General features: G+C 62.7%; 434 protein-coding genes, 4 tRNA genes and 3 pseudogenes (1 of these 441 cut by a window edge). 256 read left to right on the plus strand and 185 right to left on the minus strand.

The window, feature by feature from the left end:
* Positions 1 to 163 precede the first annotated feature (163 nt).
* Positions 164 to 526 (minus strand): hypothetical protein, encoded by a 363-nt coding sequence (locus tag NKH99_RS05710; RefSeq protein WP_352503729.1) that lies wholly within the window; start codon positions 524 to 526, stop codon positions 164 to 166.
* Positions 527 to 827: 301 nt separating this feature from the next.
* Between NKH99_RS05710 and NKH99_RS05715 the strand changes: the two genes are divergently transcribed.
* Positions 828 to 1031, plus strand: coding sequence for a hypothetical protein (locus NKH99_RS05715; protein WP_353013150.1), 204 nt, complete (start codon positions 828 to 830; stop codon positions 1029 to 1031).
* Positions 1032 to 1040: 9 nt separating this feature from the next.
* Here the strand turns inward: NKH99_RS05715 and NKH99_RS05720 are convergent, their stop codons facing one another.
* Both NKH99_RS05720 and NKH99_RS05725 read right to left on the minus strand, forming a co-directional pair.
* Positions 1041 to 1658: a glutathione S-transferase family protein gene (locus NKH99_RS05720; RefSeq protein ID WP_353013152.1), complete on the minus strand. Its 618-nt coding sequence runs from the start codon at positions 1656 to 1658 to the stop codon at positions 1041 to 1043.
* A gap of 68 nt (positions 1659 to 1726) precedes the next feature.
* On the minus strand, positions 1727 to 2827 hold the full coding sequence (locus NKH99_RS05725; protein ID WP_353013154.1) for a pyridoxal-phosphate dependent enzyme: 1101 nt from the start codon (positions 2825 to 2827) through the stop codon (positions 1727 to 1729).
* Between the two features lie 87 nt (positions 2828 to 2914).
* Between NKH99_RS05725 and NKH99_RS05730 the strand changes: the two genes are divergently transcribed.
* From NKH99_RS05730 to NKH99_RS05755, 6 genes are all read left to right on the plus strand, one after another.
* A complete protein-coding gene (locus NKH99_RS05730; RefSeq protein WP_352540712.1) occupies positions 2915 to 3397 on the plus strand; it encodes an Lrp/AsnC family transcriptional regulator in 483 nt (160 codons plus the stop codon).
* Positions 3398 to 3667: 270 nt separating this feature from the next.
* Positions 3668 to 4330: a TetR/AcrR family transcriptional regulator gene (locus NKH99_RS05735; protein ID WP_352490781.1), complete on the plus strand. Its 663-nt coding sequence runs from the start codon at positions 3668 to 3670 to the stop codon at positions 4328 to 4330.
* A 111-nt stretch (positions 4331 to 4441) separates the two neighbouring features.
* Positions 4442 to 5305 (plus strand): TauD/TfdA dioxygenase family protein, encoded by an 864-nt coding sequence (locus tag NKH99_RS05740; RefSeq protein WP_352490782.1) that lies wholly within the window; start codon positions 4442 to 4444, stop codon positions 5303 to 5305.
* A 24-nt stretch (positions 5306 to 5329) separates the two neighbouring features.
* Positions 5330 to 6277: a carbohydrate ABC transporter permease gene (locus NKH99_RS05745; RefSeq protein ID WP_353013157.1), complete on the plus strand. Its 948-nt coding sequence runs from the start codon at positions 5330 to 5332 to the stop codon at positions 6275 to 6277.
* Positions 6267 to 7103 carry a carbohydrate ABC transporter permease gene (locus NKH99_RS05750; protein ID WP_353013159.1) on the plus strand — a complete coding sequence of 279 codons (837 nt, stop codon included), beginning with the start codon at positions 6267 to 6269 and terminating at the stop codon, positions 7101 to 7103. The genes NKH99_RS05745 and NKH99_RS05750 overlap by 11 nt, the downstream gene beginning before the upstream one ends.
* Before the next feature lie 40 nt (positions 7104 to 7143).
* Entirely contained in the window at positions 7144 to 8421 is a 1278-nt protein-coding gene (locus NKH99_RS05755; protein WP_353013162.1) for an ABC transporter substrate-binding protein, read from the plus strand.
* A gap of 406 nt (positions 8422 to 8827) precedes the next feature.
* Here the strand turns inward: NKH99_RS05755 and NKH99_RS05760 are convergent, their stop codons facing one another.
* Entirely contained in the window at positions 8828 to 9301 is a 474-nt protein-coding gene (locus NKH99_RS05760; protein WP_353013164.1) for a phosphatidylglycerophosphatase A family protein, read from the minus strand.
* 272 nt (positions 9302 to 9573) lie between these two features.
* Here NKH99_RS05760 and NKH99_RS05765 point away from each other — a divergent pair, with 272 nt between their 5' ends.
* The gene (locus NKH99_RS05765) at positions 9574 to 10200 is read left to right on the plus strand and encodes a CDP-alcohol phosphatidyltransferase family protein (RefSeq protein WP_353013166.1); all 627 of its coding nucleotides are present in this window, start codon (positions 9574 to 9576) and stop codon (positions 10198 to 10200) included.
* A 54-nt stretch (positions 10201 to 10254) separates the two neighbouring features.
* Here NKH99_RS05765 and NKH99_RS05770 read toward each other — a convergent pair whose 3' ends face one another.
* The 6 genes from NKH99_RS05770 to NKH99_RS05795 all read right to left on the minus strand — a co-directional run bounded on the left by NKH99_RS05770 (position 10255) and on the right by NKH99_RS05795 (position 15657).
* A complete protein-coding gene (locus NKH99_RS05770; RefSeq protein ID WP_353013168.1) occupies positions 10255 to 11274 on the minus strand; it encodes an LLM class flavin-dependent oxidoreductase in 1020 nt (339 codons plus the stop codon).
* Between the two features lie 162 nt (positions 11275 to 11436).
* Positions 11437 to 11643, minus strand: a complete 207-nt coding sequence (locus tag NKH99_RS05775; RefSeq protein ID WP_352490787.1) for a hypothetical protein — start codon at positions 11641 to 11643, stop codon at positions 11437 to 11439.
* A gap of 18 nt (positions 11644 to 11661) precedes the next feature.
* Positions 11662 to 12804 carry a DegT/DnrJ/EryC1/StrS family aminotransferase gene (locus tag NKH99_RS05780; protein WP_352490788.1) on the minus strand — a complete coding sequence of 381 codons (1143 nt, stop codon included), beginning with the start codon at positions 12802 to 12804 and terminating at the stop codon, positions 11662 to 11664.
* 254 nt (positions 12805 to 13058) lie between these two features.
* The gene (locus NKH99_RS05785; RefSeq protein WP_352449104.1) at positions 13059 to 13982 is read right to left on the minus strand and encodes a carbohydrate kinase family protein; all 924 of its coding nucleotides are present in this window, start codon (positions 13980 to 13982) and stop codon (positions 13059 to 13061) included.
* On the minus strand, positions 13979 to 14425 hold the full coding sequence (locus tag NKH99_RS05790; protein ID WP_352449103.1) for an RbsD/FucU family protein: 447 nt from the start codon (positions 14423 to 14425) through the stop codon (positions 13979 to 13981). Before NKH99_RS05790 ends, NKH99_RS05785 begins: the two co-directional genes overlap by 4 nt.
* A 2-nt stretch (positions 14426 to 14427) precedes the next feature.
* A complete protein-coding gene (locus NKH99_RS05795; protein ID WP_352972291.1) occupies positions 14428 to 15657 on the minus strand; it encodes an ROK family transcriptional regulator in 1230 nt (409 codons plus the stop codon).
* A 229-nt stretch (positions 15658 to 15886) separates the two neighbouring features.
* Between NKH99_RS05795 and NKH99_RS05800 the strand changes: the two genes are divergently transcribed.
* The 10 genes from NKH99_RS05800 (at position 15887) to bglA (ending at position 31896) form a co-directional block, all read left to right on the plus strand.
* Positions 15887 to 16903, plus strand: a complete 1017-nt coding sequence (locus NKH99_RS05800) for a sugar ABC transporter substrate-binding protein (RefSeq protein WP_352449223.1) — start codon at positions 15887 to 15889, stop codon at positions 16901 to 16903.
* An 89-nt stretch (positions 16904 to 16992) separates the two neighbouring features.
* Positions 16993 to 18075 (plus strand): ABC transporter permease, encoded by a 1083-nt coding sequence (locus NKH99_RS05805; RefSeq protein ID WP_352449101.1) that lies wholly within the window; start codon positions 16993 to 16995, stop codon positions 18073 to 18075.
* Positions 18072 to 18860, plus strand: a complete 789-nt coding sequence (locus NKH99_RS05810; protein WP_352490791.1) for an ATP-binding cassette domain-containing protein — start codon at positions 18072 to 18074, stop codon at positions 18858 to 18860. Before NKH99_RS05805 ends, NKH99_RS05810 begins: the two co-directional genes overlap by 4 nt.
* Before the next feature lie 174 nt (positions 18861 to 19034).
* Entirely contained in the window at positions 19035 to 21503 is a 2469-nt protein-coding gene (locus NKH99_RS05815; RefSeq protein WP_352771864.1) for a glycogen/starch/alpha-glucan phosphorylase, read from the plus strand.
* A gap of 146 nt (positions 21504 to 21649) precedes the next feature.
* Complete coding sequence (gene glgB / locus NKH99_RS05820) at positions 21650 to 23863, plus strand: 1,4-alpha-glucan branching protein GlgB (RefSeq protein ID WP_353013170.1); 2214 nt, start codon at positions 21650 to 21652, stop codon at positions 23861 to 23863.
* A gap of 35 nt (positions 23864 to 23898) precedes the next feature.
* Entirely contained in the window at positions 23899 to 25164 is a 1266-nt protein-coding gene (glgC, locus tag NKH99_RS05825) for a glucose-1-phosphate adenylyltransferase (protein WP_023679306.1), read from the plus strand.
* 3 nt (positions 25165 to 25167) lie between these two features.
* Positions 25168 to 26613: a glycogen synthase GlgA gene (gene glgA / locus NKH99_RS05830; protein ID WP_353013172.1), complete on the plus strand. Its 1446-nt coding sequence runs from the start codon at positions 25168 to 25170 to the stop codon at positions 26611 to 26613.
* 3 nt (positions 26614 to 26616) lie between these two features.
* Entirely contained in the window at positions 26617 to 28245 is a 1629-nt protein-coding gene (locus NKH99_RS05835) for an alpha-D-glucose phosphate-specific phosphoglucomutase (protein ID WP_353013174.1), read from the plus strand.
* Positions 28245 to 30278, plus strand: a complete 2034-nt coding sequence (gene glgX / locus NKH99_RS05840) for a glycogen debranching protein GlgX (RefSeq protein WP_353013176.1) — start codon at positions 28245 to 28247, stop codon at positions 30276 to 30278. The genes NKH99_RS05835 and glgX overlap by 1 nt, the downstream gene beginning before the upstream one ends.
* On the plus strand, positions 30268 to 31896 hold the full coding sequence (gene bglA / locus NKH99_RS05845; protein ID WP_352540726.1) for a beta-galactosidase BglA: 1629 nt from the start codon (positions 30268 to 30270) through the stop codon (positions 31894 to 31896). The genes glgX and bglA overlap by 11 nt, the downstream gene beginning before the upstream one ends.
* A 16-nt stretch (positions 31897 to 31912) precedes the next feature.
* On the opposite strand, the gene NKH99_RS05850 is transcribed toward bglA, so the two are convergent.
* Positions 31913 to 33697 (minus strand): pilus assembly protein TadG-related protein, encoded by a 1785-nt coding sequence (locus NKH99_RS05850; RefSeq protein ID WP_353013179.1) that lies wholly within the window; start codon positions 33695 to 33697, stop codon positions 31913 to 31915.
* Between the two features lies 1 nt (position 33698).
* A complete protein-coding gene (locus NKH99_RS05855) occupies positions 33699 to 34178 on the minus strand; it encodes a TadE family protein (RefSeq protein ID WP_084641571.1) in 480 nt (159 codons plus the stop codon).
* Between the two features lie 381 nt (positions 34179 to 34559).
* Here NKH99_RS05855 and NKH99_RS05860 point away from each other — a divergent pair, with 381 nt between their 5' ends.
* From NKH99_RS05860 to NKH99_RS05875, 4 genes are all read left to right on the plus strand, one after another.
* Complete coding sequence (locus NKH99_RS05860; RefSeq protein ID WP_352927034.1) at positions 34560 to 36152, plus strand: peptide ABC transporter substrate-binding protein; 1593 nt, start codon at positions 34560 to 34562, stop codon at positions 36150 to 36152.
* Between the two features lie 166 nt (positions 36153 to 36318).
* A complete protein-coding gene (locus tag NKH99_RS05865; RefSeq protein ID WP_352490801.1) occupies positions 36319 to 37242 on the plus strand; it encodes an ABC transporter permease subunit in 924 nt (307 codons plus the stop codon).
* Positions 37235 to 38353, plus strand: a complete 1119-nt coding sequence (locus NKH99_RS05870) for an ABC transporter permease (protein ID WP_352454280.1) — start codon at positions 37235 to 37237, stop codon at positions 38351 to 38353. Before NKH99_RS05865 ends, NKH99_RS05870 begins: the two co-directional genes overlap by 8 nt.
* 1 nt (position 38354) lies before the next feature.
* A complete protein-coding gene (locus NKH99_RS05875) occupies positions 38355 to 39974 on the plus strand; it encodes an ABC transporter ATP-binding protein (protein WP_353013182.1) in 1620 nt (539 codons plus the stop codon).
* A 70-nt stretch (positions 39975 to 40044) separates the two neighbouring features.
* Here the strand turns inward: NKH99_RS05875 and NKH99_RS05880 are convergent.
* Positions 40045 to 40121: transfer RNA gene (locus NKH99_RS05880), tRNA-Pro, on the minus strand.
* A gap of 205 nt (positions 40122 to 40326) precedes the next feature.
* Between NKH99_RS05880 and NKH99_RS05885 the strand changes: the two genes are divergently transcribed.
* Together NKH99_RS05885 and NKH99_RS05890 are read left to right on the plus strand one after the other, a co-directional pair.
* On the plus strand, positions 40327 to 41841 hold the full coding sequence (locus tag NKH99_RS05885) for a phosphomannomutase/phosphoglucomutase (protein ID WP_502900001.1): 1515 nt from the start codon (positions 40327 to 40329) through the stop codon (positions 41839 to 41841).
* Between the two features lie 17 nt (positions 41842 to 41858).
* A complete protein-coding gene (locus NKH99_RS05890) occupies positions 41859 to 44129 on the plus strand; it encodes an AGE family epimerase/isomerase (RefSeq protein WP_352821473.1) in 2271 nt (756 codons plus the stop codon).
* Here the strand turns inward: NKH99_RS05890 and betB are convergent.
* The 5 genes from betB to betI are packed head-to-tail and all read right to left on the minus strand — an operon-like array spanning position 44093 to position 50395.
* The gene (gene betB, locus NKH99_RS05895; RefSeq protein ID WP_353013186.1) at positions 44093 to 45556 is read right to left on the minus strand and encodes a betaine-aldehyde dehydrogenase; all 1464 of its coding nucleotides are present in this window, start codon (positions 45554 to 45556) and stop codon (positions 44093 to 44095) included. The genes NKH99_RS05890 and betB overlap by 37 nt on opposite strands.
* Positions 45557 to 45615: 59 nt before the next feature.
* Positions 45616 to 47268, minus strand: a complete 1653-nt coding sequence (gene betA, locus NKH99_RS05900) for a choline dehydrogenase (RefSeq protein ID WP_353013188.1) — start codon at positions 47266 to 47268, stop codon at positions 45616 to 45618.
* Between the two features lie 3 nt (positions 47269 to 47271).
* Complete coding sequence (locus tag NKH99_RS05905) at positions 47272 to 48279, minus strand: pyridoxal-phosphate dependent enzyme (RefSeq protein WP_502900002.1); 1008 nt, start codon at positions 48277 to 48279, stop codon at positions 47272 to 47274.
* A complete protein-coding gene (gene betC / locus NKH99_RS05910) occupies positions 48279 to 49808 on the minus strand; it encodes a choline-sulfatase (RefSeq protein WP_353013192.1) in 1530 nt (509 codons plus the stop codon). Before betC ends, NKH99_RS05905 begins: the two co-directional genes overlap by 1 nt.
* A complete protein-coding gene (gene betI / locus NKH99_RS05915) occupies positions 49805 to 50395 on the minus strand; it encodes a choline-binding transcriptional repressor BetI (protein ID WP_352721237.1) in 591 nt (196 codons plus the stop codon). The genes betC and betI overlap by 4 nt, the downstream gene beginning before the upstream one ends.
* A 224-nt stretch (positions 50396 to 50619) precedes the next feature.
* Between betI and NKH99_RS05920 the strand changes: the two genes are divergently transcribed.
* Together NKH99_RS05920 and NKH99_RS05925 are read left to right on the plus strand one after the other, a co-directional pair.
* Positions 50620 to 51786: an acetyl-CoA acetyltransferase gene (locus NKH99_RS05920; RefSeq protein ID WP_352540731.1), complete on the plus strand. Its 1167-nt coding sequence runs from the start codon at positions 50620 to 50622 to the stop codon at positions 51784 to 51786.
* 26 nt (positions 51787 to 51812) lie between these two features.
* The gene (locus NKH99_RS05925) at positions 51813 to 52817 is read left to right on the plus strand and encodes an asparaginase (protein ID WP_353013195.1); all 1005 of its coding nucleotides are present in this window, start codon (positions 51813 to 51815) and stop codon (positions 52815 to 52817) included.
* Here the strand turns inward: NKH99_RS05925 and NKH99_RS05930 are convergent.
* On the minus strand, positions 52810 to 54186 hold the full coding sequence (locus NKH99_RS05930) for a TIGR03808 family TAT-translocated repetitive protein (RefSeq protein WP_353013197.1): 1377 nt from the start codon (positions 54184 to 54186) through the stop codon (positions 52810 to 52812). The genes NKH99_RS05925 and NKH99_RS05930 overlap by 8 nt on opposite strands.
* Positions 54187 to 54278: 92 nt before the next feature.
* On the minus strand, positions 54279 to 55058 hold the full coding sequence (locus tag NKH99_RS05935) for a TetR/AcrR family transcriptional regulator (RefSeq protein WP_353013198.1): 780 nt from the start codon (positions 55056 to 55058) through the stop codon (positions 54279 to 54281).
* Between the two features lie 21 nt (positions 55059 to 55079).
* Between NKH99_RS05935 and NKH99_RS05940 the strand changes: the two genes are divergently transcribed.
* Positions 55080 to 55898: a class I SAM-dependent methyltransferase gene (locus NKH99_RS05940; RefSeq protein WP_352778053.1), complete on the plus strand. Its 819-nt coding sequence runs from the start codon at positions 55080 to 55082 to the stop codon at positions 55896 to 55898.
* Positions 55899 to 55972: 74 nt separating this feature from the next.
* On the plus strand, positions 55973 to 56446 hold the full coding sequence (locus NKH99_RS05945; RefSeq protein WP_353013201.1) for a GreA/GreB family elongation factor: 474 nt from the start codon (positions 55973 to 55975) through the stop codon (positions 56444 to 56446).
* On the opposite strand, the gene NKH99_RS05950 is transcribed toward NKH99_RS05945, so the two are convergent.
* The 4 genes from NKH99_RS05950 to NKH99_RS05965 all read right to left on the minus strand — a co-directional run bounded on the left by NKH99_RS05950 (position 56443) and on the right by NKH99_RS05965 (position 60686).
* The gene (locus NKH99_RS05950) at positions 56443 to 56832 is read right to left on the minus strand and encodes a type II toxin-antitoxin system death-on-curing family toxin (protein ID WP_352771663.1); all 390 of its coding nucleotides are present in this window, start codon (positions 56830 to 56832) and stop codon (positions 56443 to 56445) included. The genes NKH99_RS05945 and NKH99_RS05950 overlap by 4 nt on opposite strands.
* Positions 56829 to 57050 carry an AbrB/MazE/SpoVT family DNA-binding domain-containing protein gene (locus tag NKH99_RS05955; protein ID WP_352470978.1) on the minus strand — a complete coding sequence of 74 codons (222 nt, stop codon included), beginning with the start codon at positions 57048 to 57050 and terminating at the stop codon, positions 56829 to 56831. The genes NKH99_RS05950 and NKH99_RS05955 overlap by 4 nt, the downstream gene beginning before the upstream one ends.
* Positions 57051 to 57123: 73 nt before the next feature.
* Entirely contained in the window at positions 57124 to 59247 is a 2124-nt protein-coding gene (scpA, locus tag NKH99_RS05960; RefSeq protein WP_353013203.1) for a methylmalonyl-CoA mutase, read from the minus strand.
* The gene (locus NKH99_RS05965) at positions 59244 to 60686 is read right to left on the minus strand and encodes a methylmalonyl-CoA mutase subunit beta (RefSeq protein WP_353013205.1); all 1443 of its coding nucleotides are present in this window, start codon (positions 60684 to 60686) and stop codon (positions 59244 to 59246) included. The genes scpA and NKH99_RS05965 overlap by 4 nt, the downstream gene beginning before the upstream one ends.
* A gap of 275 nt (positions 60687 to 60961) precedes the next feature.
* On the opposite strand from NKH99_RS05965, the gene NKH99_RS05970 reads away from it, so the two are divergent.
* The 4 genes from NKH99_RS05970 to NKH99_RS05985 all read left to right on the plus strand — a co-directional run bounded on the left by NKH99_RS05970 (position 60962) and on the right by NKH99_RS05985 (position 65229).
* On the plus strand, positions 60962 to 62506 hold the full coding sequence (locus tag NKH99_RS05970) for a helicase HerA-like C-terminal domain-containing protein (protein WP_353013207.1): 1545 nt from the start codon (positions 60962 to 60964) through the stop codon (positions 62504 to 62506).
* Between the two features lie 436 nt (positions 62507 to 62942).
* Positions 62943 to 63518 (plus strand): hypothetical protein, encoded by a 576-nt coding sequence (locus NKH99_RS05975; RefSeq protein ID WP_353013209.1) that lies wholly within the window; start codon positions 62943 to 62945, stop codon positions 63516 to 63518.
* Positions 63519 to 63717: 199 nt separating this feature from the next.
* Positions 63718 to 64038 carry a hypothetical protein gene (locus tag NKH99_RS05980; RefSeq protein WP_353013211.1) on the plus strand — a complete coding sequence of 107 codons (321 nt, stop codon included), beginning with the start codon at positions 63718 to 63720 and terminating at the stop codon, positions 64036 to 64038.
* Between the two features lie 336 nt (positions 64039 to 64374).
* Positions 64375 to 65229 (plus strand): hypothetical protein, encoded by an 855-nt coding sequence (locus NKH99_RS05985; protein WP_353013213.1) that lies wholly within the window; start codon positions 64375 to 64377, stop codon positions 65227 to 65229.
* A gap of 115 nt (positions 65230 to 65344) precedes the next feature.
* Here the strand turns inward: NKH99_RS05985 and NKH99_RS05990 are convergent, their stop codons facing one another.
* The 3 genes from NKH99_RS05990 to NKH99_RS06000 form a co-directional block, all read right to left on the minus strand.
* On the minus strand, positions 65345 to 66154 hold the full coding sequence (locus tag NKH99_RS05990; RefSeq protein ID WP_353013215.1) for a GIY-YIG nuclease family protein: 810 nt from the start codon (positions 66152 to 66154) through the stop codon (positions 65345 to 65347).
* 378 nt (positions 66155 to 66532) lie between these two features.
* Entirely contained in the window at positions 66533 to 67357 is an 825-nt protein-coding gene (locus tag NKH99_RS05995) for a L,D-transpeptidase (RefSeq protein WP_353013217.1), read from the minus strand.
* A gap of 174 nt (positions 67358 to 67531) precedes the next feature.
* Positions 67532 to 68194 (minus strand): haloacid dehalogenase type II, encoded by a 663-nt coding sequence (locus tag NKH99_RS06000; RefSeq protein ID WP_353013218.1) that lies wholly within the window; start codon positions 68192 to 68194, stop codon positions 67532 to 67534.
* A gap of 152 nt (positions 68195 to 68346) precedes the next feature.
* Here NKH99_RS06000 and NKH99_RS06005 point away from each other — a divergent pair, with 152 nt between their 5' ends.
* The 4 genes from NKH99_RS06005 (at position 68347) to NKH99_RS06020 (ending at position 71508) form a co-directional block, all read left to right on the plus strand.
* Positions 68347 to 69225, plus strand: coding sequence for a branched-chain amino acid aminotransferase (locus tag NKH99_RS06005; RefSeq protein ID WP_352470990.1), 879 nt, complete (start codon positions 68347 to 68349; stop codon positions 69223 to 69225).
* 107 nt (positions 69226 to 69332) lie between these two features.
* A complete protein-coding gene (locus tag NKH99_RS06010; protein ID WP_023677850.1) occupies positions 69333 to 69929 on the plus strand; it encodes a superoxide dismutase in 597 nt (198 codons plus the stop codon).
* A gap of 175 nt (positions 69930 to 70104) precedes the next feature.
* Positions 70105 to 70548, plus strand: coding sequence for a c-type cytochrome (locus tag NKH99_RS06015; RefSeq protein WP_353013220.1), 444 nt, complete (start codon positions 70105 to 70107; stop codon positions 70546 to 70548).
* 9 nt (positions 70549 to 70557) lie between these two features.
* A complete protein-coding gene (locus NKH99_RS06020; RefSeq protein ID WP_353013222.1) occupies positions 70558 to 71508 on the plus strand; it encodes a cytochrome c in 951 nt (316 codons plus the stop codon).
* A gap of 11 nt (positions 71509 to 71519) precedes the next feature.
* Here the strand turns inward: NKH99_RS06020 and NKH99_RS06025 are convergent, their stop codons facing one another.
* From NKH99_RS06025 to NKH99_RS06035, 3 genes are all read right to left on the minus strand, one after another.
* Complete coding sequence (locus NKH99_RS06025; RefSeq protein ID WP_352454309.1) at positions 71520 to 71903, minus strand: SET domain-containing protein; 384 nt, start codon at positions 71901 to 71903, stop codon at positions 71520 to 71522.
* A gap of 151 nt (positions 71904 to 72054) precedes the next feature.
* Complete coding sequence (locus NKH99_RS06030) at positions 72055 to 72681, minus strand: LysE family translocator (RefSeq protein ID WP_353013225.1); 627 nt, start codon at positions 72679 to 72681, stop codon at positions 72055 to 72057.
* Positions 72682 to 72758: 77 nt separating this feature from the next.
* Positions 72759 to 74870, minus strand: coding sequence for a S9 family peptidase (locus tag NKH99_RS06035; RefSeq protein WP_353013227.1), 2112 nt, complete (start codon positions 74868 to 74870; stop codon positions 72759 to 72761).
* A gap of 676 nt (positions 74871 to 75546) precedes the next feature.
* Between NKH99_RS06035 and NKH99_RS06040 the strand changes: the two genes are divergently transcribed.
* Complete coding sequence (locus NKH99_RS06040) at positions 75547 to 75972, plus strand: Ros/MucR family transcriptional regulator (protein WP_023677844.1); 426 nt, start codon at positions 75547 to 75549, stop codon at positions 75970 to 75972.
* Between the two features lie 114 nt (positions 75973 to 76086).
* Here the strand turns inward: NKH99_RS06040 and NKH99_RS06045 are convergent, their stop codons facing one another.
* Complete coding sequence (locus NKH99_RS06045) at positions 76087 to 76515, minus strand: SufE family protein (RefSeq protein ID WP_352471107.1); 429 nt, start codon at positions 76513 to 76515, stop codon at positions 76087 to 76089.
* A 113-nt stretch (positions 76516 to 76628) separates the two neighbouring features.
* Positions 76629 to 76997 (minus strand): DUF5330 domain-containing protein, encoded by a 369-nt coding sequence (locus tag NKH99_RS06050; protein ID WP_352771680.1) that lies wholly within the window; start codon positions 76995 to 76997, stop codon positions 76629 to 76631.
* Positions 76998 to 77516: 519 nt separating this feature from the next.
* On the opposite strand from NKH99_RS06050, the gene NKH99_RS06055 reads away from it, so the two are divergent.
* The 3 genes from NKH99_RS06055 to NKH99_RS06065 all read left to right on the plus strand — a co-directional run bounded on the left by NKH99_RS06055 (position 77517) and on the right by NKH99_RS06065 (position 80452).
* Positions 77517 to 79262, plus strand: a complete 1746-nt coding sequence (locus NKH99_RS06055; RefSeq protein WP_353013549.1) for an ATP-binding protein — start codon at positions 77517 to 77519, stop codon at positions 79260 to 79262.
* A complete protein-coding gene (locus tag NKH99_RS06060; protein ID WP_352683843.1) occupies positions 79237 to 80010 on the plus strand; it encodes a peptidoglycan-binding domain-containing protein in 774 nt (257 codons plus the stop codon). Before NKH99_RS06055 ends, NKH99_RS06060 begins: the two co-directional genes overlap by 26 nt.
* Positions 80011 to 80104: 94 nt before the next feature.
* On the plus strand, positions 80105 to 80452 hold the full coding sequence (locus NKH99_RS06065; RefSeq protein WP_352449052.1) for a DUF1491 family protein: 348 nt from the start codon (positions 80105 to 80107) through the stop codon (positions 80450 to 80452).
* Positions 80453 to 80463: 11 nt separating this feature from the next.
* Here NKH99_RS06065 and NKH99_RS06070 read toward each other — a convergent pair whose 3' ends face one another.
* Positions 80464 to 81474: a DUF2336 domain-containing protein gene (locus NKH99_RS06070; RefSeq protein ID WP_353013229.1), complete on the minus strand. Its 1011-nt coding sequence runs from the start codon at positions 81472 to 81474 to the stop codon at positions 80464 to 80466.
* Positions 81475 to 81661: 187 nt separating this feature from the next.
* Here NKH99_RS06070 and NKH99_RS06075 point away from each other — a divergent pair, with 187 nt between their 5' ends.
* Positions 81662 to 81847: a hypothetical protein gene (locus tag NKH99_RS06075; RefSeq protein ID WP_352540743.1), complete on the plus strand. Its 186-nt coding sequence runs from the start codon at positions 81662 to 81664 to the stop codon at positions 81845 to 81847.
* A 14-nt stretch (positions 81848 to 81861) separates the two neighbouring features.
* Here the strand turns inward: NKH99_RS06075 and NKH99_RS06080 are convergent, their stop codons facing one another.
* From NKH99_RS06080 to NKH99_RS06105, 6 genes are all read right to left on the minus strand, one after another.
* Positions 81862 to 82410: a DUF1254 domain-containing protein gene (locus NKH99_RS06080; protein WP_352471000.1), complete on the minus strand. Its 549-nt coding sequence runs from the start codon at positions 82408 to 82410 to the stop codon at positions 81862 to 81864.
* Positions 82403 to 82987, minus strand: a complete 585-nt coding sequence (locus tag NKH99_RS06085; protein ID WP_352471001.1) for a DUF1214 domain-containing protein — start codon at positions 82985 to 82987, stop codon at positions 82403 to 82405. The genes NKH99_RS06080 and NKH99_RS06085 overlap by 8 nt, the downstream gene beginning before the upstream one ends.
* 96 nt (positions 82988 to 83083) lie before the next feature.
* Positions 83084 to 85243, minus strand: coding sequence for a transglycosylase domain-containing protein (locus tag NKH99_RS06090; protein ID WP_353013231.1), 2160 nt, complete (start codon positions 85241 to 85243; stop codon positions 83084 to 83086).
* A 154-nt stretch (positions 85244 to 85397) separates the two neighbouring features.
* Positions 85398 to 85559, minus strand: coding sequence for a hypothetical protein (locus tag NKH99_RS06095; protein WP_352479526.1), 162 nt, complete (start codon positions 85557 to 85559; stop codon positions 85398 to 85400).
* Between the two features lie 82 nt (positions 85560 to 85641).
* Complete coding sequence (gene groL, locus NKH99_RS06100; RefSeq protein ID WP_353013233.1) at positions 85642 to 87261, minus strand: chaperonin GroEL; 1620 nt, start codon at positions 87259 to 87261, stop codon at positions 85642 to 85644.
* Positions 87262 to 87360: 99 nt separating this feature from the next.
* The gene (locus NKH99_RS06105) at positions 87361 to 87699 is read right to left on the minus strand and encodes a co-chaperone GroES (RefSeq protein WP_353013235.1); all 339 of its coding nucleotides are present in this window, start codon (positions 87697 to 87699) and stop codon (positions 87361 to 87363) included.
* A gap of 245 nt (positions 87700 to 87944) precedes the next feature.
* On the opposite strand from NKH99_RS06105, the gene NKH99_RS06110 reads away from it, so the two are divergent.
* From NKH99_RS06110 to NKH99_RS06180, 15 genes are all read left to right on the plus strand, one after another.
* Positions 87945 to 88217, plus strand: a complete 273-nt coding sequence (locus tag NKH99_RS06110) for a hypothetical protein (protein ID WP_353013551.1) — start codon at positions 87945 to 87947, stop codon at positions 88215 to 88217.
* Between the two features lie 211 nt (positions 88218 to 88428).
* Entirely contained in the window at positions 88429 to 88839 is a 411-nt protein-coding gene (locus NKH99_RS06115) for a DUF3168 domain-containing protein (protein WP_353013237.1), read from the plus strand.
* Positions 88840 to 89222: 383 nt separating this feature from the next.
* Positions 89223 to 89522, plus strand: coding sequence for a hypothetical protein (locus tag NKH99_RS06120; RefSeq protein WP_352471009.1), 300 nt, complete (start codon positions 89223 to 89225; stop codon positions 89520 to 89522).
* 64 nt (positions 89523 to 89586) lie between these two features.
* A complete protein-coding gene (locus tag NKH99_RS06125; RefSeq protein WP_023718390.1) occupies positions 89587 to 90252 on the plus strand; it encodes a response regulator transcription factor in 666 nt (221 codons plus the stop codon).
* A 10-nt stretch (positions 90253 to 90262) separates the two neighbouring features.
* Complete coding sequence (locus tag NKH99_RS06130; protein WP_353013553.1) at positions 90263 to 91690, plus strand: ATP-binding protein; 1428 nt, start codon at positions 90263 to 90265, stop codon at positions 91688 to 91690.
* A gap of 121 nt (positions 91691 to 91811) precedes the next feature.
* Positions 91812 to 92246, plus strand: coding sequence for an RT0821/Lpp0805 family surface protein (locus tag NKH99_RS06135; RefSeq protein WP_023677823.1), 435 nt, complete (start codon positions 91812 to 91814; stop codon positions 92244 to 92246).
* Positions 92247 to 92525: 279 nt separating this feature from the next.
* The gene (gene ccmI / locus NKH99_RS06140; protein WP_352616903.1) at positions 92526 to 93662 is read left to right on the plus strand and encodes a c-type cytochrome biogenesis protein CcmI; all 1137 of its coding nucleotides are present in this window, start codon (positions 92526 to 92528) and stop codon (positions 93660 to 93662) included.
* A 3-nt stretch (positions 93663 to 93665) separates the two neighbouring features.
* Complete coding sequence (gene ccmE, locus NKH99_RS06145) at positions 93666 to 94109, plus strand: cytochrome c maturation protein CcmE (protein ID WP_352471012.1); 444 nt, start codon at positions 93666 to 93668, stop codon at positions 94107 to 94109.
* 14 nt (positions 94110 to 94123) lie between these two features.
* On the plus strand, positions 94124 to 96112 hold the full coding sequence (locus NKH99_RS06150) for a heme lyase CcmF/NrfE family subunit (RefSeq protein ID WP_353013240.1): 1989 nt from the start codon (positions 94124 to 94126) through the stop codon (positions 96110 to 96112).
* Complete coding sequence (locus NKH99_RS06155; RefSeq protein WP_353013242.1) at positions 96109 to 96573, plus strand: cytochrome c-type biogenesis protein; 465 nt, start codon at positions 96109 to 96111, stop codon at positions 96571 to 96573. The genes NKH99_RS06150 and NKH99_RS06155 overlap by 4 nt, the downstream gene beginning before the upstream one ends.
* Positions 96574 to 96689: 116 nt before the next feature.
* Positions 96690 to 98246 (plus strand): Do family serine endopeptidase, encoded by a 1557-nt coding sequence (locus NKH99_RS06160; RefSeq protein ID WP_352994182.1) that lies wholly within the window; start codon positions 96690 to 96692, stop codon positions 98244 to 98246.
* Between the two features lie 399 nt (positions 98247 to 98645).
* Positions 98646 to 99320 (plus strand): response regulator transcription factor, encoded by a 675-nt coding sequence (locus NKH99_RS06165; protein WP_254819962.1) that lies wholly within the window; start codon positions 98646 to 98648, stop codon positions 99318 to 99320.
* Between the two features lie 6 nt (positions 99321 to 99326).
* Positions 99327 to 100796 (plus strand): sensor histidine kinase, encoded by a 1470-nt coding sequence (locus NKH99_RS06170; protein WP_352771703.1) that lies wholly within the window; start codon positions 99327 to 99329, stop codon positions 100794 to 100796.
* Positions 100796 to 103762, plus strand: coding sequence for a bifunctional [glutamine synthetase] adenylyltransferase/[glutamine synthetase]-adenylyl-L-tyrosine phosphorylase (locus tag NKH99_RS06175; protein WP_353013245.1), 2967 nt, complete (start codon positions 100796 to 100798; stop codon positions 103760 to 103762). Before NKH99_RS06170 ends, NKH99_RS06175 begins: the two co-directional genes overlap by 1 nt.
* A gap of 145 nt (positions 103763 to 103907) precedes the next feature.
* Positions 103908 to 104387, plus strand: coding sequence for an EF-hand domain-containing protein (locus tag NKH99_RS06180; protein WP_352471018.1), 480 nt, complete (start codon positions 103908 to 103910; stop codon positions 104385 to 104387).
* Between the two features lie 50 nt (positions 104388 to 104437).
* Here NKH99_RS06180 and NKH99_RS06185 read toward each other — a convergent pair whose 3' ends face one another.
* Entirely contained in the window at positions 104438 to 106765 is a 2328-nt protein-coding gene (locus NKH99_RS06185) for a PAS domain-containing sensor histidine kinase (protein ID WP_353013247.1), read from the minus strand.
* 188 nt (positions 106766 to 106953) lie between these two features.
* Positions 106954 to 109599 (minus strand): aminopeptidase N, encoded by a 2646-nt coding sequence (gene pepN / locus NKH99_RS06190; RefSeq protein WP_353013249.1) that lies wholly within the window; start codon positions 109597 to 109599, stop codon positions 106954 to 106956.
* 154 nt (positions 109600 to 109753) lie between these two features.
* Here pepN and NKH99_RS06195 point away from each other — a divergent pair, with 154 nt between their 5' ends.
* Positions 109754 to 109978, plus strand: a complete 225-nt coding sequence (locus tag NKH99_RS06195; protein WP_352616908.1) for a hypothetical protein — start codon at positions 109754 to 109756, stop codon at positions 109976 to 109978.
* Positions 109975 to 110952: a DMT family transporter gene (locus tag NKH99_RS06200; RefSeq protein WP_502897762.1), complete on the plus strand. Its 978-nt coding sequence runs from the start codon at positions 109975 to 109977 to the stop codon at positions 110950 to 110952. The genes NKH99_RS06195 and NKH99_RS06200 overlap by 4 nt, the downstream gene beginning before the upstream one ends.
* Here the strand turns inward: NKH99_RS06200 and NKH99_RS06205 are convergent, their stop codons facing one another.
* The 3 genes from NKH99_RS06205 to NKH99_RS06215 form a co-directional block, all read right to left on the minus strand.
* Positions 110953 to 111768, minus strand: coding sequence for a helix-turn-helix domain-containing protein (locus tag NKH99_RS06205; protein ID WP_352471021.1), 816 nt, complete (start codon positions 111766 to 111768; stop codon positions 110953 to 110955). It lies immediately after the preceding gene.
* A 105-nt stretch (positions 111769 to 111873) separates the two neighbouring features.
* A complete protein-coding gene (locus NKH99_RS06210) occupies positions 111874 to 112755 on the minus strand; it encodes a uracil-DNA glycosylase (RefSeq protein WP_352501793.1) in 882 nt (293 codons plus the stop codon).
* 37 nt (positions 112756 to 112792) lie between these two features.
* Positions 112793 to 113437: a hypothetical protein gene (locus NKH99_RS06215; RefSeq protein ID WP_023677808.1), complete on the minus strand. Its 645-nt coding sequence runs from the start codon at positions 113435 to 113437 to the stop codon at positions 112793 to 112795.
* Between NKH99_RS06215 and NKH99_RS06220 the strand changes: the two genes are divergently transcribed.
* The 3 genes from NKH99_RS06220 (at position 113388) to NKH99_RS06230 (ending at position 116064) form a co-directional block, all read left to right on the plus strand.
* Entirely contained in the window at positions 113388 to 113570 is a 183-nt protein-coding gene (locus NKH99_RS06220) for a hypothetical protein (protein WP_198023574.1), read from the plus strand. The two genes, NKH99_RS06215 and NKH99_RS06220, sit on opposite strands and share 50 nt — an antisense overlap.
* Before the next feature lie 106 nt (positions 113571 to 113676).
* The gene (locus tag NKH99_RS06225; protein ID WP_352471023.1) at positions 113677 to 115356 is read left to right on the plus strand and encodes an electron transfer flavoprotein-ubiquinone oxidoreductase; all 1680 of its coding nucleotides are present in this window, start codon (positions 113677 to 113679) and stop codon (positions 115354 to 115356) included.
* 111 nt (positions 115357 to 115467) lie between these two features.
* Positions 115468 to 116064, plus strand: coding sequence for a DUF922 domain-containing protein (locus NKH99_RS06230; protein WP_352501795.1), 597 nt, complete (start codon positions 115468 to 115470; stop codon positions 116062 to 116064).
* Between the two features lie 30 nt (positions 116065 to 116094).
* Here NKH99_RS06230 and NKH99_RS06235 read toward each other — a convergent pair whose 3' ends face one another.
* The 5 genes from NKH99_RS06235 to NKH99_RS06255 form a co-directional block, all read right to left on the minus strand.
* On the minus strand, positions 116095 to 117114 hold the full coding sequence (locus tag NKH99_RS06235) for an endonuclease/exonuclease/phosphatase family protein (protein WP_352540755.1): 1020 nt from the start codon (positions 117112 to 117114) through the stop codon (positions 116095 to 116097).
* A gap of 98 nt (positions 117115 to 117212) precedes the next feature.
* Positions 117213 to 118715: an AMP nucleosidase gene (locus tag NKH99_RS06240; RefSeq protein ID WP_023677804.1), complete on the minus strand. Its 1503-nt coding sequence runs from the start codon at positions 118713 to 118715 to the stop codon at positions 117213 to 117215.
* Between the two features lie 80 nt (positions 118716 to 118795).
* The gene (locus tag NKH99_RS06245) at positions 118796 to 118990 is read right to left on the minus strand and encodes a hypothetical protein (RefSeq protein ID WP_352454349.1); all 195 of its coding nucleotides are present in this window, start codon (positions 118988 to 118990) and stop codon (positions 118796 to 118798) included.
* 41 nt (positions 118991 to 119031) lie between these two features.
* Positions 119032 to 119184, minus strand: a complete 153-nt coding sequence (locus tag NKH99_RS06250; protein WP_353013253.1) for a hypothetical protein — start codon at positions 119182 to 119184, stop codon at positions 119032 to 119034.
* 210 nt (positions 119185 to 119394) lie between these two features.
* The gene (locus NKH99_RS06255) at positions 119395 to 119739 is read right to left on the minus strand and encodes a DUF2147 domain-containing protein (protein WP_353013255.1); all 345 of its coding nucleotides are present in this window, start codon (positions 119737 to 119739) and stop codon (positions 119395 to 119397) included.
* 459 nt (positions 119740 to 120198) lie between these two features.
* Here NKH99_RS06255 and NKH99_RS06260 point away from each other — a divergent pair, with 459 nt between their 5' ends.
* The gene (locus tag NKH99_RS06260) at positions 120199 to 120465 is read left to right on the plus strand and encodes an SEL1-like repeat protein (protein ID WP_010915070.1); all 267 of its coding nucleotides are present in this window, start codon (positions 120199 to 120201) and stop codon (positions 120463 to 120465) included.
* A 391-nt stretch (positions 120466 to 120856) separates the two neighbouring features.
* Positions 120857 to 121978, plus strand: coding sequence for a branched-chain amino acid ABC transporter substrate-binding protein (locus tag NKH99_RS06265; protein ID WP_353013257.1), 1122 nt, complete (start codon positions 120857 to 120859; stop codon positions 121976 to 121978).
* Positions 121979 to 122076: 98 nt separating this feature from the next.
* Here NKH99_RS06265 and NKH99_RS06270 read toward each other — a convergent pair whose 3' ends face one another.
* The 12 genes and pseudogenes from NKH99_RS06270 to NKH99_RS06325 all read right to left on the minus strand — a co-directional run bounded on the left by NKH99_RS06270 (position 122077) and on the right by NKH99_RS06325 (position 131993).
* Positions 122077 to 124065: an acetyl/propionyl/methylcrotonyl-CoA carboxylase subunit alpha gene (locus NKH99_RS06270; RefSeq protein ID WP_352566152.1), complete on the minus strand. Its 1989-nt coding sequence runs from the start codon at positions 124063 to 124065 to the stop codon at positions 122077 to 122079.
* A 111-nt stretch (positions 124066 to 124176) separates the two neighbouring features.
* Positions 124177 to 124551 (minus strand): hypothetical protein, encoded by a 375-nt coding sequence (locus NKH99_RS06275; protein ID WP_023677798.1) that lies wholly within the window; start codon positions 124549 to 124551, stop codon positions 124177 to 124179.
* 43 nt (positions 124552 to 124594) lie between these two features.
* On the minus strand, positions 124595 to 124933 hold the full coding sequence (locus tag NKH99_RS06280; protein ID WP_353013259.1) for a hypothetical protein: 339 nt from the start codon (positions 124931 to 124933) through the stop codon (positions 124595 to 124597).
* Positions 124934 to 125004: 71 nt separating this feature from the next.
* Positions 125005 to 125379 (minus strand): hypothetical protein, encoded by a 375-nt coding sequence (locus NKH99_RS06285; RefSeq protein ID WP_352566208.1) that lies wholly within the window; start codon positions 125377 to 125379, stop codon positions 125005 to 125007.
* 115 nt (positions 125380 to 125494) lie between these two features.
* Positions 125495 to 126024, minus strand: a pseudogene (locus NKH99_RS06290) (O-acetyl-ADP-ribose deacetylase).
* Between the two features lies 1 nt (position 126025).
* Entirely contained in the window at positions 126026 to 127633 is a 1608-nt protein-coding gene (locus NKH99_RS06295; protein WP_353013261.1) for a carboxyl transferase domain-containing protein, read from the minus strand.
* Between the two features lie 4 nt (positions 127634 to 127637).
* A complete protein-coding gene (locus NKH99_RS06300; RefSeq protein WP_023677795.1) occupies positions 127638 to 128021 on the minus strand; it encodes a type II toxin-antitoxin system VapC family toxin in 384 nt (127 codons plus the stop codon).
* Entirely contained in the window at positions 128018 to 128410 is a 393-nt protein-coding gene (locus tag NKH99_RS06305) for an AbrB/MazE/SpoVT family DNA-binding domain-containing protein (RefSeq protein ID WP_352540761.1), read from the minus strand. The genes NKH99_RS06300 and NKH99_RS06305 overlap by 4 nt, the downstream gene beginning before the upstream one ends.
* A gap of 82 nt (positions 128411 to 128492) precedes the next feature.
* Positions 128493 to 129656, minus strand: coding sequence for an isovaleryl-CoA dehydrogenase (locus NKH99_RS06310; protein ID WP_353013263.1), 1164 nt, complete (start codon positions 129654 to 129656; stop codon positions 128493 to 128495).
* Between the two features lie 47 nt (positions 129657 to 129703).
* Positions 129704 to 130366, minus strand: coding sequence for a TetR/AcrR family transcriptional regulator (locus tag NKH99_RS06315; protein WP_353013265.1), 663 nt, complete (start codon positions 130364 to 130366; stop codon positions 129704 to 129706).
* 145 nt (positions 130367 to 130511) lie between these two features.
* A complete protein-coding gene (locus NKH99_RS06320) occupies positions 130512 to 130790 on the minus strand; it encodes an acylphosphatase (RefSeq protein ID WP_352771723.1) in 279 nt (92 codons plus the stop codon).
* Between the two features lie 90 nt (positions 130791 to 130880).
* On the minus strand, positions 130881 to 131993 hold the full coding sequence (locus NKH99_RS06325; RefSeq protein ID WP_353013267.1) for a pyridoxal phosphate-dependent aminotransferase: 1113 nt from the start codon (positions 131991 to 131993) through the stop codon (positions 130881 to 130883).
* A 119-nt stretch (positions 131994 to 132112) separates the two neighbouring features.
* Here NKH99_RS06325 and NKH99_RS06330 point away from each other — a divergent pair, with 119 nt between their 5' ends.
* Together NKH99_RS06330 and NKH99_RS06335 are read left to right on the plus strand one after the other, a co-directional pair.
* A complete protein-coding gene (locus tag NKH99_RS06330) occupies positions 132113 to 133765 on the plus strand; it encodes a tetratricopeptide repeat-containing sulfotransferase family protein (protein ID WP_353013269.1) in 1653 nt (550 codons plus the stop codon).
* Between the two features lie 80 nt (positions 133766 to 133845).
* Entirely contained in the window at positions 133846 to 135498 is a 1653-nt protein-coding gene (locus NKH99_RS06335; RefSeq protein ID WP_353013271.1) for a tetratricopeptide repeat-containing sulfotransferase family protein, read from the plus strand.
* A 226-nt stretch (positions 135499 to 135724) separates the two neighbouring features.
* Here the strand turns inward: NKH99_RS06335 and NKH99_RS06340 are convergent, their stop codons facing one another.
* The 3 genes from NKH99_RS06340 to NKH99_RS06350 all read right to left on the minus strand — a co-directional run bounded on the left by NKH99_RS06340 (position 135725) and on the right by NKH99_RS06350 (position 137554).
* Positions 135725 to 136876, minus strand: coding sequence for a porin (locus tag NKH99_RS06340; RefSeq protein ID WP_352449013.1), 1152 nt, complete (start codon positions 136874 to 136876; stop codon positions 135725 to 135727).
* A 134-nt stretch (positions 136877 to 137010) separates the two neighbouring features.
* Complete coding sequence (locus NKH99_RS06345; protein ID WP_353013555.1) at positions 137011 to 137253, minus strand: GIY-YIG nuclease family protein; 243 nt, start codon at positions 137251 to 137253, stop codon at positions 137011 to 137013.
* Positions 137254 to 137463: 210 nt separating this feature from the next.
* Positions 137464 to 137554, minus strand: a tRNA-Ser gene (locus NKH99_RS06350).
* Between the two features lie 449 nt (positions 137555 to 138003).
* On the opposite strand from NKH99_RS06350, the gene NKH99_RS06355 reads away from it, so the two are divergent.
* The gene (locus NKH99_RS06355; RefSeq protein ID WP_353013273.1) at positions 138004 to 139218 is read left to right on the plus strand and encodes a porin; all 1215 of its coding nucleotides are present in this window, start codon (positions 138004 to 138006) and stop codon (positions 139216 to 139218) included.
* Between the two features lie 238 nt (positions 139219 to 139456).
* Complete coding sequence (locus NKH99_RS06360; RefSeq protein WP_502900010.1) at positions 139457 to 140515, plus strand: tyrosine-type recombinase/integrase; 1059 nt, start codon at positions 139457 to 139459, stop codon at positions 140513 to 140515.
* A gap of 309 nt (positions 140516 to 140824) precedes the next feature.
* On the opposite strand, the gene NKH99_RS06365 is transcribed toward NKH99_RS06360, so the two are convergent.
* Both NKH99_RS06365 and NKH99_RS06370 read right to left on the minus strand, forming a co-directional pair.
* Positions 140825 to 141718 carry an alpha/beta fold hydrolase gene (locus NKH99_RS06365; RefSeq protein ID WP_353013275.1) on the minus strand — a complete coding sequence of 298 codons (894 nt, stop codon included), beginning with the start codon at positions 141716 to 141718 and terminating at the stop codon, positions 140825 to 140827.
* Between the two features lie 657 nt (positions 141719 to 142375).
* Positions 142376 to 144415 carry a lytic transglycosylase domain-containing protein gene (locus NKH99_RS06370; protein ID WP_353013559.1) on the minus strand — a complete coding sequence of 680 codons (2040 nt, stop codon included), beginning with the start codon at positions 144413 to 144415 and terminating at the stop codon, positions 142376 to 142378.
* A 327-nt stretch (positions 144416 to 144742) separates the two neighbouring features.
* Between NKH99_RS06370 and dapA the strand changes: the two genes are divergently transcribed.
* From dapA to NKH99_RS06390, 4 genes are all read left to right on the plus strand, one after another.
* A complete protein-coding gene (gene dapA, locus NKH99_RS06375; RefSeq protein WP_352449009.1) occupies positions 144743 to 145624 on the plus strand; it encodes a 4-hydroxy-tetrahydrodipicolinate synthase in 882 nt (293 codons plus the stop codon).
* Positions 145625 to 145649: 25 nt separating this feature from the next.
* Positions 145650 to 146129, plus strand: coding sequence for an SsrA-binding protein SmpB (smpB, locus tag NKH99_RS06380; RefSeq protein ID WP_023768487.1), 480 nt, complete (start codon positions 145650 to 145652; stop codon positions 146127 to 146129).
* Between the two features lie 106 nt (positions 146130 to 146235).
* Positions 146236 to 146964 (plus strand): GH25 family lysozyme, encoded by a 729-nt coding sequence (locus tag NKH99_RS06385; protein WP_353013277.1) that lies wholly within the window; start codon positions 146236 to 146238, stop codon positions 146962 to 146964.
* Between the two features lie 107 nt (positions 146965 to 147071).
* Positions 147072 to 147572 (plus strand): hypothetical protein, encoded by a 501-nt coding sequence (locus NKH99_RS06390; protein WP_353013279.1) that lies wholly within the window; start codon positions 147072 to 147074, stop codon positions 147570 to 147572.
* 51 nt (positions 147573 to 147623) lie between these two features.
* Here NKH99_RS06390 and NKH99_RS06395 read toward each other — a convergent pair whose 3' ends face one another.
* Both NKH99_RS06395 and NKH99_RS06400 read right to left on the minus strand, forming a co-directional pair.
* Complete coding sequence (locus tag NKH99_RS06395) at positions 147624 to 148301, minus strand: uracil-DNA glycosylase (protein ID WP_245274739.1); 678 nt, start codon at positions 148299 to 148301, stop codon at positions 147624 to 147626.
* Positions 148298 to 148879, minus strand: coding sequence for a LabA-like NYN domain-containing protein (locus NKH99_RS06400; protein ID WP_353013281.1), 582 nt, complete (start codon positions 148877 to 148879; stop codon positions 148298 to 148300). Before NKH99_RS06400 ends, NKH99_RS06395 begins: the two co-directional genes overlap by 4 nt.
* 278 nt (positions 148880 to 149157) lie before the next feature.
* On the opposite strand from NKH99_RS06400, the gene rpoZ reads away from it, so the two are divergent.
* From rpoZ to NKH99_RS06495, 19 genes are all read left to right on the plus strand, one after another.
* Positions 149158 to 149559 carry a DNA-directed RNA polymerase subunit omega gene (gene rpoZ, locus NKH99_RS06405; RefSeq protein WP_023677773.1) on the plus strand — a complete coding sequence of 134 codons (402 nt, stop codon included), beginning with the start codon at positions 149158 to 149160 and terminating at the stop codon, positions 149557 to 149559.
* 111 nt (positions 149560 to 149670) lie between these two features.
* Positions 149671 to 151899, plus strand: a complete 2229-nt coding sequence (locus NKH99_RS06410; protein WP_353013283.1) for a RelA/SpoT family protein — start codon at positions 149671 to 149673, stop codon at positions 151897 to 151899.
* A gap of 123 nt (positions 151900 to 152022) precedes the next feature.
* The gene (gene pyrE, locus NKH99_RS06415; RefSeq protein WP_353013285.1) at positions 152023 to 152601 is read left to right on the plus strand and encodes an orotate phosphoribosyltransferase; all 579 of its coding nucleotides are present in this window, start codon (positions 152023 to 152025) and stop codon (positions 152599 to 152601) included.
* Between the two features lie 42 nt (positions 152602 to 152643).
* Positions 152644 to 153054: a VOC family protein gene (locus NKH99_RS06420; protein WP_352471046.1), complete on the plus strand. Its 411-nt coding sequence runs from the start codon at positions 152644 to 152646 to the stop codon at positions 153052 to 153054.
* A 231-nt stretch (positions 153055 to 153285) separates the two neighbouring features.
* Complete coding sequence (locus NKH99_RS06425; protein ID WP_023677769.1) at positions 153286 to 153867, plus strand: DUF2062 domain-containing protein; 582 nt, start codon at positions 153286 to 153288, stop codon at positions 153865 to 153867.
* Positions 153864 to 154277, plus strand: coding sequence for a holo-ACP synthase (acpS, locus tag NKH99_RS06430; RefSeq protein ID WP_352467214.1), 414 nt, complete (start codon positions 153864 to 153866; stop codon positions 154275 to 154277). The genes NKH99_RS06425 and acpS overlap by 4 nt, the downstream gene beginning before the upstream one ends.
* Before the next feature lie 77 nt (positions 154278 to 154354).
* Positions 154355 to 155104 carry a signal peptidase I gene (gene lepB, locus NKH99_RS06435; RefSeq protein WP_352471047.1) on the plus strand — a complete coding sequence of 250 codons (750 nt, stop codon included), beginning with the start codon at positions 154355 to 154357 and terminating at the stop codon, positions 155102 to 155104.
* 4 nt (positions 155105 to 155108) lie between these two features.
* Positions 155109 to 155834, plus strand: a complete 726-nt coding sequence (gene rnc / locus NKH99_RS06440) for a ribonuclease III (protein WP_352921633.1) — start codon at positions 155109 to 155111, stop codon at positions 155832 to 155834.
* Positions 155831 to 156757, plus strand: a complete 927-nt coding sequence (gene era / locus NKH99_RS06445) for a GTPase Era (RefSeq protein ID WP_352530336.1) — start codon at positions 155831 to 155833, stop codon at positions 156755 to 156757. Before rnc ends, era begins: the two co-directional genes overlap by 4 nt.
* 87 nt (positions 156758 to 156844) lie before the next feature.
* A complete protein-coding gene (locus tag NKH99_RS06450; RefSeq protein ID WP_353013287.1) occupies positions 156845 to 157828 on the plus strand; it encodes an antitoxin Xre/MbcA/ParS-like domain-containing protein in 984 nt (327 codons plus the stop codon).
* Between the two features lie 363 nt (positions 157829 to 158191).
* Entirely contained in the window at positions 158192 to 159280 is a 1089-nt protein-coding gene (locus NKH99_RS06455; protein ID WP_352490905.1) for a porin, read from the plus strand.
* 115 nt (positions 159281 to 159395) lie between these two features.
* Positions 159396 to 160184, plus strand: coding sequence for a DNA repair protein RecO (gene recO, locus NKH99_RS06460; protein ID WP_352490906.1), 789 nt, complete (start codon positions 159396 to 159398; stop codon positions 160182 to 160184).
* 97 nt (positions 160185 to 160281) lie between these two features.
* On the plus strand, positions 160282 to 160473 hold the full coding sequence (locus NKH99_RS06465) for a hotdog fold domain-containing protein (RefSeq protein ID WP_352471052.1): 192 nt from the start codon (positions 160282 to 160284) through the stop codon (positions 160471 to 160473).
* A gap of 84 nt (positions 160474 to 160557) precedes the next feature.
* Complete coding sequence (locus NKH99_RS06470) at positions 160558 to 163275, plus strand: DUF2339 domain-containing protein (RefSeq protein ID WP_353013290.1); 2718 nt, start codon at positions 160558 to 160560, stop codon at positions 163273 to 163275.
* Positions 163276 to 163430: 155 nt separating this feature from the next.
* Complete coding sequence (locus NKH99_RS06475) at positions 163431 to 163949, plus strand: sigma-70 family RNA polymerase sigma factor (RefSeq protein WP_023719875.1); 519 nt, start codon at positions 163431 to 163433, stop codon at positions 163947 to 163949.
* Positions 163946 to 164737 (plus strand): anti-sigma factor family protein, encoded by a 792-nt coding sequence (locus tag NKH99_RS06480; protein ID WP_352471054.1) that lies wholly within the window; start codon positions 163946 to 163948, stop codon positions 164735 to 164737. The genes NKH99_RS06475 and NKH99_RS06480 overlap by 4 nt, the downstream gene beginning before the upstream one ends.
* A 209-nt stretch (positions 164738 to 164946) precedes the next feature.
* Complete coding sequence (locus NKH99_RS06485; protein ID WP_352833224.1) at positions 164947 to 166053, plus strand: peptidase C39 family protein; 1107 nt, start codon at positions 164947 to 164949, stop codon at positions 166051 to 166053.
* Complete coding sequence (locus NKH99_RS06490) at positions 166050 to 167513, plus strand: RimK family ATP-grasp domain-containing protein (RefSeq protein ID WP_352448993.1); 1464 nt, start codon at positions 166050 to 166052, stop codon at positions 167511 to 167513. Before NKH99_RS06485 ends, NKH99_RS06490 begins: the two co-directional genes overlap by 4 nt.
* Positions 167514 to 167535: 22 nt before the next feature.
* Entirely contained in the window at positions 167536 to 167808 is a 273-nt protein-coding gene (locus NKH99_RS06495; RefSeq protein WP_023719871.1) for a DUF3303 domain-containing protein, read from the plus strand.
* A gap of 129 nt (positions 167809 to 167937) precedes the next feature.
* Here NKH99_RS06495 and NKH99_RS06500 read toward each other — a convergent pair whose 3' ends face one another.
* The 3 genes from NKH99_RS06500 to ygfZ form a co-directional block, all read right to left on the minus strand.
* Entirely contained in the window at positions 167938 to 170076 is a 2139-nt protein-coding gene (locus NKH99_RS06500) for a putative bifunctional diguanylate cyclase/phosphodiesterase (protein ID WP_353013292.1), read from the minus strand.
* Between the two features lie 64 nt (positions 170077 to 170140).
* Positions 170141 to 170773: a YfbR-like 5'-deoxynucleotidase gene (locus tag NKH99_RS06505; RefSeq protein ID WP_023719870.1), complete on the minus strand. Its 633-nt coding sequence runs from the start codon at positions 170771 to 170773 to the stop codon at positions 170141 to 170143.
* A complete protein-coding gene (gene ygfZ / locus NKH99_RS06510; RefSeq protein WP_353013294.1) occupies positions 170773 to 171633 on the minus strand; it encodes a CAF17-like 4Fe-4S cluster assembly/insertion protein YgfZ in 861 nt (286 codons plus the stop codon). The genes NKH99_RS06505 and ygfZ overlap by 1 nt, the downstream gene beginning before the upstream one ends.
* An 83-nt stretch (positions 171634 to 171716) precedes the next feature.
* Between ygfZ and NKH99_RS06515 the strand changes: the two genes are divergently transcribed.
* Positions 171717 to 173048: a dihydroorotase gene (locus NKH99_RS06515; RefSeq protein ID WP_353013296.1), complete on the plus strand. Its 1332-nt coding sequence runs from the start codon at positions 171717 to 171719 to the stop codon at positions 173046 to 173048.
* On the opposite strand, the gene NKH99_RS06520 is transcribed toward NKH99_RS06515, so the two are convergent.
* The 4 genes from NKH99_RS06520 to NKH99_RS06535 all read right to left on the minus strand — a co-directional run bounded on the left by NKH99_RS06520 (position 173045) and on the right by NKH99_RS06535 (position 175409).
* Positions 173045 to 173848, minus strand: a complete 804-nt coding sequence (locus NKH99_RS06520; RefSeq protein WP_353013298.1) for a hypothetical protein — start codon at positions 173846 to 173848, stop codon at positions 173045 to 173047. The two genes, NKH99_RS06515 and NKH99_RS06520, sit on opposite strands and share 4 nt — an antisense overlap.
* Positions 173849 to 173928: 80 nt before the next feature.
* The gene (locus NKH99_RS06525; RefSeq protein ID WP_023677749.1) at positions 173929 to 174186 is read right to left on the minus strand and encodes a hypothetical protein; all 258 of its coding nucleotides are present in this window, start codon (positions 174184 to 174186) and stop codon (positions 173929 to 173931) included.
* 371 nt (positions 174187 to 174557) lie between these two features.
* Entirely contained in the window at positions 174558 to 174935 is a 378-nt protein-coding gene (locus NKH99_RS06530; protein ID WP_023677748.1) for a TIGR02301 family protein, read from the minus strand.
* 48 nt (positions 174936 to 174983) lie between these two features.
* Entirely contained in the window at positions 174984 to 175409 is a 426-nt protein-coding gene (locus NKH99_RS06535; RefSeq protein ID WP_353013300.1) for an NUDIX hydrolase, read from the minus strand.
* A gap of 123 nt (positions 175410 to 175532) precedes the next feature.
* On the opposite strand from NKH99_RS06535, the gene NKH99_RS06540 reads away from it, so the two are divergent.
* Complete coding sequence (locus NKH99_RS06540) at positions 175533 to 176294, plus strand: SOS response-associated peptidase (RefSeq protein WP_352927431.1); 762 nt, start codon at positions 175533 to 175535, stop codon at positions 176292 to 176294.
* A 57-nt stretch (positions 176295 to 176351) separates the two neighbouring features.
* Here NKH99_RS06540 and NKH99_RS06545 read toward each other — a convergent pair whose 3' ends face one another.
* On the minus strand, positions 176352 to 176501 hold the full coding sequence (locus tag NKH99_RS06545; RefSeq protein WP_023677745.1) for a hypothetical protein: 150 nt from the start codon (positions 176499 to 176501) through the stop codon (positions 176352 to 176354).
* 413 nt (positions 176502 to 176914) lie between these two features.
* Here NKH99_RS06545 and cysS point away from each other — a divergent pair, with 413 nt between their 5' ends.
* The 9 genes from cysS to NKH99_RS06590 all read left to right on the plus strand — a co-directional run bounded on the left by cysS (position 176915) and on the right by NKH99_RS06590 (position 185290).
* Positions 176915 to 178384, plus strand: coding sequence for a cysteine--tRNA ligase (cysS, locus tag NKH99_RS06550; RefSeq protein WP_352615885.1), 1470 nt, complete (start codon positions 176915 to 176917; stop codon positions 178382 to 178384).
* Positions 178381 to 178767: a VOC family protein gene (locus NKH99_RS06555; protein WP_352471065.1), complete on the plus strand. Its 387-nt coding sequence runs from the start codon at positions 178381 to 178383 to the stop codon at positions 178765 to 178767. The genes cysS and NKH99_RS06555 overlap by 4 nt, the downstream gene beginning before the upstream one ends.
* A gap of 6 nt (positions 178768 to 178773) precedes the next feature.
* Positions 178774 to 179265, plus strand: a complete 492-nt coding sequence (locus NKH99_RS06560) for a GFA family protein (RefSeq protein WP_023677742.1) — start codon at positions 178774 to 178776, stop codon at positions 179263 to 179265.
* On the plus strand, positions 179262 to 179738 hold the full coding sequence (locus NKH99_RS06565; protein WP_352448982.1) for a GFA family protein: 477 nt from the start codon (positions 179262 to 179264) through the stop codon (positions 179736 to 179738). The genes NKH99_RS06560 and NKH99_RS06565 overlap by 4 nt, the downstream gene beginning before the upstream one ends.
* The gene (pip, locus tag NKH99_RS06570) at positions 179735 to 180691 is read left to right on the plus strand and encodes a prolyl aminopeptidase (RefSeq protein WP_352471067.1); all 957 of its coding nucleotides are present in this window, start codon (positions 179735 to 179737) and stop codon (positions 180689 to 180691) included. The genes NKH99_RS06565 and pip overlap by 4 nt, the downstream gene beginning before the upstream one ends.
* Positions 180688 to 182310, plus strand: coding sequence for a citramalate synthase (cimA, locus tag NKH99_RS06575; RefSeq protein ID WP_353013303.1), 1623 nt, complete (start codon positions 180688 to 180690; stop codon positions 182308 to 182310). The genes pip and cimA overlap by 4 nt, the downstream gene beginning before the upstream one ends.
* A 3-nt stretch (positions 182311 to 182313) precedes the next feature.
* Complete coding sequence (locus NKH99_RS06580; protein WP_352501831.1) at positions 182314 to 182853, plus strand: hypothetical protein; 540 nt, start codon at positions 182314 to 182316, stop codon at positions 182851 to 182853.
* A 150-nt stretch (positions 182854 to 183003) separates the two neighbouring features.
* The gene (gene rarD, locus NKH99_RS06585; RefSeq protein ID WP_352501832.1) at positions 183004 to 183936 is read left to right on the plus strand and encodes an EamA family transporter RarD; all 933 of its coding nucleotides are present in this window, start codon (positions 183004 to 183006) and stop codon (positions 183934 to 183936) included.
* Positions 183937 to 184384: 448 nt separating this feature from the next.
* Positions 184385 to 185290: a LysR substrate-binding domain-containing protein gene (locus NKH99_RS06590; RefSeq protein WP_352743309.1), complete on the plus strand. Its 906-nt coding sequence runs from the start codon at positions 184385 to 184387 to the stop codon at positions 185288 to 185290.
* A 66-nt stretch (positions 185291 to 185356) separates the two neighbouring features.
* Here the strand turns inward: NKH99_RS06590 and NKH99_RS06595 are convergent, their stop codons facing one another.
* A complete protein-coding gene (locus NKH99_RS06595; RefSeq protein ID WP_352501912.1) occupies positions 185357 to 185968 on the minus strand; it encodes an LOG family protein in 612 nt (203 codons plus the stop codon).
* 114 nt (positions 185969 to 186082) lie between these two features.
* Between NKH99_RS06595 and NKH99_RS06600 the strand changes: the two genes are divergently transcribed.
* The 4 genes from NKH99_RS06600 (at position 186083) to NKH99_RS06615 (ending at position 190365) form a co-directional block, all read left to right on the plus strand.
* Positions 186083 to 187588: a LysM peptidoglycan-binding domain-containing protein gene (locus NKH99_RS06600; protein WP_352921651.1), complete on the plus strand. Its 1506-nt coding sequence runs from the start codon at positions 186083 to 186085 to the stop codon at positions 187586 to 187588.
* A 59-nt stretch (positions 187589 to 187647) separates the two neighbouring features.
* Positions 187648 to 188022, plus strand: a complete 375-nt coding sequence (locus NKH99_RS06605) for an ArsR/SmtB family transcription factor (RefSeq protein WP_352471075.1) — start codon at positions 187648 to 187650, stop codon at positions 188020 to 188022.
* Between the two features lie 19 nt (positions 188023 to 188041).
* Positions 188042 to 189928: an ABCB family ABC transporter ATP-binding protein/permease gene (locus tag NKH99_RS06610; protein WP_353013306.1), complete on the plus strand. Its 1887-nt coding sequence runs from the start codon at positions 188042 to 188044 to the stop codon at positions 189926 to 189928.
* 89 nt (positions 189929 to 190017) lie between these two features.
* A complete protein-coding gene (locus NKH99_RS06615) occupies positions 190018 to 190365 on the plus strand; it encodes an antibiotic biosynthesis monooxygenase (RefSeq protein ID WP_352972858.1) in 348 nt (115 codons plus the stop codon).
* 5 nt (positions 190366 to 190370) lie between these two features.
* Here NKH99_RS06615 and NKH99_RS06620 read toward each other — a convergent pair whose 3' ends face one another.
* Complete coding sequence (locus NKH99_RS06620) at positions 190371 to 191201, minus strand: SMP-30/gluconolactonase/LRE family protein (protein WP_353013308.1); 831 nt, start codon at positions 191199 to 191201, stop codon at positions 190371 to 190373.
* Between the two features lie 299 nt (positions 191202 to 191500).
* Between NKH99_RS06620 and NKH99_RS06625 the strand changes: the two genes are divergently transcribed.
* From NKH99_RS06625 to NKH99_RS06635, 3 genes are all read left to right on the plus strand, one after another.
* Positions 191501 to 192199 (plus strand): phosphatidylserine decarboxylase, encoded by a 699-nt coding sequence (locus NKH99_RS06625; RefSeq protein WP_352471078.1) that lies wholly within the window; start codon positions 191501 to 191503, stop codon positions 192197 to 192199.
* 3 nt (positions 192200 to 192202) lie between these two features.
* The gene (locus tag NKH99_RS06630; protein WP_023677728.1) at positions 192203 to 193018 is read left to right on the plus strand and encodes a CDP-alcohol phosphatidyltransferase family protein; all 816 of its coding nucleotides are present in this window, start codon (positions 192203 to 192205) and stop codon (positions 193016 to 193018) included.
* Between the two features lie 224 nt (positions 193019 to 193242).
* A complete protein-coding gene (locus NKH99_RS06635) occupies positions 193243 to 193506 on the plus strand; it encodes a hypothetical protein (protein ID WP_352471079.1) in 264 nt (87 codons plus the stop codon).
* 121 nt (positions 193507 to 193627) lie between these two features.
* On the opposite strand, the gene NKH99_RS06640 is transcribed toward NKH99_RS06635, so the two are convergent.
* Entirely contained in the window at positions 193628 to 195850 is a 2223-nt protein-coding gene (locus NKH99_RS06640; protein ID WP_353013310.1) for an AMP-binding protein, read from the minus strand.
* 155 nt (positions 195851 to 196005) lie between these two features.
* Positions 196006 to 196413 (minus strand): tautomerase family protein, encoded by a 408-nt coding sequence (locus NKH99_RS06645; RefSeq protein WP_352540794.1) that lies wholly within the window; start codon positions 196411 to 196413, stop codon positions 196006 to 196008.
* A gap of 114 nt (positions 196414 to 196527) precedes the next feature.
* On the opposite strand from NKH99_RS06645, the gene NKH99_RS06650 reads away from it, so the two are divergent.
* Positions 196528 to 197382 carry a LysR substrate-binding domain-containing protein gene (locus NKH99_RS06650; RefSeq protein ID WP_352501842.1) on the plus strand — a complete coding sequence of 285 codons (855 nt, stop codon included), beginning with the start codon at positions 196528 to 196530 and terminating at the stop codon, positions 197380 to 197382.
* Positions 197383 to 197578: 196 nt separating this feature from the next.
* On the opposite strand, the gene NKH99_RS06655 is transcribed toward NKH99_RS06650, so the two are convergent.
* Positions 197579 to 198487 carry a DMT family transporter gene (locus NKH99_RS06655; protein ID WP_502900004.1) on the minus strand — a complete coding sequence of 303 codons (909 nt, stop codon included), beginning with the start codon at positions 198485 to 198487 and terminating at the stop codon, positions 197579 to 197581.
* A 320-nt stretch (positions 198488 to 198807) separates the two neighbouring features.
* Between NKH99_RS06655 and NKH99_RS06660 the strand changes: the two genes are divergently transcribed.
* Positions 198808 to 199314, plus strand: a complete 507-nt coding sequence (locus NKH99_RS06660; protein ID WP_352471081.1) for an OsmC family protein — start codon at positions 198808 to 198810, stop codon at positions 199312 to 199314.
* Positions 199315 to 199348: 34 nt separating this feature from the next.
* On the opposite strand, the gene NKH99_RS06665 is transcribed toward NKH99_RS06660, so the two are convergent.
* From NKH99_RS06665 to rpsF, 13 genes are all read right to left on the minus strand, one after another.
* Positions 199349 to 199570 (minus strand): hypothetical protein, encoded by a 222-nt coding sequence (locus NKH99_RS06665; protein ID WP_023677720.1) that lies wholly within the window; start codon positions 199568 to 199570, stop codon positions 199349 to 199351.
* 130 nt (positions 199571 to 199700) lie between these two features.
* Complete coding sequence (locus NKH99_RS06670; protein ID WP_353013312.1) at positions 199701 to 200330, minus strand: hypothetical protein; 630 nt, start codon at positions 200328 to 200330, stop codon at positions 199701 to 199703.
* A gap of 80 nt (positions 200331 to 200410) precedes the next feature.
* On the minus strand, positions 200411 to 201151 hold the full coding sequence (locus NKH99_RS06675; protein WP_254820236.1) for an SDR family NAD(P)-dependent oxidoreductase: 741 nt from the start codon (positions 201149 to 201151) through the stop codon (positions 200411 to 200413).
* 74 nt (positions 201152 to 201225) lie between these two features.
* A complete protein-coding gene (purF, locus tag NKH99_RS06680) occupies positions 201226 to 202695 on the minus strand; it encodes an amidophosphoribosyltransferase (protein WP_023677717.1) in 1470 nt (489 codons plus the stop codon).
* A gap of 125 nt (positions 202696 to 202820) precedes the next feature.
* Positions 202821 to 203492 (minus strand): CvpA family protein, encoded by a 672-nt coding sequence (locus tag NKH99_RS06685; protein ID WP_023677716.1) that lies wholly within the window; start codon positions 203490 to 203492, stop codon positions 202821 to 202823.
* Between the two features lie 47 nt (positions 203493 to 203539).
* Entirely contained in the window at positions 203540 to 204958 is a 1419-nt protein-coding gene (gene radA, locus NKH99_RS06690; protein ID WP_353013314.1) for a DNA repair protein RadA, read from the minus strand.
* Between the two features lie 228 nt (positions 204959 to 205186).
* On the minus strand, positions 205187 to 206677 hold the full coding sequence (locus NKH99_RS06695) for a replicative DNA helicase (RefSeq protein ID WP_023677714.1): 1491 nt from the start codon (positions 206675 to 206677) through the stop codon (positions 205187 to 205189).
* Positions 206678 to 206883: 206 nt separating this feature from the next.
* Positions 206884 to 207852: a small ribosomal subunit Rsm22 family protein gene (locus NKH99_RS06700; RefSeq protein ID WP_352542732.1), complete on the minus strand. Its 969-nt coding sequence runs from the start codon at positions 207850 to 207852 to the stop codon at positions 206884 to 206886.
* A 3-nt stretch (positions 207853 to 207855) separates the two neighbouring features.
* On the minus strand, positions 207856 to 208179 hold the full coding sequence (locus NKH99_RS06705) for a YnfA family protein (protein WP_352615836.1): 324 nt from the start codon (positions 208177 to 208179) through the stop codon (positions 207856 to 207858).
* Between the two features lie 83 nt (positions 208180 to 208262).
* The gene (locus tag NKH99_RS06710) at positions 208263 to 209552 is read right to left on the minus strand and encodes a cyclopropane fatty acid synthase (RefSeq protein ID WP_352471088.1); all 1290 of its coding nucleotides are present in this window, start codon (positions 209550 to 209552) and stop codon (positions 208263 to 208265) included.
* Positions 209553 to 209705: 153 nt separating this feature from the next.
* A complete protein-coding gene (gene rplI, locus NKH99_RS06715; RefSeq protein WP_254820243.1) occupies positions 209706 to 210290 on the minus strand; it encodes a 50S ribosomal protein L9 in 585 nt (194 codons plus the stop codon).
* Positions 210291 to 210562: 272 nt separating this feature from the next.
* Positions 210563 to 210811 carry a 30S ribosomal protein S18 gene (rpsR, locus tag NKH99_RS06720; protein WP_006203718.1) on the minus strand — a complete coding sequence of 83 codons (249 nt, stop codon included), beginning with the start codon at positions 210809 to 210811 and terminating at the stop codon, positions 210563 to 210565.
* Positions 210811 to 211311, minus strand: coding sequence for a 30S ribosomal protein S6 (rpsF, locus tag NKH99_RS06725; protein WP_292663863.1), 501 nt, complete (start codon positions 211309 to 211311; stop codon positions 210811 to 210813). Before rpsF ends, rpsR begins: the two co-directional genes overlap by 1 nt.
* 453 nt (positions 211312 to 211764) lie before the next feature.
* Between rpsF and NKH99_RS06730 the strand changes: the two genes are divergently transcribed.
* Positions 211765 to 213309 (plus strand): pilus assembly protein TadG-related protein, encoded by a 1545-nt coding sequence (locus NKH99_RS06730; RefSeq protein WP_352493156.1) that lies wholly within the window; start codon positions 211765 to 211767, stop codon positions 213307 to 213309.
* Between the two features lie 31 nt (positions 213310 to 213340).
* On the opposite strand, the gene NKH99_RS06735 is transcribed toward NKH99_RS06730, so the two are convergent.
* Positions 213341 to 215266, minus strand: a complete 1926-nt coding sequence (locus tag NKH99_RS06735) for an LTA synthase family protein (protein ID WP_352493155.1) — start codon at positions 215264 to 215266, stop codon at positions 213341 to 213343.
* A gap of 247 nt (positions 215267 to 215513) precedes the next feature.
* Between NKH99_RS06735 and fabD the strand changes: the two genes are divergently transcribed.
* From fabD to gmk, 9 genes are all read left to right on the plus strand, one after another.
* Positions 215514 to 216491: an ACP S-malonyltransferase gene (gene fabD / locus NKH99_RS06740; protein WP_352471091.1), complete on the plus strand. Its 978-nt coding sequence runs from the start codon at positions 215514 to 215516 to the stop codon at positions 216489 to 216491.
* Between the two features lie 52 nt (positions 216492 to 216543).
* Positions 216544 to 216765 (plus strand): type II toxin-antitoxin system RelB family antitoxin, encoded by a 222-nt coding sequence (relB, locus tag NKH99_RS06745; protein ID WP_352467166.1) that lies wholly within the window; start codon positions 216544 to 216546, stop codon positions 216763 to 216765.
* A complete protein-coding gene (locus tag NKH99_RS06750) occupies positions 216749 to 217015 on the plus strand; it encodes a type II toxin-antitoxin system RelE family toxin (RefSeq protein WP_352471092.1) in 267 nt (88 codons plus the stop codon). Before relB ends, NKH99_RS06750 begins: the two co-directional genes overlap by 17 nt.
* Before the next feature lie 54 nt (positions 217016 to 217069).
* Positions 217070 to 217807, plus strand: coding sequence for a 3-oxoacyl-[acyl-carrier-protein] reductase (gene fabG / locus NKH99_RS06755; RefSeq protein WP_352471093.1), 738 nt, complete (start codon positions 217070 to 217072; stop codon positions 217805 to 217807).
* A gap of 187 nt (positions 217808 to 217994) precedes the next feature.
* Positions 217995 to 218231 (plus strand): acyl carrier protein, encoded by a 237-nt coding sequence (locus NKH99_RS06760; protein WP_006203723.1) that lies wholly within the window; start codon positions 217995 to 217997, stop codon positions 218229 to 218231.
* Between the two features lie 34 nt (positions 218232 to 218265).
* Positions 218266 to 219528, plus strand: a complete 1263-nt coding sequence (gene fabF / locus NKH99_RS06765; RefSeq protein ID WP_352454402.1) for a beta-ketoacyl-ACP synthase II — start codon at positions 218266 to 218268, stop codon at positions 219526 to 219528.
* Positions 219529 to 219621: 93 nt separating this feature from the next.
* Positions 219622 to 220848 carry an endolytic transglycosylase MltG gene (mltG, locus tag NKH99_RS06770; RefSeq protein WP_353013317.1) on the plus strand — a complete coding sequence of 409 codons (1227 nt, stop codon included), beginning with the start codon at positions 219622 to 219624 and terminating at the stop codon, positions 220846 to 220848.
* 138 nt (positions 220849 to 220986) lie between these two features.
* Complete coding sequence (locus tag NKH99_RS06775; protein ID WP_352471095.1) at positions 220987 to 221877, plus strand: YicC/YloC family endoribonuclease; 891 nt, start codon at positions 220987 to 220989, stop codon at positions 221875 to 221877.
* Between the two features lie 33 nt (positions 221878 to 221910).
* A complete protein-coding gene (gmk, locus tag NKH99_RS06780; protein WP_023677701.1) occupies positions 221911 to 222567 on the plus strand; it encodes a guanylate kinase in 657 nt (218 codons plus the stop codon).
* On the opposite strand, the gene NKH99_RS06785 is transcribed toward gmk, so the two are convergent.
* The 7 genes from NKH99_RS06785 to lptF all read right to left on the minus strand — a co-directional run bounded on the left by NKH99_RS06785 (position 222500) and on the right by lptF (position 230622).
* The gene (locus NKH99_RS06785; protein ID WP_502900005.1) at positions 222500 to 222862 is read right to left on the minus strand and encodes a DUF1330 domain-containing protein; all 363 of its coding nucleotides are present in this window, start codon (positions 222860 to 222862) and stop codon (positions 222500 to 222502) included. The two genes, gmk and NKH99_RS06785, sit on opposite strands and share 68 nt — an antisense overlap.
* Before the next feature lie 75 nt (positions 222863 to 222937).
* Positions 222938 to 223777, minus strand: a complete 840-nt coding sequence (rsmA, locus tag NKH99_RS06790) for a 16S rRNA (adenine(1518)-N(6)/adenine(1519)-N(6))-dimethyltransferase RsmA (RefSeq protein WP_352567435.1) — start codon at positions 223775 to 223777, stop codon at positions 222938 to 222940.
* A gap of 67 nt (positions 223778 to 223844) precedes the next feature.
* Positions 223845 to 224864, minus strand: coding sequence for a 4-hydroxythreonine-4-phosphate dehydrogenase PdxA (pdxA, locus tag NKH99_RS06795; protein WP_352615817.1), 1020 nt, complete (start codon positions 224862 to 224864; stop codon positions 223845 to 223847).
* A gap of 12 nt (positions 224865 to 224876) precedes the next feature.
* Complete coding sequence (locus NKH99_RS06800; protein WP_352453231.1) at positions 224877 to 225803, minus strand: peptidylprolyl isomerase; 927 nt, start codon at positions 225801 to 225803, stop codon at positions 224877 to 224879.
* A gap of 117 nt (positions 225804 to 225920) precedes the next feature.
* Positions 225921 to 228338 carry an LPS-assembly protein LptD gene (locus NKH99_RS06805; RefSeq protein WP_352542725.1) on the minus strand — a complete coding sequence of 806 codons (2418 nt, stop codon included), beginning with the start codon at positions 228336 to 228338 and terminating at the stop codon, positions 225921 to 225923.
* The gene (gene lptG / locus NKH99_RS06810) at positions 228338 to 229423 is read right to left on the minus strand and encodes an LPS export ABC transporter permease LptG (protein ID WP_023677695.1); all 1086 of its coding nucleotides are present in this window, start codon (positions 229421 to 229423) and stop codon (positions 228338 to 228340) included. Before lptG ends, NKH99_RS06805 begins: the two co-directional genes overlap by 1 nt.
* Entirely contained in the window at positions 229420 to 230622 is a 1203-nt protein-coding gene (lptF, locus tag NKH99_RS06815; RefSeq protein WP_352471099.1) for an LPS export ABC transporter permease LptF, read from the minus strand. Before lptF ends, lptG begins: the two co-directional genes overlap by 4 nt.
* Before the next feature lie 354 nt (positions 230623 to 230976).
* On the opposite strand from lptF, the gene NKH99_RS06820 reads away from it, so the two are divergent.
* From NKH99_RS06820 to NKH99_RS06840, 5 genes and pseudogenes are all read left to right on the plus strand, one after another.
* A complete protein-coding gene (locus NKH99_RS06820) occupies positions 230977 to 232143 on the plus strand; it encodes a flavin-containing monooxygenase (RefSeq protein WP_352771654.1) in 1167 nt (388 codons plus the stop codon).
* A 73-nt stretch (positions 232144 to 232216) separates the two neighbouring features.
* The gene (locus NKH99_RS06825; protein ID WP_352471101.1) at positions 232217 to 232600 is read left to right on the plus strand and encodes a VOC family protein; all 384 of its coding nucleotides are present in this window, start codon (positions 232217 to 232219) and stop codon (positions 232598 to 232600) included.
* 49 nt (positions 232601 to 232649) lie between these two features.
* Positions 232650 to 234146: a leucyl aminopeptidase gene (locus tag NKH99_RS06830; protein ID WP_352771661.1), complete on the plus strand. Its 1497-nt coding sequence runs from the start codon at positions 232650 to 232652 to the stop codon at positions 234144 to 234146.
* A 38-nt stretch (positions 234147 to 234184) separates the two neighbouring features.
* Positions 234185 to 234634 carry a DNA polymerase III subunit chi gene (locus NKH99_RS06835; protein ID WP_023719810.1) on the plus strand — a complete coding sequence of 150 codons (450 nt, stop codon included), beginning with the start codon at positions 234185 to 234187 and terminating at the stop codon, positions 234632 to 234634.
* A 118-nt stretch (positions 234635 to 234752) separates the two neighbouring features.
* Positions 234753 to 235741, plus strand: a pseudogene (locus tag NKH99_RS06840) (aminoglycoside phosphotransferase family protein).
* A 27-nt stretch (positions 235742 to 235768) separates the two neighbouring features.
* Here NKH99_RS06840 and NKH99_RS06845 read toward each other — a convergent pair.
* Positions 235769 to 236236 carry a carboxymuconolactone decarboxylase family protein gene (locus NKH99_RS06845; protein WP_352541657.1) on the minus strand — a complete coding sequence of 156 codons (468 nt, stop codon included), beginning with the start codon at positions 236234 to 236236 and terminating at the stop codon, positions 235769 to 235771.
* Between the two features lie 85 nt (positions 236237 to 236321).
* Between NKH99_RS06845 and NKH99_RS06850 the strand changes: the two genes are divergently transcribed.
* From NKH99_RS06850 to NKH99_RS06865, 4 genes are all read left to right on the plus strand, one after another.
* Positions 236322 to 236993 carry a TetR/AcrR family transcriptional regulator gene (locus tag NKH99_RS06850; protein WP_352771742.1) on the plus strand — a complete coding sequence of 224 codons (672 nt, stop codon included), beginning with the start codon at positions 236322 to 236324 and terminating at the stop codon, positions 236991 to 236993.
* Between the two features lie 4 nt (positions 236994 to 236997).
* The gene (locus NKH99_RS06855) at positions 236998 to 237609 is read left to right on the plus strand and encodes a hypothetical protein (RefSeq protein ID WP_353013320.1); all 612 of its coding nucleotides are present in this window, start codon (positions 236998 to 237000) and stop codon (positions 237607 to 237609) included.
* Complete coding sequence (locus tag NKH99_RS06860) at positions 237606 to 238454, plus strand: 23S rRNA (adenine(2030)-N(6))-methyltransferase RlmJ (RefSeq protein ID WP_352817574.1); 849 nt, start codon at positions 237606 to 237608, stop codon at positions 238452 to 238454. Before NKH99_RS06855 ends, NKH99_RS06860 begins: the two co-directional genes overlap by 4 nt.
* 124 nt (positions 238455 to 238578) lie before the next feature.
* The gene (locus tag NKH99_RS06865) at positions 238579 to 239031 is read left to right on the plus strand and encodes a hypothetical protein (protein ID WP_023677684.1); all 453 of its coding nucleotides are present in this window, start codon (positions 238579 to 238581) and stop codon (positions 239029 to 239031) included.
* A 36-nt stretch (positions 239032 to 239067) separates the two neighbouring features.
* On the opposite strand, the gene NKH99_RS06870 is transcribed toward NKH99_RS06865, so the two are convergent.
* Complete coding sequence (locus tag NKH99_RS06870; RefSeq protein ID WP_352685013.1) at positions 239068 to 239427, minus strand: VOC family protein; 360 nt, start codon at positions 239425 to 239427, stop codon at positions 239068 to 239070.
* Between the two features lie 116 nt (positions 239428 to 239543).
* Here NKH99_RS06870 and NKH99_RS06875 point away from each other — a divergent pair, with 116 nt between their 5' ends.
* On the plus strand, positions 239544 to 240296 hold the full coding sequence (locus tag NKH99_RS06875; RefSeq protein WP_353013563.1) for a sulfite exporter TauE/SafE family protein: 753 nt from the start codon (positions 239544 to 239546) through the stop codon (positions 240294 to 240296).
* Positions 240297 to 240334: 38 nt separating this feature from the next.
* Here NKH99_RS06875 and NKH99_RS06880 read toward each other — a convergent pair whose 3' ends face one another.
* Complete coding sequence (locus NKH99_RS06880) at positions 240335 to 240937, minus strand: TetR/AcrR family transcriptional regulator (RefSeq protein ID WP_023677682.1); 603 nt, start codon at positions 240935 to 240937, stop codon at positions 240335 to 240337.
* On the opposite strand from NKH99_RS06880, the gene NKH99_RS06885 reads away from it, so the two are divergent.
* From NKH99_RS06885 to NKH99_RS06895, 3 genes are all read left to right on the plus strand, one after another.
* Positions 240885 to 241565, plus strand: coding sequence for a DinB family protein (locus NKH99_RS06885; RefSeq protein WP_353013323.1), 681 nt, complete (start codon positions 240885 to 240887; stop codon positions 241563 to 241565). The genes NKH99_RS06880 and NKH99_RS06885 overlap by 53 nt on opposite strands.
* Before the next feature lie 495 nt (positions 241566 to 242060).
* A complete protein-coding gene (locus NKH99_RS06890; RefSeq protein ID WP_352493235.1) occupies positions 242061 to 242480 on the plus strand; it encodes a hypothetical protein in 420 nt (139 codons plus the stop codon).
* Positions 242481 to 242966: 486 nt separating this feature from the next.
* Entirely contained in the window at positions 242967 to 243563 is a 597-nt protein-coding gene (locus NKH99_RS06895; RefSeq protein WP_352472598.1) for a glutathione S-transferase family protein, read from the plus strand.
* A 77-nt stretch (positions 243564 to 243640) separates the two neighbouring features.
* On the opposite strand, the gene NKH99_RS06900 is transcribed toward NKH99_RS06895, so the two are convergent.
* Positions 243641 to 244291: an outer membrane protein gene (locus tag NKH99_RS06900; RefSeq protein WP_292662341.1), complete on the minus strand. Its 651-nt coding sequence runs from the start codon at positions 244289 to 244291 to the stop codon at positions 243641 to 243643.
* A 419-nt stretch (positions 244292 to 244710) separates the two neighbouring features.
* On the opposite strand from NKH99_RS06900, the gene NKH99_RS06905 reads away from it, so the two are divergent.
* The 7 genes from NKH99_RS06905 to NKH99_RS06935 all read left to right on the plus strand — a co-directional run bounded on the left by NKH99_RS06905 (position 244711) and on the right by NKH99_RS06935 (position 250297).
* Positions 244711 to 245487 (plus strand): SDR family oxidoreductase, encoded by a 777-nt coding sequence (locus NKH99_RS06905; RefSeq protein WP_352472599.1) that lies wholly within the window; start codon positions 244711 to 244713, stop codon positions 245485 to 245487.
* The gene (gene uvrC, locus NKH99_RS06910) at positions 245484 to 247562 is read left to right on the plus strand and encodes an excinuclease ABC subunit UvrC (protein WP_353013325.1); all 2079 of its coding nucleotides are present in this window, start codon (positions 245484 to 245486) and stop codon (positions 247560 to 247562) included. Before NKH99_RS06905 ends, uvrC begins: the two co-directional genes overlap by 4 nt.
* Positions 247563 to 247662: 100 nt before the next feature.
* Positions 247663 to 248259 (plus strand): CDP-diacylglycerol--glycerol-3-phosphate 3-phosphatidyltransferase, encoded by a 597-nt coding sequence (pgsA, locus tag NKH99_RS06915; protein ID WP_023719790.1) that lies wholly within the window; start codon positions 247663 to 247665, stop codon positions 248257 to 248259.
* Position 248260: 1 nt separating this feature from the next.
* Positions 248261 to 248518 (plus strand): molybdopterin converting factor subunit 1, encoded by a 258-nt coding sequence (moaD, locus tag NKH99_RS06920; RefSeq protein ID WP_023677674.1) that lies wholly within the window; start codon positions 248261 to 248263, stop codon positions 248516 to 248518.
* A 3-nt stretch (positions 248519 to 248521) separates the two neighbouring features.
* Positions 248522 to 249001, plus strand: a complete 480-nt coding sequence (locus NKH99_RS06925; RefSeq protein WP_352771114.1) for a molybdenum cofactor biosynthesis protein MoaE — start codon at positions 248522 to 248524, stop codon at positions 248999 to 249001.
* A gap of 65 nt (positions 249002 to 249066) precedes the next feature.
* Complete coding sequence (locus tag NKH99_RS06930; RefSeq protein ID WP_352820222.1) at positions 249067 to 249834, plus strand: YbaY family lipoprotein; 768 nt, start codon at positions 249067 to 249069, stop codon at positions 249832 to 249834.
* A gap of 193 nt (positions 249835 to 250027) precedes the next feature.
* Complete coding sequence (locus tag NKH99_RS06935; protein ID WP_352501870.1) at positions 250028 to 250297, plus strand: hypothetical protein; 270 nt, start codon at positions 250028 to 250030, stop codon at positions 250295 to 250297.
* 75 nt (positions 250298 to 250372) lie between these two features.
* On the opposite strand, the gene NKH99_RS06940 is transcribed toward NKH99_RS06935, so the two are convergent.
* The 5 genes from NKH99_RS06940 to NKH99_RS06960 form a co-directional block, all read right to left on the minus strand.
* On the minus strand, positions 250373 to 250981 hold the full coding sequence (locus tag NKH99_RS06940; RefSeq protein ID WP_352771755.1) for a class I SAM-dependent methyltransferase: 609 nt from the start codon (positions 250979 to 250981) through the stop codon (positions 250373 to 250375).
* Between the two features lie 257 nt (positions 250982 to 251238).
* Positions 251239 to 251661: a nucleoside-diphosphate kinase gene (gene ndk, locus NKH99_RS06945; RefSeq protein WP_023677669.1), complete on the minus strand. Its 423-nt coding sequence runs from the start codon at positions 251659 to 251661 to the stop codon at positions 251239 to 251241.
* A 239-nt stretch (positions 251662 to 251900) separates the two neighbouring features.
* Complete coding sequence (locus NKH99_RS06950) at positions 251901 to 252197, minus strand: DUF1905 domain-containing protein (RefSeq protein ID WP_352479261.1); 297 nt, start codon at positions 252195 to 252197, stop codon at positions 251901 to 251903.
* Positions 252198 to 252343: 146 nt separating this feature from the next.
* On the minus strand, positions 252344 to 252979 hold the full coding sequence (bluB, locus tag NKH99_RS06955; RefSeq protein WP_353013327.1) for a 5,6-dimethylbenzimidazole synthase: 636 nt from the start codon (positions 252977 to 252979) through the stop codon (positions 252344 to 252346).
* 314 nt (positions 252980 to 253293) lie between these two features.
* Entirely contained in the window at positions 253294 to 254004 is a 711-nt protein-coding gene (locus tag NKH99_RS06960) for a glutathione S-transferase family protein (RefSeq protein WP_353013329.1), read from the minus strand.
* A gap of 73 nt (positions 254005 to 254077) precedes the next feature.
* Here NKH99_RS06960 and NKH99_RS06965 point away from each other — a divergent pair, with 73 nt between their 5' ends.
* The 3 genes from NKH99_RS06965 to NKH99_RS06975 all read left to right on the plus strand — a co-directional run bounded on the left by NKH99_RS06965 (position 254078) and on the right by NKH99_RS06975 (position 255833).
* Positions 254078 to 254590, plus strand: coding sequence for a DinB family protein (locus NKH99_RS06965; protein WP_352472607.1), 513 nt, complete (start codon positions 254078 to 254080; stop codon positions 254588 to 254590).
* A 75-nt stretch (positions 254591 to 254665) separates the two neighbouring features.
* Positions 254666 to 254914 carry a hypothetical protein gene (locus NKH99_RS06970; RefSeq protein WP_353013331.1) on the plus strand — a complete coding sequence of 83 codons (249 nt, stop codon included), beginning with the start codon at positions 254666 to 254668 and terminating at the stop codon, positions 254912 to 254914.
* Positions 254915 to 255044: 130 nt separating this feature from the next.
* A complete protein-coding gene (locus tag NKH99_RS06975) occupies positions 255045 to 255833 on the plus strand; it encodes a GGDEF domain-containing protein (RefSeq protein WP_352684985.1) in 789 nt (262 codons plus the stop codon).
* Positions 255834 to 255845: 12 nt separating this feature from the next.
* On the opposite strand, the gene NKH99_RS06980 is transcribed toward NKH99_RS06975, so the two are convergent.
* From NKH99_RS06980 to NKH99_RS06990, 3 genes are all read right to left on the minus strand, one after another.
* The gene (locus tag NKH99_RS06980) at positions 255846 to 256148 is read right to left on the minus strand and encodes a DUF982 domain-containing protein (protein WP_352452964.1); all 303 of its coding nucleotides are present in this window, start codon (positions 256146 to 256148) and stop codon (positions 255846 to 255848) included.
* Between the two features lie 165 nt (positions 256149 to 256313).
* Positions 256314 to 258395 carry an ATP-dependent helicase gene (locus tag NKH99_RS06985; protein WP_353013333.1) on the minus strand — a complete coding sequence of 694 codons (2082 nt, stop codon included), beginning with the start codon at positions 258393 to 258395 and terminating at the stop codon, positions 256314 to 256316.
* Between the two features lie 94 nt (positions 258396 to 258489).
* Positions 258490 to 258663 (minus strand): hypothetical protein, encoded by a 174-nt coding sequence (locus NKH99_RS06990; RefSeq protein ID WP_023677660.1) that lies wholly within the window; start codon positions 258661 to 258663, stop codon positions 258490 to 258492.
* A gap of 132 nt (positions 258664 to 258795) precedes the next feature.
* On the opposite strand from NKH99_RS06990, the gene NKH99_RS06995 reads away from it, so the two are divergent.
* From NKH99_RS06995 to NKH99_RS07030, 8 genes are all read left to right on the plus strand, one after another.
* Positions 258796 to 258975, plus strand: a complete 180-nt coding sequence (locus tag NKH99_RS06995; RefSeq protein WP_023677659.1) for a hypothetical protein — start codon at positions 258796 to 258798, stop codon at positions 258973 to 258975.
* Between the two features lie 454 nt (positions 258976 to 259429).
* The gene (locus tag NKH99_RS07000; protein ID WP_353013335.1) at positions 259430 to 261307 is read left to right on the plus strand and encodes an ABC-F family ATP-binding cassette domain-containing protein; all 1878 of its coding nucleotides are present in this window, start codon (positions 259430 to 259432) and stop codon (positions 261305 to 261307) included.
* 4 nt (positions 261308 to 261311) lie between these two features.
* Positions 261312 to 261509 carry a hypothetical protein gene (locus NKH99_RS07005; RefSeq protein WP_352541645.1) on the plus strand — a complete coding sequence of 66 codons (198 nt, stop codon included), beginning with the start codon at positions 261312 to 261314 and terminating at the stop codon, positions 261507 to 261509.
* A gap of 42 nt (positions 261510 to 261551) precedes the next feature.
* Entirely contained in the window at positions 261552 to 263660 is a 2109-nt protein-coding gene (locus NKH99_RS07010) for a molybdopterin-containing oxidoreductase family protein (protein WP_353013337.1), read from the plus strand.
* A gap of 56 nt (positions 263661 to 263716) precedes the next feature.
* Positions 263717 to 264415: a DUF2270 domain-containing protein gene (locus NKH99_RS07015; RefSeq protein WP_352472615.1), complete on the plus strand. Its 699-nt coding sequence runs from the start codon at positions 263717 to 263719 to the stop codon at positions 264413 to 264415.
* 190 nt (positions 264416 to 264605) lie between these two features.
* A complete protein-coding gene (locus NKH99_RS07020; protein ID WP_502900011.1) occupies positions 264606 to 266828 on the plus strand; it encodes a cation:proton antiporter domain-containing protein in 2223 nt (740 codons plus the stop codon).
* A gap of 376 nt (positions 266829 to 267204) precedes the next feature.
* Positions 267205 to 267438, plus strand: coding sequence for a DUF680 domain-containing protein (locus NKH99_RS07025; protein WP_352747338.1), 234 nt, complete (start codon positions 267205 to 267207; stop codon positions 267436 to 267438).
* A gap of 276 nt (positions 267439 to 267714) precedes the next feature.
* Positions 267715 to 267987, plus strand: a complete 273-nt coding sequence (locus NKH99_RS07030; RefSeq protein WP_352472618.1) for a DUF680 domain-containing protein — start codon at positions 267715 to 267717, stop codon at positions 267985 to 267987.
* Positions 267988 to 268095: 108 nt separating this feature from the next.
* Here NKH99_RS07030 and NKH99_RS07035 read toward each other — a convergent pair whose 3' ends face one another.
* The 4 genes from NKH99_RS07035 to purM are packed head-to-tail and all read right to left on the minus strand — an operon-like array spanning position 268096 to position 270769.
* Positions 268096 to 268611 (minus strand): SixA phosphatase family protein, encoded by a 516-nt coding sequence (locus NKH99_RS07035; protein WP_352743394.1) that lies wholly within the window; start codon positions 268609 to 268611, stop codon positions 268096 to 268098.
* A gap of 9 nt (positions 268612 to 268620) precedes the next feature.
* A complete protein-coding gene (locus NKH99_RS07040) occupies positions 268621 to 268953 on the minus strand; it encodes a hypothetical protein (protein WP_353013341.1) in 333 nt (110 codons plus the stop codon).
* Positions 268954 to 269003: 50 nt separating this feature from the next.
* Positions 269004 to 269708, minus strand: coding sequence for a phosphoribosylglycinamide formyltransferase (gene purN / locus NKH99_RS07045; RefSeq protein WP_352501881.1), 705 nt, complete (start codon positions 269706 to 269708; stop codon positions 269004 to 269006).
* On the minus strand, positions 269705 to 270769 hold the full coding sequence (purM, locus tag NKH99_RS07050; protein WP_352472623.1) for a phosphoribosylformylglycinamidine cyclo-ligase: 1065 nt from the start codon (positions 270767 to 270769) through the stop codon (positions 269705 to 269707). The genes purN and purM overlap by 4 nt, the downstream gene beginning before the upstream one ends.
* A 389-nt stretch (positions 270770 to 271158) precedes the next feature.
* Between purM and NKH99_RS07055 the strand changes: the two genes are divergently transcribed.
* Genes NKH99_RS07055 through hdaA form a run of 3 tightly spaced genes read left to right on the plus strand, consistent with a single transcriptional unit; the run spans position 271159 to position 273636 of the window.
* Positions 271159 to 271716, plus strand: coding sequence for a CDP-alcohol phosphatidyltransferase family protein (locus NKH99_RS07055; RefSeq protein ID WP_352472672.1), 558 nt, complete (start codon positions 271159 to 271161; stop codon positions 271714 to 271716).
* Positions 271688 to 272929, plus strand: coding sequence for an AI-2E family transporter (locus tag NKH99_RS07060; RefSeq protein ID WP_353013343.1), 1242 nt, complete (start codon positions 271688 to 271690; stop codon positions 272927 to 272929). Before NKH99_RS07055 ends, NKH99_RS07060 begins: the two co-directional genes overlap by 29 nt.
* Before the next feature lie 5 nt (positions 272930 to 272934).
* A complete protein-coding gene (gene hdaA, locus NKH99_RS07065; RefSeq protein WP_352472673.1) occupies positions 272935 to 273636 on the plus strand; it encodes a DnaA regulatory inactivator HdaA in 702 nt (233 codons plus the stop codon).
* Positions 273637 to 273836: 200 nt separating this feature from the next.
* On the opposite strand, the gene NKH99_RS07070 is transcribed toward hdaA, so the two are convergent.
* A complete protein-coding gene (locus NKH99_RS07070) occupies positions 273837 to 274838 on the minus strand; it encodes a GlxA family transcriptional regulator (RefSeq protein WP_352492622.1) in 1002 nt (333 codons plus the stop codon).
* A gap of 130 nt (positions 274839 to 274968) precedes the next feature.
* On the opposite strand from NKH99_RS07070, the gene NKH99_RS07075 reads away from it, so the two are divergent.
* Positions 274969 to 275796 carry an alpha/beta fold hydrolase gene (locus NKH99_RS07075; protein WP_353013345.1) on the plus strand — a complete coding sequence of 276 codons (828 nt, stop codon included), beginning with the start codon at positions 274969 to 274971 and terminating at the stop codon, positions 275794 to 275796.
* 124 nt (positions 275797 to 275920) lie between these two features.
* On the opposite strand, the gene NKH99_RS07080 is transcribed toward NKH99_RS07075, so the two are convergent.
* Positions 275921 to 275997 (minus strand) — tRNA-Pro (locus NKH99_RS07080).
* Between the two features lie 160 nt (positions 275998 to 276157).
* On the opposite strand from NKH99_RS07080, the gene NKH99_RS07085 reads away from it, so the two are divergent.
* The 3 genes from NKH99_RS07085 to NKH99_RS07095 all read left to right on the plus strand — a co-directional run bounded on the left by NKH99_RS07085 (position 276158) and on the right by NKH99_RS07095 (position 277870).
* Positions 276158 to 276463 carry an ETC complex I subunit gene (locus NKH99_RS07085; RefSeq protein WP_352472630.1) on the plus strand — a complete coding sequence of 102 codons (306 nt, stop codon included), beginning with the start codon at positions 276158 to 276160 and terminating at the stop codon, positions 276461 to 276463.
* A gap of 50 nt (positions 276464 to 276513) precedes the next feature.
* A tRNA-Arg gene (locus tag NKH99_RS07090) sits at positions 276514 to 276590 on the plus strand.
* Between the two features lie 59 nt (positions 276591 to 276649).
* A complete protein-coding gene (locus tag NKH99_RS07095) occupies positions 276650 to 277870 on the plus strand; it encodes an anion transporter (protein ID WP_352472631.1) in 1221 nt (406 codons plus the stop codon).
* Between the two features lie 108 nt (positions 277871 to 277978).
* Here the strand turns inward: NKH99_RS07095 and NKH99_RS07100 are convergent, their stop codons facing one another.
* The 4 genes from NKH99_RS07100 to NKH99_RS07115 all read right to left on the minus strand — a co-directional run bounded on the left by NKH99_RS07100 (position 277979) and on the right by NKH99_RS07115 (position 281027).
* Complete coding sequence (locus NKH99_RS07100) at positions 277979 to 278293, minus strand: cupredoxin domain-containing protein (RefSeq protein ID WP_353013347.1); 315 nt, start codon at positions 278291 to 278293, stop codon at positions 277979 to 277981.
* A gap of 11 nt (positions 278294 to 278304) precedes the next feature.
* Positions 278305 to 278829, minus strand: a complete 525-nt coding sequence (locus NKH99_RS07105; protein WP_352541632.1) for a DUF4142 domain-containing protein — start codon at positions 278827 to 278829, stop codon at positions 278305 to 278307.
* A 104-nt stretch (positions 278830 to 278933) separates the two neighbouring features.
* Complete coding sequence (locus NKH99_RS07110) at positions 278934 to 279605, minus strand: RNA polymerase sigma factor (protein WP_352820251.1); 672 nt, start codon at positions 279603 to 279605, stop codon at positions 278934 to 278936.
* A gap of 252 nt (positions 279606 to 279857) precedes the next feature.
* A complete protein-coding gene (locus tag NKH99_RS07115) occupies positions 279858 to 281027 on the minus strand; it encodes a cystathionine beta-lyase (protein WP_353013349.1) in 1170 nt (389 codons plus the stop codon).
* Positions 281028 to 281454: 427 nt separating this feature from the next.
* Between NKH99_RS07115 and NKH99_RS07120 the strand changes: the two genes are divergently transcribed.
* From NKH99_RS07120 to NKH99_RS07140, 5 genes are all read left to right on the plus strand, one after another.
* Positions 281455 to 282483 carry an amino acid ABC transporter substrate-binding protein gene (locus tag NKH99_RS07120; protein WP_254820740.1) on the plus strand — a complete coding sequence of 343 codons (1029 nt, stop codon included), beginning with the start codon at positions 281455 to 281457 and terminating at the stop codon, positions 282481 to 282483.
* A 63-nt stretch (positions 282484 to 282546) separates the two neighbouring features.
* On the plus strand, positions 282547 to 283734 hold the full coding sequence (locus tag NKH99_RS07125; protein WP_352472636.1) for an amino acid ABC transporter permease: 1188 nt from the start codon (positions 282547 to 282549) through the stop codon (positions 283732 to 283734).
* 4 nt (positions 283735 to 283738) lie between these two features.
* A complete protein-coding gene (locus tag NKH99_RS07130) occupies positions 283739 to 284896 on the plus strand; it encodes an amino acid ABC transporter permease (protein ID WP_352771783.1) in 1158 nt (385 codons plus the stop codon).
* Positions 284897 to 284965: 69 nt separating this feature from the next.
* The gene (locus NKH99_RS07135; RefSeq protein WP_031212005.1) at positions 284966 to 285715 is read left to right on the plus strand and encodes an amino acid ABC transporter ATP-binding protein; all 750 of its coding nucleotides are present in this window, start codon (positions 284966 to 284968) and stop codon (positions 285713 to 285715) included.
* 255 nt (positions 285716 to 285970) lie between these two features.
* A complete protein-coding gene (locus NKH99_RS07140) occupies positions 285971 to 287887 on the plus strand; it encodes a multicopper oxidase domain-containing protein (protein WP_353013351.1) in 1917 nt (638 codons plus the stop codon).
* Positions 287888 to 287961: 74 nt separating this feature from the next.
* Here the strand turns inward: NKH99_RS07140 and NKH99_RS07145 are convergent, their stop codons facing one another.
* The 3 genes from NKH99_RS07145 to NKH99_RS07155 are packed head-to-tail and all read right to left on the minus strand — an operon-like array spanning position 287962 to position 289988.
* Positions 287962 to 288675 carry an urease accessory protein UreH domain-containing protein gene (locus tag NKH99_RS07145; RefSeq protein WP_352928276.1) on the minus strand — a complete coding sequence of 238 codons (714 nt, stop codon included), beginning with the start codon at positions 288673 to 288675 and terminating at the stop codon, positions 287962 to 287964.
* Positions 288676 to 288705: 30 nt separating this feature from the next.
* Positions 288706 to 289728: a cation diffusion facilitator family transporter gene (locus NKH99_RS07150; protein WP_352541627.1), complete on the minus strand. Its 1023-nt coding sequence runs from the start codon at positions 289726 to 289728 to the stop codon at positions 288706 to 288708.
* Entirely contained in the window at positions 289725 to 289988 is a 264-nt protein-coding gene (locus tag NKH99_RS07155; RefSeq protein ID WP_023719742.1) for a metal-sensing transcriptional repressor, read from the minus strand. Before NKH99_RS07155 ends, NKH99_RS07150 begins: the two co-directional genes overlap by 4 nt.
* Before the next feature lie 104 nt (positions 289989 to 290092).
* On the opposite strand from NKH99_RS07155, the gene NKH99_RS07160 reads away from it, so the two are divergent.
* Complete coding sequence (locus NKH99_RS07160; protein WP_352541626.1) at positions 290093 to 290764, plus strand: TIGR02117 family protein; 672 nt, start codon at positions 290093 to 290095, stop codon at positions 290762 to 290764.
* Between the two features lie 27 nt (positions 290765 to 290791).
* Here NKH99_RS07160 and NKH99_RS07165 read toward each other — a convergent pair whose 3' ends face one another.
* Both NKH99_RS07165 and NKH99_RS07170 read right to left on the minus strand, forming a co-directional pair.
* Positions 290792 to 292009, minus strand: a complete 1218-nt coding sequence (locus NKH99_RS07165) for an FAD-dependent monooxygenase (protein ID WP_352980659.1) — start codon at positions 292007 to 292009, stop codon at positions 290792 to 290794.
* 19 nt (positions 292010 to 292028) lie between these two features.
* A complete protein-coding gene (locus NKH99_RS07170; protein WP_254820632.1) occupies positions 292029 to 292274 on the minus strand; it encodes a zinc-finger domain-containing protein in 246 nt (81 codons plus the stop codon).
* A 149-nt stretch (positions 292275 to 292423) separates the two neighbouring features.
* Between NKH99_RS07170 and NKH99_RS07175 the strand changes: the two genes are divergently transcribed.
* Genes NKH99_RS07175 through NKH99_RS07185 form a run of 3 tightly spaced genes read left to right on the plus strand, consistent with a single transcriptional unit; the run spans position 292424 to position 296832 of the window.
* Positions 292424 to 294625, plus strand: a complete 2202-nt coding sequence (locus tag NKH99_RS07175; RefSeq protein WP_352980660.1) for an RNA degradosome polyphosphate kinase — start codon at positions 292424 to 292426, stop codon at positions 294623 to 294625.
* A complete protein-coding gene (gene ppx / locus NKH99_RS07180; RefSeq protein WP_352980661.1) occupies positions 294625 to 296157 on the plus strand; it encodes an exopolyphosphatase in 1533 nt (510 codons plus the stop codon). The genes NKH99_RS07175 and ppx overlap by 1 nt, the downstream gene beginning before the upstream one ends.
* A gap of 48 nt (positions 296158 to 296205) precedes the next feature.
* Positions 296206 to 296832, plus strand: a complete 627-nt coding sequence (locus NKH99_RS07185) for a hypothetical protein (RefSeq protein ID WP_352771175.1) — start codon at positions 296206 to 296208, stop codon at positions 296830 to 296832.
* Between the two features lie 17 nt (positions 296833 to 296849).
* On the opposite strand, the gene NKH99_RS07190 is transcribed toward NKH99_RS07185, so the two are convergent.
* The 5 genes from NKH99_RS07190 to NKH99_RS07210 form a co-directional block, all read right to left on the minus strand.
* Positions 296850 to 297263 (minus strand): DoxX family protein, encoded by a 414-nt coding sequence (locus NKH99_RS07190; protein ID WP_352771177.1) that lies wholly within the window; start codon positions 297261 to 297263, stop codon positions 296850 to 296852.
* A 140-nt stretch (positions 297264 to 297403) separates the two neighbouring features.
* On the minus strand, positions 297404 to 297838 hold the full coding sequence (locus NKH99_RS07195; protein WP_352501902.1) for a DoxX family protein: 435 nt from the start codon (positions 297836 to 297838) through the stop codon (positions 297404 to 297406).
* A 159-nt stretch (positions 297839 to 297997) separates the two neighbouring features.
* Entirely contained in the window at positions 297998 to 299395 is a 1398-nt protein-coding gene (gene fumC / locus NKH99_RS07200; RefSeq protein ID WP_352588580.1) for a class II fumarate hydratase, read from the minus strand.
* A gap of 264 nt (positions 299396 to 299659) precedes the next feature.
* Positions 299660 to 300418: an SDR family NAD(P)-dependent oxidoreductase gene (locus NKH99_RS07205; protein ID WP_352472648.1), complete on the minus strand. Its 759-nt coding sequence runs from the start codon at positions 300416 to 300418 to the stop codon at positions 299660 to 299662.
* A gap of 114 nt (positions 300419 to 300532) precedes the next feature.
* A complete protein-coding gene (locus NKH99_RS07210) occupies positions 300533 to 301315 on the minus strand; it encodes an NIPSNAP family protein (RefSeq protein WP_353013354.1) in 783 nt (260 codons plus the stop codon).
* Positions 301316 to 301465: 150 nt separating this feature from the next.
* Here NKH99_RS07210 and NKH99_RS07215 point away from each other — a divergent pair, with 150 nt between their 5' ends.
* On the plus strand, positions 301466 to 302059 hold the full coding sequence (locus NKH99_RS07215) for a TetR/AcrR family transcriptional regulator (protein ID WP_353013356.1): 594 nt from the start codon (positions 301466 to 301468) through the stop codon (positions 302057 to 302059).
* Positions 302060 to 302118: 59 nt separating this feature from the next.
* On the opposite strand, the gene NKH99_RS07220 is transcribed toward NKH99_RS07215, so the two are convergent.
* Positions 302119 to 302712 (minus strand): hypothetical protein, encoded by a 594-nt coding sequence (locus tag NKH99_RS07220; protein ID WP_352472655.1) that lies wholly within the window; start codon positions 302710 to 302712, stop codon positions 302119 to 302121.
* A 119-nt stretch (positions 302713 to 302831) separates the two neighbouring features.
* Here NKH99_RS07220 and NKH99_RS07225 point away from each other — a divergent pair, with 119 nt between their 5' ends.
* On the plus strand, positions 302832 to 303962 hold the full coding sequence (locus tag NKH99_RS07225; protein ID WP_353013358.1) for a metallophosphoesterase: 1131 nt from the start codon (positions 302832 to 302834) through the stop codon (positions 303960 to 303962).
* A gap of 63 nt (positions 303963 to 304025) precedes the next feature.
* Here the strand turns inward: NKH99_RS07225 and NKH99_RS07230 are convergent, their stop codons facing one another.
* Positions 304026 to 304205: a CsbD family protein gene (locus tag NKH99_RS07230; protein WP_352770787.1), complete on the minus strand. Its 180-nt coding sequence runs from the start codon at positions 304203 to 304205 to the stop codon at positions 304026 to 304028.
* A gap of 147 nt (positions 304206 to 304352) precedes the next feature.
* On the opposite strand from NKH99_RS07230, the gene NKH99_RS07235 reads away from it, so the two are divergent.
* Positions 304353 to 305021 carry a glutathione S-transferase family protein gene (locus NKH99_RS07235; RefSeq protein WP_353013360.1) on the plus strand — a complete coding sequence of 223 codons (669 nt, stop codon included), beginning with the start codon at positions 304353 to 304355 and terminating at the stop codon, positions 305019 to 305021.
* Between the two features lie 77 nt (positions 305022 to 305098).
* Entirely contained in the window at positions 305099 to 305854 is a 756-nt protein-coding gene (locus NKH99_RS07240; protein WP_353013362.1) for an SDR family NAD(P)-dependent oxidoreductase, read from the plus strand.
* Between the two features lie 18 nt (positions 305855 to 305872).
* Here NKH99_RS07240 and NKH99_RS07245 read toward each other — a convergent pair whose 3' ends face one another.
* The gene (locus tag NKH99_RS07245) at positions 305873 to 306724 is read right to left on the minus strand and encodes a LysR family transcriptional regulator (protein WP_353013364.1); all 852 of its coding nucleotides are present in this window, start codon (positions 306722 to 306724) and stop codon (positions 305873 to 305875) included.
* 76 nt (positions 306725 to 306800) lie between these two features.
* Between NKH99_RS07245 and NKH99_RS07250 the strand changes: the two genes are divergently transcribed.
* From NKH99_RS07250 to NKH99_RS07280, 7 genes are all read left to right on the plus strand, one after another.
* The gene (locus NKH99_RS07250) at positions 306801 to 307283 is read left to right on the plus strand and encodes a RidA family protein (RefSeq protein ID WP_353013366.1); all 483 of its coding nucleotides are present in this window, start codon (positions 306801 to 306803) and stop codon (positions 307281 to 307283) included.
* Positions 307284 to 307349: 66 nt separating this feature from the next.
* Positions 307350 to 308141, plus strand: a complete 792-nt coding sequence (locus NKH99_RS07255; protein ID WP_353013368.1) for an SDR family oxidoreductase — start codon at positions 307350 to 307352, stop codon at positions 308139 to 308141.
* A gap of 436 nt (positions 308142 to 308577) precedes the next feature.
* Positions 308578 to 308787: a cold-shock protein gene (locus NKH99_RS07260; RefSeq protein WP_010915421.1), complete on the plus strand. Its 210-nt coding sequence runs from the start codon at positions 308578 to 308580 to the stop codon at positions 308785 to 308787.
* Positions 308788 to 309277: 490 nt separating this feature from the next.
* Positions 309278 to 309505, plus strand: a complete 228-nt coding sequence (locus NKH99_RS07265) for a hypothetical protein (RefSeq protein ID WP_023677608.1) — start codon at positions 309278 to 309280, stop codon at positions 309503 to 309505.
* Positions 309505 to 309912, plus strand: coding sequence for a hypothetical protein (locus tag NKH99_RS07270; RefSeq protein WP_352472663.1), 408 nt, complete (start codon positions 309505 to 309507; stop codon positions 309910 to 309912). Before NKH99_RS07265 ends, NKH99_RS07270 begins: the two co-directional genes overlap by 1 nt.
* A 1-nt stretch (position 309913) precedes the next feature.
* The gene (locus NKH99_RS07275; RefSeq protein WP_023722752.1) at positions 309914 to 310078 is read left to right on the plus strand and encodes a hypothetical protein; all 165 of its coding nucleotides are present in this window, start codon (positions 309914 to 309916) and stop codon (positions 310076 to 310078) included.
* Between the two features lie 50 nt (positions 310079 to 310128).
* Entirely contained in the window at positions 310129 to 310470 is a 342-nt protein-coding gene (locus tag NKH99_RS07280; RefSeq protein WP_353013565.1) for a YkgJ family cysteine cluster protein, read from the plus strand.
* 34 nt (positions 310471 to 310504) lie between these two features.
* On the opposite strand, the gene NKH99_RS07285 is transcribed toward NKH99_RS07280, so the two are convergent.
* Positions 310505 to 311434: an AraC family transcriptional regulator gene (locus NKH99_RS07285; RefSeq protein WP_353013370.1), complete on the minus strand. Its 930-nt coding sequence runs from the start codon at positions 311432 to 311434 to the stop codon at positions 310505 to 310507.
* A 162-nt stretch (positions 311435 to 311596) separates the two neighbouring features.
* Between NKH99_RS07285 and NKH99_RS07290 the strand changes: the two genes are divergently transcribed.
* Together NKH99_RS07290 and NKH99_RS07295 are read left to right on the plus strand one after the other, a co-directional pair.
* The gene (locus NKH99_RS07290; protein ID WP_352684920.1) at positions 311597 to 312016 is read left to right on the plus strand and encodes a nuclear transport factor 2 family protein; all 420 of its coding nucleotides are present in this window, start codon (positions 311597 to 311599) and stop codon (positions 312014 to 312016) included.
* A gap of 86 nt (positions 312017 to 312102) precedes the next feature.
* Entirely contained in the window at positions 312103 to 312714 is a 612-nt protein-coding gene (locus tag NKH99_RS07295) for a LysE family translocator (protein ID WP_352684918.1), read from the plus strand.
* 26 nt (positions 312715 to 312740) lie between these two features.
* Here the strand turns inward: NKH99_RS07295 and NKH99_RS07300 are convergent, their stop codons facing one another.
* Genes NKH99_RS07300 through NKH99_RS07310 form a run of 3 tightly spaced genes read right to left on the minus strand, consistent with a single transcriptional unit; the run spans position 312741 to position 314650 of the window.
* Positions 312741 to 313127: a nuclear transport factor 2 family protein gene (locus tag NKH99_RS07300; RefSeq protein WP_352569753.1), complete on the minus strand. Its 387-nt coding sequence runs from the start codon at positions 313125 to 313127 to the stop codon at positions 312741 to 312743.
* A gap of 16 nt (positions 313128 to 313143) precedes the next feature.
* The gene (locus tag NKH99_RS07305; RefSeq protein WP_353013372.1) at positions 313144 to 313590 is read right to left on the minus strand and encodes an OsmC family protein; all 447 of its coding nucleotides are present in this window, start codon (positions 313588 to 313590) and stop codon (positions 313144 to 313146) included.
* Between the two features lie 49 nt (positions 313591 to 313639).
* Positions 313640 to 314650: a zinc-dependent alcohol dehydrogenase family protein gene (locus NKH99_RS07310; protein ID WP_353013374.1), complete on the minus strand. Its 1011-nt coding sequence runs from the start codon at positions 314648 to 314650 to the stop codon at positions 313640 to 313642.
* 96 nt (positions 314651 to 314746) lie between these two features.
* Between NKH99_RS07310 and NKH99_RS07315 the strand changes: the two genes are divergently transcribed.
* Positions 314747 to 315346 (plus strand): TetR/AcrR family transcriptional regulator, encoded by a 600-nt coding sequence (locus tag NKH99_RS07315; protein WP_352684914.1) that lies wholly within the window; start codon positions 314747 to 314749, stop codon positions 315344 to 315346.
* A 93-nt stretch (positions 315347 to 315439) separates the two neighbouring features.
* Here NKH99_RS07315 and groL (NKH99_RS07320) read toward each other — a convergent pair whose 3' ends face one another.
* Both groL (NKH99_RS07320) and groES read right to left on the minus strand, forming a co-directional pair.
* On the minus strand, positions 315440 to 317095 hold the full coding sequence (gene groL / locus NKH99_RS07320; RefSeq protein ID WP_352541606.1) for a chaperonin GroEL: 1656 nt from the start codon (positions 317093 to 317095) through the stop codon (positions 315440 to 315442).
* Between the two features lie 62 nt (positions 317096 to 317157).
* Positions 317158 to 317454, minus strand: a complete 297-nt coding sequence (groES, locus tag NKH99_RS07325; protein WP_006203049.1) for a co-chaperone GroES — start codon at positions 317452 to 317454, stop codon at positions 317158 to 317160.
* A 217-nt stretch (positions 317455 to 317671) separates the two neighbouring features.
* On the opposite strand from groES, the gene NKH99_RS07330 reads away from it, so the two are divergent.
* Positions 317672 to 318607: a bifunctional helix-turn-helix transcriptional regulator/GNAT family N-acetyltransferase gene (locus NKH99_RS07330; RefSeq protein WP_352971419.1), complete on the plus strand. Its 936-nt coding sequence runs from the start codon at positions 317672 to 317674 to the stop codon at positions 318605 to 318607.
* Positions 318608 to 318647: 40 nt separating this feature from the next.
* Here NKH99_RS07330 and NKH99_RS07335 read toward each other — a convergent pair whose 3' ends face one another.
* Positions 318648 to 319310 carry an FAD-binding oxidoreductase gene (locus NKH99_RS07335; RefSeq protein WP_353013376.1) on the minus strand — a complete coding sequence of 221 codons (663 nt, stop codon included), beginning with the start codon at positions 319308 to 319310 and terminating at the stop codon, positions 318648 to 318650.
* 135 nt (positions 319311 to 319445) lie between these two features.
* On the opposite strand from NKH99_RS07335, the gene NKH99_RS07340 reads away from it, so the two are divergent.
* The 4 genes from NKH99_RS07340 to NKH99_RS07355 all read left to right on the plus strand — a co-directional run bounded on the left by NKH99_RS07340 (position 319446) and on the right by NKH99_RS07355 (position 325815).
* Positions 319446 to 319925: a MarR family winged helix-turn-helix transcriptional regulator gene (locus NKH99_RS07340; protein ID WP_352503401.1), complete on the plus strand. Its 480-nt coding sequence runs from the start codon at positions 319446 to 319448 to the stop codon at positions 319923 to 319925.
* Positions 319922 to 321100 carry an HlyD family secretion protein gene (locus NKH99_RS07345; RefSeq protein ID WP_352926235.1) on the plus strand — a complete coding sequence of 393 codons (1179 nt, stop codon included), beginning with the start codon at positions 319922 to 319924 and terminating at the stop codon, positions 321098 to 321100. Before NKH99_RS07340 ends, NKH99_RS07345 begins: the two co-directional genes overlap by 4 nt.
* A gap of 318 nt (positions 321101 to 321418) precedes the next feature.
* A complete protein-coding gene (locus NKH99_RS07350) occupies positions 321419 to 322954 on the plus strand; it encodes a DHA2 family efflux MFS transporter permease subunit (RefSeq protein ID WP_353013379.1) in 1536 nt (511 codons plus the stop codon).
* Positions 322955 to 323127: 173 nt separating this feature from the next.
* Positions 323128 to 325815 carry an EAL domain-containing protein gene (locus tag NKH99_RS07355; protein ID WP_352926232.1) on the plus strand — a complete coding sequence of 896 codons (2688 nt, stop codon included), beginning with the start codon at positions 323128 to 323130 and terminating at the stop codon, positions 325813 to 325815.
* 43 nt (positions 325816 to 325858) lie between these two features.
* Here the strand turns inward: NKH99_RS07355 and NKH99_RS07360 are convergent, their stop codons facing one another.
* Together NKH99_RS07360 and NKH99_RS07365 are read right to left on the minus strand one after the other, a co-directional pair.
* Complete coding sequence (locus NKH99_RS07360; protein WP_352503378.1) at positions 325859 to 326377, minus strand: CAP domain-containing protein; 519 nt, start codon at positions 326375 to 326377, stop codon at positions 325859 to 325861.
* 235 nt (positions 326378 to 326612) lie between these two features.
* The gene (locus NKH99_RS07365) at positions 326613 to 327068 is read right to left on the minus strand and encodes a MarR family winged helix-turn-helix transcriptional regulator (protein ID WP_352503377.1); all 456 of its coding nucleotides are present in this window, start codon (positions 327066 to 327068) and stop codon (positions 326613 to 326615) included.
* Between the two features lie 62 nt (positions 327069 to 327130).
* Here NKH99_RS07365 and NKH99_RS07370 point away from each other — a divergent pair, with 62 nt between their 5' ends.
* The gene (locus NKH99_RS07370; RefSeq protein ID WP_352541600.1) at positions 327131 to 327580 is read left to right on the plus strand and encodes an SgcJ/EcaC family oxidoreductase; all 450 of its coding nucleotides are present in this window, start codon (positions 327131 to 327133) and stop codon (positions 327578 to 327580) included.
* Between the two features lie 275 nt (positions 327581 to 327855).
* Here the strand turns inward: NKH99_RS07370 and NKH99_RS07375 are convergent, their stop codons facing one another.
* A complete protein-coding gene (locus tag NKH99_RS07375; RefSeq protein ID WP_352503375.1) occupies positions 327856 to 328221 on the minus strand; it encodes a winged helix-turn-helix transcriptional regulator in 366 nt (121 codons plus the stop codon).
* Between the two features lie 209 nt (positions 328222 to 328430).
* On the opposite strand from NKH99_RS07375, the gene NKH99_RS07380 reads away from it, so the two are divergent.
* Entirely contained in the window at positions 328431 to 329033 is a 603-nt protein-coding gene (locus NKH99_RS07380; RefSeq protein WP_353013383.1) for a glutathione S-transferase family protein, read from the plus strand.
* Between the two features lie 101 nt (positions 329034 to 329134).
* Here the strand turns inward: NKH99_RS07380 and NKH99_RS07385 are convergent, their stop codons facing one another.
* Positions 329135 to 329506 carry a winged helix-turn-helix transcriptional regulator gene (locus NKH99_RS07385; RefSeq protein WP_352503373.1) on the minus strand — a complete coding sequence of 124 codons (372 nt, stop codon included), beginning with the start codon at positions 329504 to 329506 and terminating at the stop codon, positions 329135 to 329137.
* Between the two features lie 110 nt (positions 329507 to 329616).
* Between NKH99_RS07385 and NKH99_RS07390 the strand changes: the two genes are divergently transcribed.
* The gene (locus tag NKH99_RS07390) at positions 329617 to 330366 is read left to right on the plus strand and encodes an SDR family oxidoreductase (RefSeq protein WP_352569766.1); all 750 of its coding nucleotides are present in this window, start codon (positions 329617 to 329619) and stop codon (positions 330364 to 330366) included.
* A 133-nt stretch (positions 330367 to 330499) separates the two neighbouring features.
* Positions 330500 to 331324, plus strand: coding sequence for a DUF2189 domain-containing protein (locus NKH99_RS07395; RefSeq protein WP_352926230.1), 825 nt, complete (start codon positions 330500 to 330502; stop codon positions 331322 to 331324).
* 6 nt (positions 331325 to 331330) lie between these two features.
* Here the strand turns inward: NKH99_RS07395 and NKH99_RS07400 are convergent, their stop codons facing one another.
* Together NKH99_RS07400 and NKH99_RS07405 are read right to left on the minus strand one after the other, a co-directional pair.
* Positions 331331 to 331963, minus strand: coding sequence for a LysE family translocator (locus tag NKH99_RS07400; protein WP_352685524.1), 633 nt, complete (start codon positions 331961 to 331963; stop codon positions 331331 to 331333).
* 119 nt (positions 331964 to 332082) lie between these two features.
* Positions 332083 to 334050 carry a pilus assembly protein TadG-related protein gene (locus tag NKH99_RS07405; protein WP_502895757.1) on the minus strand — a complete coding sequence of 656 codons (1968 nt, stop codon included), beginning with the start codon at positions 334048 to 334050 and terminating at the stop codon, positions 332083 to 332085.
* Between the two features lie 337 nt (positions 334051 to 334387).
* Between NKH99_RS07405 and NKH99_RS07410 the strand changes: the two genes are divergently transcribed.
* Positions 334388 to 335248, plus strand: a complete 861-nt coding sequence (locus tag NKH99_RS07410) for a TIGR01459 family HAD-type hydrolase (protein WP_352503369.1) — start codon at positions 334388 to 334390, stop codon at positions 335246 to 335248.
* A 9-nt stretch (positions 335249 to 335257) separates the two neighbouring features.
* A complete protein-coding gene (locus tag NKH99_RS07415; protein WP_352772785.1) occupies positions 335258 to 336241 on the plus strand; it encodes a bifunctional riboflavin kinase/FAD synthetase in 984 nt (327 codons plus the stop codon).
* A gap of 79 nt (positions 336242 to 336320) precedes the next feature.
* Here NKH99_RS07415 and NKH99_RS07420 read toward each other — a convergent pair whose 3' ends face one another.
* Positions 336321 to 336875, minus strand: coding sequence for an HdeD family acid-resistance protein (locus NKH99_RS07420; protein WP_352474525.1), 555 nt, complete (start codon positions 336873 to 336875; stop codon positions 336321 to 336323).
* Between the two features lie 324 nt (positions 336876 to 337199).
* Positions 337200 to 337760: a DUF2165 family protein gene (locus NKH99_RS07425; protein ID WP_353013385.1), complete on the minus strand. Its 561-nt coding sequence runs from the start codon at positions 337758 to 337760 to the stop codon at positions 337200 to 337202.
* Between NKH99_RS07425 and NKH99_RS07430 the strand changes: the two genes are divergently transcribed.
* From NKH99_RS07430 to NKH99_RS07440, 3 genes are all read left to right on the plus strand, one after another.
* Positions 337750 to 338001, plus strand: coding sequence for a hypothetical protein (locus NKH99_RS07430; RefSeq protein WP_352503367.1), 252 nt, complete (start codon positions 337750 to 337752; stop codon positions 337999 to 338001). The two genes, NKH99_RS07425 and NKH99_RS07430, sit on opposite strands and share 11 nt — an antisense overlap.
* On the plus strand, positions 337998 to 338903 hold the full coding sequence (locus tag NKH99_RS07435; protein WP_352977788.1) for an alpha/beta hydrolase: 906 nt from the start codon (positions 337998 to 338000) through the stop codon (positions 338901 to 338903). The genes NKH99_RS07430 and NKH99_RS07435 overlap by 4 nt, the downstream gene beginning before the upstream one ends.
* A gap of 196 nt (positions 338904 to 339099) precedes the next feature.
* The gene (locus NKH99_RS07440) at positions 339100 to 339903 is read left to right on the plus strand and encodes a MipA/OmpV family protein (RefSeq protein WP_352977790.1); all 804 of its coding nucleotides are present in this window, start codon (positions 339100 to 339102) and stop codon (positions 339901 to 339903) included.
* A 16-nt stretch (positions 339904 to 339919) separates the two neighbouring features.
* On the opposite strand, the gene NKH99_RS07445 is transcribed toward NKH99_RS07440, so the two are convergent.
* The 3 genes from NKH99_RS07445 to NKH99_RS07455 form a co-directional block, all read right to left on the minus strand.
* Entirely contained in the window at positions 339920 to 340354 is a 435-nt protein-coding gene (locus NKH99_RS07445; RefSeq protein WP_254817429.1) for an RES family NAD+ phosphorylase, read from the minus strand.
* A gap of 2 nt (positions 340355 to 340356) precedes the next feature.
* The gene (locus NKH99_RS07450) at positions 340357 to 340731 is read right to left on the minus strand and encodes an Xre family toxin-antitoxin system antitoxin (RefSeq protein WP_254817430.1); all 375 of its coding nucleotides are present in this window, start codon (positions 340729 to 340731) and stop codon (positions 340357 to 340359) included.
* A gap of 85 nt (positions 340732 to 340816) precedes the next feature.
* A complete protein-coding gene (locus tag NKH99_RS07455) occupies positions 340817 to 341002 on the minus strand; it encodes a hypothetical protein (RefSeq protein ID WP_352474531.1) in 186 nt (61 codons plus the stop codon).
* A gap of 42 nt (positions 341003 to 341044) precedes the next feature.
* Between NKH99_RS07455 and ileS the strand changes: the two genes are divergently transcribed.
* Positions 341045 to 344035 carry an isoleucine--tRNA ligase gene (gene ileS, locus NKH99_RS07460; RefSeq protein WP_353013389.1) on the plus strand — a complete coding sequence of 997 codons (2991 nt, stop codon included), beginning with the start codon at positions 341045 to 341047 and terminating at the stop codon, positions 344033 to 344035.
* 195 nt (positions 344036 to 344230) lie between these two features.
* Positions 344231 to 344911, plus strand: a complete 681-nt coding sequence (locus NKH99_RS07465; RefSeq protein WP_352453465.1) for a hypothetical protein — start codon at positions 344231 to 344233, stop codon at positions 344909 to 344911.
* Positions 344912 to 344981: 70 nt separating this feature from the next.
* Here the strand turns inward: NKH99_RS07465 and NKH99_RS07470 are convergent, their stop codons facing one another.
* Complete coding sequence (locus tag NKH99_RS07470) at positions 344982 to 345434, minus strand: nucleoside deaminase (RefSeq protein ID WP_352770845.1); 453 nt, start codon at positions 345432 to 345434, stop codon at positions 344982 to 344984.
* A 76-nt stretch (positions 345435 to 345510) separates the two neighbouring features.
* Here NKH99_RS07470 and NKH99_RS07475 point away from each other — a divergent pair, with 76 nt between their 5' ends.
* The 5 genes from NKH99_RS07475 (at position 345511) to NKH99_RS07495 (ending at position 351821) form a co-directional block, all read left to right on the plus strand.
* Positions 345511 to 347415, plus strand: coding sequence for a pseudouridine synthase (locus tag NKH99_RS07475; RefSeq protein WP_353013391.1), 1905 nt, complete (start codon positions 345511 to 345513; stop codon positions 347413 to 347415).
* Complete coding sequence (gene rsmD / locus NKH99_RS07480; RefSeq protein ID WP_353013393.1) at positions 347396 to 347950, plus strand: 16S rRNA (guanine(966)-N(2))-methyltransferase RsmD; 555 nt, start codon at positions 347396 to 347398, stop codon at positions 347948 to 347950. Before NKH99_RS07475 ends, rsmD begins: the two co-directional genes overlap by 20 nt.
* A gap of 97 nt (positions 347951 to 348047) precedes the next feature.
* Entirely contained in the window at positions 348048 to 349412 is a 1365-nt protein-coding gene (locus tag NKH99_RS07485) for a M16 family metallopeptidase (RefSeq protein ID WP_352817440.1), read from the plus strand.
* Positions 349413 to 349602: 190 nt separating this feature from the next.
* Positions 349603 to 350961 carry a M16 family metallopeptidase gene (locus NKH99_RS07490; RefSeq protein WP_353013568.1) on the plus strand — a complete coding sequence of 453 codons (1359 nt, stop codon included), beginning with the start codon at positions 349603 to 349605 and terminating at the stop codon, positions 350959 to 350961.
* Positions 350958 to 351821 (plus strand): patatin-like phospholipase family protein, encoded by an 864-nt coding sequence (locus tag NKH99_RS07495; protein ID WP_352770851.1) that lies wholly within the window; start codon positions 350958 to 350960, stop codon positions 351819 to 351821. Before NKH99_RS07490 ends, NKH99_RS07495 begins: the two co-directional genes overlap by 4 nt.
* Before the next feature lie 168 nt (positions 351822 to 351989).
* Here NKH99_RS07495 and NKH99_RS07500 read toward each other — a convergent pair whose 3' ends face one another.
* Together NKH99_RS07500 and NKH99_RS07505 are read right to left on the minus strand one after the other, a co-directional pair.
* Complete coding sequence (locus tag NKH99_RS07500) at positions 351990 to 352526, minus strand: dihydrofolate reductase family protein (protein WP_353013395.1); 537 nt, start codon at positions 352524 to 352526, stop codon at positions 351990 to 351992.
* 224 nt (positions 352527 to 352750) lie between these two features.
* Positions 352751 to 354481, minus strand: a complete 1731-nt coding sequence (locus NKH99_RS07505) for an adenylate/guanylate cyclase domain-containing protein (RefSeq protein WP_353013397.1) — start codon at positions 354479 to 354481, stop codon at positions 352751 to 352753.
* 609 nt (positions 354482 to 355090) lie between these two features.
* On the opposite strand from NKH99_RS07505, the gene NKH99_RS07510 reads away from it, so the two are divergent.
* The 8 genes and pseudogenes from NKH99_RS07510 (at position 355091) to NKH99_RS07545 (ending at position 367412) form a co-directional block, all read left to right on the plus strand.
* Positions 355091 to 358576 (plus strand): P-loop NTPase fold protein, encoded by a 3486-nt coding sequence (locus NKH99_RS07510; protein ID WP_353013399.1) that lies wholly within the window; start codon positions 355091 to 355093, stop codon positions 358574 to 358576.
* 111 nt (positions 358577 to 358687) lie between these two features.
* Positions 358688 to 358910 (plus strand): annotated as a pseudogene (locus NKH99_RS07515) (LacI family DNA-binding transcriptional regulator); the annotation flags it as partial.
* A 204-nt stretch (positions 358911 to 359114) separates the two neighbouring features.
* Complete coding sequence (locus NKH99_RS07520; protein ID WP_353013403.1) at positions 359115 to 360524, plus strand: DUF6600 domain-containing protein; 1410 nt, start codon at positions 359115 to 359117, stop codon at positions 360522 to 360524.
* A 316-nt stretch (positions 360525 to 360840) separates the two neighbouring features.
* On the plus strand, positions 360841 to 361902 hold the full coding sequence (locus NKH99_RS07525; RefSeq protein WP_352873975.1) for a LacI family DNA-binding transcriptional regulator: 1062 nt from the start codon (positions 360841 to 360843) through the stop codon (positions 361900 to 361902).
* Between the two features lie 83 nt (positions 361903 to 361985).
* On the plus strand, positions 361986 to 363239 hold the full coding sequence (locus NKH99_RS07530) for an ABC transporter substrate-binding protein (protein WP_352873973.1): 1254 nt from the start codon (positions 361986 to 361988) through the stop codon (positions 363237 to 363239).
* Between the two features lie 372 nt (positions 363240 to 363611).
* Positions 363612 to 364541 (plus strand): carbohydrate ABC transporter permease, encoded by a 930-nt coding sequence (locus NKH99_RS07535; protein WP_352452309.1) that lies wholly within the window; start codon positions 363612 to 363614, stop codon positions 364539 to 364541.
* Positions 364541 to 365398 (plus strand): carbohydrate ABC transporter permease, encoded by an 858-nt coding sequence (locus NKH99_RS07540; protein WP_023674366.1) that lies wholly within the window; start codon positions 364541 to 364543, stop codon positions 365396 to 365398. The genes NKH99_RS07535 and NKH99_RS07540 overlap by 1 nt, the downstream gene beginning before the upstream one ends.
* Positions 365399 to 365426: 28 nt before the next feature.
* Positions 365427 to 367412 (plus strand): glycoside hydrolase family 127 protein, encoded by a 1986-nt coding sequence (locus NKH99_RS07545; protein WP_353013406.1) that lies wholly within the window; start codon positions 365427 to 365429, stop codon positions 367410 to 367412.
* An 18-nt stretch (positions 367413 to 367430) separates the two neighbouring features.
* On the opposite strand, the gene NKH99_RS07550 is transcribed toward NKH99_RS07545, so the two are convergent.
* Entirely contained in the window at positions 367431 to 368210 is a 780-nt protein-coding gene (locus NKH99_RS07550) for a response regulator (RefSeq protein ID WP_353013408.1), read from the minus strand.
* 234 nt (positions 368211 to 368444) lie between these two features.
* Between NKH99_RS07550 and NKH99_RS07555 the strand changes: the two genes are divergently transcribed.
* From NKH99_RS07555 to NKH99_RS07575, 5 genes are all read left to right on the plus strand, one after another.
* A complete protein-coding gene (locus NKH99_RS07555) occupies positions 368445 to 369359 on the plus strand; it encodes a cytochrome-c peroxidase (protein ID WP_352685504.1) in 915 nt (304 codons plus the stop codon).
* Positions 369356 to 371872 carry a two-component system VirA-like sensor kinase gene (locus tag NKH99_RS07560; RefSeq protein WP_353013410.1) on the plus strand — a complete coding sequence of 839 codons (2517 nt, stop codon included), beginning with the start codon at positions 369356 to 369358 and terminating at the stop codon, positions 371870 to 371872. Before NKH99_RS07555 ends, NKH99_RS07560 begins: the two co-directional genes overlap by 4 nt.
* 169 nt (positions 371873 to 372041) lie before the next feature.
* The gene (locus NKH99_RS07565) at positions 372042 to 373091 is read left to right on the plus strand and encodes a methyltransferase (RefSeq protein WP_353013412.1); all 1050 of its coding nucleotides are present in this window, start codon (positions 372042 to 372044) and stop codon (positions 373089 to 373091) included.
* A gap of 14 nt (positions 373092 to 373105) precedes the next feature.
* The gene (locus tag NKH99_RS07570; RefSeq protein WP_352474406.1) at positions 373106 to 373612 is read left to right on the plus strand and encodes a hypothetical protein; all 507 of its coding nucleotides are present in this window, start codon (positions 373106 to 373108) and stop codon (positions 373610 to 373612) included.
* 201 nt (positions 373613 to 373813) lie between these two features.
* Positions 373814 to 374689 carry a class I SAM-dependent methyltransferase gene (locus NKH99_RS07575; RefSeq protein WP_353013414.1) on the plus strand — a complete coding sequence of 292 codons (876 nt, stop codon included), beginning with the start codon at positions 373814 to 373816 and terminating at the stop codon, positions 374687 to 374689.
* A gap of 114 nt (positions 374690 to 374803) precedes the next feature.
* Here NKH99_RS07575 and NKH99_RS07580 read toward each other — a convergent pair whose 3' ends face one another.
* From NKH99_RS07580 to NKH99_RS07600, 5 genes are all read right to left on the minus strand, one after another.
* Positions 374804 to 375544, minus strand: coding sequence for a gamma-glutamylcyclotransferase (locus NKH99_RS07580; RefSeq protein ID WP_352746985.1), 741 nt, complete (start codon positions 375542 to 375544; stop codon positions 374804 to 374806).
* A gap of 113 nt (positions 375545 to 375657) precedes the next feature.
* Complete coding sequence (locus NKH99_RS07585; protein WP_353013416.1) at positions 375658 to 376692, minus strand: hypothetical protein; 1035 nt, start codon at positions 376690 to 376692, stop codon at positions 375658 to 375660.
* Positions 376692 to 377672, minus strand: a complete 981-nt coding sequence (locus tag NKH99_RS07590) for a hypothetical protein (protein WP_352771568.1) — start codon at positions 377670 to 377672, stop codon at positions 376692 to 376694. Before NKH99_RS07590 ends, NKH99_RS07585 begins: the two co-directional genes overlap by 1 nt.
* A 142-nt stretch (positions 377673 to 377814) precedes the next feature.
* Positions 377815 to 377967: a hypothetical protein gene (locus NKH99_RS07595; protein ID WP_352474399.1), complete on the minus strand. Its 153-nt coding sequence runs from the start codon at positions 377965 to 377967 to the stop codon at positions 377815 to 377817.
* Positions 377968 to 378633: 666 nt separating this feature from the next.
* Positions 378634 to 380016 carry an FAD-binding oxidoreductase gene (locus tag NKH99_RS07600; protein ID WP_352541563.1) on the minus strand — a complete coding sequence of 461 codons (1383 nt, stop codon included), beginning with the start codon at positions 380014 to 380016 and terminating at the stop codon, positions 378634 to 378636.
* A 226-nt stretch (positions 380017 to 380242) separates the two neighbouring features.
* Here NKH99_RS07600 and NKH99_RS07605 point away from each other — a divergent pair, with 226 nt between their 5' ends.
* Positions 380243 to 381250: an AraC family transcriptional regulator gene (locus NKH99_RS07605; protein WP_352685496.1), complete on the plus strand. Its 1008-nt coding sequence runs from the start codon at positions 380243 to 380245 to the stop codon at positions 381248 to 381250.
* Positions 381251 to 381382: 132 nt separating this feature from the next.
* Here NKH99_RS07605 and efp read toward each other — a convergent pair whose 3' ends face one another.
* Positions 381383 to 381949, minus strand: a complete 567-nt coding sequence (gene efp, locus NKH99_RS07610; protein ID WP_353013418.1) for an elongation factor P — start codon at positions 381947 to 381949, stop codon at positions 381383 to 381385.
* A gap of 114 nt (positions 381950 to 382063) precedes the next feature.
* On the opposite strand from efp, the gene epmA reads away from it, so the two are divergent.
* Positions 382064 to 383110 carry an EF-P lysine aminoacylase EpmA gene (epmA, locus tag NKH99_RS07615; protein WP_353013420.1) on the plus strand — a complete coding sequence of 349 codons (1047 nt, stop codon included), beginning with the start codon at positions 382064 to 382066 and terminating at the stop codon, positions 383108 to 383110.
* A 126-nt stretch (positions 383111 to 383236) separates the two neighbouring features.
* On the opposite strand, the gene NKH99_RS07620 is transcribed toward epmA, so the two are convergent.
* Positions 383237 to 383371: a hypothetical protein gene (locus NKH99_RS07620; protein WP_352474393.1), complete on the minus strand. Its 135-nt coding sequence runs from the start codon at positions 383369 to 383371 to the stop codon at positions 383237 to 383239.
* 89 nt (positions 383372 to 383460) lie between these two features.
* On the opposite strand from NKH99_RS07620, the gene NKH99_RS07625 reads away from it, so the two are divergent.
* From NKH99_RS07625 to lpxK, 7 genes are all read left to right on the plus strand, one after another.
* Positions 383461 to 384150, plus strand: coding sequence for a DUF8692 domain-containing protein (locus NKH99_RS07625; protein WP_352685493.1), 690 nt, complete (start codon positions 383461 to 383463; stop codon positions 384148 to 384150).
* 253 nt (positions 384151 to 384403) lie between these two features.
* Complete coding sequence (locus tag NKH99_RS07630) at positions 384404 to 385747, plus strand: TldD/PmbA family protein (RefSeq protein ID WP_352685492.1); 1344 nt, start codon at positions 384404 to 384406, stop codon at positions 385745 to 385747.
* On the plus strand, positions 385734 to 386540 hold the full coding sequence (locus NKH99_RS07635) for a 3'(2'),5'-bisphosphate nucleotidase CysQ (RefSeq protein ID WP_352685491.1): 807 nt from the start codon (positions 385734 to 385736) through the stop codon (positions 386538 to 386540). The genes NKH99_RS07630 and NKH99_RS07635 overlap by 14 nt, the downstream gene beginning before the upstream one ends.
* Before the next feature lie 74 nt (positions 386541 to 386614).
* The gene (locus NKH99_RS07640; protein ID WP_023674378.1) at positions 386615 to 386860 is read left to right on the plus strand and encodes a DUF4170 domain-containing protein; all 246 of its coding nucleotides are present in this window, start codon (positions 386615 to 386617) and stop codon (positions 386858 to 386860) included.
* Positions 386861 to 386865: 5 nt separating this feature from the next.
* Positions 386866 to 387645 (plus strand): lysophospholipid acyltransferase family protein, encoded by a 780-nt coding sequence (locus tag NKH99_RS07645; protein ID WP_023717166.1) that lies wholly within the window; start codon positions 386866 to 386868, stop codon positions 387643 to 387645.
* Positions 387642 to 388958 carry a lipid IV(A) 3-deoxy-D-manno-octulosonic acid transferase gene (gene waaA, locus NKH99_RS07650; protein ID WP_352474386.1) on the plus strand — a complete coding sequence of 439 codons (1317 nt, stop codon included), beginning with the start codon at positions 387642 to 387644 and terminating at the stop codon, positions 388956 to 388958. The genes NKH99_RS07645 and waaA overlap by 4 nt, the downstream gene beginning before the upstream one ends.
* Before the next feature lies 1 nt (position 388959).
* Positions 388960 to 389988 (plus strand): tetraacyldisaccharide 4'-kinase, encoded by a 1029-nt coding sequence (lpxK, locus tag NKH99_RS07655; protein WP_352474385.1) that lies wholly within the window; start codon positions 388960 to 388962, stop codon positions 389986 to 389988.
* A gap of 249 nt (positions 389989 to 390237) precedes the next feature.
* On the opposite strand, the gene NKH99_RS07660 is transcribed toward lpxK, so the two are convergent.
* The gene (locus tag NKH99_RS07660) at positions 390238 to 390471 is read right to left on the minus strand and encodes a DUF2093 domain-containing protein (protein WP_031211156.1); all 234 of its coding nucleotides are present in this window, start codon (positions 390469 to 390471) and stop codon (positions 390238 to 390240) included.
* Between the two features lie 224 nt (positions 390472 to 390695).
* A complete protein-coding gene (locus NKH99_RS07665; protein WP_352770896.1) occupies positions 390696 to 391622 on the minus strand; it encodes a LysR substrate-binding domain-containing protein in 927 nt (308 codons plus the stop codon).
* Between the two features lie 90 nt (positions 391623 to 391712).
* On the opposite strand from NKH99_RS07665, the gene NKH99_RS07670 reads away from it, so the two are divergent.
* Positions 391713 to 392606, plus strand: a complete 894-nt coding sequence (locus tag NKH99_RS07670; RefSeq protein ID WP_353013570.1) for a DMT family transporter — start codon at positions 391713 to 391715, stop codon at positions 392604 to 392606.
* 76 nt (positions 392607 to 392682) lie between these two features.
* Entirely contained in the window at positions 392683 to 393027 is a 345-nt protein-coding gene (locus tag NKH99_RS07675) for a DUF2185 domain-containing protein (protein ID WP_352541554.1), read from the plus strand.
* A 61-nt stretch (positions 393028 to 393088) separates the two neighbouring features.
* Here the strand turns inward: NKH99_RS07675 and mutL are convergent, their stop codons facing one another.
* Together mutL and NKH99_RS07685 are read right to left on the minus strand one after the other, a co-directional pair.
* Positions 393089 to 394939 (minus strand): DNA mismatch repair endonuclease MutL, encoded by a 1851-nt coding sequence (gene mutL / locus NKH99_RS07680; RefSeq protein WP_353013422.1) that lies wholly within the window; start codon positions 394937 to 394939, stop codon positions 393089 to 393091.
* 80 nt (positions 394940 to 395019) lie between these two features.
* Positions 395020 to 395922: a LysR family transcriptional regulator gene (locus tag NKH99_RS07685; protein WP_353013424.1), complete on the minus strand. Its 903-nt coding sequence runs from the start codon at positions 395920 to 395922 to the stop codon at positions 395020 to 395022.
* 102 nt (positions 395923 to 396024) lie between these two features.
* Between NKH99_RS07685 and NKH99_RS07690 the strand changes: the two genes are divergently transcribed.
* Entirely contained in the window at positions 396025 to 397014 is a 990-nt protein-coding gene (locus tag NKH99_RS07690; RefSeq protein WP_353013426.1) for a zinc-dependent alcohol dehydrogenase family protein, read from the plus strand.
* Positions 397015 to 397031: 17 nt separating this feature from the next.
* On the opposite strand, the gene NKH99_RS07695 is transcribed toward NKH99_RS07690, so the two are convergent.
* Positions 397032 to 397934 (minus strand): LysR substrate-binding domain-containing protein, encoded by a 903-nt coding sequence (locus NKH99_RS07695; protein WP_352569797.1) that lies wholly within the window; start codon positions 397932 to 397934, stop codon positions 397032 to 397034.
* A 92-nt stretch (positions 397935 to 398026) separates the two neighbouring features.
* Here NKH99_RS07695 and NKH99_RS07700 point away from each other — a divergent pair, with 92 nt between their 5' ends.
* The 6 genes from NKH99_RS07700 to NKH99_RS07725 all read left to right on the plus strand — a co-directional run bounded on the left by NKH99_RS07700 (position 398027) and on the right by NKH99_RS07725 (position 404507).
* Positions 398027 to 399577 (plus strand): trimethylamine methyltransferase family protein, encoded by a 1551-nt coding sequence (locus NKH99_RS07700; RefSeq protein WP_352569798.1) that lies wholly within the window; start codon positions 398027 to 398029, stop codon positions 399575 to 399577.
* A gap of 41 nt (positions 399578 to 399618) precedes the next feature.
* Positions 399619 to 401268, plus strand: a complete 1650-nt coding sequence (locus NKH99_RS07705) for an ABC transporter substrate-binding protein (RefSeq protein WP_353013428.1) — start codon at positions 399619 to 399621, stop codon at positions 401266 to 401268.
* Positions 401269 to 401373: 105 nt separating this feature from the next.
* Positions 401374 to 401853 (plus strand): DUF3828 domain-containing protein, encoded by a 480-nt coding sequence (locus NKH99_RS07710; protein WP_352682153.1) that lies wholly within the window; start codon positions 401374 to 401376, stop codon positions 401851 to 401853.
* Positions 401854 to 401908: 55 nt separating this feature from the next.
* On the plus strand, positions 401909 to 402415 hold the full coding sequence (locus tag NKH99_RS07715; protein ID WP_353013430.1) for a hypothetical protein: 507 nt from the start codon (positions 401909 to 401911) through the stop codon (positions 402413 to 402415).
* A gap of 11 nt (positions 402416 to 402426) precedes the next feature.
* Entirely contained in the window at positions 402427 to 403611 is a 1185-nt protein-coding gene (locus NKH99_RS07720) for a mandelate racemase/muconate lactonizing enzyme family protein (RefSeq protein WP_352771545.1), read from the plus strand.
* A 110-nt stretch (positions 403612 to 403721) separates the two neighbouring features.
* Positions 403722 to 404507: an alpha/beta hydrolase gene (locus NKH99_RS07725; protein WP_353013432.1), complete on the plus strand. Its 786-nt coding sequence runs from the start codon at positions 403722 to 403724 to the stop codon at positions 404505 to 404507.
* A 14-nt stretch (positions 404508 to 404521) separates the two neighbouring features.
* Here the strand turns inward: NKH99_RS07725 and queF are convergent, their stop codons facing one another.
* Positions 404522 to 404983, minus strand: coding sequence for a preQ(1) synthase (gene queF, locus NKH99_RS07730; protein WP_353013434.1), 462 nt, complete (start codon positions 404981 to 404983; stop codon positions 404522 to 404524).
* 113 nt (positions 404984 to 405096) lie between these two features.
* Here queF and NKH99_RS07735 point away from each other — a divergent pair, with 113 nt between their 5' ends.
* Positions 405097 to 407142, plus strand: coding sequence for an oxidoreductase (locus NKH99_RS07735; protein ID WP_353013436.1), 2046 nt, complete (start codon positions 405097 to 405099; stop codon positions 407140 to 407142).
* Between the two features lie 140 nt (positions 407143 to 407282).
* Here the strand turns inward: NKH99_RS07735 and NKH99_RS07740 are convergent, their stop codons facing one another.
* Entirely contained in the window at positions 407283 to 407690 is a 408-nt protein-coding gene (locus tag NKH99_RS07740; RefSeq protein WP_023674396.1) for a hypothetical protein, read from the minus strand.
* A 117-nt stretch (positions 407691 to 407807) separates the two neighbouring features.
* On the opposite strand from NKH99_RS07740, the gene NKH99_RS07745 reads away from it, so the two are divergent.
* From NKH99_RS07745 to NKH99_RS07755, 3 genes are all read left to right on the plus strand, one after another.
* A complete protein-coding gene (locus tag NKH99_RS07745; RefSeq protein WP_352473629.1) occupies positions 407808 to 408233 on the plus strand; it encodes a MarR family winged helix-turn-helix transcriptional regulator in 426 nt (141 codons plus the stop codon).
* 79 nt (positions 408234 to 408312) lie between these two features.
* The gene (locus NKH99_RS07750) at positions 408313 to 408555 is read left to right on the plus strand and encodes a type II toxin-antitoxin system Phd/YefM family antitoxin (RefSeq protein WP_352473667.1); all 243 of its coding nucleotides are present in this window, start codon (positions 408313 to 408315) and stop codon (positions 408553 to 408555) included.
* 17 nt (positions 408556 to 408572) lie between these two features.
* On the plus strand, positions 408573 to 409010 hold the full coding sequence (locus tag NKH99_RS07755; RefSeq protein WP_352473630.1) for a type II toxin-antitoxin system VapC family toxin: 438 nt from the start codon (positions 408573 to 408575) through the stop codon (positions 409008 to 409010).
* Between the two features lie 11 nt (positions 409011 to 409021).
* Here NKH99_RS07755 and NKH99_RS07760 read toward each other — a convergent pair whose 3' ends face one another.
* The gene (locus NKH99_RS07760) at positions 409022 to 411094 is read right to left on the minus strand and encodes a putative bifunctional diguanylate cyclase/phosphodiesterase (protein WP_353013439.1); all 2073 of its coding nucleotides are present in this window, start codon (positions 411092 to 411094) and stop codon (positions 409022 to 409024) included.
* Between the two features lie 265 nt (positions 411095 to 411359).
* Between NKH99_RS07760 and NKH99_RS07765 the strand changes: the two genes are divergently transcribed.
* From NKH99_RS07765 to NKH99_RS07775, 3 genes are read left to right on the plus strand one after another with little or no spacing between them, the layout of a single operon-like run.
* Positions 411360 to 412547, plus strand: coding sequence for a glycine C-acetyltransferase (locus NKH99_RS07765; RefSeq protein ID WP_353013441.1), 1188 nt, complete (start codon positions 411360 to 411362; stop codon positions 412545 to 412547).
* Positions 412548 to 412595: 48 nt separating this feature from the next.
* Positions 412596 to 413630 carry an L-threonine 3-dehydrogenase gene (gene tdh, locus NKH99_RS07770; protein ID WP_353013443.1) on the plus strand — a complete coding sequence of 345 codons (1035 nt, stop codon included), beginning with the start codon at positions 412596 to 412598 and terminating at the stop codon, positions 413628 to 413630.
* Positions 413627 to 414052 carry a hypothetical protein gene (locus NKH99_RS07775; RefSeq protein ID WP_353013445.1) on the plus strand — a complete coding sequence of 142 codons (426 nt, stop codon included), beginning with the start codon at positions 413627 to 413629 and terminating at the stop codon, positions 414050 to 414052. The genes tdh and NKH99_RS07775 overlap by 4 nt, the downstream gene beginning before the upstream one ends.
* On the opposite strand, the gene NKH99_RS07780 is transcribed toward NKH99_RS07775, so the two are convergent.
* Positions 414049 to 414525 (minus strand): MarR family winged helix-turn-helix transcriptional regulator, encoded by a 477-nt coding sequence (locus tag NKH99_RS07780; RefSeq protein WP_353013572.1) that lies wholly within the window; start codon positions 414523 to 414525, stop codon positions 414049 to 414051. The two genes, NKH99_RS07775 and NKH99_RS07780, sit on opposite strands and share 4 nt — an antisense overlap.
* Positions 414526 to 414679: 154 nt before the next feature.
* Between NKH99_RS07780 and hmgA the strand changes: the two genes are divergently transcribed.
* From hmgA to NKH99_RS07805, 5 genes are read left to right on the plus strand one after another with little or no spacing between them, the layout of a single operon-like run.
* Complete coding sequence (gene hmgA, locus NKH99_RS07785; protein WP_353013447.1) at positions 414680 to 415993, plus strand: homogentisate 1,2-dioxygenase; 1314 nt, start codon at positions 414680 to 414682, stop codon at positions 415991 to 415993.
* 10 nt (positions 415994 to 416003) lie between these two features.
* Positions 416004 to 416891 carry an MBL fold metallo-hydrolase gene (locus tag NKH99_RS07790; RefSeq protein WP_353013449.1) on the plus strand — a complete coding sequence of 296 codons (888 nt, stop codon included), beginning with the start codon at positions 416004 to 416006 and terminating at the stop codon, positions 416889 to 416891.
* Complete coding sequence (locus tag NKH99_RS07795; RefSeq protein WP_352682140.1) at positions 416888 to 417910, plus strand: fumarylacetoacetate hydrolase family protein; 1023 nt, start codon at positions 416888 to 416890, stop codon at positions 417908 to 417910. The genes NKH99_RS07790 and NKH99_RS07795 overlap by 4 nt, the downstream gene beginning before the upstream one ends.
* Complete coding sequence (locus tag NKH99_RS07800) at positions 417907 to 418200, plus strand: hypothetical protein (protein ID WP_352617748.1); 294 nt, start codon at positions 417907 to 417909, stop codon at positions 418198 to 418200. The genes NKH99_RS07795 and NKH99_RS07800 overlap by 4 nt, the downstream gene beginning before the upstream one ends.
* 4 nt (positions 418201 to 418204) lie before the next feature.
* Positions 418205 to 418759, plus strand: a complete 555-nt coding sequence (locus NKH99_RS07805; protein WP_352542355.1) for a DinB family protein — start codon at positions 418205 to 418207, stop codon at positions 418757 to 418759.
* Here the strand turns inward: NKH99_RS07805 and NKH99_RS07810 are convergent, their stop codons facing one another.
* From NKH99_RS07810 to hppD, 3 genes are all read right to left on the minus strand, one after another.
* Positions 418760 to 419137, minus strand: a complete 378-nt coding sequence (locus NKH99_RS07810; protein ID WP_352542356.1) for a type II toxin-antitoxin system VapC family toxin — start codon at positions 419135 to 419137, stop codon at positions 418760 to 418762.
* A complete protein-coding gene (locus NKH99_RS07815; RefSeq protein WP_352473643.1) occupies positions 419134 to 419358 on the minus strand; it encodes a type II toxin-antitoxin system Phd/YefM family antitoxin in 225 nt (74 codons plus the stop codon). The genes NKH99_RS07810 and NKH99_RS07815 overlap by 4 nt, the downstream gene beginning before the upstream one ends.
* A gap of 69 nt (positions 419359 to 419427) precedes the next feature.
* Complete coding sequence (hppD, locus tag NKH99_RS07820; protein WP_353013452.1) at positions 419428 to 420543, minus strand: 4-hydroxyphenylpyruvate dioxygenase; 1116 nt, start codon at positions 420541 to 420543, stop codon at positions 419428 to 419430.
* 141 nt (positions 420544 to 420684) lie between these two features.
* Between hppD and NKH99_RS07825 the strand changes: the two genes are divergently transcribed.
* On the plus strand, positions 420685 to 421152 hold the full coding sequence (locus NKH99_RS07825) for an Lrp/AsnC family transcriptional regulator (RefSeq protein ID WP_352525401.1): 468 nt from the start codon (positions 420685 to 420687) through the stop codon (positions 421150 to 421152).
* A gap of 262 nt (positions 421153 to 421414) precedes the next feature.
* Here NKH99_RS07825 and NKH99_RS07830 read toward each other — a convergent pair whose 3' ends face one another.
* The 4 genes from NKH99_RS07830 to aztA all read right to left on the minus strand — a co-directional run bounded on the left by NKH99_RS07830 (position 421415) and on the right by aztA (position 424530).
* The gene (locus NKH99_RS07830; RefSeq protein ID WP_352699058.1) at positions 421415 to 421753 is read right to left on the minus strand and encodes a protein tyrosine phosphatase family protein; all 339 of its coding nucleotides are present in this window, start codon (positions 421751 to 421753) and stop codon (positions 421415 to 421417) included.
* A 123-nt stretch (positions 421754 to 421876) separates the two neighbouring features.
* Positions 421877 to 422818: a zinc ABC transporter substrate-binding protein AztC gene (gene aztC, locus NKH99_RS07835; protein ID WP_352473647.1), complete on the minus strand. Its 942-nt coding sequence runs from the start codon at positions 422816 to 422818 to the stop codon at positions 421877 to 421879.
* 24 nt (positions 422819 to 422842) lie between these two features.
* Positions 422843 to 423718: a zinc ABC transporter permease AztB gene (gene aztB / locus NKH99_RS07840; protein WP_352542391.1), complete on the minus strand. Its 876-nt coding sequence runs from the start codon at positions 423716 to 423718 to the stop codon at positions 422843 to 422845.
* Positions 423718 to 424530, minus strand: coding sequence for a zinc ABC transporter ATP-binding protein AztA (gene aztA, locus NKH99_RS07845; protein WP_352836547.1), 813 nt, complete (start codon positions 424528 to 424530; stop codon positions 423718 to 423720). The genes aztB and aztA overlap by 1 nt, the downstream gene beginning before the upstream one ends.
* Before the next feature lie 224 nt (positions 424531 to 424754).
* On the opposite strand from aztA, the gene NKH99_RS07850 reads away from it, so the two are divergent.
* The gene (locus NKH99_RS07850; protein ID WP_352836545.1) at positions 424755 to 425099 is read left to right on the plus strand and encodes a RidA family protein; all 345 of its coding nucleotides are present in this window, start codon (positions 424755 to 424757) and stop codon (positions 425097 to 425099) included.
* A 169-nt stretch (positions 425100 to 425268) separates the two neighbouring features.
* Here the strand turns inward: NKH99_RS07850 and hutC are convergent, their stop codons facing one another.
* A complete protein-coding gene (gene hutC / locus NKH99_RS07855) occupies positions 425269 to 426030 on the minus strand; it encodes a histidine utilization transcriptional repressor HutC (protein WP_353013456.1) in 762 nt (253 codons plus the stop codon).
* Positions 426027 to 427379: a formimidoylglutamate deiminase gene (locus NKH99_RS07860; RefSeq protein WP_352873199.1), complete on the minus strand. Its 1353-nt coding sequence runs from the start codon at positions 427377 to 427379 to the stop codon at positions 426027 to 426029. The genes hutC and NKH99_RS07860 overlap by 4 nt, the downstream gene beginning before the upstream one ends.
* A 98-nt stretch (positions 427380 to 427477) precedes the next feature.
* Here NKH99_RS07860 and hutI point away from each other — a divergent pair, with 98 nt between their 5' ends.
* The 8 genes from hutI (at position 427478) to NKH99_RS07900 (ending at position 445953) form a co-directional block, all read left to right on the plus strand.
* A complete protein-coding gene (gene hutI / locus NKH99_RS07865) occupies positions 427478 to 428728 on the plus strand; it encodes an imidazolonepropionase (RefSeq protein ID WP_352682120.1) in 1251 nt (416 codons plus the stop codon).
* The gene (gene hutH, locus NKH99_RS07870) at positions 428725 to 430260 is read left to right on the plus strand and encodes a histidine ammonia-lyase (RefSeq protein WP_352881637.1); all 1536 of its coding nucleotides are present in this window, start codon (positions 428725 to 428727) and stop codon (positions 430258 to 430260) included. Before hutI ends, hutH begins: the two co-directional genes overlap by 4 nt.
* 409 nt (positions 430261 to 430669) lie before the next feature.
* Positions 430670 to 431488 (plus strand): N-formylglutamate deformylase, encoded by an 819-nt coding sequence (hutG, locus tag NKH99_RS07875; protein ID WP_353013459.1) that lies wholly within the window; start codon positions 430670 to 430672, stop codon positions 431486 to 431488.
* Positions 431489 to 431520: 32 nt separating this feature from the next.
* Positions 431521 to 433191, plus strand: a complete 1671-nt coding sequence (hutU, locus tag NKH99_RS07880; RefSeq protein WP_353013461.1) for a urocanate hydratase — start codon at positions 431521 to 431523, stop codon at positions 433189 to 433191.
* An 8-nt stretch (positions 433192 to 433199) separates the two neighbouring features.
* Positions 433200 to 433787: a HutD/Ves family protein gene (locus NKH99_RS07885; RefSeq protein WP_353013463.1), complete on the plus strand. Its 588-nt coding sequence runs from the start codon at positions 433200 to 433202 to the stop codon at positions 433785 to 433787.
* Positions 433788 to 434054: 267 nt separating this feature from the next.
* Entirely contained in the window at positions 434055 to 442631 is an 8577-nt protein-coding gene (locus tag NKH99_RS07890) for a glycoside hydrolase family 94 protein (RefSeq protein ID WP_353013465.1), read from the plus strand.
* Between the two features lie 364 nt (positions 442632 to 442995).
* A complete protein-coding gene (locus tag NKH99_RS07895; RefSeq protein ID WP_352770155.1) occupies positions 442996 to 444765 on the plus strand; it encodes a glucan ABC transporter ATP-binding protein/ permease in 1770 nt (589 codons plus the stop codon).
* A gap of 435 nt (positions 444766 to 445200) precedes the next feature.
* Positions 445201 to 445953 carry a heme ABC transporter permease gene (locus tag NKH99_RS07900; protein WP_352465476.1) on the plus strand — a complete coding sequence of 251 codons (753 nt, stop codon included), beginning with the start codon at positions 445201 to 445203 and terminating at the stop codon, positions 445951 to 445953.
* A gap of 103 nt (positions 445954 to 446056) precedes the next feature.
* On the opposite strand, the gene NKH99_RS07905 is transcribed toward NKH99_RS07900, so the two are convergent.
* A complete protein-coding gene (locus tag NKH99_RS07905; RefSeq protein WP_353013575.1) occupies positions 446057 to 447115 on the minus strand; it encodes a D-TA family PLP-dependent enzyme in 1059 nt (352 codons plus the stop codon).
* A 246-nt stretch (positions 447116 to 447361) separates the two neighbouring features.
* Between NKH99_RS07905 and NKH99_RS07910 the strand changes: the two genes are divergently transcribed.
* Positions 447362 to 447457 carry the start of a D-lyxose/D-mannose family sugar isomerase gene (locus NKH99_RS07910; protein WP_023674428.1) on the plus strand. Its footprint extends 591 nt past the window's final position, so the window shows 96 of its 687 coding nt (coding positions 1-96); the start codon lies at positions 447362 to 447364; its stop codon lies off the right edge, out of view.

The raw sequence follows: 447457 nt of genomic DNA on the forward strand, positions 1-447457 counted from the left end.
CGCGGCGTTTTTTCCCCAGCCATAGTATTCAACACCCTGGCTTTCGCGGTAATATTGAACCCATATTTTAATGGCGGCGTCTACAACGCGCCTCTCCGCCCCCGCCGGCGTTTTCCTCGCGGGGGGGCGGATGCCTCGGATGCAGAGAGTGGCCGCGTTCAACTCAAAGTCGATCGACGGATGCTGTAAAACCGGTGACCGCGATACTTTCGATTTCACGACCGCGACCGGCGCCGGGAAGCTTCTCCAATTGATCCAATTGGCGCAACGCGTCCATGATGGCATCGAAGCTGACCGGTTCGGTTGCTCCCGGCGGCATGCGCAGCGCCGGCACCGATTCCACTGCACAGGCATCAGATGCCCATGACGAAAGGATTGCACGCTTCTCCTGGAAGTCCAGCGTCACGTCGGTCAGCACGTTCTCAGGTCGCTCGAAATGCCGTGCCGGATGGAGCAACCGGTCAAGAAAAACATCAGGGCCCTCGGGCCCGATTGGGGGAAAACTCGTCGAAATGGCTCCTTCCATCGATAGTCCTCCGCTTTGAATAGTCTCCTCTGTTGACGTCGTCTGTGGTGGCTCTCGCGATTTCCACCAGCTGAAAATTTTGGAGAGTTTCGACCAAATTTCAATGGCCCCGCAACGCCACATCCTCGCAGTTCCGCCCGCCATCAACATTTTTTCGAACCGGTGAAACAATCGGCCTGAATGTCAGTTCTTGCGCCTGGGACAAGTCGCGCGGCAGCGCCAGGGCGGTCGGGCGGGAGAACCAATCATTTCTTACATTTCCAGGAAGCGACTGTGCATTGGCTTGGTCGCAGGAATTTTGATGCTCTCGGCTGGCGGCTTTGCTCCGGTTTCAGCACAGGAAATCCCGAACGACTTCGGCGCAATCCTGCGTCAGAAGCTGCCGGCCGTGGTCGCGAGCCCGGGCAAGATTACCGGTTTCGCGCTCTATTATCGAGGCCGACCAGCAAATGGCCGCGAGAATGCCTGGCTGATGAGGGACACATGCTGGAACTCGAAAGCCTAGCGATCGATATCAATCTCGCGTGTCGCCGCCGTAGGGCGTGGCACGCATTGAAGGGCGTTCCACGAAGGAGCTATACCATTGTGCCAGTCGTGGCCTTCCCTGCAGGAAATCGGGCAGTCCGCGGAATTCCAGCCAGCTTAGACAAGTGGCGAGCGCGATGTGGCCGACATGGAGCGGCGCGTCGAATTCGACCTCGCTTTCCACGAAGTCATAGGATTCGATAAGCTTCATCGTCATGCCTGCACCCAAGGCGGGATAACGCAGATGTTCAGGGCGGCGCTCGTTTTCCCAGCGGATGGAAATGCCTGCGTCGCACATGCCGCCGGCAAGCGCCTGGAGGCGCAGGGCGGACCATTTGGCCCGCCCTGTTTCGGGGATGAGCCGACGACTGCTTTCGAGGTTGTCAAGATAGTCGCAGATTACGCCCGAATCGAAGAGAGCATAGCCGTCGTCGACAACGAGAATGGGCACCTTGCCAAGCGGATTGATCGCAAACACATCATCGTTGCGATTGATGGGGCTCGTCTCCTGATGAATGACGCGCAGACGGCCGGCAAGCCCAGTCTCGTGGGCAAAGACCAGAACCTTACGCGCGTAGGGAGAGTGGGTCTGGTAGATGAGTTTCATGGACCCGTTCTGCGTTGGGTCTGGAATGCGGACATATCGAGCAGTGCGTGGCCCAGCCGCTCTTCTGTTCAATGATCCCGGGTCCGGTGCCATCGTCCTGCGTCCTTCTCCAGTTCGGCCTCGGTCACGATGATCAGCGCCCGGCTCGATTCGTCGAGCGCAAGCTCCTGCGACAGGCCGTAAGCCGCGACGGCGGTGGCGAGGCCGGCGAGGCCGGCGGCACCCGACGGGGTTGTGTCTGGACCGTTTGCCTCACGAAGCCGGCTCTTCGCGTCGGCAAGCGCCGCTTCGGACACGGTTATGACCCGAGCGTTGCCTTGGCGCAGTACGTCGAGCGCCGATACGGCTGCTTCGCCACAGGCGAGCATGTCTGCCGATGTCTTGAGATCGCCGGGTATCCGAACTGAGCGTGCTTGCGACAGCGCGGCCGCGACGCAGGCTGCGGCCTCTGGTTCTACCACGACGATCATGGCCGGAGGCATCAGCCAGTCCTTCAGCCCAGTCGTCAGGGCGGCGGCAAGTCCACCGACACCGGCCTGCACGAAAAGGTGGGTTGGCCTCAGATGGCCAATCTCCTCGACTTGGCGACGGATTTCCGCGGCAATCACGCCATAGCCAGCGACGACATCAGCGACCGCTGGATCATCCGGGTCGCTCGAGGTATCGGCCACCAGAATGCCTTCCCCGGCGCGGGCTGCCGCAGAGGCCCGATCGACGGCATCGTCATAGGTGCCGTCGACCCACACGATTTCGGCGCCTTGGGACTCGATACGCCGCACCCGCGCCGCAGGAACGCCCGTATGGAGGTATATCCTTGCCCTCCCGCCGGCAAACTTCGCCGCCGCGGCGACGGCAAGTCCGTGATTGCCGGCGCTGGCCGTGATTAGCGCCGGCAGCGGCGTCTGGGCCCGCTCTGGATCGAGCAGTTCATCGATATCCATCCCGGTAGCGCGAGCGAGAGCGCACAGACCGGCATAGGTGCCGCCGAGGGACTTGAAGCTGCCCAGGGCACGGTGGCCCTCGTTCTTGGCAAGCACCTGGGTCACATCCAGGCTCGCAGCCAGGCTTGGCAGGTCGAGCAGCGGTGTCGGTGCATAAAACGGCGACAGGCGCTGTAACAGCGCCGCAATGAGATCAGGGCCAAGGCCCGGCTGTGTGTCTGTGGTCATGAGGCGAAATTCTATTCCCGAAACGATGGCGCTTGGCGCCTATTATCGTTGCCCAGCTGCCTGATTTCGTCATAGATGCCTGTCCAAATGACGAAAACCGCTGCCCTCGATCGCTTCGACCATGTGCTGCTGTCGCTGGTTCAGCGCGACAACCAGATCCCGGCGCGGCGTCTCGCCGAGCAGGTCGGGCTTTCCCAGAGTGCGGTCCTGCGCCGCCTGCGCCGGCTGCGGAAGGATGGCGTGATCGCGGCGGATATTGCCGTCATTCGTCCGGCGGCCGTGGGCCTGCCGCTAACCATCCATGTGCTCGTTTCGCTGGAACGGGAGAGCGCTGTCGAGTTGGACGCCTTCATCGGCAAGCTCCGCGGGCGCTCGGAGGTTCGTCAGGCCTGGTATGTCACCGGTGAAGCCGATTTCGTGCTCCTCCTGCAATTGCCGGGGATGGAGGCGTACGATGTCTTCGCGCGGGAAGTCTTCCACGCCAATTCGAACGTGAGGGCGTTCCGCACCATCGTGACAATGCGGGAAGTGGTTGGCGCAGCGGATGCGCGGCCGCTATCCACTGCCTGAGTTGCGGCGTGCCCCCGGCAAGCTGACTGCCCTGCTTGACCCGGAATTCTAGTCAAGGGCGCGAACCCGATTGAAGTTCGCTACACGCATCCCGTATCTACTCACCCGCCGCACCGAGCTAATCGCTGCCGCCAAGATGCTTCGCGAATGTCTGCCCCTGGCGCAAATTACTTCCACTCGTGCGTAGAAGAATATCCATGTATGAAACGGGGGGTGCAGCTCGCTCCCGTATACTGATCGTCCAACGGCGGCATGAATTTCGGAAGGGACATGAGAGCCAACACTTCAGGATCTCCCGGTGATGAGGCGCACTCTACCCGCAGCAGAATCAAAGAGGTCGCAGCCGAGTTCTATGTCCTGCGCGGCCACGATGGTTTCAGCTTCGGCGATATAGCGACGGCAATCGGCACGACGCGCGCCAACATCCATCATCACTTCGGCAACAAGCGTCAGCTGATGGAGGAATTGATCGCGGACTTCGCCGCCAACGCCGAGGCCCGCATCAAGCGCTTTTGGACGACCCCCGATATCCGGTTCTTCGACCGTCTCGATATGCAGCTCGAGGATCTGCGCCGCTTCTACGAACGTTTCAACGCTGAGAAGGGAGCCCGCAATATGTGGAGCCCGCTTTCGCGCCTTCGCCACGACCTCCCGGTTCTCGGAGAACCAGCGGAACGTGCCCTGGAGCGCGTCAACCGGGTCTATGATCAGAGCCTGCGTCATGCGGTGGACCAGGCGGTGAAGGACGGAGAGCTTTCCTCCCACACACTCAGGAACGAACTCGTGCACATGCTGCGCATTACCCTTCTGTCCTGTCCACCGATGACGCAGGACACCGGAAGCTTCGACGAGGTCGCCAGGACCTTCGCAGCGCTCGCCGCGATCATCCGCGCCGCTTGGCAGGATGCGGGAAAGGGCTCGGATCGAGGCTAGACATCGGGTGGATCAAAGCGAGGGTGAGTTGACAGCCTTTGGCTTTCACGTTACTTACTTGCAGGTAAGTCAGCCCATGATGGCGACGAGGCGCGTATTAGGGAGGATCACGTGCTGCGCGATGATGCATTCACCCGTTTCGAGGTCAGCCCCTTCACTGGTGCACTCGGTGCGGAAATTCGCGGGATCGATCTGGCGAGCGCGAGCGAGGATGCCTTCCAGGACGTTCGCCGCGCGCTCTACAAATATCATGCGCTCGCCGTGCGCGATCAGGAGCTTGACGCCGCTGGCGTCCACAAGGTCGCCCGCCGGTTCGGACCATTTAGCGGCAATCCGGTGCACACGCCGATCGACGGCTTTGACGATATCGTGCGCTTCGTGCGCGAGCCGGACGACACGGGCAAAGTGATCGGTGAGGACTGGCACATGGACCTCGCCTGGCTACCGAAGCCACCGGGCATTACGATTCTCTACGGTGAGGAGGTGCCGCCGGTTGGCGGCGACACCTGCTTCTCCAGCCTCGAGAAGGCATATGACTCGCTTTCGCCGCGGCTGGTCGAGATCCTGCAAGGCCTGACGGGCGTCCATAGCGGCCGCGGGGTCTTCGCCATCAACGCGGCCCACAGCCGGCTCGGCGTCAAGGCCGATGTCGAGGCGATCGAGAATGCCGTCGTCGAGCATCCTGTGATCTGTCGCCACCCCGAGACTGGCCGGCGCTATGTCTTCGTCAGCAGCGTGATGACCAATTTCAAGGGGATGACGGAGGAAGAAAGCAAGCCGATGATCGACTTCCTGATGGCGCGGGCTGTCCGGCCCGAGTTCAACTGCAGGCTGCGTTGGGAACCGAAGACGCTCGGTATGTGGAACAATCCCCATGTCCTGCACACCGCCATCAACGATTATCCCGGATATCGCCGGGTGATGTACAGAACAACGGTGGAGGGCACCGTTCCACTTGCCGCCAGGGACGGCTGACGCACAACCGCTCAGGGAGGAGCAATGGCATTTGGTTCCGAGGCGTCCGTCGGCCACAGGGGGGAAGGGGCGGCGGAAGCGGCTGGCGAGACCAAGAGGCGGCGCTTCGCGTTTTCGCCTGCCTACCTCTATGCGACGCCCGTGCACCTCCTGGTGCTTGCGATCATCGTGCTCCCCGCGATCTTCGTCCTGTGGCTGAGTTTCGAAGCCTCGTCATTCGGCCAATCGGCAACCTTCGTTGGCTTCGATAACTATATCCGCGTCCTCACCGATCCCTATTTTTGGGGTTCGGTCTGGAACACGGTCCTCGTCGTCGCCGTGGCGGTTCATATCGAACTGCTGCTCGGCCTTGGCCTGGCCCTGCTTTTCGCCTCCGGGCTTCCCCTCCAGCGCGTCATGCTCGTCGTGGTGCTCGCTCCCTACGCCATCAGCGAGGTGACGGCGGTCGCAATGTGGCGCTTCCTGTTCGATCCAGACGTCGGCCCGATCACGCTGATGCTGCGATACACCGGTCTGCCGACGCTCGACTGGACGTTCATCCCTTCTCACGGCCTCATCCTCGTCGGCCTGCTCACGATCTGGCTGCACCTGCCATTCACATTCATCATCCTCTATGCGGCACGGCTCGCGGTTCCGAAGGAGCTCTACGAGGCTGGGCGCACCGACGGAGCCAATGCGTTCCAGCTCTTCCGCAACATCACGCTGCCGCTTCTGGCGCCAGCGATGCAGATCGCGCTGCTCTTCCGCTACATCTTCGCCTTCCGTCTCTTTTCCGAGGTCTGGCTCCTGACCCAGGGCGGCCCGGCACGCACGACCGAGGTCGTTTCCGTTTATCTTTATCAGGAAGGCTTCCGCTACAACTCGTTCGGCACGGCGGCCGCGACGGCATGGATGATGGTCGTCATCTCGCTGCTGCTTGCGACTGGCTATGTCTGGCGGCTGCGCAAGGAATCCGTGGCCAATGCATTCTAGGCGTCTCGCCATCGGTGCCGGAAAGACGCTCGCCGTTGCGGCAATCGTCGTCTGGTCACTGTTTCCGATCGGCTTCATCGTGCTCTCGTCGTTCAAACCCGGTCGCGAGATTTTCGCGGTTCCACCGGAGCTCTTCTTCGAACCGACCTTCGAGCACTACGCCTCGCTGTGGCAGCGCTGGCCGGCCTTTTTCGACGGGCTCGTCAACAGCCTGGTCATCACCACCGGGGCGACTGCGCTTGCCGTTATGGCAAGTCTGCTCGCCGGTTTTGCCTACTCGCGCTATCGAGGCGTCCGTTTCCTGGAGGGATCGGTGATGTTTCTGATCGGATCGCGGCTGATCCCGCCGATCGTCGTAACGCTGCCACTGTTCCCGGTCGTCAATCGGCTCGGGCTCAACGACACCCATCTGGTGCTGATCCTGCTCTACGCGACCTTCTTCGTCTCGCTCGGCACGCTCCTGATGCGCACGTTCATCGACCAGGTACCGCGCGAACTCGACGAGGCGGCCGTCCTCGACGGCGCGCGGCCGCTGACGATCCTTGTGAAGATCATCTTGCCGCTCGTAGCGCCCGGCATGCTCGCCGTCGCCGTCTTCGTGGTCGTCTTCGCGTGGAACGAGTTTCTGTTCGCCTATATCTTCACCGCCAACCACGCCAAGACCGCGCCTCTGGTCCTTTCGGAGATGATCAGTTCGATCGATGGCGTCGACTGGGGCGTCCTCTTTGCTGCCTCTACCGTCCAATTGCTGCCGGTTCTCGTCTTCGTGGTCCTGATGAACCGGTTTCTCGTCGCCGGATTGACCGCCGGCGCGACCAAGGGGTGACGACGTCACCGAGAAAGGGAGGAAGACAATGCCTTTGCACATGACACGCAGAGCCCTGCTGACGACGGCGATGGCCGCCGGCGCGACGGGTGCCTTGGGTCGGTTGGCCCATGCCCAGGTAAAGACGCTGAATGTGCTTTGCCATCGCGTCCACCAAGCCAACCTGACGACCGGCGCCGCCGGCAATGTCATCAAGCCCTGGGAGGACAAGAACAATGCCCAGATATCCTGGACCACGCTTGACAGCAATCCGCTCCAGGACCGGCTGTTCCGAGAGGCGAGCCTGAGCGAGACCGATTTCAACATCGGCTATGTCATCGACAACCGCATGACGTCGCAGATCGCCTCGCTATTCGAGCCGCTAGACGATCTCCGGAAAGCCGAGCCGATCGAGGATTTCGACGATATCGCCGAGGGCCTGCGCCACTCGATGACCGTCGGCGGCAAGCTCGTCGGCGTTCCGGTGCGCCATGCCACGCAGGGGCTTTTCTACAACGAGGAGCTGCTTCAGGAGGCCGGCATTTCGGCGCCACCGAACACGCTGGAGGAGCTGGTCGACCAGGCGAAGAAGCTGACCTTCACCTCCAGGTCCGGCACGCCCGTCGTCGGCATGATCCTTGCGAGCGACCTCGCCGTCTTCCCGGTCATGTTCGCCCGCGCCTTCGGCGGCGATTTCATCGACAAGCAGTTCAAGGTGGTCCCCGATCCGGAAGCGATGGAAAAAGGCCTGTCCGCGCTTGCCGACCTCTTCAAGGCCGGCGCGCTCCCCCGCAGCTATGCCACAACGCGCAACGACGACATGGTGACGTGGATGCAGCAGGGGCGCGCGGCCTTCGCGGTGCTGCCTTTCGCCCGCTACGCGCAGCTCAACAACAAGGAACAGTCGACCGCACCGGGAAAGATCAAGGCGATCGAGTTCCCCGGCTCCAAAACCCTCGGCAGCGGTCACGAAATGCATCCGGTCGTCGAATCCTGGGCGATGGCCATTCCCGCCAATTCGACGGACAAGAAGCTCTCCTGGAGCTACATCCGCTTCGTAGCGAGCAAGGCCGCCACACTCGACATGGCGCGCAACGGCAATGGCCCCGTCCGAACCTCGACCTATGCCGAGCCGTCGTTCGCCGGGTCGCTGCCGCAGGCGAAGGTCGAGGCTGCCGCGCTCGCCAAAGCGCGACCGGCCTTCCCGGCTTTTCCCGAAGCCGCTCGCGCTCAGTCGACGTTTCTCGAGGAGGTTCAGCTCGCTGTCCTCGGTCGCAAGAGCCCGAAGGAAGCGGTCGCCGCCATTGTCGATCGCGTCAAGCCGCTGATGCCAGCGTAATCGTACGGGCCACGTCGCCAAGTCGCCTGGTACTTGCCAGGCGACCAACCGGCGAGGATCAGCACGGTCGTAAAGTGGTCGTCGGGTGAGGCGATGTTCCATGGTGCTGAATTCGATCGCGCGAGCTCAGGACTGCCTGGCAGTGCGCTGGCGCAGATAGCAGGTTCATCGAACCGCCGCCGATATCCCACCACACGGCATAGGCAATGGCAGACCGTCGGATGCCTTCTGCGTTCCGATCCCAAGGGCGCAGACGGCCAGCGCACGACGCCCGGCCGCTACGACTCCCTTGCCGATCCCATCGCCTGGAATGGCCGCGATCCTGTGGCTTCGCATCGGTCCGGTCTCCCCTTGTGGCGCTAAACTCCGATGGACCACCGTGGCCTTGGCAGACCGAATGTCGCCGTCACCGCAAATGGTCAATCAAACCGTTCAGCAGGAGCAGCAACGCCCCAGCGACGACAGCCGCGGCCGCGTCGTCCAGCATAATGCCGGCCCCACCCCTTACCTTGTCATGCATGATACGGATGGGCCAAGGCTTGACGACGTCGAAAAACCGGAAAGCAAGGAAGCCTGCTGCCCACCAGAGTGGGTCGAGCGGCAGCATGGAAACTGTCACGGCAGCGCCGAAGGTCTCATCGATGACGACGATCTGCGGGTCCTCCGTCCCGGTACGGGAGATGACATGCGATGACGCCCATACGCCGACGACGAACAGGGCCGCATAGGCAAGCACGGTCAGCCAAGACGATGCAGGTATCAGAGCCGCCGCAACAGCCACTCCAACCATTGCGCCGGCCGTGCCCGGCCATATTGGAGATAATCCCGCGCCGACAGAGGTCGCGAGCAGATAGGCAAAGTTGGGTGGAAATTTATGCATCGAGTTTCGGCCGGCTTCCCGAGGATTGCAAGCAATCATAGTCACATCGTTCGGGTGCGGCCGCCAGACCGCCGGCCGATTTGCTCCGTCAGCTTCGTGAGCACCTTAATGCGCCGGCCGCATTCGCCAAAAGAGATCGCTGTTGCGGCGACTTGGGAATGTCGTGAGCCCGGCCTCGGCCCGCTTTGACCAATTGGAGCGGTAGCGATGGTGGAACAAACCCGCAAATTGCTGGTAAAGCTCGGTGAAACGACATTATCAGAGGAGCCGCCATGATCGCCGGTCTCATGAAAAGTCGCATCGACCCACTGTGGGAGCAGGCCGCTTCTCCGCTGATCGGGATCGGCATGACGCCGAACCAGGTTACGGCCAGCGGGCTGGTGCTCGTCGCTTTGTCCTCGGCGGCCTACGTCTACCACCATTCAAGCCTTGCCTTTGGCCTTTGCCTGGCGTTTGCCTTCACCTTCGATGCGCTGGACGGTGCGGTCGCCCGCCGGACAAATATGAGCACCAAGGCCGGTGGCTATTTCGACGCCGTCGTCGACCGCTATCAGGAATTGGCCGTCTTTGCGGCTATCGGCTGGGTCGCCGATCTGTGGGCGATCGCAATGTTCGCGTTCGCCGGCGGGATCCTGACCAGTTACGCCAAGGCGCGGACAGCGCTGGAAATCCCTGTGAAAAACCATGGTTGGCCGGATTTCTTCGAGCGGATGGAACGTCTGGTGTTCATTTGCGTGCTGCTCGCCGCCGACGGAGTCGCGACCGCCATCGGCGCGGCTTCGCCCTGGATTCTGGCGGGCGGGTTCGCGCTGTACGCAGTGCTGGCCAACGCCACAGCCCTGCAACGGATCAGTCGCGCATTTGCGATGCTGAAACGAGCCGACGGGAAGCAGCCGTGAGACCGCAAGAACCGGGCATCGTACGATCGCCCTGACTTTTCGAACAAAGTCGCGTCAGCGCCAGCCCAAGCCAGGGGCGACATGGGTCAGGATCGCCTCGATGACATGGGCATTGTAGTCGACGCCGATCTGGTTGGGGACGGTAAGCAGCAGCGTATCGGCCTCGGCGATGGCTTCGTCGCCCTTTAGCTGCTCGATCAGGACGTCCGGTTCGGCTGCATAGGAGCGGCCGAACACCGCGCGTCTGTCTGCCTCGATGTAACCGAAATGATCTCCGCTCTGGTTGCCGCCGAAATAGGCGCGGTCGCGATCGTCGACCAAGGCAAAAATGCTCCGGCTCACCGACACTCGTGGCTCGCGCGCGTGACCGGCCGACTTCCAGGCCTCGCGAAAAGCCCTGATCTGTTCGGCCTGCTGGATGTGAAACGGCTTTCCGCCTTCGTCGAATTTGAGCGTGGAGCTCTGCAGGTTCATCCCCAGCCTCGCCGCCCATTCCGCCGTGGCGTTGGTGGCGGCGCCCCACCAGATGCGGTCGCGCAGGCCCTCCGAGTGTGGTTCAACGCGAAGCAGGCCGGGCGGGTTGGGAAACATCGGCCGCGGGTTGGGCTGCGCAAAACCTTTGCCCAGCAACACTTCGAGCAGCACTCCGGTGTGTCTGCGGGCCATGTCAGCATCGCTCTCGCCCTCTTGCGGGGCGTAGCCGAAGTAGCGCCATCCCTCGATTACCTGCTCCGGCGAGCCGCGGCTGATGCCTAGCTGCAGACGCCCTCCGGCGATCAGATCGGCGGCGCCGGCGTCCTCGGCCATGTAGAGCGGGTTCTCGTAACGCATGTCGATCACCGCCGTGCCGATCTCGATTCGGCTGGTCTTTGCGCCGACCGCCGCCAGCAGCGGGAAGGGCGAGGCGAGTTGACGGGCGAAGTGATGCACGCGGAAATACGCGCCGTCCGCACCCAGCTCCTCGGCCGCGACCGCCAACTCGACGGACTGCAAAAGCGCGTCGGATGCCGTCCGCGTCTGCGATTGCGGCGAGGGCGTCCAGTGCCCGAACGAGAGGAAACCAATCTTCTTCATGAGAACCAGCCTAAAGGGGAGCCAGGTGCAGACTATGCTGCGGCGCGCAGCAAAGCATCGCAAAATCGGTGCCGATGACCGCCTGCCTTGACGCGCAAAGCTTGAATCGGCGGTTGTTGATCAACGATGGCCGACCGTGCCGAGCTGCCGTCGGACGCCAGCCTAGGAAGGTGCCGCGAATGCGAGCGCTATCGCGATGAGGATCAACAGCGGTCCCATCCATTTGAAGCGAGTCCCAAAGTTGGTCCACCATGCTTGCTGCTGGCCGGGGCGAGCTTGGAACGGGTCCGCGAGAAATCCGAAGCCGACGCCAGCCATCCACAACCCGGCGCAGAACATGATGAACTCGTCGATGTATTCCGCGACCATGCTTCGAAGCTTTCGAATTTATGCCGCCGCTACATGCGCCGAATTCGAGCCGATATAGTTTCGGATCGTTTCGATGATCCGGTCCTGGTCAGCCTCGCTCAGATAGGGATGCATCGGCAGGCACAGGATGCGCTTCGGCAGCTCTTCCGAAACGGCAAGGCCGGTCGGCGTGCGCGGATAATCGCGATAGGCAATCTGGCTGTGCAGCGGTTTCACATAGTAGATGACCGACGGAATGTCCTTTTCACCGAGATGTGCCTTGAGCCCGTCGCGTTTCGGCGTTTCGATGGCGTATTGCGCCCAGGCCGAGCGGCCGCCGCCCAGATTGCGCGCCGCCTTGACGATATCGCCGAGACCTTCGGCATAGCGATTGGCGACCGCTTGCCGCGCCACCATCTCGTCCTCGAGGATGGCCAGCTTCTCTATCAGGATCGCCGCCTGAAGCGTGTCGAGCCGTGAATTGATGCCGACGCGGACATTGTCGTATTGCGTCTCGCCCTTTCCGTGGAAGGCGAACGAGCGCAGCTGTTCGGCCATCGCATCGTCATTGGTGAACATCGCACCGCCGTCGCCATAGCAGCCGAGCGGCTTTGCCGGATAGAAGCTGGTCGAGCCGACGGTGCCGAACGAGCCGCACATCTTGCCGTCAGCCGAGCCGCCGGTCGCCTGCGCCGCATCCTCGATGACCATCAGGCCTTCGCGATCGGCGATGGCCATGATCGCCTCGTAATCGGCGGCGAGGCCGAACAGGTCGACGGGAATGATTGCCTTCGGCCTCAGCCGGCCCTCCGCCTTGATCATGGCAATTGCCGCCTCGAGGCTAGCGATGTCGATATTGTAGCTGTCGGCATCGACATCGACGAACACCGGTTCGGCCTTGGTCAGCGCCACCACTTCGGCCGTGGCGGCGAAGGTGAAGCTCGGCACGAACACCGCGTCGCCCGGGCCGATGCCGGCGGCAAACAGCGGCAGCAGCAGCGCATCGGTGCCGTTGGCGCAAGCGACCACGTGCTTGGTGCCGATATAGGCGGCGAGCTTGTTTTCGAATTCGGTGACCTGCGGTCCGAGAATATAGCGGCCTTCGTCGACAACCCGGTCGATTGCCGCTTTCAGCCTGTCGCGGATGCGTTCGCGCTGCGCGCCAAGATCGATGAACTGCATGTCGGCCTCAAACGGTTTTAGTCAGATAACCGGCCGCTGGTAGCAGACTTGGTACGGCCGAGAAAGCCGCAGGGCAAAAACCCTGAATTGCTCAAGTGTCGCAGCCTGTTACCTCTGATTTCCGATCTGCCCTCTTAAACGCGGGGAAATCCGGGCTTCGGCCGGCCTGATACAGGCTTCGCATCCCGCCCGCCAGGCTGGACGAAACATAAAGTGATCGTCGGTGAGCAGTCCATGGGCTGCGCACCAGCCGGTCAAGCGATTTCATGCCGCCATGGCGGGTTGGCGCCGGCCCGCGATACCGTCACCGCCGCCGCCTTGGCACCGAGCGTCAGCGCCTTGTGGATGGCGTCTTCCGGCAAACTGGCGATTGCCGTCTTCGACAGCAGACCCTGTTCGTGCAAGGAGGCAAGAATGCCGGCATTGAATGTGTCGCCGGCGCCGACCGTATCGACCACCTCGACCTTGTCCGGCACGACGGTGACCCGGTGCTGGCTGCTGTAACCGACCGCGCCTTCGCTGCCGTGGGTGACGACGATCAGCTTCGGGCCGCGATCCAGCCAGTTGCGGACGACGTCCTCATGCGAGCCGGCTTCGCCGAACCAGTTCAAATCCTCGTCCGACAGTTTCACGACGTCGGCCATCGCCATCATGCTGCGGATGCGCCTGAGGTGCCTGGCCTTGTCGGGAATGAAGTTTGGCCGGATGTTGGGGTCGAGCATCATCACGCGGCGCTCATGCTCGCGCCGCATGAACTCTTCATAGGCCGACCCGGCCGGCTCCGAGATCAGGCTGATGGCGCCGAACAGCATGGCCTCGATCTCGCTGCCGAGTTCCGGCAAGTCCTCGATGGTCAGCATGCGCCCGGCGGTGTTCTCGTCGTAGAAGGTGTAGGTCGCCTGGCCGTTGGTGAGCCGCACGAAGGCGAGAGTAGTCGGACGCGGCGAGGTGTGCGCATAGGTGGAACTGACCTTGCTGGCCTTCAGCGCCTCCCTGAGCTGGCCGCCGAACAGATCCGACGACAGGCCGGAGAAAAAGGCAGCGGGCGCGCCGAGCCGGCCTAGCGCAATGGCCGAGTTGAAGACGGCACCGCCGACATAGGGGGCAAAGGCCGGCTCGCCCTCCGTCGTGGTCCGCGGCAGCATGTCGATCAGGGCTTCGCCGCAGCAGAGGATCATGAAGTCTTGCTTTCCGGCGGATAGATCACGCCCTTGCGAATGATGATGTTGGCGTAGAGCCGCGGCTCGCTCGTCGCGACGATCGCGTGCGCGGCCTTGACCCGTGCATAGAAGTCGGCACCGGCAAGCGCAACCACCTTGCGGCCCGGCGCACGCCTGGCGCAGATCGCTTCCATCTCATGGTGAACCGGATCGGCGAGCAGGGGATCGCCTTTGGCCGAGGCGCGAAACAGCGCCTGCGGCACGGCGTCGTCGACCGGCAATACGCTCAATACCGCATCGAGCACGGGGACGAGATGATGACCGTCGGCGCGGACCAGCCGCTGTGCCTGCTGCTCGGCCGGGTAGTTGCCGTCGACCAAGGCGATCTCGTCGCCATGGCCCATGGCGCGCAATATCGCCAGAAGCTCGGGGCCGAGCAGCGCCGGGATGCCGATCAGCATGCTCAGAAGCTCCGGGAAATCGTGGTCGAGCCGATGAGGAAGCGCTCCGACAGCGGCAGGCTGGCGCCACCCAGCGCCCGCGCATGGATGCCGACGGTTCCCTCGCGAACGGCCGGCAGCCTCAGGCCCTCGCCGTCGATCCGGCCGATGGCCTGGATAATGGCATCGACAAGCCGCCTGCGCACGGCAAGCGGCATCCATCCGTCGATCACCGCGGCATCGAAGTCAATGACGGAGGAGGCCGAAACGATGGCATAGGCAAGCGCCTGCGAGGCGCTGGCGATCCAGTCGTCAAGCTCGGCGCCGATCTCGCCCCAGTCCCCCGGTGATGTCCACAGATGCGAGGCCTCGATGCCGCGCGCGTTGAGCGCCTTTTCCAGCATGGCGATCGACGCCACGTCGATCAACTGCGTCGGCTTGCCGTCCGGCCCTGGCACCGGCATCGAGCCCAGCGCGCCGGCATTGCCGGTTGGGCCACCAAACAACCGGCCGTTCAGCACGATGCCGCCGCCGGCAAAGGCACCGATATAGAAATAGACGAAATCGCGTGCCGCACCCGCCGCGTGGCCGAACACGAGTTCGGCGCCGCAGGCCGAGGTGGCGTCGTTCTGCAGATAGACTGGAAATTCGCATTGCGCCTGGATATCGGCGCGGATGTCGCGATGGCGCCATTCGTCCATGATTTCGCGCGGTGCGCCGGCGGTGTCGGCCCAGTTCCACAATTCGAACGGCATGGCGATGCCAAGCCCGGCAATGCGTTTATCCTGCACCGGGGTGAGTTCGCCGCGCATCTTCTTCATGCCGCTTGCGACGAATTCCACCGTTTCGCGCGGCGCCGGATAGCGGTAGGAATGCTGCAGCATAGAGCGCACATTGCCGAGGAAATCGATCAGCACCAACTCGGCGCTGCGGCGGCCGATCTTCAGGCCGATGAAATAGGCGCCGTCGGGATTGAGCGCCATGGGTATCGAGGGCTGGCCGATCTTGCCGCGCAACGGCGCCTGGCGGACGAGCAGGTCGTCCTCCTCCAGTTCGCGCATGATGACTGACACTGTCTGCGCCGAAAGGCCGGTCATACGTGCGATGTCGGATTTGGCCAGGCTGCCGTGCTGGCGCACCAGCGACAGCACCAGCCGCTCATTGTGGTCCCGCATGCCGCTTTGATTGGTGCCGCGGTGCAGGCGGCTTTCGGCCGCATCGGGCGAGCCGTGCCTCGTAATGCCGGTCTCCACCCTGTTCCTCCCGTCGTTTCCCCTCAATGCTTTTGGTCTAGAGTGAGTGAACGATCCTGCGTTGTCAATAATAAATAAGAGTGATTTAATTATTGACAGTGCTGGCGGACTGGTGTCTCTTGAGTGTCGGCGCCGACACTGGGAGATTTCGTCGGACGCGCTGCAGATGCCGGTTGGCCGGCATCCTAAATGGTTCCATGGGAGGAAAATCGTGACCACGTCAAAACTGTTGAAATCCACCGTGTTTGCCGCGGCCGGACTGAGCCTGATGGCCTTTGCGTCGACGGCATCGGCCGCCGGGGTCGGCGCCTGCTTGATCACCAAGACCGACACCAATCCCTTCTTCGTCAAGATGAAGGAAGGTGCCGCCGCGAAAGCCAAGGAAATTGGTGTCGATCTGAAGGCCTACGCCGGCAAGGCGGAAGGTGACAATGAGGGCCAGGTTGCGGCGATCGAATCCTGCATCGCCGACGGCGCCAAGGGCATTTTGATCACCGCCACCGACACTGCGGCCATCGTGCCGGCAGTGAAGAAGGCGCGTGATGCAGGGGTGCTGGTGATCGCTCTGGACACCCAGCTAGAGCCTGCCGACGCCGCGGATGCGACGTTTGCGACCGACAATTTCAAGGCCGGCGAGCTTATCGGCTCCTGGGCAAAGGCCACCTTGGGCGACAAGGCTAAGGACGCGCACATCGCCTACATGGATCTTATCGCCAGCCAGCCCTCCGTCGACGTGCAGCGTGATCAGGGCTTCATGAAGGGCTTCGGCATCGACCTCGGCGATCCCAACAAGATCGGCGACGAAACCGACGCACGCAATGTCTGTCACGATCTGTCGAGCGGCAATGAGGATGGCGGGCACACTGCCATGGAGAATTGCCTGCAGAAGGATCCGGATATCAACGTCGTCTACACCATCAACGAACCTGCGGCCGCGGGCGCCTACCAGGCGCTGAAGGCCGTCGGCAAGGAGAAGGACGTCCTGATTGTCTCGGTCGATGGCGGCTGCCCGGGTGTCAAGAACGTTGCCGAGGGCGTGATCGGCGCCACTTCACAGCAATATCCACTGCTCATGGCCTCACTCGGCATCGAGGCGATCAAGACCTTTGCCGACAGCGGCAAGAAGCCTGAGCCGTCGCCCGGTCTGAACTTCTACAACACCGGCGTGACGCTGATCACCGACAAGCCTGCCGCCGGCATCGAATCCATTGACACGAAGCAAGGCCTCAGCAAGTGCTGGGGTTGATTTGATCCCCTGATCGGCTCAACTTCAAAAGAACAATAGAGAATGTGGAGCGGTTTCGGCCGCTCCACATCACAGGCGGGGAGGCCGACTTGAGCGTCGAAACAACCAGGAGCAAGGGACCGCAGGAATTCGAGACGGTCCTGGCCACTAGCGACACCAGCGTCGCTTCATTCGAGACGCATTCCCGCTCGACGCTCGAGAGCATCCAGCACCGCTTGCACAAAAGCCCTGCCATGGTGCCCCTGATCATCCTGATCATCTCGGTGGGTCTGTTCGCAGTGGTCGTCGGCGGACGCTTCTTTTCTCCTTTCACCCTCACCCTGATCCTCCAGCAGGTGGCAATAACCGGCATGGTTGGCATCGCGCAGACACTGGTGGTGCTCACCGCCGGCATCGACCTGTCCGTCGGTGCCATCATGGTGCTGAGCTCGGTCGTCATGGGCCAGTTTGCCATGCATTACGGTGTTCCAGCGCCGGTGGCCGTTGCCGTCGGGCTGCTTGTCGGAGCGATTTGCGGCTTGATCAACGGTATTCTCATCGCTTGGGTGAAACTGCCGCCCTTCATCGTGACGCTCGGCACCTGGTCGATCTACGCTGCCATCAACTTCATCTATTCCGGTAACGAGACCATCCGCAGCCAGGATCTCGAGACGACGGCGCCGCTGCTGCAGTTTTTCGGCGGATCGTTCAGGATCGGGGGCGCCGTCTTCACCTATGGCGTGCTGTTGGTGCTGATCATGGCGGCAATTGCCTGGTACGTGCTCAATCACACCGCGTGGGGCCGGCACGTCTATGCGGTGGGCGACGACCCGGAAGCCGCGGAACTGTCGGGAGTGCGCGTCAGCCGGATGCTGGTCGCGGTCTACACGCTGACTGGTATCATTTGCGCCATCGCCGGCTGGGCCCTGATCGGACGCATCGGATCGGTCTCGCCGCAGGCCGGGCAGTTCGAGAACATCAATTCGATTACCGCCGTGGTGATCGGCGGAACTTCGCTGTTCGGCGGCCGCGGCTCCATCCTCGGGACCATCTTCGGTGCGCTGATCGTCGGCGTGTTCGCGCTCGGCCTTAGGCTTTGGGGGACAGATCCGCAATGGACGCAATTGTCCGTCGGCGCCCTAATCATCATCGCTGTTGGTATCGACCAGTGGATCAGGAAGATCTCGGCATGAACCAGACTCACGAACCGATCCTTACCGCGCGCAGCCTGGTCAAGCGCTACGGCCGCGTCACCGCTCTCGACAGCGCAGACTTCGACCTCTATCCGGGCGAAATCCTTGCTGTCATTGGCGACAACGGCGCCGGCAAGTCGTCGCTTATCAAAGCCATTTCCGGAGCGGTCACCCCCGACGAAGGTGAGATACGGCTTGAAGGCAAGCCTATTGCCTTCAAATCACCGATGGAGGCGCGCGAGGCCGGCATCGAGACCGTCTATCAGAACCTGGCTCTGTCGCCGGCGCTGTCCATCGCCGACAACATGTTCCTCGGCCGCGAGATCCGCAAGCCGGGCTTTCTTGGCAACTGGCTACGCATGCTCGACCGTCCGGCGATGGAAAAGCGCGCCCGCGACAAGCTCACCGAACTTGGCCTGATGACGATCCAGAACATCAGCCAGGCGGTGGAAACGCTTTCGGGCGGCCAGCGCCAAGGCGTGGCGGTGGCCCGCGCCGCCGCCTTCGGCTCGAAGATGGTCATCATGGATGAGCCGACGGCCGCGCTCGGCGTCAAGGAGAGCCGCCGCGTGCTCGAACTGATCCTCGACGTTAAACGGCGTGGCCTGCCGATCGTGCTGATTTCACACAACATGCCGCATGTTTTCGAGGTGGCGGACCGCATCCACATTCACCGGCTCGGCCGTCGCCTCTGCGTCATCGATCCGAAGCAGTATACGATGTCCGACGCGGTCGCCTTCATGACCGGCGCCAAGGTGCCGCCGGAAGCGGCGCTGGCGGCCTGAGCAAGAACTTGCGGCCTGTCGCGGAGGTCCCAAACGCGCTGTTTCCAAATGCCAAATTGCCGCAGGGCAACCCGGCTTGCGATCACCTGAATCGATTGAACATCCGGTGGGATGTACTAGCATTGGCAGAGATGGTGAAAGCCGCATGATCCTGGCAACGTCACGAGAGGCAGCATGACGCGCGCGATGACAACCGAAGCTCCTCTGCCCACGCTCGAAAACCCGGATCCCAAGACGCTCGCCGAGGAAGTCTTGCAAGCCCTCAAATACAGGGTCGGCAAGGGCACCAACGTTGCAACCCAGTACGATTGGCTCACCGCCTCGATCAAGGTTGTACGCGACCGCATAGTCGATCACTGGATGCAGGCGACCCAAGAGGCCTACGCCCAGCAGGAAAAGCGCGTCTACTACCTGTCACTGGAATTCCTCATCGGCCGCCTGATGCGCGATGCCTTCTCCAATCTCGGCCTGATGGACAATATGCGCGAGGCGCTGTCGTCGCTTGGCGTCGACCTCGACATCATTGCAGCGCTCGAACCGGACGCTGCCCTTGGCAATGGCGGTCTTGGCCGGCTCGCCGCCTGCTTCATGGAAAGCATGGCGACCGTCAATATCCCCACGCATGGCTACGGCATCCGCTACGCCAACGGCATGTTTCGGCAGGAGATCCATGACGGCTGGCAGGTGGAGCTGCCCGAGACGTGGCTCGATCACGGCAATCCCTGGGAGTTCGAGCGCCGCGAACGCTCCTTCGAGGTCGGCTTCGGCGGCTCGGTGGAATCGATCACCTCGAAGGACGGCAGGCTCGAGCGGCACGTCTGGAAGCCGACCGAACATGTTCTGGCCGTTGCCTACGATACGCCGGTGGTTGGCTGGCGGGCCAACCGCGTCAACACGCTGCGTCTGTGGTCCGGCATGCCGGTCGACCCGATCCTGCTCGACAAGTTCAATGCCGGCGATCACATCGGTGCGCTCGCCGAAAGCAACAAGGCCGATGCGTTGTCGCGCGTCCTTTACCCGGCCGATTCCCACAAGGCCGGCCAGGAGTTGCGGCTCAGGCAGGAGTATTTCTTCTCCACCGCCTCGCTGCAGGACATCGTCCAGCGTCATCTCAGCCAGTATGGCGACCTGCAATCGCTGCCCGACAAGGCGGCGATCCATCTTAACGACACCCATCCGGCCATCGCCGTCCCCGAGTTGATGCGCCTGTTGATGGATGTCCACGGCATGGATTTCGACCAGGCCTGGAGCATCACCAAGCGCACTTTCGGCTACACCAACCACACGCTCCTTCCCGAAGCGCTGGAAAGCTGGCCCGTGCCGCTGTTCGAGCGGCTGTTGCCGCGCCACATGCAGATCGTCTACGCCATCAACGCCGAGGTGCTGCTCGAGGCGCGCGCCTCCGACCAGTTCTCGGACGAGCAGATCAGCCGCATCTCGCTGATCCAGGAAAATGGCGATCGGCGCGTGCGTATGGGCAATCTGGCCTTTGTCGGCTCGCACTCGATCAACGGCGTGTCGGCACTGCATACGGAATTGATGAAGGAGACGGTGTTTGCCGACCTCCACAGGCTCTACCCGGATCGCATCAACAACAAGACCAACGGGATCACACCGCGGCGCTGGCTGATACAGTGCAATCCCGGCCTCACTGCACTCACCCGAGAGGCGATTGGCGACGGCTTCCTCGACGACATCGACGAGATAAAGCGGCTTGATCCTTTCGCTGAGGACGCAGCCTTCCGCGACAAGTTCGCCGCCGTCAAACGGGCGAACAAGATGAGGCTTGCCAAGCTCGTTGCCGACCGGCTCGGCATCAAGGTCGACCCATCGGCGCTGTTCGACATCCAGGTCAAGCGCATCCACGAATACAAGCGCCAGCTCTTGAACATTCTCGAAGCGGTCGCGCTTTACGACCAGATCCGCTCGCATCCGGAGCGCGACTGGATGCCTCGCGTCAAATTCTTCGGCGGCAAGGCGGCGCCCAGCTATCACAACGCCAAGCTGATCATCAAACTTGCCAATGACGTCGCCCGGGTCATCAACCGCGACCCGGCGGTGCGCGGCTTGCTGAAAGTGGTATTCGTGCCGAACTACAATGTCAGCCTGGCCGAGATCATGATGCCGGCCGCCGATCTTTCGGAGCAGATATCGACCGCCGGCATGGAAGCGTCCGGCACCGGCAACATGAAGTTCGCGCTGAACGGCGCGCTGACCATCGGCACGCTCGACGGCGCCAATGTCGAGATCAAGGAATGCGTGGGCGACGATAATATCTTCATCTTCGGCCTGACCACCGATGAGGTCGCCGAGCGGCGCAACAATGGTTACGATCCGCGCGCTGTGATCGAGGGATCGCCTGAATTGGCGCAGGCGCTGGCCGCGGTTTCATCCGGAGTCTTTTCACCTGACGATCCGGACCGTTATCGCGACCTGATCAACGGTCTTTACCAGAGCGACTGGTTCATGGTCGCCGCGGATTTCGATGCCTACGCCGCCACCCAGCGCGACGTCGATGCCGTCTGGCGCAACAGCCCGGACTGGTACGCCAGAGCCATCCGCAATGTCGCGCGCGTCGGCTGGTTCTCGTCCGACCGCACGATCCGCCAATATGCGAAAGACATCTGGCACGTGCCCGCCTGATGTGATTGCATGAGACTACGAACAATGTGGCCCTAGTGGAGTGATTTGACCCTCGCATCCCTTGGAGGGTAAGGCGGCATGGCGAATGTCGAATTCAAAACTCCACTAGAAACATACACTTGGTGCCCGGGGAGGGTCACTGCCTGATGAGCAAGCCGCGCGCGACCGTTGCGACAAACGGGCCGGACGGACTGGCGCCAGCCGGCGATGTCGCGGCGATTGTCGCCGGCACGCACGGCGATCCGTTTGCCGTGCTTGGCGTGCATGAGGCGGGAAAGGGCTTTGTCGCTCGCTGCTTCGTCCCTCATGCCGAGTTCGTCACCGCCTATACGCTGACCGGCAAGAATGCCGGCGAGCTGTCGAGACGCGACGACCGCGGTTTCTTCGAAGGCAAACTGTCGCTGCGCAAACGCCAGCCGCTGCGCTATCACGCCAGGAATTCCGGCGGTGACTGGTGGCTGACCGACCCATATTCCTTCGGTCCCGTGCTCGGCCCGCTGGACGATTATTACATCGCCGAAGGGTCGCATCTCAGGCTGTTCGACAAGCTCGGCGCCCATCTCATCGACCATGAAGGTGCATCGGGTGTGCATTTTGCGGTGTGGGCGCCCAATGCAAGGCGCGTCTCGGTGGTCGGCGACTTCAACGAGTGGGACGGCCGCAGGCATACCATGCGCGTCCGCCGCGATACCGGCATCTGGGAGCTGTTCATTCCCGACATCGGCGCTGGCCGCCCGTATAAGTATGAAATCATCGGGCCGGATGGCGTGAGATTGCCGCTCAAAGCCGATCCGTTCGCCTTCAAGTCCGAACTGCGCCCGGCCACCGCCTCGGTGACGGCGCTGCCGCCGGCGCACGAATGGGGCGACGAGGCGCACCGGAACTACTGGCGCAATGCCGACCACAGGCGCGAAGCCGTATCGATCTACGAGGTCCATGCCGGGTCATGGCGGCTTCACGACGACGGCAGCTTCCTGTCGTGGGACGAGCTCGCCGACAGGCTGATCCCTTACGTGGTCGAGACCGGTTTTACCCACATCGAATTCATGCCGATCTCCGAACACCCTTATGACCCGTCCTGGGGCTACCAGACGACGGGTCTTTATGCGCCGACTGCCCGCTTTGGCGATCCGGACGGTTTTGCCCGCTTCGTCGACGGCGCCCACCGCGCCGGGATCGGCGTCATCCTCGACTGGGTGCCGGCGCATTTCCCGGTTGACGAACACGGTCTGGCAAAGTTCGACGGCACCGCGCTCTACGAACATGCCGATCCGCGCAAGGGCTTCCATCCCGACTGGAACACCGCGATCTACAATTTTGGGCGCCGCGAAGTGATTTCGTTCCTGGTCAACAATGCGCTGTTCTGGGCCGAGAAATATCACGTCGACGGACTGCGCGTCGATGCGGTCGCCTCGATGCTTTATCTCGATTATTCGCGCAAGGCCGGTGAATGGATTCCCAACGAGAAGGGCGGGCGGGAGAACCTCGAAGCGGTCAGCTTCCTGCAGCGTATGAACAAGGAGGTCTACGGCCACCATCCAGGTGTGATGACCATCGCCGAGGAATCGACCTCGTGGCCAAAAGTCTCGCAGCCGGTGCATGAAGGCGGACTGGGCTTCGGTTTCAAATGGAACATGGGCTTCATGCATGACACTTTGGAGTATTTCTCCAAGGAGCCGATCTTCCGCAAGCATCACCACAACGACATCACCTTCGGACTGGTCTACGCCTTCAGCGAGAATTTCGTGCTGCCGCTGTCCCATGACGAAGTGGTGCACGGCAAGGGCACGCTGCTCAACAAGATGGCCGGCGACGACTGGCAGAAATTCGCGACGCTGCGCGCCTATTACGCCTTCATGTGGGGTTATCCCGGCAAGAAGCTGTTGTTCATGGGCCAGGAGTTCGCACAGCGCCGCGAGTGGAGCGAGGGGCGCGCACTCGACTGGAACCTGCTCGATTTCCGGCTCCACCGCGGCGTCTGGCAGACGGTGCGCGATCTCAACTATCTCTACCGCTCGCGCCCCGCGCTGCATGCCCGCGACTGCGAGCCGGAGGGCTTTTCCTGGCTGATCGTCGACGACAGCGCGAACTCGGTATTTGCCTGGCTGCGCAGCGCGCCGGGCGGCAACCCGGTCGCCGTCATTTCCAACTTCACGCCGGTGCCGCGCGACAATTACCGCGTGCCGTTGCCGCACGCCGGAAAATGGCGCGAGATCATCAACACCGATGCCACGGATTATGGCGGTTCCGGCAAGGGCAATAGCGGCGGCGTCGAGGCTCAGGCGGAAGGAGGAGGCATTTCGGCGACGATGCTTTTGCCGCCGCTGTCGACGATCATGCTCGAATTCGTCCCGGACTGAGCTATGTCTGGAGCATCTAACCTGGGAGGATAGGAATGGCTGAAACAAAACGAACACAGCCGCTGGCACGCGACGCCATGGCTTATGTGCTGGCCGGCGGCCGTGGCAGCCGGCTCAAGGAACTGACCGACCGCCGCGCCAAGCCGGCGGTCTATTTTGGCGGCAAGACCCGCATCATCGATTTCGCGCTCTCCAATGCGCTCAATTCCGGTATCCGCCGCCTCGGCGTCGCCACCCAGTACAAGGCGCATTCGCTGATCCGCCATCTGCAGCGCGGCTGGAACTTCCTGCGGCCCGAGCGCAACGAGAGTTTCGACATCCTGCCTGCCAGTCAGCGTGTGTCGGAAACGCAATGGTATGAGGGCACCGCCGACGCCGTTTACCAGAACATCGACATCATCGAGGCCTACGGGCCGGAATACATGGTCATCCTGGCCGGCGACCACATCTACAAGATGGACTACGAAATGATGCTGCGCCAGCATGTCGAGGCCGGCGCCGACGTCACCGTCGGCTGCCTCGAAGTGCCGCGCATGGAAGCCACCGGCTTCGGCGTCATGCATGTCGATCCCAAGGACACCATCATCTCCTTCATCGAAAAGCCCGCCGATCCGCCGGGAATTCCCGACAAACCGGATTTCGCGCTGGCCTCGATGGGCATCTATGTGTTCAAGACCAAATTCCTGATGGAGCAATTGCGTCGCGATGCGGCGGAGCCCGGCTCGAGCCGGGACTTCGGCAAGGACATCATCCCCTACATCGTCGAGCACGGAAAGGCGATCGCCCATCGTTTTGCCAAATCCTGCGTGCGCTCGACCGCCGAGAACGAGGCTTATTGGCGCGACGTCGGCACGGTCGACGCCTATTGGGAGGCCAATATCGACCTGACCGACATCACGCCGGAACTCGACCTTTACGACCGCGATTGGCCGATCTGGACCTATGCCGAGTTGAAGCCGCCGGCAAAATTCGTGCATGACGAGGATGGCCGCCGCGGGTCGGCCGTGTCGTCTCTCGTGTCGGGCGATTGCATCGTTTCGGGCGCTTCGCTAAAGCGAAGCCTGATCTTCACCGGCGCGCGCATCAATTCCTATTCGACGCTGGAGGAGGTCGTCATGCTGCCGGACGTCCATGTCGGCCGCAACGCCAGGCTGAAGCGCGTGGTCATCGATCACGGCGTCAGGATCCCGGAGGGTCTGGTGGTCGGCGAGGATCCCGTCCTCGACGCCAAGCGTTTCCGCGTTTCGGAAAAAGGCATCTGCCTCGTCACGCAGGACATGATCAACAGGCTGGGATCGTAGTGCATGCAGGTTCTGTCGGTGGCGCCCGAGATCTTTCCGCTGGTCAAGACGGGCGGGCTCGCCGACGTGACCGGCGCCTTGCCCGTGGCATTGGCCGGCAAGGGCGTCACCATGCGCACGCTCGTCCCCGGCTATCCTCAGGTGATGGGCGCCTTCAGGAAAAAGAAGCCGGTTCAGCAATATCCATTGCTGCAGGGCGGCAAGGCTTCGGTGTATGCCGCCCAGATCGCCGGGCTCGACCTGTTCGTGCTTGACGCGCCGCATCTTTTCGACCGTCCCGGCGGCCCATACGGCAACGCGACAGGCGCCGACTGGCCGGACAATTGGCGGCGGTTCGCGGCCTTGAGCCAGGTAGGCGGTGATATTGCCGGCGGCGCGATCTCGGGCTACCTGCCCGATATCGTCCATGCCCATGACTGGCAGTCGGCAATGACGCTTGCCTACATGCGCTACGGCAAGGCGGTCGGCACGCCGTCGATGATCACCGTGCACAACCTAGCCTTCCAAGGCCAGTTCGGCGCCGGCATCTTTGGCGAGCTTGGCCTGCCGGCGGCGGCGATGGCGCTCGACGGCGTCGAATATTACGGCGGCGTCGGCTTCCTCAAGGCCGGCCTGCAGGCGGCGTGGGCGATCACCACGGTCAGCCCGACCTATGCGCAGGAAATCCGCTTGCCCGAATTCGGCATGGGCCTCGACGGCCTGATCAACATGCGCTCCGTCGATCTCCATGGCATCGTCAACGGCATCGATACCGAGATCTGGAACCCGGAAACCGACAAGCATCTGGTCTCCAACTACACCGCAAAGACGCTCAAGGCGCGAATGCCCAACAAGGCCGCGGTCGAGGACCGTTTCAGCCTCGATCGCGATGACAGTCCGATCGTCTGCGTCGTCAGCCGGCTGACCTGGCAAAAGGGCATGGACATACTGGCTGCGGCCATCGACGGCATCGTCGCGGCAGGTGCACGGCTGGCGATCCTCGGCTCCGGCGACGCTGGGCTGGAAGGCGCGTTGCTTGCCACCGCAGCCCGCCATCGCGGCCGCATCGGCGTCGTCGTCGGCTATGACGAGGGACTCTCCCACACCATGCAGGGCGGCTGCGACGCAATCATTATCCCATCGCGCTTCGAACCTTGCGGGCTGACACAGCTTTACGGCCTGCGCTATGGCTGCGTGCCGGTCGTCGCGCGCACCGGCGGCCTTGCCGACACGATCATCGATGCCAACGAAGCCGCCATCTCTGCCGGCGTGGCGACCGGTTTCCAGTTTGCGCCCGCCAATGCCGGCGCCTTGCTGCACGCGGTCCGCCGCCTTGTCGAGGCGCATGCCAATCCCGCAGTGTGGACGTCGATGCAGCGGCAAGGCATGAAGGCCGACGTTTCGTGGGACAAAAGCGCCGAAAAATATGTCCAACTCTATCGCTTGCTGCTTTCGAAAAGGGCTGCCTGACTGATGATCCGCACCGTCGCCACCAAACCCTATCCCGACCAGAAGCCTGGCACGTCCGGGCTGCGTAAAAAGGTCCCGGTGTTCCAGCAGGAGCACTATGCCGAGAACTTCATCCAGTCGATCTTCGACGCGCTGGACGGGTTCGAGGGCAAAACCCTGGTGATCGGCGGCGACGGCCGCTTCTATAACCGCGAGGTCATCCAGAAGGCCATCGCCATGGCCGCGGCAAACGGCTTCGGCAAGGTGATGGTCGGGCAGGGCGGCATCTTGTCGACGCCGGCCGCTTCGCATGTCATCCGCAAATACAAGACCTTTGGCGGCATCATCCTGTCGGCCAGCCACAATCCGGGTGGCCCGCATGAGGATTTCGGCATCAAGTACAATGCCGGCAATGGCGGCCCAGCGCCGGAAAAGCTGACCGACGCGATCTTCGAAAAAACCAAGGCGATTTCAAGCTTCAAGATCGCCGATATCGGGCAGGTCGACATCGACACGATCGGCACGGTCAAGACGGGGGACATGACCGTCGAAATCATCGATCCTGTCGCCGACTATGCCGAACTGATGGAAAGCCTGTTCGATTTCGACGCATTGCGGGCGCTGTTCAGGTCGGGCTTCCGCATGCGCTTCGACGCCATGCATGCGGTGACCGGCCCCTACGCCAAGGAGATCCTCGAAAACCGGCTCGGCGCGCCCAACGGCACCGCCCGCAATTTCATTCCGCTGCCGGATTTCGGCGGCCATCATCCCGATCCCAATCTGGTGCACGCAAAACACCTCTACGACGAGATGATGGGGCCGGATGCGCCAGACTTTGGCGCCGCCTCGGATGGCGACGGCGACCGCAACCTGATTATCGGCAAGGGAATTTTCATCACCCCGTCGGATTCGGTGGCGATGCTCGCCGCCAACGCCCATCTGGCGCCGGGCTACAAGGCGGGGCTGAAAGGCATCGCCCGCTCGATGCCGACCAGCGGTGCTGCCGACCGGGTCGCCGAAAAGCTCGGCATCGGCATCTACGAGACGCCGACCGGCTGGAAATTTTTCGGCAATCTGCTCGATGCCGGCATGGCAACGATCTGTGGCGAGGAGAGTGCGGGGACCGGCTCCAACCATGTCCGCGAAAAGGACGGCCTGTGGGCTGTGCTTTTATGGCTCAACATCCTTGCCGTTCGCGGCGAAAGCGCCAAGCAGATCGTCACCCAGCATTGGACGGCCTATGGCCGTAACTATTATTCGCGCCACGACTACGAGGAGGTCGAGACCGATCGTGCCAACGCGCTTGTTGGCGAGTTGCGCGCCAAGCTCGGCTCGCTGCCTGGCACCCGCGTGCGCGGCATGACGATCGCCAGCGCTGATGATTTCGCCTATCACGATCCGGTCGACGGCTCGGTCAGCGAGAACCAGGGCATCAGGGTGCTGTTCGAAGGCGGCTCACGCGTCGTCTTCCGCCTGTCCGGCACCGGCACCTCGGGCGCGACGCTGCGGCTTTATGTCGAGCGCTACGAGCCGGACAAGAACCGCCACGATATCGACACCCAGGAGGCGCTTGCCGGTCTGATCGCGGCGGCCGACGACATTGCCGGGATTCGCAGCCATACCGGCCGCGCCAAGCCGAGCGTCATCACCTGATGTCGTCGGGACTATCCGCCGGCTATCGTCCGCGATTTGGCGGGCTTGCCGGGGAGGGCGGTATCCGCTTCGCCGCATGGTCCTCGTCGGCTCGGCGCATCTGGGTTTCGATTTTCGACGAACACGGCAACCGCGAAGTCGACCGGCTGGAACTCCAGCCCGAGGGCGACGGCGTGCATACGCTTTTTATTGCCGGTCTCGCCGCCGGGACCCGATACGGGTTCCGCGCCGATGGCGACTACGCGCCGGAACACGGTCTCTGGTTCGATCCCGACAAGCTGCTGGCCGATCCCTATGCCGTCGAGATCGACAGGCCCTATGCCTATGACGGCCGGCTCGCCGCGCGCCGAGGCGAGGGGGCCGACACGGCGCCGCTGATGCCGAAAGCCATCGCCGGCGCCTTGCCGGAACCCTTGCCCGCCTTGCCGCCGCTGTTTCGGCCCGGCGGCCTTATCTACGAAGTGCCGGTACGCGCCTTCACAAAGCTGCATCCCGACATTCCCGAGAAGCAACGCGGCACCATTGCAGCGCTCGCTCACCCCCTCGTTGTCGAGCATCTGCAAAAACTCGGCGTGGCAGCCATTGAGTTGATGCCGGTGACTGCATCGATCGACGAACGGCATTTACCGCCGCTCGGTCTGCGCAACGCCTGGGGTTATAATCCCGTGACCTTCATGGCGCTCGATCCGCGACTGGCGCCCGGCGGTCTGGCCGAGTTGCACGGAACGGTCGCCGCGCTGCGCGAGGCCGGCATCGGCACCATTCTCGACCTGGTGTTCAACCACACCGGCGAAAGCGACCGGCTCGGCCCGACATTGTCGCTGCGCGGGCTCGACAGTCGCGCCTACTACCGGCACGAGGCCGACGGCGCTCTGGTCAATGACACCGGAACCGGCAATACGCTCGCCTGCGAGCATCCGGTCGTCCGGGAAATGGTCCTCGACACGCTTCGCCACTTTGTCCAGCGCGCCGGTGTCGACGGATTCCGCTTCGACCTGGCGCCGATCCTCGGCCGCGTCGACGGCGTTTTCGACTCCGATGCGCCGCTGCTGAACGCCATTCGCAACGACCCTGTTCTTGGCGACCGGGTGCTGATCGCCGAGCCTTGGGATATCGGACCGGATGGCTATCAGCTCGGCAATTTTCCGCCGCCCTTCCTCGAATGGAACGACAAATACCGCGACGATATCCGCCGCTTCTGGCGCGGCGACGGCGGCATGATCGGTGCGCTGGCGACGCGGCTTGCGGGTTCGTCCGATGTCTTTGCCAAAGCAGACCAGACAACGAGCCGCAGCGTCAATTTCATCGCCGCGCATGACGGCATGACGCTGGCCGATATCGTCGCCTATGAGCACAAGCACAACGAGGCCAATGGCGAACAGAACCGCGATGGTCACGACGACAACCTGTCCTGGAACAATGGCGTCGAGGGCGAGACCAGCGACCAGTCAATCGTTACGGCCCGTTTCGATGACCAGCGCGCGCTGCTGGCGACGCTCTTTGCCTCGCGCGGCACGATCATGCTGACGGCCGGCGACGAGTTCGGCCGCACGCAGCGCGGCAACAACAACGCCTACGCGCAGGACAATGACATCACCTGGCTTGACTGGGCCGGGCGCGACCTGGCGCTCGAGCATCATACGGCTCTGCTCGCCAGGATGCGTCGCGCCGTGCCGGCGCTCTTGGACACAGCATTCCTGACCGGAGAACAGCTTGCGGGTTCGGAAATCCCAGACATAGCCTGGCTGACGGAAACCGGCGTGCCGTTCGACGAGGCAGCCTGGGACGATGCCAGGCGGCACCGGCTGGTCATGGTTCTCGGTAGCGGTGAGAACAGTCGCCTTGCGGTGGTCATCAATGGCGACCGCCGGGCCTGCATGTTCACGCTGCCGGAACGGGCGGGTTTTCATTGGCGCCCAGCTATCGAACCGGATAGTAGCGATATCTCGCGGCCGGTGCCTGGGCGAACAGTCCTGTTCATGATCGAAAGCAGGACAGCGCGTGCGGGCGCAGGGGAGAGCCATGATGGCTGACAATGCCGAATGGTGGCGCGGCTGCGTCATCTACCAGATCTACCCGCGCTCCTTCCAGGACACGACAGGCGACGGCAGCGGCGATCTCAGCGGCATCACCTCGAGGCTGGCCCATGTCGCATCGCTCGGTGCCGACGCCGTTTGGCTGTCGCCTTTTTTCAAGTCGCCAATGGCCGATATGGGTTACGACGTTTCGGATTACTGCGCCGTCGATCCGATGTTCGGCACATTAGAGGATTTCGACGCACTGATTGCGGAGGCGCACCGGCTCGGCCTGAAGGTGATCATCGATCAGGTCTTGTCGCATTCGTCGGATCGGCACGAATGGTTCGTCGAAAGCCGCACGAGCCATGACAACCCCAAGGCCGACTGGTACGTCTGGGCCGATGCGAAGCCCGACGGCACCGCCCCCAACAACTGGCTGTCGCTTTTCGGCGGCCCGGCCTGGGAATGGGACGCAACGCGCAGGCAATATTACCTGCACAATTTCCTCGCCTCGCAGCCGGACCTGAATTTCCACAACCCAAAGGTGCAGGACGCCTTGCTGGAAACGGTGCGGTTCTGGCTCGAGCGCGGCGTCGACGGTTTCCGGCTGGATACGGTCAACTATTACGTCCACGACCGCTGGCTGCGCAGCAACCCGCCTTTGGCGGAAAGCGTCGCCGGCACCAATACGGCAACCAGCCCCTATCTCTATCAGGAGCATCTGTTCGACAAGAGCCAGCCGGAAAACCTTGCTTTCCTCAGGCGCTTCCGGGCCTTGCTTGACGAATATGAAGGCCGCGCCGCTGTCGGCGAGATTGGCGACGAAACGCGTTCCTTGCAGACACTCGCCGCCTATACCGGCGGTGGCGACAAGCTCCAAATGTCCTACACGTTCGACCTGCTCGGCCCGCAATTCTCGGCGTCGCATGTGCGTGGCTGTGTCGAGGCCTTCGAGAGTAAGGTATTCGACGGCTGGGTTTGCTGGGCGTTCTCCAACCACGATGTCGTGCGCCATGTCAGTCGATGGAAAAGGCCGGGCGGCGATCCGGACAGGGTGGCGAAATTCTCGATCGTGCTGCTTTCCTGCCTGCGCGGATCGATCTGCCTCTACCAGGGCGAAGAACTCGGGCTGGAGGAGGCCGAACTGGCGTTCGAGGATTTGCGCGATCCTTTCGGCATCCGCTTCTGGCCGGGGATCAAGGGGCGGGATGGGTGCCGAACGCCGATGGTCTGGGAGGCTGGCGCCGACAATGCCGGCTTTTCGACGGGCAAGCCGTGGCTTCCGGTCCCGGCAAGCCATCGCGCCCAGGCGGTCGACGTCCAGGATGGCGAGCAAACCTCCGTCCTGGCGAGCTACCGTGCGATGCTGGCCTTGCGCAAGCAGCATCCGGCGCTGGTTCGAGGCTCGATCCGGTTCCTCGATGCCGAAGGCGACGTCCTTGCTTTCATTCGCGAAGGCGGTGACGAAAAGCTGCTCAGTGTCTTCAATTTCGCCGACGAGCCGGCCGGCTGGCAATTGCCACCGGATCTGGAAGCGATAGAGCCGATAGACCTTGGCGGTGCTGCCGGCGTCTTGCAGGAAAGAACGCTGTCGCTGCCGCCGCTGGGCTGCTTCCTCGGCCGGATCGGCTGAGCTCTATTTCATTATCTCATTGAACGAGCACGGAGCGCCCGCAAGTCGCGCCGACAACCCGCACATCGGCCTCGCCGACATGCACGCCGACAGCTGCAAGCACGTTATAGACCAGTTCGTCGACCGGCGCCGTCACGCCGTTCAGAACCGTTACAACCGCCGGCTTAACCGTTCCGAGCAGGGCCGTCACGTCCAGCCCGAGGCCCAGTGCATTGACCGAGAGCGAGAGGCCGCTGACCAGCGATGTCGTGAGTGATTGCGTCAGGTTTTTTGTGGCGACAGTTTTTATCGTCTTGTTGGCGATATCGGTGCTGTCGAACGTCAATGTGGTCGGATCGTTGTTGGTGATGGCAAGTGATGACGAACCCTTCACATCGAGCAGATTGAGGGTAAGCAGCAGAAGCTTCACGCTTACCTGGGCAATCGTGGCATCGGAGAATGATTGCGGATTGCTGAAATCGGCGAAGGCCGATGCGTTGTTGTCGGCGTCGCTGGCGGCAAGGTGCAGCGAGGCCACGCCAGGCTGCGCGGCGATCGAGACCTTGATGCTATCCGGCCGGCCGGTCGGGCAGCTGATGTCGGTTAGCTTGGCTTCCGCATAGGCGACTTCGACATGCAGAGGCAGGTTGACGGACAGCAGACTGATGCCGCCGCCCAGATTGGAATTGCCGATGCCCACTGTGGTGACCAGCTTGATTCGTGTCTGCGCGGTGCGCACCACGGTGCCTTTTTCCCCGACGGCCAGCCAGGGTGAATATTGCATCGGTTCACCGATGGCGATGGCGAGCGTGGTGGAGGTAAGTCCCGGAATAGTGGCGCCGAGATCGACCTGGACCTGGTTTGAGCCATTGGCCAGCGAGGCGGCGGCACCCAGCATGCCCATCGCGCTTGCGTCGACGGAAAAGCCAGGAGACTTTTGTCCGAGACCGAGCCTGCCGATCGAGCCAAGATCGATAAGATGACTGAGGGGTATCTTGACCGTGTTGGTGGCCCTCGACGCGATCGTCTGCAGCACAAGTTTGCTGGCGCTGCCCGATCCGGACGCATTGGCCATGGCGGTCGCGATCTGGCCTACCGTCGCTTTTGACGCCAGAACGTCGGAATAGCTGACACCTGTCAGTTGCAACTGTACGGCAAGGGCATCGACGAACGAAAGCACGTTGACATCGGCCGAGATCAGCGCGTTGTAGTCCATGACGCTGAGCGAAATGTTGGCGCCCAGCAACTTGCTGAGAAGCGCGTTGAGGATGCCGCCATTGACGCTGAGGAGCCTGGACCCGACCGAGAACATCGCTTGCGGGGTCACGCTGGCAATGGCTTCGGTGCCGACAACCGGAGTAGGGATGAGCGAACTGGCGAAATACCGGGCGGGGATTTTTCGCAGAGTGACGCGAACGGCGTTGTAAGGCGTTTTGCCGGCTTCGAAGCGCTTGTCGACACCAACGGAGGACGCCGCTGAGTATCGGCCGCCGGTGACCGACACGACGGTTTTGCCAACCGTGGGAACGATTGTCTGACCTGCCTTTTGAACAATGATGCCGGGCATTCGGTTGTCACTGAGCGTGGTTACCGCCGCGGCTTCCATATTATTGATGTTCGACGCCGCGGTGATCGCCGCCAGATCGGTCATCGCCTGGGCTTCCCTGCGCTCCGTGTAGATCGAACCTTCGTCGACAGCGAAGGCAGCCAGCCCCAGCGCGAATGGCGCTGTCAGCGCCGTCATGACGGCAAAGTTCGCCTTCTTGTCGCCAACCATCGAGCGAGCGATCCACCCGATGCTCCTCAGCAAGAACTGCGACATTTCAAATGCCTCCAATCCTGATGGTAGATCTGCGCGACATCGTGGTTTGCGGCATCGCAAGGCTTGGTAACAGGTTCCAGATCGGCAGGTTGCTGGCATCGTACTGGATCGACACGACGAACTGATTTCCGTCGGCCGTGCTGTCCGTCGCCTGATAGGTCAGCTTGCCGGAATCGACGAACGGGTATCCACTGGCATTGTTTTTGACGAAACTCGCCACCAGCGCCTGGCGCTCGGTTTGATTCAATCCGGCAATTGCGGTGCGGGCGGCATCGGCGGCGATTTGCTGCAAGGAGTTGCTTGCACCAAAATAGATACCATATGCAACCATTCCGAGCAAAAGAAGGATAAAGATTGGGGAAAGCAGGGCGAACTCGACCGCGGAAGTTCCGGACTCTTCTCCAATTTTGCGTAGATTCGTCCGTATGTGGCGCAATATTTTACGCTTCAATGCGACAGTATTACTGTCTATCTTGTTCATTGCCCTTGCCCGTTGGAACCCAAGGTCGATGTGCCGATTCCATCGAAATTTGTAACCCTTGGTTGCCTAAGAACCAATTAATACATTCCGGTAAACTGAAATGATCGGCCAGATTATTTCCCAGATCGGCGTTCTGGCCAGGAAACCCAGTCAAACTCATGGTTTCGACCATTGATTGGCCGCCCGCAAAACGACTGCCCCGGCCCCCTTACTTTGGGTGACCCCGAGAGTCTGTTGAAATAAAAAATCTCCACGTTACTGTTTGGCCACCAGCTGCCGGAGAGGGAACCGGCTGCGCGCTCAAAAGGAACCAACCAATCGGTTTCGGGGCGTCAACACTTAGAGACGTGGCCGAAGGGCGACGTCATTAGGGAGAACTCCATGTTGAAACATGTGCTGAAGGCGACGGTACTCGCCACGACCATGGTCTTGGCCGCCGGTACGTTCTACACGCCGGCTTTCGCCGAGACCGTCTACAACCGCGGAGCCGCCGCCGAAGCGGAGACGCTCGATCCGCACAAGACCTCGACGGTCTACGAAGCCGATATCATACGCGACCTGTTCCAGGGCCTCGTCATGCATGACCAGAAGACGAATCTCATTCCGGGCGCCGCCGAAAGCTGGACGGTGTCCGACGACGGCACTGTCTACACCTTCAAGCTGCGCAAGGACGGCCTCTGGTCGGATGGCAGCCCGGTGACGGCGGATGACTTCGTTTATTCGTTCCGTCGGCTGGAAGATCCGGCCACCGCTGCGGAATACGCTTCCATGCTCTATCCAGTGAAGGGTGCCGAGGAAGTCAACACCAAGAAGGGCAAGCCGGAGGATATGGGCGTCAAGGCGATTGACGCAAATACCCTCGAAGTCACGCTCAAGGCGCCAACGCCTTACTTCCTGGAGATGCTGACCCATCAGGCGACCTATCCGGTTAACAAGGCGTCGATCGAAAAGCTTGGCGCCGACTGGATCAAGGCAGGCAAGCTGGTCTCCAACGGGGCCTTTACAGCGGCAGAGTGGGTTCCCAACGACCATCTGAAGCTGGTCAAGAATCCGAAATTCTGGGATGCCGCGAGCGTCAAGTTCGACGTGGTCAACTACATCCCGACCGAGGATCGCTCGTCCGCGATGAAGCGCTTCGAGGCCGGCGAATTCGACAGTTACGGTGACCTGCCGACCGAACAGCTCGCCGATCTCAAGACCAAATTCGGCGACCAGGTCCGTGTCGGGCCATATCTCGGCATCTACTATTACGCGATCAAGACCGACAAGGCGCCTTGGGACAACGTCGAACTGCGCAACGCCATCTCGATGGCGATCGATCGCGACTTCCTCGCTGAAAAAGTCTGGCAGAATTCGATGCTGCCCGGCTATTCGATGGTCCCTCCGGGTATCCAGGGCTACACGCCGGCACTGGCCAAATACGCCGACATGCCGCAGATCGACCGCGAGGACGCTGCCAAGAAGATCCTTGAGAAGCTCGGCTATACACCCGAGCATCCGTTGAAGATGCAGATCCGCTACAACACCTCGGAAAACCACAAGAACACCGCTGTCGCCATCCAGGAACAGTTGAAGCCGCTTGGCGTCGAGGTCACGCTGCTCAACACCGACACCAAGACCCACTACTCCTTCCTCGAGCAGAAGGGCGACTACGATGTGGCGCGTGCCGCCTGGATCGCCGATTACAAGGACCCGGAAACCTTCCTCGGCATATCTCGCAAGGCCAGCGGCAACAATTATTCGAGCTATAACAGCCCGAAATTCGAGGCGGCCATGGACAAGGCCGCCGCCGCCGGCGGCAAGCCCGAACAGCGCATGAAGGAGCTCGCCGAGGCCGAGCGCATCCTCGTCGACGACGTCGGCGAGATCCCGCTTCTCTACTACAGCTACCACGACATCGTTTCCTCGAAGCTGCACGGCTTCGACGACAATGTGATGGACATCCATCCGTCCCGCTTCATCAGCAAGGACTGATCCCTTAGCCAGGCCGCCGCGCGACTCAATGCGCGGCGGCGCCGGTTTGCCATCGCATCGGCCCGGGAACCGGATTCGATTTTCGACAATGTCGGTGCGAAAATTTGAAGGCTAGAGCGCAATCGTCCAGCCGGACGCGCGCTGCTCTGGATCAAGCGGGGCATCGATGCTGCGATTCGTTTTCCGGCGGCTCCTGACCGCCATCCCGACGCTGTTCGTCATCGTGACTATAGCGTTCTTCCTGATACGCGTCGCGCCGGGCGGCCCGTTCAACCAGGAGCGGGGCCTGAGCCCCGAGATCAGGGCCAATCTCGAAGCCCAGTTCGGGCTCAACGACCCGCTCTGGCTGCAGTACCTCCATTATTTAGGCAATCTTCTGCGCGGCAATTTCGGCCCCAGCTACAACATGCCGGATTTCACCGTCGGCGAGCTGTTCAGGGAAGGCCTGCCGATCTCGATCCAACTCGGCGCTTCGGCGCTCGTTCTGGCGCTGCTCCTCGGCAGCGTGCTCGGCACTGTTGCCGCGCTCAACCAGAACAAGCTTGCCGACTATTCGGTGATCGCGCTGGCGACCGCCGGCAGCACCATACCGACCTTTGTCATCGCCCCGGTAATCCAGCTTGTATTCGGATTGACCTGGAAGCTGCTGCCGATCGGTGGCTGGGGCGACGGAGCCCTCATCAACAAGGTCGGCCCGGTGCTGACGCTCGCTCTGCCGCAGATCGCCATTGTTGCCCGCCTGATGCGCGGCTCGATGATCGAATCGCTGCACTCGCATCACATCCGCACCGCGCGCGCTCTCGGCCTGTCCGACTGGTCAGTCGTCGTCAAGCATGCACTGCGCGGCGCCATCCTGCCGATCGTCTCCTTCACCGGTCCGGCAGCTGCAGCCCTTCTCACCGGCTCGATCATCGTCGAGACCATCTTCTCTATCCCTGGCATCGGCCGCCATTTTGTCGTTGCCGCGCTCAACCGCGACTACACACTGGTGATGGGGACGGTGGTGGTCATCGCGCTCTTCACCATTGTCTTCAACCTGATCGTCGACGTCCTCTATGGGGTCGTCGATCCGAGAGTGCGCTATGACTGATATCGCAGTTGCCGCACCGGTCGTCGGCCGGTCCCTGTGGGGTGACGCCTGGGCGCGCCTCAAGGCCAATCGCGCGGCCATGTTCAGCCTCTATTATCTTGCCTTCATCGCCGTCATCAGCGTGTTTGGACCCTATTTCGTGCCGCACCAATACACCACCATCTATGCCGACTATGTCCGTACGCCGCCGAGCTTCTCCGCCTATCCGAAGGCCGACATGATCGAAGGCGCTCTCGATGAGGCGATCAGGCGTATGCGCGTCGACATCAAGGAGTGGCGGCAAGAGGGCAGCCGTGTGTTCGTTACCGTCAAATCGTCCAAGCCGATCGACGACCGCAACATTCGCTACCTTGATCGTTCCGATACCTTTGATGACACAAAGATCGAGAGCAAATCGCCGGACGGTCTCGAAATGGTGATGAGTGCCTCGATCAAGCAGCAATATTTCCTTTTCGGCACCGACAATACCGGCCGCGATCTCCTGTCCAGAACGCTGATGGCCGGGCGCATATCGCTGGCCATCGGCCTGCTTGCCGGCATTGTGGCCGTGGTCATCGGCGTGCTCTACGGCGCCACCGCCGGCCTTGCCGGCGGCAGGGTCGACGAGGTGATGATGCGTGTCGTCGACGTGCTTTATTCTTTGCCGTTCATCTTCTTCGTCATCATGCTGGTGGTGTTTTTCGGCAGGAATTTCGTGCTGATGTTCCTGGCGGTCGGCGCGGTGCTGTGGCTCGACATGGCGCGCATCGTGCGCGGACAAGCGCTGTCGATCCGCCGGCAGGAATATGTCCAGGCGGCGGAGGCGATGGGCGTCGGCCAGCGCGGCATTCTGCTGCGCCATGTGATCCCCAATTTGCTCGGGCCGGTGGTGATCTACATGACGCTGCTGGTGCCGCAGGTCATTATCCTGGAGAGTTTTTTGTCGTTCCTCGGGCTCGGCGTCCAGGAGCCGATGACCAGCTGGGGCGTGCTGATCTCGGTTGGCGCCCAGAACATCGGCTCGGCCAACTGGCTGCTCCTGTTCCCGGCCTTCTTTCTCGTCTCCACGCTGTTCGCGCTGAATTTCGTCGGCGACGGCCTGCGCGACGCGCTCGACCCGAAGGATCGTTGAGATGGCCGCTTCCGAAACCATCCTCAGCGTCAAGGACCTTCGGGTCCGCTTCCGTACCCTCGACGGTGTGGTGGAGGCGGTGAAGGGCATCAATATCCACGTCAAATCAGGCGAGACCGTCGCCGTCGTCGGCGAATCCGGTTCCGGCAAGAGCCAGACGATGATGGCGGCGATGAGCCTGCTCGCCTCGAACGGCGAAGCCACCGGCACAGTCGATTATCGCGGCCGCAATCTTTTGATCTTGAGCAAACCCGAGCTCAACAAGATCCGCGGCCGCAAGATCAGCATGATCTTCCAGGAGCCGATGACGTCGCTAGACCCGCTCTATTCGATCGGCAACCAGCTGATCGAGCCGATCCGCAAGCATCGCGGACTTGGCGCCGCCGCGGCGCGCGAGGAGGCGCTCAAGCTGCTGGGGCTGGTCCATATTCCCGATCCGGAGCGGCGGATGAAATCCTATCCGCACGAGTTGTCGGGCGGTCAGCGCCAGCGCGTCATGATCGCCATGGCGCTGGCCAACGACCCCGACATACTGATCGCCGACGAGCCGACGACCGCGCTCGACGTCACCATCCAGGCGCAGATCCTCATGCTGCTCGCCGAATTGCAGCGCAAGCTCGGCATGGCGATCGTCTTCATCACCCACGATCTCGGCATCGTCCGGCGCTTTGCCGATCGGGTCTATGTGATGCGCTATGGCGAGGTGGTCGAGGAGGGCGAGGCGGAAGCGATCTTCGCCAACCCGCAGCACGGCTACACCAAGATGCTGCTTGCCGCCGAACCGACCGGCACCAAGGCGCCGCCGCCTCCGAATGCCCCTGTCCTGCTTGAAGGCAGAAACGTCGAGGTGACCTTCAAGATCGGCGGCGGATTTCTTGGCGGCGAGCCGCTGCTGCTGCGCGCCGTCGATCGCATTTCGATACGGCTGAAGCGCAACCAGACGATCGGCATCGTCGGCGAATCCGGCTCAGGAAAATCGACGCTCGGCCGCGCCTTGCTGCGGCTCCTGCCCAGCGACGGTATCATCCGGCTTGGTGACCGCGACATTTCCCACGCCGACCGCCAGGCGATGAGGCCGCTGCGGCGCGAATTGCAGCTTGTTTTCCAGGATCCGTTCGGCTCGCTGTCGCCACGCATGACCGTCGGCCAGATCATCACCGAGGGGCTCCTGGTCCATGAGCCCAATCTGTCGGGCAGGCAGCGCGATCTCCGCGCGGTCGATGCCTTGCTCGAAGTCGGGCTCGACCCGAACACGCGCAACCGCTATCCGCATGAATTCTCCGGCGGTCAGCGGCAGCGCATCGCCATTGCGCGCGCCATGATACTCAAGCCGAAAGTGGTGGTGCTGGACGAGCCGACCTCGGCGCTGGACCGGTCCGTGCAGAAACAGATCGTCGAATTGCTGCGCAAGCTGCAGGCCGACCACGAACTGTCCTATCTGTTCATCAGCCACGATCTCGCCGTCGTGCGCGCCATGGCCGACTACATCATCGTCATGAAGCAAGGCAAGATCGTCGAGGAGGGACCGGCCGAGGCGATCTTCGGCAATCCGCAGGCAACCTACACACAGACACTGATGGCCGCGGCCATCGATGTCACGCGATTTCGCCTGAGCGCATAGCGCGATTGGTCAGAACTGCGGCGGATGGTGGTTGTTTCGGGAACAAAAACAGCTAAGCCGCTGTTTTTTCTGGTCGGAGTGGCAGGATTTGAACCTGCGACCCCATCGTCCCGAACGATGTGCGCTACCAGGCTGCGCTACACTCCGTGACCAGACCGCGGGCTTATAGCCGCCGCGTTTGGTTACTGCAAGCGCCAATGGCAGCGCTTCTGTCGCATTTCTTTCGCTTTCGCCGCCACGTCATACAGGTTTCAGTTTCCTGTCGCACAAACACGGCTTAAAGGGCATCTGGGTAACCGTCCACTTGCCTCGAAGCACCTGATTCAGCCGCCTGGAGTTTGCAGCCTTGTCGATGAAGATCGTTAGCGATGCCAGACCAAACACTTTTGAGTTTGAAACCTCGGCGCTCGTCATGCCGTCCGGGTTTCGCGAATATGATGCGCGCTGGTGGTTCGGCCATCCCGGCTCGAACGAAACGCCGGAACTCAATCTGATCGGCGTCCAGGCGCTCGGCATGGGGCTCGGCACGCTGATCCGTCGCCTGGGTGCCGGACCCGACATCGTCACCGGTCACGATTTCCGCTCCTATTCGCTTGCCATAAAGCTGGCGCTGGTTTCCGGGCTGATGGCTGCCGGCGCACGGGTCAAGGATGTCGGGCTGGCCCTGTCGCCGATGGCTTATTTCGCCCAGTTCGCGCTCGACACGCCGTCCGTTGCCATGGTCACTGCCTCGCACAACGAGAATGGCTGGACCGGCGTCAAGATGGGCGCGGCGCGCCCGCTGACCTTCGGTCCGGAGGAGATGAGCGCGCTGAAGGCGATCGTGCTGTCAGGCGATTTCGACCTTGTCGGTGGCGGCTCCTACGCCTTCGTTGCGGATTTCCGCAAAACCTACCTTGACGATCTGACCGCGGGAAAGCGCATCTCGAGAAAGCTTAAGGTGGTGGCCGCCTGCGGCAACGGCACCGCCGGGGCTTTCGCTCCCGAGGCACTGGAAAGGATCGGCTGCGAGGTCATCCCGCTCGACGTCGAGCTCGATCACACGTTCCCCAATTACAATCCCAACCCCGAAGACATGCAGATGCTGCACGCCATTCGCGACAAGGTGCTGGAAACGGGCGCCGATGTCGGGCTCGGTTTCGACGGCGATGGCGATCGCTGCGGCGTGGTCGACAATGAAGGCAACGAGATCTTCGCCGACAAGGTCGGCGTCATGCTGGCGCGCGACATTTCGCACCTCTATCCCGGCTCGACTTTCGTCGTCGACGTCAAGTCGACCGGATTGTTCATGACCGACAAGGTGCTGCAGGAGAATGGCGCGGTCACCGACTATTGGAAGACCGGACACTCCTATATCAAGCGGCGGGTGGCCGAACTCGGCGCCGTTGCCGGTTTTGAGAAATCGGGCCACTTCTTCTTCAATCCTCCGATCGGCCGCGGCTATGACGATGGCCTGGTCACGGCTATCGCCATCTGCCAGATGCTGGATCGCAGCCCGCAAAGCAGCATGGCCGACCTCTATCGCGAGCTGCCGCTGACCTTTGGCACGCCGACCATGTCGCCACACTGCGCCGACGAGCTCAAATACGGCGTCGTCGAGCGCGTCGTAGGCGACTTTCGCAAGATGAAGGACGAGGGCACGGTCTTCGCCGGCCAGAAGATTGCCGAACTGATCACCGTCAACGGCGTCAGGGTCGTGGCGGAGGATGGTACATGGGGGTTGGTGCGGGCATCATCGAACAAGCCGGAGCTTGTGGTGGTGGTGGAGAGCCCGGTATCGTCCGAGCGGCGCCGGCAGATGTTCGAAGCCGTCGATGCGGTGCTGCGCCGCAGCCCCGAAGTCGGCGCCTACAATCAGACCTTTTGAGCACGAGGCTTGTTTTCATGACCGAACGGATCGTCAGTTTTGTGATGAGCGGCGGCGTCGGCTCGCGGCTGTGGCCGTTGTCGCGCGAGGACAATCCCAAGCAGTTCCATGATTTCTCCGGCGACGGCTCAATGCTGGCCAAGACGCTGCGCCGGCTGACCGCGCGGCTGGAAGGCGAAACGCCGGTTTTTCTGATTGCCTCGGAAAGGCATGCCGACCGCGTTCATGCCGACATTGCCGGTCACGAGCTTTCCGGCGGCGGCCCGCTGTTCGAGCCGACCGGACGCAACACCGCCGCGGCCGTCGCCTTGGCAAGCCTGCGCACGCTGTCGGAATTCGGCGACAGCCTGGTGCTGGTGGTGCCGTCCGATCATGAGATCGCGACGCCACAGCAATTCTGGCGGAGCATCGAGGCCGGCACGGCGGCCGCGCGCCAAGGCAGGCTGGTTGTGTTCGGCATCAAGCCCGCCCAACCCGAGACCGGTTACGGCTACATCGAGGTGGCCGGCGAGCGCGATGGCATCTGCGATGTCTCGCGTTTCGTCGAAAAACCCGATCTCGCCACGGCGCAGAGCTATCTCAAGGCTGGCAATTTCTACTGGAACACCGGCATCTTCCTGTTTCGCGCAAGTGCCATGCGCGACGCGTTCATGGCCTTCCAGCCCGACATCTGGAGCGCCACAGAGGCTGCCTACCAGGCTGCGACATCGGATCTTTCCGGCCTCTACATGCCTCTGGATCTCTATGCCGCCATCCCATCGACATCGATCGACTATGCGATCATGGAGCGCGCCAGCGGCATCGCCATGGTGCCGGCCGGCTTTCGCTGGAACGATCTCGGCTCCTGGCAATCGCTGCTCGACGTCGGCCCCTCCGACACGCAGGGCAATGTCATCGTCGGCGATGTCGTCGCCATCGATTGCGAGAACTCTTATATCCGCAGCGACGGCCGCCTGCTGTCGGCCATAGGCCTGAAGGACGTCGCCATCGTGTCGACCGCCGACGCCACTTTCGTCGCACCGGTCAGCCACAGCCAGAACGTCAAGAAGATCGTCGAGCAGCTCGAAAAAAGCGGCCGCCTTGAGACCAGGTTCACGCCCGCCGACGACCGCGTCATCGAAAGCGGCGCCTGGCAGCGCCGCGTGCACCATTGGCTGTTCGAGGAGACGGTGCCGTTGTGGTCGACGGTCGGCGTCGATGAGCGCCACGGCGGGTTCCACGAGGCGCTCGGCTTCGATGCCGCCCCTCTGATGAAACCCAAGCGCATGCGCACGCAGGCCAGGCAGATCTACGCCTTCGCCGTCGCCAAGGCGCGCGGCTGGAACGGCCCGGCCGATCGGCTGATCAGCCACGGCCTCGAATTCATGGCCAGGCACGGACGTACCGACAATGGCGGCTGGGTACGCACGCTCAACGTCGACGGCACCGTCGCCGACGCCGCCGAGGATGCCTATGACCATTCCTGCGTGCTCCTGGCGCTGGCGCATGCCCATATGTGCGGCAATCCCGATGCGTTGCGGCTTGGCCAGGAGACCTTTGCGTTCATCGACGCGCATCTCGAGGACGAACGCCTGACCGGCTTCCGCGAGACCTCGAGCGGCGAGGGCGAGCGCCGCTCCAACCCGCACATGCATCTGCTCGAGGCATTCCTGGCCTGGCATCAGGCGACCGGCGAGCGCGCCCATCTTCGTCGCGCCGCGCGCATCGTCGATCTGTTTCGCAGCCATTTCTTCGACCCGGAAAGCTGGACGCTGGGTGAGTATTTCGACCATGAATGGCGGCCGACCCCTGGTGAGAAGGGCACGTGGACCGAACCCGGCCATCATTTCGAATGGGCCTCGCTGCTGGTCGACTTCGCCGGCCGCAGCGGCCAGAGCGGCTTGACCGGCCTTGCCCGGAAGCTCTACGCGTCGGCGATCGCCAATGGCCTGAACCGCGCCACGGGCCTCGCCTACGGCGCCGTCTCGCGGCAAGGACTGCCGCTCGACCGCGTCTCGCGCAGCTGGCCGCAGGCCGAAGCGATCAAGGCGGCGATCGCGCTGGACGGTTCGGGCGGTCCCGACCTGAAGCCGGAGATCGAGGCACGGGTCGGCCGGCTGTTCCGCTGGCACATCAATCCGGCACCGCTCGGCCTGTGGATCGACCGCATCGACGAGCGTGGCCGCTCCTTGGCGAGCGAGGTGCCGGCCAGCATCTTCTATCATCTCGTCTGCGCGCTGACGCAGTATCTGGACGGCACGGCGCCCAAGGATCAGTACGGGCTGGCGACATCCCCGGTCTCGACATAGACCGACTTCAGCTGCGAATAGAGCGCCAGTGCCGCGAGCGAATTCTCGCGGCCGATGCCGGATTGCTTGAAGCCGCCGAAGGGGATTTCGACCGGCGTCAGATTGTAGGCGTTGATCCAGCAGGTGCCGGCCTGCAGTTCGGCAATGACACGATGGGCGCGCGCTAGGTCTCGCGTGAACACGCCTGCGGCGAGGCCGAATTCGGTGTCGTTGGCGCGATCGATCACCTCGTCCTCGCTGTCGAATTTCAGCACGCTCATAACCGGCCCGAAAATCTCCTCGCGGGCGATGCGCATCGTGTCGGTGACACCGGTGAACACCGTCGGCTCGACGAAGAAGCCGCCCTGAAAACCCTGCAGCGAAGGCACGTTGCCGCCGCAGGCGAGCACCGCGCCATCCTGCTTGCCGGCCTCGATGTAAGAGACCACCTTGTCGTGCTGCGCCTTCGAGACCAGCGGCCCCATCTGCGTGTCCGGATCGAGCGGATCGCCGATGCGGATTTTCTTCGTCCGTTCGGTCAGCCTCTCGACGAAACGGTCATGGATGCTACTCTGCACGAAGACCCGCGTGCCGTTGGAGCAGATCTGGCCGGTCGAATAGAAATTGCCGAGCATCGCGCCGCCGATGGCGTTTTCGAGGTTGGCGTCTTCGAAGACGATCAGCGGCGACTTGCCGCCGAGCTCCATCGTTGCGTGCTTCATCTTTGAGCCGGCGAGCGACAGCACTTTGCGGCCGGTTGGCACCGAGCCGGTCACCGAGACCTTGGCGACGACATCATGGCCGACAAGGCCGGCTCCGATATCGCCAAAACCCTGCACGACGTTGAACAGCCCGTCGGGCAGCCCGGCCTCGGTATAGATTTCGGCGAGCGCTAGCGCTGAAAGCGGCGTGTTTTCCGATGGTTTGAAAACCATCGCATTGCCCATGGCGAGGGCGGGTGCGGATTTCCAGCCGGCGATCTGGATCGGATAGTTCCAGGCGCCGATGCCTACGCAAACGCCGAGCGCCTCGCGCCTGGTATAGGCAAAGGGTCCGCCGAGATCCACGGCCTCGCCATTAAAGGCGGCGACGGCGCCGCCGAAATATTCCAGGCAGTCGGCCGCCGACGGGGCGTCCGCAACCAGCGTCTCCTGGATCGGCTTACCGGTATCCAGCGTCTCGATGCGCGCCAGATCGGCATTGCGCGCGCGCAAGATGTCGGCGGCGCGGCGCAGGATGCGGCCGCGTTCGACCGGCTTCAGCCGCGCCCAGGCCGGTTGTGCTGCACGCGCCGCCTCGATCGCGAGCTCCAGCACGTTCGGCGTCGCCGAGCGCAGCATGGCGATGGTCTCGCCGGTTGCCGGATAGATAACCGGCAGCGCTGCGCCGCGCTCGTCGTCGATATAGCGGCCGTTGACATAATGCGATGCCGATGGCTGGGCGCGCATGACTGTTCTCCAAATCGTCTTGTCGCGGCATGCGGAATATGCGTCCGCCGGATCATGGCCTATCTGTCCGACACCTGCCAGCGCGGATTGATCCATGGTTCCTGGTTGGACGGTGGCAGCGGCGTACGCCCGAGAATGTGGTCGGCGGCCTTCTCGCCGGTCATGATCGACGGCGCGTTGAGATTGCCGTTGGTGACGCGTGGAAAGATCGAGGAATCGGCGACCCGAAGCCCTTCGACGCCAATGACGCGGCATTCCGGATCGACGACGCTCATCGCATCATCGGCACGGCCCATCCTGCAGGTGCCGCAAGGGTGGTAGGCGCTTTCGGCGTGGTCGCGGATGAAGGCGTCGAGCTCTTCATCCGATTGTACATGCGAGCCCGGCGACAGTTCCTTGCCTCGGTACGGATCGAAGGCCGCTTGCCCGAAGATCTCGCGGGTCAGCCGGATGCAGTGGCGGAACTCCGTCCAGTCGTCCGGATGCGACATGTAGTTGAAGCGGATCACCGGGTTCGATTTGGGATCGGGCGAGCGCAGCGTGACCGAACCGCGCGACTTCGACCGCATCGGCCCGACATGCGCCTGGAAGCCGTGCGCCTTGGCCGCCGCCTTGCCGTCATAGCGGACCGCGGCCGGGATGAAATGATACTGGATATCGGGATAGTCGACGCCGGCGCGCGAGCGCACGAAGGCGGCCGCCTCGAAATGATTGGTGGCGCCGAGGCCGGACTTGAAGAACAGCCATTGTGCCCCGATCAGCGCCTTCGAGAACGGGTTCAAGACGGAGTTCAGCGTGATCGGCTTTGTCGATTCCTGCTGGATGTAAAGTTCCATATGGTCCTGCAGATTGCGGCCGACTCCGGGCCGGTCGGCGATCACCGGGATGCCGTTCTCCCTAAGGTGCTGGCCGGGGCCGATGCCGGACAGCATCAGGATCTTGGGCGAGTTGATCGAGGACGCGGCAACGATCACCTCGCGCCGCGCTCTGACCACCTGAATCCGTTTGCGCACTTCGATCTCGACGCCGGTGGCGCGTTGATTCTCGATGATTACCCGCCGGGCGAAACCCTTGACCAGGCTGACATTTTTCCGCCTCAGCGCCGGCCTCAGATAGGCGCTCGCGGCCGACCAGCGACGGCCGCCGCGGATGGTCTGCTCCATCGGCCCAAAGCCTTCCTGCTTCGCGCCGTTATAGTCGTCGGTCAGCTCGAAACCGGCCTGACGGCCTGCCTCGACGAAGGCGCCGTAGAGTGGGTTCGTCCTCGAGCCGCGCTGCACAGTCAGCGGGCCGCCGTGGCCGCGCCAGCCATTCTCGCCGCCATTGCTGTCCTCCATGCGCTTGAAGTACGGGAGCACATCGGCAAAGCCCCAGCCGGTCGCGCCCTGTTCGGCCCAATGGTCGAAGTCGCGGGCATGGCCGCGCACATAGACCATGCCGTTGATCGAGGATGAGCCTCCGATGACCTTGCCGCGCGGCGTCGCCAGCACGCGGCCGCCGAGATGCGGCTCCGGCTCGCTGGCGAAGCCCCAGTCGTAAAGGCTCATATTGAGCGGGATCGACAGCGCCGACGGCATCTGGATCAGCGGCCCGATATCGCTGCCGCCATATTCGATGACGATCACCGAATGCTTGCCGTCCTCCGACAGCCGGTAGGCCATGGCCGAGCCGGCCGAGCCGGAGCCGATGATGACGAAATCCGCTTCAAGCATGGTTCATGCGCGCCCGTGGTTCATATGCGCAATGAAATCGGCCAGCGAGACGTTGCCGCCGGTTGCCATCACCAGAACGGTCTTGCCGGCTATGTCGACCTTGCCGCCGAGCACCGCCGCCAGCGAGGCAGCGCCGGATGGCTCAAGCACCAGCTTCATCCGCTCGAAGGCAATGCGCATGGCGCGCCGCACCGACGCATCATCGACAGTGACGCCGCGAACACCGGCGGTCGTCACCGCTGCGAACGGTGCGTCGCCGGGCCGCCGCGACATCAGCCCGTCGCAGATCGATCTCGGTCCGATCGGCATGGTTTCGATGGCGCCATGCGCGAGCGACGAGCCCATGCCGTCAAAACCTTCCGGCTCGACGCCGATGATCTCCGTGGCGGGCGACAGATAGTGGAAGGCCAGCGAAACGCCACCTATCAGCCCGCCACCGCCGACCGAACAGAACAAGAGATCGGCCTCCACTTGCCTGGCGGCGAGCTGGTCGAGTGCCTCCAGTCCGGCGCCGGCCTGGCCGGCGACGATCTCCGGATCGTCGAACGGGTGCAGCAGCGCCAAGCCATCGCTCGCGGCGATCTCACGCGCTCTGGCGGCGGCGACTTCCTCACGCGCTCGCTCGCCATGGTCGGTTAGCACGACACGCGCGCCATACCCCGACGTGGCATCGCGTTTGGCGGCCGGCGCGTCGATCGGCATGACGATGGTGACGGGAATGCCAAGCGCTTGGCCAGCCGCCGCTAGCCCCTGCGCAAAATTGCCGGAGGAGTAGGCGACGACGCCCTTTTTGGTTTCGTCAGGCGAGAGCTTCTTCAGCCGCCAGTAGGCGCCGCGCACCTTGAACGATCCTGCCCATTGCAGCGATTCGGCCTTGACGAAGATGCGGGCGGCGCCGGTCTCGCGGGCAAGTGCCGCCGATTCCAGGAGCGGCGTGACCTGCGTCGCCTTGGAGGTGACGGCATAGGCCTGCCTGAGATGGTCGAGCGAGGGGACGAGACTATCTGCCATCATTCGCCTCGCGGAAAGCGCTTCTGCTCTTCGAGAAGGTCGAGGTTCATGTGGTTGCGCATGTAGCGCTCCGATGCCTTCTGCAGCGGCTGGAATTCCCAGGGATAATGGGTGCCGTTGCGCAGCGCCGGGTAGACCACCCAGCGGCGTGCCTGGCTGGCACGCACCGCTGCATCGAACGCCGCCATGTCCCAGCGCGCCCGCACCTTGTCGGAGAAAGCGGTCACCAAAGCCGCATTGGCCGGATCGGCGGCGAGGTTGGTCGATTCCAGCGGATCCGATTCAAGATCAAACAGTTGCGGCGGATCGATCTCGCAATGGATGAATTTGTAACGGCCCTCGCGCAGCGCCACCATCGGCGCGTTCGAGCCTTCGGCGGCATATTCCATCAGCACCGGCGCGGAGCGCTTCTTTCCATTCAGCAGCGGCAGCAGCGACTGGCCGTCGGTCCACGGCGCAATCGCGCTGATGTCGATGCCGGCGAGGTCGCAAAGCGTCGGCGTCACGTCGAGGTTGGAGACCGGCGTGTCGATCAGCCCGGCGGCGATGCCTTTGCCGGCGATCATCAGCGGCACCCGCGCCGAACCTTCGAAGAAGCACATCTTGAACCACAGGCCGCGCTCGCCGAGCATGTCGCCGTGATCCGAGCAGAACAGGATGATCGTGTCGTCGAGCATGCGCGTGCGCTCGAGCACCGACAGCAGCTCGCCGAGCTTGTCGTCGAGATATGAGATGTTGGCGAAATAGCCACGGCGCGCGCGGCGGATCTGCTCCGCTGTGATGTCAAAGCTGTCATAGTCGCTGGCGCGGTAGAGCCGCCGCGAATGCGGATCCTGCCTTTCGTAAGGAATAAAGCCGACCTCAGGCTCGAGCGCCGGGCAGTCCTCGTAGAGGTCCCAGTATTGCCGCCGTGCGACGTAAGGATCGTGCGGATGGGTGAAGGAAGCCGTCAAGCACCAGGGCCGATGTGCGGCATCGTCGGAGACGCGGGCAAAATCATAGAGCTTCTGCACCGCATGGAAGGCGACCTCGTCGTCATATTCCAGCTGGTTGGTGATCTCGGCAGTACCGGCGCCGCTGACGGAGCCGAGATTGTGATACCACCAGTCGATGCGCTCGCCGGGTTTGCGATAGTCGGGTGTCCAGCCGAAATCGGCCGGATAGATGTCGGTGGTCAGCCGCTCCTCGAAACCGTGCAACTGGTCCGGCCCGACGAAATGCATCTTGCCGGAGAGGCAGGTGTGATAACCTGCGGCACGCAGATGATGGGCGAAGGTCGGGATCGAAGACGCGAATTCGGCGGCGTTGTCATAGACCCCGGTGCGTGACGGCAACTGGCCGCTCATGAATGCGGCGCGGCCCGGCGCGCAGAGCGGCGAGGCCGTGTAATTGTTGCAAAAACGCGCCGAACGCGCGGCGAGCGCCTTCAGATGCGGCGCCTGCAGGAAGTCCGCCGGCCCATCCGGAAACAGCGTTCCGTTGAGCTGATCGACCATGACGATCAGGATGTTGGGTCGCTTGGATGTCACTGCTTCTGCCGTCCGCTGAGCTTCGTTTCGAGATAGTCCTCGACCAGTGCAATCGCGGTCGCGGCATCGGGAACACCGTCCTTCAGCGCGCGCCTGATATAGAGCCCGTCGATCAGCGCCGCCGTCGCTTCGGCGACCCGATCGGCCTCGCTTCTCGGCAGGATGCCGGTCAGCCCGCTGAGCAGATTGGAATGCAGCCGCCGCGCATAGACTTTGAGCAGCCGTCGAAGTGCTGCCGATTTCTGCGCCTCGACATAGAAGGCGAGCCAGGCGGCGATCGTTTCGGGCTGGAACTGGATGTCGGAAAAATTGACCGCGACCACCGCCGAGACGCGCTGGCGCGCCGTGCCGGCCGCGCGAAGTGCACGGCGCGTATCGGCGGTTAGCTCGCTCAGGATGTGCCGCATCGTCGCCAACAGCAATTCGTCTTTGGCGCCGAAATAATGGTGGGCAAGCGCCGAGGACACGCCGGCGCGCCCGGCGATTTCCGACATCGTCACATCAAGCGAACCGCGCTCGCCGATCGCCGAGATCGTTGCATCGATTAGCGCCCTGCGGCGCAACGGCTCCATTCCGAGTTTCGGCATTCTTGCTCCGGCCTGTTGGGGCAAGATTATTTTTTATTGACGCATCAATCAACAAAAATCCACCCTGATTTGCTGGCAAAAGCCAGGCACCATGACCAGATGATCAAGATCAAGCGATTGTGCGGTTCTGGCCCCTTCGCGAGGCCGGCGGAACGGTTCATGCTTGAACAATGCTGATGCGCGCGCAGTATCGCGTAGCCCGGGTCCACAGGATGGAGATCGCCATGACAGCATGCATCGTCGGTTGGGCGCATTCGCGCTTCGGCAAGCTCGAAGGCGAGACGCTGGAGGGCCTGATCACCAAGGTGGCAGTCGAGGCGCTCGATCATGCCGGCATCGGTCCGGATGACGTCGACGAGATCGTGCTCGGCCACTTCAACGCCGGGTTTTCCGCCCAGGATTTCACCGCGAGCCTGGTCCTCCAGGCCGACGACCGGCTGCGCTTCAAGCCGGCGACCCGCGTCGAGAACGCCTGCGCCACCGGCTCGGCGGCGGTCAGGCAAGGCATCCGCGCCATCGACGCCAATGCCGCCCGTATCGTGCTGGTGGTCGGCGCCGAGCAGATGACGACGACGCCCGGTCCCGAGATCGGCAAGAACCTGCTCAAGGCCTCGTATCTGCCGGAGGACGGCAACACGCCGGCAGGCTTCGCCGGCGTCTTCGGCAAGATCGCCCAAGCCTATTTCCAGCGCTACGGCGACCAGTCGGATGCGCTGGCGATGATCGCCGCCAAGAACCACAAGAACGGCGTCGACAATCCCTACGCGCAAATGCGCAAGGATTTCGGCTACGAGTTCTGCCGGCAGGAAAGCGAAAAAAACCCCTTCGTCGCCGGTCCGCTGAAGCGCACAGACTGCTCGCTGGTGTCGGACGGTGCCGCCGCGCTTGTCCTTGCCGACACGGCCACGGCGCTGAAGATGCGCCGCGCCGTCGCCTTCCGCGCCAATGAGCATGTGCAGGATTTCCTGCCGATGTCGAAGCGCGACATTCTCGCCTTCGAAGGCTGCGAGCAGGCCTGGAACCAGGCGCTGAAGCAGGCGGGCGTGACGCTCGGCGACCTGTCCTTCGTCGAGACGCATGACTGTTTCACCATCGCCGAACTGATCGAGTATGAGGCGATGGGCCTGGCAAAGCCGGGCGAGGGCGCCAAGCTGGCCCTGGATGGCGAGACGGCGAAAAATGGAAGGCTGCCGGTCAATCCGTCCGGTGGACTGAAGGCCAAGGGCCACCCGATCGGTGCCACCGGCGTATCGATGCATGTGCTGAGCGCCATGCAGCTTGTCGGCGAGGCGGGCGGCATCCAGGTGCCGGGAGCAAAACTCGGCGGCATCTTCAACATGGGCGGTGCCGCGGTCGCCAACTACGTTTCCATTCTCGACCGGATCAGATAAACCCGCCCGCATTCGCGGGAGGTGACATGGCAAATCCGGTTCTGGTCGAAGTCTTGCGCGGCCCAATCGTCGAGAGTGCTCATCGCGGCGCTGTTGCCGTCTTCGACGCCGACGGCAAGCCTGTCTGGGAGATCGGCGACACGGCACAACCGGTGTTCCCGCGTTCGGCGGTCAAGGCGATCCAGGCGCTGCCGCTGGTCGAGAGCGGCGCTGCCGATGCCTACGGCTTCGGTGATCGGGAGCTGGCGCTGGCCTGCGCCTCGCATTCCGGCGAGCCGCCACATGTCGAGCTGGCGCGCGCCATGCTGGCGAAGGCCGGCTTGGACGAGACGGCACTCGAATGCGGCGCGCATTGGCCTTCGAGCCATGGAGCGACCCTGGCACTTGCCCGCGCCGGCAGCGTGCCGAACGCGCTGCACAACAATTGTTCCGGCAAGCACTCGGGCTTTCTCTGCACCTGCGTTCACAGCGGCATCGCCCATCGTGGTTACGTCAAGGCTGGCCACGCCTCGCAGGAGATGGTGCGCGAAGCGATGCAGGCGGTGACCGGTGCTGCCCATGACGCCGATCACCGCGGCACCGACGGCTGCTCGATTCCGACCTATGCCGTGCCCCTGCGCAGCTTTGCCCTTGGCTTTGCCCGCATGGCGACAGGTGCCGGGTTCGAGCCGATGCGCGCCCGGGCGGCGAAGCGGCTGCTTTCCGCCTGCATGGCCGAGCCGTTTTTCGTCGCCGGCACGGGCAGGTCCGATGTCGCGATGATGGAGGCCGCGCCGGGCCGGATTTTCGTCAAGGGAGGCGCCGAAGGTGTTTTTTGTGCAACCCTTCCGGAGCTTGGCCTTGGCATCGCGCTGAAGTGCGACGATGGCGCCGGCCGCGCCGCTGAAGTGATGGTCGCGGCCGTGCTGGCTAAGCTGCTGCACGCCGACCAGGCGCTCGCTGCGAAACTGACCGAACAGGCAAATCCGCCTATCGAGAGCCGGATCGGTGCCAAAGTCGGTGCGCTCCGGCCGACGGCCACCCTCAACTGACGTGGTTGCGCTCGACGGTCAGATGCGCGTAGCCGGCATTGCCTGATGCGGCGAGGTCACCGGTCACTCGCTCGGCCCAGCATTGGCCGACGATCGCGCGGTTCTGGACTCCGTCGATGACATTGTCGGATATGATTGCCGTTCCGGCACCTTCAACCACGCTGACGGCGATGCCGGTTCCGGCCTTGCGGACGATGTTTCCCGTGGCGACCACATTGCGCATGAACGGTCCCCAGCCGATCTGCATGCCGTAGAGCGGCGCATTCTCGATGACGTTGCCGGAAACGATGGTGTCGGCCTCGACGCTAATGCCGTCGCCGAAGCCGGGCGCGTCGGCAGGGTAGGGGCCGCTGGTCGACAGATTGCGGACGATGTTGCCGGAGCAGACGCCCATGCGGCCGCCTTCGTTGAAGTTGACGATCGAAATACCGTTCGCAGCACCATCGACGATGTTATTGCCGATGACGGCGCCTTCGAACGAGAATTCGGAATACACGGCCGTCTCGCCCGAACGCGAGCAGGTGTTGCCGGTGATCTGCAAATTGCTGGAACTGTTGGCGCGGATCGCCGAGAACGCGCAATCCGAAACAATATTGCCGGAGATGATGACGTTGCCGGCGCGGAAGGCGTTGATACCGTTGCCGTTCTGGCCGGTTCCGCCGCCGCGCGCCTGGATGCGTTCGATCCGGTTGCCGCTGACGATGGTGCCGTCTTCCGCTGCCTGCCAGCGGTGCACGAGGATGCCGCCATTGGCGCAGTCGGAGACGCTATTGCCTGATATTTCCAGGCCATCGGCCTCGACCGAATAGATGCCGGCATCGGCCGCACCGGATATCTCCGAGCGCTGGATGCGGCCCCAGGCGTGTTCGAGCGCCAGACCGTTCTTGCCGCTGCCGGTCATCTGGCAGTTGTCGACGACCAGATGGGCGATGCGGCGCAGATCGAGCAGGCCTTGCGTGTAGTCGCCCATCCAGCGGTTGCTGCCATCGAACACCAGCCCGCTGAGTTCGATATGCTCGGCCCGTTCGGCCATGATGAGATGGCCATTGCCGCCATAGACGATCCGCGATGCGCCCGGCACGCCGGACAGGCGCACCCGGCCGGGCAGCGACAGGTTGGAAACGATATAGATCCCCGGCGGCAGGAACACCGGCATGTCGCGGTCGTGCGCGTCGCGCAGCAGCTTGGTGAAAGCCTTGCTCTGATCGTCAAGCGCACCGGGCCGGACGCCGAGCTCGGTCGCGTTGATCGCGCCACGCATCGCGGCTTTCTCAATGCCGGGCAGGTTCTTCCCCGCTGCCTTGCCAAGCGAAAGCCCCATGATGGCAAAGCCGGTGGTCTGCGCAAGCAGCGTTCTTCTGTTCAACATCGGCACAGATCCCTTGCGTCCAACGCTCACGCCGCAGGATTCGTGCCAGACTAGCCCGGTCGAATTCGTGGTGAAAATCTGACGCTTGGCCCCTATTCGATCCTCGTTGGCTCAGCGATCACCGCCCCGTTGAAGGCAAGTTGCAGGAATATCTGGTCGATCTCCGCGGGAGACAGCTTCGTATCCCTCTCAAGCCACCAGTGCATCACTTCAAAGAACGCGCCAACGATGAAGCGTGTGGCGATCTCAAGTCTGACTCCGCCTTCATCACCTTGGATATTCGCCAACTCATGGCGAACCTGCCTGCTTATCCAGCCGCGGATCTCTTCTGGCATTTCGCGCTTTTTCCCGCCCATCAGCGCACGGTGCATCTCCCGCGTGGCATGAGCATGCTCGAACACCGGACCGCTGAAGGAAAAGCCCTTGGCGTTCCGCTGCGAATGGCGTTCGGCACCGTGTGCCTGCAAGGTCTTCAGATGGTCGTCGATCGTTGCTTTCCTCAAGTAGTCCTTGTCGGGATAGTGTGTGTAGAAAGTCGAGCGGCCGACATCGGCTTCCCTGCAGATGTCCTCGACCGTGATCGCCGTATATCCCTTCTCGGCGGTCAGTCTGAAAAGCGCCTGCTGCAGTCGGCTGCGGGTCCTGGCGACCCGACGGTCGATCGGTCCGGCTGGCATCGGCAACATCCTTTTCCGGCCAAAGGACACCAAATCGTCCAGTATTGGGCGCGTCGGTGCGATGTGGCCAGTAAAACTGATACTGGACACACTGTCCAGTATCATATGCTCTTGCGGAAGGCCCAGCGCGATGCCCGGCTGGCCGGAGATAAAGCAATGCACCAACGTCTTTTCGGAACAATAGTTGGAGGGCATGCGCTAGTCGCGCTCGTCAAAGTGGCCGTGGTGCTCGCGGCATTTTTCTCGTTGGGACAGGCAAATGCGGTCTTTTCCTTGGGAGTTCCCGTCCTCCTGCTTCATGCTGGTGCACTCGTCGTAGTCGCGAGCTTATTGATATGGCAAAGCGCTCACGGGCGGCTGTCCGCCAAGGCCCGCAGACCGGCCGCCAGCGAGGAGAAGGCGCCGCATGTCGGCATCACGCTTCATTCCGCCGCCCTGTACGATATGCTGGCGTGGCTTCTGACCTTCGGTCGCGAACGTGCTTTTCGCGAAAGGATATTAAGCTTTGCGAAGCTGAAACCGGGAGAAGTGGTCCTGGATGTCGGGTGCGGCACCGGCACCACCGCGCTCCTTGCCAGACAGAAGGTGGGGCCGGAGGGGCGTGTGCACGGCGTCGACGCCTCCGCCGAAATGGTTGCGCGCGCGACGGCAAAGGCCCGGCGAGCCGGGCTACAAGTCGGGTTCTCGACCGCCACCGCTCAGGAACTGCCTTTCAAGGATGGGGAATTTGATGTCGTCCTCAGCACGCTGATGTTCCACCATCTTCCAAAGAAGGGCCGCGAGGATTTCGGCAGAGAAGCCTTCCGCGTCCTGAAGGCGGGCGGTCGCGTGCTTATCGTCGATTTTGCAAAACCGCCGCGCCGGAAGAGCACCTTTCGGCTCCACCGGCATGGTTACGTCGATTTGGACAAAATCGCAGCGGATCTCGGCCGGCTCGGCTTCAATATCGTTGAGCGAGGCGACGTCGGAACCAAGGGGCTCCGCTATCTAATTGCGCAGCCGGACCCCAAGCGGCTGTTAAACGTCGGGTATTGAACCCAGATTTCCGTCACCATCCTCTTCTTCAGCAATGGCTTGTGGAGTCGTCGCGCCGGGCCTAAGTTCGTCGGATGAGCAGGGCCTTCACCCGCGAGGAAGACAGCGAAAACGCCATTGCCGGCATCGGCGAGCGGCCGATCAGCCATCACCGCAATCTGGTCACGGAACGCGGCATGGCGCTGATCGATGCCGAGGTGGCCGCTCTGCGCGACGAACTGGGCAGAGCCGAGAAGAGGGCCGACCGCGAGCGCATCGCGCTGGTGTCGCGTGATCTCCGCTACTGGACGGCGCGGCGCGAAAGCGCCGAGCTTTCGGTGCCGGAACCGGGCAGCGACATGGTTCGCTTCGGCATGGGTGTCACCCTGGAAAGCGACGACGGCAAGAAGGTGCACTGGAAGATCGTCGGCGAGGACGAAGCCAATCCCGCCAAGGGGACAATTTCCCATATGTCGCCGATGGCGATGGCGCTGTTCGGCAAGAAGGTCGGCGAAGTTGCCGTGGTCAACGGTAAGGAATGGGAGATCGTCAAGCTCTCCGACAGTTAGTCTTCGAGCTTGACGACATGATCGCGGAAGAACGCCGCGGCGCCGGCCTCGTCGATTTCGCCGGCGGCGACGCCGATGACGAATTCGTAAAGCATGCCGTCATTGGCCGACAGGGCATAACCATTCACAATCAGAAATGCGCCGGCCGCGACAATGGCCGTGCGTTTGTTGCCGTCGACAAAGGCATGATTTCTGGCAATGCCGAAGACATAGGCGGCTGCGAGTTCCTCAACCGACGGGTCTCCGTAGTTGGCCTTGTTTTCGGCGCGAGCGAGCGCCGATTCGAGGGCATTTTCATCCCTCAAGCCTTGTGCTCCGCCGTGTCGGCGCAACTGCTCCGCGTGCATGGCTTCGACTGCACGCCGCGTCAGAAACTCCCAGCTCATTCGGCGAGCTTCTGAAGCGCGACCTTGTATTTGTCCATGACCTCGCGGGCAGCTTTCATTTGCCGCTCGAAGCTGTCGTCCACCGGCCTCAGCGCAAAACCGTCACCTGTTTCAACGATTTGAAGCTGGTCGCCGGCCTTCAGGTTCAGACGATCGAGAAGTTCCCTCGGCAGGATCACGCCTTCGGAATTGCCGATCTTGCGAATGGTCGTGTTCATGGTGAGGCATCCTGTTGCAACGCTGATTATAACGCAGTGTGTTTCTTGTTACAACAGGCATTATAACAAGGCGTCAGCCGGCCTGCAGCAGCCGGTCCATCAGCCGCTCCGCCGCTTCCGGGATGACCGTGCCGGGCGGGAAGATTTCAGTGGCGCCTGCCTGCCGGACTGCGTCGTAATCCTGCGGTGGAATGACGCCGCCGGCGACGATCAGCATGTCGTCGCGGCCGAGCTTCTTCAGCGCATGCTTGAGTTCGGGAATAAGCGTCAAATGGCCCGCAGCCAGCGACGAGGCGCCGACGATGTGCACGTCATGCTCGACCGCCAGCCTGGCGATCTCGTCCGGAGTCTGGAACATCGGCCCGACGGTGACGTCGAAGCCTAGGTCGGCAAAGGCGGTTGCGATCACTTTCTGGCCGCGATCATGGCCGTCTTGCCCCATCTTGGCGACCAGAATGCGCGGCTTGCCGCCGGACTTCTCCTCGAACGCGACGATCTTGTCCTGCAGCCGGTCGACCACGGGATTGTCGCCGAGCGCGTTGCGATAGACGCCGGAGATCGTCTGCACCGAGGCGACATGGCGGCCGAAAACCTTTTCCAGCGCCAGCGAAATCTCGCCGACCGTGGCGTTGGCGCGTGCGGCCCGGATGGCGAATTCCAGCAGGTTTCCGTTACTCCCGGCAGCACGGGTAAGCGCATCGAGCGCGCTCTCGACGGCGGCGACGTCACGCGTACCTTTCAGCCGCTGCAGCTTCGACAATTGCCGTGCCCTGACCTCGGCATTGTCGATCTTCAGCACGTCGACTTCGATGTCCGTGCCGGGACGGTGGGCATTGACACCGACCACGATCTGTTCGCCGGAATCGATGCGCGCCTGGGTGCGCGCGGCAGCCTCTTCGATGCGCAGCTTCGGTAGGCCCTTTTCGATCGCCGCGGCCATGCCGCCGAGGCTCTCGACCTCCTCGATATGCGCAAGCGCACGCGCCGCCAGATCATGTGTCAGCCGTTCGACATAGGCGGAGCCGCCCCACGGGTCGATAATGCGCGTCGTGCCGGACTCCTTCTGCAGGATGAGCTGTGTGTTGCGGGCGATGCGGGCCGAATGGTCGGTCGGCAGCGCCATTGCCTCGTCGAAGGAATTGGTGTGCAGCGACTGCGTATGGCCTTGAGTGGCGGCCATCGCCTCGATCATGGTGCGGATGATGTTGTTGTAGGGATCCTGCGCCGTCAGCGACCAGCCCGAAGTCTGGCAATGGGTGCGCAGCGACAGCGAGCGCTCGTCCTTCGGCGAAAAGTTCTTCAGCATCAGGCTGGCCCACAAAAGGCGCGCTGCTCTCAGCTTGGCGACTTCCATGAAGAAATTCATGCCGATCGCCCAGAAGAAGGAAAGGCGCGGCGCGAAACGGTCGATGTCGAGGCCGGCCGCGACGCCGGCGCGGGCATATTCGATGCCGTCTGCAATCGTGTAGGCGAGCTCGAGATCCGCCGTCGCTCCCGCCTCCTGCATGTGATAGCCGGAGATCGAGATCGAATTGAACTTCGGCATGTGCTTCGACGTGTAGGAAAAAATATCCGACACGATCCGCATCGAAGGTTTTGGCGGATAGATGTAGGTGTTGCGCACCATGAACTCTTTCAGGATGTCGTTCTGAATGGTCCCAGTGAGATCCTTCTGCGCGACGCCCTGTTCCTCCGCCGCCACAATATAGAGCGCCATGATCGGCAGCACCGCGCCGTTCATCGTCATCGATACCGTCATCTCGTTAAGCGGGATGCCGTCGAACAACTGGCGCGTGTCGAGAATGGAATCGATGGCGACGCCGGCCATGCCGACATCGCCGGCGACGCGCGGATGGTCGCTGTCGTAGCCGCGGTGCGTGGCGAGATCGAAGGCGACCGACAGGCCTTTCTGGCCGGCGGCAAGGTTGCGCCGGTAGAAGGCGTTGGACTCTTCGGCCGTCGAGAAGCCGGCATATTGCCGGATCGTCCAGGGTTGCTGGACATACATCGTCGGATAGGGGCCGCGCACGAAAGGCGGCAGGCCCGGATAGGTATCGAGATGTGGCAAGCCCTTGAGATCGCCCTGGCTGTAGAGATGCTTGATGGCGATGCCTTCCGGCGTCATCCGCTGGCCTTTGATCTCGACCGGCGCCCGCCGTGGCGGCGACCAGGCGATCTGGCTGAAATTCGGGATCATGGCGCGGCTCCGATCGACTGATCGATGCGGATCGGAAATAGCGGCTCGCACACCGCAACGCCTTCGGTGAAGGCAGGCCGCCGCTCCGCCGCCAGCGTCTCGACCGGACGCTCGGTCTTCGACGGGTGCAGCGTCGTGCCGACGATCGCCCGTTCGCCCGCCTGGTAGGCTGTGTTGCGGCGGGCGGAAGCTGCCTGGACGCGCCTCTGGATGTGCCCTTGCTCAAGGCTGGTCAGCACGCCGCCTTCCGCCTCGATCTGCTGGAACTCCTGCCAGGCCGCCGCGCAGAGCTCCGCAGTCAGCGCTTCGACGGCGCCCGAACCGCAAACCGGATCGGCCACGTGGTCGATATGGCTTTCATTGGCCATGATCAGTTGCGCGTTGCGGGCAACGCGGCGAGCAAAACCCGCGGGTAGGCCGTACGCGATCGTGTGCGGCAGGATGGCGATCGAATCCGCGCCGCCGGCGGCAGCCGCGAAAGCGGCGATGGTGGTGCGCAGGATGTTGGTTTCCGGGTCGGCCGCCGTCATCATCCGGAAGGAGGTTTCGGCATGGATGCTGGCGCTGGAGGGCGGTATCGAGCAGGCCTCCTGGACACGCGCCCACAGCCTGCGCAACGCCCTGACCTTGGCCGTCGAAACGAACTGGTCCTGGTCGACGCTGAGCGCAAAACCGATATGCGGCGCCGCGTAGACGAGCGGCTGGCGCGCCTTCTCGAACAGCCTCAAATAGGAGACGGCCGAGGCGAGCATGGTGCCAAGCTCCTGCGCCTCGGTGGCGCCGGCATTGTGGAATACCCGCCCGTCGGCCTCCAGCAGCACGCCGGGCACACCCATCGAAAAGAAATGCGCCAGCGATTGCGGCATCGAAGCCTGTAAAGCCTCGATCGACATGCGCAGCCTGCCGGTCCCGGCAAAGATCGCCGCCGGATCGATGCCGAAGGAGAGGTTGAGCTTTGCCGGGTCGGAGCGGCGCTTGGTCAAAAACGCCACCAGCCAGTCGGCCACGGCACGGCTCCAGGGATGGGCGTCGATGCGGATCTGGATGCGGTTGAGCGGCACGCCGTCGAGCACGCCCTCCAGCGCCTCCGCCGTCCTCGGCAAGCCATAGCCGAAGGCGTTCGGCGCACCCTCGAAGACAAGCGACAGTCCGGTGGCACCCTGCGCGACGTCTTCCAGCGCCTGCGCACTGGCGCGGCCTATGTCTGGATCGTCGATGCGCTGGCTGACGATCCACGGTGATCCCGGGTTGGCGCGCACGACAGGCTCGGCGGTTACCGAACGCTCGTAGAGCGGCTCGATGCGGATGGCGTCGTCCGTATGCGAGACGAGCTTTTCCTCGAAGGACCCGCCGGCCAGCGCCTTCTCCGCCAGCGCCAGCCATCGTTGCCGGTCGACGTTCGGAAGTTCGGCATCCTGGGTCAAGGCACCGGCGCCCATCGGTTCTCCTCGTTCTAGCGGCCGCAGCGGCCGACTATGTCAGTCTACGGTCCCCGGCCCGATATCACAATGCAGCACACATGCCGTGCAACTCGCCTTCCGTGACGGTGACCGTCAACCGATTGCCAAACATGGGCAGGTTCCGCAAGCTCCAAAAGCCATTTTCGACGGTGCCCATTGTCGCTGCGCAATGGCCTCACTATACCTGCGGCGGGGCTCCCTTTTCTTCAAGGGATCAGGGCATTCAACCCTATAGGTTTGCGGAGACCGGACACATGGCCGACGATACCAGTATCTTCATAGGGGCCAGCCGCAAGCCGGACGACAGCTATCAGCGGCCCGAACAGCTTTTGCTGCAATATGGCAATCGTCACGGCCTGGTCACCGGCGCGACCGGCACCGGCAAGACGGTGACCCTGCAGATATTGGCCGAGGGTTTCTCCAATGCCGGCGTGCCGGTATTCTGCGCCGACATCAAGGGCGACCTGTCGGGTATCGCCATGATGGGCACAGCGCAGGATTTCCTGGTCAAGCGGGCCGAGCAGGTCAAGCTCGATCCCTATGAGTTCCAGGAATTCCCGGTCATCTTCTGGGATCTGTTCGGCGAGCAGGGCCACCCGATCCGCGCAACCATCTCGGAGATGGGGCCGCTGCTTCTGTCGCGCTTGATGAACCTTTCCGAGGCGCAGGAAGGCATCATGAACATCGCCTTCCGCATCGCCGACGAGGAAGGCCTTCTGCTGCTCGATTTGAAGGACCTGCAGTCACTGCTGGCCAATATCGCCGACCGCGCCGAAGAGATCGGCGCCCGCTACGGCAATGTGACGAAGCCTTCGGTCGGCGCCATCCAGCGCACGCTGCTGGTTCTGGAGCAGCAGGGCGCCGCGAATTTCTTCGGCGAGCCGGCATTGCGGATAACCGACATTATGCGCACCACGCGCGATGGACGCGGCGCCATCAGCGTGCTCGCCGCCGACAAGCTGATGATGAATCCGCGGCTCTATGCGACGTTCCTTCTGTGGCTGATGTCGGAACTGTTCGAGGAACTGCCGGAAGTCGGCGACCCGGACAAGCCGAAGCTGGTCTTCTTCTTCGACGAGGCGCACCTGCTGTTCGATGACGCGCCGAAGGTGCTGGTCGACCGCGTCGAGCAGGTGGTCCGGCTGATCCGCTCGAAGGGCGTCGGCGTTTATTTCGTCACGCAAAATCCGCTGGATATCCCCGAAACGGTGCTGGCCCAGTTGGGCAACCGCGTGCAGCACGCACTTCGTGCCTACACGCCGCGCGAACAGAAGGCCGTCAAGACGGCGGCCGAGACGTTCAGGCCCAATCCCGATTTCGACTGCGCAACCGTGATCGCGCAGCTCGGCACCGGCGAGGCGCTGGTCTCGACGCTGGAAGCCAAGGGCGTGCCGTCCATGGTGCAGCGGACGCTGATCCGCCCGCCGTCCTCGCGCCTTGGCCCGATCACGCCCGAAGAGCGCCGCAAGCTGATCACTGAGAGCCCGGTTGCCGGACAGTACGACCAGACCGTCGACCGCGAATCCGCTTTCGAGATCCTGCAGAAAAAGGCCAAGGACGCCCAGGAGGCGCAGGCGCAGCAACAGGGAAGCGGCCGTTCGCGCTGGACCATTCCCGGCTTCGGCAATGACGATCCCGCTCCTCAGCCCAGCGGTGGCCGGCGGGCGCCGGCGCCGCGGCCCTCCAACCGTCAGACCGTGGCGGAGGCGGCGATCAAATCCATCGTGCGCTCGGTCGGCTCGTCGGTCGGACGGGCGATCGTCCGCGGGATTTTGGGGAGCCTGTCCAGGGGGCGGTGAGGGGCATCGGACCGAAGGGCGGGCGTCGGTGTGGGCAAATTCTGTCCTGGCATCAAGCGCCAGTGGCCAGATCTGGAGGACAGCGGACGGCGGCTATGCGGAAAGAGCGGTCGCCTGGCGGCGATGCGCCGAACGTCTTGATCTGGGGCCGGAAGCGGACAGACCGCTATTGGGTAGCAGCGGTTAGATTGCTGCCGTTCGGCCAAGATAGGGGATGTTCAGTGCGGCCGCCCTGCGGGAAGCCTATCGGCGCCGAACGGCCGACTTGGTTGCTGCTCGGCAGCCTTCGGGTCAACTTTGGATATAGCCGCCGAAGACCAGGCTCGATGCACTATTCGTGGGTTGCCGGTCGTGCATCTCCCTCGACTGACGACGCCGCGACTTTCGCCTCGAGCGTCCTCGGGCTATTGTGCGTCGGGCTTTGAGGGCGGGTTGAATGATCAGATTTGTTGTTGCCGGGGTGTTCGCTATCGCCATGTTGTCGCGGACGGTCCCGTCCATGGCTGCCGACCCTACACAAGAAAAGTGCACTTGCGATCTTGTGCGGGAGAACGTGCTCGACAATGGCGCGTCCGTCAGGAATGCGACCGCCTGCTGGTCTACCGAGGACCCCGATCGGCAATGGTGCGATATCAGCGTTCAGGCGATTGAAGGCGATACCCGACAGCAGACAATCGTCAACGAACTCGTACGTCTTCAAAACGATCCAGAGGGTATGACGGCCTTTCTGCAGCAGCAGGCCGAAGAATCGGTTCTGAGCAACGAAACCCCGGCAAACATGGAGTATCTGAATCAGGCTCGAGCCGAGCTCCCTGCCTTGATGAAAGCCTCCGATAAACTATCCGCCGCATGCGTCGAAGGCTTCATTCGATACCAGGAAAAGAAGGAATTCTTCAAAGGCATCGATGAAGGAGTCTTTTCCTGCCGTATCGGTGAGGCCACAGGGTGGCTGCGTATGTCATTCCAGGTGGGGAACGTCCGCTTTGTGTTCATGGTCGCGCCGAATGCGTAAGTGGTGGCGTGAAGTGACTGTTGCAGCTGCAATCTTGTTCATCCTTGCAGGTATTGCGGGGGGCCCCCTAGGGGATGTCGGAAGCGCTATCGCCTCCTGGTTCAGCAGCCAATTCTCCACGCCTTCAAAGCTAACCGTCGACTTCAATGATGTTCAAGGCTGTTTCCAAGGGAAACTCGCCGAGATCGCACACCGTCAAATGGACGACGTCAGCCTCACGAATGGCGCGGATTCTTTGACGATCTGTGACAATCAACCTCTTAAGGTCGTCCGATCAGAATTGCCGATGGCATTGGCAAACAGGGTGCCGGGTTGCCTGGAATGGAGAAGTTGGGAGACTGGCGGGCTCGTTCTCATCCGGAAGAGTGATGCTGTTTGCGCACTGCCGGGCGGCACGCGTTTTGTCTGCGACGGTCCAAACGCAAGGCACGCGCTTGGCAACAATGCAGTCGGCGATTCAATGGACGAAATCCCTCGTTGCTTGGATGACCTATTGCGCCGCTTCGGGTTCTTTTCCTGATGGGATTTGATCAAGATTGCCGATAACCATCGGTTACGGACGTTGAGGTTCATGCGCGCAGCTTCTGCACTAAGAAACGATAGCGGACATTCACCTCAGAAGGCTCGTGGGCTCTCCATTGTTTAGCTAGACGGTGAATGTTCCCAGGATGTTTCACGCACATCGACTTGGTGATGCGATCGAGCAGTCAGCCGCCTGCGCGCCGATAGCGGCTTCGAGCCGAACATTCGGCAACAAGAACATCGGCGCCCAATCAGTGAGAATGTATACGTTCTGCTGTCGCCGCCGCGTTGCGCCGAGACTAAGGTAATGTTCACTAGAATAGGCCAGCCCTTGATGAACGATACAGAGCGCGAAGCAATCATCCTCAATTCGGCCTGGGAGATGATCGACGACATGGTCAACTGGGCGATGTTCATGAAGATCGAGCGTGCCGATCCCAGTAACCTCATGTTTGCGACCAGCGGGCATGCGCGCCTCTTTATAATCCTGCTTGCTGACTTCCTCTCGGATATCCGTGCGTTCAAAGGCGAGCCAGTCCCGCTTGGCCTCAAGCCGGCGCCTAGCAAAGCGCGCCCGTCCGACCTGACGTTCTTGTTTCACCTGCGGCAGGTCTGTTCCCATCCAAAGCTCGGCCACGATACGACCGATTTGTCGGCGGCGGTCGAGGCGTTCGCTGGCTGGCTGGAAGGGGAGTTCACGGCGACAGGCGTCAATCTGCATTCGATCAATGTCGCAGCAGATCTGCGCGTCGCCCGCTATCGTTACATCAAGATGTGCGGCGACATGGCCAAGCATAACCTGGCCCGTCTCGCTACCAATGTCGGTCACCTTCGCAGATTGCTTGAGCAGGCCGGACATCCGGTCAGCGAGCAGCAGGCATATCTGGCCGTCGAAACCTTCTTCGAGTGGTTCTACCGTGACATTTTCGTTTATCACTCCAGCCAGATCGCCGAGCTCCTGAATAATATCCGCTGGGAGATCTATCACTATCTTCAGCCCGAGTTTCGACGCTCGTGGCATATCCCGGTTACATCGAGGCCAGAGTTCACGACGTACAGCTATCACGTGCCGACGGCGATCACCGAGCCGGTGGCGATCGCGATGTATTGGGACGCGATGAATCGATCGCGTTCGCAGCCCTATGTTCATCGGTTCGTTATCCCGGCTTACATGAAAGATCGCCATTGACCATTGGAACCGGGAATACCGCGCCAGGAAATACTAGCGATCGAGGAAGCTTGGCTCTTGCTGCCGGCTGATAGCTTCCGAAACGCGAGGGGCTTTCCTCGCCAGATTTGTTTCTCTAGTTGCGGTTGTAGCCGAACGTGCCCCGCGTAAGTAGGGCGTCCTTCCAGAAACCCTCCCGCTGAATTACCTCAACGTCATCCACGCGCGCCGGTCGATACTCCAACAACGTAAACTTGAAGTTTTCGCGAGCATACCCGATGCCCTCCTTGGTCAGGAGCCCGGAGAATTCCGCGTTCCAGCCGTGGCCGGTGTCGATGTAAGACCGCCAGCGGGACCAGACACCGTGGCCGCCGTAGGCCGAGCCGACGTATTTCCGCCCGTTGGACAGGTCGGTGATGAGGTAGACGCCCTTTACGTTTTGCAACGCCGCGCGCCAGTCAAGTTTCTCGTTGCGCAGGATCGTCTCCAGCTCGCCGAAGCGCAGGTCAACGTTCTCGTAGCCGGGGAAGACTGCGCCGCTGTACGGCTCGCGTAGGATTTCGGATACTATCATGCCCGGTAGCACGCTCTCCAGCCTGACCCGGCGCAACCGGCCGACTCGGTAGACCACTTTGAGACGGCCAATCATGTTCTCGAACAGAGGCGAACGTCCCACTAGGTAAGCGCCTTCGTCCTGGCCGAGCACGTTGTAGACGCCGCCGAATAGCCAAGTGTGACGCTCGGTATGGAATTCGAGCCATGACAGGATATGCGGCCGGTTGAAGTAGTCTCGCTGGCCCTTATGGCTATTCCAGCCGTCCCACTCCGCGCGGTCGCGCAGGAACACGTCCAGCGGTCGGTTCGTGCCGTTCCAGGTGGCGAAGTGCACCTTAAACAGTTCGGGTTGGGTTATCGGGACGATGTCCGTCAGCGGGATGGTGGTCATGGCCCACACTTACCGCGGCGGCTGACCCTTGGCCACTCTCGATTAGGCATCCAACGAAGCGGTCCGAGCATGTCACATATGGTCGTTTTTGAGACGCTGCAAAGATACCTTTGGACCTACAATAACGTGCAACGACGTCCGCATTCGGGCAGCAGTGAAGCTGACCTCTACGGCCGATATCAGGCGCAAAGCAGTCATCCGACCGCTTGGCCTGCGGATTTGGGTCATGAGCTGTCACTGGTGGCGTCTGCACACAGCGCGGCAAAATCCGCTGCTCGGCGTAAGCATCGGACCTAAAGGCGGGCACCGGTAGGAGCAAGCCGACACGCAGCAAAACCAGCGGGAGCGAGGAAGATCCCGCCCGCGCTTTCGACCAGCTCAAAAGATCGAGTTTGTGATCGATTTTATCGGGCCGAGCAGGATCGATCCTTCCGGCACGCCGGCGTCGATCGGGATGGCTTTCCGGTTTGCTGTCGCCACCATCGGCTGGCCGATGTCGGCCGTCACCACGACCGGGGTCTTGTTCGGCACTCGGTCGTAGAGATCGATAATGTCCTGGTTCATCAGGCGAACACAGCCCGACGACACCGATTTGCCGATCGACCGCCATTCCGGCGAACCGTGCAAGCGGTAGAGCGTGTCCTGGTTCCCCTGGAAGAGATAAAGCGCCCGTGCGCCAAGCGGGTTCTTGAGCCCACCGGGCATGCCGCCATTGTCGGCGCTGTACGGCTTCAACTCCGGCTGGCGGGCGATCATGTCGTCCGGCGGCGTCCATTTCGGCCATTTCTGCTTCCATTGGACCACCGCATCGCCCGACCATTCGAAGCCGGCGCGGCCGAGGCCGACGCCATAGCGGATCGCCTGGCCGCCCGGGCGCACCAGATAGAGGAAGTGATTGGTGGTGTCGACGACGATGGTGCCCGGCTGCTGCCCGGTCGGATCGTCAACGATCTGGCGCAGGAACTGCGGGTCGATCTTGTCGACCGGTATGGCCGGCAGCTCGAAGCCGCCATCCGACATCGGCCCATACATCGTCACATAGTCGCCGAGCGCCGGCTCGACATAGGTCGGCGGCGGTGGCTCGACCGGTTGTTGCGACAGCGTGGTGCAACTGGAGACCGCGACCGAGGCGGCGCCAAGGGCTGCTGCGTTGAGAAAACCGCGACGGCTCAGGCGAAAAGAGGACGATGGGGATATGAACATGATTGCCTTTTTTAAGTCTCAAATCGCAACAAAGCATAAATGCGTCCTGTTGCGCGCGGTTGCCCGAGCAATGCCCGGCGCGATAGGCGGGTCCAATTCTGGCCGCAGGGTGGACAAACAAAGGCAAAGCTGTGACTGGATCGTCACTGTTGCGCCGACGCAACATTTCCGGTGTCACCCCCCGGCGACCAGACCTTCAAGGGACGGCAGGATCAGGGCCGGTGGAAAATCCCGGTATTCCTCTGGCTGATTGGCGCGGTTGATCCACACCGTCCTGAAGCCGAATTTGGTGGCGCCGGCGACGTCCCAGCGGTTGGATGACTGGAAAGAGACAGCGCCCGGATAGAGGCGCCAGCCCGTGGTGACCATGTCGTAGACCGACGGATCGGTCTTGAAGCGCCTGACGCTGTCGACGGAAAAGACGTCGTCCAGGACCTGGTCGAGCGCGGCGGATTTGACGGCCGCTTCCAGCATCTCAGGCGAACCGTTGGACAGGATCGCCAGCCTTGCTCCCGATGCCTTGAGCGCCTTGAGCACGGCCGGCACCTCCGGATAGCAGTCCAGCCGCCAATAAGCCTCGAGCAGCTTCGCCCTCAGCCCGGCATCCGCGGATGGAACCTTGCGCAGGGCGAAGTCGAGGGCCTGCTCGGTGAGCTGCCAGAAATCGGCGTAGGCCCCCATCAGCGTCCTGACCCAGGAATATTCCAGCTGCTTGGCGCGCCAGATATCGGACAGCAACTGGCCGTCTGGCCCAATCTGGTCGGCGTGACGGCGCACGGCCGCATGCACGTCGAACAGCGTGCCGTAGGCGTCGAAAACGTAAGCCGCATGGTGCATGCAACAGTTTTGAGGCCGCGCAAGGCAAGGCGCAAGCGCTGATTGCAGTTGGGCAGCTCCGCTGGCCTCAACAAATCTCAGCCATGCCGGTTGACGGCGGCCGCCAAAGCATCTTCCAATGCGCCGCAAGAAGCATCGAACGGAACCTGGCAATGACACTGGCGACTGCGGCGCAATCCGCGACATGGACCTTCGTCGACGGCGACTGGTACGAGGGCAATGTTGCCATTCTAGGGCCGCGCAGCCACGCCATGTGGCTCGGCACCAGCGTGTTCGACGGCGCCCGCTGGTTCGAGGGCGTCGCTCCCGATCTCGATCGCCATGCCGCAAGGGTAAACGCCTCGGCGATCGCGCTCGGCCTGAAGCCGACGATGAGCACCGACAGGATCGTCGGCCTGACCTGGGACGGGCTGAAGAAGTTCGACGGCAAGACGGCGGTCTACATCAGGCCGATGTATTGGGCCGAGCATGGCGGCTATATGGGCGTGCCGGCCGACCCGGCCTCGACGCGTTTCTGCCTTTGCCTCTATGAATCGCCGATGATCTCGCCGGCGGGGTTTTCGGTGACGGTGTCGCCGTTCCGGCGCCCGACCATCGAAACCATGCCGACCAACGCCAAGGCCGGCTGCCTTTATCCCAACAACGGCCGGGCCATCCTCGAAGCCAAGATGCGCGGCTTCGACAATGCGCTCGTGCTCGACATGCTGGGCAATGTCGCCGAGACCGGCACCTCGAACATTTTCCTGGTCAAGGACGGCCATGTCCTGACGCCGGCGCCGAACGGCACCTTCCTGTCCGGCATCACCCGCGCGCGCACCATGGCCCTGCTTGGCGAATACGGGTTCACGACGACGGAAAAGACGCTGTCGATCCGCGATTTCCTCGAGGCGGACGAAATCTTCTCGACCGGAAACCACTCGAAAGTGGTGCCGGTCACCCGTATCGAGGATCGCAATCTGCAGCCGGGACCGGTGGCCAAGAAGGCGCGCGAACTCTATTGGGAATGGGCGCATTCGACTTCGCCCGGCTGACCCGCTAAAAAGCGGCCGGCGCTTCGTTTCCGGAGTTGTTCCAGACCAATCCAGTCCTATGTTAGTCCGGTATCGACACCGGATTTTTCCACGAGGGAGTACGACCGATGGCTTTTGAATTGCCCGCCTTGCCCTATGATTACGAGGCTTTGCAGCCTTATATGTCCAAGGAAACGCTGGAATATCATCACGACAAGCACCACAAGGCCTATGTCGACAACGGCAACAAGCTGGCCGCCGAGGCGGGCATGGGCGATTTGTCGGTCGAAGAGGCCGTCAAACAGTCCTTCGGCAAGAATGCGGGCCTCTTCAACAATGCCGCCCAGCACTACAATCACATCCATTTCTGGAAATGGATGAAGAAGGGCGGCGGCGGCAACAAGCTGCCCGGCGCATTGCAAAAGGCGGTCGACAGCGACCTTGGTGGCTACGACAAGTTCAAAGCCGACTTCATCGCCGCCGGCACCACCCAGTTCGGTTCGGGTTGGGCCTGGGTCTCGGTCAAGGACGGCAAGCTGGCGATCTCGAAGACGCCGAATGGCGAGAACCCGCTCGTCCATGGCGCGACGCCGATCCTCGGCGTCGATGTCTGGGAACATTCCTATTACATCGATTATCGCAACGCCCGGCCGAAATACCTCGAAGCCTTCGTCGACAGTCTCATCAACTGGGACTATGTGCTCGAGCTCTACGAAAAGGCCTGATCCGTTCCAGAAAAGCCCCGGCAGAACCGGGGCTTTTCTTTTTCAGCATCAGAACGACAGCTGCAAAAATTTCACGCAAGCGTGAGGCGAAGCGTCGGAATTTTTAAGCCATCCTTGCCGTTTGTCATCGGGGTGGGACCGCATCCTGAACTGCCTTCAACATGGAGCCAAGTGAATGAGAAAGCTTATCCTCGCCATCTCGATGCTCGCCTTCGCCGGTTCGGCGGCATTTGGAGACCCGGTAGCCGACCGGCAGGCCCTGATGAAGGAACGTGGCAAGATCGCCGCCGGCTTGTCGAAAGTGGTCAAGGGCGAGACGCCCTACGACGCAGCTTCGGTGCTGACCGCGTTGCAGGCACTGCAGGTCAATGCCGAGAAATTCCATGCCGGCGTCGACACGCTTTTCCCGGCGGGCAGCGACACCGGCGACACCACGGCGTCCCCAAAAATCTGGCAGGACATGGCCGGCTTCAAGACGGCTGAAGGCAAGTACCTCGCCGACGTCAAGGCGGCGGTCGCCGCAGCACCTGCGGATGCCGAGGCGTTGAAGGCGCAGTTCAACACCATCGGCGGCGGCTGCGGCAACTGTCATCAAAACTATCGGGTGAAAAAAGGCTGATAGCGGGCAATGCGCTTGCTGAAGAAACTTGTCGGCGCCGCCCTCGTTCTGGGCGGCGCGGCCGCGATTGCCGGCTGGTTGCTGTCGGCTCCGGTCAGGCTCGATGCCGCAACGCTGGCTGAGCTTGGTCCCGGCGACGCCGCCAGGGGCAAGCGCATCTTCTACGCCGGCGGCTGCACATCCTGTCATGCCAAGCCTGGCTCGCAAGGCGACGCCCGTCTTCAGTTGGCGGGCGGCCTTGAACTCAAGACGCCATTCGGCACCTTCGTGCCGCCGAACATATCGCAGGATACCAGGGACGGCATCGGCGCCTGGTCGGTCGAGGATCTTGCCAACGCCATGCTGAAGGGCGTGTCGCCGTCGGGCGAGCATCTCTATCCGGCATTTCCCTATACTTCCTACGCGCGCATGAAGCCGGCCGACATTGCCGATCTCTATGCATTCCTGAAGACGTTACCCGCGGTCGCCGGCAAGGCGCCCGCCAATTCGCTGGCATTTCCCTTCAACGTCCGACGCGGTCTTGGCTTGTGGAAGCTGCTCTATTTGAGTGACCAGCCGGTCGTTTCCTTTCCCGACGGCACACCGGATCCGGTGTTGACAGGCCGCTATCTGGTCGAAGGCCCCGGCCATTGCGGCGAATGCCACACGCCGCGGGATCTTGCCGGCGGCACCAGCAAGAGCCAATGGCTGGCAGGTGCGGCCGCCGCCGAAGGCAGCGGCATCGTGCCGAACATCACGTCGGGCGAGGGCGGCATCGCCGACTGGTCCGAAGCCGACATCGCCAACTATCTCGAAACCGGCTTTACGCCGGATTTCGATACGGTCGGCGGCGCTATGGTCGACGTGCAGCGGAACATGGCCGTGCTGACCCCGGAGGACCGCTCGGCGATCGCCGCCTACCTGAAAGCCGTGCCGCCGCATCCCAACGGCTATCCGGCGCGCAAGAAGCCGGCGAGCTGACAGCTGTTGCGTCAGCGGTCGCCGAGAAAGTCGAAGCCGGTTTCGAAGAAGTGATTGTAGTCGCAGGTCATTTCCTCGCCGGGCGCAATGTCGCGCAAGGCATAAGTCTCCTCCGGTTGCGAGACGTCGCAATTCGGGTCGTCGGCATGGTTCATGTAGCGCGCATCGTCGGCCTCGAAGACGATGTAGTTCGGGTCGCGCCGGTCCGGATAGGCGTAGCGGTCGAGATAGGTTTTCACCGGCCCGGTTTCCCGCTCGTAGGCCGTCACCTCGATGCGCCGGTCGTATTTCGGGTCGAGCTTCCAGACCAGCGTGCCACGGGCAATGTGGTTCTTGGCAAAGACGCCGATGCCCTGGATGGGCGATTTGTCGAGATAGACATCGACGAGCAACATGGCAGATCCCTGGGTGATTGTGTGTTGGCGCGGCTGTGAAAAGGCCGCGCACTGGGTAGCGCGCGGCCTTTGCAATTGCGAGCGGAAAATTAGCTGTGCCTGCCCATTATCCGAAGCCTCGTACGGCTCGTCGCCTGTCGAGACCCTAGATCTAGCGCTGTTGCAGCGCCAGCCGGATGCCTAAGGCGCAATAGATACCGCCGACAGCTTTGCCTTGCCATCTCAGCACCGTCGGGTTTCGGCGCAGGAATGCACCGAGGCCGCCCGCACCCACGGCGAAAACCACCGTGCTGACGAGGCCCAACAGAACAAAGATGACGCCCAATATCGCCAGTTGAAGCATCACCGATCCGTTTTCAGGCCGCACGAACTGCGGAAGAAATGCAAGGAAGAAAAGCGCGGTCTTGGGATTGAGAACCTCGGTCAAAACAGCCTGCCGAAATGCTTTGGCAGCGGGGATCGCAAGTGCGCCGGCGGCCGGATAGGCCGGCGTTTTCTCGATGATCGCGCGAATGCCGAGATAAATGAGGTAGGCTGCGCCGATGTACTTCACGATGCTGAAAAGCGCCGCCGACGTGGCAATGATCGCCGAAATGCCGACGATCGCCATGAAGGTGTGGACCACGTCGCCGGCCGCGATCCCGGCGCCGGTCGCAATGCCCACCCTGGTTCCGGAACTGGTTGCCCGCGCCACCGTCAGAAGAGTGGCGGGACCCGGGATGAAGACAAAGCCAAGCACAACCACGACATAAGCTATCAACGTGGCGAGATCGATCATTGGTGGGCTCCGCAATTCTCACCGCCAATGAAGCCACGTCGCGGAACGGAAGACAATGACCGCTCATCCGCCGATGTTCACGCCGCAAGCTCGGCCTTGCCCGTCACCTTGAGCGCGAAGGCGTAGGTGAAGGCGATTTCCTCCAGTCTTGAAAACCGGCCGGAGGCGCCGGCATGGCCTGAATCCAGGTTGATCTTGAACAGCACCGGATTTTCACCCGTCTTGCGGTCGCGCAGCCGCGCCACCCATTTGGCTGGCTCCCAATAGGTGACGCGCGGGTCGGTCAGGCCGGCCAGTGCCAGGATCGGCGGATAGTCGAGTGCGGCGACATTGTCGTAGGGTGAATAGGCGGCGATGGTCCGGTAATCCTCCGCCGAAGCGATCGGATTGCCCCATTCCGGCCATTCCGGCGGCGTCAGCGGCAAGCTGGCGTCGAGCATGGTGGAGAGCACGTCGACGAAGGGAACCTCGGCGACGACGGCGCCGAAGCATTGCGGCGCCATGTTGACGACCGTGCCCATCAGCATGCCGCCGGCCGAACCGCCTTGCGCGATGATGCGGTCATGCTGCGTATAGCGTTCGGCGACGAGGTGGTGGGCGGCAGCGACAAAATCGGTGAACGTGTTCATCTTGTTCGCCCGCTTGCCGTCGTCGTACCAGCCATAGCCCTTGTCCTTGCCGCCGCGAACATGGGCTATCGCGTAGACAAAGCCGCGGTCGACCAGCGAAAACAGATTGGTATTGAACGCGGCCGGCACGGTGATGCCGTAGGAGCCGTAGCCGTAAAGCAGGCAAGGCGCCGACCCGTCGAGCGGCGTGTCGCGGTGATGGAGGAGCGAGATCGGCACCAGTTCGCCGTCGGCGGCAGGCGCCATCAGCCGGCGCGTGACGTAGTGCTCCGGGTCGTGGCCGGACGGCACTTCCTGGGTCTTGAGCAGCACCCGCTCGCGGGTGCGCATGTTGTAATCGAAGACCTGCGCCGGGGTCGTCATCGACGAATAGGAAAAGCGCATGATCTCGGTGTCGTATTCGTAGGAGCCGGACAGGCCGAGCGAGAAGGCTTCCTCGTCGAAGGAGATCAGGTGCTCCTCGCCGCTCTTGCGGTCGCGTACGACGATGCGCGGCAGGCCTTCCTTGCGCTCGAGCCGGACCATGTGGTCCTTGAAGCCGATCACCGAAAGGATCAACCGGCCCGCTTCGTGCGGCACCAGTTCCTGCCAGTTGGCGCGCACCGGATCGTGGGCCGGCGCCGTCATGATCTTGAAGTCCTTGGCGCCGTCGGCATTGGTGAGGATGAAGAAGATGTCGCCGCCTTCCTCGAGTTCGTACTGCAGGCCCGTCTGGCGCGCCGCAACCAGCTTCGGCTCTGCGAACGGATCGTTGGCGCTCATGATGCGGTATTCCGAGGTCTCATGATCGTTGATGCCGATCATGATCCACTCGTTGGAGCGCGTGCCGCCGACATCCATGAAAAAGCCGGGATCGGTCTCCTCGTAGATCAGCCGGTCGTTTTCAGGACCGTCGCCAAGCGCATGGAACAGCACTTTGGAAGGACGGTGGTTGGGGTCGAGGCGGGTGTAGAAAAAACCGTCATTGCCGGCATCCCACACACCGCCGCCGCCGGTGTCCGGGACCCTGTCCGCCAGATCGTTGCCGCCGGCCAGATCGCGGATGCGCAGCGTGTAGAATTCGGAACCCTTGTCGTCGAAGGCCCAGAGCAGCTTGCTGTGGTCGTGCGAATGATCGACGCCGCCCAGGCGGAAATAGGGCTTGCCCTCGGCCTCGGCATCGCCGTCGAGCAATATCTGCTTGTCGCCGCCGTCACGCGCCGTGCGGAAATAACGCGGCTGCTGGCCGCCAAGCTTGAAGGAGGAGCCGTAGGCGTAAGGTCCGTCCTTCATCGGCACGGAAGAATCGTCTTCCTTGATGCGTCCCTTCATTTCCGCGAAAAGCTGGTTCTGCAGTTGGACCGTATCGGCCATCAGCGCCGCCTGGTAAGCATTCTCGGCTTCGAGGTGGGCGCGGATTTGGCCGTCGAGCAGGGACGGATCCCTGAACATCTCTTGCCAATTGGCGGCCCTCAGCCAGGCATAATCGTCCGTCCGTGTTATGCCGTGATGCGTGTCGAAGATCGGCCGCCTCTCCGGCTGCGGCGGCGTGGCGGTCGGAAACACTGGGGTTCTGGTCATTGCGTCTCGCTGTGGAAGCTACTTGAATGGCGAATGAACACGCCGAGCAGCGCGGGTTCAAGGGCTATGATCTACTGTCGTGGTGGCTCGAGAGGACGGGCTGGAGGAGCGGATAACGAATATTTCTTCTCGGACTGCCGCGGTTCTCGCGGTCGCTGCGATGACCCTGCCAGTGCCGGTCAATCTCATGCAACTGCCTTCGCGGCTTGGCAAGTGGCCGATATGGCTGGGTCTACGGAAATACACTACCCCATTTCAATGACACAGCGCACCGCTCCGGCGACGGCTCACGAGCAACAGTAACACAGCGCAACCTATGATTTTACTGAACCGCCGATCATCCAGGCTGTAATGCCGCCGGCAGGGTCAAGCATCGAGCTCTATTTACCTGCTGCCGTTTGTGTAATGGCTGCTTGCCGCGGCGTCAGTCGATGCTGGTCTGACCAGAAAAAACGGCAAAGTTACACTTTGCACGAAAGAGTGAAGCTGAATGAGGAATATTTGACTTGTATCGCTGAATAGACCGCAAGAAGCGAATTGACTTACTTGGCGCTCAGGCTCATTAAGATGCCGCGACGCGAATCGCGGAGGCTTTTTCCTGCACAAGTTCGCGCGATGCCCTGCCTGCCAAAAATAGGGTGTAGACAGAAACAATTCTCGTTGGGACCTGAACGCCATGGATATTACCGAAACACCTTCCAGAAACAGTGACGCGCTGATCGAGCTCACCGCCGATGTGGTGGCCGCCTATGTCAGCAACAATCCCGTGCCGGTCGGCGAACTGCCGAACCTCATCGCCGATGTCCATGCCGCTCTCGGGCGCGTCGGCGGGGCCGCCGAGCAGCCGCCTGCCGACAAGCAGAAGCCGGCGGTAAATCCGAAGCGGTCGGTGCATGACGACTACATCATCTGTCTCGAAGACGGCAAGAAGTTCAAGTCGCTCAAGCGTCACTTGATGACCCACTATGATCTCACGCCCGACCAGTATCGCGAAAAGTGGAACCTGGACCCGAGCTATCCGATGGTTGCGCCCAATTACGCGGCCGCCCGTTCGCAGCTCGCCAAGAAGATGGGTCTCGGCCGCAAGCGCAAGGGACGCTGACAAGCGGCTCTTCCGGTTTGATACTCGAACGGCGCCTGCGGGCGCCGTTTTCGCATTGGGGGGAGACCAAGCTCAGGCCGCCAGTTCTTCATGCCGCCGGCAACTGCCGTACGGTCAGGCGGTCTGCTTCAGCGCTGCCTCGGCGTCACGCTTGATGCGCTTGACCATCGAGCGAAGGCCATTGGCGCGCTGCGGCGACAGGTGCTCGTCAAGCCCGAGTGCCTTTAGCGTTGCCTCGGCGTCGGTCCTCTGGATTTCGCTGGCCGGCCGTCCCGAAAACAGCGCCAGCATGATGGCGACCAGGCCGCGCACGATATGGGCGTCGGAATCGCCCTTGAAGGTGATAACGGGGTCGGCACCCCCGCCCTGTTCGGTGGTCAACCAGACCTGGCTGACGCAGCCGGGCACCTTGTTTGCCGGTATGCGTTGCTCATCGGGAAACGGCGGCAGCGCTTCACCCAGTTCAATCACATAGCGATAGCGGTCTTCCCACTCGTCGAGCAGGGAAAAGTCGTCGCGGATGGTCTGGATCGTCGTCGTCATGCCCCCGGATATAGTCATCCAGCGCTGTCACGTCACGGAAAAAGAGGAGAAACGCCGCAGGCGCCGGGCATGGGGAGCCTTGCGGTCCGGCGATGAATTCGGCCGAAACAGTCTCAGTTCTTCGCCGGCAAGTGCAGTTTCGCCGGCAGATCGACTTTCGCCGGCAAGACGATTTCCCCGGGCACGCTGCCGGTAGTCGTCACTGTATCGGGTTCAGCGGCCTTGTCGTCCAGCATGGCAGCCGCGATCTTGGCGGTCTCCCGGGCCCGGGCGGTGATGGTATGCATTGCCGATTTGCCGGTCTCGCACACGTCCGGCTTGCGCTCGCAGATACCGGCGATGTCGCCGACGGCTTCGCGCGCCGCAAACAGCGCCTGGAGCGGCCCGACGCTTTCGCGGCCCGCATCATCGGCGCCGACACCCAGCGGTAGCGCCAGAAGCACCAGCGAAAACCAGAAAGCAGCTCTTATCAGAAAGCCCATCTGTCTGTCCTTTATGACGGTCATGCCTCCGAACCGCACGACCCTTGTACCGCGATACTGACACAGACGCGCAAAGGACGGCTTGTCCCGAAAGCAACAGTTTTCCTTAAATTTTAGGTAGATTCGAAACGAAGCGTTTTGAAGTTCATTTGCCTCGAACGGCTCAGATTTTATTCAGCAAATGATAACCATCCAACCTATTGTTTTTCGTGGTCATTTTCTTAATCGGCGACAGGTTGATGCCATCGGTCGTAGGTGCAGGCGCGGGCGGTGTGGATAACGCTCCGTTTACTATGGCGGCAATTGCCCCGGTTTTTCCCCGCCGGTATCCCGATATTTGCAGCCTGCCGGGGGACGATCGGCCCAGCCTTATCCATTCCTTAAACGCTGGATGCGAGTTTCGGATCGACAAAAGCCGCCTGCAAAGCAGGGCCGTTCACGACCGGGTGCGTTGAGTTGAGTGCGATCAAGGCCAGATACGCCGAGTTGCCGGGCGCGATAGCCGCCGGTTGCGAACGGATGGTTCATCCGTCCGTGCTCGGCCAGAGCGATCGTCGCCGCCACAGCCGGTTCATTGGCGTCATGCTGGCGGCTCCTTTCTTCAGCGCGGGTGCAGTGGTCACGCTGGTCACGTCGGGCATGGGCGCCGCCTTGACTGTGGCTGCGATTTTTGCGGCGTTCGGCCTTTGCTGGTTCGCCGCCCTGCTGGTGGCGGCATCGGGCAAGATGACCCTGGCCGGCCAACTCGCCTTGGTCGTCAGCAGCGTTGCCCTCGGTGCCCTTATCGCTGCCGCCGGCGGTGTGGCCTCGCCGGTTGCCTTGCTTGCAGTGGCGCTGCCGTTTGAAGCATGGTGGATCGGCCAGTCGCGCCGTGCCGTGATCTGGGGCGCCATATCGGCCCTGGTCGCAGTCTTGCTGCAGCCTTTCGCCGGTTCGGTCTTGCCGCTCGGCCAGACCGAAATCGCCGCATGGCACTGGCTGGTACCGCTGGCCTGGGCACTCACGCTCATTCCGCGTGTCGCTCCACTTCGCGGCGCCGCCAACGCACAGCTCGATCCGGCCGGCAGCCACCGGCTCGAAGACCTGATCGACGCCGTCGTGCTGCGAATCGCTGCGCATGGCGAGGTTCTGGACGTCTCGGCTAAGGCACGCACTATGCTGAGGCTGCCGCCGGAGCTGCTTTTCGGCACCGGACTTTTCGATCGCATCCATCTGTCCGACCGCGTCCCGTATCTCAGTGCGCTGGCCGATATGCGCGATGGCACCCTGTCGCGCCGGCTCGACCTTCGCGTCCGGCTGCCGCAGAGCAGCGGCGTGACGGCCGACAATTACCGGCCGTTCTCGCTCGAGATGATGCGCGCGCCGGGGCAGGAGACTGTCTTCACGCTTCTTCTGCGCGAGAACGACGAACTGGCCGGACTGCGCCAGGAGCTTGCCGCTGCCAATGAGGCGGCTGCCTCCGCCGAGGTGGCGAAAGGACGCTTCCTTGCCGTCGTCAGCCATGAGTTGCGCACCCCGCTCAATGCCATCATCGGCTTTTCCGACATGTTGCTGCACGAGATGTTCGGCAGCTTCAAGGATCCGCGCCAGAAGGAATATGTCGGGCTGGTCAGGGATTCGGGCCAGCACCTGCTTGCCGTCGTCACCTCGATACTCGACGTATCGCGGATCGAATCGGGCGCTTACGCGACCGAGCCGGAACCGTTCCGCTTCCGCGAAGCGGTCGAGATGTGCCAATCGATGATGCGCCTGCAAGCCGAGGCAAAGGCCATCGATCTGCAGGCCCAGATCGCGCCGGACGCAGGCGAAATAAATGCCGACCGTCGCGCCGTGCAGCAGATCCTGATCAATCTCGTCTCTAACGCGATCAAGTTCACGCCCGAAGGCGGCAATGTCGTCATCGGCGCCAAGCGCATCGGCTCGCGGCTGCATTTCTGGGTCCGGGACACCGGCATCGGCATCGCCGAGGAAGATTTCGCCAATCTCGGCAAGCCGTTCATGCAGATCCAGAACGACTATACCCGCCGTTTCGAAGGCACCGGGCTCGGGCTTTCGCTGGTGAAGGGGCTGGTGGCGCTGCACGAGGGCACCATGTCGATCGAAAGCATGCCGGGCGAGGGCACCACGGTGACGATCAGCCTTCCCGTGAACGGCCCGACGGGCCGCTCGGCGGAGAAGGCCGGCGTGGTGCCGATGTCCGCAGTCAAAGCCAAGGCGGACGGTGGCAAAGGGGAGAGCAATGGGTCGCTCCGCAAAACAGCCTAGGGCGGTCAAACGCCGCGGCAATGCCTTCGAGCACGGAGCGATGGCGCTGGGCAGCCTGATCTCGCGCAATCCTGTTGTGGTCGGCGGCTCCACCGCGTTCCTGGTGACGCTGTTCTACGTCTCGGCGAACGCGCTTTGGTACCAGCCTTTTCCGCATGCCGGCGCGTTTTTCGCCACGAGGAGTATCGAGCGCTTTCCCCGGGCGGACAGCGACGAGCCCGAAACCACCATCAATATCGTGCGTCCGGCCGCTGCGCCGATCAAGAGCGACCCGGTCGTCGAGCAGGTCCAGGGCATATTGAAGGATCTCGATTTCTATTCCGGCACCGTCGACGGGATTCCCGGACCGAATACGCGCAAGGCCATCCAGGCCTATCAGCAGAAGGTCGGATTAAATGCCTCCGGCGAGATCGACAGCGTTTTGCTGGATCAACTGGGTGCCACGCCGACGACCGCAGCCGTGGTGCCGCATCCCGTGCCGCGGCCGGTCGAAACGGCCGCTGTTCCAACCGCCATTCCAGCGTCCGCACCGGCAAATGCGGTGGCGCAAACACCTGATCCCCGCATCGTCAAGATCCAGGCCGGACTGAAGGCGTTCGGCAATGACGACATGCGATTGGATGGCGTCGTCGGCGCGCGCACCAAGGCCGCGATCAAGGAATTCCAGGCGCTGTTCGGCTTGCCGGAGACCGGCGAGCCCGACGAGATCGTCTACGTCAAGATGCGCGAGATCGGCCTGACCAACTAAGGGTCGAAACGGCCGCTCGCCGATCGCCTCGCAAAGACCGGTTACGGTCTTCCGGCCAATGCTGTAAGGACCGCCGCATGTCCAGGACTTCTCCATGCGGGTAACCACCGATCTGTGGGTGTCGGCGCTGTTGCGCCGGGTTTTCAGCGCCGGCGGCTTTGCCGCCGTGGTCAAGCGCGGCGCGACGGAAGCCGGCGCGGTTTTCGTGCTGGCGCGGGGCAGGCAAGGGGAGATGGCGCTGTTCGGGCCGGCGCCGCAGACGAGTTACGATTCAGCCAGGCCGGACGACCGTTTTTTCAGCCTGCTTGGCGAAGGCGACGATGCCGCCATCTTCGACGCGCGGCTGGAGCGCGAGAAGAGATTCGATCCGGATATCTGGGTGGTCGAGATCGAGGCGGGCGCCATTCCCGTCGAGGAGCTTATCTCGGTCAAGGCGTCTTAACGGCAAGCCCTTCAGACGCGACACGCCTTTGGGGTGGCGGTCATATCGGCGCTGTTCGGCTTGCGCAGGTCGGCATTTGCGGCGACGCGCCCAGGCTTGCGAACGATTTTCGACACGGTCTCGGCCTTCCAGCCGCGGAGCCTGTCCAACGCCGCGTCGTGGTGCAGCAGGCGGTAGCGGTCGAGGAAGATGCGGATCGCCTGCGGGTGCGGAAACTCGGTCGGATAGATGGCGGCCGTGATCAGGAACGCCTTGTCTTCGCTGAAGTCGAGCGCCCGCAAGGCGGCCAGCAGCGGTGTGTAATTGTGGCTCGCGGTGAGCGTCCGCGCCGTTGAAAAATCGACTTCGAGCGCATCGGCGAGCGCTGTCTGGAAGAATGCCGCATTGCCGGTCAGCGCGGTCTCGCGCAGATTGACATAGGTTTGTGGCTCGACGAACGGACTGATGGAAGCGCCGCTCTCGGCGCGCATCATGGATCGCAACCGGCGGCGTACAGTTTCAGCGGCATCGGAAGCCTCTTGCCTGTTGACCTCGCCCGCAACCACTTCGGCGTTTTCGGACGCGGCTTTGGCGGTTGTTTCCGGCTGCTGCTGCGACCGCACCAGCGTCGGCCTTTCGAGCACTTTGATGAGATCCGCGATCGTCTGATTGAGATCCTTGCGGCGGGCAATGGCACGGGCATGCGGCAGGCCGTGACGTCCGATCAGCGCGATCAGGTCGACGTCGCTGAGGGCGCGCGAGCGGATGAGCAGCGGAGCGGCGATGTCGACCCGCTCCTGGCAAAGCCGCCGCACCAGCGCGGCGGGTGCATATTCGCATTCGGAAAGGGCAGCCGCGACGTAGCGGCGCGATTCGACCGAGACATTCTCGAAAAGCGGCAGCGTCAGGTCTTCGAGCTGCGCGATCTCCCGGCGCGAAGGGCGGGTGAGCGAGCAGAACGCCGATACCGCGGCGCGAAACAGCCTTTCGGCCTTTCCCGATTCAGCTCCTGCTGCGATTTGCCTGAAATCCGAAGCTGACACGAAGGATACGCCCGACACTCGACACGATCTGGACAGCGCTCTGCCGGGCTGTACCGGTTTCGCGTTTCCCAAGAACAAAGATCAATTTAGCGGCGATCCGTTAGCGCTCCGTTAACCTACTGCCTTCTTAATCGACTATGGAGGCGTTGCGTTGTGCTCCGGGGCAACCGAGAGGAATACGCGAACCATGGGCATGGTACTGTCTTTCGTGCCGCGAACGGCGGCAACCAATCGAGCACAACAAACCGCGCCGGCGGCAGTGATCATCTTTCCCGGGGTGCGCTACGAACAGCGGCCGCAGACCGGCGAAACGCGGCCGGCCGGCCCCGACAAGCCGGGACCTTCGGGAACATTGCCGGTACCGCATCACTGAGCATCGGAACCGGCTTAAAAATCCTGCAGTTCGCAGGAACTCTGTTCGAGAAACCGCGAGACGATCGGCTTCCAGCTGTCGTCGGGCACGAACGAACGGATGACGAATACGCCTTCCTCTATCGGCGCCTCGACGAAGATGGCCCCTTGCAGTTCCTCGGGAAGATCCTTGCGGACCTCGATCATCTGGGCCGGCGTCAGCACAACGGTGTCGAGCATGCCTGCGGTCGCGCTGTGGTCGTTGAACGAGTAGATGTTGTGGCCGCCGCGGTCATAGACCGATATCGACCAGAACGGCACCTTGCCCGGCGCCTTGACCCGCACCATCCCCTCGGCAAGATCGAAACGGCATGCCGCCGCATAAAATAGCGGATCGACCGATTTCACCACCGGCGCGCCGCCGGCTTCCGCGTCGAGCCTGGTCATCTTGTAGAGATCCGAAGCCATGGCCAATCGCGACCAGGCGTCGCGTTCGGAGAACTCGGGGACGAGCAGCAGCACGATGATGTGCACGATGCCGGCGCCGAGCAGGCCGAGCAGCACGGCATGCAGCAGGCTACGCATTGCAGCCGACCTTCTGGATTTGTGGCAGCGTGACGTCCGAGAGACCGGTGCTGCTGGCGATCGGCGTGTCGTAGAACGTAAGCACCAAGTACATCTTGCCGGCGCCGCTGGTCAGCAGCCAGTTGCCGGGCGCTGGGCGGCTGCCGACGGAAATGACCACCGAATTGTCGGCCTGGCGCAGCACTTGATAGGACTGCAGCGCAGCCGGCCTCGGCTTGCCGGTCTCGACCACGCCAAGCGACTGGTCGGCGGCATAAAGCGTCCAGAACCGGGCGGTGGGAAAGCCGCCCGCGATCTTGTAGGCACATTGCCGCTGGAGCTGTTCGCCGCCGGAATCGCGCTCGGCTATGAAGGACAGTCCTTCCGCCTGTCCGAGCGCCAGCACGCCTTCGCGAGCCACGCGGGCCTTCGAATAGGGATCTGCCGTCGGCGTGCCGATGTCGGGAAAGGCGGTCCATTGGCCGATCCTGATGGCGCCGACGCCATCCTGCAGCTTCAGTGCATACCAGACGCTGCCGCCGCCGCCGACGACAGCGATGGCAAGCGAAAGCAGTGTCAGGAAGGCGTTCTTGAGCATGAGGAGGCAGGGAACCGAAGGCCGGGACTGAAAAATTGCCGCTCGGGGATATCGCGGCGCAGGGCCTTGTGGCAAGCGGCCCCGCGCAATTGGCTGTCACAGCGCCGACAGGGTCTCCGGCGCAGCGGGCGCGTCGAGCACGGGTGCCGCCTGGAACAGCCTGGTCAGTTCCTTCAGGGTCTGGGTGGTCCGGCTGGACAGCACCGGCGGACGCTCGGCGGCGGCATCGGCTGCTGCCTGTTCGGCGTTCTTCTTTTCCGCTTCCTCGGCCTTGGCGGCAATTTCGGCATCGACGAAGGGGTGATCGAGGCCGGGAATCGGTCTGAGGTCGATATTCTGGTGCGCATAGACCATCAGCCGCTGCCACACCATGGCCGGCAGCGTGCCGCCGGTCATCTTGTTGGTCGCGGTGAAGTCGTCATTGCCGAGCCAGACGGCGGCCGTGTAGTTGCCGGTAAAGCCGACAAACCAGGCATCGCGGTAGGACTGGGTCGTGCCGGTCTTGCCGGCGACGACGATGTTTGGAAGGGCTGCGCGCCGGGCAGTGCCGATCACCGGCACCGCCGCCAGCATGGTGTTCATGTATTTGAGCGCCAGCTCCGACAGCACCCGATGCGGCGGCGGCGCATCCTTGGCGAAGTCGTAGACCACCTCGCCGGTACGGGTGAAGAGTTGGCTGACGCCGTGCCGGGTTCCGGCAAGGCCGTTCTGGGCAAACACGCTGTAACCCGTCGCCTGGTCCATCACGGTCATGCCCGACGTGCCGAGCACCATGGTCTTGTGCGATTCAAGCGGCGACTCGACGCCCATCGCCTCGGCCATGGCCTTGATCGGCTTGATGCCGAGATAATCCTTGGCCAGCCGCACCGGCACCGTGTTGATCGATTTGGCCATCGCCGTGATCAGCGTGACGTTGCCGGCCGACCCGCCATTGTAATTGTGGGGCGACCAGCTGCCCCAGGAGATGGGTCCGCCGGAAACCACCGAATCCGGCGTGAAGCCATGCTCCATCGCCGTCGCGTAGACATAGGGCTTGAACGAGGAGCCGGTCTGGCGAAGTGCCTTGGTGGCGCGGTTGAACTGGCTGGCGCCGTAGTCGCGGCCGCCGACGATCGCCCTGACCGCGCCATTGGTCTCGATGACGACGATGGCGCCCTCGGTGACGTTGTATTCCTTGCCGAACTGGCGGAGGTGGAACTCCATCGATTCTTCGGCCGCCTTCTGGATGTTGGCGTCGAAGGTGGTGTGGGCGACAAGCGAGTGCGGGCCGCCTTTGGCGGCGATCTTCTTGACCTCGTCGAAGGCCCAGTCGAGGTAGTAGTCGGGGCTCTTCTGCTCGCCGCGGTCGACGATTTCGGCCGGGTGTAATCTTGCCTGCAGCACCTGGCCTTCGGTCATGAAGCCGGAATCGACCAGGTTGGACAGCACCACATTGGCCCGCGCCCGGGCGGCGGGCAGGTTTATGTGCGGCGCATATTTGGTCGGCGCCTTGAACAGGCCGGCCAGCATCGCCGCCTCGGCAAGGTTCAGGTCCTTGACGCTCTTGCCGAAATAGAAATCGGCTGCCGCCTCGATGCCGAAGGTGCCGCCGCCCATATAGGCGCGGTCGAGGTAAAGCTGCAGGATTTCCTTCTTCGACAGATTGGCTTCGAGCCACAGCGACAGGAAGGCTTCCTTGATCTTGCGCTCGAATGTCCGCTCATTGGTCAGGAACAGGTTCTTGGCCAGCTGCTGGGTGATGCTCGAGCCGCCCTGGACGACGGAATTTGCCCGCACATTCTCGAATATGGCGCGCGACAGGCCGAGCACATCGATGCCGTAATGGTCGAAGAAACGCCGGTCTTCGGTCGCCAGCACCGCCTTGATGACATGGTCGGGCATCTCGTCGACCGGCACCGAATCGCGCTGGATGATGCCGCGCTGGCCGATCTCGTTGCCGTAGCGGTCGAGGAAGGTGACGGCGAAGTCGCCTTGCGTGCGCCAGTCGCCGGCGGTTATCTGGAAGGCCGGCAAGGCCAGCGCCAAAAGGACGACGATGCCGCCGGCACCGAGCGTAAAGCCTTCACTCAACAGTTCGATCAGGCCGCGGCGCCAGCCACCGACGCGGAAACGCCGGGAGAAGATGGTCGCCGCTTCCCAGAACTGGCGCGCTCTGAAGCCGATTTCGTAGACAGAGGAATCGATCCACGCATCCACCGCCAGCAGCCTTGCGGCGATCGGACCTCTTCTCTTGCGTGGTTCCAAAGGACTGGCCATTCCAGGATCCGGCTGCGGCGATGACGCCAACTGAGAAACCGCATACCGGCAATTTCACGGCGGCGCGCCGCTATGACTATTCGTCCATTTCGGTGCTGCCTACAAGGGCGATGAAGGTTCCGCGCTTGCGCGAGGTGCCGAGGATTGGCAGTCGTCACATGGGACGCTTGTCCGCGATCTTTTTCGGGTCGCGGCCTATCATGCCGGCGTTGGCTTTCCTGTGCTTGTCGGCAAGCCTGCGAATGCGATCGAAGCGGCTTTCCTCGGCCACTTCGATTTTCGCCGCTGCATTTGGCTTCGGGACGAATGCGATCATTGATCGATCTCCTTGCCGATGGTGCGCGCCGGGGAAGATACCCCGGCGGCTGTCTTTCAGGCTTGTTTCCGGCAGTGGCTGGTCAATAGCCGATGCCGCCGGGCGAAGCAGCGGCTTCCTTCGCCGGAACGTCGGTGATCATGGCTTCCGCCGTGATCAGAAGCGCCGCAATGGAGCCCGCGTCCTGCAGCGCCGTCCGTACCACCTTCGCCGGGTCGACGATGCCGGCCTTGATCATGTCGACATAGACCTCGTTCTGGGCATCGAAGCCCTGATTGTGATCCTTGCCCTCGGCGAGCTTGCCGACGACGATCGAACCTTCGACGCCGGAATTCTCGGCGATCTGCCGGATCGGCGCTTCGAGCGCTCTCGACACGATCGAAATGCCCGCTGTCACATCGGCATTGGCTCCGGTCAGCCCGTTCAGCACAGCCTTGGCGCGCAGCAGTGCCACGCCGCCGCCTGGAACGATGCCTTCTTCGACGGCCGCGCGCGTGGCGTTCAGCGCATCGTCGATGCGGTCCTTCTTTTCCTTGACCTCGGATTCGGTGGCGCCGCCGACGCGGATGACTGCAACGCCGCCCGCCAGCTTGGCGAGACGTTCCTGCAGCTTCTCCTTGTCATAGTCGGACGTGGTTTCCTCGATCTGCCCCTTGATCTGCTGGACGCGCGCCTGGATGGTGGTCTTCTCGCCGGCGCCGTCGATGATCGTGGTGGTGTCCTTCTCGATCAGCACGCGCTTGGCGCGGCCGAGCATGTCTATGGTGATGTTCTCCAGCTTGATGCCGAGATCCTCGGAAATCATCTGTCCGGCGGTGAGCACGGCGATGTCTTCCAGAATCGCCTTGCGGCGGTCACCGAAGCCAGGCGCCTTGACGGCCGCTACCTTGAGGCCGCCGCGCAGCTTGTTGACGACCAGCGTTGCCAGCGCTTCGCCCTCGACGTCCTCGGAGATGATCAACAGGGGCCTGCCGCTTTGCACCACGGCTTCGAGGATGGGCAGCAGTGCCTGCAGATTTCCGAGCTTCTTTTCGTGGATGAGGACGTAAGGGTCTTCCAGCTCGGCACGCATCTTCTCGGCATTGGTGACGAAATAGGGCGAGAGATAGCCGCGGTCGAACTGCATGCCTTCGACGACGTCGAGCTCCGTTTCGGCGGTCTTGGCCTCCTCGACGGTGATGACGCCGTCATTGCCGACCTTGTCCATCGCCTTGGCGATCATGGCGCCTACGCTGGTGTCGCCATTGGCGGCAATGGTGCCGACCTGCGCGATCTCGCCTGAGGACTTGACCTTCTTGGCGCGCGCCTGGATTTCCTGGACGACGGCGCTGACGGCAAGGTCGATGCCGCGCTTGAGGTCCATCGGGTTCATGCCGGCGGCAACGAATTTGGCGCCCTCGCGCAGGATGGAAGCGGCAAGCACCGTGGCGGTGGTGGTGCCGTCGCCGGCGAGGTCGTTGGTTTTCGAGGCCACTTCGCGCACCATCTGTGCGCCCATGTTTTCGAACTTGTCGGAAAGCTCGATTTCCTTTGCCACGGCCACCCCGTCCTTGGTGACGCGCGGCGCGCCGTAGGCCTTGTCGATGATGACGTTGCGGCCTTTGGGGCCGAGCGTCACCTTGACGGCGTTGTTGAGGATTTCGACGCCGCGCAGCATGCGGTCACGCGCGTCGGTGGAGAATTTGATTTCCTTGGCAGACATGATCTTTTCCAGTTCGGTTGTCGTGGCAAGGCGCTTGCAGCGCCTGAATCAAAGCTCGGAGCGTCCTTTGCGCGCGCGGGAGGGCGCGCGGCCTTCCAATCAGGCGGCCTTCTTGGCAGCCACGGTCTTGTCGATGATGCCCGTCTCGCTTTTTTCGATGATGCCCATGATGTCGGCCTCCTTCATGATCAGAAGGTCCTCGCCGTCTATCTTGACCTCGGTGCCGGACCATTTGCCGAACAGAATGAGGTCGCCGGCCTTGACTGCGAGCGGGATCAGCGCGCCGCTTTCGTCCCGCGCGCCCGGCCCGACAGCGATCACTTCGCCTTCCTGCGGTTTTTCTTTGGCATTGTCGGGGATGATGATGCCGCCCTTGGATTTGGTATCGCTTTCGGCGCGCCGTATGACGACGCGATCGTGGAGTGGCCGGAATTTCATGGGGACTCTTTCTGGGGCCGGCTTAGGCGGCCGCCCCCTCTCTATAGGCGCCTTGGCACTCGATTGATAGGAGTGCCAAAAAAATATTCATACGGCATATAAAATATTGAACGTATTATCTTGCCAGGTCATCCCCTGGTGTTCGGGTCTTGCCGAATATTAATGAAATTGAATTTCTGTCTTTGAACACCTATTTTACGATGAAGTTCACATTCATGACTTTCGCTTCAAGGGAGATTTTACCGATGGCCGAAGGCAATCAGAACATCATGGAAAAAGCTCAGGCTCGCTTCATGGAAAACCAGAAGAAGACGGCGGAGCGGAACAAAGCAACTGCCGAATATCTCTCGGAAGCCAAGGCGAGGAGCATCAAAACGGCAAGGCTGAGGGAATTGCGACTGGCCAAGGAAGAGGCGGACCGCGCGGCGGAAGCTCTGAATCCGGTCGCACCAAAGAAGAAGCGGGCGTCACGGGCAGTCAAGAAGGCCGTATCTGCATCGACACAGCCCAAATCATGAGCCTGACATTTCCCACTCCAGCTGCAGCCCGGAAGCAAACGCATCCGCTTCGTCGTCCGTGCCGTCGCGGGTTGCAGGAGCAGGGCTTATTGCCGAGATCATGAAGGTTCATAATCCGCATGAGACGCGCTGATTCGCGCTTTGGCGGGATGCCTTCATGCAACGCAGCTACGCAGCCGGGAGGTCGACGCGACGGGCGAAGGGAAAGACGATGACCGCGCCGGCCGTCGAATTGCAGAGGGCCATATTCGAGGCAGTGAACGGCGATCCCCACCTGTCGGCGGCACTGGGCGATGCAAGATTGCTCGACCGTGCGCCGGAAAATGTTGCGTTCCCCCACATGACCTTCGGCCGCACCAGCGTCTACGATTGGGCAACGGGAATGGAGAACGACGCAGAACAGTTGCTGACGTTGCATGTCTGGTCGAAATCAGAGGCCAGCAAGGAAACCAACGACATCATGGATCTGGTTAGCACCCGCCTGCGCGATACGGCACTCTCGCTCGGCGAACATCGCCGCGCCTACCTCAAGCTCGAATTCGCCGAAGCCCGCTACGACGAGGACCTTTCGGCCCATCACGGGCTGCTGCGCTTCCGTGCCGTGATCAAGGACGAGGGCTGACCACCGGGCATTTTTTACAAATCCGGCAATTTTGTTCTTGCTTTGTGCCGGCAGCTATGCTACTAATTCGCCCATGGTGCTGATGGCGCCAGCGACCCGCCGCAGAGGCGGTTTTTTATTTCCGGGTCGGTTCGCCTGAATCTGCCTTCGGTTGCCGGATCGATTGTCGAAGTCGGGGCAAACCTGAAGCGATTGCCTTTCACTGCCAAACGATGCCCGGTTGTCGGCGAAGGATCGGAGGGCTAGGTTAAACTTGGCAATTTCGCGGGATGGGGCGGCGAAATGGCAATCCGGTAATCTCGCGCTTCAGGGGTGTGGCGGGCATGCATTCGAGCGTTCACCGTTCATATGACGTTCAGCACCGGCGCGTTAGAACGCTGACCATGAAAACCCTTCGCTCCCACTTCCGGACCGCGGCACTGGCGCTGTCAGCCGCCGGTCTGCTTGCGTCGCAGGCGATGGCGATCCCCGTTGTCGTGCCCGAGCAGCCCCAACCGGTCGTCCTCGCCGCCTCCGACTGCTATGCGATCGGCCAGCAGGTGGCCGAGCAGAATGGCGGCACCTTGGCCAAGGCCTCGCAGTCGACACGCGGCGGCCAGCCGGTCTGCGTCATCGTCGTGCTGGTTCCGGGCAAGGAAGGGCAGCGTCCGCGTCGCTCGGAGATCGTCGTTCCGCTGAACTGAACCATGCCGTTTCCCAGTCTGCCGGAATCGGCCTATATCTGAACAGCTTCAACAGGCCTTCCGCATGCGCGTACTCGTCGTCGAAGATGACAAGGATCTCAACCGGCAGATCGGCGACGCGCTGGTCGATGCCGGCTATGTCGTCGACCGCGCTTTCGACGGCGAGGAAGGGCACTTTCTCGGCGACACCGAGCCCTACGATGCCGTGGTGCTCGACATCGGCCTGCCGCAGATGGACGGCATCAGCGTGGTCGAACGCTGGCGGCGCGGCGGCCGCAAGATGCCGGTGCTGATCCTGACGGCACGCGACCGCTGGAGCGACAAGGTTGCCGGCATCGACGCCGGCGCCGACGACTACGTCACCAAACCCTTCCACATCGAGGAAATCCTGGCCAGGGTGCGCGCCTTGATCCGGCGTGCTGCCGGGCACGCTTCGTCCGAACTGACCTGCGGGCCGCTCCGCCTCGACACCAAGGCCTCCAAGGCCGACGTCGACGGCGTGCCGCTGAAGCTGACCTCGCACGAATTCCGCTTGCTTGCCTATTTGATGCACCACATGGGCGAGGTGGTGTCCCGGACCGAGCTGGTCGAGCATCTCTACGACCAGGATTTCGACCGCGATTCCAACACGATCGAGGTCTTTGTCGGACGGCTTCGCAAGAAGATGGGCATCGACATGATCGAAACTGTTCGCGGCATGGGCTACCGCATGCGTAAGCCGGAGGCGTAACGCGGAACCGCTGCCTACAAAACCCGCCGTCTCGAACACGCCGTCGCTGCGGTCATGGCCGCGTTCGGTGGCGTTTCGCGTCATCGCCTTTTCCACCGTCTGGGCGATCCTCACTCTGGTCGTCATCTTCACCTTGATCACCACGCTCTATCGCCAGGCCAGCGAGCGCGGTTTCGACAGCCTGCTTTCGGCGCATCTGTTCAACCTGATCGGCTCGGTCGGCGTTTCTGAAAGCGGCCAATTGACCGGCGCCCCCGACCTTGGTGATTTGAGGTTCTCGGAACCGAATTCCGGCTGGTACTGGTCGGTCGAGCCTGCCTCGGAAGGCGTGCACGGCGATCTCCATTCGTCGTCGATGACCAAGGCGATCCCGTCGCCAAGCGTTGCCGAGGTGCCCTTCAATGCCAGCTTCCAGCGCAGCTATTCAGCGGACGGCATCGAAGGCGAGCAGTTGGAGGTGTTCGAGAGCGAGTTCGTGCTCGATGCGAAAAACCGCGCCGCGCGCTTCCGCGTCATGGGCAACCAGACCGAGCTCGAGCAGGAAATCGCCACCTTCCAGCGGCGCCTTTTGACCTATCTGTCGCTGTTCGGCGTCGGCATGATCGCCATCAATGCGATTGCCATCCTGCTCGGCCTGCAGCCGCTGCGCCGGGTCAGGAATGCGCTTGCCATGGTGCGCGAAGGAACCGCGCAGCGCCTAGACGGCCGTTTCCCGGCCGAGATAGAGCCGCTCGCCAACGAGACCAATGCGCTGATCGAGAACAACAGGCGTATCGTCGAGCGGTCGCGCACGCAGGTCGGCAACCTCGCGCACTCGCTGAAGACGCCGCTTGCCGTGCTGCTCAACGAGGGACGGGCGCTGGGTGGCGCCAAGGGCCAGCTGATCGCCGAGCAGGCCGCTTCCATGCAAAAGCAAGTGGACCATTATCTGCAACGTGCCCGCGTCGCCGCGCAGCGCGACAGCGTCGTCTACCGTACGCCGGTGGCGCCGCTGGTCCAGCGCATGGTTCGGGTGCTGCAAAAGCTCAACCCGCAGACGGCGATGTCGCTGTCGCTGCCGGCCACCGACATCGTCTTTGCCGGCGAACGCGAGGACCTGGAGGAGCTGCTCGGCAATCTGCTCGACAATGCGATGAAATGGGCAAGGAGCGCGGTCGCCGTTTCGGTCAAGCCAATCTCCAGCAAAGGTGGCGCTGGCACGGAAGGCGCAGCCAACCTGTTCGAGATCAGCATCGAGGATGACGGCCCCGGCATTCCCGACGACAAGGCGCGCGAGGTGTTGCAGCGCGGCCGGCGGCTCGACGAGACAAAACCGGGCAGCGGGCTCGGACTTGCCATTGTCGCCGACCTTGTCAACGAGTATGGAGGCTCTCTGGCGCTGGAACGATCCATCATGGGTGGATTGAAGGCGATGGTTCGATTGCGGAGCCTTCAGTAATGCTTTTCCAGATTGCTTTTCCAGGTGGCTGGCTGCGGCCAAATTTCCGACAAACATCGACATTATGGCCGCGCCAGCTGCTGACAGCGCGGCGGTCCAGCTCAAGAAAGCCGGTATTGGCATGAAGATTCGCGTCGCGCTCGTTTCCGCCCTGCTCGCCGTCTCCGGCTGCACGACGCTCGGCAAGGGCCCGGCCGTTACGGTGACGCCGGCCGCGACGCCCCCCAGCGGCGCCAAGGTGGCGACGACGATCATCTCCGCCATGGGCGGCGGCCTCGTCGGCGGCTCTATCGGCGCCGGCCTGAGCGAGACCGAGAAGCGCAGCGCGCTCGAGGCGGAATACAAGGCGCTTGAATACACGGCGAGCGGCCAGAAAGTGGCTTGGAAGAGCGACAGTTCGGCCCATCGCGGCGAAGTGGTCGCCGCCCAGCCCTATCGCGTCGGCTCGCAGGACTGCCGGCAATACACCCATACGGTGTTTACCGGCACCGCCGGCGCCACCGCGCGCGGAACCGCCTGCCGCAATGCCGACGGCAGCTGGACGCCGCTGACGTAGAGCAATTCCAGGAAAAGTGTGAAACGGTTTTCCGTCCGGAATTGCGCAAAAACAAAGACGCCCGGCCGTCGATCCGCCGATACCGGTCCGGCACTAAAGCGCGTCGCGTTCGACCGGCGTCATGCGACGCGCTATAGGTTCTTGTTTTGATGCATGGTCGTTATCGCAAAACCGCTGCACACTTGTGCGCGACATGCATTATCGATCGGAGCGGCCCCGCCAAAGCGTCGCAGCACGCTTGTGTTGGCAGGGCAAGGGTCTCGTTCTATTGGAAGAGCCATGCTGTTTTGGGTCATAGCCGCACTCCTGACGCTGGGCGCAAGCCTGGCGGTGCTGCTGCCGTTGGCCGGCGGATCGAAGAACGCGTCCGCTGCCGGCGATCACGACCTTGAAGTCTATCGCGACCAGCTGGCCGAGCTTGACCGCGATATGGCGCGTGGCCTGATCCGGCCAATGGAGGCCGAAGAGGCACGCGCCGAAATCGCCCGCCGCATCCTTCGCCTGAGCAATGCCGGCCACGCCGACGAGACGGCGACGCAGCCGTCGCGGTCGACAAGGCTGGTGGCGACGGCGGCCGTGCTGCTGGTTCCGCTGGTCAGCTGGGGCCTCTATGGCCAGCTCGGCTCACCCGACCTGCCGTCGCAGCCGCTCAGCGAACGCCTGGCCAAGAACCCCGCCGACAGCTCGGTCGACGAGCTGATAGCCCGCGCCGAGGCGCACCTGGCGGCCAACCCATCCGATGGCCGCGGCTGGGACGTGCTGGCGCCGGTCTATCTGCGCATGCAGCGATACGCCGATGCGGTGACCGCCTATCGCAACGCCATCCGCCTCGACGGCGACAGCGCCGCCCGCCAGGCGGGTCTTGGCGAGGCGATCGCCAATGCGGCCGGCGGCATTGTCTCCGCCGAAGCGCAGGCGGCTTTCGAGGCGGCGTTGAAGCTCGATCCGGCCAATCCGAAGGCCGCGTTCTATCTCGCCATGGGCATGGCACAGGAAGGCCGCATAGCTGAAGCCACGGCGGCCTGGCAAAAGATGCTTGCCGCCTTGCCGCAGGGCTCGCCGTGGCGCGGCGCCGTCGAGCAGGCGCTGGCCGAATCCGCCGCCCGCAGCGTCGCTTCTGAGGCGCCCGCGAAAGGGCCGAGCGCCGAGGATATCGATGCTGCCTCCTCGATGTCGCCGCAGGACCGGCAAGCCATGATCAGCACCATGGTTGCCGGCCTCGACGAAAGGCTTCGGCAAAATCCGCGCGACGAGGAAGGGTGGATGCAGCTCGTTCGTTCCTATGCCGTGCTGGGCAAGACAGATCAGGCGCGTGACGCGCTCAATCGCGGTATCGCCGTCTTTGGCGCGGACAGTGACCAGGCCAGGAAATTCACCGCCTTTGCCGCCTCGCTTGGCGTGACGGCGACGGAGTAGACGATGACGCGCAAGCAGAAACGACTGTCGGTGATCGCAGCGGGGCTGGGGTTTCTCGGTGTTGCCACGGGGCTGACCTTCTATGCGCTTGGCCAGAAGGCCTCCTATTTCTACATGCCGGCCGATCTGGCCACCGCCAGCCTTCAGCCGGGCCAGCGCATAAGGCTCGGCGGTCTTGTCGAAAAAGGCACGGTCGAGCGTGGCCAAGGCGCCACCGTCGCCTTTTCGGTGACCGACAACCAGAAGGACGTCAAGGTCACCTATACCGGCATTCTTCCCGACCTCTTCCGGGAAGGACAGGGCGTGATCACCGAAGGCTCGTTTGGCCCTGACGGAATCTTTGTCGCCGACAGCGTGCTGGCCAAGCATGACGAGACCTATATGCCCAAGGAAGTGGCCGACGGCCTCAAGGCCAAGGGCGTATGGCAGGAGAGCAAGAGTGACTAGCGGGTGCGGTGACAATGGTTGAAACCGGACATTTCGCCCTGATCCTGGCGTTTGCGCTGGCCTTGGTGCAGACGATGGTGCCGCTGTTCGGTGCGCGCACCGGCAACCACAAGATGATGGCCGTCGGCGCACCGGCCGCGCTGACCGGCTTTGCCTTGACGGCGCTGTCTTTCGTGGCGCTGGCAACCGCCTACGCCGGCTCCGACTTCTCGGTTGAGAGCGTCTGGGAGAACTCGCATTCGCTGCAGCCGCTGATCTACAAGATCACCGGAACCTGGGGCAATCACGAAGGTTCGATGCTGCTCTGGGTGCTGATCCTGACCTTCTTCGGCGCGCTCGTCGCCGTCTTCGGCGGCAATCTTCCGGCGACGCTCCGGGCCAATGTGCTTGCCGTGCAGGGAGCGATCGGCGCCACTTTCTTCCTGTTCATCCTGACGACGTCGAACCCGTTCGTCAGGCTCAATCCGGCCCCTATCGAGGGCCGCGATCTCAACCCGATCCTGCAGGACCTCGGCCTCGCCATCCATCCGCCGCTGCTTTATCTCGGCTATGTCGGTTTCTCGATCTGCTTTTCCTTCTCTGTCGCTGCCCTCATCGAGGGCCGCATTGACGCTTCGTGGGCGCGCTGGGTAAGGCCGTGGACATTGGTTGCCTGGATGTTCCTCACCGGCGGCATCGCCATGGGCTCCTACTGGGCCTATTACGAGCTCGGCTGGGGCGGCTTCTGGTTCTGGGATCCGGTCGAGAACGCATCCTTCATGCCGTGGCTGGCGGGCACGGCGCTGCTGCATTCGGCGATCGTCATGGAAAAGCGCTCGGCGCTGAAGATCTGGACGCTGCTTCTGGCGATCCTGACCTTCTCGCTGTCGCTGCTCGGCACCTTCCTGGTGCGCTCCGGCGTGCTGACCTCGGTGCACGCATTCGCCACCGATCCGACGCGTGGCGTGTTCATCCTCTGCATCCTGACGCTGTTCATCGGCGGCTCGCTGGCGCTGTTTGCCGTGCGCGCCTCCCGGCTGACGGCCGGCGGCCTGTTTCACCCGATCTCGCGCGAAGGCGCGCTGGTACTGAACAATCTGTTCCTGACCACCGCCACCGCCACCGTGCTGGTCGGCACGCTCTACCCGCTCGTGGTCGAAGCCCTGTCTGCCGACAAGATTTCGGTCGGCGCGCCGTTCTTCAACCTGACATTCGGCCCGCTGATGGTGCCGCTCTTGGTCGTCGTGCCGTTCGGGCCGCTCCTCGCCTGGAAGCGCGGTGACATTTTCGCGGTCGCCCAGCGCCTGATGGCGGCTTTCGCGGCGGCGCTGCTCGCCGTGCTGGTGACGGCCCTGTTCATCGATGGCGCTTCGGTGTTGGCGGCACTCGGTGTCGGCCTTGCCTTCTGGCTGATCTGCGGCGCGCTCACCGATCTCGCCGTCAAATCCGGCTTCGGCACCGTCGCGCCCGCCACCATGCTCAGGCGCTTCGCCGGCCTGCCGCGCTCGGTCTTCGGCACAGCGCTTGCGCATCTCGGCCTCGGGCTGACAACGCTCGGCATTGTCGGCACGCTTTGCTTCGGCACCGAAAAAATCCTGTCGATGCATGCCGGCGAGACCGTCGAACTGTCCGGCCACAAGCTGCGCTTCGAGGGGCTCTATCCGGCCCAGGGGCCTAACTACAGTGAGGATCGCGGCCGCTTCGCCCTGCTTGGCGCCGACGGCAGCGTCGCAGGCGAGATCACCTCGGCCAAGCGCTCATATCCGGTGCGCCAGATGACCACGACCGAATCCGGCATCAGGACGATCGGCTTCAGCCAGCTCTATCTTTCGCTTGGCGACGAGGGCAGCGATGGCTCTGTGGTCGTTCGTCTGTGGTGGAAGCCGCTGGTGACGCTGATCTGGGGCGGCGGAATGGTGATGATGGCGGGCGCGGCGATGTCGCTGCTCGACCGCCGCCTGCGCGTCGGCGCACCGTCGCGCCGCAAGGCTGCGGCCGGCGTGCCATCGGCGAGCCCGCAATGAAAAGGGCCACGCTGGCCTCGCTGGTCCTGCTGCTGGCGCTGTTGTTCGCCGGCGCCGCGCAGGCGGTCAAGCCCGACGAGGTGCTGGCCGACCCGGCACTCGAGGCGAGGGCGCGCGCATTGTCGGAAGGCCTGCGCTGCATGGTCTGCCAGAACCAGTCGATCGACGAGTCCGATGCCGACCTCGCCCGCGACCTGCGCATCCTTGTGCGCCAGCGCCTGGTCGCCGGCGATACCGACCGGCAGGTGATGGACTATGTCGTTTCGCGCTACGGCGAATTCGTGCTGCTGAAGCCACGCTTCAATCTGCGCAATGTTTTGCTCTGGGGGACGCCAGTTCTTCTGCTGCTCGTTGGCGGGACATTCATCCTGCTGGCCGCCCGCTCGCGCCGTTCGACGGTGACCGTTGCATTAACTGCCGAGGAACAGGCGGCGCTGGACAAGATGCTCCGCCGCGATTGATCGATACATTACGAAAGTTTCATGTACCGGAAATGGCGCCGTAATGTGCGGCCTTCTATTTCCTTTGTCGAGGATGCCAATCAAGGGGCGTCCATTGAGAAGAGGATACGATAACCATGAATGTTGCCCCCAATTCATATCTTCGCACCCGCAAACGCCTGCTGGCCGCAGCCGCATCCCTGGCCATTGCCGGCGCGATCGGCTTTGGTGCTGTTGCCACCGGGACAGCCCCGGTGCTGGCCGATGCCGTGCGTGTCGAGGCACCGCAGGTCCCGAGCTTCGCCGATGTGGTCGAGCGCGTTTCGCCGGCGGTCGTCAGCGTGCGCGTCAAGGCCAAGATCCAGTCGACGGCCGATGACGGTTCCGGCCAGATGGACGACGAGGACGGTCTAGGCAATCTTCCCGACAACCCGCAGCTGCGCCGGTTCTTCCGCGAATTCCGCGGCTTTGGCGATCAAGGCGGCGATCAGGGCCCGAACGGAATGCGCCGTTTTGGACACCGTGACCGCAACAACGACCAGCCGCGGCCGGTGGCGCAAGGGTCCGGTTTCTTCATCTCCGATGACGGCTATCTCGTCACCAACAACCATGTCGTCGAGGAGGGCACCGCCTTCACCGTGGTGACCAATGACGGCAAGGAACTCGACGCCAAGCTGATCGGCACCGATCCGCGCACCGATCTTGCGGTGCTCAAGGTCGATGACGGCAACAAGTTCACCTATGTCGACTTCGCCGATGATTCCAAGGTTCGCGTCGGCGACTGGGTGGTGGCTGTCGGCAATCCGTTCGGCCTCGGCGGCACGGTTACCGCAGGCATCGTTTCGGCCCGCGGCCGCGACATCGGCGCCGGTCCCTATGACGACTTCATCCAGATCGACGCCTCGGTGAACCGCGGCAATTCGGGTGGCCCGACCTTCAACCTCAACGGCCAGGTTGTCGGCATCAACACCGCGATCTTCTCGCCGTCGGGCGGCAGCGTCGGCATTGCCTTCGACATTCCCGCTTCGACCGCCAAGCAGGTCGTGCAGGATCTGATGAAGAACGGTACAGTCCAGCGCGGCTGGCTCGGCGTCGAGATCCAGCCGGTCACCCCCGAAATCGCCGAGTCGCTTGGCCTTGGGTCCGGCAAGGGCGCGCTCGTTGCCAGCGCGCAGGACAACGGTCCCGGCAAGAAGGCCGGCATCACCGCCGGTGACGTGATCACCCAGGTGGACGGCAAGGACGTTGCTTCGCCGAAGGAACTCGCCCGCCTGATTGGCGCTTACCCGCCCGGCAAATCTGTCGATGTGACGGTGTGGCGCAACGGCAAGAGCGAGGCGGTCAAGGTCGATCTCGGCAAGCTGCCGTCGAGCGACAAGCAGGCCTCGGCCGACCAGCAGCCTGCCCCCGCGCCGAAGACCGACACGCTCGCCGATCTCGGCCTGACCGTCACCAAGTCTGACAATGGCAAGGGCCTTGTGGTGACCGATGTCGACCCCGACAGCGATGCCGCCGATCGCGGCATCCAGCCCGGCGACGTCATCACCTCCGTCAATTCGGCGGAAGTGAACGGCGCCGGCGACGTCGACAAGGCGATGGCCGACGCGGTGAAGTCCGGCCGCAAGGCGGTGCTGATGCAGATCACCCGCGACGACAGCAACCGCTTCGTCGCACTGCCTGTCGCCAAGGGCTGAGCGCATGACCCCGAACACGTATTCCGTTTTCGGAAAGGCTCATGCGCCGATTCAAGGTGCTAGAGCGTCCTTTGCGCGTCCAAGAGGACGCGCGGCGCTCTAGTGGTCGACTTTTCCGGTGCGGCGGTTTTCAACACCCCCGAGCCGCCGCACGGGAAAGCACGGGGCCTGAATACGTTCGTCAGTCATCGTGTTCCGCCCCAGCGGCAGCGGGCCTCCCATCGCCCGCTGCCGCTCGAACATGCCGCTCAAGGCGTGAAGCGGTTTTAGGCTACGACATGCTAAAACAAAGACTTACCGCGTATCCCTGAATCACTTTGTTCGCGATACGCCATGGAGAAGGCCACGATGCATATGCCGGCCACTCAATCTTCCAGCGAAATCGCGTATAACGGTTCTATGAAGATTCTCGTCATAGAAGACGATCGCGAGGCAGCCGACTACCTGCAGAAGGCGTTCGCCGAGGCCGGCCATACCGCCCATGTCGCCGGCGACGGCGAAACCGGCTTCGCGCTCGCCGATTCCGGCGACTATGACGTCATGGTCGTTGATCGCATGATGCCGCGCCGCGACGGCCTGTCCGTCATTGCCGGGCTCAGGTCCCGAGGCAATACGACGCCCGTGCTGATCCTGTCGGCGCTCGGCGAAGTCGACGACCGGGTCACCGGTCTGCGGGCCGGCGGCGACGACTATCTGACCAAGCCCTACGCCTTTTCCGAACTGCTCGCCCGCGTCGAGGTGCTGAACCGCCGCGCTAGCGCCAGGGAAGCCGAAACCGTCTACCGGGTCGGTGATCTCGAACTCGACCGGCTGTCGCACTCGGTGCGCCGCGCCGGGCGCGAGATAACGCTGCAGCCGCGCGAGTTCCGCCTGCTCGAATATCTGATGCGCCATGCCGGCCAGGTGGTGACGCGCACCATGCTGCTCGAGAATGTCTGGGACTACCATTTCGATCCGCAGACCAACGTCATCGACGTTCATATCTCGCGGCTGCGGGGCAAGATCGAGAAGGGCTTCGACAAGCCGATCCTGCACACGGTTCGCGGCGCCGGCTACATGCTGAAAAGCGGCTAGAACCCCATGGCTCTTTCCGTGCCGGCCATCATGAAGACGACGGCAGCGCGGCTTTCAGCGCTTTATCTTCTGCTTTTTGCGCTGTGCGCGGTGTTGCTGGTCTTGTACATGACCTCGCTCTCGGCGCGCATGCTGACCGCCCAGACGCAGGAGACGATCAACGACGAGGTGCTCGGCCTCGCCCGCGCCTATCAGCGCGGCGGCCTGCCGCTGCTGGTCCGCGTCGTCGAGCAGCGCTCCCGCCAGCCCGGCGCCAATCTCTATCTGATCGCCGATGCCAACGGCCAGATCCTGACCGGAAACGTGCAGAGCCTGGAGCCGGGCGTGATCGAGGCCGAGGGCTGGACCACCGAACCGTTCTCCTACCGCCGCTTCGGCGAGGGCGAGCTCGAGCGGCAGCGCAACCCGATCTCCGACCCGAACGAGCCCGCCCAGAGCGAAGTCCAGGCCGAAGGCGAGAAAGGCCACAACGCCATTGCCCTGGTGCTGCGCCTGCCCAACCAGATGATCATGCTGGTCGGCCGCGACCTCGGCGAGCCGGAGCGCTTCCGCGCCGTCATTCGCCGCGCCTTGATGCTGGCGCTCGGCATGATGGGCGTCGGTGGGCTTCTGATCTGGTTCTTCGTCGGGCGCGCGGCGCTGAAGCGCATCGACAGCGTGTCCGAGGCGAGCCGCCGTATCATGGGCGGCGATCTTTCCGGCCGGCTGCCGGTCACCGGCGCCGGCGACGAGTTCGACCGGCTGTCGGAAAACCTCAATTCCATGCTGGCCAGGATCGCCACGCTGAACGAGGGCCTGAAGCAGGTCTCCGACAACATCGCCCACGACCTGAAGACGCCGCTGACCAGGCTGCGCAATCGCGCCGAGGCGACGCTTTCCGGCAAGCACAACACCAGCGACTACCGGCAGGCGCTGGAAGGAACGATCGCCGAATCCGATCAGCTGATAAAGACCTTCAACGCCATCCTGATGATCTCGCGACTGGAAGCCGGCTATTCCTCGGAAAGCACCACCAGGGTTGATTTGGCCGCTGCCGTGCACGACGTCGTCGAACTCTACGAGCCGGTAGCGGAGGAGGCGGGCGTGACGCTCGAAACTTCGGTGCAAGGTTCCTTCGCCGTCAACGGCAATCGCGAGCTGATTGGCCAGGCGCTGTCCAACATCGTCGACAACGCGATCAAATATTCGACCGACTCGACCTCCAGGCCTATGGTTCGCGTGACGCTGGAGCGTGTCGGTAGCGAGATCAGACTCGCCGTCTCCGACAACGGCCAGGGCATTCCCGACGATGTCGACCGTGCCAGGGTGACCGAACGTTTCGTGCGGCTGGAAAAGAGCCGCTCGCAGCCGGGATCCGGCCTTGGCTTGAGTCTCGCCAAGGCCATCATGACATTCCACAATGGACGGCTTGAGCTTCTGCCCGGCAATCCCGGATTGTCGGTCGTCATGAGTTTTCCCGGGCGGGAGGATCGCTGATGGTAGCGAGGATGGCAGTGCGACGCCTCGAAACGGACTGGCTGTTGAAGCCGGCGGTAGAGCTCGTTCCGCTGGATGCAAGCCGCGCCAGGCAGGAATTGTCGGAGATCGCCGACGCCGCGCGGCAAAAGGAACTGCCGCGACTGGCGAAATTTCTCGCCGGCAAGGGGGTCGTCCAGGATTTCCTCGCCGCCGTGTTCGACCTGTCGCCGTTCCTGCGCGATACCGCGCGCCGCCGGCCGCGGATACTCGATGCGCTTTTCAACGAGACCATCGAGGCGCGGCTGTCATCGATCGGCGCCGTGGTCGACAAGGCATCACGCGCAGAGGCCGTCTCCGAAAGCAGCCTGATGATGGAGCTGCGCCAATGCAAGGCGGAGGCGCATTTCCTGATCGCCTTGGCCGATCTCGCCGGCGAAGCCGAGACCTCGCTGACGGTGCGGCGACTGAGCGACCTTGCCGACGCCTGCACGCGTGCGGCTGTCGATTTCCTGCTCCGCGACGCGCATGAGCAAGGCAAGCTCCGATTGCCGGATGCCAAAAATCCGGCGCGACGCTCGGGCTGGATTCTGCTCGGCATGGGCAAGCTCGGCGCGCATGAGCTGAACTTCTCCTCCGACATCGACCTCGTCGTCTTCTTCGACCCCGATGCGCCTGCCGTCGTCGATCCGCTCGATGCCACAGAGCTGTTTTCGCGCCTGACCCGCCGGCTTGTCCGTATTCTCCAGGACCGCACCGAGCACGGTTACGTCTTCCGCACCGATCTCAGGCTTCGTCCCGACCCCGGCTCGACGCCGCTGGCGATCCCGGTCGAGGCGGCGCTGCGCTACTATGAGGCGCGCGGCCAGAACTGGGAGCGCGCCGCCATGATCAAGGCCCGCCCGGTGGCCGGCGATTTTGCCGCCGGCGCCGCGTTCCTGAAGGAACTGCAGCCCTATATCTGGCGCAAATACATGGACTATGCGGCGATTGCCGACGTCCATTCGATCAAGCGCCAGATCCACGCCCACAAAGGCCATGGCGAGGTCGCGGTCAAAGGCCACAATGTCAAGCTCGGTCGCGGCGGTATCCGCGAGATCGAGTTCTTCGTCCAGACCCAGCAGCTTATCGCCGGCGGCCGCGTTACCGAACTGCGCGGCCGCGCGACCGTGCCGCTGCGGGGCGGGCGCGCCGCGCGCGGCGGGGTGACCGCCGCCGCGCGCGCTGGGCGCCCCCGGCAAAAAATGTTGCTGCGCCGCGGGGCACATGCCATCCAGATGGTTGCCGACCAGCAGACGCATATCCTGCCGGAGGACGAAGAGGGGCTGGAGCGCGTCGCCCGCATGCTGGGCTTTGCCGATGCGGCAGGCTTTGCCGAAACGTTCCGCGCGGCGCTGCACCAGGTCGAGCGCCACTATGCAGCGCTGTTCGAAACCGCGCCGGAGCTTTCGGCCGGCATCGGCAATCTGGTCTTTACCGGCGACGTCGACGATCCCGATACCTTGCAGACCTTGCAGCGGCTCGGCTTCCAGCGGCCGAGCGACATCTGCCGGGTTATCCGCGGCTGGCACTTCGGCCGCTACCGCGTCACCAGGTCGGCGGAAGCGCGCGAGCGGCTGACCGAACTGACGCCGGCGCTGCTGCAAGCCTTCGGCCAGACGCGGCGGGCGGACGAGGCAGTGATCCGCTTCGACGAATTCCTTGCCGGCCTGCCTGCCGGCATCCAGCTGTTTTCGCTGCTGCAGTCGAATCCGGCTTTGCTGAAGCTGATGGCGACTATCATGGGCGCGGCACCGCGGCTGGCCGCCATCATCACGCGCCGGCCGCATGTCTTCGATGGGCTGCTCGATCCGGCGCTGCTGAGCGAACTGCCAAACCGCGCCTATCTGTCGGCGCGCCTTGCCGCCTTCCTCGAAGGCGACAGAGCCTATGAAGACGTGCTCGACCGGCTGCGCATCTTTGCTTCGGAGCAAAAATTCCTGATCGGCGTCAGGCTGCTTGCCGGGTCGATCGACCCGCCGCGCGCCGGCCGCGCTTTTTCCGATCTCGCCGACCTGACCATCGAGGCGGCATTGCAGGCGGTGATGGCGGAATTCGCTTTGCGTCATGGCTATATTGCCGGCGGCCGGGTCGCGCTGCTCGGCATGGGCAAGCTCGGCAGCCGCGAACTGACGGCGGGCTCCGACGTCGACCTCATCCTGCTCTACGATCACGACGCCGATGCGGAGGAGTCCGACGGCGACAAGCCGCTTGCCCCGTCGCATTACTACAGCCGGCTGACACAGCGGCTGATCGCCGCCGTTTCCGCGCCGACCGCCGAGGGCGTGCTCTACGAGCTCGACCTTCGCCTGCGGCCGTCCGGCAACAAGGGGCCGGTGGCCACTCATGTCGACGCCTTCAAGAAGTATCAGCGCCAGGACGCCTGGACATGGGAGCACATGGCGCTGGCGCGGGCCCGCACGATCGGCGGCGATGCCGAGCTCTGCCGCGAGATCGAAGGGGACGTTGCCGCAGTACTCGCTCTGCCGCGCGATCCAGCCAAGGTGATGGCCGAGGCATCCGAGATGCGCGCCATGGTCGACAAGGAGAAGCCGCCGCGCGATCCCTGGGACATCAAGCTGATCCCGGGCGGCCTCATCGATCTCGAATTCATTGCCCAGGTTGCGCTGATCACCGGAAAGATCGAGGCAGGCCGCAGGGCCACCGGCACGGCTGAGGTCCTGTCGCGCCTGGCGCCGGATTTCGCCAAGGCCCAGGTCAGGCAGGAACTGGTGGATGCCTATTCGCTCTATCTGGCGCTGACCCAGATGATACGGCTTTGCCTCACCGGCGCGTTCGAACGCGACGACGTTCCGCCAGGGCTTTCCGATCTGCTTCTTGCGGTCACCGACCTGCCGGATTTCGGGGTGCTTGAAGCGCACCTCAAGGAGACGTCGCAGAAGGTCAGAAAGGATTTCGACCTTCTGCTTCGTGCGAAACAACCGTGACGGCAACCAGCCGTACGGGCGAGAGCATCGGGCCCAAAATTGCGACCTGCTTTGGGAGGTTCCGATGTTCAATCAAAGAGATAGAGCGGGGGATTGAAGGTCCGCCGCTCTAGCATCGGGGGTGACGATGCAACAGGAGAAGACCATGAGAAAGACAACCAGACTTGCACTCGTTTTCGCAGCCCTGGCCGGCGCCGTCGGCACCGCTGCCTATGCAGACGAGCACTCCGTGGCCGGGCCGCGCGACGGCATGATGATGCGCCTCGGCAAGGTCATGAAGGACAATGACGGCACCATCACCTTCGACCAGTTCTCCGACGCCATGAACGCGCGGCTGAAGAAGATGGTCGCCGACAATGGCGGCAAGCTGACCGTGGCACAGCTCGCCGACGCGCTCGAGAAAGCACGCTTCGAGCAGATGGCCAGGCGCATCATCGCCCGTTACGACACCAAGGGCAACGGCACGCTGACCGCCGATGACATCACCAGCCGCCAGAAGAAGGTCTTCGCCATGCTCGACCGTGACAATGACGGGAAAATCGAGAAGAACGAACTGCCGAAGGGTCCCGGCGGTCACCGCCAATGGGACGGCGAGGGCAATGATGGCACTGACGGCATGCAGTGAGAAGTGATAACGCTCCGGCGGTGCGAGCCGCCGGAGCGTTATCTTGTCATTCAGGCAGCGGCCCTGACCGCCTGCGCGGCTTTCCTGATCGGGATGCGTACCGAGACGATCGTTCCGACGCTTTCGGTCGAGCGGATCTTCAACGCGCCACCCTGAAGCTCGGCCAGCGAGCGCGAGATGGCGAGGCCGAGGCCGGAGCCGGCATGGCTCTTGGAGAACTGGTTTTGCACCTGTTCGAATGGCCGCCCGAGCTTGCTCAACGCCGCCTTCGGGATGCCGCAGCCATTGTCCTCGATCGTCAGGATCAGCGCGCTGGAAATGCTGCGGGCTCTGACCGAGATGTGGCCGCCTTGCCCGGTGAACTTCACCGCATTGGACAGAAGGTTGATGAGGATCTGCTTGATCGCCCTGCGGTCGGCGAACAGCGTCAGCGAATCGGCGATGCGGGTTTCGACGGTGATCGACTTTTCCGCCGCCTGCAGAGAAACGACGCGAACCGTCTCCCTGATGAGCGGGCAGAGATCGATTTCTTCCTGATCCAGGGCGAACTGGCCGGCCTCGATCTTCGACATGTCGAGGATGTCATTGATCACACCGAGAAGATATTTGCCGCTGCCGTTGATGTCGGTGGCATACTCTTCGTAGCGCGGCGAACCCAGCGGCCCGAACAGCCGCCGTTCCATCAGTTCCGAAAAGCCGATGATCGCGTTGAGCGGGGTGCGCAACTCGTGCGACATGTTGGCCAGGAATTCGGATTTGGCCCGGTTTGCCGCTTCGGCGCGCTCGGTTTCCTTCATGTATTTGCGATTGAGTTCGACGAGCTCACGCGCCCGTTCTTCTTCCGCGCGGCGGGCAAGGCTGAGGTCATGGATTGTCGCCATCAGCCGGCGCTCGCTGTCGACCAGCTTCTCCTGGTGCAGCTTGATCTGGGTGATGTCGGAGCCGACAGAGACGGTACCGCCGTCCCTTGTCCGCAACTCGTTCACCTGCAACCAGCGGCCGTCGGCAAGCTGGCGCTCGAAGGTCACGCCTCCCTGCGGTCCGTTGGTGTTGGCAAGCCGCCGCTCCGAGGCGAAGGCCAGCATGCGTTCCTCCAGAACGGCGCGCGGAGCGCCCGGCATCACGTCGCGATCCAACAGGCCGTTGTCCTGCTGGTATTTGGAATTGCACATGATCAGGCGCTCGGACGAATCCCACAGCACGAAAGATTCGTTGATGTTTTCGATGGCCGTCCTCAGGCGCAGGTCCGCCGCTTCGGAGCGCAGCGCCAGATGCCGCTGCTCGGTGACGTCGACGGCGATGCCGATCAGCTGGATCTCCGGCGCTTCCGGGTCGATAACGTGTGCTCTTGCGCGCATCCAAACCCATTGCCCGTCGGCATGGCGCATCCGGAACACCTGGTCGATATGGTCGATCTCGCGTGCGACGATCCTGTTGGCGAGTTCGAACAAATCGCCGTCCTCGGGATGAATGATTTCATCGACTTCGCCGAACGACAGCATCGTGTCACAAGGCTCGTAGCCCAGCATGTCGTACATCGAGCGCGACCAGTACATCTTGCCGCGCACCATGTCCCAATCCCACAGGCCGCAGCGGCCGCGCACCAGCGCCATGTCGATGCGCTGGTGGGCTTCGAGATAGATGCGATCGGCGGCCTGGGCGCGCGCCGCCTGGCCGAAATAGGCGTAGAGGATGATGATCAGCACACCGGCCGTCAGCACGAACAGCGTGACGTTGAGTGAGACCGTCTTGCGCCAGGCGTCAAAAACTGCCTCCCGCGGCACGAACGCTGCCGAGGCACCCTTTCGGCCGTTCGCCAGGCTCACTGCCGCGTACCAGTCCTGTCCGCCGATGCTGACCTCCATCACCCCGGCGCGGTCGCCGAACATGAACAGCGGCTGCCCGCCCTGTACGACGCCATCGAGCGACCGGCCCTCCCAGTGCATCGATTGCGGCGATACGGCAATGATCTTGAAGGCGCTATCGGTGATCGCCAGTACGTGGCTTCGGCCCATCGCGCCCTGACGACCGGTGCTCTCCAGCAGGTCCTGGATCGCGCCGGGCGTGGAACCCATGGTCGCATCGGCAGCGATCGAACTGGCCAGTTGGCCGGCGGCCAGCGCAAGGATCGCCTTGGCGTCGCGCTCGATCTCGTCGCGCTCGTTCATCAGTGACAGAAAGCGCAGTACTGCGATGATCAACAGAAACATGATAATGAGGGCCGGTATCGATCGCCGCAACAGCGGCTCGGCTGCCAGCAGCCGTCGGTAGGCAGGTTCGGCGATGAGCCGCGTATTGCCCGCGAGACCGTCGCTTCGCGCCTCGCGCCGCCCAAAAGCCGTCCCACCGGGCGCGCCCCACGCGTCCGCCTTCGCCATAAATGGCACTCCCCGATTTTCTGTCCCGCTTGACGATCCGGCAACGCCGCACTTCCGAATCGTCACTAAAGAATCAAAGGTGATTCGCCTTGTCCAGAGGCGCGGCGAAAAAAGATTAAAAATCGACTAAAATAACTGGGTTTTCGGGGGGTCTTCCCTTTTTCCCACAAGGGGACAACGGAGGTCGCTTACGCCAGGGTGCGCTCGACGATGTCTCGCAAATCGGCCGACAGCTTCTCGGTATTGGCGATCGAAAGCAACGCCTCCCTTGCCTTGGCCTGCCGCACCGGTTCGAGCGAGCGCCACGACCTGAGCGCCGTCGCCAGCCTGGCGGCCACCTGCGGGTTGCGTTTTTCGACCTGCAGCACCGTTTCGACGAAAAGCCGGTAGCCTTGGCCGTCGGTGCGATGGAAGCCGGTCTGGTTGGCGCTGGAAAACGTGCCGATGAGTGCCCGTACCCGGTTCGGGTTGGCCATCGAGAACGCAGGGTGGCCTGTCAAGGCGCGCACCGCGTCGACGGTTTGCGGGCCGGGCACGCTGGCCTGGATCTGGAACCATTTGTCCATGACCAGCGGATCGGTTGCATATTTCGCCTCGAAATCCGCCAGCGCCTTGGTCGCCTCCGGTGAGCCATGGTGACGGTGCGCAAGCACGGTCAACGCCGCGGCCCGGTCGGTCATGTTGGTCGCCGATTGGAAGTGCCCGGCAGCGAGTTCCGCACCTCCCGGCAGCAAGGAGAGATAGTCCAGCAGGACATTGCGCAGCGCCCGCCGCCCGGCACTGGCCGCGTCCGGGCTGAACGGACCAGTGTCGGCAAGCCGATCGTAAAATTTGGAGAATATCTCGCGGTTGGCCTCGGCGATTGCAACCGCCAGCGCCTCGCGCGCCGCGAAAATGGCGTCGGGGTCGAAGTTCTTGCCGATGTCGCGGGCGATATCGGCCTCGCCGGGCAGCGCCAGCGCCAGTGCCCGATAGGCGGGTTCGAGCGCTTCGTCGCCGGCTGTCTTGCCGGCAAGCCCGGTCAGCCGGGCGCTGAACTCGGGTTGCTTGTGGTCCAGGATCTGGCGGAAGGCTGCAATCAGCGCATCGGTCAAAAGCGAGTTGAACGACTGCCAGCGCGAGAAGGCGTCGCTGTCGTGGCCAGCCAGAAAAAACTGGTCGTCGGGCCGCTGCTCGACCGAAAGCGTCACCGGCGCCGAAAAGCCGCGGTTGAGCGACATGGCTGGACGCTCGGCAATCCCGGAAAACCTGACGACATGGCGGCGTTTGCGGATATGGATGACACCGTCCTCGACGTTCGCCCCTTCGGCGCCGCTGTGGGCTATCGCCTCGCCACCGGCGCCAACCAGGCCGAAGGCAAGCGGAATGTGCATCAGCCGCTTGCGGCTTTCCGCCGGTGTTGGCGGCACCGACTGCTCGATTTCGAGCGTGAATTCCCGCGCCGCCGGATTATACGCCGAACTGACGGTCAGGTTCGGCGTACCGGCCTGATGATACCACAGCGAAAACTGCGACAGGTCGCGACCTGAGACGTCTTCGAACACTTTGATGAAGTCTTCGATCGTCGCCGCCTGGCCGTCGTGACGTTCGAAGTAGAGGTCCATGCCGGCGCGGAACGTCTCGGCGCCGAGGATGGTATGGATCATGCGCACGACTTCCGAGCCTTTTTCGTAGACCGTCGCCGTGTAGAAATTGTTGATCTCGCGGTAGCGGCGAGGCCGGACCGGATGCGCCAGCGGCCCTTGGTCCTCGGGAAACTGATGGGCACGCAGCGTACGCACCTCGGCGATGCGCTTGACGGCGCGCGAGCGCTGATCGGCGGAGAATTCGTGGTCGCGGAAAACCGTCAGGCCTTCCTTCAGGCAAAGCTGGAACCAGTCGCGGCAAGTGATTCTGTTACCTGTCCAATTGTGGAAATACTCATGGGCAATGATGGCCTCGATATTGGCGAAATCGGCGTCGGTCGCGGTTTCCTGGTCGGCCAGCACATATTTGTCGTTGAAGATGTTGAGACCCTTGTTCTCCATTGCGCCCATATTGAAGTCGGACACGGCGACGATGTTGAAGACATCGAGGTCGTATTCGCGGCCGAATGCCTCCTCGTCCCATTTCATCGACCGTTTCAAAGCGTCCATGGCGTAGCCGGCGAGCCTCTCCTTGCCCGGTTCGACATAGATTCCGAGCTCGACCCTGCGGCCAGACAGGGTGACAAAACTGTCCGAGATCTTGCCGAGGTCGCCTGCCACCAGCGCAAACAAATAGGACGGCTTGGGGAAGGGGTCGTGCCAGACCGCATAGTGCCAGCCGCCGGCAAGCTCGCCGCTGCCGGCCGGGTTGCCGTTGGACAAAAGCAGCGGCGCCTCATTGCGCTCAGCTTCGATACGCACCGTATAGACCGACAGGATGTCGGGACGGTCGAGGAAATAAGTGATGCGGCGAAAGCCTTCGGCCTCGCATTGCGTGCAATAGACGTCGCTCGAGCGATAGAGGCCCATCAGCGCTTCGTTCTGCGCCGGCGCCAACACGGTTTCAATTCTCAGCTGGAAGCGCCTTGTCGCAGGGGGGCTGATGATTGTCAGTTGATCGGGCGTGACGAGAAAATCCGCAGGGCTCGGCTCCTGGCCGTCGATGGCGATGCCGCGGAGCGTCAGCCCGTCGCCATCCAGCACCAGTGGCACCGACGCCGCAATCCCGTCGCGGCGTTCGACCGTCAGCACGGCGGTCACATGCGTTGCTTCAGGCGAAAGGCGGAAAGTCAGGCTGGTTTCCGGAATGAGATAATCACTGGGGCGATAGTCTTCGAGCTTGAAGACCTGGCCGGTATCTGTGCGCATTCCTTGATTTTTCCTGTCGATCCGGGTGCGGCGGGCGGGTCCGCTGGTCCAAATAATTTGAAGTCTGCGCTCTTTACACGAAACGCTCCCTCGACAAAACTGCAGCGACGTCTATTTCAGGCGATCATTTCCCAAGCATCATCGCGAGGCTTCCATGACCGTCGTCACGCCGAAATTCGGAACGAGCGCCTCTGTGTTGCGTCGCGAGGATGTGGCCTTCATCAAGGGCGCGCGGGAGGCGGGTACGATCGGGTCGACGCCTGCCGCGCTCAATGCGGTGACCGACGCGCACTACCGCACCTACGGCATCAGGCATATCGACATGCCGGCAACGCCGGCGTGCATCTGGGCGGCGATCGAGGAAGCAAGAGGGGCGTGACAGCCAGACCGGATTTGCCAGTGCTTGCAGTTGGCGACCTTGCCGGCGAGCACAGCACGCTGACCGGAATCTTGCTCAAGATCGTATCGGTGGCGGTCTTCGTCGGCATGTCGTCCTGCATCAAGGCGGCAGGCACCGTCCCGGCGGGCCAGATCGTCTTCTTCCGCTCCTTCTTTGCCATTTTTCCGATCATCGCCTTCCTCGCCTTCCAGGGAAAACTCGGAACCGCCTTTTCGACAAAGCGCCCGCTCAACCACATTGCGCGCGGCGTCGTCGGTGTCTGTGCCATGGGGCTCGGCTTCTTCGCGCTGACGCGGCTGCCGCTGCCGGAGGCGATCACACTGAACTACGCGCAGCCGCTGCTGGTCGTGGTGTTCAGTTCGATCTTCCTCGGCGAAGCCATCCGCATCTATCGCTGGAGTGCGGTTGCCGTCGGCCTGGTCGGGGTGCTGATCATCTCGTGGCCGGAACTGACGCTGCTCAGTTCGGGCGCTGCCCTTGGCGATCAGGAGGTGCTTGGCGTCATCGCCGCCCTGATAGCCGCGGCGATCTCGGCCATCGCCATGCTCCTGGTTCGCAACCTCGTCCAGAGCGAGCGGACGGCGACCATCGTGCTGTGGTTTTCGGTAACCGCGAGCGTCATGGCGCTGCTTTCGCTGCCATTCGGCTGGCAGGCGCTGACGCCAGCACAGGCGGGGCTTCTGATTGCCGCGGGTTTTTGCGGCGGGCTTGGCCAGATTCTGATGACCTCGGCCTATCGCCATGCCGAGGCTTCCGTCGTAGCACCTTTCGAATACACTTCGATGATCCTCGGCGTCGTCGTCGGCTATCTGGTCTTTGGCGATATCGCCACGATCAACATGCTGGTCGGCGGCATGATCGTGGTTGCGGCGGGGATTTTCATCATCTGGCGCGAGCGCCAGCTGGGTCTCGAACGCACCCGCACCCGCAAGGCCGTCGCGCCGGAAGGGTGATCAGCCCGCTGCGTCGGTCCGCTCTTTCGCCAGCCGCATCAGCACCGCCCGCGTCTGCTCGTCGGCGGGGAAAAAAGATTCGATCGCCAGCTCCGCCAGCGTCACGTCGAGCGGCGTGCCGAACACGGTGATGGTGCTGATGAACGACAGCACCGCGTCGCCATGGGCAAGCTTGAGCGGATGGACAATCGCGTTCGGTTCGACCGGCGCCGGCCGGCTGCTTTTAAGGCCGGACGGATAGGCCCGAAGCTCGCGCTCGAGCTCGACCAGAACCGGATCGGCGGCAGCGTCGTTCTGCCGCTTCAGCCGCTCCAGAAGATGCGTCCGCCATTCCGCAAGGTTGACGATGCGCGGCGCGATGCCGCCGGGATGCAGGCTGAGGCGCAAAACGTTGACCGGCGGCTTCAGCAGGGAGGCGTCGGCGACATTGGCGAGGAACGGGCCGATGGCGGCGTTCGCCGACACCAGGTTCCAATGCCGGTCGACGGCAAGCGCCGGGAACGGCTCGTGCGCCTTGAGCACGGTCTCGACCGCCGCCATCGCCGGTGCCATCGAGGCATCGTCAAGTGGTCGTTCGCTGAAGCTCGGGGCAAAGCCGGCGGCCAGCAGCAGCTGGTTGCGCTGCCTGAGCGGGATCGAAAGCTGCTCCGCCAGATGCAGCACCATGTCACGCGAGGGTGCGGCGCGGCCGCTTTCAACGAAACTCAGATGCCGCTGCGAGATCTCGGCCTCCATGGCGAGGTCGAGCTGGCTCATGCGCCGGCGTGTACGCCATTCGCGAATGAGACTGCCGGCGGAAATCTGGGCTGCTGTCATAACGAGATGACTAGGCCGGCAGTGGGCGCATTTCAATTACCTGCGAGATCATGATGCCGCCCTTCCTTCCTCGCAAGGGGAGGACGGAAGACGCGTTCTGCACCGTTACCCAAGTGCCCGCAACTTCGCCTTCACTTCGAGGAAATCCCGCCACGCCAGCTTCTTGTGCGCAGGCGTTCTCAACAAATAGGCCGGATGCAGGGTCGGCATGGCGGGAATGGCGACGCCAGACGGGGTCGTGTGGACGCGCCAGTTGCCGCGCAGCCGCAATATGCCTTCGGAGGTGTTGAGCAGGGTCTTTGCCGACGGGCCGCCGAGATTGACCAGCACCTTCGGATTGACCAGTTCGATCTGCCGCTCGATGAACGGCCGGCAGATCTCGGTCTCGTGCGGCGTCGGCGTGCGGTTGCCCGGCGGCCGCCAGGGAATCACGTTGGCGATGTAGGCAGATGTCCGGTCAAGACCGATCGCGGCCAGCATGCGGTCGAGCAGCCGGCCCGACCGGCCGACGAACGGCAAGCCCTCTATGTCCTCGTCGCGGCCCGGCGCTTCGCCGACCAGCATCACCGCGGCAGTCGGATTGCCGTCGGCGAACACCAGGTTCTTGGCGGTGAATTTAAGATTGCAGCCGTCGAATGCCGCCATGTGCTGGCGAAGCTCGTCGAGGTTTGCCGCCGATCTCGCCAGTTGCCGCGCCAATGCCGCCTGCGCCTCGTCGGGCACCGTTGACATGGCCGGGGACGTTCGCACTGCCGGTGCCGTATTCGGTCTCTCGCCCATTTCGCCGCGCGACACGCTCGTCGAGCGATGAGGCGATGCATTTTCACCGGCCGGCAGAGCGGCCGCCGCAGGCACCCGCTCCGGCGGCCTGGCTTCTGCAAACCTGTTTACCGGCTGTTCTTCAAGTGCCTCGTCGACGCCGGCGCTGGCGTAGAAGGCCAGCAACTCGGCGAGATCGGCTCGGCTAGTGTGGGGGGCGGCAGTCATGGTTTCACATTCGGCCGCGGAGCTTGAATTTGCAAGTTCAGCTCGACGGTATGCGCGGATCCTGCACCAGATAGAACGTCCAGCGCGGCGTGTAGTCGGTGATCAGGAAATAGAAGCTGGCGGTCTTCAGCGGGTCGATCTTGCCGTTCTTGAACAGCAGGCGGTCATACGGTTCGAAATTGCGGTCGAAATCGGCGTAGCTGCTCGACCAGATATTTTCGGGCGTTTTGTTGCGCTGGTCGAACGACAGGCCGTCGCCGAACACGCTCGGCTGGTCGAGGATCTCCTGGAGTTCGAACTGGAACTCGACCCAGGCTTGGCCGCTATTGTTGAGCACGTCGATGCGCATATACATCAGACCATTGGCGAAGTCTCCCGCCTTGCCGAACGGCTGGATCGGCCTTGTCGTGCGAATGGCCAGCGTTACCGGCGTCGCTGAATTCAGCTCTTCGGTGATGACCAGCGGATCCTCTTTCGTGCCGATGCCGGAAGCCCCGGTGATGCGGAAACCGCCGCGCTCGTCGGAAAAGGAATAGGCGCCGGTCGCCCAGACCAGTTGCTGCTCGGCACGGGCATCGAGGGCCGTCAGTGGCAGAAGCGCCAAGAGCGCCGCACGGCAAAACCGGCCGGGCGTGAAAAAAAAGCGCGTCGATGAAAAGCCAGCCGGCCCGAATATGCGCATGGCGGGAAGTATGGCCGATAAGCAAGCCGTCGAACAATTAAAAACATCAGTGCGACATATCTGTGCAAACGGAATAGGATTGAAGATTGATGCTCGTCACCGCGAATCTGTGCGGCAGGACGCGACTTTTTGATGAAATCGGTATTGTCACGTCCGCGCCGGTTTCCCGTCGCTATTTGATGCGCTATGCAGCGCGTGAGCCAGCAAGATGCCGGGAATAGCGAGCCAGTGAGGGATCGATGAGCGATATCGAACGCGAAAGCATGGAATTCGACGTGGTCATCGTCGGCGCCGGCCCGGCCGGCCTCGCCGCCGCGATCCGTCTCAAGCAGGTCAATCCCGAGCTTTCCGTCGTCGTGCTGGAAAAGGGCGGCGAAGTCGGCGCGCACATCCTGTCCGGCGCCGTCGTCGATCCGATCGGCATCGACCGGCTGCTGCCCGGCTGGCGCGAAGAGGAGGGTCATCCCTTCAGGACACCGGTCACCGACGACCATTTCCTGGTTCTCGGCCCCGCCGGTTCGTTCCGTCTGCCCAATATCCTGATGCCGCCGCTGATGAACAATCACGGCAATTATATCGTCTCGCTCGGCAATGTCTGCCGCTGGCTGGCGACCAAGGCCGAGGCGCTGGGCGTCGAGATCTATCCGGGCTTTGCCGCGGTCGGCCTGCTCTACAACGAGGCCGGTGCGGTCACCGGCGTCGTCACCGGCGACATGGGCGTCGAGAAGGACGGCACGCACGGTCCGGGCTTTGCGCCGGGCATGGCGCTGATGGGCAAATATGTCTTGATCGGCGAGGGCGCGCGCGGCTCGCTGGCCAAGCAACTGATCGCCAAATACCACCTTTCCGACGGTCGTGAGCCCGGAAAATACGGCATCGGCCTCAAGGAACTCTGGCAGATCAAACCGGAAAACCACCGGCCGGGCCTTGTCCAGCATTCCTTCGGCTGGCCGCTCGATTTGAAGACCGGCGGCGGCTCCTTCCTCTACCATCTCGAGGACAACCAGGTGGCAGTCGGCTTCGTCGTTCACCTGAACTACAAGAATCCCTATCTGTCGCCCTTTGACGAGTTTCAGCGCTTCAAGACCCATCCGGCGATCCGCGGCACCTTCGAGGGTGCCAAGCGGCTGGGCTATGGTGCCCGCGCCATCACCGAAGGCGGCTGGCAATCGGTGCCGAAACTGTCCTTCCCTGGCGGTGCGCTGATCGGCTGCGCAGCCGGCTTCGTCAACGTGCCGCGCATCAAGGGCTCGCACAATGCCGTGCTCTCCGGAATGCTGGCGGCCGAGCATGTCTGTGATGCGATAGCCGCCGGCCGCACCAATGACGAGCTGGCCTCCTACGAGGCCGCCTGGCGCGCCACCGATATCGGCAAGGACCTGAAGAAAGTGCGCAACGTCAAGCCGCTATGGTCGCGCTTCGGCACCATTGTCGGCGTCGGCCTTGGCGGCCTCGACATGTGGCTGAACACGCTGTTCGGCTTCTCGCCCTTCGGCACGATGAAGCACGGCAGGGCCGACTATGCGACGCTGGAACCGGCCGCCGCGCACCAGAAGATCGCCTACCCGAAGCCGGACGGGGTGCTGACCTTCGACCGGCTGTCGTCGGTGTTCCTGTCCAACACCAACCACGAGGAGAACGAGCCGGTGCATCTGCTCGTCGCCGACATGGACCTGCAGAAGCGCTCTGAGCATGACGTCTATGCGGGACCCTCGACGCGTTACTGCCCGGCCAGCGTCTACGAATGGGTCGACAAGGATGGCAATGCCGCCGCCGATCCTGCGGCCAAGGATGTGCGCTTCGTCATCAACGCGCAGAACTGCGTGCACTGCAAGACTTGCGATATCAAGGACCCGAACCAGAACATAAATTGGGTGCCGCCACAGGGCGGCGAGGGCCCGGTCTACCAGAACATGTAAGTCACAAGGTTTGCTCCGGACTAAACAAGATGAGGAGCAGCGCAACCGTAGGATTGTTGAATAAACCGCCTGCCTGTGTTTCCTTTCTGCGGCGACAGGGAGGAAGGAAAAATGCGCCTGGCAGTTCTGACGAGCGTTGTGGCGATCGGGGCATTGTGCGCCCCTGCAGCCTTGGCCGGCACTAAGGTGCTGGTCAAGACACGAACTTACAACATTGCCGGAACCACCGGCGCGGCCCTGATCGAGGCCATGGATCGCAGTGGGCCGAAGCACGGCTTCATGACCCACGCCATCGCGCAGACCGGCTACAGCGTCGATGATTGGACCTTCGACGCCCAACGGGAAAACGGCGTCTGCCGCCTGCGCCAGGCCAACGGGACGCTCAATCTCTTCTATACCTATCCCAAACTAGTCTCAGCCACGTCGCCTGCGCTGCAGAAGCGCTGGAAGCGGTTCTTCGCTGGCGTTCGCGCCCATGAAGAGACCCATGGCCGCATCGCCAGACAGATGATGCGGGCCACCGAAAAGTCGGTTCGAGGGCTGACAGTCGGTGATGACCCGCACTGTTTCGAGGCACGTCGCGAGGCAAAGCGCCGGATCAATGCCATCTATGCCGAATACGAGGCAAAGCAGATCGCCTTCGATGCGCACGAGCATCGCGACGGCGGCCCTGTCGAGCACCTCATCCGCGCTTTTGTGGGCCAGTAATAAGCCAGGTCGAGATTGGACTGCGGATTTTCAGCTTCGCGTCCCGCCAGGCAGCGCCGCAAGCGCGGTCGCCGTCTGGTGCTCGTCGAGCGGCTTTTGTTCATCCGACCGAAGCGAAAACTCCACCAGCACCGGCAGATGGTCTGAGCCGGTGTCCTCAAGGGTCGACGCCGAATGGATAACAATGGCGCCCTTGCTGAAGACCTGGTCGATCGGCAGTCCGGCGAAGCGCAGGAAATCCGGCAGCCTTCTGTAGAGCCAGGTCGGCCCGACCGACGGCATTACAGTCAGCTTGCCAAGCGATGCGACGCGCCGGACGGCGGCGCTCCATGGCGCTGCGTTGCAGTCGCCTGCCAGGATCGACGTCTCGCCAAGCGAGGCGATTTCGTCAGACAACCCTCCAATCTGCCGTGATTGGTTGTGCGGCCATGGCCAGGTGAGGTGGATGGCGGCGACATCGACGTCGGTTCCGCCGAAATCGACCGTGGCGATCGCCATCGCGCCGCGGCTGTCGCAGTGCGGCTCCGTGCCTATGCCAAACGGTCGTCTGGACAGCAGCGCAACGCCGAACACGCCATTGGGATATGGGCAGAGGATCCGGTAGGGATAGCCGCCGGATAGCAGCCCAAGCTTTGCCTTCCACGTTTCGGACACCTCGTCGAGGGTGATAACATCAGGCTGGGTCCGGCCGATCAGCGACAGCACCTTCTCAGGCGTTGGATTGTTGAACCTGAGGTTCATCTGCAGCAGGCGGTAGACTGGCTCGTCACCGAGTTTGGCTTCGTAGGCGGCCTGCACCTGCCATAGCCGCGAAAGCGGCAAGGCATTCTGCGTGGTGGCAAAGGAGGCTATCGCAAACAGCAATGCGACCGCGGCCTGCAGGCGAAACGAGGTGGCGAGCAGCGGCAGCGCGCAAAGCGCCATCAGCACCGAAAAATGGACGCGGAAATGAGCAAAGGAATCGAGGGCCGGATGCAGCGATCCGAAGAACCCGGCCACCAGCGCGGCCGAGAGTGCAAGCATTGCGACGAATGCGAGCGCAACCGTCATGTCCCGAACACGTGCCATCGCTTTGTCTATCGGCAGAAGTGCGGCTCAATCAAGATGACGAAATGTCCTGACCTGGACAGACACATGCGATTCGGCATTTACTGGAAGGCAGTTTCCGAAAAGCTCCTGAGTTTGCGCGAATGCAGTCGGTCCATCGGCATTTCAGCCAGCTTCTCCATCGCCCTGATGCCGATGGTCAGGTGCTGCGCTACTTGCCGCTTGTAGAACTCGGTCGCCATGCCCGGCAACTTCAATTCGCCATGCAGCGGCTTGTCGGATACGCAAAGCAGCGTGCCATAGGGCACCCGGAAGCGGAAGCCGTTGGCGGCGATCGTCGCCGATTCCATGTCGAGCGCGATCGCCCGCGACTGCGACAGCCGCTGGACCGGCCCGCGCTGGTCGCGCAGCTCCCAATTGCGGTTGTCGATAGTGGCGACGGTGCCAGTGCGCATGATGCGCTTGAGATCATATCCGGAAAGCCCGGTGACCTCGGCGACCGCTTCCTGCAGCGCCACCTGGATTTCGGCTAGCGGCGGGATCGGCACCCAGACCGGAAGATCGTCGTCGAGGACATGGTCTTCTCGTACATAGGCATGGGCCAGCACATAATCCCCGAGCGCCTGCGTGTTGCGCAGGCCGGCGCAATGGCCGAGCATCACCCAGGCATGCGGCCGGAGCACCGCGATATGGTCGGTGATCGTCTTGGCGTTGGAAGGCCCAACGCCGATATTGACCATAGTGATGCCGCCATGGTTCGGCTTCTTCAGATGATAGGCCGGCATCTGCGGCAGGCGAGGGGGCGCAGCACCCTCACCGGGCGCACCGTCCCCTGCTTTGGTCACGATGTTGCCCGGCTCGACGAACTCGACATATCCGTCACCGCCATTGGCCATCAATTCGCGTGCACGGGCGACGAATTCGTCGATGTAGAACTGGTAGTTGGTGAACAGCACGAAGTTCTGGAAATGCTGGGGACTAGTCGCCGTATAATGCGACATCCGGTGCAGCGAATAGTCGATCCGTTGCGCCGTGAACGGCGCCAGCGGCCGTGCCTCGCCCAATGCCACTTCGAACGTGCCGTTGGCGATCTGGTCGTCGGTGCCGTCGAGATCCGGCACGTCGAACAGGTCACGGATCGGCCGTTTGATGCGCTCGGCAGCAGTGCCGTCGACATGCGTGCCTTCGAGGAAGGCGAAATGCAGCGGGATGGGAGTGGTCGATTCCGAAACCGTGACGGGAACGCCGTGGTTGCGCATGATCAGCCGAAGCTGTTCGGTGAGGTAGCTTTCGAAAAGAGCAGGCTGGGTGACGGTGGTTGAGAAATGCCCCGGCGTCGGCATGTGGCCATAGGCCTGCCGCGAGTCGATTTGCGTGAAGGAACTCGTGGTGACGCCGATCTCCGGATAGAAAGCCCGGTAGCGTTTGTTGTTGTCGCCGCCCGCGGCGAGCGCGGCAAATGAATCGCGCAGGAACTTGGTGTTGCGGTCGTAAAGCACCTGTAGGGCCGCGACGGCCTTCTTGGCGTCGTTGAAGCTCTGCCGGCCAAACGGCTCCGGCGTGACCACCGATTCAATGGCTTGGGGATAGATTCGCTTTTCCATGACCCAATATAGAGAGTTGGACGCGCGGTTGGGAGGGGGTAAGGCGGCCTCAATACGCGCTGTCGGCGTTTTTCGGTCTGCTAACCGCGCTGCAGGCTAACCAGCAGCACAAAGCCGAGGCCTGACTTCCTCAACGCAGGCGCCTCGATCGTCGAGCCGGCATTGGTGCGCATCGTCGGCACGGCCAGTACCGGTACCGAAAGAACAGTCAGGATGAGCGCCGCGCGCGGCAGCAGCCGAAGCGTCTTGAGGGTGTTGGCGGCGAGGCGGTTCATTGGCGTTTTGCTTTTCTCTAAATGTTCAGCTCTTTGTCGTTTCAGTGGTGAAGATGGTTCAAGCAACCGAGTCGGCAGGAATTGGCGACGTCCCAGGAGCGGGACGGCCGGCCGGCTTCGGCGACAAGGACGGCGAACAACATGCCGAACAGGCTCATCAGCAGGCAGACGATGGTGAAGCGGCGGGCAAGCATTGCGCGGTGTCTCCTTTAACACGCATGACAATGCCTTGCCCCGGCTGAACCGGCTCTGATCCCGGCGTTCATCTGCGGTTCAAAAATGGTTGATGATCTCTGAGAGGGTCCGCTTTGAGTGCAGCGACCCATGGCGACGCCATGGCTGCGAGACCGATAACATGAAAACGGGGCCGACTGGCCCCGCTCACCCCGGCAGGAAGGGCACGATCAGAGCTTGTGCCAGGTCTGGCTCTTGCAGATCAGCCCGCCGAGCACGCAGCCGCTCATCTTGAGCGAACTGCCGGAAAGCGAAGCCTTGCCCGAATAGGTCTTGTCGGTTTCCGGGTCGGTTATGGTGCCGGCATATTTGTTGTCGCCGGCAAACTTCAGTGAACCGATGTTCTTGCCGGCAAATTTGCCGGATTTGAGCGTAATCGAAAATGCCCCGCCGCCACCCGAAATGGCGGCAGTCGATCCGGCTTGCGTTTTCCAATTGCCTTCGATCGGATCGGCCCACGCCGCGCCGGTCATCATTATTGCGGCCGCGAGGGCCAGGCTCACTTGTCGAAACATGTCTTTCCTCCCTCAGGTAAGTCCAATCGGGCTCCGTCCCGGGTGTCTGCCCCTTACGCAAACGTAAGCTAGTCCAGCTCCCGGAAAAACAAAAGCGGTGCCGCGACGGAAGGTTTGCGGGTTTTTGCCCGCTCCCGAACGGCCGCGCCGGCGAAAAATGAAACGGGCCGCACACGTCTTTGTCTTCTGTGGTTAGCGGAGTCTTGATCCGCGCCTCGCAAGTTTTCTTCAAATCTTGTGCAAACCGGCGCGATTGCTGGCTTTGTATCCTTAACGAATTTTCGCGTTTACCTCTTGTTTTGGCTTTGTTTTCCTCAAGTTAAGCACGCCATTTAACGACGGATTCAAGCCTCCGGGGCATTCTCGAAAGCATCGAAAGAGCGGCCGCCCCCGACGGTAATCAAGGACACCGAGGGACAGACGGAGACAGCTCTCGGGAGCCAGAACAGGGGATTTGAAATGGCACGTTTTGAAATGCTTGAAGCCGGCTTCGGCGCCATGGGGGCAACTGCCCAGGCCGATATTCTTTTCGAGTTGGGCATGATGTATGCGACTGGCCGCGATTGCGAGACCGATGTCGTCGCCGCCCACAAATGGTTCAACATCGCCGCGATCAAGGGTTCGGCCCGCGCCGCGGAACTGCGCTCCGAATTGTCTGCCGCCATGTCGAAGGTCGAGATCGCCAAGGCGCTGCGCGAAGCTCGCGAATGGATGACGATGCACTGAATTCGCCGGCATCGACCTCACAAGGGGTACTGACCTCACGACAGGGACGGTTCGGGTCAAGGCCGCGCAGAGGGCCGGGCCCGAAAAATCAAGGCCGCGCAAGACGGCTGGGCCAACAAGATCAAGAACACGGCGGACGAGCCGCGCCATAAACCGTACAAACAGGGAAGGCGAGCAGATCCCGGTGGTGATACCTCGGGAAGCTCGATGAGAAAAGCTGCGACCGGCCGGAACAAGGCTGGCGCGGCTTTGTCTTTGGGACAGCGCATTACAGGCCCAATCGAGCGCCGACGATGCGTCTAGACAGCTCCGGCGAAGGATGAAATTCTCCCGCCATTCTGGAAGAGGCGCGGCCGGGATGGTCGCGCGAGAGTGGAGGAGTTGTGTCACCATGAAGAAATTCAGTATTTTCAGCGCAGCCATATTTGGCCTGATGATGACCGCGCCGGTCGCCTTCGCCGATGACATCACCTTTTCGGTGGTCGGACCGATGACCGGTCAGCTTGCCAACATCGGCGATCAGTTTAAGCAAGGCGCGCAAGCCGCCGCCAACGCGATCAACGCGGCGGGCGGCGTCGACGGCCGCCAGATCAAGCTCGACATCGAGGATGACCAGTGCGATCCGAAGCAGGCGGTTTCGGTCGCCAACCGCATCATCGCCAACGGTGTCAAGTTCATCGATGGCCACGCCTGCTCGGGCTCCAGCATCCCGGCCTCCGCTGTCTACGCCGAAGCCGGTGCGCTGATGATGAGTCCGGCTTCCTCGAACCCGGTGTTGACCGATGCAGCGGCGAAAGCCGGCTGGCCGACGATCATGCGCCTCTACACGCGCGACGATGCGCAGGGCGCTTTCATCGGTCCCTGGATCGCCAAGAAATATGCCGGCAAGAAAGTCGTCATCCTGCACGACAAGAGCGCCTATGGGCAGGGCGTGGCCGATGCCGTGAAGGCAACGATGAACCAGAACGGTCTCAATGAAATCCTCTACGAGGGCATCAACGCTGGCGAGAAGGACTATTCCGCTCTTGTTACCAAGCTCAAGGAGCTGAAAGCCGACGTCGTCTATTTCGGCGGCTATCACCCCGAAGCCGGCCTGATCCTGCGCCAGTCGGCGGAGCAGAACCTCAAGTTCCAGTTGATCATGCCGGACTCGATCGCTTCGCCGGAATTCTGGCAGGTTGCCGGTCCGGCCGGCGAAGGCACCATGTTCGTCTTCCCATCGGACCCGCAGGCGAAGCCCGAAGCCAAGGAAGCCATCGCCAAGATCAAGGCCGGCGGCTTCGTGCCGGAGGGCTTCACGCTGTTTTCCTATGCGGTGATCCAGGCCTTCGCCGAAGGCATCAAACGCGCCGGCAGCGACGATCCGGCAAAAGTCGCCGAAGCGTTAAAGAACGGCCAGCCGATCAGCACGGTTGTCGGCTCGGTCACCTTCGACGAGAAGGGCGACCTCAAGAACGCGAGCTACGACATCAACCAGTGGCATGACGGCAAATACGCGCCGATCCAGCCGTGATGGCCGCGGCGCCGCAAGACGCGCTGCTGTAATCGAACATGGCCGGGGGTCAAACCCGGCCACATTTTTTTGGCGACGCCTTTGTCACGCGTTCGAGATCACTTCGTGGATAGGGAAACAGCAGTCAACTGAGGTTCCTCGACAAAGCGAACCAGCACGGTGCCGTCGGTTACCTGCGCGCCTTCGGCAGCAATCTCGGCGATAACCCCGTCATGGGGCGCGGCAATGGTGTGCTCCATCTTCATCGCCTCCAGGATCAGCAGCGGCTGGCCCTTGATCACGGACTCGCCTTTGCCTGCACGCACCAATTTGACCAGGCCGGGCATTGGAGCGCGCAGGCTGACGGAAGCGGCGGCGGCTTCGTCGGCTCGGGCCAGCGGATCCGGCACGGCAAAACCGTAGCCGATGGCGCCATCGAAGACCGTGACGTGACCCGGCCAGCGGGCGAGGCGAGGCGCCGCGCGGAGATCCCGCGAATTGACGCTGTCATAGGGCGCATCCAGCGCCACCTCGAACCGCCCGTCCGGCCGCACCGACACGCGCGCGCCGATCTCCTGCTCGCCAAACTTCAGCAGGGTGCTCCGCGCTACAGCGTGGAAATGCGCATAGCCGGCCAGTGACGACCAGGGATCGTCCGAGGACGGCAAGTCGCGCGCACCGGACGCGGCAAGTGCCGCGGCGGCAATCGTCTCACCGCTCGGCGGCGGAACCGCCGTCAACGCCTGCTGGTGCCTGGCGATCAGGCCGGTATCGACATCGCCCGCCGCAAAATCCGCATCAGCGGCCAGCGCGGCAAGAAAGCCAGTGTTGACCGTCGAGCCGGCGATTTCGGTCTGCGACAGTGCCGTGCCAAGCGCGATGAGCGCCGTCCGTCTGTCCTTGCCATGAACGATCAGCTTGGCGATCATCGGATCGTAGAACGGCGAAATCGCATCGCCAGCGCGTACACCGGTTTCGACGCGCATGGTCGCACCCTCCGGTGCCGGCTGCGGAAATTTCAAATGGTGCAAGGTGCCGGTCGCCGGCAAAAACCCTCTTGCCGCGTCCTCGGCATAGATGCGCGCCTCGAAGGCGTGGCCGGAGAGCGCGATCTCGCTCTGCGTCTTCGGCAGTTTTTCGCCGGCGGCTACCCGCAACTGCCACTCGACCAGGTCGATGCCGGTAACCATTTCGGTGACGGGGTGCTCGACCTGCAGACGGGTGTTCATTTCCATGAACCAGAAACGGTCGGCCTTCAGACCTTGCGAGGCATCGACGATGAACTCGATGGTACCGGCGCCGGAATAGTGGATTGCCTTGGCGGCTTTCACCGCCGCCTCCGTCATCGCCTTGCGCAGTGCCGGCGTCATGCCGGGGGCAGGCGCCTCCTCGATCACCTTCTGGTGGCGGCGCTGCGCCGAGCAGTCGCGTTCGTGAAGATGCACGGCGTTGCCGAAATTGTCACCAAACACCTGCACTTCGATGTGGCGCGGCTTGTCGACATATTTTTCCACCAAGACGCGGTCGTCACCGAACGCGGCTTTCGCCTCGCGCCGCGCGCCCGACAGTGCTTCCGAAAAATCATCGGGATGCTCGACGCGCCGCATGCCTTTGCCGCCGCCGCCGGCGCGCGCCTTGATCAGTACGGGGTAGCCTATCTCGCGCGCCTTGGAGGCGAGCAACACGATCTCCTGCGCTTCGCCGTGATAGCCCGGAACGACAGGCACGCCGGCCTTTTCCATCAGCCGCTTGGCCGCGTCCTTCAGTCCCATGGCACGGATCGAGGCCGCCGACGGCCCAATGAAGATCAGCCCCGCCGCGACCACCTGGTCGACGAAATCGGGGTTTTCCGAAAGAAAGCCGTAGCCCGGATGGATGGCCGCGGCACCTGTGGCCAAAGCCGCCGCGATGATCTTGTCGCCGCGCAGATAGCTTTCGTTGGCGGGAGAGGCGCCGATATGCACCGCTTCGTCGGCCATTTCGACATGCAGGGCGTGAGCGTCGGCGTCGGAATACACGGCGATGCTGCGCACACCCATCCTGCGTGCCGAGCGGATCACCCGGCAGGCGATCTCGCCACGGTTGGCGATCAGGATCTTGGCGAACATCGGGCCTCCACAGGCAGAGCTGCCGCCAACGGCGCGAATTCTCGTCACGCGAACTGCGGCAATGCCCTGCTTTGTAGTCTGGCGGTCAAAGGGTAGGCAAGCGAGGCCTGCCTACTTTGAGGCCGCGATTTCGCAAGCTCCCCCGGTCGTGACCCTGTAACGGTCGCGGGTGACCTGGCAGGATTTCATCGCCATATCCTCGGCAGCCTTTTGCGAGGGCGCATTCAAGCGCGAGCCGCACAGGATGTACAACGAACGCACCCGGGAATACGGAGTGGTCGCATAAGCTGAATGGCCGCTGGCCGCGACATAGGCCTTATATGCCTTGGTGCATGGCCGATCCGCGGTCGCCGGAAAATACGGGTAGAAGCGGACGTCGCCCTTGCTTCCAGCCAGCGATTCCGCCGCGCCGACATTGGGGCTCGAGATTAGAAGCAACCCGGTTATTAGCGAGAAGACTGCTTGTTTGACGCTTATAGATTTCATTTTTCCCACCCATTGAATATGTCGAAGGCCGACGAGTGTCGGTCTATTTGGAGGCAGCTATGGCGCAGGCCCCTGCAGTCGTGACCTTGTACTTGCTGCGCGCGGACTGGCAGGATTTCAACGCCAGCGCCTCCGCAGCCTTCTGGGATGTTGCATTCAGATAAGCACCGCAAATAGTGAATTCGGTTGCCCAGTTGAATGGCGTCATCGCATAGGCCGAGTGACCGCCAACCGCCACATAGTCCTTGTAATTCTTGCCGCAGCCTCCGATTGTACCCGGTGCAAAATAGACCGGAAAACGGCTGTCGCCCTTGCTTCCCGCCAGCGATTCGGCGGCGCCGACATTCGGTGCAGAGGCCACAAGCAGTGCAAGTACCGACATGGTTGCTCGCTTGATTGATAAAGATTTCATTGCCAAACCCATTTGAACCCCAAACACTGAAATATATTCGTCTACTTGGAGGCAGCGATTTCGCAGCCGCCGCCTGTTGTAACTCTGTAACTGTTGCGGGCGGCCTGACAGGATTTCAACGCCAATTCTTCGGCAGCTTGCTGTGACGGTGCATTCAAGCGCGAGCCGCAGATGATGTACAGAAAACGCACCCGGGAATACGGAGTGGTTGCATAGGCTGAATGGCCGCCGGCCGCTACATAGGCCTTATAGGCCCTGGTACACGGATCCTTCGGGCTCTGCGGCAAATAGGGATAGAAACGGGTCTCGCCCTTGCTTCCCGCCAGCGACTGCGCTGCGCCGATGCCAGGGGTCACTAATATAAGCAACCCTGCAAGTAAATGCACAGTTGTTCTCTGAAAAACTCGCCGCCTCATCTTCGCCCAATCCCCATTGGTATTTGCGATGATCAATAGCCGTGATTCTTTCGTCTGGCCAGATCGAGAAGCAAAAAATAGTCTGGAGATGTGGTGGGTTGTCTCCCGCGCAGGGTCACACCCTGCCGAGTGCAGCGACGACCCGCTGATACAATTCGGCCGTCGGCTCGTCGAAGCAGCAGAAAATGACGGTTGCCGGAGCGATGTTCTGGCCGATGAAGGCGCTCACGGTCCCGACAGCAATTTGCGTCGCCTGATCCTTCGGATAGCGGTAGGCCCCGGTCGAGATCGCAGGAAACGCCACCGTCCGGCAGTCCTTTGCGGCGGCGATTTCGAGCGACCGGCGATAGCAGGAGGCGAGCAGTTCGGCCTCTCCTTTGCTGCCACCTTGCCAGACCGGCCCGACCGTATGAATGACGTAGCGCGCGGGCAGCCTGTAGCCCTTGGTGATTTTTGCGTCTCCGACCTTGCAGCCATGCAAGGTCCGGCATTCTGCCACAAGCTCGGGGCCGGCCGCGCGGTGGATAGCGCCGTCGACGCCGCGCCTCCGAGAAGAGAGGTATTGGCGGCGTTGACGATGGCATCGACCGCCAGCTTCGTGATGTCGCCGGTTTGAATGCGAATCCTCTGGCCGATTTCGCTCATCTCACATCCTGAACACGCCGAATTTTGTCTCCTCGATCTCGGCGTTGAGCGCGGCCGAAAGGCTGAGCGCCAGCACCTCGCGGGTCTTGGCCGGGTCGATGATGCCGTCGTCCCAGAGCCTTGCCGACGAATAGAGCGGGTGTCCCTCGTGCTCGTACTTCATCAGGATCGGCTTCTTGAATTTCGCTTCCTCCTCAGCGCTCCATTCCCCGCCCTTGCGCTCGATGCCTTCGCGCTTGACCACGGCCAGCACCGTTGCCGCCTGCTCGCCGCCCATCACCGAAATGCGGGCATTCGGCCACATCCACAGGAAGCGTGGCGAATAGGCGCGTCCGCACATGCCGTAATTGCCGGCACCGAACGAGCCGCCGATGATCACGGTCACCTTCGGCACCTTGGCCGTTGCGACCGCCATGACCAGCTTGGCGCCGTCCTTGGCGATGCCGCCGGCCTCGTATTTTCGCCCGACCATGAAGCCGGTGATGTTCTGCAGGAAAATCAGCGGGATCTTGCGCTGGCAGCACAGCTCGATGAAGTGCGCGCCCTTCAGCGCGCTTTCCGAAAACAGCACGCCATTGTTGGCGACGATGCCGACCGGCATGCCGCTGAGATGGGCGAAACCGGTGACCAGCGTGGTGCCATAATTCTGCTTGAACTCATCGAACTCGGAGCCGTCGACGGTGCGGGCGATTACCTCGCGCACGTCATAGGGCTGGCGCAGATCCGTCGGCACGATGCCGTAGAGTTCATGTGGATCGTGAAGCGGCGGAATCGATTTCTGCAAGGCCAGGCTTACATTTTTGTTCCGATTCAGGTTTTTGACGATACGCCGGCATATGGCCAGCGCATGCTCGTCGTCGAGCGCATAGTGGTCGGCAACGCCGGAAAGCCTTGTGTGCACGTCGGCGCCACCGAGGTCCTCGGCGGTGACGTCCTCGCCGGTGGCCGCCTTCACCAGCGGCGGCCCGCCGAGAAAGATGGTTGCCTGGTTGCGCACCATGATTGTCTCGTCCGACATCGCAGGCACATAAGCGCCGCCGGCCGTGCACGAACCCATGACGCAGGCGATCTGCGGAATGCCGGCGGCCGACATGTTGGCCTGGTTGTAGAAGATGCGGCCGAAATGATCGCGGTCGGGAAACACCTCGTCCTGGTTGGGCAGATTGGCGCCGCCGCTGTCGACCAGATAGACGCAAGGCAGATTGTTCTGCAATGCGATCTCCTGTGCACGCAGATGCTTCTTCACCGTCAGTGGATAATAGGTACCGCCCTTCACCGTGGCGTCATTGACGACGACCATCACTTCGGTGCCTTCGACGCGGCCGATGCCGGCGATGAGGCCGGCCGAAGGGATGTCCTCGCCATACATCGACCATGCCGCGAACTGGCCGATTTCGAGGAAGGGCGAGCCTGTATCGAGCAATTGGGCTAGGCGTTGCCGCGGCAGGAGCTTGCCGCGGGAGACGTGCCGCTCACGCGCCTCTTCCGAGCCACCGCCCTCGATGGCGGCGGCTTTTTCAGCAATATCGGCGACCAGCGCCCGCATGCGCTCGGCATTGGCGCGGAAAATATCGGAGGCGGGCGACATCTGCGAGGTGAGGGGAGCCATGGCGCTACCGGATCAGCTCGATCTTGCAGCCGACATCGAGGTCGCCCCAATCGCGATCAGCGGTGACGGCAATGGCATTCTCGCGAATTGCCAGCGCCAGGCAAGCCCGATCGCCCAGCGACAAGCCGCGATGCCGCGTCAATTGGCGAAGCTGCCCGGCGGCGATGCCCATCGCGTCGTCGAAAACGGCGATCGGCATGCCGAGACTGGCGAGGTCGTCCGCAGCCTGTTCCATGCTGCGTCCCTTGTCGATCAGTTTGGCGATGATTTCGGCCGCATTGACCGAACTGCATTGTGCATCCGGCGCGAACCCCAAAGCATTATCGGTGCCTTGCTCGTTGAGCAGGATTGCGAGCGCCGCCGAACTGTCCATGACATAGGGCTTCATTTCGTCCGCTTTCCCGTCGTCCCTTCGGCGTGAAGACGGTCGAGACGCTTGTCGCTTCGACGCTGCTCTTCCCGTCGCTCTTTCAGAAATTCGTCGACGACGCTTTCACCGGGCTGTTTCAACGCTGACAATTCGGCCTGGACGCGTCGCAGATTCTGCAGCCACGATCTTACCCGCAGCTCGCCGTTCTCGACATGCAGGATCATATCCTCGCCAGGCTTCACGCCCATCTGCTCGCGCATCGCGGCAGGGATGACGAAGCGCCCGCCCTCGCCAAGCTTGACACGCTCGCGTTTCGCCGGAAGCCGAAACGGCGCTTTGCGAGCGCCGGCATCGAACCGTGCTTGCGGGTCTTCGTCAAATCCGGACTTTCCCGTTCTGCCAGCCATGGTCCGTCTCGCCTGTGTTGTGGCACATATTCCGAAGTGTGCCACATCGTGCGGCTTCTGGCAAAATCTCAAAAAGACGCCATCAGGCGCCCTCCACCATGATTTCCCGCCCGATCAGCCAGCGACGGATTTCGCTGGTGCCGGCACCGATCTCGTAGAGTTTGGCGTCGCGCAAAAGCCGGCCGGTCGGGTAGTCGTTGATGTAGCCGTTGCCGCCCAAAAGCTGGATGGCGTCGAGCGCCATCAGCGTTGCCTTTTCGGCGGCGAAGAGAATACAGCCGGCAGCATCCTTGCGGGCCGTCTCACCGCGATCGCAAGCGGCGGCCACGGCATAGACGTAGGCGCGCGCCGCGTTCATCGTCGCATACATGTCGGCGAGCTTGCCTTGCACCAGCTGGAATTCGCCGATCGGCTGACCGAACTGCCTGCGTTCATGCACGTAAGGGATCGCCACGTCGAGGCACGCTGCCATCAGCCCGACCGGCCCGCCGGCCAGCACGGCGCGTTCGTAGTCGAGGCCCGACATCAGCACCTCGACGCCGCGCCCTTCCTCGTGCAGGACATTGTCGAACGGCACTTCGACATCCTCGAACACCAGCTCGCCGGTGTTCGAGCCGCGCATGCCGAGCTTGTCGAGCTTTTGCGCCACGGAAAAACCGGCAAAGGCTTTTTCGACGATGAAGGCGGTGATGCCGCGCGAATTGAGTTCCGGATCGGTCTTGGCGTAGACGACCAGCGTCTCGGCATCCGGCCCGTTGGTGATCCACATCTTGGTGCCGTTGAGCACATAGCGGTCGTTGCGCTTTTCGGCGCGCAGGCGAAGCGACACCACATCAGAGCCGGCACCCGATTCCGACATCGCCAGTGCGCCGACTTTTTCGCCGCTGCAGAGCGAAGGCAGATACCTTTCCTTCTGCGCCTGCGTCGCCCAGCGGTTGATCTGGTTGACGCAGAGGTTGGAATGGGCGCCGTAGGAGAGGCCGACCGAGGCCGAGGCGCGCGAAATCTCCTCCATCGCCACGACATGGGCGAGGTAGCCCATGCCGGTGCCGCCGAAATCGGGATCGGCGGTGATGCCGAGCAGGCCGAGCCCGCCGAGCTCCGCCCACAGATGTGCCGGGAATTCGTTCGAGCGGTCGATCTCGGCGGCGATCGGTGCGATCTTTTCCTGGGCGAAGCGCCGCACCAGGTCGCGCAGCGCCTCGATGTCTTCGTCAAGCCCGAAGTTGAGCGTATGCGTGTACATGCCGTTCCTCCCGGCGCACGATCCCGAAATCGGGATCATGCGCGAAATCAAGTTGCTAGAGTGTCCTTTGCGCGCCCAAATAGAGGCGCGGCGTCGTAGCTCGTTGAGGCGCCATCGCTCTTTGCTCCAACAAGGCGCATTGTCATTGCTAGATATGTAGCGGTGACTTCGGCGATCGACAGCCGTTCGCCCGGCCGGAACCAGACGATGACGCCGGTCATCATCTGGATCAGCGCCATGGCGGTGAGCCCGGTGTCTTCGATGCTGAATAACCCCGCTTCGACGCCGTCGCGCAGGATGGCGCGCAGCTCCTTCTCGTAGGCCGTGCGCATGCGCAGGATCTGCGTGAGTTTTTCATGCGACAGGCTGCGCAGCTCCATGTTCGAGACATGGGTGGAGTGGCGGCGTTCGATATGGAAAGCGATGTGGTTTTCGACATAAGCGGCAAGCCGCGCTGCCGGATCGGCGCCGACAGGGCGTGTTGCGCGCCACGCCTCGATCAAGCCTTCCATATGCTCACGCATCAGCATGAACAGAAGGTCCTGCTTGGTCGGGAAGTAGCGGTACAGCGCCGCAGCCTGGACACCGACCTCGGCCGCCAGCTGGCGCATCGACATTGCCTCGTAGCCGAGACGCGCAATCAGGCTGACCGCTGCCTCGCGGACCGCAGCTTCGGTCTTTTCGCCGTCGGAACCAGTCGTACGCGCCATGACAAGCCACCTTTTCGCGGAAAATAAAACAAACGTTCAATTAATTCAAGAGGCGCGTCCGGGCAGGGCAATGGCTTCAGATTTGCTCTATCTGCACCCTCGAGAACTTTGTGCGATGGAAGCGAATGAGCAGGACCATGCCTTGCTAGGCAACAATCCTGAAATCGGCCGACATGTCGCGAGCCTCGATCTCCTCAACATCGACCTTCGAAACCGCTGCCTCTGGCGGCCCTTCCCGAAGCCGTTCGATCATTGTCGAGACCGCCGCATCGGTCCCTGCAATCAAGGCTGTCACCGAGCCGTCAACTTCGTTGCGCACCCACCCGGCAAGGCCAAGCGCCGACGCCTCGCGCCGCGCCCAGACCCGGTAGCTGACGCCTTGCACCTTGCCGTAAATGCGTACCTGCACCGTACGATCGGTCATCGCGCTCTCCATCGTTTGAGTCGAGTCTGGCGCATCGCCGTGCAAATTCAACCGCGTTGCCGCCGGTCAGCCACATAGGGCGAAGGCTCTTCAATTCCCTCGCGCTGCCGCCAGCGCGCCAGGCAGTTCCTCGGCAAAGATGTCGAGCTCGTGGTCGAGGCCGACACTGACCCGGATGCAGCGGTCGAGAACCGGCACCATCGGCTTGCGGATGAAGACGTCGCGTGACAACAGCGCCTGCAGCACTTTCAGTGCGAAAGCGCCGTCGCGGCCGCAGTCGATGGTGACGAAATTGGTCGCCGAAGCCAGCGGCTTCAGCCCGCTCGCTTCGGCTATTGCGGCGATACGCCGGCGGCCGGCGGCGACCCGCGCCACCACGCTATCCAGCCAGGCCTGATCGGCAAGCGCCTCGACACCGGCGATCTGCGCCATGCGGCTGACGCCATAGTGGTTGCGGATCTTCTCGAAGTCCCGAATCACCTGGGCCTCGGCCACCGCATAGCCGCAGCGTATGCCGGCCAGCCCATAGGCCTTGGAGAAGGTGCGCATGCGGATGACGTTCGGCGGCGCCACATCGATCGGCGGCAGCGCTGAGGTTGGCCCTAATTCGCCATAGGCTTCGTCGAGCACCAGCATTGTGGTCTCCGGCAAGGCTTCGATGAAGCGGCTGAGCTCGGCGGCTTCCCACCAGCTGCCCATCGGATTGTCCGGATTGGACAGGTAGACCAGTGGCGCCTTTTCCCTGGCCACTGCCGCCAGCAGGCCGTCGAGGTTTTCCCGATCGTTCTCGTAGGGCACTGCGACCAGCCGGCCGCCGACGCCGGCAACATGAAAGTTGAAGGTCGGATAGGCGCCGAGCGAGGTCACCACCGCGTCGCCGGGCGCCACATACATGCGCGCCACCAGGCTGAGCAGCCCGTCTATGCCTTCGCCGATGACGACGTTTTCGGCGCCGACGCCGAGATGCCCGGCGGCAGCTACCTTCAAATCGTGATTATCGGGGTCGCAATACATCCACATGTCGCCGGCAATCTCAGCCATGCGGGCAATGACGCGCGGGGAAGGGCCAAAACTGCTCTCATTGGCGCCGATGCGGGCGCGAAAGGCGCGGCCGCGATCACGCTCCTGCGCCTCCGGGCCGACAAACGGCACCGTGGAGGGAAGCGCGTCGATGAGCGGCGTAAGGGGAGGGCGCAGGCGCATGATAGGGCTCGTTCGAAAGGGGGCCTTCTTGCTAGCCTGCCGGCTTGGCCTGCGCAAGTTCCGCGGCAGGCGGGAACGTCAGGCTGGATTCTCCCGGATCATTTTGCTAGCGAGACATGATGAGCAACCGACTGCCACCCGCTTGGTCCAAGCACATAAAGTCCCGCCCGGCGCCGAACGTGCAACCGCCGAAAGCGAAACCGCCGTCGCGCGCGCAGGCCGACGATGCGCTGCTGCGACAGGCGTATGGCTTGCAGCAGGCCAAGCGGTTGGCCGAGGCTGAGGAACTGTGCCGTCGCGTGCTGGAGCGCACGCCCAACCATCCCTTGGCTTCGTATATCATGGGCACGCTATTCATCGGGCTCGACGATGAAATGGCGCTGCGATATTTGGCCCGAGCCGTCGGCGAGGAGCCTCAAAACCCCTTTTATCACCTTAGTCTGGGTGAAGTTTATCTAAAAGTCAGCGAATATTCGCCCGCAATCAGGCATATTCAGCAAGCATTGAAGTTGAAGCCCGATTTGCTGGAGGCGCTTTGCGCATTGGGACGCGCTTACGTCGAATTCGACAAGGCTGACATGGCTGTCCCGGTTTACGAGAAAGCGCTCAAGATCAACCGCGATCATCCTCGCGTTCGGACAGGACTGGCCAGCGCACTCACCGGTCTCGGTCGCGTGGACGAAGCCGAAGTCTATCTGAAAGAAGCGATCGAACGTCGCATCGCGATGCCCGCTGCCTATAACGAGCTTGTGCATACGCGCAAATTCACCGAAGAGCCGGCCGAACTTGAGTCCATCCTGCGCGAACTGGGCTACCCAAAGCTTGACCCCGAAAGTGCGATGAGACTTCATCACGCAGCCGGCAAGGTGCTGAACGACCTTGGGCGTTACGAAGACGCGATAGATCATTTCAAGAAAGGCAAGCAGGCCGCAGGCTATAGGTTTGATCTGGAAGCCTATCGCCGCTGGGTCGACTCTACGATCGAGCTCTTCGACCCGGACATGGTGGCTGCCAACGCGGGCCATGGAAGCCCATCGGAATTGCCCGTGTTTGTATTGGGAATGCCCCGGTCGGGGACCACCCTGACCGAGCAGATTTGCGCGAGCCACCCGGATGTTCACGGCGCAGGAGAACTTAAAAAGCTAAGGCGAGCCGCAAATGCTACCGGCCTCACCAGGCTTTCGGCACGGGCTTTGGGCCAATCGATGGTGCCGATCACCCCTGACCTGTCCAAAATCCTGGCCGAGGAGCACCTGTCCTACCTTCGTGAGCGTGCGCCGACCGCACGTCGCATAGTCGACAAGATGCCCCGGAATTTCGAACTGATAGGCCTCATCGGCCTTCTCTTTCCCAACGCGCGGATTATTCACTGTCGCCGCGACGCCATCGACAATTGCCTCTCGTGTTTTTTCCAGAATTTCTCCAAGGGACACAGCTACATCGCCGACCTGCAGACGCTCGGGCTGTACTACCGTGAATACGATCGCCTGATGCGACATTGGGACAAGGTTTTTCCGGGACGCATCTTCGAAAGTCCCTACGAAACGCTGGTTACGGATCAGGAGGCACAATCGCGCCGTCTGATCGATTATCTTGGATTGCCCTGGGACGATGCCTGCCTGCGCTTCTTCGAGAAGGGCGGATCGGTCAACACGGCCAGTCGCTGGCAAGTCCGGCAGCCGATCTACAGGTCATCTGTCAAGCGCTGGAAAAATTATGAGGGCAAGATCCAGCCGCTGATCGACGCCTTGGGCGACCTAGCCGAACGTTGAACAAGGAGGGCGCCCGACAGGATAGGCCAGCCCTTCAGGCCAGGCTGGATTCTCCCGGATCATTTTGCTAGCGAGACATGATGAACAACCGACTGCCGCCCGCGTGGTCCAAGCATATAAAGTCCCGTTCGGCGCCGAAAGTGGAACCGCCGAAAGTGAAACCGCCGTCGCGCGCGCAAGCCGACGACATGCTGCTGCGACAGGCGCTCGAACTTCAGCAAGCCAAGCGGCTCCCGGAGGCGGAGGAATTATGCCATCGCGTTCTCGCCCGCACGCCCAACCACCCGCTTTCGCTCTATATACTCGGCACGTTGGGGCTCGGTGTCGACGATGAGTTGGCTCTCAAATATTTTGCGCGGGCAGTAAGCCAGACGCCTCAAAATCCATATTTCCACCTCAGCCTGGGAGAGGCCGGTCTGAAGCTTGGCGACAATCTGCTTGCGATCAGGCACCTGCAGCGCGCCTGCGAATTGAAGCCCGACCTGGTGGAAGCGCTTTGCGGACTGGCGCGTGCCTACGTCAACTTCGACATGGCCGAGATGGCTTTGCCCCTTTACGAGAAGGCGCTAAAGATCAACGGCGACCATCCCATGGTCCGGATTGGTCTGGCTGGTGCGCTCACCAGCCTCGGCCGCATGGATGAAGCCAGAGCCTATCTCGATCAGGCAATAGAACGTCGTGTCGATGTTGGGGCAGCCTACAATTACCTGGTCGACACGCAAAAGTTCACCGAAAAACCTGCCGAGCTCGATTCTATCCTGCGCGAACTGTCCAATCCCAGGCTCGAACCGGTTGCTGCATCGCAGCTCCATCACGCGGCAGGCAAAGTGCTGAACGATCTCGAGCGCTATGAAGAGGCGATGGATCACTTCAAGAGGGCGAAAAAGGCGGCTGGTCACGATTTCGACCTGGAGTACTACCGCCGAAGCGTCGATTCCATGATCGAGATATTCAGCCCGTCACTATTGGAAGCCAAGGCTGGCCACGGCAGTCCGTCCGAAGTGCCGGTGTTTGTGCTGGGCATGCCCCGGTCGGGGACGACGCTGACCGAGCAGATCTGCGCGAGCCATCCGGATGTCCATGGCGCAGGGGAACTTACGAAGCTGCGGCGAATCGCGAACTCGATGGGCTTTAGAACACTGTCGGACGAGGACTTGCGCAATTCGATCATGTCGATGACGAGGGATCAGTCGAGGGCGCTGGCCGAAGAATACCTGTCCTATCTGCGCCAGCACGCGCCTGCTGCACTCCGCATCGTCGACAAGATGCCGCACAATTTCGAGTTTATCGGCGTGATCGGAATTCTTTTCCCCAACGCGCGCATCATTCATTGCCGCCGCGATGCCATCGACAATTGCGTGTCCTGCTTCGTCCTGCATTTCACCAAGGACCACGGCTACAACGCCGACCTTGAAACACTCGGCCTATACTACCGCGAATATGATCGCTTGATGCGGCATTGGAATAAGGTCTTTCCCGGACGGATATTCGAAAGCCGCTATGAGACGCTGGTTGCGGATCAGGAGAAGCAGTCGCGCCGTCTCATCGATCATCTCGGCTTGCCTTGGGACGATTCCTGCCTGCGCTTTTTCGAGAGGAGCGGGTCGGTCAATACCCCCAGCCGCTGGCAGGTGCGGCAGCCGATCTATACATCATCGGTCAAGCGCTGGAAAAAATATGAGAGTACGATCCAGCCGCTGATCCAGTCGCTTGGCGATCTCGCCGAGATTTGATTTGAGTTGGCGGTCCACATTGCGTGGATCGTGATATCTGAACCGTGCAGGCTTACGCGGATTTCCCAAGCGTGCGGCCAGATATCAGTCGGTAGAATCAGCAACTGGCAGAGAACGATCGCGACCTGTAACCGGCGCCATGCTCACGCGGCTTGGTAGCGGAGTCGCCCTGATAGAAAAACCCGGCGGTTGCCCGCCGGGTTCAATCTCAATCTGGCTCGGACTGTTAGAATGAGCGCTGGAAGCGGAGCATGCCGCCGACGCTGTCCTTGTCGTCGGCATTGGTCCAGTTGCGATCGTAGGCTTTGTCAAACTGACCGTCGCGGGCCCAATCGACTTCGGCCGTGATCGTGAGACCGGGAACGATATCGTAGGCAATGTTCGCGGCGACGCCGTAGTTCTTGTCATCGTCAGCCGAGGCCTGGAGGTTGAACGAGGTCTTCTCGTTGATGGTGTAGGTGCCACCACCCCAGACTGCCCAGTTGCCGCCCCATTGCTTGTAGAAGTTGCGGTCGATGTTGTCGTCAGAGCCGTAGCCGGCCATGAGGAACAATGTCAGGTTCTGTATCGGCGTAACGTCGACGCGAACCTTGCCGGCCCACTCTTCCCAGGTGCTGTCATAGGCGGCGACACCGGTGATCGAGCCCCAGCCCTGCGTGTATTTGATACCGCCGACGACATACGGGACATAGCTGTCGATGGAATCATTGCCGCTGTTGCTGTCTTGGAAAATGCCAGGATCCGCAGCGGCACTGCCCGAACCGGTTTCCAACGAAGCCACGGCCGAGAAGCCGTTTCCGGCATCGAAGTAATACTGAACGACGTTGGTGTCGAAGCCACCGTAGGGGACCAGCGTATCCTGGATGACGTTGCCGGCGTAGCCGATGAAGGTGTCGAAGGCCGATTCGTCCTTGCCGACGCGCAAACCACCGAGCTGGACCCAGGCAAAGTTCAGCGAAACGCTCGTACCGCCATTGAAGTTGTCATCAAGGTAATCGTTGTGGTTACCCCAGTTGAAGCGCGTCTCGGTGTAGGTCTTCAAGGTGCCGAGCTCGGTTTCCTGGCCGGTCCAGGTCTTCAGCGTGAAGCGGGCGTGCTTGTAGTAGGTATCCTGCGAGTCGCCGTCCTGCTGGTCGGTGGTCTTTGCACCGTCAAATGAGCCGACGTCACCGATGCCGATGTCATAGCGGACATAGCCGCCGATACGCAGGCAGGTTTCGGTGCCGGGGATGTAGAAGTAGCCAGCGCCGTAGACGTCGCAGATCTTGACGTATTCAGCGGGTTCCGGCTCGGCGACGACGACGGCGTCGGCGGCGCGCGCACCGGAAACTGCGATCAGTGCCGCAGCGGAGCCGAGAAGAAGGCTCTTGATGTTCATTTTCTGACCTCCAGTCAGAATCGAACGAAAGAGCGGAATTGGCGCCGTGTGTTTCTGTCGTAAGTAGCTGAGATTGCATTATTATTTGGGAAAACCGTTGATTTTTGCACGATCACGAGAGGAGCGGCAGATGGTCACCAGAGGCGTTTGCTGGCAAAAGCATGCCCGGAACCGGATTTGAGATAACGCTCGGATGAGGTCGCCTTGGCTTGGTTCGAGAAGGCGATGCAGGTCACGATCCGCCATGGCAGGAATTTGGAGGTATGGCTGGATTTTCCGGCGTTATGCTCGGCGATCCGTCGCTTCAGGTCCGAGGTCACACCGATATAGCGCTCGCCTTCCGCAGTCTTGCTTTCCAGCAGGTACACATACCACACGAACCGGCCCTCCCTCGCCAAGATATCGGAATACATCCATCCTGCTTCGCGCGGAGAGGGATTCGCTGGACTTGTCCTGCGAAGCGCGCAGAGCGAAGCAGGGTTTCGGGGCTAGCGGCCCTCCTTCGCTACGGCTTCGGAGGGCATCCTGCTTCGCGCGGAGAGGGATTCGCTGGACTTGTCCTGCGAAGCGCGCAGCGCGAAGCAGGATGGCGGAGAGGATGGGATTCGAACCCACGAGAAGCTTTTGACCTCTACTCCCTTAGCAGGGGAGCGCCTTCGACCACTCGGCCACCTCTCCGTTGCGCCGGTGGATAAAGAAAAGCGCCGGCACAATCAACAAGCCGGCGCTATTATCCTTGAAAAATCGACCCTTTGCCAAAGCGCCGCGCGGCGATGTGGCGATTCTACGGCAATTCCCTGGTTCGCGACTCGGGCCATGGTCACATTTCGGGCCGACCATCGCCGGAATCCGCGGTTTGCAACGGCTTGCGATGGGCCGTTGGTTAACGGGAGCTTTCGGAGTGAGGCCAAATCGTGTCATTTGTGCAACAACGCCGGGGTATAGCGCCAACACAAACCTTTTGCCGGTGCGATCGTGGTTGAACGCCGCCGTCTCATGGGTAATGTCGGGTTTGAAGGAGCGGCGCGGTGCGCATCTTTTTCGGTAGTGGGGATGGGGCAGGGAACGCTGTCCTTCAGCAAAGAATACCCAGACCCGTTTTTTAACTTTTGACTGGAGGTCAGAAAATGAACATCAAGAGCCTTCTTCTCGGCTCCGCTGCGGCACTGATCGCAGTTTCCGGTGCGCGCGCCGCCGACGCCGTCGTCGTCGCCGAGCCGGAACCCGCTGAATACGTCAAGATCTGCGACGTCTACGGCGCTGGCTACTACTACATCCCCGGCACTGAAATCTGCCTGCGCATCGGCGGTTATGTCCGCTATGACATCGGCGTGGGCCAGGCTGGCTCGTTCGACGGCGCCAGGTATCAGGACCTGTTGGACGCCATCAATGGTGAAGACAACGTCAACGACGGCTATTACAAGCAGGCTCGCTTCACGCTGAGGACCTACACCGGCCAGGAAACCGAGCTCGGCACCTTGAAGACCTACACCGAGACCCGCTTCAACTGGGGAACCGGTTATCACGGAGTTGATGTCGACAACGACCCGACCACCCCTGACCTACAATTCTCCAGCTTCGGCAGCAGGGGCGTTTCGCTGAACTTCGCCTGGATCCAGCTCGGTGGTCTTCGCGTCGGTAAGGACGAAACAGCCTTCAACACGTTCACCGGCTACGCCGGCAACGTCATCCAGGATACGATCGTTCCGTATGGCGGCTTCGACACCAATGTCGTCCAGTACTACTTCGATGCCGGCAACGGCTTCTCGGCCGTGGCTTCGTTGGAAACCGGTGAAGGCTTTATCCTTAACGACGCTAATACTGCCCTCCATCTCGGTCACGACTCGGTCGACAGCTATGTTCCGTATGTGGTTGGCGGCGTGAAGTACACGCAGGGCTGGGGCTCCATCAGCGGTGTTGTTGCCTATGACAGCAGCCTGGAAGAATGGGCCGGCAAGGTTCGCCTCGACGTGACGCCGATGCAGAACCTGTCGCTGTTCTTGATGGCCGGCTACGGCTCTGACGACAACCTCCCGCGCAACTTCTACAAGCAGTGGGGCGGTAACTGGGCAGTCTGGGGCGGTGGTACCTACACCATCAACGAGAAGACCTCGTTCAACCTCCAGGCGTCGTATGACGAAGCCAAGGAAGCTGGCGTCGCGGCCAATATCGCTTACGACATCGTTCCCGGCTTCACGATCACGGCCGAAGTGGACTGGGCCCATAACAGCCACCACATCGATAGCGACTCGCTGCCCGGTTATGAATACAACTGGACCGGCATCCCGGGCGACAAGAAAAACGCCGTTGGCGGCTTCCTCCGCTTCCAGCGCTCGTTCTAAGGGCTGGACTTAAGGCAAGTGAAATCCAGCCCGGGCGCCTTAACGCCCGGGCTGTTTTTGTTTTCGCGACTGGTCGCAAACAGAAGGAAAAGGGGGTTCGGTAGCTGAACAGGGTTGTGGAACGATGTCGTTGGGATCCGCCGCTGGTGGATGAAATCGGCCGCAACGCTTAAAACTCTTGAAAGGGCACCGCCAAGCAGGTAGGTCTAGGCCTATCCACTCGGGGGTGTGGCGAATAATGACGAACGATGCGATTCAAGAGGGAGGAACCTCTGATCATTTTTCGATGTTTTCTTCTCAAACTGCAAAAATAAAATACAGTTACAACAAGATACGAGAAGTAAAGTCGCACAGGATCGGAGAACTTTTTTCAGCATACCGGGACATACTTTGGGATGACGGGCGGCACAAATACAATGTCAGCTCCTTCATCGGCGAAATAGACGAAATCCTCCTTGGGGAGCGTTTCAGCGCCTTTGACCAAAGCACCCTCGACAATCTTATCGGCACCTTGCGCCAGCGCGGCAACAGCAACGCAACCATCAACCGGAAGATGGCTGCCCTCAGCAAACTGCTGCGCAAGGCTTACAAGATGGGGGATATCCACAGCCTGCCCGAGTTCCGCCGCCAGAAGGAGCGGGCGGGACGGATTCGTTTCCTCGAAAGAGACGAGGAGGCCCGGCTCTTCGCCGCCATCAAGAGCCGCAGCGAGGACGCTTATCGGCTTTCCGTCTTTCTCGTCGACACCGGCTGCCGCCTCGGCGAAGCGCTGGGCTTGATCTGGAACGATATCCAGGAGCACCGCGTCAGTTTCTGGATCACCAAATCCGGCCGCAGCCGCACCATCCCGATGACCGAGCGGGTAAAAGAGGTGATCAAGCTGCCGGCCACCGAGGGCCGCCGGCCCAAAGGCCCGTTCACCAAGCTCAGCCAAGCGCAGTTTCGCGCCATCTGGAACGATGCCAAGGCCGAAGTCGGGCTTGGCGCCGACGATCAGGTCGTGCCGCATATATTGCGCCATACTTGTGCCTCGCGTCTCGTCCAGGGCGGCATCGATATCAGGCGTGTGCAGATGTGGCTCGGCCACCAGACGCTGTCGATGACCATGCGCTACGCGCATCTGGCCACCAACGACCTCGATGGCTGCGTCACTGTGCTGGAGACGCCGCGGTGCAGTGGCGCGGACAGTGGCGGCGCAAGCGCTTTGTCTGCTCCACCTCCGGCAAGGCGAGGGCCAAAAGGCGAGCCGGCCGCAAGCAAGGCCCCAAAGCCAGCGAAGAGAAGCGCCAAATCCTGACGGATCTGACGTGAGAAATCAGCCGGCCGCTCAGGGTTGCGCTGCCCCTCATTGCCCTGCCGGGCATTTCTCCCCGTATAGCGACGGGGAGAAAGGCGCCCTTGCGAAAGATTTCGCTAATCCCCAGCGTTGCAGACACCTCCCTTCTCCCCGTCGCGATACGGGGAGAAGGTGCCGGCCGGCGGATGAGGGGCAGCGCCGACATCGATAAAATTATTTCACCGCTAATTCCAACGGAACTATCAACGGCCGCCGGAATGCTTTGACCGACGCAAAACCTGCGCGTGAATTACTTCGCTCGGTCGAGCTTTACTTCCTGCCACCCCGCTGCTCCGCCCGATCGAAAAAACCAGCGATCCTGCCCGGCAGGATCCCGGACTCCAAAAACGGTGCATGCCCCTGGCCGTCGGCGGTGATCGTCTCGATATCGGTATGGCGCGTCCGCATCTGCTCGAGCGTTTCGGCGGACAGCAGCTTCGAGTTGGCGCCGCGTATGACGAGCATCGGGATGGCCGCCAGCGCGTCGAACTGTGGCCAAAGATCGGGCAGCGGCCGGCTGGGATCGAGCCCCGCCAGCGTCTCGACCAGTTTCGGATCGAAATCGGGCAAAAATCCCTCCTCTGTCTCGCGGCAGAGAGCTGACGCCATCCGCTCCCAATCCGCATCGGTCAGCGCCGCAAAATCCGCGCCATGGGTGCTGCGCAGGCCGCGGACCACCTCTGCGTACGTCTTCGGCCTGGGCGCGGGATCGAGATAGAAGCGGATATGGGCGAGACCTTGCGCCTCGATCACCGGGCCGATGTCGTTGAAGACGATGGCCTTCAGCACGGGCGGCCGCATCGCCCCGAGCACATGGATGACCAGCCCGCCGCGCGACGTCCCGATGAAGGCTGCCTCCTCGATGCTCAGCGCCGCCAACCCGGCAAGGATATCGCCCGCCTCGATGCCGATATTGTAATGGCCGATATCGGCATCGTAGGCAGACTGCCCGCGCCCGCGATAGTCGAAGGCGACGACGTTGCGCTTCGCCCGCGTCGACAGGAAAAGCGCCAATTCGTGAAAGTCACGGCAATTGCGGGTCAGGCCGGGCAGGCAAACGACTGGCCAGCGGCCGGAATTCGCTTCGCCGTAGATGCGGGCGTGCAGGGACAGCCCGTCCGGCGCGGCGTAGAAGAAATCGGAAAAACCCTGCTCGATTGGCATGTAGACTCCGTTCCTCTCACCGCCGGATCGCTTCGATTGCTACAGGCGAGGGGCAGGTAAGGTCAAATAGGGAAGGCGCCGGCGTTGGAGGTCCCTCAACGGGAAGATTGGCTGCCATAGTCGCTTTCGCCAGGTTTCGTAGGATGCAGAAAGGCACTGTCCCCGAAGCTGCCGATTTCCCACTTGGGGGCAGGGCTATTGCAGATGGAAAGTCGAGGCTTTCGCTCTACGACGGACCCCCACCCCTAACCCCTCCCCACAAGGGGGAGGGAGACTTCCGTTGGCACTGACCTCGGCAAATTGCCTGCCTTTCGGCGCCAAAAGGGGAAGTAAGGGCATGCGGCAGCATTCCCTCCCCCTTGTGGGGAGGGTTAGGGTGGGGGTCCATCTTCGTAAGAATCCAAATGCGATTGCCCTGCGCTTGGGGGGATGTCTGGTGATTGGCAAGGAGGGCAGGACAGAGCGGGCCGCTGTCCCGCCAACTCCACGTCCGGAACCTTCATAGCCAGAAACAAAAAAACCGGGGCGGGTCGTTGGAGCCAATTAGCACCATACCGAAATTTAGTAGCATAGCTGCCGGCACAAAGCAAGAACAAAATACGCCGTGACCGACAAATTCGCGAAGGATCGCAGCTGACTTGGTTTGAAGCCCGGTCGTCACCCCCGGCCGTTCACCAGATCTCCGACAATATCGTACTTGCCGGAGATACGCATCTTGTAGACCTCATAATTCTCCATCACGCGCTGAACGTAACTTCTTGTTTCCGTATAGGGAATCCGCTCGATCCAGTCGACGACTGCATCGACGTCCTCGCCGCGCGGGTCGCCGTATTTCGTCACCCACTGGGCGGCGCGTGCGGGGCCGGCATTGTAGCCGGCGAAGGTCAGCACGTAGGAGCCGTCGAAACGGCCGAGCTGCTCGCCGAGAAAGGTGGCGCCCAGCGTTGCATTGTAGCCGGCATCGGTGGTCAGCCGGGCCTGCGAGAAAGTCATGCCGGCCTTCTTCGCCAATTGCTTGGCCGTGCCTGGCATCAGCTGCAGCAGTCCGCGCGCGCCGGCGCTGGAGACGGCGCCGATGTTGAACTCGCTTTCCTGGCGGGCAATCGCATAGGCCAGCGCCTTGCCCGAGCCGGAAATGTTGGCGGTGTCGGGAATGACGCCGAGCGGATGCGACAGCGCGCCGACATCGATGCCACGTGCGCCGGCGATCTTGCCGACCTTCAGCGCCATGAAATGGTTGCCTTGTCTTTCCGCCAGCGCCGCAAGCAGCGCAAGTTCGCCGGGGCTGTTCAGCTGCCCGGCAAGGTCGCGGTAGAGCGTCTCGGCATAGCGGTCATAGCCGGCTTCCTGCAGCCGCTTGATGGCGCTGACCGCCTCGCGGGTGGCAAAATTCCGGCGGTCGGCGGCACTTGGCTGCGGGTAGACGATGTTGAGGATCTGCCGGCCGACGCGCTCGCCGGCGAGCTGGCCGTAAAAGGTCGTGCCGTAGCTGGCGGCGCGGCTGAAATAATCCTTGGCACTGCCGGGCCCGCCGACTTCGGCGGCACGGCCGAGCCAGTAATAGGCGCGCGACAGCGACATCGGCCCTTGGGCGAGCTCCGCGATTTGCGCAAAATGCTTGGCGGCGGTGCTCGGGTCGTTGAGGCCGCGCAGCGCGTACCAGCCCGCATGGAATTCCGCCTCGGCAGCATTGGCGGGACTTTCGGCGGCATGCGCGGCGACTATTCTGTAGGCGGTCTTCATGTCGCCCTGGTCGACCAGCTCGCGCGACAGCACCCGGCGTTCGACCCACCAGGCGTCCGCATCGACCAGAGCGTCGCGGTCGCCCGGCGCCTTCAGCACCAGCGCGGCGGCATCGGAAAATTTCTGTTGCTTGCGCAGATATTCGGCTTCGGCAAAGAGATAGCCGGCCGCCCGCTGCGCTGCCGGCACCGCCTTCAGCAGCTTGGCCGCGTTCTTGTCGCCTTTGGTGACTGCCGCCCAGGCATCGGCCAATTGCTGGGCGCCGGCGAGACCGGCGACGCGCAGCGCCGAAGCGACCCGATCGGCATAAAACATGCGCTCCATGCGGAAGCGATGGTCGGCGGCCGGGATCAGCGCGCCGAACTCGCGGATGACCGCCGCCTCGTCCGTGGCTTCGAGCTTTTCGGTGCGCCAGAATGGCGACAGCACCGAGCGCGCCGCCTTCGTATCGCCCAGCGCTACATAGGAGCGGGCAAGGATCACCACGCCCTCGAAGGTCAGCGGCTGGCTGCCGTCGAACGCCCGCACCACGACCTGTGGCGCGGGGTTCTCGCGATAGAGCGCGCGCTCGCTGTTCTTGCGCAAGGCGATCGTGCCCGGCCAGTTCGGCAGCATTTTCGCGGCATCGGCGATGTCGCCGCTCGGCACCTGGTCGCCGCCATAGAGCGCAATCGCCCAGGCAAGGATGTGCCGATCGAGCGATTTGGCCGGCAGCGCTTCGCGCACCTGGCGCGCGCGCTGAATGTCGTTTGCCGCAAGCGCATCGAGAGCGCTCTTCAGCGCCGCGACGCTGGCGGATGGCGAAGGGGACTGCTGCAGCGCATCGTTCTGCGGCTCCGTCATCGGGATCGCCGACGTGACCTGCCCATCGACGCTGCCGCCGATCGCCGCGCCAGGGATCAGCACAACGATCGCGCCGAGAAGCGCGAAAAGATGAGGCCGCCTGGTCGGCATGGATTTGGTCATTTCCTATTCTTCGATGCTACCACGGGCACAGATGAACTGCAGTCTATTCGTCTGTGATGAAGGGCCCGTAAAGAAAACCTCATCGAGGTCGTTCGAATTGCGATTGCTGGCGCAATGCTTGCCGCGCAACAATGTCGAGACTATGGTGCGCCGCTTCGCTTTCGGCTAGAAGGCGCGCACGACAAACACCTACAGCGCCGCGCGTCTTCTCAGACGCGCAAAGGACGCTGTAGCAATTTAAATTTGGCGCATGATCCTTTCCGAAATCGACTGCGATTTTCGGGGTCATGCGCTAGTCCCAAGGAGTTGGACGACATGCTAAGAGGCTCGCTGACCGCGCTCGTCACACCGTTCGAAAAGAGCGGCCGTTTCGACGAGAAAGCCTTTCGCGCGTTCATCGCCTGGCAGATCGCCGAAGGCACGACGGGCGTGGTCCCTGTCGGCACCACCGGCGAGTCGCCGACTCTGTCGCATGACGAGCACCGCCAAGTCGTCAAGGTTTGCATCGAGGTCGCCAAGGGCCGGGTTCCGGTCGTCGCCGGCGCTGGCTCCAACAACACCGACGAGGCGGTCGGCCTGGTCCAGTATGCCGAGAAGGCGGGCGCCGACGCGGCCCTTGTCGTCACGCCTTATTACAACAGACCGACGCAGCGCGGCCTCTATGCGCATTTCGCCGCCGTCGCCAAGGCAACCAGCCTGCCGATCATCATCTACAACATTCCGCCGCGCTCGGTGGTCGACATGAGCCCCGAGACGATGGGCCAGTTGGTGCATGACTTCAAGAACATCGTCGGCGTCAAGGATGCCACCGGCAAGGTCGAGCGGGTTTCGGAGCAGCGCGCCACCTGTGGCAAGGATTTCATCCAGCTCTCCGGCGAAGACGCCTCGGCGCTCGGCTTCAACGCGCATGGCGGCGTCGGCTGTATTTCGGTGACGGCAAATGTCGCGCCCAGGCTTTGCGCTGAATTCCAGGAGGCAACGCTTTCCGGTGACTGCGCTAAGGCGCTCGACCTGCAGGACCGTCTGTTGCCGCTGCACAAGGCGATTTTCATGGAGCCCGGCGTTTCCGGCGCGAAATATGCGCTGTCGAAGCTGGGCAAGGTCGAGAACGTGCTGCGCTCGCCGCTAATGACGGTCGAGCCGTCGACCGCCGAGAAGATCGACGCGGCGATGAAGCACGCCGGCTTGATAAACTAGGGATGAGGCGCCACCTCTCCGCATCATGAATCAAGTCAGAAAAGCCGATCCCAACAACAAGACCGTTGCGGAAAACCGCAAGGCGCGGTTTTCCTATGAGGTGCTCGACACGATCGAGGCCGGCTTGGTGCTGACCGGTACGGAAGTGAAATCGCTGCGCCAGGGCCAGGCCAATATCCAGGACAGCTACGCCTCGGTCGAGGGCGGCGAGATCTGGCTGATCAACTCCTATTTGCCGGAGTATCTGCAGGCCAACCGCTTCAACCATGAGCCGCGCCGCCGCCGCAAACTGCTGCTCAACAAGCGTGAGATGGCCAAGCTGGCGCAAAGCGTCGACCGCGAAGGCATGACGCTGGTGCCGCTGAAGATCTACTTCAACGACCAAGGCCGTGCCAAGCTGTTGCTCGCCGTTGGCCGCGGCAAGAAGCTGCACGACAAGCGCGAGACAGAAAAGCAGCGCGACTGGTCGCGCGAGAAGGGCCGGCTGCTGAAGGAGCGAGGGTGAGGCGCGGTCCGCGAGGCGGACGAAAAGCCAGCGATTTGGCTTTTCGAGCGACGAACGCCCGGAGCCATAGCGGCGGGCAGGGCGGACCAAAAGGGGTAGGTCTCGTTTGAAAAACCGGATCGTCTTATGGGGCGCGGCCGGTCTGCTCGTGGCGGGCCTCGTTCTGGCCGGCGGCTATACCTACTTCCAGACGTTTTCTCCGGACCGCGACAAATATCCGGTCAGGGGCATCGACGTCTCCCATCATCAGCGGCAGATCGACTGGCGCCGTGTTGCCGCCGACGATGTCGCCTTCGCCGTGATCAAGGCGACGGAAGGCGGCGATCATGTCGACGATGCCTTCGCCGCCAATTTGCGCGCGGCCCGCGCCGCCGGTCTTGCCGTCGGTGCCTATCATTTCTTCACCTTCTGCAGACCGGGTGCGGATCAGGCACGCAACTTCATCTCGGTGGTGCCGCACGATCAGCCTTTGCTGCCGCCGGTGGTAGACATCGAGTTCGGCGGCAATTGCCCGCAGCGGCCAACTCCCGAACAGCTGAGCGCCGAACTCTCCGCCTTCCTCGGCCCGGTCGAGGCGGCGTTCGGCAAGACGGCGATCCTCTATGTGACCGACGAGGTGGCGCAAGCCTATGCCGGGCAGCTAGCCAGCCGCCCGCGCTGGCTGCGTTCGCTGGCGCTGCGGCCGGGCCATGACAACTGGATCTACTGGCAGTATCACAACCGGGGCCGGGTCGACGGCATCAGCGGCGACGTCGACCTGAATGTTCTCCAGGGCGGACCTGCGACGCTGGCCGCATTGTTTGCCGCAGCGCCTGAAACGACAGCGTCGGATTGATGCTATTCCCGTCCACCAAAACACCCTCGATGGCACGAAGACAGAGCGACGAGGCGTTCCCCATCTGGCTATTCATATCGCAGGCGGCGCCGTGCTAAGTACATTTGATGCCGGAGCGCCCTTCATCAACCAATGACAGCAACGCCCCGCCTGCTGCGACGGACGGCGGCGACCCCCGCCTGGCATTTGTCTATGCGGAGGCGGTGCGTGGCCTCCAGCACCAGCAGGGCGTGGTTGAAAGTCTCAATACGCGCGCCGGCAATCTGATCTTCGCAACCGCGTTCGCGAGTTCTCTCCTCGGAGGCAGGGCGCTCCTGGATGGCGTGGGGCCCTGGGACTGGCTGGCGCTGATATTGCTTTTTCTTATCGGGCTGCTGGTCGCGATTATGGTGTGGCCGTATTATAACTATACGTTCCGTTTCGATCCAGAGAAGCTGCTCCAGGACTTCGTCGATCAGCACCCTCCCGCAACCCTGGACGGGATGCACCGAGCGCTTGCGCTGCGCATCAAATCCGACATGGCCAGCAATTGGCGGATCATCCAACGCCTGCGCGTCGCGCTGCAGCTTGCACTGTTTCTGTGGTTGCTGGATCTCCTGGCCTGGTAGTTCGCGATCGCCCGAATCTAGGGCTCGTGCCCTGGCGGGCATCGTCCGACTCTATGTCTTCAGAAAAGCTTCTATCTGACTGAAGACGTTGACGAACATCGCTTCCGTCAACACGCCGGTATTGGTGTTGTAGCGCGAGCAATGATAGCTGGAAAACAGCGTGATGCCATTGGCCTGCTGCTGCCCACCATGCCGGAACGGATAGGCGGCAACGCGTTGGCCGAGCGCCCGCACGGTCGACTGGTGGGCGATCGAGCCAAGCGCCAGCACAGCGCGCAGATTTGGAAATCGCGCGATCGTCGGCACCAGGAACGTCCGGCAGGTCGCTATCTCGGCGCCAACCGGCTTGTTGTCCGGCGGCACGCAGCGCACCGCATTGGTAATCGCCGTACCGACAAGCTCCAGCCCGTCATCCGGTCGCGCTTTGAATTCGCCGCGCGCAAAGCCGTGCGCGATCAGCGTGTTGTAGAGCAGGTCGCCGGCAAAATCGCCGGTGAAGGGGCGCCCCGTCCGGTTCGCCCCGCGCAGTCCAGGCGCCAGCCCGACGATCAGCAGACGCACTGCGTCCTCGCCTTCCGGCGGCAAAAAGGTCGGCACCGGCGCGTTGAACCAGGACGGCTCGCGCCGCCGCCACTCGGCGATGAAGTCGTGCAACCGCGGGCAGAGCGGGCAATCGCGATCGGGTTCGGGGGAGACGACCAGGGGCGCGGTCAAGGCAACGACCGTCAATAGTCTTCCTCGTCGACTTCGGCCGGTTCGGGCCGGCGCACCGGCCGCTCCGACGGATCGCGGCCGAGTTCATTCTTGAGCGTCATCAAGTCGATGAAATGGTCGGCCTGGCGGCGCAGATCGTCGGAGATCATCGGCGGCTGCGAAGCCATGGTCGAGACGATCGACACCTTGCGCCCGCGCCGCTGCAGCGCCTCGACCAGCGTGCGGAAATCGCCGTCGCCCGAAAAGATGACATAATGGTCGACGACATCGGCAAGCTCGAGCGCATCGACGGTCAGCTCGATATCCATATTGCCCTTAATCTTGCGCCGGCCGGTCGAGTCGGTGAATTCCTTGGCCGGTTTGGTCACCACCTTGAAGCCGTTATAGTCGAGCCAGTCGATCAGCGGCCGTATCGAGGAGTATTCCTGATCCTCGACCAGCGCGGTGTAGTAATAAGCGCGCAGCAGATAGCCGCGTTTCTGGAAGCTCGCCAGAAGTTTGCGGTAATCGATGTCAAAGCCCAGCGCGCGCGAGGTGGCGTAGAGATTGGCACCGTCGATAAAGAGAGCGATTTTTTCACGAGGATCGAACATGGAAAATGTCCTTTTTCGAAATAAGCGGTCGTCTAAATGGGTGGCGACTATCGGCCGGTCTGATAATAGACCTGTTGGCCTTCATCGTTCGAGATAACGCCAGTTTTACGGCAATCCAAGGCACCATGCCGCACCGCAAGCAATTGTGATCGGCGCTGTGTCGTCGCAGGCGGCCCGCGTCAGAGCTGCGCACCGCCATAAAAGCTTGTATTTTGGCGGCGTTCGGGTTATGGACCGCGCCTGTTTTCAATCAAATCCAGGCATGAAAGGGGCAACTCATGGCCCGCGTAACCGTTGAAGATTGCATCGACAAGGTCGACAACCGCTTCGAGCTGGTGCTCTTGGCCGGCCACCGCGCCCGTCAGATCAGCCAGGGCGCGCAGATCACCGTACCGCGCGACAACGACAAGAACCCGGTCGTTGCGCTCCGCGAAATCGCCGAAGAGACGCTGTCGCCGGACGATCTCAAGGAAGATCTCATCCATTCGCTGCAGAAGCATGTCGAGGTCGATGAGCCGGAAGCCGATGGCGAGGCGATTGCCGACCAGACTGGCAGCGCCGTTGCAGCCACCGATGCCGACGACGCCGAGGATAACGTCACCTTCGATCGCATGACCGAAGAAGACCTGTTGGCCGGCATCGAAGGCCTGGTGCCGCCGGAAAAAAGCGACGATTATTGATCTTAGCGACAACTGCCGACACTTTCGCGTCGGCAGTTTCGTGGCTATCTATGACATGCGCCGTACGCCAGTGCGGCGCATGATTCATTTCAGCATTGCGAGATCCCGCCCATGATGCGTCAGTATGAGCTTGTCGAGCGCGTCCAGCGCTACAAGCCTGACGTCAACGAGGCGCTGCTCAACAAGGCCTATGTCTACGCCATGCAGAAGCATGGCCACCAGAAACGCGCCTCCGGCGACCCGTATTTCTCGCATCCGCTCGAAGTCGCCGCCATCCTCACCGAAATGCACATGGACGAGGCGACGATCGCCGTTGCCTTGCTGCACGACACGATCGAGGACACCACGGCGACCAGGGCCGAGATCGACGAATTGTTCGGCCCGGAAATGGGCAAGCTGGTCGAGGGCCTGACCAAGCTGAAGAAGCTCGACCTCGTCTCGAAGAAGGCCGAGCAGGCGGAGAACCTGCGCAAGCTGTTGCTGGCGATCTCGGAAGACGTGCGCGTGCTTCTGGTCAAGCTCGCCGACCGCCTGCACAATATGCGCACGCTCGACCATGTGCCGGAAGCCAAGCGCCTGCGCATCGCCGAAGAGACGATGGACATCTATGCGCCGCTGGCCGGCCGCATGGGCATGCAAGGCATGCGCGAGGAGCTGGAAGAGATTGCCTTCCGCTTCATCAATCCGGAAGCCTACCGCGCCGTCACCGCACGGCTGGCCGAAATCTTCGAGCGCAACAAGGGCGTGCTGTCGGAGATCGAGAAGGCGCTCTCCGCGCTGTTCGACAAATATTCGATCAAGGCCGAGGTCAAGAGCCGGCAGAAGAAGCCGTGGTCGGTGTTCCGCAAGATGGAAGCCAAGGCGTTGTCCTTCGAGCAGCTGTCCGACATCTTCGGCTTTCGCGTCGTCGTCGATACCGTCGAGGACTGCTACCGGGCGCTCGGCGCCATCCACACCACCTGGTCGATGGTGCCCGGCCGCTTCAAGGACTACATCTCCACGCCGAAGCAGAACGACTACCGCTCGATCCACACCACCATCGTCGGCCCGTCGCGCCAGCGCGTCGAATTGCAGATCCGCACCTATCAAATGAACAAGATCGCCGAATACGGCGTCGCCGCTCATTCGATCTATAAGGATACCGGTAGCAAGATGAATGGTGCCGCCCATGCGATCTCGAAGGAAACCAATGCCTATGCCTGGCTGCGGCGCACCATCGAGCAGCTTGCCGAAGGCGACAATCCCGAGGACTTCCTCGAAAACACCAAGCTGGAACTGTTTCAGGACCAGGTATTCTGCTTCACGCCGAAGGGCATGCTGATCGCGCTGCCGCGCGGCGCCACGCCGATCGACTTTGCCTATGCCGTCCACACCGACGTCGGCGACACTTGCGTCGGCGCCAAGGTCAATGGCCGCATCATGCCGCTGATGACGGAGCTGAAGAACGGCGACGAGGTCGAGATCATCCGCTCGAAGGCGCAGGTCCCGCCGGCGGCGTGGGAATCGGTGGTCGTTACCGGCAAGGCACGCTCGGCCATCCGCCGCGCCACCAAGAACGCCATTCGCAAGCAATATTCAGGTCTCGGTATCCGCATTCTGGAGCGCGCCTTCGAACGGTCCGGCAAGACCTTCACCAAGGAAAGCCTGAAGCCGGTGCTGCACCGGCTGGCGCGCAAGGACATCGAGGATGTGCTGGCCGCGGTCGGCCGAGGCGAAGTTGCCTCCACCGATGTCATGAAGGCGGTGTTTCCCGACTACAAGGACGAGCGTGTCACGCTGGTCGCGCCCAAGCAGCGCGAGGAGGGCTGGTCGAAGATCCGCAACGCCGCCGGCATGCTGTTCCAGATTCCGGGCCGCGCCGCACGCAAGGACAAGAACCAGCCGCGCGACGACGCAGTGCCGATCCGCGGTGTGCGCGGCGATCTGCCGGTGCGCTTCGCGCCGGAGGGGGCAGTGCCAGGCGATCGCATCGTCGGCATCGTGCAGCCGGGAACCGGTATCACCATCTATCCGATCCAGTCGCCGGCGCTGCAGGCCTTTGACGACCAGCCCGAGCGCTGGATCGACGTGCGCTGGGACATTGACGAGCGCACCAAGGAGCGGTTCCCGGCGCGCGTCTCGGTCACCGCCATCAACGCGCCGGGTTCGCTGGCCGATATTGCACAGGTCGTCGCATCCAACGACGCCAACATCCATACTTTGTCGATGGTGCGCACCGCGCCCGATTTCACCGAAATGCTGATCGATCTCGAAGTGTGGGACCTCAAGCACTTGAACCGGCTGCTGTCGCAGCTAAAGGACAATTCGAGCGTCAGTGACGCAAGGCGCGTGAATGGGTGAATAGTGAATAGTGAATAGTGAATAGTGAATAGTGAATAGTGAATAGTGAAAGAGGGTGCTCACTACCCTACTACCCTACTACCCTACTACCATTCACCATTCACCATGGACATGGAGTGAACGATGAACACCGATGAAGTGCTGGGCATTTTCCGCGAGGCCGGCGCCGTTCTCGAAGGGCATTTCATCCTGACGTCGGGCCTGCGCAGCCCGGTCTTTCTGCAGAAAGCGCGTGTTTTCATGCATGCCGACAAGACCGAGCGATTGTGCAAGGCGCTCGCCGAAAAGATCCGCACTGACGTGCCCGGCAGGATCGACTACGTCGTCGGCCCGGCGATCGGCGGGCTGATCCCGGCCTATGAGACCTCGCGCCATCTTGGTGCGCCGGCGATCTGGGTCGAGCGGGAAGGGGGTGAATTCAGGCTGCGCCGCTTCGAGATCGCCAAGGGATCGCGCGTTGTCATTGTCGAGGACATCGTCACCACCGGCCTGTCGATCCGCGAGACCATCGACTGTCTGCGCGCACTTGGCGCCGATGTCGTTGCCGCTGCGTGCATCATCGACCGCTCGGCCGGCAAGACCGATGTCGACGTGCCGCTGATCGCGCTCGCCGAATATGAAGTTCCGGCCTATCCGGCCGACAGGCTGCCGCCCGAGCTCGCCGCCATACCGGCGATCAAGCCGGGCAGCCGCAATATCTAATGCATGTCGCCCAAAAGTGTGCGGCGGTTTTGGGACAACGACATGCATAAAAACAAGTCAAGAGGCGCTGCCGTGATTGCCGGCATCGATCATTTCGTGCTGACAGTTCGTTCGGTGGACGATACCTGCGCCTTCTATCAGCGCGTGCTTGGCTTCAAGCGCCTCGACGAGCCGGACCGACCAACGGCGCTGCTGTTTGGAACGCAGAAGATCAATGTGCATCAGGTCGGGCGTACCTTCGAGCCGAAGGCCAAGGCGCCGACGCCGGGCTCCGGAGATTTCTGCTTGATTGCTGCCCGGCCGCTGGCCGAGATATGTGCCAACCTCGCCGCCAATGGTGTGGTGATAGAGGTCGGCCCGGTCGAGCGTGTCGGCGCTCGGGGCGCGATGATGTCGGTCTATTTCCGCGATCCGGACGGCAACCTCGTCGAGGTCAGCGAATATCGATCCTAAGTGACGCTCCTTAAATTCGCCGCGATCATGCCCTGTTCAGAGCGGCGATACCCAAAGGCTGGCGCGACCGGCCACCGAGCGGATGCCCTCGGCCTCGTTGTTCTTCGGCCAGCGCATCGCTATATCAAAGTCGTAGTTGCTTTTCGGCGACCGCAGAGCGCAGCATAGGCTGTCGCGCCTGGCTGGAAAGGCCGGCGTGAAGCCATCGATGGAACTAGGAACAGGAACAGAGTGCTTTTTCGACGGCGCAAGCCTGATGGTTTTTTCGAGCGGGTGCGTACTTATTTGTGGCCGCGCCGCTCGTTCTCGCGCTCGCTGCGGTATTTCTCCAAACGCATCCTGCGGCTTAGGGCCACGCCGCATGCCGTGGCCGCCGGTGTTGCGGCGGGCGTATTCGCGTCGTTTTTCCCGCTTGGCTTTCACTTCATCATTGCTGCCATCCTGTGCTGGCTGATCGCCGGCAATCTGGTCGCGGCAGCACTCGGCACGGTCTTCGGCAACCCCCTGACCTTTCCGCTGCTATGGGCCGCCTCCTGGGAGGTCGGCAAGCTGATCCTGCATGAACACCTGCCGGCGCATGGCCCGCCCGCGCATCTCGGCGACATGCTGCATAATCTTTCCTTTGCGCAATTGTGGGGACCGGTGCTGAAGCCGATGACGATCGGCGCAATACCGCTCGGCCTGGTTTTCGGCCTGCTGTTTTACGGCATCACCCGCTGGGGCATGGTCACTTTCCACGAGCAGCGCCGCAAGCGGCTGGCCGAAAGAGCGGCAAAGGCTGGAAAAACCGGGCCGGAAGTTCCTGCCGAATGATTATCGGTATTGGCAGCGACCTCATCGACATCAGACGCATCGAGAAGTCGCTGGAACGCCATGGCCAACGCTTCATCCAGCGCATCTACACCGAGATCGAACAGGCGCGGTCCGAAAACCGCGCGGCGCGTGCGGCCTCCTACGCCAAGCGTTTCGCTGCCAAGGAAGCTTGCGCCAAGGCATTGGGCACCGGTATGGCGCAGGGTGTGTTCTGGCGCGACATGGGGGTCGTCAACCTGGCCAGCGGCAAGCCGACCATGGCGCTGACCAATGGGGCGGCAGCGCGGCTGGACGAAATTCTACCTGAAGGGCACCGCGCGGTGATCCACCTCACCATCACCGATGATTTTCCGCTCGCTCAAGCCTTCGTGATCATTGAAGCGTTGCCGGTCGAAGAAGCGCCACATTGATTGCATCTGACCACCGGCATGACGTTGCCCAGCGCGCGCCGAGACTCTATACCATCCAACGCACAATCGAGGACGACATGAGCGTGGCTGAAAAAACCCAGAAGAAATCCGGCGGACTTGGCGAAACCGTCAGCGTCATCGTCCAGGCCCTGCTGCTTGCGCTGGTCATCCGCACGCTCCTGTTCCAGCCGTTCTCGATCCCGTCCGGGTCGATGCGGCCGACTTTGCTCGAAGGCGACTATCTCTTCGTCACCAAGTGGTCCTACGGCTTCTCCCGCTATTCACTGCCGTTCGGGCCGAACATCTTTTCGGGCCGCATCTGGGGCTCAGAGCCGAAGCGCGGCGACGTGGTGGTGTTCAAGTTTCCGCCGGATCCTTCTGTCGATTATATCAAGCGCGTCGTCGGCCTCCCGGGCGACAAGATCCAGGTCAAGGATGGCCAGCTCTTCATCAATGACGTGGGCGTGCCACGCGTCAAGGTCGGGCAGATCGACAACCGAGACATCACCGAGGAGAACGGGCCGGTCGATGTCTATCGCGAGACGCTGCCGAACGGCGTCAGCTACGACACGCTCGACCTGACGCAGGCCTCGATCGGCGACAATACCAAAGAGTTCAAGGTGCCGCCCGGTCACTATTTCATGATGGGCGACAATCGCGACAACTCGTCGGACAGCCGCTTCACCGTCGGCTTCGTGCCGGACGAGAATTTGGTCGGCCGCGCCAACCTCATTTTCTTCTCGATCGGCGGCAGCGCCAGCCCGCTCGAAATCTGGAAATGGCCGTCGCTGATGCGCGCCTCGCGCCTGTTCCATTTCGTCAATTAGGGCCATGGCGGCGACGAAACGGCTGACCGCCGATGCGCTCGCCGAGGCGCTCAGGGAGCGCACCGGCCACAGTTTTGGCGACCATCAGCGCCTGCAGCGGGCGCTGACCCATGCCAGCGCTCGCGGCAGTCACGCCGGCATCGACTACGAACGTTTCGAATTCCTGGGCGACCGCGTTCTCGGCCTTGTCGTTGCCGATATGCTGCTGGCGGCATTTCCCGACGCCGCCGAGGGTGAGCTGTCGCTGAGATTGAACGCTCTGGTCAACGCTGAAGCCTTGGCGGAAATTGCCGAGGAGATCGGCCTGCCGGAACTTGTTCGCGCCGGTTCGGACGTACGCGGCCTCGACGGGCGCAAGCGCGTCAATCTGCGCGCCGATGCATTGGAATCGCTGATCGCCGTGCTCTATCTCGACGGAGGGTTGGAAGCGGCCCGTGCCTTCATCCACAAATACTGGCAGCCGCGCTCGCAAGCCATTGACGCCGCCCGTCGCGATGCGAAAACCGAACTCCAGGAATGGGCGCATCAGGCGGCAGGCGCAGTGCCGGTTTACATAATCGACAGCCGCGAGGGACCGGACCACGATCCGCTGTTCACCGTCAGTGTCAAGGTTGGCGCCTATCCGTCGGCGACCGGCAGCGGGCGCTCCAAGCGCGAGGCGGAGCAGGCTGCAGCCGCGGCACTTCTGCAGCGGGAAGGCGTCTGGCTCGATCAAGGGAGTGCCGCATGACCGCCACCGAAGCTCCGGCAACAGAAGCTCCCGCTACCCGCTCCGGCTTCGTCGCGCTGATCGGCGCGCCCAATGCGGGGAAATCGACGCTGGTCAACCAATTGGTCGGCGCCAAGGTGTCGATCGTGACGCACAAGGTGCAGACCACGCGCGCTATCGTGCGCGGCATTGCCACCCACAACAACGCGCAGATCGTCTTCGTCGACACGCCGGGCATATTCAAGCCGAAGCGCCGGCTGGACACGGCGATGGTGACGACCGCGTGGGGCGGTGCCAAGGACGCCGATATCGTGCTGCTCTTGATCGATGCCGAGCGCGGCATCCGGGGCGATGCCGACGCCATCCTCGAGCGGCTGAAGGATGTTCGGCAGCCGATGGTGTTGATCCTCAACAAGGTCGATCGGGTCAAGCACGAGACGTTGCTGGCATTGTCGGCGGCAGCCAACGAAAGGGTGCCGTTCAAGCGCACCTTCATGGTTTCGGCGCTGACCGGGTCCGGCTGCAAGGACCTGCTCGACTATCTCGCCGAGACCCTGCCGGCCGGACCCTGGTACTACCCGGAAGACCAGATCTCCGACCTGCCGATGCGCCAGCTCGCCGCCGAGATCACCCGCGAAAAGCTCTATCTCAGGCTGCATCAGGAACTGCCCTATTCCTCCCATGTCGAGACGGAGAAATGGGAAGAGAAGAAGGACGGCTCGGTGCGCATCGACCAGACCATCTATGTCGAGCGCGACAGCCAGAAGAAAATCGTGCTCGGCCATAAGGGCGAGACGATCCGCGCCATCGGCCAGGCGGCACGCATGGAAATAGCAGGCATACTCGAACAGAAGGTGCACCTCTTCCTGTTCGTCAAGGTGCGTGAGAACTGGGGTGACGACCCCGAGCGCTACCGCGAAATGGGGCTCGAATTTCCGCACTGAGCCTGTTTGGGCGATCCGCAGAGCGGCCTGTTGGCCGCCTCAGGATTCTGAGCGGTCGCCGGGGTGCCCGATCGGTCGACTTGCATCTTGAACAGCCGCCGAATCATTCCGGGAGGCCATGCGCCGACCACGTCGGTCGAGCCGTTTCTTATTGGCACCGGCGCGGCCCGAAATCCTGAGCGGGTTCTGAAAAATTTGCGATATTCATGCAAAATCGGCCAGTGGATCGAATGGAACTCCTGCCGATACTGCGACCTCGCGTGGTTCCCGTTTGTCGTCTCTCCGTCATACACCCTGCCTATAGGCTGTGCGAAAGACCCGCTTCCGAGCAAACCGGAACCGGCAGGCAAACAGCCAGATCAGGACATGACCGGGACTTGGAATCGCATCGACCCCATCCGTCAGACCGAGTTTGCAGACGCCGTCGCTGTTGAGATCGAGCGCGTGCTGGCGCGGCAAGGCAAGGTGACGAACAGCGATGCGGTCGTTGCAGCGGGCAGGGTCGCCGGCGCCGTTGCCGCCGCCGTCGCGTTGCTTGCGCCGACCGACATCAGTGCGATCGACACCATGCGGGAAAGATTACCCGGCATGGCGTCGCGTTTCGTGCGGATATTGGCAGCCGAAGCTGCGGAACGCCGTGCCAGGAGGCCTCTGTCGACGGCGCACGACGGCCAAGGGGCAGACATCCAACGCCTGGCCGGAACGGGCGACCTCGACTCGATGCGGGTCGAGGACTGGGCCGGTCGGGTCGCCGGGTCGACGTTCCTGCAGCACAATCTCGGCATATCGCGCTCGACCCTGCATCGCTGGCAGCGCAGCGGCACGGTCGTTGCGTTGCGCACCGGTGGCCGCAAACATGTATTTCCCCTGGCCCAGTTCATCGACGGCAGGCCGGCGCCGGGTATCAAGGAAGTGCTATCCGCGATGCCCGATCCACGGCATGCCTGGTCGTGGCTGATTGGCCCCGCGCCCGGCCTCGCCGGACGTATTCCCATTGAACTGCTCAAACGGGATCTGGTGGCGGAAGTCGTTCTTGCCGCACAGACCGCAGCGATGGCGAAGTCGACTTGATCTCGCTGCCAACGCTAAAAGTCTATTCTAAAAAAAGAACACGCACAAGGAATGTATGTCGGATTCCGATCGGTTTGTCGGCTAATGGCATAAGTATATTTTTGTACAATTGTGACAGTGTCTCGTTTGTGCCGGGGGGCAAGTGTGAAGAAAATGTGAAGTGATATTTGTGCAACATGGATTTATTCTGTTATGCAAACATTGATTATTTTTGTAATCGTCATTGAGACTGGAATGCGGATGAGTATGTTCGCCGCCTGAAGAGGGGGTGCGGTGCGCGCCTTTTTCGACGTGGGTGAGGCGTTCAGCCGTTCAACCCATGAATCCAAAGCCATTTTTAACTTTGACTGGAGAGGTCAGAAAATGAATATCAAGAGCCTTCTTCTCGGCTCAGCCGCGGCATTCGTCGCGGTCTCCGGTGCGCGCGCCGCCGACGCTGTTGTGGTCGCCGAGCCGGAACCCGCCGAATACGTCAAGATTTGCGACGTCTACGGCGCCGGCTACTTCTACATTCCCGGCACCGAGACCTGCCTGCGCATCGGCGGCTATGTCCGCTATGACGCCAGCTTCGGCGACGCCGGCCGCGTTTTCGATGGCGCGACGACACACGACCTTTTGGACGGTGACGAGCAGCAGACCTGGAACAAGAATGCCCGCTTCAATTTGAAGACGTGGACCGGCCAGGAAACCGAGCTCGGCACGTTGAAGACCTATACCGAGACCCGTTTCAACTTCGGCAATACCAAACGCACCGTGAGCGGTGTTGATTTCAGCGTGCAGGACAACAAGGCGGTTACCCTGAACTTCGCCTGGATCCAGCTTGGAGGTTTCCGCGTCGGTAAGGATGAAACTGTCTATGATTCGTTCATCGGTTACGCCGGCAACGTCGTCCAGGACACTATCATTCCTTACGGCACCAAGGACACCAACCTGATCAGTTACTATTTCGACGGCGGTAATGGCTTTACGGCAGTCGCCTCGGTCGAAACGGGCTCCGGCGCTGACCAGTCGATCGACAGCTACGTTCCGTTTGTCGTCGGCGGCGTGAAATACAAGGGCGACTGGGGTGCGATCACCGCGGTCGGCGCCTATAACAGCACGTCGGAAGAATGGGCCGGCAAAGCTCGCCTCGACGTCAAGCCGATTACTGACCTGACCCTGTTCGTGATGGCGGGCTACGGCAGCGACGACAACGTCGCGAAGAACTTCTACAAGCCGTGGACTGGCAACTTTGCCGTCTGGGGCGGCGGCAGCTATGCCGTCAACAAGAAGACCTCTTTGAACGCCCAGGTCTCCTATACCGACGACCAAGACTTCGCCATTGCGGCCAACGTCGCCTACACCATCGTTCCTGGTTACACGATCACCGCCGAAGTCGATTATTACGACAATTTCGATGCCGACGATGCCGACGCAATCGGCGGCATCTTCCGCTTCCAGCGCTCGTTCTGATCAAACGACGATCTCGCAAAAACGGCCCGTAGCGTATCTCTACGGGCCGTTTTGGTTTGGCGGCGGATAGTCGCTCATCTTGATTTCGCCATCCAACCGGTGACAAGCTCTCGTCATGGAATGGCACGACGAGGGAATCATTCTCGGCACCCGCAAGCATGGCGAAACCAGCGCCATTCTCGAGGTAATGACGCGCGCGCATGGCCGCCATCTCGGCCTCGTGCGCGGCGGCCGTTCGCGCAAGCAGCAGCCGGTCTTGCAGCCCGGCAATCGCGTCGACCTGTTGTGGCGGGCGCGGCTCGACGAGCATCTCGGCACCTTCCAGGTCGAGGCTATCGAGATGAACGCCGCCCGGCTGATGGACAGCGCCGTTGCCGTCTACGGCTTGCAGACGATGGCCGCGCATTTGCGTCTTTTGCCCGAGCGTGACGCCCATGGCGGCCTTTACGAGACGCTTGTGGTGATGATCGCTCATCTCGACGATGCCGATGCCGCCGGCGAGTTGGTGGCCCGCTTCGAGCTGCTGGTACTCGACGAACTCGGTTTCGGCCTCGATCTCAGCCAGTGTGCGGCGACCGGCACCAGGCAGGACCTTGCCTATGTCTCGCCGAAATCCGGCCGCGCCGTGTCGCGGGCGGCGGGCGCGCCGTGGCGCGACAAGATGCTGGCGCTGCCTGCCTTCCTGCAGCGCGGCTCCGGGCTGCGCGCCGATCCGGCGGCGATCGAGGACGCCTTCCAGCTGACCGGCTTCTTTTTGACCCGCCATGTCTACGAACCGCGCGGCATCGAGCCTCCCGGCGCCCGCGCCGGGTTTCTCGCCGCTTTGCGCAGGCATCATTCACCCGGCCATGAATCCGGCAAGGCAAGCGCCGGGGAAACCGCCACCGGGGAAACCACCAGATGAGCGAAGTTGAACCTGATCCCGAAAACGTTTCGCCGCTCGGCCTTGGCACCATTTCGCAGGTGGGCGAGGCCATGCGACGGCCGAGTTCAAAGCGAATTTGACGCGGCCGATCACGCCAAGGACGGGCGAGGTGGTGTGCGAGGGCAAAGTAGTGCACAAGGGCAAAGTAGTGCACAAGGGCCGCACGCTGACGGTTTCGGAAGCGGCGCTGAACGACGCCAACGGCAAGCTGCTGGCTTTCGGCACCGAAACATGCTCGATCTTTCCGGCCAATCTGGCGGCACGTTGAATGGACCGGCCGTTTGGCCGCCGCATTTGAATGTCACTGAACATTGAATGTCAGTGACAACTGGCTTGGTTTGGGGGAACCGCCATGTTTGAAAGCCTGATTGGCCTCGTCGCCATCATCGCGCTGTTCGTCATCATTTCACGCCAGCAGAGCCGCATCGGCCTGATCGAGCGCGAGCTTGGCGCCTTGCGCAGCCTTGTGCTTTCGGGCACGCCCGCGCTGCCGCCGCAAGCCAAGGAACCGGCTGCAAACGACAGCAAACCGGCGGATGCCGCAATCCCGCTTGCGGTCACAGCCGACATGGCCGTATCGCCACGGCCCGCAGCGGTCGTGTCAGCTACAGAGGCCGATGCCGATACAACGGCGCCGTCCGCGCCGGAGTCGGCGCAACCGGCGGCAGCGGCGAAGGCAGCTCGCCAGTCCGACGTCGAAACGGCGCTCGGTACCCGCTGGGCGGTCTGGGTCGGCGGCATCGCGCTGGCCCTGGGTGGCTTGTTTCTGATCCGCTACACCATCGAGGCCGGCATTTTCGGGCCACGCGTGCGGCTTGTCATGGCGGCGGCACTCGGGCTGGTGCTGGTCGCCGGCGGCGAGTTCATCCGGCGCACCGGCTTCAGGGTGCCGGTGCAAGGTGCTGCCGGTGCCTATATCCCGGCGATCCTGACGGCGGCCGGCGCTTTCATCCTGTTCGGTACCGTCTACGCCGCGTACAGCATTTACGGCTTCATCGGCCCGACGCTCGCTTTCACGCTGCTCGGCGCCATCGGGGTGGCGACGATCGCGGCAAGCCTGGTCCACGGTCAGGCGCTGGCCGGCGTCGGCCTACTCGGTGCCATGGTGACGCCGCTGCTGGTCGCCTCGCAGGCGCCCAATCCGTGGGCGCTGTTCGGCTATCTGGCGATCGTGCTCGCCGCCACCTGCGTCATTGCTCGCATCCGCGACTGGAGGCTTTTGACGGCCGCAGCCTTCGTCGCCACGGGCATCTGGACCATCTTCTATATGACCGACGCGCCGGGGGCGAACCTTGCCGTCATCCTCTTTATCGACGGAGTGACACTGGCCGTGCTCGCCTTCGTCTGGCTTGGCCGCCGCGACGATGCGGGCGCCGGCAGCGGCTTCGACTGGCCGTCGATCGCGCCGGGCTTCTTCGTCGGCCTTTCGGCGCTGGCCCTGTTTGTCGATCCGGCCTTCGTCGCCATCCGCGGTGCATTGCCGGGGGCCGCCCTTGTCGCAGCCCTGGTGGCGGTGGCGCTCTACCGGCCGCGGGCGCTTGCACTGCTGCACGCCGCCGGGCTGGCGACGGTACTGGTCTATCTCGGCATCATTCCGCCGACCACGATCGCTTCAGATTTTTCGGGTGGCGCTCTCGGCGTCGACGGCATGCCGGTCGTGGCGTCCGATGCCTTGATGTTCAGGGTCGGCATCGCTCTCGGCCTGGTCTTCATCGGCGCCGGCTTTTGGGCGGCGCGCCGTTTTGCGGCCTCTGGCTGGCTGCGCGCCGCCGCATGGGCGGCCTGGAGCGCTGTCGCGCCACTGGTCATCCTGCTGGCGCTCTGGTCTACCTTCGGCAATCTCGACCGAGACCTTGCTTATGCGGCGGTCGCAGCCGTTTTGGTCGGAGTCTTCGTCGCCGGCGGCGAGTGGATAGCGCGCGGCGAAGCGCCGCCGCTAACCGGCGGCGCTGCTGTCTCCTTTGCGCTCGGCGGGGCGGCGATTGCCGGCCTGCTGATGCTGCACATGGCCTTTGGTTCCGGCTGGACAACCATCCTGCTCGGAGCAGCCGCCGCCGTGCCGGCGCTGGCGACGCGCTGGCGTAGCTATCCGGTGCTTGGCTGGATTTCCGTTGGTGCGGTGATTGCAGTGCTTGGTCGCGCTGCCTTCGACCCGACCATCGTCGGTGCCGAGTTCCTGTCGAAGACGCCGGTGTTCAACTGGCTGCTGCTTGGATATGGCGTGCCGGCGCTCGCTTTCGGTTTTGCCGCCTGGCAGCTTGCCCGAACCACCAACGGCCGACCGCGCCTCGCAATGGAGGCCGGCGCCGCGCTGTTTGCCCTGCTCACCGTCGCCATGCTGGTGCGCCATGCCATGCATGGCGGCGTCATCGATACGGCTGCTGCGACGCTTGCCGAACAGGCGATCTACACGCTGATCGCCATCGGTGCCGGTGCCATCCTGGTCGCCATCGACATGCGCTCGCCAAGTTCGGTGCTGCGCTACGGCTCGATTGCAGCGGGCGTGGTCTCGGTCGCGTTCATCGTCCTCCAGCATTTTCTGGCGCTGAACCCGCTGCTGACGGATGAATCGACTGGCAGCATTCCGGTGTTCAACCTTCTGTTCCTCGCCTACCTCTTGCCGGCGGTTGCGGCCGGCGCACTGGCGCTCTATGCCCGCGACAAACGACCGAAATGGTATGCAGCGATGCTGGCGATAGTGGCGGCGGTGCTCGGCTTCGCCTATGCCACGCTGTCGGTCAGGCGCCTGTTCAAGGGCGAGTTCATCGGGCTGTGGAGCGGTCTCGGCCAGCTCGAGACCTATACTTATTCGGCACTGTGGCTGGTCATCGGCGTGGTGCTGCTCACCGCAGGTGTATGGCTGAAGTCGCAGGTGCTGCGCATAGCGTCGGCGGCGCTGATCTCGATCGCCGTGCTCAAAGTCTTCATCTTCGACATGTCGGAACTGGAAGGCGTGTTGCGGGCGCTGTCCTTCATCGGCCTCGGCGCGGTGCTCATCGGCATCGGCCTGTTCTATCAGCGGCTGCTGACAAGGGCGGCGAAAGCAAAGCTCGAGACGAGCAATAGCTGACGATTTCAATTTGGCCGGGAATAAACCTGCCACTGGCAGCGTTATTCATTTGCTTGGGTGACCGGGGCGGCGGACCGCTTCGCGCTGGCCGCTTGCGCCGCGCTGCAAAGGCGCGTTCAATCATCACGGACAGGGGCCCTCCAGAACCAGCGGTCATGGACGAAAAGAAGGCAGCAATCCTTGGTGAAATACCGCGTCTGCGCCGCTATGCACGCTCGCTGTTGCGCGACCGCGATTCCGCTGACGATCTCGTCCAGGATTGTCTCGAGCGGGCACTTGTGCGGCTCGACAATTGGCAGACAGGAGAAAGCCCCAGGAGGTGGCTGTTTACGATCATGCATCATTTGTTCATCGACCAGATGCGCAAGGTGAACCGGCGCGGCGAGGCAGCGATGCTGCCGCTCGAGGCGAGCGAGGCGCAGGCAGCACCCGCCGAGCAGGTCGAGAGCATCGCCTCGCGCGAGATCGTCGACGCGCTGCAGGCGATCAGCCCTGACCGGCGCGCGGCACTTGTGATGGTCGCCATCGAAGGGTTTTCCTACGCCGAAGCCGCCAACATCCTTGGGGTTCCCGCCGGCACCTTGATGTCGCGCATCGCGCGCGGGCGCGAGGAACTGCGCGCGCTGCTTGATGATACCGCGCGCCGTCGATCGATAAGGATCGTCGAGAAATGAGCCGACGCGATTTCTCCGAACGCGACATCCACATGGCTCTCGATGGCGAGTTGCCGGGCGACGAGCGGACGGCCTATGAGGCATGGCTCGAGGCCAATGCCGAGATGAAGGCCAGGAGCGCACGCTACGCCGCCGACCGGGCAGCGTTGCGCGCAGCCTTTAACGGCGTGCTGGACGAGCCCGTCCCGGTGCGGCTGACCAAGGTGGTGCTTGGCGAGGCGCCGGTGGTCAGAGTGTCGCCATCGCGCTCGCGTTGGTGGCTTGCGGCCGCCGCTGCTGCTATCCTGGTGATTGGCGGCGCTGGCGGCTACCTTGCCGGCATCGGCCGCCTCGGCCTGGAAAACACGGCCGAAGACCAGCTTGCAGAAGAGGCGATCGCCGCCCATGTCATCTATGCCGCCGAAAAGCGGCATGCGGTGGAAGTGCCGGCAAGCGATAAGGATCATTTGCAGAGCTGGTTGTCGAACCAGGTGGGTTTGAAGCTCGTCGCACCGGATCTGGCGGCGCAAGGTTTCCAACTGGTCGGTGGCCGGCTGCTGCCTGCCGGCCAGGGCAAGGCCGCGATGCTGCTTTACGAGGACGACAAGGGCGAGCGCATTTCGCTCTTCGTCATCGCCGAATCGGCAGCCAAGGCCAAGGGCACTTATGGGGAAGAAGATGGTCCTGAGGCCGTCTACTGGCTGGACAAGGGTTATGGCTGCGCCGTCGTCGGATCGCTGCCGCGCGAGCAGCTGGCCGCAGTGGCCAAGAGCGCCTATGGCCAGCTTCTGGCGGGCTTGAAAAGCTGAGCAGGATCTCGTTTTTCCGGAGCCGCGCCGATGCCGAAACACGAAGGTCGTTTCAAAGCCTTTGCGCGACCTGCCTGCCTTGAAAACTGTCACAATTCGGCCCTAATCGAGGTGCGATAGCGCTTGCTGAATGCTGGCACTTCGGCTGGTGTGACCGATGTTTAGACTAGGGCAGTTTCCACAACCCAATCGAGGTTTTCTGAGCCCGCATGCCTGCCGAGATTCGCAAGGCCCGCGCGTCCGACGTCGATGACCTCGCCGCCATCGAAAAAGCTGTTTTCTCGAGCGACCGCATTTCTCGCCGCTCTTTTCGCCAACTGATCGAACGCGACACCGCCGAACTGCTGGTTGGCGAGAACGATGGCCACGTCGCCGGCTATGCGGTCGTGCTGTTTCGCAAGGGCAGCGGCGTCGCGCGGCTTTATTCGATCGCCGTCGGTCCATTTTTCGGCGGCCGCGGCGTTGGCCGCCTGCTGCTGGAACAGGCTGAAGCCGCCGCTTTCGAGCATGGCCGCATGATGCTTCGTTTGGAAGTCCGCGAGGACAACCCGCGCGCCATCCAGATCTACGAGCAGAGCGGCTACCGCAAGATCGGTCGTGAACCGGGCTACTACGAGGATGGCGCCACTGCGCTGCGCTATGAAAAGACCTTGCGCGGCGACATTCCGGTCGCCACCGAAGTGCCGTTTTATCAGCAGACTTGCGAATTCACCTGCGGACCATGCTGCCTGATGATGGCGATGGCTAACTTCGACCCCGGATTCGTGCCGGATCCGGTTATGGAAATCAGGCTGTGGCGTGAGGCGACGACCGTTTTCATGATGTCGGGGCCGGGCGGCTGCGAACCGTTCGGGCTGGCCGTCGCCGGCTATGAGAGCGGGCTTGCTGCTGAGATCTATGTCTCCTTCTACGGCGCGCTGTTCCTGCAGTCGGTGCGCAGCGAGGACAAGCGCCGGGTGATGGAGCTGGCGCAGGTCGACTTTCGCCGCCGCGCGGAACTTTACGGCATCCCGGTGAATTACCGTTCATTCGGGCTTGACGACATTCGCACCGCGATCGCAGAGGGAAAACTGGTACTGGTCCTGATCAGCGGCTTCCTGATGTTCGGCAAGAAGGTTCCGCACTGGGTATTGGCCATCGGTGACGACGGCGATCATATCCTGATCCACGACCCCTGGGTCGAGGACGAGCGGCAGGAGACGATCCTCGATGCTGCCAATATTCCCGTGCCTTACGGCATCTTCATGAACATGGCGCAATTCGGCCGCGACGGATTGCGCGCCGCCATCACTCTCGGAAAGCGCGACAGCCAATGACCTGGGTCATCCTTACCGGCCGGCAGAACGATCTCGACCAAGTGGCGACGCCGCACAAGATCATCACCAATCGCGACTACCTTGCCCATCCGGCACTCTTTCGCGGTCAGCGGCCGAAGGTAATCAACCTGTCGAACAATTACGGCTACCAGAGCCGCGGCTATTACGCGTCGCTGCTTGCCGGTTCGCGCGGCCATAAGGTCATCCCGACGGTCGAAACGATGATCGACCTGTCGGAGCGCAAGCTCTATGAGCACGCGTTGCCGGAACTCGAACTCGCACTCAACAAGTGCCGCAAGGACCTGGGTGGCGCTTTTCCGCAGAAGGTCTGCATCTTCTTCGGCATCGGACCATCCAGGATCTGGGACCGCTTCGCAAAACTTCTGTTCGACTGGTTCCGTGCCCCGGCGCTCGAGCTCCACATCAGGGACAGCGCCGAATGGGCCTCGATCCGCAAGATTGGCTTCCATCCCCTGGCCAGGATGACCGAGGACGAGGAAACGCACTTTCTCCAGTGCCTGGAGACCTACACCAACCGCGAGTGGCGCGACACCAAGGGCCGCACGCCGGCGCGCTACACTTTCGCAACGCTGGTCGATCCGCATGAGGAACTGCCGCCGTCGGAGATTTCGTCGCTGCGCCACTGGGCCAAGATCGCTGAAAAGATGGGCGTCGAAATCGAGCCGATCACCAAGCGGGATCTGGCCAAGCTCGCCAACTACGACGCGCTGTTCATCCGCGAGACCACCTCGATCTCCAATCATACCTACCGCTTTGCCCGCCGCGCCCAGCAGGAAGGTATGCCGGTCATCGACGATCCGCTGTCGATGATCCGCTGCACCAACAAGGTCTATCTCAACGAGCTGATGACCTACAACAAGGTACCGGTGCCGCCGACGGTGATGATTGCCGGCACTTCGGACCTGGAAGTTGCGGCACAGACGCTGGGCTTCCCGCTGGTGCTGAAGATCCCGGACTCCTCGTTTTCGCGCGGCGTCAAGAAATGCGGCACCTTTGAAGAGTTGAAGACGCTCGCAACCGAATGGCTGGAGGATTCCGACCTCCTGATCGCGCAAAAATTCATTCCGACGGAATATGACTGGCGCGTCGGTGTCCTCGGCGGCCAGCCCTTGTTCGCCGTCCATTATCTGATGGCCAAGAAACATTGGCAGATCGTCAATCATAAGGCCAACGGCAAGCCCGACCAGGGCGGCATCAAGACGTTCACCCTGAAGGAAGCACCGGCCCATGTCGTCGAGACGGCGGTGAGCGCGGCGCGCTGCATTGGCGACGGCCTCTACGGCGTCGACCTCAAGGAAACCAGGGACGGCGTCTTCGTCATCGAGGTCAACGACAACCCCAACCTCGACCACGGCTGGGAAGACTCCGGCGAAAAAGACGAGGTCTGGGTGCGGCTGACGCAGTGGTTCCTGGAGCGGCTGGACCGGCCGGGGCGATAATATCCGAACTGAGGGGAAAAAGATGCTGTTCTTCGTAACCGAGGATTTTCGCGGCTGCGACCGCAAGGAGATCTACCGCCGTTTCCGCGACCAGGGCCGCCTGAAGCCGGACGCGCTTCTCGTGCACCACAGCTGGATCGCAGCGGATATGAGCCGCTGCTTCCTGCTTGTGGAGGCCGATGACGTCACGCTCCTGCAACGGTGGGTCATCGAATGGGCGGATCTGGTCGAATTCGAGATCGTTCCCGTGGCGACGAACAAGGACATGGTGGAGGCATTGAGCGGACATCTCTGACCCGTTGGGAACCTCCTGGTTCGCCACAGCTGAATGCCGCCTTCTTCTATCAAGGAATTAACACGCGGATCGAGTGTCATCCCAAGGAGATCTAAGCCGGTTGCCCGCGCTTCCGCGCGACTGTCGCACTTAGCCGGACTGCCGGATCGTCGCGCTCGACTTCAGCAGCCGATTAATGTCCGACGCCTTTGACGGCACCCCGATCAAATAGCCCTGGGCCTCGACACAACCCTCCTTTTGCAGGAATTCAAGCTGCGCTTCGGTCTCGACACCTTCGGCGGTGACGGTGATGCCCAGCTGTGCGCCAAGCCCGATGATGGTGCGCACGATCGCCGCGGTATCGTGACTGTCGATGTCACGGGTGAAAGAGCGATCGATCTTGATCTTGTCGACGGGAAAGCGCCTGAGGTAGCCCAGCGACGAATAGCCGGTGCCGAAATCGTCCAGCGCGATGCGGACGCCCAGATCGCGTAGCTGCCTGAGTGTCTTGAGCACCAGATCGCTCTCGTCCATCAGCACCGTTTCGGTGATTTCCAGTTCAAGCCGGTTGGCCGGCACGCCCGAGAACGCCAGTGCCGAGATAACGCTGCGGGCAAAGGTACCGCTTTTGATCTGCACGGCGGAGACATTGACGGCGATGCGCCAAGCCGCCCAGCCTGCCGCGGTCGTGCAGGCTTTTCGCAGCGCCCATTCTCCAAGCGGCACGATCAGCCCGGTCTCCTCGGCGGCCGGGATGAAGTCGTCCGGCCGTACCAGGCCGCGCACCGGCGAACGCCAGCGCATCAAGGCTTCGGCACCGACGATTTCGCCGGAGGCGATGTTCATGATCGGCTGGAAATCCAGCTCGAATTCCCGTCGCGACAGCGCTGCCCTGAGATCGATTTCGAGCGCCCGGCGTGCCCGCACCATCGCGTCCATGGCTGGTTCGAAGAAGCGGTACAGGTTGCGCCCTTCGCTCTTTGCCCGATAGAGCGCCATATCGGCATTTTTCAGCAAAGTGTCGGCGTCCTTGCCGTCATTCGGAAACAGCGCAATGCCGAGACTGATGCCGACACGCATGTCGTGTCTGTTGTCGCGAAACGGCTTTCCGATGATCTCGACGATGCGTTTGGCCAGCTTTTCCGCGTCGCCCGGGCTTTTGAGATTGAACTGGATGATGACGAATTCGTCGCCGCCGAAGCGGGCGACAACGTCCGTTTCATTGCGCAGGCACCGTTGCAGCCGTTCGGCCACGCATTTCAGCAGCCAGTCGCCGGCGGGGTGGCCCCAGCTATCGTTGACCGCCTTGAAGTGATCGAGGTCGAGCGAGAATATCGCCAGCGATCCGTCTCTCGTCTCACTCAGGGCTTGGTCGAGCCGTTCGCGAAGCATCGAGCGATTGGGCAGGTTGGTCAGTGTGTCGTGGTGCGCAAGATGGGTCATGCGCTCTTCCACGCGCCTGCGCTCGGTGACGTCGTCGAACGTCGCGACCCAGCCGCCGCCGCTCATCGGCCGGCGCGCAACCAGCAGCGTCCTGCCGTCAGCGAGATGGCGATGCGTTACGTGTGTTTTCCCCGCCCGCAGGCAGGCTTCGATTTGCGAGATTTCGCTGTCGGGGTCGAGCTTTGTATAAATGCCCAGTTCCAGCAGCCGCTTGAACGCATCACGGTGGCTCATACCAAGCGGGAAGTCGGCCGGCCTGACATGATAAAGTTCCAGGAAACGTTCGTTGCGCACGATCAGCTTGCCATCCGCATCGTACATCAAAAGGCCTTGCGACATGTTGGCAAGTGCCGCGTCGAAACGGCGGTGCTGCTCCTTCAACTCCTGCTCGGCGCGCCGTTGCTCGGTGATGTCCTCGTAGATCGATACCCAACCGCCTGACGCCAGCGGCCGGTGCGAAATGTTGACGATACGCCCGTCTGCAAGCGTTTCCTCATAGGTGGAAGGTTTTGCCTGGTCGATATAGGGCTTGCGGATGGCATAGAGTTGCTCAGCGCTTTGCGAGGCGATGCCGATATCCACGCTGTGCTGGAGGATGTCGAAAAACCGGATGCCGGGCCGCACCACTTCGGCGTCGAGGCGAAAGATACTGATGTAGTTCCCGTTGCAGATGATCATCCGTTCATCGGCATCGAACATGCACAGGCCATGCGACATGTTCTCGACCGCTGCCGAAAAACGCTCGTTCTGTTCGCGCAGCTCGTCTTCAATAGGTTGCGGCTGACCAACGCCTTTGGCCCTCTGTCGGCGGACGGACGAACCAGCCTTGATACCGGCAACGGGCATGAGGCAAGCCTATGGACCATGGTTAACCATGGCACTGTTGTCCCTGCCGGTTAATTTACCGTTTTCAGCCGGCTGGAACGGCAGTCTGGCGTCGCGACTTTTCGATCGCCGCAAAGCGTTTGAGAAAGGCATTCTGCGCCCAAGTCACCGAGCGCGGCGTGACGTCGAAGCGCTCGGCATTGAAGCCGCGCGGCCGGCCGAAGAACTCCGTCGCCTCTGCCGTCGAAAAACCCGCAAGCAGCGTTGCTTCGAAATAAGCGGCGATCTGATCCGCTCGCTTGATCTCCTTGCGCAGTCCCGCGTCGAGTTCGGCCGGCAGTGAAAAGCGCAGATGGATGGCGCGCTGCAGCCTGATCTCGCAATCCCTGTAGCTGCCGCCCATGACGGACTTGAACGGCGAGATCATGTCGCCGATGACATATTCCGGCGCGTCGTGCAGCAGCGCCGCCAACCGCGCGTCGGCGTCGGCATCCGGCATCAGCTCGCCGACAAGCGTTTCGACCAGCAGCGAGTGCTGGGCGACAGAAAAGGCGTGCTCGCCTCTGGTCTGGCCGTTCCAGCGTGCGACGCGGGCAAGGCCATGGGCAATATCGGAGATCTCGATGTCGAGCGGCGAGGGATCGAGCAGATCGAGCCGTCGGCCGGACAGCATGCGCTGCCAGGCGCGCGGCGGCGCCCCGGCGCGATCGGCAGCCATCAGGCGTCCTCCGCGCCAATGGCTTCCCGCGGAAAGCTGAATTTCGCCCAGGACGGGATAGCGAGCGACACGGCGATGTCCTCCGCCAGGATCGGCAGGCCGGCGTCGAGCGCTGCCTTGACCCGGTCGATGCGGGCAATGGCAAGGCCTGTCCTGGCCGCGGTCGAGCCAAGCGTGCCGACCGGTCGCCCCTCCACGGTCAACGCTGCGCGCGAAGTGGGCAGGGTGCGTTCGGCCGAGACAATCAACACCCGACGCCTGGCAGTGCCGCGATGCTGCATGCGCGAGACGACCTCCTGGCCGACGTAGCAGCCTTTCTTGAAGCCGACACCGCCGATCTCGTCGAGCAACACGTCATGCGGAAAAGCGTCGCCGAGCTGGTAGTCCGCACCGCTTTCGGCAATGCCATGGGCGATGCGAAAGGCTTGCCATGCGGCAAGGTCGCCGCCATCTGCGGTGTCATCGTAGAAGCGCTTGACGGCAGTATCGACAAACCGCGCATCAGCAAACGGTGCTGATTCAAATTGCGAAGTGGTTGAATCGCTTCCCCATGCGACGGCCACAACCGGCTGATCCAGCTTGGCAATTTCGACTTTGGCGCGCAATTTGTAGAGCGTCAGCCGGCGCATGAAATCATCGGCGGTCTCGGTACGGCATTCAAGTCGGAAAGCATTTTCGCCGGCGCGCGAGATCAGGAAGTCGAAAAGGATCTTGCCTTGCGGCGTTAGCAGCGCGCCGGGCTTTGCTTCGCTGCTGCCGAGCACGTCGAGGTCGGTGGTCAGGATGTTCTGTAAAAAGTGCTCGGCATCCGGCCCGGACACGGAAACGAGTGCGCGATCTCTGAGCGGGGCAAAGGGCATGGTGGGAAAACGAGCCTGATCTTGCAAAACTATCGGCCATTACGTAAGCCGCTGGCACTTCCCCCGCAAGAGACCGGATCCGTATGGCCCCCATCTACGATCTCATCCTGACAGGCGGCACCGTGGTCAATCACGACGGCCAGGGTTTTCGCGACGTCGGCATCAATGGTGGGCGCATCGCTGCCATCGGCGACCTCCGCCAGGCGTCGGCCGGTGAGACGATCGACTGCCGTGGGCTGCACATCCTGCCGGGCGTCGTCGACAGCCAGGTGCATTTCCGCGAGCCGGGCCTGGAGCACAAGGAAGATCTGGAGACGGGCTCGCGGGCAGCGGTGCTCGGCGGCGTCACCGCCGTCTTCGAGATGCCGAACACCAATCCGCTGACCACCAGTGAGGCAACCCTTGCCGACAAGGTGCGGCGTGCCACCGGCCGCATGCATTGCGACTTTGCCTTCTGGGTTGGCGGGACCCGCGACAATGCAAAAGACGCTGGCGATCTCGAGCGGCTGCCTGGTGCGGCCGGCATAAAAGTTTTCATGGGCTCGTCCACCGGCGACCTGCTGGTCGAGGACGACGAAGGCGTTGCCTCGATCCTGAGGAACACACGCCGCCGCGCCGCCTTTCACTCCGAGGACGAGTTCCGGCTGCGCGAGCGGCTTGGCGAGCGCATCGCGGGCGATCCGTCCTCACATCCGGTGTGGCGCGACGAGATCGCTGCGTTGCGCTGCACGGAGCGCCTTGTGCGCATCGCGCGCCAGGTCCGCGCCCGGATCCATGTGCTGCACATCTCGACCGCCGAGGAGGTAGGCTTCCTCGAACAGCACAAGGATGTCGCGACCTGCGAGGCGACGCCGCATCATCTGACGCTGAGCGCCGATGATTATGCGCAGTTGGGCACCCTGATCCAGATGAACCCGCCGGTGCGCGCCACGCGCCATCGCGACGGGGTCTGGTACGGCGTTGCGCAAGGCATCGTTGATGTGCTCGGCTCCGACCATGCGCCGCACACGCGGGCCGAGAAGGCAAAGCCTTATCCGGCGTCGCCGTCCGGCATGACCGGGGTGCAGACGTTGGTGCCGATCATGTTGGATCATGTCAACGCCGGCCGGCTGACATTGCAGCGCTTTGTCGACCTGACCAGCCACGGCCCGCAGCGTATTTTCGGCATCGCCAGGAAAGGTCGTATTGCCGCCGGCTACGATGCCGATCTGACCATCGTCGATCTGAAGCGCCGCGACACCATCGCCAACGCCCAGCAAGGCTCCAAGGCCGGCTGGACGCCTTATGACGGCAGGCAGGTGACCGGCTGGCCCGTCGGCACCATCGTGCGCGGCCGGCGCGTGATGTGGGAAGGCGAGATCGTCACGCCAAGCCAGGGCAGGGCGGTGGAATTTTCCGAGGCGCTGGCGCGCTAGTCGCCGGCGACGAAGAACGTCCATTGTCCGGTCGGCGTGATGCCGACGCGGTAGAAAATGTAGGCACCAAACTGCTTCATGTCGTCATAGTCGCTGGCGGTGACGATCTTGAACAGCTCGACCCGCTGCCTGGCATCGAGCTTGTCCAGCGGCAGGGCGAAGAAATAGGGCCAGACATAGAGATCCTGCGGCGTGCCGGCATCGACATGGACAAAACCGGCACTGAGCACTTCTTCCAGGATGGCGAGAATCTCCTGGCCTTCCGTATCGCCCGAAAGGCCCTTCAGGAAGGCGATCGGGTCGCCCTCGATGTCACCCAGCGACAACTGGGTCATCATGTCGCCCTTGCCGATCAGCGGTCGAAGTTTTTCGATGTCGCCGCTTTTGCAGGCCTCGACTATCAGATCGTGCATGCGCCTGACCGGTTCCGGCAACTTGGCCAGGTCGTAGACGACTTCGGGCACGGGCGCGTCCGGATCGACATGCGGATTGGCCATGCCGCCATCGTTGGCAGGCCCTTTCGGTTCGGTTTGTTCCGGCTCGTCGGATGGCGTCGGCTGGCTGGCCGGTGGTGGCGTCGTGCCGAGCGGGCCGGGCATCGGCACGGTACTTCCGGGCGGCGACATGTCACCGTCGGGCGGCGGCGTGACCGGTGAGGGAAGGTCTTCGCGCTTGATCTCGCTGAGGGCCTGAGAGGGACTGCTTGCAAGAAACAGTGCAGAAGGAATCATCGCGCAGGAAGCGGTGAACCAAATGCTGAGGACCAGGCCGCGCGGCTTGCCTGATATCGAAAAATTCACCGCCTGCTACTCCCTGGTTCCAGCCCATCCATGTGCCCGGACATGATGTCCGGCGGCGCGCCGTCGTCAAAGAACCGGGGTCAGTGCCGCAGTCTTTCGGGCTCGAAGGCCCCGGCAATCACCTTTTCACGCATGCGATCGAGCAGGGCAAGCGCCGAGGTCTCGCCATTGGTGCGCAGCATTTCGCCGAATGCCGTTTCGAGGGCTGCCTCGGCGATGATTTCCGGCTCGATCCCGGCCGACAATCCTTCTGCCCAGGCTTCGCTGTGGCTTTCCACGGCGGTCAGGCGCTTTTCTTCCCTGACCAGCGCGTCGATGTCGTTGACGCCATGTTCCATTGCGATGTCCACCCTTTCAAGCGGTGATCCGTTGGACAGGGATCAAGCTTGAGTTGTCCCTTTACACGCAGGCGCAGTAAGTATTTGTAAATGCGACATTTTTTTGGTCGTCGTCTACAAATTCCGTCGCGTCCAGCAAACCTGCGTCCGATCCGTTTCAAACTTAGCCGATTAGGCAGGCCAAGGGGACGGAAACCTTCAGTTTGAGTTAATTTCACATCTGCGCGGTAACGTTTCGTTAACATAGTTGCAAAAGTGCAACATCAGGTTTGCACCAAGACCTCACTCCAGGCAAGCGGAGAAGCGTCGAGCGCGTCCGCCGCAACGGCGCCGACCCTTGATGCGGCTTTTCCGGAAAGCGGCTGCCGCCGTCAGTTTCCGTAGCGCGAGGCGATGTCGCGAGACAGCGTCTCGCCTTCCTTCATGTAGCGGCTGATGGCTTCCGTCGCCGAGGCGGTGCATTGCGTATAAGTGCCGCCGAACGACCGGTAACCGCGGTTGAAGCTGGCGATGAAGCGGGCGCGCCGCTCCGGGTTCGGATTTTCCGATGCGATCAGTTTTTCCATCTCGGCTCGCCACCGATCGCCCTTCTCGCCACACAGATTACGCAGGAAATGCAGCGAGCCGAGCACTTCCGCCAGCCGCATCAGCCCGGGCTCGAACGGTGCTTCGGCGGCAATCGCCGGGCGCGCACCGACAACCACACTGACGGCGAGGCATGCGGCGAGAAACGAAGACGTGCGGCTCATGGGTCCTTGTGCTGAAACAATTTGTCGCCTGCAAGGCGATTCTCTGGCTCAGATCTCGCCGTCTTTGTCGGGACCGAGTAGATCGTCGGCAATTTCAAACACTGCATCGGCGAGCGGCATCGCTGTCATTTCGGCCAGCGTATAGAAAGCCGCGGTCTCGGCATCGTCGCTGGCCACCGCCTCGCCGCCAGCATACTCGGCCCCAAACACCGTCAGCCAGTAGTCGACCGGATGCCCGTCGCCGCTGCCGTCGATGTGGATTTTCCGCAGCGGCCGGTAGCTGCGCGCCTGCAATCCGGTCTCTTCCAGCAATTCGCGCCGTGCTGCCTGTTCCAGCGTCTCGCCGGCTTCGACCTTGCCGCCGGGAAAGGCATGGAGACCTTGCGAGGGCGGCCTGGCCCGCTTGACCAGCAGCACCGTGTTCTCGCGCACGACGCAGACCGAGACTGCCGGAATGATCTTGCGTGCTTCCATGGGCTTCGGATCGCTCGATTGGCATAGCCCGTTGTGGACCGGCCGCCGGCGAACAGCTTTAGCGGTTGCGAAAGGCGGATTCCATGGCCACTTTCACATGCCACCAATTCGAGAGCTGAATTCATGTGCGGACGCTTTGCTTTGACGGCCACTCCGGACCAGACCGCCGCCTTTCTCAGCCTAGCGGAACTTGAGGAGTTTCCGGCCCGCTACAACATCGCGCCGACGCAGCCGGTGCTGATGGCGTTCGCCGGATTGCCACAGGCGCCGGGCTCGAACCTGCCCGACCGCCGCTCGATGCTGGTGCGCTGGGGCCTGATCCCGGCCTGGGTCAAGGATACGCGTAACTTCCCGCTGCTGTTCAACGCGCGTTCTGAGGGGGCTTCGGAAAAGGCGTCGTTTCGCGCTGCCATGCGCCATCGCCGCGCCCTGGTACCGGCTTCGGGATTCTACGAATGGCACCAAACCGGTGGCAGAAGAGGGCAGCCCTATTGGGTGCGGCCAAGGCATGGCGGGCTTGTCGCCTTCGCCGGGCTGATTGAGACCTATGCTGAGCCGGGCGGCTCGGAAATGGACACCGGCGCTATTCTGACCGCCCACGCCAATGCCGATACTGCCCATATCCACGACCGCATGCCGGTAGTGATCCACCCCGAGGATTTCGCGCGCTGGCTGGATTGCCGCACGCTCGAGCCGCGCGACGTGGCCGATCTGCTGAGACCCGCCCAGCTCGATTTCTTCGAAGCGATCCCGATTTCCGACCTCGTCAACAAGGTCGCCAATACCGGGCCGGAGATTCAGGAGAAGGGCGTCGTCGAGCTTGAGCCCGACAAGGTCAAGCGCCAGAAGTCCGGCGCGAACGACAGTCAGATGAGTTTATTTTAGCAAAAGCTACTATTACTGGTTCGCCGTGAGCGCCTCAAATCTTTCCCGACGGCATTCTCAGGCAGCGCGCGGCGAAACGATTTTCTGCGCCGGCTTCTTCTTCTTCGCGGTGTGCAGAAGAGCTGCGACGATTGCTGCCGGGCCGATCGCCCGGTAATGGCTGGCGAGCGCCGGTTGCTTGGCGCGGTTGGATTCTTGCTTAGGCATTGTTCTCTTCCCTGGTAACGTCTTCGTGTCTGCGTTTGCTGGCCGAATCCGACCAAATCGTGACGCTTGCTGATCTAGCCGGCGAATGTTTCATCACAGTGCCGACCTGTTTAATAAAATGTTTCAGTGGCTCAATTCCTGTGAGCCAACGATATTTTTGGCGAAGGTAGCGACTTGACGGCAACACCGGGCAAGGCGATAAAGCCGGCCATGAGAACGTCTTTCGCCATTTGTGGCATTTGCATTATTGGCTAGCCTCGCGCTGGTCCTGGACGTTTTCGCCTCATCTCCTCCCAGATTGGACAAACGCCCCGGCCAGCAGGCTGGAGCCGATTCGCGCCTCGGCGTAACCGACTCCATCCAGAGCACGATCCCAAAAGGTCATGCCAAAGTAACGCACCGGGAACGCACGTATGTCTGACGCATCGAAGAGCCTGCGCCTCTACAACACGCTAACGCGGAGCAAGGAGGATTTCTTCCCGATCGATCCGCGCAACGTGCGCATGTATGTCTGCGGCCCGACGGTCTATGACTTCGCCCATATCGGCAATGCGCGGCCGGTGATCGTCTTCGACGTGCTGTTCCGCTTGCTGCGCCATCTCTACGGGCAAGCGCACGTCACTTACGTCCGCAACATTACGGACGTCGACGACAAGATCAACGCTCGCGCGCTGCGCGATTTCGGCGGCGAAATTGCATCGGGCAAGCTGTCGCTGAACGAAGCGATCAGGCGGGTCACCGAAAAGACCGCCGGTCAGTTCCACAAGGACGTCGCGGCGCTCGGTTGCCTGGAACCGACGGTCGAGCCGCGCGCCACCGAGTTCGTCGAGCCCAGGCCCGACGGCAAGGTCGACATGATCTTCTTGATTCAACGCTTGATCGAACGCGGCCATGCCTATGTCGCGGCTGGAGAAGTCTTGTTCGACACCGCTTCCATGCCGGATTATGGGCAGTTGTCGAAGCGCAATCTCGATGAGCAGCAGGCCGGCGCCCGCGTCGCCGTCGATGAGCACAAGAAGAACCCGCAGGATTTCGTGCTGTGGAAATTGTCTTCGCCCGAAGAGCCGGGCTGGGACAGCCCGTGGGGCAGGGGTCGGCCGGGCTGGCACATCGAGTGCTCGGCGATGTCGGCCGCCTATCTCGGCGAGGTGTTCGATATCCATGGCGGTGGTCTCGACCTGATCTTTCCGCACCACGAGAACGAGATCGCGCAATCGCGTTGCGCCCACGGCACCGAAACGATGGCCAAGATTTGGATGCACAACGGTTTCCTGCAGGTCGAGGGCCAGAAGATGTCCAAGAGCCTGGGCAATTTCTATTCGATCACCGAATTGCTGGAGACGGATACCTTTGGCGGCCGCAAATGGCCGGGCGAGGTGCTCAGGCTGGCGATGCTGATGACGCACTATCGCGAGCCGATCGACTTTTCCGTGCGCAAGCTGGAAGAGGCGGAGAATACGCTGCGCAAATGGAAGCGGGCGGCCGATCTGGCGCCGCCGACGGCAAAGCCGGTGCCGGCGGATGTGATCGAAGCGCTGTCGGATGACCTTGCCACCTACGCCGCATTCCAGTTGCTGACGCAGTTGGCTGGTGATGCTGTTGATTTCAACGCAGGTAGCGGCAACGCAGCCGCCGAAGACAACGATGCTGCCGCTTCACTGAAGGCATCGCTTCTGTTCCTCGGCTTCGACATCGCAACAGCCAAGGTGGATGAAGACGCCATTGCCAAGGCGATCGCCAAACGCCTCGCGCTGATCGCCGCAAAGAACTGGGCCGAGGCCGACCGCATCCGCGACGAGTTGCTGACGCAAGGCATCCAGTTGAAGGACGGCAAGGACCCCGTCACCGGCGAACGCATCACCACCTGGGAGGTAAAAAGATGATCGATCATCTCGGCATCACCGTTTCGGATTTCGACGCGTCGAAGGCTTTTTACGACAAGGCGATGGCGCCGCTCGGCGCCGCGCTGCTCTACATGGTGCCGCAGGAATATACCGGCGGCGCCAAGGTCGGCGGCTACGGCCGCGACCGGCCGGTGTTTTGGCTGCATGCCGGCAAGGACAAGCCGAAGGATCATCAGCATGTCGCGTTCACGGCTCGCAGCCGCGCCGAGGTCGATGCCTTTCACGCCGCGGCGATTGCCGCCGGCGGCAAGGACAATGGCCGGCCGGGCCTGCGCCCGCACTACCATCCGAACTATTATGGCGCTTTTGTTTTCGATCCCGACGGCAACAATGTCGAGGCGGTTTGCCATGCCCCGGAGTAGTGCGCGATGAGCCTCGACAACAGACCAGTCTATACAGGCGGCTGCCAGTGCGGCGCGGTGCGCTTCCGCGTCGAAGGAGCTCTCGGCGATGCTTCCGTATGCCATTGCCGCATGTGCCAGAAGGCGAGCGGCAATTTCTACCTGCCGCTGGTCTCGGTGCGCGGCGCAAGGCTGGACTGGACGCGCGGTGAGCCCAAACGCTTCCGCTCGTCCAACGCGGCTTTGCGCGGTTTCTGTGCCGAATGCGGCACGCCGCTGACCTTCGAAGCGCCCGACGGGGTGGCCCTCGCCATCGCCACATTCGACCACCCCGAGGAGATTGCGCCGACCATCCAATGGGGTGTCGAAGCCAAGCTCCCGTACGTGGATCACGTCCACGAATTGCCAGGTGAGGAAACGATGGCCGACGTCTCGTCGGCCTCCTATCTCGCCGATCTCGTCTCCTACCAACATCCCGACCACGACACCGAACAATGGCCGCCGGAGGAAAAATCATGACCGAAACCGTTCGTACCGGCGGCTGCCAGTGCGGCGCCGTGCGCTTTCGCATCCACGGGGCGCTCGGCCGCCCGTCCATTTGTCATTGCCGCATGTGCCAGAAACAGTTCGGGTCGTTTTTCGGCGCGCTGGTGACAGTGCCGAGCGACGGCGTCGAATGGGTGCGCGAGGAGCCGAGTTACTTTCAGTCGTCGGTCAACATCGATCGCGGCTTCTGCGCCCGCTGCGGCACACCGCTGACCTACCGCCAGCCCGGCGCGCTGGAGATCGCCATCGGCGCCTTCGACGACCGTTCCGATCTGGCGCCGCAGATCCAGGTTAACTACGCAGCCAGGCTGCCTTGGGTCGAGACGATCTTCGACGCGCCGATCCATGACGACCCGGATTTCTACGCGCGACAGGAATCCATCATCTCCTTCCAGCATCCCGATCACGAGACGGCCAACTGGCCGCAGCAGGGCCTGAAATTATGAGCAGCGAATTCCGTACCCTCTATCCCGAGATCGAGGCTTTCGAGTCCGGCATGCTCGACGTTGGCGATGGCCATCAGGTCTATTGGGAGCGCTCCGGCACCAGAGGGGCCAAGCCGGCTGTCTTCCTGCATGGCGGGCCGGGCGGCACCATTTCGCCAAAGCACCGGCGGCTGTTCGATCCGAAGCTGTACGATGTCATCCTGTTCGACCAGCGCGGCTGCGGAAAATCGACGCCTAATGCCTCGCTTGAAGCCAACACCACCTGGCACCTGGTCGCCGACATCGAGCGCCTGCGAAAAATGTGCGGCTTCGACAAATGGCTGGTGTTCGGCGGTTCGTGGGGTTCGACGCTGGCGCTGGCCTATGCCGAGACCCACCCCGAGCGGGTCAGCGAACTGGTCGTGCGCGGCATCTACACGCTGACCCGCGCCGAACTCGAATGGTACTACCAGTTCGGCGTGTCGGAGATGTTCCCCGACAAGTGGGAGCGGTTTCTGGCGTCGATCCCGGAGGCCGAGCGCGGCGACATGATGGCCGCCTACCGCAAACGGCTGGTCGGCAGCGATCCTGTGGCGCAGGTCGAGGCCGCCCGCGCCTGGAGCCTGTGGGAGGGCGAGACGATCACGCTGCTGCCGGAACCGGAAACCAGCGGTCCCTTCGGCCAGGATGATTATGCCCTGGCTTTCGCCCGCATCGAGAACCACTATTTCGTCCATGCCGGCTGGCTGGAAGAGGCACAGCTGCTGCGCGATGCATGGAAGCTTAAGGATATCCCGGGTACCATCGTTCACGGCCGCTACGACATGCCGTGCCCGGCGCGCTACGCCTGGGCGCTGCACAAGGCGTGGCCGAAAGCGGATTTCCATCTGATCGAAGGCGCCGGCCACGCCTATTCGGAGCCGGGCATCCTCGACAGGCTGATCCGCGCAACGGACATGTTTGCCGGGAAATGACCATGGCTCGCGAGCGCCTTTATCTGTTCGACACCACGCTGCGCGATGGTCAGCAGACGCCGGGTATCGACTTCTCCGTTGAGGACAAGATCGCCATCGCCAAGCTGCTCGACGAGTTCGGCATCGACTACGTCGAGGGTGGCTACCCCGGCGCCAATCCAACCGACACCGCCTTCTTTGCCGAGCGTCGCACGGCCGATGCCAAGTTCGTTGCCTTTGGCATGACCAAACGGGCAGGAGTGTCGATCTCGAACGATCCTGGGCTTGGCGCGCTGGTCCAGTCGAAGTCGGACGCCATCTGCTTCGTCGCCAAGAGTTGGGACTACCATGTCCGCGTCGCGCTCGGCTGCACCAATGAGGAGAACCTCGAGGCGATCAAGGCCTCGGTCGAGGCGGCGCTCACTGCCGGCAAGGAGGCGATGGTCGACTGCGAGCATTTCTTCGACGGCTTCAAGGCCAACCCCGATTATGCGCTGGCCTGCGCCAGGACGGCCTACGATGCCGGCGCGCGCTGGGTGGTGCTGTGCGACACCAATGGCGGCACGCAGCCCTCCGAGGTGCGCGCCATCGTCGAAAAGGTGATCGCCGCTGGCATACCGGGCGACCATCTCGGCATCCACGCCCATGATGACACCGGCCAGGCGGTGGCGAATTCGCTTGCCGCCGTGGAGGCCGGCGTCCGCCAGATCCAGGGCACGCTGAATGGCATCGGCGAGCGCTGCGGCAACGCCAACCTGATCTCGATCGTGCCGACATTGGCGTTAAAGCCGGCCTTTTCGGGCCGCTTTGCCACAGGCATTTCGGCAGAGGCGTTGACCGGTATATCGCGCCTGTCCCGCGCCTTCGACGAGTTGCTGAACCGTGCGCCCGAAGCGCAGGCGCCCTATGTCGGCGCCTCCGCTTTTGCCACCAAGGCCGGCATCCATGCCTCGGCGCTGGCAAAGGAGCCGGCGACCTACGAGCATGTGCCGCCAGAGACCGTCGGCAACCGCCGCCGCGTCATGGTTTCGGACCAGGGCGGCAAGGCCAATTTCCTGGCTGAGCTGAAACGGCGTGGCATCGACATGCCCCGGGACGACCATCGCCTCGACGCGCTGATCGCCGTGGTCAAGGAGCGCGAGGCCGAGGGCTATGCCTACGAAGGTGCCGACGCCAGCTTTGAGCTTTTGGCGCGCAAGATGCTGCACGGCCTGCCGGAATTCTTCCGCGTCACTTCGTTCCGCTGCATGGTCGAGCGCCGCTTCGACGCCAACGGCCAGCTGAAGACGGTCTCGGAGGCGATCGTGAAAGTGCTGGTCGAGGGCGAGGAGAAGATGTCGGTGGCCGAAGGCCACGGCCCGGTCAACGCGCTCGACATTGCGCTGCGCAAGGATCTCGGCAAATTCCAGAGCGAGATCGCCGATCTCGAACTGGCCGACTTCAAGGTGCGCATCCTCAACGGCGGCACCGAGGCGATCACCCGCGTGCTGATTGAATCGCATGACGGCACCGGTGCGCGCTGGTGGACGGTCGGCGTCTCCGAAAACATCATCGATGCTTCCTTCCAGGCGCTGATGGATTCGATCGTCTATAAGCTGATGAAGAACCGCGACATGGCGGGCTTGGCGGCGGCGGAGTAAGAAATGGGCTTTTCGATAAGCTGGCTGGGCTTTCGCGGTTACGGGATAAAGGAAGCTGCGGCGTTGTTCGGGCGCGAGATTGGCGATCCATCGGAGATTTTCGAAGCGCCTGTGAACGCCTATGCCAGCGAAAAGAACTGGGCGATCATCATCCTCGATCCCTGCAGCTTTCCGAACCCGCCTCAGCAATATCTGGCCGCGATTTCGCAAGAGCGGGAAATCGTGATCGCGCACATAGAAGAGCATGTAATGTTCGCGCGCGCCGAGCTCTGGCGCGACGGAAGGAACATCTGGAAAGTCTGGCACAGCGGCGACAAGACCGTGCGGGACTTGCATGTCACGGGTGATCTCCCCGCGTCTTTCGAAGCGCTGAAGCAACAGTGTTTTTCAAAGCAGGATGAAGAAGATAGCAAAGGTACAGAGGTCGATCTTGTTTTTGACCTTCCCCTCGATCTTGCGGCGGAACTGACGGGCTTTAGGCACGATGAAGGTTCGCCCGACAACGTCTTTTTCGAACTCAAGGAGAAGCCTGCTCCGCCTTGAGACCGTGTCGTGCCGGGCCTGCAATCACTCTCGCAGACAGCGGCAATTGTTCGACGTTTAGCGGTCGTGTTGAACCATCAGCAAGACTCCATTGATCCATCAGCAATTTGCGATGGTTTTGGGCAAGCCGCTGGCGCATAGCCTTGGGCCATGGCTACCCAAGCACTTCAAATCGATGCCGATACCAAAGCTCGTCGCGGCTTCCTGCTGGCGCTCGGCGCCTACCTGCTTTGGGGGCTGCTGCCCTTCTACATGAAGGCTGTCGCGCATCTGCCGCTGGCCGAAGTTATCGCCCACCGCATCGTCTGGTCGGTGCCGATCGCGGCCGCTGTCCTGGTCTGGGCCGGTCGCACTGCCGATTTCAAAGCGGCAGTTCGTTCGCCGCGCATCATTTCGATGGCGGTGCTGACGGCGGCGCTGATCTCGGTCAACTGGGGCATCTATGTCTGGGCGATCGCGGTCGACCGCACCATCGAGACCGCGCTCGGCTACTACATCAACCCGCTGGTCAGCGTCGTTGTCGGCGCGCTGCTCCTCGGCGAGCGGCTCGACCGCCTGCAGATCGCGGCGGTGGTGCTGGCGGCAATCGCGGTCGCGGTGCTGACCATCGACGCCGGCAAACTGCCCTGGGTGTCGCTGGTGCTGGCCTTTTCCTTTGCCGCCTATGGCTTCTTCCGCAAGACGCTGCCAATCGGCCCGAGCCAGGGGTTCCTGCTTGAAGTGCTGCTGCTGTCGGTGCCGGCACTCGGCTACATCATCTTCCTGATCGCCACAGGACAGGATCATTTCGTCTCCAGCTCGCTGAACGACACCGCCTTGCTGATCGGCTGCGGTCCGGTCACCGCCGTGCCTCTGCTGTTGTTTGCGTTCGGCGCCAGGCTGCTGCGCCTCTCCACCATCGGCATCATGCAATATATCGCGCCGACGATCGTCTTTTTGATCGCGGTGCTGATTTTCGGCGAACCTTTCGGCAGTGTTCAGGCCATAGCCTTCGGGCTGATCTGGGCGGCACTGGCGATGTACTCCTGGTCGATGGTTTCTTCGGCGCGCAAGACCGTTTCCGCATCAGCTCGAGCCGCGTAACGAAGAAAGGCGGCTGGCCGGTCTTAATGCCGGCAGCCGCGTCTTTCACGAGCGCTCAGCGCTTCGGCCCGAAGCCGGGATATGGCTGCAGCGGCACGACGGCGGCAATATCCATCATGCCGGCCCTTGACCAGCGGCAAAGTTGCAAGATCGTGGCGCACGTCGGCATCGCTGCCGGCTTCGAACATCATGCCGCTGCCGGGAATGTCGCCCCGATTCCACACCTGACGCACGGCCGCCTTCGGCATAGAGCGTGCGGCGCTGCTCGGCCTCGCCAGGCAGCAGCGGCGCGAAATCGGCGTCGGTGAACTTTTCGGTGTTGCGCGCTAGAAGGGCAAAGAACTGCATCGGAATCTCCTGATGTTGGCCGTTGGAATGGCGGAAATATTCGCTTCTGCTGGCCAGACAGTCCAAGACTGATTAGGCTAAATTTGAGACCTCACGGGACTTGAGCATCGAAGCAACAATGTTCGACCTGCGCCAGCTTCGCTATTTCATCACGGTGGCCGAAACCGGCAACGTCGGGCGTGCCGCCGAATTGCTGCACATCTCGCAGTCGCCGCTCAGCCGTCAGATCATTCAGCTGGAGGAGCAGCTGGGCGTCGCACTGTTCGAGAGGGCGAGGCAGCGTGTTCATCTCAATGCCGAGGGCCGCGCTTTTCTTGCCGAGGCGCGTGCGCTGCTGGCCCATGCAAGACGGCTGGAGGAGCTCGGCCGCAATCTCGCCAGCGGTACGGTCGGCCGTCTCGCCATCGGTTATGTGGAAGGTGCGGTCCATGCCGGGCTTGTCGCTCGGATGCTGCGCCAGTTTCGCCGCGACCGGCCCGAATTTCATCTTCAACTTAAGGGTCAGCGTTCCGCCGCCCAGATCGAAGCGCTGCGCGAACGATCGCTCGATCTGGGCCTCGTCTACACGCCTCCTCCTGCCGACGATCCCGACATCGCCGCCATGCTCATTATGCGCGAGCCGCTGGTTCTGGCGATGCCGGAAGGCGATCCATTGGCAGAAATCGCGGAGATACTGCCGCAGCAACTGGACGGACGCACCTGGATCACGGTGGTGCGCCAGCCTGACGACACCAACCGCAGCCAATTTCTCGCCGCCTGCGCGAAGGCGGGCTTCCTGCCCGACATTGCCTATGAGACGACCGATCCGTTGACGTCGTTGGGCCTGGTCAGCGCCGGGCTTGGGCTGGCGACGGTGCAGGCCAGCCTGCGGAGTGCCGCGCCGCCTCAGACCGTGTTTCGCGATCTGCCGTGGTTTGAACGCACCGTCTCGATCCATCTCGCCTGGCGGCGTCAGGACAAGCGTGCGGTCATCGGAGACTTGAGGAAGGCAGTAGGCAAGGAGTGAATAGTGAATAGTGAATGGACAGGCGCCGGTTTGGAAAGTCTTCTACTTCACCATTCACCATTCACTCTACATCTTATCAATCACCGACTGCACACCCTCCGTCGGTGCATCGACGGAGGATCCCGCCACCATGATAGCGGCGACGATTGCTTCCGGATCCTCGACCACCAGCGGCTTGACCCGTTGCGCCGTGTGGATGAAGCCCTCCGTTGCCATGTGGTCGAGCAACGCCAGCATCGGATCCCAGAACCCTCCGACGTTGCCGAAGACGATCGGCTTGCGGTGATGGCCGAGCTGCGCCCAAGTCATGATCTCGACGATCTCCTCGACCGTGCCGATGCCGCCGGGCAACGCCACAAAGGCGTCGGATTTCTCAAACATCCTGTGCTTGCGCTCGTGCATGTTGTCGGTGATGACGAGCTCGTCGAGCCGGTTAAGCGCGGTTTCGGTCGCCTCCCGGTTGATCAGAAAGCGTGGAATTATGCCGGTTACCTTGCCACCGGCCTTCAATGCCCCTTCAGCGACGGCACCCATGATCCCTTTAGTGCCGCCGCCATAAATCAGACGCAGGCCGGACTTGGCGATCGAGCGGCCAAGCAGGTGTCCGGCCTTGATATAGGTCTCATCTCGGCCCGAGGACGAGCCGCAATAGACGCAGACAGATCGAATCGTGTTCATGTTATGATTGGTGATAGGGACTATAGGCATGGTCAAGCCCCGGGGCGGGCTTTTTCTTGTCGGCTTTGGCAAAACAGGCTAGACCGAAATTAGGTGGCTAAGGGGCAGGGAAACATGGCAATTAATCCATTGAAGGCGTTTTTGTTCGCGGCTGGCGGCTCTGTCGCAGCGGCGGGAACCGCCTATGTATCGGGCGCACTCGACCCGTATCTCAATTCTACCCGGCCTGCGGAGGTCGCGGCGCTGACGCCGCGGGCTTCTAAACCGGCCGCTCCGGCGACCGAGGACCGGCTGCCGCCTGCGTCTGCCGCGTCCACCGATGCGGCAGCGCCCGCCACGCCGGCCACAGCAGGTGCAATCGTGCCGACCTTCGACATCGTGCGCGTCGAAAGCAACGGCTCGATCGTCGTCGCCGGCAATGCGGCGCCCAACGCCAAGGTCGAGATTCTCAACGGTTCGGCTGTGCTCGGCTCGACGGTCGCCGGTCCCGACGGCGCCTTTGCCATTATTCTCGACGATCCGCTGAAGCCCGGCGACTACACGATCACACTGCGCTCGACGGCTGGCAATGTCGTGACCGCCTCGGCGCAGACCGCCGTCGTTTCGATCCCCCAGAATTCCACCGGCCAGGTGCTGGCAATGGTCGAGGAGCCGGGCAAGCCGTCCGAACTGCTCACTGTTCCGGCCCCTCAGGCGAAATCTGACGCCTCGCCGCCTGTCGGCGAACAGGCGGCCGTTCAGCCACCCGCCACCGGCACCGAATTGCCGGCTGCCGCAGCGCCGGCGCCAGCCGCCCCGGCGGCTGATGTTCCAGCAGCGTCTGCTCCTGCCGCGCCGGCCGCTGTTGAAGCCGCGCCGGCTCCGGCAGCGCCCGCCACACCGGCAGCGCCCGCTACTTCCGCGGCGGAGCGGAAGATCGTCGTCGAAGCTGTCGAAATCGACGGCAACAAGATTTTCGTTGCCGGCGTCGCCGATCCCGGCCGCAAGGTGCGTGCGTATGCCAACGATATCCTGCTCGGTGACGCGAAGACCTCGCCCGACCGCCACTTCCTGGTCGAAGCGACACGCGACATCCCGGTCGGCACCTACACCATCCACGTCGATGCGCTCGATGCCGACGGCGTGACGGTGGTTGCCCGTGCGGCTGTGCCGTTCGAGCGCGAGCCTGGTGAGGCGGTTGCGGCCGTGGCGCCGGCCGAGCAGAAGCCTGCCGGGATAAAACCAGCCGAGCCGAATGCTCCGGCGACCGAAGCCGCACCGGCAACGGCCGCCGAAACGCCCGCAACTGCCCCCGCTCCTACAACCGAGGCCCCGGCCGAAATGGCTGTCGCAACGCCTCCGGGCGAAACGCCCGAGACCGTGGCGCCAAAGCTCGAACATGCCGATGGTGCAGTCATCATCCGCCGCCATGACACGCTGTGGCGGATTTCGCGGCGGGTCTATGGCCAGGGCATGCGCTACTCGACCATCTATCTCGCCAACCAGGACCAGATCAGCAATCCGAACCGCATCTGGCCGGGGCAGGTGTTCAAGGTGCCGGAGAAATCGAAGGAAGGCGAGCCCGCCGATCTCAAGGCAATGGGCGACCAGATGACGACGGCGCCAGTCAAGGCCGAATAGCCTTCTGCCCATCAGGATAGCTTGCGGCAGGGCCAGTCATCGTTTATCGCCGATGGACGATGACCGAATCCCCCCTCGTAACGGACCGAAGCCGCGCGGCAGATGAACGCCCGCCGGCCAACTGCACGCCGGCCAACTGCATGCCGGATAGCCGCGCTGTCGCTGTCCGGCTCGCGGCCCTTTCGCATCCAGCGCGGATCGAAATTCTCAAACACCTTTCCGCAAGCCGTTCCTGCTGCTGTCGCGAGGTCGTCGAGCATCTCGACCTGGCGCAGTCCACCGTTTCCCAGCATTTGAAGATCCTGGTCGAGGCCGGGCTGATCCGCTTCGAGCCTGACCGCCAGCGCTCCCGCTATGAGCTCGACCGCGCCGCGCTCGCCGATGTTTCGGCATCGCTGGCCGCGCTGGTCGATTCCTGCTGCTCCGGCCGCTAAAATCATAAGGTAAACAAGAATGGCCGAGAAAACCGTTTCCGCAGATTCCGGCTCGACCTTCAGAACGTTGCGCAATCTCTGGCCCTATATGTGGCCGGCCGACCGCGCCGACCTGAGGGCCCGAGTGGTATGGGCCACCGTACTGCTGGTTGTCGCCAAGCTGACCCTGGTGGCCGGACCCTATTTCTTCAAATGGGCGACCGACGCACTGGCCGGCGATAGCAAATCGCCGCCGCCGCTGCCGGCCCTGCTGCTGGCGCCGGTCATGCTGGTCGTCGCCTACAATGCGGTGCGGCTGGTGCAGCTCGGCTTCAACCAGTTACGCGATGCCCTGTTTGCACGGGTCGGCCAGCATGCGGTGCGCCGGCTCGCCTTCCGCACCTTCGTGCACATGCACGAACTGTCGCTGCGCTTCCACCTCGAACGGCGCACCGGCGGACTGTCGCGCGTCATTGAGCGCGGCACCAAGGGCATCGAGACGATCGTCCGCTTCACCATGCTGGCGACGGCGCCGACAATCGTCGAATTCGCGCTCACCGCCGGCATCTTCGCCGTCACCTATGGCTGGCTATACGTCTTGGTGATCGCGGTCACGGTCTGGCTCTATGTCTGGTTCACCGTCAGGGCGAGCGATTGGCGTATTTCGATCCGCCGTGAGATGAACGAAAGCGACAATGAAGCCAGCACGAAGGCGATCGACTCGCTGCTCAACTACGAAACAGTCAAATATTTCAATAACGAAACCATGGAGGCCGAGCGGTTCGACCGGTCCACGGCGCGCTACGAGTTGGCGGCGACCAGGACCTGGACCTCGCTTGGCTGGCTGAACTTCGGCCAAGGTGTGATCTTCGGTATCGGCATGACCGTCGTCATGGTGATGTCGGCGCTCGAGGTGAAGGCGGGCACACAGAGCGTCGGCGATTTCGTCTTCGTCAACGCCATGCTCATGCAGCTTTCGGTGCCGCTGAATTTCATCGGCATGATCTACCGCGAAATTCGCCAGGGCCTGACCGACATCGAAAACATGTTCGATCTGCTCGACGTCAAGCGTGAGATCGTCGATCGGCCGGGCGCCAAGCCGCTGGTCGTCGATGCCGGCAGGGTCGAGTTCCGCGACGTACATTTTTCCTACGACCCCAACCGCAAGATCCTGAAGGGCATCAGCTTCGAGGTGCCAGCTGGCAAGACGGTGGCCATCGTCGGCCCCTCCGGAGCCGGCAAGTCGACCATTTCGCGGCTTTTGTTTCGCTTCTACGACATCCAGCGCGGCAAGATTCTGATCGACGGCCAGGACATTCGCGACGTGACGCAGGAGAGCTTGCGCGCTGCCATCGGCATGGTGCCGCAGGACACGGTGCTGTTTAACGACACCATCGCCTACAACATCCGCTACGGCCGCGTCGGCGCCAGCGAGGAGGATGTGCGCAAGGCGGCAGAATTGGCCCAGATCGGACCGTTCATCGAGCGGCTGCCCGACGGCTATCGCTCAATGGTCGGCGAGCGCGGATTAAAACTGTCCGGCGGCGAGAAGCAGCGGGTGGCGATTGCCCGCACCATTTTGAAGGCACCGCCGATCCTGATGCTCGACGAGGCGACCTCGGCACTGGACAGCCACACCGAGCAGGAGATCCAGGCGGCACTCGACCTGGTCAGCCAGGGCCGCACCACCCTCGTCATCGCCCATCGGCTGTCCACAGTGATTTCGGCCGACGAGATCATCGTCCTGCAGGATGGCCAGATCGCCGAGCGCGGCACCCATGTCGCCTTGATAGCCAAGCGCGGCCTTTATGCATCGATGTGGGACCGCCAGCGCGAGGCAAGCGAGGCCGAGGAGCGGCTGCGCATTGCCCGCGAAAGCGACGAGTTCGGCGTCATCGTCCGCCGCCGCACCTCGGAGGTGAGCTGAAAATTCGTGCTTGACCTCAACTTAAGTTGAGATCGTAGGCCGTTTTGGATCGCAGCAAGATGCGTCGTTCAAAAACGGAGACAATCGATATGAATGGGATAAATCAGGCAGTTAGTGGCGGCAGTGTATTCCGGGTGGACAAGTTTGTCGTTCCGGCCAACGCCCGCGAGGAGATTCTTGCCAAGGTCCAGATGACGCATGATTTGCTGCGCCAGCAGCAAGGGTTCGTCCAGGATTTCCTGCTCGAGCAATTCTCGGGGCCGGGGGAGTTCAACCTCGTAACCATTGTCGAATGGGAAGGGCAGGCCGCTGTCGACAAGGTCGTGCCGATCATCAAGGCTGCGCATGAGCGCAGCGGCTTCAATCCTCAGGAGACCATTGCGCGACTTGGCGTCAAGGCCGATATCGCCAACTATCAGCGGATTCCCGGGGTGTAAGCTCTCTACGGCCAGCCGGCGCCCGGCGCAGTAGCGTCGACGCTGAGCACTTGGCCGGTACGGGCATCGCTGATCATATGTTCGAAGCCGCGCCATTCGGCGGCGACGATGAACAGCGTTTTTCCCTCGCTGCCGCCGAGCATGCAGGCAAAGCAGCCGCGGTCGACATCGACGCTTTCGAGCATCGCGCCGCCCTCGCGCACCCGCACGCAATGCCGGTTCGGAACGTCGGCATACCAGGCCGCACCTTCGGCATCGAGGCAGATGCCGTCGGGAAAACCGTTGCCGAGATTGGCCCAGATCCTGCGGTTGGAAAGGCCACCATCGGCAGCGATGTCGAAGGCGGTCAGCCGGTTGGCGTGGGACTCGGCAACGACCAGCGTCTTGTTGTCGGGCGTCACCGCCATGCCATTGGCGAAGGCGAGGTTCTCAGCCACCTGCTGAACCGAGCCGTCAGGCGCGACCAGCACGATGGCGCCGGGGCCGAAATGCTGGCCGGGACCCGGAGCAGGCCCACCACCATTGACATAGATGTTGCCGCGTCCATCGATGACGATCTCGTTCCACGGGCTCTTTGATAGTTGTCTCAGATCGGCATGGGTGACCAATGTCCCGTCTGCCTCCTGCCTGAGGATCAGCCCTTCGCGGCCGGACACGACAAGCAGGCGCCCGTCCGGCAGCCAGTCAATGGAATAGGGCAGGGTGGCCGGCACGGTGAGCGCGATCTCGCTGTTGCCTAGGGCGTCAACTGCGATGATCTGGCCTGTGCCCCAGTTGCAGAACCACAGCCGCCCATTGTGCCAGCGCGGTGACTCGCCGAAGGCCAAGCCGTTCATCACCACTTGCACTTGCCTAAGTCCTGATTTCTGCATGGGCCGAGAACCTCCAGATTTGCGCAAAATCGTCATGGCCGAAAGGCCATGAGAGGCGCTGTCTTGCCAAGGACGGGCGGGAGTGCTGCGTTCCGACAATCGCAATGAACATTTCCGGTTGATCACTTCGGCAGTCCGGATGCTGCTAACGGCATCCTGAAACGGCGGTGACCGCCACCCCCGAGCGCTCTCATTGTCGCGTTGCGACCGCGGGGTGTTTCCGCTATTGAGGCCGGACTTGGAACCAAGGTTGCCCTCATCCCATGAGCCTCGTTGACACGATCAAGAATGCGTTCGTTCCGATCCACCGCGAGGGTTATCCCTTTATCGCTGCGTTCGGCACGGCGACGCTCTTTCTTGGCTATTTCTCCTCGACCCTGTTCTGGATCGGTCTCATCCTGACGGCCTGGTGCGCCTATTTCTTCCGCGATCCCGAGCGCGTCACGCCGATCGACGACCGGCTGGTTGTCAGCCCGGCCGACGGCATCGTCTCGGCGGTTGGCCCGGCCGTGCCGCCGCGCGAGCTTGGCCTCGGCGGCGGCGAAATGACCCGCATCTCGGTATTCATGAACGTCTTTTCCTGCCACGTTAACCGCTCGCCGGTGCGTGGCCGCATTTCCAGGATCGAGCATCGACCAGGAAAATTCCTCAACGCCGAGCTCGACAAGGCAAGCACCGAGAACGAGCGCAACGGGCTGGTCATCGAAAGCCCCAATGGAACGGTCGCCGCGGTGCAGATTGCCGGCCTGGTGGCGCGGCGCATCGTCTGCTGGGCCGAGCCCGGCGGCGCCATCGGCACCGGCCAGCGCTTCGGGCTGATCCGCTTTGGCTCGCGCGTCGATGTATTCCTGCCCTCGACCGCGACGCCGCGTGTCGCCGTCGGTCAGACCGCGGTTGGCGGTGAGACGGTGCTGGCGGAATTCGGCGGCGTTGCCGCAACGCCGCTCGTGCGGGTCTCCTGACCGGTGGCGCCGCCGTTCAAGAAATTCGAGGCGCATGGCGGCGGTGGCCCGCGCATTCGCGAAATCCCGATGCGCATGGTGCTGCCCAATCTGGTCACGGTGCTTGCCATCTGCGCCGGCCTGTCCGGTATTCGCTTCGGCTTCGAGGGCCGCTTCGAGCCAGCGGTGGTGATGGTGCTGCTCGCCGCCTTCCTCGATGGTATCGACGGCCGTCTAGCGCGAATGCTGAAGGCGACTTCCAAATTCGGCGCCCAGATGGATTCGCTGGCCGATATCGTCAATTTCGGCGTGGCACCGGCGCTGGTGCTCTATGCCTTTCTGCTCGACAGGGCAGGTTCGCCGGGCTGGATCGCCGCGCTGCTGTTCACCATCGCCTGTGGGATGAGGCTTGCCCGTTTCAACGTGCTCGACGAAGAGCTCGACCGTCCGCAGTGGCAAACCGAATATTTCGTCGGCGTGCCGGCGCCGGCGGGTGCGGTGCTTGTAATGCTGCCGCTCTATCTGTTCTTCCTCAGGCTTGGGCTTGAACCCAGCCGCCTGGCAGCCTTCATTGCCACCGGCTTTACAATATTGGTGGCGTTCCTGCTGGTCAGCAGACTGCCCGTCTATTCCGGCAAGAGCGTCAGGATACCGGGCGACAGGGTGCTGCCGATCATCCTCGCAGTCGTCCTCTACGTCCTGCTTTTGATGACCTATCCCTGGTATACGCTGACGGCCTCGGTTGCCGGCTATCTGGTCTTCTTGCCGTTCAGCGTGCGGGCCTATTCGAGACGCGCCAAGCGCGAAGGCGAGAAGGTGCCGTCCTCGGATATTGGCTGACGGATTTGGTGCCAGTTCGCGTTGCGCCTGGCAGTGCATGATTCCAAAAAGGCTCGCAGAGCACGCGGCGCTGTGGAACGCACCTCAAAAACCCCGTTTTCGGAACTTGCTGGGCGGCTAGACCGTTTGTGTTGGTAGGTCCGCCTGAGCGGCTGCTCGTGATACGTCGTCAACGTAGCGCAAGCTGCCGCATCGGGCGCAGAACCATCGGAAAACGAGGAGAAATGGCTGTCATCCTCATCGGCGCGTTACTGACTGTCGCCGGCCTCGTGTATATGGCGATTGCGGCCATCATGCGCGGGCGGCTTAGTGAGCCGGCCGCTGTCTCCACCGCGCCGGACAGTCCGACGCCCAATCTCGCAACACCAGGTCCGACTCTGGAGCCGCGACGACGCGGGCTCCGTTTTCTCGGCCTGTCGCAGAACTGGCCGGGCCTGCTGATGATGGCCGTCGGAGTCATTCTGCTGTTGTCGGTGGTAGTCCTCTAATGCATTCGCGCAAAAGTGTGCAGCGGTTTTGCGATAACGACATGCATAAAAACAAGAATCTAAAGCGCGTCGCACAAGGCCGGTCGAACGCGACGCGCTTTAGAGTTCTCGACAGCAAACCTCAGGCGGCTGCGCTCAGTCCCAGCCTCTCGAGCGCCAGCTTTTTAGTCGAGACATAGTCGGTCTTGCCGGAGCCCAGTACAGGGATCTCCTCGACCTTGACGATGTCGTTCGGCACCATCAGTTCGGCCGCGCCGGCTTTTTTGCCGAATTCGCGCAATTCGTCGGGGTCGGCATTGTCGGCGGTGGTGACCAGAACGAGGCGCTCGCCGCGCCGCTTGTCCGGCACTGCCACCACGGCGTGATGCTCTTCCGGCCACAGCGACTGCACCAGCATCTCGACCGCACCAAGCGATACCATCTCGCCGGCTATCTTGGCGAAGCGCTTGGCGCGGCCGCGAATGGTGATGAAGCCTTCGCGATCGACCGAAACGATATCGCCGGTGTCGTGCCAGCCTTCGAGCGGCTGCAACTCGCCAGGCCGGTCGCCGGTCATGTAGCCCATCATCAGGTTCGGCCCGTCGAGCCACAGCCGGCCGGCGTCGCTGATGCCTTCGACCGATTCGAGTTTCATGCGCATGGCCGGCAGCAGCCGCCCGACCGTTCCGTCGCGGCCGTGGATGGCGGTGTTGACGGCAACCACTGGTGCGGCCTCGGTCAAGCCAAAACCTTCGATGATCTCAGCCTGGAAGCGCTCGCGGTAAACCCGGCGCGTCTCCGGCTTCACCGCCTCGGCACCGGCCACGACGAAGCGCAGGCTGGAAAAATCGCCGTCCTTGGCGGTGCGGGCATAGTTGGCGAGGAACGTGTCGGTGCCGAACATCACCGTCGGCCGGACCTTGCGCGCCACCTCCGGAATAAGTTTGTAGTGGAGCGGTGACGGGTAGAGGAACAGCTTTACTCCGGTGACCAGCGGCAGGATGGTGCCGCCGGTCAGCCCGAACGAGTGGAACACCGGCAGCACGTTGAGCAGGATATCGGCCGGCGAGATGGTGATGCGAGCTTCCGCCTGCATCGCATTGGCAAGAAGGTTCCGGTGCGACAGCACCACGGCCTTGGGCGTGCCTTCCGAGCCGGAGGTGAACAGGATCACCGCCGGCTTGGCTGCGTCCTGGCGCTGCAACGGCCAGCGCCACAGCAAGCCGGCTGCGGCCTTGTCCAGCACGGTCACGCTTGCGCGGACATCCTCCAGCCACAGCAGTTTCGCCCCGCCCTTTTCCACCGCCTCGACGATGTCGGCGAGGTTGGCCTTTTCGACAAAGGCGCGTGAGGAGACCACGGTTCGGATCATCGCCGTGCGGACGGCGGCGGTGACGCTGGCCGGGCCGGCGGTATAGTTGATCATTGCTGCCACCCGCGCAGCCGACAAAAGTCCGACGAACGACAGCACGACGCCATTGGCGTTGGGCAGGAGCAGCCCAACCGCTTCGCCCGGCGCTGTTATTGCCTCGAACCGTCGGCCCAAAACCCTGGCGCCGATGAACACTTTCCGGTAGCTCAGGGCACCGCCAATGACGTCCTCGATTATTGGGTGCGAAGCGCCAACACGGTCGGCCGCATCGCGCATGGCGAGGAACAGCCCTCGGTCGAGATCACTGCCGAAAAGCCTGGCCTCGGCGAAGCGATCAAACAGCGCATTGGTGTTGGAGGCCTGATCTGGGTTCCGCGCCACCAGCTCGGCGATGGTCATCGGCTCCAGCGCGCTGATCGACAGCTGCGGAAACCAATGGCGCGGCGCCTTGTCCGCCGGCGTCAGCGAGGCCGGCAGGCTGCGTGCGCCGGCAACGAAGACCGGCACGATACGGGCGTCGGCCTGCATGGCGATACGGGTGATGGCGCGAAACAACCGAAACGACTTGACGTCTGGCTCGACCGCATCCGGCAGGTAAACGGCGAGCCGGCCCTTGCCCTTCAGCACCCGCACCAATCTGCGGCTGACGAAGACATGCTCGGCGTTGAAGGCGATGGTGCGGCCGAGCTCGCGCCACGGCTCCAGCCACGGCGATCTGGCCGAAGCCTGGTCGAGGATGTGCAGCGTATCCTCCGGCAGCAGCGACAGCATCAGCGCCGGCTCGATGCGTGACTGATGCCAGATGACATAGATGACCGGGGCTACCGACCTGCACGCAATCTTGATGCGCTCGTCGCTGATCCGGTAGGCGAGCTTGAACGGCACGTAGAGCAGCGCCTGGCTCAAACGCAGGCCGAGGCGGAACTTCTCCACCACGCCGATCAGCAGCCAGGCCGCGACAAGACCCGCAAGCAGCGCCAGTGTCAGGATCATCGCCGCATCTCCCAACGATCTCACGTCGCGGCTCTTCACCGGCCGCTTCGGGTGAGAACCTAGCCGAAGTTGGATCAACGTCAATGCGGCTCCATTTTTCCCTCTCTCCTATGTTTGATTCGCCTATGTTGATTCGGCTCGGCTGCTTATCGCAGCTACGCCGCTTTCATCCTTCCGCTGATGAAGCGGAATTCCTGCGTCTTGCCGCCAAAGCCATAGGCGGCCGCAGGCACTTCATGCACGAGGGCGTAGCTTTCCTCATGCACCTTACCCAGCAGCCGGCCGAATGCCGCGAAAATTGCCTGCAGATACGCCTCCAGTTCGAGCTTGGTGTTGGTACCGTCGACAACCTTGATGTCGAGCCAGGCCGTGTTGGTGCCATGCTCGGCCAGCGACTTGCCGCCGGCGAACCAGTGCTCGGGGTCGTGATAGGAAATGGCAACAGCTGTGATCGTCGCGTCCTTGCGCAGATGCGTGGCTGTCAGTTCGGTCACTTCCCTGGCAATGGCGGCGGACAAAGCGGCATCGGGCTTGCCGGTAACGCTGACATTGATGATCGGCATGTTTCTTCTCCTCGGTTTCAAGCGGCGCCTCTTCGCCGTCGAGAAAATCATGCCATCGTCCTTTGATCAAAAAAATAGAATTGTTTTTGATAAACACTTTGATAGCATCGAATTATGCAGTTGTTCGATCCCGACCTCCTCAAGACTTTCCTCGCTTTCGTCGATGGCGGTTCCCTGGCGCGGGCCGCGTCGATCGTCGGTCGCTCGCCGTCCGCAGTGACCGCGCAGATGCAGCGGCTGGAGGATGTTGTCGGCGAACCGCTGCTGGTGCCGCAGGGGCGAGGGCGCGGCCTGACGCCGGCCGGCGAGGATCTGATCGTTCACGCGCGTCGCATCCTTGCCGCGCACCGCGAGGCGTGGCTGGCCCTCAAAGGCGCGCACGCCGACGGGCGCGTCGCCATCGGCACCACGCAGGATTTCGCCGACAGCGGCTTGCCGCAGCTTCTCAGGGCTTTTGCTGTCAGCCATCCGCGCGTCAGGATCGAACTGCGCGTCGGCCGTTCCGCCGAACTGGCGCAGGCTTTGCAGGCCGGCACCCTTGATCTGGCCATTGCCATGCGGCAGGTGCCGACACGGGACGAAGTCGGTGTGCTCAAGGAACCAATGATCTGGCTTTGCTCACAGAACGGGCTGGCCACCCGCCACGACGAACTGCCCCTGGCGCTGCTCGATCCCCATTGCGGGTTTCGCGAAGCGGCGACCAGTGCACTCGATGCGGCCGGCCGTCGCTACCGCATTGCTGCCGGCAGTGCCAGCCTTGCCGGCCTGCGTACGGCGGTGCACGCCGGCATCGCCTTGACGTTGAGGACGGCGCGCTTCGCTCATTCCGGCATCGTCGAGGCGCCGAGCGATCTTGATCTGCCGCCGGTGCCGGTCGCCGAATTCGCCGTCCGCTTGCGTGAGGATGCCGACCGGCCGGCGCAGGATCTGGCAGCGTTGTTCAGCGGCAACCTGGCCTTGGCCAATTGAGCCAGCAAAGAAAAAGCCGACCTTGCGGTCGGCTTCTGAGTAGGACGGGCCGAGGGGTTTGGGGGGACTTGGGGTGGCCCGTCGCAGCCATAATGCCTGAGCCCTATGATGGTTCCATGACTTTTCAAATTAATTTTCAGGACCGGATTTCTCGTGATCGGACCACCAACTCGCGCTCGGACGCGGCGAGGATTGATCATGCATCCGCTGCGCGCTGCCTGGCCATCAGCCAGTCGCGGCCGGCGTGAGCGAACACCGCGCAAAGCACGATGGCGCCACCGACCATGCTGGCTGCCGGCGGGATCTCCGCCAGGAACAGGAAGGCAAACAGGATCGCGAATGGCACTTCAGCTGAACCCAGCAATCCGGACTCGGCCGCCGGAATAAGCCGGGTGCCCTCCGTCCACAGGATCGAAGCCAGCGCGAACGAGGCGCCGAAGGTGGCCAGAAGCACAGCGTCCCTGGCCGAGACAGCCAGCGGATCGGCGACGAACCAGCCGAGCACGAACAAAAGGAATGCCGACACCGCACCCGCCCACACCACCGGCGTGTCGCGGAAGGCGCGCACCATGATCATGTAGAGCGCGCTGCCGATCGTCATCAGCAGCGCCAGCCCGTCGCCGAACAAATGGCCGGTGCCGAAGCCGGACCAGACCATGATTGCCACACCGCATAATGACACAGCGGCGGCGGCAAGCGTCTGCAGCCGGAACGGCTCGCGGACCAACAGGAGGGCCAGCAGCGCGGTGACGAACGGGGCCGTGGCATAGATGATCGCGACATTGGCGACAAAGGTGAACTTGAACGCCGAGATAAAGGCGATGCTTGCGAGCGCGCCCTCGATCGCCAGCAGCCAGCCTCGCCAGCCGAGCCGCAAGCTGTCGCGACCGCCGGAGCGCTGGCGGCGCCATAGGACATAGAGGCTGATCATGATCGAGCCGACGAAGCCGCGCCAGCAGGTAATGGTCAGGGGGTCGGCATGGATCAATTTGGTCAGCACGCCGGTGAGGCCGAAGACGGCCGCCGATGCCGAGACCAGGATGATGCCGAGGGTACGCTCGCGGGCGCTTTCCACTGTGCATGGCATGTCCAGCGATCCCGTCATCTCACCAGCCTACGCTGCCCTTCCTGACACCATAGTGTCAGCTTGAGGCGTCCTGCATCGAAAACAGCAGGTAGGCAGCCCCGGTGAACAGGATTCCGGCAAGAGCCCGTTCGCGGGTTTTCACGATGGCGATATCGGCCATATGTCCGGCGGCCTTACGAATGTGTTGCGAGAGACGGTGTGATGGCGTTGGATGCTCCCCGTATCGTCAGGCTATACCGGCGAAACCCTGCCAAGCGCTACGCCAGCGGGGACTTGCGTTTGGGCAGGCGGCATCGCCGTTAGGCAGCGAAGCCAGGCAACTATGGGAGAGAAACGAAATGGACGCGATCGCATTGAAGGCCATGCAGGCGCCGCTGAAGGTGGCCTATCGCGACGACGCCTCGCGCGCGCTGATTACTCTCCGCGCCAAAGGCTCGATCGACGACCAATCGATCGCCTGCAAGGTCGAGACAGGCAGGGCGATCGCCATTGCCGGGCTGCATCCGGCGACCGGCGGCACCGGGCTCGAACTCTGCTCCGGCGACATGCTGCTGGAGGCACTGGTGGCTTGCGCCGGCGTCACGCTGAAGGCGGTAGCGACGGCGCTGGAATTCAAGCTTGGGGCCGCCACGGTGGAAGCCGAAGGCGACCTGGACTTTCGCGGCACGCTTGGCGTGGCAAAGGATGCGCCGGTTGGCTTCCGCGCCATCCGGCTGACATTTGGCCTCGACACCGACGAGCCGCAGGAGCGCATCGATGCGCTGCTCAAGCTGACCGAGCGCTACTGCGTCGTGTTGCAGACCATCAGCCAGAAGCCGGAGCTGACGGTAAGCGCGCGACGCTGACGATCTCCCCCTCAAGTGGGGAGATCACGCTGTCCTACTGCGCCGACGGCTCCTCGGCGTCGCCCTCGTCGGCGAAGGGCGAGGCGCTCGGCACGCACTGCACCGACCAGCCGGCCGGCGTCGGTTGCTTCTGGTATTCGGTTATGGCGAAGGCGCACTGTTCGCGGGTGTCGAATGTGCTGGGCAGCACGACCATGCCGCCTTGCGGGCCGGCGATCACCAGATACCAGACTAACGCTACGCTCGGTGTCGCCATGAGTATTTCCTCGCTCTGCTTGTTTTGGGAGTCGCACGATCCTAGCAACTCCGGCCCAGCGGCGAAAGCTGGGCCAAAGCGCGGCGTTAAGCCACGGTATCACAGCCACGTGATGTCGGGTCGTTTTGGTTCAGTTCGCCGCAAAACAATAGAACAGGCCGTCGCCGCCGGTGCCCTTCAGCGCTTCCTGGCTGCAGCCACCGCGTGACGCATGCGAGGAATTCCACGATTTGGCGGCTGCCGAGCCATCGAGGCCGGTACGATCGTGATGACCCATCATCGCCACACCTTCTGCTCCGCTCAGCGTCCAGTCGCCGCAGGTCTGGTCGGCTATTTTCGTGCCATCCGGCTTGGAGCCGGTCAACACGTCGTGCCGGTTGGGCGCGTCGCCGCGGCCGTTGACCATTTGGCCCTTTTCGTCGAGTGCCGTCTGTTTGGTGATGGCGTTGGCATCGGTATGCAGGGAAGCGACATCATCGGCGATCTTGACGCCCTTGGCGTTGAACCACGGGCCTTTGCCGATACGGTCGCGTGCATCGGTATCGCTGGTCGAGAGATAGGCGCGCCATGTCTTGCCGGTAACGCCCGCGGCTTCGGCCAGTGAACTACAATGGGCGTCGGCGCCGGCGAGACCGCCGAGATCGGCGCCTTTGCCAGAGCCGACGCTGGTGACGAAAAAGCTCATCGTTGCCTCCTGCGACGACGCGGCGCCGATCACTGCAAGCAGCGCGGTGGCAGTCAAGAGAAGCAGTCTCCGCATATGGTCCTCCGTTTCTCGAATTGTGGCACCCGAACAACGTTGGTGCCGGCGCAATTCTTCCGGCAAAATGCGATGTGTGGCTACTCCGGCTGCCGGTAGGCGACAAAGCGATTGTGCTTGGCCTGGAAGATCAGCCCGGTCTCCTTGAGCGTGGGGCTGGCCAGCGGCACGATTCGCTTGGCGATCTCCGAAGGGTGCGGCAGTGTTTCAGGATCCTCGCCGGGTACGGCCTGCGCCCGCATCGCGGTGCGCGTTGCCCCGGGATCGGCGGCATTGACCCTGAGCGGGAGGTTTTCGGTCTCATGCGCCCATGAACGCGTCATGGCCTCGACCGCCGCCTTCGACGCCGCATAAGGCGCCCAGAAGGCGCGTGCGGAGTGGGCAAGGCTGGAGCTCAGCACAATAGCACGGCCGGCATCGGAAAGCCTGAGCAGCGGGTCGACCGAGCGGATCAGCCGCCATGTTGCGGTGACGTTGATGGTCATCACCTTCTCGAAGGTCTTGGCCTCGACATGGCCGATCGGGGCGATGACGCCGAGCACAGCGGCGTTGGCGACCAGTATGTCGAGCTTGCCCCAGCGCTCGTGGATGGCGCCGCCGAGCCGGTCGATCCCCGCCATGTCGGCAAGATCGAGCGGTACCAGCGTCGCCTGTCCGCCACCTGCCTTGATCTGGTCGTCGAGTTCTTCCAACCCGCCGACGGTGCGAGCAACCGCAATCACATGCGCACCGGCCGCGGCAAGCTCCCTGGCGATGAAATAGCCGATGCCGCGCGAGGCGCCGGTGACGACCGCAACGCGGCCGGAGAGATCGAGGCTCATACGATGGATTCCGACAGGCAAGGTGAAACCGCCGTGAGGGGCTAAGGGGAGGGAGACAAACGGACCGGCAAGGCCTACGACCCGCCGGCCGCTAACAGCGACAGCGTGCGCACATTGTCGGAGCCTTCGAAGTCGGCAAGCCGGGTCGGATACTGGCCGGTGAAGCAGGCGTCGCAGAATTGCGGCTGCTCGTTGTCGCGGCCGGCCTCGCCGACGGCGCGGTAGAGCCCGTCGATCGACAGGAAGCCGAGCGAATCGACGCGGATGAACTCGGCCATCTCCTCCACCGACATGCGCGACGCCAGCAGCTTCGACTTTTCCGGTGTGTCGACGCCGTAAAAGCAGGAGGCGCGCGTCGGCGGCGAAGCGATGCGCATATGCACTTCCTTGGCGCCGGCATCGCGCACCATCTGGACGATCTTCTGGCTGGTGGTGCCGCGCACGATCGAATCGTCCACCAACACCACGCGCTTGCCTTCGATCATGCGGCGGTTGGCGTTGTGCTTGAGCTTGACACCCATGTGGCGGATCGAATCGCCGGGCTGGATGAAGGTGCGGCCAACATAGTGATTGCGGATAATGCCGAGCTCGAACGGAATGCCCGCGGCCTGCGAAAAGCCGATCGCCGCCGGCGTGCCCGAATCCGGCACCGGCACGACGATGTCGGCCTCGACCGGACTTTCCTGCGCCAGCTCGGCGCCGATGCGCTTGCGCACTTCATAGACGTTGCGGCCTTCGACCGACGAATCCGGCCGCGCGAAATAGACATATTCGAAGATGCAGAAGCGGGTCTTCTGCGGCTCGAACGGGAACAGGCTTTCGATGCCCTTGCTGGTGACGACGACCATTTCGCCGGGCTTCAGGTCGCGCACGAAACGCGCACCGATAATATCGAGCGCGCAGGTCTCGGAGGCGAGAATCCAGGCGCCGTCGAGATCGCCGAGCACCAGCGGGCGGATGCCGAGCGGGTCGCGGCACCCGATCATCTTCTTGGACGTCATCGCCACCAGCGAGAAGGCGCCTTCGACTTGGCGCACCGCATCGATGAAGCGCGAATTCAGGTCGCGCTCCTTGCTGGTGGCAACCAGGTGCAGGAGCGTTTCGGTGTCGGAGGTGGAAGAGAAGATGGCGCCTTGCTTCTGCAGGGCGCGCTGAACGGTCATGGCGTTGGTGAGATTGCCGTTATGGGCGACGGCAAAGCCGCCATCGGCAAGTTCGGCGAAGAAAGGCTGGATATTGCGCAGACCGGCGCCGCCGGTGGTGGCGTAGCGTGTGTGGCCGATGGCACGGTTGCCTTGCAGGCTGTCGATGACACGCTGCTTAGTAAAGGTGTCGCCGATCAGGCCGACATGGCGTTCGACATGGAATTGGGTGCCGTCATAGGAAACGATGCCGGCCGCTTCCTGGCCTCGATGCTGCAACGCATGCAGACCGAGCGTTACGATGGCTGCGGCGTCCTGCCGGCCGAAAATGCCGAACACGCCGCATTCGTCGTGGAAATGGTCGTCGGCTTCGGCGGAAAGCACGTCGTCTGCGTCTGCCACTGAGGCTGCCATTGGGGCTCAAGCTCCGCTAAAGTCGCCATATAAGGTCATAGCGCATCGAAAGCAACGCACGTCGTGCGGCGTTCACATGATCGACAGTCTTGAGCCTCGCAAGTCCGTCGAAATCAGTTTGCCGGCGCCGGATTTGCAGGTGCCGGCGTCGCGGGCGCATTGTCGGCCGGCGGCGCATCGCTGTCGTCGGGTGCCGGAGCAGTGGCGTCGTCGCCGGCGGCAGGGGCTTCCGCTGCAGGCGCATCGGGGGCCAGAGGCGTCTCGGTGGCCGGCTGATTCGGATTGAGCTTGTTGAGGATGGCGTTTTCCGGATCCTCGGGCAGCAGGCTTTCGAGCTTGGCGCCGATCGATTCGAGCAATGGCTTTGACTTGGCGTTGGCAATCCAGCCTGGAGCCTTGGCGCCGGCCAGCCAATTGAAGAAAAGCAGCGCGACAGCGACGACCAGGATGCCGCGCGCCGCGCCATAGAGGAAGCCAAGTGTACGATCGAGCGCGCCGATCCTGGAATCGATGATCCAGTCGGCGAGCTTCATGGTGATGACCGAAACGACGATCAGCGCGACAATGAAGACGATACCGGCGGCCGCCGCCATGGCGGCCTTTTCGTTGTCAACATAGGGCTGAATGTAAGGCAGCACCGGCTTGTAGAAGAAGAAGGCGGCGGCCGCGGCGGCTGCCCAGGAGATGATCGACAGGATCTCGCGAGAAAAGCCGCGAACCATAGCGAGCATCGCCGAGACCAGGGTGAAGCCGACGAGAATTCCGTCAAGCAGCGTAATCGGCATGTTTTTCGCCCCACTCCGATCTCTTTTTCACGGCCCGACGAGCCGCATCACTCTTGCTCGTCGGCGCGGCTGCGCCGAGAGCCGGCTATTCGCGCCACGAGATCGGCAAGCTCGGTGGGCTGGAAAGCGCTGGCTCCGATCCCCCCGACCGCATTACCACCAACAAGTTCCTCGCTGCCCAAGGGCAGAACCGCGCGTCCGAAACCCAGCTTTTCGGCTTCCTTGAGGCGCTGCTGCGCATGCGCAACCGGCCTCACCGCACCCGACAGGCTGATTTCGCCGAAATAGACGCAATCGGCGGGAAGGGCAAGACCGGTGAGCGAGGAAACCAGTGCCGCCGCCACTGCCAGGTCGGCCGCCGGCTCCGAAATGCGGTAGCCGCCGGCAACGTTGAGATAGACGTCGTGCGTGCCGAAGCGGACGCCGCAATGGGCTTCCAGAACCGCCAGGATCATCGACAGCCGGGCACCGTCCCAGCCGACGACGGCGCGGCGCGGTGTGCCCAGCGTCGATGGCGCCACCAGCGCCTGGATCTCGACCAGCACCGGCCGTGTGCCTTCCATGCCGGCGAAAACCGCGGCACCGGGCGACTTCGCATGGCGCTCACCGAGGAAAAGCTCGGACGGATTGGCGACTTCCCGCAAGCCCTTGTCCGACATTTCGAAGACACCGATCTCATCGGTTGGCCCGAAGCGATTCTTGACCGTGCGCAGGATGCGGTAGTGGTGGCCGCCTTCGCCCTCGAAATAGAGCACCGCGTCGACCATGTGCTCGACGACGCGCGGTCCGGCGATCTGGCCCTCCTTGGTGACGTGGCCGACCAGAACGATCGCCGCCCCTGTGGATTTTGCGTAGCGGATCATCGCCTGGGCGGCGGCACGCACCTGGGTCACCGTGCCGGGCGCCGAATCGGCCATATCGGTCCACAGCGTCTGGATCGAATCGAGAATGACCAGATCCGGCCGCTTGCCATCGGCGATGGTGGCGAGGATGTCCTCGACATTGGTTTCGGCGGCGAGTTCGACCGGGGTGTCGGCGACGCCGAGCCGCTGGGCGCGCAGCCTGATCTGCGCGACCGCCTCTTCGCCCGAGACATAGACGATGCGGTGGCCCTTTGCCGCCAGCCCGGCCGCGGCCTGGGTGAGCAGCGTCGACTTGCCGATGCCGGGATCGCCGCCGACCAGCAGCGCCGAGCCGCGCACGAAGCCGCCGCCGGTGGCGCGGTCGAGTTCGCCGATGCCGGAGACGATGCGCGGCGCGTCCTCGATGTCGCCGGAGAGGCTGGTCAGCACCACCGCGCGGCCCTTGCGTGCATTGCGCGTATTGGCCGGGCCGGAACCTATGCCGCCTGACGTGCCTTCCTCGACCAGCGTGTTCCACTCGCCGCAGGCATCGCATTTGCCGGCCCAGCGCTGATGCACCGAACCGCAATTCTGGCAGATGAACTGAATGCGGGATTTGGCCATCAGGCGCGGCCTGCGACAATTGAAAGACAGGTCGGCGGGACAGCGCCCCCCTCTGTCCTGCCGGACATCTCCCCCTCAAGGGGGGAGATTGGCAGCTCCGATATTGCCGTACATCTAGCAGCATTGACGATTGCCGAAAGCCGAAATGACATCCGATCTCCCCCCTTGAGGGGGAGATGTCCGGCAGGACAGAGGGGGGTGCGAAGGAATGAGACCTGTATCAAGAGGTCACTCGAACCGGTCCGGCAAATGATGCTCTTCCGCAAGGTCCGAGAAGCGGGTGAACTCGCCCTGGAAGGCGAGGCTGACCGATCCCGTTGGGCCGTGGCGCTGTTTGGCGACGATGACCTCGGCCTTGCCGCGCATCTCGTTCATCTCGTGTTCCCATTTGATGTATTCGTCGGTGCCCGGCTTCGGCTCGCGGTTCTTCAGATAATATTCCTCGCGGTAGACGAACAGCACCACGTCGGCGTCCTGCTCGATGGAGCCCGATTCGCGCAGATCCGAAAGCTGCGGGCGCTTGTCGTCGCGGCTCTCGACCTGGCGCGACAGCTGCGACAGCGCGATGATCGGCACCGCCAGCTCCTTGGCTAGTGCCTTGAGGCCGGTGGTGATCTCGGTGATTTCCTGGACGCGGTTCTGCGAGGATTTCGCGCTCGATCCCTGCATCAGCTGGATATAGTCGATAACGATGACGTCGAGGCCGCGCTGGCGCTTCAGGCGACGCGCGCGGGCCGACAGCTGAGCGATGGAAATGCCGCCGGTCTGGTCGATGAACAGCGGGATTTTCTGCATTGTCTGCGAGCAGGCGACCAGCTTTTCGAAATCCATCTCGCTGATCTCGCCGCGCCGGATTTTCGATGACGGGATTTCCGTCTGTTCGGAAATAATGCGGGTGGCCAGCTGTTCGGATGACATTTCGAGCGAAAAGAAGCCGACGACGCCGCCATTGGCCGCCTTGAACGAGCCGTCCGCCTGCTGCGCCGGGACATAGGCCTCGGCGATGTTGAAGGCGATATTGGTGGCGAGCGAAGTCTTGCCCATGCCGGGGCGGCCGGCAATGATGATCAGGTCGGACGACTGCAGGCCGCCCATGCGGCGGTCGAGATCGCGCAAGCCGGTAGCAACGCCCGACAAATGCCCGTCGCGCATATAAGCCGCATTGGCCATGTCGACGGCGGTCTTGACGGCATCGGTGAAGCTCTCGAAGCCGCCATCGTAGCGGCCGGTTTCGGCCAATTCGAACAGGCGCCGCTCGGCATCCTCGATCTGGTCGGAGGGCGACATGTCGACCGGCGCGTCATAGGCGATGTTGACCATGTCCTCGCCGACAGTGATTAGCGCGCGCCGCGTCGCCAGATCGTAGATGGCGCGGCCATAGTCGGTGGCGTTGACGACGGTGACGGCCTCGACCGCCAACCGCACGACATATTGCGCCACCGTCATGTCGCCGACCTTCTCGTCGGCCGGCAGGAAGGTCTTCAGCGTGATCGGCGTCGCGATCTTGCCCATGCGGATGAGCTCGGCCGCGACCTCGAAGATCTTTCTATGCAGCGGCTCGTAGAAATGGCCGGGCTTCAGGAAGTCGGAGACGCGGTAGAAGGCATCGTTGTTGACCAGTATGGCGCCGAGCAGCGCCTGCTCGGCCTCGATATTGTTCGGCGCCTCGCGATAGAGCGGTGTTTCCGCCACGCCGAATTTTCGTGCTGCCTCTGCCATGATGTCCCCGGTCCTGATCCCCGTCTCTCGATATCAGAACGAGACAAGTCGGTGATGACTTATCTGCATCAGTCCCCAACCAACCAACTTTGATGCCCGCGATTCACAGCCAGGATCTTTCGGTGGAAAGAATCTCGATTGACTCGAATCAAGATGGCGAGCCTAGCCGTTCTCGGGCGAGAACAAAACAGGAAAATAGCTGCCGGTCATTCCGGCAAGGCATCACCCCAATCCAGTCGCCGCGCGGCCTTGAACGTCTCGCCGTCGCGCTTGGTGAACAGTCGCTCGGCAGCACCCCCATCCTGTTCGCAAAGCTTCAGCAAGACCTTGCCGGACCCCGACTTCGGCGGTGCGATCACTCGCGCTCGAGGCGGAGCGGCCGGATGGCGGGAGGCCGCGACAAAGATGAATTTCTCGTCCTCCCACGGCACCTCGGCATCCTTGGCCAGACGGTGTAGGCGCGAGCGGGCGACGCGGCGGGCGAAATGGCACCAGTCGGGGGCAACGAGCGGGCAGGGCGCCTCATGCGGGCAGGGCGCAAGCACGTGCGCGCCGGCCTCGATCAACTGCCGCCGCACGGCAAGAATACGCTGCCAGCCGGCCGGCGTGCCCGGCTCGACCACCAGCAGCGTGTCTGCGGTCAGCTGCCAGAGCCGGTCGACGAGTTTTGCCAGCGATGCCGGCGCGATCTCATCCAGCACATAGGCTGAAGTCACCAGCTCGGCCGGCTCCAGATCGACCAGGTCGATGGTGATGTCGCCGGTCCGCCAGGCGGTCCTGGCCGTGATCGCATCCGCGGCAAGTGCTTCGCCGACCCTTCGTACCGCGGCGCCGGCCTCGAGTAGCACCGCCTGTTCGAGATCCGGCCAGAGATTGATTGTGGCCCAAAGCACCGTGCCAGGGCCGGCGCCGACATCGAGCAAGGTCTTCGGAGCATAGTCGGGCCGAGACTCGCCCACCGCATCGAGGCTGGCGCGAACGGCCGCATAGGTCGCCGGTAGCCGCGTTGCCAGATAGGCCTTCACCGCCATGTCTTCGGCCATGTGCAGGCGACCGTCGCGCAACTCTGCGCGGTAGCGGTCCGACAGCGTCTTTGCCGCTTGCTTAAGCATCGGCAAAGGCACCTGTTCGAGAAGGCGGTCGACGCCTTGTCTAAGCGGGACGGGCAGTTCCATCGCTTAGGCAGTCCGAGGTGCGAGCAGAATGACCGAGGCGCCAACGATGCAGATCGCGGCACCGGCAAGATCCCAGCGGTCGGGGTGCACGCCTTCCGCCAGCCACAGCCAGGCCAGCGAGGGGGCAATGTAGATGCCGCCATAGGCGGCGTAGGCCCGGCCCGCCGCGCTGGTGTCGACCAGCGCCAGCAGCCACGCGAATAGCACGAGCGAGACGAGACCGGGCGCCAACCACAGCGGCGACTTGTCCAGCCGCCGCCACGCCCAGAACGAAAAGCAGCCGGCGATCTCGGCAAGTGCGGCGGCGACGTAGAGGAGGTAGGTCATGAAAAAAGGGTCCCGCGTTTGACGGGACCCTTTTCAGCGTGCCGGCCGGCAATGGCAAGTGGCGATGGCGTGATGCCGGCAGTCTACTCCGGATCCGCCACCTTGCGGCGGCGAGTGGGCTTGGCAACCGGAGCCTTTTCGCGACGTCCAAGATCGCGCATCTCCAGCGCCTTCTCGCAACTGGCCATGTAGTCGCGCGTCATCGGCAGCGTGTCGTTCTTCTTGGCAATCTGGATCTGGAAGATCACCAGATCCTGCCAGCGGAAGGCAGCTTCCGAGGCGGCAAGATAGAACTCCCACATGCGGCAGAAGCGCTCGTCATAAATCGCCCTGGCCTTGTCGCGGTTGGCCGCGAAGCGCTCGCCCCAATGCTTCAGCGTCTCGGCATAATGCAGCCGCAGAACCTCGATGTCGGTGACGACGAGCCCCGATTTTTCGATGGCCGGCATCACTTCGGATAGCGACGGGATGTAGCCGCCCGGGAAGATGTACTTGCGGATGAAGGCGCTGGTTGCCCACGGCACGCCGGAGCGGCCGATCGTGTGCAGCAGCATGACGCCGTCCGGCTTCAGCAGCGTCGCCGATTTGTCGAAGAAGGTGCGGAAATGATTGACCCCGACATGCTCGAACATGCCGACCGAGACGATGCGGTCGAAACGTTCATTGAGTTCGCGATAGTCCTTGATGTCGAAATGCACCCGGTTTTGCAGGCCTTGCGCATGGGCGCGGTCGGTGGCGACGCCGTGCTGCTCGGTCGACAGCGTCACGCCCTGTACGTCGACGTCGAACGCCTTGGCTAGATAGAGCCCAAGCCCACCCCAGCCGGAGCCGATATCAAGAACCGTCTGGCCGGCCTTCAGCCTGAGCTTGGCGGCGATATGGCGCTTCTTGGCTGCTTGGGCCTCGTCGAGCGTCATGTCCGGCTGCTCGAAATAGGCGCAGGAATATTGCATGTCCTCATCGAGGAAGAGGCGGTAGAGGTCGCCCGACAGATCGTAATGGCGCTGCACGTTGCGGCGCGCCCGCGACGCCGTGTTGATCTGCTGCAGGCGCCGGAAGGCGTGGCGCAGACCTTCGATCGCCTTCGACCAGGTGGCATCGATACCGCCGCTGCCCATGTTCTGGAAGGCAATCCGCATCACCCCCAGCACGCCGCCCTCGAGAATGTCGAGTTCACCGTCCATGTAGGCTTCCGGCACCGCCAGCATCGGATCGAAGGTTATTGCGCGCTCGGCATGCCTTGTCTTGATGTGCATGTGCACCGGCTCGCCGCTGCCGTCACCGAAAGTCACCATCGAGCCTTGCGGCCCTGTCACCTTGAGATTGCCTGTGCGGACCAGGCGGTCGAGAACGCGTTTCAGCAGAATATTCATGACCAATTGTCCCCTCTCGGCCAGACATGCTGTCCTATTCTGCATCAAGATATAGGGGTTCGAAAAGTTCCATTTGGCATAAAAATGCCCGGGTACGAGGCCCGGGCATTGGTCCAGAATAGCGATTAGCCGGCGAATGCCGACGAATGACGATCAGCCGTTGTCTTCGCCGCCTTCGAACTCCGCATTCGGATCGAAGAAGTTTTCCGGCCGCGCATTATCGTTGATGTCCTCGCCGTAGATGGCTTCGGCGGTGGTCAGCGTTTCGCCCTTGGCCTGGCGCTCGGCTTCGTCGGCCGTGCGGGCAATGTTGAGCGTGATGGTAACCTCGACTTCCGGGTGCAGCGCGATCGCCACATTGGTGACGCCGATGGTCTTGATTGGCTGGTTGAGCAGGATCTGGTTGCGGTTGACCGAAAAACCTTCCGCCGTCACCAGCTCGGCGATGTCGCGCGTCGAGACCGAACCATAAAGCTGACCGGTTTCGCCGGCCGAGCGCACGGCGATGAAGCTCTTGCCGTCGAGCTTTTCTGCAATCTGCGCGGCTTCGGACTTGCGCTCCAGGTTGCGGGCTTCGAGCTGGGCCCGCTGCCCCTCGAACTTCTTCTTGTTAGCTTCGTTGGCGCGCAGCGCCTTGCCTTGCGGCAGCAGGAAATTGCGGGCGAACCCGTCCTTGACCTTGACGGTATCGCCCATCTGGCCGAGGCGGGAAACGCGTTCGAGAAGAATGACTTCCATGGTTTTGTTCCTTCGCTTGGGCGCTATCCTCAGGATCGGCGCCGAGTTGTCTGGAACAGGTCAGGAAGCTGGGGCGTCGCCGCCTGTGTCGCTGTCCTGCCTGTCGCGGCAGTTAGGATCTCTTGTCGAAATCCAACCCGGGATTTGGTGTTCGATCCGGCTACGCCCGTCGTGGCCGGTGAAAAGCGGGCGGCGAACCGCCCGCTGGCTAGACCATGATCCCGAAAAGTGGAAACCGGTTTTCGGATAAGATCATGGTCAACTAATCAGTGTTAGCGGACCACGTAGGGCAGCAGGCCGAGGAAGCGGGCGCGCTTGATCGCCTTGGCGAGTTCGCGCTGCTTCTTCTGGCTTACGGCGGTGATACGCGATGGCACGATCTTGCCGCGCTCGGAGATGTAGCGCTGCAGAAGCCGCACGTCCTTGTAGTCGATCTTCGGCGCGTTGGCGCCGGAGAACGGGCAGGTCTTGCGGCGACGGTGGAAGGGGCGCCGGGTTGGGATCTGGTTGATGTCGACCATTATTCTGCGGCTCCTTCAAAGCCTTCGCGCGGACGGCGCGGGCCACGATCGGCACCGCCATCCCCGAAGCTGCGCGGCGGACGATCACCACGGTCACCGCGATCGCGGTCGCCGAATGAGCGCGGGCCACGATCGCCACGGTCGCGGTCGCCGAAGCCGCCGCGTTCCGAGCGCTCTTCGCGCTTCTGCATCATTGCCGACGGACCTTCCTCATGCGCATCGACCTTGATGGTCAGGAAACGCAGCACGTCCTCGGACAGGCCCATCTGGCGCTCCATCTCGTTGAGCGCGGCCGGCGGGCAGGTGATGTCCATGAGTGTATAATATGCCTTCCGGTTCTTGTTGACCCGGTAGGTGAGGGACTTCAGTCCCCAGTTCTCGACCCGGCCGACGGACCCGCCATTCGCGGTGATGACGCCCTTGTACTGTTCGACAAGCGCATCGACCTGCTGCTGCGAGAGGTCCTGCCGGGCAAGAAACACATGTTCGTATAGAGCCATAGTGTTCGTGCCTTTCTTCGTTTCTCTCCCGGTTCCCGGCGGCAAAAGCCTCTGCAACTTCTCTGACCCGCAATCCTTGCGAAGGCGGGGAAGAAAGGAGCATGACGAGACGGTCGAGAGCGGAGACACGGGAGGCGGAAGCGCTTCTGGCTTCACGCGAAGGTTTCGAAAAACCTCCGGCCCTCCGTTCAGCCCCCAGCAAGGACCGGCAGATTGCGGGCGTCTATACAGGAATTTGACCGCAAAGCAAGGCCAAACCACGGAGCAAACGGCCCTACCGTCCCAGAGCGCCACGGGTCTCGACGGCAAGGCTTGCGGATTCCTGAAACCGGACCTTAACCACCATGCGAAGTTCCAGCACCGGCGGGCGTGGCGGCAACCCGTCGTTCATCATGCGGATGCAAAAGCAAACAGTCTGCGCGAGTTCGGCAGCAAGGCGGTTTGGGGACAAAAATGCTTTTCGACAAATTCTGCCGTTCGAAGAGCGGCAACTTTGCCCTGATGCTGGCGTTCGGGCTGCCTGCGGTTCTGACCGCCGTCGCCTTTGCCGTGGACGTGTCCACCTTGATGAGGGCCAAGGTCAGCTTGCAGAATGCGCTCGATGCCGCGAACCTTGCATCTTCGCATCTCGGCGACATCGAGGCTTCGCGCAAGGACGTCTTCGACCGCTACTTCCAGACCAATGTCGCCGGCCACAGCGAGTTGAGGAACGCCGAAGCGACGCTTACCGTGGAAAGGGGCCTCAATTACATCCAGACCAAGGCTGTCGCCACGGCGGACGTCAATTTGAACTTCGCCTTCCTGTTCGGCAACGACAAGCGCATCACCGTCGATGCCGGCGCCGTCGAATCGACCAATCAGCTCGAAGTCGTGCTGGTGCTCGACAACACCGGGTCGATGGCCAGCAACGATCGCATCGGCGCATTGCGGACGGCGGCGACGGCCCTGATTGATATGCTCGAAGCGGCGAAGTCGCCGACGCGCAGCGTACGTGTCGCGGTGGTGCCGTTCGTCACCGCCGTCAACGTCAAGGGCGAGGACTACGATCCGGCCTGGATCGACATGGCCGGCAAATCGCCGAACAACGGCGCCAATTTCCCCTCGGTCGGCGGCAAGCGCGTCAACCATATGGATCTGTTCAAGCAATTGGGCGTCGAATGGAGAGGCTGCGTCGAAGCGCGGCCAGGAACCAACAATGTTTCCGACATTTCGCCCGACCAAAACAAACCGGACACCCTGTTCGTACCTTATTTCGCGCCGGACGATCCAGGTAACGCTAGAAATCCAAACAGCTCCTACGGCAATTCAGCGACCGGCTACAACAATTCCTATCTCGACGATACCGTCGTCACCCTGCTTCCCGGCCTCACCAGCGACATGGCGAAGTACAGTGTTTCGACGATGAAGCTGATCAACGACAAGAGAGGCCCACTGACTATCGGCCCAAACCGGGCCTGTCCGACGCCGATAGTGCCGCTGACCGATGATTTCGACAAATTGCGGAAGGCCGTCGGTGAGATGATCGAATGGAACGGCTCGGGGACCAATGTTTCGGAAGGCTTGTCATGGGGGATGCGGGTGCTCTCGCCGGAACCGCCTTACAGCGACGGCGCGCCGTTCAGGGCGTCAGGCACGACCAAAACGGTGCTGCTGCTCACCGACGGCGAGAATGTTGTCTATGGCGCGAAGGATACGCCACAGAAGTCGGACTATGGCTCCTACGGATTCCTGGCCTCGGGTCGGTTTGGATCCAGCGACCAGACCGCGGCTGCGCGCAATGTCGACGATTGGACAACCAATGTATGCAACACATTGAAGAAGCAGGACGTGCAGATCTTCACAGTGCTGCTGCAGGCCGACACCGCAGCCAACCGCAAGCTCTACGAGGCCTGCGCATCGTCGCCGTCGGATTATTACCCGACCAACGACGTCAGTCAGCTCGAAAGCGTCTTCCTGAAAATCGGAAGCTCGATTTCGCAGCTGCACTTGACGAACTGAACGACGTCGGCCGCTCTCCCGCCGCCGCTGCTCAACTCGTGTGTGCAGCCACTTTGCCCGTGGTTTCGGGGAAGAAATCGGGCGCCGCATGGCGCTTGCCGAACATCATGTCGTATTGCAGCAGACGGAAGTCGCGGATTGCCGGATCGATCTCTTTCTGACGCGACCAATCGGGGGTGGCGTCGCCTCCCGGTGCCAAAAGCAAATTGCGGTCGATAACGCGGTAGCGCTCTCGCAACTGTCCGAGGAAGCCGGTGTAATAGGGATGGCTGATGCCGGCTGTCTTCAGGATATGGTAGGGCAGGAAGGACGGGCTGACGGCGCCTAGATCCTCGGCCGGGCCGCTGCGATTCGACCAGACGATCAGCGGCGTCTGGTGGTGCAGCAGCATCTGGTCGGCCGCCTCCTTGCGCGGCGCAACATTGTCCTTCAGGAAGCCGGTCTCGACGTAGACCGGCCCAAGCGGCGGCAGATGGTCGCCGAAGAACGCGATGACGGTCGGCCGCTCGCGTTTCTTCGCCCATTCGATCAGCCGCTCGAGGCCGCGGTCCGCGTCGGAAGAGCCTTCGGCATAGCTCAACAGCGATTCACGGGCCCATTGGCTGATCGGCGCCTGCACCTTGTGGGTCGGATTGTTATAGCGATACGGCTCATACGGCCCGTGGTTCTGCAGGCTGACGGCGAAAAAGAACACCGGCTCGGCGCTGGTATCGGCTTCGTGGATGATCTCGTCGGTCATCGCAGCGTCCGACGCGAGCGGTCCGCGCTTCTGCATGGGCGGCAACGTCTCCTCGGACTTGAAGTCGTTGAAGCCGAAATCGGCATAGACGGCCCCCCGGTTCCAGAACCAATTGGTGCCGGGATGGATGGCGCGCGCCCGGTAGCCCTGACTTTTCAGGAAGGTCGCCAGCGAGGGAGTCGGTGTCCGCACATATTGCTGGTAGGGAATGCTGCCCGCCGGCAGGAAGGCGTTGGAAAAGCCGGTCAGGGCCTCGAACTCGATGTTGGCCGTCATGCCGCCGAACTCGGGCGAGAACATGTAACCCGTGCGCAGTGCCCGCACATTGGGGATAGGGTCGGGTGTGATGGTGACGCCAGGCAGCTTGGTCGGATCCCAGAAGGATTCGCTCATGACGACGATGATGTCGGGCTTCTCGGCAGGTACCGAGGCGGTCACCTGCGGTTTGCCGATCGCTTCGATCGCCTTGTCGGAATAGCCGGGCGGCGCCGAGACATGCGCCATCGGAACGTTAAGCGCGAAGGCGAGCGCAAAACCGTTTGAGGCATAGTTTTCCTTCTGGTCCCACATGATCGGGATGATCTGCAGCCGGTCGCGCGTCCACGAGAAAGTGGCATAGTCCATGATGGAAACGAAGAAGGCGATCAGCGGTACTGTCAGCGTCAGCCGGGCAAGGCGGCCCTTGTGGCTGAGCGCCGGAACGCGGCGGCGCCATAGCCGCCAGCCATAGACGAGCAGCGACAGCCCGCCGACGATGCCGATCGCCAGGGCAATGGCGGTTCCCGGGCGATCGCGTACCAGAAGCGGCATCAGTGCCACGATCTGCCGGGAATAAAGGAAATCGGTCGGATAGAGCGGATCGCCGAGATACAGCGACTTCTGGTGGCCGACGAACGCCAGCGACAATGTCAGCGGCGCGACGATCATCAGGCTCTGATGACTGCGGCCGAGCACGGCGTCGAGGCCGATGAGGATCAGCGCAAAAATGATGATCGTGGTCCAGCCGGGTTTGAAAGGCTGCAGAAAGAAATCAATGGTGCCGGCAAAGTTGCCGCGCACGATCAGTTCGATGGCAAACACAAGGATGGCCGCAGCCAGCAAGCTGATAAGGCCATAGCGGATGACAGGCCATTTGCGCGCCGGCAGATAGCCGGTCGACGGATCGCCTTCAAGAAACTGGGGCGCCGCCTCGGCTGCGCTCTGCTTGGTCTTTGCCACTTCAATAGTTCCCCGGCCCGCAACAAAAGCGTCACTCGATTGTCATCGAACTGTCACGCAAAGCCTAGCGCCTGTGGCGGAAATAAGAAGAGCCAGCAAACAAATCGTGAGCGGTTTTCATCATGAGTGATCGCCAAAAAGCCTGCCGAAACAGGCACTCGGCCGATATTACGCGATCAAGGTTGGACTTGACTTGGCCGCACGCCTTGCGTCACAGGCAACGTGAACCAGCAGCTGGGAGCCGCCGATGGCCATCGCATTCACCTTTCCGGGGCAGGGCAGCCAGGCTGTCGGCATGGGCAAGGACCTCGCCGATACCTTTGTGGAATCGCGGCGGATCTTCGAGGAAGTTGACGACGCGCTCGGCGAAAACCTATCGAAGCTGATCTGGGAAGGCCCGGAAGAGACGCTGACGCTGACCGCCAACGCCCAGCCGGCGCTGATGGCGGTGTCGCTTGCCGCAATCCGGGCGCTGGAGGCGCGCGGCTTCTCCCTGAACGGCAAGGTCACCTATGTCGCCGGCCACTCGCTCGGCGAATATTCGGCACTTGCGGCCGCAGGTTTCGTTTCGGTCGCCGACGCCGCCCGGCTGTTGCGCATCCGCGGCAATGCCATGCAGGCGGCTGTGCCGGCCGGCGAGGGCGCCATGGCGGCGATCATCGGGCTGGAACAGGCCGACGTCGAAGCCGCTTGCGCAGAGGCCGCCCAGGGCGCCGCCAAAGATCCCGCACAAGCCTTGGTTTGCCAGATCGCCAATGACAATGGCGGCGGCCAGCTGGTGATCTCCGGCGCCAGGCCAGCGGTCGAACTGGCGGCGAGGCTATGCACGGAGAAGGGCGCCAAGCGGGCGCTGATGCTGCAGGTCTCGGCGCCCTTCCATTCGGCATTGATGAAGCCTGCGGCCGAGATCATGCGGGAGGCGCTGGCCGCCGTGACGAAGAGTGCGCCGGTCGTGCCGCTGGTCTCCAATGTTACGGTGACCCCGACGAGCGATCCCGACGAGATCGCCCGCCGACTCGTCGAACAGGTGATCGGGCGCGTGCGCTGGCGCGAAACGGTGGAGTGGTTCGGCAGCAACGGCGTTGTGACGCTTTACGAAGTGGGCGCCGGCAAGGTGCTGTCGGGGCTGGCCCGCCGCATCAACCGCGACATTGCCACCAGCAGCATCGGATCGGCGGCGGAGGTCGAGACGGCACTTGCCGCCTTGGGTGACCACGTAGCTTGAATTCATCAGTGCTTGCCGCTACATGAATACATGTATCGCAACAAGGTGCGGCATGCCCACATCGATCCGCCTTTCTCCTGAAGTCGAGCAGCGCCTGGATTTTCTCGCGGCCAAGACTGGTCGCAGCAAGGCCTACTATCTGCGCGAGCTCATTGAACGTGGTCTGGAGGACTTGGAGGATTACTACCTGGCTGCCGAAGTCGTTGAGCGGATCAGGCGTGGTGAAGAAGACGTCATGAGAGCCGAGGACTTCTGGCGTGGCCTGGACGCTTGAATACGCCCACTCGGCGCGAAAATTTGTCGAAAAACTGGATCCGCAGACACGTCACCGTATCCGTGATTTTATTGAAAACCGCATTGCCGTTCTCGACAACCCGCGTGAACTCGGCAAACCGCTGAAGGGCCCGCTCGCAACCTTTTGGAGATATCGCGTCGGGGATTATCGCATCATTTGCGATGTGCAGGATAACCGGCTCGTCATTCTGGTGGTAACCATAGGCCACCGCGGCAACGTTTACAGATAGCCGAACTCACCGGCCCGTATGATTGGCCAGTACGATTTGGGAAGAGGATAAAGCATGTTCGAATTGACCGGCCGCAAGGCGCTCGTCACCGGCGCATCGGGAGGTATAGGCGAGGCGATTGCCCGCGTGCTGCACGGCCAGGGCGCCATCGTCGGCCTGCATGGCACACGTATCGAGAAATTGGAGGCGCTGGCCGCCGAACTGGGCGACCGGGTCAAGCTTTTCCCGGCCAATCTTTCCAACCGCGACGACGTCAAGGCGCTCGGCCAGAAGGCGGAAGCTGACCTCGAAGGCGTCGACATCCTCGTCAACAATGCCGGCATCACCAAGGACGGGTTGTTCGTGCGCATGGCTGACGCCGACTGGGATAGCGTGCTCGAGGTCAACCTGACCGCCGTGTTCCGGCTGACCCGCGAGCTTACCCATCCGATGATGCGGCGCCGCCATGGCCGCATCATCAACATCACTTCAGTGGTTGGCGTCATGGGTAATCCCGGCCAGACCAACTATTGCGCCTCCAAAGCCGGTATGATCGGCTTTTCCAAATCGCTGGCGCAGGAGATCGCCACCCGCAATATCACCGTCAACTGCGTCGCCCCGGGCTTCATCGAATCGGCGATGACCGCCAAGCTCAACGACAAGCAGAAAGAGGCGATCATGGCGGCGATCCCGACCCGGCGCATGGGCACGGGCGCCGAAGTCGCCTCAGCCGTCGCCTACCTCGCTTCCAACGAGGCAGCCTACGTCACCGGCCAGACCATTCATGTGAATGGCGGCATGGCAATGATCTAACACTTGGGAAAACGCTTCATTCCGTCTTGGATGCACGGGATTTTTCGTGTAATGCCGCCCGCAACCCGGCGGTTCGGGCAAAAACCGGTCCTGTTCCGCTGCGTTTCCGGCAGGACCATCTTTCAGCTTGATTAGCGGCATTCTGCCCGCTAACGAAGACAGACAACCAAAAGACGAGGATGCCCAAATGAGTGACACCGCAGAGCGCGTCAAGAAGATCGTCATCGAGCACCTTGGCGTCGATGCCGACAAGGTGACGGAGCAGGCGAGCTTCATCGATGATCTGGGCGCGGACAGCCTCGACACGGTCGAACTTGTCATGGCGTTCGAAGAAGAGTTCGGTGTCGAAATCCCGGACGACGCCGCCGAGACCATCCTGACTGTTGGCGATGCGGTGAAATACATCGACAAGGCCTCCGCCTGACGCTATTTGCAGTCATCACCGGGGAGGACCTGCGATGAGGCGTGTCGTCGTCACGGGCCTTGGGCTGCTTTCGCCGTTCGGCATGGGCTTCGAGCACAGCTGGAAGGAGCTTCTGACCGGCCGCAGCGCAGCCAAGCGCATCACCGAATTCGAGGTGGAAGATCTTGCCTGCAAGGTCGCCCACGTCATTCCGCGCGGTGACGGCTCCAATGCCACTTTCAATCCTGAAGCCGTTCTCGAGCCGAAGGAACTGCGCAAGATCGGCGACTTCATTCTGTACGGGATCGCGGCCGCCGACGAGGCACTCAAGGATTCCGGCTGGCAGCCGAAGACGCATGAGGAACAGTGCGCCACCGGCGTGCTGATCGGTTCGGGCATCGGCGGCATCGAAGGCATCGCCGAGAATGCGATGATCCTCAAGGAACGCGGTCCGCGCCGCATCAGCCCATTCTTCATCCCTGGCCAGATCATCAACCTCGTCTCCGGTCAGGTCTCGATCCGGCATGGGCTGAAAGGCCCCAACCATGCCGTCGTCACCGCTTGCTCGACCGGTGCGCACGCCATCGGCGATGCCGCCCGGCTGATCATCTGGGGCGATGCCGACGTTATGGTCGCAGGCGGCGCCGAAGCGCCGGTGACGAGACTGTCGGTCGCCGGGTTCGCCGCTTGCCGCGCGCTCTCCACCGAGCGCAACGATGCGCCACAAACGGCCTCACGCCCCTATGATCGCGATCGCGACGGCTTCGTCATGGGCGAGGGCGCCGGTGTTGTCGTGCTCGAGGAGCTCGAACACGCCAAGGCCCGCGGCGCCAAGATCTATGCCGAGGTCACCGGCTACGGTCTGACCGGCGACGCCTATCACATCACCGCGCCTGCCGAGGACGGCGACGGCGCTTTCCGTTGCATGACCGCGGCGCTGAACCGGGCGAAGCTGACGCCGGCCGATGTCGACTACATCAACGCGCACGGCACCTCGACCATGGCCGATACGATCGAACTCGGCGCCGTCGAGCGGCTGGTCGGCAACGCCGCCTCGAAGATATCGATGTCGTCGACCAAATCGTCGATTGGCCACCTGCTGGGCGCGGCTGGTGCTGCCGAGGCGATCTTTTCGATCCTCGCCATTCGCGACAACATCGCGCCGCCGACCATCAATCTTGACAATCCGGAGCGCGAAACGGCGATCGACCTGGTGCCGCACAAGCCGCGGGCCCGGCAGATAGACGTGGCGCTGTCCAACTCCTTCGGCTTCGGTGGCACCAACGCCTCGCTCGTCTTCCAGCGCTACAATGGCTGACCGCTCTGCCGGTTTCCGTCTGCCGTCAATTTTGCCATATTCGCCCCTACTCTGCCCGAGGGGATTCGTCGCAAGATCAAATGGTAGGGCGCTATGAACACAAATCCGGCCGATAACGGGGAATTCGGGCAACGGCCAGCAACGCCCACGCCGGGCCCGATCGTGCCGAAGACGGCCAGCGAGGCGTTGCGGCCCGAGGCCGGCACGCCGCCGCCGAAGCGCTCGCGTGCCTCGCGCAGCCAGTTCGTCGTGTTCATGAACTTCGTCATCTCTTCGGTGATGCTGATGGTGCTGGCGGCAGGCGTTGCGCTGTATTTCGGCAAGCAGGAGTTCAACGAGCCCGGCCCGTCGGCCAATGGCGACACTTTCCTGGTCAAGCCGAATAGCGGCGTCCAGGAGATCGCCGACCAGCTTGAGCGGCGAGGGCTGATCAGCGACGCCCGCATTTTCCGCCTTGGCGTGCGCGCCTTCGGCAATGATTCCGCCCTGAAGGCCGGCGAATACGAGATCAAGCCGCAGGCGTCGATGCACGATATCATGGAACTGCTGAAGAGCGGCAAGTCGGTGATGTATTCGCTGACCATCCCCGAGGGGCTGACGGTCGAGCAGGCGCTGCAACGGATCGCCGAGCAGGACGCGCTGACCGGCGATATGCCGTCGACCACTCCACCTGAGGGCAGCCTCGCCACCGACACGCTGCGTTTCACCCGCGGCGCAACACGCCAGCAGATGGTCGACAAGCTTCTGGCCGACCAGAAGAAGCTGGTCGACGAGGTCTGGCAACGCCGAGCGCCGGATCTGCCGATCGCCAACGTTGAGGATTTTGTCACCCTGGCCTCTATCGTCGAGAAGGAGACCGGCAAGGGCGATGAACGCTCGCGCGTAGCCGCCGTCTTCCTCAACCGGCTGGCCAAGGGTATGCGGCTGCAGTCGGACCCGACCATCATCTACGGCCTGTTCGGCGGCAAAGGCAAACCCATCGACCGCCCGATCTATCAGTCGGACATCCAGAAGCCGACGCCCTACAACACCTATCTGATCAACGGGTTACCGCCGACGCCGATCGCCAATCCCGGCCGTGCGGCGCTGGAGGCTGTCGCCAATCCGTCGAAGACCAGCGATCTCTACTTCGTCGCCGACGGCAGCGGCGGGCACGTCTTTGCCTCGACGCTCGATGAGCATAACGAGAATGTCGCTCGCTACCGGGCACTGCTGAAAAAGCAGGCGCAGGACGCCGCCAAGGCCGGAGCAACCAATACCGGAGCCGACACGCCGGCGGGAGCCATCGTTGACGATGCAGGCCCCACCGTTGCCCAGTAGGGCCGGACGCCATCAGTTTGGCCCTGTGCATGTCCGGGTGGATGTGCAAGGGCTGCCATGGCATTGAAATTCACATGGTCCTGTCCGGAGAAAATCGCTCCGGCTTGAGGGGCATTCGGCAAAGGGACGCACGGCTACATGAACTTGCAGAGCATGACCGGTTTTGCGCGCAGTGTCGCCGAACACGACGGCACTTCGATTGCCTGGGAAGCCAAGTCCGTCAACGGCAAAAGCGTCGAGGTCAGGCTGCGGCTGCCGCAAGGTTTCGACCGGCTGGAGCCGGCCGTCCGGCAGACGGTGCAAAAGCGTTTTGCGCGCGGCAATTTCCAGATGACGCTGACCATTGGCCGCGCCGCCGGCGCGCAAGCGCAACCCGTGGTCAACGAGGCTTTCCTGAAGGATCTGGCGGGCTTGGCCAAGCGGCTGCAGGAGCAGTTCGGAGTAGCCCCTGCGGCGGCCGACGGCCTGCTTGCGCTGCGCGGCGTCCTCGACATTCCCGAAACCATCGAAACCGAAGAGGCGCGCAGTGCGCTCGATACCGCAATACTGTCGGCGCTGGAAGCAGCACTGAACGGGCTGCACCAGGCGCGCCAGGGCGAAGGTGCGGCACTTCGTTCCCTGCTGTCCGGCCATATCGATGCCATCGAGGCGCTGACGCTGCGGGCCGAGGCCGATCCATCACGCGAACCGGCCACGATCCGCGAAAGGCTCGCCGAGCAGATCCGCCTGTTGATGGACGCGTCTGCCAACCTGGACGCCAGCCGGCTGCATATGGAAGCGGCGTTCCTGGCCACCAAGGCCGACATACGCGAGGAGATCGACCGGCTGAAGACACATGTGGCGTCAGGCCGGGCGCTGCTCGGCGGCGGCGGCGCCATCGGCCGCAAGCTCGATTTCCTGGCACAGGAATTCAACCGCGAATCGAATACGCTGTGTTCCAAGTCGAATGCTGCCGCGGTCACCGCCATCGGGCTGGAACTGAAGGCGGTCGTCGACCAGTTTCGCGAACAGGTCCAGAATCTGGAATGATCCCGATGCCAAGCCACATGACTGCCAAGCCCCATGACCGCTAGGGATGTGGGTTCCCGCATTCGGCGCCGCGGGCTGATGCTGGTCTTGTCGTCGCCGTCAGGCGCCGGCAAGTCGACGATTGCGCGCAATCTGCTGGAGAGCGATTCCAGCCTGGAATTGTCGGTCTCGGTCACCACGCGGCCACGCCGCGGCAGCGAGATCGAGGGCGTCCATTACCACTTCCGTACCATGCGCGAGTTCGAGCGGCTGCGCGATTCCGATGCGCTGCTCGAATGGGCGGAGGTGCACGGCAATTGCTACGCGACGCCGCGCGAGCCGGCTGAACAGGCGCTGGCCGAAGGCCGCGACATGCTGTTCGACATCGACTGGCAAGGCGCTCAGCAGCTCAAGGAGAAGATGCGCGCCGACATCGTCTCGATATTCATCCTGCCGCCATCGATGAAGGAATTGAAGGCGCGGCTGAAGCGTCGCGCCGAGGACCAGGAAGCGGTGATCGAGACGCGGCTCAAGAACGCCCGCAACGAGATCGAGCACTGGAAGGAATATGATTTCGTCATCGTCAACGACGATCTCGACCGCGCTTTCGCCGAGGTGCGCGGCATCGTCACCGCCGAACGGCTCAGACGCGATCGCCGGCCCGGCCTGTTCGATTTCGTCTCGGGGCTGCTCGACGAGAAGACGGATTGATCAACGCGCTATCCCCTCGACCAGGATCAGATTGCGGCTGAGCGCGGCGTCGCGCAGCTCCAATGCAGCGGCGTATTTCGGCCGAGCGATACCAGCGCCGCGCCGTGTCCATGTCGGGGAATTCGACGATGATCAGCGGCCCGGGAGACCAGTCGCCTTCCAACATTTCCACCTTGCCACCGCGTACCAGATAGCGCCCGCCGTGCTGGGCGATGGAGGCAGCCGCGCGGATGCGATAAGCTTCGATCGCCTCTGCGTCGCGGATCGTGACGTCGGAAATGACATAGGCGGCCATTGCTTGTCTCCGGGCAGGTTTGTCCGGCTATCTATGGCCGTGAGAGCGGAAATTCCACGCAGACGCGTCCCGGCATCACACCGCGTTGGTCAGGCGAACGAACTCCTCGACGCTCAGCGTCTCGGCGCGCCTGGTCGGATCAATGCCGGCACGGGCAAGCAGCGCCTCGCCGCCGAGGCTTTTCACGCTCTGCCGCAGCATTTTCCGGCGCTGGCCAAACGCCGCTTCGGTGACGCGGCTGAGCCGTTTCACCTCTGCCGGCAAGGGGCTGGCGCGCGGCACCAGATGCACGACCGAGGACGTCACCTTGGGTGGCGGCGTGAACGCCTGCGGCGGCACGTCGAAGGCAATCCTCGCCTCCGTCCGCCAGCCTGCCAGCACGCCGAGCCGACCATAGGCATCGCTGCCGGGGCTGGCTGCAATGCGTTCGGCGACCTCGCGCTGGAACATCAGTGTCATCGATGTGTAGAAGGGCGGCCACTCGGTAACGGTCAGCCAGCGGATCAGCAATTCGGTGCCGATATTGTAGGGCAGGTTGGCAACGATTTTCGCCGGCCCGCCGCTTCCCGGCACTCCTTTTGCAAGCGCTGCAAAATCAGCTTTCAGCGCATCGCCGGCTACGATCTCTAGCCGGCCCGGATAGTGGTTCGCGATCTCGGCCAAGGCCGCCAGGCAGCGCTCATCGCGCTCGATGGCGACGACCCGCCGGGCGCCGTTGAGGAGCAGGGCCCGGGTCAGCCCGCCCGGACCGGGACCGACCTCGATAACCGTAACGTCGCTCAGGTCGCCGGCGGTTCGCGCAATCTTGCTTGTCAGGTTAAGGTCGAGCAGAAAATTCTGGCCCAGCGCCTTTTTCGCCTGCAGCCCATGGCGCTCGATCACCTCGCGCAGTGGCGGCAGGCCGTCTATGCTCATCGGGCTGGGCTCATCAGGCGGGCTCATCGGGTTAAGGCCATCGAATATGGCTGATTGGGCTCTGGGCCTACGGCCTTTTCCCGGTATCGGCAAGAACGCGAGCGAGTTTCAGCGCTGCAATCAGGCTGCCGGCACGGGCGATGCCCTTGCCGGCGATGTCGAAGGCGGTGCCGTGGTCGGGCGAGGTGCGGACGAAGGGCAGGCCGAGCGTGACGTTGACCGCCTCGTCAAACGCCAGCGCCTTGGCCGGGATCAGCGCCTGGTCGTGATACATACAGAGCGCCACGTCGTAGCCGGCGCGGGCGCGAGCATGAAACAGCGTGTCGGCCGGCAACGGCCCGAAGGCGTCGATCCCTTCCTGCCTCAGCCGGTCGACCGCCGGGCGCACGATCCGCTCGTCTTCGGTGCCCATGGTGCCGCCTTCGCCGGCATGCGGGTTGAGGCCGGCAATGGCGAGCCGCGGCTTGGCAATTCCGAAGCGGTTCGCAAGGTCGGCGGCGGTGATGCGGCCGGTGGCGACGATAAGGTCCGTCGTCAGCGCTTTCGGCACCTCGGCCAGCGCGATGTGGATGGTGACCGGCACGGTGCGCAGGTCCGGTCCGGCAAGCAGCATCACAGGCGTCACTTCGGTGCCGGTGTGAAGCGATGCCAGATGCGCCAGATATTCGGTGTGGCCGGGAAAGCGAAAGCCGGCGTCGTAGAGCGGCTTCTTGGCAATGGGGCAGGTGACGACCGCGGCAGCGCGGCCGGCCAGGCAATCGGCAACTGCGCAGTCGATCGCCTCGATGATGCCGGCGGCGTTGGCTGGATCCGGGCGGCCGGGACTGTCGACGAAACGGGCAGCAAGCGCCACCACCGGCAGCGCGCGCGAAAACACCCCCGGCGCTAACGCCGGCGTCGTCTCGGCAATCGCGATATCGGTGCCGAGCCTGTGCGCTCGCGCGGCAATCAGTGCCGGATCGGCAAGGAGATAAAATGACGGAACGCCAGCGCTTTCGCGGGCCTGCCAAGCAGCGATGGCGATGTCCGGCCCCAGGCCGGACGGATCGCCGACGCTCAACGCCAGCGAAAGCTCTGCGTCAGCCACGGCGCGTCGACTTCAGCGCTCGATTATGCGGGCTTTCTTCCGCAACTCCTCGACATATTTCTTCGAGAGTTCGTCGGCGTTCTTGTCGCTCGAACCTTCACTCTGGAACACCATCTGCGCGGCTTTGTCGTCTGACACTTCGCGCGACGAGCAGATGCCGATGAATTCGACACCGCGGTCGGTTTCGCGCGTCGTGGTGGCGCCGCCGACCTTTGTAGCCTTTATCTGCTCGGCCCAGTCCGCCGGCAATTGCGGCGCCAGCACCCGGCCGAGATCGCGAACGGTGACATCGATCAGGCCCTTGGCGAATTCGCGCGTGGTGTTGCAGCCGTTGAAGCGGGCGCGCATAGCGTCGGCTTCGCGTTTGCGCTTGGCCAGCGTCGCGCTGCGCTCGGCCGCCGGCACCACGAAGATGACCTGCTGCAGCATGTACTCTGTGGCGCTCGGTTTGCTGCCGCCTTTTTCGAGCATGCGCTTGACGAGGTCCTGCTCGCTCATGGCGCCGCCGCCGTCGCTAGAACGGTGACGCGCGGTCAGCGCCTGGTTCCAGGCCATCTGCGCCCGGATAAAGTCCTTGAAATGCTCCTTGGTGACGCCGGATTGCGCCATCGCGCCGTCAAGCTGCTTGAGCGGCATCTTGTTGCTGGTGGCGAAACGCTGATAAGCGGCATCGACCTGCTCGTCGCTGATGCGGATGCCGAGCCGCCGGGCTTCGGCCAGGCGCAGCGTCTGGTCGATCATTTCCTGGCCGGCATCGCCCTTTCTGTGCTGCAGGCGCAGGAAAGCGGCCCGATGCTGGATGTCGCCGGTGGTGATCGGTATATTGTTGACGACGTATTTGATCTCGGTGGCGAAAACTGGCCGCGTCACCGCGGTGGTCGAGAACGCCACCAGCAGCGCGAACCCTGCCGAAAAGAGGTATTTCCTCATCGAAAGCATCCCAATTCCATCCCGATTCAGCCGAACCTATCCCAGTTCAGGCCGTCAAAATTCGTGCCTGCTCTATGCGGCGAAACAATGTCGTCCGCCAGCCGCCCCGTTGCCGACCGCTGCCCGTTATTGAATGGTGTCGATGGAGCGTTGCGACGAGCCGAAATCGCCGAGCGTGCGGAACGACAGGTTGAAGCCGACGTTCTGCGATACTTCCTTGGTGTTCAGGTCACGTCTTTCCGAAAACGTCATCAAATAGGTAAAGCACGAATCACTATAGGCAAAGCCGACCCCGTCCTTGACCAGAACGCTCTGCTCCAGATCATATGTGCCGGTGCCAAAGACGCGCCAATTCTCGGCAAGATGTGTCGAGGCGCCGAGCGTAACCTCATGGCGATCGGTTGAGAAGCCATAGAGTGGCTGCGCCTGGATGAAGGCGTATTTGGCGCTCAGCGATACCGGCAGGCCTGAAAAGGCGGCCTTTACCTCAGCGCGGCGGATCTCGAAGCTTTGCTCGTCGAAACGGCCGCTGACCGAGCCGGAAAACCCGCTGGGGCTGTTGAAGCCGACAAGGCCGACATAGTCGGAGGTTGCAGTTTCAAGGCCTGAATAGGCGCCGACATTGACCAGGTCCGGCGTGCCGAACGAGTTCTGGCCGCCCAGCTGGTAGGATTGGCCGAACACCGCATTGGTGCCCCAGCCATTGTCGTATGCGCCGGAATAGCGCAGCCCGACATTGGCGCGTGTGCCGCCTTCCATGCGGTCGTAGCCCGAGAATTTGTCGCGCTCGAACAGCGTCGTGGCGTCGAAGACGAAGCTCTGGGCGTCCTCGTTGGGGACCGCCAGCCCGCCGACATATTGCTCGTTCGGACGCATGAATACCTGCGCCATCGGTTCGAAAACATGGCTGGAACTGGTCATCGAAAACAGCACCGGCCAGCGCATCTCAAGGCCGGCGGTCGCCATGTAGCGGGCAAGCGATGAACGCATATCGTCCTCGACGCCGAGATTGGTCGCCATCTGGTTGACGGCGTCGAGCGAGGCCGAGGAGGCGTTGACGTAGCCGGCGTCGCCGCGCAGCGCCAGGAGCGGTGTCAGCAGCAGCCCGCCATCGGTGGTGAAGGTGCGCTTCCATTCGGCTTCCGCGGTAAGGCGCCCGGATTGACCGTCGATGCCGCGGACGTTGTTGACGGACGAAGGGATGCCCGAATTTGCAAGAGCCGTATCGAGCCTGTCGCGGTCAATGACCCGCGCGTTGACGTCGAACGATAGCTGCCCGCCGGCCACCGGCATGTCGGGGATATAGGCGTAGTCGAGCGAGGGTAGCACCCAGGGCTGCTTGGCGGCGCGTGCAGTCGGATCGCTGGCGAGCGTGTCTTCCTGAACCTCGAAGTGCATGGCGCGCACGTCGAAGTAATTGCGATCGTTGAGCCCCGTCAGGTACACCTCGGAGCGGTGCACGCTATCGTTAAAGCCATCGATGTCGTAGGTGCGCGCGAAATTCTTGTCGCTCTGCAGCAGGATGTCCCAGCCGAAGTCCCAGCGCGGGTTGATGGCGAACTGGCCCTGGGTGCCCATCATGCCGCGGAACCTGTTCGGGTCGCCTTCGGTACCCGAATTCACGTTGTGGCCATTGTCGTCGATGAAGGCGTCGGGATTCTCCTGCCGGATGCCCGCAATCTTCAGGCTGTACTGACCGTTGTTGAAGCGCTGCCTCCACTCGGCCTCACCGAGGAAACCTTGCTTGGTATAGCCGCTGCCAGTGACAGTGAGATCGTAGGTCGGCGAGAGCGCGAAATAATAGGGGACTTTAACACCGACGCCGAGATCGCTCTTGTAGGCGACGCCGGGGATCAGGAAGCCGCTCTTGCGCTTGACCGTTGGGTCGGCGATCTCGAAAGCCGGCAGATAGGCCAGCGGAAAGCCGAAGAACTCGAAATTCGAGTTCTCGAAGCGAACCGTCTTCTTCTCGCCGTTCCAGATGATCTTCCTGGCCTTGATACGCCAGGTCGGCGCTTTGTCGGGCTTGTCCTCGCACGGCTCGCAGGCGGTGTAGACGCCATTGTGGAACGTCGTCAGCACGCCGCCCATGCGCTCCGCGCTTTCGGCGGCGAAATACGCCTTGTCTATGGTCTCGACCCGCAGCGCGTTGACGAAGCCGTCGGCGAAATCGTCAGTGATGTCGGCATGTTGCGAATAGATTTTGGTGCCGTCGCTATTGACGAGTTCGACATTGCCGCTGGCGACGAGGCGTTTGGTGTTGCGGTTGTATTCGACCCGCTGGGCGACGAGACGGTTGCCGCCGTAGTCGATCTGGACGCCACCGACGGCCGTCACTGTCTGCTTGTCGTTGTCGTAGACCAGCGTATCGGCTGCCAACAGCATCTGCGTGCCGCTCGGAACCTTCGTTGCCAGCTCACTGACGTCCTGGGCGAAAGCCGGAGCAACCGGGGCGGCGCTGGCAAGCAGGCATGCCAAGGCGCTCGCCGCAGAGAGGCGTGCCAAACCGGCGTGCCTATGGCTGCGCAAAACCGCCTCCCTCACTAGCCGTCTTCCTTGTATAGCAGGAATGTCACCCCGAAGAACATAGCCACGACAACCGGGACCCAAGCCGCTACGGCCGTGGGTACGAATCCCGCTACGCCGAATGCCTTGACCAGCACCGAAACGACATAAAGCAGAAACCCGGCCACGATGCCACCCAGAATCATCGTTGCCGACTGCCCCATCCTCGCAAATCGCATTGATACCGTTGCCGCAATCAGCGTCATCGCGACAAGCAGGAACGGCAGCGCAATCAGGGAATTGAACTGCATGGCGAAGGCATTTGCCTTGAGGCCGAAGGAGCGGGCCACTTCGATCTTGCCGGGCAGATCGTAGAAGGGAATGGTCTCAGGGCGCGCCAACCGCTCTTGCACGAATTCCGGCTTGAGATTGGTCGGCAGCCGATCGCTGGGTAACGACTGGATGGTACCGTCCCGGAACACCTTGACGTCCTGCAATTCCCAGTAGCCGTCCCGCAAAAAGGCGCGCGCCGCATCCTTGCGCTCGATGATGTCGCCTTGCGGGCTGAAGCTGAAGAAGACCGCGTCGGCCATCTCCAGGCCTTGATTAAGAATGGCGCGCGCGCCGATGATGGTATCGCCGGCGTTGGTTTTCTGCCTGATCCAGGGCGCAGCATCGGCCGAGACGCTGTTCGACTTGCCCGAACGGAGCTGGGTCTCGATCTCCTCGGACCAGGAATAGGCGTGCGCGGCTACCGGATTGATGACGCCGACCGACAAGGCTCCAAACAGCAGCGCCCCGATGCAGCACGGCAGCAGGAATTGCCATGCGGAAACCCCGGCGGAACGGGCAATGACCAATTCGTATTTGCGGTTGAGCGACACCAACGTCGCCATCGCCGAGAACAGGCCGACGAACGGCACCGTCTGCAGCATGATCATCGGCATCCTGAGCCCCGAAATGGCGAACGCAGTTGCGTAGGTGAAGCCCGGCACGCCAGTCGTGCGGCCGGAAAGCTCGGTGAAATCGATCAGGAACACCAGCGCCAAGAGGCCGATGAAGAACCAGATGGTGATCGTCACATAGCGAAAGAAGAAGTACCGACCCAGAGTCCAGCCCATCAGCCGGCTCCCTGTCCGGATGCGCCACGCCCGGCAAAACGGAGCTTGATGGCGCTCCAGCCGTCACTGAAGCGGCCGGCAAGATTGGTTATCCAATCGGCCCAGGCAACCGGCAGTTCCATGGTCCGGTTGGAAACAATGAACCAGATGGCGATCGCCGATGCCACGATCGGGACGCCGTAGACCATATAGGCATATTGCGGCACCTTGTCGGCCTTGCCGGCGGCAAAGAACCCGAGCCAGCGCACGAACAGCGCGATCGCGATTGCCGTGATCAGCGGGTGCACACGCGCCTCGCGATGCGAGCGCGCATCTCCGGCAACGGCGAGCGCGATCAGCGCGAAGACGAGCGAATAGGACCACTCGGAAAAACGCTGGTTGAGCTCGGCCAGGTACCTGTTCGGCTTTTGCTGGTACATCTTGTCGTTCGGACTGGGATTGAGCAGATACTGGGTCGTCCGGTCCTTCGGCAAAAGCAGGATATCAGATGATGCCGACATGAAAGCGGACAAGTCGAAGGCGTAGGAGGTGAACCGGATCACCGAGAGGTCGCCGGTCATGGTTTTGCGATGGATGACGCCGTCATTCATCATCAGCACCTTCTCGTCGCCGCGTTCGATGATGCTGCCGGTCTTGGCGTAGTAGATGAGATTGACGCCTTCTTCGCGCGAATCGGCGACGAAGATGCCGCCGAGGCGGTTGTCGGGAAGCCGTTCGCCAACCTGCAGGAACAGGCCGTCGTCGATCTTGCGGAAGGTGCCTTCCTGGATGATCAACGACAACAGATCGGCACGCGATGACGCAATCAACTCGCGGTTCTTCTGGCGTGCGTAAGGGTCGACGCCATTGTCGACGGCGAAGGAAAAAACGCTGGCTGCAAGTGCCAGAAGCATGATCGGCCTGACGATGGTCCAGCGTGAAGCGCCGGCGGCATTGATGACGGCCAGCTCCGAATCAGAATTCATCACGCTGAGGATCTGGGCGACCGCGACCACCAGGGCGAACGGCACGACGATCGGAACGATCGTCGGGATGATCAGCGCTGCGACTTCGAAGAAGGTGAGGGCCGACTGACCGCTATCGGTGACGAGGTCGATGCGGGCGAGCACCTGAGTCGTCCAGACGATCGCCAGCGTCCAGACGAGCGCCAGCGCGAATACCGCGAAAGCACGGCGCATGATGTAACGTTCAACGACCTTCATGAAGGCTTTTCTCGGCGATTTCGAACGGCATCATGCCTTGGAACAAGGTAGTCGTCCGGCGCCGGCTGCACAACTGGCTCAGTTTGGCGGTTCGATCCGGGTTCAGTCCCGGATCGCAAAATCCGCTGGGCCGGAGTGTCGGCGGCAATGGATAAGAAAGAGCGAACATTGTTGGTTAACAACAGGTTGCGGCGGGAAGCGGGGCCGTGCCGCGACGAATCGTGGATGGTTCGATATCGCATATGGGAGCGATTTCGGCCAAAGTCTTGTCAAATGCGGCAAAACGACCAAATGTCGCGCCGGTCGCGACCGCCGCGGCGTGATAAGACGGGTCAGGATCTGTTGAGCCCCAGCATGGAAGCGGAAAAATTGCGCAGTCTTACCGGTCGGGAAGCCGTTTTTGACGGCGCGATCGTGGTCGGAGCCGGCGCGGCCGGCCTTGCCGCCGCTCATGCCTTGATGAAGGCCGGCGTACCGACGCTCGTCCTGGAAAAGGAGAGCCGGCTTGCCGAACCCTGGCATAGGCGGCACCAGCGGCTGCACCTCAATACGCATCGCGATCTCTCGACGCTGCCCGGCGTCGGCTATCCCGCAGGCACCCCGGCTTTTCCGCATAAATCGGCCGTCATTCGCCATCTGAACGATTTCAGCCAGGCGCATGGTCTGCCGGTCGCATTCGGCGTTGCCGTTGAAGAGATCACGTTCGACGGCGATCACTGGACCGTGCGGACGAACGCCGGACGTCGTCTGGCGCGTCATGTCGTCGTCGCCACCGGGCGCGATCGGCAGCCGTTTATTCCTGCGTGGAAAGGCATGAAGGATTTTGCAGGCCGGATTATCCATTCGGCCGATTTTGGCGAGGCGAAGGACTACGTCGGCAAAAGGGTGCTGGTCGTCGGAGCCGGCAATTCGGGGTTCGACGCACTCAACCATCTTGCGAATGCAGATGCCCAAAGCATCTGGCTGTCGGCCCGCAACGGCCCGTCGCTGCTGCCGAAACGCATCGGCAAGGTCGCCGTCCACAGGCTTTCACCGTTGATGGCGAGCTTGCCGGTGCGGCTGGCCGATGCGGTGATGGCGACAACCCAGCACCTGGTTTTCGGCGACCTGACGAAATTTGGGCTTCCGCCGGCTCCCATAGGCGGTGCGAGCCGTCTGAGCGCCGACTACACCGCGATCGCAGCCGATGACGGCGCGGTTCGCGCCATAAAGGCAGGCACGATCGTGGTGGTGCCACCATTGCGGGAATTTACCCACGACGGCATCGTATTGAATGACGGCAGGTCGATCACGCCCGATATCGTCATTGCGGCGACCGGCTATCGCACCGGTCTGGAGCAGATGTTCGGCAAGCTCGGCGTTCTCGACGGCAAGGGCGTTCCGCTTTTCAACGGCGGCGATGCCGATCCGAAATTGCCCGGTCTGTGGTTTACCGGCATGCGGCCGAGCATTCGCGGTTGTTTCGCCAACGCCCGCATTCAGGCCAGGGCGATAGCGGCGCGGATTGTCAACCAGCGATGATGAGCCGGACTATGCCGACTGTTCCGCCCGCAATAGACACGCCTTGTTGAAAGGTGCTCGAACCGAAAGGTCAATGGTCATGACGCCAGTCAGCATTCGCTACATGGTCGATGATGTCGCCGCCTCGATCGACTTCTACTGTGGACATCTGGGCTTCGCTGTTGAACAGGACGCGCGACCGGCTTTTGCTTCCGTCACACGCGGCGCTTTACGGCTCCTTCTAAGCGGCCCCGGCAGTTCGGGTGCACGGGCGATGCCGGATGGCCGGCAGCCGGTGCCAGGAGGTTGGAATCGCATCCTGTTGGTGGTGCCGGACCTGAAAGAAGAGGTTGCGCGCCTCAAGAGTGCTGGACTTGTCTTTCGCAACGATATCATAACGGGCGTCGGCGGTTCCCAGACGCTGCTCGAAGACCCATCGGGCAATGTCATCGAGCTGTTTCAACCCGCCGCTCACTGACGAACGTTTCTCGCAATAATCCAACTCACTTCCCCGAAAGCAGGACATGATGAATTCGAGACCCTCGATCGCCTTTGCCAAATTCGCCGCGCCCAAAAAAGGCAGCGTTTTCGTTCTGGTGGCCGACGAGGGCGGCCTCAGCGATGCCGCCAGGGCTTGCGATCCGGCAAAGACCCTCGAGCGGGCTTTCCCGGTCGCCGACTTCACCGGCAAATTCGCCAGCCTGGTCGAAGTGCTGGCACCGGAAGGGACATCGCTCGAGCGGCTGGTGGCGGTCGGTGCCGGCAAGGGCTCCAATCTCGATGATTATGCCTGGCTGAAGCTCGGCGGCACGATTGCCGCGTCCTTTCGCAAGGCAACCGAAGTGGCCGTCGTGCTCGATCTTCCCGGTGCGGCCGTCAGCGGCAGGCAAGCCGTTCAGCTTGCAGCGGGCATCCTGCTGCGCAGCTATTCCTTCGACAAGTACAAGACCAAAAAGAACAATGGTGACGACAGGCGCGAGCCAAAAAAGCCGGTCAAGGTGACTATTCACACCGCCGATCCGGCAGCTGCAAAGAAGGCCTTCGCCGATGAAGCGGCGGTGATCGACGGCGTCTTGCTGGCGCGCGATTTGGTCAATGAACCGGCCAATGTTTTGGGACCGGTGGAATTCGCCGCCCGCATCGCCGAACTGGAGGCGCTCGGCGTCACGGTCGAGATCCTGGCCGAGAAGGAGATGAAGAAGCTCGGCATGGGTTCGCTGCTGGGCGTAGCGCAGGGTTCGCCGCGTGGCGCCCGCATCGCGGTCATGCGGTGGGACGGCGGCAAGGCCAAGGAAAGCCCGGTCGCCTTCGTCGGCAAGGGCGTCACCTTCGACACCGGCGGCAATTCGATCAAGCCGGCGTCGGGCATGGAGGACATGAAGGGCGACATGGGCGGCGCTGCTGCCGTCACCGGCCTGATGCACGCGCTGGCCGCGCGCAAGGCGAAGGTCAATGTCGTCGGCATTGTCGGGCTGGTTGAAAATGCCGTCGACGGCCACGCTCAGCGACCCGGCGACATTGTCACCTCGATGTCGGGTCAGACTATCGAAGTGCTCAATACCGACGCCGAGGGCCGCCTGGTACTGGCCGATGCGCTCTGGTACTGCAACGACCGCTTCCAGCCGAAATTCATGATCAATCTGGCGACGCTGACCGGCGCCATCATGGTCGCGCTCGGCCAGCATTATGCCGGCCTGTTCTCCAACAATGACGAGTTGGCGGACCGGTTGACGGCGGCCGGACAGGCGACGCAGGAGCGGGTGTGGCGCATGCCGCTCGGTGCCGAATACGACAAGCTGATCGATTCCAAGAATGCTGACATGAAGAACATCGGCGGCCGCCATGGCGGCGCCATTATCGCCGCGCAGTTCCTGCAGCGCTTCGTCAAGGACACGCCCTGGGCGCATCTCGACATCGCCGGCACCGCGATGGGCGCGCCTTCCAACGAGATCAACCAGTCATGGGCTTCAGGCTTCGGCGTCAGGCTGCTCGACCGGCTGGTGCGCGATCATTACGAGCAATGAGCGGCTGGGGCGGGACTCCGACAATGTAGACTGAACGCATGGCCGAGATTCTGTTTTATCACCTGACCGAATCGACGCTGGAGGATGCGTTGCCCGGCCTCCTGGAGCGCAGTATCGATCGCGGCTGGCGTGCCGTGGTGCAGACCGGCACCGAGGAACGGCGCGACGCGCTGGACCAGCATCTGTGGACTTTCCGGGACGATTCATTCCTGGCCCACGCAACGGATCGCGAAGCCCATCCCGCCGAGCAGCCGGTGCTTCTGACCGTCGGCCCTGACAATCCGAACCAGGCGCAGATACGCTTCCTGGTCGATGGGGCGGTGCCGCCGGAGCTTGGCGGCTACCAGCGCGCCGTGTTCCTGTTCGACGGTCACGATGCAGCCCAGCTAGAGGCGGCACGCACGCACTGGAAGACAATGAAGGAGGCCGGCCACACCGTGACCTACTGGCAGCAAACGCCTGACCGGCGCTGGGAACGCAAGGCTTAGAGAATTTGCCGGCAAGGGAATCACTGGCGCCGCAAGAGTGCGACGACAAAAAGATGGACCGCCGGCTATTCAGAAGACCGGAGCAAGCCCGATGCCGCCCGATGAACGAACGCCAGGCATGCCGATAGATGCCGCACTTGTTCGCCGGCTGATTGCCGCGCAGTTCCCCAAATGGGCGGACCTGCCGGTAGAGACGGTCGAGCCTGGCGGCTGGGACAACCGCACGTTCCGGCTGGGCGACAGCATGTCGGTGCGGCTGCCGAGCGCTGCCGCCTATGTCGCCCAGGTCGAGAAGGAGCATCGCTGGCTGCCCCGCTTGGCGCCTCACCTATCTCTGCCGATACCCGTGCCGCTGGCCAAAGGCGCGCCCGGGGAAGGCTATCCATGGCCTTGGTCCGTCTATCGCTGGCTTGGCGGCAGACCGGCGGCTGGTGGACTGATTGCCGATCTTACTGAGTTCGCCCGTTCGCTGGCCGGCTTTCTGGTTGCGCTCTACCGGATCGACGCTGCCGACGGGCCACCGGCAGGGCAGCATAATTTCCACCGCGGTGGCCGGCTTTCGGTCTACGACGCCGAGACCCGAGCCGCGCTCTCGGCGCTCGGCGGCCGCATCGACAAGGCCGCCGCCGAGGCCGTGTGGGCGACGGCCCCTGGCGCGCGATGGCCAGGGGCGCCGGGCGGGGGGCGGGGGGGGCCCTCAGCTCCAGGGCGGCGGCCGTGGCGTGGGGGGCGCGGCCCTTGGCCTCCCGTTGCCCCGGCCCGCCGGTCTGGGTCCATGGCGACGTCGCCTCGGGCAATCTGCTCGTCGAAGATGGCAAGCTCTACGCGGTCGTCGATTTCGGTAGTTCGGCTATCGGCGATCCTGCCTGTGATCTGGTGATCGCGTGGACGGAATTTTACGGCGAGAGCCGTCAGGCGTTCCGCGACGCCATTGCCCTTGACGAGCACAGCTGGGCGCGCGCACGGGGCTGGGCGCTGTGGAAGGCGCTGATCGTCGCTTCGGGACATGACGGCAACCAGCGCGAGGCGGAAAAATCGTGGCGGGTCATCGATGAGGTGCTGGCGGATCACACAAACAGTCGAAACGGGAAGGCTAATTCAGTCTGAACGCGTCCCGCTCTAATAACGAAAGCATCACTGCCCGCCCATCTCCTTCCTGAACGTATCGAAATCGACCTGCATGCCGTTGAAGATGGTGCTCCAATGGCGGGTCAGCGCTGAAACGGCGACCGCCTCCTGGATCTCCTCGTCGGTGGCGCCGGCGCGCTTGGCGTCCTGCGTGTCCGACCAGATACAGTAGTTGCACGGGATTTGCGCCGCCACCGCGAGCGAGATCAGCGACTTGACCTTCGGCGGCAGCGCCGTCTTGTCGCTGAGCTGGATGGCCTTGACCTCGGCCCATGCACCAGGCAGACCGGCTTTCGGGAACTGCATTACGAAACTCGGTACGCCGCCCATGGTCGACTGGATGTCCTTGACGGTCGCGTCATACTCATCGGCATAAGAAGGAGCTGCAGCCAGGGTCAGCACACAGGTGGCGGCGAGCAGGCAGGCGCGGCGGATGGAAGAATGCGTTGATGAAAGAGTACGATAGGCAGACATGACATTCTCCTCTGGCGTTTGTTGGCCTTACGGTGTAAGGTAACGTCGAAAATGAACCTTACAGCGTAAGTTGTCAAGCGGCACCATGGACACATCGATCAAAAAAAAGCGACCGCGCGGCCGGCTGTCTCGCGAGATGATCGAGGATGCCGCTTTGAAGGTGATCGAGAGCGAGGGCCTCGCCGGGTTTTCGATGCGCAAGCTGGCGGCAGAACTCGGCTGCGAAGCCATGAGCATCTATCACCACTTTCCTTCGGTGGCGCATCTCTTCGAAGCCTTGGTGGATCGGCTGATCGGCTCCCTCGAAATGCCCGACGCGGACCTCCCTTGGCGACAAAGGTTACGCATTGCCGTGCAGGATTTCCGCCGCGTCGCGCGTGAGCACCCGGCCTTTGCCACGTTCCTTGTAACCTACCGGATGAATTCGCCGACCTGTCTCACTTGGCTGAACGGCATCCTTGGCCTGTTCGAGGCCGGCGGCTTCGGACCGCAACTGGGTGCGCGGCTGTTCCGCACCACTGGCTATTATCTGATGGGTGCCATCCTCGACGAGACTGCCGGCTATGCAAAGGGGCCTTCGGCCGTGACCATCGTCAGCGACGAGCAACTGGCGCAGGATTTTCCAAAAGTAGCTGCGGCCGGGCGTTATTTCGGCACCGCCGAATTCGACCGGACGTTTGATCTTGGCCTTGACATGCTCCTGGACGAAATGGAGAACGCCCGCGACCGCGCCAGCGCGCCGAACACCGGGTCTTGATGTCATGCGCTCCCTGTTCGCCCTGATACTGCTCATCGGCACCGGCATCGGCGTCGTCTATCCCTGGGCGATGACCAATTTCTCCGGCCGTGAGATCGGCACCTGGCGAGTTTACGACCAGGGCCGGTTCAAGCCAGTAACGGTGGCCCTGAGCGCACGCGACGGGCCGCTACGCCTGCTGGTCGACCTTACGGCAAGAGCCGAGCGCATCGTCTCGCAGCAGCGCACTGTGTTGACCCTCACTGCCGCCACTGGCGGCAGGACGGTGCTCGCCTCGACGCTGCAGTTCAATCACTCCGACAATCCGCGCCAGGTCAGCCCGCAACTGCCGGACAGGATCTTTCGCGACGAGGCCGGCCTGATCCCGACCGTTACCCCTTGTTCCTACATCTTCACCGTCGGTCCGGGCGACGCCGAAGGCATTCCGATGCAGGCCGTCGATCTCGTCCTGCGCTCGGGGGCCGGCGAGGTCGACCGCCGGGCGCGCCCGGTTGGTTTTTCCCTGATGGCGGCGGGCCTGGTCGGGCTGGTGCTGGCATTCCGTTTCGGCGGCCGTCGGCCGGAAAATCCGAACTCGCAGCCGCCACCGCCGCGCTGGGGCAGGGGCTCCAATTGAACTATCGCCATGCCTACCATGCCGGGAACTTCGCCGACGTCGTCAAGCATGTCGTGCTCAGCCGGCTGATTGAATATCTGAAACAGAAGGACAAGGCGTTTCGGGTCATCGACACCCATGCCGGGATCGGCCGTTACGATCTGTCCTCGACCGAAGCGCAAAAGACCGGCGAATGGCAAGGCGGCATCGGCCGGCTCGTCGATGCGGCCCTCGATGCGCCGGCGGCAGCACTGCTGGCGCCGTATCTTGAAGCCGTCCGCTCGCTCAATCCGGACGGCGGCGTGAAAAAATACCCGGGTTCGCCGCTGATCGCCCGGCACCTGATGCGCAAGCAGGACCGGCTGTCGGCGGTCGAGCTGCATCCTAAGGATGCCGCCAGGCTGAAGTCGCTGTTCGACGGTGACTTCCAGACCCGGGTGATCGAGCTCGACGGGTGGCTGGCGCTCGGCGCGCATCTGCCGCCAAAGGAAAAGCGCGGCCTCGTGCTCATCGATCCGCCTTTCGAGGAAGAGGGCGAATTCGGTCGCTTGGTCGACGGGCTGCAAAGAGCCCATCGGCGCTGGCCAGGAGGGATTTACGCGCTGTGGTATCCGCTCAAGGACCGCAGGGCGGTCGCCGCCTTCCGCAAGGCGCTGAAGCAGACAGGCATTCCCAGGCTGCTCGACATCGGTTTTGAGATCAGGCCGGACGCCGTCGAGCCGAGCCTCGACGGCTGCGGCATGGTGGTGGTCAATCCGCCCTTCACGCTGGAGGGTGAGTTACGGACGCTGCTGCCGGCGCTGCACCGGCTGCTTGCACTTGAGCAGCCGTCGCACTGGACGCTGGATTGGCTGGCGGGAGAGTAGTTTGAGGCGTGGCCCTGCCGTTCCGTCAGCGCAACCATCGTCACCACAACCACGGTCGCTACAACCGCTTGACCGCGCGTCAGCGAATCCGCACAGTGCGCGTAGTCGACCTTGAGAGGCTGCCATGACTCGCTTCGCCCAATCCGCCCTTGCCGCACTGCTCGCCTTTTGCACGCCGCTGGCCGCGCCTCTTGGCGTCACCCAGGCAGTCCAGGCGGCCGACCTTGCAATCTATACCGACGAGGATAGCGGCGTCTGCGGCGAGGCCTGGGTGCTGAACAAGATCACCGACCGCTTCTCCTATCAGGTGCATCACGTGCCGCATCTGCCGGATGTGCAGATCGTCGACTTCCAGCGCATCCACCAGCATCGCTATCTGCCGGCCGACGACACCTGGCCGATCGGCCGCCGTTATTGCGGCGCCACCGTCAGCCTCTCCGACGGCGGCGCTCGCACCATCTGGTACCTGATCGAGGAGGGCCAGGGCTTTGCCTCGATCGGCGACAATGTCGAATTCTGCGTCTCGGGCTTCGACCGCTGGATGGTCTACAACGGCCGGTGCCGCGTCCTGCGCTGACCAGCGCCTTCCGATCCCGACGGATTGTTGCGTCACTTAGGTGGTCGAGAAAAGGAACACCTGACGGCCATCAGGATCACGGACGATCACACGTCTGCCCATAGCCGTCGCCTTGACGTCCGCAATGATTCCAAAGCCGTTGGCCTTGGCGGCAGAAGCAGCTTCATCTGCGTTGGCGACTTCGAAGCCGATCATCGTTCCCGCTCCTTCCGGCGTCGTTGCTTCTGCCGGATAGAGTTCGATCGCAAGCCCTTCACCTTGGAACGCGAAATGTATCGGACCGGAGCCATGCTGCTCTTGCCTGAAGACAATTCCGAAATTCGCGTAGAAAGCCGCGGCTGATCTGGGATCAGCCGAAAACCATGTGACAAATGCCAAGCTCGGCAAGGTGGACATTCATACCTCTCTGGTGTTGAGGGTCCAAGGTCGGACGAGGTTGCGAAAATCGGAGACTTCCATGCATGTCAACGCCAACCGACCACATCGATCATTTTGCGGGGAAACAGCACCACATGGATTCGCTTGTTTATACTGTTGCTCTCGGCGCGGTCGTTGCAGGCTTCGTCCAGGGGCTTTCCGGGTTCGCTTTCAGCCTGGTTGCCATGTCGATTTGGGTTTGGACCGTGGAGCCCCAGCTTGCTGCCGCCATGGCGGTCTTTGGGGCGCTCACCGGCCAGATCATCGCCGCCGTCACCGTCCGCCGGGGCTTCGACCTCAAGCTTCTGCTGCCCTTCCTGATCGGCGGGATCATCGGGATTCCGGTCGGTGTCGCCATCCTGCCCTTGCTGGATGTGCAGTTGTTCAAGCTGGTCTTCGGCGCGCTGCTGGTCGTTTGGTGTCCGTTGATGCTCTTTGCGCGTCGCCTCCCTCCCATCACGGTCGGGGGTCCTGTTGCAGACGGTGCAATAGGTCTGGTCGGCGGCATCATGGGTGGACTTGGCGGCTTCACCGGCCCGGTCCCAACGCTGTGGTGCGTGCTGCGCCAATGGGAAAAGGACAGGCAGCGTATTGTCATCCAGAATTTCAACCTTGTGACCCTCTCCATGACGATGGCCGCCTATCTTGCGGCCGGAAAGATCAAGCTCGAAATGCTGCCGATGTTTGCCGTCGTCGCGCCGGCGATGTTGATACCGACACTCCTTGGCGCGAGACTCTACATCGGCGTTAGCGAGGCTACTTTTCGAAAGATCGTCCTCACACTCTTGGCCGCATCAGGTGCGGCATTGTTGGCATCGTCCTTGCCGCACCTCATAAGCCGGATTTGAACGACACACAGAAATCCCGACTTCCGCCGTGCCATGCGCTATCGACCGATGCGGCCTGCTCCCGATAGGTAGGCGCAGATCAGTTCGACGAGTTGCTTTTGCAGCTCCGGCGCGGCGAGCATGTTCCGGCGTGCCGCGTTGTGGATCACACCTTCGATCGCTGACGATAGCACGCGCGCCACGGTCTCCATGTCGGCGCCTTTCCTTGGCTTGCGATAAGTGGCGACAGCAGTCGCATAGTGATTGAGGTATTGTGCCTGGAACGAAGCATGGGCGGCCCTGGAGCCGCGATCGCCCGGCGCCTCGTCGAGCAGCACCTGATGTAGTGTCGGGTGAATGCTGTGCGCGGCGATCATGCCGCGCACCAGCTCCTGCGCGAATTTCCTGAGCGGCTTTTGGTCTTCCGCCGAATCGCGAATGACCGACAGCACATGATCGAAGTGACGGCGCCGGACGGCAGCGAGCAGGGAAAGCTTGTCGGGAAAGTACTGGTAGAGCGTGCCGATGCTTACACCTGCTGTCTCGGCAACCTTGTTGGTGGTGAAGCCGGCCCAGCCCAGCCCGCTCAGAACATGAGCCGCCGCCTCGATGATCGCCTCGACGGTTGCCCTGGAACGCGCCTGGCGCGGCTGTTTGCGCATGCGCGGATGCGGTTTTGCAATGCGAGTAGACACGTTCGCCCATTCTCCTGAAAATATAAACAACATACTCGCATTTCCGGAAAAGGACACCGACTATGAATGCGCTCGCTCTGCTTCGCAGCCTGTTTTGCCTATCAGGCCTGGGCCCAATGACGAACTGCTGGAAAAGCTCGCGAGTCTCGACCCGCATGTTCACGGCAAGGAACGGCAGGCCGTGATAGGGCTCATCGATCACAGCCATGTGGTGTCGCGGATATTCTCGGCGCACCTGGTTGACGCAAGCCATGGCTACTCCGCCGACACCACCGAGGACACGCCGGCGTTCGACGAACTTCGCGCCGCGGTCGCAGCGACCGATCGCTGGTATCTCGATTATCTCGAAACCGTTTCGTCGCGGCAGCTGTCCGAGTCCGTCGCATTCGTGTTCACCGACGGGGATAAGGCATTGATGTCGCGACAGGAAATGCTGACCCACGTCGTACTGCACGGCGGCTATCATCGCGGTGAAGCGGGGCGCATCCTAGCGCAGATTTCGGTCATGCTGCCATGGGATACCTTCGCCGTCCATCTCCACAGGGCCGAGCCTTCGCGCCGGCTGCAGATGAGCCGTGAGCCGCTCGGCGCCTGAACGGCCGAGCGCATTCGATCACGAGGTCGGCTCGACCGGATCTATCGAGCGATATCCTGTCCTTCAGAAATGCGAGCTATCTGCTTACTTTCATCGCGTCGTGCAAGATAGTGCAGCGGCGTGCTCGTCGCGTTGCTTCCTACTTACCTGTAGTTTATCTTTTCGAACAAGACGAGGCGGGCGACCGCCTTCGTTCTTGACAATGTTCGCGCTGGGCGTCGGACGTTGAAGCGCAAAAGCTGGTCGAAAAGGTCCTGAGCTTGACGAGAAGACCGGTCGAGATAGAGCGACCAGAATTTCTGTCGCAGAACTTCGCTGCGGGACACAAAGATTCGCAGCCGGTTTTTGCGCGGGTAAAATGGTCGCGCGCTCGCCGTAACCGAAACTTAAGCTGCAAAAATCATTCTAATGCTTCGCTGGCTAGCAAGCCGCGAGTCAGATATGCAATGCGCGCCGGGTCAATAACGGCCGTCGGCACAACGGAAGGGGCATGATATGGCTAAGCAGTCATCCAAAGCGCCGGCATCCAAGGCACCGGCAAAGTCACCGGCAAAGAAAGCACCGGCAAAAGCAGCCGCGGCAAAGGCCGCAACTGCTGTGAAGAAAGCAGCACCCGCGGCCAAAGCGAAGGCCGCTGCGCCTAAGGCAAAAGCAGCGCCGGCCAAAAAGCCGGCCGCCAAGGCCGCGGCAAAACCGGCCGTGAAGAAAGCAGCACCTGCCAAGGCGAAAGCAGCACCGGCCAAGGCCAAGGCTGCACCGGCCAAGAAGCCGGCTGCAAAGGCCGTGGCGAAGCCCGCTGCGAAGAAGGCAGCACCGGCAAAGGCCGCCGCTGCGAAATCTTCTGCAGCAGTGAAGAAAGCAGCGCCCGCGGCCAAGCCGAAGGCAGCGCCCGCAAAGGCGAAGGCCAAGAAGTAGTCGCCGTTCTCCGATCGCCGGGGACAGTACTCAAGACAGCCATGGCGGGATGCCTAATAGGCGCCTCGCTTGCTGGCTGACGGTCGGGCAGGACGAGAAAGAGGCGGGAGGAAGACATCTTTTCGCAGCTCCCAGGACTTCGCCGTGCGGCGAAGTCCGGTGGGATTTTTGTGGCTGCCAAAACCAAACCTTCGGTGCAAGGCCTAGTTGGTAGTTGCTCGGATCTGGATTGTCCGACGTGCTCGCGTCTGCCGACGCACCTCCGATTCATCGCATCCGAACGCGAGACAATGGTTGTACGCTGGCGGCGGGGTTTTCCGCCTCTGGCCGTTGATGAACCCTGCATGATCGGTCAACAGTGCCCATGCACGAGCCCCTGTCGGAATCGATTTTCGGTGAGGGTCATGCGCGAAGTCACAATGCTACCGCATCCTTCGCGCGTCCAATGGGGCATATGGAGCTGTAGCCGGCAAACAGGAATCGACAATGCCCAGACTGCTCTACGCGTCTACTTCTCCCTACAGTTCCAAGGTGCGCATGGCAGCACTTCATGCCGGCATCGCCGTCGATCTCGTGCCGATAAAGACCGAGGAAAGACCGGCCGCGCTGATCGGCGCCAATCCGCTCGGCAAGATCCCGGTGCTGGTGCTCGACGACGGCCGCTCGGTCCATGACAGCCGCGCCATCACCCAGCATCTCAACCGGATGTCGAAGAACGCATTGTTTCCGCGCAATCCCGACAAGCGCCTCGAGGCGGAGGTGCTGGAGGCATTGGCCGACGGCATCTGCGACTGCGCGCTGTCGATGGTCTACGAGCGGCGCACACGGCCGGAAGAGATGGTCTACCAGCCTTGGCTCGAGCGCCAGTGGACGAAGATTTCGGACGCGCTCGATCTGCTCAACGCGAACCCGCCGAAGCTGCCGAAGAAAATCACCCTCGGCCAGATCGCATTGCGCGCCTGCCTCGGCTATCTCTCGCTGCGCTTCGCTGGAAAATGGGAAAAGGGCCGCGGCCGGCTGACGCGCTGGGCGGCACGCTTCGACGAGAAATTCCCGGAGCTGAAGCCCGCCATCCCGGCTTGAGGGCGGGCGGCCTCAACCGGTGCCACAAAAAAAGCCGGGCGCGAGGCCCGGCTTTTTCGTGTCGTGGCTTGGACGACTTAGAACTTCATACCGACGCCGAAAGTGACGCGATTGTCGGTCGACTTGACCTTGCCGATACCGTCGAAGTCCTTCCTGCCGAAGTCCGTGTAACGATACTCGACACGGCCGAACACATTGTCGGTGATCTTGATGTCGGTACCGACGCCGGCTGTCCAGCCAAACTGCGTGTTGGTATCGCTTACGCCGGCAGCTTCAATCTTCTGGTTCTTCAGCGCGCCACCGGCGGTGCCGTAGAGCAGGATGTCCGGGGTGACAGCGTAGCCGAGGCGGGCACGCAGCGAGCCCTCGAAGCCGCCCTTGGCCTCGATGCCGGCATCGTCGCCCTTGACGCCGTTGTAGCCGATATCGGCTTCGGCACCGTAGACGAAGTTCTCCTGCTGCCAGTTATAGCCGCCGAAGACGCCGCCGACAAAACCCTTGGTGTCGACGTCGACACCAATGTCTTTGGCTTTGGCGTGGCCGGCGAAGCCGTAGCCGACGCTCACACCGGCATAGGGACCGGCCCAGGATGCGACCGGAAGTTCTGCGATCGGGGCAGGTGCCGGCGGCTCTTCCTGAACCACGTCCGCGGCATAGGCGGTTCCGCCGAGGGCGAACAGCCCAAACGCCACCGCGAGCGGTCGCGCAAATTTAAGATTGGCTTGCATTGTTCTTTACTCCTTAAGCCACAGGACACAGGCTTGTTGTTTATGAGCGCCCTCAACCCGTCCGGGGGATGAAACGGATCCGGCGTTCAACGGTTCCAAATGTCGTGTCGAAATGCGGCTGAAGCGAACCTGAACTTGGGTCATTCCCTGGCACGAATGAGGCAGAACCTTGACGTTGCATCTTCGCAACAGCGAATGTCAGCAGGTTCGCCGTGCTGCACTGCACACGGCTTGGTGTAAGGGCTCCAGAGCCCTATATTGCGGGCGGGCTGGCCCGAATTCCGGTCGAGCCAAAACGCCCACCGGGCACTTTGCCACAATCCTGCCCCAGGTGGAAATGGGATTTAACGCTTGGCGGGCCATAATTTGCCGGCGCGATCCCGGCAGGCCGGAATCGGCATCGGATTAAGGATTGACAGATGAGCAAGGTCGCCGCGACGGCACTGGTGACGGGCGGTGCGAAACGGATCGGCAGGGCGATCGTCGAAGATCTTGCCGCGCATGGTTTTGCCGTCGCCATTCACTGCAATCGCTCGCTGGCCGAGGCGGAGGCACTGGCGGCCGAAATCAACAGTGGTCATTTTGGTCGACATGGCCGGGCCGCAGTGATTGCTGCCGACCTGACCGAGATGGACGCCGTCAGCAACCTGGTCGGTCGCGCGGCGGCGGCGCTCGGGCCGGTGTCGCTGCTGGTCAACAACGCCTCGCTGTTCGAGCACGACAGCGTTGAGGATTTCGACTGGCCGGCCTGGGATCGCCATTTCGCCATGCACGTCAAGGCGCCGGCGCTGTTGGCACAGACTTTCGCCCGGGCCTTGCCGCAGAACAGTGAGGGGCTGATCGTCAACATGATCGATCAGCGCGTCTGGCGGCCGACGCCGCGTTATTTCTCCTATGCGCTGTCGAAGTCGACGTTGTGGGCGGCGACCGAGATGATGGCGCAGGCGCTGGGTCCCCGCATCCGTGTCAACGCCATTGGTCCTGGCCCGACCTTGAAGAACACGCGCCAGCACGACAGCGATTTCGATGCTCAGATTGCCGGGCTGATCCTGAAACGCGGCCCGGAATTGCCGGAATTCGGTGCCACTATCCGTTATCTCTGGGCGGCACGCTCGGTCACCGGCCAGATGATCGCGCTTGACGGCGGCCAGCATCTTGCATGGCAGACGCCCGATGTGACAGGCATGACGGAATGAGCCCCATGGACCAGAAACAAAAAACGCGCGGTGGCGCCGACGACCTGCCGCCCGAAATCGACCTCGAGGACGAGGCGGCCGAGGAGGTCGTCGAGCCTGCAGCCAGCGGTCCGGACGTTACCTTCACCGCCATCGACTGGACCCCGCATGCCGGCGACGCCGACGGTATGGTCGGCGCCGAGGTGATCCAGACGCTGGTAAAGCGGCTGCCCAATGCGCCCGGCGTCTACCGCATGATGAATGCCGCCGGCGACGTGCTCTATGTCGGCAAGGCACGCAGCCTGAAGAAGCGGGTCACCAGCTACGCGCAAGGCCGGTTCCACACCAGCCGTATCGGCCGCATGGTGCGCGAGACATCGACGATGGAGTTCGTCGTCACCCGCACCGAGATCGAAGCGCTGCTGCTTGAAGCCAACCTCATCAAGCGCTTGCGGCCACGCTTCAACGTGCTGATGCGCGACGACAAGTCGTTCCCCTATATCCTGTTGACCGGCGACCATGTCTCGCCCGGTATTTACAAGCACCGCGGCGCGCGCTCGCGCAAGGGCGACTATTTCGGCCCCTTCGCCTCGGCCGGCGCAGTTGGCCGTACCATCAACTCGCTGCAGCGCGCCTTCCTGCTCAGGAGCTGCACCGACTCCTTCTACGAGAACCGCACCCGGCCTTGCCTTTTGTTCCAGATCAAGCGCTGCGCCGGCCCGTGCACCGGCGAAATCTCGCACGGCGACTATGCAAGGCTTGTCGCCGAGGCGAAGGATTTTCTCTCCGGCCGCAGCCAGAAGGTGAAGACGGAGATCTCCGCCGCCATGCAGCAGGCTTCGGAGAACCTCGATTTCGAACGCGCCGCCATCTATCGCGATCGGCTGGCGGCGCTGTCGCATGTGCAGAGCCATCAAGGCATCAATCCGCAGACCGTCGACGAGGCCGATGTCTTCGCCATCCATCAGGAGGGCGGCCAGGTCTGCATCCAGGTGTTCTTCTTCCGCACCGGCCAGAACTGGGGCAACCGCGCGTATTTTCCCAAGGCCGATCCGGCGCTCGAAGCCGGCGAGGTGCTGGGATCGTTCCTGGCGCAGTTCTACGACGACAAGCCGACGCCGCGCACCATGCTGTTGTCGCATGGCGTCGAGGACCAGGAATTGCTGGCGGAGGCCCTCTCCACCCGCGCCGGCCGCAAGGTGTCAATCTCCGTGCCGCAGCGCGGCGAGAAGAAGGACCTGACCGACAACGCGCTGCAGAACGCGCGCGAGGCGCTCGGCCGGCGGCTCGCCGAAACCTCGACCCAGGCGCGGCTGCTCACTGGCTTTGCTGAGACCTTCGGCCTGGAAAAACCGCCGGTGCGCATCGAGGTCTATGACAACTCGCACATCATGGGCACCAACGCCGTCGGAGCCATGGTCGTCGCCGGGCCGGAAGGTTTTGTGAAGAACCAGTATCGAAAGTTCAACATCCGCTCGACCGAGATCACGCCGGGCGACGATTTCGGCATGATGCGCGAGGTGATGCAGCGGCGCTTTTCGCGGCTGTTGAAGGAACATGGCGACGCCCCGCAAACCGAGGGCGCGGGCGAGGCGAGCCCTACCGAACCGGGCGACGATATCGAGGACGCGGGCGGCTTCCCCGCCTGGCCCGACGTCATCCTCATCGACGGCGGCCAGGGCCAGATGACGGCGGTGCGCGAGATCCTCGCCGATCTCGGCATCGAGAACCACGTCGTGGCCATCGGCATCGCCAAGGGTCAGGACCGCGATGCCGGCCGCGAACGCTTCTTCGTCAAGGGCAAGGCCCCATTCTCGCTGCCCGTTCGCGATCCGGTGCTCTATTTCGTCCAGCGGCTGCGCGACGAGGTCCATCGCTTCGCCATCGGTTCGCACCGCGCCCGCCGCAAGAAGGAGATGGTCAAGAGCCCGCTCGACGAGATCAGCGGCATCGGACCCGGTCGCAAGCGCGCGCTGCTGATGCATTTCGGCACGGCCAAGGCGGTCAGCCGTGCCGCCGTCGAGGACCTGGTCAAGGTCGACGGCATTTCCGAGCAGGTGGCGAAATTGGTCTACAATCATTTTCACGAGAGCTAAGACGTATTGCCGATATTTCGGCTGGCTAATCGATTCTGGCCTGTTGACCCCCCACATTCGCTTCTGATTTGACTAAGCAGGCAGAAAGAGTTCCCAAAACATGTCCCAGCGCGCGTTCAACCTGCCCAACATGCTCACCTACGCCCGCATTCTGGCGGTGCCGCTGGTGGTGCTGTGCTTCTTCCTGGAAGGCCATCTGAAATCGAGCGACTTCGCGCGCTGGTCGGCGCTCATCATTTTCCTGCTCGCCTCGATCACCGATTACTTCGACGGCTATCTGGCGCGCGCCTGGCAGCAGACCTCCAACATCGGCAAGATGCTCGACCCGATCGCCGACAAGCTGCTGGTCGCCACTTGCCTGCTGCTGCTTGCCGCCGACACCGACCGCCATGCCGGCATCGCCGGCTGGTCGCTATGGGCGGCGATCATCATCCTGTGCCGCGAGATCCTGGTCTCGGGCCTGCGCGAATATCTGGCGGCCTTGAAGGTCTCGGTTCCGGTGACGCAGCTCGCCAAATGGAAGACCACCATCCAGATGATCGCCATCGCCTTCCTGCTTGCAGGTCCCGCCGGCGACAAGATCTTCCCGCTGACCACCCAGACCGGGCTGGTGCTGCTGTGGATCGCAGCCCTGGTGACGCTCTACACCGGCTACGACTATTTCCGCGCCGGCCTCAAGCACATCATGGATGAATAGGATGTCGACGAAGCTCATCTATTTCGCCTGGGTGCGCGAGCGGATCGGCAGACCGGAGGAAGAGGTCGAACTGCCGGCCGGCATCGAAACGGTCGCCGACCTGTTGCGCTGGCTGAAATCGCGCGGCGAGGAGTACGAGAACGCGCTGCAATATCCTGACGTGATCCGCGTCGCCATCAACCAGGAACATGTCGAGCACCGCGAGAAGATCGCCGGCGCGCGCGAGATCGCGCTGTTCCCGCCGATGACCGGTGGCTGAACCATGTCCGCGGTGGTGCCGGTCGTGCGCATCCAGGCGGAGGATTTCGACGTCGCCGCCGAGATCGCCAGGCTGACCAGGGGTCGCAACGATATCGGCGCTGTGGTGACCTTCTCCGGCCTTTGCCGCGACGAGCAAGGCAGGCTCTCGGCGCTCGAGCTCGAACATTATCCCGGCATGGCGGAAGCCGAGATATCCCGCATCGCCGGCGAGGCAATCGAGCGCTGGCCGCTGCAGGGGCTCACCGTCATCCATCGCCACGGCAAGATCGCGCCGGGCGAAAACATCGTGCTGGTGGTGTCCGCTTCCGCCCACCGGCAGGCGGCGTTCGAGGCCGCGAATTTCCTGATGGATTATTTGAAATCACGGGCGCCGTTCTGGAAAAAGGAACACCATAGCGACGGTTCCGAGGGCGGCTGGGTCGATGCCAAGGATGCCGACGACAAGGCGGCGAGCCGCTGGAAGCAGCCGCCGTCCGAATAAATCCCGCGACAGCCATTCATTGACCGTAATCCTGCGAAACCCTTTGCCGGAAGGGGAGCAGGATCATGCTGGACAGGATCGCCGAGTTCTTCATCTTCGGACTGGTGCCGCTGGCCGTCGGCATCCTGGCCGTCCCGGATCGTTCTGCGGCTGCCGAAAAGACCCTCAAGGGCGAGGTGATGTATCGCGAGCGCATCGCGCTGCCGCCCAATGCCGTGCTTTCCGTGCAGCTTGCCGACGTGTCGCTGGCCGACGCGCCGGCCGCAATCATCGGCGAGCGCAAGGTGGTGCCGGCCGGCCAGGTGCCGATCAAGTTCGAGATCAGCTTCGACCCGCGGGTGATCCGGCCTGATATGACCTACGCGCTGCAGGCGCGCATCACTGTCGACGACCGGCTGCTGTTCGTCACAGATGCGCGCCATCAGGTCGACCCGCTCAGCGACGCGCCACAGACCATCATGCTGAAAATGGCGGCGCCGAGCGATGCGCCGGCGGCAGCCTCGGTGTTCGGCCAAAGCTGGCTGGTCGAATATATCGACGGTGTCGGCGTGATTGCCGAGCCGCGGGCGACATTCCGCATCAGCGAAGCCGGCAAGGCCGGCGGCAGCGGCCCTTGCAACGTCTATTTCGCCACTGCCAAGGTAGACGGCTCGACGATCGCCGTCAGCGACATCGGCTCGACCTTCAAGGCCTGCGCGCCTCAGGTCATGGCCGAGGAAAAGGCGCTGTTCGAGGCGCTGGCCAAAGCAGCATCCTACCACGTCGACGCCGGCAAGCTTGTCATCGCCGACAGAGACGGCCGCGACATCCTGCGCTTCAACGCCGCGAGCTAGCGCATCACCCAAGCCGATTACTCTCTGCGGCAGCTGCATGCCGATCACATTGTGTTTCAGCGGGAATAGGCCGGGCAGAGGGCGCGTTAGTTCCACATAAAATGGCGGGTAAGGCAAAAGGGACGTTGTCCCTTCGTTGAAGCCGCCAGAATGGCTGCGGCTCGTTCTGGCCTTAACTCAAAGGAGTCCAGACATGAAAACGCACACGCTTATCCTTGCCGCCACCGGTGCATCGCTCCTTGCCTTTACCGGCCTTGCCAAGGCGGACGACCATCTCGTCAATGCTCTTGACCACGGTCTCAAAGCGGACAGCCAACCGTTCCAGACCAACAAGGCCGGCCATAGCGGCGATCTCGCACCGGGGCAGGGCAGCCCGTTTTCAGGTGAAGAGACCAAGACCCCGTCCACCGACACGGCAGCGGCGAATGAACATGCGAACGTGAAGGAACGCGAGGCGAAATAGACTGGCAGAACCCGCCGCTAGGGGGCGGCGGGCGACATGTATCGGGCGACGATGCCGCATCTCATGCGATATTTCTCAATTCGTCGCGAGTTTGAATACCGCGCCATAGTGATAGGGCGGCACATCAACCAGCTCGGCGAGCTTGAACCCGCTCGCTTCCACCGACGCGGTGGTCTGTTCGGGTGACAGCCTCAGCTCGGTCTTTGGCCCGCGCGGCTCGCCCAGGACCGTGGTCTGCTCGCGCGGATACTGGTGCCAGTTGACGATGGCAAAACGACCGGCAGGGCCAAGCGTCGCGCGCACGGCGCGGGCAAGCCGCGGCCGATCCGGAACGCCGTGGAAAGCGTTGGCGATAAAGACGAAGTCGACGGTTTGAGGCACCAGCCTGGCAAGTTCATAGGCGTCGCCCGCCAAAAACTCGCAATTGCTCGCGCCTCCTTCGGCCAGCCGCCGCCTGGCGACTTCGAGCAGATCGGCATCGATGTCGATAGCGATTACATGACGGGCGACCCTGGCGATTGGCAGCGAGAACCAGCCGTCGCCGCAGCAGAGATCGACCACGTCCGTGCCGGGCTTCATGCCGACTGCCGCCAGGACACTGGCAGGCTCGGGCCACAGCGCTTCCCACCAGCCGCTGGTTGGCATTTCGGTGCCTTGGAAGAAACCGGGAATGGTGCTGGTCATGGCCTGGTCGGCTCCATTGTCGGGACCGCGTTTGATCCGCCCCTCCGAGCTTAACGCACCCGTGACCCGTCGAGGAGCCTGAAGCTGAAAATGTCCGCCACTGCATGTCGCGCAAAACTGTGCAGCGGTTTTGCGATAACGACATGCATCAAGACAAGAACCTGAAGCCCGTCGCATGAGGCCGGTCGAACGCGACGCGCTTTAGCAAAAAAGGCCGGCGTTGCGCCGGCCTCTTTGATGGGGTTCGGGATGCCGGCTCAGCCGACGATCTCGGTGTCCGAGAACCAGTATTTGATCTCCTGCGCGGCGGTTTCCGGCGCATCGGAACCATGTACGGAATTCTCGCCGATCGACAGCGCGTGCAGCTTGCGGATGGTGCCTTCGGCGGCGCTTGCCGGATTGGTGGCGCCCATCACTTCGCGGTTCTTGGCAATGGCGTTCTCGCCTTCCAGTACTTGCACGACTGTCGGGCCCGACGACATGGATTCGACCAGCTCGCCGAAGAACGGACGCTCCTTGTGGACGGCATAGAAACCTTCCGCCTCGCGGCGGCTCATCCACACCCGGCGCGAAGCGACGACGCGCAGGCCGGCATCTTCCAGTATCTTGGTGATAGCGCCGGTGAGGTTGCGACGGGTCGCGTCCGGCTTGATCATGGAAAAAGTGCGTTCGAGCGCCATGGGATCGTCCTTGTGATGGAGAGTGGAATTGAGGGTGGCGGGCTCTATACAAGCCGCCCGCCGGCTTGCCAAGGGGAGGCCGGTGCAGCGCGCATTTCTGCGCTGGGCAGCGGACTTTCAAGTCGAACCATGCCGCCGCTCATCTTTTTGTTGAGCATCGGATTTTCCGACAACCGGTACCCACTTTGGATCCGACCGACTGGGCTATAGCGCGTCGTCGTCAGCCTGACCCAACGTCGTCATAACTGCATCTCGATCGTCAGGTTGGCCGTGTCGCCAGCCCCGAGGCCTTCGCGGACCCGCACCGCGGTCTTGATCGGCAAGAGCAGGCTGCCGGATTTCTTGTCGGGAAACAGCGATGTCCGCCATCTGGTCTGGCCGATGACGGCTTCCACGCCAAGCGAGCCCCAGGGCCTTGCCATCCCCACCATCGCCGTCTTGATCCGGGCTCCAAGCTCGGGCGGCAGCGTCACGAAATGCCAGCCGCCCTTGCCCGGATAGACCCAGATCTCGGCCTGCATGTCGTAGCGAAACATTCTATGCCCTTCCCTCAGGTCAAGCCCGTCACGACTGGCTTTGCCATGCTGTCTTGCTGGCAATGCTGACGATCGGCGAAACCATCCATGACATCCACAGCCCTGCAGGGAGGAGTCATTCTTCCCCGCGCAGCGCCGCCATTCCACTACCGCCTTGTCACGATAGACGGCCGCCGGGTTTCCCAGCCTTCCCGCTCCAGTTCCGGCACGCTGTGGTTCTCGCTGGGGTAGCCGATGCAGAAGTAACCGATCAGTGTCCACTCCGGCGGCACGTCCAGGATCGTCGCCATCTCGGCCGGATCGAGGATCGAGACCCAGCCCATGCCTATTCCTTCGGCTCGCGCCGCCAGCCACATCGTGTGGACCGCCATGACAGCCGAATAGTCTATGGTGGCTGGCATGGTCTGGCGGCCGAGCCCATGCCCTTGCTCGGTTGCGCGGTCGGCGAAAACCGCAAGCTGGCAGGGCGCCTCATTCAGGCCGGCAAGCTTCAGGCGCGAATACAGGGCGGCGCGTTCACCGCAAAAGCTTTGGAGTGCCTCCGCGTTGCAGCGCTCGAAGCAGGCCCTGACGGCGGCGCGGCATGCTTCGCTCTCGGCGACGACGAAGCGCCAGGGCTGGCTCAGCCCGACGGACGGTGCGGCGCTGGCAAGCTCGAGCAGCCGCTCCAGCGCTCCATCGGGGAGCGGCGTCGGCTTGAACCGCCTGACGTCGCGCCGCCACAGGAAGAGGTTGGCGAGCGCAGCGCGAAAATCGGCCGGGAACTCTGGGTTTGCGGTCATGGCGCGCTGCCTTTGTTGTGATTGCCCGGTTCGCCGGATGTTCGTCTTGTTTGCTTCGATCCAGGCGCTGATGAGGCGCTTCGAGCGACACTTCGTCTACCCGCATTGTCGCATTTCGCCGGCTGGCAACTTTCAGCTAAAGGCCGGACGGCATCGCCGCGATCTACGCCGTTGGACCTCGATCGGCAAAACAAAACCCGCCTCGGCAAGCCGGGCGGGCGTCGGTGCGAATCATCACCATACCCAAATTAGTAGCATAGCTGCCGGCACAAAGCAAGAACAAAATGTGGCGCCGCCGATGAAAACTGCCGATTTCAACTCTCGAGCGGGGAGATCGCTGCGGCCGCAACCGTGCGGCCGAGGCCGCCATGCAGATCGAGGCATCGTTCGAACCATTGCGCCACGACATCGCTGTCGTCGAGCAGCCGGTAGGGCGTGGCGATGCGCGCCCATTGCAGCGCGCCGAAAACGATGTAGTCGGCAAACAGCGGCGACGGGCCGCCGATGAAGGGCTGATAGCCAAGCATCGAGCGGAGCGGCTCCAGCGAGGCGCGGAAGCCGGCGAGCCCAGCGTCGCGGGTGGCGTAAACCGCCTCCAGGCGCTTGCCGAAGCGCTGCTCGCGGTTCTGCCGGAAATAGGCGGCGTTCGCCTCGTCCTGCATAGCGTGCAGGTCCAGTATCGCAGCGGTGGTGACGTAGGGATGGATGGTCAGCTGCGACCAGCGTTCGATGAAGCGCGCCGTCGCCTTGCCGCCGTCGCCGGAAAACAACGTCGGCCGCTCGGGATAGGTCTCCTCGAGATAGAGCGCGATGGCGAAGGAATCGGCGACCACCGTCTCGCCGTCGCGGATCACCGGAACGAGCTTCGAGACGCCGCCTTCCACCTTCGGCACTTCGACGAAACGGGTCGGCACGCTGGTGATGTCGAGCCCTTTGTGGGCCAGCGCCATCGCCACCTTCCAGCAATGTGGGCTGAATGGGCGGGCGGCATCGCGTCCGACAAGGTCATAGAGCAGAATGGTCATTGGCGGCAGCGTCCTTGCAGTCTAACTATGCCCGAAACAGACCCGCGCAGGGAGTCTCGCAGGTCGAGAGAAAATGAAACAGCATTTCAGGATGTTTGCGGCCTACAATCAATGGGCCAACGGCCGCATCTACGATGCCGCCGCCGATCTCGACGAGGAAGAGTTCGACCGCAATGTCGGCGTCTTCTTCGGTTCTATGATGGGAACGCTCAACCACCTCCTGGCAGCCGACCGTATCTGGATGAAACGCTTCACCGGCGAGGGCGACGCGCCGGCAAGGCTCGACACGGTCCTGCACCGCGCCTTGCCAGGCTTGCGGCTGGCGCGCGAGGCCGAGGACAAACGGATCATCGACTGGGTCGACGGCCTGAGCGACAAGGCGCTGTCGGGCCGCTTCTCCTACATGACCGTCTCGGATATGCGCACCGTCTCGCAGCGGCTGGCGCCGGCGCTCGACCACTTCTTCAACCACCAGACCCACCATCGCGGCCAGGCGCATGCGATCCTGACCATTCTGGGCAAGCCAAGCCTCGGACTGGACCTGACGATGTTCCAGCGCAGCGAGGAGGGCAGGGCTTTCGCCTGAACCTGGGGCGGCTGGTGAAGCGGACGGTGGATAGAGGGCGATCTGCCGAGATTGCAAAACGCGCCAAAACATTTTATGGAGCGGACGGTCGTGAGGGCGGCCGCTTCAGCAGCATTCAGCAGCATTCAGCAGCAACAGCGAGAATTGGCACGCATGCCCAATGAACCCTTGCGCCTCGTGGCGTTCTTCGCCGTGGTCCTGGCGCTTCTCAACTCCGGTTATTATTTCCACCAGGGCGACATTGTCGCGACCATCTATTTCATGATCGGCGCCATTCTTGTGACCGCGGTAACGCGGATGAGCATCAGACGGCAGCTGATTTAGGACCGATCTTCTTATCTGGCCGCCATCTCGACGGCTGGTTCGCTTCGACTGCGATCGAATTGAAAGCAAAGTCTTAGGACTTCGTTTGCGCTGTTGCTTCAAGGTAGCCGGCTGAAGCAGGAGCAAAAGCATGCAGATCGATTTGTCCCCGACGAGCTGGGGCAGGGTCGTGGCCGTTACCGTCGCGGGCACGGCGGTCTGCATTGCAGCCGCATTCCTCGTCGATTCCTTTAATTTCCCATATTTGTCGCCGGAAGCGCTGTGGCGGGCGCAGCTCACAGACCTGCTGCTGCCGCTTGTCCTGGCCAGCTCGTTCTTCTTCTTCCTCATGTGGAAAATGCGCCAGCTGGCGATCGCGCAGAAGGTACTGGCCGTCGTCGCGGCGACCGACAGCCTGACGGCGGTATTCAACCGGGGTGCATTTTCCATGCTCGTCGAGGCCTATCTCGAACAGGCCCGCAGCCATTCCGTCGTCAATGCCGGAGCCTTGCTGATCGTCGATGCCGACCATTTCAAATCCGTCAACGACCGCCTCGGCCACGACTGCGGAGACCAGGCGCTCAAGCTGATCGCCAGGACAATCCAGGGCCAGCTACGCGGCGCCGACATCGTCGGCCGGATCGGCGGCGAGGAATTTGCGGTTTTCCTTCCCGGCGCAGATCCTTCGCAGTCCTGGCTGGTGGCGGAGACAATTCGCCGGCGCGTCCGTGAGGCGGAGTTCTCGCCTGGCGGCCGGCCCTGTCCTCTCTCGGTCAGCATCGGCGGCGTCGCCTTCAGCGGGCCGACCACCTACGCCGAGATGTTCGTGGTGGCGGACAAGCACCTTTACAGGGCCAAATCGAACGGCCGTGATCAGGTCAGTTTCGAAACCGCGGCAGCGGGCGACCCGCCGGGCGGCGGCCCGATGACGGTCCATTGATGGTCGTTTCTGTCAGGCGGCGTAGCCGCCGAGGCCCCGGGCGACCGGCTTGACCGAGACCGCCGGCTGGGCGGCCGGCCAGAGGATGCCTGCCGTTACGGCAAAGGTGATCAGGGCGTCGCGTGCCGCTTCGGCCGAGATCTCGCCGGCACGTGCCGCCTCGCAGGCCTTCACCGCGGCGCCATAGCTCAGCCGGCGGCGCGAAGGCGGGAACTCGGTCAGGAATTCGTGCATCTCGGAGAACGAAGCGATCGTACGCTTGTAGCCGGCGCCAACGGTTAGGGCGACCGGGGTGGAAAACGTCCTGTCGTGCATTCTGGCCTCTCGAATGGGCGGAGGTCACGGCGGACGCCGTTCTCCGGTCTGGGGGTCGGGCAGAAACGCGGATCACGGCGCGAGGTTCCATGTTGCCGGGATTGTTTTTTCGCCGGCTCTGGGAGCGGTCGCCGGGCGAGCAAGCGCCGACGTCGAGGCGGGTGCCTACTTCCACATGCCACGCATGCGGGCGCCGAGGTCGACGCGCACCTGCGGCTGGCGGCGCGGATCGTCCGGGGCCTGGACGCTGGCCCAAGCCAGCTGTTCGAAGGCGCCTAGGATCGAGCGCGGGATGAAGCGCGTGCGCGAGGCATAGACATGGCGGTCGCCGCGCGCCGCCTGGCCGTGGACGAAAAAGCGATGCGGCATGACCAGGTGCAGGCTGTCCTTGGCCCGCGTCATCGCCACGTAGAGCAGCCGCCGCTCCTCGTCGACGTCCTCCTTGCTGCCGACGCCGAGATCGATCGGGATGCAGCCGTCGACGGTGTTGAGCACGAAGACGTTCTTCCACTCCTGGCCCTTGGCCGAATGGATCGTCGACAGGATCAGATAATCCTCGTCGCGGTGCGGCGGGCCGGCCTCGTCGCTGGTCGCGTCCGGCGGATCGAGTGTCAGCTCGGTGAGGAAGCGCTCGCGCGACGCATAGCCGGAAGCGATCTGCTCGAGCTGCAGGAGATCGGCCCGGCGCGTCGTTGCATCCTCGTGGATGCGTTCCAGATGCGGCTCGTACCAGAGCCTGACCTGTTCGATGTCGGCCGGCCATTTTTGCGCGCCGGCGCGCAGGCCGCTATAGAGCGCGACAAAGCCCGGCCAGTCGTCGGCGGCACGCTGCGGCGGCCGATAGCGGGCAAGCCCCATCGTCTCGTCAAGCGAATTTGCCATGGTCTCGACGATCGCATTGGCGGCCGAAGGGCCAATGCCCGGCAGAAGTTGCAGCACGCGAAAGCCGGCGACGCGGTCGCGCGGGTTTTCGGCAAAGCGCAGTACAGCCAGCAAGTCCTTGACGTGAGCTGCATCGAGAAATTTCAGCCCGCCGAACTTGACGAAGGGGATGTTGCGGCGCGTCAGCTCGATCTCCAGCAGGCCGCTATGGTGCGAGGCGCGAAACAGCACCGCCTGTGATTTGAGAACGGTGCCGGCTTCGCGTTCGGTGAGTATCGCCTGGCAGACATAGCTCGCCTGCTCGGTCTCGTCGCGCACGCTGACCAGCTTCGGCTTTTCCGCAGATTTGCGCTCGGTCCAGAGATTTTTGGTGAAACGTTCCGACGCTTCGCCGATTACCGCATTGGCCGCCGCCAGGATGGTCTCGGTCGAGCGGTAATTGCGCTCCAGCATGACGACTTCCGCCGGCTGCGCGAACTGCTTGGGAAAATCCAGGATATTGCGCACTTCCGCGGCGCGGAACGAATAGATCGACTGCGCGTCGTCGCCGACCACCGTCAGCCCCGATCCGTCGGGCTTGAGGGCCGTCAGGATCGAGGCCTGCAGCCGGTTGGTGTCCTGGTATTCATCGACCAGCACATGGTCGAAACGCGCACCCAGATGCGCGGCGATTTCCGGCTCGCCGGCCATCTGCGCCCAGTAGAGCAGCAGGTCGTCGTAATCGAGCACATTCTGCGCCTGCTTGGCCTCGACATATCGTGCGAATAATTGCTTCAGCTGTTCGGCCCAGCCGGCGCACCACGGGAACACCGAACCCAGCACCTCGCCGAGCGGCGCCTGTGCGTTGACGGCGCGCGAATAGATCGCAAGGCAGGTGCCCTTGGTCGGAAAGCGGGCTTCGGTCTTCGAAAACCCAAGCTCGTGGCGGGCGAGGTTCATCAGGTCGGCGGAATCCTCGCGATCGTGGATGGTGAAGGCCGGATCGAGACCGATCTCCAGCGCATAATCGCGCAGCAGCCTGGCGCCGATGCCGTGGAACGTGCCGGCCCAGCTCAGCGCATCGGTAATCACCGAGGCATCGCGCCCCAGCACCTCGCCGGCGATGCGCTCGACCCGCTTGGCCATTTCCGCCGCGGCACGGCGCGAAAATGTCATCAAAAGGATGCGGCGCGGGTCGGCACCCCTGACGATCAGATGCGCGACCCGGTGCGCCAGCGTGTTGGTCTTGCCGGAGCCGGCGCCGGCGATGACCAGCAACGGCCCGGCGATCTTGCCGTCGCCATGTTCGACGGCAAGCCGCTGCTCGGCGTTGAGCTTCGCCAGATAGGCCGGCTGGAAGGACGAATCACGGGCGGCGAGGTTCATCGCCCATCAAGCATCGTTTCTGCTTTGTTCGCAACGGTTTGCGGAGCCGGAATAGGGCTCGTGAACGAAGAAGCCTTGCGGGCAGGCCTGTCGACTAACGCTCGGGCTCGACGCCCATCCTTGCCGATTGCCGCCGCAGCGCCTCGCGATCGTCCTGTGGCGGCGGCAGCAGCAGCGGATCGAAATCGTCGGGCACCTCGTCGATCACTTTCTTGGCGACGCGATAGGCGACATAGACGATTGCCCCGGCGATGAGCAGACGGATCATGCCATCCTCCATTGATTGTGCAGCAACCGGAGACACGGCATTTTGTTCCCGGGCTCCTCGGCGAATGCGAGAACGACGCCGGCCGCGCAACCAAATCGCCGACGCCTCGTTGTCGGGCGAGAGGAGACTGCGATGAAAAAGCGCTCAATCCTGCTGCTTATGGCAGCTCTGACCGTTGCGGGTTGCGACAACAATATCCAGCCGACCAAGGCCCCTGGCGACACGGTCGATCAGAACCCGCAGGTCGACAAGAATCCGGTGCCGAAGTCGACGACCGGCGGCGATCAGCCCGGCACGCCGCCGAAACAATGACCGCCTCAAATGGCGTCGGCGCCGGTCAAGGAAGGTGGCCGGCGCCGCTTGGGAGGAAGCTGATGGCGCCGGCCAGGCGGAGATCAGGCCCGCCGCACATCCAAGGATAGCCGAGTCTTTCCGCAGCGTCATGGTTGATAGCGTACAGACGGCACGCCCCTGTGGACAAACCTGCCGGCCACAGCAGCGTTTGTTCATCACATAGTTCGTTCTTCCCATGGAACAAACCAAGCTGCTGCGTGTTTGGATGTCGATCGGACGCTCCCAAGGCCGCCGTTCACGAAAGAGCCCGCTCTCCTTGTCCCCCCTCAGGATAGCGGGTTCTTTTTGCGTTTTGCGGGAAGTCGCGGCGCGCGGGGTCGACATCACCAGCCTTGTCGGTTTTCGCGGCTTATGCGGCGAACCGGGGCTCAAGCCCTTGCGAAGCATGGTTGTCCCGTGCAAAAGCCCGGCCATGCTGATCATCAACGACCTTTCGCTCCGCATGGCCGGACGCCTGCTTCTCGACCATGCCTCGCTGACCTTGCCGGCCGGCAGCAAGGCTGGCCTTGTCGGCCGCAACGGCACCGGCAAGACGACCCTGTTCAAGGCGATCACCGGCGATCTCGCCTCCGAGACCGGCTCGATCAGCCTGCCCAAGAACACGCGCATCGGCCAGGTGGCGCAGGAAGCGCCGGGCACCGAGGAGCCGCTGATCGAGATCGTGCTCAAGGCCGACCTCGAACGGAGTGCACTGCTCGAAGAGGAAAAGACGGCGACCGACCCGCACCGCATCGCCGACATCCACATGCGGCTGGCCGATATCGATGCGCACTCGGCCGAGTCACGCGCGGCCACCATTCTCGCCGGCCTCGGCTTCGACGATGCCGCGCAGCGGCGCCCGGCCTCGTCCTTCTCCGGTGGCTGGCGCATGCGCGTCGCGCTGGCCGCCGCGTTGTTTGCCGAGCCCGATCTGCTGCTGCTCGACGAGCCGACCAATTATCTCGACCTCGAAGGCACGCTGTGGCTGGAAAACTACGTGTCGAAATATCCGCATACCGTGCTGCTGATTTCGCACGATCGCGACCTGCTCAACCGCGCCGTTAATTCGATCGTCCATCTCGACCAGAAGAAGCTGACCTTCTGGCGCGGCGGCTACGACCAGTTCGAGCGCCAATACACCGAGCAGCGCGAATTGCAGGAGAAGGGCCGCGTCAAGCAGGAAGCCGCGCGCAAGCACATGGAATCCTTCGTCGAGCGCTTCCGCGCCAAGGCATCGAAGGCGAGGCAGGCGCAGTCCCGCATCAAGGCGCTGGAGAAGATGAAGCCGATCGCCGCGATCGTGAACGACACGGTGCGGCCGTTCTCCTTTCCGGAGCCGGTGAAGGCGGTGGCCTCGCCGATCATTGCGCTGAACAACGTCAATGTCGGCTACACCGAGGGTGCGCCGATCCTGAAGAAGATGACGCTGCGCATCGATGCCGACGACCGCATCGCGCTGCTCGGCGCCAACGGCAACGGCAAGTCGACCTTCGCCAAGCTTTTGGCCGGCCGGCTGAAGCCGGAGACCGGCTCCATGACCGTGGCGCCCGGGCTGAAAGTGGCTATCTTCGCCCAGCACCAGCTCGACGACCTCAGGCCCGATGAAAACGCCTATGAACACGTCCGCCGGCTGATGCCGGACGCGCCGGAATCCAAGGTGCGCGGCCGCGTCGCCCAGTTCGGCCTGACCACCGAAAAGATGAATACCGCGGCCAAGGATCTGTCCGGCGGCGAGAAGGCGCGGCTCCTGATGGGCCTGTCGGCCTTCGAGGGGCCGAACCTTTTCATCCTCGACGAGCCGACCAACCATCTTGATATCGACAGCCGTGAATCGCTGATCCATGCGCTGAACGATTTTCCCGGCGCGGTCATCCTGATCTCGCACGACCGCCATCTGCTCGAAGCGACCGCCGATCGGCTTTGGCTGGTCAAGGACGGCGCGGTTAATCCGTATGACGGCGATCTCGAGGATTACAAGACACTGGTCACCGGCGTCTCCGGCGACCGCCGCGGCAAGCGCGAGGCGGAAAAGGCGTCGAAGGCCGACCGCCGCCGCGACGCAGCCGCGCGCCGCGCCGCCTTCGAGCCGCTGGCCAAGGAAATCCGCGCCACCGAAGCGCTGATGGACCGCCTCCGCAAGCGCATCGACCTGATCGAGGACGAACTCGCCAACCCGGCCGTCTACGAAAAGGACCCGTCGACCGCGACAAGGCTGGCCAAGGAGCGCTCACAACTTGCGCAACAGCTGGCCGGCCATGAGGAAAAATGGCTGTCGATGTCGGCGGAGTACGAGGAAGGCACGGCGGAGTAGGACGATGTCGACAAAACTTTGGATCGAAGCTGCCAAGGTTTTGGTTGTCAATTCCGAAGCGGTCGTAAAATGCCCTGAGTGTGGAGACGGCAATCTGCTGGTCATCGACGCCGGAGCCGGATCATCGCATGTCGAGCGCCACATACATTGCCCGAAATGCGGCGCCTACAACGCCTTGCTCAAGCGCATTGATGGCGGGTAACTGGCCCTACACGCCGCCGCCATAAACGGCTAGTTTGCACCCATGAATCAGTATGCCAAGCTCAAAATCGGCCATTCGGCCTGCCCGCATGATTGCCCCTCGACCTGCGCGCTCGAGGTCGAGCTGCTCGATGAAAAGCGCATCGGCCGTGTCCATGGCGCCAAGGCCAACAGCTATACGGCCGGCGTCATCTGCGCCAAGGTCGCCCGTTACGCCGATCGCGTCCATCACCCCGACCGACTGCTGAAGCCGTTGATCCGCGCCGGCGGCAAGGGCGAGGGCGCCTGGAAGGAATCCAGCTGGGAGGCGGCGCTCGACCTCGTCGCCGAAAGGTTCATAGCCGCCGAGGCAAAATATGGCTCGGAGACGGTCTGGCCCTATTACTATGCCGGCACGATGGGTCTGGTGCAGCGCGACGGCATCGAGCGGCTCAGGCACGCCAAGAAATATTCCGGCTTCTTCGGCTCGATCTGCACCAATCTGGCCTGGACCGGCTGGATGATGGGCGCCGGCGCGCTGCGCGGCCCCGACCCGCGCGAAATGGCGAAGTCCGACTGCGTGGTGATCTGGGGCACCAACGCCGTGGTCACGCAGGTCAACGTCATGACCCACGCCATCAAGGCGCGCAAGGAACGCGGCGCCAAGATCGTCGTCATCGACGTCTACGAAAATGCGACGATGAAGCAGGCCGATCTCGGCCTGGTGCTGAAGCCCGGCACCGACGGCGCGCTGGCCTGCGCGGTGATGCACGTGCTGTTCCGTGACGGCATGGCCGACCGCGCCTATCTGGAACAATACACCGACGATCCGCACGGTCTGGAAGCGCATCTTAAGACGCGGACGCCGCAATGGGCGGCAGACATCACCGGGCTTTCCGTCGACGAAATCGAGACCTTCGCCCGGCTCGTCGGCACGACGAAGAAGACTTACTTCCGCCTCGGCTACGGCTTTTCGCGGCAGCGCAACGGTTCGGTCAACATGCATGCCGCGGCCTCGATCGCCGCGGTTACCGGCTGCTGGCAATATGAGGGCGGCGGCGCCTTCCATTCCAACTCGGGCATCTTCAAGCTCAACCAGGAACTGCTGGAAGGCACGCGGATGCGCGATCCCTCGATCCGCCATCTCGATCATTCGCGCATCGGCCCGGTGCTGACCGGGGCTGAGGATGCGCTCTATGGCGGCCCGCCGGTGACGGCGCTGCTGATCCAGAACACCAATCCGGTGAATGTCGCGCCGGAGCAGCGGCTGGTGAAGCAAGGCTTCCTGCGCGACGATCTGTTTTCCTGCGTGCACGAGCAGTTCATGACCGACACCGCCAAGCTCGCTGACGTGGTGCTGCCGGCGACGATGTTTCTCGAGCATGACGACGTCTACAAGGGCGGTGGCAACCAGCACATCACCCTCGGGCCGAAGCTGATCGATCCGCCGGAAGGTCCGCGCACCAACCATTTCGTCATCGAGGAGCTCGGCAAAAGGCTCGGTGTCGCCGATCGTCCTGGCTTCGGCATGACCGAGCAGCAGCATATCGACATCATCTTGGGCAAGCGCGGGCTGGGCAGCTTTTCGAGCCTGAAAGAGCAGAAATGGGTCGATTTGCAGCCGGATTTCGAGGCCGCACATTTCCTGGACGGCTTCGGCCATGCCGACAAGAAATTCCATTTCCGCGCCGACTGGACGGGCCAGGCCGCACCCAACCGGCCGCCGAAAAGCATGGGCCTGTTCGGACCGGTGGCGAACCTGCCGGAATTCCCCGACCACGTCGACCTGATCGAGGTGGCTGATGAGAAGCATCCGTTCCGGCTGACCACCTCGCCGGCGCGCAATTTCCTCAATTCGACCTTTGCCGAAACGCCGGTATCGCAGGCAAAGGAGCGCCGGCCGGAGTTGCTCCTGCATCCCGATGATGCGGCGGCACTCGGCGTCGCCGACGGCGGCCGTGTCGAGGTCGGCAACCAGCGTGGCGAGGTGGTGCTGCACGCAAAGCTGTTCGACGGCATTAAGCGCGGCGTCGTCGTCGCCGAAGGCATCTGGCCGAACAGCGCCCATGAGCGCGGCGAGGGCATCAACGTGCTGACCGGCGCCGATGCGCCGGCGCCCTATGGCGGCGCCGCCTTCCACGACAACAAGGTCTGGCTGCGCCCGGCGGATTGAGCGTCGGAACGATATCTCCATCCGGCCGTTTTCGCGTGGCGGGTGGAGGCATTGTCATGGCAGAAGTGTTGCCGGCGCCGGATCCCATCGGAAGGACACTGTCGTCCGGCGAACTCGTAACCACGATGTCCCACTTTCATCGCGCCGAGATTGCGCGCATGGCTGGGTGGCGTGACCGCCTGGACCGGACGAGCAACTGGGCGATAACCGTTGTCGCAGCCATGCTGTCCGTTTCGCTTTCGACAGCCAGCGCTCACCATGGTGTGCTGCTGTTTGCCATGCTGCTTGTTCTGCTGCTGCTGTGGATAGAGGCCCGCCGATATCGCTTCTTCGACTTCTATCGGGCTCGCGTGCGCCAGTTCGAACGGCACTATTTCGCGCAGATATTCTCGCCGCAGCCGGACTTCGCGTCCGATTGGCTGTTGATCGTCGGCGAGAGCCTGCGCGCGCCGAAATTCCTGATTTCGCAACGCATGGCTTTGGCGCGCCGCCTGCGTCGCAATTACATCTACATGCTGCTGATCCTGCTGCTGGCCTGGATCCTCAAACTGTCGACCCCCAGTCTTCTGACCGAAGGTGTCCGCATCGGCTTCGTCGGGTCGATGCGTGAGGCCGTCGCCAGTGCTGCCTTGGGTCCAATTCCGGGCGCCGTCATCGTCGTGCTGGTCGCCGTCCTCTATGCGGGCCTGCTGGTGACAGCATTTCTGACAGAGAGCGACGACGGCGAACTCTCCTTCGGTGACGTCCACGTCTAGCAACGCAACGCCCTGTCTAGCAACGCAACGCCCTGTCGCGCGTTGTTGGACACGTGCATTGGGCGATGGGGGTTTCATGGCTTGGCAGGCTCCGACACGTTCCAGCCTGGCGCTGCTGGTTTGCGCTTTCGTCCCCGCGGGGGCGGCCTGGGCAGCGGAGACGCTCGTTGCCGGTACCCGGGCCTCCGGCATGGGTGGTTCGGGCGAAGGCGCTTTCGTCGCCGAGATCGTGCTTCTGCTGCTTGTCGGGCGCGGCTTGGGCGAAGTGCTGCAGCGTTATGGCCAGCCGGCAATCATGGGCCAACTGATCGGCGGCATCCTGCTCGGTCCTTCGCTGTTCGGCTGGCTGTGGCCGTCGGCCCAGCACCTGATCTTTCCCAGTGATCCTGCGCAAAAGGGCATGATCGACGCCGTCTCGCAGCTCGGCATCCTGATGCTGCTTTTGCTGACCGGCATGGAGACGGACCTGCGGCTGGTGCGCCGGGTTGGCGCGGCCTGTTTTTCCATTTCGGCTACCGGCGTCGTGGTGCCCTTCATCTTCGGTTTTGCGCTGGCGCAGTTCCTGCCGGACGCATTGCTGGCTGACCCCACGCAGCGCACCGTCGCCGGGCTGTTCCTGGGCACGGCGCTGTCGATCTCGTCGGTCAAGGTCGTCGCCATGGTGGTGCGCGAGATGAACTTCATGCGCCGCAACCTCGGACAGGTGATTATTTCCTCGGCGATCATCGAGGACACGATCGGCTGGCTGGTCATCGCCGTAACCTTCGGCATCGCCACCAATGGCAAGCTACAGTTCGCGCCGCTGGTGACCACCATCGCCGCGGTGGCACTGTTCATGGTGTTCTCCTTCACCATTGGCCGCCGTCTTGTCTTCACCTTGATCCGCTGGACCAACGATCAATTCCGCAGCGAGTTTGCGGTGATCACCATGATCCTCATCATCATGGGAGCGATGGCGCTGATCACTAATCTGATAGGCGTCCATACCGTGCTGGGGGCGTTCGTCGCCGGCATCCTGGTCGGGGAATCGCCCATCCTCTCCAGCCATATCGAAGGCCAGCTGCGCGGCGTCATCACCGCGCTGTTCATGCCGATCTTCTTCGGCATGGCGGGGCTGTCCGCCGATCTCACAGTGCTCGCCGATCCAACCCTTGCCATGCTGACGGGCGCTCTCGTGATCATCGCCAGCATCGGCAAGTTTGGCGGCGCGTTCATCGGCGCCAAGCTCGCCGCCATGTCGCTCAAGGAAGCAATCGCCGTCGGCAGTGCCATGAACGCACGCGGCTCGACCGAGGTGATCGTCGCCAGCATCGGCCTGTCGATGAACATCCTGTCGCACAATCTCTTCACCATGATCGTCACCATGGCCGTGATCACCACCTTGGCCATGCCGCCGATGCTGCGCTGGGCGCTCGGCCGGCTGCCGGTTGGGCACGACGAGCAGCAGCGTGTCGAGCGCGAGGCGTTGGACGAATACGGCTTCATTTCCAGGCTGGAGAGGCTGCTGGTGCTGATCGACGACAGCAGGATCGGCAAGTTCACTGCATATCTCGCCGGACTGGTCGGCGGAGGCAGCGGCATGCCCACCACCTTGCTTCGCCTGCCCACCACCTTGCTTCAGCCGAAAGACGGCCGAGTTGACAGGCCGACCGACAGCAAGGGACAGGAGCGCGCCCTCCAGGAAATCAAAAAGGGTGCAAAAAAGAGCGCTCAGGCGGTGAAACGGATCGAAGATACGCTTGTCGACAAAGTCCATCTGACGGCCCGCACCGAATTGGAGGCCACGGGTGAGACGATCGCCGAAGAGGCCCGCAAGGGATACGGCCTGTTGCTGGTCGGCCTGGACAATGTGCTGACCGCCGATGGCGCCTTCGCGCCGGCCCTCAACGACATTGCCGCAGGATTTGACGGCCCGCTTTGCCTGGTCCTGAACGGCGGCAATGCTGGCGAAAAGATGCCGACGCTGAAGGCCGGCACCAGTATTCTCGTCCCCGTCAACGGTACCCAGGTGGCGCGTCGCGCCGCCGACTTGGCGCTGGCGCTGGCCCGTCCAAACCGGGCGCGGATCAAGGTTCTCTACGTCTCGCAAAAGGCAGCCAAGGGCCGCAGGTCGACATCGGTGTCGCATAGCCGCGAAGAGGCCGTCCTGAAAGACATCGCTGATCTGGCGGGCCGCTACGGCCTGCATATCGACACAGCGTTCCATACCCGCGTCACACCCGACAAGGCGATCACCCGGGAGGCGGCCAAAGGAGCGGCGATCGTCGTGATGGGCGTCACCCAACGTCCGGGTGAGGACCTGTTCTTCGGTGAAACCGCCGGCGCTGTTTTGGCCGCCTGCAACTGCCCGGTCGTGCTTCTGGCCAGCGCGCGGCCCAAGCACGACGCCGCTGGCGCTGAGCTGGCAGCGTGAATTTCACCGCGCATTGATCGGTCGGCAGGAATGTCGATCGAGCCTCTGAAAGCGCTGATCAGCCAAGCGTAAAAGAACTCGAACCGAACGGCTCGGTTCCGTTAGCAGAGAGTACAGGAAAGGGTGAACGCCGGCTCAAAGAATCTTCGCGCGGCAAATCACCACTGACCGCATAATTAGTTGAAAAGAAAGAAGAAAATTGTGGCGCAGGAGCTGCATGTCGAATTTCAAGCGGCCAATTTGGCGCACCGGCACAAAATTTTCGTGATTGGAAACGACAGACTTGCCGACCCATCTCGGGGTCGTCCGAGCGACGCGAATTCCTCCCGAGGCACGCCACTTGACGGACAGACCAAAGAACTACCGGAGTACCGAAATGACCAAGCTCGCTCTTACCGCCGCCGCCATCCTCGTTGCCACCGGCACTGCTTTTGCCGGCAGCGACCATTATGGCTCGGACAACGTCAACCAGCCGGCCGCTGCTGCTGCCAACGTCGACAACACCTTCACCGGTTCGATCCGCAAGCCGGTTACTTCCGAGCATACCGGTGCCAAGATAACCTCCGAGTCGGTGGCGCCTGAATCCGGCCAAGGCATCTGGGGCCGCTGATTATCACGGCCTGCAACACAAAGAGCGGCGGGCTTGGCCCGCTACTCTTGCTTTCGCGTATCAACGGGCGTGTGCGCCGAATAGCATCCTGCGCCAATCGAATACTTTGACTTGCAGGTTTCATCTGTAGCCACAATCTCGGTTGCTGAAATCGTCCAGCAACGTGCACATCGGAAAAAGCCGGGTGCGTATTCGTCGGCGCGGACAGCGCTCTCATCTCGAATGCGTCGAAAGCAACGACAACTCACGAATGACCAGTACATTGGAGTACCTGAAATGACCAAGACTGCTCTTACCGTCGCCACCATCGTCCTCGTCGCCACGGGCAGCGCCTTTGCAGGCAGTGATCACTATGGTTCGGACGGCGTCAACCAGCCGGCCGCGCCTGTTGGCAACGCGCCTGTCGGCACCATCGACAGCGGGTTTACCGGTTCCATCCGCAAGCCGCTGACGGCCGAGCACAACGCCGTCGACACCGAGGCGACGACCCGGTTCGGCACGGATCAACCCGTAGTGCCCCAATCTGGCCGGGGCAACTGGGGCCGTTAGTTCCTTAACCGGGAGCACAAAGAGCGGCGGGCCTGGCCCGCCGCTCTTGTTTGGGCAAAGCCCGGTCGGTCGAAAGGATCGGCGATCCCCGGGCCTGCTGGTAAATCCCTAACGCAGATCCTTCGGCCAAATGCAGTGCGTCAGCCGGGCGCTGCCGAAGGTGAGACCGGCCCAATCGCCATCGACGTCGAACCGAGCCAGGGCCGCGGTGGGGTATTTTTCCGCCAGTTTTTTCAGCGCCGCTTCATCAGATCCAGCCCCGGCAAGACCCCGCGCGAACTCCTCCAACCCGGGATTGTGGCCAAGCACCAGCAGCGTTCCGGTCCCCGCCTTCACTTGCCGCACCTTGGCGAGGATGTCCGCCGCCGCTGCCTCGTAAAGCGCCTGGGCAAATTTGGCCTGCACCTTCGCCGGCAATTCCGCCGAGACCAGCCGCCACGTGTCGCGGGTGCGCAGCGCCGGCGACACCAGCGCCAACTCCGGCAGCCAGCCGCGCCGGGCCAGTTCGCGGCCGACCAGCGGCGCTGCCTTCAGCCCGCGCGCGGACAGCGGCCGGTCGAAGTCGATGAGGTTGGGATCGTCCCAACTCGACTTGGCGTGACGCAGGAGCAGCAGTTGCTTCATGGATTCAACTCAAGTCCAAGGGATGTCGGGCTGAAAGTCTTTCCCATAGCCGCCGCCATGTTTTGTGCCCATGGCGGTATCAAAACTCGCCCAAAGCGCACCAAAGATGAACAGGCCTACATGCCGTTCATCTTTATCCCATCTGACCAAAATGTCTGCTTCAGTGATGGCCCAATCGCCCGATCGAACGTGAATTGCACCGACGACGGGACCTACTCGTCCGCCCTCGATCCGACAGAGATAAAAATATGCCGTGGCACTTTTCGGATCATCGGCCTCGTCGTACTCGAAGACGCCGGCCAGATCACGCTTTTGCCGGATCGCGCTGTCGAAAACGTCCATTGATCTATTCTGTCATTCCCCGGCGATTTATTGGCCGTTTCTGCGGACCCTCACGGCGTGATCCGCGCCAGGTGCTCGAGATCGGTCTCTTCGCGCAGCGGGTCGGGCGCGATCACCACCGACGTGGCGTTGTCGGCATCGTCGGCGAAGCGCGAAAACACCGTGCGGCCGCCTTCCATTCGCGCCTTGCCTTCGGCGACCAGCCCCAGCGCCAGCGGATAGAGCTGGTGCTCGGCCTTGAGCACCCGCGCGGCCAGCGTGTCCTCATTGTCGCCGACCATCACCGGCACGGCGGCCTGGGCGATGATCGGCCCGTCATCCATGTCGAGCGTGACGAAATGCACCGTGCAGCCATGGATGCGCATGCCTGCGCGGAGGGCCCGCGCATGCGTATCCAGCCCCTTGAAGGCAGGCAGCAGGGCAGGGTGGATATTGATCATGCGGCCCTGCCACTTCTCCACGAAGCGCGCGCCGAGGATGCGCATGTAGCCGGCCAGCGCGACGATCTCGGCGCCGAACGACAAGAGGGCCGCATCGATCGCCTCGTCATGCGCTTGCTTGCTGGCATGGTCGGAGCGCGAAATCACTCTGGTGGCGATGCCGCGCGCCGCGGCGATGCCAAGGCCGGCGGCATTGGCGCGGTCGGAGATGACGCCGACGATCTCGGCCGGATAGGCCGGGTTGCTCGCCGCCGCAACCAGCGCCGTCATGTTGGAGCCGCGCCCCGAGATCAGTACGACCGTCCGTTTCCTCATAGGCCAATCGAGCCCCGATAGATGACGCCGGCATCGCGGCGCGGCACGATCTGGCCGATCGGCGTCACCGTCTCGCCGGCCTCCTGCAGAACGGCAGCGACCTGCGCCGCCTGGCCGGAGGCGACGACCAGGATCATGCCGATGCCGCAATTGAAGGTCCGCATCATCTCTTCCGGCGCGACGCCGCCGGTCTTGGCCAGCCATGAGAACACCGGCGGCACCTCGATGGCGCCGAGATCGAGCTCGGCCGAAAAATCCTTGGGCAGAACGCGCGGGATGTTTTCGGGAAAGCCGCCGCCGGTGATATGGGCCAGCGCCTTGATGCCGTGGGTGTTGCGGATCGCCTTGAGGATCGACTTGACGTAGATGCGGGTAGGTTCGAGCAGCGCCTCGGCCAGCGTCGCCTCGTCATTGAACGGCGCCGGATCGCCCCAGCCAAGGCCGCTTACGGCGACGATGCGACGGACCAGCGAAAAGCCGTTCGAATGCAGGCCCGACGAGGCAAGGCCGAGCAGCACGTCGCCCTCGACGATGTCGTCGGTCGGCAGCAACTGGCCGCGTTCGGCGGCACCGACGGCAAAGCCGGCAAGGTCATAATCCTTGTCGTGATACATGCCGGGCATCTCCGCCGTCTCGCCGCCGATCAGCGCGCAACCGGCCTGCCGGCAGCCGGCGGCAATGCCGCCGACAATCGAGGCACCCTGGTCGGGATCGAGCTTGCCGGTGGCGAAATAGTCGAGGAAGAACAGCGGCTCGGCGCCTTGCACGACGATGTCGTTGACGCACATGGCGACGAGGTCGATGCCGATCGTATCGTGCTTGCCGGCATCGATGGCGATCTTCAGCTTGGTGCCGACGCCGTCGTTGGCGGCCACCAGCACGGGATCGGTGAAGCCGGCGGCCTTGAGGTCGAACAAACCGCCGAAGCCGCCGATCTCGCCATCGGCGCCCGGCCGGCGGGTGGCGCGCACCAGCGGCTTGATCTTCTCGACCATGAGATTGCCGGCGTCGATGTCGACGCCCGCTTCGGCATAGGTGAGCCCGTTCTTGCGCTTGCTCATACTCTTTCCCTGCTTTCTCGGGCTCTTCGCATGAACGGTTTCGGTCCGCAAGGATAACGGCGGGATGTGGAGCTTTTGCCCCCGATAATAACAAAGGTTGGCAGGCCCTGCAGTTCCGAATGTGGCGATCCTTCGCGCCCCCCTCTGTCCTGCCGGACATCTCCCCCTCAAGTGGGGAGATTGGATGTCGCCTCGGCTTTCGCCAACCTGCAACGTTGCAGGAAGGGCGCGATAAATGAAGCTGCCAATCTCCCCACTTGAGGGGGAGATGTCCGGCAGGACAGAGGGGGGTGGTTCACGCTAGCCTTCGCGTTCCTGTGTCGCTTCTTACTTGCCGTAACCCTCCATCTCCATCATGTATCGGCAAACAAGAGCGACGGGATATGCGTTTGACCATCCCCAACATGATCACGATCATGCGCTTCGTGCTGGTGCCGGCGGTGGTGCTGGCCATGCTGCAGGACCGCTGGGACTGGGCCTTTGCGGGCTTCCTCATTGCCGGCATTTCCGACGGCGTCGACGGCTTCATCGCCCGCCATTTCAATCAGTTTTCCAGGCTCGGCGCCTATCTCGATCCGATGGCCGACAAGCTGCTGCTGGTCTCGGTTTTCGTGGTCCTGGGCTTCAGCGGCGAACTGCCGCTGTGGCTGGTCGTTACCATGGTGTCGCGCGACGCACTGATCGTCTGCGCCGTGCTTTTATCCACCGTCATGGCGCATCCGGTCGAGATGAAGCCGCTCCTGGTGTCGAAGGCCAACACCGCGATCCAAATCGTGCTGGCGGCAGTGGTGTTGGGCGAACTCGCCTTCGACATCCATCTCGATCCGCTGAGGCCGGCCCTCATATTGCTGTCCGGGGTCTTGACCGTGGCTTCGGCCGCGGCCTATCTCGTGGCTTGGCTGAGGCATATGAGCGGCTATGGCGAAGGCTCCACACCCGGCACCTGAACGCGGGGCACCTGAACGCCGGGCACCCGAACACCGGGCACCTGACGAACGGTCCATCGACGCCGAGGCCGAAGCCGCGGCAGCGGAGGCTGCGGCGTCGGCGTCGTTTCGCCGCCAGATCCGCTTCTGGCTGGTCAGCGCCATCATCCTCGCCGTCTTCCTCTATGTCTTCAGCGGCATCCTTCTGCCGTTCGTCGCCGGCATGGTGCTCGCCTATTTCCTCGACCCTGTCGCCGACCGGCTGGAGCGGCTCGGCCTCTCCAGGCTGATGGCGACGGTGGTCATCCTCATCGCCTTTATCGTCGTCCTGGTGCTGGCCGTCGTCATCCTGGTTCCGGTGCTTGCCTCGCAGATGGCTGATTTCGCCAGCAAGCTGCCGGACTATTTGACCCGGCTGCAGGGCCTGATCACCAGCTTCGACCCGAAATGGCTGGAAGAGAAATTCGGCGTCGACGCCAACGGCCTGCGCGAAGGCCTGAACTCGCTGCTGACCTCCGGCTTCGGCCTCCTGACCACCGTGTTCACCTCGATCTGGAGCTCCGGCGTGGCGCTGGTCTCGGTGGTCAGCCTGTTCGTGGTGACGCCGGTCGTCGCCTTCTACATGCTGCTCGACTGGGATCGCATGGTGACAATCGTCGACAGCTGGGTGCCGCGCGACTATGTCAAGACCGTCAGGACGATCGCCAGGGACATCAACACGGCGACCGCCGGCTTCGTGCGCGGCCAGGGCACGCTGTGCCTGGTGCTCGGCGCCATGTATGCCACCGGCCTGACGTTGACGGGCCTGAATTTCGGCATCCTCATCGGCCTGTTTGCCGGGCTGATCTCGTTCATCCCCTATGTCGGCTCGCTGACCGGCCTGGTGCTGGCCGTCGGCGTCGCCTTCGTCCAGTTCTGGCCCGACTGGACCATGATCGCAGCGGTGGCCGGCGTGTTCTTCGTCGGCCAGTTCATCGAGGGCAATATCCTGCAGCCGCGACTGGTCGGCAAAAGCGTCGGCCTGCATCCGGTGTGGCTGATGTTCGCGCTGTTTGCCTTCGGCGCGCTGTTCGGCTTCGTCGGCCTGCTGATCGCCGTTCCGGCTTCCGCCGCCGTTGCCGTTCTGGTGCGCTTCGCCATCGCCCGCTATCTCGAATCGCCGCTCTACAAGGGCCACGCCGACGAGCCGGTGCCGCCGCTGCAGGTGCGGCGCCGCGGGGGCGCGCGCGGTTGAGCCAGATGCCGGACAAGATCGATCCGCCGCGTCAATTGCCGCTCGATCTAGGCCACGGCACAGGCTATTCGCGCGACGAGCTCGTCGTCTCCAGCACCAACAGCCAGGCGGCGGCGCTTGTCGACCGCTGGCCGGACTGGCCGTCGCCGGTCGTCGTGCTGGCCGGGCCGGCCGGCTCGGGAAAAACCCATCTGGCCTCGATCTGGCGGACCCGCGCCGACGCGGTGAAAGTGGAGGCCGGCCGCATCGGCGACTGCATCGAAAATCTCGGCGCGCATCCGGCCCTGATCGACGATGTCGATGCCGGCCCGATCGATGAGCACGGCCTCTTCCACCTGATCAACGCGGTGCGCGGCGCCGGCTCGAGCTTGCTGTTGACGGCGCGGCGCTTCCCGTCCGCCTGGGGCGTCAGGCTGCCCGACCTGGCGTCGCGGCTGAAGGCGGCGGCGACCGTCGAGATCCACGAACCCGACGATCTTCTGCTGGCCGGCGTCATCACAAAGCTGTTCGCCGACCGCCAGGTCGAGGTCGAGCCGCATGTCGTGCAATATCTGGTGCGCCGCATCGAGCGCTCGCTGGCCACTGCCATGCGGGTGGTCGAACGGCTCGACCGCACCGCGCTCGAGCGCAAGACGCCGATCACCCGCGCGCTCGCCGCCGAGACCGTCAGCGCCATGGATGAAGGGCAGGGCGAGTTCGAGATTTGACGATTCCAGTTCCGCCACTGTCCCATTTCGGGAACAAAAGCTGGCATCTGTCTTGCAGCAACGAGCTTGCCGGCTAATCCCGGTCCTGATTGCGTATCAAATCAGGTAGTAGGCTCGCCGGGAGATGGGTGGTTGGGGTTCTCGCCCGGCGAGCTTGCCTTTGGCAGCATCGAATCGATAGCGCCATTGCGCGGCTGGCCTCAGCTCTCTCCGCCTGCAATTACCGCTCGTTCCGTGCCAAAGCGCTTGCGATAGTCGCCGGGCACCAGGCCGGTTATCCTGGCGAATACCTTGCGGAACGAGCCGGGATCGTCATAGCCGACCTCCCAGGCGATCTGGTCGATCGACCGCATCGTGGTTTCCAGCATCTCGCGCGCCTTGCCGACGCGCAGGTGCTGGCAATATTCGGTCGGCTTGAGGCCGGTGGCGCTGCGGAACCTGCGCAGGAAAGTCCGCTCCTCCAGTCCGGCATGCCCGGCCATGGCCCCGAGCGTCACGTCGCGGGCGCCGTTCGCCTGCAGCCAATGCTGCACCTTGAGGATCGCTTCGTCGCCGTGGGTCAGCCGCGGCGCGAACGGGCTGTAAAAGCGTTGCTCGCGGCCCGGCGGGTCGACCAGCATGAAACGCGCCGTGTCCATCATGACGGTCGGCCCGAGCACCCTGTCCACCAGCTTGAGGCCGAGATCGGTCCAGGCCATGTAGCCGCCCGCGGTGATGATGTCGCCATCGTCGATGACCAGCCTGTCGGCATCGAGCAGAATGTCTGGAAAGCGTAGCGCCAGCGCGTCGCGATAAGCCCAATGCGTGGTCGCAGCACGACCCGACAGCAGGCCGGTCTCGGCAAGCACGAAGGCGCCGGCGCAGACCGAGCCGAGGGTCGCGCCTGCCGCATGACGGCCCCTGAGCCAGCCGGCATAGGGCGCGGCTGCTTCCCGAGCGATCGGATCTCCCAAGGTTGGCGGGATGATAGCCATGGCTGGTTCATTGTCGGCGCCGGGGTCGCTGTCGAAAGTGCAGACTACGGTCTGGCCCGCGTCCTCCAATTGCCAATGGCTGACGCGAAGCCTCAAAGCGTCCGGCGACCGATCGGCCGCCAGCCGGTTGGCCAGCAGAAAGAGATCGGTCAGGCCGAGCACGGCCGCTTCCTGCACGCCGGGATACAAGACAAGGCCGATTTCGATCAGATCAAGCGCAGCCGCCATTTGTCAGTTTTGCCACGTTGAATGTCCGTTTTGCCAATGCTCACCCTGGCCGCACTGTTATAATTTGTCCAGCAGAAGGGGGCTAAAAGCTTCCCTGTTACCCCCAACTTTTCCATTAAGGAGTAGGACGATGAGCACATTCACCACCCATGACGGCACCGAGATTTTCTACAAGGATTGGGGCAAGGGCCAGCCGATCGTGTTCCATCACGGCTGGCCGCTGAGCTCAGACGACTGGGACAACCAGATGCTGTTCTTCCTCGAAAAGGGCTACCGCGTCATCGCCCATGACCGCCGCGGCCACGGCCGCTCGTCGCAGACCGCGACCGGCAACGACATGGACACCTACGCTGCCGACGTCGCGGCGCTGGCGGCGCATCTCGATCTCAGGGATGCGATCCACATCGGCCACTCGACCGGCGGCGGCGAGGTGGCGCGTTACGTCGCGCTTTATGGCAGCGGAGGCCGTGTTGCCAAGGCGGTGCTGATCGGCGCGGTGCCGCCGATCATGGTCAAGACCGATAGCAATCCGGGCGGCCTGCCGATCGAGGTCTTCGACGGCTTTCGCGCCGCTCTGGCCGCTAACCGCGCCCAGTTCTACAGGGATGTGCCGGCCGGCCCGTTTTACGGTTTTAACCGCGAGGGCGCCAAGGTCTCGCCAGGCGCTATCGACAATTGGTGGCGCCAAGGCATGATGGGTGGGGCCAAGGCCCATTACGACTGCATCAAGACCTTTTCCGAGACCGACTTCACCGACGACCTCAAGCAGATCGACGTGCCCGTCCTGATCATGCACGGCGACGACGACCAGATCGTGCCTATCGCCGACTCCGCGCTGCTTGCGGCCAAGCTGGTGAAGCACGGCACGCTCAAGGTCTACAAGGGCCTGCCGCACGGCATGTGCACCACCCATCCGGAGATCATCAATCCGGATCTGCTGGCCTTCATCCAGGGCTGACGGCTTGCATGTCGGACGGGCAGCGCGGGCTCGTGCTGTCCGTCCGTCGCTTAAACATGACCGGCGACGGCAGACACACTCGAGCGTGATCCGCTTGCGCTGCCGACGAGATTCGCTTGATGAATGGTCGGAGTGGAGAGATTCGAACTCCCGACCCTCTGGTCCCAAACCAGATGCGCTACCAGGCTGCGCTACACTCCGAACGGTCTGTTGCCTAGTGATTTCAGCCCGCCAAAGCAAGCGTAAAAAGCCATCGGCCTTGCTGCCGGCGGCATTGCGCAGTAATGACGGGCTAGTGCATGGCCAGAGAACAGTAATGTGGTCTCGGGGTCGTGTGCTTGCAACCAGCAATGAGGTGGTCATGTCAGCCCGCATTTTCAGCCCAGCCAAAACCGCGATGCAGTCCGGCAAGGCCAAGACCGGCTATTGGGTGCTGGAATTCGATCCGGAGCAGCGCAAGAAGATCGATCCGCTGATGGGCTACACCACGTCCGGCGACATGCGAAGCCAGATCAGGCTGACCTTCGACACAAGAGAGGACGCGGTCGCCTACGCTGAGAAGGAAGGGCTGGCTTTCCGCGTCGAGGAGCCGAAGGAAATCAAGCGCCGCCAGATTTCCTATGCGGAGAATTTCCGCTATGACCGCAGGACGCCCTGGACGCATTGATCCCATACCGGCCCTGCCGGCACAATCCGCCGGTCATGCGGCCGGCCAGCGGTCCCGTAGCTCAGCTGGATAGAGCACCGGCCTTCTAAGCCGATGGTCACAGGTTCGAATCCTGTCGGGATCGCCAATATTTTCAGGGTCCATTCCGGACAGGTTCACTCGCCAGTCGCACAGGATTTCCAACACATGACAGCGATGGGCGCGGCGGCACTGCTGATCCTGGTCCTGACCTATGCCGGCGTCGCCATCGGCAGGATACCCGGGCTGCGCCTCGACCGGGCAGGGATCGCGCTGCTCGGCGGTGCGGCGATGATCGCCATCGGCGCGCTCGACATGGAGGATGCCTACCGCGCCATCAGCTTCGACACCATCACGCTTCTGCTCGGCATGATGATCGTCGTGGCGCATCTTAAAGTGTCGGGCGCCTTTCGCGCGCTCGGCGGGTTCGCCATCGAGCATGCGCATGCGCCGTTCATGCTGCTGGTGATGGTGACGCTGTTGACCGGCCTCCTGTCCGCATTCCTGGTCAACGACGCCATCTGCCTGGTCATGGCGCCGATCGTCGTCCATGTCACCCGCGTCATCAACCGCAACCCGGTTCCCTATCTGATCGCCACCGCCACCGCCTCGAATTGCGGCAGCGTCGCCACCATCACCGGCAACCCGCAGAACATGGTCATCGGCGCGCTGTCGGGGATTTCCTATCCGGCCTTCTCTGCGGCGCTGGCGCCGGTCGCGGCGTTCGGCCTCATCGCCGTCATCGTCATCATCCGCATCGTCTACCGCGCCGAATTTTCGCGCAAGGCCGAGCTCAGCCCCGAAGTCTACCGCGGCCGCATGCTGCCGGGGCAGGTGGTGAAGGCGGTGGTCGTCTGTGTCGGTTTGGCGATCGCCTTCTTCGCCGGCGTTCCAGTCGCCAAGGCAGCGCTGATCGGCGGTGCCATTCTTCTTTTGACCCGCGCCATCAAACCTGAGCGCATCTATCGCGAGATCGATGGGCCGCTGCTGTTCATGTTCGCCGGGCTGTTCATCGTCGTCGCCGGGGCGGAGAAGACGCTGCTGACGCCCGACATCGTCGCCTCGGCAAAGGACCTCGGACTGAATGATGTCTGGCGGCTGTCCGGCTTCACCGCGGTGCTGTCCAACATCATGAGCAATGTCCCGGCCGTGCTGGCGCTGAAGCCGTTCGTGCCCGGACTGGAAAACCCCGAGCGGGCCTGGCTGGTCGTCGCCATGAGCTCGACGCTGGCCGGCAATTTCACGCTGCTCGGCTCGGTCGCCAATCTGATCGTTGCCGAGCACGCGCGAATCTCCGGCAAACCGCTGGGCTTCATCGCCTTCTTCAAGGTCGGCCTGCCGTTGACGCTGGTCACGCTGCTTGTAGGGACGGCATGGCTGGCAGCCTAAAAGCGCGTCGCACTAGACCGGCCTCGTGCGGCGCGCTTCAGGCTCTTTTTTTATGCATGTCGTTATCGCAAAACCGCTGCACGCTTTTGCGCGACATGCATCAGCCAGTCAGGGCGATGTCACCGTCAGATGGCCTTTCATGTTGGGATGGAAGCGGCAGAAATAATCGACCGATTCCGCCTTCTTCACCGTCAGGCTCGCCGCCTTCTTCGGCGGGATCATCACTTCCCAGGCGCCGTTGACGGTTGCCGTGTGGGCGAACACGTCCTTGTTCACCCACCTGATCGTGTCGCCGACCTTCGCCTCGATCTTTGCCGGCGAAAACACAAGCTTCTCGATCGTCACCTCGATGGTGTCGGCCTTGGCCGGCTGGGCACCCATGGCCAATGTCAGCGCAACCCACAGATGCCGCCCCGACGCCATTGGCTCGATCCTCACTTCAGCATGCCGGCGACGTGTTCGGCGTGCTGTTCGTGGCCCTGGAATATTTTCAGACCGGTTTCCAGCAGGCTCTTCAGCTCGGCATTGCTGGCCGACGGGATCAGCAGAGTTTCGAGCGCGCCATTGACCTGCTTGTGGTAGGCCACCTCGTTGGCGACATAGGCCTTGTCGAACGCCGCGCCCTTGAGCTTGGCAAGCTTGGCTCGTTCCTCGGCCGCCGCCTTGGTCAGCGCCTTGCTGGTCGGATTGTCCTCAGGCGTGACCTTGAGCTTCTTGACCAGGTCGAGAGCCTGTTTGTTGACCGCCTCGTGATCTCGCACCATGTCCTTGGCGAAATCCACGACCTCCTTGTTCTTCGATTTCTTCAGCGCCTGCTTGGCCGCCTCGACGTCAAGCACGCCTGCTGTGTAGGCGATATGTGCGATCTGCGGATCGGTCGGTTTGTCGGCAGCTTGCGACAAGGGCGCTGCGCTAAGCAGGAAAAATGCGGCCAGTGCCGTGGTCGATCGAATAAACATGATGCTCTCCTTCGCCCCGACGCGGAACTGCATCGGGCTTCGTTTTCAGTGATGCTCATTGGATGCAGGTCGCCGCCAAACGTTCCCGCGAAAATCGGCGCGACCTATCCGGAAAGACCAAGCCGCTGCATCACGGCATTGGTCAGCCGTTCGCAGCGCCGGCCCGCGAAGGGAAAGGCGTCGAGCAGCACCGGGCCGATCTGGTCGTCCAGCGCCTTGCGCACCAGCGCGCGGGCGCGGTGCAGCCGGGTCTTGATGGTTTCTGGTCGCACGCCAAGCAGTTCGGCGGTTTCTTCGATGCTCAATCCCTCGATGACGCGCGCCACGAACACCATCCGGTAGACATCGGGAAGACTGTCGGTTGCCCGTTCGACAAGCTCAAGGATCTGCCGTTGCGCCATCGTCCGCTCCGGATCGTCGCTCGGGTTGAGGGGAAACCGGATGATTTCGGCTTGCGGGTTTTCAGGCATCGCTACCATTCGCCGCCTTTTGCGCAAGCGGCCGAGCGCTTCGTTGATGACGATACGCGATAGCCACGTGGCGAGCGAGGCATCGCCGCGAAAGGCCTCGAGATGGGCAAAGGCGCTGACATAGGCCTCCTGGACGATGTCCTCGGCCTCGCTGTCGTTACGCACGACGCCTCGGGCGATGCGGTAGAGCCTTTGGTTGTGCGTCTTGATGATGGTGCGGAATGCATCGCTATCACGTGCCAGCGCGCGGCCGACAAGCTGCATGTCGCCGGAAGCGGCGGGCGTTGCCGTCAACGCAGCAGGCATGGCCGATCTCCTGATAGGCTTCTCATCGGACATTGGATGAATCGGCCGACAAAAGGTTCCCGACCGATCCGCCGGCCGGCCTCGATCCGTTTCAAGCGCCGGCAGAGGCTATTCTAACGCCTCCACCACACCGGCGTCTCTATTTTGTAGACGCCGTGTCATCGGCTGATCGGTCGCTATGACATCACTCAGGATCGCAATTTTTCCAAGCTGTTACGCCGATTTCCTGACTCAGCCTGGAAAGGTGCTGGCTCAGGCCTGTGCGGCCGCCGCCAGCCCGCGCGCCAGGTCGGCCTTCAAATCCTCGACATCCTCGAGCCCGATCTGCAAGCGCACCAGCGGCCCGTCATACGGGCCCTTGGCGATTGTGCGGTCGCCAAGGAATACCGGCACGGCAAGGCTCTCATAGCCGCCCCAGGAATAGCCGAGGCCGAAAAACTTCAACGCGTCGAGGAAGGCGTGCTGCTGCTTCTGTCCGCCGCCCGCGAGAACGATCGAGAAGATGCCGCTCGATCCGCAAAAATCGCGCTTCCACATGGCGTGGTCGGGATGACTGGGCAGCCCGGGATGCAGCACCTGCGCTACGCCCGGCTGACCCTCGAGCCAGCCGGCGAGGGAAAGCGCGCTCTTTTGATGATGCTCCAGCCGCACACCCATCGTGCGCAGGCCGCGCAGCACCTGGTAGACGTCGTCAGGCCCGGCGCAGCAGCCCATCGTGTTGAACGTCTCGAAAAGCTGCTTCCAGCAGTCCGCATTGGCCGACACCGTGCCGAGCAGCACGTCGGAATGGCCGGCCGGGTATTTCGTCGCCGCGTGGATCGAGATGTCGACGCCATGGTCGAGCGGGCGAAAGTAGAGCGGCGTCGCCCAGGTGTTGTCCATCATGACGATGGCGCCGGCGGCATGCGCTGCCTTGGCGATGGCCGGTATGTCCTGCACCTCGAAGGTGTTGGAGGCCGGCGATTCGGTGAACACCACCTTGGTGTTGGGCTTGATCAGCGCCGCGATGCCGGCGCCGATGCGCGGTTCGTAATACTCGACCTCGATGCCCAGCCGCTTCAGCATCGTGTCGGCGAAATTGCGGGTCGGATGATAGACGGAATCGACGATCAGCAGATGATCGCCGGCCGACAGGAAGGCGAGCAGCGGCAGCACCACGGCCGCCAGGCCGGACGGCACCGCGACCGTGCCGGCGGAGCCTTCCAGCGCATCGATGGCGCTGGTCAGCGCATCGGTGGTCGGGGTGCCGCGCGTGCCGTAGGTGTATTTCTGGCTGCGCGCCGCCATTGTCGCCGCATTGGGATAGAGCACGGTCGAGGCATGCACCACCGGCGGATTGACGAAGCCGAAATAGTCATGCGGGTTGTTGCCGGAATGGGCGAGCCGTGTGTTGACGCCCATCTCGCTGTCGTCTTTTGCCATTGCTTTTCGTCCCATGGGTTGGTCGTTAGCCATAGTGCGGCGGCATTGGCCGCGCAACCGCACCGCACTCGCCAGGCCAAGGTCTTGAATATGCCAATTCAGCAACGAGCCGTGGACCTGCGGGAAGGCTGCCAAGTGCGCTTGGCAACTCACGGTCGGACTTTGCCGGCTTTATTGGCGCGCTGGCCGATTTGCGAGCGCGTTTGTCTGCAATTTCAGGCATTTCAGGCAGTTGGTTTTCAAAGTCTTTCGGATTTGGTCATTTCCCTTGACCTCACAGGAATAATCGCCTTCGATGTTGTTCGTGAATGGGAGGCAGCGCGTCGGTTACGATGCGGGATTCCGGTAATGGGCCGGGATACATAGCTGCGTTCACACGGGAAAAAGTCAGGTTCGCCTGGAAAAAACAGAAAAGGGTCTGTGGGTCATGAAACACATTGCAATCGGCGTTTTGGGCGCCGCCGCGTTTGGATTCGCGGCTTCGGCGGCTTCGGCGGCCACGCTCGACGATGTCAAAGCGAAGGGCTTCATCCAATGCGGCGTCTCGACCGGTCTGGCCGGCTTCTCGGCGCCGGACGACAAGGGTGAGTGGCAAGGCATCGACGCGGACTTCTGTCGCGCTGTGGCAGCCGCCGTGTTCGGCGATGGCACCAAGGTGAAGTTTACGCCGCTCAGCGCCAAGGAGCGGTTTACCGCTCTGCAGTCGGGCGAGATCGACATCCTGTCGCGCAATACCACCTGGACCATCAATCGCGACACCGCACTCGGCCTGAACTTCATCGGCACGACTTATTACGACGGCCAGGGCTTCATGATCAACGCCAAGAAGCTACCGGGCGTGAACTCGGCGCTGCAGCTTTCGGGCGCGGCGGTCTGCGTGCAGAGCGGCACCACGACCGAGCTCAACCTTGCCGACTATTTCAAGTCGAACAAGATGGAGTACAATCCTGTCGTCTTCGAAAAGCTGGAAGAGGTTAACGCCGCCTATGACGCCGGCCGCTGCGACGTATACACCACCGACCAGTCGGGCCTCTATGGCATCCGCCTGACACTCGGTGCGCCGGCCGACCACGTCGTGTTGCCCGAGATCATCTCCAAGGAACCGCTTGGGCCGGCCGTACGCCAGGGCGACGACCAATGGTACCACATCGTCAAGTGGACCTATTTCGCGTTGCTCGACGCCGAGGAACTCGGCATCACCAAGGCCAATGTCGACGAGATGAAGAACTCGGACAGTCCAGAGATCAAGCGCGTGCTCGGCCAGGAAGCCGACACCAAGATCGGCACCGATCTCGGCGTCTCTAACGACTGGGTCGTCAACATCGTCAAGGCCGTCGGCAATTACGGCGAGATGTTCGAGCGTAATGTCGGCTCGGGCAGCCCGCTGAAGATCGCGCGCGGCATCAACGCGCTGTGGACCAAGGGTGGCCTGCAGTACGCTCCGCCGATCCGCTGATCGAAAATGGATCCGGAAGGCAGATCGTCTGCCTTCCGGTCTCTCTTTCCAGGGGACTGTCGAATGGCGTCGCAGGAAGTTCTTCGCGAGGAGCCAAGCCGCGGTTCCTTCATCAATGATCCTCGTGTCCGCGGAATATTCTTTCAAGCGCTGGTCCTCGTCCTGCTGGTAGCGGGGGTCTGGTGGGTTACCCACAACGTCATCGTCAATCTGACGCGCTTGCACATCGCTTCCGGCTTTGGCTTCCTCAGGGGCCGCGCCGGCTTCGACATCAGCGAAAGCGCGATCGCATATTCGTCGGATTCGACCTATTTCCGAGCCATCCTGGTTGGCTTCATCAACACCGTGATCGTTGCCGTCGTCGGCATCATCACCGCCACCATTATCGGTTTCATCGTCGGCATCGGCCGGCTTTCGCGCAACTGGCTGATCAGGAAGATCTGCACGGTCTATGTCGAGGTCTTCCGCAACATCCCGCCGCTGCTGGTCATCTTCTTCTGGTATTCCGGCGTGCTCGCCGTGCTGCCGCCGCCGCGCGAGAGCATCAATTTGCCGTTCGGCTCCTTTCTCAACCAGCGCGGCTTCTATTTTCCGCGCGCTGTCTGGGGCGAGGGCTCCTGGCTGATCCTGGTCGCCCTGCTCCTCGCCCTTGCCATGGCCTGGTTCGTCGCCCGCAAGGCGCGGCAGCGGCAGATGGCGACGGGCCAGCCGTTCCCGGTGCTCTGGACATCCATAGCGTTGATCGTCGGCCTGCCGCTGCTGGCCTACGCGCTGAGCGGCTTTCCTCTGACCTTCGAATTCCCGAAACAATCGACTTTCAACCTGGTCGGTGGCTTTCAGGTAAGACCGGAGTTCCTGTCACTCTATCTGGCGTTGTCCTGCTATACGGCCGCCTTCATCGCCGAGATCGTGCGCGCCGGCATCAGGGGCGTCAGCACGGGCCAGACCGAGGCGGCCGCGGCACTCGGGCTGCGCTCGGGATCGATCCTCAGGCTTGTCGTCGTGCCGCAGGCGATGCGCATCGTTATTCCGCCGCTGACCAGCCAGTATCTGAACTTGACCAAGAACTCTTCACTCGCCATCGCCATCGGCTATCCGGACCTGACGGCGACTGCCGGCACTGTCTTGAACCAGACCGGGCAGGCGGTTGAAGGCGTGGTGATCATGATGGCTGTCTATCTCGCGCTCAGCCTGATCACGTCGGCGATCATGAACGTCGTCAATGCCAGGATGGCGCTGGTGGAGAGGTAGGGCCATGCAGGAACACGACATGTCCTGGGTGCGGACGGAGATGGCGCTGGCCCAACCGGCGCCGTCGAGCGAGCGTGGCCTCACCGCCTGGATCCGCAAGAACCTGATTGCCACCACGGGCGACACCATTCTCACCATCGTTGGCATTGCGCTGGTCGCTGTGATCCTGCCCCAAATCATCAATTGGGCCTTCATCAACGCCCAGTGGACTGGACCGGACCGCTCGGTCTGCGCCACCGTGGCGCAAGGCGGCATCCAGCCGGATGGCTGGACCGGTGCTTGCTGGGCATTCGTCAACGCCAAGTTCGGCCAGTTCATGTTCGGCACCTATCCTATCGAGGAGCGTTGGCGGCCGATCGTGGTGGCCATCCTGTTCGTGGCACTGCTGGTGCCGTTGCTCATTCCGCGCATACCGCGCAAGGGGCTGAATGCCATTCTTCTCTTTTTTGTACTGCCGGTCGTCGCCTTCGTTCTGCTGGTCGGCGGCATGTTCGGCCTGCCGCATGTCGAGACGTCGCGTTGGGGTGGACTGCTGGTGACGCTCAGCCTGTCGTTCGTCGGCATTGCCGTGTCGCTGCCGATCGGCATCGTGCTGGCGCTTGGCCGGCGCTCGAACATGCCGATAGTCAAGCTGCTGTGCGTGATCTTCATCGAGACGGTACGCGGCATCCCGCTGATTACGGTGCTGTTCTTTGCCAGCGTGATGCTGCCGCTGTTCCTGCCGGCCGGCGTCAGCTTCGACAAGTTCCTGCGCGCGCTGATCGGCGTGTCGCTGTTTGCCGCCGCCTACATGGCCGAAGTGGTGCGCGGCGGCCTGCAGGCGATCCCCAAAGGCCAGTATGAGGGCGCCGATTCGCTCGGTCTCAGCTACTGGCAGAAGATGGGCCTGGTCGTCATGCCGCAGGCGCTGAAGCTGGTCATTCCCGGCATCGTCAACACCTTCATCGGCATGTTCAAGGACACCAGCCTGGTCATCGTCATCTCCATGTTCGACCTCCTCGGCATCGTCAAGCAGAACTTCTCCGACGCGAATTGGGCGACGCCACAGACGGCCAGATCCGGCCTGGTGTTCGCGGCGTTCATCTTCTGGCTGTTCTGCTTCGGCATGTCGCGCTATTCAATGTACACGGAACGCCGTCTCGACACCGGCCACAAACGCTAAAAAGGGGACCTTGTCATGGCCATAGAAAACGCCGTCAGCGCGGAAGAGATCAAGGTCAATGCCGCCAAGATGCACATTTCCACCACCGATGTCGCCATCGACATCATCGCCATGCACAAATGGTACGGCGAATTCCATGTGCTGAAGGACATCAATCTAAAGGTGATGCGCGGCGAGCGGATCGTCATCTGCGGCCCGTCGGGCTCCGGCAAATCGACGATGATCCGCTGCATCAACCGGCTGGAGGAACACCAGAAGGGCAAGATCATAGTCGACGGCAAGGAACTGACCAACGATCTGAAGAAGATCGACGAGGTGCGTCGCGAGGTCGGCATGGTGTTCCAGCACTTCAACCTGTTCCCGCATCTGACCATTCTGGAAAATTGCACGCTGGCGCCGATCTGGGTGCGCAAGATGCCGCGGAAACAGGCCGAGGAAATCGCCATGCATTTCCTCAAGCGCGTCAAGATCCCGGAACAGGCCAACAAATATCCCGGCCAGCTTTCCGGCGGGCAGCAACAGCGCGTGGCGATCGCCCGCTCGCTGTGCATGAACCCGCGCATCATGCTGTTCGATGAGCCGACCTCGGCTCTCGATCCGGAAATGATCAAGGAAGTGCTGGAGACGATGGTCGGGCTGGCCGAGGAAGGCATGACCATGCTCTGCGTCACCCACGAAATGGGCTTTGCGCGCAAAGTCGCCAATCGGGTGATCTTCATGGATCAGGGTCAGATCGTCGAGCAGAACACGCCGGCCGAGTTCTTCGACCACCCGCGCCATGAGCGCACGAAGCTGTTCCTGTCGCAGATCCTGCACTGATCCTTACTCCGGTTCGGGACAAGACCGGCGGATCACGCCTCTCTGTCTTGCTGGCTTCGCGCGTATTCGGCGAGCGCTGACCGTGCGCTACGCGAGAAGATAGCAAGCGTGCTTCAGGCCGTTCGAGTGGTCACGTTGCAACCTGGTAACTAGCGCCGGCACGGATCATAAGCGCGCCGGCTGCGTTCATTGCCATTGGGAGTTGTATAACGAGCCGCGTGGGCGCGTGCGGCGGCAGGTCACGGGTTCATCCTGATGCTCATCCAACCGATCGATTATTTCCTCGTCGTCTGGTTCGCGCTGGCGCTGGCTTCGACGCTTTACGTCGGCTTCGACCAATATCGCAACAATCCCGAGCCGGTGGTGATGAAATGGGGCTTCATCCTGGTCACCCTCTATATGGGTCCGCTCGGCTTGCTGCTCTACGTGCTCGCCGACAAGGAGCCCCGGCCGGGCGATCATGAACTCTTCACCCGGCCGCTCTGGAAGCAGGGCGTCGGCTCCACCATCCACTGCGTCGCCGGCGATGCCACCGGCATCATTCTTGCCGCCGCCGTCACGGCGGCGCTCGGCCTGCCGATGTGGATCGACCTGATCGTCGAATATCTCGCCGGCTTTGCCTTCGGCCTGTTCATCTTCCAGTCGCTGTTCATGAAATCGATGATGGGCGGCACCTATTGGGAAAACGTACGCAAGAGCTTCCTGCCCGAGTTCATCTCCATGAACTTCATGATGGCCGGCATGGCGCCGGTCATGAGCTTCCTGATGATGGGCCGCGACATGCGCGCGATGGAACCGACGGAGCTGCTGTTCTGGGGCGTGATGTCGATCGGCGTCATCGCCGGTTTTGCGCTTGCCTATCCGGCCAATGTCTGGCTGGTCGCCCGGGGGCTGAAGCATGGGCTGATGACGCAGCGTGCGCAGGCAGCCGGCATCGATGTCCGGGAGCAGCCTGCCACGAGGCAACATGCGCAGATACAAATGCAGCAGGCCGACGCCAGCGGCCATCGCGGGCAGCACCACGATATGGTTTCCCACAAAGGCAAAGGCGGCGGCCATCACATGGAGACGGATGCCACGACGCCGCAGGTCGCTGCCCTGGGTGCCGTCTCCCTGCTGGCGCTCGCCATCGGCATGGTCGCGCCGGCGAACTGGCTGAACCTGACGCTGTCGGCACGCGATGTCGGCGGGGTGATCATGCCGCGAGGCATGATCATGGATCGCGACACGCCAGCCGATACAATGCGCGACATGGCGGCTACCGATCCACGCCTCGTGGCCGCCTCTTATGGCCTGACGGCAAGGGGCGACCAGGAACTGCCGTTTCGGATGGAGAACGGCATCAAGGTGTTCGAGCTCAGGCCTTCAGTGGTCCGCTGGCAGATCCTGCCGGACGTCGCGGTCGACGCCTATGCCTATAACGGCCAGATTCCCGGTCCGCGAATTCATATTCGCCAGGGCGATCGGGTCAGGATCAACGTCACCAACGGCCTGCCTGAGGAAACGACGGTGCATTGGCATGGCTTGATCCTGCCGAACCAGATGGATGGGCCGGCCGAGATCACGCTGCCGCCGATCGAGCCCGGGCGATCCTATTCATACGAATTCACCGCGACCCAGCACGGAACCTATTTCTATCACCCCCATGCCAAGCCGGACCGGACCCAGGCGCTCGGCCTCTACGGTGCGCTGATCATCGATCCCGCCAATCCCGCCGACGAGGTCGCGGCCGACCATGATTACGTCATCGAGCTTCAGGAATGGCTGGTGCGGGAAGGGCTGACCTACCCGTCGATGCCGATGGATGGCGGCATGCCGAATTTCTTCACCATCAACGGCAAGGCCTATCCCTCGACCGAGACGATCCCGATGAAGGTCGGCGAGACGCTCAAGGTGCGGTTCATCGGCACCAACAACGGCTTCATCCATCCGATGCATATCCATGGCGGACCGTTCGAGGTCGTTGCCCGCGACGGCGAGACGGTCCCCGCTTCGGGTCGTTTCCTTGCCGACACGATCAACGTCGGGCCGGGTCAGCGCTACGACGTGATCTGGAAGGCGCAGCGTCCGGGCAAATGGCTGATCCATTGCCACATCCCGCATCACACCACGAACAACAATGTCGAGGAGAAGGGCGGCGGCGGACTGATGGTCGTGATCGATGTGACATGACCGGCGTCGCCTAGGCTCGTTCCAGCCGGTGCACCGGCCCGGACGCCATGCAGTGGCTGGGGCCAAATTTTCTCTCAAGCTGAGGTGATCTGCCAGACAGCGACGCCGGCAAGGGCGAGACCGGCGGCGCCCTCGATGGCCCGGGAGATGGTTTCGAACAGCCGTGGCTGGCGCGCGAAAAACTGAACAAGCCGTTCCCGAAACACGATCGACAACACGGCGACGCAGGACAGCGTCAGCGCCACGCCGACCATCATTGTGATGGCAAACAGGACGCCCGCTGCCGGAACACCCCTGGACATCGCGAAAGTCATCGCGAAAAGCGTAAGCGGACATGGGATCAGGCCTGCCATGACGCCGACAGCCTCGCCCTCGTGCCTGTGGTGATGGCTGTGGCTCAAAGCGCGCCAGAGCGTCCAGATGCCAATGAGGCCGAGCAGCCCGCGACTGGTGTGCTCCAGAAGCGGAGCGCGGCCGACGCTGCCCAATGCTATTGAGACCAGTGGCAGCGAGAGAGCCGCAATCAGAACGGCAATCGTCACATGCGTGAACGATAGCGTGATAGATACGAGCAGACCACGCGAGACCTTCGCATCCGAACCGGCAAGATGAGTCGCCAGGACGGCCTTGCTGTGCCCCGGCGTCAGCGCATGGGCAGCCCCGAACACGACGCCCATCGGCAGGAAGGCCATGAACGCCAGCCAATTGCCTCCGGCCGCAAGCAGTTTGATCTGTTCGCCGAGCGTCAGATAGATCGTGCGCTGAAATTCGACGAGCGTCTGGAACATCGGACAAGACTAGCAGAAAATCGGCGAGCGTCAGTGCATGTGGCCGTGGTCATGCGTGTGCTCGTGAGGATGGTCGTTCTCTCCACGTTCCGTTGAAAACCGCACATTCGCCTCAGCCAGGGCGGGCATATGCTGGGATAGTTCGTCCTTCAGCGCTGCGGCGATCTTGTTGGCCGCCGACAGCGGCAGGGTTTCGTCCGCGGCAATTGCGATGTCGGCGTGCAATCTATGACCGATCCAGCGCGCCTTGGCATCGACAATGCGCGCGCCCGGAACATGCTCGGCGGCATGTCGGATTTCGTCTATCACACCGGGTTCGATTCCATCCAGCATGCGGGTCAGCACCGAGCGGGCCGATTGCCAGACGATACCGAAGATCGCAATCGTGATCAGCAGGCCGACGATCGGATCGGCCAAGGAAAAGCCAAACCAGACGCCGATGGCTCCGATGACCACGGCAAGGCTGGTAAGTCCATCTGTGCGGGCGTGGTAGCCGTCGGCAATCAGTGCCGCGCTGTTGATTTCGCGGCCGACGCGGATACGGAACACGGCAACCGCCTCGTTGCCGAGGAAGCCGACAATGCCCGCCGCAGTCAGCCAGCCCAGGTGTGTCACCGCTTGTGGATTGATCAGCCTGTCGATGGCTTGGTAGGCAGCGACTACAGCGCTGAACAGGATGATGAGCACGATGATGATGCCGGCCAGATCCTCGACCCGGCCCAAGCCATACGTGAAGATCCGCGACGGCTTGCGCCGCGCCAGAACGAACGCAATCCAGAGCGGGATCGCCGTGGTCGCGTCGCCGATGTTATGGATCGTGTCGGCCAGCAATGCCACGCTCCCCGACAACGCAACCACGACCATCTGCAATGCCGCGGTGATGGCCAGGATCACGAACGACCATTTGATTGCCCAGATGCCCCGGTCGGTGGTGGCAATTGTCGCGTCGATGACGCCATGGCTGTGACCGTGCGGACCGTGATCGCCGTGATGATGTGCGGCGTGCGAGCCGAACCCGAGCCAGTCCAGAATGCGGGCTACGATGGCATTCATAGATATTTCGCCAGCTGCTTGAGTTCCGCCAGCGAGTTGCCGCCGGTTTCGACGCTGTCGGTCAGGCAATGCTCGATGTGATCGTTGATCAGCTCGCGCTTGGCGCTGCTGATGGCCCTTTCGACGGCATGAAGCTGCTGCGCCAGGTCAACGCAAGGGCGATGCGCCTCGATCATCGCCAGCACCGCCGCAAGGTGGCCTTGCGCGCGCTTCAGGCGCTTTATGATGGAAGGATGCGAGGCGTGGAGGTGATCTGACATGCCTCAGCGTATCCTCCCGGGGAGGATACGCGTCAAGCTCTAAGTCAGCTGTGCAACTTTCGGAGGGGCTTCACCTTGAGCATTGCTTGTTCTATGCCTTTCCCATGAAGAAGCTTGCCCGTTTTCTTGGCCTGCTGGTCGTTGCAGCAGTCCTTGCGGTGGCATTGGGCACACTGCTGCCGCGCCCGCTCTGGCCGGCGGCAGTTGCCGATCCGATCGGCTCAAGCCACCGCATCCTGGTGCTGAAAAATCCGATCCACACCGACATCGCCATCCCGGTCGACGACGATGTGCGCCGGCGCTTCCATTTCCTGGTCGATGCCGGCATTCCAGCAGACGTGGCGGAGGTCCGCTACATCGTCTTCGGCTGGGGCGGCCGCGCCTTCTATCTCGAGACGCCGACCTGGTCGGAACTGAAGGCAGTGCCGGTGATGAAGGCGCTGACCGTCGATGCCTCGGTGATGCATGTCGACATTTCAGGCGAAATCGCCGAGCCGCATCCCGACGTCGCCGGCTTCGACATCGGCGAGGAGCGGTTTACGGCGCTGCTCGATTACATTGCGGGAAGCTTCCGGCAGGGACCGAGCGGGGCCATGCCGATCGAGAATGCGGCGTATTCCCGTTTCGATCGTTTCTTCGAAGGCAATGGCCGTTTCAACGCGCTGGTCGGCTGCAACACCTGGGCGGCGGCGGCACTGCGCATCGCCGGGCTGCGCACCGGCTGGTGGAACCCGCTGCCGGCATCGCTCGGCCTGTCGATGCGGCTTTACAATTGACCGGGCGACTTAGGACCGCCGAACGTCCTACGCCCGCCAGCCGTAGAGCCAGTCGAGATCGGCGGCGAGTTTTTCGGGCGAGCGCATCGCCAGGAACAGGTTGCGGGCCATCGCCACCGGCCCGGCCGCATGCCAGGCGAGGCGATTGACGGCGCCGCGGCGGGCGACCTGGGCGACGCGCGGCCGCCGCGCCTGTTCCCAGGCGGCAAGCGCCCCCTCAAGATCGGCTGTGGAGGCCGCAATGAAGCCGGCAAGCGTCGCCGCGTCCTCGATCGCCATCGCCGCGCCCTGTGCGGCAAACGGCGTCATCGCGTGCGCCGCATCGCCGATCAGCGCGATGCGTTGCGGCGTCGTCCACCGCCGCTGCTCGACAATGTGGATCGGCCATGCCGTCCACGGCGCCGCCTCGGTCGCCAGGCGAACCAGCGCCGGCGCGGTACCGCGCATGGCGCTGGCGAGGCTGGCGGGGTCGGCATACCCCGACCAGCCTTCGGCGATGCGCTCGCCCTTGGTGAAGGCAGCGAGGTTGAAGGCAGTGCCACGGCTGACCGGATAGGCGACCATATGAAAGCCGGGATAGAGGAATGCGGTAACGCAATCGGGCGCACCGATCGCCCTGAAGGCTTGTCCGGCGAGGGTGTCCGCGGCCACCGTGGCGCGCCAGGCAAGCTCGCCCGAGAATCGGCTTCTGCCGAATTCGGCCGCCTTGCGGGCCAGTTTTTCTCGCACCGACGACCAGACCCCATCGGCGCCGACCAGCAACGATGCTTCGGTTTCGATGGTCGTGCCGGCAATCTCGACTGTTGCGGTGATGCCATTCGGTCTGGTTGCGACGCCGCAGACGCGGGCACCGGTGACAAGCTCGACCTTGGGCCGCTCGGCTATCCGCTGCATCAGCGCTGACTGCAGATCCGCGCGGTGGGCAACGAGATAGGGCGCTCCCCAGCGCGTGTCGGCCGCCTGGCCAAGCGGTACGCGCGCCAGCTTGCGCAGCGTGGCGGCATCCTTGAGCACGACTGCCTCCGGCCGCACCGCCGTCGCCAGCAGCCGATCGAGTACGCCGAGCTGCCGTAGGATGCGCGTCGCGTTGGGCGAAAGCTGGATACCGGCGCCGGCAGCCTCGAGGTGCTGCGCCTGTTCGAACAGTTTTACCCGATAGCCGCGCTCGGCGAAGGCCAGTGCCGCGGTCAGCCCGGCGACGCCCGCCCCGGCGATGACCACCTGCCGGGACTGCGTTTCCTGCATCAGGCTTGTCGCGGAAGAATCAGGCGGCCTGGTCGATATAGAGGCAGCCCGGCGGCTGCGTTTCCAATGCCTTCAGTTTCGGCGAATAGCGATAGAGCGTCGAGCAATAGGGGCAGACCTTTTCATTGTCGTCGCCCATGTCGAGAAATACATGCGGATGGTCGAAAGGCGGATTGGCGCCGGTGCACATGAATTCCTTGACGCCGATGTCGATTGCCGGGTAGCCCGCATCGTTCTGGAAATGGGGAATGGAACCGCCTGCCATCGTCGTCTCCTGATCTCGTCGATTGCATCTGGATCATAACCCGTCTCTTTGCAAGATCGATGAAATGAAACTGTCGCAAAAGCCTGTCAGAGGATAAGTTAAGCCGGTTAAGGCTGTGCTCGTCGAACGGTGTGGGAAGAGCGGGAACCATGAACGAACTGAAGCCGGTGCAGAACGAATTCATCACCGTCGAGGCGGCGAGCCCCGAAGGCGGCAATCCCGATCGCTTCGTCAATCGCGAGTTTTCCTGGCTGCAATTCAACCGGCGCGTGCTCGAGGAATCGCTGAACGCCAATCACCCGCTGCTCGAGCGCGTTCGCTTCCTGTCGATATCGGCCGCCAACCTCGACGAGTTCTTCATGGTCCGCGTCGCTGGTCTTGCCGGCCAGGTGCGCGAAGGCATCGTGCTGAAGAGCCCGGATGGGCGCACTCCCGAGCAGCAGCTCGAACAATTGCTGCGCGAGGTCGAGCGCCTGCAGGAGGACCAGCAGAACAGCCTTTCGGCGCTGATGCTGCTGCTCGACAAACAAGGCATCGAAAGCATCACCCGCGATGGCCTGACCAAGGACGAGAAGACCTGGCTCGAGGACCATTTCCAGGAGCAGGTATTTCCGGTCCTGACGCCGCTGTCGATCGACCCGGCGCATCCGTTTCCGTTCATTCCCAATCTCGGTTTCTCGATGGCGCTGCAATTGCGCCATCGCAAGAACGGCGAGGAAATGAGCGCGCTTCTGCGCCTGCCGGTGGCGCTGAGGCGCTTCATCCGTTTGCCGGATCGCAAGCATCATGTCCGCTTCATTCCACTCGAAGAGGCGGTCAGTCTCTATATCGGCAAGCTGTTCCCCGGCTATGAGGTCAAGGGCTCCGGCACGTTCCGCATCATCCGCGACAGCGATATCGAGGTCGAGGAAGAATCAGAGGATCTGGTGCGGCTGTTCGAGACGGCGCTGAAGCGCCGACGCCGCGGCTCGGTCATCCGCATCGAGTTCGACAAGCTGATGCCGGCCGAATTGCGCGATTTCGTCGCCGGCGAGCTCGGCGTCTCGGCAAGCCGCATCAGCGTGCTCACCGGTCCGCTGGCGCTCAGCCAGATCTCGGAGATCGTCGCCGTCGCCCGCGACGATCTGAAATTCACCCCCTACAATCCCCGCTTTCCCGAGCGCATCCGCGAGCATGGCGGCGATTGTTTTGCGGCGATCCGCGAGAAGGACATCATCGTCCACCATCCTTACGAATCTTTCGACGTGGTGGTGCAGTTCCTGCGCCAGGCAATGGCCGACCCGGAAGTGGTGGCGATCAAGCAGACGCTCTACCGCACCTCCAACGACAGCCCGATCGTACGCGCTCTGGTCGACGCCGCCGAGGCCGGCAAGTCGGTGACGGCGCTGGTCGAGCTCAAGGCGCGCTTCGACGAGGAGGCCAACATCCGCTGGGCGCGCGACCTCGAGCGCGCCGGCGTCCAGGTCGTCTTCGGTTTCCTCGAGCTCAAGACCCATGCGAAAATGTCGCTGGTGGTGCGGCGCGAGGATGGCAGGCTGCGCAATTACGTGCATCTGGGCACCGGCAACTACCACCCGGTCACGGCACGCATCTACACCGACCTGTCCTTCTTCACCACCGATCCGACGATCGCGCGCGATGTCGCCCAATTGTTCAACTTCATCACCGGCTATGCCGAGCCGGCCGAGCAGATGCGGCTGGCCATCTCGCCGTTTACGCTGCGCGACCGCATCCTCCAGCACATTTCGGATGAGATCAGCCACGCGCTGGAGGGCAGGCCGGCCCGCATCTGGATGAAGATGAACGCCTTGGTCGACCCGATCGTCATCGATGCGCTCTACGATGCCAGCCGCGCCGGCGTCGAGATCGATCTCGTCGTGCGCGGCATCTGCTGCCTGAGACCGCAGGTGCCCGGCCTATCGGAGAACATTAGGGTGAAGTCGATCGTCGGCCGTTTCCTCGAGCACAGCCGCATCTATTGCTTCGGCAACGGCCACGGCCTGCCCTCGGACGGGGCGATCGTCTATATCTCCTCGGCCGATCTGATGCCGCGCAATCTCGACCGCCGCGTCGAGACCATGGTGCCGATCACCAATCCAACTGTGCATGAACAGGTGCTCGGCCAGATCATGCTCGGCAACATCATGGACAACCAGCAAAGTTTCGACGTATTGGCTGACGGAACCTCCCGGCGCGTCGTGCTGGAGGAGGGCGAGGAACCGTTCAACGCGCAGGAATATTTCATGACCAATCCGAGCCTGTCCGGACGGGGCGATGCGTTGAAGTCGCATGCGCCCAAGCGCATCGCGCAGTTCAAGCGCCGCAAGAAACAGAACGCAGCGACGGGCTGATGATTTCAGCGTCCCAGGGCCGGCTTCAGGACCGCCGACCGCTGTCCATCATCGATATCGGATCGAACTCGATCCGTCTTGTCATCTATGAGGGGCTGGCGCGTTCGCCGACCTTGCTGTTCAACGAAAAGATGCTGGCCGGCCTCGGCCGCGGCATCGTTTCGACCGGAAAGCTCGATCCCGAGGCGGTGACGCGCTCGATGGAAGAGTTCCGCCGTTTCCGCGCACTCTCCGACCAGGCCGGCGCCGAGCGCATGTATGTGCTGGCGACCGCCGCCGCTCGCGAGGCCGTCAACGGCCCCGACTTCATCCACCGCGCCGAGGATGTGCTCAAGACCGAGATCCAGGTGCTGAGCGGCCGCGAGGAAGCCCATTATTCGGCGCTCGGCGTCATTTCCGGTTTCCATCCGGCCAACGGCATCGCCGGCGATCTTGGCGGCGGCAGCCTCGAGCTGATCGACATCGATGGTGAGACGATCGGTGACGGCATCACGCTGCCGTTGGGCGGCCTGCGCCTGCAGGACATGGCGAAGAACTCGCTGACCCAGGCGGCAAGGATCACGCGCGAGCAACTGGCGCGGGCGAAATTGCTGAAGGGCGGGCAGGGCAGGGCGTTCTACACGGTCGGCGGCACCTGGCGAAATCTCGCCCGGCTACACATGGAAATGACCAACTACCCGCTCGGCGTCATGCACCATTACGAGATCGGCATCGAAAGCGCCGCGAACTTCCTCCGGCAGGTCGCCAAAGCCGAGATCGACAAGATCAAAGGCATCGAGGGCATCTCCAAGAACCGTCGCTCGCTGCTGCCCTATGGCGCCATCGTGCTGCAGGAGATCATGGCGGCGATGCAGCCGTCGAAGATCATCGTGTCGGCGCTGGGCGTGCGCGAGGGCTTTCTCTATTCGCTGCTCGACAAGGCCGAGCAGAAAGCCGATCCGCTGATCTCGGCGGCGGAAGAGCTTGCCCGCCTGCGCTCGCGCTCGGTCGACCACGCGCATGAGCTTGTCGAGTGGACCGGCAAGGCGTTCGCCGCCTTCGGCATCGACGAGACCAGGGATGAGGCGCGCTACCGCCACGCCGCCTGCCTGCTCGCCGATATCGGCTGGCGTGCCCATCCCGAATATCGCGGCAAGCAATCGCTCAACATCATCGCCCACGCCTCCTTCATCGGCGTCGATCATCCCGGCCGCGCCTTCCTGGCGCTTGTCAGCCTGTTTCGCCACGAGGGCGTGTTCAATGAAGCCGCTCCGGAAATCCGCGGACTGGCGACACCGCGCTATCTCGAACGGGCCCGTGTGCTGGCCGCCCTGCTGCGTGTCGTCTATTTGCTGAGCGCGGCAATGCCCGGCGTCATGCCGCGACTGAAATGGGAACACCGCGGCAATGGCGTGCTGGCGCTGGTGCTGCCGGCAGCGCTGGCCGATCTTTACGGCGAGCGCCCCGCCGGCCGGCTGGCACAACTGGCAAGGGTCACCAATCGCCGGCTGGTGCTGGCGGTCGAGGGCGGGCCTAGCATGTCTGTCAAATAGACGCCCGCGCTGTCGCGTCGCGACCGTTGAGGAAAGAAGGGAAACGCCGTGAAATCCAGGCAGGTTCTTCAGCTGTTGGTTGCGGCGATCTTCGTCCTCTTCGCGGGCGCCGCCAGTGCCCAGACGCTGTACACCCTGTCCGTCGTGGCCAAGGGGACGTTCGATCTGGATCGACATTATCCCAAAGAGCCGGGCGTCAGAACGCCATTCAATTTTCATAGAATGCTTCGCGCACCCAAAAACAGAGAGAAAATAAACTACTTCGTGTTCAAGCCGAGCGCCGACATATTCAAGCTCATGAAATCCCTCTCGAAGAGCGATTTATTCTCACGCCTCGAGCCGTGTTCGAGAGGGGTCGATCGAACTCTTTCCGACAAGGCTCAGACCATCGGCGGGTCGATCAAGCCCATCGTGGGTCGGTCCGATCTGTTACCATACGTGAAGAGACAAGAACTGATTCAATCAGATGGTTATGTGTACGTCGCCATTGACAGCAATCTTCGAAATTACGTCAAGGACCCAAACGATTTTGGATCCGAGTGGGTGGCAATGGCGGTAAAGAAGAAACAGCTCTGTCTGTATGTGGGAGTGGGGGAGATGGGGTTCCGCGGTTTTGCGTCGGTGCCCGTCAATATAAGTCGCCTCGCAAATTTCGTCTTCCTAGACACCAAGTAGACAGGTGCGGGTGGCGCTCAGGCGCGGGCTCCAAGCATTCTGCCGTCGGCCGACCATGCACCCGCGCCAGCCATCGCCAGCGCCAGAAAACCGCCTGATATCGCGATGTCCTTCATCAGCATCTGCGAATGCATGAAGGTCAGCGTCGGATCGCCGCCGCCCTGGCCATAGTGGCCGATGAACGCTGTCGCGACGCAAAAGGCGGCGAGCAGCAGCGCCACGATCGGCGTCTTGAAGCCGACGAGGATGAGCAGCCCGGCGATCAGTTCGAACAGCCCGGTGCCCCAGGCAGCCAGCGTCGGCAGCGGCAGGCCAAGGCCGGCGAAATAGCCGGTCGTGCCGGCAATGTCGGTCAGCGCGTGGAAGCCGGACGGCACGAACAGTGCGGCGAACAGCAGTCGGGAAAGCAAAAGCAGCGCATTGCGGGGCATGGTAACCTCCGTTGTCGGCCGGGTGGCCAAGAGCCCGATCCTAGCAGAATTCCGGTCAGCGGACCGACAGGCACAAACGACAACGAAAAAGGGGCGCGGAAAATTCCGCGCCCCTTTTGTTCAGGAAATGCTGGACTGCTTCAGCCGCGCTTGGCGTCGATCGAATACGCGCCTGGGCCCGAGGAGGCGAGCACGAGGAAGCCGCCGGCAATGCCGAGGTTCTTCATGAAATTGATCATCTGCATCTGATCGGCCCAGCCGGTGTGGGCGACCAGCGCGGTGGCGACGGTGAAAATCGCCATTACCCAGCCGACGATCCGGGTCTGGAAGCCGACGAGGATGGCCAGGCCGCCAAGCAGTTCGATAAGGCCGACGACAATGGCGGTCACCATCGGCAGCGGCAGGCCAAGGCTGCCGAAATAGCCGGCGGTGCCGGCAATCGCCGTCAGCTTGCCGAAACCCGAAAGCAGGAAGATGACCGAAAGCAGGATGCGGCCGAGCAGGATCGTGCCCGAGGCGCCGGCGGCGGTGCCGGAACCGGCAAACGAAGTATTGGCGGACGTGTTGGTGGACATGCGTAACTCTCCAGAAGGATTTGGCCAAACGGCTTGGGATACCCGTCTAGTTAGCGCAGGCCGACTGTTCACCAAAGATGCCAGATTGGTTACGGATTGTTCACCAAGGTAACGTTTTCGCGATCAACATGGGTGTTGAGATCCAGGCATATCAACGCCCTAGCCTGGATGCGTCATGTCCTCCGGCCGCACCAGCCGCTCATAATCGGCTTCGCTGACCAGCCCGGTGGCCAGCGCTTCCTGGCGCAGCGTGGTGCCGTTCTTGTGCGCCGCCTTGGCGATCTTGGCGGCGTTGTCGTAGCCGATCGTCGGCGCAAGCGCCGTCACCAGCATCAGCGAACGGTCGAGTGCTGCCTTGATGTTGTCTTCGCGGGCCTCGATGCCGACGACGCAATTGTCGGTGAACGACACGGAAGCGTCGGCCAGCAGCTGTACCGATTGCAGGAAACAATAGGCCATCAGCGGATTGTATACGTTGAGCTCGAAATGGCCCTGGCTGCCGGCGAAGCTGATCGCCGCATTGTTGCCGAACACCTGCACGCAAACCTGCGTCATCGCCTCGCATTGGGTCGGATTGACCTTGCCCGGCATGATCGAGGAGCCCGGTTCGTTTTCCGGCAGCGACAATTCGCCGAGGCCCGAACGCGGGCCGGAGCCGAGCAGGCGGATGTCGTTGGCGATCTTGAACAGCGCCGCCGCGCAGGCATTGATGGCGCCGTGCGAGAAGACCATGGAATCATGGGCGGCCAGCGCCTCGAACTTGTTCGGCGCGGTGACGAAATCGATGCCGGTGATCGCGGCGATGCGCGCCGCCACCTTTTCGGCAAAACCGACCGGCGCATTGAGGCCGGTGCCGACCGCGGTGCCGCCCTGTGCTAGCTCCTGCAGGCCGGGCAGGGTCATCTCGATGCGCTTGACCGACGAGGCGACCTGCGCCGCGTAGCCCGAGAATTCCTGGCCGAGCGTCAGCGGCGTCGCGTCCTGCGTGTGGGTACGGCCGATCTTGACGATGTGGGCGAAAGCCCTGGTCTTGGCCTCGAGTGCCGTATGCAAATGTCTTAGCGCCGGTAGCAGGTCGTGAGTGATGCGCTCGGCGCAGGCGATGTGCATGGCCGTCGGATAGGTGTCGTTCGACGACTGGCTCATGTTGACGTGGTCGTTGGGATGCACCGGCTTCTTCGATCCCATGACGCCGCCCAAAAGCTCGATCGCCCGGTTGGAAATCACCTCATTGGCGTTCATGTTGGACTGGGTGCCTGAGCCTGTCTGCCAGACGACCAGCGGGAAATGCTCGTTCAGCTTGCCGTCGATGACCTCCTGCGAGGCCTCGATGATGGCCTTGCCGATCGCCGGATCGAGCCGCTTCAGCTCCATATTGGCCTCCGCTGCCGCCCGCTTGACGATGCCCAGCGCCCGCACGATCGAGGCCGGCTGTTTCTCCCAGCCGATCTTGAAATTGGCCAGCGAACGCTGCGCCTGCGCGCCCCAATAGCGGTCGGCGGCGACCTCGATGGGACCGAACGTGTCGGTTTCGGTTCTGGTCTCTGGCGCGCTCACGAAGTCTCTCCGGTTTGCAATTTGCAAACGGCGTATCGCGTTGCACAAATGCCTTCAAGCGGAGATTGCGGGTGACGGGAATGCAAATCGGTTGAAGGTGCTGGCAATCTCCCCACTTGAGGGGGAGATGTCGCCGAAGGCGACAGAGGGGGTCGGTAGGTCTTGACGCAACTCGCATAGCGGACGGAACAGGCTGGTGTTCCACGCGAGACGACCCCCTCTGGCCTGCCGGCCATCTCCCCCTCAAGGGGCGAGATCGCAACCTCACCCCGCCGTGTATCCTCCATCCACGGCGAAGATTCCGCCGCTGGTCCATGCCGCTTCGTCGCTGGCGAGATAGACCGCGATGCCGGCAAGGTCGCTGGTCCGGCCGATGCGGCCGAGCGGATAGCTGCGCTCGACATAGGCCTTGAGCTCGGCTTGCGCGGCCTCAGGCAGGTTTTCGATCGACCTGCGCCGCATCGCTGTGTCGACCGTGCCGGGCGCGATCGCGTTGACCCTTATGCCGCGCGGCCCGAGCTCGAAGGCGAGCGACTTGGTCAGCGAATTGAGCGCGCCCTTCGACAGCGAATAGAGGCTGGACGGCCGCTTCGGGATCATCTTGTGCGCGAAATAGGACGAGATGTTGATCACCGAAGCCGCACCCGGCGCGAGATGCGGCAACAGCCGTTGGGTGAGAAAGAATACCGCCGTGACGTTGAGCGCGAATGACTGCTGGAACTGGTCCTCGCTGACGGTCTCGAACGGCACAAGGAACGCTACGCCGGCATTGTTGACGAGGATATCGACAGGTGGGCCGCGCCTGGCATGCTCGACCACGGCATCGATGCCGGCGCTGGCCGACAGGTCGGCCGACAGCGTGTCGACATTATCCCCGAGCTGCTTGCGGGCGGCGTCGAGTTTTTTGCCGTCGCGGCCGACGATCAGCACGTCCGCGCCTTCGCGCAAGAAAGCCTCGGCGATTGCCAGCCCGATCCCGTCCGAGCCGCCGGTGACCAGTGCCCGTTTGCCGCCTAGTCTCATCCAACACTCCCGCGCATTGCCGTCTTCCGCCGGCGGCATGAACCCCAGAGCAGCGCTGCCTGCACTCCGGGTCAAGTCGCCTGCCTATCCCAGCGTATGAAACTTCGCCTCGTCTCACCGCCCAAGCAGCGATTGTGAGGTTGGCGACAGCACCAAAGTCTCAGTCGGCTTGGCCATACGTGACTGGACGCTCTGCTCGAACACTTGCCACTCCGGGGATGCGGCCAAGGCTGCCTCATGGCGGGCATGCGCTTCGGTGCTGTCGAAACCGGTGATGCTGATGAAGACGTTTTCGCTGGCCCGCACCGGCAACCGCGGAAAGCTGTTTTCGGCATGCTCGGTAACGAAGGCGGCGAGCGGCGACGCGCCAAATGCGGCGAGCACCGGAAGGGCCGCGGTCTGGAAGTCATTGGCGAAACGGGCTTCCAGGCCCGGTTGCAAATGATGAATCCTGATGACAACAATTGCCTGCAAATCGCTGCTTGCGCTCGGTTTTTCGAGGTCCGCCTGGGGTAATCGTTTCGATCCCGAGAGGTCTAGGTTCGCGCCCGGCCAGGCCGGCTTCAGCAGCAGCACGTCGTCGGATGAGATCATCGTGGCGTTGGCGGCGTCGCGCCACGCAGCCCAGACCGGCCCGTCGTAGAAGGCGGTCAGAGCGTTTTTCCGCGCTTCCATACCGTCGAAGCCGCGCAGCCAGACGAACATATCCGGCCAGTCGAGATCGCGGAACTGGCCGATGATGGTCATCCCCGCGCTTTCCTGGCCCTCGATCAGGTGACCGTCGAAGATGCCGATCAGCGTCTCGCGCCTGCCGGGTTTCAGCGTGTATTGCCTGAGTTCGACAACGGGCGAGGCGAGCATATCGGATTTAGATTCGACGTTCAAAGGCAGGTTCATTGCGCGATCTCCAAAACAGGACAGTCATCCTGTTTTACAAAACAGACCGGTTGTCCTGTTTTGTCAATCTGCTATCGTGTGAAGATGTCAGCAGAGATATCCGCTCGCCCAAGGTCGCGGGCTCAAAAACGCACCAACGACCCCGAAGGCATGCGCAAAAAGGTGCTCGATGTCGCCGAGGAGGCGTTTCAGGCACGCGGCTATCATGCGTCCAGCATGGGCGACCTGATGGCGACGGCGGGCGTCACCGGCGGCGCGCTGCACCACCATTTCGCGACCAAGAAGGCGCTGGCGCTCGCAGTGATCGAGGAGCGGGTCGCCGCCGCCGTAGAAGAGACATGGATCGCGCCGGTGCGGATGGCTCCCTCAGCGCGCGAGGGCGTGCGCTCCGTGTTCGCGGCCGTCGCGGCGGAGCTGGAGCAGCAGGGATTCGTGCGCGGCTGCCCGCTCAACAACCTGGCGCATGAACTGTCGCTTGCCGATCCGGACTTCCGCATTGCCCTTGCCGGCATTTTTTCTACCTGGCGTCAGGCGATCGCCGACAAGGCCAGGGCCGACCAGCAGGCGGGCCGGGAGCAGGGCATCGATCCGCAGCGCTTCGCAGCGTTGGCTGTCGCCAGCTATTCCGGCGCCATGTCGATGGCCAAGACCGCGCAGGACGCAAGCGTGCTGCGCGATTGCCTGATGGCATTGGAACAGGGAGTCACGAGGCGACGTCGCAGGATACTGCACAGGGCGCTTTAACGCTGGCAGGACAGAGGCCGCAGTCGCTGATATCGCGACCGAGGCGGGAGGCCGAGCTCTTAATTCGGCAGCGGCTTGATCAGCTCGTAGCCGACCACGCTTTCGGCGCTAGTGCCCTCGTCATAGCGCCTGGCCACAACTGCCTGCAGGTCGGGTGCGTAAAGCGCGGTGAACTCGTCCCGCGTCTCGCCGGCCTCGCTCCTGATCGTCTGCTTGACCGCGAGTACGGAGTATTTGCAGTCACCCAGGCTGAACGTCTCCTTGCCCTTGACGTTGATCTCCAGCGTCTCGGTGCCCTTCGGCGGCTTGTTCGGTGCAAGACGGGCAAACACGATCTTGCTCTTGGCACCCGCCTTCAGCGGGAACACCTTCCTGAGATCGGAAAACGGGATCATCGCCAGCTGCCCCGTGCTGCTGTCGCGAAACACCTCGATCAGCCCGCCGAACAGGTACTGCGACTGCGGCGATTGCGACTGGTATTTGTTGGCAACCGCCACCATTCCGCCCGCCGCCGGGCGAAATTCGCTGTGGATGCCGGGCCTTTCGAGAATGAAGCCGGCCTTGGCCGATTTGGCGTCGATGCACCCGGCGCCATGCGCTGCGCTCGTCACCGCCAGAATCGCCATTGTCATGCCGATGGATGTAGCTTTCATGGCGTCCTCCTTTGCCCGCGCAAGTTGAATGCCGAAAGCAATGCCAGACCTGGGAGAACGTGTCGACATACTTTACGAGCAACTGGACTGCCGGTCCCCGTCGTGCTGAATTTTAGCGCATGATGCATCGCATTCCCGCCCGGCCTGTTTCCAGGCGCAGGTTCCTGATGAAGGCAGCGGCCGTTGCCGCGGCCGGCGCCGTTTCGCGCCCGGCCTTCGGCCAGACCGGGCAGCGCATCCCGCCGATCGACGCCACTTTCCTGTTCATTGCCGACGTCCATGCCTGCCGCATGGCCAGCGGGTTGAGCCCGCATTGCGAGCAGCAAGGCAAGACCGACGACGCCTTGCTGCGCAACGTCGCCGCACTCAATGGCATCGGCGACAGACAATGGCCGGCTGAAGTCGATGGCGTCGCCACCGGCCTGCGCTCAAAAGGCAGAATCGGCACGCCGCTCGGCCTCGTCGTTGGCGGCGACATCACCGATGATGGCGGCGGCCAGATCACCCAGCCCAGCGAGGGCACGCAGCTGCTTCAGTTCAGCCAGCGCTACCAGCAAGGCGTCGGCCCCGACCGCGTGCACATGCCGGTCTATGTCGGCCTCGGCAACCACGACCTCGACCAGAACGGCCCGCGCTCGCATGTCGACTGGTACCGCCGCGAAATGCGCGACTACGTCGAGGTCAACCACCGCCCCGGTGTGTTCTTCAAGCCGCCGGTGCCGGCCACTGCCTTCGATGTCGCGAGCGACTGTTATTCGTGGGATTGGGGCGGCCTGCATCTTGTCCAGACGCACCGCTTCGCCGGCGATACTGCCCATGTCTCCGCCAGCAGCCTGCCATGGCTGAAGCAGGATCTGGCGACCTATGCCGGCGATGGGCGCCCTGTCATCCTTTTCCAGCATTATGGCTGGGACGATTTTTCGATCGAAAGATGGAACGCCGGCAAAAGAACGTTCGACGATGGCGGCACGGGTCCATCGCATTGGTGGAGCGAGGCTGACAGGCAGGCGCTGCTGGCTGCGCTGAAGGGCTATAATGTCATCGGCATTTTTCACGGCCACCAGCACGCGACGCCGATGATCTATCGCCGTGACGGGCTCGATCTGTTCAAGCCGAAGGCGGCCTTCATGGGCGGTTTCGCGCTGGCGCGGGTGACCAGCAATAGTATGGAAGTGGTTCTGGGCGAGGCCACCGGCAACCACGGCGAGGTCACTTTCACCAACGCCTTCATCAAAAACCTTACATTCTGAAGTTGAGCGAGCCTGAAAAAGGCGGCACCCGCCGCCTTTCTTCGCTGCCCCAACGAGGCAGGATCAGAGCGCCTTCTTCACCTTGTCCTTCACGTCGCCATAGGCTTTCTGCATCTTGCCGGTGGCCTTGTCGACATCGCCTTCGGCCTCGGAGCGCCTGTCGCCGGTGGTCTTGCCGGCGGCCTGCTTGACGGCGCCCTTGGCTTGCTTGGCAACGCCGGCAACCTGATCCTTGTTCACCATCTCGCATCTCCTGAACCGTTCGCCTGGAGAAACGGTCGCGGATCGCTTAGGTTCCGGGTTCTGCCCGTCGATTGGGATAGCTTCCGGCCGCGAAGCCGACAGAATAGGGTGCACCAGAACGCCCGAATAGACAGGGCCGGAGGGACAATGGCTGAATTCACGCTCTTCATCGGCAACAAGTGTTTTTCGTCGTGGTCACTGCGGCCGTGGCTGGCGATGAAGTATCTGGAGATCCCGTTCGAGGAAGGTCTTGTGCGCCTGCGCACGCCCGAGACCGCGGCCAATCTGGCCAGGATATCGCCGACCGGCCAGGTGCCGGTGCTGAACCATCGGCTGCCGAATGGCGAGGTCCGGATCGTCTGGGAAACCCTTGCCATCCTTGAATATCTCGCTGAGCTGTTTCCCGGGAAAAAGCTCTGGCCGGCCGACATCGGCGCCCGTGCGCTGGCCCGCTCGGCGGCGACAGAGATGCATTCCGGCTTTCGCGAGGTCCGCTATGGCTGGCCGATGAATTTGCGCCGGCCAAAAGGCCACAAGCCGCTCGACGCCGAAGGTGAGGCACAACGGGCGCGCATCGAAGGGCTATGGCGCGAATGCCGCGAAAAATACGGCAAAGGCGGCCCGTTCCTGTTTGGCCATTTCACCGCGGCCGATGCCATGTACGCGCCGGTCGTCACCCGCTTCGACACCTATGGTGGCACGCTGGCGCCCGACACCCGCGCCTATGTCGACGCCGTGCTTTCGATGCCGGCGATGCGGCACTGGTATGCCGAGGCGGCGAAAGAGCCTTGGCCGGAGCCCGGCCCAGACGAGTAGAGCCGAGCAAAGCCGGTCTTCCACTTCGCGGCCCGCGGCCTATCTGAAGATCGGGCAGGGGCCTTGGAGACTTCACAATGACTTCTGTTTCTTCCGCACTGGCCGGCAAGGTCGCACTCGTCACCGGCGCCTCCTCGGGCATCGGCGAGGCAACGGCTGTGGCGCTCGCAGCCGCCGGGGCCAAGGTGGCGATTGCCGCACGCCGCGCCGATCGTCTCGAAGCGCTGGCCGCACGTATCGAAAAGGCCGGCGGCACGGCGCTCCGCATCGAGGCCGACGTCACCAGCAACGACGATGTCACCGCCATGGTCGACAAGGTTGTCACCGAATGGGGCCGCCTCGACATCCTCGTTAACAATGCAGGTGTCATGCTTCTGTCGCCGGCCGCCGATGCCGAACTCGACGACTGGCGCCGCATGATTGAGCTCAACCTGCTGGCGCTGATGGGCGTCACCAAGGCGGCGCTGCCGCATCTGAGGGCCGCCAAGGGTCACATCGTCAATGTCTCGTCGATCGCCGGACGCGTCGCCAATCCCGGCGCCAGCGGCTATGCCGCAACCAAGTTCGGCGTCGTCGGCTTTTCCGAATCGCTGCGCCGCGAAGTCTATGCCGATAAGGTTCGCGTCACCGTCATCGAGCCTGGCCTTGTGCGCACCGAACTCGGCGACCATGTCACCAACCCGGCGGCGAAGGCCGGGCTCGACCAGCGGCTCGCCGCCATGGAGGCGCTGACCGCCGAGGACATCGCCGCGGCCATTCTCTACGCCGTGTGCCAGCCGGCACGCGTCAACGTCAACGAGATCGTCATCCGCCCGACCGACCAGGAACGGTGAGCGGCGTCAGATATTTCGCTACGCTTCGAATCCCGCTCGCAGGAAATCGCCACACTCCTCGACCAGCCGCGACGGGTCCCTCGCGAGATAGACGCCGAAATCCGCCATCGCCGCCGGCGGCAGGTTGAAGCGTCCGTTGAGGCTTTGGCAGTCGGGCGGCAGTCCTTCTTGCAGCAGAAGCCCGATGCCGAGCCCGGCCCTCAGCGCCGAGATCAGCGTCGCGAAGGTCGACACGCGGCAGCCGATCTTCCAGCCGATCCCGGCCTCGGCGAGCGAGGCCAGCATTCTGTCCTGCCAGGAGCAGGCGCCTTCGAAGATGATCAGCGGAAGCTCGACCTCGTCATCGATCTCGATCATGCGGCTTGCCGCCCAGACCAGCTGTCGTGACACATTGCCTCGCGGCGCCATTGTGAAGCGCGCCGGATCGGCCATGACGATGTCGCATCGTCCTTCGCCCAGCGACTTGCTGAGATCGCTGCTGCTGGCCGATGTCAGCTCGATCTCAACGGAGGGGTGCCGGCGGCGGAATTCGGCAATGATCAGCGGCAGCCGCGTCACCGCCAAATCCTCGACGATGCCCAGCCGGACACGGCCGACCAGCCTGCGGCCTTCTATCTCGCGCCTGGCATCGTCACCGATCGCGATGGCCTTGCGGGCGAAGGCGAGCAGGATCTCGCCGGCCTCGGTCAGCGCCACGCCGCGCGGCGAGCGGCGCAGAAGCTCGGCGCCGACTGCACCCTCGAGGCGCTGAAGCTGCATGCTCACCGCCGCCTGGGTGCGGGCAAGCCGATCGGCCGCTCGGCTCACCGTTCCCGTATCGGCCACGGTGACGAAGGCGCGCAGCAGCCGGACGTCGATATCTCCGGTCATAAGAATTCCTGATAGCTGTGTCAGCACTATCAGGCTATCCGAAAGCCCGATCTGAATTCAAGGTCCGCTCGCACGAATGAAAACAGGAGCAGCCACCTTGCCCTACAGAAGAAGATTTGAGGAGTTCGGTGTCGCCTGGCCGTCGCTCGATCGGCCTGCTTTGCCGTTCTCGCCGACGGCTCGGGTCGCCGACATCGTCTATGTCTCCGGTCAGATCCCCGAGATCGGGCAGGAGATCGCTGCGATCGGCCAGGTCGGCGCAGAGATCGATCTGCCCGCGGCGCGGAACGCCGCCCGGCTCTGCGCGGCCAACATCGTCTATTGGCTGGACAAGGAACTGGACGGCAATCTCGACCGCGTCGTGAAATTCGCCAAGCTGACCGTCTATGTGAACGCGGCGGCCGGCTTTGCGGCCTATTCGGAGGTCGGCAACGGAGCATCCGAATTTCTGCTCCATGTTTTCGGCGAGCGTGGCGAGCATGCCCGCTGCTCGCTCGGCATGGCCGGCTTGCCGGCCAATGTTCCGGTCGAAGCCGACGCCATTGTGCATGTACGCTGATGCACGCCCAGAACATACACTCGGGCCTGATCCGAGAGTGCGCAGCGAAACCAGGGGAGGCTTGGCTTGATAAGTACAAATCTTGAGAGGCGGAAGGCGCTTGTTCTCGGCGGAGGCAAGGGCCTGGGTTTCGGCGTCGCCGAAGCGCTCGCGGCGAAAGGCGCCGAGATCATCCTGGTCGGACGCGGGAAGGAGACCCTGGACGCGGCGCGGCGCGCGATCGAGTCCGCCGGCCACATCTGCTCGACCTTCAGCGCCGATCTTTCCGATAACGACAGCGTCTCCCGGCTGATCCGTGCCGTCGAGGACGAGCATCAGCGGATCGACATCGTCCTGCTCAATGGCGGCGGCCCGCCGCCCTTCGCGGCCAGCGTCTTCGATGCGAGCGTCTGGGAGAAGCAGTTCACCAGCATGGTGCTGAGCCAGATGCGCATCGCCATTTCTTTCCTGCCAGGCATGCGGGCGCGGCGCTGGGGGCGCATCATCGCCGTTTCCTCCACGTCCGTCCGCGAGCCGATCCCCGGCCTCACCGCTTCGAATGCGTTGCGCGCGTCGCTTGCCGGCTGGGCCAAGACCCTGGCCGGCGAAGGGGCGGCGGACGGCGTCACCGTGAACCTGTTGCTGCCTGGCCGTTTTGCGACGGACCGGACGAAACAGTTCGACGCGATGGACGCCGCCGACAGGGGTGTGGACGCTGCTGTGATCGCCGCCGAGAGTCAGGCCGAAATCCCGGCAAAGCGCTATGGAGCCCCCGCGGAATTCGGCGCGGTTGCCGCATTCCTGGCCAGCGACGACGCTGCCTATATCACCGGCGTGGCTTTGCCGGTGGATGGCGGGCTCAGCCGGGCCATGCTGTGAGGGGCAGCAGCGGCGCGAATGCTCGCATCAGACAGGAACGCCCCTCGTGCCTTTTATCTGCGCGGGGGGCGTCCTGTTTGTCGTCCGCCTTTTCTCAAGATTGCTCTTTCGAGAACGGCTTTCGACACCGAAAAAAATGCCCCGGCGCCAAAATGGTTCCCGGCTGATTGGCTTTTCGGCGGGCAATAGCCCGGCTTTCGCCGTCCGATGTGCTGGCGCGGGCCGCCGCCGCGCGTCTCCGCGAGTGTCGCAAATCAAAAAATTGACACAACGCGCAAAGAAGTCTATAAGAATTTTGTCGATATTTGTTTGACCGACTTTTGTTATCCGCGTGCCTAGGCGCGCCTTTGGCGAACTTCCCCCATCAAAATCGAGACAAACGTTGTTGTGCATCCGCATGACGACGAACGAATATTTGCCATGGAAAGGGTTCGTTATGAGCACAGGCACAGTTAAATGGTTCAACGCCACCAAGGGTTTTGGTTTTATTCAGCCTGACGACGGTTCTGCCGACGTTTTCGTCCACATCTCAGCCGTCGAGCGCGCCGGAATGCGCGACATCGTCGAGGGCCAGAAGCTTGGCTACGAGATGGTCCGCGACAACAAGTCGGGCAAGATGTCCGCCGACCAGTTGAAGGCGGCCTAAAACGGAATTAAGCCTCACCGGTGACCACGGATGTACTGGCACCGGTGAATGGCAAATTCCAGCGCATGGTGGCGGGGAGGTTAAGTCCCCGCTCATGCGCATGAGAAGAACGTTCCCTTGCGCGTCTCTCGGGATGCGCAGGCGTTCTCATGGGAGGTCAGGCGGTGCCTGGCCTTTTTCATTTTTGCGCTTCGACCGCCGAAAGAGCGCTGCTCGACGGCCCGGACGTGCTAAGAGGCTGTTTCGAAATTCGCTCCGGCGAGTCATATGGTGGTGGTTTCGAGAACCGGAGCGCAGCGGACATTTGGGTCCGTGAGCACCGGAAGCGCAGAAAACCCCATCAGATGGCCGTCAGAGTAGAATTTCCAAACGGTCTCTAAGGACGTTCCAGCAATTTGAAACCGGCTGCCGTATTGCTTTGTGCGGGATCCTGGCCGAAAGACCAGTCTCGCCACTTTTCGGCGGCGTGCTCCGAACCGGGAGAAAGACCTTGACCGCAACTTCAAAAAAACCCCGCGACCAGGCCGAATCCATTTTCAGCAAGACGCGGACCCAGTCGATGTCGCTCGACCGCATCAATTCCGAACGGGATGCCGTCAGCCAGGCCCGCGAAGCCAAGACCGCGCGGCTGCGCGAATTGCGCCTGGAGAAGGAAGCCGACGACATGGCGGCGGCGGTTGCGCTCGCAGCCTCGCCAAAACGCGCAGGCAAACGCTGATGGCCACCAAACGCGTGCCTCAAAAGGCGATCGCCGCCGATTCGACCATCGCCGATGTCGTGGGTGAACTAGACAAGCCGGTCGAATATGTCCGGCGCGTGCTCGAAAAGCTTGAGCGCTGCCGGCGTGTCCACGGCGATGCTCAGGTGCGGCTCGGCGTGCGCGGCCGCGCCGAATGCCCCAATTATCTGATCGAATATGTCCGGGAAAACGCCAAGACGCACGAGCGCGTGACCTATCCGGATGCTGCCTACAGCGGCAGCACGCATCGCGAACTGGCGCCCCGGCACATCGAGGAAGCCAGGAACTGGTCGCCCGAAGAAATGAACATCACGGCCGTTTCGGCGCTCATCGGCCGCCTTCGCAATCCGAATGCGCCATCATCGCGTTTCTCTGACGAGGATTGATATGGCAATCAAGTTTTCCGCCAAGGGCCAGCCGGCAGCGCCTGCTGCCGCCGTGAAGCCGGCCAAGCCGGCGGCCGCGCCAAAAACCGGCGAAGCCGCCGAGGCGGGCACCGATCTGTTCAGGTCGCCGGCGGAAGCACCGCCGCGCAAGCCCAAGAAGAAATAGCGTCCTTGCAGCAAAATGCCGGCCGGAAATCTGCGCCAAGGCTGCTTGCCCTGGCGGTCGCAGAGGAGTTTTCGTCGCCACGAGAGGGCGCCGGTCCGGTTGCCTTCGATTGCCAGACCTGTGGCGCCTGCTGCGCCTACTCGTCCAGATGGCCGCGCTTCTCCACCGAGGATGACGCGCAGCTCGACCTTATCCCGCAAAAATACGTGGCTGCCGACGAAGCCTGTATGCGCTGCGACGGCGCGCGCTGTTCGGCACTGTGCGGCGAGGTCGGCAAGTCAACGGCCTGCGGCATCTACGACATCCGCCCCGACGTCTGCCGCGCCTGCATGCCGGGCGATGACGACTGCCTGATCGCGCGTCGGGCTCACGGTCTGCCGACGCTTGAATGACGGCCCTCGGGCTGGCGTCCCAGTTTGAATTTCGTCAATCAGATGCGCGAAAGTCGCTGCGGTAGAGGCCGGGCGATCGTCCGGTCAATCGTTTGAATGCCTGCGAGAACGACGGCACCGATTCATATCCGACGGCGCGCCCGATCTCGCCGATGTTCTGGTTCGTTTCCCGCAGCGCCCTGGCGGCAAGGTTCATCCGCCACCGGGTCACATAGGATAGCGGCGGCTGTCCTACCAGTTGAGCGAAGCGACGCGCGAAGGTGGCTCGAGACTGTGCCGCGCCGCTGGCAAGGGAAGCGATAGTCCAGGGATTGCCCGGCTGCTCGTGGATCATGCGCAAAGCCTGCGCAATGCCTTTGTCGCGCAAGGCGCCAAACCATCCCCCTGTTCCGAGTGGCTGATGTTCGATCCAGGCACGCAACAAGAAGATCAACGTGCTGTCGAGAAGGCGTGGGGCGACAATGTCGTGGCCGCCGAGATCGCCTTTCGCTTCGACCTGCAGAAGTTCCAGGGCAAGCCGCAGCGGCTCGCTGGTGCCAATCTGATTTCGGGTCAAATGGATCAGCGGAGGAAGCAGCGAAACCATCGGGTATGGCCCGACGCCGTCGAGTGAATATCTCGCACAAAGAAGAGTTGTCGCGCCGCTTTCGCTTTTCGGTTCCGCTCCGCTCCGATTCGCGGAAAGGACGGCGGATATCGATGCCGTCGGTGCATCCGCCGGATTGCAAAGGGTATGCCCGATACCGCTCGCGACAAGGATGACATCTCCCTCGCCTAAGCGGATCGGCTCCCTTTCACCGGCTAACCGCAGCCAGCATTCGCCGTTCTGGATGACGTGGATGGCGGCATTCCTTGTCGGATCCACCGAAATACCCCAGGGCCGATGCAGGGTCGCGCTGCCGATCATGGCGCTGCCAAATCTCAGCGAAGCAAGAACTTCGGACAAGGCATCCATGAGAACCATCCTCCGCCGATAACCAGATTGACGATATTAGACGATTGGATAAGAATCTAGGCGAATAGCGTATCGACCGTCTCACAAGCGTGGCTGATCATGTTGGCAATATCGGCCTGCGGACGCTCCCGTCCACACCGGGCAGAAGCAGGCACCTGAAGGAGCAAAAACATGCGTGACGAACCATCAAATCCAGTTCCAGCCAAGATCCATAATTCGCTCGAGACCAACAAGACGATCGTCCTGGACTTCATCGACAAAGCGGTAAACCAGGGCAACATCGAAGCTGCTTCGATGCATTTTGGCGAACGCTACATCCAACACAATCCGAACATTGCGGATGGTGCGGACGGCTTCAAAGCCTATCTGCAGCAGCTCAAACAGTCATTTCCCCTCGTAAGGGGAGAGGTGAAGCGGATTTTTGCAGAGGGGGATTTCGTCATTGTGCACATGCACGCAAAACGCGAACCGGAGGAGGAGGGCCTGGCCATTGTCGACATTTTCAGGCTGAAGGACAGCAAGCTGGTCGAACACTGGGAAGTTCGGCAGCCTATTGCCGATAGCAAGCTGCACGCCAACAGCATGATCTGAATGCGCATAGGCTCTCAGGTTGGCTTGTGCCCGCACGTTTCGCTGATTACGCTGCCGGCGGCAGGGCCAGCACCGGGAGACCATCCGTGAGCATCGAATTTCTATTGACGTCGCTGATTGTCGTGGCTTCGCCCGGTACCGGCGTTCTCTATACGCTGAGCGCCGGGCTCTCGCGTGGTGCGCGCGCCAGCATCATTGCCGCTTTCGGCTGCACGCTCGGCATCATTCCGCACATGGCGGCCGCCATCACCGGCCTCGCGGCGCTGCTGCACACCAGTGCCGTCGCCTTCGAGACGCTGAAATATCTCGGCGTCGCCTACCTGCTCTACATGGCCTGGAACACGCTGAAGGAGAAGGGTGGCCTGAGCGTCGAAGAAAATGTTGCGCCGCGCTCGGCCGGCAAAGTGATCACTTCGGGCATCCTCATCAACATCCTCAACCCAAAACTGTCGATCTTCTTCTTTGCCTTCCTGCCGCAATTCGTCAGCACCACCGAACCGCATGCGCTGTCGAAGATGCTGGAACTCAGCAGCATCTTCATGCTGCTCACCTTCGTGGTCTTTGTCGGCTACGGCGTTTTCGCGGCGTCAATCCGCAGCCATGTCGTGTCGCGGCCAAAGGTGCTGACCTGGATGCGCCGTACCTTCGCCGGAGCCTTTGTCATGCTCGGCGCCAAACTGGCGCTGGCGGACCGGTAGACAGGAAGGTCGCGGGCAGCGCAAATCTATCCCTTCACATAGCCCATGGCCTCGACAATCTGCCCGTCCGCCACGCGCATCAGGTTGACGCCGCGCAGCGAATTGCCGTCGGCCATCCAGTAGCGCCAGCGGATCGTCGCCCGATCACCGGCGACGAAAGTTTCTTCAATGTCGAAGCGCGTGCCGGGTCCGGTTGCGATCGCCGACCACAGTTCGACGCAGGCGCCCTTGCCGATGCGGCGGGCGCCGTCCGGGGCCGGCGTGGTGTTCTCGATCACGCAATCTTCCGCCACCAGATCGTCGAGCGCCGACGGGTCGTGGCGCTGGAAGACGTCGTTGTAGCGCCGCATGATCTCGGCCGTTTCGGCGGAGCGTTTGGCGGCGGCGATGTCGATGACGAGTTCCTGTGTCATTGGATATTCCTTCCCTTCAGTGATCGGTAGCGGTTTCGATGAGGCGGGCCTTGAGCGTGATCACTGCGACGCCGGCCAGCGCCCGCGACACGAGGCAGCTCTCCTTGGCCGTCTGCGCCAGCCGCTCGAACTCCCCCGCCGCCAACCCGGCGACGCTTGCCTCGGTCTCCAGCTCGATGCGGGTCAGCGTCGGTCCGGCCGCGGTGGCGCCGAGATGCGCTTTGGCGATCGTGTGGATGCGTGCGGGAGTGTAACCTTCGCGGCCGAGGACGGTGCTCAGCGCCATCGAGAAGCAGCCGGCATGCGCCGCCGCAATCAATTCCTCGGGGTTGGTGCCGGGACCGTTCTCGAAACGCGACGGGAACGAGTAGGCGCCTTCGAAGACGCCGCTGCCGAGCTTCAGCCGGCCCGAACCTTCCTTCAACGATCCCTGCCATTGGGCCTCTGCTTCACGAATGGTCATTGTGTCTCTCCTTTGATTTGAGGGTCGATCAGATTTTGGGGCGGACCAGTCAGGCGCCGTTGACGACCACTTTCCCGAAGACGTCGCCTTGCTGGAAATAGCGGTAGGCGTCGTTGGCCTCGTCGAAGGCGAACACCTTGTCGATGACAGGCTTAAGCCGATGCACCGAGATGGCGCGCAGCATGGCTTCGAGGTTGGTGCGATTGCCGACGAACAGGCGGCTGATGGTGGCGAGGCTGCGCTGGTAGACCGGGCCGGGGATCTGCACCGTCCCGCCTTTCGCATCCTGTATGGTGAGAAGCACGATGCGCCCGTAAAGCGCGCAGGCGATCATCGATTGCGCGAAGGTCGGCGGGCCGCCGGTCTCGACGACGAGGTCGATGCCGCCGGTCTGCTCGCGCACCGCAGCACCCCATTCCGGCATGTCGGCGGTCGAGACGACGAGGTCGGCGCCCAGCGCCCGCAGCCGGTCCAGCTTCTCGTTGCGCGAGCTGACTGCCACGACACGGCAGCCGAGCAGCTTGGCGAATTGCAGCGCAAATAGCGCGACGCCACCTGAACCGATGACAAGAACCCATTGGCCGGGCTTCGGCATTTCGGCCGCCGTCACGGCATTCCAGGCGGTCAGGCCGGCGCAGGTTAGTGTCGCCGCTTGATGCCAGTCGAGATGATCGGGAAGCCGCACCGCCCATTGCTCGTCGAGCACGGCGTATTCGGCCAGCATCCCGTCCAGCGTGCAGCCGAGCTGGTCGATCAGACCGGCATTGATGCGGCCATCGATCCAGCGCGCAAAATAACTGCCGGTGACGCGGTCGCCGACGGCAAAGCGGGTGACGGCCTCGCCGACGGCAACGACTTCGCCGGCGCCGTCGCTCAGTGGGATAACGCCTTGGCGCGGCGCCAGCGGGTAGGTGCCGTTGAGGATCATCGTATCGCGGCGGTTGAGCGAAGCGGCGCGGACACGCACGACGATCTCGTGCGGCTTCGGCGTCGGCTGCGCCTCGTCGCGCATCACCAGGCACTTGGTCCCGCAGGTTTCTTCAAGACGATAACTGCGCATTTGCCTCTCGCATATGTAGACTGATCTACATATTATATAGACCGATTGTCATATTCGAGGCAAGGCCTATAATGCTCACTCCTGACAGAGGTTGACATGGCGAACGACACCCGTACCCGCATACTCGAGACCACGGGGCGCCTGCTTCGGCAGCGCGGCTATCACGGCACTTCGCTCAACGACATATTGAGCGCCTCAGGCGCGCCGAGAGGCTCGCTCTATTTTCATTTTCCGGGCGGCAAGGACCAGCTGGTCATCGAGGTGACGCGCGACAGCGTCGAGGACGTCTCGAAAAGGCTGGGCGAGGCCCTTGCGGCCGAAAAGGACCCGGCGGTGGCCGTCCACCACATCTACCAGTCGGTCGCGCGCATGCTGGAAGACAATCGGTTCACGCTCGGTTGCCCGATCGCGCCCGTGGTCTTGGACTCGCCGATCGACATGCCGGAACTGGCCGAATTGTGCCGGTCCGCCTTCGAGCAATGGATAGGCTTGCTCAGGGCGGCCTTCGTCAGGGCAGGGGTGCCCGAGCGACGCGCGCACGCGCTGGCGCTGCTGGTCGAATCATCGCTGGAAGGGCTGATGGTGATCGCACGCGCCACCCACGACCGCGCCCCGGTGCTGGCGGTAGCCGATGAGGTCGCGGCGCTGATTGAGGGCGCTTTGCCGGCCAAGAGTGCCACTGCCGCGGTGCATTGATATCGCCGCTTGAGCCGGGGCAGCCCGCTATGAAGCAAACAAAAAGGGCGGCATCGCTGCCGCCCTTTCCGAAAGCTTGCGAGATTGGCTGGATTAGAAATCCATGCCACCCATGCCGCCCATGCCGCCGCCGCCCATGCCGCCAGGCATGCCGCCGCCAGCCGACTCCTTCTTCGGAGCCTCCGCGATCATGGCTTCGGTGGTGACCAGCAGGCCGGCGACCGAGGCCGCGTCCTGCAGAGCCGTGCGCACAACCTTGACCGGATCGACGATACCCATGGCGATCATGTCGCCATATTCGCCGGTCTGGGCGTTGTAGCCGAAGGTTGCCCCCTTGTTCTCAAGGATCTTGCCGGCAACGATCGATGCTTCCGCACCGGCGTTGGCCGCGATCTGGCGGGCCGGAGCCTGCAGCGCGCGGCGCACGATGTTGATGCCGGCGGCCTGGTCGGAGTTGGCGCCGGTTGCCTTGATGCTCAGCGAAGCGCGCAGCAGTGCGACGCCGCCGCCGGGAACGATGCCTTCTTCGACGGCCGCGCGGGTCGCGTTGAGGGCGTCATCGACGCGGTCCTTCTTTTCCTTGACTTCCACTTCGGTCGCACCGCCGACGCGGATGACGGCAACGCCGCCCGCCAGCTTGGCGAGACGTTCCTGCAGCTTCTCCTTGTCGTAGTCCGAGGTGGTCTCCTCGATCTGCTGCTTGATCTGGGCGACGCGGCCCTGGATTTCGGCCTTCTTGCCGGCGCCGTCGACGATGGTGGTGTTCTCCTTGGAGATCGACACCTTCTTGGCGCGGCCGAGCATGTTCAGGCCGACATTCTCGAGCTTGATGCCGAGGTCTTCGGAAATGACCTGGCCACCGGTGAGGATGGCGATGTCTTCCAGCATGGCCTTGCGGCGATCACCAAAGCCCGGCGCCTTGACGGCGGCGATTTTCAGGCCACCGCGCAGCTTGTTGACGACCAGCGTGGCCAGGGCCTCGCCTTCGACATCTTCCGAGATGATGACCAGCGGCTTCGAGGTCTGCACGACGGCCTCGAGGATCGGCAGCATGGCCTGCAGATTGGAGAGCTTCTTCTCGTGGAGAAGAATGTAGGCGTCTTCCAGATCCGCAACCATCTTCTCGGCGTTGGTGACGAAGTAGGGCGAGAGATAGCCGCGGTCGAACTGCATGCCTTCAACGACTTCAAGCTCGGTCTCGGCGGTCTTTGCTTCCTCGACGGTGATGACGCCCTCATTGCCGACCTTCTGCATCGCTTCCGCGATCATCGAGCCGACCGACACGTCGCCATTGCCGGCGATGGTGCCGACCTGGGCAACCTCTTCCGAGGTCTTGATCTTCTTGGCGTTCTTGATCAGCGTCGCGACGACGTCGGCGACGGCGAGGTCGATGCCGCGCTTGAGGTCCATCGGGTTCATGCCGGCGGCAACCGACTTGTGGCCTTCCTGGACGATCGACTGTGCCAGAACGGTCGCGGTGGTGGTGCCGTCGCCGGCGATGTCGTTGGTCTTCGAAGCAACTTCGCGGACCATCTGCGCGCCCATGTTTTCGAACTTGTCCTCAAGCTCGATTTCCTTGGCGACGGTGACGCCGTCCTTGGTGATGCGCGGTGCGCCGAACGACTTGTCGATGACGACGTTGCGGCCCTTGGGGCCGAGCGTGACCTTCACCGCGTCGGCGAGGATGTTGACGCCGCGCAGCATGCGCTCACGAGCGTCGCGGGAGAATTTTACGTCTTTGGCAGCCATTTTTAGCTCCTGGCAGGGGCTTGGATTGAGCCCGAAGATTTAAATGAGGGTGAGGCCGATATTCAGCCGATGATGCCCATGATGTCGGATTCCTTCATGATCAGAAGGTCTTCGCCATTGAGCTTGACTTCGGTGCCCGACCACTTGCCGAACAGGATGCGGTCGCCGGCCTTGACGTCCAGCGGGACGAGCTTGCCGGCTTCGTCGCGGGCGCCGGAACCGACGGCGATGATCTCGCCTTCCTGCGGCTTTTCCTTAGCCGTATCGGGGATGATGATCCCGCCCGCGGTCTTGGATTCGGATTCGACCCGACGAACGACCACGCGGTCATGAAGCGGGCGGAACTTCGACTTTGCCATTTTTTATTCCTCGATGAGAATGGTGAGAACAGTTCCTCCGTCCGGCGGCGCCGGACATGTGGTTAGCACTCATCTTGGGGGAGTGCTAACGTGGCGCTGAAATAGGCTGGCAACTCGCGCGAGTCAAGGCGCCCGCTGGGCATAATCAGGACAATTGCTTCAAACGGATACTTGACCAAGTCAACTAAATCGCTGATCTTGCCGGGAGGAGGATGCCATGACCATTCATCATCACCCAGGCAAGGAGCGGATCGACGCGGTGCGGGCCTTCAACCGCTTCTACACCCGCCAGATCGGGCTGCTCGACGAAGGGCTGCTGAAAAGCACCTTCTCGCTGACCGAGGCGCGGGTGCTCTATGAGCTGGCGCATCGCGATGGCCTGACCGCCACCGACCTTGCGCGCGATCTCGGCCTCGATGCCGGTTATCTCAGCCGGCTGCTGAAGAAGTTCGAGGAGCGTGACCTGGTCGAGCGCGCCACGATCGAGGCGGATGCACGGCGCTCGTCGATCGCGCTGACCAAGGCCGGGCGGCAGGCCTTCGCGCCGCTGAACCAGGGTTCGCACGACCAGGTCGCGGCTTTGCTCGAACGGCTTTCGGTTGCCGAACAGGACAGGCTGGTCAAGGCCATGCAGACGGTGCAGCGTTTGCTGGGCGGAAGCGCCGAGCCCAAAATTCCCTATATGCTGCGGCCTCTGCAAGTCGGCGACATCGGCTGGATCATTCATCGCCAGGGCCTGCTCTACGCGCAGGAATATGGCTGGGACGAAACCTATGAAGCGCTGGTCGCCGAAATCCTCGGTGCCTTCGTCAAATTCTTCGATCCGAAATGGGAACGCAGCTGGATCGCCGAGCGGGAAGGGGAGGTCGTCGGCTCGGTCTTCGTCGTGCGCCAGTCGGACGCGGTGGCGAAGTTGCGCCTGCTCTATGTCGAGCCGTCGGCGCGCGGCCTCGGCATCGGCAAGCGGCTGGTCGAGGAATGTATCGGCTTCTGCCGCGCCACGGGTTACAGGACACTGACGCTGTGGACCAACGACGTACTCGCCGCCGCCCGCCACATCTATGAGGCTGCGGGCTTTAAATTGACCAACGAGGAGCGCCACCATTCCTTCGGCAAGGATCTGGTCGGCCAGAACTGGAATTTGGAGCTGTAGCAGCGCCGCAGAATTTCGAGCATCGGCCTGGGGCGGTCGCTCAGGTCGCAGGCTTAATGTTTTGGTTCAAGCGAAAGAAATTGGTGGGATCATACTTGTTCTTTAGTGCGGCCAACCTCGGATAATTCTCGCCGTAAGCCGCCAGAACCCGATCAGTGCCTTCTTCGCCGAGATTATTCGCATAGACGCCGCCGGTCGAGAACGGTCTCATTGCATCCCACAGGTCGCGCGCCCATCGGATGTGCGTTTCGTCGTCAGACGGGTAGTCCCAGATCGATATCGGGAAGCAATCGTAAAGCGCATCCCGATTGGCGTAGGGCGTTCCGTCCATCGGTACTCGCGAGATGGCGCCGCCAACCTGCTGCAGGACCAGAAGCGATTCGCTGGGTGCAGTCATGTAAGCCGCAAGCATGGTATCGATCGCCTGATCTGTGATTTCGCGCATGAACTGCGCCTTCCAGTAGTAGCGCCGCCCGCGCGGAAAGAGGCTGTCCCCGGCCGATTGGATTTGAAGATAGGGGACAGGAGCAATCCGGCGCTCAACTGGCGTGCCATACTCTCTCAGAGGTTGAATGATTTGCTGGCCTTCGTCGAGGGGGCCGATGTAGCACGCCGATATGCTGAAGAAGCGTTCGCCCGAGGGCGCCGTCACAAGTGCTGCATCCAGGCTCAGCTCATCCGGGGCGCCGCTCGAGAACCGCATCGCTTCGCGTCACAAGCGCCCGGCGTAATAAATTGCTAACCACGATCGCCCTGCACCGACTGCCATGCACACTCGCCGGCTTCTGGCACAATCCGGCTCCTTGAATTATAAGCACGCTTATTATATATGTCGCTCATGGTTTCCGACGGCATCGACAGATTGGGCTTTTTGATCCACGACGTGCAGCGCCTGATGCGCAAGCGCTTCGAAGCGCGCGCCAGTGGTTTCGGCCTTTCTTCGGCGCAGTGGCGGCTTCTGGTCCGCGTCGCCAAGGAGGCGGGTGTCGCGCAGGCGCGGCTTGCCGAGCTTCTCGAAATCGAGCCGATCAGCGTCTCGCGTCTTGTCGATCGCATGGAGGAGGGCGGCTGGATAGAGCGTCGTCCCGACGCAACCGACAGGCGAGTGCGCATGATTTTCCCGACCGCCAAGGCAAACGCGGCCTACACCCACGTCAAGAGCCTTGCCGGCGAGGTCTATGAGGAATCGCTCGTTGGCGTTTCGCCGGAAGATCGCCGCGTCCTGGTCAGGGCGCTGGAGACAATGGTGCAGAATCTTGCAGATGGTGAGGCGCCGCCCTCGGAAAAAGTGAAGAATACGGAAGGCGCAGCAGCATGAACGCGGTAGCCAAACTAGATGAGAATGCGGCCAAGCTGGAGCTGGAAGCTCCCGCGAAGCCGGCGGCAGCTCCGGTAACGGTCGCTCCGCAGATAGCTCCGGCGCCGGTGGCGCCGAAGCAGAAGCGCCGTGCCGGCCGCTTCCTTTTGATGTTTGTGCTGCCCGCTGCGTTGATCGCCGGCGGCAGCTATGTCTGGGTGACCGGCGGCCGCTATCAGGAGACCGAGAACGCCAATCTGCAGCAGGCCAAGGTGTCGATAGCCGCCGATACGGCGGGCCGCATCGTTCAGGTCGACATTTTCGACAACCAGTCTGTCAACCAGGGCGACGTGTTGTTCGCTATCGATCCCGAGCCCTACCGGATCGCATTGGCCCAGGCCGACGCGGCGGTGGCCGGCGCACGGCTCAATGTCGAGCAGCTGCGTGCGGCCTACAGCCAGGCGCTGGCGCAGGAGAAGTCCGACGAAAGCCAGGTCCAGTACGCGCAGTCGCAATATGACCGCGCCGCCGACCTTGCCCGCAAGGGCATCAACGCCAAGTCGTCTCTGGACGAAGCCAAGAACGACCTCGACAAGGCGAAGCAGCAGCTGGCCGTGGCCCAGCAAGGGATCGTCAGCGCCAAGGCGGCACTTGGCGGCAATCCCGACATCGAGACCGACAAGCATCCAACGGTAATGGCGGCGCTCGCCGCACGCGACAAGGCGGCCTACGATCTGGTCCAGACCACGGTCAAGGCACCAGCCGACGGCATCATCAGCCAGGCCGCTTCGTTCAAGGTCGGCCAGTATGTCGGTTCGGGCACGCCGCTGTTTTCGCTGGTCGAGACCGGCGACACCTGGGTCGACGCCAATTTCAAGGAAACCCAGCTCACCAACATGAAACCCGGCCAGAAGGCCGAGATCATGGTCGATACTTATCCGGGCAAGACGTTCGAAGCCACCGTCAAGGCGATCGGCGCCGGCACCGGCGCCGAGTTCTCGCTGCTGCCCGCGCAGAACGCTACCGGCAACTGGGTCAAGGTCACGCAGCGCATTCCGGTCCGCCTGGAATTGACCGATGCCGACGCCAAGGCGGCGCTGCGCACCGGCATGAGCGCGACCGTCACGGTGGACACCGGCGTTTCCCGCGGGCTGCCGAGCATTTTCCGCCGCGCCACGGCAGGCGAGGCCAGGTAAGAGGCCAGGTAAAGAGGCCTGGTAGCGGCCGCATATAGCAAACAGCGAGATGGATGCAGGATTGGTCCGAGGGAGGCGCAGGAAAAGTTGAATGCGTAGACGGGCTGCGCTGTAGCCTGCCTCAGCAGACAACGTCGCGCAGGATCTTCGGTCCTCAGGTTTCCGGGCGGCAGGCGCCCGCTTTGTCGAGACGCTCAGTCGATGTAACCCCCACATCGATGCTCGCGTCCCACCGCGATGAGGGTCTCTCTACAGCGGGGCCTCGCCGTCCGGAAACCTAATGTACACGTTTTTGTTACCTGCTGGAAGTTTTACGTCATGAGCAGCCCAGAACCCTTTCGCGAAGTACCGCACCGCGGCCTGATCACAGTTGCGCTCATGCTTGCGACGATCATGCAGGCGCTCGACACGACGATCGCCAACGTTGCGCTGCCGACCATGACCGGCGATCTCGGCGCCTCCCCCGACAACATCAACTGGGTGTTGACCTCCTACATCGTTGCCGCGGCGATCATGACGCCGGTGACCGGTTGGCTGGCCGACCGCTTCGGTCGCAAGGAGCTGTTCCTGACGGCCGTGGTCGGTTTCACCGTCTTTTCAATGCTGTGCGGCATCGCCTGGAGCCTTGAGACCATCGTTTTGTTCCGGCTCATGCAAGGCGTGTTCGGTGCGGCCATCGTGCCGCTGTCGCAGACCTTCCTGCTCGACATCAACCCCAGGGAACGCCACGGCCAGGCCATGGCCATCTGGGGCGCCGGCATCATGCTGGGACCGATCCTTGGCCCGACGCTGGGTGGCTGGCTGACCGAGAATTTCAACTGGCGCTGGGTGTTCTTCATCAACCTGCCGGTCGGCATCATCGCCTTCCTTGGCATGGCGGCATATCTTCCCAGCGTCGCCCGGCGGGTGCGCAGCTTCGATTTCTTCGGCTTCACCATGCTCTCGCTCGGTGTCGGCGCGCTGCAGCTGATGCTCGATCGCGGCGGCGAGGTCGACTGGTTTTCCTCGATCGAGATATGGATCGAGCTTGGTCTTTCCATCACCGGTTTCTGGGTATTCACCATCCACACGTTGACGGCGGAGCACCCCTTTATCGACCCGAAGATCTTCCTCGATCGCAATTTCGTCACCGGGCTCGCGTTCATCTTTGTCATGGGCGTGCTCATCCTGGCGAGCATGTCGCTGCTGCCGCCAATGCTGTCGACCATCTTCGGTTATCCGACCCTCACCATCGGCATCGTCTTGGGGCCGCGCGGTGTCGGCACGATGATCGCGATGCTGTTCGTCGGGCGGATCATGCACAGGATCGATGCCAGGATCCTCGTCGTCATCGGCTTCCTGCTGACCGCGCAATCGCTCTACACGATGTCGAGCTTTTCGCCGCAGATGGACAACTGGCTTATCCTCAGTTCCGGCGTCATCCAGGGCCTTGGAATGGGAATGGTGTTCGTGCCGCTGTCCACCGTGGCTTTCGCCACGCTCGACGCACGTTTCCGCACCGATGCAACGGCGCTGTTCAGCCTGGTGCGCAATCTTGGCTCGTCGATCGGCGTATCGGTGGTGACGGTTCTGCTGGTACGCAACACGCAGATCAACCATGCCGAGCTTTCGGCCTACATCAATCCGTTCAATCCCAACCTCTGGGCGGCATCGCCGGCAGCGGCGGGCGGCGATCCGACGGCGCTGTCGCTGATGGATCGCATGGTCAATGTCCAGGCGATGATGATCTCCTACGTCAATGACTTCAAGCTGCTGATGATGATGACGCTGCTTGCTGTCCCGTTTGTTTTCCTGCTGCGCAAGCCAAAGGCTGCGCCGCCCGCCGGTGGGACGCCTGCCGCGCATTTGGACTAAGCCTCAGGGCTTACGGCAACCGCGACCGGCCACGGTTTCCGTTGCCGTGCCGGTCGCGTCGGCGTTGAGCCAGGTTCACCTGCCATTAGTATATCCGGACCAATATGCAGTCGCTTTTGGGTTGAAGGCGAGCCTCCTTTGCTTGCCTCAAGCATCAGCGGGAGGAATTGTGTTTGGCCACGAAGTCATCCAGGCAAACCGCCGACGCGCCCGAATCCGCAAATTTAACGACGCTGGCACAACTGGCGACTGCCTCATATGAGGCCCTCGAGCGCGAGCTTCGCGCCACGATTGCGGCACTTCAGGACCAGGCACTGCGGTTCCAGACCGCGATAGAGAACATCTCGCAAGGCATCTGTTTCTTTGACGCCGATGAACGGCTGATCCTGTGCAATCGACGCTACACGGAAATCTATCGCCTTGCCCCGGAGCAATTGCAGCCGGGTGCGGCGCTGCGCGAAATCGTCGAGCGGCGCGTCGCTGTCGGAACCTCGGCAATGAATGCGGACGCTTATCTGGCGTTGGCCCGGGCAGTCAATTCGGGCACGGCTTCGGGGAACTGGACAGCCGAGCTCGCCGATGGCCGGACAATTCAGGTCTGCCATCAGCCGATGCCTGACGGCGGCTGGGTGGCCACGCATGAGGACATCAGCGAGCTCAGCGCCAACCGCTTGGTCGTCGACGAGCGTATCTCCTTGCAGACGCTCATCGACCTGGTGCCTGACTACATGTGGGTGAAGGACACCGAAAGCCGCTTCGTCGTCGCCAACCGAGCCATTGCGTCCGACAGCGGTCGAGACAGCACGAGCGACATGATCGGTCTGAGCGACTTCGACCTTCACGCGCCGGATCTTGCGCAGAAATTTCGCCTCATCGAGCAGCAACTGATGCGCGACGGACAACCGATGGTCGACGAGGAGGAGTTCGTCGTCGATGCGTCAGGCACCGGCAAATGGTTCCTGTCTACGAAACTGCCGTTGCGCAACGTTCAGAACAACATTTTCGGCCTCGTCGGCATTGCCCGTGACATCACTGCGCGCAAGCAGGCCGAAATCCTTCGCGACGGGCAGGCGCATATCCTCGAGATGATCGCAAAGAGCGCTCCCCTCGAAGACGTGCTCGAGCGGCTCATGCGTCTGGTCGAGTCCCAACTGGCGGGGATATTCGGTTCGGTCTTGCTGCTCGACAAGGATGGCAGCCACTTGCGCCACGCCGCCGCGCCGAGCCTGGCGAGAGACTACACCGACGCCGTCGACGGCGCCGCGGTAGGCCCAAGGGCAGGGTCTTGCGGTACCGCAGTCTATCGGCGCGAGCCGGTGATTGTCGCTGATATCATGCAGGATCCGCTTTGGCAGGACTATCGCGAACTCGCGCGGCCACACGGTTTGCGTTCATGCTGGTCGACACCGATCCTGTCGCATCAGGGCGCCGTGCTCGGCGTCTTTGCGATGTATTCTATGACGGTGCGCGAACCGACCGAGGCCGAGACTCGCCTCATCGATTTCACCACGCGCATCGCCGGGATCGCCATCGAACGCAAACAGGCCGAAGACCGGATCCACTTCATGGCCAATCATGACGTGCTGACCGGGCTTCCCAATCGCGCCTTGTTGGAGGACCGGCTTTCACAGGCGGTCTTGTACGCCCAGCGATACGATCGCTGGGTGACGGTGGTGTTCATTGATCTGGACAATTTCAAATTCGTCAACGACACGCTCGGCCACAATGCCGGCGACGAGCTTCTGAAGACCGTCGCAAGTCGCATGGTCGACTGCGTCCGGGCGACCGATACCGTCGTGCGGCTTGGCGGCGACGAATTCGTCGTCGTGCTTTTCGACCAGCCGGCGAACGTCGATCTCGTTTCCGAGACCTTGCAAAAGCTCAGGGCTGCACTCGCCGAACCGGTTCGGCTCGGAGCGCATCTTGTGCGGGCGACGGCCAGCATCGGCATTGCCAACTATCCCAAGGATGGGACGGATCCCGATACGCTGCTGGCAAATGCCGACGCGGCCATGTATCGCGCCAAGGAGTTCGGCCGCGATAATTTCCAGTTTTACGCTCCGGAGTTCAACACCAGGGCGCATGAAAAATTCGTGCTTCAGGAAGAGTTGCGAAACGCCTTGGCGCGTTCGGAATTCACGCTGCTCTACCAACCGCAGGTGGACCTTCGGTCAGGTCGGGTTTTTGCGGTCGAGGCGCTGATACGCTGGAACCACCCAACGCTTGGCACGGTAATGCCGACGATGTTCATCCCGACCGCCGAGGAGACAGGTCTGATCGTACCGATCGGCGACTGGGTTCTGCATGAGGCGTGCCGGCAGAACAAAGCCTGGCAAGACGCAGGACTGCCGCCCTTGACCGTTTGCGTGAATGTGTCGGCGCGGCAATTCAGGGAGCGCAACCTGATCGATCGCATCGTCAGCGCGCTGAAGGACAGCGGCCTGGAGGCCAGGTATCTCGAGCTGGAGGTGACCGAGAGCCTTATCATGCAGGATATCGAGCTGGCGGTCGCCACCATGAACGCCCTGCAAAGCCTGGGTGTCCAGATCTCGATCGATGATTTCGGCACCGGCTATTCCAGCCTCAGTGCACTCAAGACCTTTCCCGTGGCGCGGCTGAAGATCGACAAGTCCTTCATCAAGGATCTCGCCGCCGACGAGAACGATCAGGCTGTGGCCAGCGCGGTGATTTCATTGGGGCAAAATCTCAACCTGAGGGTCATCGCCGAGGGCGTTGAGACAGATGATCAGGTTGCTTTCCTGCGCAGGAACAATTGCGACGAAATGCAGGGCTATCATTTCAGCAGGCCGGTTTGTGCGCAGGAGATCGAGGAATTGCTCGGCGGCGGCCGCAAAGACTGACGGATCGGTCGCCAGCAGGCTTCCGCCGTCCAAATGGTGGAAGTTATCTGCCGAGCACAAGGCACCAGTAGCGAAGCGTGCTGTCGCGGCCGTCGCGCACATAGGCGAGGCCGAAGCGGGTGAAGCGCGGGTCGAGCATGTTGCGGCGGTGGCCTGGCGAATGCACCCAGATATCGAACAGCTTCTGCTGGTCGAAGCGGCCTTCGGCAATATTTTCGGCGGCAGCGCCGGCAATGCCATTGTCTTTGACGCGCGAGGCAAAGTCCTTGCCCCAGCCGGTGGTGTGATTCATTCGGCCGCCGCGTGCCATATATCCGGCCTGCTGGAGCGCCGCCTGCTCGAGCCGGGCATCGGGGGCGAGCGGCCCCAGACCCGCCGAAGCGCGGATGCCGGCCAGCGTGCCGGCGGCGGAAGCAGAGACACCGGCGCTTTCACCGGTAGGCAGCACGGCGGTTGCGCAGGCGGTGAGCCCGGCAAGGGCGCCAAGGCCGGCAGCTCTGAGCAGCACGCGCCTGCTTAGGCTTGGTTGGGCCTGATAATTTTCGATTTTCGTAACGGTCATGCCCGCCTGACATAACCGCGATCATGGCTTTTGCCGGGCAGGGCGGTGAAAATGCGTGATGAATGGTTTTGACGCGATGACACTTTGTCAGATTGATTTCACCGCTCAATCGAAACAGGCCTGCTCGGATGGCAGCATTCGCCCAGACGGCTGTTCGGGCTCGATACTCCCAGGAGCTCGATACCCAGTCAGGCCTTCACGGACAGAGAGTTTCTTTTGCCCTACCTTTGCGGCTTCACGAGCGCTGGCGAGGTATCCTCGGTTGCAAATTTTCGCTGGGGGATATCGCTTGCAGTGACGACCGCAGCGATTCGTACGCCTGAGCACCAAGCAGCCTTCGGTATTGGTCTTCGAGACGCTGATTGAAATCGTGGACGGTCCGGATCACCGCAAGCGCCGCGTCAGTTGCAACGATTAATTTGGCCCGTCTGTCGTTCGGATCATGCGAACGCCGAACATAACCGAGGCGCTCCAGTTCATCGATCAACTCACCCATCGATGCTTTGCCAATGCCCGCACGCTGTGCGAGGACGCTGGGTCGGGTTCCTTCTGCGTCGATGTTGGCGAATACAGCGCCGTGTTTGGGCTTGATTGCCGCATGGCCGCTCTCCCGGAGAACCTGGACCAAGGCGCTCGCCGACGATTGATAAGCATAGAGAAGCAGAGACTGCGTGTAGGGCTGATTATCCATCTTTTCAAACTTATATGGTGCCCATATAGTATGGCAACCGAACTATATGACAGGAGATCAGCATGGCTACCGGCAACGTCCGAACTGAAGGGGTGGAAAGTGTCGCGCACAGGCTGATCGAAGCTTGGAATCGTCACGATGCTCGCGCCTTTGCCGCCGTATTCGCGGCAGATGCCGAATTTACAAACGTCTTCGGGATGCAGGCGACTGGACGTGACAAGATCGAGCAGTTCCATGCCCCAATTTTTGAGAAGATGTTCAAGTACAGCCATCTATCCGCCGAAAGCGTGCGGAACAGGCTTGTTCGCCCTGATGTTGCCACGCTCGACCTGCGGTGGTCCATGACTGGCGCGCTCGATCCGATGGGAAACGAATGGCCGCGTCGGCGCGGATTAATCAGCGTAGTGGCGACGCGGGATCATGATGAATGGTTGATTGCAACGATGCACAATATGGAACTTGGGGACGATCAAATGGCAAAGTCTCAGGAGAAACTTCAAGAGGATAAGTAGGCTCTTCGTTCACGTCAGGATCGAAAGCGACAGCCAGCCAGCATGGTCAAGCCGATCTGATCGGGCAACGAGATCGAACGGCGGATCAGGTGATCAGGATTGGCGAGCTATGCTACAGGAGTTGGTGCCGGATGGCGGTGCCTTGTCCCGGTTTGGCTGGCCACAATGGCGCGCCCCATAGCCGGTCGCCTTGGTCTTGCGGAATCTAATGTATGAACGGCTTGGAGCGCTCTGGCTCTCGCCGGCAGTTCTTTGCGGCGGTGATCGCCGGTCGGCTATTCCGCCGCCACGAGTTTGATTTCCGGCGTCGATGTAGCCCGGTCGGCCCGATCGTCCTCGGTATCTTCCCACCAATCGCCCAGGGCGTCGATGAGTGGCACAAGTTTGAGACCGGGCTCCGTGAGGTCGTAATCCACGCGAAGCGGATAGCCGGTACGCGCCGTTCGCCGCACGATCCCGGCTTCCTCCAGCTTGCGCAGTTCCAGCGCCAGAATGCGGTGCGAAACTGTCGGGTTGTCACGCCTCAAATCGCTGAAGCGCTTGGTCCCGTCCTTGAGGTAGTAGAGCAGCAAGGTGGGCCAGCGACCGCTGAGCACACGCATAGTCTCCTCGATCGGGCAGCGTGAGACGACATCTTTCATGGCGGGGACCTGGTTACAGAATAGTGCGTAATTTACATGGGGCGACCAGCGTTTAGGGTCAAGTTTCGCTGCGCAGCGTAATCCCTAAATCATGGAAGAGACAAAGAAATGGAACCTATTCTCCTTTACGGCTTCCCGCTGGGAAGTTCGATGGGCTTGTCGCTGCATTTGAACGCGTCGGACAACCCTACCGCCTGTGTCGCGTCGATATGCTCACTGAGATGAAGAACGACGCCTATGCCAGCATCAACGGTCGTCAGGAAACACCGGTGTTGATCACGGACGAGGGCAGGGTGCTCACCGAGACCATGGCGATTGCCGCCTGGCTCGAAGCCCGCGATACGCAACGCCGTATCAGCTTCGATCCTCGCTCGCCGGAGGGCGACCGGATGCATCAGCTGATGGCTTTCGTGAACACCGGTTTCACCGCCGCTTTCACCCCGCTCTGGGCCGCATATGAAATGGAGTCGGCGGAACCGGTGCTGCTGGCGACCTTGCGTGATTTCGGCCGCAAGGTCGTTACCAACCGCCATGACCAGCTCGAGGCGATGATCCTCGACACGGATTTCCTGGTCGGCGACCGGCCGACGCTTGCCGATACCACGCTGATCGGCGTAGCGCGCTGGGCGGAGTTCCACCAGGCGGTCGACGGCGCAGCTTATCCCAGGCTGGCGGCGCTACGCCGCCGCATCGAAGCCGATCCGGCCGTGCGATACGCACAGGCCATCGAGGGTGGCGAAAAGCCGGCGGGTTCGGGTGCCTGTCTTGGCCATGTCCCCCTGGCCGAAGTGATCGATCGTTTCGCTGCCTAGCTTTTGTCACACATCTCAGCCGCGCGGCGCCAAAGTGTGGTGCCGCGCGGTGACCGCCCGTGGCTTTGGCCGGGCAGGGCAAACAATCTGTGCCCGATTAGTCAGGTGATCAGGTGGGATGCGTTGACACGCATCCAGTCGGCCAGCGAATCCAGCGTGCCACGCAAGGTTCTACCCAGCGGCGTTATCTCATACTCCACGCGCGGCGGCATCTCGGCATAGACCCTCCGATAGACCAGACCGCGATGTTCGAACAGGCGCAGCTGCCGCGTGAGCTCCTTTTGCGTAATCGGTGCGACGGCCCTCTGGAGCTCGCCGAAGCGGATCGGACAACCGGTGACGATCAGGCGATAAAGAATGGGAATGGCCCATTTTCCCGAAACCAGATTGACGAAATCGATCATCGGGCAACGATCGGTCGTGCCATTTCCGCCTTCGACTGGCGTTACCTCGATGGCTTTTGCCTGCGCCATGAAATTATTTCCTTTAGTACCCATTCGGTGTCTACTATACAAAGCATACTATCGTGTCGACAATGCCATTCTCATCGTCTTTGGGAAGGCAAATCATGGGTCGCCAAATCATGGGTCGCTTGAAAGGCAAATATGCCCTCATTACCGGGGCAACCAGTGGCATCGGTCTCGAAACCGCGCGCCAGTTCCTGGCCGAGGGTGCGACGGTGGCAATCACCGGCAGGAGCCCGTCCGGGCTGGAAGCTGCGCAGCGCGAGCTGGGCGGATCGGCGCAGGTGATCAGGAATGATGCCGGCAACCTCGCCGATCAGCGTGCGCTTGCCGCCGAACTCGCGCAGTGCTGGCCTCGGCTCGACATACTGAACATCAACGCCGGTGATGTGATGCATCAGCCCCTGCAGGATTGGGACGAGGTGGTCTATGACCGTCTGATGCAGACCAATCTCAAGGGGCCGTTCTTTTTGATCCAAGCCCTGTTGCCGATGTTCTCCAACCCGTCATCGATCATCCTGTGCGGTTCGGTCAGTGCCCATATCGGCCTGCCCCAGAGTAGCGCCTACGCCGCCAGCAAGGCTGGCCTCCTGTCGTTGGCGCGCACCCTCTCGGGTGAGATGATCGAGCGCGGTATTCGCGTCAATGGCCTCAGCCCCGGGCCGACCGAGACGCCGGCCTTGGGCAAGCTGGGTCTGCCCGAAGCGGACGAGAAGGCGCTTGGCGATCAGATACGCGCGCTAGTGCCGATCGGCCGGATGGGCAAACCTTGGGAACTCGCCAAGGCGGCGGTGTTTCTAGCATCGGATGAGTCGAGCTTCGTCGTTGGCACGGAACTGCTCGTCGATGGTGGCGTCGGAAATCTATAACCGGGATTTACCATCGTGACCATCGACTTGGCGACAATCACCCCTAAATCGACTACCATAGTGCTTATACGAGAAGTGGCAGCTACGGGCGGCCATCCTGGCGGCGGCCGCCCCGACCCACGGGAGAAAGGTTATGGCCGGCTTTCATGTCATGGCGGACGCACGTGGAATGCATGTACAGCCCACGGTGCGCCGCATCAGCACCGAGGATCTGCTCGATGCGCTCCGTCTCGGCGTAGAGGATTTCTGGGCCAAGCCGTCGCACTACGTGTTCCTGTGCCTGATCTATCCGGTGGTCGGCCTGATCCTGACGCAGTGGACGTCGGGCTCGAACGCCATCCAACTCATCTATCCGCTGATGTCCGGCTTCGCTTTGGTCGGTCCGTTCGCCGCTATCGGCCTTTACGAAATCAGCCGCCGGCGCGAGTTCGGCATGGATACATCCTGGTGGCATGCGCTCGACGTGCGCCACTCTCCGGCGCTGCCCGCGATTGCGGTCATCGGTATCATGCTGGTGGTACTGTTCCTGCTCTGGCTGTTCACCGCGCAATCGATCTATACCAGCCTGTACGGCAATCAGCCTCCGGCCTCTATTGTCGGCTTTATTCGCGAGGTGCTGACGACCAGCAAGGGCTGGACGCTGATCCTGCTCGGCAACCTGGCCGGGTTCGCCTTTGCCGCGATCGTGCTGGCGACGACCGTCGTCGCCTTTCCGCTGCTGCTCGACCGCGATGTCGGCGCGGTCTCGGCAATCGAGACGTCGGCAAGGGCAGTTCTGACAAACCCGCTGCAGATGGCGCTGTGGGGCCTGATGGTCGCCGTGCTGCTGGTCATCGGCTCGATCCCGCTATTTGCCGGGCTTGCCGTCGTCATGCCCATCCTTGGCCACGCGACCTGGCATCTTTACCGCAGGGTGGTCGAACCGGAGCGGCCACAGCCGGACCGGCGGCCGATGTAGGACCGATCAGCGTTGCGCGTCGGTTGCCATCTTGACGGCCAGCGCGGTCAGCACCGTGCCCATCATCCAGCGCTGGATCACCAGCCATAGCGGCCGCCCGGCGAGGAAGAGGGCGATCGAGCCGGCCGTCACCGCGATGATGGCGTTGACGGTCAGGCTGATCGCGACCTGTGTGGCACCGAGCACCAGAAGCTGCGACAGCACGTGGCCCTTGCCGGGGCTGATGAATTGCGGCAGCAGCGACAGATAGAGCGCTGCCACCTTCGGGTTGAGCAGGTTGGTCATCAGGCCCATGGCGAACAGCTTGCGCGGCCTGTCTCTCGGCAGTTCGCGGATCTGGAAGGGCGAGCGCCCACCGGGCTTCACCGCTTGCCAGGCGAGCCACAGCAAATAGAGCGCGCCGGCAAGGCGCAGCACATCATAGGCAAAGGGCACGGCGAGCAGCAACGCGGTGATGCCGAACGCCGCCGACAGCACGTAGAACAAAAAACCGAGCGCCACGCCGCCCAGCGAGATCAGTCCGGCCTTCGGCCCTTGCGACAGCGAGCGCGAGATCAGATAGATCATGTTCGGGCCGGGCGTCAGCACCATACCGAGGCAGACCAGCGCGAAGGCAAGATGGTTGGCGGGTTCAGGCAAGAGCGCATCTCCGGTGGGGACACTCACCACATGCTTCCATCACCCGCAAGGGCATGGCGGCAGGAGCCTTTGCGCCAGCGCGCCGGGCCCCCCTGCCTTAGTCGCCAATCCCATCGCCTTCAGCCGACGATGCGCAGGTTCGACAATTCGTTGGCGATTTCCTTGAAATTGTCGGACAGCGTCGCGCCCGTCGCATTCCAGAACAGCTTGGCCGGCTTGCTCGGGTCCGCCGGATCCTTGCGGAAGCGCGAATCCGAGGAACACGCCTTCAGCGCATCGATTGCCTTCTTGTCGCCGGCATCCGTAGGCGACAGGTCGAGCGCCACCGTCATCACCAGAATGTTCGAATTCTTTGCGTTGGCGCAGAGCGTTTTCATCTGCTCGTCGAGTGCTGCCGTGTAGTTGGCACCGGTATAGGTGGTCTTGCCGATATCGGTGCTGGTATTCATAAACAGGCGGGTTACGCTTCCAGATCCCGGATAGGTCAGGCCAGTGTAGCCGTAGGAGGCGTAGGTCGACCTGTTGTTGGCGTAGCTGCCGTCGCTGACGGCGCTATAGGTATTGGCTCCGTCGGTCAGCACCACGACCACCTTGTCGTTGCCCCTCTCGCTGTTCGGCCGACCATCGGTGAACGGTGGGTTGCTCGATACAGTTCGCCAGCCCCAGGCAAGGCCCTCCGGCACGTTGGTGTTGCCGTTCGGCGCCATGGCGTCGATGGCGTCCTTGATTTCCTGCTTCTGTGCGTCCTGGCTGACGTCCTTCAACGGCGTGATCGGGTTGGTGGTGCAGGAGGAATTCGGCCCATCGCCCGCGGCTGCGGATTGCGAACCGTATGGTTTTACCAGGAAATATTTGCGCATGTCAGACTGGCGCTGGGAAGCGGTAGGACCGGCGACATAGGGCCAATCGGCCCACCAGTTGTTGCCGTAATTGTAGGACGTGCTGATGACGTCGTTGATGCCGTCACGGTTGAAATCAAGCCACAGAGTGCCAGCCTCATCCGGGGCGAACATCGGCACGAAAAGCGTGGCCGGCGCGGCTGTATCGGGCGTGGTGTCGTCGACATTGTAGGGATATGGCCGTGCTTCGACGCAACCTTGCCAGCTCGCATAGCGGCTTGTGGTGTAGATATATTCCGGTGCGCTCCAGTGGCCGTACTGGCAGGTGCCGTTCTTCTTGTATGTGTCGCAGACATATTGCTTCGAATTGGGTACCTCTTCGCGGCCCGATTCGACCGTCATGTCGGCGTAGAGGCTGAAACGCGTCAGCGGCTGGTCCTTGGTCTCGCCCCAGCCGGTGCCGCGCTTGTACCAGACGCCGTTGAGCTTCTCGGCATATTTGTCCGGATTGTTGGCGGCACTCATCGTCGTCCAGTCGAAATCCTCGTGCTGGATCGGGGACATGCCGTCCTGATCCATCCAGCCGTCCTGGTCGTGGGTAGGGCCGACATTGACCGAGGCCGCAAACGGCACGAGAGAAAACTGCACCGGTTTGGTGATCTGCTTCATCTGCTGCGCCTGAAGCGCCAGCGTATCGACAAGCTGCTTGGCGGCCGACTTCAGCAGGTTTATTCGCTTCTCGCCGGTGCCGGAGCCGAGATCACTCATCGAGCCGGAATTATCCAGCACAAGCGCGACTTCGAGGGTGTTCTTGAGGCGGAGTTCCGAACATTCGGTGAAGGTCGTGTCACTTGCCGTGCCGCCGATCAGCAGGCTGGCGGCCGGTAGAAAATAGGGGTGGAAGGTGAGGCTGGCGCAGAGCTTCAGGGTGCCGCCGCCGGCATTGTTGTTGGGCAGCGTGACGGTCAGCGCTGTATTCGCCGGGTCGATACGTGCGAGATTGGTTTCGAAAAATGTCTTGGCGTAGGCCTTGACGTCGTTGTCGCTGGCGCCGGCAACGATCTGCTGGGCGGCGGCGAGGCCGGCCGCATCAAGGGCGTTCAGCGTTTCGTGCTTTTGGCGCAGCAACTCCCCGTAATCGACACTGAGCGCCAGACCGGCCATCAGTGGCACAATGGTGATTGCAGTCATTAACGAGTAGTTGCCACGTCTGTCGTGTCGGAATTCTCCGACTATTGCCTTCAGCATTCCCGCCCGCCCCATTTTTCCCGGACGATGCCACGCATTTTTAAATTTCCGATTGCTGAAATACGTTCAAGGCCGGTACGGGTTTTCAATCCCTGTTAACCACGCATCCGCAATCGGCAATGCTGCTTCGAGCTTCCCGCGGCAAAGCCTCTAAAAAAGGGGATAAGGCGCTGGAAAAGAAAAGCTTTCACCTCGCGTCCTCGCCGGCGTCCCCGTGCCACAATCTTGCGGCGCTATGAAAGCTGGTGACAGGGTGAAGCGCTTCGGTTAATCCCAACCGGTCGCGGCGGACCGTCGGTCGCGGCGCTTGCAAGCATCATGGTACAGGGACAACGGCATGGCGGATTCGCCCGACATCATCGGTTCGCTCGCAGACTTGTCGGGAGCCTATTCAGCCATCCTGTGCGACGTCTGGGGCGTGGTGCACAACGGCGAATGGCATTTCCCGGCGGCGGCTGCCGCGCTGATCGCTGCTCGCGCGGCGAAAATACCTGTCGTGCTGATCACCAATTCGCCGCGTCGCAGCGCCGACGTGGTGGCGCAGATGAACGCCATCGGCGTTCCTCCCGCCGCCTACGACCGTGTCGTGACGTCCGGCGACGTTACCCGCGACCTGATCGCGGAAGGGCCGCGAAAGATCTTCCACATAGGCGCCGATCGGGATTTCACGCTCTATGAGGGCCTCGACGTCGAACTCGTCGAGGAGTTCGAAGCATCCGGCGTGGTCTGCACTGGCCTGTTCGATGACGAGGTGGAGAAGCCGGAGGATTATGCCGATCTTCTGCTGCGGCTGCGTGCCAGGAACCTGCCCTTCATTTGCGCCAATCCCGACATCGTCGTCGAGCGCGGCGAACGCATGATCTGGTGCGCGGGCGCTTTGGCCCGCGAATACGCACAGCTTGGCGGACGCACGCTGATCGCCGGCAAACCCTACGCGCCGGTCTATGATGTCGCCATGAAGGAGATCGCCGTCATTCTCGGCCGCCCGGTCGAGCGTTCGCAAGTTCTGGCCATCGGCGACGGCATGATGACCGACATCAAGGGCGCGGCCGACAATGGCTTCGACGTGCTCTACGTATCGGGCGGCATCCATGCCCGTGATTACGGTGAGACGCTGCAGCCGGATCCGGCCAGGCTCGCGGCCTTCCTGGAAAAATATGGCTACAGGCCGGTCGCGGTGATTCCCAGGCTGCAATAGGTTCAAGCCATGACGGCCATGTTCGAACGCATTTCCGCAACCGCACCGCTGCCGGCCCATCTGCGCGGCGGCGTGGTGGCTATCGGCAATTTCGACGGCGTCCACCGCGGCCACCAGGCGGTGCTCGAACGCGCGCGCGCCGAAGCGGAGCGTCGCGGCGTACCCGCCCTGGTGCTGACCTTCGTACCGCATCCGCGAAAGGTGTTCAGGCCGGACATGCCGTTGTTCGTGCTGACGCCGCCGCCGATGAAGGCGCGGCTGTTGTCGCATCTGGGCTTTGCGGCGCTGGTCGAGCAGCCGTTCACACGCGAGTTCGCCTCCTTGTCGGCGGAGGCTTTCGTCACCGGCGTGCTCGAGCGCAACCTCGGCATAAGCCACGCCGTCACCGGCTTCGATTTCCATTTCGGCAAGGACCGCCAGGGCGGCCCGGCCTATCTGATGGCTGCCGGCGAGCGCCACGGCTTCGGCGTCACGCTGGTGGATGCGTTTCGCGACGAAAGCGCCGAGGTGGTGTCGTCGAGCCGCATACGCACGCTGCTGTGCGAGGGCAATGTGGCCGAGGCCGCCGGTTTGCTCGGCTACCGTTTCACCGTCGAGGCGGAGGTGATCGGCGGCCAGCAGCTCGGCCGGACACTCGGCTTTCCGACCGCAAACATGAGGCTTTCGCCGGAAGCCACCCTCAAGGAAGGGATTTATGCCGTCCGCTTCCGCCGCGCCGACGGTTCGCTTCACGATGGCGTCGCCAGCTTCGGCCGCCGGCCGACGGTCGACGACAATGGCGCGCCATTGCTGGAGACCTTCGTCTTCGACTTTTCCGGCGACCTCTACGGCGAGATTTGTGCCGTGTCCTTCTTCGGCTACCTGCGCTCGGAGGTGAGATTCGACGGGCTTGACGCGCTGGTCGCCCAGATGAAGCGTGACGAGGCCGAGGCGAAGGCACTGCTCGCCGGCGTCAGGCCGCTTTCCGGGCTGGACGCGGCCATAGCTTTTTAGAGCATGGTCCCGAACCGAAGGTCAGCGAAGCAAAAAAGTGGGAACCGGTTTTCCGATTAAGATCATGCTCAACCAGAATTTATCTCTTCAGCGCCAAGCCAAGGGCGATGAAGCTCCAGCCCTGGAAGATCAGGTCGACGGCCAGGAACAGGCCCAGCACCCACACGCTGTTGACCGGCCAGCCCATGGCGATGACCAGTCCCGCCAGCGCGCTGATGACGCCGGCCGCGACCACCCAGCCCCAGCCGGGCTGTGGCCGGTGGCTGTAGCCGACCCAGGCCCTGAGCACGCCTGAGGCAAGAAGCGCGACCGCCAGGAGGAAGGTCAGCACCGTCGAGGCGAGGACCGGATTGTCGAACGCGAAGAAGCCGGCGACGGCGTAGAGGAGGCCGCTGAGCAGCCAATAGAAGAAGCGGCCCCATGTCTTCACGCCGAAGGCATGGATGATCTCGACAATGCCGGCCATCAGCATCAGCCAGCCCACGACAAAGACCGAGGCGACGGTTGCGATGAACAGATTGCCGAAGGCAATGCCGCCGAAGACAAGCAGCAGCACCCCGAGCGCGACGAACCATCCCCATTTCGCCCGCGTCTGGCTGATCGCATCTTTCAAGGCATCGCCGTGCAGTGTCATCGCCCTCTCCCTCAAGACTACTTGGCCTTTTTTGTCGGCTTTGAAGGTAACGCCGATGTGCCTTCTCGTAAAGCGAGCAGGCAGTGAGGGTCACACCCAGGCTCGGGCGGTACGCCTGCTTTTGGCAAGAGCAGCCGCTGCGAGTTTATTTCCGTGAAACGTGGGCTTGCGCCCTCAGGCCAAACCGTGGCCACGCCGAGGTTTAGTTGGAGAATAGCTCCTGTCCGCAAAGCGGCCGCAACGTCGAGCTTTGATACCGAGCCAGACCTCCAAACGCCGCGCAACGCCGGTCGCATCCGCATGTCACAACCTTGCGTCGAGGTCTCAGTAATCGCCGCCCTCGCGATGCAGGGTCGCGAGGATTAGCCCGAGCGCGTTGGGCAAGAAGTAGATTGTTCCGCCGAGCTGGTTCGAAAGCGGCATGGTCTTGGCTTCCCATGACAGGAAATAGTCGCCGGCGATCACCGTGAAGCCGATGCCCCACACCAGGATTGCGCACAGGCAGCCCAGCATCATCCATGCCTTGCCATGAGCGAAATCGGCGCTGCTGCCAACCACCTTGCGCAGCATAAGCACAAGCCCGATCAGTCCAAATATCCCCGCCAGGGTCTCGACGGCCATGATGCCGACGAGTGCCACAGGGGCAGCCCATGACATGGTGATGGCACGCCATTGCTGCCATGGGTTGCCGTAGGTGTTGGTCATTTCGATCATCGGCTTCACGGCATTCACCAGAGTGTCTTTGAAGTCGGTTGCATCGTTCAACAGACCGAGAAAACCCCACAGGGTGGGGAACAGCGCCATCACGATCAGCCCCAATCGTCCTACGCTGCGCGGATTGACAAGCCGCTCGGCAGTGGTTCCGGCATACGAATTGTCCGACATCGGAATTCCCCCTCTTTTGAACCTTGCACCGTCGAGCAATCGAAAATTGGCTCACACGGCAGCGCACCGCCAATATGGCACGGACGTCGGACGATTTCTCGCTGATGTTGATCGGACTGATCGCAAGATGATCGTGGCGCTGGTTCGTCGCTATATTTGCAAGCAGGCAATCGGTATCTTGTCGATGACGTTTGGCTGTTCGCCTTTCTCGGCGCTTGGCAAGACTGGGGAAGCAAAATGAGCGATGTGGACGAACACCTCGATCTGACAGAGATCAACGCCGTCCGCAGGCTGTTGACGTCAAAACCACGAACGGTCCGCTGGGACGAACGCCGGGCGCGGCTCGACGAAGTCGGTTCGGTCTGGCCGGTCGCGGAGGACATCCGATGCGAGCGCGTGGTTTTCGATGGCCTTGAGGGAGAGTGGTCCCTGGCGCCTGGGAGTGACAGGGATAAGGTTCTGCTCTTTTTCCACGGTGGTGGCTACTGCTCCGGCTCCCTTAAAAGTCATCGTCGAATGGTTACCGAGGCAGGTCGGGTAATGGGAATACGCACCCTCGCGATCGACTATCGCCGCGCACCGGAACATCCTTTCCCTGCGCAACATGAAGACGCACTCACCGCATGGCGCTTTCTGAGCCGGCAAGGCATCGCGTCGGACCGCATCGTGGTTGGCGGAGACAGTGCGGGCGGCAACCTCACTCTGTGCCTGGTCAGTATATTGCGCACGTCAGGCGAGCCGTTGCCGCAATGTCTTTGGCTGGTTTCGCCCTGGACGGACCTTTCGATGTCCGGCGCGACACTATCAACCAAGGACGCAATCGACCCTATCATCCACCGGGCGTATTTGGAGGAACTGGCAACGGCCTATGTTCCCAATGGCGTTGGTCGGCGCGATCCGCTGATCTCGCCCTTGTTCGCCGATCTGAGCGGATTTCCCCCAATGCTGATACAAGCCGGTTCGGCCGAGACGCTGTTGTCGGACGCAACTCGGCTCGCCGAAGCCGCTGGCGCGGCTGACGTTAAAGTAGGTCTCGAAATTTGGCCGCATATGATTCACGCTTGGCCGGTTTGGAATGCGGGGTTGAGCGCCGGTCGCCGTGCTCTTCACAGCGCAGGCATGTTTGTCCGCGAATGTTTGTAACCCCTGCCGAGGCAACTGCTATCGTATTCCAAACACTTGATCTGGAATCTTGGTGCGCCAAACAATCGACTGCAACGCGGAACAGGCCCCAACGCGGCCAATGTTGCGGATATTAAGTCAAATTTTACCGAACTGGCGCCATGGCTTCAGTCAAGGCTGGTTGTATCGGCCAATGCGTTCGACGTATGGAGTAACGATGCGGTCTGTCCCGACGATCTTGGCCGCATTCATGCTCGGCACCTGCGGCGTTGCCAAGGCCGGCGAGGGCACCTTCGGCTGGCTGTCCGGAGACTGGTACCTGACGGTCGGCGCCACCGGCATGGTTGCCCCGAATTTCGAGGGCGGCAAGAAGTACCTGCTCAGTGCCTCGCCGATCATCTCGCTCGGCAAGGCTGGCCCCGCGGCGCGCTTCACCTCGCGCAACGACAATATTTCATTGGCATTGATCGACGATGGCGGCGTCCGCGCCGGCCTGACAGGCAAGTTCCTGTTTTCCCGCGACGGTGGTGACGCCGACGAATTGAAGGGTCTCGACCCGGTGCGCTGGGGCGGCGAGGCCGGCGGCTTCTTCGAATTCTATCCTTTGGATTGGCTGCGTGCCCGCGCCGAAATGCGGCACGGCATTCGCGCCCATAACGGTTTTGTCGCCGACATCGCCGCCGACGCCTTTTACGATGTGACGCCCGACGTCAGGATTTCGGCCGGACCGCGCGTTTCGTTCGCCTCATCGGACTATTTCGACACCTATTACGGCGTTGATGCCAAGGAGTCCCTGGCCTCGGGACTTAGCGAATATCATCCCGGCGGCTGGGTGAAGTCGGCGGGCCTGGGCGGCGCAGTGACCTGGAAGGTGACCGAGCCGATGACGGCCAGTCTGTTCGGCGAATATTCCCGCCTGATGGGTCCGGCCGCCGATTCCAGCCTGGTCAAGGAGCGCGGCTCCAGGGATCAGTTCATGATCGGCGTGTCGACGACCTATCGCTTCGATTTCTCGATGTGAGCGGGCGGGCGTCGGCTCATTTGATCAAACGGCTGTCGAACGGATAATGGTATAGGCCCGCAATCGTAATGCGTGACGCATCGTCATGGGTCGGGTTGAGCAGATAGTTGTTTGCCTTGCGCATTATGATCGAAGGAATTTTCATGAGCGCGTAACGATTGGCCGAGAGAAAGTCCGTGCCCTGTCGCCGTGTTGATTCCATGTCCTTGTCCCAGCCGTCATGGATAACCGGTTCGGTCATTTCTATTCCGTCCGGAACGTCGATTTCGATAAGCTGGTAGGTTTCCGGAACGGTTTCGCGCGTCGCATGCACCAGTATCTCCAGCAGTGCCGTCGAAGGGTGGTCGGTGCAATAGACGATGGGCATTCCGCGCCTGTTCCATCTTCCATCAACGAGCGTTCCGCCACGACCCGAGAGATCCGCGAAATTGGAGATGCGCCAGATGCGCATCGTCAGGCAAGCATGCCAAAGTCGATACGGATAAGCTCTTCGGAAACGACGTGGGCGCCGGTCTCTGTCTCAAGGAGATCGATCGGCCTTGCACCATCCAATGCTATGATCTCGCTTCTCAGCCAACGCTGGGCTTTCTCATGGCTACCGAATACCCGATCCGCCTGCTCGGCGATGCGTTCAAGGCGCAGGGCGCGGTCGGATTCAGCTGGCGAAAGCGGCTCGGCATGTTCCTTGCGACGCGCCAGCGTGCGGCGGGGGGCAACGATACGATAGAGTTCTTCGCTACTGAAACCCAGACTGCGCAGATGATCGATCTTGTCCGTAGGGACGGAAAAGTCGTGTGTTGCGCGAATTGCCCTTGCTGCGACCGACATGAATTGTTTCCTTGGCACTGCAGGCCATTCTGCTTGCCATTTGCCTACAAATGTATGCGCAATTGGCACCTTCCGCAAGGAAGCATCAGAGTTCGGGCTTTTCAATATCGCCTGTCTCGGTTAAAAGCCCAGCCATGACGAGCTTTTCGCGCCTTCTCGCGCCTGCGATACGAATTACAGGCCCGGTGCTCCGGGCGGCCTGACCGCCGCCGGAGCCGCCGGGAATCTTGCGCGCGGCCTCTCGCGCTTTTTCCAGATCATGATAGTTCAACGCCCGGGCTCTTTTGCCGCCGGCAACGCATATGGCAGACGAATGACTGATACCGAGACCGCCGAGACGATCGATTATTCCAAAACGCTCTACCTGCCGCAGACGGATTTCCCGATGCGCGCCGGGTTGCCGGAAAAGGAACCGCTGCTGGTCAAGCGCTGGCAGGACATGGACCTTTACCGCAAGTTGCGCGAAGACGCAGTCGGCCGCGAAAAATACGTGCTGCACGACGGCCCGCCCTACGCCAATGGCAACATCCATATCGGCCACGCACTGAACAAGATCCTCAAGGACGTCATCACCCGCTCGTTCCAGATGCGCGGCTATGACTCGAACTATGTACCAGGCTGGGATTGCCACGGCCTGCCGATCGAATGGAAGATCGAGGAGCAGTACCGCGCCAAGGGCAAGAACAAGGACGAGGTGCCGGTCAACGAGTTCCGGCAGGAATGCCGTGAGTTTGCGGCGCACTGGATCAAGGTGCAGGGTTCCGAATTCCAGCGGCTCGGCGTCGTCGGCGACTTCGACAATCCCTATACGACGATGGCTTTCCATGCCGAGGCGCGCATCGCCGGCGAGCTGCTGAAATTCGCCATGTCCGGCCAGCTCTATCGCGGCTCCAAGCCGGTGATGTGGAGTGTGGTCGAGCGCACCGCGCTGGCCGAGGCGGAGGTCGAATACCAGGACTATGAGTCGGACACGATCTGGGCGAAGTTTCCGGTCGTCAGCCTCGCTCGCCAGGTCATCAACATCGAGGATGGGCAGCCAGCCCTTGATCCCAAGCTGACGCAGACGTCGCTCGATCTGCTTGATGCCAACGTCGTCATCTGGACGACGACGCCGTGGACGATCCCCGGCAACCGCGCCGTCAACTACTCGCCGCGCATCAACTATGGTCTCTACGAGGTTACGGCGGCCGAGAACGCCTTTGGTCCTCAGCCCGGCGAAAAGCTGATCTTTGCCGAGAAGCTTGCGGACGACGCTGCCGCGAAGGCCAAGGTCACTCTGAATCGGCTTCGCAGCGTTGGCGCCGAAGAGCTTGAAAACCTTACGCTTTCGCATCCCCTCAAAGCTCTGGGTGGCGGCTACGATTTTCCCGTGCCGATGCTGGCCGGCGATCACGTCACCGACGATGCCGGCACCGGTTTCGTCCACACCGCGCCGGGACATGGCCGCGAAGACTTCGACGCCTGGATGGATGCTGCCTCTGATCTTCGCCAGCGTGGCATCGACACCGCGATCCCCTTCACCGTCGACGATGCCGGCTTCTTCACCAAGGACGCGCCGGGCTTCGGCCCGGACCGCGAGGGTGGAGCGGCGCGCGTCATCGACGACAATGGCAAGAAGGGCAACGCCAACCAGGCTGTCATCGACGAGCTGATCAAGCGCAACGCGCTGTTCGCGCGCGGCCGCCTGAAGCACTCCTATCCGCATTCCTGGCGCTCGAAGAAGCCGATCATCTTCCGCAACACGCCGCAATGGTTCGTCTATATGGACAAGGAGCTTGGCGACGGCACGACGCTGCGCAGCCGCGCCCTGAAAGCCATCGACGATACCCGCTTCGTACCCGCCGCCGGCCAGAACCGCATCCGCGCCATGATCGAGGAGCGCCCTGACTGGGTGCTGTCGCGCCAGCGCGCCTGGGGCGTTCCGATCGCCGTCTTTGCCGATGCCGACGGCAATGTGCTGCGCGACGAGGCAGTCAACCGGCGCATCATGGACGCCTTCGAGAAAGAAGGCGCCGACGCCTGGTTCGCCGTCGGCGCCAAGGAGCGGTTCCTCGGCAATCACGAGGCCTCGAAATGGCAGCAGGTCATGGACATCCTCGATGTCTGGTTCGATTCAGGCTCGACGCATGCCTTCACGCTTGAGGACCGGCCCGACCTGAAATGGCCGGCCGACGTCTATCTCGAAGGCTCCGATCAGCATCGCGGCTGGTTCCACTCCTCGCTGCTCGAAAGCTGCGGCACCAGGGGCAGGGCGCCCTACGACACCGTCGTCACCCATGGCTTCACCATGGATGAGGAGGGGCGGAAAATGTCGAAGTCGCTCGGCAACACCGTCGTGCCGCAGGACGTCATCAGGCAGTCCGGCGCCGACATCTTGCGGCTATGGGTGGTGACGACCGATTATTGGGAAGACCAGCGGCTCGGCAAGAACGTGCTGCAGACCAATATCGACGCCTACCGCAAGCTGCGCAACACCATCCGCTGGATGCTGGGCACGCTCGCCCACGACGATGGCGAGGAGGTGCCGCTGGATAAGATGCCTGAACTGGAGCGGCTGATGCTGCACCGGCTCGCTGAACTCGATGAGGTCGTACGCTCGGGCTACGACGCGTTCGAATTCAAGCGCATCACCCGCGCGCTGCTCGACTTCATGGTGGTAGAGCTGTCGGCCTTCTATTTCGACATCCGCAAGGATGCGCTTTACTGCGAAGCGCCTTCCAGCGTGAAGCGCAAGGCTTCCGTGCAGGTGGTACGCCATCTCTTCGACTGCCTGGTGAAATGGCTGGCGCCGATGCTGCCCTTCACCATGGAAGAGGCTTGGCTCGACCGTCATCCGGATGCGGTCTCCCTGCATCTCGACCAGTTCCCGGAAATCCCGGCGGAGTGGAGGAACGAGGCGCTGGCGGAGAAGTGGCGCAAGGTTCGGCAGGTTCGCCGTGTCGTCACCGGCGCGCTGGAAATTGCCCGCGCGCAAAAGGTCATCGGCTCTTCGCTGGAAGCGGTGCCGGTCGTTACCCTCGACGATGCCGTGCTCGAAGCGGCGATCGCCGATGTCGATATGGCCGAGATGGCGATCACCAGCGATCTGGTAATCGTGCACGGCAAGGCGTCGGCGGGCAGCTTTACCCTCGACGACGTCAAGGGCGTCGCCGTGGTCGTCGAGAAGGCGGAGGACCGTGGCCTGGTGAAGTGCGCGCGCTCCTGGCGCTACACCGCCGATGTCGGGTCAGATCCGGAATTCCCGGATGTTTCGGCCCGTGACGCCGCTGTTCTGCATGAGCTGAAGGCTTTGAGCCGTCTTTAAGGCGGTGCACAAATGCCACGGCGGGCGGCCGATCGGCCCCCGCGCGTTGCCCTTAACGAGTGGTTGAGGTAAACACGCGAAACTCCGGACGACAAATTGTCGCCGGAATTCCGTCGGAAGAGCATAGGCGATGGGGACCGGACCTTTCTTTGGCCGGCGGCAATCGAGAGGCTGTCTACAGTGGGACTTTTTGGCATGACCGAGAGAACTTACGCGCGCGTTGCGCTGCTGGCGCCGCTTGTCGTATCGGGCCTCGCTTTGTCCGGCTGCATGGGCTCGCCCACTTACGGGACCGACAAGACCGCGGGCGCGCAGCTTGCCGGCGACCTCACCGGGGCTTTTTCCTTCGCACCCAAGCGCAAGGATAGTATCGACTACAAGCCGCGCCCCACACTGGTGAAGCCAGGGCCGGGGCAGAAGGAAGTCTTGCCGCCGCCGCAGGAAAGCATCGAGACGGCGAGTGCCGAATGGCCCGAATCGCCGGAGCAGCGCCGTGCGCGCCTGCGCGCCGATGCCACCCTGCATCAGGACGACCCGGCCTACCAGGCGCAGGTCATCGATGACGTGCAGACGGATCCGGCGTCGGTCAAGGCCGCGCTGAAGCTGTCGGGCTCGAGCCACCCGCCAGCCTGGACTCCGGCCGATTCGGACAAGAGCCGCGCCGCGGAAATCATGCGCCGCCGGGCTGAAGGCAAACAGGGCGACCCGACCACCCGCAGATATCTGAGCGAGCCACCGGTGCAATACCGCGCTGCCGCCGCCACCGCGCCGCAGGGTGACCTCGGCGAGGACGAGTACAAGAAGGAACGCCGCCTCAAGAGGGAGGCGGCCGCCAAGAGTAAGAGCGGCGGCATGTTCGACTGGCTGCCCTGGTAGGCTGACGGCGCCAGAGACGTTCTTGCCCTGGATTAGCTGACTTGGATGGACCGTCTGCTGGACCAGAAAATCAGGCTCCGCGTCGCTCGCGAAAAAAGTCCTTCAGCAATGCTGCTGCTGCGTTCTCGGCCATGCCCGGATAGATGTCGGGCACATGGTGGCAGGTCGGTGACGTGAAGAAGCGAACGCCGTTGACCACTGCGCCGCCCTTCTCGTCCGCAGCGCCGAAATAAAGCCGGCGCAGCCTGGCGAAGGAGATGGCGCCGGCACACATGGCGCACGGCTCCAGCGTCACATAGAGATCGTGGCCGCTGAGCCGCTCGCTGGAAAGCTTGCGGCAGGCTTCGCGGATCGCCAGCATCTCGGCATGGGCGGTGGGATCGGCAAACTCGCGGGTGCGGTTGCCGGCACTCGCAACGACCGTATCGCCGCCGACGACGACCGCGCCAACCGGCACCTCGCCACGCTGGGAGGCGGCTTCGGCTTCTTTAAGCGCCAGCGCCATGAAATCCTGCCGCTTCACGCGGTTTCCATTCCGATTATCTCCTCGCCACTAGAGCGCGATCCTGTTACTACCCGCGCAAACGAGCAAAGGCCACATGGACGACAAAAACAAGAAATTCCCGCGCAATGCCGGCCCGAAGCCGGCAGGGTCGCGTGGTCGCGATAGCGCTCCCGGCAAGGGCGGCAAGCCGCCCTTCGGCGCCAAAAAACCCTACACTCCGCGCGGCGACCGGACGGCGGCCGCCGAAGGCGAACGGCCGAAGCGCGACTTCAAAGGCGGCGACCGGCCATTCAGCAAAGGGCCGCGTCCGGAAGGCAAGCCTTATGAACAGCGCGAGGGTCCACGCAAGCCTTATGCGCCGCGCGGCGACCGGCCGGCAGCTGCCGAAGGCGAGCGGCCGAAGCGCGACTTCAAAGGCGGCGACAGGCCGTTCAGCAAAGGGCCGCGTCCGGAGGGCACGCCTTATGAAAAGCGCGAAGGTCCGCGCAAGCCTTACACTCCGCGCGGCGACCGGCCGGCAGCTGCCGAAAGCGAGCGCGGCGAGAGGCGCTTCGACCGTCCCAAGCGTGATTTTGGCGGCGATCGACCGCAAGGGGCACAAAGGGCACAGGTGGCATCGGAAGGCGGCTTCAAGCCGCGCCCGCGTCGCGTCGAGGCAACGGAAGAAGCCGGCGAACGCATTGCCAAGCGGCTGGCGCGTGCCGGTCTGGCCTCGCGCCGCGACGCCGAGGAACTGATTGCGGCCGGCCGCGTCAAGGTCAATGGCAAGGTGTTGTCCTCGCCGGCCTTCAATGTCATGCCCGGCGACATCATCCATCTCGACGGCATGGAGATCCCGCCGATCGAGCGCACCAGGCTGTTCCTGTTCCACAAGCCGGCCGGCGTGGTCACCACCAACCGCGATCCCGAAGGCCGCAAGACCGTCTTCGATGTGCTGCCGCCCGGGCTGCCGCGGCTGATGACCATCGGCCGGCTCGACATCAACACCGAAGGCCTGCTGCTGCTCACCAATGATGGCGGCCTGTCGCGCGTGCTCGAACTGCCGGCGACCGGCTGGTTGCGACGCTACCGCGTGCGCGTTCACGGCAAGGTCGAGGAAAGCGCGCTTGCCGGCCTGCGCGAAGGCATTGCCGTCGACGGTGTCTTTTACGGCGCCATCGAGGCGACCCTCGACCGCGAGCAGGGTTCGAACGCCTGGCTGACACTCGGCCTGCGCGAAGGCAAGAACCGCGAGGTCAGGAACATCCTGGGCGCGCTCGGTCTCGACGTGACGCGGCTGATCCGCATTTCCTACGGGCCGTTCCAGCTCGACGATTTGCCGGAAGGCCATGTGCTGGAGATCAAGGGCCGCGTGCTGCGCGACCAGCTCGGCGAGCGCCTGGTCGAAGAGTCCGGCGCCAATTTCGATGCCGATATCGCCAAGCCGTTTTCCAACAAGCCGGTCAGGCGTGAGCGCGAAGAGGAGCCCGAGCGGCCGAAATTCACCCGCGACGGCGAACGCCGGCCGATCGGCGAGGGCGGCCTGATCAAGAACCGCAAGCGCCGCGAAGGCAGCCGCGACGAAGCGCTCGGCAAGCTGTCGACAAGCCCTGACAGGAGCTTTGGGCCAAAAAAGAGCTTTGGCGAGCGTGGCCCCAGACCTGAACGCAGCGACTTCGGGGACAAACCCCGCGGCGACAAGCCTCGTGGCGGCTTCGGTGGGAAAAAATCCGAACGCGAGCAGCGGCCGATCGAGCCGCCGGGCCAGCGCAAGGCCAATGTCTGGATGGCGCCGGGCGCACGGCCGATCGGCAAGGGCAGGGCGGAGGCAGACGCCGCCAAGGCGGCGGAAAACAAGGCGCGCAAGGCATCATTCAAGCCGTCTTACGGCAAGCCCGGCGGCAAGCCGCAAGGCGGCGGTGCAAAGCCGTTCGGCAAACCGCGCGGCGAGCGCCCGGATGGCGGTGGCGATCGGCCGCGCGGCGGCCCGAAGGGAAGCAATGCGGATCGTCGGCGGTGAGTTTCGCGGGCGTCCGCTGGCGACGCCCCGCACCTTTGCCATCCGCCCGACCACCGACCGCACGCGTGAGGCGGTCTTCAACGTGCTGGCGCATCGCTTTCCTGAAAAACTGGACGGCGCGCGCGTGCTCGACCTGTTCGCCGGCACCGGCGCGCTCGGCCTCGAAGCGCTGTCGCGCGGCGCCTCCTACGCTGTCTTCATCGAAGAATCCGCCGAAGGGCGCGGCCTGATCCGCAGCAATGTCGAGGCCTTCGGCCTCACCGGCCGCACCAAGATATTCCGCCGCGACGCGACGGGCTTGGGCGAGGCGGGCACCATCGCCGCATTCGGCCTGGTCTTTGCCGATCCGCCCTATGGCAAAGGCCTTGGCGAACGCGCGTTGGGCTCGGCCAAGGCCGGCGGCTGGCTCGCCCCTGGCGCGCTCTGCGTCGTCGAGGAAGCGGCGGCGGCGCCGTTCGAGGCAGGGCCGGGCTTTTCGGTTGTCGACGAGCGCAACTATGGCGAGACGGTCATCCGGTTCATCGAGGCCGCCTGAGTTCGGCTTCCACGGTGGCGCCTTCAAAATGACGAACAATTCGCTTTGCCTCGACCAGCAACCCCGCCTATCGTCCCACCACAAACCGGAGCCATCTATGACATTTCAGGCTGAATGGCTGCGCGGAACGCTCTTGGGACTGGCTCTGGTGATGGCCGCGCCGGCTCTGGCGGATAACAATCCTGACGATGGCGTCGTGACCGATTTCCTGCTCGACAACGGCATGGAGGTCGTCGTCGTCCCCGATCACCGCGCCCCCATCGTCACCCATATGGTCTGGTACAAGATCGGCAGCGCCGACGAGCCGCCGGGCAAGTCCGGCATTGCCCATTTCTTCGAGCATCTGATGTTCAAGGCGACCAGCAACCATGCGGCGGGCGAGCTCGACCGTGCCGTCGCCGCCATCGGCGGCTCGGACAACGCCTTCACCTCATACGACTACACCGCCTTTCACGAGACGGTGGTGCCGCAGGCGCTCGGTGAGATGATGGGCTTCGAGGCCGACCGCATGCGCAATCTCATCCTCAACGACGATGTCATCAAGACCGAGCGGGACGTCATCCTCGAGGAGCGCCGCTCGCGCATCGATAGCAATCCGCAGGCAGTGCTCGACGAGGAAATCGACGCCACGCTGTGGCAGAACCAGCCGTACCGCATTCCGGTCATCGGCTGGATGCAGGAGATGGAGAAGCTGAACCGCACCGACGCGATGGCCTTCTACAACAAATATTATACACCCAACAATGCCGTGCTGGTGGTGGCCGGCGATGTCGAACCGGAAACGGTCAAGGCGCTGGCCGAAAAGACCTATGGCAAGATCGCGCGCGGCCCGGATCTGCCGCCGCGCATCCGCCCGGTTGAGCCCGAGCAGAACACCAGGCGCACGGTGACGCTGACCGACGGGCGCGTCAGCGTGCCGAGCTTTACCACGCAATGGGTGGTCCCGTCCTATCACACGGCAAAGCCCGGCGAAGCCGAAGCGCTCGACGTGCTGTCCGAAATCCTCGGCGGCGGCAACCGCAGCCGGCTCTACCAGGAGCTTGTCGTCAGGCAAGGCATCGCCGCCGAGGCCGGCGCCTTCTTCCAGGGCACCATGCTCGACGACACCAATTTCACCGTCTACGGCGCGCCGCGCGGCGATGCCAAGCTTGCCGACATCGAGGCCGCGGTCGACGCCGAGATCGCCCGCATCGCGAAAGACGGCGTCACCAGCGACGAGCTGGAAAAATCCAAGGACCGTTTCGTACGTTCGATGATCTTTGCCCGCGACAAGCAGGAGGACATGGCCAACATCTACGGCTCGACGCTCGCCACAGGCGGTAACGTCCAGGACGTCCAGCAATGGCCGGACCGCATCCGCAAGGTCACCGCCGACCAGGTCAAGGAAGTCGCTGCCCGCTATCTCAATCTCGACCACGCAACGACCGGCTATCTTCTGCCGCAAACCCAGGCTGGGAATTGATTTGATGATGAGTTTGAGCGTCGGCGCCGCCCCTCACCTGCCTGCCGGCATCCTCTCCCCGTATACGGACGGGGAGAGGGGCGCCGTCATCGACGGTTTCGCTAATCTTCAGCGTTTGCAGAGCGAGCGCCGGGACAGCGGCCAGCCCCTTCTCCCCGTCACTATACGGGGAGAAGTGCCCGGCAGGGCGATGAGGGGCGGCGCCGACCTTGGCAATTGGCGCGCCGGCCCTCTTCTGGCCACCCTCATTCTCTCCCTCGTCTTTCTCCTCCTGCCGGCGCTTTCCGCTCGCGCCGCCATGAACATCCAGGAGGTGACCTCGTCGAAGGGCATCACCGCCTGGCTGGTGGAGGATTATTCGGTGCCGATCGTCGCTATCCGCTTCGTTTTCGATGGCGGCGCGACGCAGGACCCGCCCGGCAAGGAAGGGCTTGCCAATCTGATGAGCGGCCTGTTCGACGAAGGTGCCGGCAACCTCGACAGCGAGGCCTTCCAGATCAAGCTCGACGACGTCGGTGCAGAGATGAGCTTCGAGGCGCAGCGCGACGGCATCTACGGCTCGATGCGCATGCTGGCCGACCAGCGCGACGGCGCCTTCGACCTGTTGCGCGTGGCAGTCAACCAGCCGCGCTTCGACCAAGTGCCGATCGACCGCATCCGCGCGCAGATCCTGTCCGGCATCATCGCCAACGAGCGCGATCCCGATACGCTCGCCCAACGCAAATGGCTGGAAGCGATCTACGGCAGGCATCCCTATTCGCGGCCCGACCAGGGCACCAGGCAAAGCATCGCGACGATCACGCCGGCCGATCTCGCCGCCTTCCACAAGGCGAATTTCGCCCGCGACGGCCTGCATGTCGCGGTGGTCGGCGCCATCGACGCCGAGACGCTGAAGCAGAAGCTCGACCTGGTGTTCGGCAGCCTGCCGGAAAAGCAGGCGCTGACGCCCGTTCCCGACATCGAGCTGAAGCTCGGCCAGCAGCTCGAGGTCGTTTACGACCAGCCGCAGGCCTCGCTGCAACTCGCCTATCCCGGCGTGAAGCGGAATGCGCCGGATTTTTTCGCCGCGGTGCTGATGAACGAGATCCTCGGCGGCGGCACCTTCACCTCGCGGCTGTTCGACGAGGTGCGCGAGAAGCGCGGCCTGGCCTACAGCGTCAGCTCCGACCTCGTCGACCACCAGCATTCCGAGGCGCTGTCCATCACCACCTCGACCCGCGCCGACAGGGCGGCCGAGACGCTGGCCGTGGTGCGCGACGTGGTCAAGCGCATGGCCGAGGAGGGGCCGACCGAAGCCGAGCTGGCGGCGACCAAGAAATACATGATCGGCGCCTATGCCATAAACAATCTGAATTCCTCCGGCGCGATCGCCTCAACGCTGCTCGAGATCCAGCTCGGCAAGCTCGGCATCGACTACATGCAGCGCCGCGCCGCCCTGATAAACGCGGTGACGCTGGACCAGGTGAAAGCGGTGGCGAAAAAGCTGCTCTCCGCCGAGCCGGCCGTCATGGTGGTCGGGCCGAAGCTCGGCGCGGCCGACAAGGGATGAGCCCTAGCTTCGGCATCGCCTTTGGCGGCGGCGGGGCGCGTGGGCTGGCGCATATCCATGTCATCGAGGCTCTGGACGAGCTGGGCATAAGGCCGGCAGCAATAGCCGGCTCGTCGATCGGCGCCATCATGGGCGCCGGCATGGCCTCGGGCATGACCGGCAAGGACATCCACGACTATACGCGCTCGATCCTCGGCCGCCGCGCCGAAGTGGCGACGCGCATGTGGCGGGCGCGGCCCGGCACTTTTGCCGAGGCGATGCAGGCCGGCCTGCGGGTCAGCCAGTTCAATGTCGAGCGCATCCTCAAGGCGTTCCTGCCCGACGCCATTCCCGAGACCTTCGCCGAATTGAAGATACCGCTGAAGGTGACGGCAACGGACTTTTATGGCCACAAGCTCGCCGTGTTCGACGAAGGCGAGCTGCATTCGGCGCTGGCCGCCTCGGCGGCGATCCCGGCGGTGTTCCGCCCGGTGATGCGCGACGGCAGGCTGCTGATCGACGGCGGCATCTACAATCCCGTGCCGTTCGACCTGATCGAGCTCGACGCCGACATCATCATCGCCGTCGACGTGGTCGGCGCGCCGACTGAGGCCGGCCGCAAATTCCCGACCTCCGTCGACCTGATGTTCGGCGCCACGCAGCTGATGATGCAGTCGATCATCGCCAGCAAGCTGAACCAGAGCCGGCCCGACATTCTGATCCGGCCGGCCGTTTCGAAATACCGGGTGCTCGATTTCATGAAGGTCGAGGCGCTGATGGCAGAGACGGTGGCGATCAAGGACGAGCTGAAGCGCGAGATCGAGAAGGCACTGAAGGCGCGGGAAGACGCTGCGGTCGAGGGCAGGCAGCGGACGGTGTAGGGGCGCTGCCAATCTCCCCCCTTGAGGGGGAGCGCCGAAGGCGACAGAGGGGGTCGTCTCGCGTAATGCGCCAACCACCCCACTGCCGCAAGAGAGGAGCCGAGCCCGGTCGAACCGCCCCCCTCTGCCCTGCCGGGCATCTCCCCCTCAAGGGGGGAGATTGGCTCATCACGACTTCCCAGCCGCATACTCCAGCGCCACCACGCCGTTGCTGAATTGCCTGGCCGAGATCAGCTCGAGCGGCAATTGCGCGCCGGGCGGGAACAGCAGCTTGCCCTGGCCGACGGCACCGGGGTAGCTGAGCAGCCTGATGCGGTCGGCCAGGCCGTGGCGCAGCAATTCCTGCGCGACGCTGAGGCTGCCATGCACATAGATGTTGCCGCCGCTGCCTTGCTTCAGCCCTCTGACCGCGTCCGGCAACGCGCCCTGCAGCAGCTCGGCCGGCTGCCAGTCCAGCGCCTGCAAGCTGGTCGACGCGACATATTTCGGCAGCGCGTTGAACCGGTCGGCGAAATCTCCGGTCTCCTTGGGCCACGAGCCGGCAAAGATCTCATAGGTCGTGCGCCCCAACAGCATGGCGCCACTGTCGGCAAGCTCGTCGTCCTTGAACTTCTGCATCTCATCGTTCCAGGCCACGCTCGGCAGCTTCTCGACCTCGGCAATGCCATCGACGCTGATGAATTCGGTGATGATGAGTTTTCTCATGGCGGGTTCCTTTCTGGCAGGGCCGAATGGCGCGGGCCTTATGCGACATGCGCCGTCAACTAGCGCGGCGCTTTTTCAGGGGGAGGGTTTTCCCTGTTCGCTTCCAAAGACCGATACCGTGGGAAAAGCTTCTCCGACCTGCCCGTCGTTCGGTCATGCCACAAGGTCCGCATCGGGGGCCGGTCTTTTTTGCCGATTGGATCTGGGTCGTAGTCACCGGCTGCCTACAGGTTGGCAATTCCGGCTTTCAGCAGTCCTTCGCGGACGTGCTGCACATCAGACTCCTGGGCATAGTGCAGGGTGGCGATAAATGAATCGAGGTCGAATTGGGGATCGAGCGTTCTGATCTTGCCTAGATGCGCCGCGGCCGCGATTTCGTCGCCGAGCCAGCCGTAGCAGGCAGCGGCGAAAGCGTGCTGAGCCGAGTCCATGGTTGACAGATGCATGAAAGCTTCGATCGCCTCGCCATACTGGCGCGCGGCGAAATGCGCCTTTCCCAGATGGCTCCAGAACCTCTCCGGGTGGTGCGGGTTCAACTGCATTGCCTTGCGGATCCATTCAATTCCCTCTTCCGGCCTCCCGAGCCACGTCAATAACTCGCCTTGCTGCACCACCACGAGGTCGTAATTGGGATTGAGGGCCAGCGCCCGCTCTTGATGGTAGCGCGCTGTGGTCAACTCATTGTTGTTCACGTTCACGGCCGCGAGAATGCGATGGACATCGGCATCGTTGTTGTCCAGCGCCAGCGCCCTGTCCAGCGCCGCCATGATGTTGTTCCAGACGGCGTCCCTGTCTTCGCACCAGTTATGGACCCAGGCCTGGCCAAGAATGCAGGCCCGCCAGGCATGGGCATGGGCATAATCGGGGTCGAGCGTGACGGCCCTTTCTATCAAGGTTTGCGCGCGTTCATTATCCGCAACCGTGCTTCGGTGATGCAGCACCTTGGCAGCAAGCACACATTCATACGCGGCCATGTTTGCAGGTTTCGCCCGCGCGAGCTGGTCCCGCTGAGCCGCCTCGACACGACCGGGCAGCGTGGCTGCGATCGCCGCGGTCACCTCATCCTGAATCGCGAATATGTCGTCCAGCTTCCGGTCATATTTGTCTGCCCAAATATGAGCGTCATTCGCCGTGTCGATGAGCTGAACCGTCACGCGCACCCTGTCGCCGATCTTGCGGACGCTTCCCTCCACCAGGTATTGGACGGTGAGTTTCTCGGCCACCTCGCGCACATTCACGGCGCGGTTCTTGTAGACGAAGCTGGAATTGCGCGAGATGACGAACAGCTCATGGTGGCGGGACAGTTCGGTGATGATGTCCTCGGTCAGTCCGTCCGCGAAAAATTCCTGCTCGGGGTCGCCGCTCATGTTGGTGAATGGCAGCACCACTATCGAAGGTTTCGAGATGGATCGCTTCGCCTCGACTTCTGGCAGGGCAGGACTGTCAAACCCAACGCGATAGAGGCGAACCGGGCGGCTGATGTTCTTTAACGTCTTCTCGCCCAGGTCCTCCATGGCAATTTCGAGACGGTCGGCAATTTGGGTCGCCACCGCTGCGGTCACGCAGATACCGCCGACGTCGGCGAGTTGCTCGATACGCGAGGCAATATTGACGCCGTCGCCGAAAATGTCCTCATCGTCGAAAATGATGTCGCCGAGATTTATGCCGATCCTGAATTCGATACGCCGTTCTTGCGGCACATCCGAATTGCGCCGTTTCATGCGCTGTTGGATTTCCACGGCGCATTTCACGGCATCGGTCACGCTCTGGAACTCAACGAGCATGCCGTCTCCGGTGGTCTTGATGATCCGGCCCTTATTCTTCGCGATGGCGGGATCGACCAGTTCTATGCGATGGGTCCGAAGGCGTGCGAGCGTGCCGGATTCGTCGGCCTCCATCAGCCGACTGTAGCCCGCCATATCGGCAGCCAGAATTGCGGCTAGTCTCTGTTCCATCGCTTGAACCAAAAATCAAGCCTATCCTTCCTGGGTTGCCAAATCCAGCAATTTGGGCTTGTGGCTGAATCAAGACGTCTTCTACCGCAGCAGCGACAAAGGGCGGATCAAACCTTCCGCCTTCCGCCAGGTGGCTGCGAACTCGATCGCATCAATCGCGGGAGGGATCCGCGCGGCGTCAAGCTCGTCGAGGTGATATATTTCAGCAGCGCGTTGAACCGGTCGGCGAAGTCTCCGGTTTCCTTGGGCCACGAGCCGGCAAAAATCTGATAGGTCGTGCGCCCCAGAAGCATAGCGCCGCTGTCGGCAAGCTCGTCCTCCTTGAATTTTGCATCTCATCTTTCCAGGTCACGCCCGGCAGCTTCTCGACCTCGGCGATGCCATCGACGCTGATGAATTCGGCGATGATGAGTTTGGCATGGTGGGTTCCTGATGGTCGGAGGACGGATGGCGCTGGCGAACCGCTCCGTGAAAATAGCGCGGCGCTTTGTTGTTTTTGAGAATATCAGATGCGAGCCGGAACCTGAGGCCAGGGGGTAGAAAACTAATGAAATCTTTTGTGATTATGCCATAGGTTAACGTTTGATCACTCGTTAGTTGGTTTTTGGAATGGCTATTAATCAAATAAAACGTGAAATCCTCATCGATGAACCCTCCAGGGAAGATCAGTTCCATGGCAAGGGTCATGAACGGACGGCTGAAGCTCTCGCATCTGCGATAACGAATTTCCGAGGTGACGATCGTGCGATCGGGCTGGATGGTCCCTGGGGAAGCGGAAAGTCCACCGTGGTGGAGATCGCACGGCGAAAGCTGACCGAGAAAGGTACTCGTGGCGGCGTTCACCACAGCTTCTTTACCTTTGACATATGGCAATCCCAAGGTTCATCTTTTCGTCGTTCATTTCTCGAGCATTTTCTCGATTGGGCAAGGGCGACCTTTCCCAAAGAGGATAGCTTGCTTGAGGAAATAGAGCGGAAGGTAAAAGGAAAGGTTCGCGAGATCCAATCAACGAACCGATCCATGCTCGACTGGTATGGAATATGTGTAGTCCTCTTGATACCGCTTCTTCCCGTATATTATTTTTGGGCAAAATCAGCTTTTGACGCTGGCGCTTTTTTACGCTCGTGGCCATTCATTTTTATGCTTGCGTTTCTTGCTGTTGCGTTTTGCAGAGCATGGTGGAGATTCGGTCACTCTCATGACAGAATTAGTTTTCGTGACGCATTATCACAAACGCTTCTGATTAGTGCAAAACAATACGAGGATCAAAAGATAACTCAGCATATCCGCGAGACAGATCCGAATGATTTCGAGTTTCAGAGTACTCTTCGTGAAATCCTCTCCGTAATTCAATCTGACAAGTCACGCGTAATCATCGTTCTCGACAACATCGACCGACTCCCAAAGAAGGAAATCAACGAATACTGGGCGCTCGTCCGCGCCGTTTTTTCCCGCGGCCCGCTATCGAGAAACTCGGGAGCGAAAAATCCCGTGACCGCCATAGTGCCATACGACCGGCGCCTAATTGAGGGAGGCTACAGGATAAGGGAGGAGAAGCACGATAAGAGAAAACCTCAGTCTGAAATCTCGTCCCTAAGCAATAGAGAAATATTTTCAAAGACATTCGACGAAATTCTTGTGGTTGCGCCACCTGTAATGTCAAATTCTCGGGAATTCTTTCATGAGAAGATAAACAAGGCTCTGCCGGATATTACGGAAACCGACGATCTTTTTCGCGTTTATCTAATATTCAACAGAATCCTAAAAAATGAAAATGGCAACGCCACCCCGCGTCAAGTCATAGCGTTCATAAATGAGTTGACTGGAATGTATGTCCTTCACGAAGGGCGTTTTGGCCTTCCAACAGTAGCCGTTTACATTGCATATCAAGATGCCCTGGAAGAAGCCCCAGATGCCCTAAATCAGCCGTCTTTTGTTGATGATCGGCTGCGTGCGTTAGCGGCGGACTTAGATCTTGATAGAAATCTCGCAGCGATGATTTTTAACGTTGAGCCAAATCTAGCGTTCCAGCTTCTTCTTGACGAAAGGATCAAGTCTGCGGCAGTCCAGGGCTCAAGTGAGCTGATCGAAGTTTCGAAGTCACCGGGTTTCGATCTTCGCGTGAGCGACGTGGTCGAGAACAACGTCAAGGAATGGCAGACCAGTGGTGAATTCGGCGCTGTCGTGAGTAATTTCGCGGACTTGGCAGCAGTCTACTCCGGAGACGCAACGAGACATTTTTCGAGGTCGATAGTTTCGGCGTTCCGGGATTTGAGGTTGGTTGATCTTTCGGAACGACGGTACACACCGCTATTTCGCGTTTTCGATATGTGCACTGTTGACGAACTGCCTGTGTTGACTTCGCGTATCCTAAAGTGCGGGTTGGCGTCGTTGGACGGCAAGGATCTCGGTATCGAAATGGGCCGCAACTGGGCCACTTTCATTGGTGGAATCCGTCGCGCGCTTGAAAGCAAGGAGCGGGAAAAAGTTTTGGGAGAGTCGATGTCGGCTCTGCCACCTCCGTCCGAGCCGAACTTCCTTTTCGGCGTCGCCGCGAATGTAGCGGACGTAAAACTTTCACTCGCTCTTTTCAAACCAGGTAAACTAGATTTACCTGCAGGTGAACCATTGTTGGAGACCCTCGCTGTCGACTATCCTGATGCGGCAAGAAAAGCATTTTCAGAGTTCAAGTCGACCTCGCTCTTAAAAGATGAAGCCTGGGTATCGATCGCAAACGCACTGCGAGGGCCGCTACTTGCGGTCGACGTAACAGAATTCGATGACTATAAGTCTCAGATGGACCTGCTGGCTGAAATAGTTACATATTTGCCAAGCGCCCGTCGCGATGACGTAGACATTGCGTCCTTGTTCGGGAGTGCTGAATTCTACAAAAATATTGGGCAGGGCATAAGTGAGAACAAAGGCGATGTTGCCCTGGCGAGCACAGTATTCCTTGCTTTCCTAAGTTACAGATCAGCAGGCCTCCCGATGCCAACACGCCGGGCAGCAAATGGTCAACGGATCCAGGAGAATTCGGAGGAATACGCTTGGTTTAAGGGCATATTCGACGGAGGCGCTGAATTAACCGATGATCAGTACATACGGGTTGCAACCCTTGCAAAAAATGCGCGGGTGATTTCTGATTGGTTGGGGATTGCTTCTTCCGCGCCGGATGATCAGCTACTTCGCAGCATAATTAGAGTTGCGTTTGTTTCCGGCAATCTTCCGTCCATAAATCTCGCGAACCTTCTGAAATATTATGGCGTTGTGGCCCTCTCTGTTGGCGACGAGATCCAGTCCGTATTGAACCGCTTTGACTCGCAAATTCGCGACGAAGAAATTTCCAAAGTCAAACTTGATGAATGTCCTGTTGAAGTGGTGCGTGCTTCGTTTCAGAGCGACGGAGTTCGGTGGCGGCTCTTTCATCAAAGGATAGCAGACTTGCTTACGGGGGTGCCGGCGAACGAGTGGAGCACGCATCTGGCAGGAGGAGACCATGTGGCGCGCACGTTGCTGGAAAAGATCTCGACATCAGGTTATGTGTCTCTCGACCCTGCTTTTCGCGTAGCTTTCTCGGAATTTGTACTCGGTGTACTTGCGGGACGTGTTGTCATTGTAGACGCAGCGTTGGACTACGACCTGTTGCTCGATGCTATCGACAAAGACTTCCATTCCGACATTTTTCGGAAGCTGCGGGAGGATTTGAAAGACGTGACTACGACAACGCTCACTGTCGCGACAGCCGCTTTCCCACGAATTATGGATCAGCTGCTGAACGTGGGAGAAAGGATTTCGCGCCAGGAGAAGGACAATCTGATTCGATATATCTTGTGCGCAGCGTTGGAGGCAGACAATCGCAAGATATTAAGAGGATTTGCCGGCCTTGGACGGACGAAGGTAGCCGACTTCATAAGGCACTCGGAGGAAAGCACCAGAGAAAAGGTTAAAGGTGCATGGGGCGTTTTCTCTAATTCAGGTTCCGACCGGGATTGGAGTAGGCAGATTGGCGAGCTCCTACACGGCAAGCGGAAAGCTAAATCACTGTTTGACATAATTTGGGGAACGGGCAGGGACGACGAAGAGGAAGCTGCATAGCCGGATTGTTGCCTTTTCCCAGACCACCCGGCACCGCTGACCTCACATCCAGCACCCGTCCGGGCCATAAGAGAAAAGCTTTTCTCAAATGGGAGGATCGATATCCGAATCATGGCGTCCGACGTACAGCCAACGCCCGCCAAGCAGCCGGTCACGCTCCGTGAAGTGGCGGCACTCGCCGGCGTCAGCGTCGCCACGGCGTCAAAGGCGCTGAACGGGCAGGGGCGGATGACGGCCGAGACGCGGACCCGGATTCGCGGGACGGCGCAGCGGCTTGGCTTTCGCCCGAACAGCCTGGCGCAGAGCCTGTTGCGGCGGCTCCTTTACCGTCGGGCCCGCTGACCAACCACTTATCGCCGCGCCTTCGGCGCGCATTTGTGACGGTCACCGCCCTCATTAAGCAACTCTGATCCCAAATATCATCGTGCGATGCCAAGCCGTTGTGGGAGGGGATGCGGATAGCGTCAGCAAAGCGGAACAATCCGGCAGCCGGCGGGTTTGTAGGATGAAGGGCGATCTGTTTCGGAGGAAGATTACGATGAAACGCGTCCTTGCCCACCATGCGGTGCGACTGATGCTCGGCGGCGTAACCGCCTGTCTGCTCACGGTCGTCGAGATTCCCAACCCGATCATGCCGTTGTCGCCTGTGTCCGAGGCAAAGGCTGCCACCACCGTTTCGATCAGCACATTCTACGAAGACCTGTCTTCCTATGGTGATTGGGTCTCGTATCACGGAGCGACCGTTTTCGTGCCGGTTGATGTACCTGACGGTTGGCGTCCGTATACCGTTGGACACTGGGCCTATACCGAGCAGTATGGCTGGCTGTGGATATCCGACGAGCCATTCGGCTGGGCGACGTACCATTACGGCCGGTGGGGCTATGCCGACGATATCGGCTGGTACTGGGTTCCGGGCACTCGCTGGGCGCCAGCATGGGTGAGTTGGCGTCGTGACAGAGAGCACATCATTTGGGCGCCGCTGCCGCCCCGCCGCGATCCGGATTTGATTTCAATCGAGGTGACCTTCGACACGACGCCGGATTATTACTGGGTTGTGGTCCCCACCCGCGAATTCCTTGCCGCGGACATTTCTGTGGTCGTTATTCGTGATGAGCCGGAGTTTGTGCGCATTGTCGAGGCGGCCGAACCGGCCGGCGACGTGACGATCCAGAACAATTTGGTGATCAACAAAGTCATTGATGTCGATGTGATCGAAAAGGAGACGAACCAGAAGGTGACTGCCGTCAAGGTCAGCAAGACCGACGCGCCCGAGCAGTCCGGCAAACTGGAAAACGATACGGTCGCTGTCTTTGAGGGCGAGGTGAAAGCCGACCCTAAGGCCAAACCAGCTAAGCTCAAAGACATCGAAGAGGTGAAGCAGGTTCAGGCTGGCCGGAAATCGAAGCCGACCGAAGGCGCTGCAACGACCGAGCAGGCCAAGCCCGAAGAAACCGCCAAGCCTGAGAAGCCGAAGGCCAAGGAGCAGCCGGCCACCGAGCAGCAGCAGGCCGAGCCCGGCAAGGCGGCCAAGCCTGAGAAGTCGAAGGCCAAGGAGCAACCCGCCGCCGAGCAGCAGCAGGCTGAGCCCGAACAGACGGCCAAGCCTGAGAAGCGGAAGGCCAAGGAGCAGCCCGCCGCCAAGCAGCAGCAGGCCGAGCCGGAACAGGCGGCCAAGCCTGAGAAGCCGAAGGCCAAGAAGCAGCCCGCCGCCGAGCAGCAGCAGGCCGAGCCCGAACAGACGGCCAAGCCTGAGAAGCGGAAGGCCAAGAAGCAGCCCGCTGCCGAGCAGCAGCAGGCTGAGCCGGAGCAGGCTGCCAAGCCTGAGAAGCGGAGGGCCAAGGAGCAGCCAGCGGCCGAGCAGCAGCAGGCCGAGCCCGAGCAGGCGGTCAAGCCCAAGCCACAGAAACAGAAAAACAAGGCGTGCGATCCACAGACTGAGAACTGCTAGTTCTGCGGGTAGACTGCGGCACCGCGATTATTCGGTCGCGGTGCCCGCTGAACGGCAATGCACGCCAAAGCTGCTCGCCCTCTTTCCTTCGGGCCGCCATGGCAGATCCTGGACCCAGGGCAGCGAGTCGTAGTTGACTGCCGAGCATGCCTGTAACCAGGCCATTCCCTCTTGCCATCCTTGCATCGTTCCCCTAATCTTCCTTTTGAGAAAACCTTTTCCCAACTCTGCCGGCATCCGCTGACTTCACCATTCAGCGGCTCGCAGGCCGATAAGAGAAAAGCTTTTCTCAAATGGGAGGATCGATATCCAAATCATGGCGTCCGACGCGCAGCCAACGCCTGTTTCTGCCAAGCAGCCGGTCACCCTCCGTGAGGTGGCGGCACTCGCCGGCGTCAGCGTCGCCACCGCCTCAAAAGCGCTGAACGGGCAGGGGCGGATGACTGCCGAGACGCGGACGCGCATTCGCGAGACGGCGCAGCGGCTTGGCTTTCGCCCGAACAGCCTGGCGCAGAGCCTGTTGCGGCGGCGCTCCTTTACCGTCGGGCTTTTGACCAACGACACCTATGGCCGCTTTTCGCTGCCGCTGATGGCCGGCGTTTCCGATGCGCTCGTCGATGCCGGCGTCTCGGTGTTTTTGTGCAATGTCGAGGACGACCCACGCCTTGCCCAGTTGCATGTCGATGCCATGCTCGACAAGCGCGTCGACGGCATCATCGCCACCGGCAAGCGCATCGATCGCCATCTGCCGGTCGACCTCGCCAATCTCGGCATTCCGGCGATCTACGCCTTTACCGAGCCGGATCCCGGCGCCATCGCCTTCGTCTCCGACGATGCCGGCGGGGCGCGGCTGGCGGTCGAGCACTTTTGCCGGCTTGGGCGCCGGCGCATCGCCCATGTCACCGGTCCCGCAAGCTTTGCCGTGGTGCATGCCCGCGCCGAGGCCTATCGCGAGGTACTGGCCGAGAACGGCCTGCCCGTCATGGAGCCGCTGCTCGGCCCGTGGTCGGAGGCCTGGGGCCACGAGGCGGTCAAGAAGCTGTTCGACGGTGAGGGTTTCGACGGCACGCGCGAAAAACCCGATGCGGTGTTTTGCGGCAACGACCAGATCGCGCGCGGCGTCATCGACGCTTTGCGCGAGCGCGGTATCGGCGTGCCGGACGAGGTCGGCGTCATCGGTTTCGACAATTGGCAGATCGTCGCCGAGGCAACCCGCCCGCCGCTGACCTCGGTCGACATGAACCTTTCAGCACTTGGCCGCGAGGCCGGCCTTGCCTTGCTTTCGCTCGTCGGCGGCGAACCCGCTTTGCCGGGCATCAGAAAACTGCCGTGCCGGCTGGTGGTGCGTCAGTCATGCGGCCGTCCGCCGGACGGCTGAACGAAACGGGCCGTGTCGATAGTCACCCGCTTGGGGGCGCGGCTAAATTAAGACGCTAAATTAAAACCATGTGGAGGAGAAGCATGAGAACCACCATTACCGGGCTCGCCATCGCCGCGAGCATTTTGGGCACGCTGGCAACCGTCGGGACGGCCGCCGCTGACACCGCTAACATCTGGGTGCGCGCCGACGGCTCGAACTTCATGCCGCGCATCGTCGATGCCTTCAACAAGGGGCATCAGAACCAGATCAAGCTCGACATCATCCCCAACGCCGAAATCATCCCGAAATACGGCGCTGCCGCCGCCGGTGGCACGGCACCCGATGCGCTGTCGCTCGACCTGATCTACACGCCGTCCTTCGCCGCCGCCGGCCAGCTCGAAGACATCACCGACTGGGCGAAATCGCTGCCTTATTTCGCCAGCCTGTCGCCGGCGCATGTCAAGACCGGCACCTATAAGGGCCGCATCTACGGGCTGCCGTTCTCGGCCGATAGTTCGGTGCTGATCTGGAACAAGAAGCTGTTCAAGCAGGCCGGCCTCGATCCGGAAAAGGGCCCGACCAACTGGGCCGAAATCGAAACCGACGCCGAAAAGGTCAATGCGCTCGGCGGCGACATCAAGGGCTTCTACTTCTCCGGCAATTGCGGCGGCTGCAACATCTTCACCTTCACGCCGCTGATCTGGGCCTCGGGCGGCGACATCCTGACGGAGGACGGCTCGAAGGCGACGCTGGACACCCCGCAGATGCGCGGCGCCATCGACCTTTACCGTTCGATGGTCAAGAAGGACCTGGTGCCTTCAGGCGCGCAGACCGACACCGGCTCCAACTTCTTTGCCGCCTTCGCCACCGGCAATATCGGCATCTCGCCGTCCGGCGCTTTCGCCATCGGCGCGCTCAACACGCAATATCCCGACATCGACTACGGCATCACCTTCCTTCCCGGCAAGGATGGCGGCTGGTCGTCGTTTGCCGGCGGCGATAATTTCGTCGTCACCAAGGGCACCACCAAGGTCGCGGTGGTCAAGGAGTTCCTCGATTTCGCCTATTCGCTCGAGGGCCAGACCATCCTGGCGAAATACGGCAGCCTGCCGGTGCGCGGCGACATCGCCAATGAGGCGCTGAAGGATCTCGACCCGCGCTACAAGGTCGCCGCAGAGGCCATGGCCAAGGGCCGCACGCCCTATTCGGTGGTGTTCAACGACCTGATCAACTCGGCCAACGGTCCGTGGAACCAGATGATGAACGAGGTCTTCTTCGGCGAAGACGTCGACGGCGCCATCGCCAACGCGCAGGAAACGATGCAGTCGATCATCGATTCGGCGCCGCAGAAGTAGCGCCGGCGCCCACCTCCCCCTCGAGGGGAGGTCGGACCGCAGGTCCGGGTGGGGTCATCGCGGCAGTGCGCCGACAGAAAGAACCGTCGGCGCGCTTCGCGGAGGACCCCACCCCCGGCCTTCGGCCGGACCCTCCCCTCAAGGGGGAGGGGGACGTCCCGCCAATGGAACAACAGGCATGAGCACCATCACAGTACGCCGTCGCAACGTTGGCTCCCCCTTCTCCCCTTGTGGGAGAAGGTGTCGCCGAAGGCGACGGATGAGGGGTGCTCCAGCTTGGCTCGGACGGCATTCCTTCCAACACCCCTCATCCGTCTCGGCGCTTCGCGCCGATCCACCTTCTCCCACAAGGGGAGAAGGAGAAGGCCAGCGATGACCACCATCACAGCAACCACCGCCGCGCCAGCGCGCGCATACAAACTGGTCGGCGCCGGCCGCCGGCAGTGGATCGGCCTGCTTTATGTCGCGCCGGCCGTCGCGCTTGTCGTCGTCTTCTTCATCGTGCCGCTTTGCATGACCGCCTGGATGTCGCTGCACAACTGGCCGCTGATGGGCGCGCATAGCTTCATCGGGCTCGACAATTACTGGGCGATCCTGCGCGATACCCGCTTCTGGAACGCGCTGAAATTCACCGGCTATTACACGGTGGTGGTGACGATCGCGATCTTCGCCGTCGCCTTTCCGCTGGCGCTGTTCATCGAAAGGCCGCGGCAGCTGACCGGCTTCTACCGCACGTCCTTCTTCATGCCGGCGGTCATCGGCTTCGCCTCGGCCAGCCTTTTGTGGTCGTGGCTGCTCAATGTCGATTCCGGCCTGTTCAGCCCAGCCGCTTTCGAGCTCGGCCTGACCGAGAAGAAATTCAACCTGCTGGCGACCTTCCAGCCGGCCTTCTGGTCGATCATCGCCATGGTGGTGTGGAAGGTGGCGGGCTTCACCATGATCATCCTGATGACCGGCCTGCAGTCGATCCCGCCGGATCTGCAGGAAGCGGCGATGATCGACGGGGCAGGGCCATTCGCACGGTTCCGGGCGATTACCTTGCCCTTGATGCGCCGCACGCTGGCGCTGGCGCTGATCCTGTCGGTCGCCGGCTCGATCCTCGCCTTCGACCAGTTCTACATCATCCTGCGCGGCGGCCCGCGCAACCAGACGCTGACCGCCGTCTACTGGATCTTCAACCAGTCCTTCGTGTCGTTCAAGCTCGGCTATGGCGCGGCACTGTCGATGGTCCTGCTGGTCATCCTGGTGGCGCTCAGCTTGATCCAGCTGCGGTTGCTGCGCAATCCGGAAGGGGTCGACTGATGGCGCAGGCTCGCACCCGCAAACGCCGCATCGGCATGCAGATCGCCGAGCACTCGACCGGCATCATCGCATCCATACTGTTCCTGGCGCCGATCGCCTGGACGGTGCTTTCGGCCTTCAAGCCGGCGCAGGAGGCGCGCCAGCCGCCGCTGCCGCCGTGGCCGACCAGCGGCATCTCGCTCGAGAACTACGCCACGCTCAACACCTTTGGCGACGGCCTCTGGCTGCCGGCGCAAAACAGCATCTACGTCTCGGTCATGACCGTGGTGCTGTCGGTGATCGTCAGCGTGCTCGCCGGCTACGGTTTCTCGCGCTTCCGCTTTCCGCTGAAGAACCTGCTGTTCGTCGTCATCCTGTCGACGATCATGATCCCGTTCCAGTCGATCCTGACGCCGATCTTCCTGGTACTGACCAAGATCGGCCTGCACAACACGCTGACCGGGCTGGTCTGCGTCTACGTCACGCTGCAGCTGCCGTTCTCGATCTTCATGATGCGCAACGCCTTCGATGCGGTGCCGCGCGAGATCGAGGAGGCCGCGCGCATGGACGGCGCCAACAACGTCACCATGCTGTTGAGGGTGATGCTGCCGCTGGTCTGGCCGGGCATCGTCACCATCGCGCTGTTCGCCTTCCTCGGCGCCTGGAACGAGTTTCTGGCTGCGCTGGTGCTGATGACGGACCAGTCGAAATTCACGCTGCCGATCATGATGACGGCGCTGCAGTCCGGCCGCTTCGGCGCCATCGACTGGGGTGCCGTGCAGGCCGGCGTCACCGTCATGATGGTGCCGTGCCTGGTGCTCTTCCTGCTGCTGCAGCGCTTCTACATCCGCGGCCTGATGGCAGGGGCCGTGAAGTGACCACAAGAAATCGAACGGGAGTAAATTGATGACCGCATCGCAATCCGCCAGTCAGGGCGCCAAGCCGAAACTCGCCTTCCGCCCGCTGCCCGTGCCGCAGGTCGATGTGCGCGGCTTCTGGGGCGACCGCGTCGATGCCGTCGCCTCAAAGACCGCCGGCATCCTCTACGACCGCTGCGTCGAGGCGCGCATGCTCGAGCAGATCGACCCGGACCGGCCATCGCCCGGCGTCGTCATTCCGTTCCACTCACCGTCGCCGGACGAGGCGGCCACCGCCAGCAATGAGTTCACCGGATCGACGGTGACGACGCAGATGTTCTGGGACTCCGATTGGGGCAAGACCATCGAGACCGCCGCCTATTCGCTCTATCGCCGCCGCAACGACGAGCTCGAGAAGAAGATCGATGCCGTCATCGACATGTATGGAAAGCTGCAGCAGCCCGACGGCTATCTGTCGAGCTGGTACCAGCGCATCCAGCCCGGCCTGCGCTGGACCAATCTGCGCGATTGCCACGAGCTCTATTGCGCCGGCCACCTGATCGAAGGCGCCGTCGCCTACTACCAGGCCACGGGGAAACGCAAGCTGCTCGACATCATGTGCCGCTACGTCGATCATATCGCCGAGACGTTCGGTCCCGAGCCCGGCAAGAAGAAGGGCTATTGCGGCCATGAGGAGATCGAGCTGGCGCTGGTCAAACTGGCGCGGGTGACGGGCGAGCGCAAATACATGGAGCTTGCCAAATATTTCATCGATCAGCGCGGGCTTGAGCCGCATTATTTCGACGAGGAGGCGCGCGCCCGCGGCGCCGACCCCAAGGCCTATCATTTCAAGACTTACGAATACAACCAGTCGCACAAGCCCGTACGCGAGCAGGACAAGGTCGTCGGCCATGCGGTGCGGGCGATGTATCTCTATTCGGGCATGGCCGACATCGCCACCGAATATGGCGACGACACGCTGCGGGTGGCGCTCGACCGGCTGTGGGACGACCTCATGACCAAGAACCTCTACGTCACCGGCGGCCTCGGGCCGTCATCGCACAATGAGGGTTTCACCGCCGATTACGACCTGCCCAACGACACCGCCTATGCCGAGACCTGTGCTTCGGTCGGCCTGGTGTTCTGGGCAAGTCGCATGCTCGGCATGGGTCCAAATGCGCGCTACGCCGACATCATGGAGCGGGCGCTCTACAACGGCTCGATCTCCGGCTTGTCGCTCGACGGCTCGCTGTTCTTCTACGAGAATCCGCTCGAAAGCCGCGGCGCCCACCACCGCTGGAAATGGCACCGCTGCCCGTGCTGCCCGCCCAATGTCGGGCGCATGGTCGCCTCGATCGGCAGCTATTTCTACGGCCTGTCGGACGACGCACTCGCCGTCCATCTCTATGGAAACGGCACGGCTCGTTTCGATATCGCGGGCCGGCAAATAGAGCTCACCCAGACCAGTAACTATCCCTGGGACGGCGCGGTCTCGATCTCTGTCGAACCGGAAGCTCCGACCGCGTTCACTTTGCACCTGCGCCTGCCGGCCTGGTGCCGCAAGGCAGCGCTCAAGGTCAACGGCGCCGATGTCGATCTGGCTGCCATCAGCAGCGACGGCTATGCCGCGATCCGCCGCGAATGGCGCAAAGGCGACCGCGTCGAGCTCGACCTCGAAATGGCCGTCGACCGCCTCTACGCCAACCCGCAGGTGCGGCAGGATATCGGCCGCGTCGCACTGGCGCGCGGCCCGCTGATCTATTGCGTCGAGGAGACCGACAATTCCAGCCAGCTGCACCGCATCGCTCTGCCGCGCACGGCCGACATCGAGGCGCATCAGCAGCCGAACCTTCTGGGCGGCGTTGTGACACTTTCGGCGATTGCCAAAAAGGAGGCTTTCGAAAACTGGGAAGAGGGGCTCTACCGCACCGAACCGCCGGCGCTCGAGGGCGCGAAAATCACCGCCGTGCCGTACTTTGCCTGGGACAACCGCGATCCCGGCGAGATGCTGGTCTGGCTGAGAAGCGCGGAGTAGGCTGGGCGCGGCAGCGGCTCAAAGTACCTCGACCGCAGTCGCGAATATGTAGCCGGCGCCACGCTCCGTAACAATGAGCTTCGGCTCGCTCGGATTGACCTCGAGCTTGCGGCGCAGCCGCAATATCTGCACGTCGATGCTGCGGTCGAACACCTCTTCGTCGTGCACGCGGCTGGCAGCGAGAAGCTGCTCGCGGCTCAGGATCTGCTGCGGCGATTTCAGGAACGCCGTCAGCAGGTTGAACTCGCCGGCGGTCAGCGGCGTTGCCTCGCCCGCCGCCGACCTCAGGCGCCGCATCCGCATGTCGAGCTCCCAGCCGGCAAAACGATAGCGTATGGGTTTCTTGCCGCGCGGCTGCGGCTGCGTCGACCGCGATCGCCGCAGCACGGCGCGAATGCGCGCCAGCAGCTCCCTGAGGCCGAAGGGCTTGGTGATGTAGTCGTCGGCGCCGAGTTCCAGGCCGACGACGCGATCCACCTCGTCGCACCTGTGGCCGGTGATGATGATGATGGGCGCTTCCGGCGGACTGCCGAGTTGCCGCATGATGTCGAACCCGTCCTCATCGGCAAGCCGCATGTCGAGGATCGTCAGGTCTACGGGCTTTTCATTGAGGACGCGCGACATGGCCCGGCTGTCGGCGACCGCGCTAACCCTGAAGTTTTGGCTCTCCAGGTAATTGGTGAGCATATCGCGAATTTCGGGGTCGTCGTCGACGACAAGGATATGCTTCGGCGCCGCTGGCTGCTCGATACTGCCTTTCGACTGCTGTTCGTGGCGAATGTTTTGTTCGGCTGACATCTCGCACCGTCCGCAAGCATGGAACTCATGACCGAGCCGTTGCTTTATTTAAACGTCGATTTTCGGCGATTTATTGGTGAACGCCGATGATCTACGTGATCGCACACCCTGCCACAGGCTCGCTCGATGGCACATCAGCAGATTGGTAAGGTTCGGGCGGGGCTTTTTGTTCCGCTTTGCCTGGCAATGGCGGCACCTTTTGCGTTGGCCCAGAGCAATCAGCCGGCCCCGCCGATGGGCGAGCCGATTGCACCGATCACGGCCAGCGGCCCCTCCGACCGGGCGAAGATCGCGCTTGGCGAGAGCCTGTTCAACGATGCCCGCCTGTCGCATGGCGATGTCGTCGCCTGCAGTTCCTGTCACAGGCTCGATTTCAGCGGCGACGACGGTCTGGCCCGTTCCGTGGCGGCGGATGGCAAGCCGCTCGATTTCAACACGCCGACCGTCTTCAACGCGGCGCTCGATTTCCGGCTGAACTGGCGCGGCAATTTCCGCACTTTCGAAGAGCAGAACGAGGCAGCCCTGCTCGATGACAGGCTGATGAATACGAGCTGGGAGGAATTGCTGACCAAGCTGCGCTCCAATGCTGAGTATTCGCAGCGGTTCGCGAGGGCCTACGGCGCCATTCCCGACCGGACAAGCGTGCTCGATGCGCTTGTTGTCTTTCAACGGTCGCTGATCACGCCCGATGCCCGTTTCGACCGCTATCTCAAGGGCGAACGCGACGCCATCACGACCGACGAAGAGCACGGCTATCAATTGTTCAAAGCGTATGGCTGCGTCGCCTGCCACCAGGGCGCCAACGTAGGCGGCAATCTGTTTCAGAAATTCGGCATCTTCCAGGATCCCTTCGCTCGCCAGAAGACCCTGACCAAGGCGGATCTCGGCCGCTTCGCCGTTACCGGCGCCGAGAGCGACCGCCATGTGTTCCGCGTTCCCAGCCTGCGCAACGTCGCGGTGACGGCGCCGTATTTTCACGATGGCCGCACCGCATCGCTCGCAGACGCGGTGAAGATCATGGCGCGCAACCAACTCGGCCGGGAGCTCGACCAGCGCGATGCCGATCTCATCGTCGAATTCCTCGGGACACTGACGGGCGAGTATCGCGGCCGGCCGTTGACCAGCGCAGCCGATCGTCTGCAACAATGAAGTCGCTACGCATCCTGGCGCCGATCGTTGCCTGCCTGCTCATCGCCCTGACCTACCTCCTGGTGCAGGGCACGGCTCCCGATGCGGCGCGCCACGAGCGCACGCTCGATGCGCTCAGGACGGTCATCCTCTATAACGCCGCACTCCAACGCGATGTTTTAAGGGCACGCGCGGGACTGCTGCGCAGCTACGATCCGCTTGTGCGGTCGATCGAGAACCTGGATGAGGCGACGCAGACGCTGCCGGCTGCCCGCTACGCAGCAAGCGGCGAAACACGGGCGGACATCGACAAGCGGATCGCCGAAGTCATCGCCGCGATCCGCGACGAGGAAGCGCTCGTCGAGAGGTTCAAGTCCGATAACGCGCTGCTGCAGAACTCGCTGAACTTTTTCAACTATATGAGCGGTCGTCTCACGAGCGAGGGTGACGGCCTTCGAGCGGTCGAGATAGGAGCCCTGATGGTCGCAATGTCGCGGTTTATCAGCGATCCCCAGCCGGATGCGGCAAAAGCAGTAACCGCCGCACTCGACCGGCTGGCAAGGCCCTCCGTCGATGCCGTGCCTGCAAGCGATGTACTCTCGCTTGTCTCCCACGGCCGGCTTATCGTCACCAGGCTTCCGGCGGTCGACGATCTCGTCGCCCGCCTGCAGACCGCGCCGACGAGCGAGCGGGCTCGCGCGCTGCAGGACGTCTATCTCGGTGCGCATGGGCGGGCCGCGGCGCGGGCCGAACTGTTCCAGACGCTGCTTTATGTCGCCGCGTTGGGCCTCGTCGGCTATGTCGCCTACCTGTTCGCCCGCCTGCGCCGCAACGCGCGGATCCTGCGCGAGCGGCTGGAATTCGAGGACCTGATCGCCTCGATCTCCACGCAGTTCATCAATCTGCCGCGTGACCGCATCCGCGCCGGCATCAGCAAGGGCCTCGCGCGCCTGGTCGAACATGCCGGGCTCGACGGCGCCCAGATTTTCGTCAGCCACATCGCCGATCCTTCCGGCGGCTACTTCTATCGCCGTCCGGGCGGGAGCAGGCCGGCCCGCCTGTCGAAGGACATGATCGAGCTGGCTTCACGCTGGACGCTGGCCGACCACGAGCGGCAGGGCTGCATCGACGTTCCCCGCGTCGGCGAGCTTCCCGAGGGGCGGGAGAAGGCATCCCTGCAGGCGCACCAGTTTCGATCGTGGCTGTGCATACCGATGTGGCATGCCGGCGAGCGGTTGGGTTTTCTGGCTCTCGATACCGTCACGCACGAAAAGCATTGGGCCGACGACGACATTGCACTGCTGCGCACCGCGGCCGAGATTTTCGCCAATGCCATCGTGCGCGAGCACAACGAACGCGAGCGTGAGGCACTGCAGGCGCGGCTCAATCAGTCGCAACGGCTGGAAGCGATCGGGACGCTCGCCGGCGGCATAGCGCACGAGTTCAACAACATCCTCGGTGCCGTCCTTGGTTACAGCGAGATGGCGCTGGCGGTGCTGCTGAAGGAGTCGCGCGCGCGGCGCTACGTCCAGCAGATCATGCAGGCCGGCAGGCGGGCGCAGGACGTCACCGAGCAGATCCTCGCCTTCGGCCGTCGTCACGAGCGGCAGCATCACGCGCTGCGGGCGGAAGCCGTGGTTGCCGAAGCGATCGACCTGCTGCGCGCCTCGTTCCCCGCCACGCTTTCAGTGCAGACGCGTCTTGCAGCCGCGGATGCGGCGATGATGGGCGATCCGACCGAGCTTCAGCAGGTGGTGATGAACCTCGGCACCAACGCGGCGCAGGCGATGAACAACCGCGGCGCATTGGAAATCGGTCTCGACACGACGGAATTCGTCGAGGCGCGGATGCTGTCGCACGGCAACCTGCCTGCCGGGCGCTACCTCCGCCTTGCCGTCAGGGACACCGGCAGCGGCATGGATCAGGCGACGCTCGAGCGTATCTTCGAGCCGTTCTTCACGACCAAGCCGGCAGGGCAAGGCACCGGGCTCGGCCTGTCGACGGTGCACGGCATCGTCATAGCGCACAGAGGCGCGGTCGACGTGAACAGCGAGCCCGGCGAAGGCACGACCTTCGAGATCTATTTTCCGCGGATCGAGGCCGCCGAAGCAACCCAGAACGAGGACGAGAGCGACGCCGCCGAGGTGCCGGTCAAGCATGGCAACGGCGAGACGATCCTCGTCGTCGACGACGACACGCCGCTGATGCAACTTGCGGAGGAAATGCTCGCCGCGCTCGGCTACGAGCCGGTCGGGTTCGACCGCAGCCCCGCGGCTCTCAGCGCATTTCGCACCGATCCGGAACGCTTCGACCTGGTGCTGACGGACGAGGTCATGCCCGACATGACAGGGATCGAATTCTCCGGCCGGTTGCACAAGATCCGGCCCGACCTTCCGGTCGTGCTGATGACCGGTTACGGCCGTCAGCTGCGGTCGCGCCAACTGACGGCGGCCGGCATAAGCGAAGTCGTCAAGAAGCCGCTGCTGTCGGCCGCCGTCGCACAATGCCTTGCCCGCCATCTGCATTCAGGCTGATCACGGCTGGCCGGATTTCTTCGTTACAACCGTAACCAAAATCCCAGCTGGCTGAAATCGACCCGTAGCCGGGCCAGTCGATGGTCCTCCCGCGCTCAGACCATGATCCCGAAAAACCGGGAACCGGCGTTTTGGAAAGGTCATGGTCTCTTGAGGAAGGAGAAATCTTATGGACGCAACCATCACCGAGGTAACGAAACAGGCGAATGACGTCGCAGAACTGTCGCCCGAAAGCCTTGTGCAACTCGGCCTCGGCTTCTGGGCATCGAAGACGTTGCTGAGCGCCGTCGAACTTGACCTTTTCACGGAGTTGGCGGCCGGACCCCTCGAAGGGGAAACACTGAGAAACCGGCTCGGACTGCATGAGCGGGGAGCGCAGGATTTCTTCGACGCGCTGGTTGCGCTGCGCATGCTTGAGCGCGAGGGCAACGTCTACTGCAACACGCCCGTGACTGACCGCTACCTTGACCGCAACAAGTCGACCTATGTTGGCGGGATGCTCGCCAGGGCCGGTCAGCTGCTTTACGCGAACTGGGGCTCGCTCACCGACGCGCTCAGGACGGGCAAACCGCAAAACGGCACCCAGGACGGCGAAGATCTGTTCGACATGCTGTTTTCGGACCCGGACAAGGTAAAGATGTTCGCGCAGGCGATGACCGGCGGCAGCCTCCAGGTGGCGGAGGCGCTCGCCCGGCATTTTCCCTGGGTGGACTATTGTACCTTCATCGATATCGGCACAGCCGAAGGCAGGCTTCCGGTCGAGGTCGGCCGCGCCCATCCGCATCTCACCGGCGGCGGTTTCGACCTGCCGCCGATGCGGCCGGTGTTCGAGGCCTATGTGGAGCGGCACGCACTTGCAGACCGGCTTCGGTTTTATCCCGGCGACTTCCTTGCCGAGCCGCTGCCTTCCGCCGACGTGCTGGTGATGGGTCATATCCTGCACGACTGGAACCTGGAGGTGAAGCGCGCGCTGCTGGCAAAGGCCCATTCCGCGCTGCCGAAACAAGGCGTGCTCATCGTCTACGACCAGATCATCGATGACGAGCGACGGGACAACGCTGCGGGTCTGCTGATGAGCCTCAACATGCTGGTCAACACCAATGGCGGGTTCGACTACACGCGCGCCGACGGCATGGGCTGGATGCGGGAGGCGGGCTTTGCGGAGGTCCGCTGCGAGCATCTCGCCGGGCCTCACTCGATGATCGTCGGCATGAAATAGCAGCGGAGAAGCTGATGACACGAAGAGCTCTCATCGCAATTGCCGCCCTTGGCCTGGCCGCAGCATTCACCGCCGCAACGCTCAACCAGGGTGAGGTCGGCGCGGCGTCCGCGACCGCTTCGATCGAGCACGGTCGATACCTGGTGAAAATCGGCGGCTGCAATGACTGCCACACGCCAGGGTACCTGGAGAAGGCCGGCAACGTTCCGCAGGATCGATGGCTGATCGGCGATTCGCTCGGCTTCAACGGGCCGTGGGGTACGACTTACCCGACCAATCTTCGCCAATTTTTGCGGACCATGGACGAGGACGACTGGGTACAGTTCGCGCGCACGATCGAGACGCGCCCGCCCATGCCATGGTTCAACCTGCGTGCCATGAGCGAGCCCGACCTGCGCGCCATCCACCGATATGTGCTTTCGCTCCCGGCAGACGATACGCCGGTTCCGGACTATGTGCCGCCCGGTCGTCCGCCGAAGACGCCGCATATCGTGTTCGTTCCGCGGGCGCCGAAATCATAGTGGCGTCCGAACGCCGGGCGCAGGGTGGTTCTCCGCTTGCGTGGTATGCCAGGCACGGGCGCCTGTTTCAGTCGTAACGCAATTCCCGATTCCGGAAATCACGTTGTAGCACCGATCTCCGATCGTGACGGTCGGGCCCTGGGCGGTCATCAGGCTGCCCAGCGGTCACAAATCCCGGATAAATCGATCATGGAGTCAAACATGTACAATCTGCTTGCCGAACATGCGCCGAAGACCGACCGTGATCAGAGCCCCATGGATCCGCGTCCCTATGCGTTGGGTTACACGCAAAGCGAATTCAAGCGCCTGGAGCTGCAGGGAGCGCTCATTCACGACCTTACCGAGCATGTCCTGCGCAGTGCGGGCATAGGACCCGGTATGCGCGTGCTCGACATTGGCTGCGGCGTAGGCGATGTCTCCTTGCTGGCCGGAAGGCTGGTCGGACCGGCGGGAAGCGTGCTTGGTGTCGATCGCTCGGCAGAGGCTGTGGACATTGCCGAGCGGCGCGCCACTGAATCCGGCCAGTGTTACTGGACACGTTTCACGACGGCCGAGCTTGATACATTCTCGCCCGACGGGAGCTTCGATGCGGTGATCGGCAGGCTTGTCCTGATGTATCTGCCCGACCCGGCCGCAACCCTGCGCAGGCTTGCCGGTTTCCTGCGGCCTGGCGGCATCGTCGCCGTCCAGGAAATGGCGATGCCGCTCACCCGCAGTTTTCCAGAGGCGCCGCTGTTCGGCAAATGCCGCGGCTGGATCATCGACACGATCGAGCGCGCGGGTTTCGAGGTCGACATGGGTGGCAGGCTGCCCATGGTGTTCGCCGGCGCAGGGCTGCCGGCGCCGCGGATGAACTCCGCCGGCCTCGCCGGCAGCGGACCCGACTCGCCGATCTACGACTACATTGCCGGCACGTTGCGCAGCCTGTTGCCGATGGCCGAGGCAGTCGGTACCGCAACCGCCGCCGAGGTGGAAGTCGATACCCTCGCCGAGCGGCTGCGCAACGAGGCTGTCGAGCAGCAGACGTGCATCATGCTGCCGCCCTTTGTCGGCGCATGGGCGAACACACTGGCATAGAACCGAAGGAAGGACACGCGATGCTCGATACTGCCATCGGCGAGCGCGCGGGACATCTCGTCGACCTGCACAACATCGATTTCGCCTGGGGGCCCGACGAGATGCTGGTCTGGCTCAGGGACGAATGAAGCCCGATCGCAGCGCCCGACCGATCTCCTCGGCCACAAGTTCCTGCAACTGCCAGAGATTGCGGTCGCGGATGCCGCAGGTGTCGAGATGGCGAATGGTCTCGAACAGATATTCGGCGCCCGAACCCCAATGGCCGACGGCCGTGGCCAGGGTCGCCGCTATCGCTCGCTTTTCGAGCTTGCCCGCGTAGCGTGGATTGGCGGGATCGACAACGAAACCAAGCGCTTGGCACATGCCGTCGCCTGTCCTGACCTGCAGCCAGCGCGGCACGTTGACGGCCGGCAGGATGGTCATCTCGCGGCGCAGCAGCGTTTCGAGATTGGCCGCCACCGGCTCGGCGATCTCGAACACCATGCCCTGGCATTGGCCGCCGCGGTCGAGCGCCATCATCAGGCCGGGCTGCTCGATCGTGCCCCTGAAGCGCTGCACTGTAAAACAGAACGAACGGTGCCAGCCCGTCGCCACGGCCCGTTCGCCACCCCTGACCTCGCCGGCCGGCTTCCACAGCAGCGAGCCATAGGCGAACAGCTTCACCGGCCCGCCCGGCGCGCCGGCCAGCACCTCGTCGCGAATGCGCGCGTAATCGGCATCGGTCATGTAGACCATGCCCGGCGTCGGCCCGGCATCCTCGACCGCACGCAAGGTGCGGGCGACCAGCGCCTCGGTCAGCGCCATCGGTGTCTTGCGCGGCGAACGCCGTGATGCGGCGGAAATGACCTTGCTCATCCTCATGCTCTCAGCCTCGCCGCCATGTTGCCGAAGGCTGAAGGATTCTCAAGGGCCGAGTAAACCAGCGCGGTATCGGGATTCGAACTATCGTGTCCAACAGCCTGACTGGCTTAGTGCGGAGGCTGATCTGGCCGGACGGTGTCGTTGCAGCCGTCAACATAGGGATGGACCGACCACCGGGAGCCGGGCCGGGCCTGTTGCGCCTTGGTGAGCGGATCCTGAGACTGCGCGTAGCCGTCCTGGTAGCCCCGAACGATTTCGTCGATATCGTCGGGCCAGTCGCCGTCCCATGGCCGTCCCAGAATCTGGGCCTGCTGGACCGGATGCAGTTCGTTGTGGCCTTCATGAAAGCTGTCGTGGATGTGTCCGGCATCATAGACCCACCGGCCGGTCACCCCCAGGATTGTCGCTCCGGTTCCGTCGCCCTTGTTGGTCTCGATGCTCGGCAAGCCGGCATCGCTCGGACTGGCGGTGTCCGAACTGCTGAAGGCCGCGCCGAGCAGCGAAGCGAGCAAGGCGAGAAGCGCCAATACGTAGGCGACGACCGCGCCGACGCCCGACATGCATAGCGCCAGCGCTGCCAGGGCGGCGATCAGGGCGAGGATGTTGACGGTCTGCAGGTCATGGATCGATGCCCCTTCGAACTCCACATGCAGCGCCTCTGACTTTACTCCGGTCACCTTGTCCTCCGCCGGGTTCCCCGTGAACAGAAAGCCGCGCGAGGAGGTGATTGCGTTTTCGGCCATCAGATAGCCGAACGGGGCACTGGCGGCGGCAACGGCCTGGGAGACGCCCACCGGGTTGTTCGGCAGCAGCAAATTGAGGCTGTAGTCGGAGTCCAGGCTTCCTGGCCAGGTCTTTTCCGACGGCGGCTCGATGCTGATGACCATGCCGACGATACTCACCGGCTCGCCCAGGCAAACCAGCCGTTTGTTGAGCCACCAGTCGCAATAAGCGAGAATCCACACAATCTCAGTCACCACCAGCGCGATCGGTATGCACCACGGCTCGTCCATCGCGACCACCACCACGACCATCACGGCTGCGAATATGCCGCTGGTAATCGCCGCGCTGATGTACTGGTTGACCGAAATCACCTCGTCGGCGGTCGTGCACTTGGTCCAGGATTTGTCGTCGGTGGCCATCACGGCTCCAAGCTGCTGAGGACGGTCAAGGTGACGCCGCCGCTGGCGCGGTCACCCTCGTCAAACGCATTCAGATTGAGGGCCTGCCGGCCGGTCCAGCCGTCCGGCGGCGTAGCGACCGCCGTGATCGTCACCTGTTCGCCCGGCGCCAGCGACGGCAGGTCAGGCGAAATCTCGACCTTCCAGCCCGGCGGCAGGGGATGAGCTGACGGCAAGTGTGCCGCCAACCGGCGCTTTTGCTCCGCCTTGGCGGTCTCTTCCGTTGGCTGCCGGTCGTCGCGACAGGGGCCGAGCGGCGGAATGGTGTAGGCATCGACGGTGAACCGGTACCGCTGCGGCCGACGGGTAGCGTTGCGCAACTCGAACTGAAATGTTGCTGGCGACTGGGCCAGTCCGACATCGGTATTTTCTTGCCCGAGATTGTTGGCGAAGTTGGCGTCATCGGCCGGGTCGAGCAAAGCTTGCAGGCAATAGTGACCTGCTTGCCGCGGCGTATGCCAGTCGAAGGAGACGAACCCAGGCTGGCTGGCGGATCCGATCACCCCGACCGAGACCGGCCTGGTGGCTATCGGATTCGACACGGTTCCGATGCCAAACGACAGATAGGACAGATGGACCGGCATCTTGACGACGACGGCATCCGGGGAGGCGTTCCAGACGCGAACCCGCACCTCGTAGTCGGTATCCGCCTGCAACCTGCCGGCGGGAACGGGCACACCACCCTGGCGTAGCTCGATATCGGGATTATCCCAGGTGACCGCGAGACCAAGGCCGGTCAGGTAATACTGATCGTAGATCAGCGGGTCAGGCCGGCAGAAAGCAGGGTGATCGATCGGTACGCAATGCGCCCGGGACCCTTTCTGGTCGACCCGGCGGTCGCCCCCTAGCCGCCACCGGCGACAGAAACGGCGAGCCATCTCGATCAGTGCCGGAATCCAGGCGGAGAACAGTGCTCGCAGGATTGCCGCTATTCCTCGCATCGACTTCCCCTCTGAAGCTAACGCAGGGCAACGCTCTGATAACAACGGGATTCGCGCGGCAACAGTGAATTGGCGTGTCAGACGACTGGTGCCGTTTGTACTCTGGTCAGACGAATAAAGCTGGGCTCGAACGGTACGCGGGCTATTTCCGCGCGAAGAAACCGCGCGCGAACTGCACGATGTGCTTGTGGAATGCGAGCGCCAATATTGCGACAACGGCAAGTATGTAGAGAGCTTCGGTCGATCCGTCGCCGCCGTCAGGGGAAATACCAAACCAACTCTCGATGAAATCCATGAACAGATTCCCTCCGCGCAAACTTGCGACCGATGTTCAGCATAGCTCTTCAGCTTGTCCCGGTGTCAAGTAGGGATGCATTGCCATCCACATAAATCCAGTAAAGACCGTTGTGCCGAATTGTCTGCTGCCGAATTGTCTGCTGTTTGTCGATAAACCTGAGAATTTGCCTAAAGATTGCTAAAAAATTGTCGCGGCTTATTGATGCACAACTGAAGGAAAGCTTTGTATCTCGGTCATTTCCGGGTCATTTTGTCGATCATGTGCGAACGATCCAGTCAATGATGGGGTGTCGCCAAACAGGTCCGGACTTGTGCATGGACAGTACGCGGCCCACCACGATCAGAAACGCGGGGTAGCCTGAAAAGCAGCCCGGCATGGCTCATTGGACGCCATTCGGCGGTCGTCTGGCCTGGTTTCAAATGTAGTCAGCTCTCGAACGTGCCCCGCGGAGTCGTCACGCTGTCGGCTGTTGACAGGAAAGAGGCGTTTGAAAAATCACCGGCGGTCGAGGCAGCAAAAGTCACCATGCCGTATTTCGCCCGGGACACCACGATTCCGGCGAGATGCTGGTCTGGATCAGAGCGTCCTGACCGGCAAGCTATCGTACCGGCCGGGCCTTAGCTGGGCCGGCCGGTACGCTTGCCGGTCTGACGAGGGCCGCCGTCAAGCAGCCGGTCGAATGTTTTGGTTCACCCGGAAGAGGTTGTTCGGGTCGTATTTCTTCTTCAGCGTAGCCAGGCGCTCATAGTTGTCGCCATAAGCCGCCTTGAGCCTTGCATCGCCCTCGTCATCCATCATGAAGTTCAGGTAGGCGCCACCCAGATCGAATGGATGCACGGCCTCCCAGTAGGCCTTGGTCCAGCGCGTCACCGGGCCCGCTTTCTGTGGGTCCGGATCGATCCCGGCGATGACCATCGACCAGGTCGCATCACGGTAATTCCAGGGTGTCTCGTCTTTGCCGACGCGATGGACCGCACCATCGATCGGGTAGAGATGCATGAGCGATAGCTCGCTCGGCGTCTTCGCCGCCTGCTCGAGATGGGCGTCGATCGCCTCGTCGGACAGCGTCTTGACGAAATCGCCCCGCCAGTACCACTGCATTCCCTTCGGGTAGAGCCCATCGAACATGCTCTGCACCGCGGGATAGGGCATCGTTCCCATCCAGTTGAACCAGGGCGCGGGCAGCGCATCGAGCAGCGGGGCCAGCGCCTCTCTGCCCTTTTCCTCCGGGCCGTTGTAGCAGCACATCAGCAGACACATCCGCTTTCCCCAAAACTCTTCCGGGAAGGGTGCGCTCGACAGGACGGTCTTGAGCCCGAGGAAGATCCCGAGTTCTTCGGGCGCGTTCGGCAGGAACTCGCGATAATGCTGCATGATGGTGCGGGCGTGGCGCTGATCCCATGCGATCGGCCCCGCAAAGACCATGCTGACCCGGTGGAGCCTGAACACAAAGCTGGTAACGATGCCGAAATTGCCGCCGCCGCCGCGAAGCGCCCAGAACAGGTTGGGGTTCCGTTCCTTGCTGGCGGTGACGAAGCTTCCGTCGGCAAGCACGACATCGGCCTCGACCAGATTATCGATGGTCAGGCCATATTTGCGCGTCAGATAGCCATGGCCGCCGCTCAGCGTCAGTCCGGCGACCCCGGTGGTCGAGATGATGCCCGCCGGTACGGCCAGGCCAAAGGCATGGGTGGCATGGTCGAGGTCGCCCTGAGTGCAGCCCGGGCCTACCCGCGCCGTGCGGGCATCCGGATCGACGCGCACGCCGTTCATCGCCGACAGGTCGATCACCAGACCGTCGTCGCAGCTCCCCAATCCTGGTCCATTATGGCCGCCGCCACGTACCGCAACCAGCAAATTGTTGTCGCGGCCGAAATTCACCGCTGTGATTACGTCGGCGACGTCGACACAGCGGGCGATGATCAGCGGCCGCTTGTCGATCATGCCGTTGTAGAGCTTGCGGGCCTCGTCATAGCGGGCGTCGCCGGCGCGGATGACTTCGCCTCGCAGGCTTGCTGCGAATTTGGTGATGTCTTCATCGTTCATGACATTCCTCCCTGTTATTGGACCTGTCGGCCGGCCGATGAAACGCTAATCCCGTCCGCTGTTCCCGCAAATGTCACATCGTCCATTTCTGTTGCCCGATCGTTCAGAGTAGGATTAGACCGGATGGATAGTTGCTCGGGCGGCCATATTGCCGGATAGTTCGAGATGCCTGGCGGAAAAACTCGTTGTCAAAGGGAGTAGCCGATCGTTTCCGGAGGTGTAGTGCATGGATGTCCTTTCCGATGTGCTCCGAGCCGTTCGCCTCACCGGTGCGATCTATTTCGACGTTGACGCCAGCTCTCCCTGGGTTGGCGAGTCGCCGGGCACGGCCGACATTGCCGCCGCCATCATGCCGGAGGCAGAGCACATCATTTCTTTTCATGCCGTGATGTCGGGCTCGTGCTGGGCCGCGCTGGGAGACGATTCGGTGCCCCCGGTGCTCGTGAACGCCGGTGATGTCGTTGTCTTCCCCGGTGGTGTTCCGAACGTCTTGAGCTCCTCGCCCGGGGCACGGGGCGAGCCCAATATGGCGATGTATTATCGGCCGATTGACGAGAGCCTGCCGTTCGCGGTGATCCATGGTGGCGGCGGAGACGAGCGGACCCGGTTCATTTGCGGGTATCTTGGCTGCGATGCGCGTCCCTTCAATCCTCTCCTGGCCGCATTGCCGGCCATCCTGTGCGCCCGCAAGCCCGCCGATGGAAGCAGCTGGGTTATCGACCTTTTTCGGCTGGCGCTGGCAGAAGGTGGCAGTGGGCGGGCGGGCTGTGAGACGATACTCGCCAAGCTGAGCGAGCTGATGTTTGTCGAGATCATCCGCCGCCATCTCGAGACCCTGCCCGACGATTCGCGCGGCTGGCTGTCAGGCCTACGGGATCCACATGTCGGCGAGGCGCTCCGGCTCATCCACGCTCGCCCCAGGGAGGAATGGACATTGGACCGGCTCGCCCGCGAAGTAGGGCTCTCGCGCACGGCGTTTGCGAGCCGCTTTACCCACTATGTCGAGGTCTCGCCCATGCACTATCTTGCTCGCTGGCGTCTACAACTGGCAGGACGCTTGCTCGAACGCCCCGAAATGAGCATCGCGCAAGCGGGTGCCGAGGTCGGCTACGAGTCGGAAGCCGCCTTCAATCGCGCCTTCAAAAAGTTCGTCGGCATTCCACCTGGCACCTGGCGAAAGGGACGGTCGGCGTTGCTCGAGGCTCAGAGATTGCCCGCTGGCGTCGTGCAATAGGAAGGAACTGGCAGGGGCGTTGACGCTTCGGTCCGCGTGCAGCGTCCCAATGCTCGAAAGCCCCTGGCACAAAGCGGTAGACGATGACCGGCCGCCGCGACGCCTTCGGCGAGGCGTGTCAGACTTCGCGCCTTAATCTTTCGCGCGCTCGACATAGGCGCCATCGGCGGTCATCACCACCACGCGGGTGCCGGCGCTGATGTGTGGCGGCACCAGGGTACGCACGCCGTTGGACAGCGTTGCCGGCTTGTAGGACGAGGACGCCGTCTGGCCCTTGGTCACCGGCTCGGTCTCGACCACCTCGAAAGTGGCGCGCTGCGGCAGTACCAGCGAGATGGCGATGTTGTTGTATTGCGAGATCTGCACCGGCATGCCTTCCACCAGATAGGGCGCCATGTCGCCGACCACGCTTTCCGGCACCGCGACCTGGTCGTAAGTCTCCGGATTCATGAAGTGAAAGCCTTCGCCGTCAAGGTAGAGGAACGTGTGCTCGCGCTCCTCGACATAGGCGCGCTCGACCTGCTCGGTGGTGCGGTAACGCTCGGAAACCTTTACCCCGTCGGAGATACGCCGCATGTCGAGCTGGGTGACCGGCGTACCCTTGCCAGGATGAATGTTTTCGGCAAAGAGGATCACATAAAGCTTGCCGTCCTTTTCGACGACGTTGCCTTTGCGTAAGGAGCTGGCGATGACCTTCACGGGTTTCCATCCTGATAAAATTTGTTGGCGCAAATCGGCTGGAGAGGCCGTTGCGTGCGGCCTAGCGCATCTTGGCCGCAATCGCCAGCCCTCTGTGCAATTCCCCTGAAGCCGATGACCGCCGCCTCGCCGTGGTGGACGCCGCATGTCCACGCCGACCGCCGGCCGCGGCTGATCCTGCGCAATGCCATTGCCACCGGGATGCGCGACTGGTTCGCCCGCCGCGACTTCGTCGAGGTGGATACATCGGCCCTGCAGGTCTCGCCCGGCAATGAAGCGCACCTGTCGGCCTTTGCCACCGAGGCGATCGGGCCGGACGGGCAGCGCCAGCCGCTCTACCTCCACACGTCGCCGGAATTCGCCTGCAAGAAGCTGCTTGCCGCCGGCGAGGAGCGCATCTTCAGCCTCGGGGCTGTCTGGCGCAACCGCGAGCGCGGCCCCTTGCACCATCCTGAGTTCACCATGCTCGAATGGTACCGCGTCGGCGAGACCTATGAGAGCCTGATGCGCGATTGCGCCGAGCTCGTAGCGCTGGCGGCCGAACGGGCCGCAGCGAAGCGTTTTAGCTTCCGCGGCCGTGAGGCCGATCCGTTCGCCGGGCCGGAACGGTTGAGCGTCGCCGAAGCCTTCATGCGCCATGCCGGCATCGATCTGCTGGCGACGGTTGCGGCCGATGGCAACACCGACCGCGCGGGGTTGCGTGCCGCCCTGGTCCAGGCCGGATTGCGGACCGCGCCCGACGATAATTGGGCCGACCTGTTCAGCCGGGTGATGGTCGAAAAAATCGAGCCAGCGCTGGGGCAGGGGCGCGCTACCATTCTTTTCGGATATCCGATCTCGGAGGCGGCATTGGCCCGGCCGAGCGCCGACGATCCACGCACCGCCGAGCGTTTCGAGCTCTATTGCTGCGGCATCGAACTCGCCAACGCCTTTGGCGAATTGACCGATCCGGCCGAGCAGCGCCGACGCTTTGCCGCCGAAATGGATGAGAAGCAGCGCGTCTATGGCGAACGCTACCCGATCGACGAGGATTTCCTCGCCGCGCTCGCCATCATGCCGCAGGCGAGCGGCGCGGCGCTCGGCTTCGACCGGCTGGTGATGCTCGCCACCGGCGCGCTCAGGATCGACGACGTGATCTGGACGCCGGTGGCTGGTCCCTGAGGAAGGTTGGACAAGCCGATCTCGCCCGGCTTGAAAGCCAGGATCAGATGGTCGGTCCAGGCCGCCGCCGGCTCCGTCGAGCCAGAAGATTGGCGACGACCAGGAGGATTATCGACAGCCCCATCATCAGCGTGGCGGCGGCGCTATTGCCGGGGAGAGCTTTTCGCGCAAGCCGATGAACATTTCGAGCGGCATGGTGCGTTGGTTGGCGCTGGCCAGGAACTGCACCGCGACGACCTCGTCATGTGCGAGACGCTGCAACCGTTCCGTGTGTTGCCACGATCATGGTGGGCCGGCATAGTGCTGGCGGGGTTCTCGGCGCCGCGGAGCTATCGGCCGTCGTACTCAGAATGGCCTTCGGCACAATGCCAGACAAAAACGCGCTGAACGCAAAACATAGCAGCGAATGGACAATGTCCTGGCGCCTGGTCATACTTGCGGCCGTGGCGATTAATGTTGTGATGCTCTTGGCCGCGCTGTTCGTCGCGCAAACTCTTGGTCTGGACGCTACAATCTTCTATCGAGATCCATCTGCAGCCGCGGATGTCGGCTTCTATACGGGGTGGATTTCGTCCCTAGGTGCTTCACTGTGGATCGGCACCGGCGCGGCGACCCTGTTTGCCGGTCTGCTCACGCACCGATGGGATTGCACGTTTCTCGGCGGCCTTACCTTGGTCATGGGCCTCGATGACCTGTTGTTGATCCATGAGGACGTGCTGCCGTTTGTCGCGATACCAGAGATTGTTACGATGATTGCCTACGCCGTCGCCGGGTTGTTCTGGTTCTTTCGGCTGCGACGGAAGACATTCGACGGCTCGATCGTATTTGTGGCCGCAGGCTTCTTACTCGCGATGTCAGCAGCGATCGACCAGCTGGGAGAGCTGTTTCCTAGCCCGGGTTCGGCGGTCGACATCGCCGAAGACGCTGTCAAAGAGCTTGGCATCTTCCTTTGGGCGGCAGGTGCCGTCGGGTACGCGGCGATGGTGACACGGTTGGGCCGCCCGTGGGTGGATCCAGCCGATCCCAACTCTACAGGCTGACGGTCGCACACGCCGCATCTTCGACTCGTCGCCGGCAGCGGTGCCGCCGTCGCGGCTTTCGGTCACGGCCACCTCGGATCTAAGCCGTCCTTTGTGCGTCTGGAAGGACGCACCATCTCTGGATCGGTCGCGCTGACCTGGGGCTAGATGCCTCCTGATTGTCCGCTTCTCCCATTGCAGAAGCGGCATCGGGACAATAGATGGTGCAGCAGCGGCTGCCCTTCAGCCGGCCGGAAATAACAGGATCATGCGCATGACCGATACGCTCGACGCAGCGAAACTGACCGATCGCGTCGCGGCCCTGGTCGAGGCTGCCAAACGGGCCGGCGCCGATGCCGCCGATGCCGTTGCGGTACGCGGCCGCTCGACCGGCGTGTCGGTGCGGCTTGGCAAGGTCGAAGGCACAGAGGCGTCCGAGAGCGAGGACGTCTCGCTGCGCGTCTTCGTCGGCAAGCGGGTAGCCAGCGTTTCGGCAACAGCGGCATCGGACCCCAATATGCTGGCCGAGCGCGCGGTCGCCATGGCCAAGGTGTCCCCCGAGGATCCCTATCAGGGCCTCGCCGACTCGGCCTTGCTGGTCAAGAAACCGCGCGACCTCGATCTGTTCGACGCCACCGAGGTGTCGGCGGACCAGTTGAAGGAAGCAGCGCTTGCCGCCGAAGCGGCGGCGCTTGCCGTCAAGGGCGTCACCAATTCGGCCGGCAGTGGCGCCAGTGCCGGGCTTGGCGGCCTGGTGCTCGCCACCTCGCACGGCTTCGTCGGCCACTACGTCGCCTCGCGTTTTTCGCGCTCGACCAGCGTGATCGCCGGCGAGGGCACCGGCATGGAGCGCGACTACGAATTCTCCTCGCGCCAGCACTTTTCCGATCTCGACGCGCCGGAAGACATCGGCCGCAAGGCCGGTGAGCGCGCTGTACGCCGCATTGGCGCGCGCAAGGCGGCGACCGGGCCTGTCGACGTGGTGTTCGATCCGCGTGTGGCGCGCGGCATTGCCGGCCACCTTGCCGGTGCCATCAATGGCGCCGCGGTGGCGCGCAAGACCAGCTTTCTCCGCGACATGATGGGCAAGAAGGTGGCTTCGGCCGCAATCACCGTCACCGACGAGCCGCTCCGGCGCCGTGGACAGGCCTCGCGCCCGTTCGACGGCGAAGGCGTCGAGGGCGAAAAACTGTTCATGGTCGACAAGGGCGTGCTCAACCACTGGTTCCTGTCGACTTCGGCGGCTCGGGAACTTGGCCTCGTCACCAATGGGCGCGGCTCGCGCAGCGGCTCGTCGGTCTCGCCGTCGTCGACCAATCTCGCCATCGAGCCCGGGGAAAATACGCCGGAAGAGCTGATCAAGTCGCTCAAGACCGGCTTCTACGTCACCGAAGTGTTCGGCCAGGGCGTCGACATGGTGACCGGCGAATATAGCCGCGGCGCTTCCGGCTTCTGGATCGAAAATGGCGAGCTGGCCTATCCCGTCGCCGAGGTGACCATCGCCTCCAATCTGAAGACGATGTTCCTCAACATGGTTCCGGCGAGCGATCTCGACCGCAATTTCGGCACCGCCGCGCCCACGCTTTTGATCGAAGGAATGACCCTTGCCGGAGCTTGACCCGGCCGTCTCAGCCGGCGCTACTGAAGACCTGCAGCTGTTGCGCGATGCCGCCCGCGAGGCGGGGCTCATCGCCATGCAATACTTCAACAACAATCCGCAAGTGTGGATGAAGGGCGGCACCTCGCCGGTCAGCGAAGCCGATCACGCCGCCGACAAATATCTGCGCGAGACCTTGCTGGCGGCCCGGCCGGATTATGGCTGGCTGTCGGAGGAAACCGTCGACGACCCGGTAAGGCTTGTCGCGCGCCGCACCTTCGTCGTCGATCCGATCGACGGCACGCGCGGCTTCCTCGAGGGCCTGCCCACATGGTGCGTCAGCGTCGCTGTGGTCGAGAACGGCCGAACGCTTGCCGGCGTACTCGACTGCCCGGCGAAGGGCGAAATCTATTGGGCGCTGCCGGGCGAGGGCGCGTTCCTGAACGGCAGGCGCATCAGCGTGCGTCCGCCGGCGGAAACGGCCGAAATCGCCGGACCGAAGGCGATGATCGACCTGATGCCGGCGAAATGGCACAAACGGCTGAAGCGCGTGCCCTATATTCCTTCGCTCGCCTACCGGCTGGCGATGATCGCCGGCGGCCAGCTCGATGCCACCTTCGTCAAGGCCAACGCACATGACTGGGACATCGCCGCGGCCGATCTCATCCTGCGCGAGGCAGGCGGCGCCTTGCTCGATCGGCATGGCCGCGCGCCGCTCTATGCCGGCGAAGTGATCCGTCACGGACCGCTCGCCGCCGGCAGCGGCGAACTCCTCGCCGTGCTCGCCGGCGTCATCGCCGGGCTGGACAATTGACCACTATCAATAGTTCCAAAGTCGGCGGCTTTGGTCTAGACCTGTCCCAAACTCACGATATGTGAAGGATCGACATGGCCGCTGAAGACGGAAAGAAGCAGCTTTTGCACCTGGTGTTCGGCGGCGAACTCAAGAAGCTGGGCGGCACCGAATTCCGCGATCTCGACGCGCTCGATATTGTCGGCATTTATCCGGATTACCAATCGGCGCACGCCGTCTGGAAGGCCAAGGCGCAAGCTAGCGTCGACAATGCCCATATGCGCTATTTCGTCGTTCACCTGCACCGCCTCCTCGACCCCGAAAACAAGGCTGTCGGTTGACATCGATGAACCATGAAGCGGTCAAGCGATCAGCCCCGCGGTCGGCGGTCAGACGTCGCAAGCCGAAGACGTTCTGGCGCAAGATCCGCGAACCGCTGGCGCAGTCGCGATTCGTCAAGAATGCGCTTGCCGCGCTGTTTGCGTATTTCGTCCGCCTTGTCCGCTTGACCAACCGCATGGTCGACGGATCGGCCAAGTTTTCCGGCGGCGCCTATGCGCAGCTCGAGCCTGGCATCATCGCGCTCTGGCACGGCCAGCACCTGCTGACCCCGGCCTACTATCCCAAGGGACGGCCGCTGGTTGCCATGGTATCGCGCAGCGCCGATGCCGAGCTCAACGCGCTGATGGTCGAGAAATTCGGCATCGAGGCGGTGCGCGGCTCTGGCGGGCGCGAAAGCGCAAGGCATCTCGACAAGGGCGGGGCCAAGGCGCTCATCGCCCTCAAAAAGTCGCTCGCCACCGGCAAGAATGTCGCCATGATTGCTGATATTCCCCACGGCACGCCGCGCGATGCGGGGCTCGGCGTCGTCCTTCTGGCGCGGCTGTCCGGCCGGCCGATCCTGCCTGCCGCGATAGCCACCAGCCGCCGCAAGGTGATCGAGGGCAGCTGGGACAAGACGACGATCAACCTGCCCTTCGGCCGCTCCTCGATCGTCGTCGGCACGCCTGTCTTCGTGCCGGCCAACGCCGACGCCGCCGAAATGGAACGCAAGCGCCAGGAGGTCACGGCCTCGCTTAATGCCGCGACCGCCGAGGCCTATCGCCTTGTGGACGGTTCGAAATGAGTGTGCGCTGGGCGCGCGCCTTCCTGACCGCATACCGTTTCGCGGGGGCGGCCGCCTACCCGTTGGCCGGGCCTTATGTCGCCTGGCGCACTTCCAGAGGCAAGGAGGATCGCATTCGCCGGCGCGAACGCTACGGCGTCGCCGGACGCGAGCGCCCCGAAGGCCCGGTGATCTGGATCCATGCAGCCAGCGTCGGCGAGACCATCGCCGTCGTGCCGCTGGTCGAGAGCATTCTCGATTACGGCGTCAACATCGTGCTGACCACGGGCACGGTCACCTCGGCGCAGGTCGCCGAGGAACGGCTGGGCGACCGCATCATCCACCAATATGTGCCGCTCGACCTCAAGCCGGCGGTCAGTCGCTTCCTCGATCATTGGCAGCCGGACCTGGCGATCATCGCCGAATCGGAGATCTGGCCGATGACCATCCTGGAACTCGGCGCCCGCCGCGTGCCGCAGGTTCTGGTCAACGGCAGGCTGTCCGACCGCTCTTTCAAGTCCTGGAAGAAGCGCGCCAACATTGCCGAAGCATTGTTCGAAAATCTCGCCCATGTCGTCGCCCAGTCGGATCTCGATGGCGAGCGCTTCCTTTCGCTCGGCGCCCGGCCGGTCACTGTATCCGGCAATCTCAAGGTCGACACCGCGCCGCCGCCGGCCGACGAGCGGGCACTGGCGGCGCTGAAACGCCAGATCGGCGGCCGCCCGACCTGGGCGGCGATCTCGACCCATGACGGCGAAGAGGCGGTCGCCGCCGAAGTTCACGCCATGCTGCACAAGCGCCACCACGGGCTTTTAACGATCATCGTGCCGCGCCATCCCGATCGCGCCGGGCAACTGGCCGCCCAGATTTCCGGCATGGGCCTGAAGCTGGCGCAGCGCAGCAAGGGCGACAGGATCACCGCCGACACCGATATTCTGCTTGGCGACACGATCGGCGAGATGGGGCTTTATCTGAGGCTGACGGAAATTGCCTTTGTCGGCCGTTCGCTGACTTCCGAGGGCGGCCAGAACCCGCTGGAACCAGCCATGCTGGAGACAGCGGTGCTTGCCGGCCGCAACGTCCAGAATTTTCGCGAGGCCTATCAGCGCCTGCTCGATAGCGGCGGCGCCAAGCTGGTGCGCGACCGCGATATGCTGGCCGGCGCCGTTAATTTCCTTTTGACCAACGAGGCGGCCCGCCATGAGATGATGGCGGCGGGTGCGGCGACGGTCGACGAGATGCGCGGTGCGCTGGCGCATACGCTCAGGTCGCTCGAGCCCTATATCCAGCCGCTGGTCGTCAAGTCGCGCCTGAAGGGCGCGAACGGGCGCTGACGTGACCTCGGAAGCGCCGCCCTTCTGGTGGGAAGAGCCGGACTGGCGGGTCACGGCGCTGTCGCCGCTCTCCGCCGTCTATGCGCTTGTCGCCGGTCGCCGCATGCGGCACGCGCCGCGTGAAAAGGTCGAGGCGCCGGTGCTCTGCGTCGGCAACTTCACCGTCGGCGGCACCGGCAAGACGCCGGTGGCGATCGCGCTGGCCGAGCAGGCCAGGCGCATGCAGCTTAATCCGGGTTTCCTGTCGCGTGGCCATGGCGGCTCCTTCGCGCAGCCGCATATCGTCGATCCGCACCACGATGCCGCCAAGCATGTCGGCGACGAGCCGCTGCTTCTGGCCGAACACGCCCCGGTCGCGGTGACGCCGAACCGGGCCGCCGGCGCCAGGCTTCTGCTGGAGAAGCTCGGCTGCGATTTCCTGATCATGGATGACGGTTTTCAGAGCGCGCGCATCCACATCGACTATGCGCTCGTCGTCGTCGACGCGCGACATGGCATCGGCAATGGCCGCGTCATCCCCGGCGGGCCGCTGCGGGCAAAGATCGTCGACCAATTGGTCTTCACCAGCGCCTTGCTGAAGATGGGCGAGGGCACCGCGGCCGATACGGTCGTGCGCCAGGCAGCGCGCGCCGGCAGGCCGATCTTCGAGGCGCACACTGCCCCGAGCAGCAAGGTGACGCTGGCCGGCAGGCGGTTCCTGGCGTTCGCCGGCATTGGCCATCCCGACAGGTTTTTCGACACCGTAGCCGAGGCCGGCGGCGAGCTTGCGCTGACCCGACCGTTTCCTGACCATCATTTCTACAGTGCGGACGAGCTTGCCGAATTGGCGGCGACAGCACGTAAAGCCGGGCTTGGTCTCATTACCACCGCCAAGGACGCTGCCCGCCTGCGTCACGGCGCGGCACCGCCGGAATTCCTCGACGGGCTCGATGTGCTGGAGATCGACACCGTCTTCGAGCTCGACCATGTGCCGCAACGCATCATCGACGAGACGCTGGATGCCTGGCGGCAGCGCCGGCTTAAAGGCTGACCAGAAGCGTGAGCACCGAGGCAATGCGGGACTGGAATTTGCGGCTTTCCGCCGGTCGAACGTATTTTGTTCTTGCTTTGTGCCGGCAGCTATGCTAGTAATTTGGGTATGGTGATGATTCGCCGGTGGCCCGCCCTCGAACTTGAGGCGGGTTTTTTATTTCATGGCCTCTAAGGTTTCGGTGTTGCCGGCCTGACGCCGCGGCAGAGGGCGCAGGATCGCAACGGGGCTGCTTCCATTTGCGCTGGACTAGCGTCGGCGGCGCAGTTCCGGATGCGCTTCGATCTCGCGGCGCAGCGAGGCAGCGGCGTTCACATAGGGTTCCTGCCTGGCGACACTCCAGTATTTAAGCTCGTCGAGCGGGATGCTCTCGCCGGTCACCGCGCAGCGTACGAAGGCGCCGGGGCTGGTCACCTGGAAGTCGCCGTCGAGATAGCGGATGCGGGCTTCCTTGCCGCCGGGTCCTTCGAAACGGTTCATCATGGGGTGGTGCCGAAATTCATGACGATGTCATCGCCACAAATTGCGGCGAGGTCAAGCTCGGGTTGGCCTCGCCTGGTTCTGTTTCTGGTGACACTTGCTCGAACAAGTCGGCAAAGCGGATGCCAATGCATGTCGCGCAAAAGTGTGCAGCGGTTTTGCGCGACATGCATAAACACAAGAACCTGAAGCGCGTCGCATGAGGCCGGTCGAACGCGACGCGCTTCTCATTCCTCGGCGGTGATAAACTGCTCGATCTTCTTCGCTGGCAGCCCGGCCTGGACCGCGATGCGCCGGGCGAGTTCGGCGGCGGCGGCGCGCGGGCGCCCCAGCGGCCGGTCGAGCCAGTAAGATATCGGGCTTAGCGCACTGCGCTCGTCTACGGCGACGATGCGGCCCGATTTCAATTGGTCCACCGTCAACGGCGGACGTGCCAGCGCAATACCGAGCCCGTGCGCGGCGGCGTCGAGCACGAGGTTGTAGTCCTCGAAACGGCGGTCGTGCGGCCGCGGCCGATAGTCCATCTCCTGCGCCGCAAACCAGGCGCGCCAGGCTGAAGCGTCGGAATCATTGATCAGCGGAAATTCGAGCAGTCGGGCGGGATCTCCGCGACCGATCTCCCTGGCCAGTCCCGGCGAGGCGACCGGGAACACATATTCTTCGAAAAGCTGCACCGAGATCCGGCCCGGAATGCGACCGCGCCCGCAGCGGATCGACAGGTCGATGCCCTCGTCGGCAAGATCGCCTTGGCGGATGTCGACGTCGAGCACGATACGCAGCTTGGACGGGTGGTTCTCCAGCGCCGCCATGCGCGGCATCAGCCACAGCCCGCTGACCGAGGGGATCGAGGTCAGCCGCACCACCGCCGTGCCGCGCGGCTCGACCCAGCGATCCGAATTGCTGGCGATCAGGGCAAAGGCTTCGGTGGTGCGCAGATGCAGGCGGTTGCCCTCGATGGTCAGCGAGACGCCGCGCGCGCCGCGATCGAAGACTTTCAGCCCAAGCCAGCCCTCGAGCTTGGCGATCTGCCGACTGACGGCGCCGTGGGTGATGTTGAGCTTCTCGGCCGCCGCCGAAAAGCTGCCGGTCCGAGCCGCGGCGTCGAAGGCGCGCAGCGTTTCGAGCGGCAGCATCGGGTCTAAGCTGTGATCCATAGTCACAGGTGATCCTCGATTTGTTCGTTTGTCAACCGACCCGCAATGGCGTTTCTCTACTTCATGGCATTGGATCGCGAGGACACCCAGATGAGCGCTTACACCGGCACGTTGAATACGACACAGCGCATGGATGCCACGGCTGCCATCGCGGTGGCGCTGACGGTGGTCGGCTGGGCGTCCGCCTTTCCGGCGATCCGCGCCGGCCTTGCCGCCTTCGGGCCGCTGGAACTTGGCGCGCTGCGTTTTGCCATCGCCGCGGTTCCGGCGGCGATCTTCCTCGCGGTCAAGCGGCCGGCACTGCCCAGGCTCGATGAACTCTGGCGCTTTGTCTTCGGTGGTGCCGTCTTCGTCGCACTCTACACCGTGATGCTCAATTTCGGCGAGCTGACCGTTTCGGCCGGTGCGGCCGGCTTCATCATCAATGTCAGCCCGATCTTCACCGCCATCATGGCCATGGCGCTGCTCGGCGAACGCTTCTCGGGCCTGGCCTGGGCCGGCACATTCCTGTCCTTCGCCGGTATCGGGATCATCGCCATGGGCGAGGGGCAAGGGCTGCATTTCAACAGCGGTGCGCTGCTTGTCCTCGGCTCGGCGCTGTGCTCGGCCGTCAACACCATTGTCCAGAAGCCGCTGTTTGCCCGCCATCACCCGCTGACGATCTCGGCCTCGAACATGGTGCTTGGCGCGCTCTGCCTGTCGCCGTTCCTGCCGAGCGGTCTGGCGCAGGCGGCGGTCGCCGACACCGCCGGGCTCGGCGCCGTCATCTTTCTCGGCATCGTACCCAGCCTGATCGCCTACGCTGCCTGGGCAACAGCGCTTTCCCGCCTGCCCGCGGCGCGTGCCTCGAACTTCCTCTATCTGGTGTCGCCGATGGCGACGCTGATCGGCTTCTTCTGGCTGGGCGAGGTGCCGACGCTGCTCGGCATAATCGGCGGGGCGCTGGCGCTGGGCGGCGTCATTGTGGTGAATTTGAAGAGATGAGAGCTTTAGTGCTTGACTGCTGGTGGCGTACGCGGCTGATTTAACTAGAAGTACGGTTGCCACCAGTGAGCTTTGAATGCCTAAGACGTTTTTCAGGGATGGTTCGACGTTTCGCCCAATAGCAGTTGGTTACGGCAGCTGTATTGCGACCGACCGCATCACCGTGGATGGCGCGCAAGTAGGCTATCTTTACCGCGAAACGCCAGATCATCCGGTTGATAGCGGATGGTGCTTTTTTGCAGGCGATGAATCTGACGAATACATCAACGACCCCAACAATTCCGGGTTGTACGATGTCAATACAATTGCGAATTACGACCCGCTCATTACCTCTTGTTTAGAGGCGCCTTGTGGAAGTGCGTTTTTGAGAATCGAGGGGAAGTTTGTCCGTCAGAAGTTCGAACCCCCAGATGATGATTAAAGCCGCCTGTGGAACCAGCCTTGCTAGCGAGTTATAGACAGCGCCAGCGCGAGCGACCTTCTCACCGCCTCCCAAACAGCCTCTCGATATCCGCCAGCTTGAGCTCGATATAGGTCGGGCGGCCATGGTTGCAGGTGCCGGAGCCCGGCGTCGCCTCCATCTGCCGCAGCAGCGCGTTCATCTCTTCCGGTTTGAGCAGGCGGCCGGAACGTACCGAGCCGTGGCAGGCCATGGTCGCGGCTATTCTGTCCAGCCGCTCCTTCAGCGTGTCGACCGTGTCGTTGTCGGCGATCTCGTCGGCGAGATCGCGCACCAGCTGCTGGACGTTGGTCTCGCCGAGCATCGACGGCGTCTCGCGCACCGCGACGGCACCGGGGCCGAAGCGCTCGATGCCGAGGCCGAAGCGGGCCAGCGTCTCGGAATGCCTGGCAAGCCGCTCGGCATCCTCTTCCGACAGATCGACAATCTCGGGCAACAGCAGCATCTGCGACGGCACCGAGCGTGAGTGGAGGGCGTTCTTCAAGGCCTCGTAGACCAGCCGCTCATGTGCCGCGTGCTGGTCGACGATGACCAGCGAATCCCTGGTCTGGGCGACGATATAATTCTCGTGCACTTGCGCGCGCGCCGCGCCCAGCGCCGTGCCGAGCAGCGTTTCCGCCGCTTCGTTTTGCCCGGCGCGCGCATCGGCGCTGTGCAGCGGCCCGGCGTCGAAGGCCGCCTGCTCGTCCTCGCCGAACCCGTCGCCCATATTGAGCGGCCGCTGCGGCGAACGGGCAGGATCGAACCCGGAAAAGCCCGATGCCCGATAGGCGGCCTCGTAGCTGCGGTGACCGTTGGCCGGGCCGCCATGCGCATAGGATGCGGCGCCTGGCCGGAACGCGGCCATCATGCCGGCGGCCCCGGTGGTGGCGGCGCGGATGCCGGCATTGGCCAGCGCTTCGCGGATGGCGCCGACGATCAGCCCGCGCACCAGCCCCGGGTCGCGGAAGCGCACGTCTGCCTTGGCCGGATGGACGTTGACGTCGACGATCGCCGGATCGAGCGTCAGGAACAGCACGGTGACGGCATGGCGGTCGCGCGGCAGCACGTCGGCGAAGGCGCCACGAATGGCGCCGGCGATCAGTTTGTCACGCACCGGACGGCCGTTGACATAGGCGTATTGCTGCAGCGCGTTGGCGCGGGTGAAGGAGGGGACCGAGACATGGCCGGCGAGATGCACGCCGTCCCGCATCGCGTCGATGGCGATCGCATTGTCCGGAAAGTCGGCGCCCATCACCTGCGCCACCCGGCGCAGCCGGCCTTCCGGGCTGTCGTCGGTCGCCGGCAGTTCCAGCGTCGAGCGGTCCGGGCCGGCCAGGGTGAAGCGCACGGCGGGAAAGGCGATGGCGATGCGCTTGACCACGTCGCCGATGGCCGTGCTTTCGGCGCGCTCGCCCTTCATGAATTTGAGCCTTGCGGGCGTGGCGAAGAACAGGTCGCGCACCTCGACCGTGGTTCCGCGATTGGCCGCCGCCGGCCTGACCGCGGAGACGCGGCCGCCGTCGATGCCGATCTCGGCGGCGTTTTCACTGGACGCGGTGCGCGAGCGGATCGACAGCCGCGCCACCGAGCCGATCGAGGGCAAGGCCTCGCCGCGAAAGCCGAGCGAGCGGATGTCGTGAATGTCGTCGGCGAGCTTGGAGGTGCAATGGCGCGCAATCGCCAGCGCCAGTTCCTTTTCCGGAATGCCCGAGCCGTCGTCACTGACGCGGATCAGGTTCAGCCCGCCGCCGGCGGTGACGATCTCGACTCTCGCAGCACCGGCATCGAGCGCGTTCTCGACCAGTTCCTTGACCACGCTTGCCGGACGCTCGATGACTTCGCCGGCGGCGATCTGGTTGATCATCGTTTCGGAAAGCTGGCGGATCGGCATGGGGCACTATAGGCGGATTCGTGGTCGATGCGGGAGGGCGGAATTGAGGAAATCCACGCAGCCGACCGCGGCCGTGCACTTCAACTCATGAGCTTGGGCAGCGCTGCCGACAGTGCATCGACGGCAAGGCGGACTTTCATCGGCAGATGAGGCGTCTGCAACCACAGGGCATGAACGTCGTAGAGAAACCAGGATTGTTCCGACAACAGCGGGACAAGTGCGCCCGCCTGGATGCGCTGGCGAACCAGCCAGTATGGCAGCCAGGCGAGCCCCATGCCGGCGGCCGCGGCATCGGCGATGGCATCGAGGTCGTCGAGCCGCAATCTGCTGACTGGTCTGATCTCAATCGCGGGGTGCCCATTGCGCGGAAACAGCCACGGCTGAACGGCACGCCCGGAACGGCGGTAGATGATCGCGTGACGGCTGCCGAGGTCATCTATTTCCTGTGGCTCGCCGTGCCGGTCGAGATAGGACGGCGACGCGCAGACGACCATGTGCTGGCGCGCGATGCGACGCGCCATCACCCCGGCCTGGTCCTCCAGGTCGCCCGTTCTAATGGCAAGATCGCAGCCGTCCTCGGCGAGGTCGGCGATGGCATCGCTGAACGACAGGTCAAGTTCCAGCGCCGGATATTGCTGCGCAAACCCGAACAGGATCGGGGCAACGCAGCGCCGGCCGAAATGCACCGGCATGAGGACACGCAGCTTTCCGCGCGGTTCGGCAAGCTGGTCGGCGGCGAGTGCATCCGCGGCCTCCGCTTCGGCAAGCACCAGCCGGCAGCGTTCATAATAGGCGCGCCCGAAATCGGTCAGGCTTTGGCGGCGCGTGGTCCGGTTGATGAGGCGCACGCTCAGGCGCTCCTCGAGAAACCGGACATGCTTGCCGACCATCGGCCCGGACAGATCGAGAGCCGCCGCCGCGGCTGCGAACGAGCCCAGGTCGACGGCTTTGACGAACACGGCCATGCTCGTAAGGCGATCCATATTCAAAACCTGCAGTTTCTGCTGATCTACTCAAGCGGCTATTTATCCGCCTGATGAGCGCTGGCATAGCTGATTCAGTTCAAATATTTTGGAGTTTGACCGATGGCACGTGTCGTTCGCTTTCATGAGCTCGGTGGTCCCGAGGTCCTGCGCATCGAGAATGTTGACACGCCTGCGCCCGCGAGCGGTGAGATTCAGATCCGCGTCAAGGCGTTGGGTATAAACCGCGCCGAGGCGCTGCTGCGTTCGGGGACCTACATCCAGACCGCGCCGTTGCCTTCCGGTCTTGGGCTCGAGGCCGCGGGTATAGTCGAGATGGTCGGCGAAGGCGTGGACGGGTTTGCGCCTGGCGATGCCGTCAGCATCGTGCCGCCATTATCGATGGCCCGCTGGCCTGCCTATGGTGAGATTGCCACATATCCCGCCGAGCTCGTCGTCAAGCATCCACCATCGCTGAGTTGGGAAGAAGCCGCCGCAGCGTGGATGCAATATCTCACCGCCTACGGTGCGCTGATCGACATTGCCAAATTCCAAAGCGAGGACTTTATTGTCATTACCGCGGCCTCGAGCAGCGTCGGACTTGCCGCGATCCAGATCGCCAACATGATTGGCGCGACCACGATCGCGGTCACACGGACGTCCGCCAAGAAGCGGGCTTTGCTTGAGTTCGGCGCGGCCCACGTCATCGCCTCGGCAGAGGAGGACCTGGAAGCCAGGCTGAAGCGAATCGCCGGCCCGGACGGCGTGCGCGTGGTGTTCGATGCCGTCGGCGGCCCGATTTTCAAGCCTCTGACGGCGGCGATGGCACCGGGTGGCATTCTCATCGAATATGGCGGCTTGAGCCTCGACCCGACACCCTTTCCACTACCTGCAGTGCTGGCAAAGACACTGACGCTGCGCGGTTATCTCGTCCATGAGATCGTGCGCGATCCGGTCCGGCTGCAGGCCGCCAAGGCGTTCATCCTTGACGGACTGAGCTCGGGTTCGCTGAAGCCGGCAATCGCCAGAACCTTTCCGTTCGACCAGATCGTCGAGGCGCACCGCTATCTCGAATCGAACGAGCAATTCGGCAAGATCGTCGTGACGGTTTGACCGGGCATTTATCGGCCTCACGCCTGCGCCGCCAGCCAGTCCCGCACCTTGCGGGCGTTGTCGCTGAGTTCGCGGTTCTTCGACCAGATGACATGAAAGCCCTTGCCGGTCGTCATCGTGTGGCCGGTGACGCGCACTAGCAGCCCTGATGCCAGCAGCCGCTCGGCGAGGTGACCCCAGCCGAGCGCGATGCCTTGCCCTTCCATGACTGCCTGGATCACCAGCGCATAGTCGTTGATGCGCAAGCCGCGTCCGGCATCGGCGATGTCGACACCGGCCGAGGCGAACCATTCGTCCCAGCTGGCCGCCTCGCGAAACGGTTCTTCAAGATGGATAAGGCGGTGCGATTGAAGGTCCGCGACACGCTCCGGCAGCCCGAACCGTGCCACATAACTAACGCCGGCAACGGGGAATATCACCTCATCGGCCAGCGGCAGCGAATGATAATCCGGCCATTCCCTGGGCTCGCCGCCGCGGACGCCGAGCGGGATGTCTTCGGCGATGATGTCGAGATCGCGGTCGGCGGTCTGGATGCGCAGGTCGATGCCCGGCAATTCGTCGCGAAACTGCTGCAGGCGCGGCATCATCCAGAACGAGGCGAAGGCGGTCGAGGCGGCGAGCGTCACGTGCGCGCCGACGGCGATCTGGCGCAGATCCTCCGCCGACTTGCGAATGTGCGACAGCCCGAGCGAGACGTCGGCATGGAAGCGGTCGCCAGCCTCGGTCAGGCTGACTTGCCGGTGGCGGCGCTGGAAGAGTTTGGCGCCGAGCTGCTCTTCGAGCCCACGGATCGCATAGGAGACGGCAGCCTGCGTCATGCCGAGCTCGCGCCCGGCGGCGGTAAAGCTCGACAGCCTCCCGGCAGCCTCGAAAACGATCAGGCTGCCGGCCGACGGCAGCAGGTGGCGCAAGCTTCGCATAAGCTGAGCTTATACAAGAGATCAGGATTTTCCAGCGTCACAGCCGCATTTTGTCTGGCTAGATTGGTCACCAACAGGAATATGGAGCCTTCATGAACGCACCGGCCGTTGAAGTGAGCGAACACACCAACCGCCGCAGCGGCGGCCGCCTGGGGCGCAAGGCGCTGCGGGGCGCACCCATAGCGTCGTTTCCAACCCTGGTCCGTCAGATTCCCGTCTATCAGATGGTCCCGGACGAGGCGGTTGAGCTGATCCACCAGGAGTCACTCTCCATCCTCGAAGAAGTCGGGTGCGAGTTCCGCGACGACGAGGCGATCGCAATGTGGAAGGCGGCGGGCGCCGATGTCTCGGAGACAAGGGTCCGGATCGACCGCGCCCTGCTGATGGAGCTCATCTCGAAGGTCCCGTCGGAGTTCACGCTCAATGCGAGGAATCCCCAGCGTTCCGTACGTGTGGGTGGAAACAACTCCATCTTCGTGCCGATGTACGGAGCGCCTTACGTGCGCGACCTCGACAACAACCGGCGCTACGGCACACTCGCCGACCTCAACAATTTCCACAAGCTCGCCTACATGGCGCCGGCGCTGCATTCGTCGAGCTCGATCATCTGCGAGCCGATGGAAATCGCGGTGCCGAAACGTCACCTCCACATCATCCATTCGGCGCTGAAGCACTCGGACAAGCCGTTCATGGGCATCGTGACCTCCAGGGATCGAGCCGAAGACACGATGGCGATGGCAGGCATCGTGTTCGGCGAGGATTTTGTCCGCGACAATCCGGTTCTGGTGTCGATCACCAACTGCAATTCGCCGCTGGTGTGGGACGCCACCATGCTGGACGCGATGAAAGTCTATGCGCGCCACAACCAGCCGCTGATCCTCGCCCCCTTCGCCCTTTGCGGCGCCTCGACTTCGGCCTCTGCCGTCGGTGCGGTCGCGCAGGTCAATGCCGAAGCGCTGGCGGGCGTCGCGTTCACACAGCTCCTGCGTCCGGGTTCGCCGCAGATCTACGGACAGTTCATGGTGACGGTCGACATGAAGACCGGCGCTCCCATGGGCGGCACGCCGGAGGCGGCCCAGATGATGTATCTCATGGGCGCGCTGGCGCGGAAGTATCGTCTGCCGTGGCGCACGTCCGGTTTCCATGTCGGCTCGAAGCTGAACGACGCCCAGGCGGGCTACGAGGCGAACATGCTGATGCATGCCGCCATCCTTGCCGGCGCCAACTACATCTGGCACTCCGCCGGTTGGCTCGAGGCCGGCCTGACCTGCGGCTATTCGAAATTTGCCACCGACTGCGAGCAGCTTGTCGGCTGGTACAAATATGCTGGCGGGCTGCCATTCGACGATTTCAAGGAGGCTATGGCGGCTATCCGCGAGGTCGGACCGCAGGGCCATTTCCTCGGCACCCAGCACACGCTTGAACATTTCGAGTCCGCCTTCTTCATACCGAGCATCATGGACTTCAATTCGTTCGAACAGTGGAAGGCGGAAGGAGCAAAGGACCACGACACCCGCGGCCGCGAGAAAGCGCGCAACATGCTCGCCGATTATGAGGAGCCGAAGCTCGATGAGGGCATCGCCGATGGTCTCAAAGATTTGATTGCGCGGCGCGAGGAGAAACTGCCGGACAGCGTTAGTTGATCACGGGCGAAGACCCGATGCGAACCATAAGGGAGGAAAAAATGACACTCTTCAGAAGCAACGGCGATCGCGTACCGAGCGCCATCGAAGCAATGGCCAGCGAGGCGCGCGCCGGTCGCGTCGACCGGCGGGAGTTTCTGGCGCTGGCAAGCGCCTTCGGCGCATCGACGGCCCTTGCCTACGGCATGATTGGACTTGCCGTGCCGGAGCGGGCTTTGGCTGAAGAGCCGAAGAAAGGCGGAACGCTGCACGTTTCGATGTCGGTGAAGGCGCAAAAGGACACGCGCACCTACGACTGGGTGGAACTTGCGAACATTTCACGCTGCTGGCTCGAGCCGCTTGTCCGCTACACCCGCCAGTTCACATTCGAGCCGGTTCTGCTCGAAGGCTGGGAGGTCAACGACGACGCCACCGAATACGTGCTGCATGTGCGCAAGGGCATCGCCTGGAACAACGGCGATGCTTTCAACGCCGATGACGTGGCCTACAATCTGACGCGCTGGTGCGAGAAGGCTGCCGCCGGCAATTCGATGGCCGCGCGCGTCGGTGCGCTGATCGATGCAAAGACCGGCAAGGCCAGGGAAGGGGCGATCACCAAGGTCGACGACAACACGGTGAAGCTGAAGCTGAACGAACCGGACATCTCGCTGATCCCGAACTTCACCGACTATCCGGCGCTGGTGGTCCATCGCAACTTCGACGCCGACGGCGCCAATCCGATCGAGAAGCCGATTGGCACCGGGCCGTTCGAACTGGTGTCTTATGCGGTCGGCCAGAAAGCGGTCGTCAAGCGTCGTGAGAATGGCAAATGGTGGGGCGGTGAAGCGCTTCTCGACGGCGTCGAATTCATCGACTACGGAACCGATTTCAACGCCTCGATAAATGCATTCGACTCCGGCGAAATCGACCTCAACTTCGAGACGCCGGCCGACTTCATAGACATTCTCGACAAGATGGGGCTGGTCAAATCGGAGGTCGCGACAGCGACCACGCTCGTCGCCCGCACCAACATCACGAACAAGCCCTATGACGACAAGCGGGTTCGCAACGCCCTCCAGATGGCCGTCGACAACAAAGCGGTGCTCGAACTTGGCTACGCCGGGCGAGGCACTGTTGGTGAAAACCACCACGTCAGCCCGATTCATCCGGAATACTACGCGCTGCCCAAGAAGACACGCGACGCCGCGGGCGCCAAGAAGCTTATGGCCGATGCCGGGCAGGACGACTTCGAGCATGAACTGATCACCGTCGAGGACGATTGGCAAAAGAACACCGGCGACGCTATTGCCGGCCAGTTGCGCGATGCCGGGATCAAGGTGAAGCGCACCGTGCTGCCGGGATCGACATTCTGGAACGACTGGACGAAATACCCCTATTCGATGACCATCTGGTACATGCGCCCGCTTGGCGTACAGGTGCTGGCGCTCGGCTATCGCACCGGCGAGGCCTGGAACGAAACCGGCTACTCGAACCCTGATTTCGACGCCAAGCTCAAGCAGGCTCTTTCGCTCATCGACGTGGAAAAGCGCCGCGAGGTCATGAAGGACATCGAGCAGATCCTGCAAGATTCGGGCGTCATCATTCAGCCGTTTTGGCAGAAGCTGTTCAGCCACATGAACGAGAAGGTGAAGAACTACGGTGTCCACCAAACCTTCGAGATGGATCTCCAGAATGTCTGGCTGAACGCCTGAGTTGCCAGCAGAGGACGCGTTGCAGGATTTCATGGACCGCAAGAAAGCCGACGGGCAAAATGCGTGGTACTGATAGCTTCCGTCAGTGAACAATCGGGGACACCCATGAAACTGCCACTTTTTGTTGCCGCGCTTTCGATGGCCGTGCCGGCGGCCGCGTTTGCCGGCCCTGCTGCCAACGCCGTGAAGTTCTTTTATGTCCCGTCGGTCAAGTTCGAGGCCGATGCGCAATATCGCGACCGCTTCACCGCACCGGTGACGAAACTGTTCGAACTGAACGACAATGCGGCAAAGAACCATCCGGATGAAGTTCCCTGCATCGACTTCGCCCCTGGTCTCGATGCGCAGGACTATGACGAGAAGACCGTGGCCAAGACGCTGACGCTGGCCGAAACGCTGGACGACGACAGCGCCGAGGTGACGGCGACGTTCAACCTTTTCCCGGAAGGCGATGATTCCAAACGCGAAATGGTCTGGTCGTTGAAGAAGATCGACGGCCAGTGGAAGATCGCCGACATTACCTCGAAGACCAGCGGCTGGACCCTGAGTGCGCTCGAATGCCTGGCCGGGCAGTCGCCGGAGTGATGCCGTGCTTCGCTGCCGTCCCTGGATTTTGGCGACTGCGTGCCTGCTGGCCGGATTGAGCAGCGCCGCCGCTCAAGGCCTGTTCGGCGCGCCGCCCGCAAACGCGCCGGCCGACAGTGCGGCACCTCCGCCGGCAGTTTCGCCGCCGGCAGAAAACGCGCCGGCCGCAGCCGTGCAGCCGGGCTCGCCGACCGCGGTGGTGAAGCCGTTCTACGAGCATGCCGGGCTCGAGGTCGATCCGGCTCAGCGGGGCCATTTCACCGACCCGGCAAAGTCGGTGCTGGACAAGAGCGACGCGCTGCGGAAGTCGGGGCAGGGCGAGTGCCTCGATCCCAACATGGCGCTCGACAATTCCGAATACGAAAAGGCGGAGATCGACAAAAGCCTGAAGACCATCGAAGCGATCAAGGGCGACGAGGCCAAGGTCGTCGTCGCTTTTGTCGTCTCCGGCAATCCGCACCGGCTGGAATGGAAGTTCAAAAAGATCGATGGCGACTGGAAGATATCGGACCTGCTCTCGGTGACCGGCGAATGGGCGCTAAGCCAATACCAGTGCGAGTGAGAACGGAACCGATGAAGATCACCAACGTCCGCGTCACCCACGTCAACGTCCCGCTCGATGCTCCGTTCTGGTGGACGGCTGGTCTCTATGGCGGCGCCTCGAAATCGATCATCGAGGTCGAGACGGACGAAGGCGTGGTCGGACTGGGCGAGGCGCCATGGTGGCATTTCGGCGAGGTGATCAAGGCCGAGATCGCGCCGGCGCTGATTGGCGCCGATCCGCTCGACATCGCCGACTGCGAGGCGCGCTGCGTGCCGCCCTGGCAGATTACCGCCAACACCGGCGAGAATGCAGCCACGGTGGCGTTCGGCGCCGTCGAACTGGCGCTGTGGGATATAAGAGGCAAGGTCTTCGGCATGCCGCTCTACAAGCTGCTCGGCGGCGCGGTGCGCAAGGACATTCCGTTTTCGGAATATTTCGCCTTTCGCCCCGCTCACGGCGGAGCCGGCGGCGAGATGACCGCCGAAGCGATCGTCGACTACTGTCTCGGCATGCGAGAACAGCACGGCTCGACGATTTTCGAGGGCAAGCTGATCATGGGCGATCCCGAGCTCGAGATCAGGACAGTGCGCATGCTGCGCGAGGCGCTTGGCGATAAAGCCCAGATCAAACTCGATTCCAACATGCAGTGGTCGCTGACCACAGCGCGCTGGGTGCTGCGCGAGATCGAGCCGTTCAACATCCGCAACTACGAGGATCCGGTCGCGACCTTCGAGGAGATGGCTGCGCTGCGCCAGCATTCGCGCATTCCGTTCTCGACGCACATCCCGGATCTCAGACGGGCAGTCGCGCTCGGTGCGCCGGATTACTTCGTCTGCAATTTCGCAGCACTCGGCGGATTGTCGAAAACTCTGAAATTCATCGCCGCCTGTGAGGCGATGGGCAAGGGGTTCTGGTGCTATTCGAACGATCTCGGCATCATGACATCGGCTTATCTGCACGTCGTGGCGGCGACACCGTGGATCACCGAGGCGTCGCAATCCCTGTTTCGCTGGCAGATCGGCGATGTCATCAAGGACGGTCCTTTCCGCCAGACGGGCAATACGGTGCGCGTGCCGGAGGGTGACGGGCTGGGCGTCGAACTCGATCCGGCGGCAATGAAACGCTGGTCAGCGCACTTTACCGAACACGGGCCGATGCACCATTTCAGCGACCCGAACAGCCCCAGCCGCTACCGGCGGCTGCCGCTCAACTGATGCGAAGTGCACGTGACCGATCGATGAGAAGAGGTCCTGTCGTGGTTGCTTTATTCGCGGCGGTTTGCGTCCTGGCCTGCGCTGTCACCTGGGAGGCAGGAAGCCGCGCGGTGGCCCGCGTGCCTCAGCAAAGCTTCACGCAGCCTGTGGGGCTACCGGTGGAGCGCATCGTTCTGAAGCAGGAGGGCGCGCCCGACCTTGCCGGTTGGGTGGCGGATCGGCAGGACAGTTGCGGAACAATCGTGCTGTTACACGGACGCGGTTCAAACAAGCTGGCCATGGTTCCAAGAGCGAAGCTGCTTTTCGAAAGCGGCTACTCGATCGTGCTGTTCGATCTGTCGGGACATGGCGAAAGCGGCGGCGATATCAGAGGCTTTGGTTACATCGAACGGCAGGACGCCAGCCGCATCCTCGCCTTTGCGCGGCAACGCTTCGCCGGTCGCAAGGTGGCGGCCATCGGCTCGTCGCTCGGTGCGGCTGCTTTTGTATTTGGCGCTCAGCAGGAGCATGCCGATGCCTATGTCCTGGAGCAGCTCTACGCGACTTTGCTGGAAACCACGGCGTTGCGAGCGCCCTTGCCTATGTTGCGCGACGTACAGGCGACCGTCCTCTTGGCGCAGATGCAGCTCCGCCTTGGCTTCGGGGTAGATGATGTCAGGCCGGTCGATCGCATCGGCGCGATTGATCGGCCGATATTGCTGCTAGCAGGCAATTCGGATCCGTTTGTCGCTCGCAGCCAGACATTGGCGTTGAAAGATGCGGCAGGCGCTGACGCAAAGCTGGTCTGGTTCGACGGCGCGCGGCATGTTGATCTCTATCGCTATGACCAACAGCGGTACCGCGACGCGGTGATGCCTTTCCTGGAGACCAACCTGTGCCGGACCGGGATCAGGTGAGCCGCTCCGTCCGATTAGCCGCGCCCGCGATAGGGGGTGACGCCGGTGTCGGGCAGCCACACACCTTCCGGCGGCAGGCCGGTTTGCCAGAACACGTCGATCGGAATGCCCCCGCGCGGATACCAGTAGCCGCCGATGCGCAACCACAATGGCTTGGTCGCGGCGATGATGCGGCGGCCGATCATGACGGTGCATTCTTCGTGGAAGGCGCCATGGTTGCGAAACGAGGTCATGAACAGCTTGAGCGACTTCGATTCCACCAGCAGCGCATCGGGTGCGTAGTCGATGACGATATGGGCGAAGTCCGGCTGGCCGGTGACTGGGCAGAGCGAAGTGAATTCCGGGCAGGTGAAGCGAACGATGGCCGGCGGGCCGTCGCCGCGCGAAAACGGCACGGTTTCCAGGACTGCCGCTTCAGGGCTCTGTGGCGCCTCGACGTTAGTGCCGAGCTGGGTGAGATTTTTCGTATCGGTCATGAGCAGGTTCCTTGCTGCATGTCGCCCAAAACTGCGCAGCGATTTTGGGACAGCGACATGCGTAAAACAAAAATTTGCCGCTCATTAGCACAATTTGAAACAGCAGGAAGACGATGACCAGCAACGACCCGCTCCTCCAGCCCTATCAGCTCAAGCATTTGACGCTGAAGAACCGGGTGATGTCGACCAGCCATGAGCCGGCCTATTCCGAGGACGGCATGCCGAAGGAGCGGTACCGGCTCTACCATGCCGAAAAGGCCAAGGGCGGCATGGCGCTGACCATGACCGCCGGTTCGGCGATCGTCTCGCGCGACAGCCCGGCCGCTTTTGGCAATCTGCATGTCTATGACGACCGCATCGTGCCGTGGCTCGCCGAGCTTACCGATGCCTGCCACGAGCACGATTGCAAGGTGATGATACAGATCACCCATCTCGGCCGCCGCACCGGTTGGAACAAGGCCGACTGGCTGCCCGTCCTGTCGGCTTCGCCGGTGCGCGAACCGGCCCATCGCGCCTTTCCCAAGACTATCGAGGACTGGGATATCGAGCGCATCGTCGCCGACTATGCGGCGGCCGCGCAGCGCTGCCAGGCTGCCGGCCTCGACGGCATCGAGTTCGAAGCCTACGGCCATCTGATGGACGGTTTCTGGTCGCCGGCCACCAACCAGCGCGACGACGATTTCGGCGGCTCGCTCGACAACCGGCTGCGCTTCACCGGAATGGTGCTCGACGCAGTGCGTGCCGCGGTCGGCGAAAAGTTCGTCGTCGGCATCCGCATGGTCGCCGACGAGGATTTCGAGAAAGGCCTATCGAAACAGGAGGGCATCGAAATCGCCAGGCGGCTGGCCGGCTCCGGCAAGGTCGATTTCCTCAACATCATCCGTGGCTCGATCGAGACCGATGCGGCGCTGACCAAGGTCATCCCGGTGACCGGCATGCGCTCGTCACCGCATCTCGACTTCGCAGGGGAGGTGAGAGCGGCGACGAAATTCCCGACCTTCCATGCGGCGCGGATTTCCGACGTCGCCACCGCGCGTCACGCCATCGCCACCGGCAAGCTCGACATGGTCGGCATGACGCGCGCCCACATTGCCGACCCGCATATCGTCAAAAAAGTGATGGAAGGCCGCGAGCACGAGATCCGCCCTTGCGTCGGCGCCACCTATTGCCTCGACCGCATCTATGAGGGCGGCGAGGCGCTGTGTATCCACAATGCGGCGACGGGCCGCGAGGCTGATATCCCCCATATTATTCCGAAAACCGAGGGACCGAAGCGGAAGGTGGTCGTCGTCGGTGCCGGCGCCGGCGGGCTGGAGGCGGCGCGCGTCGCCGCCGAGCGCGGGCACCAGGTGACGGTGCTGGAAGCATCGAGCCAGGCCGGCGGCCAGGTGCGGCTGGCAACGCAAAACCCGCGCCGCAAGGAATTGATCGGCATCATCGACTGGCGCCTGGCCGAACTCGACCGGCTGGGCGTCGAGATCCGCTACGACAAATGGGCGGAGACGGACGACGTGCTGGCGCTGTCGCCGGACGTGGTGGTGGTCGCCACCGGCGGCCTGCCGCAGAACCCGCCTCTGACGGCGGGCGACGATCTCGTCACCTCGAGCTGGGACATCATGGCCGGCAGCGTCAAGCCGGCCGAGAACGTGCTGCTCTATGACGACAATGGCGGCCATCAGGGCATGGGTGCCGCCGAACTGATCGCCAATAGCGGCGCCAGGCTGGAGCTGGTTTCACCAGAGCGCTTCTTCGCCCCGGAAATGGGCGGCATGAATCATGTGCCCTACATGCGCGCCTTCCAGGAAAAGGGTGTCACGGTGACCATCAACACACGGCTACGTTCTGTGCGGCGTGAAGGCAACCAGCTGATCGCCGAGCTCGCCTCCGACTTCGCCGATGGCTGGCGCGGCGAGCGGCGGGTCGACCAGGTGGTGGTCGAGCACGGCACGCTGCCGCTCGACGATCTCTACCTGGCGCTGAAGCCGCTGTCGAAGAACGCCGGCGCGATCGATTACGAAAAACTGATCAATGGCGGCGACATCTTTCCTGCGCGCAATCCGCAAGGCGGTTTCGTCGTCTTTCGCATCGGCGACGCGGTAGCTTCACGCAATATCCACGCTGCGATCTATGACGGCATCAGGTTCGGCTTGCGGATCTGAGGAATATTTTGGATTGATTGGTGGCGCGCAGCCGAACCTCCGTACGGAGAGCCACCACGGTACGTCGGTCCGGTCTGCGCGCCGCGCACGCCGCCGGCCATCGCCGGGCACCGTACGATCTTGCGATTGCGGCAGGACGTTCAAAACATCCTGGCGGTGGCCATGCAGAACACGGTGATGACCAGCAGGCCGCCGGCGATGCGTTCGCCCTTTGTCATCTTGGCGCGCAACTGGGTTTGCTTCGCCGCATCAGCGCCGGCCAACTGCCTGCTGGCGGAACCCACCAGCGCGCCCTGAACCCCGGCGGCGATTAACGCCGTCAAGATGCCGAGCGCCAAGACCTTCTCCATCGAGCCGAAAGAGCCGTTGTGGAAGAAATACCACAGCAGCAAGCCGGTGAGGAAAACCACGCCGGCTGCGCCCATTTGCGGCCGGAAGAAACGTTCCGCCCTGATCTCCGGTTCGCGGGCGACCGCGATGGTGGTGCCGGCCCAGAACACGCCCGCCATGACGTGAAGGCCGAGGACGATGATGTAGACATATTGCATGACCGCATTTCCTCTCTTGCCCACCGCCAGGCATATCGATAGATATCAAATGATTAGATGTCAACGCATAAGCTCGAGCCGGTTCCATAGGCTTTGCCCTTGTTCTAGTGTCGGATCATGACGCCCTTTGACCGCCCGCCGATCGGGATGAATCTCGCGCGCACCGCCAAGCTGGTTGCGCAGGCTTTCGACGCTGCCTTGGTCGAGGCAGGCGGCACGCTGCCGGTCTGGGTCACGTTGCTGTCGGTCAAGTCGCGGGAGCTGGCCAATCAACGCGAGCTCGCCGGCATGATCGGCATCCGGGGCGCAACGCTGACCCACCACCTCAACGCCATGGAGACGCAAGGCCTGCTGATGCGCCGCCGCGATCCCGAGAACCGCCGGGTTCACCAGGTGGAGCTGACCCAAGCCGGAGAAGCGCTGTTCCTGCAATTGCGCACCGCCGCGTTAGCCTTCGACAAGCGGCTGCGGAAAGGACTGTCCGACGACAGGCTGGCAGAGTTTGCACAGGTGCTGGCCGCGTTGCGGGCCAATGTCAGTTGATACCGATTGGACCGCAACCCTTGTTCCAAGCCGTCTGCAATGTTATATGACCATGGTAGTCATATGCGAGGGTGGCAACATGCGCGAAATTCAGTTGAAAGACGCCAAGGCGACGCTTTCGGCAGTCGTCGATCAGGCAGTTGCAGGAGAGCCTGCCATTATCACACGCCACGGTCGGAAGCAGGCCGTCATCCTGTCGTTCGAAGATTATCAGCGGCTGTCTCGGGTGCCGAGCTTCGGGCGGCTGCTGGCGGCTTTTCCCGGGGACAAGGACGACATTCCGCCTCGTTCCCGTAAGCCGGCTCGCAAGGTTGCGTTGTAGCGCGGCGACCAGCCCTGATGTTTCTGCTGGACACCAACATCATCTCGGCAATGGCTCCAGCCAGGAAGGTTGATCGGGCGGCGCTGATGGCATGGCTCGATATGGCGAGCGAATACCTGTTCCTATCCGTTGTGACTGCGTCCGAAATCGCGGCGGGGATAGCGAAGGCGGAGCGCGACGGCGCGACCACAAAGGCCGCGCTGCTACGCGACTGGTGGCAGGCAGTCGAGCACCTTTACGGGGCAAGGATTCTGCCCTTCGATTTGCGAGCCGCGCATGCCGCGGGTTCTATTCTTGATCGCGCAAGGGCTCATCGGCCGGGATTTGAAGATATAGCGATTGCTGCTACGGCCGAGGTTCACGGCCTGGTGATACTGACGGATAACGAGCGTCATTTCGCACCACTTGGGGTGCCGATGCTCAATCCGCTGAGAAACCTGCCGCCATTGCAGTAGTTCCGACTTTCCTACGCCCGGCAGCCCTGCAGCACCGTCAGCCTGGCCTTCTTGGGCGTTCGCGCCACCAGCCATTCGCGCACGCTGTCCGGCGGCATCGGGAAAGCGATGGAATAGCCTTGCACCTGGTCGCAGCCGATCGCCATCAGCGAGTCGAGCTCGGCTTCGGTTTCGGCGCCCTCGGCAACGATCGAGATGCCGAGACCGCGGGCGAGCTCGGTGAGGGCACGCACGATCTTGGTGTTGCCGCTGTTCTCGTTGATGTTCTGGACGAACCGGCGGTCGATCTTCAGCCGATCGATCTCGTTTGGATTGACATGGCTGAGCGATGCGTAGCCGGTGCCAAAATCATCGAGCTCGAGATGGATACCGGCGGCGCGAATGTGCCGCAGCTTTGCCGCGATACCGGTCTTCTCGTCGTCGAGGATGACGGATTCGACGATCTCCAGCGACAGTTTGTGCGCTGGCAGGCCAGCCCTCTCCAGCATGTCGAACAGGAAGACTTCGAAATCTGTCTCGCGCAGCTCCGAGCCGGATACATTGACGGCGATCCGTCCGAAGGCGATGCCTGCGCGGTTCCATTCGGCTGCTTCGTCGATCGCCTTGGCGATGACGATGCGGCCGATCTCGGGCATGAGACCGCATTTTTCCGCGATCGGAATGAACTCGCCCGGCGCGATCATGCCGCGCTCGGCATGTCTCCAGCGAACCAGAGCCTCGATGCCGCTGATGGCGCCGTCCGACAGCGAGACTTGCGGCTGGAAATAGACTTCGAACGCCTTCTCCGAGATAGCGGTCCTGATATCGAGCTCGAGCTGCTTGCGATAATCGAGTTCGTGCCTCAGCTCCTCGGAGAAGAACGACAAGCTGCCGCCGCCCTGCTTCTTGGCGGAATACAGCGCCAGATCGGCATGGACGAGCAGATCCTGCGCATTGTCGGCGTCGACAGGGTAGACCGCAATCCCGGCACTTACGCCCGGATGGATTGTCGTGCCTCGAAAGACGATCGGCTTGTTGAGCTTGGTCAGGATGCGCCGGGCGACGGTATCGATGTCCTCGGTGCTGCCGGCACCGTTGAGAATCATGACGAATTCATCGCCGCCGAGCCGCACGTTGAGATCCGACGTACGGCACGAATCACGCATGCGCTGCGCAGCCGCCACCAGCACATAATCGCCGGCGGCGTGGCCGAACGTGTCGTTGATCTGCTTGAACCGGTCGAGATCGAACTGCACCACGGCAACCCGTTCACGCCGTCGCCGCGCCGCATTGATCAGCGTATCGAAATGCTCGGTCAGGAAGGTGCGGTTGTGCAGGCCGGTCAGCCCGTCATGCACGGCAATAAAGGCCATGGAATTGCGCGCATCGACCAGCTCGCGCGTCCTGCGCAGGATGGCATTCGACATTGGCCTGAAAATGAAAAGCGCCACCAGCACGATGACGCCGATGGTCGAGTAGAACAATGTGCGGTTAAGATCGAGAAGTGTTTCGGATCGCTGGTCTGCAAAGGCGCTGATGCGCTGGCCAAGTGCGGCATAGCCCGACAATGTTGCGTTGGCAACGGAAGCGTTCAGGTTGACGCGCTCCTCTCCGCCTTTGTAGCCACCATTGCCGGCCATGTTGAGCCGCGATTCGAATGACGAGATCAGACGTTCGCCGTTGGCGATAAGCCCGACCGAGAAATAGTCGAGATGGTACGGCTTGGCGAAAAGCACGCTCTCGATCGATTTCGGATCGAACCTTGCCGGCGACGCCGGATCGGCGGCGGTCCGTTCGAGCAGCAGATCGTAGTTCTTCTCGAACTCCACCGTCGCTTGCTTGAGCGCGCTAACCAGGGCGCGCTGTTGATCGCTCTGGGCGCTGCCTGTCGCGCCGGCAAGGAAGACGATGCGCTGCGACAGGGCTTTTTGTGTGCTGACGATATCGAGCAGCGCCTGATTGTGCCGTTGGGTAGACATCACCTGTTGCAGCAGGATGAAGGAGGCCACGACCATGGCGGCTATGATCAGCAGAGCCAGCCAATAGCCGGATTTGATCAGGAATATGAGCCTGCCTGAAACGGCGTGCACCGGCTGCTGCGACATTTTCTGAGGCGGCCCTCTCGCCAACGAATTCTTGTGCGACAACCTTTGGCTTCAAAGTGTTAACAGGTTTGGGACGGCAGCAGGCCGGCGGCGGCGACCGTGGCGGGAAACCCGCAAAGTGGTTATTGCAATCTTTCGCTGCGCCTCCGCATTTGAACATCGTGGCCTCTGCGGTGCCATTGCCGCCACCGAAGCGGTCGCTTTTGCGATGGATTTTTCGTCCGCGCGGCGCGACAGTCCTCGTCGATCTCACCAGGGCCCGATCATGACCGAAGCATTCCTTTCCCACATCGACAGCGAGCTTGAAGGACTGAAATCGGCCGGCCTTTACAAATCCGAACGGGTGATAACCTCGACCCAATCGGCCGAGATCGAGGTCGGCGGCGAGAAGGTGCTGAATTTCTGCGCCAATAATTATCTCGGCCTCGCCGACAGCGCCGAACTGCGCGAGGCGGCCAAGCAGGCGCTCGACCGGTACGGCTACGGCATGGCGTCGGTGCGCTTCATCTGCGGCACGCAGGAAGAACACAAGCAGCTCGAGGCGACCATTTCTGACTTCCTCGGCATGGAGGACACCATCCTCTACGGCTCCTGCTTCGACGCCAATGGCGGCCTGTTCGAGACGCTGCTCGGCGAGGAGGATGCGGTCATCTCCGATGCGCTGAACCACGCCTCGATCATCGACGGGGTACGGCTGTCGAAGGCAAAGCGCTTCCGCTACGCCAACAACGACATGGCCGATCTGGAAGCGCGGTTGAAAGAGGCGCGCGACTGTCGGTTCCGGCTGATCGCCACCGACGGCGTGTTCTCGATGGATGGCATCATCGCCAATCTGAAAGGCGTCTGCGACCTCGCCGACAAATACGATGCGATGGTCATGGTCGACGACAGCCATGCTGTTGGCTTCGTCGGCAGGAACGGCCGTGGCTCGGCCGAACATTGCGGCGTCGAGGGCAGGGTGGACATCATCACCGGTACGCTGGGCAAGGCATTGGGTGGCGCGTCCGGCGGCTACACGTCGGGCAGGAAGCAGGTGGTCGACTGGCTGCGCCAGCGCTCGCGCCCCTATCTGTTTTCCAACACGCTGATGCCGGCGATCGCTGGCGCTTCGATCCGGGTTTTCGAGATGATCCGCAATGGCGATGCGTTGCGCCAGCGCCTATGTGCCAATGCGGCGCGGTTTCGCTCCGAGATGGGCAAGCTCGGTTTTACTCTGGCCGGCGCCGACCATCCGATCATCCCGGTGATGCTGGGCGACGCGACGCTGGCGCAGGAAGTGGCGGCGCGGATGCTGAAGCGCGGCATCTATGTCATCGGCTTCTCGTTCCCGGTGGTGCCGAAGGGCCAGGCGCGCATCCGCACGCAGATGTCGGCCGCCCATTCCGGCGCCGACATCGAACGCGCGGTTGAGGCGTTCGCCGCAGTCGGTCGCGAACTCGGCGTGATTTCCTGAGCGGCCGGATCAAGAGATTCAAGCGACTAAGGTTCTGGGGACAAAAGAATGTCGAACATGATGAAAGCGCTGGTCAAAGCCAAGGCCGAGCCGGGCATCTGGATGGAAGAAGTGCCGGTGCCGGAAATCGGTCCGAACGACGTGCTGATCAAGATCAAGAAGACGGCGATCTGCGGCACCGACGTGCACATTTACAATTGGGACCAGTGGGCGCAAAAGACCGTGCCGGTGCCGATGGTAACCGGCCACGAATTCGTCGGAACCGTCGCCGATTTCGGCACCGCGGTGACCGAGTACAAACTCGGCCAGCGCGTTTCCGGTGAGGGCCATATCGTCTGCGGCCATTGCCGCAACTGCCGGGCGGGCAGGGGGCATCTGTGCCGCAACACGCTCGGCGTCGGCGTCAACCGGCCGGGCGCCTTTGGCGAATACCTTGCGATCCCGCAGCACAATGTCGTGCCCATCCCCGACGATGTGCCGGACGAGATCGCGGCAATTTTCGATCCTTTGGGCAATGCGGTTCACACCGCATTGTCCTTTGATCTCGTCGGCGAGGACGTGCTGGTCACCGGCGCCGGGCCGATCGGCATCATGGGTGCACTGGTGGCGCAGTGCGTTGGCGCGCGAAAAGTGGTCATCACCGACATCAACCCGGTGCGCCTGGCACTGGCGAAAAAGCTCGGCGTCCAGCATGTCGTCGATGCGTCGAAGGAAAAGCTGCGCGACGTGATGCCGGCGCTCGGCATGACCGAGGGTTTTGACGTCGGCCTCGAAATGTCGGGTGCCGCGCCGGCCTTCCGCGACATGATCGACACCATGAACAATGGCGGCAAGATTGCCATTCTCGGCATCGCGCCGACCGGCTTCGAGATCGACTGGAACAAGGTCATCTTCAAGATGCTGCATCTGAAAGGCATCTACGGCCGCGAGATGTTCGAGACCTGGTACAAGATGATCGCGTTGGTGCAGGGTCCTCTCGACGTCAGCGGCCTGATCACCCACCGCATCGGCATCGACGACTACATCTCCGGCTTCGAGGCAATGAAGAGCGGCAATTCCGGCAAGGTGGTGATGGACTGGTGACACCACTGTCTTTCCGACACCTGAACCTGGATTGGAACGCTGAGCCCAACGCTCCGAATGTAGAACTAACCGTTGAGGATAAAACGGTTCAGCTTACCTTTCTGTTGAACCCATGGGACTGTGAGGCCAGCAAGGGAGAGACAGGAACCCTTCGTTTCATCGGTTGCAGTCGTTGGCGATGGGACTCCACAAATGATCACGCCTGGTTCTCAGGTAAAGGCCTTTACAGCAAGCAGGCTCCCAAATGGGGCGAGTTCTACGAGGTGATCGGCGATAGCCGGTCAATCAGCGAAAACGATTGGGAAATTCTGGCGCAAGATGGACCTAACTCGCGGCGTTTCCTGTTTTATTTTCGCGACGACACGATCGAAGTTGTTGCTGAATATTGGTTGCTTGCTCGACAAATGCCAAGCACTGGCTAGCCCCTTCGTTCAAGACGATTGGCTTCGACCCCAACCTCGGCTCGTCCCAAACGGCTCTCCAGAGCGGCTAATGCTGCCTCAATTGCCGCGCGGTCGCTATTCCTCAGCCTCTCCAGCAGCTCCCGCTCGAACTCCTTCGCCAGCGGCACCATTTCGCGATAGGCGGCAAGCCCCGCTTTGGTCAGCGTCAGATGCTCGACGCGACGGTCTTTCTCGTCTGGCGTGCGGGTCAGCCAGCGGCGCCGCTCGAGTTCGGCGACCGCGCGCGAAACCTTGGTCTTGTGCATGGCCGATTGCTCGCCGAGCGCCGTCGCCGTCATCGTGCCGTGCTGTCCAAGTCCCGCAAGCGTGCGCCATTCGGGCCGGGTCAGGCCGTGGCGGTCCTTGTATATCCTTGAGAATTCGCGGCTGACGGCATCGGCAAGCCGATAGAGCCGGTAAGGCAGGAAGGATTCCAGCTCGAGGATTTCCATGGTTGGCCCTGACTGGGCATGCTGGCGGCTCATGCCGAAATCACCGTTGATGGTTACATTTTCAATGGTTACAAATGAAACCGGTATGGTCAACTCGGAGCATCTTTGCGGATGCGCAAACGATGCTCCGAGACCATGAATTCGGGAGGATTCCATGGCCTATTCCTACATGCCGGGTTTCGGCAACGACTTCGAGACCGAGACTCTGCCGGGCTCGCTGCCGCAAGGGCGAAACTCGCCGCAGCGGCCGGCCTACGGCCTCTATGCCGAGCAGCTTTCGGGCTCTCCTTTCACCGCGCCGCGCGGCACCAATGAGCGCTCCTGGCTTTATCGGATAAGGCCGAGCGTCAGGCACACCGGTCGCTTCAAAGCGGCGAATTATCCGCTTTGGAAAAGCGCGCCGAACGTCGGCGACCATCAGCTCGCACTCGGCCAGTATCGCTGGAGCCCCGTGCCGATGCCGAAGGAACCGACCGATTTCATCGCCGGCATGCGCTCGATCACCACCGCCGGCGACGTGCTCGGCCAGACCGGCATGGCGGCACACGTCTATGTCGCCAATCGCTCGATGGTCGACGATCATTTCTTCAACGCCGACGGCGAGTTGCTGGTCGTGCCCCAGGTTGGAGCCTTGCGCTTCGTCACCGAGATGGGTGTTATCGAACTCAGGCCGGGCGAGATTGCCGTGCTGCCACGCGGCCTGGTGTTCAAGGTCGAACTGGTCGATCCGCAAGTGCGCGGCTATGTCTGCGAGAATTACGGCGCCAAGCTGACGCTGCCGGATCGCGGTCCGATCGGCGCCAATTGCTTGGCCAATCCGCGCGATTTCAAGACGCCCTGCGCCTGGTTCGAGGACAAGGACACGCCCTGTCGGCTGATCGCGAAATGGTGTGGCCAGTTCCATGTCACCGAAATCGACCATTCGCCGCTGGATGTGGTGGCGTGGCACGGCAATTATTCGCCCTACAAATATGATCTTGCGACCTTTTCGCCGGTCGGCGCAATCCTGTTCGACCACCCCGATCCGTCGATCTTCACCGTGCTGACCGCGCCGAGCGGCGAGGAAGGCACCGCCAATATCGATTTCGTCATCTTCCCGCCGCGCTGGCTTGTGGCGGAAAACACTTTCCGCCCGCCCTGGTATCACCGCAACATCATGAGCGAGTTCATGGGCCTCATACATGGTCAGTACGATGCCAAGGAAGAGGGCTTCGTGCCCGGCGGCATCAGCCTACACAACATGATGCTGGCTCACGGACCCGATGCGTCTGGCTTCGAAAAGGCCTCGCGCGCGGAGCTAAAACCGGTCAAGCTCGACAACACCATGGCCTTCATGTTCGAGACACGCTTTCCGCAGATGGTGACCCGCTATGGCGCCGAGCTCGAAACCCGGCAGGACAATTACATCGACTGCTGGGCCGACCTGAAGAAGCGCTTCAACGGCACGCCAGAGGGCGACTGGTCTTGAGCGCCGTCGCATGATGGATCGTCTGGTGCTTCTGGGTTCGAAGGGTGGCCCGGCGCTGCGGCCGGGCGGGCCGTGGCCGAGTTCGTCACTGCTTGAGATTGGCGGCCGCACCCTCGTCGTCGATTGCGGGCTGGGCGTAACGCGCGGGCTGACCGATGCCCGTGTCAGCCTGAAGGCGCTCGACCTCATCTTCATCACGCATTTGCATTCCGACCATGTGGTGGAACTCGGACCTCTCATCCACACCGCCTGGACCGCCGGCCTGGCAACAAAGGTCGCCGTGTTCGGCCCGCCCGGCACCGGCTACTATTGGCAGCGCTTTTGCCAGGCGATGGAGTTCGACATCGAGATCCGCATCGCCGATGAAGGCAGGCCGGATATCCGCGACCTGGTTTCGATCGTCGAGTTTGGTGAAGGCCAGGTGGCGGAAGAGCGCGGTCTCAAAATATCGGCGCTGCGTGTCGACCACCCGCCGGTGACGGATTGCTTTGCGCTGCGCTTCGATCATGCGGGGCAAGGCATCGTCTTTTCGTCGGATACGGCGTTCTTTCCGCCATTGGCGGATTTCGCCGAGGGCGCCGACGTCCTGGTCCACGAGGCCATGCTGGAAAAGGGTATCGAGCGGCTGGTCGCGAAGACCGGCAACGGCGCAAGGCTGAGGGAACACCTGCTTGCCAGCCACAGCTTTGCCGAGGAAGCGGGCCGCATCGCCAGCGAGGCAGGCGTCAAAAGACTGGTCCTCAACCACCTCATTCCCGCCGACGATCCCGAGATCGGCGAGGCCGACTGGATTGCCGCCGTCAGGAAAACATGGGCCGGCGACTTGACGATCGCCCGCGACGGCCTTGTTGTGGAATTAAGCAGCGCCAAAGCTGCGCCAGGAGAGGAAACCGCATGAAGCTTGCCACATTGAAGGACGGGACGCGCGATGGAAAGCTCGTCGTCGTCTCGCGCGACCTGACGCGGTTTACCGATGCTTCGTTCCTGGTGCGCACGCTGCAGGCCGCGCTCGACGACTGGCATCGCATCGCCCCGCATCTCGCTGCCATGGCGGAATCGTTGGAAAACAATGCGGTACCGTCCGCGCGCTTTCACGAGCACGACGCCCATTCGCCGCTGCCGCGCGCCTACCAATGGGCCGACGGCTCGGCCTATGTGAACCATGTCGAGCTGGTGCGAAAGGCGCGCGGTGCCGAGATGCCGGCAAGCTTCTGGACCGATCCGCTGATCTACCAGGGCGGCTCGGACGCTTTCCTCGCACCGCGCGACCCGATCCGCATGGTCGACGACACCCTTGGCATCGACATGGAAGGAGAGGTCGCCGTCATCGTCGACGATGTGCCGATGGGCGCAAGCCTCGATGAGGCGCGGGCGGCGATCCGGCTGGTCATGCTGGTCAACGATGTAACGCTGCGCGGCCTGACCGGACCCGAGCTCGCCAAGGGGTTCGGCTTCTACCAGTCGAAACCGTCATCTGCCTTTTCGCCGGTTGCGGTGACGCCGGACGAGCTGGGCGATGCCTGGGACGGCGGCAAGGTCAGCCTGCCGCTGCTGGTCGATCTCAACGGCAAGCCGTTCGGCCGGGCGAACGCCGGCATCGACATGACCTTCGACTTTCCGGCGCTGATTGTTCACGCCGCAAAAACGCGGCCGCTGGCCACCGGCACCATCGTCGGTTCGGGCACCGTCTCCAACAAGCTCGACGGCGGGCCGGGCAAGCCTGTCTCGGCGGGCGGCGCCGGCTATTCCTGCGTCGCCGAGCTGCGTATGATCGAGACCATCGAAACCGGCGAACCGAAAACGCCGTTCCTGCGCTTTGGCGATAGCGTGCGCATCGAGATGAAGGACAGGGGTGGGCATTCGATCTTCGGCGCCATCGAGCAGAGGGTCGAGAAGTACGAGGGGGCAAGAGAATGACGGGCGAGACATTCTATCTGCTGTGCGGTGTCTGGGCCCTTGTCATGCTGGCGATCTTCATCCTGGCGATCCGCCTGAGCTATCGCATCGAGGCGCGCTCGCCAGGCCTGACCAACCGCAGCGGCTTTCCGCGCAAGGCGATGATGTTTCACACCGTCACCAACACGAATGTCGCGCTGGACCAGGAAACGCAAGCCATGCGGCGGCACATGATCGGGCTGCTGCTGATTGTTTTGGCTGGGTTTGCGCTTCTATGGGCGGGTGTGTCGCTATTCCGGGTCGCGCCGTGAAGTCATGGACCTGCTGAACCATTTCCGGCGCATGGCAGCCAACAATCTGTGGTCCAACGACCGGCTCTACCGCGCCGTGCTGCAGCTTGAGCCCGGCGAATTCGAAGCCGAACGGACGAGCTTCTTTCCGTCGATCAAGGCAACGCTGAACCACATCCTGGCGGTCGATCACCTCTATCTCGATTTTCTCGAAGAGGGCGGCGTCGGCGCCGCCGCCCATGACGATTTTGTGCCGTTCAATGATGCCAAGGCGCTTTTTGTTGCACAGGCGGAGGCCGATCGGCGGCTGATCGCCTTTTGCGGCCGCCTGTCGGCGGACGATCTCGAGCGCCGCGTTCTCACCGACCGGCGCGAGGACGGCATGATACCGGAACGGATCGGTGACCTGCTCGCCCATCTCTTCATCCACGACATCCATCATCGCGGCCAGGTGCACGCGATGCTATCCGGCACCTCGGTGAAACCGCCGCAACTCGACGAGTTCTTGCTCGGCTATGATCTGAAACTCAGGAAAGCGGAGGTTGAGCGGCTGGGCTTGCGAGACCAACTGCTTGGATAATCATGCCAAAGCCACATCGTAACGAGCGAAATGCGGGTCGGATGTCAGGATGGTGAGGTTCTCCACTTGCGCCTGCGCAATCAGAAGTCTGTCGAACGGATCACCATGGTGGTGGGGTAGGCCGCCGACGGCGTTCGCGTGCTGGAAGGTTACGGCGAGCGGCTGAAATTGCATCCTTGGAAGCAGCGCTGGCAGATCGTCCGGCGCATTAAGTTTTCTGATCGAACGTTTGATGGCAATTTCCCAGACGCTTGCCGCGCTCGCGAACACCACCGCTTCCGAAGCCAGAATGACGCGGTGGTGCTCGCTAAGACGTCGATCGTCCGAAATCGACCAGAGGATGATGTGTGTGTCGGCGAGAAACGGGCCGACCGTCATTTCACGTACTCATCCCACTCGGGACCGAGTTCATCAAAATCGTCCGCAATCCAGATCTTGCCCTTCAACGCGCCTATACGCGGCAGGGGTTCGGCCACTGCCGGAGGTACGATACGCGCCGCCGCCTTGCCGTGGCGTGTGAGCACGATCTCCTCGCCGGCTTCCGCGCGGCTGACGAGTTCCGACAATTTGGCCTTGGCTTCGGCAATTGAAACATTCATGGTCAGACCTCTTATGACCAGAATTTAGGTCATAATTGATCAAACCACAAGGCACCTCGGCCGAGTTGGCTACGCTGCCTTGCCGTCCACCTTCAGCACGCCGCGCTTGATCTGGTCCTGCTCGATCGACTCGAACAAGGCGCGGAAATTGCCCTCGCCAAAACCTTCGTCGCCCTTCCTCTGGATGAACTCGAAGAAGATCGGGCCGATCACTGTCCTGGAAAAGATCTGCAGCAGGATCTTGGTGGTGCCGCCGTCGACGACGCCTTCGCCGTCGATCAGGATGCCGTGCTTTTTCATACGTTCAATCGGCTCTTCATGGCCGTTCACGCGGGCATAAGACATGTCGTAATAGGTCTCCGGCGGGCCCGGCATGAACTTCAGGCCGTTGGCGGCCAGCCTGTCGGTGGCACCGTAGATGTCGTCGGTGCCGACGGCGATGTGCTGGATGCCCTCGCCATTATACTTCTTCAGATATTCGGCGATCTGGCTGGTCTCGTCCTTGGACTCGTTGAGCGGAATGCGGATCTTGCCGCAGGGCGAGGTGATGGCGCGGCTGACCAGGCCGGTGATCTTGCCGTCGATGTCGAAGAAATGGATCTGTTTGAAGCCGAACAGGTCGCGATAGAAATCCCACCATTTGTCCATCTGGCCGCGATAGACATTGTGGGTGAGGTGGTCGAGGTAATAGAAGCCGACGCCTTCCGGCTTCGGGTCACGCTCGCCCAGCCAGTCGAACTCGGCATCATAGGCCGAGCCCTTCTCGCCGTAGGTTTCGATGAAATAGAGCAGCGACCCGCCGATACCGACGATCGCCGGCACATCGAGCGTCTTGTCGTTGCCTTCATAGGGCGTCGCGCCCTTGGCCACCGCGTGATCGAAGGCATGCCTTGCATCGACCACCCGCCACGCCATCGAGGCGGCGCAAGGGCCGTGCTTGTCGACGAATTTCATGGCATGCGAGCCGGGTTCGGCATTGACGACATAGTTGATGTCGCCCTGTCGCCAGACGGTGATGTCCTTGCTGCGGTGCTTGGCCACCGGCACATAGCCCATGCGGGTGAACAACTCGGCGAGCTTTTCCGGCTCGGCATGCGCGAATTCGACGAACTCGAAGCCGTCGGTACCGGCGGGATTGGTTTTGCTGATCGTGGCGGGCGGTGCGTCGTGCGGGAAGGGACCCATGGCAGTGTCCTCCAAAGCTGTTGTTGGCCGGGAAAAGCCATCTCAACACAATGATAACGCGGACGCGGTGCATGGTGCTTGCATTCAAACGCTTGAAATGATCAGATAATGCGTGAATTGTGCATATGTTTGGAAAAATCCATGGATGACGCGCGCATCGACCAGTTTGACCGCAAGATAATGGCTCTGTTGCAGGGCGATGCACGGCTGACCAACAACGATCTGTCGGAACGGGTGAACCTGTCGGCGTCGCAATGCTCGCGCCGTCGCCAGCGGCTGGAGGAGGACGGTTATATCAAGGGCTACCGGGCGGTGCTCGACCGCGACAAACTCGGCTTTTCCCTGGTCAACGTCATTTCGGTGACGCTCGCCACCCACAACCGCGACAATGCGCGGCGTTTCGGCGAACTGGTGGCGCGGCTGCCGCAAGTGCAGGAAGCGCACGCGCTGACCGGCGAGATGGATTATATATTGAAAGTGGTGACGCCGGACCTGAAGTCGCTGTCGGAATTCGTCAACGGTGTGCTGCTGCCGCACGAATCGGTGCAGCATGTGAAGACGGCGATCGTGCTCGAGACATTGAAGGAAACCGGCGCGCTGCCGATTTAGCCCAGACGGCTTTTCGTTAGATATGGCGGAGGGACAGCACCCAGGACAGCACCCCCCTCTGGCCTGCCGGCCATCTCCCCCTCAAGTGGGGAGATTGGCAGCTCTGACCTCGCTGCCCACTCCGCAACGCTGAAAATTGGCGAAAGCCAACGCGACATCCAATCTCCCCACTTGAGGGGGAGATGTCCGGCAGGACAGAGGGGGGTGTGAAGGATCGCCACAGTGCGGAACTTGACTTCCTCCGCTCGGAACGTGAGGCCTCTCACCCCTTCGACTGCTTGATCAGCCCATAGAGATTGGTGCAGCGGGCGCCGGAACGGCAATAGGCGAAGACCGGGCCATCAAGCTCATCCAGTGCCTCGGCCTGGTCCTCGACATTCTCGGCCGTGATCTGGCCGCTGATGACAGGGATGTAGCGGAAGGCGAGCCCGGCGCCCTCGACCGCCGCTTTGACGGTGTCGGCCGATGGCTGGCCGGGCTGCTCGTCGTCCGGCCGGTTGCAGATCACGCTCTTGAAGCCGGCGGCCTTGATGGTCGCGACATCTTCGGGCTGGATCTGGCCGGAGACCGAATAGTCCTCGCTGATCTGACGGTATTCCATGGCTGGGGTCCTCACAATCTGGCTAGCGGCAGTCTTGCCACTCCCGGACCCGGTCGGCAACCGCCATTAGATAGAAATCGGGCCGGGCAATTTCAGCCCGACCGGATGGAGTGACTAGACAGCTCAGCTGCCGAGGATCGCGCCTTTGATCTGGGCGATGTTATTGTGCATCAGGTCGATATAGGTCGCGGCCGGGCCGTCGGGCTGCGACAGCGCATCGGAATAGAGCGTGCCGCCCACCTTGATGCCGGTCTCGCTGGCGATCTGCTCGATCAGCCGCGGGTTGGTGATGTTCTCGACGAAGATCGCCGCCGCCTTGTCCTGCTTCACCTGGCTGACCAGCTTGGCGACGTCGGCGGCGGAGGGCTCCGACTCGGTCGACACGCCTTCCGGGGCCAGGAACGTCAAGCCGTAGGCCTGCTCGAAATAGCCGAAGGCGTCATGCGAGGTGATGACGACGCGCTTCTCCTGCGGGATCGACTGGATCGCCGCCTGCACTTCGCCCTCAAGCGCCTCGAGCTTCTGCGTATAGGCGGCTGCGTTGGCCTTGTAGCTGTCGCAACCCGCAGCGTCGGCCGTGCAAAAGGCGTCGGCGATGTTCTTCACATAGATCTTGGCATTGGCGATCGACTGGAAGGCATGCGGATCGGTGACCGTCTTGCCGCCATCGGTTTCCGCGCCTTCGGCGGCATCGGCCTCGGCGAATTCGGGTTTGAAATTGATCGGCGTGACCCCCTTGGTCAGCACGGCAATCGAAGCCTTGGTGGCGCTGGCGTCGACCAGGCGCTGCAGAAAACCTTCGAAATGCAGGCCGTTGACCAGCACGATGTCGGCCTTGGCCATCGTCACAGCATCGGCGGGGCTCGGCTCGTAGACGTGGGCGTCGCCGTCAGGCCCGACGATGGTGGTCAGATCGATGCGGTCGCCGCCGACATTCTTGGCGAAATCGGCGATGATCGTGAAGCTGGCGACCACCTTCAAAGGCTCTGCGAAGGCCGAAGATGCGCCAAAGGCGGTTAATGTTATAACGCTCACGGCCAAAGCGGCGCGGATCGATTTCAGCATGGACTAGGTTCTCCTTTGTTGGGATCAGGCAGTTCTGTGGCGGTGATGGACGATGCGGGCGCGCAGGATGCCGCGCGTGCCGAACAGGATCGAGGCGAAATAGACGACGCCGGCGGACAGAATGATGGCCGGGCCGGATGGCAATGACGCATGGTAGGACAACAGCAGCCCGGCAATACAGGAGGCAAAGCCGATTACTGTGGCCAGCACGCACATCGGCTCGACGCGCGAGGTCCAGAAGCGGGCCGCCGCCGCCGGCAGCATCATCAGCCCGACCGACAGCAAGGTGCCGAGTGCCTGGAAGCCGCCGACGAGGTTGAGCACGACGAGGCCGAGAAAGATGAAATGCACCGGGCTGCCCATCCGGCTGACCGAGCGCAGGAACAAAGGGTCGAGGCATTCGGCGACCAGCGCCCGCCAGAAGGTGGCGAGGCTGACCAGCGTCACCACGACGATGCCGCCGATCAGCGTCAGCGCCTCGTTGTTGAGCGCCAGCACGGTGCCGAACAGCACATGCATGAGATCGACGCTGGAGCCGCGGATCGACACCATGAGCACGCCGATGGCCAGCGAAATCAGGTAGAAGGCCGCCATCGAGGCGTCCTCGCGCTGGATGGTGAAGCGCGAGACGGCGCCGGCGCCGAGCGCCACGATGATGCCGGCGATCAGTCCGCCGATCGTCATCGGCAGGATCTCCAGGCCATAGAACAGGAAGCCGGCGGCGGCACCCGGCAGGATGGCATGCGCCATGGCATCGCCGGACAGGCTCATGCGCCGCAGCATCAGGAACACGCCGACCGGGCAGGCGCCGAGCGACAGCATCATCGAACCGGCAAGCGCCCGCTGCATGAAGGCGTAGTCGGCGAAAGGAGCGACGAACAGACCGTAAAGCACCTCCATCATGCTGCCCTCGGCCCGGAGCCGTGATAGTGCTCGTGGTCATGGCTGTGCTCGTGGCCACCGTGCTCGTGATCATGCTCGCCGGGCTCACACCATGGCGCGTTGTCCTCCCAGGCTTCGTGGAAGCGGCGCGCGCGCAACAGATTCTCAGGCCGCAGCGTCTCTTTGGTCTCGCCCCAGGCGATCGGCTGGCGCGCCAGGAGCAGTGTTTCGGGGAAATTCTGCCGCACCAGATCGAGATCGTGGACCACAACCATGATCGTGCGTTCCTCGCCGTGCCAGCGCTTGATCAGCGCGATCAGGTCGCCGACCGTCTTGGCATCGACGGCGTTGAACGGCTCGTCGAGCAGGATGAGCTCGGCATCCTGCAACAGCACGCGGGCAAACAGCGTGCGCTGCAGCTGGCCGCCCGACAATGTGTCGATCGGCCGCTTCTCGAAACCGCCTAGGCCGACGGCCATCAGCGCCTTGCTGACCGAGTCGCGGTCTTCCCTTGTATAGCGGCCGAGCATGCCGCGCCGCGGCCACAGGCCAAGCGAAACCAGGTCGACGACCCGGGCCGGAAAGGAGCGGTCGAGCTCCGATTGCTGCGGCAGATAGGCGGCGCGTACGCCGGGCGCCCGGATCACCGTGCCGGCCATCGGCTTCAGGACGCCGACGATGCCCTTCATCAGCGTTGATTTGCCGGAGCCGTTGGCGCCGACGACCGCCGTCAACGACCCCTTGCGGATCGTACCATCGAGGTGGTGGACCGCAGGATGGCTGTTGTAGCCCAGCGTCAGGTCGCGGAAGGTCAGGCAGGTTTGGCTCATGTGACGATCCATGGGGCGACGATCGGTGCTGCAGGGGCGGATTCGATATGTGATGTTATTACATTAGTCAACAAGCCAATCGGGCGGAATTGCGGCCGGGCCGTCATGTTGTCTGCTTTGGCTTGGCTCAAGCGGTTCCGCTCGAGCGGCCTTGCCCGAAACGTATCCCGATCCTAAACAGGCGCAGCCGACAAGAGAAAGCCGGACAAGAGAAGGAATATCCAATGAGCATTCGTCGCATCGATGTGGGCCCGCGCATGAGCCAGATCGTCATCCACGGCAACACCGTCTATCTGGCCGGTCAGGTCGGCAAGCCGGGCGGAAACGTCGGCGCCCAGACCAGGGACATTCTGGCGGCTATCGACGAATTGCTGGCCAAGGCCGGCACCGACAAAACCAAGATCCTGCAGGCGATCATCTGGCTGGCCGACATGAGCACCTTTGCCGAGATGAACGCGGAGTGGGACAAATGGGTACCGCAAGGCAACACGCCGGCCCGCGCCACTGGCGAAGCGAAACTTGCCGGACCGGAATATCTGGTCGAGATTATTGTTACCGGGGCGATTTGAGAGGCGGCTCCTAACCCTCCCCCTCGAGGGGAGGGTCGGCGAGTAGTCGAAGCGAAGCGGAGACTGCGAGACGGGGTGGGGTCGGCGAGGTCGCACCGACCCCACCCCGCGTCACAAAATGCCGCCATGCGGCAATTTGCTCCGCGACCCTCCCCTCAAGGGGGAGGGTTTACCCCTGCGACGGCGTGAACCGCGCCACCAGCGTGTGGTTTTCTGCCGCATAGGTGAAGCGGACATGGGTGACGGGGTGCTCGGCGCTCCATGTCCGCCGCTCGATCACCAGGCACGGCGCGCCGGTCTCGATGTCGAGCGCCGCCGCGATGTGCTGTTCGGCGGCAACCGCGCGAATGCGATGCTCGGCGGCACTCCACGGCACACGGCCGATCAGCCACGGACCGGGCGCCGTGTCGAAAAACGCCTCTTCGGCGGCCTCCGGCACGGCAGCCAGGTTGATCAGCCGCTGCTCGTGGGCGAACGGCCGCTTGCCGGCGAAATGCCGGCATTCCAGCACCAGCACCGGCCCGGCGACGTCGAGTTCCAGCAGGGCGCGGTCGTCGGCGCTGCTGCGCCTTCTGTTTCGCGCCATGCGCTCATAGCGGTAGGGCAGGCCAAGTGCCTCGACCTCGATCCGGATGTCGTGGATTTCGAGAACGGCTGCCTGCGACTGCGGCCGGCGGACAAAACTGCCGGAGCGACGCCGGCGCTCGATCAGCCCGGCCTTGGCCAGTTGCGACAGCGCCTTGTTCACTGTCATGCGCGAACAATTGTATTCGGCCGTCAGTTCATGCTCGAACGGAATGCGGTGGCCGGGCGCCCAGGCACCCGACAGGATCCGTTCGCTGATGTCCGACAGGATGCGCTGGTGCAGCGAAAGAACCTCGCCGCCGTCCGCGCTTCCGGAATCCGCGCTTATTGTCCCGATCATGCTCATGCCGAAAGCGCCGTCATCACCTTGCGGAAGCGCTCGGCGATGGCATCGCGCCTGGCATGGATGCCGCCGCTGACCAGTTTCTTGCCATGCACCCAGACGCAATCGACCTTGGTGCCGTTGGCAAAAATCCAGGCATCAAGGATTGCATCGCCCGTCTTGCCGGCCAGCGATGGATGCTTGCCGTCGAGCGAGACGAAATCGGCCGAGGCACCTGCTGCGATCTGCGAGAGGCCGGCGCCCAACGCGGCACTGCCACCATCGAGCGCTGCATCGAACAAAGCACGGCCGGTCGAGCCACCGGCCACCGCCAGCACGTTGCGGGCGCGGTGGGCGAGGCGCTGCGAATATTCGAGCTGCCGCAACTCGTCCGGCAGGCCGATCAGTACGTTTGAATCCGAGCCGATGCCGAAGCGGCCGCCATGCTGCATGAACAAGGACGCGGCAAAGGTGCCGTCGCCGAGATTGGCCTCGGTGATCGGGCAGAGGCCGGCAACGGCGCCGCTTTTCGTCATTTGCACCGTCTCGGTCTCGGTCATGTGCGTAGCGTGGATGAGACACCAGCGCCGGTCGACCTTGGCGTTGGCAAGCAGCCATTCGACCGGCCGCGCCCCGGACCAGGCAAGGCAGTCCTCGACCTCCTTCATCTGCTCGGCGATGTGGATGTGGATCGGCCCCTCCGGCGCCATCACCGTGATGTCTTCCAGTTCCTCCGGTGTCACGGCACGCAGGCTGTGCGGGGCGACGCCGACGACGCCTTGATTCAGCGCGCGAATGGAGTCTCGGCATTTGTCAACAAGGCGCGAGAACTGGTTCACATCGTTGATGAACCGGCGCTGGCCTTCATTTGGCGCAGCGCCGCCGAAAGAGGAATGCGCGTAGGACACGGGCAGCAAAGTCAGCCCGATGCCTGTCTCGGACGCTGCGGCAACAATGCGCTGCGCCATCTCGGCGATGTCAGCATAGGGCCGGCCATCACGGTCGTGGTGGAGATAGTGAAACTCGCCGACGCGCGAGAACCCGGCCTCCAGCAACTCGACATAAAGCTGGGCCGCGACCGCCTCGACCTGGTCCGGCGTCATCGACAGCGCGAAACGGTACATCACCTCGCGCCAGCTCCAGAAACTGTCGGCGGAAGGGCCGCGCAATTCAGCAAGGCCGGCCATGCCGCGCTGGAAGGCATGGCTGTGCAGGTTCGGCATGCCGGACAAAAGGATGGCACGGCGCTCGTCGCCGGGCAGGAGCGAGGTATTCGCCTCGACCGTGGCGATCCTGCCGTCGGAGATGACGATCCGCACATTGCTGTGCCAGCCGTCGGGCAGAAGCGCCTGTTCTGCAAAGATTGCTGTCACGTTTTTCTCCAAATCCCGGTCTGCCGTGCGATGATAGCGCTTGCAGTGCCTTTTCATATGTATATACATAATCGTCACCTATTGAAACGGAAAAGATGATGGCTGCAGAGAGCAAAAGCCGGGCAGGGGAGGTTCGCCTCTGGCGCAATGCGCGCCTCGCGACCATGGCCGAAAGCAGCCCCGGGTCAGGCGTTGTCGAGCACGGTGCAATCGCCGTGCGCAATGGCCGGATCGTCTATGCCGGGCCGGAAGCCGACATGCCGGCAGCGCTCCGCCCCAGAGCACTTGGCAAAGACGCCGAGGCGACCGACTGCGAAGGCCGCTGGATTACGCCCGGCCTGATCGACTGCCACACCCATCTGGTTCACGCCGACAACCGTGCCAATGAATTCGAGATGCGGCTGGCCGGCGCTACCTATGAAGAGGTTGCCAAGGCCGGCGGCGGCATCGTTTCCTCGGTCAAGGCACTGCGCGCCGCCGGCGAGGACGAGCTGGTCGCCCAGTCGCTGCCGCGCCTCGATGCGCTGATCGCCGAAGGCGTCACCACCGTCGAGATCAAATCCGGCTACGGTCTCGACCTCGAAAACGAGAAGAAGTCGCTGCGCGCCGCACGACGGCTCGGCGGTGAGCGGCCGGTGACGGTCAGGACCACTTTCCTCGGTGCTCATGCACTGCCGCCCGAAGCAAAAGGCGACAAGGACGCTTTTATCGATCTTGTCGCCAACGAGATTTTGCCGGCCGTCGCTGCCGAGGGCCTGGCCGATGCCGTCGACGGCTTTTGCGAAGGCATTGCCTTTTGGCCGGAGCAGATCGCCCGCGTGTTCGATGCCGCAAAGGCTGCGGGCCTGCCGGTCAAGCTCCATGCGGACCAGCTGTCCAATCTGCACGGCGCCGAACTTGCGGCGCGCTATGGTGCGCTATCGGCCGACCACCTCGAATACACCGACGAGGCCGGTGCGGCGGCGATGGCGAAGGCCGGAACCGTGGCGACCATCCTGCCCGGCGCCTACTACTTCATCCGCGAGACCAAGAAGCCGCCGATCGCCTTGTTTCGCCAGCATGGCGTCAGGATGGCCGTTGCCACCGACAACAATCCCGGCACGTCGCCGCTGACCTCGCTGCTGCTGACCATGAACATGGCCGCGACGTTGTTCGGCCTGACCGTCGATGAATGCCTTGCCGGCGTTACCCGCGAGGCTGCCCGCGCGCTCGGGCTGCTTGGACAGACCGGCACGCTGGAGGCCGGAAAATCCGCCGATCTGGCGATCTGGAACGTCGAGCGCCCGGCCGAACTCGTCTACCGCATGGGCTTCAACCCGCTGCATGCCCGCATCTGGAGGGGACAATGACCGAACTCAAGCTAAGGCCGGGCAATGCCACGCTGGCCGATTGGCGCGCCATCTATCGCGGCGCCGCACTGAGGCTCGACGATGCCTGTCGGCCGAAGATCAAGGCCAGCGCCGAGGCCGTCGCCAGGATCGTTGCCAAGGGCGAGCCGGTCTATGGCATCAATACCGGCTTCGGCAAGCTGGCCAGCGTCCGCATCCCCGCCGCCGATCTGGAAACGTTGCAGCGAAATATCGTGCTGTCTCATGCCGCCGGCGTCGGCGAGCCGATGCCCGTCGCAATCTGCCGGCTGATGATGGCGCTGAAGCTGGCCAGCCTGGCACAGGGCGCCTCCGGCGTGCGGCCGCGGACGATCGAGCTGATCGAGGCGATGCTGGCCAACGACGTTATCCCCGTGGTGCCGGCGCAAGGCTCGGTCGGCGCTTCCGGCGACCTTGCGCCGCTGTCGCACATGACCGCCGTGATGATCGGCGTCGGCGAGTGCTTTACCCCGCATGGCCGCTTTCCCGCCAAGGTCGCCTTCGTTTCGCACGGCCTGGAGCCGGTGACACTGGGCGCCAAGGAAGGCCTGGCGCTGCTCAACGGTACCCAGTTTTCGACCGCCTATGCGCTTGCCGCTTTGTTCGAGGCGGAAGTGCTCTACCAGTCGGCACTGGTCGCCGGCGCGCTGTCGACCGATGCCGCCAAGGGCTCCGACGCTCCGTTCGATCCACGCATCCATCTGCTCAGGAAACATCGCGGCCAGATCGAGACGGCCGAGGCGTTGCGCAATTTGATGGCCGGCAGCGCCATCCGTGAATCGCACCGCGTCGGCGACGAGCGCGTGCAGGATCCGTATTGCCTGCGCTGCCAGCCGCAGGTGATGGGCGCAGCACTCGACGTGCTCCGCAAGGCCGCCGAGACGCTCGGCACCGAGGCCAACGGCGTCACCGACAATCCGCTGATCTTTGCCGAGGACGACTCCGCACTTTCGGGCGGCAATTTCCATGCCGAGCCGGTCGCCTTCGCCGCCGACATGATCGCACTCGCCGTCTGCGAGATCGGCTCGCTGTCGGAGCGGCGCATCGCCATGCTGGTCGACCCGGCGCTGTCGGGCATGCCGGCGTTTCTCACGCCCAAGCCGGGTCTGAATTCCGGTTTCATGATCCCTCAGGTCACGGCGGCAGCACTGGTTTCTGAAAACAAGCAAAAGGCCTATCCGGCCAGCGTCGATTCGATCCCGACCTCGGCCAACCAGGAAGACCACGTCTCGATGGCGGCGCATGGCGCGCGCCGCCTCATCGGCATGGTCGAGAATGCGACGGCCGTCATCGGCATCGAATTGCTGGCCGCCGCGCAAGGCTGCGATTTCCACGCACCGCTGGCCTCGAGCGCGGCACTGGAGGCGGTGCGCCGGCTGGTCAGGGCAGAGGTGCCCCATCTCGACAACGACCGGCACTTCCACCCCGACATGGAGAAGGCCATCGCCATGATACGCAGCGGCGCGGCGGTCGAAGCGGCAAGCGCGGTAAAGCTGCCGGGGGTGACGTCGTGAGACGGTTCACCGTCACAGGCCGCGTTCTGTCGCGCCCCCCTCTGTCCTGCCGGACATCTCCCCCTCCAGGGGGGAGATTGGCTGTCGTCTCGGCTTTCGCCAATCTCCAGCGTTGCAGGACTGAGCGAGGCGCCGAAGCTGCCAATCTCCCCACTAGAGGGGGAGATGTCCGGCAGGACAGAGGGGGGCGCTGTCCCGCCAACCTCAGCCCGGCAACACCGAAACTTTCAAATCCAGAAACAAAAAACCCGCCTCAAAGGCGGGTCGTCGGGCCGAATCAGCACCATACCGAATTTAGTAGCATAGCTGCCGGCACAAAGCAAGAACAAAATGCGTTGCGACCGGCAAAAAGCGAGGCCGGTGTTCACGGACGATTGCAAGGTCGCGTTCTGTCGCGCGGAGACTTCCGATGACCTCACGCTCCTGGCTCACCGTCACCCAAGGCACAGCACCCCTGCTGGTTTCGATCCCGCATACCGGCATCGATCTCGCCGGCCTCGACAGCCGGCTGGTCTCGCCCTGGCTCGGCCGCCGTGACGCCGACTGGTGGATCGACAAGCTTTATGACTTCGCCGAGAGCCTCGGCGCGACGGTCGTGCATACGGCGATTTCGCGCACCGTTGTCGACGTCAACCGCGACCCGTCCGGCGTTTCGCTCTATCCCGGCCAGACGACGACCGGGCTCTGCCCGACAGAGACCTTTGACGGCGATCAGCTCTACCGCAAGGGTGAAGAGCCGGGACCGTCGGAGATCGACGAGCGCCGCGAAAAATTCTTCGTACCCTATCATGCCGCTCTGCAGGCCGAGATCGACAGGCTGCGCGCTTTGCATAGGAAGGTCGTCGTCTATGACTGCCATTCGATCCGCTCGGTGCTGCCGCGCCTTTTCGAAGGCAAATTGCCGGTCTTCAATCTCGGCACCAATGACGGCAAGAGCGCCGATCCGACGCTGCAAGCGACGGTTGGCCAGATCCTCGCCGAAACCGGCGAGAGCTACGTCGTCAACGGCCGCTTCAAGGGCGGCTGGATCACGCGCCATTTCGGCCAGCCGCAAGCCGGCGTCCACGCGCTGCAGATGGAACTCTCCAACCGCGGCTATATGCGCGAGCCCGAAGGCAAGGGCGAACCGGCTAACTGGCCGGTGCCTTACGAGGCCGAATTCGCGGCGCCGATCCGCGTCACGCTGAAGAAGATCCTGGAAACCGCGATCGCCTGGGCCGAACGCTGACGCGCGGTGCACCTCACTCGAAAGGGACAATCATGACCGATCCTCGCCACAACATCCGTGAAGTGCGCAGCCCGCGCGGCAGCGAGCTCAACGCCCGCACCTGGCTGACGGAAGCGCCGTTGCGCATGCTGATGAACAATCTCGACCCAGACGTCGCCGAAAACCCCAACGAGTTGGTGGTCTATGGCGGCATCGGCCGGGCGGCGCGCACCTGGAACGATTTCGACCGCATCGTTGCCTCGCTGAAGACGCTTGGCGACGACGAGACGTTGTTGGTGCAATCGGGCAAGCCGGTCGGCGTGTTCCGCACTCATCCTGACGCCCCGCGCGTGCTGATCGCCAACTCGAATCTCGTGCCGCACTGGGCGACATGGGAGAAATTCAACGAGCTCGATAAAAAGGGCCTGATGATGTACGGCCAGATGACGGCCGGCTCGTGGATTTACATCGGCACGCAAGGCATCGTGCAGGGCACCTACGAGACCTTCGTCGAAGCCGGCCGCCAGCACTATGGCGGCAATCTCAGGGGCAAATGGATCCTGACCGGCGGCCTCGGCGGCATGGGCGGTGCCCAGCCGCTCGCCGCGGTCATGGCCGGCGCCTGCTGCCTGGCCGTCGAATGCGATCCCGACCGCATCGATTTCCGGTTGCGCACCCGCTATGTCGATGAGCGCGCCGACACCCTTGACGAGGCGCTCGAAAAGATCGAGCGCTGGACCAAAGCCGGTGAAGCGAAATCGGTTGGCCTGGTCGGCAACACCGCCGACATCCTGCCGGAACTGGTGCGGCGCGGCGTGCGCCCCGACATCGTCACCGATCAGACCTCGGCGCATGACCCGCTCAATGGCTATCTGCCCAAGGGCTGGTCGCTGGCCGATTGGCGCGAGAAACGCACCTCCGACCCGAAGGCCGTCGAAAAAGCTGCCCGCGCGTCGATGCGCGAGCATGTCGAGGCGATGGTGGCGTTCTGGAACGCCGGCGTGCCGACGCTCGACTACGGCAACAACATCCGCCAGGTGGCGAAGGAGGAGGGGTTCGAGAATGCTTTTGCCTTCCCGGGTTTCGTGCCGGCTTACATCCGTCCGCTGTTTTGCCGCGGCATCGGCCCGTTCCGCTGGGCAGCGCTTTCCGGCGATCCCGAGGATATCTACAAGACCGACGCCAAGGTGCGCGAGGTGACCCCCGGCAACACCCATCTGCACAACTGGCTCGACATGGCGCGTGAGCGCATCGCCTTCCAGGGCCTGCCGGCGCGCATCTGCTGGGTTGGGCTTGGCGATCGCCACCGGCTCGGCCTCGCCTTCAACGAGATGGTCGCCAGGGGCGAACTGAAAGCGCCGGTGGTCATCGGCCGCGATCACCTCGATTCCGGCTCGGTCGCCTCGCCGAACCGCGAGACGGAGGCGATGAAGGACGGCTCCGATGCCGTCTCCGACTGGCCGTTGCTCAATGCCTTGCTCAACACCGCGTCCGGCGCCACCTGGGTGTCGCTGCACCATGGCGGCGGCGTCGGCATGGGCTTTTCGCAGCATGCCGGCATGGTCATCGTCGCCGACGGCACGCCCGAGGCGGCCAAGCGCCTGGAGCGGGTTCTGTGGAACGATCCGGCGACCGGCGTCATGCGTCACGCCGATGCTGGCTATGACATCGCGATCGAGTGCGCCCGGGAGAACCAGCTCAACCTGCCCGGCATTTTGGGCTGAGCCGCGCCTTGCGCATCCTTCGGGCAGCCGAATACCGGTCGATGCCGTGGAAGAACGGCGGCGGGGTGACGACGGAGATTGCCGTCTCGCCGCCAGGTGCCGGGCTCGACGATTTCGACTGGCGCGTCTCGATGGCGCTGGTCGAGGGCGGCGGGCCGTTCTCCGGCTTCGCCGGCGTCGATCGGACCTTGGCCCTGCTGGAAGGCGAGGGCATGATCCTCGGCATCGCCGGCCGGCTACCGGTCGAAATCACCAAGGCTTCCGCACCGCTTGCCTTTCCGGCCGACGTGCCGACGCAAGCCACGCTGATCGCCGGTCCGATCACCGACCTCAACGTCATGACCCGCCGCGCCCGGGCGATCCACACGGTCGAGCGCCTGCTGATTTCGGCTCCGACGGAGATCCAGGCCGAAGCCGATGAAACACTCATCCTGTGCGTCGACGGCGAACTCAGCGTGGTCGGCGCGGCGCCCATGCAACTTCGCCCGCTCGACGCGCTGTTGCCCGGGGCGCAAGTGCCGGAACTGCGCCTGGATCCGGTCCGGCCGGCCATGCTGTTCGTGATCCGCATCGACCGCATTGCCGGCAACGATTAACGTCTGTTTCCAAACATGATCGTGACGCCGGCCAAATATCGCGTAAGCTGGTCGCTGCATCACGAAAAAGCCTGAATCTTCCGCCGATCAGAAGCCGAAACGATGCTCATAGTGCTCGCCTGGAAGTTGTCGAAAGACGGCATCTTGTCGTGGTGCGGAAACAAACTTTCGGCCAAGTGTTGCGATGCAACCAATTGCATTTGGACCGGTTTTAGGGACATTGCCGTGGCGGTGATGCCGCACTGCGTCCCCAACACGGAACCTTAGATGAATATCCAGACCAATCTCGCACAGATCGAAAAGACGAGCGCCAGCTTCCCGGCTGTCACCGACGAGCCGATACGCTCCAATTTCCTGCCGGAAGATCGGCTGCGCGCTTTGGGCGCAGCCCTTGCCAATGGCGATGCCAAGGACTTGTTCGGTCTGACGCCTTTCGATTTTCAGGCGCGCATCCGCGACAGCGCCAGGAAAATTCTCGATGTCTACCGTTCCACGAACGCTGCCCAGGCGAGGGGCGAAACGATCACGCCCGCGGCGCAGTGGCTGCTGGATAACAACTACCTGGTCGAGGAGACCATTTTTCAGGTCAAGCGCGACCTGCCGCGCCGCTTCTACCGCCAGTTGCCGACGCTGAAACTGTCGGATGGATCCAGCGTGCCGCGCGCCCTGGCGGTCGCGTGGACCTATGTCGCGCATTCCGACAGTTCCGTCTCGTCGGCCATGTTCAAGGCGATCGTCGAAGGCTTCCAGTCCGTCGAGCCGCTGAAGATCGGCGAATTATGGGCGCTGCCGTCGCTGCTGCGCTTCGTCCTGATCGAGAACCTTCGCCGGATCGCGGTCCGCGTCAATCGCACGCGGGAACTGCGCCAGATCGCCAACGAGGTCGCCGACCGTGTGCTGGCGACGGACGACAGCGCCGACCGGCAGGCGATACTTTCCCACTACAGCGCCCATGCGCAGGACACCACCTTCGCCACCCAGTTGCTCTACCGGCTGCGTGACGGCTCGCAAAATGCCGGCAGGGCGCTGGAATGGCTGGAGGGCGAGCTGGAAAGGACCGGCTCCGACGCCGAGGAGATCATCCTCAGCGAGCACCACACGCTGTCCAGCGGCAACGTGACCACCGGCAACATCATCCGCGGCCTGCGCCTGATCAACGACATCGACTGGACGGTGTGGTTCGAGGGCGTCAGCCGCATCGACACCTTGCTGCGCGAACGCACCGATTTCGCCGCGCTCGATTTCTTTTCGCGCGACCAATACCGGACTGCGATCGAGGAACTGGCGCGCCGTTCCGATCTCTCCGAATTTCGCGTTGCCGAAAGGGCGATCGAGCTCGCCGGCCATGCTGCCGATGCACCGGGCTCCGAAAACGGTCCGATCGCTCACACCGACGTCGGCTTCTTTCTGGTCGGCCCGCGCCGGCAGGAGCTCGAGCGGTCGATCGGCTATCGGCCGACCATCGGCAAGAGGCTCAACCGGACCTTCCGCAAGACCGGATGGCTGGGCATCGTCGTGCCGGTGTTTGCGCTGACGGTCCTGCTTCTGGTCGTTTCCGGCAATGCGCTTGCCAATCTCGGGCTGTCGGTGCCGTCGATCGTCCTGATGCTGGCCCTGTTCGCGGTGCCGGCCAGCGAAGGCGCGCTCGCGTTCTTCAACACCGTCGTCTCGCTGTTTTTGAAGCCGACGCGTCTCATCGGCTATGATTTCAGGCACGGTGTGCCGCCCGAGGCGCGCACGCTGGTGGTGGTGCCGTCGCTGATCGGCTCGCGCGACGATGTCGAGGAGAACATCCGCAACATCGAGGTGCATCACCTCGCCAACACGGCGGGCGAAGTCTATTTCGCGCTGCTTTCCGACTGGCCGGACTCCAAGACCGAGATCGACACGGCGGACGTCGAAATCCTCGAATTCGCCCGCGCCGAAATCGCCAGGCTGAACGCCCGCTATCCCTCGGACTCGGAAGGGGCGCCGCGCTTTTATCTGCTGCATCGGCGCCGGCTCTACAACGCGTCGCAAGGCGTCTGGATGGGCTGGGAGCGCAAGCGCGGCAAGCTGCACGAATTGAACCTTCTGCTGCGCGGCGACAGCGACACCACCTTCCTGCCGTTGGAAGTGCCATTGCCGGAGAGCGTCGTCCACGTGATGACGTTGGACGCCGACACCCGCACCACCCGCGACGCCGTCGCTGCGCTGGCCGGCAAGCTTTGCCACCCGCTCAACCGTCCGCATTTCGATGTCGCACGGCGCGAGGTTACGGCAGGTTATTCCATCCTGCAGCCGCGCATCACCGCGTCGCTGACCAGTGGCGACGAGGCGTCGTTCTTTCAGCGTGTCTTTTCCGCCAATCGCGGGCTCGATCCGTACGTCTTTGCCGTGTCGGACCTCTACCAGGACATCTTCGGCGACGGTTCCTTCACCGGCAAGGGTCTTTACCATGTCGACGCCTTCGAGGCGGCGCTGAAGGGTCGCATCGAGGAAAACACCATCCTCAGCCATGATCTGCTCGAAGGCGCCCTGGCGCGCTCGGCCTTGGTCACCGACGTCGAACTGGTCGAGGACTATCCGACCCGCTATTCGGTCGACGCGTCGCGCCACCATCGCTGGGCACGCGGCGACTGGCAGCTTCTGGGCTTCATCCTCGGCCCGCGCTCAAACGTGCCGGCGCTGTCGCGCTGGAAGATGGTGGACAATCTGCGCCGCTCGGTGACGCCGATCTTCTGGGTGATGGCCGCGATCGCCGGCTGGACGCTGCTGCCCTTCACGCAGGCCGCGCAATGGCAGGCGCTGCTGATCCTTACGCTGTTCATGGCGCCCACTTTCGACATCGTCAACGCCATCCTGCCGAAGAGCGGCGATCAGACGCCGCGCGGCCATTTCTCGGCACTGGCACGCGACGTTGCCTTCGGCACCGCCCTGGTGGCGCTGAAGATCGTGCTGATGGCGCATCTTGCCTGGATGATGGGCGACGCGATCATCCGCACGCTCTACCGCCTGTTCGTCAGCCGCCAGAACCTGCTCGAATGGCGCACCGCCTCGCAGGCACACAAGGGCGGCGACAACGATCTCGGCTCCTACTATAGCATCATGTACGGCGCCGTGATCATCGGCGTCGTCGGCCTCGCCGTGCCGGTGCTGGCCGATTCCACCGGCGCTTTCGTCGCCTTCTTCTTTGCCTTGTTCTGGATCGGCTCGCCCGCCATCGCCTGCTGGATCAGCCGTTCGGCCGAAACCGAGGACCGCCTGCGCATATCGGCCGCCGACATTCACGCGCTGCGCACCGTGGCGCGGCGTACATGGCACTATTTCGAGACCTTCGTGACGGCCGAGCATCACCATCTGCCGCCGGACAATTTCCAGGAAAGCCCGGCCCCCGTTGTGGCGCCCCGCACCTCGCCGACCAATATCGGCGTCTACCTGCTGTCGGTGATTTCGGCACGCGATTTCGGCTGGATCAGCCTCTCCGACGCCGTCAACCGCATCGACGCGACCATGTCGACCATCGAGAGCATGCCGCGCGACCGCGGCCATCTCTTCAACTGGTATGACACGACGACCCTGAAGCCGCTCTACCCGCTGTACATTTCGGCGGTCGACAGCGGCAATCTCGCCGGCCATCTGGTGGCCGTGGCCGCTGCCTGCGCCGAATGGGCCGAAGCGCCGTCGGTGCATGTGCAGGGCGACTTCGAAGGCATCCTCGACACCGTCACCATCCTCGACGAAAGCCTTGAGGAACTGCCCGACGACCGGCGTCAATTGCGGCCCTTGCGCCAGCGGCTCGCCGACCGTCTCGACGGCATGCGGCGGGCCGTCGAATTGATCAAGGCGCAGCCGGAGATGGCGTCGATCCGTACCATCAACCTGGCCGTCCTGGCCGGCGAGATACGCAAGCTCGCGACAGCCATCCACACCGAGGCCGCGTCGACCCAGAGCGACACCATCGCCGATTGGGCGGCCAGGCTCGAAGCCACCTGCGAGGCGCATGTGCACGACGCGCACAGCGACGAAAACGCGGTCGCGGCGTTGCGGGCCAAGCTTCTGACCTTGCGCGAGCGCACGCGCCGCTTCGCCTTCGAGATGGATTTCTCGTTCCTGATGCGGCCCGAGCGCAAGCTCCTGTCGATCGGTTACCGGGTCGAGGAGCATCAGCTCGACGAAAGCTGCTACGACCTTTTGGCGTCCGAGGCGCGGCTGACCAGCCTGTTCGCCATCGCCAAGGGCGATTTGCCGACCGAGCACTGGTTCCGGCTCGGCCGGCCGATCGTCGAGATCGGCTTCCAGGGCGCACTGATGTCCTGGTCCGGCTCGATGTTCGAATATCTGATGCCGCCGCTGGTGATGAAGGAGCCGCAAGGCAGCATTCTCAACCAGACCAGCAAGCTCATCATCAAGCGCCAGATCCAGTATGGCCGTTCGAAGAACGTTCCCTGGGGGATTTCGGAAGCGGCCTACAACGCCCGCGACCGTGAACTGACCTACCAGTACACCAATTTCGGCGTGCCCGGGCTCGGCCTGAAGCGCGGCCTTGGCCAAAACACGGTGATCGCGCCTTACGCGACCGTGCTGGCAGCGCAGTTCACGCCGCATGAATCCGTGCAGAACCTGGCCAGGCTGAGGCGGCTGGGCGCACTGGGCCGGCACGGTTTTTACGATGCGGTGGATTTCACGCCGCAACGCGTCCCCGAGGGCACCGACCACGCCGTCGTGCTCAACTACATGGCCCACCACTCCGGCATGTCGATTGCCGCAGTTGCCGATGCGATCTTCGAAGGGCGCCTGCGCGACCGCTTCCACAGCGATCCGGTGATCGAGTCGGCCGAATTGCTGCTGCAGGAACGGGCGCCGCGCGACATCCCGACTGCGACCGTCAGGACCGAGGCCGACGAGCGCTCGAAGGACGAGACCGAGCTGGAAAGCCCGGATACCCGCATCGTGCTCGATCCGCTCAAGGCGCTGCGCTCGACCAGTGTCATGTCCAATGGCCGCTATTCGGTCATGGTGACCGCCACCGGCTCCGGCTACAGCCGCTGGGGCGAACTTGCCGTCACGCGCTGGCAGCCGGATCCGACCGAGGACCGCCTTGGTTCCTATGTTTTCCTGCGCGACGCCAGCAACGGCGACTGGTGGTCGGCCACCGCCGAGCCGAAGCGCGCCGCCGGCGAGCGTGCGCAGACGCTGTTCTCCGACGACAAGGCGAGCTTCGTCAAATCGATTGGATCGCTGCGTTCGGAAGTCGAGTGCATCGTCATCTCGGAAGGCAATGGTGAGGGCCGACGGGTGACGCTCCACAATGATGGCCCCGCCGACCGGCATATCGAAGTAACCTCGTTTGCCGAACTGGTGCTGGGCTCCGAGCCCTCGGATAATGCCCATCCGGCTTTTTCGAAGATGTTCGTGGAAACCGAAATCGCGCCGAACAACGGCGCGATCTTCGCCACCAGGCGCAAGCGCGAAAAGGACGAACCCGACGTCACCATGGTGCATTTCGTCACCGACCCGTCTGGATCGGCGCGAGACGCCGAGGCGGAAACCGACAGGCGCGCCTTCATCGGCCGCGGCCGCACCATCACCGAAGCGGCGGCCTTTGATCCCGGCGCCAAGCTTGGCGGCCATTCCGGCTTTACCCTGGATCCGATCGCATCGCTTCGCCGGCAGGTGCGCGTGCCGGCCAACAAGAAGATTTCGCTGACGTTCTGGACCGTCGTCGGTACCCATCGCGCCGAATTGGATGCCGCCATCGCACGGCTCGACCATCCCGAAAGCTTCGCCCGCCAGGCGATGCTCGCCTGGACGCGCTCGCAGGTGCAGACCCGGCACCTTGGCCTCAGCCTGTCCGACGCCGCCAATGTGCAGAAACTGGCGCGCTATCTGATCTATCCCGATCCGTTCCTGCGCCTTCCGGGCGAATCCATCGTCTCCGGGCTCGGCAGGCAGTCCAGCCTGTGGCCGACCAGCATATCCGGCGATTTTCCGATTTTCCTGGTCAGGATCGCCGATGTCGCCGATCTGGAGATCGTCGCCCAGGCGCTTCGCTTCCAGGAATACATGCGCGCCCGCGGCATGATGATCGACTTTGTCGTCGTCAACGAGCAGGCGTCATCCTACGTGCAGGACCTGCAGCGCGCGGTGGAGACGCTGTGCGAAAACAGCCGGTTGCGCGGCAAGGAGCTCGGACCCCGCCAGCACATCTTCGCGGTGCGCCGCGATCTGATGGAGGAAACGACCTACAGGACCTTGCTCGCCGTCGCTCGGGTGGTGCTGCATACGCGCAACGGCACCATCTTCGACCAGATCGAGCGCGCCGAGGCCGCGGCATTGCAGGCGCGGGACGCCGCCCTCCAGCCGGCAGACCTTGCAGCGCTTCGCGAGCCGTCCTTGCCTGTGCCGACGTCGCAAGCATCGGCCGCTCAGGCACTGATCGAGGGCCGCGTCGACGGCAGCGGGCTCGACCAATGGAACGGTTTCGGCGGCTTCGACGGCGGCGGACGCCACTACGTCGTGCGTCTTGCCGGCCGGCGCACGACGCCGCAGCCGTGGATCAACGTCATCTCCAACCCATCGTTCGGGTTCCATATTTCGGCTGAAGGCGCTGCCTTCACCTGGAGCCGCAACAGCCGCGACTATCAGTTGACGCCATGGTCGAACGATCCGGTCACCAACCGGCCGGGCGAGGGCATCTACATCTACGATCACGCCAGTGGCAGGGCGTTCTCGCCAATGGCTGCCGTGGTGCGTGATCCGACAATGACCTACGAAACCTGGCACGGGCAGGGTTTTTCGACGTTCCGCTCAAAACGCGGGCCGCTGTCGATGGACCTGACCCATGTCGTCGATCCCGTCGATCCGGTGAAGATATCGCGGCTGCGCATCCAGAATTCGGGTTCGGTGCCGATGCGGCTGCGCGTCTACGCCTATGCGGAATGGGTTCTTGGCGGCCATCGCTCGCGCACCGCTGCAAGCATCGTTCCGTCGAGGGATGCCGCAACCGGCGCATTGCTGGCGCAAAATCCCTATGGGCTCGATTTCGGCGAGCGGATCGCCTTTCTGGCCGCCGACGGTGCTGTGCATTCGGTCACCGCCGACCGCGGCGAGTTCATCGGCAGGCAAGGCACGAGCGAGTTTCCGCATGCCGTGCTGAGCGGCGCCGGCCTGTCCGGCCGGGTCGAGGCCGGCGACGATCCCTGCGCGGCCATCGCACGCGACATCGACATCGCTGCCGGCGGCGACGTCACGCTGCTCTGGCTGCTCGGCGACGCGGCCTCGCCCGAGGCGGCCAGCGCGCTGGTGCAGACCCATCGCTCCAGGGACTTCGATCAGCGGCTGGCCGACAACGAGCGCACATGGCGCGGCTTTCTCGACACCATCCAGGTCGAGACGCCGGACAAGGCACTCGACGCCATGGTCAATCACTGGCTGCCCTATCAGAGCCTGGCCTGCCGCATCCGTGCCCGCTCGGCGTTCTATCAGGCGAGCGGTGCCTTCGGCTTCCGCGATCAGCTGCAGGATACCTTGGCCTTGCTGGCGCATGACCCCAAGCTGGCGCGTGATCAGATCCTCAATGCGGCGCGGCGGCAATTCCCCGAAGGCGACGTGCAGCATTGGTGGCTGCCGCGCACCGAGGCCGGCGTCCGCACCATGATCTCGGACGACGTGGTCTGGCTGGCCCACGCCACGGCCCGCTACCTGCTGGTGACCGGCGACACCGCGATCCTGAAGGAGCAACTGCCCTTCATCGAAGGGCAGGCGCTGGGCGAAGGCGAGCACGATGCTTTCTTCATCCCGGAAATCTCGAAGAAGACAGCCTCGCTCTACGACCATTGCGCGCGGGCGCTCGATCTTGCCGTCAAGCGCAGCAGCCCAGCCGGGCTGCCGCTGATCCTCGGCGGCGACTGGAACGACGGCATGAACCGCGTCGGCGAGCACGGCAAGGGCGAGAGCGTGTGGCTGGGCTGGTTCCTGCTGAAGACGCTGGGCGACTTTGCCGCTGTCGCCAAGGCTGAGCGCGATGCCAAGCGCGTGCAGGCCTGGACGAAGCACGCCGAGGTGCTGAAACGGGCGCTGGAAAGCACCGCCTGGGATGGCGAGTGGTATCGGCGCGGCAGCTTCGACGACGGCACGCCGCTCGGCTCGCGCAAGTCGGACGAGTGCAAGATCGATTCGATCGCCCAGTCCTGGAGCGTGCTTTCGGGCGAGGGCGACCCTGCGCGGTCGACCACGGCAATGGCGCAGGCGATGAAAGCGCTCGTCGACGACGACCTCAACATCGTCAAACTGTTCACCCCGCCCTTCTCGAAGACGGAAAAGGACCCGGGCTACATCAAGAGCTATCCGCCGGGGGTCCGTGAAAACGGCGGCCAATACACGCACGCGGCGACATGGTTCGTCATTGCGCTGGCCGAGATGGGTCGCACCGACGATGCCTACCGCTGCCTTTCAATGCTCAATCCGGTCTACCATGCTCTCGATGAAGCCGCGGCGGAGCGCTACCGCGTGGAACCTTATGTCGTCGCGGCCGATGTTTATTCCGGGCAAGACAAGGGCGGCCGAGGCGGCTGGACCTGGTATACCGGGTCGGCGGGCTGGCTTTATCGCGCCGCGGTCGAGAGCATTCTCGGCATAGAGCGCCGCGGACAGCGCCTCCAGTTCACGCCGAGACTTCCTAGCCATTGGGACGGCTATTCGGCAACTCTGAAGATGCTGGGCGCCGAGATCAAAGTACGCGTCGTCCGCGACAAAAAGGCCCGGGCCATCTCACTTGAAGTGAATGGCACGAAGACCAAATCTTCGTCCTTCGAGCTAAAAGCCGGAGATAGTGCCGAGGTGGTCGTCAGAATACCGGCCTAGATTCAAGGGCTTGGAGCGTCGCTTAGCGTTTCCCAGGGCACGCACGGGCGCTCCAAGTGCCTCTACCGGTTATATTTGCGTTTGACCTTGCTGAATGCCTGCACACGACTTTAGACGTCGTGCCCAGGGTCTTGCTGATTAAAATTGTGGCAGTGCTTTCCAGCTGCCATGATTTTGCCGCAACGCTGACATTTCACCTTTTATCTCAAACTGTTAGACGATCACGGCAAATTTCGAAGCGTCGTCATCTTTTGTTCGCGGAATGGGAACGGAAGAGCTAGACGAGCATTGTTTTGCGACGCGTCAACCGATACGAGTCAAAAAATGACGCACTGCACCATAAATAATTGGCGGAGTAGCTGAAGTGTCACTTCTGCAAATCTACTGGCGAGCCCTTGGTTATCTCGCTGCCGACAGGAAACGCGTTGCGTTTATCTGCGGGGCGAATGTCGCGCTTGCCATTATCGCCATTCTCGAGCCGATCATGTTCGGCCGGGTGATCGATGCCATTTCGGACCGCGGCTCGGTATTCGCGACGCTCGCAATGTGGGCCGGTCTCGGCGCGTTCAACATCATCGCCTTCGTGCTGGTGGCGCGCGGCGCCGACCGCTTTGCCCACCAGCGGCGCAGCGAGGTTCTTTGCCAGTCGTTCGAGCGCGTGATCACCATGCCGCTTGCCTGGCATCATCAGCGCGGCACCTCCAATTCCCTGCACACGCTCCTGCGCGCGGTCGAGACCTTGTTCAGCCTCTGGCTGGAATTCATGCGGCAGCATCTGTCGACGGCGGTTGCGTTGGTCCTGCTGGTGCCCACCGCGCTCAGCATGGATATCCGCATGTCGATGGTGCTGCTGGCGCTTGGCGCGCTCTACGTGGGCATCGGACGGCTGGTGATGCGGCGCACCAAGGAAGGCCAGGCGGCCGTGGAGCGGCACTACCACAAGGTATTTGCGCATGTGACCGACTCGGTCAGCAACGTCGCCGTCCTGCAGAGCTACAACCGCATCGGCCATGAGACCGAGGCGCTGAAGTGCTACGTCAAGAACCTGCTCGACGCACAGAATCCGGTGCTCGACTGGTGGGCGATGGCCAACGCGCTGCACCGCCTGTCGTCGACGATTTCGATGATGGTGGTGCTCTTGATCGGCGCCTATCTGGTGACGCACGGCCAGTTGCGCATCGGCGACGTCATCGCCTTTACCGGCTTTGCCACGCTGCTGATTGCCCGGCTCGACCAGATGTCGGCCTTCGCCAACCAGATTTCCGAGGCGCGCGCCAAGCTCGAGGAATTCTATCATCTCGAGGACTCTGCATCCGACGCCGCCGAGCCCGATGGGCTGCGCGATCTCGTCAACGTCACAGGTCATGTGCGTTTCGAGAATGTCTGCTTCGAGTTCGGCAATTCCGGGCAGGGCGTCGACGACGCGTCGTTCGAGGTCCAGGCCGGCCAGACCGTCGCCATCGTCGGCCCGACGGGCGCCGGCAAGACGACGCTCATCAACCTTCTGCAGCGCGTCTTCACCCCGTCCAGCGGCCGTATCCTGATCGACGGCATCGACACCCGCACGGTGACCCGCAAGTCGCTGCGCCATTCGATCGCCACCGTCTTCCAGGATGCCGGCCTGCTCAACCGCTCGATCGAGGACAACATCCGCGTCGGCCGTGCGGAGGCGACCTATGACGAGGTCCATGCCGCTGCCAACGCCGCCGCCGCGCAGGATTTCATCCTGTCAAAGTGCGAGGGCTACGACACGGTCGTCGGCGAACGCGGCGGACAGCTGTCCGGTGGCGAGCGCCAGCGCATCGCGATCGCCCGCGCCGTGCTGAAGGACGCGCCCATCCTGGTTCTCGACGAGGCGACCAGCGCGCTCGACGTCGAGACGGAAGACCGCGTCAAGGACGCCATCGACGAATTGCGGCGCGGCCGCACCACCTTCATCATCGCCCACCGCCTGACCACCGTTCGCGACGCCGATCTGGTCGTGTTCATGGACAAGGGCCGGGTGGTCGAGATGGGCGGGTTCACCGAACTGTCGCTGCGCAATGGTCGCTTCGCCAGCCTGCTGCGCGCCGGCGGCCTGCTCAACGACGAGGAGGTCCGCCGCCTCAGCCGTCCGGTGAACGAAGCCGCTTGAGCAGCGCGGCTTGCCTTCTCCCCTATGGGAACCACAAGGAGGGCAGCGCCATCGCAGGTGGAGAGCCGAGGCTTTCGCTCTACGATGTACCCCCACCCCTAGCCCCTCCCCACAAGGGGGAGGGAGACTTCCGTTGGCGCTGACCTCGGCAAATTTGCCTGCCTTTCGGCGCCAAAAGGGGAAGTAAGGGCATGCGGCAGCGTTCCCTCCCCCTTGGGGAGGGTTAGGGTGGGGGTCCATCTTCGTAAGAATCCAAATGCGATTGTGTCCGCCGCTCCGGGGGCTGCGCGGCGGACACGCCAACGTCAACGCAATGCCACGCCATTTTGCAGAACTTGACGCACACAACTTGCCCCGCCGTTCACGGGGAGAACGGGAGACGCCGTACCGCCGCTGCGGTTGCCGCAACTCCGCCGGCGGTCTATGTAAGGCGGCATGAGCGACACGACTTCACGCCTCTCCGGCTGGATGGACCTTGCCAACCCGACGCGGTTCGTCGGGCTGGCCGACAAGGTCGTGCCGTGGCTGGCGAGCGTTGCCGCCATCATCCTCGCTGTCGGCCTCTACATGAGCTTCACGGCGCCCGAGGACTTCCAGCAAGGCATCACCGTTCGCATCATGTATATCCACGTGCCTTTCGCCTGGCTCGCCATGATGTGCTACACGCTGATGGCGGTCTCGGCACTGGGCACGCTGGTCTGGCGCCATCCGCTGGCCGACGTGGCGCTGAAATCGGCGGCACCCATCGGCGCCGTCTTCACCGCCCTTGCACTGATCACCGGTTCGATCTGGGGCAAGCCGATGTGGGGCACCTGGTGGGTGTGGGACGCGCGGCTGACCTCGGTGTTCATCCTGTTCCTGATGTATCTCGGCATCATCGCGCTGACCCGCGCGCTCGACGATGCCGGGCGCGCCGCCTGGGCCGCCGCCATCATCACCCTGGTCGGCTTCATCAACATTCCGATCATCAAATTTTCGGTCGACTGGTGGAACACGCTGCATCAGCCGGCGTCGGTGTTCCGTCTCGGCGGGCCGACCATCGATCCAAGCCTGTTGTGGCCATTGCTGGTGATGGCGCTCGGCTTCACCGTGCTTTTCTTCGCGTTGCACCTGATGGCAATGCGTACCGAGATCCGCCGCCGCCGCGTCATTTCGATGCGCCGCGTCGCGGCGAGGCAAGCTAGCTGATCTTCGTCGAGTTCCTTCGCGCCCTCCTCTGGCCTGCCGGGGCGCTGTCCCTCCAGCGTTCAAAGACTGTTGCCTAAAGCCTCCGCACGCGCTCCGGCCTGGTTCACCCCATACGCCCGCGCGCCTTGACCGGCAGCGTCTCGATCACCTTCTCGCCTTCGATCAGATGCACCTCGTCGAAAAGGTTGGTGACGACGCAGCAATGGTCGGGCACGACGCGCACGCGCTCGCCGATGCGAAGCTCGGCGCCGCCTGACAGCGTGACATTGCCGTGCTCTTCGCTGAGGCTGGTCACCCTTGCGCCTGAAATGCCCAGCAACTCGCCGAAATCAGCGAGCCCCAGTGTGTCGCTGGAGAGCGCCTTGCTGCCGGCGTCGAGGATGGCGCGTGTCGGCGTTGGGTGGCTGACCACCGTCGACAGCACCGTCAGTGCGCAATCGTCGAGGCTGCCGACGCCTTTGGCGACCTGGTAGCGGTCGAGATAGATGTAGGTGCCGGGCCGGTATTCGGTAACGACGCTGTGCTCGCCGGAACGCCACATATCGGGTGTGCCGCCGCTGGAGATGCGCTCGCAAGCAAGGCCGGCTGCGGCAAGTGCTTGCCGCGCTTCGGCGAGCCACGCCTCGGTCTCGGCGGCGCGGCCGGCCCCCGGGTAGGTCATCAAGCCGCCGAAGACGAGCCCCCGAACCTTGTCGATCTCGCTCGCCAGCGCGACTGCCTCGCCGGCCGACTGCACACCGCAGCGGCCCATGCCGGTGTCGCATTCGACCAGCACCGGCAGGCGGTGGCCGGGATCGGCAAAGGTGGCGGCAAGCCCCATCAGCGTGTCCATGCTGTCCGTTGTCACCGACAGGGTTACGCGGCCGTGCAGCGCCTTGAGGCGCTCCAGCTTGGCCCGCCCGACGATATTGTAGGGCAGAAAGATGTCGGTCAGTCCGGCATCGGCCATGACCTCGGCCTCGCCGATCTTCTGGCAGGTGATGCCGACGGCGCCCGCCGCGATCTGCTTCTTTGCCCAGTAGGGCAGCTTGTGGGTCTTGACGTGCGGCCTGAGCTTCAGCCCGTGCCGGTCGGCATGGGCCTGCGCCCGCGCGATATTGGCTTCGGCGCGGTCGGCATCGATCAGGATCGCCGGCGTATCGAGGTCGTCTATGCTGCGCATGGTCTCACCATCGGAAAATTGGTTGACCTTATGGCCCTGATCGGACCGCATGTCATGGGGCCAGCGACAGCAGTTTGCATCGACACCGGATGGACGTTCGGCTATTGCGGTTTGAGCAATTCCAGGAAAAGTGTGAAACGGTTTTCCGTCCGGAATTGCGTCCAAAAAAAGATCGAGCGGTTCGGCGTTTCCGTGAAACGATGAACCGTTCTAGCGCTCGCAAAGCGACGGGAAGGAACCACGATCATGAAACGCTCCGCCATCAACGACATCATCCGCGACGCCGACGCCTTCATCCGCTCGTTCGGCTACATCATGCCGCCCTTCGCCTACTGGTCGCCG

Origin of the sequence: Mesorhizobium sp. M0854, assembly GCF_040319815.1 — a bacterium.
Classification (GTDB): domain Bacteria; phylum Pseudomonadota; class Alphaproteobacteria; order Rhizobiales; family Rhizobiaceae; genus Mesorhizobium.

What these genes read in the sequence shown, in the direction of transcription:
- NKH99_RS05710 (WP_352503729.1), bottom strand. Translation starts at nt 526, where the DNA reads ATGGAAGGAGCCATTTCGACGAGTTTTCCCCCAATCGGGCCCGAGGGC.
- NKH99_RS05715 (WP_353013150.1), top strand. Translation starts at nt 828, where the DNA reads ATGCTCTCGGCTGGCGGCTTTGCTCCGGTTTCAGCACAGGAAATCCCG.
- NKH99_RS05720 (WP_353013152.1), bottom strand. Translation starts at nt 1,658, where the DNA reads ATGAAACTCATCTACCAGACCCACTCTCCCTACGCGCGTAAGGTTCTG.
- NKH99_RS05725 (WP_353013154.1), bottom strand. Translation starts at nt 2,827, where the DNA reads ATGACCACAGACACACAGCCGGGCCTTGGCCCTGATCTCATTGCGGCG.
- NKH99_RS05730 (WP_352540712.1), top strand. Translation starts at nt 2,915, where the DNA reads ATGACGAAAACCGCTGCCCTCGATCGCTTCGACCATGTGCTGCTGTCG.
- NKH99_RS05735 (WP_352490781.1), top strand. Translation starts at nt 3,668, where the DNA reads ATGAGAGCCAACACTTCAGGATCTCCCGGTGATGAGGCGCACTCTACC.
- NKH99_RS05745 (WP_353013157.1), top strand. Translation starts at nt 5,330, where the DNA reads ATGGCATTTGGTTCCGAGGCGTCCGTCGGCCACAGGGGGGAAGGGGCG.
- NKH99_RS05750 (WP_353013159.1), top strand. Translation starts at nt 6,267, where the DNA reads ATGCATTCTAGGCGTCTCGCCATCGGTGCCGGAAAGACGCTCGCCGTT.
- NKH99_RS05755 (WP_353013162.1), top strand. Translation starts at nt 7,144, where the DNA reads ATGACACGCAGAGCCCTGCTGACGACGGCGATGGCCGCCGGCGCGACG.
- NKH99_RS05760 (WP_353013164.1), bottom strand. Translation starts at nt 9,301, where the DNA reads ATGCATAAATTTCCACCCAACTTTGCCTATCTGCTCGCGACCTCTGTC.
- NKH99_RS05765 (WP_353013166.1), top strand. Translation starts at nt 9,574, where the DNA reads ATGATCGCCGGTCTCATGAAAAGTCGCATCGACCCACTGTGGGAGCAG.
- NKH99_RS05770 (WP_353013168.1), bottom strand. Translation starts at nt 11,274, where the DNA reads ATGAAGAAGATTGGTTTCCTCTCGTTCGGGCACTGGACGCCCTCGCCG.
- NKH99_RS05775 (WP_352490787.1), bottom strand. Translation starts at nt 11,643, where the DNA reads ATGGTCGCGGAATACATCGACGAGTTCATCATGTTCTGCGCCGGGTTG.
- NKH99_RS05780 (WP_352490788.1), bottom strand. Translation starts at nt 12,804, where the DNA reads ATGCAGTTCATCGATCTTGGCGCGCAGCGCGAACGCATCCGCGACAGG.
- NKH99_RS05785 (WP_352449104.1), bottom strand. Translation starts at nt 13,982, where the DNA reads ATGATCCTCTGCTGCGGCGAAGCCCTGATCGACATGCTGCCGCGGACC.
- NKH99_RS05790 (WP_352449103.1), bottom strand. Translation starts at nt 14,425, where the DNA reads ATGCTGATCGGCATCCCGGCGCTGCTCGGCCCCGAGCTTCTGGCGATA.
- NKH99_RS05810 (WP_352490791.1), top strand. Translation starts at nt 18,072, where the DNA reads ATGAACCAGACTCACGAACCGATCCTTACCGCGCGCAGCCTGGTCAAG.
- NKH99_RS05815 (WP_352771864.1), top strand. Translation starts at nt 19,035, where the DNA reads ATGACGCGCGCGATGACAACCGAAGCTCCTCTGCCCACGCTCGAAAAC.
- glgB (WP_353013170.1), top strand. Translation starts at nt 21,650, where the DNA reads ATGAGCAAGCCGCGCGCGACCGTTGCGACAAACGGGCCGGACGGACTG.
- glgC (WP_023679306.1), top strand. Translation starts at nt 23,899, where the DNA reads ATGGCTGAAACAAAACGAACACAGCCGCTGGCACGCGACGCCATGGCT.
- glgA (WP_353013172.1), top strand. Translation starts at nt 25,168, where the DNA reads ATGCAGGTTCTGTCGGTGGCGCCCGAGATCTTTCCGCTGGTCAAGACG.
- NKH99_RS05835 (WP_353013174.1), top strand. Translation starts at nt 26,617, where the DNA reads ATGATCCGCACCGTCGCCACCAAACCCTATCCCGACCAGAAGCCTGGC.
- glgX (WP_353013176.1), top strand. Translation starts at nt 28,245, where the DNA reads ATGTCGTCGGGACTATCCGCCGGCTATCGTCCGCGATTTGGCGGGCTT.
- bglA (WP_352540726.1), top strand. Translation starts at nt 30,268, where the DNA reads ATGATGGCTGACAATGCCGAATGGTGGCGCGGCTGCGTCATCTACCAG.
- NKH99_RS05850 (WP_353013179.1), bottom strand. Translation starts at nt 33,697, where the DNA reads ATGTCGCAGTTCTTGCTGAGGAGCATCGGGTGGATCGCTCGCTCGATG.
- NKH99_RS05855 (WP_084641571.1), bottom strand. Translation starts at nt 34,178, where the DNA reads ATGAACAAGATAGACAGTAATACTGTCGCATTGAAGCGTAAAATATTG.
- NKH99_RS05860 (WP_352927034.1), top strand. Translation starts at nt 34,560, where the DNA reads ATGTTGAAACATGTGCTGAAGGCGACGGTACTCGCCACGACCATGGTC.
- NKH99_RS05865 (WP_352490801.1), top strand. Translation starts at nt 36,319, where the DNA reads ATGCTGCGATTCGTTTTCCGGCGGCTCCTGACCGCCATCCCGACGCTG.
- NKH99_RS05870 (WP_352454280.1), top strand. Translation starts at nt 37,235, where the DNA reads ATGACTGATATCGCAGTTGCCGCACCGGTCGTCGGCCGGTCCCTGTGG.
- NKH99_RS05875 (WP_353013182.1), top strand. Translation starts at nt 38,355, where the DNA reads ATGGCCGCTTCCGAAACCATCCTCAGCGTCAAGGACCTTCGGGTCCGC.
- NKH99_RS05885 (WP_502900001.1), top strand. Translation starts at nt 40,327, where the DNA reads ATGAAGATCGTTAGCGATGCCAGACCAAACACTTTTGAGTTTGAAACC.
- NKH99_RS05890 (WP_352821473.1), top strand. Translation starts at nt 41,859, where the DNA reads ATGACCGAACGGATCGTCAGTTTTGTGATGAGCGGCGGCGTCGGCTCG.
- betB (WP_353013186.1), bottom strand. Translation starts at nt 45,556, where the DNA reads ATGCGCGCCCAGCCATCGGCATCGCATTATGTCAACGGCCGCTATATC.
- betA (WP_353013188.1), bottom strand. Translation starts at nt 47,268, where the DNA reads ATGCTTGAAGCGGATTTCGTCATCATCGGCTCCGGCTCGGCCGGCTCG.
- NKH99_RS05905 (WP_502900002.1), bottom strand. Translation starts at nt 48,279, where the DNA reads ATGGCAGATAGTCTCGTCCCCTCGCTCGACCATCTCAGGCAGGCCTAT.
- betI (WP_352721237.1), bottom strand. Translation starts at nt 50,395, where the DNA reads ATGCCGAAACTCGGAATGGAGCCGTTGCGCCGCAGGGCGCTAATCGAT.
- NKH99_RS05920 (WP_352540731.1), top strand. Translation starts at nt 50,620, where the DNA reads ATGACAGCATGCATCGTCGGTTGGGCGCATTCGCGCTTCGGCAAGCTC.
- NKH99_RS05925 (WP_353013195.1), top strand. Translation starts at nt 51,813, where the DNA reads ATGGCAAATCCGGTTCTGGTCGAAGTCTTGCGCGGCCCAATCGTCGAG.
- NKH99_RS05930 (WP_353013197.1), bottom strand. Translation starts at nt 54,186, where the DNA reads ATGTTGAACAGAAGAACGCTGCTTGCGCAGACCACCGGCTTTGCCATC.
- NKH99_RS05935 (WP_353013198.1), bottom strand. Translation starts at nt 55,058, where the DNA reads ATGCCCTCCAACTATTGTTCCGAAAAGACGTTGGTGCATTGCTTTATC.
- NKH99_RS05945 (WP_353013201.1), top strand. Translation starts at nt 55,973, where the DNA reads ATGAGCAGGGCCTTCACCCGCGAGGAAGACAGCGAAAACGCCATTGCC.
- NKH99_RS05950 (WP_352771663.1), bottom strand. Translation starts at nt 56,832, where the DNA reads ATGAGCTGGGAGTTTCTGACGCGGCGTGCAGTCGAAGCCATGCACGCG.
- NKH99_RS05955 (WP_352470978.1), bottom strand. Translation starts at nt 57,050, where the DNA reads ATGAACACGACCATTCGCAAGATCGGCAATTCCGAAGGCGTGATCCTG.
- scpA (WP_353013203.1), bottom strand. Translation starts at nt 59,247, where the DNA reads ATGATCCCGAATTTCAGCCAGATCGCCTGGTCGCCGCCACGGCGGGCG.
- NKH99_RS05965 (WP_353013205.1), bottom strand. Translation starts at nt 60,686, where the DNA reads ATGGGCGCCGGTGCCTTGACCCAGGATGCCGAACTTCCGAACGTCGAC.
- NKH99_RS05970 (WP_353013207.1), top strand. Translation starts at nt 60,962, where the DNA reads ATGGCCGACGATACCAGTATCTTCATAGGGGCCAGCCGCAAGCCGGAC.
- NKH99_RS05975 (WP_353013209.1), top strand. Translation starts at nt 62,943, where the DNA reads ATGATCAGATTTGTTGTTGCCGGGGTGTTCGCTATCGCCATGTTGTCG.
- NKH99_RS05980 (WP_353013211.1), top strand. Translation starts at nt 63,718, where the DNA reads ATGGACGACGTCAGCCTCACGAATGGCGCGGATTCTTTGACGATCTGT.
- NKH99_RS05985 (WP_353013213.1), top strand. Translation starts at nt 64,375, where the DNA reads ATGAACGATACAGAGCGCGAAGCAATCATCCTCAATTCGGCCTGGGAG.
- NKH99_RS05990 (WP_353013215.1), bottom strand. Translation starts at nt 66,154, where the DNA reads ATGACCACCATCCCGCTGACGGACATCGTCCCGATAACCCAACCCGAA.
- NKH99_RS05995 (WP_353013217.1), bottom strand. Translation starts at nt 67,357, where the DNA reads ATGTTCATATCCCCATCGTCCTCTTTTCGCCTGAGCCGTCGCGGTTTT.
- NKH99_RS06000 (WP_353013218.1), bottom strand. Translation starts at nt 68,194, where the DNA reads ATGCACCATGCGGCTTACGTTTTCGACGCCTACGGCACGCTGTTCGAC.
- NKH99_RS06005 (WP_352470990.1), top strand. Translation starts at nt 68,347, where the DNA reads ATGACACTGGCGACTGCGGCGCAATCCGCGACATGGACCTTCGTCGAC.
- NKH99_RS06010 (WP_023677850.1), top strand. Translation starts at nt 69,333, where the DNA reads ATGGCTTTTGAATTGCCCGCCTTGCCCTATGATTACGAGGCTTTGCAG.
- NKH99_RS06015 (WP_353013220.1), top strand. Translation starts at nt 70,105, where the DNA reads ATGAGAAAGCTTATCCTCGCCATCTCGATGCTCGCCTTCGCCGGTTCG.
- NKH99_RS06020 (WP_353013222.1), top strand. Translation starts at nt 70,558, where the DNA reads ATGCGCTTGCTGAAGAAACTTGTCGGCGCCGCCCTCGTTCTGGGCGGC.
- NKH99_RS06025 (WP_352454309.1), bottom strand. Translation starts at nt 71,903, where the DNA reads ATGTTGCTCGTCGATGTCTATCTCGACAAATCGCCCATCCAGGGCATC.
- NKH99_RS06030 (WP_353013225.1), bottom strand. Translation starts at nt 72,681, where the DNA reads ATGATCGATCTCGCCACGTTGATAGCTTATGTCGTGGTTGTGCTTGGC.
- NKH99_RS06035 (WP_353013227.1), bottom strand. Translation starts at nt 74,870, where the DNA reads ATGACCAGAACCCCAGTGTTTCCGACCGCCACGCCGCCGCAGCCGGAG.
- NKH99_RS06040 (WP_023677844.1), top strand. Translation starts at nt 75,547, where the DNA reads ATGGATATTACCGAAACACCTTCCAGAAACAGTGACGCGCTGATCGAG.
- NKH99_RS06045 (WP_352471107.1), bottom strand. Translation starts at nt 76,515, where the DNA reads ATGACGACGACGATCCAGACCATCCGCGACGACTTTTCCCTGCTCGAC.
- NKH99_RS06050 (WP_352771680.1), bottom strand. Translation starts at nt 76,997, where the DNA reads ATGGGCTTTCTGATAAGAGCTGCTTTCTGGTTTTCGCTGGTGCTTCTG.
- NKH99_RS06055 (WP_353013549.1), top strand. Translation starts at nt 77,517, where the DNA reads ATGGTTCATCCGTCCGTGCTCGGCCAGAGCGATCGTCGCCGCCACAGC.
- NKH99_RS06060 (WP_352683843.1), top strand. Translation starts at nt 79,237, where the DNA reads ATGGGTCGCTCCGCAAAACAGCCTAGGGCGGTCAAACGCCGCGGCAAT.
- NKH99_RS06065 (WP_352449052.1), top strand. Translation starts at nt 80,105, where the DNA reads ATGCGGGTAACCACCGATCTGTGGGTGTCGGCGCTGTTGCGCCGGGTT.
- NKH99_RS06075 (WP_352540743.1), top strand. Translation starts at nt 81,662, where the DNA reads ATGGGCATGGTACTGTCTTTCGTGCCGCGAACGGCGGCAACCAATCGA.
- NKH99_RS06080 (WP_352471000.1), bottom strand. Translation starts at nt 82,410, where the DNA reads ATGCGTAGCCTGCTGCATGCCGTGCTGCTCGGCCTGCTCGGCGCCGGC.
- NKH99_RS06085 (WP_352471001.1), bottom strand. Translation starts at nt 82,987, where the DNA reads ATGCTCAAGAACGCCTTCCTGACACTGCTTTCGCTTGCCATCGCTGTC.
- NKH99_RS06090 (WP_353013231.1), bottom strand. Translation starts at nt 85,243, where the DNA reads ATGGCCAGTCCTTTGGAACCACGCAAGAGAAGAGGTCCGATCGCCGCA.
- NKH99_RS06095 (WP_352479526.1), bottom strand. Translation starts at nt 85,559, where the DNA reads ATGATCGCATTCGTCCCGAAGCCAAATGCAGCGGCGAAAATCGAAGTG.
- groL (WP_353013233.1), bottom strand. Translation starts at nt 87,261, where the DNA reads ATGTCTGCCAAGGAAATCAAATTCTCCACCGACGCGCGTGACCGCATG.
- NKH99_RS06105 (WP_353013235.1), bottom strand. Translation starts at nt 87,699, where the DNA reads ATGAAATTCCGGCCACTCCACGATCGCGTCGTCATACGGCGCGCCGAA.
- NKH99_RS06110 (WP_353013551.1), top strand. Translation starts at nt 87,945, where the DNA reads ATGGCCGAAGGCAATCAGAACATCATGGAAAAAGCTCAGGCTCGCTTC.
- NKH99_RS06115 (WP_353013237.1), top strand. Translation starts at nt 88,429, where the DNA reads ATGACCGCGCCGGCCGTCGAATTGCAGAGGGCCATATTCGAGGCAGTG.
- NKH99_RS06120 (WP_352471009.1), top strand. Translation starts at nt 89,223, where the DNA reads ATGAAAACCCTTCGCTCCCACTTCCGGACCGCGGCACTGGCGCTGTCA.
- NKH99_RS06125 (WP_023718390.1), top strand. Translation starts at nt 89,587, where the DNA reads ATGCGCGTACTCGTCGTCGAAGATGACAAGGATCTCAACCGGCAGATC.
- NKH99_RS06135 (WP_023677823.1), top strand. Translation starts at nt 91,812, where the DNA reads ATGAAGATTCGCGTCGCGCTCGTTTCCGCCCTGCTCGCCGTCTCCGGC.
- ccmI (WP_352616903.1), top strand. Translation starts at nt 92,526, where the DNA reads ATGCTGTTTTGGGTCATAGCCGCACTCCTGACGCTGGGCGCAAGCCTG.
- ccmE (WP_352471012.1), top strand. Translation starts at nt 93,666, where the DNA reads ATGACGCGCAAGCAGAAACGACTGTCGGTGATCGCAGCGGGGCTGGGG.
- NKH99_RS06150 (WP_353013240.1), top strand. Translation starts at nt 94,124, where the DNA reads ATGGTTGAAACCGGACATTTCGCCCTGATCCTGGCGTTTGCGCTGGCC.
- NKH99_RS06155 (WP_353013242.1), top strand. Translation starts at nt 96,109, where the DNA reads ATGAAAAGGGCCACGCTGGCCTCGCTGGTCCTGCTGCTGGCGCTGTTG.
- NKH99_RS06160 (WP_352994182.1), top strand. Translation starts at nt 96,690, where the DNA reads ATGAATGTTGCCCCCAATTCATATCTTCGCACCCGCAAACGCCTGCTG.
- NKH99_RS06165 (WP_254819962.1), top strand. Translation starts at nt 98,646, where the DNA reads ATGAAGATTCTCGTCATAGAAGACGATCGCGAGGCAGCCGACTACCTG.
- NKH99_RS06170 (WP_352771703.1), top strand. Translation starts at nt 99,327, where the DNA reads ATGGCTCTTTCCGTGCCGGCCATCATGAAGACGACGGCAGCGCGGCTT.
- NKH99_RS06175 (WP_353013245.1), top strand. Translation starts at nt 100,796, where the DNA reads ATGGTAGCGAGGATGGCAGTGCGACGCCTCGAAACGGACTGGCTGTTG.
- NKH99_RS06180 (WP_352471018.1), top strand. Translation starts at nt 103,908, where the DNA reads ATGAGAAAGACAACCAGACTTGCACTCGTTTTCGCAGCCCTGGCCGGC.
- NKH99_RS06185 (WP_353013247.1), bottom strand. Translation starts at nt 106,765, where the DNA reads ATGGCGAAGGCGGACGCGTGGGGCGCGCCCGGTGGGACGGCTTTTGGG.
- pepN (WP_353013249.1), bottom strand. Translation starts at nt 109,599, where the DNA reads ATGCGCACAGATACCGGCCAGGTCTTCAAGCTCGAAGACTATCGCCCC.
- NKH99_RS06195 (WP_352616908.1), top strand. Translation starts at nt 109,754, where the DNA reads ATGACCGTCGTCACGCCGAAATTCGGAACGAGCGCCTCTGTGTTGCGT.
- NKH99_RS06205 (WP_352471021.1), bottom strand. Translation starts at nt 111,768, where the DNA reads ATGACAGCAGCCCAGATTTCCGCCGGCAGTCTCATTCGCGAATGGCGT.
- NKH99_RS06210 (WP_352501793.1), bottom strand. Translation starts at nt 112,755, where the DNA reads ATGACTGCCGCCCCCCACACTAGCCGAGCCGATCTCGCCGAGTTGCTG.
- NKH99_RS06215 (WP_023677808.1), bottom strand. Translation starts at nt 113,437, where the DNA reads ATGCGCATATTCGGGCCGGCTGGCTTTTCATCGACGCGCTTTTTTTTC.
- NKH99_RS06225 (WP_352471023.1), top strand. Translation starts at nt 113,677, where the DNA reads ATGAGCGATATCGAACGCGAAAGCATGGAATTCGACGTGGTCATCGTC.
- NKH99_RS06230 (WP_352501795.1), top strand. Translation starts at nt 115,468, where the DNA reads ATGCGCCTGGCAGTTCTGACGAGCGTTGTGGCGATCGGGGCATTGTGC.
- NKH99_RS06235 (WP_352540755.1), bottom strand. Translation starts at nt 117,114, where the DNA reads ATGACGGTTGCGCTCGCATTCGTCGCAATGCTTGCACTCTCGGCCGCG.
- NKH99_RS06240 (WP_023677804.1), bottom strand. Translation starts at nt 118,715, where the DNA reads ATGGAAAAGCGAATCTATCCCCAAGCCATTGAATCGGTGGTCACGCCG.
- NKH99_RS06245 (WP_352454349.1), bottom strand. Translation starts at nt 118,990, where the DNA reads ATGAACCGCCTCGCCGCCAACACCCTCAAGACGCTTCGGCTGCTGCCG.
- NKH99_RS06250 (WP_353013253.1), bottom strand. Translation starts at nt 119,184, where the DNA reads ATGCTTGCCCGCCGCTTCACCATCGTCTGCCTGCTGATGAGCCTGTTC.
- NKH99_RS06255 (WP_353013255.1), bottom strand. Translation starts at nt 119,739, where the DNA reads ATGTTTCGACAAGTGAGCCTGGCCCTCGCGGCCGCAATAATGATGACC.
- NKH99_RS06260 (WP_010915070.1), top strand. Translation starts at nt 120,199, where the DNA reads ATGGCACGTTTTGAAATGCTTGAAGCCGGCTTCGGCGCCATGGGGGCA.
- NKH99_RS06265 (WP_353013257.1), top strand. Translation starts at nt 120,857, where the DNA reads ATGAAGAAATTCAGTATTTTCAGCGCAGCCATATTTGGCCTGATGATG.
- NKH99_RS06270 (WP_352566152.1), bottom strand. Translation starts at nt 124,065, where the DNA reads ATGTTCGCCAAGATCCTGATCGCCAACCGTGGCGAGATCGCCTGCCGG.
- NKH99_RS06275 (WP_023677798.1), bottom strand. Translation starts at nt 124,551, where the DNA reads ATGAAATCTATAAGCGTCAAACAAGCAGTCTTCTCGCTAATAACCGGG.
- NKH99_RS06280 (WP_353013259.1), bottom strand. Translation starts at nt 124,933, where the DNA reads ATGTCGGTACTTGCACTGCTTGTGGCCTCTGCACCGAATGTCGGCGCC.
- NKH99_RS06285 (WP_352566208.1), bottom strand. Translation starts at nt 125,379, where the DNA reads ATGAGGCGGCGAGTTTTTCAGAGAACAACTGTGCATTTACTTGCAGGG.
- NKH99_RS06295 (WP_353013261.1), bottom strand. Translation starts at nt 127,633, where the DNA reads ATGGCTCCCCTCACCTCGCAGATGTCGCCCGCCTCCGATATTTTCCGC.
- NKH99_RS06300 (WP_023677795.1), bottom strand. Translation starts at nt 128,021, where the DNA reads ATGAAGCCCTATGTCATGGACAGTTCGGCGGCGCTCGCAATCCTGCTC.
- NKH99_RS06305 (WP_352540761.1), bottom strand. Translation starts at nt 128,410, where the DNA reads ATGGCTGGCAGAACGGGAAAGTCCGGATTTGACGAAGACCCGCAAGCA.
- NKH99_RS06310 (WP_353013263.1), bottom strand. Translation starts at nt 129,656, where the DNA reads ATGTACACGCATACGCTCAACTTCGGGCTTGACGAAGACATCGAGGCG.
- NKH99_RS06315 (WP_353013265.1), bottom strand. Translation starts at nt 130,366, where the DNA reads ATGGCGCGTACGACTGGTTCCGACGGCGAAAAGACCGAAGCTGCGGTC.
- NKH99_RS06320 (WP_352771723.1), bottom strand. Translation starts at nt 130,790, where the DNA reads ATGACCGATCGTACGGTGCAGGTACGCATTTACGGCAAGGTGCAAGGC.
- NKH99_RS06325 (WP_353013267.1), bottom strand. Translation starts at nt 131,993, where the DNA reads ATGCGCCTGCGCCCTCCCCTTACGCCGCTCATCGACGCGCTTCCCTCC.
- NKH99_RS06330 (WP_353013269.1), top strand. Translation starts at nt 132,113, where the DNA reads ATGAGCAACCGACTGCCACCCGCTTGGTCCAAGCACATAAAGTCCCGC.
- NKH99_RS06335 (WP_353013271.1), top strand. Translation starts at nt 133,846, where the DNA reads ATGAACAACCGACTGCCGCCCGCGTGGTCCAAGCATATAAAGTCCCGT.
- NKH99_RS06340 (WP_352449013.1), bottom strand. Translation starts at nt 136,876, where the DNA reads ATGAACATCAAGAGCCTTCTTCTCGGCTCCGCTGCGGCACTGATCGCA.
- NKH99_RS06355 (WP_353013273.1), top strand. Translation starts at nt 138,004, where the DNA reads ATGAACATCAAGAGCCTTCTTCTCGGCTCCGCTGCGGCACTGATCGCA.
- NKH99_RS06360 (WP_502900010.1), top strand. Translation starts at nt 139,457, where the DNA reads ATGACGAACGATGCGATTCAAGAGGGAGGAACCTCTGATCATTTTTCG.
- NKH99_RS06365 (WP_353013275.1), bottom strand. Translation starts at nt 141,718, where the DNA reads ATGCCAATCGAGCAGGGTTTTTCCGATTTCTTCTACGCCGCGCCGGAC.
- NKH99_RS06370 (WP_353013559.1), bottom strand. Translation starts at nt 144,415, where the DNA reads ATGCCGACCAGGCGGCCTCATCTTTTCGCGCTTCTCGGCGCGATCGTT.
- dapA (WP_352449009.1), top strand. Translation starts at nt 144,743, where the DNA reads ATGCTAAGAGGCTCGCTGACCGCGCTCGTCACACCGTTCGAAAAGAGC.
- smpB (WP_023768487.1), top strand. Translation starts at nt 145,650, where the DNA reads ATGAATCAAGTCAGAAAAGCCGATCCCAACAACAAGACCGTTGCGGAA.
- NKH99_RS06390 (WP_353013279.1), top strand. Translation starts at nt 147,072, where the DNA reads ATGCCGGAGCGCCCTTCATCAACCAATGACAGCAACGCCCCGCCTGCT.
- NKH99_RS06400 (WP_353013281.1), bottom strand. Translation starts at nt 148,879, where the DNA reads ATGTTCGATCCTCGTGAAAAAATCGCTCTCTTTATCGACGGTGCCAAT.
- rpoZ (WP_023677773.1), top strand. Translation starts at nt 149,158, where the DNA reads ATGGCCCGCGTAACCGTTGAAGATTGCATCGACAAGGTCGACAACCGC.
- NKH99_RS06410 (WP_353013283.1), top strand. Translation starts at nt 149,671, where the DNA reads ATGATGCGTCAGTATGAGCTTGTCGAGCGCGTCCAGCGCTACAAGCCT.
- pyrE (WP_353013285.1), top strand. Translation starts at nt 152,023, where the DNA reads ATGAACACCGATGAAGTGCTGGGCATTTTCCGCGAGGCCGGCGCCGTT.
- NKH99_RS06420 (WP_352471046.1), top strand. Translation starts at nt 152,644, where the DNA reads ATGCATAAAAACAAGTCAAGAGGCGCTGCCGTGATTGCCGGCATCGAT.
- acpS (WP_352467214.1), top strand. Translation starts at nt 153,864, where the DNA reads ATGATTATCGGTATTGGCAGCGACCTCATCGACATCAGACGCATCGAG.
- lepB (WP_352471047.1), top strand. Translation starts at nt 154,355, where the DNA reads ATGAGCGTGGCTGAAAAAACCCAGAAGAAATCCGGCGGACTTGGCGAA.
- rnc (WP_352921633.1), top strand. Translation starts at nt 155,109, where the DNA reads ATGGCGGCGACGAAACGGCTGACCGCCGATGCGCTCGCCGAGGCGCTC.
- era (WP_352530336.1), top strand. Translation starts at nt 155,831, where the DNA reads ATGACCGCCACCGAAGCTCCGGCAACAGAAGCTCCCGCTACCCGCTCC.
- NKH99_RS06455 (WP_352490905.1), top strand. Translation starts at nt 158,192, where the DNA reads ATGAATATCAAGAGCCTTCTTCTCGGCTCAGCCGCGGCATTCGTCGCG.
- recO (WP_352490906.1), top strand. Translation starts at nt 159,396, where the DNA reads ATGGAATGGCACGACGAGGGAATCATTCTCGGCACCCGCAAGCATGGC.
- NKH99_RS06470 (WP_353013290.1), top strand. Translation starts at nt 160,558, where the DNA reads ATGTTTGAAAGCCTGATTGGCCTCGTCGCCATCATCGCGCTGTTCGTC.
- NKH99_RS06475 (WP_023719875.1), top strand. Translation starts at nt 163,431, where the DNA reads ATGGACGAAAAGAAGGCAGCAATCCTTGGTGAAATACCGCGTCTGCGC.
- NKH99_RS06480 (WP_352471054.1), top strand. Translation starts at nt 163,946, where the DNA reads ATGAGCCGACGCGATTTCTCCGAACGCGACATCCACATGGCTCTCGAT.
- NKH99_RS06485 (WP_352833224.1), top strand. Translation starts at nt 164,947, where the DNA reads ATGCCTGCCGAGATTCGCAAGGCCCGCGCGTCCGACGTCGATGACCTC.
- NKH99_RS06490 (WP_352448993.1), top strand. Translation starts at nt 166,050, where the DNA reads ATGACCTGGGTCATCCTTACCGGCCGGCAGAACGATCTCGACCAAGTG.
- NKH99_RS06495 (WP_023719871.1), top strand. Translation starts at nt 167,536, where the DNA reads ATGCTGTTCTTCGTAACCGAGGATTTTCGCGGCTGCGACCGCAAGGAG.
- NKH99_RS06500 (WP_353013292.1), bottom strand. Translation starts at nt 170,076, where the DNA reads ATGCCCGTTGCCGGTATCAAGGCTGGTTCGTCCGTCCGCCGACAGAGG.
- NKH99_RS06505 (WP_023719870.1), bottom strand. Translation starts at nt 170,773, where the DNA reads ATGGCTGCCGATCGCGCCGGGGCGCCGCCGCGCGCCTGGCAGCGCATG.
- ygfZ (WP_353013294.1), bottom strand. Translation starts at nt 171,633, where the DNA reads ATGCCCTTTGCCCCGCTCAGAGATCGCGCACTCGTTTCCGTGTCCGGG.
- NKH99_RS06515 (WP_353013296.1), top strand. Translation starts at nt 171,717, where the DNA reads ATGGCCCCCATCTACGATCTCATCCTGACAGGCGGCACCGTGGTCAAT.
- NKH99_RS06525 (WP_023677749.1), bottom strand. Translation starts at nt 174,186, where the DNA reads ATGGAACATGGCGTCAACGACATCGACGCGCTGGTCAGGGAAGAAAAG.
- NKH99_RS06530 (WP_023677748.1), bottom strand. Translation starts at nt 174,935, where the DNA reads ATGAGCCGCACGTCTTCGTTTCTCGCCGCATGCCTCGCCGTCAGTGTG.
- NKH99_RS06535 (WP_353013300.1), bottom strand. Translation starts at nt 175,409, where the DNA reads ATGGAAGCACGCAAGATCATTCCGGCAGTCTCGGTCTGCGTCGTGCGC.
- NKH99_RS06540 (WP_352927431.1), top strand. Translation starts at nt 175,533, where the DNA reads ATGTGCGGACGCTTTGCTTTGACGGCCACTCCGGACCAGACCGCCGCC.
- NKH99_RS06545 (WP_023677745.1), bottom strand. Translation starts at nt 176,501, where the DNA reads ATGCCTAAGCAAGAATCCAACCGCGCCAAGCAACCGGCGCTCGCCAGC.
- cysS (WP_352615885.1), top strand. Translation starts at nt 176,915, where the DNA reads ATGTCTGACGCATCGAAGAGCCTGCGCCTCTACAACACGCTAACGCGG.
- NKH99_RS06555 (WP_352471065.1), top strand. Translation starts at nt 178,381, where the DNA reads ATGATCGATCATCTCGGCATCACCGTTTCGGATTTCGACGCGTCGAAG.
- NKH99_RS06560 (WP_023677742.1), top strand. Translation starts at nt 178,774, where the DNA reads ATGAGCCTCGACAACAGACCAGTCTATACAGGCGGCTGCCAGTGCGGC.
- NKH99_RS06565 (WP_352448982.1), top strand. Translation starts at nt 179,262, where the DNA reads ATGACCGAAACCGTTCGTACCGGCGGCTGCCAGTGCGGCGCCGTGCGC.
- pip (WP_352471067.1), top strand. Translation starts at nt 179,735, where the DNA reads ATGAGCAGCGAATTCCGTACCCTCTATCCCGAGATCGAGGCTTTCGAG.
- cimA (WP_353013303.1), top strand. Translation starts at nt 180,688, where the DNA reads ATGACCATGGCTCGCGAGCGCCTTTATCTGTTCGACACCACGCTGCGC.
- NKH99_RS06580 (WP_352501831.1), top strand. Translation starts at nt 182,314, where the DNA reads ATGGGCTTTTCGATAAGCTGGCTGGGCTTTCGCGGTTACGGGATAAAG.
- rarD (WP_352501832.1), top strand. Translation starts at nt 183,004, where the DNA reads ATGGCTACCCAAGCACTTCAAATCGATGCCGATACCAAAGCTCGTCGC.
- NKH99_RS06595 (WP_352501912.1), bottom strand. Translation starts at nt 185,968, where the DNA reads ATGAACACGATTCGATCTGTCTGCGTCTATTGCGGCTCGTCCTCGGGC.
- NKH99_RS06600 (WP_352921651.1), top strand. Translation starts at nt 186,083, where the DNA reads ATGGCAATTAATCCATTGAAGGCGTTTTTGTTCGCGGCTGGCGGCTCT.
- NKH99_RS06605 (WP_352471075.1), top strand. Translation starts at nt 187,648, where the DNA reads ATGACCGAATCCCCCCTCGTAACGGACCGAAGCCGCGCGGCAGATGAA.
- NKH99_RS06610 (WP_353013306.1), top strand. Translation starts at nt 188,042, where the DNA reads ATGGCCGAGAAAACCGTTTCCGCAGATTCCGGCTCGACCTTCAGAACG.
- NKH99_RS06615 (WP_352972858.1), top strand. Translation starts at nt 190,018, where the DNA reads ATGAATGGGATAAATCAGGCAGTTAGTGGCGGCAGTGTATTCCGGGTG.
- NKH99_RS06620 (WP_353013308.1), bottom strand. Translation starts at nt 191,201, where the DNA reads ATGAACGGCTTGGCCTTCGGCGAGTCACCGCGCTGGCACAATGGGCGG.
- NKH99_RS06625 (WP_352471078.1), top strand. Translation starts at nt 191,501, where the DNA reads ATGAGCCTCGTTGACACGATCAAGAATGCGTTCGTTCCGATCCACCGC.
- NKH99_RS06635 (WP_352471079.1), top strand. Translation starts at nt 193,243, where the DNA reads ATGGCTGTCATCCTCATCGGCGCGTTACTGACTGTCGCCGGCCTCGTG.
- NKH99_RS06640 (WP_353013310.1), bottom strand. Translation starts at nt 195,850, where the DNA reads ATGATCCTGACACTGGCGCTGCTTGCGGGTCTTGTCGCGGCCTGGCTG.
- NKH99_RS06645 (WP_352540794.1), bottom strand. Translation starts at nt 196,413, where the DNA reads ATGCCGATCATCAATGTCAGCGTTACCGGCAAGCCCGATGCCGCTTTG.
- NKH99_RS06650 (WP_352501842.1), top strand. Translation starts at nt 196,528, where the DNA reads ATGCAGTTGTTCGATCCCGACCTCCTCAAGACTTTCCTCGCTTTCGTC.
- NKH99_RS06655 (WP_502900004.1), bottom strand. Translation starts at nt 198,487, where the DNA reads ATGACGGGATCGCTGGACATGCCATGCACAGTGGAAAGCGCCCGCGAG.
- NKH99_RS06660 (WP_352471081.1), top strand. Translation starts at nt 198,808, where the DNA reads ATGGACGCGATCGCATTGAAGGCCATGCAGGCGCCGCTGAAGGTGGCC.
- NKH99_RS06665 (WP_023677720.1), bottom strand. Translation starts at nt 199,570, where the DNA reads ATGGCGACACCGAGCGTAGCGTTAGTCTGGTATCTGGTGATCGCCGGC.
- NKH99_RS06670 (WP_353013312.1), bottom strand. Translation starts at nt 200,330, where the DNA reads ATGCGGAGACTGCTTCTCTTGACTGCCACCGCGCTGCTTGCAGTGATC.
- NKH99_RS06675 (WP_254820236.1), bottom strand. Translation starts at nt 201,151, where the DNA reads ATGAGCCTCGATCTCTCCGGCCGCGTTGCGGTCGTCACCGGCGCCTCG.
- NKH99_RS06685 (WP_023677716.1), bottom strand. Translation starts at nt 203,492, where the DNA reads ATGCCGATTACGCTGCTTGACGGAATTCTCGTCGGCTTCACCCTGGTC.
- radA (WP_353013314.1), bottom strand. Translation starts at nt 204,958, where the DNA reads ATGGCCAAATCCCGCATTCAGTTCATCTGCCAGAATTGCGGTTCGGTG.
- NKH99_RS06695 (WP_023677714.1), bottom strand. Translation starts at nt 206,677, where the DNA reads ATGGCAGAGGCAGCACGAAAATTCGGCGTGGCGGAAACACCGCTCTAT.
- NKH99_RS06700 (WP_352542732.1), bottom strand. Translation starts at nt 207,852, where the DNA reads ATGGAACTGCCCGTCCCGCTTAGACAAGGCGTCGACCGCCTTCTCGAA.
- NKH99_RS06705 (WP_352615836.1), bottom strand. Translation starts at nt 208,179, where the DNA reads ATGACCTACCTCCTCTACGTCGCCGCCGCACTTGCCGAGATCGCCGGC.
- NKH99_RS06710 (WP_352471088.1), bottom strand. Translation starts at nt 209,552, where the DNA reads ATGAATATTCTGCTGAAACGCGTTCTCGACCGCCTGGTCCGCACAGGC.
- rplI (WP_254820243.1), bottom strand. Translation starts at nt 210,290, where the DNA reads ATGGAAGTCATTCTTCTCGAACGCGTTTCCCGCCTCGGCCAGATGGGC.
- rpsR (WP_006203718.1), bottom strand. Translation starts at nt 210,811, where the DNA reads ATGGTCGACATCAACCAGATCCCAACCCGGCGCCCCTTCCACCGTCGC.
- rpsF (WP_292663863.1), bottom strand. Translation starts at nt 211,311, where the DNA reads ATGGCTCTATACGAACATGTGTTTCTTGCCCGGCAGGACCTCTCGCAG.
- NKH99_RS06730 (WP_352493156.1), top strand. Translation starts at nt 211,765, where the DNA reads ATGCTTTTCGACAAATTCTGCCGTTCGAAGAGCGGCAACTTTGCCCTG.
- fabD (WP_352471091.1), top strand. Translation starts at nt 215,514, where the DNA reads ATGGCCATCGCATTCACCTTTCCGGGGCAGGGCAGCCAGGCTGTCGGC.
- relB (WP_352467166.1), top strand. Translation starts at nt 216,544, where the DNA reads ATGCCCACATCGATCCGCCTTTCTCCTGAAGTCGAGCAGCGCCTGGAT.
- fabG (WP_352471093.1), top strand. Translation starts at nt 217,070, where the DNA reads ATGTTCGAATTGACCGGCCGCAAGGCGCTCGTCACCGGCGCATCGGGA.
- NKH99_RS06760 (WP_006203723.1), top strand. Translation starts at nt 217,995, where the DNA reads ATGAGTGACACCGCAGAGCGCGTCAAGAAGATCGTCATCGAGCACCTT.
- fabF (WP_352454402.1), top strand. Translation starts at nt 218,266, where the DNA reads ATGAGGCGTGTCGTCGTCACGGGCCTTGGGCTGCTTTCGCCGTTCGGC.
- mltG (WP_353013317.1), top strand. Translation starts at nt 219,622, where the DNA reads ATGAACACAAATCCGGCCGATAACGGGGAATTCGGGCAACGGCCAGCA.
- NKH99_RS06775 (WP_352471095.1), top strand. Translation starts at nt 220,987, where the DNA reads ATGAACTTGCAGAGCATGACCGGTTTTGCGCGCAGTGTCGCCGAACAC.
- gmk (WP_023677701.1), top strand. Translation starts at nt 221,911, where the DNA reads ATGACCGCTAGGGATGTGGGTTCCCGCATTCGGCGCCGCGGGCTGATG.
- NKH99_RS06785 (WP_502900005.1), bottom strand. Translation starts at nt 222,862, where the DNA reads ATGGCCGCCTATGTCATTTCCGACGTCACGATCCGCGACGCAGAGGCG.
- rsmA (WP_352567435.1), bottom strand. Translation starts at nt 223,777, where the DNA reads ATGAGCATAGACGGCCTGCCGCCACTGCGCGAGGTGATCGAGCGCCAT.
- NKH99_RS06800 (WP_352453231.1), bottom strand. Translation starts at nt 225,803, where the DNA reads ATGCTTTCGATGAGGAAATACCTCTTTTCGGCAGGGTTCGCGCTGCTG.
- lptF (WP_352471099.1), bottom strand. Translation starts at nt 230,622, where the DNA reads ATGAAGGTCGTTGAACGTTACATCATGCGCCGTGCTTTCGCGGTATTC.
- NKH99_RS06820 (WP_352771654.1), top strand. Translation starts at nt 230,977, where the DNA reads ATGGAAGCGGAAAAATTGCGCAGTCTTACCGGTCGGGAAGCCGTTTTT.
- NKH99_RS06825 (WP_352471101.1), top strand. Translation starts at nt 232,217, where the DNA reads ATGGTCATGACGCCAGTCAGCATTCGCTACATGGTCGATGATGTCGCC.
- NKH99_RS06830 (WP_352771661.1), top strand. Translation starts at nt 232,650, where the DNA reads ATGAATTCGAGACCCTCGATCGCCTTTGCCAAATTCGCCGCGCCCAAA.
- NKH99_RS06835 (WP_023719810.1), top strand. Translation starts at nt 234,185, where the DNA reads ATGGCCGAGATTCTGTTTTATCACCTGACCGAATCGACGCTGGAGGAT.
- NKH99_RS06845 (WP_352541657.1), bottom strand. Translation starts at nt 236,236, where the DNA reads ATGTCTGCCTATCGTACTCTTTCATCAACGCATTCTTCCATCCGCCGC.
- NKH99_RS06850 (WP_352771742.1), top strand. Translation starts at nt 236,322, where the DNA reads ATGGACACATCGATCAAAAAAAAGCGACCGCGCGGCCGGCTGTCTCGC.
- NKH99_RS06855 (WP_353013320.1), top strand. Translation starts at nt 236,998, where the DNA reads ATGCGCTCCCTGTTCGCCCTGATACTGCTCATCGGCACCGGCATCGGC.
- NKH99_RS06865 (WP_023677684.1), top strand. Translation starts at nt 238,579, where the DNA reads ATGACTCGCTTCGCCCAATCCGCCCTTGCCGCACTGCTCGCCTTTTGC.
- NKH99_RS06870 (WP_352685013.1), bottom strand. Translation starts at nt 239,427, where the DNA reads ATGTCCACCTTGCCGAGCTTGGCATTTGTCACATGGTTTTCGGCTGAT.
- NKH99_RS06875 (WP_353013563.1), top strand. Translation starts at nt 239,544, where the DNA reads ATGGATTCGCTTGTTTATACTGTTGCTCTCGGCGCGGTCGTTGCAGGC.
- NKH99_RS06885 (WP_353013323.1), top strand. Translation starts at nt 240,885, where the DNA reads ATGATCGCCTCGACGGTTGCCCTGGAACGCGCCTGGCGCGGCTGTTTG.
- NKH99_RS06880 (WP_023677682.1), bottom strand. Translation starts at nt 240,937, where the DNA reads ATGCGCAAACAGCCGCGCCAGGCGCGTTCCAGGGCAACCGTCGAGGCG.
- NKH99_RS06890 (WP_352493235.1), top strand. Translation starts at nt 242,061, where the DNA reads ATGGCTAAGCAGTCATCCAAAGCGCCGGCATCCAAGGCACCGGCAAAG.
- NKH99_RS06895 (WP_352472598.1), top strand. Translation starts at nt 242,967, where the DNA reads ATGCCCAGACTGCTCTACGCGTCTACTTCTCCCTACAGTTCCAAGGTG.
- NKH99_RS06900 (WP_292662341.1), bottom strand. Translation starts at nt 244,291, where the DNA reads ATGCAAGCCAATCTTAAATTTGCGCGACCGCTCGCGGTGGCGTTTGGG.
- NKH99_RS06905 (WP_352472599.1), top strand. Translation starts at nt 244,711, where the DNA reads ATGAGCAAGGTCGCCGCGACGGCACTGGTGACGGGCGGTGCGAAACGG.
- uvrC (WP_353013325.1), top strand. Translation starts at nt 245,484, where the DNA reads ATGAGCCCCATGGACCAGAAACAAAAAACGCGCGGTGGCGCCGACGAC.
- pgsA (WP_023719790.1), top strand. Translation starts at nt 247,663, where the DNA reads ATGTCCCAGCGCGCGTTCAACCTGCCCAACATGCTCACCTACGCCCGC.
- moaD (WP_023677674.1), top strand. Translation starts at nt 248,261, where the DNA reads ATGTCGACGAAGCTCATCTATTTCGCCTGGGTGCGCGAGCGGATCGGC.
- NKH99_RS06925 (WP_352771114.1), top strand. Translation starts at nt 248,522, where the DNA reads ATGTCCGCGGTGGTGCCGGTCGTGCGCATCCAGGCGGAGGATTTCGAC.
- NKH99_RS06930 (WP_352820222.1), top strand. Translation starts at nt 249,067, where the DNA reads ATGCTGGACAGGATCGCCGAGTTCTTCATCTTCGGACTGGTGCCGCTG.
- NKH99_RS06935 (WP_352501870.1), top strand. Translation starts at nt 250,028, where the DNA reads ATGAAAACGCACACGCTTATCCTTGCCGCCACCGGTGCATCGCTCCTT.
- NKH99_RS06940 (WP_352771755.1), bottom strand. Translation starts at nt 250,981, where the DNA reads ATGACCAGCACCATTCCCGGTTTCTTCCAAGGCACCGAAATGCCAACC.
- ndk (WP_023677669.1), bottom strand. Translation starts at nt 251,661, where the DNA reads ATGGCGCTCGAACGCACTTTTTCCATGATCAAGCCGGACGCGACCCGT.
- NKH99_RS06950 (WP_352479261.1), bottom strand. Translation starts at nt 252,197, where the DNA reads ATGTTTCGCTACGACATGCAGGCCGAGATCTGGGTCTATCCGGGCAAG.
- bluB (WP_353013327.1), bottom strand. Translation starts at nt 252,979, where the DNA reads ATGACCGCAAACCCAGAGTTCCCGGCCGATTTTCGCGCTGCGCTCGCC.
- NKH99_RS06960 (WP_353013329.1), bottom strand. Translation starts at nt 254,004, where the DNA reads ATGACCATTCTGCTCTATGACCTTGTCGGACGCGATGCCGCCCGCCCA.
- NKH99_RS06965 (WP_352472607.1), top strand. Translation starts at nt 254,078, where the DNA reads ATGAAACAGCATTTCAGGATGTTTGCGGCCTACAATCAATGGGCCAAC.
- NKH99_RS06970 (WP_353013331.1), top strand. Translation starts at nt 254,666, where the DNA reads ATGGAGCGGACGGTCGTGAGGGCGGCCGCTTCAGCAGCATTCAGCAGC.
- NKH99_RS06975 (WP_352684985.1), top strand. Translation starts at nt 255,045, where the DNA reads ATGCAGATCGATTTGTCCCCGACGAGCTGGGGCAGGGTCGTGGCCGTT.
- NKH99_RS06980 (WP_352452964.1), bottom strand. Translation starts at nt 256,148, where the DNA reads ATGCACGACAGGACGTTTTCCACCCCGGTCGCCCTAACCGTTGGCGCC.
- NKH99_RS06985 (WP_353013333.1), bottom strand. Translation starts at nt 258,395, where the DNA reads ATGAACCTCGCCGCCCGTGATTCGTCCTTCCAGCCGGCCTATCTGGCG.
- NKH99_RS06990 (WP_023677660.1), bottom strand. Translation starts at nt 258,663, where the DNA reads ATGATCCGTCTGCTCATCGCCGGGGCAATCGTCTATGTCGCCTATCGC.
- NKH99_RS06995 (WP_023677659.1), top strand. Translation starts at nt 258,796, where the DNA reads ATGAAAAAGCGCTCAATCCTGCTGCTTATGGCAGCTCTGACCGTTGCG.
- NKH99_RS07000 (WP_353013335.1), top strand. Translation starts at nt 259,430, where the DNA reads ATGCTGATCATCAACGACCTTTCGCTCCGCATGGCCGGACGCCTGCTT.
- NKH99_RS07005 (WP_352541645.1), top strand. Translation starts at nt 261,312, where the DNA reads ATGTCGACAAAACTTTGGATCGAAGCTGCCAAGGTTTTGGTTGTCAAT.
- NKH99_RS07010 (WP_353013337.1), top strand. Translation starts at nt 261,552, where the DNA reads ATGAATCAGTATGCCAAGCTCAAAATCGGCCATTCGGCCTGCCCGCAT.
- NKH99_RS07015 (WP_352472615.1), top strand. Translation starts at nt 263,717, where the DNA reads ATGGCAGAAGTGTTGCCGGCGCCGGATCCCATCGGAAGGACACTGTCG.
- NKH99_RS07020 (WP_502900011.1), top strand. Translation starts at nt 264,606, where the DNA reads ATGGGTGGTTCGGGCGAAGGCGCTTTCGTCGCCGAGATCGTGCTTCTG.
- NKH99_RS07025 (WP_352747338.1), top strand. Translation starts at nt 267,205, where the DNA reads ATGACCAAGCTCGCTCTTACCGCCGCCGCCATCCTCGTTGCCACCGGC.
- NKH99_RS07030 (WP_352472618.1), top strand. Translation starts at nt 267,715, where the DNA reads ATGACCAAGACTGCTCTTACCGTCGCCACCATCGTCCTCGTCGCCACG.
- NKH99_RS07035 (WP_352743394.1), bottom strand. Translation starts at nt 268,611, where the DNA reads ATGAAGCAACTGCTGCTCCTGCGTCACGCCAAGTCGAGTTGGGACGAT.
- NKH99_RS07040 (WP_353013341.1), bottom strand. Translation starts at nt 268,953, where the DNA reads ATGGACGTTTTCGACAGCGCGATCCGGCAAAAGCGTGATCTGGCCGGC.
- purN (WP_352501881.1), bottom strand. Translation starts at nt 269,708, where the DNA reads ATGAGGAAACGGACGGTCGTACTGATCTCGGGGCGCGGCTCCAACATG.
- purM (WP_352472623.1), bottom strand. Translation starts at nt 270,769, where the DNA reads ATGAGCAAGCGCAAGAACGGGCTCACCTATGCCGAAGCGGGCGTCGAC.
- NKH99_RS07060 (WP_353013343.1), top strand. Translation starts at nt 271,688, where the DNA reads ATGGCGAAGGCTCCACACCCGGCACCTGAACGCGGGGCACCTGAACGC.
- hdaA (WP_352472673.1), top strand. Translation starts at nt 272,935, where the DNA reads ATGCCGGACAAGATCGATCCGCCGCGTCAATTGCCGCTCGATCTAGGC.
- NKH99_RS07070 (WP_352492622.1), bottom strand. Translation starts at nt 274,838, where the DNA reads ATGGCGGCTGCGCTTGATCTGATCGAAATCGGCCTTGTCTTGTATCCC.
- NKH99_RS07075 (WP_353013345.1), top strand. Translation starts at nt 274,969, where the DNA reads ATGAGCACATTCACCACCCATGACGGCACCGAGATTTTCTACAAGGAT.
- NKH99_RS07085 (WP_352472630.1), top strand. Translation starts at nt 276,158, where the DNA reads ATGTCAGCCCGCATTTTCAGCCCAGCCAAAACCGCGATGCAGTCCGGC.
- NKH99_RS07095 (WP_352472631.1), top strand. Translation starts at nt 276,650, where the DNA reads ATGACAGCGATGGGCGCGGCGGCACTGCTGATCCTGGTCCTGACCTAT.
- NKH99_RS07100 (WP_353013347.1), bottom strand. Translation starts at nt 278,293, where the DNA reads ATGGCGTCGGGGCGGCATCTGTGGGTTGCGCTGACATTGGCCATGGGT.
- NKH99_RS07105 (WP_352541632.1), bottom strand. Translation starts at nt 278,829, where the DNA reads ATGTTTATTCGATCGACCACGGCACTGGCCGCATTTTTCCTGCTTAGC.
- NKH99_RS07110 (WP_352820251.1), bottom strand. Translation starts at nt 279,605, where the DNA reads ATGCCTGCTGCGTTGACGGCAACGCCCGCCGCTTCCGGCGACATGCAG.
- NKH99_RS07115 (WP_353013349.1), bottom strand. Translation starts at nt 281,027, where the DNA reads ATGGCAAAAGACGACAGCGAGATGGGCGTCAACACACGGCTCGCCCAT.
- NKH99_RS07120 (WP_254820740.1), top strand. Translation starts at nt 281,455, where the DNA reads ATGAAACACATTGCAATCGGCGTTTTGGGCGCCGCCGCGTTTGGATTC.
- NKH99_RS07125 (WP_352472636.1), top strand. Translation starts at nt 282,547, where the DNA reads ATGGCGTCGCAGGAAGTTCTTCGCGAGGAGCCAAGCCGCGGTTCCTTC.
- NKH99_RS07130 (WP_352771783.1), top strand. Translation starts at nt 283,739, where the DNA reads ATGCAGGAACACGACATGTCCTGGGTGCGGACGGAGATGGCGCTGGCC.
- NKH99_RS07135 (WP_031212005.1), top strand. Translation starts at nt 284,966, where the DNA reads ATGCACATTTCCACCACCGATGTCGCCATCGACATCATCGCCATGCAC.
- NKH99_RS07140 (WP_353013351.1), top strand. Translation starts at nt 285,971, where the DNA reads ATGCTCATCCAACCGATCGATTATTTCCTCGTCGTCTGGTTCGCGCTG.
- NKH99_RS07145 (WP_352928276.1), bottom strand. Translation starts at nt 288,675, where the DNA reads ATGTTCCAGACGCTCGTCGAATTTCAGCGCACGATCTATCTGACGCTC.
- NKH99_RS07150 (WP_352541627.1), bottom strand. Translation starts at nt 289,728, where the DNA reads ATGAATGCCATCGTAGCCCGCATTCTGGACTGGCTCGGGTTCGGCTCG.
- NKH99_RS07155 (WP_023719742.1), bottom strand. Translation starts at nt 289,988, where the DNA reads ATGTCAGATCACCTCCACGCCTCGCATCCTTCCATCATAAAGCGCCTG.
- NKH99_RS07160 (WP_352541626.1), top strand. Translation starts at nt 290,093, where the DNA reads ATGAAGAAGCTTGCCCGTTTTCTTGGCCTGCTGGTCGTTGCAGCAGTC.
- NKH99_RS07165 (WP_352980659.1), bottom strand. Translation starts at nt 292,009, where the DNA reads ATGCAGGAAACGCAGTCCCGGCAGGTGGTCATCGCCGGGGCGGGCGTC.
- NKH99_RS07170 (WP_254820632.1), bottom strand. Translation starts at nt 292,274, where the DNA reads ATGGCAGGCGGTTCCATTCCCCATTTCCAGAACGATGCGGGCTACCCG.
- NKH99_RS07175 (WP_352980660.1), top strand. Translation starts at nt 292,424, where the DNA reads ATGAACGAACTGAAGCCGGTGCAGAACGAATTCATCACCGTCGAGGCG.
- ppx (WP_352980661.1), top strand. Translation starts at nt 294,625, where the DNA reads ATGATTTCAGCGTCCCAGGGCCGGCTTCAGGACCGCCGACCGCTGTCC.
- NKH99_RS07190 (WP_352771177.1), bottom strand. Translation starts at nt 297,263, where the DNA reads ATGCCCCGCAATGCGCTGCTTTTGCTTTCCCGACTGCTGTTCGCCGCA.
- NKH99_RS07195 (WP_352501902.1), bottom strand. Translation starts at nt 297,838, where the DNA reads ATGTCCACCAACACGTCCGCCAATACTTCGTTTGCCGGTTCCGGCACC.
- NKH99_RS07205 (WP_352472648.1), bottom strand. Translation starts at nt 300,418, where the DNA reads ATGAGACTAGGCGGCAAACGGGCACTGGTCACCGGCGGCTCGGACGGG.
- NKH99_RS07210 (WP_353013354.1), bottom strand. Translation starts at nt 301,315, where the DNA reads ATGAACCTGCCTTTGAACGTCGAATCTAAATCCGATATGCTCGCCTCG.
- NKH99_RS07215 (WP_353013356.1), top strand. Translation starts at nt 301,466, where the DNA reads ATGCGCAAAAAGGTGCTCGATGTCGCCGAGGAGGCGTTTCAGGCACGC.
- NKH99_RS07220 (WP_352472655.1), bottom strand. Translation starts at nt 302,712, where the DNA reads ATGAAAGCTACATCCATCGGCATGACAATGGCGATTCTGGCGGTGACG.
- NKH99_RS07225 (WP_353013358.1), top strand. Translation starts at nt 302,832, where the DNA reads ATGATGCATCGCATTCCCGCCCGGCCTGTTTCCAGGCGCAGGTTCCTG.
- NKH99_RS07230 (WP_352770787.1), bottom strand. Translation starts at nt 304,205, where the DNA reads ATGGTGAACAAGGATCAGGTTGCCGGCGTTGCCAAGCAAGCCAAGGGC.
- NKH99_RS07235 (WP_353013360.1), top strand. Translation starts at nt 304,353, where the DNA reads ATGGCTGAATTCACGCTCTTCATCGGCAACAAGTGTTTTTCGTCGTGG.
- NKH99_RS07240 (WP_353013362.1), top strand. Translation starts at nt 305,099, where the DNA reads ATGACTTCTGTTTCTTCCGCACTGGCCGGCAAGGTCGCACTCGTCACC.
- NKH99_RS07245 (WP_353013364.1), bottom strand. Translation starts at nt 306,724, where the DNA reads ATGACCGGAGATATCGACGTCCGGCTGCTGCGCGCCTTCGTCACCGTG.
- NKH99_RS07250 (WP_353013366.1), top strand. Translation starts at nt 306,801, where the DNA reads ATGAAAACAGGAGCAGCCACCTTGCCCTACAGAAGAAGATTTGAGGAG.
- NKH99_RS07260 (WP_010915421.1), top strand. Translation starts at nt 308,578, where the DNA reads ATGAGCACAGGCACAGTTAAATGGTTCAACGCCACCAAGGGTTTTGGT.
- NKH99_RS07270 (WP_352472663.1), top strand. Translation starts at nt 309,505, where the DNA reads ATGGCCACCAAACGCGTGCCTCAAAAGGCGATCGCCGCCGATTCGACC.
- NKH99_RS07275 (WP_023722752.1), top strand. Translation starts at nt 309,914, where the DNA reads ATGGCAATCAAGTTTTCCGCCAAGGGCCAGCCGGCAGCGCCTGCTGCC.
- NKH99_RS07285 (WP_353013370.1), bottom strand. Translation starts at nt 311,434, where the DNA reads ATGGTTCTCATGGATGCCTTGTCCGAAGTTCTTGCTTCGCTGAGATTT.
- NKH99_RS07290 (WP_352684920.1), top strand. Translation starts at nt 311,597, where the DNA reads ATGCGTGACGAACCATCAAATCCAGTTCCAGCCAAGATCCATAATTCG.
- NKH99_RS07300 (WP_352569753.1), bottom strand. Translation starts at nt 313,127, where the DNA reads ATGACACAGGAACTCGTCATCGACATCGCCGCCGCCAAACGCTCCGCC.
- NKH99_RS07305 (WP_353013372.1), bottom strand. Translation starts at nt 313,590, where the DNA reads ATGACCATTCGTGAAGCAGAGGCCCAATGGCAGGGATCGTTGAAGGAA.
- NKH99_RS07310 (WP_353013374.1), bottom strand. Translation starts at nt 314,650, where the DNA reads ATGCGCAGTTATCGTCTTGAAGAAACCTGCGGGACCAAGTGCCTGGTG.
- NKH99_RS07315 (WP_352684914.1), top strand. Translation starts at nt 314,747, where the DNA reads ATGGCGAACGACACCCGTACCCGCATACTCGAGACCACGGGGCGCCTG.
- groL (WP_352541606.1), bottom strand. Translation starts at nt 317,095, where the DNA reads ATGGCTGCCAAAGACGTAAAATTCTCCCGCGACGCTCGTGAGCGCATG.
- groES (WP_006203049.1), bottom strand. Translation starts at nt 317,454, where the DNA reads ATGGCAAAGTCGAAGTTCCGCCCGCTTCATGACCGCGTGGTCGTTCGT.
- NKH99_RS07330 (WP_352971419.1), top strand. Translation starts at nt 317,672, where the DNA reads ATGACCATTCATCATCACCCAGGCAAGGAGCGGATCGACGCGGTGCGG.
- NKH99_RS07335 (WP_353013376.1), bottom strand. Translation starts at nt 319,310, where the DNA reads ATGCGGTTCTCGAGCGGCGCCCCGGATGAGCTGAGCCTGGATGCAGCA.
- NKH99_RS07340 (WP_352503401.1), top strand. Translation starts at nt 319,446, where the DNA reads ATGGTTTCCGACGGCATCGACAGATTGGGCTTTTTGATCCACGACGTG.
- NKH99_RS07345 (WP_352926235.1), top strand. Translation starts at nt 319,922, where the DNA reads ATGAACGCGGTAGCCAAACTAGATGAGAATGCGGCCAAGCTGGAGCTG.
- NKH99_RS07350 (WP_353013379.1), top strand. Translation starts at nt 321,419, where the DNA reads ATGAGCAGCCCAGAACCCTTTCGCGAAGTACCGCACCGCGGCCTGATC.
- NKH99_RS07360 (WP_352503378.1), bottom strand. Translation starts at nt 326,377, where the DNA reads ATGACCGTTACGAAAATCGAAAATTATCAGGCCCAACCAAGCCTAAGC.
- NKH99_RS07365 (WP_352503377.1), bottom strand. Translation starts at nt 327,068, where the DNA reads ATGGATAATCAGCCCTACACGCAGTCTCTGCTTCTCTATGCTTATCAA.
- NKH99_RS07370 (WP_352541600.1), top strand. Translation starts at nt 327,131, where the DNA reads ATGGCTACCGGCAACGTCCGAACTGAAGGGGTGGAAAGTGTCGCGCAC.
- NKH99_RS07375 (WP_352503375.1), bottom strand. Translation starts at nt 328,221, where the DNA reads ATGAAAGATGTCGTCTCACGCTGCCCGATCGAGGAGACTATGCGTGTG.
- NKH99_RS07380 (WP_353013383.1), top strand. Translation starts at nt 328,431, where the DNA reads ATGCTCACTGAGATGAAGAACGACGCCTATGCCAGCATCAACGGTCGT.
- NKH99_RS07385 (WP_352503373.1), bottom strand. Translation starts at nt 329,506, where the DNA reads ATGGCGCAGGCAAAAGCCATCGAGGTAACGCCAGTCGAAGGCGGAAAT.
- NKH99_RS07390 (WP_352569766.1), top strand. Translation starts at nt 329,617, where the DNA reads ATGGGTCGCTTGAAAGGCAAATATGCCCTCATTACCGGGGCAACCAGT.
- NKH99_RS07395 (WP_352926230.1), top strand. Translation starts at nt 330,500, where the DNA reads ATGGCCGGCTTTCATGTCATGGCGGACGCACGTGGAATGCATGTACAG.
- NKH99_RS07405 (WP_502895757.1), bottom strand. Translation starts at nt 334,050, where the DNA reads ATGCTGAAGGCAATAGTCGGAGAATTCCGACACGACAGACGTGGCAAC.
- NKH99_RS07410 (WP_352503369.1), top strand. Translation starts at nt 334,388, where the DNA reads ATGGCGGATTCGCCCGACATCATCGGTTCGCTCGCAGACTTGTCGGGA.
- NKH99_RS07415 (WP_352772785.1), top strand. Translation starts at nt 335,258, where the DNA reads ATGACGGCCATGTTCGAACGCATTTCCGCAACCGCACCGCTGCCGGCC.
- NKH99_RS07420 (WP_352474525.1), bottom strand. Translation starts at nt 336,875, where the DNA reads ATGACACTGCACGGCGATGCCTTGAAAGATGCGATCAGCCAGACGCGG.
- NKH99_RS07425 (WP_353013385.1), bottom strand. Translation starts at nt 337,760, where the DNA reads ATGTCGGACAATTCGTATGCCGGAACCACTGCCGAGCGGCTTGTCAAT.
- NKH99_RS07435 (WP_352977788.1), top strand. Translation starts at nt 337,998, where the DNA reads ATGAGCGATGTGGACGAACACCTCGATCTGACAGAGATCAACGCCGTC.
- NKH99_RS07440 (WP_352977790.1), top strand. Translation starts at nt 339,100, where the DNA reads ATGCGGTCTGTCCCGACGATCTTGGCCGCATTCATGCTCGGCACCTGC.
- NKH99_RS07445 (WP_254817429.1), bottom strand. Translation starts at nt 340,354, where the DNA reads ATGCGCATCTGGCGCATCTCCAATTTCGCGGATCTCTCGGGTCGTGGC.
- NKH99_RS07450 (WP_254817430.1), bottom strand. Translation starts at nt 340,731, where the DNA reads ATGTCGGTCGCAGCAAGGGCAATTCGCGCAACACACGACTTTTCCGTC.
- ileS (WP_353013389.1), top strand. Translation starts at nt 341,045, where the DNA reads ATGACTGATACCGAGACCGCCGAGACGATCGATTATTCCAAAACGCTC.
- NKH99_RS07465 (WP_352453465.1), top strand. Translation starts at nt 344,231, where the DNA reads ATGACCGAGAGAACTTACGCGCGCGTTGCGCTGCTGGCGCCGCTTGTC.
- NKH99_RS07475 (WP_353013391.1), top strand. Translation starts at nt 345,511, where the DNA reads ATGGACGACAAAAACAAGAAATTCCCGCGCAATGCCGGCCCGAAGCCG.
- rsmD (WP_353013393.1), top strand. Translation starts at nt 347,396, where the DNA reads ATGCGGATCGTCGGCGGTGAGTTTCGCGGGCGTCCGCTGGCGACGCCC.
- NKH99_RS07485 (WP_352817440.1), top strand. Translation starts at nt 348,048, where the DNA reads ATGACATTTCAGGCTGAATGGCTGCGCGGAACGCTCTTGGGACTGGCT.
- NKH99_RS07490 (WP_353013568.1), top strand. Translation starts at nt 349,603, where the DNA reads ATGAGGGGCGGCGCCGACCTTGGCAATTGGCGCGCCGGCCCTCTTCTG.
- NKH99_RS07495 (WP_352770851.1), top strand. Translation starts at nt 350,958, where the DNA reads ATGAGCCCTAGCTTCGGCATCGCCTTTGGCGGCGGCGGGGCGCGTGGG.
- NKH99_RS07500 (WP_353013395.1), bottom strand. Translation starts at nt 352,526, where the DNA reads ATGAGAAAACTCATCATCACCGAATTCATCAGCGTCGATGGCATTGCC.
- NKH99_RS07505 (WP_353013397.1), bottom strand. Translation starts at nt 354,481, where the DNA reads ATGGAACAGAGACTAGCCGCAATTCTGGCTGCCGATATGGCGGGCTAC.
- NKH99_RS07510 (WP_353013399.1), top strand. Translation starts at nt 355,091, where the DNA reads ATGGCTATTAATCAAATAAAACGTGAAATCCTCATCGATGAACCCTCC.
- NKH99_RS07520 (WP_353013403.1), top strand. Translation starts at nt 359,115, where the DNA reads ATGAAACGCGTCCTTGCCCACCATGCGGTGCGACTGATGCTCGGCGGC.
- NKH99_RS07525 (WP_352873975.1), top strand. Translation starts at nt 360,841, where the DNA reads ATGGCGTCCGACGCGCAGCCAACGCCTGTTTCTGCCAAGCAGCCGGTC.
- NKH99_RS07530 (WP_352873973.1), top strand. Translation starts at nt 361,986, where the DNA reads ATGAGAACCACCATTACCGGGCTCGCCATCGCCGCGAGCATTTTGGGC.
- NKH99_RS07535 (WP_352452309.1), top strand. Translation starts at nt 363,612, where the DNA reads ATGACCACCATCACAGCAACCACCGCCGCGCCAGCGCGCGCATACAAA.
- NKH99_RS07540 (WP_023674366.1), top strand. Translation starts at nt 364,541, where the DNA reads ATGGCGCAGGCTCGCACCCGCAAACGCCGCATCGGCATGCAGATCGCC.
- NKH99_RS07545 (WP_353013406.1), top strand. Translation starts at nt 365,427, where the DNA reads ATGACCGCATCGCAATCCGCCAGTCAGGGCGCCAAGCCGAAACTCGCC.
- NKH99_RS07550 (WP_353013408.1), bottom strand. Translation starts at nt 368,210, where the DNA reads ATGTCAGCCGAACAAAACATTCGCCACGAACAGCAGTCGAAAGGCAGT.
- NKH99_RS07555 (WP_352685504.1), top strand. Translation starts at nt 368,445, where the DNA reads ATGGGCGAGCCGATTGCACCGATCACGGCCAGCGGCCCCTCCGACCGG.
- NKH99_RS07560 (WP_353013410.1), top strand. Translation starts at nt 369,356, where the DNA reads ATGAAGTCGCTACGCATCCTGGCGCCGATCGTTGCCTGCCTGCTCATC.
- NKH99_RS07565 (WP_353013412.1), top strand. Translation starts at nt 372,042, where the DNA reads ATGGACGCAACCATCACCGAGGTAACGAAACAGGCGAATGACGTCGCA.
- NKH99_RS07570 (WP_352474406.1), top strand. Translation starts at nt 373,106, where the DNA reads ATGACACGAAGAGCTCTCATCGCAATTGCCGCCCTTGGCCTGGCCGCA.
- NKH99_RS07575 (WP_353013414.1), top strand. Translation starts at nt 373,814, where the DNA reads ATGTACAATCTGCTTGCCGAACATGCGCCGAAGACCGACCGTGATCAG.
- NKH99_RS07580 (WP_352746985.1), bottom strand. Translation starts at nt 375,544, where the DNA reads ATGAGCAAGGTCATTTCCGCCGCATCACGGCGTTCGCCGCGCAAGACA.
- NKH99_RS07585 (WP_353013416.1), bottom strand. Translation starts at nt 376,692, where the DNA reads ATGGCCACCGACGACAAATCCTGGACCAAGTGCACGACCGCCGACGAG.
- NKH99_RS07590 (WP_352771568.1), bottom strand. Translation starts at nt 377,672, where the DNA reads ATGCGAGGAATAGCGGCAATCCTGCGAGCACTGTTCTCCGCCTGGATT.
- NKH99_RS07595 (WP_352474399.1), bottom strand. Translation starts at nt 377,967, where the DNA reads ATGGATTTCATCGAGAGTTGGTTTGGTATTTCCCCTGACGGCGGCGAC.
- NKH99_RS07600 (WP_352541563.1), bottom strand. Translation starts at nt 380,016, where the DNA reads ATGAACGATGAAGACATCACCAAATTCGCAGCAAGCCTGCGAGGCGAA.
- NKH99_RS07605 (WP_352685496.1), top strand. Translation starts at nt 380,243, where the DNA reads ATGGATGTCCTTTCCGATGTGCTCCGAGCCGTTCGCCTCACCGGTGCG.
- epmA (WP_353013420.1), top strand. Translation starts at nt 382,064, where the DNA reads ATGACCGCCGCCTCGCCGTGGTGGACGCCGCATGTCCACGCCGACCGC.
- NKH99_RS07625 (WP_352685493.1), top strand. Translation starts at nt 383,461, where the DNA reads ATGGCCTTCGGCACAATGCCAGACAAAAACGCGCTGAACGCAAAACAT.
- NKH99_RS07630 (WP_352685492.1), top strand. Translation starts at nt 384,404, where the DNA reads ATGACCGATACGCTCGACGCAGCGAAACTGACCGATCGCGTCGCGGCC.
- NKH99_RS07640 (WP_023674378.1), top strand. Translation starts at nt 386,615, where the DNA reads ATGGCCGCTGAAGACGGAAAGAAGCAGCTTTTGCACCTGGTGTTCGGC.
- NKH99_RS07645 (WP_023717166.1), top strand. Translation starts at nt 386,866, where the DNA reads ATGAACCATGAAGCGGTCAAGCGATCAGCCCCGCGGTCGGCGGTCAGA.
- waaA (WP_352474386.1), top strand. Translation starts at nt 387,642, where the DNA reads ATGAGTGTGCGCTGGGCGCGCGCCTTCCTGACCGCATACCGTTTCGCG.
- NKH99_RS07660 (WP_031211156.1), bottom strand. Translation starts at nt 390,471, where the DNA reads ATGATGAACCGTTTCGAAGGACCCGGCGGCAAGGAAGCCCGCATCCGC.
- NKH99_RS07665 (WP_352770896.1), bottom strand. Translation starts at nt 391,622, where the DNA reads ATGGATCACAGCTTAGACCCGATGCTGCCGCTCGAAACGCTGCGCGCC.
- NKH99_RS07670 (WP_353013570.1), top strand. Translation starts at nt 391,713, where the DNA reads ATGAGCGCTTACACCGGCACGTTGAATACGACACAGCGCATGGATGCC.
- NKH99_RS07675 (WP_352541554.1), top strand. Translation starts at nt 392,683, where the DNA reads ATGCCTAAGACGTTTTTCAGGGATGGTTCGACGTTTCGCCCAATAGCA.
- mutL (WP_353013422.1), bottom strand. Translation starts at nt 394,939, where the DNA reads ATGCCGATCCGCCAGCTTTCCGAAACGATGATCAACCAGATCGCCGCC.
- NKH99_RS07685 (WP_353013424.1), bottom strand. Translation starts at nt 395,922, where the DNA reads ATGGATCGCCTTACGAGCATGGCCGTGTTCGTCAAAGCCGTCGACCTG.
- NKH99_RS07690 (WP_353013426.1), top strand. Translation starts at nt 396,025, where the DNA reads ATGGCACGTGTCGTTCGCTTTCATGAGCTCGGTGGTCCCGAGGTCCTG.
- NKH99_RS07695 (WP_352569797.1), bottom strand. Translation starts at nt 397,934, where the DNA reads ATGCGAAGCTTGCGCCACCTGCTGCCGTCGGCCGGCAGCCTGATCGTT.
- NKH99_RS07700 (WP_352569798.1), top strand. Translation starts at nt 398,027, where the DNA reads ATGAACGCACCGGCCGTTGAAGTGAGCGAACACACCAACCGCCGCAGC.
- NKH99_RS07705 (WP_353013428.1), top strand. Translation starts at nt 399,619, where the DNA reads ATGACACTCTTCAGAAGCAACGGCGATCGCGTACCGAGCGCCATCGAA.
- NKH99_RS07710 (WP_352682153.1), top strand. Translation starts at nt 401,374, where the DNA reads ATGAAACTGCCACTTTTTGTTGCCGCGCTTTCGATGGCCGTGCCGGCG.
- NKH99_RS07720 (WP_352771545.1), top strand. Translation starts at nt 402,427, where the DNA reads ATGAAGATCACCAACGTCCGCGTCACCCACGTCAACGTCCCGCTCGAT.
- queF (WP_353013434.1), bottom strand. Translation starts at nt 404,983, where the DNA reads ATGACCGATACGAAAAATCTCACCCAGCTCGGCACTAACGTCGAGGCG.
- NKH99_RS07735 (WP_353013436.1), top strand. Translation starts at nt 405,097, where the DNA reads ATGACCAGCAACGACCCGCTCCTCCAGCCCTATCAGCTCAAGCATTTG.
- NKH99_RS07740 (WP_023674396.1), bottom strand. Translation starts at nt 407,690, where the DNA reads ATGCAATATGTCTACATCATCGTCCTCGGCCTTCACGTCATGGCGGGC.
- NKH99_RS07745 (WP_352473629.1), top strand. Translation starts at nt 407,808, where the DNA reads ATGACGCCCTTTGACCGCCCGCCGATCGGGATGAATCTCGCGCGCACC.
- NKH99_RS07750 (WP_352473667.1), top strand. Translation starts at nt 408,313, where the DNA reads ATGCGCGAAATTCAGTTGAAAGACGCCAAGGCGACGCTTTCGGCAGTC.
- NKH99_RS07755 (WP_352473630.1), top strand. Translation starts at nt 408,573, where the DNA reads ATGTTTCTGCTGGACACCAACATCATCTCGGCAATGGCTCCAGCCAGG.
- NKH99_RS07760 (WP_353013439.1), bottom strand. Translation starts at nt 411,094, where the DNA reads ATGTCGCAGCAGCCGGTGCACGCCGTTTCAGGCAGGCTCATATTCCTG.
- NKH99_RS07765 (WP_353013441.1), top strand. Translation starts at nt 411,360, where the DNA reads ATGACCGAAGCATTCCTTTCCCACATCGACAGCGAGCTTGAAGGACTG.
- tdh (WP_353013443.1), top strand. Translation starts at nt 412,596, where the DNA reads ATGTCGAACATGATGAAAGCGCTGGTCAAAGCCAAGGCCGAGCCGGGC.
- NKH99_RS07780 (WP_353013572.1), bottom strand. Translation starts at nt 414,525, where the DNA reads ATGGAAATCCTCGAGCTGGAATCCTTCCTGCCTTACCGGCTCTATCGG.
- hmgA (WP_353013447.1), top strand. Translation starts at nt 414,680, where the DNA reads ATGGCCTATTCCTACATGCCGGGTTTCGGCAACGACTTCGAGACCGAG.
- NKH99_RS07790 (WP_353013449.1), top strand. Translation starts at nt 416,004, where the DNA reads ATGATGGATCGTCTGGTGCTTCTGGGTTCGAAGGGTGGCCCGGCGCTG.
- NKH99_RS07795 (WP_352682140.1), top strand. Translation starts at nt 416,888, where the DNA reads ATGAAGCTTGCCACATTGAAGGACGGGACGCGCGATGGAAAGCTCGTC.
- NKH99_RS07800 (WP_352617748.1), top strand. Translation starts at nt 417,907, where the DNA reads ATGACGGGCGAGACATTCTATCTGCTGTGCGGTGTCTGGGCCCTTGTC.
- NKH99_RS07805 (WP_352542355.1), top strand. Translation starts at nt 418,205, where the DNA reads ATGGACCTGCTGAACCATTTCCGGCGCATGGCAGCCAACAATCTGTGG.
- NKH99_RS07810 (WP_352542356.1), bottom strand. Translation starts at nt 419,137, where the DNA reads ATGACGGTCGGCCCGTTTCTCGCCGACACACACATCATCCTCTGGTCG.
- NKH99_RS07815 (WP_352473643.1), bottom strand. Translation starts at nt 419,358, where the DNA reads ATGAATGTTTCAATTGCCGAAGCCAAGGCCAAATTGTCGGAACTCGTC.
- hppD (WP_353013452.1), bottom strand. Translation starts at nt 420,543, where the DNA reads ATGGGTCCCTTCCCGCACGACGCACCGCCCGCCACGATCAGCAAAACC.
- NKH99_RS07825 (WP_352525401.1), top strand. Translation starts at nt 420,685, where the DNA reads ATGGATGACGCGCGCATCGACCAGTTTGACCGCAAGATAATGGCTCTG.
- NKH99_RS07830 (WP_352699058.1), bottom strand. Translation starts at nt 421,753, where the DNA reads ATGGAATACCGTCAGATCAGCGAGGACTATTCGGTCTCCGGCCAGATC.
- aztC (WP_352473647.1), bottom strand. Translation starts at nt 422,818, where the DNA reads ATGCTGAAATCGATCCGCGCCGCTTTGGCCGTGAGCGTTATAACATTA.
- aztB (WP_352542391.1), bottom strand. Translation starts at nt 423,718, where the DNA reads ATGGAGGTGCTTTACGGTCTGTTCGTCGCTCCTTTCGCCGACTACGCC.
- aztA (WP_352836547.1), bottom strand. Translation starts at nt 424,530, where the DNA reads ATGAGCCAAACCTGCCTGACCTTCCGCGACCTGACGCTGGGCTACAAC.
- NKH99_RS07850 (WP_352836545.1), top strand. Translation starts at nt 424,755, where the DNA reads ATGAGCATTCGTCGCATCGATGTGGGCCCGCGCATGAGCCAGATCGTC.
- hutC (WP_353013456.1), bottom strand. Translation starts at nt 426,030, where the DNA reads ATGAGCATGATCGGGACAATAAGCGCGGATTCCGGAAGCGCGGACGGC.
- hutI (WP_352682120.1), top strand. Translation starts at nt 427,478, where the DNA reads ATGGCTGCAGAGAGCAAAAGCCGGGCAGGGGAGGTTCGCCTCTGGCGC.
- hutH (WP_352881637.1), top strand. Translation starts at nt 428,725, where the DNA reads ATGACCGAACTCAAGCTAAGGCCGGGCAATGCCACGCTGGCCGATTGG.
- hutG (WP_353013459.1), top strand. Translation starts at nt 430,670, where the DNA reads ATGACCTCACGCTCCTGGCTCACCGTCACCCAAGGCACAGCACCCCTG.
- hutU (WP_353013461.1), top strand. Translation starts at nt 431,521, where the DNA reads ATGACCGATCCTCGCCACAACATCCGTGAAGTGCGCAGCCCGCGCGGC.
- NKH99_RS07890 (WP_353013465.1), top strand. Translation starts at nt 434,055, where the DNA reads ATGAATATCCAGACCAATCTCGCACAGATCGAAAAGACGAGCGCCAGC.
- NKH99_RS07900 (WP_352465476.1), top strand. Translation starts at nt 445,201, where the DNA reads ATGAGCGACACGACTTCACGCCTCTCCGGCTGGATGGACCTTGCCAAC.
- NKH99_RS07905 (WP_353013575.1), bottom strand. Translation starts at nt 447,115, where the DNA reads ATGCGCAGCATAGACGACCTCGATACGCCGGCGATCCTGATCGATGCC.